This window comes from Acinetobacter sp. 8I-beige (assembly GCF_902505955.1).
Lineage (GTDB): Bacteria > Pseudomonadota > Gammaproteobacteria > Pseudomonadales > Moraxellaceae > Acinetobacter > Acinetobacter johnsonii.
The window spans coordinates 1-461,373 of record NZ_LR732790.1 but is presented as its reverse complement, the minus strand read 5'-3'; the positions used below and the strand labels follow the sequence as shown (position 1 = coordinate 461,373).

Below are 461,373 nucleotides of genomic sequence, written 5' to 3'. Positions count from 1 at the left end.
AATTGAATTCTCTCAAACCGTACAAAAACGTACCGATGAAGAAGGCACTGAAATTACCGCACAAGAAATTTGGAAATTGTTCAAAGAAACTTATGTGGATACCAAAGACACACATTACTCGACCAAAAACTACCGTTTATATGACAACAATGGCAAGCAAGTGGTTGAGCTTGAAGTTGAAGTGAATGGTGAAACGCAGCAATTACGTGGCGAAGGCAATGGTCCAATCTCTGCAATGTTGGATGCTTTACAGTTACCAATTGATGTCTTGAGCTACGAAGAGCGTGGTATTAGCTCTGGGGCAAATGCTAAAGCCTTGGCTTTGGTTGAGTTACAAGTCAAAGGAACAGGTAAATCAGCCTTCGGTGCAGGTATTCATGACAACATTGTGACCTCATCGATTGAAGCTATTATTGCGTGTACCAACCGCTTAATTGATCAAGGTGTGTTAAGCACAGATCAAGTGATTGCTGCTGCGGTATAAGTATTAGCAATAATAATTAGCACTAAAATGACTTTAGAAGGATACCCTCAAGTGGTATCCTTTTGTTTATTAACCCCAAAGATTTAAGGCGAATTATTCCTGTGTCTTTTCCTGCTGACTCCGTGGGTATCGTTAGTCCACAAAAGTTTACTTTTGAAGAGCCCTTAGAGCTCGAATGCGGTCGTATTCTCCCTCGTTATGAACTGATGGTTGAAACCTATGGTGAGCTCAATGCAGATAAATCCAATGCGATTTTAATTTGCCATGCACTATCGGGTCATCATCATGCAGCGGGTTACCATCATGCTGACGATAAAAAACCAGGTTGGTGGGATGCCTGTATTGGCCCAGGCAAAGCGATTGATACTTCAAAGTTTTTCGTGGTTGCACTGAACAATATTGGGGGCTGTAGCGGTTCAACAGGTCCAACTTCGCCAAACCCTGAAAATGATAACCGCCCTTATGGCCCAGACTTTCCTTTAGTCACCGTCCGTGACTGGGTTAAAACCCAAGCCATTTTATCCGATCATCTGGGTATTCAAGTCTGGAGTGCGGTGATTGGTGGTTCGCTGGGTGGTATGCAAGCCTTGCAATGGTCAGTTGATTATCCTGATCGTTTGCAAAAATGCGTGATTATTGCCAGTGCACCGAAACTGTCTGCTCAGAATATTGCCTTTAACGAAGTCGCACGACAGTCAATTTTGTCCGATCCAGACTTCCATGATGGTCGCTATCTTGAAAATGATAGCTATCCAAAACGTGGCCTAATTTTGGCACGTATGGTCGGTCATATTACCTACCTGTCTGAAGAAGCCATGAAACAAAAATTTGGTCGCGACTTAAAGTCAGGCAAATTTATGTACGGTTTCGATGTCGAATTCCAAGTCGAAAGTTATTTGCGTTATCAAGGTGAGCAATTTAGCCGTAACTTTGATGCCAACACTTATCTGATTATGACCAAAGCTTTGGATTATTTTGATCCTTCACGTGAGTATGAGCAGTCTTTAGTTAAAGCCATGTCACAGACCAAATGTCAGTTCCTTGTGGTGTCCTTTACCACCGACTGGCGTTTTACCCCGCAACGTTCACAAGAAATTGTGGATGCGTTGATCACCAACCACAAACCGGTGAGCTATTTAGATATCGACGCTGAACAAGGCCATGACTCATTCCTGTTCCCGATTCCTTTGTATGTAAAAGCATTACGTGCATTTTTGGGTGGTTCTGAACACCCTCAAGCAACTCAGGAGGCTGTGTAATGCGTATTGATCATCAACTGGCAGAAAAATGGATCAAACCTGATTCTAGCGTACTCGATTTAGGTTGTGGTGACGGTGAATTACTGGCCCATATGAGTAAAAAGCACAATATTCGCGCATATGGACTGGAAATTGATCAAGAAAAGATTGCAATTGCAGTCGGTCGCGGGTTAAATATTATCCAACAAGACTTAAACTTGGGTTTAAGCCGCTTTGCAGACCAGTCTTTTGACTATGTCGTTATGGCACAAGCCTTGCAAGCGGTAGATGCACCAGATGTTTTATTACGTGATATGGTGCGCGTAGGGAAACAGGCGATCATTACTTTTCCTAACTTTGCCCATTGGAAGACCCGTTCTTTCTTGGCACTGAAAGGAATGATGCCCGTTTCTGAAGCTTTGCCGTACATGTGGTATAACACACCCAATATCCACTTATGTACTTTCCGTGATTTTGAAGCACTTTGTGCGGAAAATAACATCAGAATTATTAATCGACTCGCTGTAAATGGGGATCAACAAGATAGTTTACTCAGTAAACGTCTCCCGAATTTGTTTGGTGAAGTCGCAATTTATCGAGTGAGCGCTCTATGAAAAAACTATTCTTAAGCACGACACTACTGGTTGGACTTTTGAGCATTCAGGCTCATGCAGATTATGTTTCCCCAACCACTTCTGTTGCGAGTCAAGCTGCACAATATTCTGTTATGGATATCAATAGCTTAATTAAAGCGGCAAAAGCAGGTCAGCCTGCTGCGCAGTTCTATCTTGCAACCAAGTATCAACAAGGTAAAGACATCTCTGCAGATGAACGACAGGCCTTTGCTTGGTACAAAGCAGCTGCAGATCAAGGTCTTTCGGCAGCTCAGCTAAATGTTGGCCGTATGCTTGCAGATGGCCTAGGCACTAAAAAAGATGAATCTTTAGCACGTCAATACTTTGAAAAAGCAGCCAGCCGTGGTGATAACCGCGCAAGCTTTAATTTAGCAATGATGGAAGAACAAAAGAAAAACTACATGGGTGCTTATCAATGGTATGAGCTTTCAACTCGTGATGGCATGCTCGACAATAAAGTGATTACACTTTCTGAAGGCAAGAAAACAGCCTTGGCGGCAAACTTAACACAAGATCAAATTCGTCAAGCACGTGACCGTGCAGATAAATGGATTCAAGCTCAATAAGCTGAATGTTAAAGATAGAAGAGCCGACTTGTGATAGTCGGTTTTTTATATCAAAGATAACTAAAACTTTTTGATATTATGATTGATTACTCTTATTTAGATACACTGATTAACGATTGTGAAATAGCAAAGCAATCAAAACCTATAAACACCTATATTTATTCAAGTAATGAAGATCTAGAAACCTTTTTCATTCTTCACAGAAAAGAGCTAATACAAGAAGATATTTTTGCAATTTATATTATTAAAGAAATCAATGGTAATTCAGAAGAAACGCGTTTCAAATTCGAACAGTTTAAACATAATAAAGAAATAGCTTGCCCAAAACTCAACCACAACCCTTCTGATGTTTTGTATGTAGGTTCTTCCTCGAAGAACGTGATAAACCGCTTAAAACAGCATATTTTAGGTGCTCATAGTAAAACCTACGCTTTAAGATTGGTAAACTGGTTTCAAGGCGAATACGAAATTGAAATTCGAACATATAAAGTCGCTTCAAATATATTACAGCTAATTGAAGACAATTTATCTCATAACTTACATCCAGCATTTGGAAAAACAGGAGGAAATAATAAATAGTTTGAAATAGAACAAAATGTAAATTTAAAGAATTATTCTCCTAATGAGTCCTAAACATAACGACTCAACACTATCCTATTCTAATGAAAAACCCTAAAATCCAACTTAATCTATGCTAGTTTCAAAAACAGATATGTCTACACAAAATTGGTTATCCCAAGGCACGTTAGTCCTCGCAAGCAATAACAAAGGTAAAATTGCGGAATTTGAAAAATTATTTGCAGAACTCAACTTACCTGTTGAAGTGATTGCTCAAGGTAAATTGAATATTGAAGATGCCATTGAAGATGGTCTGAGCTTTGTCGAAAATGCGATTATTAAAGCACGTCATGCTTCTAAAATTTCAGGAAAACCAGCCATTGCAGATGACTCTGGGATTTGCATCCCTATTTTAGATGGTGCACCGGGGATTTACTCTGCGCGTTATGCAGGTGAACACGGCGATGATGCTGCCAATAACCAAAAATTATTAGCTGAACTCAAGCCACTGCGTAAAGACGGTCAATCGATTGAAGGCATGTTTGTATGCGTTTTAGCGTTAGTACAACATGCCGATGATCCTCTTCCGCAAATTTTTCAAGGTATTTGGAAAGGTGAAGTACTGGAGGCTGCACGTGGTGAAAATGGTTTTGGTTATGACCCGCTATTCTGGTTACCCGAGCTAGGGCTTTCAAGTGCAGAAATGAGCAAAGAAGAAAAAAATAAAATCAGCCATCGTGGTCAGGCGATGCAACTGTTTAAAGCCAGTTTATAATAATAAAAATTGAAATGCGCAATGTCTTCTCCCTTTGGGGAGAATGGTGGCGAAAGATTTTCGATACTCCCCTCTATCGCCCTTGCGCAGCACTACACATCTCCAGCTAAAAGTGAGTGCTTAGATCACAGCAAATACATGCAGCAATAAACCATAGATACTCACCACGAAACAGCTGATGATTGTACCTGAAGCAATGTATTTTGCCGACGTGCCTGTACCCTGATAATACGTTTCCAAAGCCACAATATTGGCTGCTGGCGGTAAACAAAATAATAAGAACATGACCCCAATATATTGTTCAATATTAGGAATAGCGAGATAACGATAACTCAGCCCGCACAACACCGCGCCACATGCTAATTTTAACAAAGCAGTCTGACTACTTTCCCACAGGTCCGCTTTCTCAACTTTGGTGTGCCTCAACCACATGCCCAATACACACATGCCAGAGAAGCTCATACCAAATTTGGCTGCACTATAAACCACATCAATCAGATCATGCTGTGACCAATGTTGCACCCCAACGGAACGAAAAATAACAGCCAGAATCAAAGCAATCATGGGTGGAGCACAGAGCACTTTTTTTAAAATAAATGAAAAAGGTAACGGTGTTTGGCTCACAGCCGTAACTGCCCAGAGATTGCCAAAAATAGAGCCACCGATGTATAGCGCCACCATTGCTGGACTAATTTTTGTGCCAAACAACGCAATCGCAAAAGGAAAGCCTAGCCATGCCATATTGACATAACTAAAACATAGGGCGCTTAATTTATTCTCTGAAAAATAGAGGAAAAAGTAAAATAAGAGCACTGCCACTACAAAACTGAATAACATCAGACTAAAGCTACCAGCCTGATAAAACACCATGTTGTAGACAATAACAATCGGAATAAAGCAACGTGCTAAAAGACTTGAAAAGCCTGTTTTCAACCGTGTTGCCAATGGGGTGGATGCAAGCAATAAACCACTAAGAAAGGCCAACAGAGGGAGCAGCAAAGTCACTTCAATATCCTTGAAATTTCACCGAATCATCATAACACTGCTTTTTCTCAAAATCAGTGCGAAGCGATCGTTTTGTCTTGAAATTGAAACATCATCGTCACCGCAATGTCACACAAGCCTGTTGATATAGGGAAAACGAAAAATGATGAGGATCTACCCATGGCGGGACTATCAATTTGGCACGTACTGATTTTTGCAATTGTGGTTATTCTTCTTTTTGGTACAGCCAAACTTAAGAACTTAGGTAAAGATGTCGGCGGTGCCGTGAAAGACTTTAAAAAATCAATCCGTGATGAGGACGCTGAAGCCGCTCAACTCAATGAACCACGCACCTTAGAACATCAAAATAGCAACACAAGCAACTCAACCGTCAAACATTAAGTCATTGGAGTTTTGCGATGCTCAATATCGGCATGACAGAGCTTTTGGTGTTTGGCATTATCGCACTATTGGTTCTTGGACCAGAGAAATTACCTGAAGCAGCGCGCTTTGCGGGCAAGTGGTATGGCAAAGTCAAACGCATGGTCAGTAATGTGCAAAATGACATTGACCGTGAGCTACGGATGTCTGAATTACGTGAACAAATGCAAAATGAAATGAAGCGAATTCAGGAGCTTGAACAAAAGATGCAAGCTCAAATGCAACACATACAACAACAAAATATTTTGGCAAATGAAAAGCACCAAGAAACTGCCATACTCGATAATAAAAATATCTCCCATACTTATCAGTATGTGAATCAAAAGGCACCTGTATTACTGACACTTCAACCTATGAAACAAAAGTCATCTGTAGATTCGGTACCTTATTTAGGCTGTGTTCAAAATAGCTTTGAACCGATGCGGGAGGCTGTATGAAATCTAACAACTTAAGCCCTGTAGTGACTCGAGATTCAGAGCAACTGCTGCTTGAAGAAATGCCGATTACTAAGCACTTGATCATCTTAAGAGGTCATTTATTTAAAATCGTCGGTTTAATTCTCATTTTGTTTTTTTGTTTATTGCCTTTTGCCAATCATAGCTACCAAATGCTATCTGAACCCTTACGAGCACAACTTCCAGTTAGCTCATCTATGATTGCAACGGATGTTACTGCCACCTTCATGGCACCATTTAAACTGAACTTTTTTGTGGCTCTCATGCTGGCCATGCCTTTTATCATTTATCAGCTTTGGGCTTTTGTAAAACCTGCGCTATACGAAAAAGAAAAATCGCTCGCAACGCCTCTTTTGATTGGTAGTATTGCTTTGTTTTATGCTGGTGTGGCTTTCGCTTATTTCATTGCACTGCCATCCATTTTGCACTTTTTTATCAGTGTTTCCCCTGACACTGTGGCCCCAATGACAGACATCAACAGCTATCTCAGCTTCTGTCTAAAACTATTTTTGGTTTTTGGCTTAACATTTGAAATTCCTATTGTTACCTTGATACTCATCTTGATTGGGGTGGTGAGCACACAACAATTGGTTGAAAAACGAAAATTCATTATTGTCGGCTGTTTTTTTGTTGCAATGTTTGTGACTCCACCTGATGCTCTTTCGATGATTATGCTCGCGATACCGATGTGGCTTTTATTTGAGATTGGTCTCTTTTTTGGAAAATTGATTGAAAAAAAGCGAGCTGCTGAAGCTTAAGCTCCCCGATTGAAAACAATGAGCAGGCAAAATTGCCTGCTTTTTTTATGGCTAAATGTGCTACCGATCATTTCATGTTTTTGACATATAAACTTCACCACGCTGTCATATTGACGCTTTACCTTGTTTGTAACTTTCTAAAAACGACCAAGCAAAGACGCTAGGAAAAGACATGACATATCAAACGCCTTATCACGAAGATCAAGAACTCGATAACAACAACTCAAGCAATATGCATTTTCGCGATATTTTAGAAAAACACATTTCACGCCGTAGCTTAATTAAGAAAACAACAAGTGGAGCTGCTGCATTAGCATTAGCATCAAGCTTAACAGCCTGTGGAGATGATGATAATTCTACAAACAATGAAACAACTCCTCCAACCGATCAAAATGTACGACCACAGAAATTAACATTTACCCCAGTAGATAAAAATTTAAATGACTGGGTTACAGTGCCTGAAGGCTATACAGCAACTGTACTCTATGCAATGGGCGATTCGATTAACCCAGCATATGCAGCATGGGATGATCAAAATGTCCCTTCTGGTCCGAGTTTCCAATTCCGTTCAGGCGATTGCCATGATGGTATGAGTTTTTTTGGTTTAAACAACTCAACTGGCCGTTATGATTCGACTTCGTCAGAACAAGGTCTTTTGGTGATGAATCATGAATACATCAATCCGACATTCCTACATCCTAAAGGGCCAACTAAACCCAATGGCCGACGTCCTGAAGATGAAGTAATCCGCGAAGTTAATGCACATGGGGTTTCTGTCGTTCATATCAAGAAAGATAAGACGAATCAGAAAGTTGAAATTGTACAAAATTCTATTTTCAATCGTCGTATTACAGGCTCAACAATCATGGACTTTAATGGTCCAGTTACAGGTCACCCCTTACTCGCAACACAATATTCACCTGTGGGTCTCAAAACTCGCGGCACACACAACAACTGTGGTAATGGCTATACACCTTGGGGTACATATTTAACCACAGAAGAGAATTTTATCGGATATTTTAAACGTTCAGGTACCGATGAATATGCAGGTCGCTCGGACAAAGAAAAAATTGCACTCAAACGCTACGGTTTAGGTTTAAGCATCGATTATCTTTACGAAAAAAATGTAGATGGCACACCTAAAAAAGATGAGAAAGGGCAAATTATTTATATTCTTGATGGTTCAGGAAATAAAATTCCGAATAAAGATGCGCAAAACCGTACTGCTTATTTGGATACAAACTCGCGCTATGCTTGGGAAACAGCCATTGGTGCAGTTGAATCACAAGATTTATATGATCGCTGGGATGCTTCCATTAAAGGTGTAACGACTGCACAAGATTTCCGTAATGGTCCGAACACCTTTGGCTGGATTGTTGAAATTGACCCATTTGATGGTCGTCAAAATCCTGTGAAACGTACTGCACTAGGACGTTTTGCACATGAGGACTGTCGAGCAAGCCGTGCGATTGAAGGTCAACCATTTGCCTTCTACATGGGAGATGACTCTCGTGGCGAATACATTTATAAATTTGTCTCGGATGCAACTTGGGACCCAAAAGACGTTAACACGGGTTACCGAGCAGGTGACAAATACATGAACAATGGCAAGTTCTATGTGGCTCAATTTAATGATGACGGTACAGGACAATGGGTTGAATTAGCTTATGGGAAAAATGGCTTAAATGAACAAAACGTCATTTATCCATTTAACTCCCAAGCTGAAGTGCTCACATTTGCTCGTTTAGCAGGTGATACCGTCGGTGCAACTAAAATGGATCGTCCAGAATGGGTCGCAGTTAACCCAGAAAATGGCGAAGTCTATGTTACGCTGACCAACAACTCAAACCGTGGTACAGCATATACCACCGATGCAGCGAATCCACGTAACTATAGCGACCCAGAAGGCGGTAAAGGCAATGTCAACGGTCATATCATTCGCTTCAAAGAGGAAAACTCAGCGGCAGAGACCTTTGAATGGGATATTTACTTATTTGGTGCTGAAGCTGCGATGGCAGAAAACATTAACCTCTCAGGTTTAAATGATAACAACGACCTGTCATCGCCAGATGGGATGTGGTTTGACCCACGGGGCGTGCTGTGGATTCAAACCGATGATGGCGCTTATACAGACACAACCAACTGTATGATGCTTGCAGCCTTACCAGGTCAAGTGGGTGATGGTGGCGTTACAACAACTTCTAGTAACCAGACCACCCTTATGGGAGCTAAAGTCACAGATGAATACTTACGTCGCTTCTTAACAGGCCCTGCAGAATGTGAAATTACAGGAGTGACCATGACGCCTGACCACAAAGCCATTTTCATTAATGTGCAACATCCGGGTGAAGACTCTAAGAGCTACGATGCGCCAACCAGTCACTGGCCTGCAAGCCAAACAGATCGTGCAAATAAAACGGCTCGTCCTCGTTCAGCAACAGTGGTTATTACACGTAATGATGGCGGTGTGATCGCAGGTTAAGCAAAAAAACGTAGTAAATGCCGACTTATGTCGGCATCTTTTATGGTTTAAAGAATACCGCCTGTTCCGTGATTTTTCCTTTGAACTCACCCTGCTGCTGCTTTTCCAGCCAAGACCATTGTTCATGGGTCATGCGCAGGAAGTTAGAACAGCGTGTCCCATAAATAGGGCTTTGAATAAAGGTCGAAGACAATAACTCTTCCATATCCTGACTAATGCCAGTTTGCGGCAATAAGTCTGTAATAATCTTGCGCTCATCCTCCAAAATATTCCAAGCTGTCGTCTCTAATTCGCTTTGTAAGATGTTGGATTGTTGCAACATCGGTAAGAACTCTTGGGTAAAGCGCTTACGTAAATGTTTGGTTTTTTCCCAATGTTCCGTCATCAAACCATTCGACACCACATACACGCCTTTCGGAAGAACCTGTGGTGCTTCACCACGATTGCTCATATAGACCGCCTGATGCCGATCCCCCATAAAAAGATTAAAGCCCGCATAGTCACATTGTTTTTTCTCTAAGTCTTGAGCAAAACGAATCGGGGTTTGTTCAGACTCTAAAAAGGATTGAATCAAATGTCCACGAGACGTTGGATAGCTAGTTTGATCCTTTCCATCGCGAAAGTTGGTTAAAACGGCCCAACGTCCTGTTGGCGTTATACCCATCCATGTGCCGCCAGACTGCAAATCTTGCCCTGCAATAATCGGGCTATTTTCCCACTGCTTTAAATGGCTTGAAGGGCGCTGATAGAACTCATCTCGATTTGAAATCAAACACAGTGGCATCTCATCCAAGACCTGCCATGCTATTGCCACAATACACATAAACGATACTCATCATCTTTACACATTGAATGTACAACATTTTTCATCTCTTTCAGCTAAAATCTGTTCAAAACATAATGACTAGGAATATGCATGCTGACCTATCCAAATATTGACCCCGTCGCAATAGCACTTGGCCCTTTACAAGTTCATTGGTACGGACTGATGTATTTATTGGCCTTTTTGTTTGCTTGGGGACTTGCAAGCTACCGCGCGAAAGAACGTGGTTGGACACCAGATATGATCTCCGATTTGATCTTTTATGGCGCTCTAGGTGTGGTTATTGGTGGTCGTGTCGGTTACGTCTTCTTTTATGGCTTTGAGCAATTCCTTGCCAACCCAATCTGGTTGTTCCAAGTCTGGACAGGCGGTATGAGTTTCCACGGCGGCTTCTTGGGTGTAATGCTTGCCATGCTGTTCTGGTGTAAGAAATACAAAATGACTTGGTTCCAAACCCTCGACTTTATTGCGCCATGTGTCCCTACAGGGCTCATGTTTGGCCGTATTGGTAACTTCATTGGCGGAGAGCTTTACGGTCGCCCAGTTGCAGATCCAAACTTTGCACTGGGTATGATTTTCCCAACGGATCCGCTACAGCTAATTCGCCATCCGTCTCAGCTCTATCAGGCCTTTTTTGAAGGGTTATTGTTATTCATCGTACTGTGGTGGTTCAGTTCAAAGCCACGGCCTCGTATGGCGGTTTCAGCGTTATTCCTGATCGGTTATGGTATGGCCCGCTTCATCGTAGAATTCTTCCGTGAGCCTGACAATGGACAGTTGTTTATCGCATGGATGAGTAAAGGCCAATTCCTCAGTTTGCCAATGATTTTGGTCGGCGCGTGGATGATGTGGTATGCCTATCAAAAGAAAATCTATGATTGGGGCCCACAAAAGAATAATGGCTAATCCGATGAGCGGATAAAATATTGGGGGCTTCATTGCCTCCTTTTTTAGGGCCAAATTATGCTAAAGTGACATATGTTTGGTTTTTAAATACATCACTCCCATGCTCGAATTTTGGTTTAATCCCTCAATTTCTATTCTTAAAAAATTACTTATTTTTATCGCAATTGCTGTTGTAACAGGTGTGTTGTATTGGATGGATCCCCTGAGTCTCGATGCCATTTTAATGTTCTTGGGTACTGGGATTGTTTTTCTGATTTGTCGTTACTGCAAAATTCATTTTGCGGCCAAGAACCCTACAGGCTTTCTGTATCGTCTACTGACTTGGATTCCGATTGCCCTACTCTTGGCGCTGATTTTTATGAATATTAAAGATGGTGAGCTGCTGATTCCAGGTGCGCAAGGGATTGGTTTTATGGCGCTGGGGATTTGCCTATTTTCCCCCCTATCTCTTTTGCATAGCAATACTCAGTCTGAGTCCCAATAAACCATGTTGAACTTTTGGTATTCTGAACGCTGTAGCCGTCAAATTAAACTCATCATTTGTATTGCAACTTGCGTGATGATTTTTATGGCAGCACAAGTTCAACAGCTTGGCGCAATTTTTATTGGTTTGAGTCTAGTGATTGGCATTGCAACGCATCTGCTACGCGGTGTGCAATTGAAGATTGCTCAGGACAATCCGTATCGGGAAGGCTTTTCGCGTTTGGTTATTTTTCTGCCCCTAATTGCCCTGATTTGTTTGCTGGGCTATCTACCCGCTCAAGATAAAATTGCGCTTGCGCTCCAGTGTATCGGCTTTAGTGGAATTGGTTTATTTTTAGTATCGATTCACGCACAACGTGAAAAAAGAATTTAATCGGGATGCGGAGTTGCTCTACATCCCGTCAACATCTGCTTAATCCATTCGATAATAGCTGTAGTTCACATTTTGGTTACGGTAAACCGCATAACCACTTTGCTTAAAATCAGAAACCCAGCCATTGCCTGAATAAGCGGCAATATGTCCATAACGGTTTTTTGCAGTACGGTCGATAATATAAATATCACCTTTTTTAGGCTGATCAAAAGATAAATTGATTTTACGATAACCAATGCTGGTTAGGGTCTTCCCCCAATCTGCCGCAGCCACAGGATGACTCTTGAAGCGTGCACCCGCAGACTCTAAGCCAATGCGAATACTTTTAGCACATTTTTGGGTGCTGGTTTGACGGGTAATATTTCTTAAGAAACCTGTAAACTTTTCAAGATCCACACGCTGATGGTTACTAATGGCCCTTTCTCGTGCCTGCTTCGAGCTTAAAATATCCGAAGCGGTGACATTTCGCTCTGACTGAGAACGTATTATGATATTGGTTTGCGCAGGCGCATAGACGTCATTCATATTTACGTTTTGATCATAAGGCATACTAAAACCAACTCTCCTCCCAATCATTAGGGGTGTGCAACTTTTCGAGTTCGAAATACTACCCGCTCAGCATTGAACTTTCATGTCGTAAATGTAATATTTTTTTTCAAAATGCAACACAACCTTTCTAAAGTTTTCTTTTCTCTGTACTTTTTGAAACCTAAATTAACTAAAAAAATTTAATCCTTACCCAAGTCCTTTTTCGCCTTAAGCTCAAATGTTTCACCATTGGCTAATGACGTCCTTAGATATGGAATCGATTGCCCATCTAAACGGCTGCCTATTTAGATCCAATACAACTTAATCATTCCAGTTTAAATCCTGTACAAAACCACTTGAATCTGGTTTTCTGTAATAGCTTTCACATCACTTTTATATGATTAATCATCTCGCCAGACTTACTAATCTCGGGTGCGTAATAAGGCACAATTCAGTATAATCATCCGCAGATTTTATAATTTAGAGTGGAAAGAACAGGCACTTCTATTAAGAGGTCTGTTCCCCCGAAGTGTTTATTTGAGAGTTTTATGAAAACGTATTTAGACCTGCTACAACACATCCTCGATCACGGCGGTGATAAAGGCGACCGTACTGGTACAGGTACGCGCTCGGTATTTGGTCATCAAATGCGCTTTGATCTTTCTCAAGGCTTCCCTTTATTAACCACTAAAAAAGTACACTTTCGATCGATCGTGATTGAACTGTTGTGGTTCTTAAAAGGCGATACCAATGTGCAATATTTACAGGACAACAAAGTCAGTATTTGGGACGAATGGTCAACCGCAGAACAAACTGCTCGTTTTGGTCGCCCAGAAGGTGAACTGGGGCCGGTGTATGGACATCAATGGCGTAACTTCGGCGCAACTAAAAAAGCCGACGGTTTGTATGAAAAAGATGGTTTTGACCAAATTGCTTGGTTAGTCAATGAAATTAAAACCAATCCAAACTCACGCCGTCTGATTGTATCGGGTTGGAATCCACAAGAAGCGGGGCAGGTTGCTCTTCCTCCGTGCCACACCCTCTTCCAGTTCTTTGTCCATAACGGCAAACTGTCTTGTCAGCTCTATCAGCGCAGTGCCGATGTATTTTTAGGTGTACCTTTTAATATTGCCAGTTATGCACTACTCACCCATATGATCGCGCAAGTCTGCGGTTTAGGTGTGGGGGACTTTGTTTGGACGGGTGGTGATACGCATTTATATGCCAATCATTTTGAACAAGCGAAGCTTCAGTTAAGCCGTGAACCTTTAGGGCTGTGCCAACTGAAACTCAATCCAGCGGTTAATGATATTTTCGACTTTAAATTTGAAGATATCGAAATCGTGGGGTATGAATCACATCCCGGGATTAAAGCACCTGTCGCTGTTTAAAGCAGATAAAGTCGAATTCAATCTCGCCTTGAATCAGCGAGATTGAGGTTTACCCATAGATGTTCTTCCTCTCCTTGAGGAAGGATGAGAAATATGACCCAACATTTGAGCGCGTTATGGCCTTTCAAAACTTAGAAGTTGTACATGTAGTCGCAATGGATCAGCAACGCTGTATTGGTAAAGGCAATGACCTACCTTGGCATATTTCAGCCGATCTAAAACACTTCAAAGCCATTACCCAAGGTGGTGTGGTCATTATGGGGCGTAAAACGCTGGAATCGATGGGCCGTACTTTACCCAAGCGTGTCAATTGGGTCATTACTCGCGACACATCTTGGACTTTTGAAGGCACAAAGGTGGCTTACAGTATCGAAGAAGCTTTAGTGCAAGCTGTTGCCGATGTTCAAGCTTCAGAAAAACCTGACAGTATTTTTATCATTGGTGGTGGTGAAATTTTTAAACAGACCATCGACATTGCGGACCGTTTAGAACTCACGCATGTTGAACTCGATGTGCAAGGTGATGCGCATTACCCTGCTATTCCAGCAGCATTCAAAAAAGTGGCGTCAGAACAACATATTGATGACAAAACTGGAATTGCTTTTGAGTTCGCAACTTATCAAAAATAAAGCATATTCTTTTTGCTAAAAGCACGATGCACAACATGATCAAAATAGAATTTTGGCGGACACTGGGCTTTGGATTACTCCACACCCTGTTTAGTATTTTTGTCTTGTTCAGTTCAATTTGGCTGTGTTTTGCATTGTGGATTCAAGCGCCTTGGGGTTGGTTGGTCAGCCGTATTTTTATTGGAATCTGGATTGCTTTTGCGCTCAGCATTTTAGGCATCTATATTACCCAAAGCTTTTTTGGTCGTCGCCTCGATATCATCCTTTATCTCCTTGGCTTTTTACTGGCGTTGTCTTGGTATTTTAGTTTAGATGCTCGCCAAGACCGCGACTGGCAACCTGAAGTAGCAAAAATTTTGCATTATGAAAAACAAGGCGACCATGTCACCCTTCATAATGTCCGTAATTTCACATGGCACCCAGACGGCTCCTATACTGAACATTGGGATACCCGCTCTTTCGATCTAAATCAAATCACTGGGGTCAATATCATTACCTCATACTGGACGGGGCCACAAATCGCGCATACTTTGGTCAGTTTTGATTTTGCCAATACCGCACCGCTGACCTTTTCTATTGAAATTCGCAAAGAGAAAAATGAAGAATTTTCAGCGATTGGTGGTTTTTTTAGAAAATATGAGCTGAGTTTAGTGGCCTCAGATGAGCATGATATTGTGTATACCCGTAGCAATATTCGTCACGAACAAGTCTATTTCTTTCCTGTTCGCCTCGGACAGGCTGAAAGTAAAGCACTGTTTGTAGAGTATTTACATAAGGCAGACGAGCTCGCCAAGCATCCTAAGTGGTATAACACCCTCACCAGTAATTGCACCACCTTGGTGTTTGATATGGTTCAGGCCGTTTCACATGACGCTTTACCGACCGACTATCGTATTTTAGCTTCAGGATATTTACCAAACTATTTGTATGACTTAGGCGCGATTAGTCCACAGTGGGATATGAAAACATGGTATCAAAAAGCCTATATCAATCCACGTGTAAGCAAAGAAACAGAGTTAACCAGTCGTGAGTATTCACAGCTTATTCGTCAGGGCTTACCCGTTGACCAAACACGCTAAAGTCTGCAACGAAAAGCTGCAAGTTAAAACTGGCAATCAAGGACAAAATTTGCTTTGATAGTTCAGACGATACATCACAATAAGAGTCTGATCCCATGTTAAAAAAACTGATTGCAAGCAGTCTTTTAGCGAGTAGCTTAATCATGACTGGCTGCCAAACTGCACCACCTCCATCTGATACTATTGAAATGGCCAACATTCAACAACTCCAGCAACGGACTTGGATTTTGATGCAAATCGGCAATACCGAAATTAAAACAGCACCAAATGAACGTAATATTCCAAGCCTTCAGTTTTCAGCCGATAACCGCATTAGTGGTGCAGATGGCTGTAACCGCATTATGGGCAGCTATACCGTCGGACGCGATACGCTCACCTTGAGCCAGCTCGCAACCACCCGAATGGCCTGTATCAATAACAGTGCTGTCCCGCAACAGTTCCAAGAAGCGCTGGCAAAAGTGACACATTACCAAGTGTTTGGTAAAACACTGAAACTACTCGATCGACATGGTAACTTGCTGCTACAGTTTGGCTCTGCCATTCAACCACGTTAAATTGTTTCTATAAAAAGCCTGTAATCACAGGCTTTTTTAATCTGTAACAGACAACATTGTACTGAACAAATCAGCCCTTATATAAACAGATATAAACACAATTAGGATTTTAAAATGCAACAAGCACTCTTTGGTGGTGGATGTTTTTGGTGTGTAGAAGCGGTTTATTTAGAGCTTCAGGGCATACATAAAGTGACCAGTGGTTATGCAGGTGGAGATACCGATAACCCGACGTATGAAGATATTTGTCGTGGCGATACCAACCACGCCGAAGTTATTTTAATTGATTTTGATGAAACTCAAATCAGCTATGCTCAGCTGCTCGATGTATTTTTTGCCACTCATGATCCGACAACACTCAACCGTCAAGGCAATGATATCGGCACCCAGTATCGTTCAGTCATTTACTATTTTAATGATGCGCAGCGTGCTGATGCAGAACAAGCCATTGCCGACTTAAAGGCAGAAGGTCTCGACATTGTGACCGAACTCAGTCCTGTACCAACGTTCTATTCGGCTGAAGACTATCACCAGAACTTTTACGCTCGTAACCCATCTCAAGGCTATTGTAACTTTGCCATTCCGCCAAAACTGATGAAGCTGCGCTCTAAGTTTCAGGCTTTATTGAAAGACAGCCAATAACTCAAGAATTCACCATAAAAAAAAGCGACTTCAAGAGTCGCTTTTTTTTAACATCAACTTAGTTATCGCTGACGAAAGCAATATCCGCCAGTCCAGCTTCACTCGCACGAGACATCACTTGTGCGACCATATCGTAACGAGATTCTTTATCTGCACGAAGTTGAACCGTTGGCTTGGTTTCCAACTCACCCGCCTCATTAAAACGCGTTTGTAGTTCTTCCAAGCTAATCACTTGATTATCCCAAGCCACTTCGCCATTTGCATTAATGCTTACCGTAATGGCTTTAGGTGGAGGATCTACAATATCAGCCGTCGTTTTTGGTAAAGTTAATGGAATTGATGGGTTGGCAACGGTCGCTGTCACCAAGAAGATGATCATCAAAACCAGCATAATATCGATCAGCGGAATGAGGTTCATCTCATTCATGCCAGCATCGTTATCGTCACCCAATTGAAAAGCCATTAAGCTTGACCTCCAACTAAACCTTGTTGAGTCGCTTTACTTTCTACTGCCGCAGGTGCTGAGTCTTGTTGCAACATAGTATCAATGAGCAAGCCGTGTGCTTGGTCTTGAAGCTCATGTGCCAAAGTACGGTTTACACGCGCACAGATGTTATACGCTAACACCGCAGGAATCGCGACAGCCAAACCTAAACCCGTCATGATCAGTGCTTCACCTACAGGAGTTGCAACTTGCGCTAAGCCCGCTTGACCACTTTTGCCAACAGCAACAAGGGCATGGAAAATTCCCCATACTGTACCGAACAAACCAACGAACGGTGCAAGCGATGCAATCGTACCTAGAACTGAAACACCTTTCTCAGCATTCGCTTTTTCAGCAGAAATTTGACGAAGAAGTGCTTGTTCTGCAACTGCTTTACGTTGTTCAAAGTTCAGTACAGCAAACTTTGATTTTAACTTAGCTAAAGCTTGCGAAAGTTGAGCATAAGCTTGTTGTTTCAATTGACGTGTACCCATGATACGTAAAACAAAGATGGTCCACGTTGCAATCGACATTGCCAACAAGATGAAATACAGTGTCTTACTGACTGCATCAGCATGTTGCCAATAAACTGAAAAGTTCATACTCGAACTCCTGATAAAGTTAGCGTTTTGTATTCAATTCTAAATCAAATGGTTGCTCAGCCCGAATTGGATAAGCCACACCATTTTCTTTATAAGGTTTAAATTTAGCGCCTTTGACAGCTCTTAAAATCTTTTCATCTAAAGCAGGCACACCACTTGAGCGCGTAATACGGGCATTCACAATCGACCCTTTTTCATTCGCCTCAATCAGCACCACGACTCGACGGTTTTCACCTTGTAAATCTTGATTACTATAAACTGGTTTTGGGGAGCGGCTCCATTGCACACCTGAACCACCAATCGACACCGACTTAGGTGAAGTATCAGCTGGTGCAGCCTGAGTAACAAGTTTCGCTTGCTCTGGTTGCACGACAGGTTTTTCGACTTTTTTCTCTGTAATCGTCGTGGTGACTGTCGGTTTTACTGGAGTTTCGGTTGGTTTAACAACCGGTTTAACCACTTCTGCTTTTTTAACTTGTTGAACCTTTTCTACCTTTTTCGGTGGGGTCGGTTGTGGTTTTTCCACAATCTTCACTTCCTTCGGCTTAGTCGGTTCCTTTTTCGGTTCTTCCTTCGGCTTAGGCGGTAGCGGTTTTGGTGGTTCTTGAATTTTAACGAAGCGAACCTTCAATGGTTCTTTTTCAATCGGTTTGAGTTCAGGAGCTTTCATGTGGTTCACTGCCCACAATACGCCCATATGGCCCACGACAACCGCGATCAAAGCAGCAAGAACTTTCTTTTTCATCGGGTTGGGAGTCTGCATAGGAGAAATAACTGTTGAACTCATTAAAATCGGTGACCTAATTTAAGCGAAGTGGCCACTGGGTTGGTTTCCACTATAACGCTTATCGGTTAGTACAATAAAGTAGCGCAATGATAAATGAGAAGTGTTTTCATTTGCAACTATTAATTTGTCACTTTTTATGGTTTTTTCTAATCGTACTCAAACAAAAAGGCATACTTAATGCATGCCTTTTTCAGTCTTGCTTGCAACCAATTTTTTATTGGAAAACGACTGTTTTGTTACCATCAACAATAATACGGTCTTCTAAGTGCCACTTCACTGCACGTGCCAAGACATTACGTTCAACATCCTGACCCAATTCACGTAATTGATCAACCGTAAAATCATGGTTCACACGCTCTACATCTTGCTCAATGATCGGACCTTGATCCAGATCCGCTGTGACATAGTGTGCAGTTGCGCCAATGAGTTTCACACCTTTTTCATGCGCTTGCTTGTATGGGTTTGCGCCAACAAAAGCCGGTAGGAATGAATGGTGAATGTTGATCACTTTCATTTCCCACTTTTCGACAAATGCTTCATCTAGAATTTGCATATAACGCGCAAGTACCAATAAATCATTGCCTTGCATTAATTCATCAATTTCAGCATAAGCTTCGCGTTTGTTGTCCTTCGTTACAGGGACAACTTCAAACGGAATGCCAAAGTTCTCAACCGCTTCACGTAAAGTTTCATGGTTAGAAATCACTTTGGTAATTTCGCACGGCAAACCACCACGCGCATGACGCCATAACAGCTCAAGTAAGGCGTGGTCTACTTTAGACACTAGAATCCCGACTTTTTTCACGTCGCTGACCAGCGCCAAACGCCATTGCATTTCATAACGCTCTGCTACATTTGCAGCAAAAGTTTGAGTGATGCTTTCTTTACGAGACTGTAAATTGTCTAGTTCAAACTCAACACGCATAAAGTAACGTCCGCCCTGAGCTTCAGTCGCGTATTGATCAAGCGCAGTAATATTCGCGCCTTGATGATACAAAAAGCTCGATACAGCTTGCACGATCCCTGGCTTATCTTCACAAGTAATCAGTAAACGTGCTGTGTTAGCAGTTGTCATATTCATGTCAGTTTAAATCAGTAAAATGAAAATCAAGCCGAGTATTCTAGCGCTTTTTACTCAGCTGTCAAAACACCTTATGGCTTATCATCCGATTTAAATGACGCCAAGCTCGAAAACAGTTCAGATGGCCCCATCGTATCCAACAAGCGCTCATACGTCTCACGACTTTCACCACGCAAATAGGCCCCTTCTAAGAACACCATTTGACGGAGAGCCTGCCAAACCCACTTTTCTTCTAATGTATTGGAGTCAGTGATATGACCCGACATATAAAGGAAGTTGGTCCAGTTGGTCAGTACAATCCATAAATTGATAATCAGGGCTTCAATTTCAGACGACGTCATTTGCATTAAGCCTGCATCAACAAAGGCCTGATAGATTTTTTGCCCTTGCTGCATTACCTGCCCTGCAAAACGTGGATACATCTTGCGGAAGTCTTCATTGTTTTCAACCAAATGATAGACATCACGGTGTAAAAAGCGATAAGCCCACAACTGGCTGCTCAGCACCTGAAAATAACGAATTTTATCATTGGCATCTAACAGACGGTCATCTGGCAAAGCCAGCATCTGTAGCGTTTCGCCTTGATACTGTTCCATGAGCTCTTTGATAATTTCACTTTTATTGCGAAAGTGATAATACAAATTGCCCGGACTCATATTCAATTCAGCTGCAATATGATTGGTCGTAACAGAACGTTCTCCACGCTCGTTAAAAAGCTGCAAACTGAGTTGCAAAATACGTTCTTTGGTTTTCAACGTTTTAGTTTGAGACATCCTAAAATAACCATTCATTCAGTGCATTAGAAGACTAACACATAAAGTAACTTGACCAATTAGAGCAATTACTCTAAAAATTAAACATAAATTGAAATTTGAAATGGTAGTGCGGCATGAACAGTCAAACAAAAACAACTTCATTGACACCACATTCTTATGATATTCAGCACCTACATGATGTGCTTGAACAGCAAAAGCACGCTTATTTACGTTATCCATTGCCAACAGCAAAAGAGCGTATTGACCGTTTGGCACGACTTAAGCGTATCTTAGTTAAGTATCAAGATCAATTTGCAGAGGCAATTAATCAAGACTACGGCAACCGTTCCACCAGTGAAACTAAAATTGGGGAATTACTTACCTGCCTTGAACACATCAAATATTATAGCAAGCATTTAACCACGTGGATGAAACCCTCGAAACGTCACGTTTCAATCATTCACCAACCGGCTAAAGCATGGGTGCAATATCAACCTTTAGGTGTGATCGGCATTATTACCCCATGGAACTATCCTTTATTACTCTCGATTGGCCCCCTGATTTGTGCTTTGGCAGCAGGCAACCATGCCATGATCAAAATTTCCAGTTCATCGGGTAACTTTGGTCGCATTCTTGAAAAAGCACTCTCCGAAGCCTTTCCTCAAGAGTTAGTTTCCGTGACCAATGGTGGTGGTGCAATTTCAGATGCCTTTTGTCGTCTGGCTTTTGACAAACTGATTTTCACAGGTTCAACCAATGTCGGTAAAACCGTTATGGCTGCTGCGGCAGAGAACCTCGTTCCACTAATCCTCGAACTTGGCGGAAAATCCCCGGTGTTAGTACATCCTTCTATTCATTTACGGGATGTTGCGCAGCGCATTGCTGCAGGAAAACTGTGGAATGCAGGTCAAACCTGTGTGGCACCCGACTATATGTTCTTGCCTAAAGGTAAAACTGCCGAGTTCATTGAACACTTCCGCGAGTGTGTGGAAGAGATGTATCCCGACATTCTGCATAATCCAGACTACACCTCGATTATTAATGACCGTCAATACAACCGCTTACAAGGTTATCTCGAAAATGCACGTGAACATGGTGCACAAGTGGTTGAAATCAACCCAGCCCATGAAACCTTCTCCGATACACGTAAAGTGCCCCCTACACTGTTAACTGGGGTCACGCCTGACATGCGTATTATGCAAGAGGAAATCTTTGGGCCACTGCTGCCGATCATGGAATATGATCAAATAGACGATGTTATCGAGTTTATTAATAGCCGTCCGCGTCCACTTGCATTATACTACTTCGACTTTGATCAGGCGCGTGCAGATTATGTTGCACAGCGTACTCATTCAGGGCATTTCGGACAAAATACGGTTTTGACCCATGTCGCACAAGACGATTTACCATTTGGTGGCGTTGGTGCATCAGGTATGGGGAAATATCATGGTCCAGAAGGTTTCTTCAGTTTGTCGCATGAACGGTCAGTGATGTCGAATCCCAAGTTATATAGCTTGAAATTCATTCTCCCACCGTTTAACAAACCAATTCACAAGTTGATTTCAAAGACCCTTCTTCGCTAAATGATCAAGGCATGACCTATCGCACGGGTTTATGCCTAGTTTTAATGAAAATCGCTTGTCTTTTAAGCGCATTTTTGGTATAAAACGCCCCTTGAATGATTTCATCCGTTTACTTAATAACTAGCGCACAATCGGTGCTGTCTAGCAATGGAGTTCACCATGTCTAAGGTTTGCCAAGTTACCGGCAAGCGTCCAGTCGTTGGCAACAACGTCTCGCACGCCAATAACAAAACCAAACGCCGGTTCGAGCCGAACCTGCATCACCACCGTTTCTGGTTAGAAAGCGAAAAACGTTTCGTACGTCTTCGTCTAACTACAAAAGGTATGCGTATTATCGACAAATTGGGTATCGAGAAGGTTGTTGCTGACCTACGTGCTCAAGGTCAAAAGATCTAAGGAGTCTGAACCATGCGTGATAAAATTCGCCTAGTTTCTACTGCTGGTACAGGTTATTTCTATACCACAACTAAGAACAAACGTACTATGCCGGAAAAAATGGAAATCAAAAAATTTGATCCAAAAATCCGTCAACACGTAATCTTCAAAGAAGCTAAAATTAAATAATTTTAGTTTTTTGAAAAAAACGACCGGCTTTAGGTCGTTTTTTTTTGCTTTTTTTTCGTTCGACTTGTTAAACTTTTAATCTCTTTTGGCACCATTTGTGCCTTGCTTCTTTTTCACCCTTAACTTTTGCTTAAGGAGTTTTTAGTGCCTCATGACGTAGATCTCATTATATTACTTGCTGTCGGTTTTGGGCTTGCGCTCATTTTCGGCTATCTTGCCGTACGCTTACGCCTTCCCCCGCTGATTGGTTATCTAATTGCGGGTATCATTATTAGCCCCAATACTCCCGGTATTGTCGCAGACATTCATTTGGCGAACCAATTGGCTGAACTTGGGGTCATGTTCCTCATGTTTGGTGTGGGCATGCATTTTTCCCTCAATGACTTATTACAAGTTCGACGCATTGCACTGCCTGGTGCTATTTTACAAATTGCTGTCGCGACCCTGCTCGGAATAGGCGTCAGTATGATCTGGGGGTGGAGTTTTGGCTCTGCCTTGGTCTTCGGCTTAAGCCTGTCTTGTGCCAGTACAGTGGTATTACTCAAAGCACTGGGAGACCGTGGTCTACTCAATTCGGTCAACGGTAAAATTGCCGTAGGCTGGCTCTTGGTCGAAGATCTGGTCATGGTCTTGGTGCTGGTACTCTTACCCGCAACAGCAGCTCTACTCGGTGGAGAAGCCCTTGCAGGCGGCGCTGATGACAACATTTGGCTTACCTTAGGCATCACCTTACTCAAAGTAGTAGGCTTCATCGCTTTTATGCTGATCATCGGGAAACGTCTTGTTCCAATGATCATGCAATTTGTTGCTCGACTTGGTTCACGTGAACTGTTTACCTTAACCGTGGTGGCTGCTGCAGTCTCAATCGCCTTTGGCGCGTACAAAATTTTCGGTGTTTCCATGGCACTGGGCGCTTTCTTTGCCGGGATGGTCGTTAAAGAGTCTGACTTTAGCCACCGTGCCGAAGAAGAAACTCTCCCACTACGTGAAATTTTTGCCATTTTGTTCTTTGTTGCAGTGGGCATGTTATTTGACCCACGCATCTTAGTGGAACAACCTGTTCATGTGCTTGCAGTCGTTGCAATTATTATGGTCGGCAAAACCATTGCCGCTATGGCACTAGTGCTCTTTTTCCGCTACCCCATCAATACAGCCCTCACCGTCGGTGCTTCACTGGCACAGATTGGTGAGTTTTCCTTCATCTTAGCGACACTCGGGGTTTCACTTAAACTCTTGTCCTTAGAAGGACAAAACCTAATTTTGGCAGGGGCACTCATCTCCATCACCTTAAACAGCTTTGTGTTCTCCGCAATTGAACCTGTACAACGCTGGATTCGTGAGCGCTCGCATCTAGCACGCTTACTGGAACGTAGTGGTGACCCATTGGCAATGCTGCCTGATGAAGTTTCACAAGACTACTTACGTGATCAAGTGGTGATTGTTGGACATGGTGAAGTGGGGCGTCGCATTACCAAACAATTGATGGCCGAAGACATTAAAGTGGTAATTGCGGAAGAAAACCGTGAAATTGTAGAAAACCTGCGTGAAAAAGGCATTGCGGCTGTTTCTGGCATGGCGACAGACCCTGGCGTACTGATTCAAGCCCATATTCAACATGCGCGCCTGTTGGTACTTTCCCCGATGGATATTTTAGATATTCATAAAATCGTGGATATTGCCAAAACCCTCAATCCTGAGATTCAGGTTTTGGTATGTGCAGAAAGCAAAGAAGAAGCCGAAGTGATTCGTCGCGATCAAATTGGTGAAGTTTATTTTGCAAAAGAGGAAATGGCGAAAAATATGAGCAATCATATTTTAAATCAAATTCAGATTGCACATCATCAAGCACCCACCCACTAGGGAACAAACAGTGGATACAAAAAAACGCACTGTTCCGTGCGTTTTTTCTTATTCAGCTTAGCTGAAGAACTGTGGCTTTTCGTCCACCACTTCCGCTTGCCACTCGCCCACTTGTTTTTCAAGTAAGCCGTATAAAGCCGCTTGCACCATCTGCTGAGCAACGACTGTTGTCTGGTCGCCCAATAATGCTTTGAGCTCTTCATTAAACTGGATCGTGACTAAAGGTGCACTCTCCGAACCTGCGTTACGTAGTGCGAGCTCACCACCTTCAAGTTGAACCAATTCTAAAATGGCTTCTTGATTTCCAAATAATTCTTTCAATTGTTCTATAGACATATTTCCTCCATGTTCAACATGGTGGCAAAGGCAGTTGCACTTTGCTTCGCTTAGACTTATTGATATAAGGACAAATTTTCAAACTTCAAGCGCTGTTCATCGCTTTTAGAATTCAACCATCTCATTCCGAAAGCCATCGATCAACGCCGTTAAGTCTCGATGCCACTCGCGTAAAATTTTGGTATCGGGTAACCATGCCTGAGGGGTTTGAGTGACTTTGATGATCAGATTGGATGAAGTTTCTGACTCAGGTTCAGGTGTACTCGGCTCTGGCGCATACTGACACAAGCGATAAGCACGTTTTAACTCAGCAATGAAACCTTCTTTCGATAGTTGTTGCATCACAGTCACTTCAGGCGAGACTTGCCCTTTAGCTGCCATATGCTCTTCTATGGACTTCAACGTTGGGTTAACGTCATTTAAGCGGTAGTAACGGACCAACTCTTGTAGAAACGCAAGCACCGCGCCATGCAAGTGAAACACAGCAGCCTCACGGTAAGCCTGAGCTTGTTGCACATGATCAATTTGTTCTGCTTGTTGACATGAAAGTCGAGCAAAGTAGAGTTTTTGGTTTGTGCGATCAGCATGGTAACGGGCAACACGGGTCATGAAGGGTGTTCCTAAGTTTTGGCGTTTATAACAATTCTAAGAGTAATCTTTCTATACAGCAGTGCATAATAAAAATTATGCATGATCTATTTCAATAAAATAAATCTTTCTTTTTGCTATGACAGGCATTGAAATATGGATTGGACGTACATTTGTCAGTACCCAAGCCCAATACCCCTCTTCCCAATACGATGCCATCGCCGAATCAAGCTCATCTTCTCTCCATGAGTGAATCGACTCAACATCAACCATAGCAACAGCATACCCCAACTCATCATCGTCCTCGTGGGTTAAATAGTGCTTATTTTCCACAATAATCAAATCTTTGAGTGGCCATTGCTCTGGTCGCCAAGAACGGATCTCTAAGGTTTTATTTCCTTGAGAAATTTGTCGTCCCATCGGCGCAACAATCGATAAAGCTGGATAGATTTTTTTCATTTTATCCCATAAAAAAGGAGCATCCATTGCTCCTTTTTATTTATGCTTCTGGCTTCTCAGGTTTATCTTCCGCCTGTTTGACGCGAATACCCGTGCCATGCAAACGTAGTGTATTCAGCCCTTTAATGGCTTTAATCGCTTCACGTGCATGCGGCATTTCAACAAAAGCAAAACCTTTCGATTTACCTGTTGCTGCATCAAGGATTAAATTACATGATGCAACTGTGCCATATTGCTTAAATAATTCAAGCAGTTCAGCTTCAGCCACTGTACGCTCTAAATTACGAACTAAAATTTTCATCTTACAACCTTCAAAAATAGGCAAAATCATCAAAAAGCAATCGCCTACGCTACTTTCTGAACATTGCACCACAAATACCACAATGTAATCTGTTTAGTTTAATCGAGATTAATACCAAAATCTAAATTAATCGATTGGCGCTCAATTAAAGCACTCTTTACGGTTTGCTGACGAGGCTTATGATGGGTTTCCATGCTACACAAATTTCGGGTCAGATCATTTAAAAAGTAGCTTTCAACTTTACGCCCTTGCTCATCAATCACGTCTCGCGCCCATAGACTTAAATTTTGCTTGGTTAAAATCAGCTCATTCTGAGCCCGGGTCAGCGCCACATACAAGACCCGACGCTCTTCTTCGACATCATTAAAATCACCTTGGGCACGGGCATGCGGATATTGCCCTGGGGTGACATTGACCACATAACAAACTTTTTGCTCTGTGCCTTTGGCCGAGTGAATGGTAATCAGGGTGACGACATCACTATCGGACTGGCGTTCGATTTCAGAAATCGACACAGGATCAAGCACATATTCCTCAAGGAACTCACTCAACTGAGCATGTTTAGACGCCAATTGTTTGACCAGCTCAAAGTCACCTTGCCGGCGGTTCCAGTCTTTTTTATAATTTTCAGCCAATTGTGCTTCAATCGCCTGAATACCCAAACTGACACAAGCCTGTACTTCCTGTTTCAGTACCGTCATTTGCTTCATGATCAACACAGTTTCAGCTGGAATCCGCCCAAATTTCTCTAATTTATCAAAGATCAAATCAAACTCAGGCTCTAGTAAAAGTTGCTGCGCAAGACGGCTTGCACCCACATCCCCCACCCCATTCCACAAGGTGAGAAAACGCATCCATGCAATATCATCTAGAGGATTGGCAATCACGCGTAGCAAGCTCAGTAAATCTTTCACATGTGCGGTTTCAAGCAGTTTCATGCCCCCAATAAAGCGATAAGGTACATTGGCCGCAATACACGCTGCCTCAATATGCCGTGCTGCAAAGCTAGAACGCACCAAGACCATATGATCCGACCAGCGCTGTCCTTGTAAGTAGTGGCGCTCTTTAATATCGATCGCAATCCATTTTGCTTCATCAAACTCATTTGGGAAAATGTGCATGCGAGGCTTCACACCCTCACCCCGATGAGCATCTAGACGTTTATTGTATTGAATTTCAGATTGATCGAGCAGCCAATTGGAAAGGTCTAAAATTTCTTGGGTAGAACGGTAGTTTTGTTCTAATTTAAAAATTAGTGCATTCGGCACACGCTCTTTGAAATGGTGAATATTTTCAAAATCTGCCCCACGGAAACCATAAATCGACTGTGCATCATCACCTACACAGAACAGGCTCACTTTGTCTTTAAGCGGTTCAAGCAAAGCCCACTGCAAAGGATTGGTGTCCTGCATTTCATCGACCAGCATGTGTTTGCAGAGCGATGCCACATAGTCGGCTAAACCTTCTGACTGGTCGAGTGCTGAGGCCACGATCGCCAAAATATCGTCATAATCTAAAAAGCTACGGGCACGCTTGCGTGTCTCGTACTCTTTCATGATTTCCGCAATTTGATCTTTAAAAGCCAAATGCTCAGGATGCTGTTTTTCTAAGGCATCACTCAACTTTTGACGCGTATTTCGTGCAAAAGAATATAAGTCACACAGTTCTTGCGGTTTAGGCAGCTGATTGGGATTTTTCTTGTCATCTTTCCCACGAATCAGGCGGAACATCATCAGCTGATCATCTCGATCAATAATTGAAAACTGCTCTAAACCAAAGGCTTTCGGTACACGGCGCAGCAGATACATACAAAAAGTATGAAAAGTAGAAGCACGCAGCCCTTTTGCCTGCTCACCTAAAGCCAGCTCCACTCGCGCCACAATTTCACTGGCTGAACGACGAGTAAAGGTTAAAATCTGAATTTGGTTGGCAGGAATCCCTTGATCAATCAAGTATGCAGCTCGTGCCACAATGGTTTTCGTCTTGCCACAGCCAGCCCCTGCGAGCACCAGACTGTGTTGCGACTCAGTCGTGGCAGCTTGTTTTTGTTGCGGGTTTAATTCATCAATTAGGCTGGCTAAACTCATAATCACTCATCAATTCGTGGATGCTACTAGTTTAACAAATCTATGACATCAATATGAGGCTTCAGCAACGATTATCCATTTCTATCTAAAATACACCTTCAGATCTATGGCCCAGACCTTATGCTCAAATCGCTTGCTGCCTCAAAAAATTAAAACTCACCTTGCTCAGTATGATTTAAAAGCAAAAGTCGAGTGATGTCCTCACAGCTGTTTTGCAAATTCTGCTCTGCGTTTTTCAATGCTGTTGCTAAATCACAGTCAGGTTCATTGATCGAAACAATTTGACTAAACTCTTCATCAAATAATGCCTCAACATCCTCTCCGACACGTCCAGCAAAGGCAATCACTGGTTTATTCAACTGCTTGGCTAACTGAGCCACTGCCCACGGCGTTTTGCCAAACTTGGTTTGGAAGTCGATACTTCCTTCACCAGTAAAGACATAATCGGCTTGCTTTATTTTCTCCGCCAGTTGAGTTTGCTCAATCACCCACGTCGCGCCAGACTGAAGCATAGCGCCTGTAAAAGCCATTAGACCAAAACCTAGCCCACCTGCGGCGCCTGCCCCTGCAACATTACGTATCTGTAGATTAAGCTGTGTTTCCACCACATCGGCAAAATGACTCAAATTTCGATCCAACTTCTCAATCATCTCTGCGCTCGCCCCTTTTTGCGAGCCAAACACATGCGATGCACCCTGTGCTCCACACAGCGGATTAGTGACATCGGAGGCAATTAAAACTTGAATCTTTTGCAAGCGTGGGTCTAAAGCCTGCATATCAATCCGTTTAATATCTCGTAAATGACCACCACCAACGGGCACGTCCCGCCCTTGTGCATCTAAAAAGCGTACTCCAAGCGCCTGTGCCATACCACTACCTGCATCATTAGTGACACTGCCTCCAAGAGCCAAAATGATTTTGGACACGCCTAGATCCAATGCATGCCGAATCATTTGCCCCGTTCCCAAAGTTGTGGTCAGCAATGGATTTCGCTGTGCGGGCTCAAGCAGATGAATACCATTGGCTTTGGCCATTTCAATAACAGCCGTTTGCCCGCCATCAAATAAACCCCAATACGTTTTCACTCGTTGTGATGGCAAGGGCCCTGTCACCTCACATTCGACTTTTTGGCCAGCTAAAGATGTTAATAAAGCATCGACTGTGCCTTCGCCGCCATCGGCCATAGGCACATGTATACATACAGCATTAGGAATTATGTTTTGAATTCCACGCTGCATCGCCGCACAGGCCTGTTCTGCTGTCATACTTTCTTTGAATGAATCGGGCGCTAAAATAAAAGTTGTCATCATCCATAATTTTTTTAGAAAATTTAATTTATTAATAACACGATTTATAAATTTCCCGCCCGCATTTTTCTCTTTTCATTGTCCTTGGCACAGTTCGTTATCATTGAAGTTGAGTACATTTCGATAAAGTTAAAATAGCCTCAATGATTTTTTAATTTTAAACATAGAAGAGCTTTACTGTGCTGTCACCAAAACGACTACCATAGTTCATTTGGTTTTAATGCATAAATTAAACAAAGTGCGAATCAATTAGCCGATAAAATCATCATTAAACATTCAACGCTCTTTAAAAAAATAGGTGATGTATGGAACGAATTAACTTGGGAAAAGCCATACCTGAACTCTATAAAACAGTATTAGAACTCGAAAACTTATCCATGCAAAAAGTCCAACAAGCAGGTCTTGAGATTGGGTTTTCACACTTGCTGAAACTAAGAGCCTCACAGATTAACCAATGTGCATTCTGTGTGCGTATGCATACACAAGATGCCATGAAAGCAGGTGAATCAATCGAACGGATTGCCCTCATCAGTGCATGGCAAGAAAGTGAATATTTTTCCGAAAAAGAACGCGCCGCGCTGATTTTAATTGAAGAAATCACACTCATTGCTCAGCAGCATTTCCCCGATTCGGCGTATCAAGAAGCAGCAAGAATCTTATCCGATGCAGAAATTGCCACTATTGAATGGATCGCGATTGTGATTAACACGTGGAATCGTATTGCGATTTCAAGTCAATATGCCGTCAATCCATAAGCATGCCATTCAGCTTTACACATGATATAAAGCACACGAAAAAAGGGAGCCTGCATGAGGCTCCCTTTTATTTTTTAAGAATGCTTTATTCAGATTGGCTTGCTGGTGGAATCTGCTTAATGGCTGCCGCTAGAGTCAGATAATTAATCCCTTGGAATAAAATATCAAAAGCAAGGAATAAGCCCAGCACCCAAAATGGGGCATCTGGTGTGGTTAAAATCATAATGCCTGCCAGCAGAGTTAAAACACCAGAAAAAAGTGTCCAACCCCAACCTTGGAATGCTCGAAATAATATTGCATTAAAGATACGAATGACCCCTGCAATAATCAAGAAAACCGCTAAAACACTGGTCAAGACAATGGCTGTTTTCACAGGTGTAGTAAATGCGTAATAGCCCGCAACCAAATACAACACACCAAACAAAGCCCATAGCCAGCGGAAGCCACCCTCAAAAATCTTAAAGGCTGCGATGAAGTGTAGAACACCACCTATCATCATGAGCACGCCAAAGATAAACACCACAGATAAGGTGGCAAAAGGCAAAGCTGCCAAAAGGACGAAACCAAACAACACCAATAAAATCCCTAAACCCAAATACCATTTACGATTTTCATGGAGTTGATGGCGAACTAAATCATTACCGACTGTTTTCATCTTCTTCTCAAGTTTGATTTTCGTTCACTTAGTTTTAACATGTTTTGCATCGAACTTGTAGGTTTGAGTTTATCCACACAATCAATTCATGCTGTGGATAAACTCAGCATTATCCACAGTTATTTTTTCCACCCAATTTCAATCGCAGTGATCTCATTCACCAATGTTTCATCAATCGACTCAGGCATTTTACTCTGTGTTTGTGAGGTTGGAATGTGCCCAGCCATTAATTCAGCTTTGGCTTGAGGGAACAGCGGTTGTTGATTTGGATAAGCATAACCCGCAGGATACATCGGCTGTCCTGTGGCTAAGTCGTATTTATCACTGGCACCAAAGGCATGTAAAAGCTCATGTGCAAGCACGACTTTGTTTTGCTCGGTTTGCTTGTTAGATGCAAATAAATTCACCGAACCGATGCGACCTTTTTGCAAAGCTGTCGAGTGTTTCAGCTCTTTGGTCAGTGCTGGGTCATAATAGTTCAAATACAAAGTAACAGTTGGTGCACCATCTGAACCTTGATGGTTTTTCCATGCATAATAACGGAACTTTAAGCTCCACAAGACTGTATCTAATAAACTTGCCTGCTCAGGCACTTTCGGCGGTAGCTGTTTGAGTTCACGCCCAAGTTGGAAGTAAATCGCAATCGGTTGACCGCGATATGTCGCAGACATTTGCTCTAAATAACCTTGTACCCCTTTTAAGTTTGCAGGCGTCAATTGCTGTATATATTGCTGCGTTGTGCCTTGCCCGTCTGCATTTACTGGATGGAGTAATACAATAATGGGCTTGCTCCAATCTTGATTCTGATCTCGATAAGCATTTAAAGCGACCACCAATAAAATCAGTAGCAAGATTAAAATACGAAGTTTTTTCCACATATTTGATCCCCAATTTTTAATAATTTTTTATCACAATGATCAGCACATTACGTAATTTCTAAATGTATTATAGGTTGTTGTAATACAAAGTTTTCCCAAATAAAGTCGTATAATTTTCTTTGATTCGAAAATACAGCCAAAGTTTTAGCTTCTGATAAGCTGCACCATCGATATTCAGTATGCTCATGATTCAATAGAACAGATTGGTTTTCAGCACAAAAGCCCACAAATGCGGGAATCATTTCAATCACATTCAAGTGTGGTTCATAGAACTGCTCAATGTAATCTGCACTAAATAAACGTTGAGGCTGAATAGCAGTTTCTTCTTTGATTTCGCGAAGTATCGCTTGGCTGGCGGTCTCATTCTCTTCAACCTTTCCCGCGACATGACACCAATAATCACCTTTAACACGCTTCATCAATAACAGTTTAATTTCACCCTCAATTTTTGACAGTAAAACAGCGGATACAACAACAGAGTGAATAGGAATCATACATTAACCAAAATCTTTTTTTATTTATAGCTGTGCATCATATAAAAAATGCCCACCAAAGTGAGCATTTCTTGATTATTTCTAAGCAATTAAAACTTAAGCTTCAACCCATTTTCCATCATTGAATACCAATGACCATTTGGTTTGCTTACCTTCAGGCGTTTCAGAACCAATATATTGCGCTTGATTCTTACGGCTAAATTTCACCAAAGTTGGATTTCCTTCAGGGTCAGCATCAGGTGCTTGCAAAATAAACTGATACTTCGGATCAAGCTGATCGGCAACACTACGAAGTTCCGAAACTTTTGGTGCACGTGTTTCACGTACTTTCGGGAACTTACTTGCCGCCAAGAATAAACCTGCTGCCCCATCACGTAATACAAAAAAGTCATCATGCTTGGTTGAACGTAAATGTTCCATCTTAATCGGGTCTACACGCGGAGGTGCAGGTTGACCACTTTTTAAGACTTTACGTGTGTTATCACAGCTTGAGCAAGCAAAATAAGGACCAAAACGACCCGTCTTCAGTTGCATTTCCCCATCACACTTGTCACATGGAATGGTTGGGCCATCATAACCTTTGATTTTGAACTCACCTTCTTCAAGTTCAAAACCAGCACAATCTGGGTTATTACCACAAACATGTAGCTTACGACCACCATCGATCACATAACTGTCCATCGCAGTTTCACAGATTGGACAGCGTTTTTTCGACATCAAATCTGCTGTTTCTGCTGCATCATCATCAGAAAGTGCGGCAAGTGATTCAACAGGCGTTAAGTTCAACGTGCCTTTACAACGCTCTTTCGGCGGTAAGTTATAGCCAGAACACCCTAAGAAGACACCTGTGGTTCCCGTACGAATCTGCATTGGGCGGTCACATTCTTTACAGTGAACTGCTCCCACCTCTACTGGTTGATTGCGGCGCATGCCGCCTTCACCTTGCGCATTGGTCAGGCGTTTTTTAAAGTCGCCATAGAAACTGTCAAGCAACTCTTTCCAATTGCGTTCGCCATCAGCCACTTTATCGAGCTGACCTTCTAAGTCCGCGGTAAAGTCATAGTTCATGAGGTTATTGAAACTTTCATCTAAACGATCAGTAACAATCTCACCCATTTTTTCAGCAAATAGACGACGGTTTTCCAGTTTGACATAACCACGGTCTTGAATGGTCGAGATAATCGCCGCATAGGTCGATGGACGACCAATGCCCTTTTTCTCAAGCTCTTTCACCAATGACGCTTCAGTAAAACGTGCAGGTGGCTTGGTAAAGTGTTGCGATGGATCTAATTTTTCAAGCGTCAGGATTTCACCCACTTTCACCGCAGGCAATAACACATCATCGTCCGACTTGTTTTGACCACGGACTTTAGTGAAACCGTCAAAGACTAAGGTGCGACCTCTGGCTTTAAGTTCAACACCGTTGGCATCCACTAAAATAGTCGATGACAAGTATTCTGCTGGTGTCATTTGACACGCGACGAATTGACGCCAGATCAAATCATACAAACGTTGTGCATCACGTTCCACACCCACCAAACTGTCGCCTTTTAACGCCACATTCGATGGACGAATCGCTTCGTGGGCTTCTTGTGCACCGGCTTTGTTACCATAGCGGTTCGGCTTAGCAGGCAGATATTTCGCACCAAACTCGGTCTCAATATGATGACGTACCATATTCACCGCATCGTCACTCAAAAAGGTCGAGTCGGTACGCATATAGGTAATAAAACCCGCTTCATACAAACGCTGCGCCAACATCATGGTTTTCTTCACAGAAAAACCCAGACGTGTACTGGCTGCTTGTTGTAAAGTCGAGGTGATATACGGCGCGCTCGGATTCACCTTGGTCGGTTTATCTTCACGTGCTGAAACTTTGTAATCTGCGTCTTTAATGAGCTTTAGTAAAGCATCGGTATCGGCTTTATTACGTAGCTTTAAGGCTTTACCTGCTTGTTTGACGGCTTCTAAACGAATCTCATCGGTCTGAGACTTAGTGTCTGCAAAAACTTGCCAGTATTCTTCGGGAATAAACGCACGAATTTCACGCTCACGCTCAACCACCAGTTTAACTGCGACAGACTGAACACGACCTGCCGATAAACCACGAGCAATTTTTTCCCAAAGTAAGGGCGAAATCATAAAGCCGACAACACGGTCTAAAAAGCGGCGTGCTTGTTGTGCATTAACTTTATCGATATCAAGGCGTGCTGGATGCTTAAATGCATCTTGAATGGCATTTTTGGTGATTTCGTTGAACACCACACGTTGATAACGTGAGTCATCGCCACCAATCACTTCTTTTAAATGCCAAGCAATTGCTTCTCCTTCACGGTCCAAGTCCGTTGCGAGATAGACCTCGTCAACTTGCGAAGCAAGCTTTTTCAGTTCAGCAACCACATGCTCTTTGCCTGGAAGCACTTCATAATGTGCTTTCCAGTCATGCTCAGGATCAACCCCCATACGATTGACCAGTGCATTTTGTGCTTTTTCAGCTTTCTGAGCATCGGTCAGTTTGGTTCGTGTTGCTGGCTTCTTTTCTGCAGTCTTACTAGAACCACCTGTAGGTAAATCACGCACGTGACCCACAGACGACTTCACAATGTAATTCGAGCCTAAATATTTATTGATTGTTTTCGCTTTTGCAGGCGACTCCACAATCACTAAAGCACGCTTTTTCCCAGCCTCAGGAGAATCTGCTGTAGTACTTTTGGATGTGGACCGAGGAGCTTTCGCCATATTAACCGTTAATCCTGTTTCAATGGGTCTGTAAAATTAAAGTTCAGCCAAAGACTGTAAATATGCTTTCATGGCATCTAACTGGGTTGCTCTTAAGTCAGAATGCTCATCCCAATAGAGTCCCACGCAGTTTGCTTGCATATCAATAGCATAAATACCCTTTAATTCAATGGGTAAATGTTTAAACTTGTCATCACCTGTAATGAGCTCAAGCTGTTGATCAACAACGCGAGCGCGCATTAAAGGTAGGCGTGCTTCTGGAATCAGGACACTGTAGTACGCCACCATGCTGGCCCGGTTTTCCGAAGCCATTGGTATTTTCGTCCAGTCAGGTGCAGCGACTAAACGCGGGTGTAAACCCATCTTGCGCGCTTTATCACGCATTTCACCTAAAGCTTTCTCTCTTGGACTTACACGAAGTCCAAAAATCGAGCCGAGGATGAATAAGATGATAAATCCGACAACCCAAATTCCAGTATTTTCCATAGCACAACCTTTTTATTCCTTTATTAGAGTTGCATAAGCACAATATAAAACGCAAGTTTGAACGATAAAATTAATTTAAGAACATTTCATGACTATATAGAACTTCGTGTCCATTCCAATAAATATAGCCTTTATCGAGTAGCTCTTTCAGTAACATACGCACATCTGACTTCGGAAACATTTGCTCAAGCAAATCACGGAGTGCATAGATATCTTTGGGTTTATTGGTTTTTAACTCGCGCAGTTTTCGTGCAACCTCAAGCTGTACAGGGTCAATCTGTGCAAAGTTTTTAAACAACTCTTGTTGCGCGGACTGCGTATCTGCAGTTGGTTCAAGCACATCTACGACACTGTCTTTTTGCAGTTGCTGTAGCGCTTGATGCATGCTTTGCGGCTGTGTAATTGGGTCTTGTTCATCTAAATTCAGTGCCAACCACTGCTTCAACACTTTTTTACGAAAGCGAATCTGCTCATCATAGCGTTTGATGATTTTGAGATTAATCAACATCCCCACCACCCGCTGTGTCTTTTCAGGTACGAGTTGCAAAATATTACTTATTGAATTTTTTAGACCGTCCAATGTGTTCGGCTTACCTGACATTTTCCCCAAAGCATCACAATATTTTTTGACCATTTTTAAATAAGGCTGATTTTTGATGCTGTCTAAACTGGGAAGATGACGTTGACTTGGTAACGCTTCAGACTGAATGAGGATCAAATTGCTCTGAATATGCGAAGATTGCATTAAGTCCAAAAGTATTTCTGTTGTATTGACCGCAGAGATAATTTCAACCTGCGTCTCTGGCTCAAGCAAAGCCATTAACTGCCCCACCACAACGGCGTATTCAAACTCTTTTTGCTCGGCTTTGGGCGTATCTAAAATCACCACTTGACCACTGCTGATCCAAGCAGCTAATTCTGTTAAATCTTGCAATGCATACTCAAATTGACCTTGGCAATGAAACAAATACAAAGTCGGATAATGCTCCACAATCTCGCGCAACAATTTGGCCGTCGGAACATTATTTTCAAGGTCAAGAAGAACAACTTTTTGAGTCATAGGACAGTTTTTATGGGATGCACCAGAAAGCGGGTATTAGAGTAGGAACTGCATCAAAGGTCAAATGATTTCGTCAGTCAAATCGAGCTTTGAGTTGGGTAAAACAAAAAAAGAGAGAAGGATCAGCAATATCTTCACCCCACATCACAGCATTTTTTAGCCCCAGACAGCAAATGAACTTAATAATGTGGTGGACGATCGGCCATCGGGTCAAATGTTGCAATTCCATCAGACAAATCTGAAGATTCAACACGTTGATACAAAATTTGCATTTGTTTTTTTAAATCAGCAATTTCCAGCCCTTGAATCACCAATTGTTCATTGAGCTGTTCAACTAAATCATCTAAAAATGCAATTCGGACTTGCAAATCTTCAATGGGTGCGGACAATGGCGCTTGATTATCAATATTTTGTTGTTTAGACACTTCAAGTCCTCATTTGAGATTTTTCAGGAAACATTATGGCCTATATTACTTTAAGGGATGTCCAACTTGCGTTTGGTGGACCTGCCTTGCTCGACGGCGCGAACTTTTCATTGGAGCGCGGTGAACGAGTGTGTTTAATTGGTCGTAATGGTGAAGGTAAGTCTACTTTACTTAAACTGATCGAGGGAAGTTTATTACCCGATTCTGGTGAAGTTTCTCTGCAAAATGGCATTACCATTTCGATGTTGGCGCAAGACGTGCCGATGGACTCGGGCAAAGTGGCAGATATCGTGGCAGACGGTGCAGGTGAAGCCGCAGATGTGCTCAGAGCCTATCATGAAGCCAGTGATGCTTGTGTACTTGGAGACATGGAAGCATGTGACCGCATGGGTAACCTACAACATAAACTAGATCAGTTGGATGGCTGGGCTTTAGAAACCAAAGTCAATTCTATTTTAAGTAAAATGGGGCTAGACCCAGATGCCGATTTGGCCGATTTATCGGGTGGTCGTAAGCGTCGTGTGCTGCTTGCTCGTGCACTCCTTACCCAACCCGATGTGCTATTACTAGACGAACCAACCAACCACTTGGACGTTGAAAGTATTGAATGGCTCGAAAAGTTTTTACTTGATCAAAATAATTTAACTTTACTGTTCATCTCGCATGACCGTTCATTTGTAGACAGTATTGCGACTCGAATTGTTGAACTCGACCGCGGCACTCTACGCAGCTATGAAGGTAACTACTCACGTTACCTCGAGCTGAAAGCACAGCAAATGGAAGCCGAGGAAAAGCAGAATGCACTGTTTGACAAACGTTTAGCTGAAGAAGAAGTGTGGATTCGCCAAGGTATTAAAGCGCGTCGTACGCGTAACGAAGGTCGTGTACGTGCCTTAAAAGAATTACGTGAACAATCAAAAGCCCGTCGCTCACAGCAAGGCAAAGTCAGTATGGCAACACAAGACGCTAGCCGTTCAGGTAAAGTGGTCTTTGAAATTGAGAACTTAAGCGTTCGCTTTGGTCATGATGCGCCGATCATCAAAGACTTCTCTGCATTAGTGTTACGTGGTGACCGTATTGGTCTTGTTGGTGACAACGGTGTCGGTAAAACCACCCTCATTAAAGCCATTTTAGGCGAACAAGAACATACGGGTACGGTGAAAACTGGCACACAATTGGAAGTAGCTTACTTCGACCAATTACGTAATGCCCTCGACCTTGAAAAATCAGTCAAAGATAACGTTTCAGAAGGTTCTGACCATGTCGATGTGAATGGTAACCGTCGTCACATTTACAGCTATTTGCAAGATTTCTTGTTCTCACCTGAACGTGCGCGTACACCAGTCAAAGCCCTTTCAGGCGGTGAGCGTAACCGTATTCTTTTAGCTAAGTTACTACTTAAGCCATCGAACTTAATCGTGATGGATGAACCCACCAATGACTTGGATATGGTGACACTAGAGCTGCTAGAAGAAATGTTGTCCGACTACAAAGGCACTTTACTGCTTATTTCGCATGACCGTGCCTTTATGGATAACGTAGTAACCTCAACTTGGGTGTTCGATGGTAAAGGCAATATCGATGAATACATCGGTGGTTACCAAGATTACTTACAACAGCGACCAGACCAAACTGCGGTTGACCAAAAAAGTGCTGTGAAAAAAGCAGCGGCGAAAGCTGAAGCGAACGCAGCACCTGCTAAAAAAGTCAAACTCAGCTATAAAGATCAACGAGCGCTTGAACAACTGCCTGCCGAAATGGAATCACTGGAAAAAGAGCAAGCGGAAATCAATGCCTCACTTGCAGATGGTTCATTATTTATTTCAGATGCAGACAAGGCGATGACTTTGTCGAATCGTTTAACTGAAATTGATGAGCTATTGCTGGAAAAACTGGAACGTTGGGAAGAACTGGAAAATTTAACCAAATAATTTTTCATAAGCTCCATAAAAAAACTCCGCGCCACGCGGAGTTTTTTTATTTAACGTGGCTGACGATGCCCACCTCCGCTAGGATGTATGCCAGTACCTCCACCTGAATGTATCCCGCCCCCGCCAGGATGAATTCCACCACCACCTGAATGACTACCCCCTGGATGCAACCCACCTCCACCAGGCTGCCCTCCTCCTGGATGGATATGATCAGGATGTTGCCCCCCTGGATGTCCACCGCCATGACCATTAGGTGGTGGACGATGGTCTTCTAGTGGAAAGGGAGCATACCCTGTCCAACCAAACCCGTGATAATAATGATTATAATCATCATATGGACTATAGACACAGCCCGTTAAAGAAATGAATAGCACGCCGCAACTGATAATGTTTTTTAGCATTTTTATCCCCCTGTTCTTATCTTTCTTCTTAGTATTGTGAATTTCACCCAAATTAAAACAAAACAAATGTTGCGAGATGTTGAGACCATGTTCTCCACTGAGCATGAATACATCTTCGCCCACCTCATAAAAACCATCACAACTTGATATGAGAAGGTCCTGTACAACAGGTTCATGGTGAAGATTGCATCTTCATTCTTGCTTCATGCTAAACTCGAAACATTCTCTTTTCAGCCTTTATCGCAATTTATGAGTTCGAAGCCAGACTATCAACCCGGTGAATTTCAGTGGTCTTTTCTGCATCCCAAATATTGGGGCGTTTGGATTGGTATCGTCTTTCTCATGATATTGGCGATTCTCCCATGGGCAATTCAACACCGACTGGCCACCCTCTTAGGTAACCTCAGCTTTAAATATTTGAAGTCGCGACGTAAAACCACCGTTCGTAATCTGGAGGTGTGTTTCCCTGAATGGTCGGCCCAAGAAGTCCTTGAAAATGCCCGTTTAGTTTTTGTCGATCAAATGCTGGGGGTATTTGAAACGCTGAATGCATGGTATAGCCCAAAGTGGTTTACTGGCCGTGTCAGTATTGAAGGTTTAGAACATATTCAAAAAGCACAAGCAGAAGGTAAAGGCGCACTGCTTTTAGGAACCCACTCTACTTTGCTCGATGCGGGTGGTTATCTATGCGCGCAGTATTTTGAACCAGATGTGGTGTATCGCCCACAAAATAATCCACTGCTGGATATGCTCATCTACCGCTGCCGCGCCACCATTTATGCACATCAAATTGATCATGATGACATGCGTGGTTTGGTCCGCAACTTAAAAAATGGCCATGCCATTTGGTATAGTCCAGATCAAGACTTTGGTTTAAAACAAGGTGTTATGGCACCTTTTTTTGGCGTTCCCGCAGCGACTGTTACAGCACATCGTCGCTTATTGAAAATGACCAAAGCCGCAGCCATCCCTCTGTATTTTTATCGTGATGGTGATATTAAAAACCCACAATACAAAGTGTTGATTGAACCTGCGGTGGAAAACTTACCCAGTGAAGATGAAGTCGATGATGCGACACGAGTGAATCAAATTATTGAAAATCAACTCCGTATTGCTCCGACTCAATATATGTGGTTCCACCGTCGCTTTAAAACTCGCCCTGCAGGCTATGACAAGATTTATTCTTAACAAAAAAGGGCTGACTAAAAAAAGTAGAACCCGAGTTCTGCGTCCTGCAAAACTCGGGTACATGAGGTTGTGCTTTCAACGTTATTCTTGTTTTATGCGGTGGCATTCCATACCTACATCATATCCATGATGATTTCCATCAGCTTCAACTTCCATACTGGGATAATCCATTCCCGCTCCATCTGCTGATGAGACTAGAATACGGGGATACCAAATGACTAACCATTCGTCAGATTCCCAAATCCCTGTAAGCCATATCCTACACTGATGAAATCCGAGCGCCCCTATATTTACTGGAAATCTTTGGCAATTTTATCTGTAACCTGCTTACCTTCTCGTTCCGCTTTTTCAATTCCATCTTCAATCGCCTCCTGCGCTTCTTGCTCATCGGCTTCGGTTTGTTCTAGCTCTTCTTGTACTTGCTCAAACACCCGACCAGTTTGAAGCACCACATATACAGGGAAATGATCTGAGCCAATATGTGCTAAACGCTGCATCTGTACCAAGGCAAAATCTGTACTGTGAAAAACATGATCCAGTGACCAGCGCAGTAAGGGATAGTCGGCATGAAAAGTATTGACAAAATGTCTTCCGACTCGGGGGTCTAGCAGTCCACTGATCCGTTGAAAAAGTCGTGTCGTGCGCGACCATGCCACATCATTCAAATCGCCCATCACAATGCAGCTCTCATCCAAATCTTTAATCTGATCCCCGACTATCAATAATTCAGCATCACGTAAAGTAGAGTCTTTGGCTTCGGTCGGACTTGGCGGTTTCGGGTGTAAGCAATACAGTTGCACTGGCTGTCCTGACCTTAAGATGACTGTGGCATGAATCGAAGGAATTTCATCGCTCAAAATAAACTTCACTTCAATATCTTTAAGCGCTAAACGACTATACAAGTGCATGCCGTACAGATTATCCAAAGGCACTGCAACCCGATAGGGATAGTCATCTTCCAGTTCACTCAAGGCTTGTTCCCAATGTGCATCCGACTCTAAAGTCAAAATCAAGTCCGGTTGATGCTGACGAATTTGTTGCAGTAATAAGTGGTATTGAGTATTAGGCGTTAGTACATTCGACACAATTAAAGAAATCTGGCATTCTGGCTGTAACTCTGTTTTGGCAACCGTTTTCACCTGCTTTTTCCACACAAAGGTATAAGGCAACACCATTTTGAGTTGGTACGCTACTGCCGCAATTAACCCCAGCAAAATGACTTCACGCACCCAATTCCAAGGTGCATCCCAAATCAACATCAAGATAAATGCAATCAACCCCAATGCCAAATTCTGTAAGCGTGGAAAATCTGCGCCTCGATACCACCATTCATCTCGAGGAATCAGTGACCAGAAGCTTAACCAAATCACAACACATGCCAGCAACTCAACCCAGATCATAGATACCCACTCTTATATTCTTAATTTTTTGTAGATTCATAAATTAATATCAATTTTGCATGTAACATAAACAAGATATATTGCACAATATAATTGCTGTTTTCATTGTGTAGTGCTTGCAGTTAAGCGCTCTTTTGATACACTCGAATCCCCTTTTAATTTTTAACGCACCGAGGCAAAGTGACATGAAAGTAGGTCTGGTCGGTTGGCGCGGGATGGTTGGTTCCGTCCTTATGCAACGTATGGTTGAAGAGAATGATTTTGCTCATTTTGAGCCATTTTATTTCTCTACCAGTAATGCAGGCGGTGAAGCGCCTGCGTTTGGCGGTAAAACTGCCCCAGCACTTATGGATGCATCAGACATTAACAGTCTGAAGCAAATGGATGTCATTATTACCTGCCAAGGCGGCGACTATACCTCAGAAGTTTTCCCGAAGCTCAAAGCAGAAAACTGGACAGGCTATTGGATTGATGCGGCATCTACACTTCGTATGGAAGATGAAGCCATCATCGTACTTGACCCTGTCAACATGAACGTGATTAAAGATGGTTTAGTGAACGGCACCAAAACATTCGTGGGCGGTAACTGTACAGTTTCACTGATGCTGATGGGCTTAGGCGGTTTATTCCAAAACAATTTAGTGGAATGGGCAACCTCGATGACTTATCAAGCAGCATCGGGTGCTGGTGCGCAAAATATGCGTGAACTGATCTCTGGTATGGGCTATTTGTACAACAACACCAAAGATTTGTTAGATGACCCACGCTCCCCAATTCTAGATATTGACTCTAAAATTGCGGAATTACAACGTGGCGAAGGTTTCCCTTCAGCAAACTTCGGCGTGCCATTAGCAGGCTCACTCATTCCTTATATCGACAAACAATTAGACAGCGGTCAGTCGAAAGAAGAATGGAAAGGTCAAGTTGAAACCAACAAGATCTTGGGCAACCAGCAAATCGTTCCGATTGACGGTCATTGTGTGCGTATTGGTGCGATGCGTTGTCACTCTCAAGCTTTAACATTAAAGCTGAAGAAAGACGTGCCTCTCGATGAAATCGAAGATATGTTACGTAGCGCAAACCAATGGGCAAAAGTGGTTCCAAATACCCGTGAAGCGTCTATGACTGACTTAACACCTGTGGCTGTAACAGGCACATTAACAGTTCCTGTTGGTCGTCTACGCAAATTGAATATGGGCAAAGAGTACTTAGGTGCTTTCACTGTCGGTGATCAATTGCTTTGGGGTGCTGCGGAACCCTTACGTCGTATGCTCCGTATCCTGATTGACTACAAAAATACTTAAGCATTTACCCGCTAAAGTATTAAGCCGATCACACTTGATCGGCTTTTTTTTGTAACCCTGATGTTAACGTTTTACAAATAACACACAACTCGCTAATCTATAATTTTCGCTTTGCGATCTGTGACCGAGCTAAAGATTAAGATGACCGTAAATAACAAATTAAAGATAGCCATTTTAGCCATTATTGCTTCGCAAAATGTGAATGCGATCACTGTTGATCCTATTCAAATTCAGTCTGCACCTGGGGAACTGTTGTATGCAGAATTGAACTTTCACGATGCCGATCCGAATGCTCCCATTCAAGCCAGTCTAGCCAGCGCAGAAGATTTGATGTCTCTTGGTGTCATGCATCAGCCGCCCAGTAATCTGAACTTTTTTACCCGTCGTACCAGTGCCAGTACCGGTGTGATTACGATTACCTCTTCACGTCCTTTAACGGAAGCAGAACTGAACATTGTCGTCAAAATCAAAGAAGGCAATGCGGCACGACTACAACATATTAAAACAGCCAATAAACGCTCGGCAGCACTTCAAGCCCGCGCTAATAATAATGAAAAAGCCTTAAAACCGGTAGTGATTGTCAACGAAAAAGATATTGCACTGAACTTACCTGTCAGCACACAATTCAATAGCTTAAAAACAACAGCTACGCCGACGACAAATACAACACCCCTCAAACTCAATAACCATACCCCACCAAGCATGAGTGCGACCGCTATTTCGGCGCCAACGCAAGTTATTTCAGTAGCCTCTACACAAATTGCTGCAGCCGCTCAAACACCAGCTCCACGGGTTGAACCTATTACTCAAGCAAAAAAATCGGCAGATCCGTTGGTGCAAAAGTATGCCGATTCAGTTCAAAAATCAGATACACCTATTTCAGCACAGGCTAACCCTCAAGCCACTTCATCGACAGCAAAAACAACACCTGCTGCCCCTGCAACTACTGCACGCCAAGCCGCACCTCAAAGTGCCCATGTAGTTCGGTCGAATGAATCTCTATGGGGCATTGCATCGCGTATTGCTGCTGAAGAAAACCGTCCTGTCGGTGAAGTCATGCAACAAATTAAAGCCAAGAATGAACATGCCTTTATTCAAGGGGACGTAAACCGCTTACGTCGTGGTGCCAATCTCAATTTAACAGGTCTACAAACGGCAAAATCAGAGCAGAAAGTCTCCGTTTCATCACTTCCAAAACAAAGCTCACAGCAATCTGGCAAGGCGAAATACCGCCTCAATCAAGCCGAGATGAGTTTGGTTGCAGAGAAAGAGCAAGATTCAAGCCACGGTTCTGCCAAGAAGTCGACAGAAAAGAATCAAACATCAAACGAGTTGTCATTAAAAGTTATGACATCCCGTGAAAAAACCGTTAAATTACAGAGAAACGTAACACAATTAGAAGTGGCACTTAATCAGAAAGATCAGAGAATTCAATTACTAAACGCTCGTCTTGCACAATTGCAACAACAATTGAAAGCACAACAAACTGAGAAAAAGCCAACACACTAAAGTGTTATTTTGATTATTTGATTTTGGATGAACTTGCACAAAGACAAGTTCAAAAGGGGTAAAACATGCTTATTTATGTGATTCCATTTATCTTACTATTGGTTGTTGCCATAGTCTTAAAAAAGCGTGAGGCGAGTAAAGAAGCAGAACCAAAAACTCAAAAAGCGGTTGCTGCAAAAAATAAAGCCAAAAAAACCAGTTCGTCTAAAAAATCCCTGCAACAAACTCAAGTCGTTGAGGATGTTATTGCTAAAAAAGCCACGACACCACTCGCCACAGATCTACGTAATAAAATTGAAGGTCAAATTCGCGACCGCAATTTCTTCTCAGCTGAAGCACAAATCAACCAAGCCCTAAATAAAGACAATTCACAACACGAATTATATTTACTGCTGCTCGATATTCACTTGCTTCAAAAAGATGAGTTTGCCATTAGCCAATTGCTGAATCATTTACGTTCTTTAGAACTGGATGATATTTTGGTGCAAGCAGAAGCCAAAAAATCGGATTACGATCAATTACATCAAAATAGCCGTGACACGATTGAGTTTAAACCAACTGAAATTGCACCATCTGCACCAAAACCTGTAGAAGCAACTAATACTGCTGACTTTGATGCCTTGATGTCATCAAACAATCCTGCTCCCGCTCCTGTGCAGGCTTCTGTTGTTGAACCTGTTCAAGACATTAAACCGCTTGATTTTGATACCTCAGCATTTACCACCACAAAACCTGCTCAACCTGAACCAAGCATCGAAGTTCAAAGCTTAGAATTTGATATCTCTAGTTTAAACACACCAACAGCAGAACCAACCAAATCTGCTGAAGAACTTAAACCACTCGATTTCGGTTCACTCTCTTTAGAAAGCACGCCTGCTCAACCAGCAGAAACTGCTGCAGCCGACATCCAACCTTTAGATTTCTCATTCAATCTCGACACAGCAGCTACAACAGCGCCAGAAGTAGAAACTTCACCACTTGCTGCGGATGAGCGTCCTGAATTTACATTTGATTTTTCAAGCGAATCCACAGCTGAAGCTGCAAAAGACATCCCTGCTTTTTCTTTCGATACGGTGAGCTCAAGTGAAGCAATAGTAGAAGAAACACCAGCAGTTATTACGCCAAACCTCAGCTTTAGTCTAGAGTCTACTGCACCTGCCAATACGGTGGATCAAAGCGATCCTCTGGTGCAGTCTTTCCCTCAACTGAACGAAGTCAATGAAATACACTTAAACCTTGAATTGGCTGAGCAATACATTCAACTTGGCGCTTTCGAAGCTGCACGTGAAATTTTGGTTGAACAAGAACCAAATTACTCTACGGAACAACGTCAGCAAGTCGAACAGTTACTGAGTCGCATAGCATCCTAAGCCATTTCGTTTTAAACTAAAGCAGTCATCACCGACTGCTTTTTTTATAATGAAAAAAATTGCGCTTATCTATATGGGTGGAACCTTTGGCTGTATTGGCGAACCCTTACAACCAATGCCTGCCGAAGACTTTATTCCCAAGTTTACACATGTCTTGCCGATTCATCTCGACATTGAATGTTTTATTGCACCTGTCATTAAAGACAGTAGCGCCTGCACGGCTGCAGACTGGTTATTGCTGATTCAGCAGATTCAACAATTACAACTGCAACAATTCCAGCATTTTGTCGTGATTCATGGCACAGATACCTTAAGCTATGCCAGTGCTGTCGCCGCACACTTTATTGCAGATTCCGCACGTGTGGTTTTCACAGGTAGCCAATATCCATTACTGAATGTACAAGGCACAGATACGCGTGAATTTAGCGATGCGATTAGTAATTTGAATTTTGCCTTAGATGCCGTGATGAAACATCCTGTCGGAGTTTATCTGGCTTTTCATCAACAGGTATTGCATGCGCAAACCGCGTTAAAACGACATACCACAGAACTGGATGCTTTTACAGGCGTCATGGCTGAACAGCCGATTCCACATAGCTTAAAAACACACATAGTACAAACAGGTGATGTAGAACAATCCCACCAGTTCAATTGCCTCAATCTGATGATGCAACCTGTTGCCTTAGCGCAACAATTGCAGAATTTGAAAAACCTGCTTACAGCCCCACCACATTTCCTCATTTTGCAAGGTTTTGGAACGGGTAATTTAGCTGTGAATGCCGAGTTGATAGCACTTTTCGATGAATTTTACGCGCAAGGCTGTATTGTTATCTTAAGCACCCAAGTCCCTTTCGGCCGTACTGATCAGCGCTATGCAGTTGCCGCTTGGACAACCCAAGCCAAAATAATTGTTAGTGATTGCCTCGGGCATGCAGATCTGTATGCCAAAGCCCTTAAAATGTATTTACAATACCCCACCGCTGAAGCACGCTTCGGCCATTGGCATGATTTGGGTTAATTTGAGGTACATATGCAACGTTTTGCGATCGGCATTGAGTTTTGTGGAACACACTATCGTGGTTGGCAATCCCAGCAAACAGGTGTGATCAGCGTACAAGAGACGATTGAAAAAGTACTCTCTAAAATTGCCAATGAACCGATTAGCTTACATGGTGCAGGTCGTACCGATGCTGGCGTCCATGCCACCAATATGGTGGCGCATTTTGATAGCTCGGCACTTCGTTCAGAGCGCGGTTGGTTGATGGGTAGCAACAGCCAACTGCCAAAAGATATCTCGATCCAATGGATTAAAGCGATGGATCAAGACTTTCATGCACGCTTCAAAGCGCAGGCACGTCGTTATCGTTATGTCGTTTATAACCACCCGCAACGCCCTGCTCTTATGCATAAACAAGTCACACACGCTTATTACGCACTAGATGTAGCGAAGATGATGCAAGCTGCGCAAAAGTTCGAAGGCACGCATAATTTTGAAAGCTTCCGTGCAGCCGCATGCCAATCCAATCAACCTGTGCGCCATGTCAGCCACTGTCGCTTAATTCAACATGGTCCATATTTGGTCCTCGACATTCAGGCCGATGGCTTCTTACACCACATGGTCCGCAATATCATGGGCTGCTTACTTGAAATTGGTCAAGGTCTGTATGAAGTCGAGCATATTGAGGCTATTTTCGCAGCAGAAGACCGCAAAGCCGCAGGCATTACAGCCCCTCCTGATGGGCTGTATTTCATTCATGCCGACTATCCAGTACAGTTTGAGCTACCAAAGCAGCCGCTTGGGCCGCACTGGCTCAATATGCCTGAATAATTTATTTTTGAATCCTCCCCCTAGCCTGCTTTTTCAAAGAAGGCTAGGGGGGATTTCTTAACGCTGCTTACGCTTGCGATATTCCACTGGGGTTTCATTGGTCCAGCGTTTAAATGCACGATAGAAGGTACTTGGCTCAGAAAAGCCAGTCAAATAAACGATACGCTCTACACTTTCAGCCGTATTGGCCAAAAGTTTTTTCGCCAAACGGCAGCGATAATCAGACAAAATTTGCTGGAAGCTGGTATTCGCCTCACTAAGCTGTGTGCGTAAACGCCTTGGGGTAATACTGAGCTGAGAAGCCACTGTTTCAAGTGTGGTTTCGCCACTTTCTAGGGTTGAACCTATCGCGCGACGCACTTCCCCCACCAAATCATAGCGGGCTAATTCTTGAAGTTTTTCAATCGCTAACTGCTCATGCAGTTGCAATAATTCAGGTTCCGCCTGCCACAACGGATAAGCCAAAATACTTGGGTCAAAATATAAGCGGGTTTCTTTTTGCCCTAGACTAACAGGGCACTCATATACGCGAAAATACTCATCATCAAACGCGCCTTTACTGAAGTTAAAATCAATATAGATCGGTTCAAAGCGCCCTTCAGTAATAAATTTAAAGAACCGTAAAATACCGGACATCGCACATTCAGAAAAATGTCGATTGACCAAATTTTCAGCCCAAGGTTGTTCCCCATTGGTCAAATAACACCGGTCATCTTCAACCACCAACTTGGCATGAAAGGCATCACTGATCAAGCGCTGATAAGCCAAAGCACGCTTCAATCCCTCACCGAAGTTTTCGGATGAAATAAACAAATGCTCAATCACTTGGCCACGGTATAAAGGCAGATTTTCACCCAAATGTAGACCGATGTCTGGATCTCGGCTCACCTCTTCTGCCGCCACCCAAAAAGCGTATTGTGCGCTCAAAGGCGTACGCTCATTGGTTTCCATCTGATTTAATGCAACACCAGCCTTTGTTAAAATCTCTTCTGTTGGCAACCCTGAACGACGAATCGCTTGGTAGCCTAATCGCAATACAACCGATGCATCCGTTAGCTGACCCACGCTAGAACCTTCCTTGTATGTTCTTCATTTATACATAAAACATTAAAATTAGATTAACTGCGATTGACCGAACTGACAACAACTTATACAGTTTTTTTGTTGAAAATATTTATTCCGCTTGTTCGCTTATTTTACTGACAGATGATCAGGCAACCGCCCATTCCGCCTTGTTTTATGCAAAAAAATTGACTATAATTTGCGCCTTTCCAATTTATTCATTCAGGTAGGCTATGGCCAATAAAGAGGAACTCATCGAGTTCGAAGGCGTTGTCACCGAGACGCTTCCTAATACTATGTTTCGTGTACGTTTAGAAAACGGTCATGAAGTGATTGCTCACATCTCTGGTAAAATGCGTAAACACTATATTCGTATTTTGACTGGCGACAGTGTTAAAGTAGAAATGACACCTTATGATTTGTCTAAGGGTCGTATCACTTATCGTGCGCGCTAAGTTTTAGCGAAGCGAAAAAGCCACTTTTTAAGTGGCTTTTTTAATGTCTGCGCTCAGACTAAACGTTATACATCGACTATATTTAAACCAACAATCAAACTATAATTAAATGCAATAACAACCTAATACGCCAAAACAATAATGAAAATGACTACAATGAAGCGAGCTATTTTACTGTTCCCAATACTCTGTGTTGCTTGTGCCACAACAAGCCAAACGCAGCTCAACCAAACCTTACAACACTACATCGGACAATCGTCAGATCAAGTTCAAAATCAACTCAACCTCAATAGCATGGGCTATAAAGTACTCGGTGCTCCTGTACATACCCCCGAGAAACTAACCTACACCCTGCTACGCAATATGCCTATTCCGATGGGCACTCCCAATCTTGGGACCAGTGTCAGTATGGGTGCGCCCATTCCAACACCTTCCAGCGGTAGCCTGAATATTGAAATGAAATGCAAAATTGAGTTCAGACTGCATGATGATCTTGTGGAATCTATTCACTACATCGGCAAAGCATGTTAACAGCTATGTTATGTTGAACCATCTATATACCGTTTATCTCAAATTACTCGAAGCATACTCAAACGAACGTTCAGATATACAATACTAAAAGGGTCTTTCTCTGCTTAGGGGATGATCATGAAGCCCTTTATTGTCAGTTTCTTTAGTTCCATCTGCTTTCTACTGCTTCAAGCTTGTGGCAGTTCTCCAACGCAACACCAGACCGTCGTTTCACCCGCTAAAATTGCGCTCCCTGACTATTTAGAACAATATATCGGTCAAGATGTATCGAGCATTCGGCGCGAACTCAACTTACGTCAACTCGGTTATGAAACCTTAGGTGCGCCGATTCAAACACCAAACCAACTGAGTTACACCATTGTCAGACGGATTCAAATTCCAACCCCTATGCCCACTATGCGTAGCGACAGCAGTGTCGGTGCGATTCCTATTCCCACACATACACCATTTTATGATGTTCAGTTAGAGTGCCAAGTCCACTTCTGGTTAAAAGATAATATTGCGCAATCAATTCAATATCGGGGTAAAGCTTGCAAAGGTTATTAAATCTTGAGCATAAAAAAACGCAGCGGATGGCTGCGTTTTCAAATTATTTTTGGCTTAGTTCAGTGCAGCCACAACCGCCTGCCCCATTTCCGCAGTACCTACTTTGCTCATGCCTTCAGACATGATATCAGCGGTACGCAAGCCTTGATCTAGGACATTGCCTACTGCATCTTCAATCGCTTGAGCAGCAGCTTCTTCACGGAAGGTATAACGCAACATCATAGCCACTGAAAGAATAGTGGCTAATGGGTTGGCAATATTTTGTCCTGCGATATCAGGCGCCGAACCATGGCATGGCTCATACATCCCTTTCGCATTTTCATCTAAGGATGCTGATGGCAACATCCCAATTGAACCTGTCAACATCGCGGCTTCATCAGACAAGATGTCACCAAATAAGTTACCTGTCACAATCACGTCAAACTGTTTAGGCGCGCGCACCAATTGCATTGCAGCATTATCGACATACATATGCGATAAGTTAATGTTTGGATAGTCAGCTTCTTTCATCGCCGTTACGGTTTGCTTCCAAAGCTCCGTCACTTCAAGGACGTTGGCTTTATCAACAGAACAAACTTTACCACCACGTAAACTGGCCATTTCAAAAGCCACTTTCGCAATACGCTTAATTTCAGACTCAGCATAAACGTCGGTGTTAAAGCCTTGTTTTTCACCATTCTCAAGTTCACGAATACCACGTGGCTGACCGAAGTAAATCCCGCCTGTTAATTCACGAACGATGAGAATATCAAGACCCGCTACAATTTCAGGCTTTAAGCTTGATGCATCTGCCAATTGCGGATATAAAATAGCTGGACGTAAGTTCGCGAATAAGTTTAATTCACTACGAATTTTTAACAAACCACGCTCTGGACGAATCGAACGCTCAATGTTGTCCCACTTCGGACCACCCACCGCACCAAGTAAAATCGCGTCTGCATTTTTGGCTTGTACTGCGGTCACATCTGGATAAGGTGAACCGTGTGCATCAATGGCAGCCCCACCGAGTAGGCCCTGTTCCCACGTTAAACCTAAATTGAATTGATCATTGACTCGTGTAAGTACCTGCTCTGCGGCTTTTACAATTTCAGGACCAATGCCGTCACCAGCCAAAATCAAAATATGTTTAGACATGAAATATTCCATTGTTGGTGAGTTCTAACTCACACGATTAAAGTTTTTGTTCTACAAACTCGCCCAAGCCATTTAAGACATTGTAAGGTTTGCAAAAACGACGAATTGTTCTTTGGTTTTGCTTTAAATCGACACACAAAGGGTCAGGTGCAGACATATTCAACAAGCTTCCCTGATGTCGACTTCGCGCACGGAACATTCTAAAGGTGTAGCGTTCCGCAGGCTTAAACCGATGAATCACATGCAGCGTTTCAGCACGATCGACCGAAACAGGATAGAAGCGAATCACCAGTTCATGTTGCCCCGCTGGCACTGACAGAAACAAGGCATTCGCTTCATTCAAATCATCTCGTTTTAGACGCACGACCTTCTCTCGAATGGCCTCACGGCTGACACGATGATTTTCTGCATCCACAATTTTGATCTGATTCCATCGTTCAAATTCGCAGCTCACCGTACCAGTACAGTAAAGCTGTGCATTATTTTTACTCGCTGGGGTATCCTGAATCCGCTTTATGCTTGCCGTATTCATGCTTTGGCAGGCAGTTAATGTTCCCACCAACGCCAGTAGAGCGATACGACTGTAACTCGTCACCATTGTTCAAGCCCAACCTTTACCAGTAGCAAAACGTTTAAAATTCTTTTGCTCGATATTAACAAGAGATGGCCCCAAGCACTAGATGCATCGAATTTTCAATTAAGCATGAATTTCAGCAAACACCCACGGACGTGATGCTTTGGTCTTTTCTTCATAGGCTTTGATGTCATCTGCAACCTGTAAAGTTAACCCAATATCATCCAAACCATTTAACAAACAGTGCTTACGAAACGGATCGACTTCAAATGTGAAGGCTTCACCCGATGGTGTACGCACTTCTTGCGCATCCAAATCAATCGTCAACTGATAGCCTTCTGTTGCTACACATTCTTTGAAAAGTTGGTCAACAATCTCTTCAGACAAAATCACAGGTAACATGCCATTTTTGAAACTATTATTAAAGAAAATGTCGGCATAGCTGGGTGCAATCACAGTACGGAAACCATATTCTTCCAATGCCCAAGGCGCATGTTCACGGCTTGAACCACAACCAAAGTTCGCACGAGAAATTAAGATGCTTGCACCTTGGTAACGTGGCTGATTCAATGCAAAATCAGGGTTTTTAGGACGTTTAGAATTGTCTTGTCCTAAAAAACCTTCATCTAAATAACGCAACTCATCAAATAAGTTTTCACCAAAACCCGTGCGCTTAATGGATTTCAAAAACTGTTTTGGAATGATCAAGTCTGTATCGACATTGGCACGGTCTAAAGGTGCAACGATACCCTGTTCAACGGTATATTTTTTCATGTCTATGCTCCCAAGCCCGAATTAAAATGAACGCACATCGACAAAATGACCTGCAATCGCTGCTGCGGCTGCCATTGCTGGACTCACCAAATGCGTACGACCACCATTGCCCTGACGACCTTCGAAGTTACGGTTAGAGGTCGATGCACAGTGCTCACCGGGTTGTAATTTGTCTGCATTCATGGCTAAACACATTGAACAACCTGGCTCACGCCATTCAAAACCTGCTTCAATCAAAACTTTGTCTAAGCCTTCGGCTTCGGCTTGCGCTTTGACTAAACCAGACCCTGGAACCACCATGGCTTGTTTAATGGTACTTGCCACTTTTTTGCCTTTGGCCACTTCAGCCGCGGCACGAATATCTTCAATGCGAGAGTTGGTACATGAACCAATAAAGACACGGTCTAACTGAATATCTGCCAACGCCTGACCTGCGGTTAAACCCATGTAGTTATAAGCACGCGTCCAATCATTGCGTTGCACTTCATCTTTGGCTTGTTCTAAAGTTGGTACAGCTTGAGTCACTGGAATCACCATTTCAGGCGATGTGCCCCAAGACACTTGTGGCTCAATCTCTTCACCTTGCAATACAACTACAGTATCAAAATGCGCATCTGCATCCGAATGTAAGGTATTCCAATATGCAACAGCAGCATCCCACTGTGCGCCTTGTGGTGCATATGGACGGTCTTTGACATAGGCAATGGTTTTGTCATCGACAGCAACCATACCTACACGTGCACCGCCTTCAATCGCCATATTACACACCGTCATACGACCTTCAATCGACATATCACGGAACACTCGACCACCAAACTCGATGGCATGACCTGTACCACCCGCAGTACCAATTTTACCAATGATGGCTAAAACCACATCTTTCGGTGTTACGCCCTGACCCAATTGACCATCAACACGCACCAACATGTTTTTCATCTTCTTTTGAACCAAGCATTGGGTTGCCAATACATGCTCCACTTCAGATGTACCAATCCCGTGTGCTAAACAGCCAAATGCGCCATGTGTTGCCGTATGAGAGTCTCCACACACCACCGTCATACCCGGTAAAGTCAAACCTTGCTCAGGCCCGACCACGTGTGCAATCCCTTGACGCACATCATTAATGTCAAACTGCACCACATTAAAGGTTTTACAGTTGTCGTCTAAGGTCTGAACTTGGATACGTGAAGTATCATCTTCAATACCTGCGATTCCTTCTGAACGCTCTTTGGTCGATGTTGGAACGTTATGATCAGGGGTTGCCACATTCGCACTTAAACGCCATGGTTTACGACCCGCAAGTTGTAAACCTTCAAAGGCTTGCGGAGAAGTCACTTCATGTAATAAATGACGGTCGATATAGAGTAAAGCCGAGCCATCGTCGCGTTGTTTTACTAAGTGGTCATCCCACAATTTGTCATACAATGTTTTTGCTTGTTGGTTTTCGCCTGCCATGTCGATTGACTCCACTGGACTGGGTAATTCTTTCATTAAAATCGATTATAACGACGATTTCACATAAATCTAATTTATCATTTTTATTAATTTAAAAACTTTTTGGAATTATTTTAAATTTATACCTCTTTGTTTCAATCCCTTTGATTACAAGCCCTCACCGCTGGTTTTAATTCAAGCCCTATACGCCTATTTCTCAAACTGTTGTAGGCCTCACAGTATATTTCCCTGCTCAGCGATGCAAGGCTTATCTCCCCTATTTAGACCAATACTTTTGAAGCTCGCTTCGTTGATGTGAATAGAAAGACAGCGACCTATGCATAGACTAAAAGAGTGAAATCTACAGAAGCTTGTTTTCTCAAGTCAAACATGCCAAACAATCTACTGCATCGCCTTGCATTCAAAAACCCAATCACGAGCAATCAAAATTTCATTTTGACTTTATTAATGATAATAATTACTATTTACAAATGAAAGGCATTATTGAGAGGGTATTTATTATGGCGAACATTCAGAAATTTATAGCGAACAATCAGCGCATATTCAAAAAAACCCTAAGCTATTACATCATGCACATTACTGTGGCCATGATTGTGGCTTACTTTGTCACAGGTAACCTATGGATGGCGGTCACCCTCAGCTTATTAGAACCAACCGTTCAAGCCTTCGCATTCTTTTTCCATGAACGTATTTGGGAGAAAAAGAACCGTACTACCGAAGAAAATATTCCTGCTTAAGCCCTTATATCAAGCGCCCTCTCAACTCTCCAAAAGATCACATCAAGTGATCTTTTTTATTTTAGTCCAGATCCAATAAGCTCCCGTTCATTTTAAAGATCGCAATTCATATAAAATTATTTTATAATTTAATTATACTTTCATAACTAGATTATCCTTATGAATCTTGCAGCCTTCGAAGCTTTTGTAAAAGTCATGGAAACCGGCTCTATTTCTTTAGCCGCAGATCAACTCTTCATTACGCAACCTGCTGTAACCAAACGTATTCATAGTTTAGAAGAATATTTTGGTGTGAAACTTTTTGAGTCTGCTGGTCGTGGTGTACAAGCCACACATGCCGCGCATTCACTGCTGCCTAAAGTCAAAAACTGGCTCAATGAACTGGGTGACATTCATCACACCTTGAGTCATGAACAAGGCATGGTCCAAGGCAAACTCAAAATTGGCACCAGTCACCATATTGGTTTACATCACTTGCCGAGCCATTTGCGTAGCTATGTGCAAAGCTTTCCAAATGTCACCTTAGATGTGCACTTTGTCGACTCCGAGCAAGCGCATGAAAAAGTACTGGCTGGCGACTTAGAATTGGCTTTTTTAACGCTTCCACCCAAACTCGATGAACGTTTGCAGTACGTCACCATTTGGGAAGATCCTTTAGTTTTTGTAGCAGCGCCGTTTCATCCGCTAGCACAAATGCAAAACTTACAACTCGAAGACCTGATTCAGTACCCAAGTTTATTGCCTGCGTCACAAACCTATACCAGCCAAATCACCTTGGCAGAGTTTGAAAAACAAGGGCTGAAACCTAAAATCACCATGAGCAATAATCCACTCGAATCGATTCGTATGTTGGCATCGATTGGACTGGGTTGGTCAGTGCTTCCAAAAACGATGATTAACCAAGACCTACAGCAGTTGAATGTGAAGTTCGAAATGAACCGTCAACTCGGTATGGTTTGGCATCCGGGCAGAACCCAATCTCGTGCGGTGCAAGAACTGATTGCAATGATGAACTAAGCTTTACAGGCATTAAAAAACCATCCACAAGGATGGTTTTTTATTTTGCGCGAGCGAATTAAGAAGCACTTATGGCCAGTGCAACCAGCCCAAGCCAAATCACCAGCAAGATCGAACCTGCTACGATATTTGTACCCCCACGATTTTCTAATTCCGTATTGACGTTGCTATTTCCAAATTGGCGAACTTTGGCAATCTGCTGATCGACATGATGCTTGTACAAGGTATTCCCAAACATTCCAAATGCTACGGCCAAGCCAATATTTGCACCAGAACTTTCAATCCCCAAAAATATTTCAACCATCCCTATCGCCACAATCAAACCAATGGCCATAAAGCCATAACTGTACATTTTTCGATAAAATAACCAGACTACACCTAAGAAAAAGGCGGCAATATTAAAGCCTGCATACTGTTTCTTTGGCGTGATTTTTTCAAATTGAGTTTGATAGTAAGACTCATATTTCGCACCGACAAACAGGGCACGATCTTGTTCTAGTTGATTAACTGAAGCGACGTGTTCTAAGGGCGTAGAGTTAGGAAAAGCTTGATGATCAAAAGACATAAATTTCTACTTTTATCTTATTTTTATAAACAGAGGCAAAGCTTCGACGCTCAGCCTCTTTGAGTTCTACTTATTTTTGGATGAGTGAATCTTCATGCAGAGATTCATTCAGCTGATCTACAATAATAGCCCACTCACCATCCGATTTAATTTTTTCTGCCAAAAACTGACGTTGCGCTTCAGTCCAATACTCTGCATCAACAATCTTGGTTTGTGCGTTGAGCTGATGCGTTACAATAAACAAGGCGATGGCCTCTTCACTCGCATCTAAACCGAGTTGCTCAAACAGGTGGGTCATTCTTGGTCGTACACTCATATTTTTCTCCACGCTTATGTTCTAATTTTTCATAGTCAAAATAGCTTTAGCCAAGGTTCAACATAGCATATTTGGTTAACTTTCCAAGATCAGCCCACCTATAGCCCGATATTTTATTATTACTTTACGCACTTTTCATTTTTTACGTCGATGCCTTTCAAATAAAAAAGACTGCCCGAAAGCAGTCTTTTCAAGATACAAAAGACAGATACTTAAATCGACCAGTCTTGGATTTCCCATGCCTGCTCTTTAGCCAATACCTCTAGACGGTCATCTGGATTGACGGCAATGGCGTGGTCGGCATACTCCAGTAAAAAACGATCATTGATGGAATCTGAATAAGCCCAAGACTCGCTGACATCACGCCCTGCAAGCCATTGATCTAAACGCGTCAATTTGCCTTTTTGGTAGCATGGCGTGTTGATCACTTTGCCCGTGTATTTACCCTCAACCACTTCGGCATTGGTCGCAATAATTTCGCTAATCCCAAACTCACGGAAAATCGGTGCCGTAATAAAATCTGAGGTTGCGGTAATGCCGACTAAAGCATGTCCAGCATCGCGGTGTTTTTCAATGGCTGCAAAACCTTCGGGACGCATTTGCGGGCGAATCACTTTGTGCATGAACAGCTCATGCAGTTCAGTGAGGTAGGCATTGTCATGTTGAGTTAAAAACTCAAACACAAATTCATTATAGGCAATCGGGTCGAGCTGCCCGGCTTTGTAGTCTTCATAAAATTTATCGTTCATGGCGCGATGACGAACTGGGTCGACCAAGCCTTCATTCACCAAAAACTCTCCCCAAGAATGATCTGAATCGGTATTTAACAAGGTGTGATCGAGATCAAATAGCGCCAATTTCATGAAAATACTCGTAAAAACTGAAATTTAAGAAAAAATTTGTAAATCTATCTCCGCTAGTCGATAGAAATTCGTTAAGATCATAGCAATTTTAACATTTTTAAACTTTGCTTTTTTCGAGTTGGATACAGAAATAAAAATCCCCGATCGCAAAGTCATAAATTACACAATATTTAGGTAGCCAAATGATCGATTCGGAAGGTTTCCGACCCAATGTCGGGATCATTTTGGCAAACGAGTTTGGACAAGTTTTATGGGCAAAACGCATTGGACACAATGCTTGGCAATTTCCACAAGGAGGTATCCAATATGGAGAAACCCCTGAACAGGCACTTTATCGTGAGCTGAGAGAAGAAGTTGGCTTACTGCCCGAACACGTCCAAATTGTAGCGCAAACTAAAGGTTGGCTGCGTTATCGTTTGCCGCACCGATACATTCGTACAGATTCCGATCCCGTATGTATTGGACAAAAACAAAAGTGGTTTTTACTCAAACTCACTGCTCCCGCTCAGAACATTCGTTTGAATTTGTCTGATCCGCCTGAGTTTGACCAATGGCAGTGGGTCAGTTATTGGTACCCGCTGGGGCAAGTTGTGAATTTTAAACGCGATGTATACCGCAAAGCGATGGTGGAGCTGTGCAATCAGCTCCCTCAAAAAAAGCCTTAAAAAATCTAGACGTCCTACAGATTTTTTAAGGATCTCTTGTTATAAATAAGTTGGACGCACATTATTTTTGGAGTAGACGCGATGTCGAATATGCAACTGGATACCCTTCGACGCATTGTACAAGAAATCAATGCGTCCACCAGTTTGCATGAATCACTCGACATTATGGTCAACCATGTGGCAGAAGCCATGCATGTTGACGTTTGCTCCATCTATTTACTCGACGAACGCAATCAACGTTATTTGTTGATGGCATCGAAAGGTTTAAACCCCGATTCGGTCGGCCATGTTTCACTGCATACCAGTGAAGGCTTGGTCGGTCTGGTGGGACAACGTGAAGAAATCGTCAACCTAGACAATGCACCGAAACATGAACGTTTTATGTACTTACCTGAAACAGGTGAGGAAATTTATAACTCGTTCCTCGGTGTACCGGTCATGTACCGCCGTAAAGTGATGGGCGTGCTCGTGGTGCAAAACAAAGAGTCGCAAGACTTTAGTGAAGCCGCAGAATCCTTCCTCGTCACGCTCTGTGCTCAGCTTTCAGGGGTTATTGCGCATGCGCATGCGGTGGGCAATATCGATGTTTTTCGTAAACCGAGTAATTTACCTGCCTACAAAACTTTCCAAGGGGTACCAGGTTCAGGCGGAATTGCATTAGGTCGTGCTGTCATTCTCTATCCCCCTGCGGATTTGGCGGCTGTCCCTGATCGTGAAGCCGATGACATCAGTGAAGAATTAGAGCTGCTGGATCGTGCCCTCACCTCAGTGCGTGATGAAATCAAATCACTTGATAACAAAATGCAAGATGCCCTTATGGCGGAAGAGCGCGCACTGTTTAGCGTGTTCTTACGCATGTTGGATGAAAATGCGCTGCCAGCGGAAATTAAAGAACAAATTCGTGATGGAAACTGGGCACAAGGTGCGGTGCGTATCGTCATCGACAATCACATCGATCTGTTTGAACAGATGGAAGATGACTATCTCCGTGAACGTGCCGCGGACTTAAAAGATCTCGGACGACGGATTTTGGCCTATTTACAAGAAGCCGACTCCAGTCACCGTGAACTCACCGATGAAAGTATTCTGATTGGGGAGGAAATCTCAACCGCAGCTTTGGTAGAACTGCCAGTCGATAAAATTGCAGCCATCGTAACTACAGAAGGCGCTATGAACTCGCATATGGTGATTGTGGCTCGCGCACTCGGTATTCCAACCGTTGTTGGTGTCACTGAACTGCCGATTAATACCCTCGATGATGTGGAAATGATCGTCGATGCACACCAAGGGCGCGTGTTTATTAATCCACCTCGCCGTTTACGTAGTCGCTATAAAGAAATTCAAAAAGAAGAAGAACTGATTGCCAAAGATTTAAAACAGTATGAAACCAAAGATGCCATCACTCCTGATGGTGTCGCAGTCAAACTGTTCGTCAATACTGGCCTGATGATTGATGTGGTCCGTGGTGTACAACGCGGTGCCAAAGGCGTTGGTCTATATCGCTCTGAAATTCCGTTCATGCTACGTGATCGCTTCCCGGGTGAAGAAGAACAACGTGCGATCTATCGTCAACAGTTGAGCCACTTTGCCAACAAACCTGTGGTGATGCGTACCCTCGATATCGGTGCCGATAAAGACTTGCCTTATTTTTCCATTGAGGAAGAAAACTCAGCTCTCGGCTGGCGCGGTATTCGCTTTACGCTAGATCATCCAGAAATTTTCTCTTCGCAGATTCGTGCCATGCTCAAAGCCAGTATTGGTCTCAACAACCTACACATTCTACTGCCGATGGTAACCAGTGTCAGCGAAGTAGAAGAAGCCTTGTACTTACTGGAGCGGGACTGGGTTGCGGTGCAAGAAGAAGAACAGGTCAAAATCACCAAACCAAAAATCGGGATCATGGTCGAAGTACCAAGTGTCTTATTGCAGATTGAAGAGTTTGCCGAGTTGGTTGACTTTTTCTCAGTGGGTTCAAACGACCTGACACAATACTTACTGGCCGTTGACCGTAATAATCCACGCGTTGCCAATGTCTACTCACATTTCCACCCTGCGGTTTTACGTGCGCTCACCCGCTTAGTTAAAGAGTGTCATAAGTACAACAAACCGGTCAGTATTTGTGGGGAAATGGCGGGCGATCCTTTGTCTGCGATCTTACTGATGGCGATGGGCTTCAATACCCTATCAATGAGCTCAAGTAACATTCTGCGTGTACGCAAAGCCATTTGTCATGTCCCAATGCCAGATGCGGTCGAATTGTTAGAGCGTGCCTTGAAAATGAGTAATCCACTCATTGTGAAAAGTCAGATGGAATATTATTTTAAAACCCATGGTTTGGCCGATATGGTCAAATCCGCAACACGTATTGTGACGGCTTAAAGGTCTTTAAACCCAAAGAACGGACATTAAAAAAGGGAGATAATCATCTGAATATCTCCCTTTCTTGTGCTTGTCATAGCCTCGTTTTGCATTTTTCTTTCGGTCTACAAAGACTTGGCTTTGGTTAACTTCATGCATATGTTTAGCCACGAAGTTGTGAATCACAACTTTTGGCTCAGCTTTCTTCTTTGCCATTTTTTTTCACCTTGTTGATGTGATCATCTTACTGATGATGCGGTAGAAATTTTACGCCTTTTTGAACGTTTTACAAGCGATTTTGGCTGAACCTATATCCCCAACTCATCCGCTATTTTCCAATTCAATTATAGGTTATGGCAATGCTTTATTTTGCACTGCCTTTGATCCATATACTTAAAATGTCGCTTAGCCATAAAACTGTTCTAACAATAAAATCATCGCAATCAACATCATCAATGCCCCAGACACTCGACTGACCACCTTAGCAGCCTGTGGGCGTGTCCCCAAAACTTTCTGCGCACTAAATCCAACCAAGAAATAAACAGCCGCACAACTCATAAGGTGAATTCCCGCCAATAAAACAATTTGAGAGGTGGGCGACAAAGCGGCTTGCGGGTCGATAAAGGGTGGCAATAAAGCCAAAAATAACAGCAGGACTTTCGGATTTAAGCCACTTAAATAAACGCCTCGAATGTACCATGACTTTGACGATGCAATGGCAATCTGATCGCTGCTAATCGTTGCAGGGCGCATCGATAGGCTCAGCCCCATCCACAGCAAATAAACAGCCCCAACACCCGTGAGTACTTGAAGCAATACGGGCTGACTGGTCACCAATGTGCCCACACCCGCAGCAACAATCAGTGCCGCCATCAAATGCCCTGTTAATAAACCGGTCACTGCAGGCAAGACTCTTTTGCCCTGTATCCCCGACGAAATGGCATAAGCCCAATCTATACCTGGTGTCATCACAAACAGGATCGAAACACCCCAAAATGCAATCAAAATATTCAATGACATCCCTTTCCTCTCTTATCCATCACCGTTTTGAGGTTTAATCCAATCAAAACATGATCTGTATCAAATAGTTTTGAAAGGATATCCTTTAGGCTCTAAAATGTGCTTTCAAATATTTGTGCAATAACGCCTAAAAAGGGGAGATTCTTCCACATGGATAAAATTGATAAGAAGATTCTTGCTGAACTGCAAGCCGATGGTCGTTTGTCTGTTACGGAGTTGGCCCATAAAGTCGGGCTTAGTCTCTCCCCCTGTCACCGCAGAGTCAAAGCCTTAGAAGATGCTGGCATAATTAAAGGCTATCGCGCACAGTTGGATATCTCCCAACTCGGCTTGAATTTCTCCACCATTGTTTTTGTGACACTCAAAAATGGCGATAAAGATTCGGTGCAAAGTCTTGAAGAAGCGATTCTTAAGGTTCCTCAAATTGTGAAAGCGCAGCGACTTTTTGGTGACCCCGACTACTTGTTGCATGTCGTGACCTATGACTTGGAAAGTTATCAAAAACTCTATGATGAGCACTTGTCAGCACTGCCAAATGTACAACGTCTCATCTCTACCATGGTGATGAAAAATATTATTTCCAATCGTAGCGTCTTGTTCTAACAAGACTATGCTCTAGGGTCAGCTAAATACCTGTAATTGATCTATCTTTTTCTGAATGGCCTCGTGATTTCAAGAAAATCTGTCCTGCTCGGTGCTAAAAAGTCCTTGTTAATGAATGATGTTCAGCAAAATCGAGAAGCCTCGTTTCAATAAAAAGAAAGTGGCTAGAACATATTCTAAATTGAAGCGTGAATCATATTATTTCTCACCATTTTTTTGTTTGCTTCCCTTGATAAAAGCGCTAGATTAAATCTTAATCACATACAAAATAAGAGCATCATCATGCCACTCGAAAAAGACAAAGATGCAACCATTGTGGTCAAAGATACACCTGACCAAGAAAAGTATGAGTTTCTGAAAGAAAAAATTCGTTATAAGCAGGCCTTGCGCGAAAACTCCAAAAAAATTGACCACCAAAAAGTCCGATTAAACATCCAAGCGGATGCACTGCCAAGCAAAACCTTTTTTATTATGAATGCCTTGGCTGCTGTCATAGCAGGCTATGGACTACTGTCCAACTCGGCTGCGGTAGTGATTGGCGCGATGTTGGTTGCCATGATGCTGGGGCCAATTTCAGGTATTGCCTTGGCTTTAATTGATAACCGATGGCTGCTGTTTAAAACCGCGTTGTCGACCTTGTTACTTGGCGTTGCAATGATTTATAGCATTGGGATCATTTTAGGGCTGGTGAACTATGACCTACCTATGACCAATGAAATTTTATCGCGCACGCAGCCAACCATTTTGGATTTGATGATTGCTTTAGCAGGAGGTGCCGCAGGTGCTTTTGCCTCAGTATCCCCTCGCCTATCTGTGGCCGTAGTGGGCGTCGCCGTTGCGACAGCCTTAGTTCCACCCTTGGTGGCCAGCGGGATTTTATTTGCACATATGGAATGGAAAAACTCAGCCAATGCATTTTTACTGGCAGTGACCAACATCTTCGCCATTCAGATTAGCTCATCTTTAGTCCTTTGGATTGCAGGCTTTAGACGGGGTTCCACCGAAGAAGTGCAGAGTAGTGTCAAAGAATTTCTCAAACGTAATGCTGTTAGCCTAATGTTCTTGGCGCTTTTAGGGATTTATCTCTCACTCAACTTTTATGCGCTGCTCAATACACGGCTGTACGAAAGCAGTACCGAAGCGACCATTAGCACAGAACTCAACCATGCCAATAATATTATTGATACCATCCAATACGATAAAAAAGAGGGTTTCACTTTAGTCCGTGTCTCTATCCGTGGAGATATTCCGCCTAGCCCATCGCAAATTGCAGCGCTCAATCAAAAGCTATTGCCAGACTTGAACGATAACCCAAACATTGTTCAAGTCCGCTTTATTCCGATTGATATTATTCAGGCTGAAGACAGCCCCAACGTCAAACTCGAACAAGATGAGGCGCAAAAGCTTTCAGTACAATAACGTGCTTTAAGCTGAAAATGCTCTATGCAGCAGTCGTTCTACGTCGGGTTGTTTCATCTCAAGCATCCCGACAACCCGACCATGAAATGGACTATAACGGCTTTGAATAAAGCCATCAGCCACATAGTCTGGTGCATGCCGTTTCAGCAGGACTGCTTGTGCCAAAATCACTAAACGGCTGACCAAACTGCGCCCCATAAATTGTAGTACTTCAGGTGTCTGTTGGAACAACTGAAATAGATTTTGCAGCTCTTGTTTCAACTGTTCATCTTGCATAGCCGTGGTGGCCAAATCTTGAAACAGGATTTCAATCGATTCTACATCACGGCTGATAGCACGCAGCACATCCAAACACATGACATTGCCTGAGCCTTCCCAAATGGTATTGACTGGGGCTTCTTTAAAAATACGTGCCATCATGCCGTTGTCGACATAGCCATTACCACCAAAGATTTCCATCATTTCCCCTGTCAGCTCAACCGCACGTTTACATATCCAGAACTTCGACGCTGGGGTCATAATACGTTTCCATGCTACGGACAGCGCATCCTCCGCTTCATAGCAATGTGCCAAATGAAAACTGAGTTGCATCGCCGCTTCTGTTTCTAAGGCTAAATCTGCCAATACGGCGCGCATCAGCGGTTGTTCAGCCAAATGCTTACCAAAGGCTTTGCGCTGACGGGTATAGGCAAGGCATTGCACCAAGGCTTGTCTAAGCATGGCAGTACTGCCCACCGAACAGGTCAAACGGGTATAGTTCGCCATTTCAATGATGGTGGGAATACCGCGTCCAGCTTCCCCAATCATGATGCCCCACGCCTCTTTAAATTCGACTTCCGAGCTGGAGTTACTACGATTGCCCACTTTGTCTTTCAACCGCTGGATATGGATCGGGTTCTTGGTTCCATTCTCCAACCAACGTGGTACAAAGAAACAGGCCAGACCATCCTGTTCCGTCTTCGCCACCACCAAATGCGCATCACACATCGGTGCAGAAAAAAACCATTTATGCCCTGTGAGTAAATAGGCTTGACCGCGCCCTGACTCTGCGACTGGCACAGCAATGGTTTCATTGGCACGCACATCCGAACCACCTTGCTTTTCGGTCATGCCCATGCCTAGCCAAATCGATTTTTTCTGGCTAATCGGTACATCACGTTCATCGTATTCTGTCGAAAGTAACTTATCGCCTATTTTGGCCCACAGTTCAGGTTCGCGTTGAATCAGTGGAATACTGCCTAAGGTCATCGAGTTTGGGCACAAGTTTCCACACTCCACCTGCCCTGCCAGATAAAAACGTGCTGCCCACTCGACCCATTTTGAAGATGAATTGGGCTGATTAAACGGATGTGCATGGGTATCGAACTGACGATTTAACCCCATCCATTTATGCCATGCGGGATGAAACTCAATAGAGTCTTTACGGCGTCCGCGTGCATCGAAAGCATGCAATATAGGCGTATGCTTATTGGCGAGATCGGCATATTGATAATATTCCGCTGAACCAACGGCTTTTCCCATCTCTGTGAGTCTTGCCTGATCCTGACTGCCATAATGAGCCAATATTTCTTGTAAAACGGTATCGGTTTCAAACAGGTTATAATTTTCCAGTTCATCAAACTGATTGCTGATTTGATGGGTCATCCATGCGGTATTCATATCACTTTGCTCTTGTTATGCTGTGCTTTTCATTTCAGTATAGAGAAAAATTGTGTCTGCCATGTTCAGCTTTGTGCTATGAAGAATCCTGAGATCCAAGTCCGTCGTAGACCGCGCCAATCCAGAGCCAAGCTCACCCAAGAAGCTTTGCAAGAAAGTTTTGTTCGGCTTTTGCATGAGAGCCATGCACACGAAATTACCATTCGGGAAATTACCGATGTGGCGGGAGTCGGTTTAGGTACCTTTTATGAGTACTTTTCAAAGAAGGAAGATTTGGTTGCATTGACCATTCACCAGCATGTGAAAACTAATGCGGAGCAGCTAAAAAGTTATGCACAAAGTCTAATGGAGTTATCCACAAAATTGAGTTTTGAGGACTATTTACAGCAGATTATTCACTTTCAGCTTGATCAAATTCAGACTCGACAGTTTCTTTGGGCGCAGACTTTTTTACTCGAACGACAGGTTTCAAACATTGAAAGTTACCGTAAAAGTTATGCCATGATGGTGCAAATGTGGCACAGCATACTTAAGCCTTATATTGAAAATGAAGTGCAAATCCAGCAAATGAGTTTAAATGTGCAGCGGGTCTGTTATGGCTTTGTGTCGCAAGCCTTGTTGGTCGAGCCTGAGTTTGGGGAGTGGGATGAGCTTGAAAAAGATATTGTTCAAAGTTTAGGGAAGCTTAATTTTTAATAAAAATAACTTTTTTGAAGTTAAATATCCTTTGTGATTGGCAAAACATAGCAAAACTGCTTACAAAAAAGATTACTTATTTCAAAATGGGCTTTTCCTTAATTGCTTTTTCTTTACATTTTAATTTTAAACAATTGATATTTAAAATAATACTTAAAACCAGCTTCGTATAAGCCTATTAGGTTAAATAGACATAAATTTTAGTCTTATTAACTTAACTATTTTTTATTTCTTTTATAATTTTCAATCTTTTTCCCACCAATGTCTTATAAATTCTTAATTGAGTTTCAGTAGTACCAATAATGTATTGATCTGCATTAAAAGCTAATTTTCTATTAATTTCCTTAACAAAATCTATAGATACGTAATTTATGCCTTTTTTAAAGCGGTCGGATCTATTGATCATATATCCCAATTTAGGAGAAATCGCATAAAAAAAGTCTGCTTCATCTTCAGATGGAACAGCCATATCATTTTCGTTTATTGCTTCATGTACGTTAATAATTGGATGATCTGACGTTATAAAATCCTCATTTGTTTCATTGATTAATAAGCAATGTTTATCAATTTTTCGTGTTTCGAAAAAACTTTTTCCTAAATTCATACCAAACATATAACTAATGAACCACCAAGATTCTTTATAAATTTTCTGTAACTCTTGGTTTGCTTGACCGGCTATGATTTTATCTCTGAATGGTTTAGTTCTAGCAATTTGGTGTCCCCAATAGCTCATAAATTTACACATATTTTGAATGTCATCTAAAACTGTTAAATCGCAGCTTTGTAAGCTTTTTAGGACAACATCAACACCTTTCTCATGTGCCGTATGAAGATTTTCTATTGTATTGCTCTTAAACGCTTCAATATGAGATAGAACCTTCTCATTTCTTTTTCCTGATTTTATATATATAGATTCTGCTGCTTGTAATTGTAAGAATGGAGCTAGATAAAGTTTATGATGCTTCTGTAGTTCTTCTGGTGATTGCTTTGATATAAATAAGATTAGTTTTAAATGTTGCTCTGTAATGTACTGGTACCTATATAAGTCTTTTTCTTTAGCAATTGCTTTGACGCTGTCATGAGCTATTTTAAGTTTTTTTGTTGTATACCATACATCTGAGTTATTTAAGGACCAATTTTTTAAGTAATTAGCCCATACATAGTGATTTTCTCTTTTTAGCTCTAATTGCTTAGGTGTTAATTCCATTTTACTTTTTAGTACCATTTTAAAGAATTATTAAAATTAACATAACCTGAATCTTGGATAAGGAATTGACTTGAAAAAGAGAAAGACTAGAGCCATCAGTTGAGTTACCACACCAAACTCACAGCCCTAGTCCTTATGTTCGATAGTACCCAATTATTATGCGTCATTGATGATTTTTTTCTAAAATTCGAATCAATCTATTGGAGATTTCTAAAACAGAACTTTCAACGACTAAGAAGTCGGCCTGCTCAGCTCAGTATTTCTGAAATTATATTTATTGCTGTTTGGTATAAGTGCTCTCATTTCAATAATTTCAAAGCATTCTTTACATCATTAAAATTGGACAAAAACCATTTATTTAAACAGCTTCCTTGTTATCAACGCATGATTCATCTGATTAATGTCCATCAACTGGCTTTACATGCCTTGCATTTCGCTTTGATGAAAGATCAGCAAAGTTCTTATTTATGGATCGATTCAACAACATTAGCTGTCTGTAAAAACCAGCGAATACAACGGCATAAATCTCTAGCAGCAATTGCAACCCGTGGTAAAAGTTCTATGGGGTGGTTCTTTGGCTGTAAGCTGCATGTGCTTATGAATCAGTCTGGTGAAATGCTCAGTACAGCTTTATCAAATGGGCATACAGCAGATATTAAAATGGTTGAACAGTTAGTCAAAGGAATGACTGCCAAATTGTATGCGGATCGTGGCTATATCAGCCAAGATTTAAAAAGCAGGTTAAATGATCAAGGTATTGATTTAATTACGTATCATCGGAAGAACATGCGGACTGTTCAACTCTGTGCACAAGATGAATATCACTTAAAACAACGCAATAAAATAGAAACTTTATTCAGCTTGCTGAAAGGGACGTACAATTTAGTGACAACTAGAGCTAGAAATGTTGCAGGCTATTTAGCTGGTATGTATGCATCTTTATGTGCTTATCAAATATGTCATCAGAATAAGCCGATGATTCGGGTTATGGAAATATCGGCTTAAGCAGGATTCGGGTTAACATAGTACACACTATACAAAAATAAACTTCTAAATTAAATAATATCAGCACCTTATGATCTATAAAAAAACCGCCCTTAAGGACGGTTTTTTATTTCAATCAAACTACTTCACATCAAAACGGTCTGCATTCATTACTTTCACCCAAGCGGCAACAAAGTCTTTTACAAACTTCTCTTTGTTGTCATCTTGCGCATAAACTTCTGCATATGAACGTAAAATCGAGTTTGAACCAAACACTAAATCTACACGTGTCGCCGTCCATTTCGTTGCCCCTGTCGCACGGTCTACAATTTCATAACGGTTTTTACCCACGGGTTTCCAGTTATATTTCATATCCGTTAAGTTCACAAAGAAGTCATTGCTGAGTACACCCACACGAGCCGTCAACACGCCTTCTGGTGTACCTGCATAGTTTGTGCCGAGTACACGCATACCACCGACGAGAACCGTCATTTCAGGTGCAGTTAAACCCAGTAATTGTGCACGGTCTAACAACATTTCTTCAGGTTGTACGCTGTAATCTTCTTTGACCCAATTACGGAAACCATCATGCTTAGGCAATAAGTCTTCAAAAGAATACACATCTGTTTGTTCTTGAGTCGCATCGCCTCGTCCTGCAAGGAATGGAACTTTGATATTCACACCCGCAGCATGCGCCGCTTTTTCAACAGCTGCCGTACCGCCTAGTACAATCAAATCTGCAATACTGACTTTTTTCGCCAGACCCGCCTGAATTTCTTCAAGCTTCGCCAAAACTTTGGCTAAACGCTCAGGCTCATTGCCCACCCAGTCTTTTTGTGGCGCAAGACGGATACGCGCGCCATTGGCACCACCACGGTAGTCGGAACCACGGAAAGTTCGTGCACTGTCCCAAGCGGTATTAATCAATTCAACCGAAGTTAAACCACTATTTAGCAACTGCGCTTTTAAGTCTTCAATTTCAGCTTCAGACAAAACATAATCGACCGATGGAATTGGATCTTGCCAAATCAGATCATCATTCGGTACATCTGCACCTAAGTAGCGGGATTTTGGTCCCATGTCACGGTGAGTGAGCTTGTACCAAGCACGCGCAAACACTTCAGACAAGTAAGCTGGATCTGCATAAAAACGCTCTGAAATTTTGCGGTATTCAGGGTCCATTTTCAGCGCCATATCAGCATCGGTCATCATTGGGTTGCGGCGTACATTGGGGTTATGTGCATCAACAGGTTTATCTTCCTCTTTGATGTTAATCGGTTCCCATTGTTTCGCACCCGCAGGACTGGTGGTTTTTTCCCATTCATAAGTGAACAACAGGTAGAAAAACTCGTTATCCCATTTGGTCGGGTGTGTGGTCCAAGCCCCTTCTAAACCACTGACCATGGTGTTCGCGCCATTGCCTGTACCTTCTGAGTTATGCCAACCGAGACCTTGGAATTCTACATCCGCGCTTTCGACATCTGCCCCTAAGTTTTCAGCTTTACCATTTCCGTGCGCTTTACCTACGGTGTGACCACCCGCAGTGAGTGCGACAGTTTCTTCATCATCCATTCCCATACGGTCAAAAGTAACACGCATGTCTTGTGCCGTACGAAGTGGATCTTGGACGCCATCAACCCCTTCTGGATTGACGTAGATTAAACCCATTTGTACCGCAGCTAATGGATTTTCAAGCGATTTACGGTCTTGGTCATTGGCATAACGGTTTGCTGTTGGTGCCAGCCATTGACGCTCTTCACCCCAGTAAATGTCTTTTTCAGGCGCCCAAATATCTAGACGACCACCACCAAAACCAAAGGTTTTCAGACCAGCTTCTTCATAAGCCACGGTCCCTGCAAGAACGATTAAATCGCCCCATGAAATTTTGTTGCCATATTTACGTTTGATTGGCCACAGCAGGCGACGGCCTTTATCGGTGTTGACGTTATCAGGCCAACTGTTGAGGGGTGCAAAACGTTGGTTACCTGTGTTGGCACCACCACGTCCATCTTGTTTACGGTAAGAACCTGCCAAGTGCCATGCGGTACGCACAAACATCCCAATGTAACTGCCATAGTCAGATGGCCACCATTCTTGGCTGCTGTTGATGAGTTCACGAAGATCTTGTTTCACCGCTTCTAAATCCAATGATTTGAATGCGGTTGCATAGTCAAAATCAGGATCCATCGGGTTGGTTTTTTTATCGTGTTGCGACAGGATGTCTAGATTGAGCGCATTGGGCCACCAATCAGAATTATTGGTGCTGGCTAAACTCGTTTGTCCGCCATCTTTCTGGTGAAATGGACAACCTGATGCTTGCATATTCTGTGTCATGTCGAGCTCCAAATTTGATCATCAAATTATGATTATCATGAACCGTTTAAAGTAATTATTACTGTTCTAACATAGCCCCTTTTGATGACAATCTAAAGCGAGTTTTACGAATAAAAACAATCGGATTATTCTATGTAAATATTTAAGAAAGAAAGAATTTTAGCTTTTCAATAAGATAAGATCCGACGAAAAAATAGCAGCAAGGAAAGCTTTTGATGCGAGGTTGATGGGCATTTTCAATTGAGCTTATCGATCAAAACTCAGACAAGCCTTACTAGCAATGAGCGCGGCTCAGATTGAGCCAAAATTAAACAAAAAAAGAGGCATACTTTCGGTTTTTAGATTTTTTTTGAAAGATATTTTGGTGATGTCCTTATGGTCTCGGTGATGACTGTTTTGCCAGCCATCACCTGATCTTATACTTAAAGCGTTCATTACACGCTTAAACGTCGACCTTCTCTTAAACAGACAAACGGATTCATCAGCTTTGAGCTATTTTTCATCGCCACTTTTAAGTCAATTTCAGGTTGTTCACGACTTTCATCGGTCAGCTGAAAGGTGCGATAGTGAATGGCCATCGAGCATTTGGCATGCAGGTCTTTATGCGCTTGAAAGGCATCTTGCGGATTCATATGCATATAGCGCATCAGCTCACGCGGTTCATACGCCCCGATGGGCAGTAATGCAATTCGCGGTGCACCAAAACGTTGATGCAGCTCTTTAAAGTACGGTGAATAACCTGTATCTCCCGCAAAATAAGCATAGTCAGCGCCACAGTGAATATTAAACCCACCCCATAACGCACGGTTTTGATCGCGCAGCCCACGGCCAGAACCATGCTGTGCTGGGGTATAGACCAGTTTTAAATCATGCAGACGCGCCGACTGCCACCAATCCATTTCCAATACTTGTAAGTGCTTGGGTAAATACCATCCATTGCCTAGCCCTGTGTAAATTGGCATGGCGAAACGCTCATACAACCAGTTCAGACTGGCAATATCCATATGGTCGTAGTGGTTATGGCTCAAAAGCACCGCATGGATGGTCGGTAAATCTTCCAAGGCAATGCCAGCAGGCATAACACGGCGTGGACCTCGCCCTTGCTTCGGACTGACATGTTCAGCCCACACAGGATCGGTCAATAAGTTATAGGGCCCAATTTGGAGTAATACCGTGGCATGACCCACAAACCAAACCTGCCAATCATTTAAATCGGCATGAGGCCGATCTTGTGGCAGGCTTTTTTTATCGGCATGAAAGTGCGCATACTCTTGTGCCAAATCCACATTCCATGTCGAGGATTTACGCTTAATCAACCATTTCAGCAAGTCACCTCGGCTACGGCCCTCAGGTCGACGAACCGAATTGACAAAGCGAGTCCCGTTATAATGGTCGGAGTGTAGAAACTGAAATTCGGGCTGCCGCCATGTATGGGACATGGTATTTTCAGTCGGAATTTGATAATGGAGTTCAGTTGATTTTGGCTTCATTTAACGTCGTTATCTTTATTGCAATACACCAGTAACAGGACCAGTTTTGAAAACTGACCTCTACCTTAACCTATTCCAAGCGTCCTTGCATTCGCTCTAACCACACTTTTTTTGATTGCGGCTTCACAAAGAGTGCCACAATCTCTGGATGATTTTGTTTAATTTTTGCTTCAATGCGATTGACGCATGCTTCTATCTCATCGGTAGTGAGGTGATCTTCAAATTCTACACTCAACGAGGCCAAAACCTGTTTGGCGCCCATTTGCTCGGTCAGTAAGCCGTTGGCCGACAGTACACCTTCATCGTCTTGGGCAATTTTTAAGATATTTTGCCGTACATGCAGGTCTGCGGTTTCCCCAAGCAGCAAACCTTTGGTTTCTCGAGCCAGTAGAAAAGCAGATACCGCCAAAACCAGCCCAATCAGGATGGATGCCACCCCATCCAGTGCAAGCATATTTAAACGATGTGCCAAATAAATACCGAGAAAGGCAATCAATAGACCAATTAATGCAGCGGAATCTTCAAACAAAACGGTAAACGTGGTGGGGTCTTTACTGCGTCGAAAGGCCTCAAAATAACCTTGCTGACCTTTCGCCTTACGAAACACTTTCAGGGCAACACACCATGAAGTCCCCTCACTGACAAATGCAAAGCCAAGCACAACATAATTGATGGTCGGATTTAAAATCGGTTCAGGGTGCAAAATGTGCATGATCCCATTATACATAGACACCAGTGCCCCTAAGGCAAAGACCATGAGAGATACAATGAAGGCCCAAAAATACAGCTCTCGTCCGTAGCCAAAAGGATGATTAAAATTGGCAGGTTTATTTGACTTCTTCAGTCCATATAACAGTAAAATTTCGTTTAAGGTATCCACAACAGAGTGAATGGCTTCACTCAACATGGCAGAGCTGTTGGTCAAATAAGCCGCAATAAACTTTACCAGCGCAATGGCTAAATTACCCAACAGCGCGGCATAGACCACCAGTTTATTTGAATCTGCCATATCGATTTTTAGCCCATATGTTCAATTAAATTATATTTATGTTTTTATCATATCCAATTTCAGCAAAACGCAATTGTATTTTTATGTAGTTCACCTCTCCTGATTTTCAGGTGATTGGTATGAACTATTTTTAGTATTTAATTAATACCTTTTAGCAATTATTAAACCGGTTATTTCATATACGAAAGTCTCAAAAATCAACCCAAGATCATTTATTTTCTAAATAATTGAATCATCTTCACGGCATCATTGTTTATCGATTATACTTTACCGCAGTCATGGTAAGACATTTTTTGGATTAGTCAGTGGGTTATTTATATGGAACTTAGACACCTTCGCTATTTCATTACTGTTGCTGAAGAACTGAACTTTAGTAAAGCAGCACTGAAACTTTATACCGCTCAACCTTCATTAAGTCAGCAAATCAAAGACCTTGAGGAAGATGTCGGTGTGCAGTTATTGTATCGAACCAAGCGAAAAGTTGAACTCACGGAAGAAGGCGCTGTTTTCCTTGAACAAGCACGTCTCACCTTGGCTCAGGCAGACAAAGCGGTCACTATGGCACGCCAAGTGTCACAGGCCAAACAGCAGATGCTCCGCATTGGTTTTGTCCCTGTGGCGGAAATGAAAATCTTTCCTTATGTACTGCCCAATTTACGAGTACAAAACCCAGAGTTAAAAATTGAGTTGTTCAGTATGAACAATACTGAGCAACTACGTTTGCTAAAAAAAGGGGAGTTGGACATTAGCTTTACACGAAATAATGTCCATAGTGATGAAATTGAAAGCCAGTTTGTACTGCGTGAACCACTCATTTTCCTGTTGCCGACAGATCATCCTTTGGCCAAATATGAGCGAATCCCTGTTGAAGCATTAAATGGCATTGATTTTATTATTCCCGCAGCCGAGCAGTCACAGACTTTACACCAGACCATTTTAGAATTTGCCAAAGCCCACAATATTGAATTTAACATTGTGCAAAAAGCTGACAACATCCTATTCAATATCAACGCGATTGGCTTGGGGCTCGGCTGTACAATTTTACCCGGTTACATTGCGCCACTTAGCATGAACAACACTGTAATTCGTCCACTTGAGGTTGAGCTGCCGTATTTGGATCTGTATGTGAACTACCGTAAAAATAACAGCTCACTGGCAGTGACTAAATTTTTAGAATTACTGACTCGGGTATTTTATTTGGATATTAACCGCGAATAAATCCGCAGTGAGTCCTAATTATTCATCCCATTCGGCGCGCCACTGTTTTCTGAATAAATAGCTACGCGCCTTTCTCATAGAACTATACGCTGTAAGACAAGCGTATTTTCACCCTTTTGTTTTTCAGCGATGTCGATGACATCTCGCTTTTTCATTTGTATTCTTTTTAAGCTAGGATAGGCTAAGAAAAACAGGCTTTTGTCAGGTTCCCTACAACTGAAGTCCAAATACAAACTGATGCTGAGGTAGAAAATACAACTTTAGCTGCACGAAAAAAAAATAAAATGAAGAAGGAGAAAATTATGCCGATGCCCACTTTGCAGCGTTTAAAAACAGCAATGAAATTTCGCCCCTTCTTTTTCATTAGTTTTTTGCTAACTGCTGTTTTTTATACGCTGCTGAATACATTTACCGACTGGTCTTGGTCGACCAATTTATTGATCAGTTGGAATATTGCCGTCTCAAGTTATTTAATCAAAACCATGACCACCCTGTGGTCTGTTGACCATCGGCACATTCTGCAACATGCACAGCAGCAAGATGCCAGTAAATGGATCATTCTACTGTTAGTCATCCTGACTTTGCTCATGTGCTTAATTGCGATTGTATTGGAATTGACTCATCTTCCGAATGACCCAACCATCAAATATGGGCACTTAGCGCTGTCCTTACTCACCATTATTAGCGCATGGTTCTTTATGCATACCGTATTTGCCATTCATTATGCGCATGACTATTATCTGGCTCTCGCAGACCAACAAGATGCAGGCTTAGACTTTCCCAAAACGGCTCAACCGACCTATCCCGACTTTTTATATTTTAGTTATGTGATTGGCACTTCTGCACAAACCGCGGATGTTTCCATTACCTCACGTTCGATGCGTATTCTCAATATTCTGCACATTATTTTAGCTTATGGTTTTAATACCTCTATTCTCGCTATTAGCATCAATGTTGCGGCAGGTTTTATCACGCTCTAAGTACCCTGTTTTTCATTTTTTTGTCATCCGCTCAAATGACAACCATCCAATATAAAAACGATGATTGAAGTCCTTTCGACGACAACATCACAAAAAAAGCCCCAATCAGAGCTTTTTCAAATTACAAATCCAAAAATTAAATGAAACGTTCATTCGCCTTAAAACATACTAAAGACAAAAGCTTTAAAGATGATCGACCCAAAACAGTCAGACTCACTCTGACCATCTTCCACAGGCTATATATTTAGACGACTCAAGTTAAATCACTTGTTTAAAGTCAACATATTGCAATAAATGCTGCTGCAAGCTCGGCACATCATCCGCGATGGCCAAAGGTTGATATTGTCTGAGCGTTTCAGGTGTATGCACCCCATAACTCACCCCGATTCTCGGCATGGCAATATTACGCGCCATTTCTAGATCATAACTGGTATCACCGACCATAATCGCGCGTTCAGCAGACACACCCGTTTCAGTTAAAATTTCTTCCAACATCAAAGGATGCGGTTTAGATTTGGTTTCACTTGCAGCACGCGTTGTCACAAATAGTGCTTGGCTCTCTGTTTGAGCCAATACTCGATCTAATCCTTTACGGCTTTTACCTGTCGCCACCGCCAACTGTAAACCTGCTTCACGTAAGCCATTCAACATATCGGCCACGCCGTCGAACCAAACATCACCTTTCGAGTTCGCCACATAATGTTCGGCATAGCATTGTAAAATTTCAGTATGTAGCTCAGGCACTTGCGGAAATAATCGCTGCGCGACCTCTGGCAAACCTAAACCAATAATACTTTTTGCAGCATCAGCAGTTAAAGGTTGTGCAAATTGCTGCGCGGCAAACAGTAAACTCGCCACAATCTGCCCCACTGAATCAAATAAAGTCCCATCCCAATCAAAGATAATCAGTTCTACAGGTTTGTTCATGCTGGGGTTCCAATATTTACTTTTCTAAAGACAATTTACACGATGCATTTGCTACACGATGGCAACAAGGATTCGCCGTTGAGCTGACTGGCACTTCGCTTTAGAGCATTGCTTAAAGCACGTTCGGGATGTTCCATCAGCTCAACAAAAGATTTCTGTTACTTTGCATCTTTAAAAATAAAGATGACCAATACAGCATCATTTTAAATTAATCACAACCAACAAAAGTCATGGCTTTATCACCCCTCAAAATGAAAGGGAAAAGACTCAATCCTTCTTCTGTGCTCTTAACTGCGCCACAATACTCTGCATATCTTCAGGTAACGGCGCTTCAATCGGCGCATAACCAGGAATGTCTAAACGCATTGCATGCAGACATAAACGACGCGGCTTCGGGCCTTTATATTCCGTTTCATGACCATATTTATCGTCACCTACCAGTGGATGACCGATGCTTAAACCATGTACACGAATTTGATGGGTCCGCCCTGAAAGTGGCGATGCATAAACTAAGGTTGCATGCATAAAACGCTCAGCCACATTCCACTGCGTTTTAGACTCTTTACCTTCGCTCGATACACGCACACGACGTTCACCATTGGCCAGTTCATAACGGTGCAAAGGTGCATCAATTAACTGCTTGTCTAAACTCACCACACCTTTGACTACAGCAGCGTAAGTTTTCTTAATTTTGTGTTCACGCAACATGTCTTGCAAACTTTTTAACACACTACGCTTTTTAGAAATCATCACCAAACCTGAGGTATCACGGTCAATACGATGAATCAGTTCTAAGTATTTTTTACCTGTCGCGGCACGTAAGCCTTCAATCAGACCATAAGCCACACCACTGCCGCCATGTACAGCAATGCCCGATGGCTTATTGACAACCATCAAGCCCTCATCTTCATACACCACACGGCTGAGTAAACTCTGTGCTACTTTGTCAGAAACAGGCGCCGCATTTTCATCTTTTTGTTCATAGCGAATCGGGGCCACACGAACTTGGTCACCAATAGACAACTTAGTTTCTGCTTTTATACGCTTTTTATTCACGCGAACCTGACCTTCACGAATCAGGCGATAAATACGACTTTTAGGCACACCTTTTAAACGGCTAAATAAAAAGTTATCAATCCGTTGCCCTGCTTGATGCTCGTCCACTTCAAACCACGTCACGTTTTGCCATTGTTGGGTAGAATTCATACAGTTACTGCGACCTAAAAAATACGGAATTTGAATAAAAAATGACCATTTAGGCTATGCTTTACACAAGAAAGACTAGCTTAGCCCATAGGCAGATGGTACAAGGTTTGATATAGTCAGCGCACGGATACCACCATAAGTGAGTCAAAAGCTTAATCATTTCAATTTTAAATTGAATAGTTAAGAAAATAACTCAACTCAGCTTGGAACGGTCCCAAAAGAATTATGCCGACGCCGAAGGCTTATTATATCGGCAAAACAGCAAACTGTTAGGTTTAATTGTGCATCTGCACATAAATCAGTTTGCCCCAAAAAAATATGTGACCAACGAAGGTTGGTTTTTAAACGTAAACTGATATACATCAGATTAGTCGCTCCCTGATGTCGTATTCAGGCCACAGCGTTGATGCATATGGATCTGTTCAGTTGTAAAGGTACGATGATAATTCCGTATCAAGACACCCTATCCAAAAAGAAGGGTTGCTCTTCGAGCAAATGTGACAGTGAAAGTTACTTACATCCAATGCACCGCTTGTCCGCCAGTGAAACGCGCAGGAGACTTTAATCGTTTAAAGATTGAAGCCGTATTGCCATCATCAATATGTGAATCAAAACCGAAGCCGATCAAAAAGGCAGGTAATAAAACTCAGACCACAATCGGTTTATTTGAGATCTGAGCAAAATTGGTCCGTGATGTTTGATGTTCGCTACGTGTTTAGCGATAGTTTGCTGTGTATCACTATTAGGTGTTACACCCATGAAACGTATGTTGATTAATGCAACACATGCAGAAGAGATTCGCGTTGCACTTGTCACTGGGCAGCGTCTTTACGATTTTGACTTAGAAAATCGTACCCGTGAACAAAAAAAATCCAATATCTATAAAGGTCACGTGACTCGCGTTGAGCCTTCTTTAGAAGCCGTCTTTGTTGAATATGGTGCGGGACGTCAAGGCTTCTTGTCTATGCGTGAAATCGCAAATTCATATTACCAAGCAGACCCTCGCCAAACTTCAAACATTCGCGAATTGATTACTGAAGGCACAGAGCTTTTGGTTCAAGTTGAAAAAGAAGAACGTGGCAACAAAGGCGCTGCCCTTTCTACCTTCATTTCTTTAGCTGGTCGCTATTTGGTACTTATGCCAAATAACCCGAAAGGTGGTGGTATTAGCCGTCAAATTTCAGGTTCAGTACGTGAAGAATTGAAAGAAATGTTGGCGTCGTTAAATATACCTCGTGGCATGAGCGTGATTGTACGTACTGCGGGTATTGGCCGTTCTCAAGAAGAATTACAACTCGACCTACAGCACTTACTTGATCTTTGGGCTCAAATCCAAAACACAGCAAGTTCTGGTCCATCACCAATGTTGGTGCATCAAGAAGCAGGCGTGGTGACGCGTGCGATTCGTGACTATTTACGTGATGATGTTGCTGAGATCTTAATTGATTCAGAGCAAGCCTATAACGAAGCCTATAACTTCGTAAAAGCAGTCATGCCTCGTCAAATCGAAAAGCTAAAAACTTATACGCTAAATGAACCATTATTTGCGCATTTTGGTATCGAAAGCCAAATTCAAACAGCTTATGAACGTGAAGTTAAACTTCCTTCAGGTGGTTCAATCGTTATTGACCAAACCGAAGCATTAGTGTCAATCGACATCAACTCTGCAAAATCAACCCGTGGTAGCGACGTTGAAGATACAGCGCTCAATACCAACCTTGAAGCAGCAGAAGAAATTGCACGTCAACTGCGTTTACGTGACATTGGTGGTTTGGTCGTGATCGACTTTATCGACATGACCAAAGACCGCAACCAACGTATGGTTGAGGCCAAACTTCGCGAAGCAACACAAAGCGACCGTGCCCGTATCCAATTCGGTCAATTGTCTCGTTTTGGCTTAATGGAAATGAGCCGTCAACGTCTACGTCCTTCACTTGAAGAAGCAACAGGTTATGTCTGCCCGCGCTGTCATGGCACAGGTATGGTTCGTGACTTGCGTTCATTATCGCTTTCAATCATGCGTAAAGTAGAAGAAATTGCGCTGCGTGAACGTCATGGGGAAGTTCAAGTACAGGTTCCTGTTGAAATTGCAGCATTCTTATTGAATGAAAAGCGTCACACATTGGTTTACCTCGAACAAACTTCAGGTGTTCGTGTGACTGTACTTCCGCACCCACACTTAGAAACCCCACATTACGAAATTTCGTATAACCCTGAAGGCTTTGCACCAACCAGCTATGAACGCACAGAAGCAACACGTTCAAGCGAAAAAGAGTTGGGTTACGAGTCATCAGAATGGCATTTAGATGGTGCAGATCATGTGCATCAACATGCCGCTCCTGCGCCTGTACAACAAGAAAAAGGCAACAAAAAACCTCGTAACAACGCGCCACAACAACAAGTTGCGCAACAAGCCCCTGCCCAAACTACACCTTCAAGCAGCCCATGTGCATGGTTAGAAAACTTGTTTGTACAAAAACAAGCCGCGACTGTCGATCAATCACGCTCTGCAAATAATGCTGCTGCTGCCATTGAGCAAATGGTAAATGGCGGTGCAGTGAGCCGTGGTCAGTTTGGTCAAGTTGGCACGCCTGCTGTGGCACCTGTCGCGCCAAGCAACAATGTCTACATGAGCGCTGCACCTGTTCATGCCAAATCTGAACACCGTGAAGATAAGCATGTAGAGAAAGAAGAACGCGGCACACGCCACAACAAAAAGCGCCCTAATAAGCACAAAGAGTCACGTGAGCAAAATGCGCAACATGACAACCAAGTTCATGAAGAAATTGTGCAGGTCTCTCGTCAAGATCAACAGCGCCAAGATCGTTATGAACAACGTCCTGAACGCAATGAACCACAACGCCAAGACCGTCATGAACAACGTACTGAGCGCGGTGAACAACAACGTCAAGACCGTCCAGAGCGCAGTGAACAGCAACGTCAAGAACCGCGTGAAAACAAGCGTTCATCACGTCGCCAACACGGTGAGCAACAGCAAAACACTGATGTTCAAAACGAACAGCAAAATGCAATGCCACGTCGTGACCGTCGTAACCAACCTCGTCCAGAACGCCCAAATCGCCACCGCGACCCAAGTGTACTGAATGAGCAAGCCACTGAAACAGCGCCAGCCGTGGTTCAAGAACCTCAAGTTAAAGTTGAATTGATTGAAGCACCGCGTCAAGAAATGATCACAACAGCCCATGTGGTCAATGTCGATCAAGCGCAAAGTGAAATCGTGGCATTAACTCCGCCTGCACACACTGCAACCGAAACCAAGCCTCAGCAAGCGGCTGTTGCGAAAGCAGAAGTTGAAGTAAAAGCTGAGAAAGTGGTACAGGAGAAAGCAACTGAAGTTGTAGCAGAACCTGCTGAACAAGAAGCAGAGCAAAAACCACGTGAAAGCGTAAAACGTGCCAGCAATGACCCACGCCAACGCCGTCGCCAACAACGCGCTGCACACACACAGCAAACTGAAACACCTAAACTCACACCTTCACAGGTGCCAACTTTAGGTCAGTACACCATCAGCAGCTTGATTCGCCATGTCTATGGTGAAGACTGTTCAGTGCTGATTGAGCAGTTTGGTTTAATTCCAACCTTCAACCGTGCCCTTCAGAAATTTACTGAAGAGTATGCAGCAACGTTAAGCAAAACTGTGACAACGCCTGCTGTTGAAGCAGAGAAAAAACCGGTCACCCGTGATGTTGAAATTACAAAAGCGCAGCCTGAAGCAGAGCCAGTTCCAGTATTGGACCTGACACCGCCTGCACCTGTGTCTGAACAACGTGTTGCAAATGACCCGCGTGAACGTCGTCGTTTAGCTAAACTTGCTGCTGAACAAGCCAAACAAGCACGCGAAACAACACCTGTTGCTGAATCGTCAGCGCCTGAAACTGTAGTTGTTGCAGAAACGCCTGCTTCTGAAGCTGCACCCACTGTAACTCCAGAGGAAAGCGAACCTGTTCTTGCGAAAGAAAGCGAAGCACCCGTTACCGTTGAAAGCAGTGAAGTGAAAAGCTCGGCTGATGTAGCTGCGGTTGAAGAAGTGGAGGTTGTTGTTGCTCCGGTTCAAGCCAAAGCGCCTAGAGCGTCAAAGCAAGCTGAAAAAGCAGAAGTGACTGAAACTGTAGCGGAAACAGCTGCGGACGAGTCGGATAAATCAGACTCGGACAAGCCAGTTCGCCCACGTCGCCCACGTGGTCGTCCACCGAAAAAAGCGAGCCCGACTGAGTCGTAATTCGCCCTAGAGTTGTAAATTTTAAAAACCTAGTCATGTCAGTGGCTAGGTTTTTTTGTTATTTTCGTCAGATTAGGTTGATTGCACTAGACCGAAACGATTAAAAGAACAAGTGTAGAAACTGAGCACTATTCAAACGCATTGGATTGCATAAAATAATTAGGATTCATATGAGCCAACACCCATCACATGACCTCATTGGTATTACCGACGTTGCAGCAAAACTTCCTCAATTCATCAGTAAAGTTCCCAACTTACTCAGTGGATTAAAACAAGCATATTTACGGACCCCAAACACCCCAGCAGGTCTCGGGATTGCTTTTGAAAAAGCAGTGAAGCGCAACCCTCACGGTATGGCCTTGCTTTTTGAAGATCAAAAATTTAGTTACCAAGCCCTCAACGAATGGGCAAACCAAATTGGGCATTATTTTTTATCCATTGGAGCAAAAAAGGGTGATGTCATCACAGTGATGATTGAAAACCGTCCTGAATTGGTTGCAACCGTGATTGCACTTGCCAAAATTGGCGTTACTGCGGCTTTAGTCAATACCTCGCAAGTCGGTAAAGTGCTGGCGCATAGTATTAATCTGGTCAAACCCATTGCAGTCATCGTGGGTGAAGAATGTCGTGCCGCAGTTGATGAAATCCGTCATGATCTAAATCTCTCTGCGGATCGTTTCTATTGGTTTGCCGACCAAGAAACCCAAAAAGATGCAGGCCTTGCGCCAAAAGGTTTCAGTAATCTTGCTGAAAAAATTAATGCCTTTGCCAAGTTCAACACCCCAACCACACACAGTGTGCTGGGTAAAGATGGCTTGTTTTATATTTATACCTCAGGCACAACCGGTCTACCTAAAGCCGTTATTTTCACGCATAGCCGCTGGACATTGGCTTATGGAACCTACGGGCACGTACTCAACCTCGACAAAGACGATGTGATGTATGTCACCTTGCCGCTGTACCATGCAACAGGTATTGTGGTGTGTTGGTGTGGCGTGATTGCAGGTGCTGGCACCTTGGCTTTACGCCGTAAATACTCCACTTCTGCTTTTTGGAAAGATGTGCAAAAGTTCGATGCCTCTGCCATAGGCTATGTGGGTGAGTTATGTCGCTACCTCATGGATGCATCACCTTCAGATTTAGAAAAAGGCCACCGTGTCACCAAAATGATCGGCAATGGCATGCGTCCGAATATTTGGGACAAATTCAAACAGCGGTTTGGTATTGAAGAAATTTTAGAGCTTTATGCATCGAGTGAAGGCAATGTCGGCTTTAGCAATGTATTTAACTTTGACAACACTGTCGGTTTTTCACCCACGCCTTATGCCATTATCCAGTTTGATAAAGAAAAAAATGCGCCTGTTTATGATGCCAAAGGTGGCTGTATCAAGGTCAAAAAAGGCGAAGTTGGTTTATTGATTGGTAAAATTACCCGCCGCTCCCCTTTTGATGGCTATACCGACCCTGAAAAAAATAAATCAGTGATTCTTAAAGATGTCTTCAAGTCCGGCGATGCTTATTTCAACACAGGGGACTTAGTCCGCGACATTGGTTTCCGTCATGCCCAATTCGTCGACCGCTTAGGCGATACCTTCCGCTGGAAAGGCGAAAATGTGTCCACGACTGAAGTTGAAAACATGGTTAGTGAATATGACAAAATCACCGAAGCTGTAGTATATGGTGTTGAAATTCCGAACACCAATGGTCGTGCGGGAATGGCTGCGATTACACTGGCAGATGGCGCTGAACTGAATGAGCAGGATTTAGCTCAAATGCTCGTGAGCTTTAAAAAATGCCTCCCTGCCTATGCTGTACCCGTTTTCTTACGCGTACAAAAGCAAGTTGAAACTACAGGAACATTTAAATACCAAAAGAACAAGCTCAAAGCACAAGCCTTTGACCCGAAAAAAACGGATGAACGTTTGCTGGTCCTGTTACCCAACAGCAGTGCATATGCAGATTTAACGCAACAAGTCTTTGATAACATTCAAGCCTATCAATATCGCTTCTAAACTCGAATTGCTTGTTTTTTAGCTACCTAATCGCAAATTTGTTGTATTTATAATCAAACATCAACAAGTTTGCGATTTTTTACTTGCGCTCGATGCATATCTTGCTACAATACGCTCCATCAAATGATATGGGTCGTTAGCTCAGCTGGTAGAGCAGCGGACTTTTAATCCGTTGGTCCCGCGTTCGAATCGCGGACGACCCACCATTCCTTTGATACCCTTGATGGGTCGTTAGCTCAGCTGGTAGAGCAGCGGACTTTTAATCCGTTGGTCCCGCGTTCGAATCGCGGACGACCCACCATCTTTCTTGTAAAATCTAATTTTACAAACCTGCTCAGGTTCGAATGCTTTAAAAATTTCTTTTTTAAACTTTCAGCGAATACTCTTTCGCACACCTTGCTCAGGGTCGTTAGCTCAGCTGGTAGAGCAGCGGACTTTTAATCCGTTGGTCCCGCGTTCGAATCGCGGACGACCCACCATTTATTTAAATCCTCTTTAATTGGATTGATATGACATTTATTTAGCGACATGCTATTTAAGTCATAAAATTCGCTCGCTGTTCATTTCTTCACTATTTTTATTCTTCAGTCTTATTCTGTTGCTTTGCCCAGTGCCATTTTAACTATGAATTAGGCTCACGCTTTAATGTATACGCACGCTCTAATTTCGGAAAACCTCGTGCATACAATTTTTGGTTAGTGGCATCTAGATTATTACTTTTATCCAAATCCATTTGCAGCGTTTGCGAATCCACCACGCGATAATAAAAATTAATCCCCTCTTTACGATGCACGATCAGCTCTGTTCGCTCTTTATTCATAGTCCACGTATCACGGCGATAACTTAAGTTTGAAAAGCCAGGGCGTTGTTTTTCTGAAAAGACCTTACCCAAACGCACAATGCTACGATGCACCGTACCATCAGGTAAAAAATTGAGAATAAAATCAGCCTTCCCTGTTTCACAAGGGAAAAAATAACCATCACATTGAATTTGTGTGCGATAACGCCCAATAAACTGCTGTTCACTAATATCAAGCGTGCGAGGTGCATACTCCGAATCATCTTGCATGGTTGCCCGTCCTGCCACCTCAGTCAGCTTCTTCCCCGACTCAGCCGTAACAGCCGCGTCCTCTACCGTGCTATTTTCATGTTGTTGTGACGCCTCCGACAGCCCACCATCACAGCCAGCTAACGATACACCGATTAGCGCCACCGCTCCTTGCAGTAATGCGCCAATCAAACCCTGATGCTTTCGTTTCAACTTCATTCCACACTCACTTCCTGCACGTGATTAATCTCCATAACCATCACGAATATTCCATCCTGACCTCTGGTTTTTTCTCGGATTCAAATGACTTGCTGACTTTAAGCAGCTGGCTCAACGTCAAATAGAGCACATTTTAATCCTCATCAAAACCCCAGCTTTTATCTCTTTACATAACTTTACTTTTTAATCGACTTCGTCACCTTTAAAAATGTAATTCCATCTCCATTTTTAAACTATGAGTGCATAAAGCCACTCAGATTTTAATTTTTAAGGAGACCTAGATGGCCAATGTTGGTTTATATCGCTCAAACCGCTCAAACATGATTGCTGGTGTGATGGGTGGTATTGCTGAACGTTTTGGTTGGAACGCAAATTTACTTCGTATTGTTTTCATCACCATTTCACTGTTAAGTGCAGCATTCCCTGGAATTTTGGTTTACCTGATTCTTTGGTTGGTGATGCCGAAACAAAAAGACCAAATCGAGCATTCTCCACAGACTCAATCTGGTTATAGCAATACGATGCGTACTGTTAATCCAGATCATCGCAACCCATAGGCACACATCTTTCGTCTCAAAAAAGTTTCTTTTTATGCTACGACCACTTCCCCCAAAGTGTCGTAGCTTTTTTTTGCCTACGACACTCACATGACTTAGCGATGTTGTAACAGACGATACAACGCTGCAATCATATCAGCACGGCTAATGATGCCGACCAAAGCTTTATTTTCAACCACAGGAATATAGTTAAAAGAACGTTCAACAAAGTACGGGATCAAATCTTGTAGTTCTTGATCCGGCTGTACCGTGACCACCTGACGTTTCATAATGTGCTTGACTTGATCTTGCCAAGAGGTACGCAAATCCGTTGCCTTTTGGAACCACTCGACCACTTCATATAAAGCTAAGGTGCCGCATACTTGTTCAGCTCGATTTAACACAGGTAAACTCATTAGATTGACCTGTTTAAATTTTTCCACAGCGACTTGAATGTCTTCATCCTCATATAAACACAGCACATCTTTACTCATAATGTCCCGACAGCGTAAGTCTATATGAAAACGCGTATCGGCCTGCGCTTGAGCTTTTAAAATCAGTTTTTGTAAATCATATTCACTGATGTCGAGTAACTGTGTTTCTTGGGCTAAAACTTGATGAATATCTTCAGGTTGAATTGTGACCTTCTGGGTGGGGGTCGGGTCGGTGCTACGCGTATTGACTTGCGCCACAGTTGGGTATTGTTTCCCGAGCAAGCGGTTGAACACGATCGCAATCACGAGAAGTAGGATTGAGTTGAGTAGAACAGGATAAAACACAAACTGATACCCTAGCTCGTGTACCGTCTCGCCTCCCAGCACCGCTGTAATTGCCACAGCACCACTCGGTGGATGCAAAGAATCTGTCGTCATCATCAAAATAATCGACAAAGCCACAGCAACACTAAATGCTTCTGTTAAGTTGGAAATATAGAGTGCGCAGGTCACCCCAATTACAGCTGCAATCGTATTCCCAATCACAATATTCCATGGCTGAGCCAAAGGACTGGCTGGTACGGCAAAAAGCAACACCGAGGACGCACCCATCGGGGCGATATACCATGCATTGATCCCACCCAAAAGCCACCAACTTATGAGTGAAGACAGTGCTAATCCCAACAATGCACCTAAACCACAGAGCATTCTTTCCTTTAGCGGTAACACTTTAAAATTCGGTTTTAAGGTATTTAACCATTCAAGTTGCATATGAAACACAGCCGCCCTTCTACTTTTGCGCACTTAACCAGTGCAAAATTATACGCGGTCTCAGCAATAAGATGCATCTATTTTACATCTTAGAGATATCAATTTTGTTATTTCAATTGTTATCAGCAAAGTCTATATTTAGCGCAAGAGTTTCATTTTTATAAGAAGAAAGGTACACGTCTTGGGAAAATTCAAATATGAAGATCACCTTGAAACTTTAGGTTTATGTGAATGCCTAATTGCCCTGATTCAATTTGAAGTGAAACAAGGCAACAAAATCTCTGGTTACGATACTCATGCAAAATGGCCTAAAGAAGAGAGCCATTTGATTTATCTAAAACAATCTCTGCATTTAAAAAATCTTAATTTTCCCCAACACCCAAATGTTCAAGCTCAGGTTAATCGAGATATGCATTCTAATTGGCATACAGATGCTTACTGCACCATGCATCATCACCTTATTATTGGATAATTTATGAAAAGAATAAAAAATGACTGAAAAACTTGAAATCTGCGACTGCTTAAATGAATTATTAACACTTGAATTGTCACTTGGAAATTCAGTTTCCCACTTTGACAATCATGCCAAATGGCCTTATCCCGAGACCCATTTTGTTATGTTAGCCCATGATCTTCATACTCATTTAGAAACATTGGCATACTCAAAAAATATTTCCCACCAAATATGCAAAGATATTCATTATGGTTGGCATGATGAATATTTATGCGAAATTCATCACGACTTACTGTGTGCAGGTCGTACTAAGCCATTTTAGCAAATATAAAATTAAGTGCTGAAAAATAAATAGAGCCTTTGCCACTCCTCTGCAAAATCCTTATACTTAGAACCAATTTTTTCTTATATTTATAATGGATGCTGCATGAGTCGCGCCATATCGCATATTGATACATTCCAAGGCTTAATTCTTGCCTTACAAAACTACTGGGCTGAACAAGGTTGCGTCATTTTACAACCTTACGATATGGAAATGGGTGCAGGAACATTCCACACTGCAACATTCTTACGCGCACTTGGGCCTGAAACTTGGAACGCAGCATACGTTCAACCCTCACGTCGTCCTAAAGACGGTCGTTATGGCGAAAACCCAAACCGTTTGCAACACTATTACCAATTCCAAGTAGTACTGAAACCAAACCCAGACAATATCCAACAGCTTTATCTAGACTCATTAGAAGCCATTGGTATTGATACCCTCACTCACGATATTCGTTTCGTAGAAGACAACTGGGAATCTCCAACACTCGGTGCATGGGGCTTAGGTTGGGAAGTTTGGCTCAACGGTATGGAAGTGACTCAGTTTACATACTTCCAACAAGTCGGTGGTGTCGAATGCTACCCTGTGACAGGTGAAATCACTTACGGTCTTGAGCGTTTAGCCATGTACCTACAAGGTGTAGACTCGGTTTACGATCTTGTTTGGACCAAAGGTCAGTTTGGTACTGTGACTTATGGCGATGTATTCCATCAAAACGAAGTGGAACAATCGACATATAACTTTGAATATGCCAACGTTGAAAAATTGTTTGAATTATTCGATTTCTATGAAGCAGAAGCTACGCGCTTAATGGAAGCTGAACTTCCGCTTCCTGCCTACGAACAAGTGATTAAAGCATCACACAGCTTTAACTTGCTTGATGCACGTGGTGCGATTTCTGTGACTGAGCGTCAACGCTATATTTTACGTGTGCGTACTTTGGCACGTTCAATTGCGCAAAGCTATGTAGCTGCACGTGCCAAACTTGGTTTCCCAATGGCAGAACCACATTTACGTGATGAAGTTTTAGCTCAATTGAAAGCTCAGGTTGAAGCCGAAGCGGCTCAAGCAGAAAAATCAGCGGAGAACAAATAATGTCTAAACATACAGTTTTATTTGAACTTGGCTGTGAAGAACTTCCTCCAAAAAGCTTAAAAACTTTACGTGACGCATTGCAAGCTGAAACAGAAAAAGGCTTAAAAGATGCAGGCTTAGCTTTTGATTCTATCGAAGCCTATGCAGCGCCTCGTCGTTTGGCATTGAAAATCATCAATGTAGATGGTGCTCAAGCAGATACGCAAAAACGTTTTGACGGCCCTGCTGTACAAGCAGCTTATGATGCTGAAGGTAAGCCAACGAAAGCACTTGAAGGCTTTATGCGTGGTCAAGGCATTACTGCAGATCAAGTATCAACGTTCCAAGCGGGTAAAGTTGAAAAAGTTTGTTATTTAAAAGATGTGAAAGGTCAAAGTCTTGATGCTTTACTACCACAAATTTTACAAACTGCTTTGGACAACCTTCCAATTGCAAAACGTATGCGTTCTGCGGCAAGCCGTACTGAATTCGTTCGTCCTGTAAAATGGGTTGTATTGTTAAAAGACAATGATGTAATTGATGCAACAATTCAGGACCATAAAGCAGGTAATGTGACTTATGGTCATCGTTTCCATGCACCTGAAGCGATTACTTTAGCCAATGCAGATGATTATTTAGATGCGCTTCGTGCTGCAAAAGTTGTAGCGAATTTTGAAGAACGCCAAGCCATCATTGATCAACAAGTGAAAGCTCTGGCTGATGAAGTCAATGCAATTGCCATCGTTCCTGCTGATTTACGTGATGAAGTCACCGCATTGGTTGAATGGCCAGTTGCACTTCGTGCGAGCTTTGAAGAACGCTTCCTTGCTGTGCCTCAAGAAGCTTTGATCACCACCATGCAAGACAACCAAAAGTATTTCTGTTTGGTGAATGCTGACAATAAACTTCAACCTTACTTCATTACTGTTTCAAATATTGAGTCTAAAGATCCAACTCAAATCATTGAAGGAAATGAGAAAGTTGTACGCCCTCGTTTGTCTGATGCTGAATTCTTCTTCTTGCAAGACCAAAAGCAGCCGCTTGCATCTCGTAAAGAAAAATTAGCCAATATGATTTTCCAAGCACAGTTAGGTACGCTTTGGAATAAATCTGAACGTATTGCTAAATTGGCTGTAGCTTTATCTGCAATCACAGGTGCGAATCCTGCCGATGCTGAAAAAGCAGCACTTCTTGCAAAGTGTGATTTAACTTCTGAATTGGTTGGCGAATTCCCAGAACTTCAAGGGATTGCGGGCACTTACTATGCACGTATTGAAGGTGAGAATAATGAAGTTGCGGAAGCTTTAGGTGAGCAATATTTACCTAAGTTTGCTGGTGATGTGTTACCAAAAACCAAGACAGGTACAACGATTGCCCTTGCGGATCGTTTAGATACACTCACAGGTATTTTCGGTATTGGTCAAGCGCCTACAGGTTCGAAAGACCCGTTTGCTTTACGTCGTTCTGCGATTGGTATTTTGCGTTTAGTCACTGAAAACAATCTTGATGTTTCAATTGAAGAACTGATCAAGCTTGCTTTGGCTGCTTATGGCGATGTATTGAAAGACCACGACAAGACTTTGGCGGATGCTGTTGCATTCCTTGAAGGTCGTTATCGTGCGAAATACGAAGACCAAGGCGTTGCTGTTGATGTGATTCAAGCGGTTCAAGCACTTTCTCCAAAATCACCACTTGATTTTGATAAGCGTGTGACTGCGGTGAATCATTTCCGTAGCCTGCCTGAAGCTGCTGCTTTGGCTGCTGCGAATAAACGTGTTGCGAACATTTTGGCGAAAGAAGCTGCGCCTACGGGTGAGATTGTTGAATCTAAATTGCTTGAAGATGCTGAAAAAGCACTTTATGCAGAGATTCAAAATATCCTGCCTGTGGTTCAACCGCTTTTGGCTGCAAAAGACTATACCGCTGCCCTTTCTAAGTTAGCTGCGCTGCGTGCGCCAATTGATGCCTTCTTTGATGGTGTCATGGTGATGGCTGATGATGCGGAACTGAAAGCAAACCGTTTACGTTTACTGGCTCAGTTACGTGACTTGTTTACAAGTGTTGCGGATATTTCGGTGTTACAGCACTAAGCTTTCATTGATGCTAAAAACCCGCTTTAGAGCGGGTTTTTTTATTCTTAGAATTTAATATTTATGATATAAAATCAAAATGATAACAAAAAAACATCCATATGATAGACAATAATTTTACAGAAAACATAGAGAAAGACCCCCAACGATTATCTGAAGGTAAGGTAATTTATCCATGTTTACTAGATCCGGGTATTCACAAGATATCTTTGGAAAATTTGGAAAAAACAGTTCTCAATCCATTTCAAGATAAAAGAACACGGGCTAATTTATGCAATCGCCTAAGAGCCTTAATTCAGGAATTAGAGGCTTATCAAGTTGAGATGATAATCTGGTTAGACAGATCATTTTGTTCAAAGAAACCGCATCCTAGTGATATTGATATAGTTTTATTTCTCAATGAAGAAGACCTGAATAAACTTTTATCCGAGAAATATAATGAGTTACTTTCATTTCTAGAAAATCGTAATACAATTCGCGCCCGATATGGGTGTGACTTGTTTTTTAACACTATGAGCGAAATAGATCGCTTTCACTATTGGCGTAGTCTTTTCAGTTACAATCAACTATCTGAAGCTAAAGGTTTCATTCAACTTCGAGTAAACTCTCATGAACATCTCTACTCTTGAAGAACAAATACATTTAGCTGAAGAGGTTTTGAGTAAGAATAATCAGACCTTAGATAAAAATGATCGCTTCAAAATAGCTTCGTTTAATTCCTTTAAGGAACATCTAAACAACCTCAGAAAGCAGCTCCACTATCTACAACTCCGTAGAGAAAAAGAGATTTTAGAAGTCCGCTTCATAGGTGACAAAGCTTGCAATGGCTCACTTCCATTGATGCTACATGCAACTTTATCAAAGGGTTTAGCTGAGAGCCTAATTACACTTTCTACAAAAGTAAGAACTCCTAAGAAACATGCTGACTTTGTTAACCAATCTGACTTAGATCTTCGTTTAGCAAATATTGTTTCAGGTTCAACAAAATTCATCATCAGTTTAGAAATTCAGCCAGACTTGTTTGGATGGAGTTTGTCTCAAAATACCCTTTCCTATTGGTTTTCATTTTTTCAATCCTTAGATAATCCTGAGACAAATCAAGAAATCTTCTCCATTATGGGAAACAAAGGTATTGCTAGCATTAAATCTATGCTCTCTGCTTTGAAAAGCAATAATTTAGACTTTGAAATTAACTGGGATTCACATCACAATCAAAAACATTATTGGATGGGCAACACTAAAAAAATTGATAAAGCTTTAAAATTTTTAAATGAGTTGGTAATTCAAGAACCACTTGAATGCGAGATTTCTGGGATAATACAAAATCTTGATAGATCAGGAAAAATTACTCTTGTGAATGAGGATAAAAAAATCTATCGCATAAGATTAGAAAAAACAGTTTTATCTGAAATAGAAAAGTTACGTATCAACCAGTTTGTAACATTAAAAGTAATTAAAAATATTAGTACTCACCCAACATTTGATAAAGTTATAGAAAGCTATGATTTCATTAATATTATCTAAAATCAAACTTCCAATCTGCTTTTAGAAATAGCTTTAACATCAATATTAGAGCATAGAAAGCTAAGCCCAAAACTCGAAAAGCGTGAATACTATGGTCTTCCTTTTCACAATTCCCTATACTCGAACCAACAACACGCAACAAGAAAGAACCTTATGAAATTAAAAACTGTGCTTTTCGCTACTTTTGCTGCCCTTTCTATTACAGCATGTACATCTCAACCAACGATTCCACAGTTGACAGCGGGTGTATTACAAGAAGTCCAAGATATTGAAGTTTATCCAGACACAACCAATAACAAAGCAAAACTGACCAAATTTGAAGACAAATGCGTCATCGAATTTACTGGCAACCTCAAAGCAGGTAAAGTCGTAGAACAGTGGGCGTTCCGTGACTACACCCTCATCACAGGTGGCTCAGCAACCTTTGCACTCGATGGCACAAGCACTGCAACCAAATTTGAATTACACGATGCAGAAGTACAGAAAAACTTCCTCGCACTACGTAATCACTTTGCAAAAGAAGCCTTAGCGCAATGTAACTAAGCAAATCGTCATCACTGGTGCAACATCAGTGATGACTTTCTCTCAAATGCCTTTCGCTTCGTGTCCTTTACTTCAATACCAGTCGCCATACTCTTTACATTTAAAACAACGACCACGCATAAACTTACATAATTTTAATGAATTAACTGAATGACACAATTTTCAGTCCATTGTTTATGCGCTGTTGCCGCATTGTGCGACTTTCATATCAAACGCTATTTTTGAGCTCATTTCTGTCTATGATGACTGCTGTTCTGAACTCCTCATCGGGTTCTGTCATAAGAGGTAGAAAATCAAAGATGAAAGTTTTAACAAAAACACTCACCGCTTCGGCTTTAACCACTGCACTTTTAGCCTCCACTTCCCTATTTGCAAATACCACAGCCAATACATCGGCCAATGTTCAAGTTCAAACCTCGCAGCCAAGCGTATTGCAAAACTTAAAACATGATGTCAAACATGCCGCGCATGCGACAGGTGAAGCGGTTGAGCATGGTGTCGACAAAACCAAAGCATTCAGCAAAGAAAAATGGCAAGACACCAAAGAATTTTCAGCTGAAAAATCTGCTGTCGTAAAAGATAAGGCAGGTGACGTTAAACAGTCTGTTGAGCATAACACCAAAAAAAGTGGTCACTATATAGCGGATAAAGCAAAACAAGGCCAACAAGCGACCAAACAAAAATGGCAGGAAACTAAGCAGGCTGTCAGTGGTCAACCCAAACGTGCTGACGTAAATGGGCAGGCTCAAGTGGAACTAGATACACCTGTTGCTAAAGCTAAAGTCGGTTCATCTGCGGATGCTGCTGTTGGCGTGAAGTAGAAGTTAAACTCCTCCAGAGTTGAAAGAGTCCACATGCTGGGCTCTTTTTTTAGCTATATACGTTTGCACACTACGCTTGTTTACAACCAAGCACATGAAATTCACACAAAGAGGCTTTATGCTAAAACGCTGATTTATGCACGATAGCCCAAGAGGTACACTGCTCTATGAACATGATGAAAACGACACTCTTCTGCGCTCTTTTAATGACAACAGCAGGTGTATGGGCACAAACAGAAACCACCACTCAGCAAGCGCAAAAACCAATTACACCTTATGGTAAAAACCCCAACATCTTTCATGTCTGGGCTTATAAAACGCAAGAAGGTGTGATTAACACGGCGGAAAAAGTCGGGACTGCAACAGAAAAAGGCATCCAAAAAATTCGCCCTTCTGCACACCAAGCCTTGGACAGTGCAAAAACCATCACCAACAACACCGCAGAACAAGCCAAAGAAACAGGACAGCAAGTCACCCAAAATGTGAATAAAAAGCTGCATGAAACCAAGCAAGTGATTACTGGTCAAACCGATCAACCTGCCCCCATTTACCAAGGCAGCTTGAGTCAACCGTCATCAGCACCCGTAGATGCTCCTGCGGTTCAAGCGCCTTCAGTCTCATCTCCACAGCCTGCCGCACCCCAAACAATGAATGAACCCACGATTACCCAAGCACCGTCTTCCTTTACACCTGCTCAAGTAGAAGAAGAAATTAAAGTGACTAAGCTTTAATATCAAAAAAGCCCATCAATTGATGGGCTTTTTAGTTGTCATTATTTGCTTTAATTCACCCGACGGATTGGCTGCCCTGCTTGAAAAGCTTGAGCATTTTCCACCAACTGCTGCACCATGCGCTGACGTGCGTCGACACTGCCCCACGCGTTGTGTGGTGTGATGATTAAATTCGGCAGACGAGCCTCCAATAAAACATTACCCTCTTTGGGTGGCTCAACGGTCAATACATCGGTTGCTGCGCCCGCAATCTGACCCTGTTTTAACGCATCTGCCAAAGCTGCTTCATTGACAATTCCCCCCCGTGCACAATTAATTAAAAAGGCACTTTTTTTCATTTTTGCGAAAGCTTGAGCATCAATCAGGTCACGCGTGTCATCGGTTAATGGGCAATGCAGACTGATAAAATCTGATTGCGCCAGCAAGTCATCAAAGCCCACTCGTGTTGAGTCAGCGTGTGGACGGTTCGGCAAATTACCTACTAAAACTCGCATGCCAAATGCTTCAGCGAGTTTAGCCACTGCCTGCCCCAATTCCCCATACCCTAAAATGCCCAAGGTCTTACCCGAAAGTTCAATAATTGGGTAGCCCAGTAGACAAAACTGCGAGGCTTTATTCCATTCGCCCTGCTGCACCGCGCGGTCGTATTGCAAGCATGAGGTTGCAAGGTTAAGCATCAACATTAAAGTGTGCTGTGCCACTGCTGCCGTGCCATAACCCTGACAATTACACACCACAACACCTTGTACTTTGGCTTGCTGCAAATCGATATTATTGGTCCCTGTCGCAGAGATTAAAATCAACTTTAACTGAGGGCATTGTTTTAGGGTATCGGCATCCAGCATCACTTTGTTGCTAATAATCACATCTGCGTCTTGCACGCGCGCAACAAGCGTCTCAGCATCGGTACTTGGGTAAAGGATCAGTTCATCAAAAACAGCATGCAGTGCTTGAAAGTCCAAATCATTTTTATCTAAGGATGCACAATCTAAAAATACGGCTTTCATTGCTCACGTCCAGTTGTTCTGCATAAGGATAGAGCGCTTATTTAAACCAACTCAGCCCCATTTTTCAACGTAAACACTGTCTTAACCACCTAAAAATAGCCACCACACACAGAAAAAAGCCCGCTATTTAACGGGCTTATTACGATGAATACGAATAGAAATACTGATCTGTTTAATCACATAAAACGTCAGGATCAGTAAGAGAATCAGACCACCACCGAATGTCAGATAGGCTGGGTCTAAACTTTGTGCCAGTACGCTTTGTGATGTTGAAATAAACAGTAATGTTATAAATACAGCCGACCAATGTCTTTGCATTGCTTCCACCCTATTTGATCTTTATCCGTATTGTTTAAAAGATAAACAATACTTTCATATTAAACCAAATAGGACGGAAAACAAGCGCTTGGCCTTAGACCAAAGCCCTATATGAATAAATCACATGAACACATCATAAAAACACATCTGATTCAGCATCGCTTGACACCAAAAACTGCGCTGTTTCTGGAATATCCTCGACCAAATCAAAGCCACCATATTCATCACAGCTAAAGTTAAACTGCTTATAACTAATCAGATAATAATCACTATATTTTTTCATTAACAATGGATGCATTCCAGCGCTCAATTCGGCTTGTTCATGCACCAATTTCATAATCTGACGGTCATTCATCACCACGGTATAGCGCATGTCATTATAGTAAATGTGTACTAGTCCATTACCCTTGGCAAAAATCGGCAGCAGAAACTTATGATTCAGCGCAATGGCATCTGGTGCATAGCTTTCAATCTTTTGACTGATCATGTTGAACACTAAACCATGTCCAAAACTATCCATTAACTGACAGCTATTTTCTTGCGGTAAATTGACCTGAATGCCCAGTTTTAACAGATCGGTCTGGCTCACTTGTCGATTGCTGAGTAACTCGCGAATAATGCTTTGTTTTAGCTTGGCATCAAAAAATTGACCATCTAACTCAAGCTCATTATTTTTCAGAATTCGTCCCAAAGAAAAGCGATGACGCGGCAACAAGTTTTCGATCACTTTACGGTAGTAAAACTTGCTGTTCTTTTTCACTTCACGAATTTTTTTATAAAAATACGGCGCATCAAACTCATGACGTAGAAAGTCATGTAGCAAATCAGAACTGGCTAAAACCGCAATCGCATCATGCCCTGTAAAAGGTAAGTTCAGGGTATTCAGATTCGGCACGACCGTTTGTAATTTTTCATAATGCGCACGGTCTTCAGGGCAGTAAGGGTCATAAATAACAATGTATTCACACTCTGCCGAGACATCCTTCGGCTGTACCTGCATGTCATGGTTCAGCTCAGGCTGATAGAACATGTTATAGCGGTTATCCGTCACCTGTTCAGGGTCAATCGAATACTGCGGCACCAAGGCCACCACGCGCTTAAAACCAAGCAGTTTAGAGTATTTAATCGCAGCATAACCACCCATTGACCCTGCATAGGCAATGCGGGTTTGAAAGGGTGCAATCCACGCGCGAATTGCTTCCAACATCGCTAACATCGAAGACTCTGGAAACCATGACTTTTGTTTTGGCATAATGCCAACCACATTAAAGCCAAACTTGGCTAGCGACTTTTCTGCATTGATCGACGTTCCCTTGGCACGAGTAATCAGATCGCCAAAAGAGAAAATAAGTTCGTCCGATGAACCCTGTAAAAAAATGACACGAATCTGTTCGTCTTCAAAAATAATTTGTTTCGCCATGTCCATGCTGAGAGATTTCATTCCTATAAAGTGAGGTCATGTTCGTTCCATACAGCATAAGCGATTTCATCGAACCAAATGTGTTATTTTATAGATGCAGAGCAGATAAAAAAGCGCAAAATATGACACAATCACTCCATCCTGCAGCACAACACGGGTTTAGCGCAGCTGCTGAACTTTATCAACAAGTGCGTCCAAGTTATCCACAAGAGATCCATGCCTGGCTCACCGAGCAACTGCATTTAAACGCAAATTCACGTGTGATCGATCTTGCCTCGGGTACAGGTAAGTTTCTGCCTTATCTGATTCCGCATAGTGGACAGCTCACTGCCATCGAACCTATCACCGAAATGTTGGCTCAGCTTAAACTGGCTTACCCGCAGGTCGAAACATTACAAGCCTTTAGTGACCATATGCCCCTGCCATCGCAAAGTATCGATGCGGTTTTATCTGCGCAGGCCTTCCACTGGTTTGCCAACATGGATAGTTTAAAAGAAATCCATCGTGTCCTAAAACCGCAAGGGCATTTGGGCTTGGTCTGGAACCAACGCGATACTCAAGTCGACTGGGTCAATGCTCTGGCAGAACGACTCGCTCCCTTAGAAGGAGAGACCCCGCGTTATCATAGTGGACTATGGCAAAAAGTCTTTGAACATCAACACTTATTTCAGTTCAAAAGCCTGCATCAGTTTGCACAGCAACAAACAGGTACAGTAGAACAAGTCGTCTCAAAACGCCTACTTTCAACCAGCTTTATTTCCGCAATGCCACTCGAACAACAACAGGATTTAAAACATCAGTTTGAACAAATTGTGTTGCAGTACACGGGCAAACAGCCACAAGATGAAATCAGTTTTCCTTACATCACCTATGCCTATCACTTTCAAAAAATAGCAGAATAATAGGACACCGATATGAACCCACATACTCTTTCATTGAAACAGGTTCTACTGCCGCTTCTTTTAGGTAGCAGCTTAATCCTGACAGGCTGTAACAAAGCCAATGAATCTGCTGAGCAAGACACGCTTTCGAGCGATGATAAAATTCTGCAAGAACTCAGCTCTGAACCTGTCAAAAGTTTTGCAAAAACAGCCAATGATCCACACGATATTGCGCTCTTGGTCGACTATGACCAGCGCTTTAGTAGCATGAGTGATGAAATGGAAGATGAACTCATGAAAATGCGTGAGGCAGGCACGCTCTCGGATGAATTTGCAAAAACACGTAAACAAGACAATATTCAGTCTGCACTGAATATGCTGAAAGAGCTGGATTTAAAAACAGAACAAGGACGCTACATTCAAACTCTGATGTACCAATATTGGGATAACCAAGCCAAAATCATCCAAGATAAAGCCGCAGCACCACATGATAACGTGAAAGGCCTCGGTGAGCTCATTCATGCCCAAGAGCAGCTTGAACACTGGCAGTCGCAGTATCCTAAGGCTCAAGATACGATGTCGACAGGCTACTAACTCAATCACGGACAAAGAAAAGGGATCAGATGATCCCTTTTCTTTGTATGTGTTCTAACTATGGGCGTTCAGCATATTGTGGTAATGCATCACAAATGTTGTCCCACTCGGCTTGAGATGCCACAAAAATATGCTGCGTCGGCTTTTGCTGTAACGGGGTATCTAAAGTGCCGATCCGCAAACGGTAAAACTCAGGTGTTTCAGCTTTAATACTGACAAGAGGTGAACCACAGTTGCCACAGAAACAACGCTCTGTGCCTGCACTCGATGCATATTTTTTCACAACGTCTTGACCAGAGGTCAGTTTAAAATCCGCCTTAGCAATCGGTGCATTTGTTGCATATGCCGTTCCATTGGCCTTACGACATTTTTGACAATGGCATTGAATAATATCGCCAATCGGCCCATCAATTTGATAAGTCACTGCACCGCACAGGCAGCTGCCCACATACTGCTGAAGATCCGACATCATGATGCTCCTTGAATTTTTTATTCAAATTAGCACAGCTGATTTTCAGTTGCATCGCTTATGGCGAATTTTTTGCCACATTCAAATACTGCATCACACCCTCACCTGCGGCACGTCCTGTTGCAAAACATGCAGTGAGTAAGTAGCCCCCTGTGGGTGCATCCCAGTCCAACATTTCCCCACATAAAAAAACAGCGGGATTGGATTTTAATTGTAGCTGCGGGTTCAGGCCTTTACGGCGCACACCGCCAGCACAACTAATGGCTTCTTCAATCGGACGAAAACCAGTTAAAGGAATCTGTAATTGCTTCACCTGCTGCGCCAATTTTTCAGGGTGATTCCAGTGTTCTTTTGCAACCAACTCTCGCACTAAACTTGCCTTAGCTGCATCTAAACCAGCTTTACGCCAAACATTACTTAAAGACTGTTTTTTTGTCGGTTTCAGACGCACAGCCAATTCTTGAAGCGTGACATCAGGCAGTAAATCGAGCTTCAAAATTAAAGACTGTTGTTGCTTTTGCTGTGCACGCAGCGCTCGACCTTGCTTATAGACCAAACCACTTTCTAGGCCATAATGGGTGATGACGATATCGCCCATACTTTTTTCCGCATCGCCCACCCATGCTGCGATACGTTTCAGTGGCTGCCCAAAGACGGGTTGCATGTAAGTAGACCATTCATGTTCTACTCCAGCATTGCTGGCTTGAAAAGGCTCAATTTCATCGACCTCCAACCAGTTTTGCCAAGCGCCATCACTACCGAGCTGAGACCATGACACCGCTCCGCAAGCCAAGACGATCGCATCATAGCTCTGGCTGTGCACTTGATCACTAATCAAAGATTTAATTTCAAGCGTATGCTCTTTGAGGCTGAGGCATTGATGACGATAGTAAAACTTGACGCCTGACTCAACCAAGCGTTTCAACCATGCACGTAATAAAGGCGCGGCTTTCATTTCAATCGGGAAAATACGCCCAGACGTTCCGACATAGGACTCAATGCCTAAACCTTTCATCCATGCTTGAATCCAGCTTGCATCCCACTTACGAATCCAAGGTGCCAACCATTCGGCTTGATCATAGCGACCTATAAAATGCTCAACAGGTTCGGCATGAGAGATATTTAGTCCTGTTTTACCCGCCATCAGGAACTTACGTGCAGCAGATGGTTTTTGCTCAAACACATCGACCTGAACATCATATTGGCTCAATACTTCTGCTGCCATCAAACCGGCTGGGCCCGCCCCAATAATTGCAATACGCTTTGCCATGATTTATTCAGCTTGATCCGAAGATTGCACCTGTGGGGTCTGACCTTGCAAAGCCTGAAACGCGTCAAAGCGCGTGCGATAACCTTCAGGTTTGGTGATGATCAGCTGTTGGCAGAGCTCACCACGTTCTAAATATTTAATTTCAAAATGCGTGCGCGCTGAGCTATCCGCAATACGCTCTTTTACAAATGGTAACTTCCACACCTCAATCAACTGTTGCTGTGCTTCTTCGATATATTCTGAAATATTGCTGGCTAAAGTAATTTGTCCGCCCACTTGTAAACGTGAAATCAGAAACTCAAAAAATGGCATATTCAACCAGCGCTGCGCAGGATTATGCGGTTCAGGGTTGGGATAAAGAATAAAGAACTGTTCAACCTGCTGCGGTTGCAAGGCATGTACCACCCACGGTAAAGCATCGGCATGTACCAGCTGTAAATTCTGCTGACCTTCTAAGCCATGTTGTTTCTGCATCGCCACAAACTTTTCACGGGTACGCTCAACCGCAATCAGCTTTTTCTCAGGATGATTGGCCGTAAACAATAAAGCATGTTTACCCTTGCCCGCCCCAATTTCCACACACAGTGGATCAGGACTGATCATTTGAAAATCACGAGGCGCATGCATACGCTGGGCTTGAAATTGACGAATCGGCATAATCAGATCAAACTAAGAAAAAACCGCATCAGTCTAACAACTGCCAACGTTTTTGCCTATTTCAATCCGAAAATTTTATCTGGAGTCGATCATGCCACACACTTTCCCTTGTCCCCGTTGTGGAGAAATGAGTCAATGGGAAGACAACGCCTTTCGTCCATTTTGTTCTGAACGCTGCAAACTGATCGACTTAGGTGCATGGGCCAATGATGAATATCGCCTCCCAACGCAAGATGCACCACAAGCAGAAAACTCAGAAGAATAATATGTTTAATTTCATGATATTTTTCATATTTTAAGAGAAATTGTTCATTATTTAATGTCTTAATAGTCACTTAAAAGGATAATTCGTCGACTATACTCCCCCCAAAATTGATACATGCCCACAGCATGATCAGGTCACAAAAACAACATCCTAAAGGGGGATAAGATGAACATCCTAAGTAAGACTATTGTTTTAATTGGCATTTTACTCGCGATCTGCCTATTCAGTTTTGGCATCTATATGCAAGATCTGTTGATCCTATCGGTTGGACTATTAGTGGCCTTATTCTCTATCGTGTTGGCTCTAGAAACCCAACACATTTTGAATAATCCATTTCGCAAATAAAAAAGTCAGCAGCTGCTGACTTTTTTATTTTTTAATGAGACCTCAAAGCGTTTAGCCTGCTTTTCCTGCCACAAAAGGGTTATGTTGTTTTTCAAAACCAATGGTACTGATTGGCCCATGTCCTGAAATGAACTGCGTCTCATCGGGTAGGCTAAAGCATTCACGCTGAATAGAGTCAATCAACTGCTGATGATTACCACGCGGGAAGTCGGTACGACCAATCGAGCCTTTAAACAACACATCGCCGGTCCAAAGCAGACCATAGTTTTTGTTATAAAACATCACATGACCCGGGGTATGTCCAGGGGCAAAACGTACTTCAAACGCTTCATTGCCCAGTTTAAGGACTTCACCGCCTTCAAGCCATGTCGTGACATCCACCTTTTCAGGAATAGGAAAACCATAACGCTGCGAGACTTCTTGGATCATATCCAACCAAAAGGCATCTTCTTTATGCGGGCCAATCACAGGGACATCCCACAGTTTTTTTAATGCCCCGACTGCTCCAGCATGATCTAAATGCCCATGTGTCAACCACAGCGCTTTTACTGTCAAACCCAACGCTTCAATTTCTGCTTTAAGTTTCTCAGGCTCTCCACCTGCATCAATTAAAATTGCTTCTTTACTGTCACTGTCCCAAACAATAGAACAGTTCTGCTGAAATGCCGTTACAGGCACAATTTTAACTTGCAACATAGAGTGTCAACCTCAATTCGTTTTGCTGGCTAATGTCTGCTTTAAGGCATCAAGATTAGCCTGAACCAGCGTATTGAGCAATTGCAAATGATCTCCGCGGCTGTTCAAGGCTGGAATATATTGATACCGCTCTCCACCTTGAGACAAAAACAATTCAGCATTCTGAATCGCCAGTTCCTCTAAAGTTTCTAAGCAATCCGCTGAAAATGCAGGACTCATAATTTGCACCGATTTCACTCCTTGCTCTGCCCATTCGGTCAATAAGGCATCGGTATACGGTTTCACCCATTCTTGCTTGCCAAAGCGGGATTGGAAACTGATCGCCCATTCATCTTCCACTAGGCCTAACTCTGCCGCCACCAACTGCCCTGTGATGCGGCAACGGTCGGCATAGGGATCACCCTTATCGGCATAAGGCTGTGGAATACCATGGAAAGACATTAACAGCTTTTCAGTCCCTCCATGTTCAGCACGGAAATCGCGCACACTTTGCGCTAAAGCCTGGATGTATAAAGGGTGCTGATAATAATCGCGAATAATGCTCAGCCCTGGCAAATTGCGCTGCCTTGGAATCCACTTCGCGAAAGCATCATATAAAGGCGCGCTAGATGTTGCAGAGTACTGCGGAAACAAAGGAAAAAGGACAATATGATCTTGTGGTTTTTGACTCAATTCAGAGAGCAAGGGCTGAATGCCTGGATTACCATAGGTCATCGCAGGGACAATATTCAACTCAAACTCAGGGTATTGCAAAATCAACTGTTGTTGTAACGCAGCCACTTGAGTCAGTAAAATTTCTCGCATTGGAGAATCGCTGCCCCACACCATCTCATAAGCATGGGCAACGCGTTTCGGGCGAAACGGCAAAATAAATAAACGGAGAATAATTTGCCAAAGCGGTTTGGGAATTTCAATCACCCGCTGGTCTGACAAAAACTGATCCAAAAAGCGACGCACTGCTGAAGCTGTCGGTGCATCAGGCGTTCCCAAATTTGCCAAAATAACAGTAACTTTTGCTTTTGTTGCAGTAGACATTCAGCCCTCGTGGCTCGTTTTCGAATGTCTCTACTGTAACAGTTTTCAGTTCATTATCTAAATGGATAACTACGAAGATTGAAATTGAAAAGGCCGATCCTTTTCCAATAAATTACTCTCCAAAAGTTTCGTCGCCTTCGGGGTCAACTGCCAGAGCATGCGCTGACGATCATCTCGACCCGACTGAATAATCCAATCATTTTGACGCATTTGCATTTTAATACTGTGCAAAGCACGAATATTAATTTGCGAGCGCGCAATAGCATGGGCACGAGGCATTTCTAGACGTGCATCATTCAAACCAGTTTCGTTTAAATATTCATTAATGCGTTTGGAAAAATACTCTTCGGGGGTTGGGTGAATAAAGGTTGTCCCCAAAACCGAGAGTAACTGCGCCCAAGTCATCTGCTTTTGAATTTTAAGCTCTTTGAAATTGCCATCTTGATAGGCATGCATCCGATAATCAAAGGCAAAAAACTCATGCATAGCCACTTTGGGTAGAGACAAAAATGGATCAACTTCGCGTTTACCCGCTTCAGTTTCAAGTTGCACCAGTTTGGCTTTGAGTTTATCTATTTCGTCATGCAAGACTTGAGTATTCTGCGGACGTACCCAACCGGACACAGGATAGCGCTCCAGCATCTGCGTCATATTCAAGCGAACGGCCATTTCCAAGTCACGCATGGTGCGATAAGTGAAAACCTGATCGACTTCGTTTTGGAGTAGTTTTCTAAACTCTTTGAATTTTTCACGCAGCTCAGCTTTGTCGTCATGTAAACATAACTCACGGGCATCAGGATCATCATGCATAAATACAATAATAGGCTTTTGTTTGGTGACCGCATAAATGTATTCAAGGTGCATATATCCCACCCCTGACACGGACTGTTCGCCATATTTGCTGCCCAGCAACAATATGACATAGTCACAGTCATCGATCTGACGACGTGCAAAGGCCGTTGAAAGTGGTGTCCGTTGTTCTAATCCCCAAGAAAAAAATCCCATGCCCACTAAAGTTTGGGCCAAAATGATCCGCTCTGGTTGCATCTCGCTTCCAGAGGTGGTTATAAACACTTGATAACGCTTATCGAGCATCGGTTATCCTCATTATTCTTCGCAGCATCCCATCCCCCAAATTCCATTAGATAGACACTGCGACTAACTCAAGCATATTAGGTTGCAATTTTTGACTATATATCAAAATACTCGACTTATTTGTTTAAAAATTAATCAGATATATTTGAAATAGTCCAATTTAGTTCTGGTTCAAGCAAAAGTTGTAAGATAGGTCTCAAACTTTCTGCATTATTTCCACTGACATAACATTCAATTCGAACATCACCATCATGATTTTGTTCAAATAATAACTCATTTTTGATTAAAATACGGGCTGTTTGTCGTGCAACTGCCAGTCCAGAGTCAATTAATGTCAGTTTCTGACCAAAAATAGATTGTATCGCTATTTTCAAAAAAGGGTAATGGGTACAGCCTAAAACTAAGTAATCTGCACCCTGATCGACAACGGGTTGTAAAATATCTTTTAAAGTGGCTAAACATGCCGCACTCATCTGTGCGCCGCTTTCAACAAAAGGTACTAAATCTAAGCAAGTCACTGGAATCACCGTGACTCCCGAAGGCTGTGCAAACTTTTCAACCACATCTTTAATCAGCTGCCCGCGAAAGGTCGCAGGGGTCGCTAGAACAGCTACTGTTTTGGATTTGCTTTGCAATACCGCAGGTTTTAGGGCAGGAACAAGGCCTATAATAGGGAAATTGTCGCCATAGTGCTCGCGTAAATAATCCAAACTAAAGGCTGAAGCAGTATTACACGCCACAACTGCAACCTTACAGCCTTTGCGGTAAAGCCACTCAATCGCTTGTGCAGTCAATTCTCGGATATTTTGATCATCGCGCGGCCCATAAGGCACATGTGCAGTATCGGCAAAATAAATAAATCGTTCATGCGGTAAATGCTTGGCAATTTCTTGAGCGATGGATAAGCCGCCTATTCCAGAATCAAATATCCCAATTGGCGCATTGGCTGTCGCTTTTGGCATGGGGTTGATCAGAGGGAATAAGGGCTGAATGGCACTCATGGGGACTCGTTGCAGTATAAAGTTAAAAGATCAATCAAGCTTAAACCTCAGGTGCCTAATTGCAATAGCAAATCACCACTTTGTAAGCACAGTTTGGCTTCACCTTCCGCATCTTCGCTTAGCTCACCCATTTCCACCAAATGAAAAAAAGCAGCACGCTGAATCAGTGCATTAATGCCAAAGCGAACATGCACATAAGGACGTAGCTCCCCTTGGAAGGCACGCATAAAAATGGGATGGTCTTCATCAACAATCACCACATCCTGTGTGGTCGTGGTCAGTTGTAGGTAGATTTTACCTGCAATTTCGACTTGATCGACCTGATTGACAAATAAAGGCTCATCTTCAACCTCGATTTCAATCTGCTCGACCGGGGTTTTGAGATAAAACTTATCTTCTTCTTTCCAAAGTACCGTTGCAAACAGCTCAATCATGGCTTGGCGTTTGATCAATTGACCTTCGTGCCACCATTCTCCATTGGCTAAAACCTTCAAATCCATTGTGCCACAATGCTTTAGGTGCCATTGATCTAAAGGGGGGATTGACCTTTTGTGACCGGACTGTCCACCTTTTATGTATTGTGCAATATCGGTTAAGTTTTTATTATCAGCAATAGCTACTTTTTTCGTCGGATTTGCTGAGTTGTGCTGCTTATCCATAAAATTCATGCCTGTCTGACGGAAAAATAATATGATTCAGCCAATTGGCTAGAACTCGGTTTAAACCTATACTAGCTCACAATATAAAAGACACGATGATAAATTTTGTGTCTGGGAACTAAGAACACTCATGGCAGCACCGTTCTTTGAGTCAAAACGGTTGCCACCTTTAACCATATGAGGAGTCCTACATGGAACACATCGAACGTGAATCGATGGAGTTTGACGTAGTCATCGTTGGCGCAGGCCCTGCTGGCCTTTCTGCTGCGATTAAAATTCGTCAACTTGCAATTGAAAACAACCTTAATGATCTGTCCGTTTGTGTCGTAGAAAAAGGCTCTGAAGTTGGTGCGCATATCCTTTCAGGTGCTGTGCTCGAACCGCGTGCGATCAATGAGTTGTTCCCTAACTGGAAAGAAGAAGGCGCGCCTTTAAATGTTCCAGTAACTGAAGATAAAACATATTTCTTAATGTCTGCTGAAAAGTCACAAGAAGCGCCACACTGGATGGTTCCTAAAACCATGCATAATGATGGCAACTATGTGATTTCACTCGGTAACGTGGTGCGTTGGTTAGGCCAAAAAGCTGAAGAATTAGAAGTTTCTATTTTCCCAGGTTTTGCTGCATCTGAAATTCTTTATCATGCCGATGGTACCGTTAAAGGCATCCAAACCGGTGATATGGGGATTGGTAAAGATGGTGAACCAACACATAACTTTACCCCGGGCTATGAACTACATGCCAAATACACGATTTTTGCGGAAGGCTGTCGTGGTCATTTAGGTAAGCGCCTGATTGCCAAGTTTGATCTCGATAAAGATGCAGACCCTCAACACTATGGTATCGGCATCAAAGAACTATGGGAAATTGACCCTGCAAAACACAAACCAGGTTTGGTGATGCACGGTGCAGGTTGGCCTCTAGCTGAAACCGGTTCTTCTGGTGGTTGGTGGTTATATCACGCTGAAAACAACCAAGTTACTTTGGGTATGATCGTAGATTTATCTTACGAAAACCCACACATGTATCCATTTGCAGAAATGCAACGCTGGAAAACGCATCCACTGATTAAGCAATATCTTGAAGGCGGTAAGCGTATTTCTTATGGCGCACGTGCTGTTGTCAAAGGCGGTTTCAACTCTCTGCCGAAGTTCACCTTCCCAGGTGGTTCTTTAATTGGTGATGATGCAGGCTTCCTAAACTTCGCTAAAATTAAAGGCTCTCACACTGCCATGAAATCGGGCATGTTGTGTGGCGAAGCGGTATTCGAAGCGATTCAAGCTGGCGTTGAAAAAGGTGGTGACCTTGCCATTGCACGTGTGCTTGAAGGTGAAGACTTCTTTGCAAAAGAGTTAACCGCTTACACAGACAAGTTCAACAACAGCTGGTTAAAAGAAGAGTTATATCGTTCTCGTAACTTTGGCCCAGCAATGCACAAATTTGGCACGTTCGGTGGTGGTGCATTTAACTTCATCGATCAAAATGTATTTAAGGTCCCGTTTACACTGCATGACTTAGTGCCTGACTTCAGTACACTGAAAACTGTAGATGCAGCAACAGTGAAACCGAACTATCCAAAACCAGATGGTAAGTTGACCTTTGACCGTTTATCTTCAGTATTTGTATCGAATACGGTGCATGAAGAAAATCAGCCAGCACACTTGAAACTGACTGATGCTTCTATTCCTGTGAATGTAAACCTACCAAAATGGGACGAGCCAGCTCAGCGCTACTGCCCTGCTGGTGTTTATGAAATTATGGAAGAGAACGATGGTTCGAAGCGTTTCCAAATTAACGCGGCTAACTGTGTGCACTGTAAAACGTGTGATATTAAAGATCCATCTCAGAACATTACTTGGGTAACTCCTGAGGGTGGTGGTGGTCCGAATTACCCTAATATGTAATTCCTTACGACACGGCAAAGCGGTTGCTTTGCTAACCGTGTCTCATACCCGAACATGTAATGTTAAAACGGGCTTGCGCTGAGGCGCATTTCCGAGCAAGTAATCGCTTTTAGATTAAAAAAATCCCTTCAGCATTGAAGGGATTTTTTTAATTAATAGGCATCTGACTTTTTGCTAAAAACCATCACTGTTGGCCCTATCGCGGTATGTCCAACCCCATGATCTTGATAAATTTCAATCCGATAATCGGAACACTGATAGACATATTTATTTTCAGCTTGTTTCCAGCCGTTTTGCGCCACCTGAAAGCGTTTTAATACTCGACTTTTAAAAACATCTAAATCGGTTTCATACGTCGCAAGTGGCCCATCTAGAAAACTTAAACTGTATGAAATAATCATTTTAGAATGCGGATCGTAACGAATATGCTGAACCCAGCTCACACCTGCTTTTTTAATTTGTGTATCTACACCTTGTGCAAATTCAAACTGATAATTATCGCCCCCTAAAATAACCGCTTTTGCGGTGGGATGATGCTGTTGAAATTCACGAATATGCTGTCCAATTTTTAAACCTGCAACATTCATCGTACCTACAGGAACTTCACAAGATTTTGCCCAAGAAATTGAACAAAATAATGCAAAAATATGAGCCCATAAGAACACATTTATTCTTTTCATTCTGATTTCCTTGGATGAACTTGATTTCTTTTTCTTTACTCAAGCTCATTTTAAAAGGCTAAGACAAATGTCCTAACCTTTTTTAACTAAATAATGAAATTCTTTATTGCCGTTTTCGTCTAAGCGCTCTTCTTGCAGCAAAAGTTCATGCCCAAGATGCATACAAAATTTCGGAATATCCCATGAAGTTGAATTGTCCGTTGCAAACACCTCCACTACATCTCCCGATTTAGACTTGCGAATGGCTTGATGCAACATCATCACAGGCTCTGGACAGCGTAAACCACGGGTGTTTAATTGGATGCTTGGGCTCACTTCCAAATCAGACATATATAAAACTCAAAAATTTAAAAACTTGCCAATTTTAACACAACTGCCCATTTCGCATATCTGTTTGCATAGCTTGATGGCAGATGAACCTCGTATTTAAAAGTATTGATCTAATCATTCATGCAATCCTTGCTTAATTACAATAGACAACTGTGTTTTCTACGGTATGATAAAATTAAGTTTTTTAGATATTAAGCGTCTTTAGGAAAGATCATGCACGAGGAATCAGGCCCGTCGTGGGGAATGCGTGGCTTACGCAAATGGTTAGGTACTGCGCCAGAAACTCGCGATGAACTGTTAAAGTTAGTTCAAGATTCACGTCGTTTTTTAGAACCCGACACTGTTGCGATGTTAGAAGGCGTATTAGACCTTCCAGCAACCAAAGTCCGCGAGGTCATGACACCGCGTACATCAATGATTAGCCTACAAGAAGATGATGAGTTACTCGACATTTTGCATACTCTGGTTGAGTCGGCACATTCGCGTTTCCCTGTCTTTTCATCAGATCAACCAGACAATGTCGTGGGCATTTTATTGGCCAAAGACTTATTGCCTTTTTTGACTGAACCAAACAATAAAGTGGATATACGTGCGCTGATGCGCCAACCTTTATATGTCCCTGAAAGCGCACGCTCAGACCAAGTGCTTCGCATGTTGAAAAACACCCAAACGCATATTGCGGTGGTGATTGATGAATATGGCACGACCTCAGGTTTAGTGACGTTAGAAGATATTTTGGAAGAGATCGTCGGTGAAATTGAAGATGAACACGACAAGATCGATGAAGAAGCGGAATATATTATTCCTGACAATGACCCAACGACCGCAAATACTTGGCTGGTTCAAGCACTTACACCAATCGAACACTTTAACAATCTTTTAGATGCAGACTTTTCTGATGATGAGGTTGAAACTGTGGGCGGTTTATTGCTTCAAGAAATTGGTTTAGTGAGTGATTTACAAGGTCAGGTGATTGATCTTGAAAATTGGGAATTTACCATTGTAGAAGCAGATGCACGTTCTATTCATCTGATTCGAGCCGTTCGTAAATGAGAGCTTACTTTGACAAACTGTTAACCCCCAATCCACAACAAAAACAGTTACCTTTAATTTATCCGCTTCTAATTGCCTTATTCTCAGGGGCTGTCTTTAGTTTTGCACTAGCACCTTATCATTATTGGTGGTTGGCAATCTTATCCCCTGCACTGCTCTACGCCACTTTACGCAGGCGCAGTGCAAAGCAGGCCTTTGGTATTGGTTGGGCCTATGGTTTTGGCCTATGGTTCGTGGGGGCTTTTTGGCTCTACACTTCCATCCATGTCTATGGCGATACCAACAGTGCCTTAAGTGTCGGTATGATCGGCATTATGGCCTTGGTCATGGGCTTATTCACGGCTGTCCAAAGCTTTATTTACCGCCGTTTTTTCCCTGAAACGCCACTAACCTTCGCTCCGCTTTGGGTGCTTTTTGAATGGGCAAAAACGTGGGTTTTCACAGGCTTCCCATGGCTGTTTGCAGGCTATGCCTTTACCGAACGATTACTGGATGGTTATGCGCCATTATTTGGTATCTTCGGGGTGTCATTTGTGGTCTTAGTGTTGGCCTGCGCACTGGTCGAAGTTTTAAACCGTCGCGTCTTTTGGGTCATTCCTTCTGCTTTATTGGTACTTGGTGCATGGGGCGCATCAAAAATTGAATTCGTCTCCGCAAAAAATACGCAGCCATTATCGGTTTCTTTAATTCAAGGCAATATCCCACAAGACTTAAAATGGCTCACTGAGTATCAACTAAAAACACTTGGAATCTATGCTGATTTAACCAAAACAGAATGGGGACGAGACCTCATTGTTTGGCCTGAATCCTCTATTCCGATGTTCCAAAGTGATATCGAACCCTTTTTAGCTGCAATGACAGCACAGGCCAAGAAAACCAACACGGCGTGGGTCACCGGTATTCCATACTGGGATATTTCAGGCTCTGAAGCGGCAGGTCGACCACTGTACTACAACAGCATTATGGCCAATGGTGCTGAAGCCGAAGGACTCTATAAAAAGCAACGTTTAGTGCCTTTTGGTGAATATATTCCACTATCCGGTTTACTGAAATGGGTGTTGCCTGCCATGCAGAATGATCCGTCGATGAGTGGTTTTTCACGTGGCGAACAACAGCAACAACCGCTTTCTATTCATCAGCAGCACTTAGGCGCGGCCATTTGCTATGAAGTGGCTTATCCGAACTTGACGCGTCGTAATGCCAGCCAAAGTGATTTCTTGGTGACAGTTTCCAATGATGCATGGTTTACAGGAACCGCAGGCCCTTTACAGCATTTACAGATGGTTCAAATGCGTGCCAAAGAAAATGGACGCTGGTTTATCCGTGCCACTAATACAGGCGTGACGGCGTTTATTGACCATCAAGGGCATATCGTAAAACGTGCTCCGCAAGATGTAGCAACCGTACTTCGCGGCGAACTGCCTGCTATGCAAGGTCAAACGCTGTATACCCGTTTAAGTGACTGGCCAATTTTAGGTTTCTCAGTCTTTTTACTGATCTTGGGCTGGATCTATCGTCCACGTAAAGTCGATGTTTCGTTTAAGTCTCGTCGATAATTGCTATTGTTAGATCAGACTTTTCCAAAGAAAACCCCAAGCTGAGCTTGGGGTTTTCTTTTTCAGCTATAGTAGCTTGGTGCCTACTGGAACCTCTGTATCAGGCACACACAGCACCACGCCTGCATCTGAATCATGAAAGCCAGTCACTAAGCACTCAGACTGGATAGGACCAATTTGTTTGTTTGGAAAGTTAACCACTGCCACCACCAATTTACCCAATAACAGTTCAGGTTGATAACGCTCAGTAATCTGCGCACTCGATTTCTTAATGCCAATGTCATGGCCAAAGTCGACATGTAAAATATAAGCGGGCTTACGTGCCTGCTCAAAAACTTCGGCCTGAATAATTCGCCCGACTCGGAGCTCGACTTTTAAAAAATCTGCCCAATCAATCTGTTCCATATTTCACTCTATATTTATATTTTCTACAGTATAGGGAGCGAACACTAGGATCATATACGACGAAACAGACAAGCGATCCTATCTTTCCGCCATTCTTCATGACGCAATAAAAAACCGAGCGTATGTGCTCGGTTTTTTTATCACAACTATAAATGTCAGAATTAAATTTGACTGACCAAATAGGACACCATACCGGCTAAAAAGAGCATCGGGGTATAACGGTAGAACATGACCACTTTTTGTTCTAATGCTGTAATCTGTACTTGATCGAGTGTGAGTACGGTTGCTTTTAACGCAGACCAAAAGCTTAAAACCGCCCATGTGCTGAACAGACTGATTGCAAAGAAACCCACCATAATTTGGCTGCTGCCTTCAGTCGACTGCCAGACACTTAAAATACCTTGAGCAACAGGAAGCATACTCAAAATCAAAAGAACAGATTTGAGCATCGACCAATGGAATTGGCTCATTTCATCCAACAAGGTTAATGCTTTCATTCTATTCTCCTCAGGCAAATCAGTTGCCATTGAGAACATTATGCAAGGATTTAAATAAATAAAAAGCCTATTTTTATCCATAATTTACATTATTTGTAATCAATAAATATGGGAATAATTCTTATTATAAATCTCAGCTGATGTTTATTATATTTAATATTTTAAAATCATAATCTTAGATATTAATTTTAAATTAAGATGTATTATCATTACAGTCCACATTGACATAACCTATGCACTGTAATGATATATTCAATTAAACCCAATATATAATAATTCTCAATTAAGGTTGATACTGAATATCAGCATCGGTTTCTTCGCCACCTTGCTGTCCATCTGCGCCAAAAGAATATAAATCAAATGGTCGTCCATCGGTCCCAGGTGCAACATATTGAATGTCATTATCCCAACTGTCTTTCGGATATCCACCTTTCACATAACCGCCTGGTAACCAATTTTTTGCAGACTCAGGCTTATTCACCAAAGCATCAAGTCCACCCTCTTGCATCGAAGGGTATTTATCATTGTCCAATTTATATTGATCCAATGCCGCAGCAACACCTTTGAGGGTAATGACAGTGGTGTCCACTTTGGCTTTTTCACCCCGTCCCATCACATTGGGAACAATTAAGGCTGCCAACACACCTAAAATAACAATCACCACCATGACTTCAATTAAGGTAAAGCCTGAAGCTTGGCGTCTATAGATTTTTGATTGCATGTGAATTTTCTCTTCCATCTTATATTTTTAAAATTAAATCATATTGTTCATGTTGACGATTGGTAGCATCACGGCTATCACAATCACCAAGACAATGCTTGCCATCAGAACCAACATCAGTGGCTCAAGTAAAGCCAGCAAGGTCGATATGAGCGTTGTCACCTCTCGGTCTTGCATGGTCGATGCGCGTTCCAACATCCGATCCAATTCACCCGACGTTTCACCACTTTTAATCATTTGTACCATCATCGGTGGGAAATAACCACTGCGCTCCAGCTGGGTCGCAAGGTTTCCACCTTCAGTCACTTTTTCTGCGGCATGATTGACCGCATCGCGAATCACCCAGTTATTACTTACCGCCGCGCCAATTTTTAACGCATCCACCAAGGGCACACCTGACTGGGTCAAAATCGATAAGGTACTGGCAAAGCGTGCGGCATTTATACCACGTGAAAGTTTACCGAATAATGGCAGTTTGAGCGTTAAACGATCAAAGGCATAATGCCCTGCTGTAGTTCTTAAAAATCGCAGTAATAAGCCGATGCCCAGTACACTGCCCACCAATAAAAATGGCCATGCCACTCGAATAAAATCACTGGCTTTCATTAATGCAACCGTAATCCATGGCAAGGCATCTTTGCTTTGGTCAAAGGTTTTGACAATGTCAGGCACCACATAAGTCATGAGCCCCATCACGATGGCAAAAGACATCAGCATTAAAATAATCGGATAAATCATCGCGCCTTGAATTTTCTTTTGCATTGCAAAGCGATTTTCGGTGTAGTCTGCCAGCTGATCTAAAATTAAGTCTAAATGCCCTGAACGCTCGCCAGCGGCAATCGTGGCAATATACAACTCTGGAAAACGTCCAGATTGCTGTAAACCCTGCGCCAATGAGTGACCTTCCAATACTTTAGAACGTACTGACATCAATAGATTTTGTACATGTGTTTTTTCTGACTGCTTTCCAACCGCACGAATGGCTTCTTCCAACGGAATGGCCGCCGCCACAAGTACCGAAAGTTGACGTGTCAATAAAGCCAAATCATAGGCGGTAATTTGTTTTTGAAACCATGTTTTACTGCTGTGCTTATCTTTTTGTTCAACAGGATCAACCGAGACTGGAATCAGCGCTTTATCACGAAGTTGTTGCCGAATTTGACGTGCTGAATCCCCTTCGAGCACGCCTTTTTGCTGCTTTCCTGCGGCATCGAGTGCGGTAAATTGATATGCTGGCATGTTTACGCTTTCTAATTGTCCATTTAGTCATTTGGCGCTGTTGCATGTCGGCACCAAAATCATTCATATTCTAAGTTATAAATTATGTCATCACTCTAACACAACTCATTCATCGCACAACGACAATTTCATCAGGACATTTTGAGCTTTTTATGCCAGAAAATACACTTTCCACAACACCAAGCTACCGTATTCGTGTGGCTGTTCCCGTTTATCTATATGACTGTTTTGACTATAGTTTAACGGCTGAACAATACCACCAAGCTGAAGTGGGTGCACGTGTGGCTGTCTCATTTGGTCGCCAAAATGTGGTCGGTGTCATTGTTGAGAAACTCACTGATGAGAAACCACTCGATTTAGGCTTTAAACTCAAAGCCATAACTGAGTTGCTCGATGACAACGCTATTCTAGATGTTAAAGTTTTAAGTTTATTGACATGGTCAGCGCAATATTACCAATTTCCGATTGGTGAAGTGATGCATGCTGCTTTGCCCAGCTTTTTACGCCAAGGCAAACCTTATAACTTACTGGCGCGGATGTGGAAGCTGATTGATGATCATGCCGAAGACAAATTGAAGCGTTCTGAAAAACAACAAGATGCCTATAAAATTTTAAAGCTGCATCCCACAGGAACGTCTGAAAACATTTTAAATTTGGCTGGCATTGAAACTGCGACCTTAAAGGCCTTAGAAAAAAAGCAAATCACCCAGTGCATACTTGAAGCTCAAGACTTTAAACCACAAGCGATGACGCTGGCGCAAATGCCTCTCACGCCCAATGATGAACAAAAGCGTGCCATTCAAAACATTCTCAAAGCTCGTCATAGCTACCACGCTTTCTTACTGGATGGTTTAACCGGTAGTGGGAAAACTGAAGTCTATTTGCAAGTCATGCAAGAGGTTTTAAAACAAGGCAAACAAGTTTTGGTATTAGTGCCTGAAATTGGTCTCACCCCACAAACAGTGAGCCGTTTCCAGTCACGTTTTCACTGTCATATTGCGCTACTACATTCAGGTTTAAATGATTCTAAGCGCCTTCAAGCCTGGCAAAGCGCGCAAACGGGAAAAGCTTCGATTGTGATTGGCACACGTTCTGCCATCTATACGCCCCTTCCACATTTGGGTTTGATTGTCTTAGATGAAGAACATGACTTATCTTTCAAGCAACAAGAAGGCTTCCGCTACCACGCTCGTGATGTGGCTTTATACCGTGCGCACTTAGAAAACTGTCCGATTATCCTCGGTTCGGCAACGCCAAGTATCGACAGTTATGCGTTGGTCGAACAAGGTAAAATGACCCGTTTGGAGTTGGACCAACGTGCAGGTGTGGCCGTGATGCCGAAAATGCATGTGATCGATCTGAAAGTGGCACAAAAACAAAATGGCATCAGCCAACAGCTGATTCATGAAGTACAAAAGCGCTTAGACAAAAAAGAACAGGTGCTGATTTTCTTAAATCGTCGTGGCTATGCGCCTGTGTTGATTTGTGAAAGTTGTGGCTGGCAGGCCAAGTGCCCCCACTGCGATGCCAATTTTACCGTACATCGACAGCCCTATCAGCATTTGCACTGTCACCACTGCGGCACCATCCACCGCATGCCTGAACACTGCCCACAATGTCAGCATAGCGAACTAAAACCAATTGGTTTAGGCACCGCAAAAGTTGAAGAAAACCTACAAGAACTGTTCCCAAATTTTGACGTAATTCGGGTTGATCGTGACTCGACCAGTCGGGTCGGCAGCTGGCAAAAAATCTATAACAAGATTCAGAAAAGTGAACCCATCATTTTGCTCGGCACCCAAATGCTGGCCAAAGGACATCACTTTCCTTATGTGACTTTGGTGGCGATTTTAGACATTGACTCAGGCTTACTCAGTGTTGACTTTCGTGCCACAGAACGTACTGCACAGCTCATCATCCAAGTCGCTGGACGTGCTGGGCGTGGCGAGAAAAAAGGCGAAGTCTATTTACAAACTCTACGTCCAGATCATCCTTTGCTGAATACCCTGCTGGAATCGGGCTATCGCAGCTTTGCCAAGCAAACGTTGAAAGAGCGTAAAGCTGCATGGATGCCACCTTATCGCTATGCGGCTTTATTGCGCTGTGAATCCAAAGACCAAGAACTGAACCAAAACTTTTTACAAGAGCATGCGCAAGCACTGCGCCAAGCCTCCGAAAACAGTATTGATATTTGGGGGCCCATTCCTGCGCCGATGGAACGTAAAGCAGGCCGCTATCAAGCGCATATGGTACTACTGTCCAAAGATCGTGCGCGGATGCATTTTTACATTCGTCAGTGGTGGCAAAATGTCTGGCATAACAAACCGCATGGTATGAAATTGAGCCTTGATATTGATCCACAAGAGTTAAGTTAAGACTTGACGTGAATAAGGTTTAGACCTGAGTCGCGTTCTCCCTTAAACTTCCAACATAAAGAAAAAAATTTAGGACAGGGCAATGTCTCTACTGCTTCAAATCACCCTCTTTTTGGCTGCGGCACTGATGATCGTTCCGTTGGCTAAACGGCTGGGGATTGCCACGGTACTCGGCTATTTATTTACAGGCATTTTACTCGGTCCCAGTGTATTCAATGTCGTCCATGACCCTGAAGACATTCATAAACTCGCTGAATACGGCGTGATTTTCTTGATGTTCATTATTGGACTAGAACTTCGCCCACAACGTTTATGGGAAATGCGTAAATCCATTTTTGTGATGGGCAGTTTGCAAGTGATGCTCTGCGGCGTGCTACTGGCGTGCATCGTCTTTTTTGCCCTACAACAACAGATTGCAGCCAGTGTCGTGATTGGTTTTGCCCTTGCCCTCTCCTCTACTGCGTTTGTGTTACAGCTGCTCAGCGAAAAACAGCAGCTCAATACCACTTTTGGTCAGCAGTCCTTTTCCATTTTACTCTTTCAAGATATTGCCGCGATTCCGCTGATTGCGATTATCCCCCTTCTTGCGGGAACAAACTCAACCCATCATGGCGTGGCCTACTTTGCAGCGATTGTTGCTACCTTTACAGGCTTGTTTTTATTTAGCCGCTACCTCATGCGCCCTTTTTTCCGCTTTGTGGCTAAAAGTGGCGCGCACGAACTGATTACTGCAGTCGGTTTGTTTATTGTCTTAGGCGTGGTCGCGCTGATGGATGTCTTAGGCATCAGTACCACCTTGGGCGCATTTTTAACTGGGGTACTTCTAGCTGACTCTGAATTCCGTCATGAACTGGAAGCCAGTATTGCACCATTTAAAGGTCTACTTCTCGGTCTATTTTTCATGACCGTCGGGATGAGCACGCAAGTTTCGCTGCTGTGGGAAAGCCCAAGTCTGATTATTGGCGGTGCGTTATTGCTGATGTTGGTCAAACTGCTGGCGTTAACGGCCATCGCTCGCTACTTCGAGTTTTCATGGCGCAATAGTTTGATGCTGGCCACTTGTTTGGCACAAGGCGGTGAATTTGCTTTTGTGGTGCTCAATGTTGCCATGAGTGAACACGTGATTACGCAAGCCATTTTAGAGCCGATCAATTTAATCGTGACGTTGTCGATGATTCTGACGCCTATTCTATACTGGCTAATGAGTTCGTGGGTGGTGCCTCTATTCGAGAAAGAAACTACACCTGTCTATGATGAGATTCCTGAACAGCATAACCCGATGATCATTGCTGGCTTTGGCCGTGTCGGACAAATTGTGGCACGACTGGTTCACTTACAGCACCAAACCTTCACGGCGATTGACAGCAATATCGACAAGGTCGATTTCGTTCGCAACTATGGTGGTAAACTCTACTATGGTGATGCCACTCAACCCGATATCCTGCGTGCAGCCGGTATCGAACATGCCAAAGTGTTTGTGTTAGCCATTGATGATATTGAAGACTCGATGAATGTGGCACGCCATATCCGGCTCAATTATCCAGATTTAAACTTGCTGGTGCGGGCACGGGATCGACATCATGTGCATTTGTTGCGTGACTTGGGGGTAGAACATATTTGGCGTGAAACCTATTTATCGTCTTTAGGGATGGCCTATTTTGCCCTGCGTAATTTAGGCATTGCAGAACAAGATGCTTATAAGAGCATTGAGTTATTTCGCGATTATGATGAAAAACTGCTCGCACAGCAGCAAAGTATTTATAACGACGAACAGAAGGTCTATGAAACACATCGTAACGCTCTAGCCGAATTAGAACACTTATTTGAAAGTGATACGCAGCTCCGTCAAAGTCCTGTCGGCGTTGACCTACAACGCGAGTTACAACATGACCGAATAGATGTAACACGGGATGAAGTAAAATGACTTGTGTTTTACAATATCGTCACCATTAAGACAGGATATTGGAGAAATTTATGTCTGATTTGCGTCAACGCTTTTATATTGAAGATAGTCCTGTTCGTGGTGAAGTGGTTCATCTAGAAGAAACCCTACAAACCATCTTGGCGCAGCGTGATTATGCACCTGCAGTCCAAGTGCTGTTAGGTGAAATGCTCAGTGCCACGGCATTACTTGCCAGTACTTTAAAAATTAAAGGCCGTATTAGTTTACAAATTCAGGCTTCAGGTAGTTTCAAATGGGCCATGGCTGAATGTAATCACCTTGGTGAAGTACGTGCCTTGGCGGATTATGAAGCAGATCCTCGCTTTAATGCTGCCGACAGCAGCAGTACGGTATTGAGCACCCTCATTAGCCCTGTACTATTTATTAATATTGAGCCCGAATTTGGTGAGCGTTATCAAGGGATTGTGGCTTTAGACAAGCCAAATCTTGCAGGTTGTTTAATGCAGTACTATGACCTGTCTGCCCAAATTCCAACGCGTATTGTTTTGGCCAGTTCATCCCAGCGTGCTGGCGGTTTACTCATTCAGCTGTTACCACGTAACAGTGAAGAAGAACAAGAACGTGTCGACCAAGACTTATGGCCACGTCTGACCATGTTGACTGAAACGCTCAAAATCGAAGAGTTAACCGATTTAGAGTCCAGTGAAATTCTTTACCGTTTATACAACGAAGAAGAAGTACGCTTACCTGAGGTTGAAGTACTGAAATTTGGCTGTACCTGTTCTAAAGAACGTTGTGCTCAAGCGCTTGAACAAATTGGCGCTGAAGCCGTTCGTGAAACGCTAGAACATCAAAACCCGATTACCATGGACTGCCAGTTCTGTAACACGCAATATAGCTTTAGTGCAGAAGAAGCCTTGGGTTTATTTGGTGAACACTTAAGCTAAGCGCGTCATGTGCAATAAAAAAAGAGCAACTAAATTGCTCTTTTTTTATGCCTTTGTTCTCATAAAAATAAGATAATTCAAATGATTCATCACTTTTATTCATAGATATTTCACTGGTCACACCGCTTAAATTTCGTTATAAATAAACCCATAATTTTTATATGTCTTTATTTTTCTCTTCCATTGGGGTTTTATCATCATGAAATTTTCTTGCAGTCTTTTCGTACTCAGCAGTTTATGCGCCTTCTCCTGTTTTGCAGCCACCGATCCTTTGGTCGGCAAATGGAAAACCATCGATGACAAAACAGGATACTCTCTCAGTGATGTCATGATTGAAAAAGACAAAAACAATAGCTATAAAGCGGTCATCGTAAGTACGCGAGAAATTCCAGGTGCGGTAAAAATAGAAAACTGTAGTAAGTGTGATGGTGTCCATAAAAATCAGCCCATCGTCGGCATGACAACGCTCAGCCATTTGCAGTTAGACAATGCCAAAGATTCAACCTATAGCCATGGACAGCTCCTCGACCCTTTCACAGGGCTACGTTATGACGCATATGCACGACTTAGCAACAATGGTAAGCACTTACGAATTCGAGGAACTTCGACCGAAAATGGCGGTGGGCGCAACATCACATGGGTCAAATATTAAGTATCCCTCATCCATCAAAGCCCCTTTCATTGGGGCTTTTTTCTTGTCATGTTTTGAAACAATAAGGAACATATCTTTACTGTTGAAATCTATTGAAAGGCTGAATAATGATTAAAACTTAATCAATTTATTTAATCTTATTTATGCCGAAGAACCATTATGAAATACTCGGTTTAACGCGAGATGCGACCGCCGAACAAATTAAAAAAGCCTATCGAAAATTGGCACGTAAGTATCATCCCGATGTCAGTAAGGAGCCTGATGCTGAAACGCGTATGCAAGAATTGAATGTCGCCTATGACACCTTAAGTGATGAAACGAAAAAAGCAGAATATGACTTTGAACTCGATCATCCGCAAGGCTCACAGCAATTCAACCCCAATGCAGGCTTTGGCGGTTTTGAAGAGGCATTTAGGAATGCCCAAGGCGGACAACAAGCACATGATTTTTCAGGATTTGAAGACTTATTTGGCCGTTTTGGTTCAGGTTTTGGAGGGTCAAACTATCAATATCAACGCCAAAATAGCACTCGCCATAAAGGCGAAGACCAACATGCGCGTTTAGAGGTCGATATTGAGGTTGGATTCCACGGTACCACCCAAACCATTACCTTACAGATTCCCACTTTAAATGCCTATGGTGAAGCGGAAATTCAGCGCAAAACGCTGGAAGTTAAAATTCCCAAAGGCATGAAAGAAGGGCAACAAATTCGCTTAAGTGGTCAAGGACAGTCAGGTATTCAGGGTGGTGAAAATGGCGACCTGTATATCGAAATTTATTACAAAGATACGGAGACCACGCGCGTTGAAGGAGTTGATGTCTATCACCAACTGAATATCAGTCCTTGGGAAGCCGCTTTGGGGCAAAGCATCACCGCCGCACTACCCAATGGTCGGACATTACAAATTCAAATTCCGAAAAATGCCAAAACGGGGCAGCAACTCCGTTTAAAAGATCAGGGGATTCCAGCCAAAAAGGCAGGACATTTATATTTAATTTTAAACATTGTTCAACCTCCTGCGCAGAGTGAGCAAGAACAGCAAACTTACCAAGCCTTTGCTGAAGCCTTCCCTCACTTTAAGCCGCGTCAGTCTTAAGGAGAAAATTATGACGACTATTCAATATCGTGAAATTATTTTAGACGGATGTCGACACGCTGAAATTGTTGATGAACAACATAGCTTTGATTTAAAGCATTTTGCTGAAGCCTGCGGACAAAGTCCTGAATGGGTTTTACAGCTGTTGGAATATGACATTCTGCCTAACCGACCCGATAACCGCATTCACCAATTTTTTGGTGATGATGTCTCACGTGCACGGCGAGCCTATCGCTTACAACGTGACTTTGATGCCAGCTTTACTGCAGTCGCAATGATGCTGGATTTGATTGAGGAAGTTCAAAAACTTCGTCGTGAAGTAAAACATTTACATCTCACTGACCCAGTTCAAACGACTCAACACTAGTTCTATAAAGAAAGATTGGCGCATGCCTTTCTTTCTTTTTTTATTTTTGAATAAGAGGATTAGACGGCAACCATGAAACTCAAAGTTTGTAATAAAAAGACTAAGCTCATGTTTCCTGAATACCGAGACATGATTCAACAGCTTAGAGAAGACAATCCGCATTTTTCTAAAATGTTTGACGACCATGAAGCTCTCGATCAGGAAATTTGTTTACTCGAACAAGACCCTGTCAGGATTCATCGTGGAGAGATTGAGCCCCTCAAACGCAAAAAGTTGTTCATTAAAGATCAGCTTTACCGGATTTTAAAAGGAGCCCAGTTAAAAACCTCTTAAATTAAATCTCCCAGCGACGCCCACATATCCGAATAATAAATTGAACAAGGATAGCGTCAGCATGTAAAGAAACACCTTAAAGCCCATTGGCTTTAATGGTCTATGTGGAAAATCACCGAATTATTTTAATTTGGTGATTTTCTCTAAATCTTTGATGGTGCCCTTCACGGTTTGCTTGATCGGCTCATAATCGATGAACCAAAACAAATTCATATGTTGATCCGCATGCTGCTGTGCCAACATATCAATGACACTTTTTTCGCCACGCCCAACCAAATGACGTCTATAAAAATAATACAGCAGAATCAATGTCGTCATTAACATGATGCCCAACATGATCCAAAACCCTGTTGGAGACTTCAGCCCCGGAATAAACTCGAAGTTCATACCATACACCCCTGTCAACAAGGTTAGCGGCGCAAAAATCGCGGTAATAATGGCTAAAATCCGCATGTTTTCATTAGTTTGATTGGCAATGGCTGAAAAATGTAGATCAATAGCTGCTTGCACTGCATTTCTCAAGCGAATGGTATGCTTTTGAATACGTTCAATATGACTGGTTAAATCATCGACACGTACCAGCATGATATCTTGTTTTTCGCTACGCTTTTTCCCTTTCAAGTGCGAATAATTATCGACAATTTCATCACGCAATTCCTGCAAAGTTTCGATTTGTTCTTCGCACAAATTTTCCACTTGTTGGAAAGCCATATTCTCTTGTAACAGTTGATGCCACTTGGTAAAACGACGATGGCCTTGTAAAAGCTCTTGCTGCCAAAACTCCACTCGACGCGTCAGAGGAACACGTAAATCAAGATAACCATCCACCATGTTATTGAGCAGTCTCAAGGTCAAATCTAAAGGCGTTGCGGGTAGTTTTCGGGGTTTATTATGCTCTTCAATCGGACGGCTCAACACCGTTTCCATACGCTGAATATAGCTTTCAACTTCTTTATTGCCCTGCTCTCTAACCGTAATCAAGACTTGCGGCGTGAGCATAAAACTAATCGGAGTCGTCGCCAGACCAAAAACCCGTTCATGTTTTTCAGTCGCTTGCGTATCAAGCTTGATTTGATCATCAGGTGTGATCAGCTTACGAAAGATCAGTAAGTCATAATCTTCCAAAGTGTCAAAGGCACAAGGATGTTCTAAATTTAGAATGTCACGCAGATGATATTCATTCATCCACAGTCCCGTTGCTGCATAAATGTCCTGTTGCCAATGTTCTGCCCGATTGACAACATCTTCACGGCTACACTCCACCCAAATAAACTCGGCTTCCTGCTCTGCAATCGGCTGTTTCTACACATAAGTATGCTGTGCGGTGGGATGTTGATAGAAATAATAGCTTTGCATATCTCATTTATTATTGTCTGTCTTAGCCAGCATGATGCCATAAAAAAAGCCCTGAGCAAGCCAAAGTTTAAATTGGCCAAGCTCAAGGCTTTTCTAAGACAACTCAATTCACATGGCAAACACCATGTAAATTAACAAGAGATTAAACTTGTTCGATGTCTTTCATCGTCAATTTGATACGACCACGGTTGTCTACATCCGCAACTTGTACCTTAATTTCTTGACCTTCTTTCAACACATCTGCCACGTTTGCAATACGCTCGTTTGAGATTTGTGAAATGTGAAGTAAGCCATCAGTACCTGGAAGGATGTTTACAAACGCACCGAATTCAACGATACGAATGACCTTACCGACGTAAATTGTACCTGGTTCAATTTCAGCAGTCAGTGCTTGGATTTTTGCAACAGCAGCAGCAGCAGCAGCTTTGGTTTCACCAAATACACGAACGGTACCGTTGTCTTCAATATCAATTGCAGCTTTGGTTTCTTCAGTGATTGCACGAATCGTCGCACCACCTTTACCGATTACATCACGGATCTTGTCTGGGTTGATGTTGATCACTTGGAATGTCGGTGCATGCATTGAAATTTCAGGGCGAGCACGTGAAATCACTTGGTTCATTTCGTTCAAGATATGCATACGACCCGCATACGCTTGGTTCAATGCCGCTTCCATGATTTCTTCAGTGATACCTTCGATCTTGATATCCATTTGAAGTGCAGTAATACCGTTCGCAGAACCAGCTACTTTAAAGTCCATGTCACCTAAGTGATCTTCGTCACCTAAGATGTCAGAAAGAACTGCGAAACGCTCGCCTTCTTTCACTAGGCCCATTGCAATACCTGCAACTGGTGCTTTCAATGGAACACCTGCATCCATAAGTGATAATGAAGCACCACACACAGAAGCCATTGAAGATGAACCGTTTGATTCAGTAATATCCGATACGATACGAATCACGTACGGGAAGCGATCAGCTGCAGGAAGAACCGCTTGAACACCACGACGCGCCAAACGACCATGACCGATTTCACGACGCTTAGGACCAGATTCACGACCTGTTTCACCTACAGAGTATGCAGGGAAGTTGTAGTGCAACATGAAGTTGTCAGTTTTAGTACCAGCTAGGGTATCAACCATCAACGCATCACGGGTATTACCTAAAGTGGTAGTTACCAACGCCTGAGTTTCACCACGTGTGAATAATGCAGAACCGTGTGCACGGCCTAATACGCCCACTTGAACATCAATGGCACGAACAGTTTTCGTGTCACGACCATCAATACGTGGTTTACCAGACAAGATGTTGTCACGTACCGTACGGTATTTCAAATCTTCGAATAATTCGTCAACTTCAGCAGCAATGCCAGTTTCATCATTTTCAGGAACGAACTGAGCAACAGCTTCTACGTGAAGTGCATCTAATGCTGCGTAACGGTCTTGCTTAACAGCAATTGTATACGCTTCAGAGATTTTCGCTTCAAATGCATCTTTCAATTTGCCAAGAAGCTCTTCATTTTTAACTGGTGCAACCCAAGTTGATTCAACCGCACCCGCAGCAGCAGCAAATTCTTTAATCGCTTGAATTGCGATTTGCATTTCGTCATGACCGAAAAGTACAGCGCCTAACATTTGGTCTTCAGAAAGTTCTTTCGCTTCAGACTCAACCATCAATACAGCAGCTTCAGTACCTGCAACCACAAGGTCAAGATCAGATTCTTTAAGCTGTTCTAAAGTTGGGTTAAGGATGTATTCACCGTTGATTAAACCAACACGTGCGCCTGCGATTGGGCCTGCAAATGGAACACCAGCAATAGACATCGCAGCTGAAGCACCCAACATTGCAGCGATATCACCTTCCATGGTTTTGTCAGAAGAAATAACAGTCGCTGTTACTTGGATTTCGTTGTAGAAACCTTCTGGGAACAATGGACGGATTGGACGGTCAATAAGACGTGAAATTAAAGTTTCAGCTTCAGACTGACGACCTTCACGCTTACCGTAACCACCTGGGATACGACCTGCAGCATATTGTTTTTCTTGGTAGTTAACAGTCAACGGGAAGAAGTCTTGGCCTGCTTTTGCTTTTGGTTGAGCAACGATTGCAACAAGAACCTGTACACCACCCATGGTGATCACAACAGTGTTTGCTTGACGAGCAACACGACCAGTTTCTAAAACAACCGTGTGTTGACCATATTGGAATTCTTTACGAATAATATTAAACATAGACATGTATTTTTCTTTCCTGATTTTTATTCTAGTGGAGACCCCTAAGGTTTGGCATTCACATCGCCATTTCAGGCAACTGTATAAATGACAAAGCTTAGAAGCCGACCTCACCAGAGACTAAAAATATGATTTTAAGACACAAAGAAGGAGCGAAACATTCGCCCCTTCCCCATTACCTCACAGAAGCAAGGTAGACTTTCTTTTTCAGTAATAAAGCATTCAAAATGCGATAGTCCGAAAATAAAAGTTTAATCGAATTAACGACGTAAACCTAAAGCAGCAATCAAGTCGCTGTAACGAGTAGCGTCTTTACCTTTAAGGTAATCAAGAAGCTTACGACGTTGGTTAACCATACGGATAAGACCGCGACGGCTATGGTGGTCGTGTTTGTGCTCTTTGAAGTGACCTTGTAAATCATTGATTTGAGCAGTTAAAAGAGCTACTTGAACTTCTGGTGAACCAGTGTCGTTTTCAGCGCGAGCAAATTTAGCAATGATCTCTGCGCGATCTGCGTTTGTTAAAGCCATTCGATTTCTCCGAGATGCTTATAAGTTACATTTGATACAAATCAAATTGATTCTTCAAAACCAAGTTGACTGCCGTGCATCACTACAGCAAGGCATTATTTTAAGGGATCTAGCGCTATATTGCAAAAATGTTTTATGTTCGCAGTCAATTCAGCAACTGACGGCTTTGCACAAATCATGCACAATAATGACAATCCTGATTTTCAATATCAGACTCAGACCTAATAAAAACGAAAAATAGAGAGAAATTTGTGAAAATTTTATCTGCCAATACCTGTTATGTCCCCCATGACCTCAACCACGTGATTCGTTCTAAAGATGAGGTCTCTGCTACCTTGGGTGGCATGAATGACGCACAAATTCAAAGCATTTGGGCCAGTGTAGAGTCCCTATATAAAACAGGAAACTACCCTTTCATCAGCCTCTGTTTACGTCGTCAGGGACAAATATTGTTAAATCGCAGCATTGGTTATGCGCAAGGCAACTCACCCGATGGTTTAGCGGCAGATGCGAAAATTGGCACACCTGATACCCCAGTTTGCTTATTTTCCGCCTCTAAAATCGTTACAGCCATGCTGATTCATATGTTGGATGAACGCGGTGATCTGAATTTACTCGATCCGATTAGCCACTATATTCCCGAATATGGCGTAAACGGTAAACGTCGTGCCACCATTTTCCATTTACTCGCTCATCGTGGTGGCATTCCTCGCATTGACAGTAAAGTCACGCCTGAACTGTTGTTTAATCAAGATCAAATTTTAGAACGTCTTTATGCGGCACAACCCGTTTCAGCCTCAGGCACACATCTGGCGTATCACGCCGTGACGTCAGGTTATATTTTAGGGGAAATTATCAAGCGGGTAACAGGTCAAACAGCCCGCGAATTTCTTGCCGAAAATATCGAAAAACCCATGGGATTAGATTACTTTAACTATGGTCTAAAACCTGAGTATCGAGCGGATGTCGCTTTAAACTATGCCACAGGTCTACATCCACGTTTAGGAACAGACCATTATCTCAATCGGGTACTGGGTGGTGGTTTACAGTTGGCCGTCGATGTGACCAATGATGCGCGCTTTATGGACACGATTTGTCCAGCGGGCAATATTTATACCAGTGCCGAACAAGCTGGACGTTTCTTTGAAATGCTCTTGAGTGGTGGCGAATACCAAGGCAAACAAATCATGAGTGCCCAAACGGTATTTCGCTCGACATTGGCCACATCAGGAGTCAGTTTAGATCGGACATTATTAGTCCCGATGCGTTATGCCTTAGGCCCAATGTTAGGGAGTAATCCTATTGGATTATTTGGACCCATGACTGGGCAAGCCTTTGGACATCTCGGGTTTTCCAATATTCTCTGCTGGGCCGATCCAGAACGTGATATTAGTGTATCTCTGTTAACCACAGGAAAGTCCGTCGTCGGGACCCACTTACCGGCTTTAGCGAAAACGCTTTATCAAATCTCAAAACATTGTCCCAAAATCTTAAAGCACCAACGTCGCTCCTTATTTGCAACTGATCGAAGTGAAACAGATTTAGTCTGAGCATAAAAAAAAGCCCAAGTAAACTTGGGCTTTTTTGCGCTGTAGTGTTCTTTTATTTTTGTTCTTGTTGTTTTGGTTATCATTATAATAATGCGCTTTTCCGCGTCTTCTATTAAACATTCCATGTTTAATTATTTACGTCCTTATGTGACACATTTTGCCACACAGAGCTAAAGATAAAAGTCGCATTTTGCTCATCTCCATGTAAGCGATTGCTTACATTAAACTCTCAATTTCTCCACAATTGAACCTAAAGCACATTCTAAAATTCAATAAATTACATTCAATTCAATAAAAAACAAATACTTAATAAATTAATTAAAAGTTACAAACCACAATATATTGCACCAATATCTACCCAACCGTTCATATATTAATGTATTTGTATTTCGATAAATGATTGGCTATTTTTTGTCATATTATGCCAATTTAGCAGATATAAAAAAGCCTTGTAGTCTCTCCCAAAACTACAAGGCTTAGCGGCTGTAAGTTTCCTCTTTCACCTACTTCACTGTAAGTTCGCTGTCTACTGACGTTATTATTATCTTTTTGCGATTATACTCAACATTCCGTGTTGAGCTCTTTATGTGAAGCCATCTTCTCAAAATCCTCAGCAAAGCTCTATGCGCAAATCTCCTGAATCCTTGTAAGCCATTTCGTACAAAGCTCCTATTTATTTATTAAATCTTCACAATTGAATTTGTTGATTAATTTTTCTTGATAGACCACTTTCTCGGGTGGTTCGAGTCACCATAGCATGTACGAATGCATCGGCATCGACCAGTAAACTGACCACTTTTTTCGCTCGCGTAATTGCGGTATAAATCAACTCTTTACTGAGTAATTTTTCAGCCTGCCGATCTAACACCACCGCGGTATGGGTGAACTCAGAGCCTTGAGATTTGTGAATGGTCAGTGCAAAAGCCGTTTCAATATTTTTGGGTAATCGTGTCGCGGCTACCCATTTATCCAGACTGGGGAAATACACCTCAAACTGCAACTTACCTTGTTGAACGCGCTGTAAACACAGGCCAATATCACCATTTGACAAGCCCAACTGATAGTCGTTATAGGTCATCATCACCGGACGTCCCAAGTACCATTCGCCTTGTTTGATTTGTTTTGATTGTTCCAATAGACGCTGCTCGATTTGTAGATTGAGCTGTTTTAGGCCGAAATGGCCATGACGCATGGCGGCTAAAATACGGTAATCATCAAAATGATGAATCACTTTGGGCACGAGAGACTCATTAGGATTTTGCTGATATTGCTTTAAAGCCTCGACATAGCCCTGAAAGCCAAGCATCAGCAGATCATAATAATGCTGCAACTGCTCTGCAGATAAAGCCTGCTCAGGCAACAATTCGAGTTGTAAATAATCGACCTTGACCTGATCCAACTCAACCGCCTTCAACGTCGTGGCATGTACCACTTGCTGTTGAAAATTGTGCAATACGCTCTGTTTTTCGGCAGGATGCGTCATTAAGTCAAAACAAGATTGCTCTTGAATAAATTGTGCCAACTTGCCAATTCGTGCATCTGATTTGAAACGACGGCTATTGACCAAATTGACTCTATTTTCAGCCAAAGCTGGAACCTGTTGTAGATCGGCGAGCACAGAGCCAACATCGACCGAAGCTAACTGATCGGCATCTCCCAATAAAATCAAACGGGCTTGATTCGGCATGGCAGCAAAAAGCATCTGCGCCAAATTTAAATCCAGCATGGATGCTTCATCAACGACAATTACATCATAAGGTAAAGGTTGTCTGCTATGAAAACGCGGTTTCTGCGTATTCCCTAGGCCCAAAAGTCGATGTAACGTCACAGGATTTAAGTTTTTCAAATCTGGGGCAACTAAGTCTTGTAACTTTTCATCCTGAAAAGAGTTCTGCAGGGCTTCTTTCATCCGCTGCGCCGCCTTACCTGTCGGTGCAGCCATCGCAATACGAATATCAGGTAGACTTTGCTTGAGCACCGCAATAATCCGTGCCAAGGTATAGGTTTTCCCTGTGCCCGGACCACCTGTAATAATACTCAACGCCTGCTCAGCCACCATCGTCAAAGCTTGCTTTTGATAGGGGTCTTCAAGCAAATGGGCATAAGCTGAAATATCCACTTGCGTTAAGTTTTGCAGTTTTAACCGTGCTACTTGCTCGGCCAAGGACTGCTCTAAAGTCCAATAACGATACAAATATAATTGCTGCTGATCGTAAACAAACGGCGCTTTTTGTTGCTGTGCCTGCTGTTCATCCATGACCAAATCATCTAAGACTGTGACGGCTTCAGCTGCAACCGAGATACAACTCTCACCGCGTAGCATGGCTTCAAGGACCTGTTGAATCATTTCACTACGCGCTTCGGTGGGCCCTGTTTTACTCAACGGTGACTGCTGAATAAACTGACTCCAACGCGTTAACCATGTGTCTACCACGGCAGCCTGATCAATACTGGCTTTATGAACATTTTCCACACGGTTATCCTCAAAGTTATCCACAGCTTAATTCTTTGTTTATGGGTGACTAATTTCACTTAATTCAGAAGTTTTGCCTACATGATTTTCAGTAGATGTATCCTCAGCAAAATAACCCAAGATGGCATCTAGCCTTAAAATAAACTCGGGGCTGGCATACCAACTTAAAACCCCTTGATTGGGCTGCCCATTCATCCCTCTCAAATAAAGATAACTCGCCTGACCAAGATGTTTTTCAATATCATAGTCCAACAAATTCACTTTTAAATAACGGTGCAAAGCCACCAAATATAAGCCCGCCTGCAACCAATAACTGGCATGTGACATATTCAATTGGATTGCATCATGATTGTAGCTCTGCTGATCCGCCCCTAAGAAGTTACTTTTATAATCGGCGATGTGATAACGCTGACCATCAAAATAAACCAAGTCAATCGAACCAGTCAGATAACGAGCAGAATTGGCTTCATTTAAGTCGAGCAGATCAATGCCGTATTCTTGAAACAATGCCTGTATGCGTTTAATCGCCAGCACATGATCGGACAATGACAAATAAAAAGGAAATTCAGCCAAGTGTTCATCGGCTTTAAGTTGCTTCAACTGAAAACCTGCATGCAAAGGCGTTTCTAGCACATCTGCTAACCACGCTTGCATCCACTGCACCAATTGAGTTTCATCATCCTGTCCAAACTCGTGTTGATATTTGCCCAATAACTCTTGCCACAGTAAGGGACTATCATTTTTAAAACGACGATGAATTTCCAGTCCCCAGTCATGCGGATCCTGAAAGTCAATATGCTCGAAAATTTCGTGCAGGAAAGTTCCCGCAGTCGTCCCCATTGGAAACTGCCGCTTAATCCACGCCAAAGGCTGACTCAGCTCCACATCCTCAAGCACAGGATGATTAATCTCGTCATCCGCACTACCCACTTTCTCGCTCAAAACCGCTAAGGCATCCATTGCCTCTTTGCGACTCAAATGCTGTGCCAACGCACTAAAACTGGTTTTGGAACGTGGATAAAAACGCTGTTCAGGAAAGGCCAAGGCTTGCAACTGAATGATCTCTTGCTGCTGGGCTGGCTGTAAACGGATCGGCTTTTCAGTCAGCAACGCCTCATCACCACTGGCAGGGTGCTCAAACAGACTGCCTGCTTGGCCACGCCAAAATGCCAATGCCGTATTTGATTTATATTCCTGATCTTGCAGTAAGGCATACACGCGGTGGCTGGCGCGGGTCAGTGCGACGTACCATAAGCGATGCTGTTCTGCTTCGGCACGCTCATTGTGTTGCTCAATCGCGGCTGGGTCTAACAGATTTGCATCATTTACCGCTACGATGCGCTGTAACTCGCTCTGCCCTGTCGTCGGATTGATCTGTTCCAGCGTTGAAAAGTTTAAGGTTTTATTCATTTCCTTAAAGTCTTTGTCGGCACCCAGCAAGAACACAATTTTAAACTCTAGACCTTTGGACTGATGAATGGTCATCAGCTGTACACCTGTGGCATTGGAGAGTTTACGTTCCAACTCCCACTCACGTTCCGCAGGCAAATGTAACTGTTTGAGATACCAATGATACAGTTTCTGCGCACCTTGGAACTGCTCACTATGCTGGCTCAACAACTCAGTCAAATGCCGTAGATTGACCACAGTCCGTTCGTTGTCTCGGCTTTGGTAAGCCACCAAGTTTTTCCACACTTTAAAGAGGTTTAAAGCGTACTGCCATGCACTTAAAAAGCCTTTGTTGATCCACATATCGCGGATGTCATCAAAATCCGCCATAAACTGGCTCAGACCGTTGGCTTGCTTTTCCAGTTCCAGTAACTGTTTTAAATCTATCGCCAACAGCCGGCTCAAAAGCGCACGGCGAACTTTGGCTTCATCAAAAGGATGCATCATTGCAGTCAATAGCGCACCCACATCTTTCGCAACCTGACTTTCAAACACACTGCGTTTAGACGGACGGTTGACTAAAATCCCTAAACGCTCTAGTTCAAACTGAACTTTGTCCAAGCCATCATGGTTTTTCGACAACACCGCGATATCATTTGCCCCCATAAACTGTGGCGGATCATCTGCCACATACAGTTGCTGTTGAATGCCTTGGTTGATTAAATCACGAATTTTCCATGCCACTTGTTGAGCTTCATTTTTTTTATCTTCAAGTAACAGCCAACGCAGCGGTACATGGTTTTCACCCTGTGCATCGACCAAAGCAGGATGTGGTCGAGTCCCTGCTTCTACAGGCTGGTAATAGACCTGCTCACCAAAGTCTTGTTGGCGTTGAAATAAAGCATCCACGACCTGTACCAGTTTTTGCACAGAACGATGGTTATATTTCAAACTATACTGCCGACCTTGCTTTGCCAAAACATCTAAACGTGCCTTGTTATAGGTCAGCATGTCACCTCCACGAAAGCCATAAATGGCTTGTTTCGGGTCACCGACCATAATCATACAGCCTTGATGATAACGCTGTGCATCACGCCAAATCCGCGCCAACATATCATCTTGGTCTTGGTTGGTGTCTTGAAACTCATCCACTAAAATGAGTGGATAGCGTGCTTGTACAAACTGGGCAAAGCGCCGGCCTTGTTCGCCCTGTAAGGCTTCTGACAAGGTACGGATTTGCTGGGCAAAAGTCGTTTCACTCTTTTGCTGCAAGACTTGTGGTAATCGCTTTTTCACCTCAGAACTTAAGTGATATTTTAAATACGCATCCAGCACATCCAAATTGAGCTCTAGCTCTGCCAATGCGTCTAAGAAACTGCGGACCTGTCGCCACACAGGATGCTGCTCAAACTGTTCCAACACATCTACAGTACATTTGTTTAAGACTTTTTTCGTCGCGAGGTCGGTCAGATGTTTTAAGGTTTTTTCAAAATGTGGCGCAAATAAGGCATAAGCCCGCTGCTCTTTCAGCGCAGTCAAAAAAGCAGGTAAATCCTGACATAGAATGCGTTGCATCAAGGCATCGGTGCGCCACTTCTTCCCCAACACCGCATGGTATTGCCCTTCGGGTGCATAATAGTCTTTCAAGCGTTCAAGCTGCGCCACATCCAGCGCAGTAAATTGATCAATGGCCTGCTCAAATTGCGTCAAATCAAGCACAGGTTTTTCCACCTGTTGAAACTGTGCCGATGCAAAGTTCAAACTATTTTCAACAATCGGCACATAGGCCTGTTCGTTTTTTAATTTTTGTTTTAACAGTAAATAATTCACCACGGGCTGTGGCTGTGCCTGAATCCACTCACGTAACACATCATGAATGAGCTGCTGAGTATAACTCTGCGCATCATCGGTGATATCCGCACGCTCAATCTTGCCACTTTCAAAAGAAAACTCACGCAGTAACTTTTGACTAAAACTGTCCAATGTCCCGACAAATAACTCATCTAGCTGATCAATCACCAACTTCAAACGCTCTTGGGCAAAACCGACCCGCTGTGTATAATCTGTGAGTACTTTGATAAAAAGCGGATCTTGTTCAGCAGCTATTTTAGCCTGTATTTCTCGCTCGGTCAGACTCTGACAACCTTCAAAATAACGTAAAGTTTCGATCAAACGTGCCCGAACGCGACTTTTCAGCTCCGCAGCGGCAGCACGGGTGAAAGTGGTTGCAATGACCTGATTCGGCAAATAGGCCCCAAGAAAAATACGTACCATCAAACTAGATAAAGTAAAAGTCTTGCCTGTCCCTGCTGAAGCTTCAATCCAATGCAAGCCCTGAAAGCTCATATCGGCAATGGGTTGATATGACATGTTCCATGTAGAGACCTGAGACTGTGCTGTCATGACTTAGTCCTCAAGGCTTTGCTGATGCAAAAATATCGGATGATATAGTTCATAGGAAAACTGCTCACAGGCATCGACAAGTAATGCTTTAGCATCCTGCTCTTGTAAAATAAACTGCCAGTCGCGGTGTGCTTTATTGGCTTCATTTTCAGTCATTGAAAAACCACTAAAGCGACCATCTTCTTCCCAAACTTTATAAATGGCGTCCATATCGGCAATCACCATCTGTTCCTGCTCATTCAGTTGCCATTCATGCGTTTTATCTTTCTCTGCAATTTTCAACAACAAGGCCGCAGGTAAAACCAAAGGCTGAGTTTGTGCATACTCCCATGCTTTCAACCAAGGTTTAAGCCATTCACGCGCCTGATTTGAACTCACGCCAGTACATAAAATGGTTCGATCACTAAACACCACGATGCGTTGATATTGCTGTCCACCCTCTCCCAAATTGACATAAGCCAGCCACAGTAAATACTCTAACCAGACTTTGGCACGGCGCTTTGCTCTGGCACTGGATGCTTCTACACTGACCCATTTTTCAGCACTAAATTTGGCTAGGGTAACATTGATCTGTAAATGTTCTCTCACCTTCCAAACTTGTTGGGTCGTGGCTGTGGCCTCGGGTGCATAACGTTGTAAACGTGCTAGCAAGCGCTGCTGTTCAAGCACGCTCATTTGCCAGACCCCATCTTGAACTTTACCAATCGGCAGTTGATCCATCAAAAGATTTGCATCCGCTTCTGCTTCATGTTGTTGTAAAAAATGACGGATGGCATAACGTCCTAAACCATCGAGCAGTAACGGTTCTTGCGTTGCAGGAATCTCTTCTGGTTTTAAGTTTTCCACGCCTAAAGTCTTGAGATACAGCCTTGCAGGGAAAGTGATGTCCTGAATCCACTGCTGACTGTCGAGCACTTGAATGTCTTGCTCTAATTTTGGATAAGGCGTATTAACCCAACTGCCCCGTTGCCCCGATGCATACTGTAGTTGTTTCGCAACTTGAAACCATTGGTCTTGAAAACGGATACTGTGCTCAGACTCAAAACCACGCGGATCAAAAGGCAATAAAGGATGGACATGATACAACGATGCCAACTGTGCAGGGACAGCCACGCCATGCTGATCAACTGTTGCGTTGGCACTCTTGGTCTGTGTGTCAGGCTGCACAATAAAAGCCATATGCTGAATCAGTTCTTGCAACACTGTAGACGGATCACGGACTTCACCATCGTTGATATCAAAGCCATTATAAAATAACCATAAGTTCTCTTGTGCCAACAACAACGCATCTAGAAAAGCCCCTTGATCATCTTCCAAACGGGAACGATCTCCCAGTTGTGGCTTTAGTAAATCCATCAGGTCAAAAGGTAAATGTGCACTGCGGTTGGGAAACTTGCCACTGTCCAAGCCCAACATCACGATCAACTTATATGGCACAGGTCGAATCTGGCCAATTTGACTAAACGTGATCTGCCCTGTGGGTTCTGCATAGTCCAATTGCGCTTCTAAAGTCTTTTGGATTTCTTCTAACACATAAGGTAAAGGTAAACTTAAACTGCGCAGTGCATGATGGTCGTGTTCATCGTAGAAACTCGCCAAGGTCAGCATACGTTCTTGTTTTTTGACCATCTTATACACTGCGGCCAAAGACTCAACACCCGCACCTTCAAACTCGCGAATATCATCCATCAAACGATTCAGCCAAGTTTCAGCAGTCGTCCGTTGTCCAATTTCATGCGCGATCATCCACTCGGAACGGTGTTTGAAATCCTGGTAAATTTCTATCAAAACACCAATCAGCTCAAAATCACTCGACTGTACTTGGGCATAGCTTAAAGTCTCATGAAACAGCACATGCTCTGGTACAGCGACGCCTAAAGCCAAACGATCTAAGGCAAACTTCAGACTATAACGATAGTCATCATCCCCTTCGGCCAAACTGCGTTTTAAATGTTCGGCATCCAATCCACGCTTAAAGCCTGCGTTGATCAACAGCTCCGTCATCCGCTCAATCATATTCATGTCTAAGCCATAACGTTGCTGCGTTGCATTTAAACTGAGCCAATCGGCAAAGTCCTCAATACTGAAACGCCCCCGCACCAAGACCATCCGTCCCAGCACAGCACGCCATGCATTTAAGGCATCGAGTTGAGTCACGCCAGCTAGCTTAATCGGCAGATAAATACTGTCTTTACTGAGTTGGTGGCCCTTTTGCAAAGCTTCACGCTCATGCGGAGGAGGCGCAAAAACACTGCGAATAAAAGGTTCTAGCTCAGTCAAACTGGGCGTCAACACTAAAATATCACTTGGACGTCGTGGTGCTTCAGCCGTGCCCTGAGCCAACCAATGCGTCAGTTGATCTTTGAGGACTTCAAGCTGTCTAAGGCTGGAGTGACAGACATGAATCTGTATCGAATCATCTTGTTCAGCCAAAGCATACTGATGCTGCGTAGGTTCTACCAAATACAGGACATCGGACTGAATTTTACCAAGTAACGTTTCTGGATATTCATCGACAAAGACATCGGCCCATACGCCATCTTCACCTGAAGAAAGGTTGGAAAGTAAAGAGAAATGGTCGCGCGCTTGTTTACCAAATCGGGTCAGTAAAGGATGGCGAGACTCTCGGGTTTCTGCATTAAAATTGAGGGTAAACTCATCAAAAAACTGCTGAATCTCGGCATCATTGGCATTTGGATTTTTTTCAATAAAACGCTGCTTCACCCGTGCGTCATAACGCGCTTTCCAGTTGGGATCGACACTGTCCGCCCAGTATTCTTGTGAAGGGTTATAGTGAAAAATAAAGATCTCGATGTACTGCCCTAATCGATGCAAAAACTCCAATTGCTTTGGTGGTAAATCTAAAACCGTAAACACCACCAGCTGAGCAGGTAACTTTTTAAGCGCAGCGTCTCGGGTCTCGGCTTGATCGAGTAAGTCCCAAAATGCAGTATCAATACGCTGAATTTGTTCAAAGTCAGCATGGAATACCACTTGCCAGAGCCAACGCTGCCATGCTTCCAATTCATGCGCTTGATTAAGCTGAAAAGCACTGAGTTCTTGATGGGTTTTAAAGAACATCTGCTCCAAATCGAGCGGCTGGTTTTTGCCCCACGCTTGTAACCAATTGGTCTGGCAACGGCAATTTTGCGGTGGACAACCTTTGGTGCAATGCCCACGATAGTCCATATAAAAACTAAATAACCGTGAAACCTGCTCCGCGACCCAATACAGCATGCTTTGTTTTTTCAGCTGTTTATCAATGCCTTGTTGCAAACGGTCAGCGCTGGCATAGATCCGCTGAATAATCGGATACAACGGATGAGCAACCTCTAAAGGATTCAGCTCGGCTTGTATAAATTCTTTTAAGGCTTGAAAGACACGCCATTTAATAATCAATCGCGGAATATTGGCTTTACGGACTTCATCTTTTTGGTCGACCAAAACCCACTGATAAGCCGACCATTGAAAACCACGAATACGATGATGAAACTGCGTGTTGGCACTGATGCCCTGCTGTTCTGCCAACTTTTGCGTTAGCCACGCCTCAACCGCAGGTGAAGGTACAATAAAGTGCTGTGCTTGCAGCACTTGAAAGGCATTTTTGGCCGGTTTAAAGACGGTTTTTTGCATGGCTTGCAACAGAACATCAATACGCTGACTTTGTATTACGTGTATTGCCATGTTTCCCCTCAAATGACCGTCTTAAGAAAAATCTACAAAAGCACACAGATTATTGACTATACTTCTGGTTCTGTCTATGTCACTTTGATGACATATTTCTATTTAAAATTTGCTTTAAAATACACACTTTAAGCAAAACTAGAATCAATGTAAATCAGGATATTTTAGGATTTAGAAGATGAAATTAGAGCACATTCCAGAAAAAATTGATCCCTCTTTAAATTTAGAACAAATCCGCGAAGAATGTTTGGACTTAGTCAAAAAGCGCGCCTATTTTTCTGCAGGTGCAGCGGTTATTCCAGTCCCTTTCCTTGATGTGGTGATTGATGTGGGCATATTGTCGCAGTTGATTCCCGAAATTAACGCCCGCTTTGGTTTAACCCCTGAGCAAGTCAGTGTCTACGACCCAGAAACCAAGCAAATCCATTGGTCAGAACTGCGTAAACGTGGCGTGGAGTTCTCTGGACTGGTGGTGGCACGTACAGCCGTGAAGAAATCCCTCAATAACATGGCAGCCAAATACATCACCAAACAAGTCACCAAATTCATTCCTCTTGGTGGACAGATGATTGCGGCTAGCTTGGGGTATGTCGTGATGAAAAAAATTGCGGAAACCCATGTGGAAGAGTCGTATAAGCTCGCCAAAGGCATTCAACTAAAACAAGCCGCTGAACAAGGTGTTCCTGTTGCAGCGCCAGTGACCCAAATTCCTTTAAGTTAAAGAACTAAATCTGTCTCTATAAAAAACGGTCAAATGACCGTTTTTTATGCTTTTTAATCTGTGTCGCGATCCGCTTTGAGCTGTTTTAAAATTGCCCTTAAGACTTCAATTCGGGCCTGTTGTTTATCATTGGTGGAAATAATATACCAAGGCGCATAGCCTGTATCGGTATGTGCAAACATATCCGCGGCTGCCTTTAAATAGTCATCCCATTTGTCGCGATTGCGCCAATCTTCTTCGGTAATTTTAAAGCGTTTATGCGGAGTGCTTTCACGGGCTTTAAACCGCGCCGCTTGTTCATCTTTATCTATCGCCAGCCAAAACTTAATCAGCACGGTTTGGCTGTTGCTGAGGTTTTTTTCAAAACGATTGATTTCCGCATAAGCGCGTTGCCACTCCACCTCGGTTGCGAAGCCTTCTATCCGCTCTACCAAAACGCGTCCATACCACGTCCGATCAAAAATAGTGATGTCATCCGACTGCAACTTACTCCAAAAACGCCACTGGTAAGGACGGCGTAGCTCATACTTTTCAGGTGCGGCAATGGTATGAATTTCATATTCTCGTGGGTCGAGCTTTTTCACAATGCGCTTAATCGCACCACCTTTCCCAGCGGCATCCATACCTTCAAAAGCGATCACCACTTTACGGTCATCACAGCGGATGGCATCGGCCACTTGTTTGGTGAGTTTTTTTAACTCTGCTTTATAGTTTGCATCCTCAGCTTGAGGGGCTTCAAACTGAGTCAGAATATCTGGTATCGGCGCTTGCTGCCATTTTAATGCGGCCTTTTTTTCATGCTCTGGACAGTGTCGCAGCGCTGTTAAAATCGCTTGTGCAAAATTGTGATTACGCAAATCTTCATCTTCACCATCAATGATTTGCCAGTCATCGGTGAAGCGCGTACGTAGCTTTTGTAAGGTGTCATATTGTTTTTTATTGCGCCAGTCTAGCCCATGCAACTTATGCCAATGCACTTCGCTCGGGTCCATATCATCCAGACGCTTTTGCAGAGACTTCCACGACAAATCGAACCAAACTTTTAAGACATCTACGTTGTTGTTTTTTAAGTCCTGTTCAAAAGCCCGCATATTGCTGACGTATTCATCAAACAAAGTGTCGTCCAAAGGCTTTGAAGCATGCATGGCCGTAGCCAACAAGTCCCCATACCAATTACCAAACCACACCATAATTTGCCCTTCGGCAGGTACAAATCGAGTATAGGGCTGCCAAAAAGGCTGTTTTAGATTAAACAGATGCGGTGGATCGGCTTTGACATATAAAAAACGCGGATCGACCCATTCGCGCAGCTGTTTCACCGCTTCGCCTTTACCCGCAAGTTCAATTCCACTGACCAAAATCACTAAACTTTTTGCATTGCTCTGATCACGGGTATTCATCAACGCATATTGCGCTTCAATTAAGTCCAGTGAAAGCTGTTCTTCATTCAGCACTGTACTGACGATCGTTTCTGTATCCATGGCCCCCTCCTTTTTTCTATTTAATCAGATCACTAGATCCTAAAAGATGATGGTCTAGATGATTTTCATATGTATCTTTTGACTACTTCTACATCAAACTGACCACAAATAAATAGTTTTTTTGTCACTTTGTCATAGCGAGTTCCGTCATCACGCACTAAGATTTAGCTATCTTTAAATAGAACTGAGACAGCAAATGTCCAAACTCGCCGCCCTCGATGAGCTTTTAGAACAGTATTACCAATTGCATTATCATCAAGATTCGGTGCTCTTCCAACGTTTACAAGATGTGCAAGTCTGGCAAAAGCAACGGATGCAACGCACGCATAACCGTGCTTTCGCAGAAAAACAGAACCTCTTGATGGCCGAGTATTTTATCAACCGTTTATATGGTGGCCCAGATTTTGACGCTTTGGCAGGACAAATTGCGCGCTTGAGCAAATATGCGCACAAAGCAGAGAAATTAATTCCTGAAAATGCCATTAAAACAGGTACCTCTGGGGTTGAGTTGGCTATTTTGGCGGTGCGGCTGGATGAACAAGTGGCGATGCAATTGCTGAAAGATCACCATCCCTCTGAAGCCTTAACCGATGATTTGATGCGCCAAGCCTATTTAAAACTAGAACAAGGCGAAGAACGCTTGAAACAGCTGTATTTACTCGATCAATTGGGTAAGAACCTCGATAAATACATGCGCTCTTTTATGGTCTATACCGCTTTTAAGATGTGTAAAGGGACGGCCAACAAATATAACTTCAATGTCATGTATGAATTTATGCAGGATGGCTTTTTAGCCATGAAACCGCTAAAGTCGGCAGAGAAATTTGTGAAAGACTTTACGGCGGTGGAACGTCAAATTATTGATAAAGTCCATGCGGGGCATTTGTATCCTTTTCAGTAAATTTCAACGAATGACTTGATAAAAATAAGCCAGCAGCAGCTTTGCTCTGCTGTTTTTCTGTATATTATTCAGCACAATTGCATGATGGTTACTGTACAACGTCCTAGAATCTGTCATCATGCATGCACTGCAACATTTACCCTATTGCTATGTTAGGAGTGACTCCCATGTCGAATGAAAATCAAACGCCTACCGCTACTCAAGAGTCGGCACAAAACACAGACAAAGTGAGTCCATTTTTAACTGAACCATTACCTCAAGGCACAGCGCAAGGTCAGCAACAGTCCTTACAACAACAGCTAACCAATACGCCTGTGACAGGTTCTGTGCCTAAATACAACCTGCCTCGCGGTGCCAACACAGGTAACGTGGGCAGTACCACACACTTTGGTTACCAAACAGTCAGCAGTGATGACAAAGCCCAAAAAGTAGCGGAGGTTTTCCACTCGGTTGCCAGCAAATACGACATTATGAATGACTTGATGTCTTTTGGTATTCACCGTCTATGGAAACGCTTTGCGATCAATATGTCAGGGGTTCGTCGTGGTCAGCGCGTATTAGATATTGCTGGTGGGACAGGCGACTTGGCTAAAGTGTTTAGCCGCGAAGTTGGCCCTACAGGTCATGTGGTACTTTCAGACATTAATGAATCAATGTTAAATGTGGGGCGTGATCGTTTAATTGATGCAGGCTGTACCAATGTTGACTTCGTATTAGCCAATGCTGAAACCCTAGAGCCGTTTGAAGACAACAGCTTCGACCTACTCACGATCTCGTTTGGTCTACGTAATGTGACCGATAAAGATGCAGCACTTGCAGCGATGTACCGCGTGCTTAAGCCAGGTGGTCGCCTACTGGTATTAGAGTTCTCTAAACCTGTGTTTGAGCCTTTTTCAAAACTGTACGACCTATATTCGTTCACCGCACTGCCGATCATGGGTAAAATTATTGCCAATGACTCAGAAAGCTACAAATATTTAGCCGAGTCCATTCGTATGCACCCAGACCAACGCACGTTGAAAGGCATGATGGAAAATGCAGGCTTCCAAAACTGTGACTATCACAACTTAACCGGTGGTATCGTTGCTGTACACCGTGGTTTTAAACTTTAAAATTAAACGTTTAAGGGCAAATTATGTGGTCGATTCTGGCACTCGGTGCAGTTGAACGATTAATTCATCATGTGATTAATTTGGATGCGATCACTCGCATCCAGCTCAATGAACTACAAGGCAAGATGTTACGTGTGGTGATCGCGTCCCCGCAACTGTCTGTAGATGTGTTCTTTGACCAAGCTAAAGTGCGCTTAGAACCTACCGTTACGGGGCATAGTGAAACAGCGTCCATTTTTGAACAACGCCCTTTTGATCAAGCTCAGTCTCACACCCCAGCAACCGCAACTTTAACGGTGGCCAATGTGGTTGAGCTGCTCAAGCTTTTACTGGCGGATGATGTCGGCACTATCCCCCTGCAAGGCGATTATCACCTTCTGCAAGATATTCAACGGATTATGCAACAAGCTGAGCCTGACTTGGCTGCGCATCTAAGCCCGTGGATTGGCCCAAGTTTGGCGCATGAATTGGCCAAAATCCAACTGGCACCGAAGCACATCAAACAGGCCTTACAAAGTCATTTGTTCTTTGCTGAAGATGCCTTAAAAGAAGACAGTGGTCTATTTGCCCCACGTTGGCAAATGGATGATCTGCATCAAGACACCCGCATTTTTAATCAAAACTTAGATCGTGCCGAAGCCAAAATTCAACAGCTTCAAGCACAGATTGACACTCAAGACTCAACTCAAAACTAGGTATTTACATATATGATTCCGCACGTTTCACGTTTACTCGAACTTTGGCGCATTGCCGCGCACTATAGACTCGACACGTTGTTTCCTGCGGAAGAATTGCCTGAAAAAGCACGCCATGCATTGGGTGTAATTCGTATGCACCCTGCGGCATGGTCCAGTCGTGAACGAAAAAATCCACTGAAGCTCAAACTGGCTTTAGAGGAAATGGGACCACTGGCGATTAAAATGGGACAACTACTGTCTACTCGTCGTGACCTGATTCCACCTGAAGTACTACAACAACTGGTTTTACTCCAAGACCGTGTCAAACCGTTTGGTTCTGATGTAGCGAAAATGCGCATTCAAGAATCACTGAAAGCCGATGTAAACACACTGTTTGCACGCTTCGATGAACAACCCTTGGCAGCAGCCTCGATTGCTCAAGTACATACGGCCGCTTTACATGATGGGCGCGAAGTGGTGGTGAAAGTCACCCGTCCCGCTATTCGTAGTCAAATTTTACAAGACTTTGAAATTTTAGAATGGCTAGGTGATTTTCTAGAAAAACGTCTAGAAGCCGCGCGTGCACTGCACTTATCTGAAATTATTCAGAACTATCGTCAAGTCATTTTAAATGAACTGGATTTGACTTTAGAAGCCGACAATACCCGTCGTATGCGCCATTATTTTACAGGCTCAAGCATGATGTATGTGCCTGAAGTCTATATGGACAGCAAAGACGTGATGGTGGCCGAACGCATTACGGGCGTTCCCATTTCAGATATTGAAACCTTTGAAAAGCTGGGGATGGATCGTAAAGATCTGGCGGAAAAAGGCTTAACCATTTTCTTTACCCAAGTCTTCCGTGACAACTTTTTTCATGCCGACATGCATCCGGGCAATGTCTTCGTTGAAACCCTAAACCCAAGCCAACCCCGCTATATTGCGCTGGACTGTGCCATTATGGGTGAGTTGTCGAAGCATGACCAAATGACCGTGGCACGTATGCTGCTTGCGGTCATGAACAGCGACTTTATGCAACTGATTCAAATCGTGCATCAAGCTGGTTGGATTCCACCGGGCACAGACCAAGATGCACTAGCACGTGAAATGCGTCGCACGGTCGGGCCAATGGTGTCCAAACCTATGCATGAATTGGACTTCGCGGGCATTTTGATTCAAGTTATGGATATTGCACGACGCTTCCATTTGGAAATTCCACCACAACTGATGCTGCTGCTTAAAACCCTCGTACATGTTGAAGGTTTAGGGACTGACCTTTACCCGGAGCTGGACATTTGGAGTTTAGCTAAGCCAATCCTGACCGATTGGATCAAAGCGCAAATGAATCCACAAAAGAACCTAAAAGAGTTAGGACAAAAAATTCCGGACTTACTTTTAGGGGCACAAGACTTCCCAACGCTGTTGGTCGATAGCTTAAATGGTCTCAAAAACCAATCAGCTTGGCATGCTAAACAGCTCAATGAACTGCAAAGTATGCGCCTACAAATGGAGCATCAGCAAAAACGCAGTTGGATTTTTGGCAGTCTCATGGCCATTTTGCTGTCGATTGCGATTATCTCGCCTTGGTTTATTTCAGTGATTTTAATTGTACTCACCAGCTTACTGGCGGTGTGGCGCGTGTTTAAATAGACGCTTTCTGCTGTATTAAAAGCCTGAGTCTCTCAGGCTTTTTTATGTTTAGGTTTTATGTAGGAAGTGACTCCCAAGTCATTCTTGGATCACTTTTGCCAATGCGCTCGCTCTCTCGCAAGTTAAAATGACAATACATATTGTCTATTTTGAATGATCACGATGACTCAAATCCTGCAAAAACACCCTCCAGCTTTAAGCATTCGTGCAGGTAAATTAGCACGTCAACTCATTCAAAGTGAAGGCTTACAAGCTGAACAGGTCGATATTGTACCCGGTGCCGCAGGTGGGCCCAAAGGCATCGGGATTCAAGGTTTAGACCAAGCCATTTTTGGTGAATTCTTTGCTCGTGCACCGCAAAGACGAACGTTGATTGGTTCATCCATTGGCAGTTGGCGCTTTGCCAGCATCTTAGCGCACGGTGCGAAAGCAGGTACCGAACGTTTAGGTGAACTCTATACCAACCTCTATTTTGACAAAAAAATGCAGCGTCAAGAAGTCAGTGATATTTGCCGTGGCATGCTGCTCGACTTGGTGCAAGGCAAAGAAGCGGAATTGGTCAATCATCCCGATTACCACCTCACAGTGCTGTCGATTAAAGCACAGCACATCTTCCAAAGTGACCAAGTTCTCCCGCTATTGGCCTCTGTGGCAGGTATCATCGGCACAACCGCTGTTTCGCGAAAGCATAGTCGCCACTTTATGCAACGGGTAATTAGTCAGCCCAGCAATGGTAAACAATTTAAAGTGGAAGATGATTTCCTCACTCATTATCACAGTCTCACCGCTGCAAACGTTCTGCCTTGGCTGATTGCTTCAGCCTCTATTCCAGGCGTGATGGCCGCAATTCGCGATATTCCAGATGCGCCACAAGGCAGTTATCGCGATGGTGGTCTGATTGACTATCACATCGATCTGCCTTTTGAGAGTCAAGGCATTGTGCTTTATCCGCACTTTACGGACAGCATTACGCCGGGGTGGTTTGATAAACTGTTTAAACGTCGCGCCAATCCTGAAAATCAAGCCCGTACGCTACTATTGTCTCCGTCCCAAGACTATTTACAGAGCTTACCTTTAGGACGCCTGCCCGATCGTAAAGATTTCACCCTCAAAGGGCTCGACCAAAAACAGCGCATTCAAATGTGGAACCAATGTATTTCTGAAAGTCAGCGCTTAGGTGATGAGTTCTTGGAAATGGTGGAAAAACAGCATTTTGCACAGGTCATACAAGATTTATAAACAAAATTTGCGCATGAATGTAATCTTGTTTAATCTGACCAAATAAAGAAAAATCGAGATTACATTTTTTCTATGCTAACAATAATTTTAAGTGAAAATACTTTTTTATTAAACCAACACCCCCTTAACTTCCCCATTCCAACAGAAAAATTGATTTCTGTACTGGATACAACGCATCGGGTTTTAAACTGCGAAACCAATACAATCTATGTTTGGGATGAACTTGGTATCACAGCCTATGCTAAACAAGATCATCTTATTGATACAATTGATGTTTCATTTAAACGTCGAGAAAATGATGCCGCTCCAAAACATGCCTTTAAGGGACAATTCCATTACGGCCAACATGAAGCAATCTCTTATTTTTTTAAACATCCTGAGTTACGTATTCCTATTTATGAAGGCGACCGCAACAAAGCCTTAGTTGCACATGACGTTTATGCATGGTTTCATGGCGATTTAAAAAACCAGCAAATCGATGGGATTAGTTTCTCAGCCTATATTAAATCTGAAATACCAGAACCCTTAGCCTTAGCTCCAGAATATGCCCATTTTCAAACCCTATGGTCAAATTGGCTCAATGCAATTCATAGTATCGTTCCCCAACACAATAATTATTATAATTTAAAGCACGGTATACAGCGTCAAGACATTCAGGAAATCCACATGCAAAATGAGATGCATATGCCTGAAGTTTTAACCAGTTTTTATAAAGTTCATAATGTGTATTGGAATCCGGTTACAGCTATCTTTACTTTTTTTGTGAAGGGCTGGAATTACGATTTACTACCTTTTGAAGATATTTATAAGCATTGGCAACATAATGTTGAACTCAATACTGGAGAAAATCTCGATCACTCGAATTACCCAAATTATGATGTTCGAACAAAAATAAGTGACTATACCAATCCCAACTGGATTCCGTTTGCAGAAGGGAGAAATGGTGATTATTTAATGATTGATCTTGATCCTAGTGAACAAGGACAATATGGTCAAATTATTGAATTACAAAATGAATCTTGGGAACGAAATGTTATTTCAAGCTCTTTAGAGGATTTCATTAAAATCAACATCGACCAATTAAAAAAATCTGATGATATTCGTTACGCATTCATTTTAGACAATGGTTAAATCATTCGATCTATGATTCCTAATCACTCCCCCCACTTCGCCATCATCGGTGCAGGAACCGCAGGATTAGCCACTGCGATTTTACTGGTTCGACAAAATATTCAAGTCAGTATTTTAGAGAAAGCCTCGGAACTTGAACCTGTCGGAGCAGGACTGTTACTACAGCCCTCAGGTTTAGCTGTTTTTGAGCATTTAGGCCTTTTAGATGAGGTTTTAAGACTGGGTGCAAAAGTCACTGGGCTCAAAGGTCAGTTGCCGAGTGGCAATTTACTGGTCAATAGTCATTATCAACAAGCGCATCCTGATTTTTATGGTGTAGGTATCCATCGAGCAACCTTATGCCATGTTTTAGAAAATAAATGCCGTGAATATTCCGAACTGATTACTTGGCAAATGAATACCGACATTCAAAAATTAGAAGAAATATCCAATCAAATTCGAGTTTTGGGTACAAAAGATGGTGAAGCATTTGATCAAGCTTTTGATGCTGTGATCATTGCCAATGGCGCACGCAGCCTTTTAAGACCGAAAGAATGGGTAAAGGTTGATCAAGCTTATCCTTGGGGAGCCAAATGGACAATTGTTCCCGAATGTCTTGAATTAGATACAGAAATTTTACATCAGTTTCATGATCGCTCTAAAATCATGATGGGAATCTTACCGACAGGTACAGTGCCACATGAACCCAAGCAAAGACTGTCGAGTGTATTTTGGAGTCTTCCAAGCCATCAGCTAAATAACTTTCTACACAATTCACAAGCTTACTCAGACTGGTTAAACCAAGTGTCTAAGCGTTGGAAACCTGCTGCAGATTGGTTAGAACAAGTCATTTCCCAGCCTGAACAAAAATCACAATGGTTGACGGCAAATTATCGTGATGTGGTGCTGTCTAAGTTTGGTGAGGGTCGTATTGGTGTCATGGGTGATGCAGCACATGCGATGAGTCCACAACTGGGGCAAGGTGCAAATATGGCTCTTTTAGATGCATGGGCTTTGGGGCAAGCGGTTCAAAGTGTAAGAAAAAATGAAAACATTGATTATGTTCAACTCTGGCAAACGTATCATCAACACCGTCAAAGTTCGACGGCGTTCTATCAATTTTTAAGTCGTTTACTCACACCACTTTACCAATCTGACCTATGGTGGGCAGGTGGTTTACGTGATTTAAGCTTTGCTTGGATGTATCGAATCCCCTATTTCCGTAAAGAAATGGCGGTGACGATTTCAGGTTTAAAATTAGGCATGTTCAGTCAAATGAACTATCGGGATATTGCAAAACAAAACAATCATTCTGTGTAGAATGCGATGACAATCATCGTCATCCGCTTTGGATGGGTGACTGATGGTTGAATTTCTAAAATATATCAATTAAGCCGCTGTGAGATAACTGTAGAAAGTTTCTCCTCTATTCTGTTTAAATCACGTAGACTATAGCGCGCTACGTTAACATCGTAACACTCTCAATATTTATTCGCTTGGTGAAATCTTATGAACAATTTGCAATGGCTCGATGAAGTAAAATTTAACGAACAAGGTTTAGTCCCTGCCATTGCACAGCATCACCAAACGGGACGTGTCTTGATGGTTGCATGGATGAACCGTGAAGCTTTGGCTTTGACGGCTGAGAAAAACCAAGCCGTATATTTCTCTCGTTCACGCAACAAGTTATGGCATAAAGGCGAAGAATCTGGGCATTTTCAAACCGTACATGAAATTCGTCTCGACTGCGATGCCGATGTAATTGTGCTGCAAATTGAACAGCACGGCGGAATTGCCTGTCACACAGGGCGTGAATCATGCTTCTACCGTAAACTCACGCCAAATGGCTGGGAAATTGTGGATGCACAGCTCAAAGACCCGAACGCGATTTATGGCGAAAAATCGAAAAATCCACATACATTGGCAATGAATGCCTCAACGGCTCAGTCTGAGCAAGTTGAAGTTTTGTCCTACCTCGGTCAAATGATGGCTGAGCGTAAAGCAGCTGATCCTGACTCGTCTTATGTCGCGAAGCTGTATCATAAAGGTCTCAACAAAATTTTAGAAAAAGTCGGTGAAGAAGCGGTTGAAACCATTATCGCGGCTAAGGATTTTAAATCTGAAGCCAATGAAGACCATAAAAATGATTTGATCTATGAAGTGGCAGATCTTTGGTTCCATACGATTGTGGTTTTAGGCTATTTCGACTTAGACCCTCAAGTGGTTCTTAATGAATTGGCACGTCGTCAAGGGCTTTCTGGTTTGCTTGAAAAAGCCAACCGCAGCCACTAAGTTTATTGCCTGTGTCGAATATCATCAAACCGAGCGCGACTTATGAGCAAGCCATTGCCATTGATAACGCGCGTCTGGGCAAATCGTTTAAAGTAATTGCTTATGCAGGCACAGGTAAAACCACCACACTGCAAATGATTAGCGATGCCATGCCACAAAGTCGTGGTATGTATTTAGCGTTCAACAAAGCCATTGCCAGCGAAGCGCAAACGAAGTTTCATGGCAATGTCGACTGCCGAACCTTCCACTCGCTCGCTTTTCGCAGTGTTCCACGTGGAGTGACCGACAAACTTCGTCTGCCTCGTTTAAGTCCGAGTTTTATTGCCAAAGAATATCGTCTTGAACCGATTACCCTGAGACGGATGATGGGCGGACGTTATGAAAAATATGTATTGATGCCGTCACGCTTGGCCAGCCTTGTGGCGAATGCCGTGAGTCACTTCTGTTCAACCAGTTCTCAGTACCCAGCACCGCGACATTTACAAGCACCGAGCTGGTTGCATCCCGATGATATCGATTCACTACAAAAGCACCTCTACCCTGCCATTGAACGACGTTGGTTAGAGTCCATCGATCCCAATCATCAGGCTGGGATTGGTCACGATATTTATTTAAAACTGTGGGCGTTGTCTGAACCCAATATCCCAAGTGACTATGTGTTGTTTGATGAGGCACAAGATGCCGATCCGCTGATGTTGGGCATCTTACTGAAGCAGCGTAATACACAAGTGATCTATGTCGGAGATGCACACCAACAAATTTATGCATGGCGCGGCGCAGTCAATGCCATGCAACAACTGCCTTTGCCTGAGTCACGCCTTACCACCTCGTTTCGTTTTGGTGAAGAGATTGCATTGCATGCCAATGCTATTTTAGGCGCCTTGAATGAAACCGTGCCGCTCATGGGCAACCCTCTGCTCAACTCCAAAGTGGTCAACAAACCCCATACCAAAATGCGCGATGCGATTTTATGTCGCACCAATGCGCGCGCCATGGAACTGCTGCTTTCAGGATTAGTTCATGGCGACAAAGTCAGTCTACAAGCCGACCATGTCAAACTGAACCGCTTTGTCGATGCTGCCGCAATGCTCAAACAAGGCAAGCGCGTCACCGATGTGCCTGAACTGGCCTGGTTTAATTCTTGGCATGATGTACATGAATACTGCGAAACCAATGACGGCAGTGACATCAAACCTTTAGTGAAATTGGTGGATGATCATGGCACCGATCCACTCAAAAAAGCCCTCGCGAAGATTACGCCGATTGAACAAGCGGATTATATTATTTCCACCGCACACAAAGCCAAAGGCTTAGAGTGGAACCGCGTTCACATCGAAGATGATTATCAGTTTAAGGTCAACGACAAAGACCATAAAATTAGTGATGAAGAGTTAAGACTGCTTTACGTGGCCTGTACACGTGCTAAAGTAAGTTTAAATATCCATCACATTTACGATCTGATGCAGCAGCTTAAAAAACAAATGCCAAGCTCATTACGTAAAGTTGCTGGATAGTCGAATGTAAAAATAGTCACAACCGCTGCGGGTGTTCTATGAAAATTCAATCGATTCACCTGAAACACATCCTGCATTTTGCTGACCTTAAAGTCGATTTTTCTTATCACGATAAACCCGTCACTTTAATTTTAGGCGATCAAGCCTCAGGCAAGACCTCAATCTTACGTTTTAGCTATCAGGCTCTGACTTGGTTTGCGGCCCGTTATAAAGATTTACGCTCTGCAGGTGTGGTGATGTTAGATCACGACATTATGCTGAACCGCCTACAGTCCAAAATTGATATTCAAGTTGCTGTGCCCGCTGAGTTATATGCTCTCAAACCTACGGCAGCCGATACTGCGACCGAACCTTATACATGGCAACTTTACAAAACCTTAAACCAACAAGGCATTGGCATCAGTCGAGTTGAAACCTTGGAACTCGAACAACTGGTCAATCTATATCAGCAGGCAACGTTACAAGATCCGCTGCAAGGTTTACCGTTGATTGCGTATTATCCTGCGGAACGTTTTGTCAATGAGATGAATATTCTCAGCAAGAACAATCCCCTGATTTTCCAACATGCACATGCCTATGAAATTTCAGCTATTCCCTATACCACCTTTGCGCGCTTCTTTGAGTGGTTTCGTGAAATCAGCGATATTGAAAATGCGCAAACTGCACAGTTTTTACAAACGATATTGCATCAGCCCAAAAGCATGCCACCCGATATTCCCTTAAGCTATAAACTGGCTCAGGCTCAAGCACATATCCAGTCGCCCAGCCTACAAGCACTCAAGCAAGCGTTAGCAACCGTTCTGCCCGAAATAGAAGATCTTTATCTGCAATATCATCCCAAGTTACAACTGATGGTACGCTACCATGGCAACAGCATGCTCTATCAACAGCTGTCCAATAGTATTCGCAACTGGGTAGCGCTTGTTGGCGATATTGTGCGACGTTTATGCCTACTCAACCCTGAAAGCCTGTTCCCTTGTTTAGAAGGTGACGGCGTACTGTTGATTGATGCGATTGATCATCAATTGGATCAAAATATGGCGCAAGTCATTTTAAAACGTTTAAATCAGGCTTTTCCTCGACTACAAATTATCGCTTCAGGCAACCGAAGTGAGTTGCTGGAACAAGCCAGCGAGTTTCAATGCCTCAAACTGGAAAATAAGCAATTAAGTCCTATCCAACTCGAACCACTGCAACATCAGTTCGATGTGATTTACCAAAACCTTGCCAATCATGAAGCAACGAGTGGAACTATCGAACCGATTGCGGCTGAACCCCAAGATTTAAGTGTGGCTGAATTATTCACACAGATTCAACAGCAGCTTTCTCCCGAACAGCAACAGCATTTGATTGCTTTACTCAGTGCTGAGGATGATGCTTCATCGGCAAATCCATTAACTTAGCCTGCTTAATAAACATAGCCATTTAAACCCTCAAAAACAGGCGACCAACGGTCGCTTTTTTTACATTTCTTGCACTGAGAAAGTGCCTGTCATCCACCAAGAAACGACCATCACGCGTATAATGTTTTGCGTCAGCGCAAAAAAGATTGATGTTGTTTTAGTCATGTTATATGATCGGTTTTACTTGCAAATTTCTAACTGAAATCGGATTTTGCTATAACGCTTCATGAGTTGCGCAACACAACTTCATTATTTTTAAATTTCACATTGGCTTTCAAGATTGAAACTCTTGGGCTGCTCCTTGCAGTCCTGTAATCCTTGAAAGATGAGATTCACCAATAGGTTTCGACCTATTCACGACAATGGAAACGAGTGTGCTACCGATTATTATATTGTTACCGTTAATACTTGGCACAACCCTTGTCTCATTACTGAAGCAGAGCTCACGCAGGTTAACCGCCTTCGCAGCTGTTGGGGTCAGTATGACAAGTTTAGGCTTATTACTGACCCAAGCACGAGAGGTGTTTAATGGCGCTGTCATTACGCAGTCATGGTCATGGTTGCCGCAGCTTGGAATTGACTTCAGCTTCCGTCTAGACGCATTAGGCCTCCTCTTTGCCTTACTGATTAGCGGCATCGGAACGCTCATTTATATTTATGCCTATTTTTATTTAGGCCCAAAAAATTCTCTCAATAAACTCTATCTACTGCTCATGTTGTTCATGGCAGCCATGTTCGGGATTTCACTCTCCAATAATTTAATTTTACTCCTCGTTTTTTGGGAGTTGACCAGTATCTCCTCTTTTCTGTTGGTCGGTTATTGGAGCAATTACGACGCGGCGCAACGTGGCTCACGAATGGCATTGACCATTACGGGTATGGGCGGATTAGCCATGCTAGGTGGTTTCATCTTACTCGGCCAAATCACAGGTACCTACGAGATTGATCAAATCTTGACGATGACAGCACAAATTCAAAGTCATGCTTTATTTGTTCCTACGTTGCTGCTGATTTTACTCGGTGCTTTTACCAAAAGTGCACAATTTCCATTCCATTTTTGGTTGCCCAACGCGATGGCAGCCCCAACCCCCGTGTCTGCTTATTTACACTCAGCAACCATGGTAAAAGCGGGTATTTTCTTGGTGGCACGACTGTTACCCATTTTTGCAGGTGCAGCACTGTTCCATAATTTGGTCACCTTTATTGGCCTGTTTACTCTGTGTATGGCTGCATTTTTTGCCATCTTTAAAGAAGACCTGAAAGGTTTATTGGCCTATTCAACCATCAGTCATCTCGGCTTGATCATGTGTCTCTTGGGGATCGGATCACCATTAGCTGTGGCTGCGGCTATTTTCCATATTATTAACCATGCCACCTTTAAAGCAGCGCTGTTCATGATCGCAGGTATTATCGATCATGAGTCAGGCACACGTGATTTACGTAAGCTTAGTGGGTTATGGCAACTGCTACCTTATACTGCGACTTTGACGATGGTCACTGCAGCGTCGATGGCCGGCGTGCCCTTGACCAACGGTTTCTTATCTAAGGAAATGTTCTTTACTGAGCTGCTTAGTAATCTATCTGGCCCTGTGCTCATCTGCTCCGCAATTGTCGCGACACTGGCGGGGATTTTTGCAGTGGCTTACTCTGTGCGTTTGGTGCATGGGGTTTTCTTCGATGGCCCAGTGGGCAAACAAGTTCCGAACAAGGATGCACATGAGCCGCCGTTTGGCATGCGTGCACCAGCTACTTTACTAGCGTTTCTGTGTATTTTAGTCGGCTTATTCCCTGCCCTATTGGTTGAAAAGATAGTCAACAGTACAGCACGTGCCAGCACCCAAGTGATGAATTTTGAAGGCACACATCTTGCTCTATGGCATGGTTTTAACATGCCATTGTTGATGAGTGCTATTGCCTTGGTCGGCGGTCTGATTTTCTATTTTAGTCTGGCTAAAGGTGGCAAAATTCGAGAAATTGATCTTGATCCATATTTAGGTCGTCTACAAGGTCGAGTTGCCTTTGACTTATTCCTTAAGTCACTCCTGCTCAACTCGCGCAAATTTAAACGATTTACTGAAAACGGCAAATTACAAAGTTATATTCTTTGGATTGTGATCTTCAGTATTGCCGTAGTCGCACTTCCGTTTTTAGGACAAGGGCTGACCACGGGTAGCCGTGAACTTACCCATGCCCCTGCTTTAGCGATTGTATTGTGGCTACTGTTATTCTCTTCTTGCTGGATGATGTTGTGGTTCCACCACGAACGGATTAAAGCAGTATTGATCAGCGGTGCGATTGGTTTGGTCGTTACTATGGTCTTTATCTGCTTCTCTGCGCCTGATTTGGCTTTGACACAAATCACCGTCGATGTAGTAACCACAGTACTGTTATTAATGAGTTTATCGCTTTTACCGCAACTCACTCCCTATGAGTCAAGTGTGTCACGTCGTTGGCGAGATGCCCTCATTGCGATTGGCGGCGGGCTCGGCATTGCATGGATCACATGGCTCATCTTGACCCGTGATCACAACTCCATTTCATGGTTCTTCATGCAGCAATCGATTCCATTAGGCGGCGGAACCAACGTAGTCAACGTGATTCTGGTCGACTTCCGTGGTTTCGATACCTTCGGTGAAATTACAGTACTCGGTATCGCAGGCATTGGTGCACTGTGCTTAATGGATGGTATGCGTACTCACGGCACGACTATGACCCAAGGTCTCAGTTACCGTTTTAACCCCTCTCCGTTGATGCTTCGTATTAGCGCATCTTGGATTTTACCCATTGCCTTGGTGGTCAGTCTGTATATCTTCCTGCGTGGACACAATCTCCCTGGGGGTGGGTTTATCGCGGGTTTAATTACCGCTTTGGCCTTGATTATTCAGTACATGGCACTCGGTCAAGATCATGCGGAACAGCTGCTCAAAGCCAAGTCAGGTCGTTTGTATGAAATCTGGATTGGAACAGGTCTGGTCATTGCAGGATTAACAGGCTTAGGCGCATGGTTCTGGGGACGTCCCTTCCTCACCAGTGCACACTTTTATGTGTCGCCACCGATCTTAGGCGAAATGCACCTAGCGACAGCTGCACTGTTCGATGTCGGGGTCTATATCACGGTTGTGGGTGCGACCATGCTGCTTATTTCCGTACTCGGGGACTCGCGTCACTCTAGTATGTCTGGTCCAGTACCAAAGGGGGATTAATATGATTAGTTTAGAACTGTTACTTGCCTCCGCTATTGGTCTGTTGACTGCCACAGGCATCTATCTGATTTTACGGGCCCGTACCTTCCCTGTGGTACTTGGCTTGGCCATGATTGGTTATGCCGTCAATTTATTTTTATTTGCCATGGGGCGACTTCAACTTAATGCGCCCGCGGTACTCACGGAAGCCAGCAAAGCCACTGACCCTTTACCACAAGCTTTGGTGTTAACCGCGATTGTGATTGGCTTTGCTACCACGGCGTTTATTGTACAACTGGCTTTACGCAGTCGTTATGAAACAGGAACCGACCACGTTGACTCTAAAGAAGAAATACCACAAATTGACCCACGTGAGGATGAGCCATAATGAATGACTTCATCCAATTTTGGACCGAACACACCCCAATTTTTAGTATTTTAATTCCTGCCATTACTGCCTTTATTTTGGTGTTATTGGGTAATCCAGGATCAGGTTCTTTAGCACAAGACTGGCGACAACCTTGGCGTCGAGGTATCAGTTATACCTCTGGGCTGTTGGGCTTATTTACAGCGATCAACTATCTGATCTTTGCCAGCTCAGGGCAAATCAGTGTTTATAACCTGAGTGAATGGGCTGCACCATTTGGTATTGTTTTGGTCCTCGACCAACTGTCTGCCCTGATGCTGGTTTTAACCTACGGCTTAGCTGTTCCAGTGATGTGGTTTGCTAGCAAAGAATGGGATGAGCGCGGCCGTTATTTCCATGCCATGTGCCATTTCCTGCTGATGGGGCTAACCGGTGCCTTCCTGACAGGCGACTTATTTAACCTGTTCGTATTCTTTGAAATTTTGTTGATGGCCTCTTATGTTCTGTTACTGCATGGTCAAGGCAAAGCCCGTTTTCAACTCGGCATTCACTATGTCACCATTAACTTGTTGGCATCAGCCCTGTTTCTGATTGGTTTGGGCATGATTTATGGTAGCGTCGGCAGCCTCAATATGGCGGATGTTGCACGTCTGATGCCCTTGTTAGAAGGTGATCAACATCGTATCGCCGTTGCTGGCGGGCTGTTGTTGTTTACAGTCTTTGGCATTAAGGCAGCCATGCTACCTGTCGGTTTTTGGCTACCGAAAACCTATGCGGTTGCAACCACTCCTGTAGCAGCCCTGTTCACCATCATGACCAAAGTCGGTATTTATGCCATTTTACGTGTTAATGGTACTGTATTTGATGATGCAATTAGCCGTGAAATCCTGCAATACATTCTATTACCGATTGGCTTAATTACCTCAGTCTATGGTGTGATTGGCGCGATGGGTGCGGAACGCTTACGTCGTTTTATTGGTTTTATGATTTTGTCTTCTGTGGGCACAATTTTAATCGCCATTTCCCTGTTCAATACCTTGGCATGGGCAGCGGCACTGTATTATTTGGTGCACAGTACCATCATTGCGGCAGCTTTCTACATTTTAAGTGGTTGGATTACCTCTCAACGTGGTGAGTTTAAAGACCATTTTAAAATTGCGCCGCAAATGAAACAGCATAAGGTGGTGGCGTTAACCTATTTCACCATTGCCTTGATGATGGCCGGTTTACCACCCTTTAGTGGTTTCTTAGGCAAAGTGTTTATTCTTCAAGCCACCGCACACTCACCGTATCAATTGCTAATTATTGTGACCGTTTTAGTGGTGAGCTTATTGAGTATAATCGCGTTTACACGTGTGGGTTTCGTGATTTTTTGGCGCGCAACCAAACCTGAAGACAACCCTGATGAAGCTGCTTATGCCGCTTACCAAGCCTTGCCTGATCAAGCACCGAAGCGCAATGACAAAACCATTTATCTATTGTTGCTAGGTTTAATGGCTTATATGGTTTTTGCAGGTCCGATTCAAAAGTACACTTACCAAACGGCTGAGCAAATCCAAAATAATGCGCTCTACGAACAGGCTTTACTCAAAACTGATGAGCATGGACAAACCATTAGCGTACAACCTTTCGACAGTGAAAATTTACCCGAGACCAAATATGGTGGCGAACGTGTGGATCCAAATGCACATTTGATTCCATATTTAATTTCAGAAGAGACACTGAAAGGCGAACATATTTCCGAATACAAAAAACGCCAAATGCAACAGCAACAACAGGCTGAAGTGAATCCCGATGCTGAAAGCCTACAACCGATGGTGGAGCCTTAAACATGAAAAAAACGTCGTTTTTGGAGCGTTGGTTACCCCACCCTTTTGTCTCGGTGATTGTTGCGCTGAGCTGGGTGATGTTGGCACATAGTGTCGACGCAGCCAGCTTAGTGATGGCATTTTTACTGGCCATTTTTATTCCGCGTCTGATCAGACCATTCATTACTTACACTCCAAATATTGAATGGAAAGCGGCGGTGAAACTATTTTTTGTGGTGTTATACGACATTGTCATGTCGAATATTCAAGTGGCTAAATTAGTCCTTGGTCCGATTGATCGTCTACAACCGAAGTGGTTTCGCGTTCCGCTGGAAACACAACATGAGGAAGTAAACACCTTACTGGCGATGATTATTACCACCACACCAGGCACAGTTTCAGCAGGGATTGATCAAGATCGCGGGGACATTTTAGTTCATGCCCTCAGCACCGATGATGAAAATGCCGAGATTGAAAATATTAAAGCGCGTTATGAAAAACCGTTGATGCAAATTTTTGGCGTCGAAGCAGGAGACAAAGCATGACCATTTTGCCTTATGCCCTCGGCATTTGTTTAATCGCCGTCACCATTTCAATGTTACTGTGCTTAATTCGCTTAATCATCGGCCCATCAATTGTAGACCGACTCTTAGCACTCGATACACTCTTTTTAAATGCAATCTGCCTCATTATTATATTAGGCATTTACTGGGCCAGCACTTCATTATTTGAAGGTGCTCTTTTGGTTGCGATGCTCGGCTTTGTCTCTACAGCCGCTTTAGCACGCTACTTCACCTCAGGTCATGTGATTGACTAGGAGAGAGATCGATGCAACTTACGATGGAAATTTTAGTCTCAATTTTTCTCATGATCGGTACTTTCTTCATGCTGGTCGGAGGAATTGGAATGGTACGCCTACCCGATTTATTCATGCGCCTGCATGCCCCAACCAAGTCCAGTACCTTAGGCTTAGGGAGCTTCTTGATCGCGGCAATGATCTATTCTGCATTCCAAGGACGCTTTGGTTTTGCTGAGCTGTTATTAACGCTGTTTGCCTTCTTAACTGCACCTGTATCGGCGAATTTGATGGCGCAAGCGGCGCTACATTTACGCTTACGCTCGCTGAGTGGTGACGTTCCAGAAGCACTCAACCGTCCACTACCTTGGCAACGCACTCGTCGCAGAGCTTTTAGCAATAAGCATGAAGACACTGAACATCGTCTTTAAACGCTTGTGGTGTTAAGGAAATAAAATAAATACATTTTAGCGCTTCAGCATTGACATGGTGGTGTTGCGCTAATTTGAACATTGTACTGATGATAAGGTTCAAACTTATTAGATAGTGTCACATCCAGCACATTGACCAATATAGGTGGGCTGATCAATCTACTCAAAAATTAAAATGATCAAAGTGTTCCCCCTAGTGAATCATTGCCCATATCAATCCAGTCCACAGCAACTTGATGGTCAAAATAATCCCTAAAAGCAACCTCCTATTCCCCTATCATAATCCTATGCAATATCACTCAAGTCTTAATCTAGCTCCAGCCATTACTCCGCATAAAAAAAGCCACCCGAAGGTGGCTTTTTGATTCAGTTAGACTGAATTATTCATCATCTTTGTTTGCTTCGTCAGCAGGTAAATCCTTTACTGCTTCAGCAATCAGGCCAAACATATAGTTACCATATGCATTGGTTTTATCGTAATGGAAACGCAAACGCGGTGTAATACGTGTCTTAATACGACGGCCGAGTTCGTGACGTAAGAAACCAGATGCTTTGTTCAGCACATCTAGCGTTTCTTTATTGGCTGCTTCACTTTGCTCATCGCCAAGCTCACGACCCATCACAGTCACATATACTTCAGCATAACCTAAGTCTGGACTAACCTTCACCGCAGAGATGGTCACAAGACCACCTAAGCGTGGATCTTTCAACTCTTGGCGAATTAGTTCAGACAACTCACGTTGTACTGTATCCGCCATGCGCTTAAGACGTTGACTACCCGCCATTAAAGACTCCGTTTGATCAATTGAACATCATAGACTTCGATCTTGTCTTTTTCTTTGATGTCTTTATAACCTTTAACCGCAAGACCACATTCCATACCTGCGCGAACTTCTTCAACCACTTCTTTATAGCGACGAAGTGACTCAAGCTCACCTTGGAATACCACCACGTCATCACGAAGGACACGAATTGGTTTATTACGGTGTAACATACCTTCAAGTACCATACAGCCTGCTGCTGCACCAAACTTACTTGAGTGGAACACTTCACGTACTTCAGCCACACCCAGAATAGTTTCACGGTGTTCTGGCGCAAGCTTACCGCTCATCGCTGCTTTCACATCATCAATCAATTGGTAGATGATTGAGTAGTAACGAATGTCGATGCCATCAGCATCCGCTTTTTGACGCGCTGCGTTATCCGCACGTACGTTAAAGCCAAGAAGAACAGCTTCAGAAGATTCCGCTAGTGTCACATCAGATTCGGTGATCGCACCAACACCTGAGCCAATAACACGGACTTTAACTTCGTCTGTTGCAAGGTCAGCAAGAGCAACGTGTAATGCTTCCAATGTACCACGTACATCAGTTTTCAATACCACATTGACGATAGGCACATCTTTCTTGCCCATAGACGCCATGATATTTTCAAGACGCATTGCGCTTTGACGCTCAAGACGTTTTTGACGCTCACGATCCATACGCGCATCGGCAACTTCACGTGCTTTCTTCTCGTCATTCACAACAAGAACTTCATCACCCGCCATTGGCGCTTCAGGTAGACCTAAAATTTCAACTGGAATTGAAGGACCTGCAGATTGAATACGTTTACCGTTTTCATCTGTCATCGCACGTACGCGACCATAAGATGCACCCGCAAGAACAAGGTCACCTACTTTCAATGTACCGTTTTGAACAAGGATAGACGTTACCGCACCACGGCTGTTGTCTACACGTGCTTCAATCACGACACCTTGAGCAGCACCTTCTTCAGATGCTTTCAACTCAAGTAATTCAGCTTGGATTGAAATAATATCTAAAAGCTCATCAATACCTTGACCTGTATGTGCTGAAACCATTGCAACAGGAACGTCACCGCCCCATTGTTCAGGAACGATTTCTTTCACAGTCAATTCATTCAATACGCGATCTGGATCAGCAGATTCTTTATCCATCTTGTTGATTGCAACAATAATTGGTGTACCTGCAGCACGTGCGTGATCAATCGCTTCAGCTGTTTGTGGCATTACACCATCATCCGCTGCAACAACCAATACCACGATGTCTGTCGATTTCGCACCACGTGAACGCATTGCAGTAAATGCTGCGTGTCCCGGGGTATCTAAGAATGTGATAATACCTTTATCCGTTGTTACATGGTACGCACCGATGTGCTGAGTGATACCACCCGCCTCACCAGCTGCCACTTTTGAACGACGAATGCGGTCAAGTAACGATGTCTTACCATGGTCAACGTGACCCATGATGGTCACAACAGGAGGACGAGTCGTTTGAGCGCCACGTGCTTCTTCTGCTGCTTCAAGTAAGTTATCTTCAGCTTGCGTATCTGATACAAGAACTGGGTTATGGCCCATTTCTTCTACGATTAATGCTGCAATTTCTTGGTCAATCGCTTGGTTCTGAGTAACAAGCTCACCCATTTTCATGAGTGACTTAATTACTTCACGTACCTTAACTGCCATTTTCGCAGCCAAGTCAGCAACCACAATGGTTGAACCAATTTCAACATCATAAACTTGCTTTTTAACAGGTTTTTCAAAACCATGCTTGTTTGCAGAGCTTGTTTTCAAACCACGTTTATGCGAGTTATCACGGAAAGATTGCTCTTCACCACGACGACCACCTTTCTTCGGTGCACGTGTAGCTGGCGTATTGGTACCACGTTTGATATCGCGGTCTTCTTTCGCAAATGAGTCTTCATATGCTTGACCAACCAGACCCGCAGCAAGTGGAGAATCATCCACTACACGAATGGTCGCAGTTGCATCTTCGTTTGAATACTTAGATGCCATTTGACGCATTTGTTCAAGTGTACGTTGCTGCGCTTCTTCAGCTGCCTTACGACGTGCTGCTTCTTCAGTCGCTTTTAATTGAGCGGCTTGAGCTTCACGTGCTTTTTTCTGTTCAGGTGTTTCAACAACTTTAACTTGTGCTTTAACCACAGGCTTATTGTTTGATTTACGCTTCACAACTACCGCAGCTTTTGCTACTTCTTGCTTCGTCGTTTCTTGCTTTGCAGCAGCACGCATCGCTTCAAAGTTTGCAGCCGCTTTATTTACTACTGGAGTTTCAGCTTTTGGTTCAACCATAGCTTGAACGTTCGCACGAGCTTGTTGCTCAGCTTGCGCTTTTGCCAAAGCTTCCGCTTTAATTTGTTCTGGATCTGGCTTGGTAAATGTATGTTTCTTGCGAACTTCTACATTAATCGTTTTTGCCTTACCTGAGGTACTCGCTACTTTAGCGGTACTGGTCGTTTTACGTTTCAACGTGATTTTTCCTGCCTGACCATCGTCTTGACCATGAATTTTCTTCAAATGGTGCACGAGGGCATCTTGTTGTTCAGTAGAGATTATATCGTCCGATTTACGCTGTGGTAAACCAGCATCACGAACCTGCTCTAGGAGCTTCTCAACAGGGCGGTTCACACTGAGAGCTAACTCTTGTATCGTCTTATCCGTCATGTAGATCTCCTAGTTAAACCATGATTCGCGCGCTTTCATAATAAGTTGACCCGCTTTCTCTGTACCCAGACCTTCAATATCAGCAATATCGTCAGTCGCTTGGTCAGCCAAGTCATCAATTGTGATGACACCACGTGCTGCAAGTGCATAAGCAATCTCTTGCGTCATCCCTTCCATTGCAACGAGTTCCGCGCTTGGATCTTGGATGTTTTCTTGCTGCTGTAATGCATCAGCCAATGCAACTTCTTTGGCACGACTTTGAAGTAATTCAACAACTTCAGCATCTAGCTCGATTTCGTCAAATGTTTCAGCTGGAACATAAGCAATCTCTTCTAAAGAAGTAAAGCCCATTTCAACCAATGCCATTGCCAAATCTTCTTCAATATCTAGACGCGATACAAATAGGTCTAAGTATTGTTGTGCTTCATTTTGCTGACGAGCATGATACTCATCTTCAAGCATCATGTTGAGTTTGTAACCTGTCAGTTCAGAGGCTAAACGTACGTTTTGACCTTGTGAACCAATCGCACGCGCCAATTGATCGCTAGTTGCGAAAATAATGTCCGCTGTACGTTCTTCTTCATCAATCACAATACCCGATACATCTGCTGGCTCTAAAGCACTCGCAATGTACTGCGCAGGATCATCAGACCATACAACAACATCAATACGCTCACCGTTCAATTCTTGCTGAACTGCTTGGATACGTGTACCACGCATACCAATACATGCACCCACTGGATCAATACGATGATCATTGGTTTTCACAGCAATTTTAGCACGAACGCCAGGTTGACGCGCTGCCGCTTTAATCTCAATGATTTCTTCAGAAATTTCAGGAATTTCTTTCTTCATCAAAGCGATGAGCATTTCAGGTTTGGCACGTGACAATTGTAGTTGAGCACCACGACCTTCACGATTCACATTGAACAAAATCGCATTTACACGTTGCTTCGGACGCAAAATTTCTTTTGCAATCATTTCTTCACGTGCAAGATACGCTTCAGCATTGTCACCAAGGTCAATGATAAAGCCATCTTTGGTTTGCTTTTTCACTTCACCGTAGATCAACTCACCCACTTTAGACTCGTAGGCATCTGCAATCAGCGCACGTTCAGCTTCGCGAATCTTTTGAACAATCACTTGTTTTGCAATTTGCGCCGCAATACGACCGAAGTCAATTGAAGGCACTTCAAGCTCACGAATATCACCAATCGACCATTGTGCAGGATCAACATCTGAAATCGCATCTTGACATGCTGGCATCTCATGATCTTCATCCGCAACCACTTCCCATTGACGGAAAGTGCTGTATTCACCCGTTTTACGATCAATCTCTACACGAAGCTGAGCTTCTTCAGAGTTTGTTCCTTCGTAAAATTTCTTTTTAGTCGCAGCAACAAGCGCTTGTTCTAAGGCTTCGAAAATCGCTTCACGAGGTACACCTTTTTCATTACTAACCGTTTCAACTACGGTAAGAATTTCACGTGCCATAAGCCACCTATTCGTTCAGATTCTTATTTATTAAATGAATTAATCTTGATAGACCAAATTGGCTTTATCAATATTATTACTATCGATTTCAAGCACCTGTTGCTTTTCCACTTCGACTTGAATCATTTCAGCTTCAAGATCTACAGCAACCAATTTAGCTTGGAATTTACGACGGTTATCGACCGCACTGATCAAACGGAAAGCGATCTGTTGACCAATATATGCAGGTAATTGTTCAAGTTGGAAAAATGGACGATCCCAACCCGGAGATGACACTTCAAGTGCATATTCACCTGAAATTGGATCATGAACATCCATCATTGCGCCGACTTGCTGGGTCACGCGTACACAGTCTTGTACGCCGATGCCACGGCCCTGCTCTTCTTCACCATCTTCATTGATGATGGGTTCTGCATTTTCGTCGACAGCTTTGTCGATATAAATGCGCAATAAAGAACGTTTTCCTTGAGGAAGGAATTCAATCCCCCAAAGATCAACACCACAGGCTTGCACTGCAGGAGCAATTAAGTCTTGGAGTGCTTGAGTTTTATTTGATAGCTTCATTTACTCTCGTCATTTTTGTGCGATTCAATGGCCGAAACAGACCACTACAAGCCAATACAAACTATAGTAGTAGTGGAACATGACACTTTGACTTTCACCGTATCCGGCTCACATCGACACTACACGATAGCCAATAAAAAAGGGCGTAATCGCCCCAATTATTGCACAGAAAATTAATATCCACTGTGCAAAAAGGCCCACCTTGTTGTGAGCCTCTTTTTAGAAACTTGGTAGCGGGAGCTGGATTTGAACCAACGACCTTCGGGTTATGAGCCCGACGAGCTACCAGACTGCTCCATCCCGCATCAACGTGCAAAAATTATATACAAATATGAACTATTTTTCAATCTAAATACTTCGTACTTGCTCTGATTTAGTTGCACCTAAATCAAATTGGTAGCGGGAGCTGGATTTGAACCAACGACCTTCGGGTTATGAGCCCGACGAGCTACCAGACTGCTCCATCCCGCAACAAAACGCAAAAATTATTCAATTTAATCACTTAAACTGCTTATTTTAGTTTGCATCTAAAATAAGATTGGTAGCGGGAGCTGGATTTGAACCAACGACCTTCGGGTTATGAGCCCGACGAGCTACCAGACTGCTCCATCCCGCAACAAAACGCAAAAATATTCTTAACTTAATGACTTAAGTTACTCACCTTAGTTTGCATCTAAAATAAGATTGGTAGCGGGAGCTGGATTTGAACCAACGACCTTCGGGTTATGAGCCCGACGAGCTACCAGACTGCTCCATCCCGCATCAACAGAATTTGCTGCATACACCAACTTAATCTTCTGGATTCATAAGTTGGTGCGGAAGGGGGGACTTGAACCCCCACGCCCGAAAGCACTACCACCTCAAGGTAGCGTGTCTACCAATTCCACCACCACCGCAGCTGTGACGCATTCTAGTAGCATCGTCACAAAAAAGAAAGGACTAATTCCAATTATTCGCTTGTTTTAGGTGCAGCTGGCGAAGTTTCAGTCGATTGTGCAGGTGCAGAACTTGTCGTTTGCACTGACTTTAAGCTATAGGCATCTGTGGTTTGCTTTTTGGCAAACACAGCCAACGACAAACTGGTGATAAAAAACAAGGCCGTCAAAACCGCAGTCAATCGGGTCAAGAAATTACCTGAACCTGATGCACCAAATACAGTTGCAGCACCGCCACCACCAAACGAAGCACCAGCATCTGCACCTTTACCATGCTGGACCAAAATCAGCACGATCATCAACACAGCTAAGATAATATGTACTACCAGCACAAAAGTTTGCATGCTGAACTCCTAATTATTTTGTATTTGCAAATGCTTCGACAATTTTATAAAACGACGTTGCATTTAAAGATGCCCCACCGACGAGTGCACCATTGATATCTGGACAGGCCGCTAACTCTACTGCATTTTCAGCTTTTACACTACCACCATATAAAATGGCCATGTTCCCGCCATGACTGGTAATTTGCGTGAGGCCTTCACGGATTTTCGCATGCATGGCTTGTGCATCTTCTGGTGAAGCAGTTTTTCCTGTACCAATGGCCCAAATTGGCTCATAGGCAATCACAATATGAGGCCACTGCTCTGCCGTTACCACACTGGCTAAGTCGCAAATTTGTTGTAAAACCACTACTTCTGCCTGACCAGATTCACGCTGTTCTAAGCTTTCACCGACACAGTAAATGACTTTTAAACCCGCATTTAAGGCATTTTGAGCTTTCGCATTTAAAATTGCTGCGCTTTCAGCAAAATATTCACGACGTTCTGAGTGACCAATTAAAACATATTCAATTTGACTATCTTTGAGCAGTTCTGCACTCACCTCACCAGTATATGCACCCATGTTACCAAAACGCGATACATCCTGCGCTACAGTAAAAACTGAACGTGCAGCATTCGCCAATTCAGCCTGCATTGAAGTCAAAGCCAGCGTCACAGGCGCAAGCCCAATATTACATTTTTCTTCTGCTATTTCATTCTCTTGCAAGAGCTGTTTAAATTCTTGAAGCAATTGCTTGGCATCTGCCTGCATTGGGTTCATCTTCCAATTGCCGACAACCCATGGCTTAATCGTCGAACCCGACATACAGCACCCTATTCAAAACAGTTCATTAAAACGGCCTCATTCTACACGGTATTTATTTTTCAAAGATAGTTTTCTTCTAGAATTTCTTCGGCAATCAAAATAATACGAATGAAAATAAAGACATCTTTTTGTAAAAAAATCGCCTGCTATCACGACCAGTTCATGCTTTTAATCGATATTAAGGTGGTGACAACACTTTCAGATATGGTATTTTTGTGCAACAAAAGTATAATTTTACGATACCAATTATAAACAATTGAGAAGTTAAGGATCTGGGGAATGTCAGTATCAAATGGTTTGCCTAAGTTCACAGGCTTCATTCGACGCTTAGTCGAAGACGGACGCATGACTGCTGAAAATATGCAGCAGGCAATGCTCTCTGCAAAAAAGGCTCAGCAAGACATCGTTCCTTATCTGATTGAAAATCATAAACTCTCCCCACAAATGATCGCTGAGACGATTTCTTTGGAGTTTGGAGAGCCTGTTTTTGACTTAAGTGTCTATGATTCTGTACAAATTCTACGGGATCTGGTCGAAGACAAACTCATCACCAAGCATCGTGTATTGCCGATATACCGTCGTGGCAATATTCTCTATATCGCTACCAGCAATCCAACCAACATGGATGCGATGGACGCGATTCGCTTCAATTCTAAAATGAATATTGAAGCGATTATTGTTGAACATCCCCAGCTTGAAAAACTGATCGAACAAAATTTTGCGCAGGCTGATAGCTTTGAATTTTCTGATGAAGATATTGATTTAGACTTAGAGCAAGACCCTCAGAACTCTAATGACGAAGAAGACGATTCACCTCAAGGCGATGAAGCACCGATCGTCAAATACATCAATAAATTACTGATCGATGCGATTCGTATGGGCGCATCAGATTTACACTTTGAGCCTTATGAGAAATCTTACCGTGTCCGTTATCGTGTAGATGGGGTTCTGCGTCACATTGCCAGCCCACCACTACAACTGGCGACTCGTCTTGCTTCACGTTTAAAAGTTATGTCACAAATGGACATCTCTGAAAAGCGCGTCCCGCAAGATGGTCGTATTAAATTAAAGCTGTCAAAAAGTAAAGCCATCGACTTCCGTGTCAACTCACTTCCAACCTTGTTTGGTGAAAAATTGGTTCTGCGTATTCTCGATCCATCTAGTGCTATGCTAGGGATCGATGCTTTAGGTTATGAACCAGACCAAAAAGACCTATTTATGCAGGCTTTAGACAAACCGCAAGGCATGTTGTTAATTACTGGCCCGACAGGTTCAGGTAAAACGGTATCGTTGTATACAGGTTTGAATATTCTAAATAAAGAAGACACCAATATCTCAACTGCGGAAGACCCTGTTGAGATTAACTTAGAAGGCATTAATCAGGTCAATGTGAACAATAAAGTCGGCCTCACCTTCTCTGCTGCGCTGAAGTCCTTCTTACGTCAAGATCCTGATATTGTAATGGTGGGTGAGATTCGTGACCTTGAAACGGCTGAAATCGCGATTAAAGCCGCGCAAACAGGTCACATGGTCATGTCGACACTCCACACCAATAGTGCACCTGAAACCCTGACACGCTTACGCAATATGGGGGTTCCATCTTTTAACATTGCGACCTCGGTCAATTTGGTAATTGCACAACGTTTAGCACGCCGCTTATGTAGCCAATGCAAAGCCTCTGTCGATATTCCTGAACAAAGTTTGCTCGAAATGGGCTTTACTCCAACAGATATCAAAGATCCAGACTTCAAAGTTTATCAACCGGTGGGGTGTGCTGAGTGCCGTGAAGGCTATAAAGGACGTGTTGGTATTTATGAAGTTATGAAAGTCACGCCAGAAATTTCAAAAATTATTATGGAAGATGGCAATGCCTTACAGATTGCTGAAGCATCTGCAAAATTAGGATTTAACAATTTACGTCGTTCAGGTTTACTCAAGGTTATGCAGGGGGTCACTTCCTTACAAGAAGTGAATCGTGTAACCAGCGAATAGTTGAAATATTGAAAGAATAAGGATAAATGCATGGCTGTCAAAAAAGCACAGATGATGCCAACCTTCAATTATGAAGGGATTGATCGTAAAGGGGCAAAAATTAAAGGGGAATTGCCTGCACGTAATCTTGCCCTCGCCAAAGTTACTTTGCGCAAACAAGGGATTACCATCAAGAGTATTCGAGAAAAGAAAAAGAATATTCTTGAAGGCATAATGAAGAAAAAAGTGACGACACTGGACATCACAATTTTCACCCGACAGCTCGCAACCATGATGAAAGCGGGTGTACCGCTGGTACAAGGTTTCGAAATTGTGGCTGAAGGCTTAGAAAACCCGTCTATGCGTGAAGTTGTACTGGGCATTAAAGGTGAAGTCGAAGGTGGTAACACCTTTGCTGGAGCACTCAAAAAATATCCGCAATATTTCGACAATTTATTCTGTTCATTGGTTGAATCAGGCGAACAATCAGGTGCACTTGAGACCATGCTGGATCGTGTGGCGGTCTATAAAGAAAAAAGTGAATTACTAAAACAAAAAATTAAAAAGGCCATGAAGTACCCAGCAACCGTGGTTGTGGTTGCTGTGATCGTAACCATTATTTTGATGGTCAAAGTTGTCCCAGTGTTCCAAGATTTATTCAGCTCCTTTGGTGCAGACTTACCTGCATTCACCCAAATGGTGGTAAATATGTCTGAATGGATGCAGAAATACTGGTTCATTTTGATTATTGTCGTTGGTGTTGTGATTACAGCTTTACTCGAAACCAAAAAGCGGAGTAAAAAGTTTCGTGACATGTTGGATAAAGCTGCACTGAAAGCCCCGATTTTTGGTGATTTAGTCTATAAAGCAATTATCGCGCGCTATAGCCGCACGCTGTCTACCACCTTTGCTGCGGGTGTGCCCTTAATTGATGCCCTCGAGTCTACAGCAGGCGCAACCAACAATGTGGTCTATGAAGAAGCTGTGATGAAGATTCGTGAAGATGTCGCAACAGGGCAACAGCTTCAATTCGCGATGCGTGCCACCAATAAATTTCCATCAATGGCCGTACAGATGGTGGCGATTGGTGAGGAGTCTGGTGCGCTCGATGCCATGCTGGATAAAGTTGCAACTCACTATGAAAACGAAGTCGATAATGCGGTGGATGGCTTAACGGCAATGATGGAGCCTCTCATCATGGCAGTCTTGGGTGTACTTGTAGGTGGCCTAGTAATCGCCATGTATCTACCAATTTTCCAAATGGGTTCTGTGGTTTAATGCAAGAAATAATTTCCTATCTGATCAATACTCCAATGGCGCTTTATTTCGCCGTTGGAGTTTTTAGTTTGTGCATCGGTAGTTTTCTGAATGTGGTGATCTATCGCACTCCAAAAATGATGGAACAAGAATGGCGCACCGACTGCCAACTTCTGCTTCATCCTGAACAGCCTATTATTGATGAAACGAAACTCTCGTTGAGCAAGCCTGCCTCGACCTGCCCCAAATGCAAAAGTGCCATAAGCTGGTATCAAAATATCCCTGTGATTAGTTGGTTACTGCTACGAGGAAAGTGTGGCACTTGCCATAACCCGATCAGTATTCGCTACCCTGCGATTGAACTCCTGACCGCCATTTGTGCATTGGTCGTGGTTGCAGTATTTGGCCCAACGATCCAAATGCTGTTCGGTCTCGTACTCACGTACATTTTAATCGCCTTAACATTTATTGATTTTGACACTCAGCTTTTACCTGATCGTTATACCCTCACCCTTGCAGGTCTGGGTTTAGGGGTCAATAGTTATGCGATTTACACCACACCGACTGCAGCCATTTGGGGTTACATCATTGGTTTCTTATGCTTATGGATTGTCTACTATCTGTTTAAGCTCATCACAGGCAAAGAAGGCATGGGCTATGGTGACTTTAAGTTACTTGCAGCTTTAGGTGCATGGATGGGCCCTTTGCTGCTGCCGCTGATTGTGCTACTTTCCTCTTTCGTAGGTGCCATTATCGGCATCATCCTGCTCAAAGTCCGTAAAGAAAATCAGCCTTTTGCTTTTGGCCCATATATTGCCATCGCAGGATGGATTGCCTTTTTGTGGGGTGAGCAAATTATGAAAATATATTTAGGCAATTAAAATAATATGTCATTTATTTTAGGTCTGACAGGCGGGATTGGCAGTGGAAAATCTGCCGCAAGCCACTGGTTTGAACAACAAGGCATACAAGTGGTCGATGCCGATGTCGTTGCTCGAGAAATTGTTGCTGTAGGTCTGCCTGCACTTCAGCAAATTCGAAGCAGCTTCGGCGAGTGGGCCTTACTGGACAATGGCGAACTGAATCGACGCGCTTTACGTGAACACATTTTTCAGGACCCGTCTGCCCGTAAGCAATTGGAAAAGATCACCCACCCTGCAATTCGTCAGTCCATCATGCAACAATTACAAGCTGCAACCAGCCCTTATGCGATTTTGGTTTCACCGCTACTTTTTGAAACTAATCAGCATGAACTGACGCAACATACGCTTCTGATCGATGCTTCAATTGATATCCAGATTCTCCGCGCTTCACAGCGCGACCATCAAACCATTGAGCAAATTCAAACCATCATTAAAGCGCAAATGTCCCGTGAACAAAAACAAGCGTTGGCCGATGATATTGTGGTAAATGATGGACACTTGGAACACTTATACGCACAACTCAGACCGTTGCATTTAAAATATTTGGCCCATTCAGAAGCCTAAAAAAAGCAGTCAATTATGACTGCTTTTTTTGTTGTGCGAGTTGAGCTTTCAGACTGTCTTGCCGTATCCAACGCCACGGCTGCAAGGCCCCGACACCCATTCCTGCAAGACCACATAAAATCGCAACACTCAAAGGCTCATTGAGCAAAGGAACCGCAATAATCGCAGCAATAAAAGGCGCCAAAGTCACAATACTGCCTGTTTTAAATGCCCCCAAACGCTTAATGGCTTCCACATAAGTGAGGGTCGCCACGATGACCACAAACACACCATGAAATACCACCTGAGCAATCAATTGCACAGGTTGCACATGCGCTATGGTTTTGGGTAGGAATAAAACATAAATCGGCACAAAAATAATCGCAGCCCAAACCGCAACACCAGCCATGGAGTGCCATGCCGACAGTTTCCATTGTCTCAATAAAACGGTAAATGTTCCCCACAGCACAGCACTGAGGAAAAACAAGCCATCACCTAAACTAAAAGCAATACCTGTTTCTTGATACATCAGTCCACTCATGGCCGTCAGTGCGAGCAACATAATACTGAGGCTGAGCCAAGTATGCCGGTCAAATGGTTGTCGAAATAGCAGATAAGCTGCAACAGCTGTACAAAGTGGAATGCAGCCATTGAGAAAGATCGCAGCATGTGCCGCAGGCACATAATGAAAAGCGCTATAAGCGGTGATGCAGTAACACACCCCTCCAATCATCGCCAAAATAAAAGGCTCTTTCTTCCACAAAAAGGCGGTATCTTTTTTATAGATCAAGATTGGCATTAAGATGGAAAACGCCAAGAGAAAACGTAAGGCGGTAATATCCCACGCACCAATACCCCAATTGGCACTGAGCCGCGCCGTTAAGGTAAATCCCCCCCAAATACACATGGTGATGGCAATAAATACATAGCCTTGTTTTTGAGGGGTCATCATTGTGTTTACATTGAATCAGGAATTAAAAAATCTTAGACATTACGTTGACGGCATGCTTCATACAAAGCCATACCCGTTGCTACACTGACATTCAAACTTTGTAGATTTCCTGCCATCGGAATATAAACCGTTTGATCGCATTGAGACTGGGTAATTGGACGCAGACCAGTATCTTCAGCACCCATCACCACACATACAGCCGTTCCAGTAAAATCGAACTGTTGTAGCGGCAAAGCTTTTTCATCCAACATGGTACCGACCACACGCACATTAAACTCATCTTTAATTTGCGCTAAAGTCCGAGCCAAATTGGTCACTTGGATAAATTTAACTTTTTCAGCACCACCTGCCGCAACTTTGCGCGCGGTCGGGGTCAAACTTGCAGAACGATCACGAGGCACAATCACGGCCTCAACGCCCATTGCAGCCGCGGTACGGATACATGCGCCGAGATTATGCGGATCGGTGACTTGATCTAAACCCAGTAATAAACAATTTGGCGATTGTTTCAGTAAGGCTTCTAAATCTTTTTCATTGAAAACTGGATTAGGACGGACCGCAGCCACAACTCCTTGGTGGAACGGCAAGCCAGCCATTTTTTCTAATCGATCACGACCCGTTTGTTGTACGCTAATACCAAACGGTTCAGCCAACTCAAGTACGCGCTTTAAACGCTGGTCATCACGCCCTTTTAAAGTAAAAAGCGTCAGTACACGTTCAGGTTCAAGTTCCAACAATGACTCCACCGAATGAACGCCATAGAAATATTCAGGTTTAGCCATGTAGGACCTCTAAAAGATAAATGACCATCGACACGATGTGCCAAAAATAAAAATCCTGTAAAGCTGACTTTACAGGATTGCTGTGCAACGGATAGTTTAACCGATTTCGCTTGAAATTACTTGGCGAGTATCGGTTGAAAGCTTAACCTTCTAAATGACACACGTAGTCCAACACTTCGTCGGTTTCAATTTTAAAACGACTATTGCCAGGCACATAAAAAGACTGACCTGCGCGGAACAATTCGCTCTCTTCGCTGTCAGCAATTTGTACACGACATTCGCCTGAAATAATTTCCATACGCTCTGCTACATGTGTTTCAAACGTCAAAGCTTGCTCTGTCGGAAGAATAACCCCTAACGTTTTTTTGGTGCCATCTTCAAATTGCACAGTATGACTGATGCATAAACCGCCAAAATAAACATTGGATTTTTTAATGACAGAGACATGGTCGAACTGAGTTGACATGCGTACACTCCAGATAATGCGCATTTATATTCGTATTGATTCGCTAGTTTAAAGATGTGCGATTAACTAATCAATCGATGTTTTATTCCCCTCAATCAATATTTTGTTAAAGTCCGACCATCGTACAATTGCCTCACTTTCTAGCCTATTTTGGCGTGTTTTTTGCCGATGCGATCCGTTCCCTGAGTCGTACTCTTTCTGTATACATCGCATACCCACATGTTTGTGCTGAGTTTGCTATAAAAGTCGGATTAAAAAAAATCTGCTAGGTCGACTTTCAGATTCACGCTAAAATAAGCCGACTTTGCACAAAACGAATAGCGTTGCCGTCTTGTCGGCTGAATAAAACTTCACTATCTTAAACTAAAACTTTTCGCAGCTCGGATGCGTTTATGCTGACACATTTAACTTTAATTAATTTTGCTTTAGCCGATCACTTAGCACTTGATATCGATCAAGGTTTTAATGTCCTGACTGGGGAAACAGGTGCAGGCAAATCATTATTGCTAGATGCACTGTCCGCCTGTCTGGGAGAACGTACCGATACCAACTATGTTCGTTTCGGTTCAGACAAAGCCGATGTCACCGCTATTTTCAGTTATCAAGAGCACAGCCCTGAAGCCATATGGCTAAAGGCACATGAGTTAGATGATGAGTCCGGAGAAATTCATCTAAGACGGGTTATTTTTGCCACTGGCCGCAGCAAAGCATGGATTAATGGTCGTCCGAGCAGCTTAGCTGAATTGAAAGAAATCGGGCGTTTGCTGGTACAGCTGTATAGTCAACACAGTCAACAACAGCTATTAGAGCCGCCTTATCCAAGACGCTGGTTAGACCTCTATCATAACTTCTACCCAGAAGCGCAAGCTGTGCGTGAAGCCTATAGCACATGGCAAAAAGACATTCGTCAGCACCAAGCAGCATTGGATGCTCAAGCCACGCGTAAACAACGTATGGATACTTTGAGTTTACAATTAGAAGAACTCGAAGATGTGGTGCAAATCGACTATAAAGAGATTGAACAAGAATTCGACCGCTTGTCGCATCATGAAAATATCATGCAGGACTGTAGTTATGCCGTTACGGCCTTAGATGATGCTGAACAAAATATTAATCAAGAAATTTCCAGTATTATTCGTCGCTTAGAATCACATGCAGGACGTAGTGAACAGTTGGCCGAGATTCATACTTCTTTGCTGAATGCACAAAGTGAGCTTGACGATGCCACGGCTAATCTCCGTCAGTTTATTGACCGTCAAAGTTATGACCCAGAACGTATGGAAGAGTTGAACACCCAGCTTGAGATGTTCCACCGTTTTGCCCGTAAGTACCGCACGCAGCCAGAACACTTAAAACAAGAACATGAACAATGGCAATCTGAACTGGCACAACTCCATTTATTAGAAGACCCAGAAACACTTGCTGAGCAAGTTGAAATCTCGTATGTGGACCTGTTAAGTAAAGCCCAGCACCTCGACCAAATTCGTCGCGATGCAGCCGCACCATTGGCAAAATATTTAACCGAACAAGTCAAACAATTGGCTCTGCCTGAAGCGCACTTTGAGTTTAAGTTTGAACCAATGGAGCAGGTTTCTAGTGAAGGCCTAAGTTTTATCCAATTGCTGTTCACTGCCAACAAAGGCATCCCACCGCAACCTTTGGCCAAAGTTGCCTCAGGGGGGGAGTTGTCACGTATCGCGTTGGTGATGCAAGTGATGAATGCTGAAAAAACTGAAGCTGAAGTTTTAGTCTTCGATGAAATTGACGTCGGCATTAGTGGTGGCACAGCCGAAATTGTTGGTCGTCTCTTGGCCGACTTGGGTTCGCATGTGCAAATTCTGTGTATTACCCACCAAGCTCAAGTTGCAGCACAGTCCGACCAGCACTTGTTGGTGAAAAAACGTCAAACCGACCCTGCCAGTAGCACCATTTTAAACTTAGAAGAAGATGAACGTATCGATGAGCTCGCACGTATGACAGGTGGCGTTGAAATCAATGACACTACGCTACAACACGCCAAGCAATTACGTCAGTTGAAGTTTCAATCCGCCTAATTTATGTAGACTGGATCACAAAAAAAGATTTGGAGAAAGTGCATTAGTCTAGTAACGTGGTAGATAACAACATTTGACTAGAAGCATTTTAATTTCAAGGAGAAGCCTTTAGGTGAGCAAACAATATCTGACGCATCGCTGTCTCATTGCCCCACCCGATATGGCAGATGAAGTCTTTGCCCATACCGTGATTTATTTGGCCCGACACGATGAGGAAGGCGCTCAAGGCATCATCATCAACCGCCCCTCAGGACTTTCAGTCAAAGAACTGCTCAATGATCTTGAAATTGAAGCCGATCACGTACGACCACACGATGTTCTACAAGGTGGGCCTTTGCGTCCAGAAGCTGGCTTTGTTTTACATACGGGCCAGCCGACATGGCACTCTTCCATTGCGGTGGGGGAAAATATCTGTATCACCACATCTAAAGATATTTTAGATGCGATTGCGCATAATGAAGGTGTAGGTCGCTATCAAATTGCTTTGGGCTATACCAGTTGGACCAAAAACCAATTGGAAGATGAGCTGTCTCGTGGTGATTGGTTAGTCTGCGATGCTGATATGGATTTGATTTTTAATATTCCTTATGACGACCGTTGGGACGCAGCCTATAAAAAGCTCGGGCTGGACCGAACCTGGTTGTCTTCTGAGATTGGACATGCCTGATTTAAACACACCTCAAATGATTATGGCATTTGACTTCGGTACACAAAAAATGGGCATGGCAGTCGGTCAAGCATTGATTGAAAGTGCAACGCCTTTGGCTTTGTTTCCAATGAAAGATGGCATCCCCAATTGGGATGAACTGCATAAAATTATTAAACAATATCAACCCAATGTATTTTTAGTCGGTTTACCACTCAATATGGATGATAGCGAGTCGGAATTATCTGCTCGAGCACGTAAGTTCGCACGTCGTTTACGTCATCAGACCAATATTGAAACATGGATGGTGGATGAACGCTTAAGTACTCGTGCAGCCCGTGATGAGCTGAGCCATTACCATGCGCAAGGTCGAGGAAAAAAACTTTCTGCTGATAGCCTTGCCGCAACCTTGTTTATTGAAAGCTGGTATCGCGATCCTGAAGGTCTTACGCCTTAACAAGACTTTCTTAAAACAGATGACATGGGTTTTATGATTGGAGTTGTACCTCAACACATCAAATAGCGTTCTAAAAAAGCATCCTCATCGGATGCTTTTTTTGAAATGAACAAAGGCCAATTTAGTACTGTGACTCGGTAATATGTACCGTTACGGTTCTCCCCGCGACAAAGGCCAATTCATTTTTAGGGATATCATCCAGTGCAATTTTCACAGGAACGCGCTGCGCTAAGCGTACCCAACTAAAAGTTGGGTTTACATTGGCCAATAAACCTGTACTTGTAGTTCGTTCACGATCTTCAATGCCTGAAGCAATCCCCTGCACATGCCCTTTTAAGATGTTTGAGTCGCCCATCAACTGTACAGTCGCAGGCGCACCGAGATAAATTTTATTTAACTTAGTTTCTTCAAAATAACCGACCACATAAAGCTGCGAGCGATCTAATAATGCCGCTACCGCTTGCCCCACTTTGACATAATTCCCTGCTTTCATCTCAAAATTAGACAGTGTGCCATCGGCTGGTGCCACGACTTCGGAGCGGTTTAAGTTTAATTCAGCCAAATGTAAATTACTGGTGGCTACATCGATTAACGCCTGTTGCTGCGCAATATTGGCTTTGGCCTGCTGAATCGCCGCTTGCATTTGTTCATGTTCGGCATGCGATTGATCTCGTACGGCAAACATCTGATCTTGTTCTTGCTTTGAAATAGCACCGTCCATCAAATTAGCATAGCGTTCCGCATTTTTATCGGCCAAGTGGCTATTGGCTTGTGATTTGGTCAAATTGGCCTTGCTTTGAAACAGCTCCGCTTCGGCGGCGGCCAAACTGGCTTTGGCTTTAGCCAAGTCTGATTTGGCTTGTTCCACATCAAGCGCCTGACGTGCCACATCAATTTTAAACAGCACCTGCCCTTGTTTGACGCTTTGATTATCATGCACTAAAACTTCTGTGACTAAGCCTGATACATCGGAAGACACTTGAATCACATCGCCACGAACCCGCCCATCACGTGTCCACGGTTCAGCATTATAATAATGCCAAAGATGCACGAGCACTGCGATCGCGATACCCGCAATCAGCACTAAAGTGATGGGACGACTCAGTTTACGCCAATCAAAGGATGCCATTTCTTTTACCTCATTCATTTCAATCAGATGTGAGCTTAGGCAAAGCTCACGATAAAACCCCAATGGACCATGCCAAGCACTGTAATGTAGAGGCATAAATAAAAAATACTGGGTAAAAAAATCCAGCCTTTGTCGACCCAAGGATCGGTCACCCGCATGAGTAACCGTAATACGATGTAGGCCAATACCGCCTGAATGACCAAAACTGGCACATACACACCATAGATATTAAGTTCACCCATCGTTATGCTCCCAGCAAACGAACTTGTGACATTTCGTCCCATGTCGCATGACAAAGACTGCTTTGAATATTATTCAGTGAAACTTGCAAACGCCGAGCAATACTTAGGTCTTGCATCTGTATAAGCTCGGCCTGAATGATCTGAATTTTGTCCAAAATGTGTTGTCTGACCTGTAGGTCGCTATGGTCTAATTCTTTCGCGTGAAAATAAGCATCCATTTGGCTTTGTAGTTCTTGTAGATGCAGCGTGATAGAGACCTGCATAGGCATTTTTTCAATCAGTTCTTGCACCCGAGTTAAATCAATCACCGCACTGGATTCAATCAGGGCCAAATTGATTTTTTGCTTCAAGCGATCGGACTGTACCAACTTGGTATTCAATACGCCTATCCGATCCAACATACTGCGCAAATGCACTCTAAATTCCACCCCATAAGGCAGGTAAAGCGCTTGTCTTATCGCTTTATAATGTAAAGACAGGATGCGCTTGGCGGTAATGTCAGGCGACATCGCACGTACTAAATGAATCACATAGACAGAAATAATGGGGCCAAGCACCGTCCCAATCGATGCATCAAAAAACATTACTTGGTCAAGGTGATAACGGTTTTGCAGGTTTAAGCCCATGACCACACCCATTATCAAAGGTAGCGCCAAACCTGTGAGTGGTGGGTGTAAAAACAACATCAGACAGTACATACAAAAAGGGGCCAACACCACAGCCAACATCCAAAAAGCGCTAATGTGCGGAAAGATGCCATAAGCATAAATAAAGACAATAATCGCCGCATACAGACTGGCACGGATAAAGATTTTTAAGGCAGGAACAGGATTGTCCATACTGGTGAGAATACAGGCACAAATAGCGGCCATCTCTGCCATCATAAAACCCGCTTTCCAACCACTAACAATCCAAAAGCCAGTCGCCACAAGCACCACAATAAAAGCTGAAATGCCGCCACGTACGGCTACACCATGATCTCGATGTAAGTTGGGATAGTTGGTACTAATCGGGGTCACGATTGCGGGTAAGCTGTCATCCCCCTGTTGGATACGCTGCCAAATCAACTTAATGGCACGTATATTTTGGATGAAATGACGCACATCCATTTTTAAACTGGCCAACATGACTTGCTGCTGTGGCAAGGCACTGTCAAATACGGCTTGGAAACTTGACTCAAACTGCTCAGGTAGCTGGTTTAAGTCCTGCTCTAAAATGACCTGATCACTTTGTAAAAATTTTACAATCTGTGCATGCGCCTTTTCTAAAGCTGGACGGTAGCGTGAGTCAATGTGATCTAACTGCTGAATTCGCTCGGCCATGGCCACCAAGTTCGTCACCAACATACTGAGTTGATGCAGCATTTCTTGGAGCGGTTTGGTCATGCCCTGCAAGGTCGATTTTTCATAGCTCAAGTGCACGGCCATCACATGAATATCGGCAATATCCCGCGTGATATGACTAAGCGTAGTGCTGTAATTAATGGCCTTAACATCATCTGTCAGGATCTGATCAAAAACCGCTCGGGTGTCTTGAAAAGTCTGTGAAACACGGGTTTTGACTACGGGACCAATATGCATGGGAAACAGTACCGCATTCACCACTGCACTACACAGTACTCCCACCGTGATTTCAATACAGCGCCCAATCGCCATATCAAACATGGAAGTGGTTTCAATGTTATAGACAATGTTGTAGCAAATAATGACCGTGGTATAGCCCGCCAACATAAAAATATAGCTACGCGGCGTCCGATCCAACAATGAAAAATATAGACAAAACCCGACCCATGTGGCTAAAAATAATGTGAACAATTCTGGGGTATTGATCAGGTTGGGCGTGACTGCAATCGAAACAATCGCCCCCAACAATGTTCCCAACACCCGATAAAGACTTTTTGAGGAGGTCATACCCGCATATGGGTTTGCGATGACGAAGACCGTTCCAATCGCCCAAATGGGATAAGCCAAATCTAATGAAAATGCGACATAAAGTGAAAGCATGCCTGCCAAAAAGGTTTTCGTCGCAAAAATCCAGTCCAATTTATTTGGACGGAATGCGAGTAACTGTTTGGTGAGGAACATAAATTCATCTCTAAATGCGCTGAATGACAACATTTAAACAACTCTTCAACACAGCATTGCTCAGACAAACAGCATCACTTCGTCCTCACCTCATGCGAAGACGGATGAAAAAATGATTCAAATAAATGAAGTCTTTTACAAACATGGTCAAAGACAGCGCCATGTTGAAAGGAAAGAAAATAGCTCAATAAATAACAAAATCATTATTCATTAAAAGACATTTATAATGATAATTTTTCCAAAAATATGGATTTTTGTCAATTAAAATATCTTAATATGATAATCCACATGTTTTTAAGATCATATTTCACCCTTTTTATTGCATTACAAATGCTGATAAAAGTCCACGAAAGCCATGCACCCAGAACGAAAGCCATGTCGAGTCTAGGGTTTTTGTTATATAGTAACTGTCGCTCAAATGGCATTTATTTTGACTAAGTAGGTTCTTATGGCACTTTCAAGTTTCGGTAAAATTCTCACTGTCTTAGACCTCTTTTCTGTGTCACGCCCGATTATCAATGTCGATATCATCAGTGCCGAACTGGGGCTATCACAACCCACCAGTTACCGTTATTTAAAGGAATTGGTATCTGCAGGACTTTTACAGCGCTTAAGCGGAACCAGCGGTGACTATACTTTAGGCTCTCAAATTGCTGTTTTGGACTATATCTCTCGAACCACAGACCCACTCTTACAAATCAGCATTCCTTTTATGCAAGACATCGTTGAGCGAACGGAGTTTTGCTGTATCCTCACCCAGCTCAACGCAGAGCACTGTATTGATCTATATGGTGAAGTCTTTAAAGACCTTGAGTTATTTTCTTATGGGCGTGGTTGCCCACGTCCCGTGTATTTGGGTTCATCGCCTAAAGTAGTGATTTCACAGCTCAGCAAAGCTAAAATTATTGAATATTATCAAAAGTTTTCGGCTCAACTGGCCGAGGTCAATTTTGCCGCGAGCCAAGATGAATTTTTACAGAAAATGAAAGCCATTAAGAAACAGGGCTATTATTTTTCCAATGGCGAGTTTGACCCCAACCTTGCCAGTCTGTCTGTACCAGTCAAATTTTCACCCAAAGATACACCGTTGGCACTGACCTTATTGGCTTCAAAAAATCGGTTTGAATTTGTCGATCTGAAAAAAATGGTTGAAATATTAAGACATAGCGCCTTACAGATCGAACAAAAATGTCATCTGCTGCATAATATTGAGGCTTAACTCAACTTAGCTTTGAAGCACTGGATAGAAATAGCGAAAGGTTAAATTCAGACGTGGCTCAGTGATTTTGCTGGATTTCATCAAAGCATGTTTCCAGTAGCGCTGGGTCTGTCCACGCATCACGATTAATTGTCCGCTGTGCAACATCAGCTCGATTTTTTCCTGTTTAAACTTGTGCTTAAAGCAAAACTTACGGGTTGCACCAAAACTGAGTGAGGCAATCACCACATTTTCTTGCTGCGGCGAACGTAGTGAAGGCTCATCATCACTATGCCAGCCCACGGCTTGGCTGCCATTTTCATATAAATTGGCTAGACATGAGTTAAATGAATGTCCCACCAATTGCTCAATATGTTGTTTTAAACGAAACAAAGCGGGATGCCATAACTGTGCTTGCTTGGCACTACCCGAATAGTGATATTGGTACTCGGCATCGCCATACCACACCACTTTTCGCTCCGTGACATAACGTTTGCCATACAGTACGACTTCGTCAGGTCGCCATGCCAAATGTGCTAAAAAATAATCCAAATATTTCGTACTTTGCTCCGCAGTTAAAATCAAGCCCAAGTCCTGCACCTGCCCATCGAATGGGAGCAAGTTTGCTTGCGGTTCAGGGCTAAATAGATCTAAGGTCATGACTTTTCCTCCTCTGTAAACAGTTTAACTGAATTCAGAACGACACAAATCAAAACAAAGTCACAGCTTGTCGCCTAGCCTCCTTATGCATACACTCATGTGAACTTTCACAATAAAAAGAAGCATGTATGAACCTTTGGCAGTTGTTTCAAAAGCTTCGCCCCTTTGTCCGCCCCTATCGGATATTGGTGATTGCGACCTTGATTCTGACGCTGATTGGTTCCTTCACCGCGCAGGTCAATGCCCTGACTTTGCAATATGCCGTCGACAGTATCAACCGTCTGGTCGAACAAGGCCAAGGACTGACCGAAGGCCTCCATATTTTGATCACCATTTCTGTGATTTTACTCAGCAAAGAAGTCATTAGTGCCTTGATCCAGTTTGGTCAAAAGTTTTATGGGGAAAAGCTCCGCATTCTGGTATCGCAAGATTTGGCGCAAAGCATTATCGAAAAATTTCTCAGCTACCGTTTGGCCTTTTTTAATGCCGATCAGAACCAAGCAGGTAAGCTACAAACGCGGATTGACCGTGGCATTGGCTCACTCACCCGTCTGGTACAAATCTTTTTTATCGATATTTTGCCACTTTTTAGCAGTGCCATTGTGGCACTCGGGCTGATGTACTATGCCAACTTCTACGTCGGTTTAGTGGCGACCAGTATTATCCCGATTTACTTTTGGTTGACCTTTCAACAAGCTAAGAAACTGGGCGGATGGCGACGTAATTTGCGTGATGGCCGTGAAAAAAAGAGCCAAGGCATTCTCAGTATTATCCAGTCGATTAGCGTGATTAAGTCCTTTAACCGAGAGTCCATTGAGTCGACCAAACAACTGAAACTGCAAAAAGCACTGACCGATAACCAGATGCAAACGCGTCAGCTCAGTTTCTTATTTGATGGCTTAAAGACCTTTATTGAACAAATCGGGATTGTGTTGATCATTATCCTCACGGCGTACTTTGTGCTCGATGGACAAATGAGCATTGGTATGATCATGTTTCATATTTTGCTGTTCAATAATGTCTCCGCCCCAATTCGTTCATTGCACCGTATTTATGATGAAGTGAATGATGCGATGATTTACGCGGAAAGCTTTTTTAAGATTTTAGAAGCAGATGATGAAATCGAGCAAAGTGGTACGCTCAAACCCACAATTCAGGGTAAATTTACCCTAAAGAATGTCGATTTTTTCTATCCGAATGGTCACCATGCGCTTAAACAAGTCAACATGGAAATTCGACCAAATAAAATCACAGCGTTGGTGGGCTTATCTGGTGCAGGAAAATCCACTTTAATTAGCCTATTAGATAAATTTTATCGGCCCGAAGCCGGAAAAATTGAGCTCGACGGAATTGATTTACAAGACATCGACACCGCCTATTTACGCGATCATATTGGCCTTGTCTTACAGAAAAATCACATTTTCCAAGGCAGTATTTTAGACAATATTCGTTATGGAAAAATCAATGCCAGTGATGAAGAAGTCTACGCTGCCGCAGAAAAAGCCTCTATTCATGAACAAATTTTGCAGTTACCCGCAGCTTACCAATCTGACGCACTGATGCTTTCAGGTGGACAACAACAGCGCATTGCACTGGCACGTATGTTCCTCAAAGACCCACCGATTATTTTTCTCGATGAACCGACCGCCAGCCTCGATGCGATTGCTAGCGAACAAATTAAACATAGCCTCGATGAGATCAAACAAGGGCGAACGGTGATTATTATTTCGCATAGTTTGTCACAAATTATCGATGCCGATTATACCTATGTCATGAAGGAAGGCTGTATTGCTGAACATGGAGAACATGAAGCGCTGTACCGTCAGGATGGGGTCTATAAGGAAATTTTCGATGCCATGGCCAAGAGCCTCAATATTGAAAAAATTGCCAAGACTTTTGAAGATGATACTGAGGAAGAAACGCATAGTTAGTTCTGGCATAATTTTTTAGAACTAGAATAGGCTTATTAAATAAAGAGTTAAATATGAAAACCGATTTCGAAAAACTATTAGAGAGCAAACATATGCTTGAATTTTTATCTCCCAACCCCTTTGAAGAGATTTTAAATTCAGTTACTAACATGTTTATCCAGCAATCCCCAAGTGTTCAACTGCTTCAATTTAAAATCGCTGGTGACCCTGATTGGTTAAGTGGTGCAAAACCAGCTGACCATCGGAATGATGTGATTTTAGTTCGAACAGGTTTTGCCGTCATGTGTGACTTTTCACTTCAAGATAATGAGGGAGTTTATGATTTAAAGGGTGTATTTACTTGGGTCGGTGCAAATTTAGATAATAAGCCCATCACTAAAATGTGGATGGATCTGGATGGTCATTTAAACGAATTTGGAAAAGATGGGAAACTTCAAGCAAGAATCTACGAACTGGATGCATAAATAACTGATCAAAATGCGGCTATAAGTAAAATTTTTACATTGATATATGCCAAATCATCAAACAAAAACTCCAGCAATTTTGCTGGAGTTTTAAATATAAAAAATACTTAAGGCTGTTTTAAGTAAGGCCAAGCCGCTTTGAGGTAAATAAACATCGACCACAAAGTCAAAATTACCGCGGTATACAACAATGCATAAGCCAACATTTCAAGCGGCTGCCAATTCAGTAAGAACACGGTAATTGCAATCATTTGAAAAGCGGTTTTATATTTCCCGACCGTAGACACAGCTACATTAGTACGTGCACCCAATTCTGCCATCCATTCACGCAGTGCTGACACCGTAATTTCACGGGAAATAATCACAATCGCCGCAAATGCCATCGAAATTTCTGGTTTCCACTGCACCAACACGATCAGTGCGGCTGCCACCATCAATTTATCCGCAACAGGGTCTAAGAAACGCCCAAATGCAGAGGTCTGATTTAAAGTACGCGCCAAATAACCATCGAACCAATCTGTCACCGCTGCAACGACAAAAATAGACGTCAACAAAATATGACGAGACATACTTACCGCTTGTTCAGCGATACCCATTACAGGGGGCCAATAGGCCACCAACAAAAAGACCGGAATCAAGGCAATACGCGCCAAGGTCAAGATATTAGGAATATTCAGGATGCGACCTGTAGTCATAAACACCGCCCGTTGTTTCCCTCATGTACGATGAAAATGCACACTTTTTTGAGGTTTAATCCATCGTTAATAGCGCCCACTTTATACGAATTGACCTGAGGTGTCACTAGGCAAACACGGTAACTGTTTGACGTGAAATTGCAATTAAACGATTCTGATCATCCCACAAATAGGCTGCTTCGGTGGAATATCCATCCGCAGCATATTGCGTTTCAACGTGGTACTTCATCCAATCGTGTAACTGATTTTTCAGCGGATGCACATAGGTCAAATGCCATGTCAGCGAACTGGCGGGTGCCATGCTTTTAAACATCGGTAGCACCCCTGGTGGCCAAATATCCATCGATACCATGAGGTCGGCTACGGTCATGTCTCGATTTTCATGTAAGTCTGGATTAAACCGATACCAGCCTGAAAAGTCAGGCTTTGGACTGGCTGTACACGGATACTGTCCTGTCACCCAAACCATATCCAGCTGCTTAAAACACTCAGGTGCAAGCGGATGATGCGGCGCTGTTGTAAGACCATCAACCGATGGAAACGCTGGTGCTACAGGTTCTTGATGAACATGGATACTCGATTCACGCTGTGTCCCGAAGCTTGCCACTAAAATACTTTGAACTGCATCATCCTGCCATAAACGTACTTCCAAGGTCGTAACCGACTTACCTTGACGTAGAATCTCGCTGGTTAAACGAACTTTGGCCTGTTGTACTGGGCCAACAAAAGTCACGCTACAACTGAGTAAATGCTTCGTGTCATCAGCAAGAGTCAACAATGCTTTTTGCATCATTAAACCTGCGACCAGTCCCCCATAGATCGTGCGTCCTTGTAACCAACCTGTAGGAATATCAATCGATTCTCGTTCTACTAAGGCTTGATAACTGTGTTGAAGTGACATGTGGCATCCTTATTTTAAATTCCGTCCATATCTTTACAATACAATTCAACCAATGTGAATGATCAATGACCCATGCGTCAATGAGCACTTTTGCCATCGCAGTAGATGCTGTGCTATTCATGCAAGACTTTATAAATAGTACGCGCCATCACTTCGCCCAAACCGGGGACTAGGGTTAAGTCTTTCTCGGAGGCCTTCAACACCCCTTGAATCCCGCCAAAGTGCGTCAACAAATCGCGGCGGCGTTTCGGCCCCAAACCCGGAATCACTTCCAAAATCGATGAACCCCGTTTTTTATCGCGTTTGGCTCGGTGCTTGGTTATCGCAAAGCGATGCGCCTCATCACGCACCTGTTGAATCAAATGCAACGCTTTATGATCTTCAGGCAACTGAATTTTAGTTCCATCGGTAAAGTGTAGGGTTTCAAGGCCCGGTTTACGCCCCTCGCCTTTTGACACCCCGACCATAAAGGCCTCTAAACCTAGCTCTTGCATGACTTCCATCGCCATATGCAACTGCCCTTTACCACCATCAATCAGCAGTAAATCAGGCAGCATGGCTTTTTTATAACGACGGGTCAGCGCTTGACGCATTGCGGCATAGTCATCACCCGCGGTAATGTCTTGAATTGAAAACTGACGATAATCGCGCTTACGAATGCCGCCACTGTCGAATACCACACAGGAAGCCACGGTTTCTTCGCCCATGGTATGTGAGATATCAAAACATTCGATCCGATCAATCGGACGTCCCACCACTTGTTCAAGCTGATGGAAACGCTCATTCAGCTCAAAGTGATTGGCCAATTGCCCTTTGATCGCATGCTGCACATTCATCTGTGCCAGCTCTAACCACTCTGCACGTGTCTCACGCACGCTATGTTTAATCTGTACTTTCTTATCAAACTGTTGTTGTAACGCTTGTTCCAGTTCTTTTCGATCGGGCAATTCGACATTTACAATCAACTCACTGGGTACTTCATCCGCTACTTGGAAATAAAAGTTCGCTATGAAGTCGGCCAGCATTTGCCCCAAATCATCTCCGAGCATATCTGGAAAATAACTTTTTCCTCCGAGCATTTTCCCGTTGCGCACATGCATAATCTGCACACAGGTCACCCCCGCCTGATAGGCAATCGCTAAAATATCGGCCTCACCTTTGAGCTTATAAATAGCTTGTTGTGACTGGACATCCCGCAGCAGCGCCATACGATCACGGTAAAACACCGCTTTTTCAAATTCTAAGGCTTCGGCCGCTTGCTCCATTTTCGCAATCAGTTCTTGATTCAGCTCTTTGGTGTCCCCTTGTAAAAAACGAATCGAGTTATCGACATCATTTTTATACTCTTCAGGGCTAATGAGTCCTACACACGGCGCTGAACAACGTTTGATTTGATACTGCAAACAAGGACGCTTACGCTGTGAAAAATAGCTATTTTCACACTGACGAACATTAAACAGCTTTTGCAAAACCAACAAAGTATCCCGTGCATTATAAGCACTCGGATACGGCCCAAAGAACTTTCCAACTTGGTGTTTGCCTTTGCCCCGACCCGATGCAATCCGTGGATACGGTTTGTCGGCAGAGACAAAGATATACACATAGGATTTATCGTCCCTGAGCATAATGTTATACGGAGGACGGTGCAGCTTAATCAGGTTTTGTTCAAGCAGCAGTGCTTCAGTTTCGGAACGAACGACTAAGGTTTCGATGTCATAAATACGCGCCACCAAAGCCTGCGTCTTCGGGTGCTCAATGGTTTTGACAAAATAACTCGAGACACGATTTTTTAAATTTTTCGCTTTACCCACATACAGCAGTTCACCGTCTTTGCCGAGCATGCGATAAACGCCCGGCAGTGTGGTCATATTGGCTAAAATTTTTTCGATATGTTCTCGTGCGTTTTCGTTCACAGGATTCCCTAATTTTCTCGGCTCGCCGTCAACTGTTCTGCTTAGGCTTAGCCTTTGATCTGTCTTTTAGATTGGGCAGATCTGACACATTTCAAGCTTATTGCTAGTGCGTTTCAAAACCAGTCCGCTGGTAAAAGACATTGATACTGAGATTGAAGGCTTACTCCAAATCCATCGCTTCAAAATCGATCCGTTCAAACACACCTTGTTCATTGCGGGCAAAGTGACTTCCCGCAGGCGCATTTAAGTGAGCAATGATGTCCGCATCATAGTTGGCAATCACATTGACCTCATAAAAACCTAAATTTTCAGGGTCTTCAATATAGTCATCTCCTTCTTCACCCGATAAAAACACCCAACCACTTTCATCGCTAGATTGTGCTTCTTCACGGTACATATAAGCCACTTTTAGGCCTTGCACCGTAATCATATCTGATGCGATACAACTCCCCATATGCGGCACTAAAGTTTGAATTTGTGTCGGACTCAATTGATACGACTTCATAAGAATATCCTTCAACGGCAAGTAGACGTTTTGCATGTGGAGGTTTGTGGGAGGAACAGAACTCAAGTTTATTTTACTTTAGTCTTCACGGCATATTTGAGCAAGGCTTTCACTCGCTTAGGCCCGTAAAGCATACAACTTGCCTAAGACTGTATTTATGACAATTTTAACGCAGCTTTAAACGCTACTTTGTCTTTCGGTGACACCAAAATGGTTTTGGTTTGGCTCTGTTTCAAGTATTCAATCTTTAGACGATCCAAAGACAAAGCAGGTGAACTGATGGAATTATCTGTTTCAGAAACCGACTGTATCGCGCTTAAGGGAATGATCCATTTAAAACAGAGACTGCGAATTGTCAGTTGCTCCTGATCGACCACATAGCGGGTACTCCACAGCGGCCACCACAGCAAAACAATAGTCAAAGCATAGACCACAACGAACAAAAGATTTTGCATCAAAATGCCTTTGCCATAGGTGGTTAAAATCAATTGGGCCAACAGGCCTGACATCGCAATAATAAACCCCAAAAACCACCAGTCCATCTTCGAACGAAACTTTTGCACCTTGAAACCTCATGCTTTATCTAAATTATAAGTTGCGATCTTAAAAATGACACAGATACGCACTCATGTTGTTTTTAGTTTTAACTGGATAAAGCATAAAGCCATGCGTGGTTCGAATCCACTGTAAGCCTTGAAATAAATAGAAAAATCAAAAGGGCAGATAGGCTTCCCCTTTTCTGCCCAAATAAAAAACGCCCCTCAGGGCGTTTAATGTGCTTTAAAACACATAAGGTCGAACAAAGATCAAAAAGAAAATTCCAAGCATCAAGAACCACTTTAAGAAGTAGTACAGTTGACGGTTGGTTTTCTTCAAAGCTTTGGCTTTGATCCGCACTTGATAGACATAACCAAAGACTTTATTCAGCCCACCCGTTTGATCCCCTGCTTCATTTGGAGAGCTGGCAGCGGTCATAATTTTTTTACCAAACCAGTGATTGAAACGTTCCATAAAGCGTGTCTTTAACGGACGCTCGACATCGGCAAAGAAAATAATGCGGTTTTGGTCGGTCTTATTTTCTGCATAGTGAATATAAGTTTCATCAAAGACCACACTTTCACCATCACGCCATGAATAGCGCTCACCATCCACATCAATAAAGCAGCGGTCATCATTCGGTGTGATCAGCCCCAAGTGATAACGCAATGAACCCGCATAAGGGTCACGGTGACGAACCAAACGGCTGTCTGGTGCCAGTTCAGTAAACATCGCGGCTTTAATGGTCGGCAAGGTTTTCAGCAACGCCGTCGTTTTTGGACAAAGTTCAGCAGCTGACGGATGCGCAGAGTCATACCATTTCAGATAAAAACGCTTCCAGCCTGTTTTGAAAAAGGAATTAAACCCTAAGTCATCATAACTGCTCGATGCTTTAATTCCGCCTTTTTCATATAAAGCTTTTGCTTCATCACGAATCATTTCCCAGTTTTCATCCAACACCCTTAAGTCTTGAAAATGCTGGGTGTCGATATACGGCTGATTCGGCACCTTTGAAAACATGTACATGAGGTAGTTTATCGGCGCAAGAATCGTTGAGTGATCGAAAAATTGACGATAAAACGAGTGACGAACCTTCCCACGTTGCTGAATATAAAGTGCAGAAAGAATAAAAATCGCCAGAATGATCCACTTAATCATATGAAGACCTGGAAACTAAAGAAAACGAAATAAAAGAAAAAGACCGGTATTCGGTCTAGACTGCGAATTGTAACATAGGCTGCAAAGTACGTCCTATTTCCAGCTTTTCATCACAAGTTTTCATTCTGTTTGGGTTTACCTGCAAGTGTAGCATTGACTAAATTGCCAAAATCGGCTCAAAGATTGACTTGAAATATAAGGACGCTGTCTAATCATTTTTTGAGCACTCATCCATAAAAAATCTTAAATGAAACAAAAACTTCACTCTATTTAGACCACATCATTTAAAAATACATCACGCAAGCACACGAAATAATTGAATAAAAATAGATGACCCTTGCGTCACGGCTTGATACAACTTGTTATGTTCTTTTTCGATATAGTTATCGTAAGATTGGCGGAGCATAGATGTACGTAGGAATGACGTACTCGCTTCACAACATCAACTTAGAAGTCCTCCAAAATAAAGGAGATCAGGCATGATCCACGCTGGCAATGCCATTACCGTCCAAATGCTTTCGGACGGAATTGCAGAATTCCGCTTTGACTTACAAGGTGAGTCGGTCAACAAATTTAACCGTGCAACGATTGAAGATTTCAAAGCTGCAATTGACGCTGTTAAAGCAAACGGTGACATCAAAGGCTTAATCGTTACTTCGGCTAAATCTACATTTATCGTTGGCGCAGATATTACTGAATTTGGTGCAAACTTCGCTCAAGGCGAACAAGCGATTGTGGATTGGGCATTGCCTGTTCACGACATCTTCAACGCGTTTGAAGATTTAGAGATTCCTAAAGTTGCAGCGATCAATGGTATGGCATTGGGCGGTGGCTTTGAAATGTGTCTCGTGTGTGACTATCGTGTGATGTCAGACGTGGCTCAAGTCGGTCTTCCTGAAATCAAACTGGGCATCTTCCCTGGTTTCGGTGGTACGGTTCGTTTAAGCCGTCTAATTGGTATCGACAATGCAGTTGAATGGATGGCGATGGCTAATCCTAAAAAACCAGCTGCTGCACTGAAAGACGGTGCGGTTGATGCAGTTGTTTCTGCGGACAAACTACAAGACGCTGCGATTGACTTGGTTAAACAAGCCCTTGCTGGCCGTGTAGACTGGAAAGCAAAACGCCAAGAAAAACTTGACCCAGTTAAATTGAACCCAATCGAACAAATGATGGCGTTCAACTCGGCAAAAGGTGCAGTTCTTGCAAAAGCAAATCCTGCTCAATACCCTGCGCCTAAACTTCTTCTTGACTCATTACAAGCAGGTGCAAGCCTTCCACGTAATGAAGCACTTCAAGCTGAAGCGGCTGGTTTTGCAAAAGCAGCGATTACACCACAAGCAAATGCGTTAATTGGTCTATTCATCAATGACCAAGTGGTGAAGAAAACCTCGAAGAAATATGAAAAAGGTGCGCACCCTGTAAACCAAGCGGCTGTATTGGGCGCGGGTATTATGGGTGGTGGTATTGCTTACCAAGCGGCAAGCAAAGGCACACCAATCATCATGAAAGACATTGGTAACCCGCAACTTGCTTTGGGTATGAAAGAAGCCAATGGCTTACTGACCAAACAAGTTGAACGTAAGAAAATGAAACCTGCTCAAATGGGTGAAACTCTTGCGCGCATTCGTCCAACTTTAAGCTATGACGAGTTTAAAGAAGTGGACATCGTGATTGAAGCAGTAACTGAAAATCCAAAAGTAAAAGGCATTGTACTTGCTGAAACTGAGAAGAATGTTCGTGACAACACGATCATTGCTTCAAATACTTCAACAATTTCAATCACACGTTTGGCTGAAAACCTACAACGTCCTGAAAACTTTGTCGGTATGCACTTCTTTAACCCAGTACACATGATGCCATTGGTAGAAGTGATCCGTGGTGAGAAGACTTCGGCTGAAGCGATTGCGACCACTGTGGTTCTTGCTCAGAAAATGGGTAAAACACCAATCGTTGTAAACGACTGCCCAGGTTTCCTTGTCAACCGCGTATTGTTCCCTTACTTCGGTGCATTTGACCTGCTATTGAAAGACGGTGCTGACTTCCAACAAGTCGACAAAGTCATGGAAAAATTCGGCTGGCCTATGGGTCCTGCTTACCTAATCGACGTTGTTGGTATCGACACGGGCGTTCACGGTGCAGAAGTCATGGCTGAAGGTTTCCCTGACCGTATGAAGCCAGACTTCAAAGGTTCAATCGAAATCATGTACGAAAACAAACGTTTGGGTCAAAAGAACGACGTTGGTTTCTACAAATATGAACTTGACCGTAAAGGCAAAAAAGCCAAAGTGGTTGATCCAGCTGCGTATGAGCTTGTTGCTACTGTGGCAACTGCGGAAAAACGCGAGTTTGATGCTCAAGAAATCATTGACCGTATGATGCTTGCTTTCTGTAACGAAACTGTTCGTTGCCTAGAAGACAACATCGTCGCGACTGCTTCTGAAGCAGACATGGCTATGATTATGGGTGTAGGTTTTCCTCCATTCCGTGGTGGTCCATGCCGTTACATCGACCAAACAGGTGTTGCTGAATATGTTGCACTTTGCGACAAATACGCACACTTAGGTAAGGCTTATGAAGCGCCACAGATGTTGCGTGACATGGCTGCTAACAACAAAAAATTCTACGGTTAAGGAGCAACGTGAATGGCTACTTTAAATCCACGTGACGTTGTCATCGTTGATGGCGTACGTTCAGCAATGGGTAAAACCAAAAACGGTATGTTCCGCAATGTACGTGCTGACAGCTTATCGGCTGAATTGGTTCGTGCTTTAGTTGCTCGTAACCAGTTTGATACGAATGAAGTTGAAGACCTGATCTGGGGCTGTGTAAACCAGACTCTAGAACAAGGGATGAACATTGGCCGTAACATTGGTTTATTGGCTGACCTTCCAAAAACTGTGGCAGGTCAAACAGTTAACCGTCTTTGTGGTTCATCTATGCAAGCGCTGCACACCGCTGCTGCACAGATTGCAACCAACCAAGGTGATATCTTCATCATCGGTGGTGTAGAGCACATGGGCCACGTAGGCATGATGCACGGCATCGACCTCAACCCAGAAGCATCTAAGCACTATGCAAAAGCGTCTAACATGATGGGCTTAACTGCTGAAATGTTAGGTCGTATGAACGGCATTACCCGTGAAGAACAAGATGCGTTCGGTGTTGAGTCTCACCGCCGCGCTTGGGCTGCAACGCAAGAAGGTCGTTTCAAAAATGAAATCGTAGGTGTTGAAGGTCATGATGCCAATGGCTTCAAAATCCTTTGCGACATCGACGAAGTGATTCGTCCAGATGCAAACCTTGAAGCATTCAAAGGTTTACGTCCTGTATTTGACCCGAAAGGCGGTACAGTAACAGCAGCAACGTCTTCAGCTTTGTCTGATGGTGCTTCTGCAATGCTACTGATGTCTGCTGAACGTGCTCAAGCTTTAGGTCTTAAGCCACGTGCTGTGATTCGCTCTATGGCGGTTGCAGGCTGTGACGCTGCGATCATGGGTTATGGTCCTGTACCTGCAACTCAGAAAGCGCTTAAACGTGCTGGCTTAAGCATGGCAGATATCCAAACCATCGAGTTAAACGAAGCGTTTGCTGCTCAAGGCTTATCAGTCATGAAAGGCTTAGGTGTGTATGAGAAGCAAGACATCATTAACTTAAATGGTGGTGCGATTGCACTGGGTCACCCATTGGGCTGTTCTGGTTCGCGTATTACAACGACATTGTTGAACGTGATGGAACAACAAGATACGCAAATCGGTCTTGCGACTATGTGTATCGGTTTGGGTCAAGGTATCGCGACAATCATCGAACGTGTTTAATATTTAGTTAAATACTGAGATAAAAAGAACCCCGCTTATTGCGGGGTTTTTTATCAATTCTTAAAATCAACATACTGAAATGTATTCATTTAAATAAAAAATTTATTAATTTTTAATATTATTTATGCATAATGCTCAAGCAAATTTATCAAAATCAAATAAGAGCACTTATGAAAAAAATTGTATTACCCCTTATTGCTAGCTTGGCATTTACTGGTTGTGCGACTACAAAAATTTCGCCTGAAGCACGTCAACAATTAAACCAAACACAATCTAAAATTCAGGTAAAGCCCGTTGCGATTTTAGTTAACTCCTGCTTGCTGACCAATGAATTAGGTAAAGATTTAGTGCTAAACGAACCATCGCAGCTTACAAGTGAAAAATTTATTCAAACATTTACACAGCAGTTAAACCACCACGGCGTAAAAGTAAGTGAAACTGCAGCTCCATTCATTTGCGGGGCAATGTCAGAAGAACAACTTAAAAAATATGAATTTCAAACAGCCCCAAACATAAAGCGAGCAGCAATCAGTACATACCCTCTTCTAAATCAGAGGAATAGCAATATGACTACAGAACAACATGCAGCCGTTTTAGCATTAAATCAATTCATTACTAAGTCAGATCAAGTGAACTTAGCAAATACTCAAAATACAAAAAACAATCTAGCAAGCCCTAAACTAGATGATGCGACGATTAATACATTAAAAGACTGGTCACAATCTGACTATATTTTTGTGGTATCACTAGATGGATTAGATGCTTCTGTTGGCTCTAAATTTGCCTACGGCGCGTTAAGTGTGGGTGTTACACTTGCAACAATGGGCGCAGGTGCAGGATTAGTAACAGCATATTTACCCAAAGAAGGTCAGCACTATTCTGTCCGTCTTTTAGACTTAGATAAACAAGCATTTGTGTGGAATAAATATGACATGCTTAAGGGCAGAATTTTCTCTGCTAAAAACCATACTGTTCAAGCTGATGCAATTTTAAATCCGTTATTTGAAACTACGACAAATTAATCGCAATATCATCCAAAGCAGTATAAAACTTTCAGTTAGATGAAGTATGGCGAGTAATAGAATATATAAACCTTCTATTCTACTTACTCGCTTTTTAATTTACCTCAACACTTCTATTTCCCATCAACTCAACTTAGCTCTAAATTTTGTGCCAACAACGTCGCAAAATGCTGCTTAATCCGATTGCCCTGCTCATCGACCCGATGCAGCTCCCCAACATTTTCATTGTATTTCACAATCTTCCAACCCTCGTATAGCGCACTTAGCTCTCCTGCTTTAAACGCAAATGGAAAGTCAGGCTGCGCAGGAATATCATCGGTATCCATCGCACAGACAATCAAGTTAAATCCATTTACATTTGTGGCTTGTTGCATCTGCGCAATCAATGGTTTCACAGTTGGCGCTTCTAAAAACATCATCACTACCGTACAGCAAATAAAGTCGTATGTGCCGGTAATGCTTGGGTCAGCATTTAAATCCCGCTGTTGTACGTGAATATTTTGAATGCCTTCGGCATCTATAATTTGCTGTAATTTTTGCAAACTTTGCGGATTAACATCCCAAGCATCCACCTCAAAGCCCTGCTGGCTTAAGTACAGCGAATTTCTCCCTTGTCCACAGCCGACATCCAAAGCCCGACCACCGTGTAAATATGGCGTAGCCGCCAAAATTTCTGAGTGCGTAGGTGAAAGCTGATATTTCTTATAAAAATAATCCTGCGGGGTACAGTAAAACTGTAGTTGACACTCTATGTCGTCGCTGGTCGAAACAATTTTGTGCCATGCTTGAGGCTGAATAAACGGTGGCTGTTGCTCAGCTGTAAATAGATGTTCAGATTGCACTTGACCAGCCTCATCTAAAAAAGCAAAGCTCAGCTCACCTTGATAAATCTTTAGCTTGGCCCACGTGCCTGCTTTGGTATTGTGTTGATTTTTAAACCCTTGCGGAATGGTCTGCGCAGTCCACACAGGCAGTTCTTTATAACAAATCAAGTCTTGCATCAGCCAATTCCCACCCTTGTTATGACGTATTCGCTAGTCCATAGTTTTTATCGAAGCTTGTATGATCATATCCAGTTCCTACTCAAATGAACATTCATTCAGTGACTAGAAACAGTAGATGGATAAGAAATAAAATCTGTTGCCACGGCATTGAGCAACTCATCGAACTTTCATGACTTTAAACTTTTGAGCTTTGGCGCCTTTTTGAACATTTTAATGATAGGCTTAAAGACAATAAAAATTCAGCTTAACTATATTTCAAATGATTCGGAGTCTATCGATGTTTTCATCACCTTTAAAAACCATCATTTGCTTAGGCGTCATGGCAACATTTTTCACAGGCTGTACCACCAAAACCCTGATGACCAAAGACAATAAAACCTATACCCGTACCAACAAAGTGACCTTAATCGAAGACCAAGTGGTGGCTTTTGGCAAACCCGCTCAGCCTCTGCCGAATTTACCTGCGCATAGTTTAGTGATTGCAGGCCAACAAAAAAGTTATGTCCTTACCCAAGGTGGGCCTCAATTTGTCAGCTTGATTGGAAAACTGGACCCGAAAAATATTCAAGTCACCCGAGAACTGAGTTTCTATTCAGAAAAGAATGATGGTCATTTCACAGGGACTCTACCACTGTCTTATGTGAAACTCAAAGAGGACATCAGTAAGAAAGATCTGGAATTTTTTATTCAAAATGGCGCGAAGGAATGTTCAAGTTCCAGTGATGAACGCATGTTTGCACAGCGTTTCTGTTTCGAGATCAAACTGGCAGGTGTGGTTTACCCTGCGGCGAACAATTTAGCCTCCTTAAAAGCCTTGAGTAAGCCTTATCAGGTGAGCATTTATACCCATCAAGAGGAAAGTTATAAATCGAAGTCGGGCATGAATCCTTTTGAAAAATTAGTGTTACTGCCTTTTGCCGTCGCAATTGATGTGGTCAGCCTGCCCTTCCAAGCAGCCGATAAAATTTTTGATTAATTCAATACAAGCACAGCGCCTAGAACGAATCAGGCGCTGTGCTGTTTTGTGAAAGATTTAAATTAAGAGTTCACCCATCAACCAAGCCATATACTTTTCTTTGTCCATAAAGTCAGGCGCACTGCCTGTATCTAAACTGAAGTACTGTTGGTTGAACTGAATCACGATTTGTTCGGTGTGGTGCCAGTCTTCGATCATTTTGAAATATTGGTTGAAGAAAAAACGATTCTTCCCCCAGTTGCTTAAACGTTCTAATTTTGGATAGTTTTTATTTTCTACAAACTCACTATACACATGCTGAATATCATCAAAAACGTGTATGGTTCTCATGACTCACCTGCCTGCACTGAAAAGTCGTCATCGTTGTGATGCTTTTACTCTAGCAGCCAATTTTGAACAAGAGATGACAGTCCGCTTACACGACTGTCATCTTTGCACGGTGTTATAACTTCTGTTCCACCTCTTTTTGGGTCTGTTTTTCGACCTGCTGCATTTGGCTATTCAGTGCCAAAATCTCTTTGTACAGCGCATTAAACTGCTGTAGTGGTGCATCTTCATAAAACATAAAGGTGTTATTTTTCTTTTCCCATTGGTTATTTTTCAGCACCAAGAAAATTTGATCCGCTTTGGCTAAATTCTGCTGTTCAAGACTAAACAGGCGGGTGGCTTCATGGCTTTTTTCACTGGCTTTCATGCTGTCGGTCAGTTGATGGCGGAACCGCGAAGATATTGCTAAATCTTTGGCCTGAGCAATGGCCTCTTTTTGACGTTGTTCAACCTGCTGTGCATAGCTATCGACAACAGTATGTACGTCTTTCAGCATTTGCTCCGTTTCAGCATAATTGTTCTTTTTGTCTTTGCTTAATCGGTCAATATTTAAAAATTGATCCCAATTTAAGGCTTTTAAATCTCGCAGATATTGATTGCGCGCTTCGGCATTTTGCAGCATATGACTGAGCACAAACTCCGCCATAATTTGATAGTCACCTGTCAGACGTGGGTCTTTTACATCGACTTGAATTGGTGTGGTCCAATCTTGAGCTTGTTTGTAAATTTGTTCGGTCTTTTCATACAGCACCGTTTCATAGCTTTGTAGCTGCTGCTGCTCTTTTTGTTGTTGAGAATACTGATAAAACATCCAACCAAAAACGGCACTGGTCGCAAGAACTAAAATCAACACGATACGTCGCATGTTCAGCTTCCTCTTCATTTCTTTTCATCATAGCAAATAAAGGCACATGATCAATATTTCAACATGTTATCGATATTTGAGGACGCTAAGCCCGTACCTTCCCCAAGTGGATGAGGAATGTACGGGCGATAAACGAATAAGGACGTGTTACTTTGCTGGAGCTGTTCTCGGCTGCTGACTATTCTGTTGAATCCCTTGCATAAAATTCCGATCAATCTGCCCAATCGAAATTTGTTCACGGGCAATTTGTACATTGGTCGCATTACGGTCAATGCCAAACGGCTGTAACATAATATACAAACCTTCAGTTGGATTAGACGACTGCAAACCAGCGGCGATGTTTAAGACATGTTCACGTAACAAAGGAGGCACAGAATTTAGATCTGCGGTGACCGCAAGGGGCAAAATATCGATGTTTTGAGTGATGGTCGGATCGACCACAAAAGATTGTGCATCATCCTGCAACTGAACTATACGGTGCTGCAAGGCTTTACGAATATTTTCATCCTGTTGATAAGGAATCACACCCGTTTCAGCACGTAGCTCTGATTCCGCCATGGTTTTAAAAGTCGGTAGACTCACGATCTCACCATTGGCTTGCAGCAAAGTCGGCATAAAAAGAAGAGCGTAACAAAAAACGGGAAGAGAATTTAAAAATTTCATAAAACAATCCCAAACGATAAGAGATGTAAAAAGGCATGCTCAAACTGAGCGCCTTCACTCTATTGTATATTTTTCGATCTTTATGCTGCGTAGTTGTCAGATAAACGGTCAAACCCAAAGGGTTCAACTGATTGAATCCATAGTGAAACCGCTTTTTTTAATGGCCCTGCTTTAAATTTTATAACTCATCCCCATCATTTCCTTAATTGCTCTTTTTACTATTTTTGAGAAATCCCATGCGTGTAGATATTTGGTCAGATGTTGTTTGTCCTTTTTGTTATATTGGCAAAAAACGTTTAGAAGCGGCGGCTGAACAAGCTGGTGTTGAATTGGAAGTGCACTGGCACAGTTTTGAACTGGATCCAGATGCACCAGTACGCCAAGAAATTTCGAACTCAGAACGTCTCGCACTAAAATATGGTCGCACAGTCGCTGAAGTTGAAGAGATGCAACGTAATATTGCCAAAATGGCTGCGGAAGAAGGCATTGAATTTAACTGGGAAAATGCCAACTCAGGCAACAGTTTCAATGCACACCGTATAATTCACCTTGCTCAAAGCCATGGTTTAGGCAATGAAGCTGAAGAAGCCTTTTTCTTTAGTTATATGACGCAAGGCTTACCGATTGGTGAACGTGAAACCATTGAAGATGTGGCCTCTCGTATTGGCTTAAACCCAGTTGAAGTAGATGATGTGCTGGATTCTGACGAATACGCAGATTTCGTGAAGTTTGACCAAGAAGTGGCCCGTGAACAACTGAAAGTAACGGGTGTACCTTTCTTTGTTTTCGATCAGCGTGTGGCTTTAGCGGGTGCACAACCACGTGAAGTCTTTTTACAAGTCCTTGAAAAAGCACAAATGCCAGCAGAAGAAAATAATGCGGCACAGTGTTCAGATGAGTCTTGTGAAACACCCAAACAATCATAAGGATACTCGATTCAGAGCTTAACTGAGCCCTATCCATAGATAAGAAAATCCCCGACCTTCGGGGATTTTTTATAAGTTAAAAAAATGGACTTGTGTTTAATCGACCAAGAAACTAATTTTAAGATTGACCCGATATTCTACAATTTGGTTGTCCTTAATCACCACTTTTTGTTCATTGATCCAAGCACCTTGAACATTCTTCACCGTCTCGGTGACTTTTGCGATCCCTGTCTGAATCGCATCTTCAAAACTTTTAGCACTGCTTGAATTGACTTCTACCACTTTTGCAATGGCCATCTGTTTGTCCTCAGCTATTGTTGTTTTTGCCTGTTCATCTTAGGTGAATTTTTAATCAAAAATAGATGACTTAAACATTCCACAGCAAAAACTTACACAGTGTGCACAATCAAAAGACTTCAGAGTGGTGAATATTTAAACAACTAATCATGTAACTCTACGTCCTTTTTCAGGTCTCATTTCAGACAAAAAAGTCCTACTTTCAAGCTTCATTTCAAACTTGAAAATCTAAATTTTCACTTTAAATTTAAACAGCTTAGCACTGGAGTAAAAACTCTACACCAAACTAGAGCATTTATTCTAATTTATTGTTTTTTAACAATAAATGAACCAACCATTCATCTTTTAATGGCCTAAACCAGTGCTTAAATCGATCATTTTTTGATATTATTCATGCGAAATTTATCTTTTTAAAACTCCCAGTCTCCTTAGTGAGACCTCCTTTTTAGAGGAAATATCATGAACGCTGTTAAATATGCTTTGGCTGTCGCTGTAATGGCTCTTTCTGCAACTGTTTCTGCACAAGTTGTTTTTGTTCCAGATTTTCCTGTAAAAAAACCAGCAGACACTCAAACGGCAACGGCTGATGCTCCTGCGGCTGCACCACATCAAGAAGCGTAATTTGCGCTGACTTGGTCAAAAATAGGCAATGTTGATTGCCTATTTTTTTGCCCAAAATTGCAAAGAACTGACAAAAAATTTCAGCTATGAACCCTCTAGGACAAAAATATTTAATCCAATCTGTGCTGAAATCGAAATTATCTACATTTTTCACTACCCTTTTCTCGTATCACATGCAGAATAATTTTTGCCTATTTATTCTTTTCTAATTATGATCAAACAAGAAGACCCAATTCCAAAACCGATAAATTAAATGCACTCAATAGCACATGCCTATGCAAAATTTACAAGCCCTCATCCAAGGCCGTATTACGCCCCAAGCCATTGACCTTGATCAATTGATTGCGTTTGCACAGCAGTATACGCAGCCGACTTCAGCCGAATATAAATTACTTGAACTGGCCATCAATATGGTTTTGGCAAACTACTTGGAACAAGCACAAAAACAACTTTAGAGTTCAGCGCATGAAAGCAATCGAAAAAGCACTGCTGATCAAAGAACTGCATCAATTGATTGATGGTTTGGAGCATCAACCTCTGTCTTTTTTTGAAATTGCGCGCTCGAAAAAACGCATCCGTGAAATCTTTGCACTCTGTGATGAACCCATTTTTCAAAAACAACTCGAAGCCTATAAGGTGCTGACTCAGCCTCAAGCTGTAGCTGAACGCTGGATACAACAAAGTCCCTACCAGCATGCCTACATTGGACTGTTTCAATATGAGTCTGCTTTAACCGATGCCTTAAAACAGCAGACGGCTTTCGCATGGGGTGTTTTATATAAATCAGGTTTAGGTTGGCAAATTGCTTTTCAAAGCACCCCACCTAAACTGTATAGCAGCCCATGGCACATAAAGTTTGAACACGCTTACCAATGGTTTTTGAGCCATGTACAAAGCGCTCAACAGCCCGAGAACATACCTTTTATTACGACACCAGAAATATCCGAAGAAGTTGCAAAAGTTGCAGAAGTTGCAGAAGTTGCAGAAGTTGCAGAAGTTGCAGAAGTTGCAGAAGTTGCAGAAGTTGCAGAAGTTGCAGAAGTTGCAGAAGTTGCAGAAGTTGCACGAGACCAGTTTATCCTGCCCGTTACAACCACATTCCATAAAAAAACTGACATAGGGCATGCACAGGACAATGTAGTTACCAATGCTTTTGTTTTCACGGGTATTGAGCTTTTAAGCATTGCTACAGGTGATGATACATTGGCTAAACAGCCCCAAGATTCTGAGTCATTGCTCACCGAAGTCAGCCCAGATTCTGGTCTGGTTTTATCTGAGTCTGAAGCAGAGCTTCAAGTCGAAACTGAAATACAACCTACATTTGACAGCAGCCCAAATGCAACTCAAATTGAAGAAACGGAACTCAGCTCTTTTAAACAAAGCACTGTAGAAGAAGTGATCTCTATTAATGCTATTGAACTAAGTATCAAACAAGATAAGGAACCTGAAAATCAGTTCGATATCGTACAAACAGATTTAGAGCCTCAACCTGAAGTATTAGCAGAAAATCATTCACTTCTCAGTCATCTGCCTCTTTTAAGTGATGAGCCATCTCAACCTCAGAAAGAGTCTATAATCGATGCTGTTGCACCCATTCGATTTGACCTTAAACCAAGTGCATCTATTTCAACGCTTGCCATTCAGGACTTTATCCAAAGGCGATCGATCTTAGCTGAACCACAAGACACAGACATTTCATTTGTATCTCATCAGCAAAATCCACTTGAAAGCAAAGCGACAGCACCATGCCCTGCTATGCAGAGTAGCCATACAGACAACACAGAAACAATGGCACTTGCTGCGCCGCAACCCATACTGCCCACCCAGATTCATCTGGGGCAATATCAAGCGCAATTGCACACGCTGCATCAACCAAATTTAGACCCTACGCTGTATGGCCTCGACATTTCAGGGCACACCGAGATCAGTCAAAATATCGAGTTTCTGATCCACAGCGACCAACTCGATCACTGCTTGGACTATCCCATCTATTTGGCAGAACAGACTAATCAGCACGGAAGGTTTATTAGATATCTGGCTCTATTCGGTGCTGATAGTCCCACGGAAGCCATTCGCCTAAGTCAACAATTTGCCCAGAGTTGTCAGCATCAAGTCGCAGCCATTCGCGAAATTGAATGGGACCAGCTACAGGGTCACATGCATGATGTATTTTCAATTTTTCAGCTGTATACCCAACAGGCCAAACTGGTATGGCATATTGAAGACTACCATCCATTTATTCTGGCCGATCTACTCAATAGCCGTAAATTCATCCAGTTTGAAGAAAGCCCCGCGGACGTAAATACGCCCATTTTAGTGTTAAAAGAACGACAAAAAATTCGAGTGATTCATGGTCAAAAGCGGGTTGAACTCTCACGTACCGAGATCGCCTATCCATGCTTGGTCTTAGACCGACAACACGGCGTCAGTTGGCAACTGATTCAAAATACGATTTCCACTTTGCCTAAACCTATCACCGTGTTTCAATTATTTGATTCTATTCAAAAACAACTGAGCATCGAGTTGTAGAGTTTTGTATTTTCTACTTGTGTTCTTATGTGAAATTTACAACACTAAAACATCGAAGAACAATAAAGTACGAAAGCATGCTAAGAACTCAACATGTGGGATCCATCTCTTTATTTTTCTGCCTAAGTTTAGGTACATACGTCAACGTGGCTTGGGCGGAAAGCAATACCAACAGCACACAACATTTTGTGCCGCCTCACGACGTGGCTGAAATTGACAAAATCGCATCGCCCCCCAAAGGTAGTGGACTTTTATACCAAATTCCACAGTGGATCGACTCACTTCCAACCGTTCTACCTGAAGAATCGGACGAGCTGATTGTGCCCACGACTGATCTCACTGAAGAACGCACATGGGTCGACCGCCAGCAAAAAGAAGTTCGAAACTGGGCAGACCGAACAGCCGCCAAAATGGACAATTGGTTTGGTGAAACTGATCCTAAAAAACCGGCTACAGCCACCTTACGGGTCTTGGTCGATAACCGCTGGAATAAACATGATGAATATGATGTAAAACCGCGTATTCGGGGTCGAGTCAAACTTCCAACTTTAGAACATAAACTCAGTGTCGTATTTGGGGATGACTCATTAGATAATGAACTACAAAACAATGTTGCAATTACCAATGAAAATCCACCCAGTGCGAATAACGATAAAACATTTGACCGCCGCCAAACCCGTGATGCCAATAGCTCACTGGCTTTAAGATGGTCGCAACTGTCAGATCGTCTGCCTTTTGAAACCGATTTCGACTTGGGTGTACGTTCAGGGGATGATATCTATGCGCGTATCGAGTTATCGAGAGAATGGAAACTCGACAATGATTTTCGTGCGTATGCTGAACAGATTTACCGTTATGGTATCGACAGTGAAAATTATTTACGTACCAACCTAGAGCTGACCCATGCGCGACCCAATCAACCCTTTTTATCCAATCAGTTCAGTCTGACCTATGCCGACGAACAAGATGATGATCTGCTCTGGGATAACTATAGCTTTAGACAACACCAATTCTTTCATGGCAATCGTTTTAACTACGGCATTTACACTGGCGGTTTCTACAACAACGACGACCTGCGCTTGAACCGTTGGGGGCCTTTTGTCTCGTGGCGTCAACCCTTCTTACGCGAGTGGTTTTATATCCAAGGCGATTTAAATTATTTTAACGATCACCGTGAAGACCGCAGCCATTACGTCAGTGCTTTGGTGCGTTTTGAAGCTTTATTTTAAGGCCGTGGTGAAGCTTTAGCCTAAACTGTGGATAAGTTCTCACTTATCCACGGATATCCACATCAGCTTCTTTTCCGCCAATTTAATCGATGCATTTAACAGATATTAAGGCGCTTGACCCAATGGGTTGACATAAAAAAGCCTATCTTAGCGATAGGCTTTTTTTAAACATTTAATAGCTTATTGAAGCAATAAGCTGTTAATCCGTTTGATATATTCGGCAGGATCATCAGGTAAGCCACCTTCAGCAATCACCGCTTGGTCAAAAATTACATTGGCCAAGTCATCAAACTGTGCCGAATTTTCTAATTTTCTTACCAATGGATGCTCTGGGTTAATTTCCAAAATTGGCTTGCTTTCAGGTACGGCCTGACCCGCTTGTTGCAGCATACGAATCAGTTGTGGAGAAAGTTCTCCCTCACCTGTCACCAAGCATGCAGGTGAATCGACCAAACGTGTGGTCACACGTACTTCTTTGGTCTTGGCTTTCAATGAATCAGACAATTTTTCAACCACAGGTTTAAACTGCTCTGCGGCTGCCTCAAGTGCTTTCTTCTCTTCGGCATCTTGTAAATCACCTAAGTCGACTGCACCTTTCGCCACGTTCTGCATTGGTGTGCCATCAAACTCATGCACAAATTCCATTGCCCATTCATCGACACGGTCTGCCATGAGTAAGACTTCAATGCCTTTTTTCTTAAACAGCTCAAGTTGTGGCGAGTTCTTCGCAGCATTGAGACTGTCTGCAGTCACATAGTAAATCGCTTTTTGCCCCTCAGGCATACGCGCTTTATAGTCCTGCAAAGAAGTGCTCACCGCATCATTGTTTGAAGTTGAGAAGCGTAAAAGTTTTAAAATACGCTCACGGTTACCCAAGTCTTCGCCCAAACCTTCTTTCAACACTGAACCAAATTCACGGTAGAAGGTTTTGAACTTCTCTTGATCTTTTTCATCTTCCGATTTGGCTAAACCATCCAACATGGTCAATACACGGCGTGCATTCCCTTCACGAATGGTTTTCACATCGCGGCTTTCTTGTAACAGCTCACGACTGACGTTTAATGGTAAATCGGCACTATCGACCACCCCTTGAACAAAGCGTAAATAGTTTGGAATCAAGTTATCCGCGTCATCCATAATGAAGACCCGTTTTACATAGAGCTTAATTCCTGCTTTGGCTTCACGGGTAAAGATATTCGCAGCAGCTTTACTCGGTACATACAACAACTGCGTATATTCGGTACTGCCTTCAACACGGTTATGCGCCCATGCCAGTGGGGCTTCAAAATCATGGCTGAGATTCTTATAGAACTCGACGTACTGCTCTTCGGTCACTTCATTTTTATTACGTGTCCACAGAGCGCTGGCTGAATTAATCGCTTCCCACTCACCCGTTTTCACATACTGACCCGGTTTTGGCTCTTCACCTTCAACCGCTTCTTCTTGCTGCCAAACCTCTTTTTGCATCTCAATCGGCAGGCTAATGTGATCCGAGTATTTATTGATAATTTGCTTCACTTTATGAGGCTGTAAATAGTCCAACGCATCTTCACGCAAATGTAAAATAATATCGGTACCGCGGCTGTCTTTGTGGATCTGCTCGACTTCGAACTCACCCGTGCCCGCACTGACCCAACGTACCGCCTGATCAGCATGCACACCTGCACGGCGTGATTCTACGGTAATTTTGTCAGCCACAATAAAGCCTGAGTAGAAACCTACACCAAACTGACCAATCAGTTGTGCATCTGATTTTTGGTCACCTGTGAGCTTAGACATAAAGTCCTTGGTTCCAGACTTAGCAATCGTACCTAAGTGGTCAATCGCTTCTTGTTCAGTTAAACCAATCCCATTATCTGAAATGGTCAGTGTTTGATTGGCTTCATCAAAGCTGACGCGCACATGTAGGTCTGGGTCATTTTCATAATATTCAGGATGATTAATGCCTTCAAAACGCAATTTATCGCAGGCATCGGACGCATTTGAGATCAATTCACGTAGGAAAATGTCAGGATTTGAATACAGTGAGTGCGTCACTAAATGTAATAGCTGAGCCACTTCAGCTTGGAAACTATGTTTATGTGCGTTTTGCTCGCTCATCAATCGCTCCTTAATGTATTAAGTCTTATAGAGAATGCTTAATGAATTGGAGTGAGCGATACGTTTTTCAATAGCAATCACAAGTTTTTTTACTTTTTTTAAAATGGACCTTGACGGTAAATACGACCTAAATTCAGCTCTAACTGCTGCTGGCGCATTTTATACACATCCATGAGGCAACTTTGTGAAGCACCACAACGGTCACGGAGACTCAACCACTTCACTTGCTCATCCTGAATCATGCCACGTGTCCCCATCGGAACAAGACGTTTTAAAATGGTATAAGTGGTGGCCATTTTCACATCGGCGTCATTGATTTGGCGATATTCACAAATCGCATGTTCTGTCGTCGTTTTTGCTTTATCACAATTAAAACTTGCCGCTTGAGCATGCATGCTACACGCCAAACCACAGACTAAACCGATCCCGAGCATAGATTTCATTTTTATAACTCTCTTATTCTGTTTCTATCCATTCTATAGATGATTTTCTTTTAATACTGAATCATCGTGATTTATTTCAACGTTGACCACTATTCAACTTTAGTCTTTGCATAAAAAAACCCCATCATCGATGAGGTTCTTAAAAAGCTACTTTTGATTATTAAAATTTGTAGCTATAACCGAGGGTATAAATCACTGGATCGATATCTAATTTGAAGTTTTCAACCACAGTTTCAACTTTTGGGTTTAAGTCCGCATAACGAACATCAACAAACACACCCCAGTTTTTTGCATCAGCAGGTTGGTAATTAAAACCAAGTTGAGCAGCATAGCCGTAGTCATCTTTGACTTTAACTTTAGTTCCTGAGAGTACACCTGAAGTTTCTTCATCCCAAGCAATAAATGCTGTTGCACCGACACCAATATAAGGCGTGAAACCTGTTGAATTTTTAAAGTTATATTTTGCAGTCACTGTTGGCGGCAAATGCTTCAGTTTTACAGCATTGCTACCATTTACTGTCACGTCATGGCTAATTGGTGTCGCCAATAGCAGCTCTGCAGAAATATTGTCATTAAAGAAATATTCAACCGATGGCGTAAACGCGAGTTCGCTATCTGCTTCAACCGTTAATGTACCATTCGCAATTTTCGTGTCCTGCGTTGGCGCAATTGCAGATCCACCGACTTTGACTTGCCATTGACCTGCCATTGCAGCAGATGCAGAAAGACCCATTAATGTAATTAGAGCAATTTGCTTCAACATTTCAAACAACCTCTGTTTGTAAAATAATTAATATAAAAATTAACATTAACTCATCATAAACAAGAGTGTAATTAATATGCAATTATAATAATAATGNGACGAGTTGGAGAATCATATTCTACGTGTGAAGTATTAATTGTAATACCACGTGCTTTTTCTTCTGGTGCAGAGTCAATTGCAGCGTAGTCTTTCGCTTCGCCACCGAATTTCTTCGCACATACAGTTGCAATTGCAGCTGTTAAAGTTGTTTTACCATGGTCAACGTGACCGATTGTGCCCACGTTAACGTGTGGCTTATTACGTTCAAACTTAGCCTTAGCCATGTTCATCTTCCTCGTTTACGTCGAACACAGGTATAAACAACTCAGTATCGACACATCGCCTAAAAAATCAAACACCAAATACTTGAAAAGCAGACTAATAAGCCTGCTTCTTTAAAAATTTGTAGAAATTCTACTAAACTGTAATCTGGAGCTCTTATCGAGATTTGAACTCGAGACCTCTCCCTTACCAAGGGAGTGCTCTACCACTGAGCTATAAGAGCAAATATAAAACTTCAAATGGAGCGGGAGACGAGGGTCGAACTCGCGACATGTAGCTTGGAAGGCTACCGCTCTACCAACTGAGCTACTCCCGCACGATGTTGGTACAAAGACCACTTTCTTGAAGTCTTAAAATTGGTGGTGAGGGAAGGATTCGAACCTTCGAAACTTTCGTAGCGGAGTTACAGTCCGCCCCCTTTGACCGCTCGGGAACCTCACCATTTTACACTTACTTCAGTGTCGCTCTTTACTTAACTCACTCAACTCCCTAAGATGGTGCCGGCACACGGATTCGAACTGTGGACCTACTGATTACAAGTCAGTTGCTCTACCAACTGAGCTATGCCGGCGTTTCTTAGTGTTTCGTACGTTTCGTATCGGAACGGTGTGCAGTTTAGCAAAACTCAAAATCCTTGCAAGTGTTTTTTTCAAAAAAAACGTCAAAAACTCACAAAATCAATCCGTTTGACGATAATTCAACCGCTTTGATCACTGCGCGAGCTTTTATTTGGGTTTCATTCCACTCAGATTCAGGATTTGAGTCGTAAACAAGCCCCGCTCCTGCCTGAACATAGACCTTATTTTCACGAATAACGCAGGTACGAATCGCAATCGACATGTCCATTTCGCCATGCCAGCCTAAATAACCAACAGCACCACCAAAAATTCCACGTTTTACGGGTTCTACTTGGTCAATAATTTCCATCGCACGAATTTTTGGTGCACCTGAAAGTGTACCTGCTGGGAAAGTTGCTTTAAAAACATCCAAAGCATCTACATCATCACGAACTTCGCCTTGCACATTGGAAACAATATGCATGACATGCGAATAACGTTCGATCACCATTTGATCAGTCACTTGCACTTTGCCAATTTTCGAGACGCGACCGACATCATTTCGACCCAAGTCAATCAGCATTAAATGTTCAGCAATCTCTTTTTCATCCGACAGCAAGTCTTGTTCAAGCGCCAAATCTTCTTCTTTGGTTTTACCACGCGGTCGCGTACCTGCCAGCGGACGCACGGTTACAATCCCATTTTCAAGGCGAGATAAAATTTCAGGGGAAGAACCGACAATATGAAAAGGCTGATTATTTTCCAAAGTTTGCCCCTGTACCAAGAACAAATAAGGCGATGGGTTCAAATGACGTAGCGCACGATAGACTTGTAAAGGTTCACCATCGAAGTCAGAGACCATACGGTGCCCTGGCACCACCTGCATCACATCGCCCGCACGGATGTATTCTTTTACCGTTGCAATCGATTCTAAGAATTTGGCTTTGCCCGTGAGTGACTCAAAATGTGGCGCGGTATGCGGCGTGGCTTTTAGACTAATGGGCGTTGCGAGTAAATCTTCCAATGCATCCAGTTGCTGCTGAGCTTGGCTATACGCGTCCACATCAACCACATCGGCATGCACAATCAAGAATAAAGTATCTTTTAAGTTATCAAACACAATCACTGTTTTAGACAGCATCATCCAAATATCAGGCAAACCCACTGGGTCTGCTTCTGGCGCGTTATTTAAACGCGGCTCAATATAACGTACGGCATCATAACCAAAGTAGCCCACCAAGCCACCCGTAAAGCTTGGCAGAGCAGGTAAATCAGCTTGAGTAGGTACTTTATACTGCGACTGAAAATCCCGGATGAATTGAAACGGATCTGTACAGGGTTGCTTTTCTATAGTGCCGTCGGCTTGTTGAATGGTCAGCTCACCCGCGTTGCATGAGAACACGGTAGATTCACCTAAACCAATAATAGAATAGCGTGCCCAGTTCTCCCCACCTTCCACAGATTCAAACAAATAGGCCTGTTTATGCTCTTTTAGGCGCGCAAAGACCGACAATGGTGTCTCAGTATCGGCTAAGCGCTGACGATAGACTGGAATCAGGTTATAACCCGCTGTTTTGAGTTGATCGAATTGTGTTTGCGTTATCATGAGTGTTCTCTATTTTTTCAATATGGCGTGATCAGTTTTTTAAAATTAGTGCTTGGAGTTTCGCCATCGAAAAGTCATATGTTTACTCATGTTCATTCCTTCGTTTGCAAAGTTACCCGATCAGTTCACACAGATTATCCACCACTTGCTGTGGCTGACAGTCTAAAATATTTTCACCATGATTATAGCCATAGCTGACCACAACACAATCAATACCCGCACGGCGTGCAGCCTCAACATCATTGGATGAGTCCCCAATCATTAAGGCCTGATCTTTGCTTTGTGCATATTGCTCAACACAGTGTAACAATTGACGCGGATGCGGTTTGCGCTCTTCGAAACGATCGCCGCCGATGACATCAGCAAAATAATGGGTCATGCCTAAATGATCGACAATAGCACGTGCAGGCGCTTCAGGTTTATTAGTCACGCAAATCATGGTTTTCTTTTGTGCCAAGCCCCATTCTAAAAACTCAAGAATGCCGTCGAAAGGCTGAGTTTCCACACATGGGTCGGCATTATAAATTTTTAAAAACGTCTCCAACAATTGTTGTTGCTGGGCAGGATCAACTTTACCTGTTAAATGTTGCAAGGTACTTTGACAAAACAGCGCTGTTCCCTTCCCAACCCAGACCCGCACCTGCGCTTCAGTAACGGTAGGCAGCTGCAAAGCATTCAGGCTCATATTCATCGCACGATGCAAATCTGTTGCTGAATCCACCAAAGTTCCATCTAAATCGAAAAGTAAAACCTCTCGCTGTGCCACATTTGCAATATTCATTCACCCTCACTCATTTTTATCATGTACTGCCCAAAAACAATCAAGGCATGCTTGTGCATGCCTTGATTGTAGTGTGATCTGCATTTTATTTGAACATCAGCCAAGCAATAATCGCTAAAATAATCAAGACAATAATCGAGATTAACCCCAGCGAGGCATTTTTCTGAGTTTCAGCCTCTTGTTCAACCTGTACTTTTGGAGCCTCGTTGTTCTCAACCTGAGGCACGCTAGGCGCAGTCAAATCCACCCCTGCAGGAATAGGCGCGGGTTTCGGAATACCGACATTTTGCGGCATACCGTCACGCGTTAAACTCACATTACCATCGCGTTCTTTTAGCTCAGGCATACCCTGATCGCTCATATGCTGTGCTGCCGTTTTCGGCTGTTCTGGCTCAACAATAGGCGCATCAACACTCACTTCCGCTTGAGCCGTTTCTGAAGCAGCTACCGCTTCTGATGGCTGGCTAATCGGCGCTTCAACCACAGCTGCACCCAAAGTTGCCGCCTCTACCGATTCCACCACGTCTTCTAACGCTTTCGCAGGCTCAAAGACCGAAAACTTTAAGCTTGCAAACTGGACGATATCACCCTGCTTCAACAACGTTTCTGCCGCAATTTGCACATCATTCACATATGTGCCATTTGAAGAACCCAAGTCTTGTAGCCACAAAGCCTGGTCTTTCAGTAAAAAGGCCGCATGTTTACGCGAAATTTCAGATTGTTGTAATAAAATATCCGCTGCTTGATGACGACCGACCAACATATCACGATCAATGCTAATTTCCTGACCCGTTAATTCGCCAGTAATTGCTTGTATTTTCCAAGTCATGACTTATCTCTCTATGTGCTGATTTATGATAACACAGAGAATATTCTTTACCATTCCACCTTCCCTCGCAGATGAATGGCAGGACAGCTAGGCTGAACCTATCGAGATATTCTCAGTATATCGCCCAGGGATGGAATAGCTTGTCGATACCACCTGTGCCATGTGTGCCACACGAGCACCTTGAACATTTTGCATCATCAAGTTCAAGCCAATCTGAGAATGAATCCTTGGGTATAACTGACGCGAGGTGGTATTTTTAGGAACACTAGCAATCGGCTGTTTACGAATCGCAGGCTCAATGGCCACAGGCGTTGTTTCAACCATCGGTTGCGTTGTGGTTGGACTGCTTGGCACTTGTTGATACGATTGTGGCAAGGCCGGTTTGGTTGATGTCACAGGCAAACGCTGTTGGAAGATATCATCGACATTTTCAGGCAACTTGGCAAAGCTACCATCTTTATCCATGGCCAACTGCAAACTATAAAGCTGACTGTAGCGCTGCTGAGAAAGGCGACGTGCAGACTCCCCATCTCCCACAATCGTCGGATGAATGAAAACCAACAAATTGCGTTTCTGATCTGACTTGCCATCTGAACGGAACAAACGCCCTAACCCTGGTATTGCACCAAGACCTGGGATCGATTGGCGTGAATAAGATGTGTTATCTGAAATCAAGCCACCTAAAACGATGGTATTGCCATGTTCCGCCAAGACTGAGGTTTTAATCGCACGCTTACTGGTGACCAAATCCTGCGCTTCACCTTTATTGGTTTTGACATCCGAGACTTCTTGTTCAATCTCTAAGCGGATGGTGCCACCTTCACCAATATGCGGCACCACCTTAAGCGTCACCCCTACATCTTTACGTTCAATGGTGGTGTAGGGGTTAGCCGTACCTGAAGAGGTGGTAGAAACTGAGCCTGTTACAAAGGGCACATTTTCACCCACGACGATATAGGCTTCTTCATTGTCCATAGTGACAATCGATGGTGTAGACAGCAGATTCGACTTGGTATTACTTTTTAACGCTTGGATCATCGCGCCATATAACTGACGCGAGCCATCACTGCCTTCTTTATAATCCCCAAGGATTAACGAACCACCCGCGCCAATTGCACTTGCAGCCCCCGCACCGCCACCCGTTAAATAATTCGCAGCAATACTTTTGAGACTCGAACCAATATTGTCAAAATTGATAATCCCAACACCACTACTTAAATCACCCATCGCCCATTGCACGCCCAATTGGTCGGCATCGTTACCTTCCACCTCGAGAATAGTCGCCTCAATTAGGACTTGCTGACGGCGGGTATCCAACTGCTGAATGGCAGACTCGATTTCACGCATCAACTGAGGGTCTGCTTTGACCACCAATGCATTTTGCGAACTATCGGCAATAATACTGACCCCATTACTGTTAAAGCTGGAGATGTTATTCTGATTGCGATTGGACTGGCTATTTAAGTTAATACTTGGGGTAGAAATCTGTGAAGATGAACCTTCACTCGAGCTATTACTTTGGTTATAGCTCGAATTACTATTGTTATTGCTGTCGTTAGACTGGCTAGAATTAACAGCCTGCCCTGAGACCAAACCTTGTAAAATTTCGGATAAGCTTTTAGCGCTAGCATATTTTAAGCGGAACACTTTCAAGCCCCCCAAACGCTCCGCAGCAGGCACATCCAGCATCTCGATCATTTGGCGAATGCGTTTACGCGTCGCGGTATCCCCTTTTAGAATAATCCGATTGGTACGGTTATCTGCAATGATCCGTATTCTGGAACCTTTTAAATCTTTGATCGAGCCCGTTCCGCTCATACTTTCTAGTAACCCAATCATTTCTTCAGCCTGACTCGACTGCAACGACACCGCTTCGATGTCATTTTGTCCCGTCCCATCCAAATTACGGATGATGGTCTCAAGCTGATAGATATTGCTGGCGCGATCAGACACAATCAGTGCATTGGTGCCATTCACCGCAGATAAATGTGCAAACTGCGGCATCAATGGACGCAGTGCAGGAATCAGGTCATTGGCATTGGTGTTTTCCAGCCAAATCACCCGCGTCACAACCTGATCGCCTGTGGCGCGGTGACGAACATCATAGGGAATGCCAGAACTTTTGACATTACTGTCAGGCACAATTTTAATGGTCCGACCAGAAGGAATCGCGACCACACCGTTGACATTCAAGACCCCTAAGAACAAGTCGTAGACTTCTTGCTTATTCAACGCTTTGTTTGAAATCACCGTGACATTGCCGCGTACCCGTGGATCAACTGCAAAGTTTTTCCCAGTGATATCCGCAACTTCATTAATAAATGCAGTTAAGTCCGCATCGCGCAGATTAATTTTCCATGTTTGTGCATAGCTGGCTGTACTCACCATGGCAAGCAAAGGCGCTGCGATTGTCAGTGCCCAAACAGGGCGGTGATTCAATAAAGCCATAAATCCAAGTCATTCCTAACTAATATTGGTGATGTTCGATCACTGAAAATTCTGTTGTACCGTAATGATACGATCACCACGTTTCACTTCTATTTTTACTTGTCCTTCACGGCGCGCACGTTCTAACAACTGCGCGTCGTTTTGCCCCTGTCCGATCGTTTGACCATTTAAAGACATAATTTGATCCCCAGCCTGCAAGCCTAAACGGCTTCGCAGTGCAGCTGGTGTTTGCTCAGTGACTTGATAACCCTGCCCTGTGTTATTGGTATTTACACCCAAATCTTTTAAATATTGCTCACGATCTTGTTGTAAGTTCTGTACTGCTTGGCCTAATGCTTGCTGCTCTTGACTCACAACAGGCGCTGCAACGGGTGCTGTTGATGGGGGCACAATTTGCTGATCTAAATTATCAATCCCTTGAAAGAACAATTCTCGGGTTTGCCCACTGTTATTTTTAAGAATTGCGCGATCCCAATACACCTCTGCCAAATAATAAGCGCTGCCTTCGATGTTTTCCCCCACTCGATAACGCTCTGCCACATTATTTGCCTTAATCACAGCAGATGAGAACTGACTGGGTTGTCCAACCACCACCCCTTGTAGCTGTAAATTGAGCTGATCATCTGCGGGATTCTTACTTTGCTCTGCAAATAACGCAAAATTGGTAATATTCGGAACTTGAGGTTGCTGCGAACCCAATTCAACGCGTGGCATTTGCATGACTTGTGGTGGCGCCACCCAAAGCCAAAATAAGCCAGCCAACTTCCAGCATAGTGCCAAGATCAAAAGCATTAAGCACAGTGGTGCTATACGTTCAAACTGTTTGAGATTTAACTCTGGTAATTTTTGCAGCTCGAAACCCATTAAAAGCCCCCACTAAGTAAAGGCTGACGTGAACTCACCACATAACTATCTAGGCCTGCTTTGCCTTGATATGACGGGACATTCAACATAAGACGCTGGGTTAATTGCACATCTAACATCAGACTTGGGTCGATGGTCAGGTTCATCAATTTTTGTTGTCGTTGATCGCGTAAATCGACCATCAGCTTATTTTGCTCCTGCGACAAACGACCCGCCAACGATGGAATCTGCATTTGTTGTGGGCGCTGCGCAAAGATATACATGAGTTCGCCGCCTGCCCATTGTATCCCCCCATCCACTTGGTCAAATCCCTGCTCTTTTTTATAATTAAAATCAATTTCTTGTAACTGAATCGCATTACTCGGCCATTGCCAATTGGCCAACGACTTTAACGTTTCGGGTGCAATTTGTCCGTTTAAATCACGCACCATTATTTTTTTTCCAAACCCATAGGCCAAAACGCCTTCAAGCTTGGTATTGGCACTATAAATTTCGAGATTGACCCCTGCACGAAGGAGCAGCAAATCTAAAGGTCGGGTAGTCCAAAGCACAGTTCCACGCAATTTTCCAGTTTGCCAATCGGCCTGTCCATGCCAAATATTACCGCTGACGTTATGTAAAACTTGGTTGTTTTTATAAAATTTTGCAATAAGCCATGCCGCAGGAATTTGCAGCAAAACAAAAACTAAAAAGGCAACGACTGCAAACATCCACCACGTGATGTATTTAGGTTTTGTGATTCTCCCACCACGAACTTTCAATTATTCTTCCTTGCTTCATTTCTTGTCTTTCTTTGATAGACATTATGCATAATTTTACAACAACACCAAACTTTAACTATAAAAAAAACCAAGCAGATGATGCTTGGTTTTTTGAGCTTATGTCACATCTGTGACAAGGTGATGACTTAGATTAGAAAATCTTCAAGCTTCGCACCTTTTTCTAACTGAGCCACTAACCAACGTGGTTGCTTACCACGGCCAGTCCATGTCTCAGCAGCATTGCCTTTGTTACGGTAACGCGGTTCAACCGACTTACGTGTGCCTTTTTTACGCTTAGTCGCGCCAAACTCTAAAATTTGTTCAATGCTTAAGCCTACATTTTCCGCAATCGCGTTAATTTGGGTATAAGCATCTTCAATTGCTTGATCTTTTTTAGATGCAATTAAAGCTTCCGCTTCGATTTGTAGACGCTTTAACTCTTCTACGGATAAATTACTAATATCTGGCATTACATTAACTCCATTAACCAACATTTTATTTACTGAGCCTATTTAATAATATTTTGATTAGACCAAAGACTCAACTCATCCATGACTTAAACAACAATACTTAGACAGTATTTATATAGTCTAGCGACTTTTAAAATAAATAAAAAGATATTTATATTTGGTGACCGACCGTTAACTCAAATTCTTTGAGTTTTTGACGCACCAGTTCAGGAATTAATGTTTTCTGCATATTGGTTTTATCGACGCAAACAATGACCGCTTCTGCTTCCGCAACTAACGCTTGTTGCTGTTCACTCCATAATAAATAGTGCATACGAAATGCACTATTTCTGAGTTCTTCAATACGCGCACTAATTTTTAATTGGTCTGGATAAAATACTGGTTTTAAATATTTGCACTGATTTAATGCAACAACAGTTAGCACATCAGCAGATAAAATACCCGTATGTTCAATATAAGCCAAACGAGCACTTTCAACATAACGATAATACATTACATTATTAACATGACCAAAGGCATCCATATCTCCCCAAGCCACGTGTTGAGTATAAACCAATGGGTAATCTAAAACGCTCTGCATTATGCACCTATATTTTCATTTCTACAAAATTTGCATTATTTTCAAAAATTAAATTTAACTGTTTAATTAAATCTTCATCACCATTTAAAGTCGATTTGATTCTTAAATAGTTCATTAATACATTATCTGGATATAAACTTAATAACGCATCTGCCTGCTCTTGCATGCCTAAAGCAGTATAAATATGCCACTTGGCAAAACTCAAAACCGGCACACTCGTATACTTCGCCTCCCATGCTTCAATGTGTTGCTGCAAGTCCACATAATCGGGTTGCTGTTTCAAAAGTTGCTGCTGGAACCACAAATAAAATACTTCCGAATTAAACTGCTGATTGAGCAAATAAATCGACAAGTGTTCGTGCTGTTCACTCATGTCTGGCATACGTGCTAATAACTTAAGCCACAGCAGTTGAACATCATAACTGCGGCTGAAAATCTGATCAGACAAGTCCAAATAACGTTGTTTTAAATCCTCTAAATTTTCATAATTGGCTTGATCAAATTTTATCAACAAACGCTTCAGCCATGCTTTTTTCACATCTTGATCTAAATGACCATATTGGGTTGAGCGTAAATACAGCCATGGAAACTGAATCGCAAAACGCCCCCATAGCTCTTTTAAACACGCTTCATAAGCGGTTTGCACATCTTTAAGCCAAGGTGAAAGTTCATGTTGATTGAGAAACTCAAGATGGGTTAACACTTGTTCTGCATCTTCTTGTGCTAAGAACAGCTCAATACGTTGCAGTTCAGCCAACTCAAAGGCCATAGCATTGCTTTGGCTCAAAGCGCTTAAGGCTTCAGGGAACTGCTCCTGCATCAGATATAAACGTGCATCGATAATACTTTTGAGCAAGCCCGACTGCGCGAAGGCATTTTGAATAAAGGCTTGTTGATCTCGGCCTGCATCCAACAACCAAATCACAGCCAGTTGTTCATAAGGATGCAAACTTTTAAAATCAAAAACAGTTTCCGCTTTGCGTTTTTCTCGACTGAGATAGCGTTTTAGCCCCAACCAAACCAAATGCAAGCTAAAACTGAGCAGCGCTAGCGCAATAAATACGATCCAGAGATTGGTTTGCAACTGCCAGTCATGCCAAAACACGTAGACATAACCTGCACCATGCCCATAACTCAAGACACTCAACGCAGCAATTGCAATTAAACTCACCAAACCATAAGCAATCAGTATTTGTTTCATTCCATTACCCCAACAACGCACGCGTACTTAAAATAGGCGTTGGGACAACCACCAATGTTTTCAGCTTATTCAGTTGTTTCAGTAGCTCTTTGGCTTTAGGGTCAGGAAGTTGTTGGATCAACAGCATCACTTCAGTTAAGTCTTTTTGATATTCAGTATATTGCCCTGAAGCTAAGGCTTGGCGTGCCAACAATAAGCGTAACTGAGCTTCTTTAAGCACGATTTGTCGTTGCATTAACGTTGTTGCAGGTGCTTGCGCAGGTTCGAGCCTCAACCATTGCTTCCAAAAGGATTCGGACGTATCGCGCGTGGTGTTTAACTGAGGTTGTTGTATTTCTCGACTTAAAGCCTGATCAATCTGTTGCAGCTGACGGTTAATCAGCGCTTGCTGCTCATTGCGCTCAGCCACAAACTTCTGAATGGTTTGCATATCTCGCGCTATGACCTGATGCAAACTTTGCTTCAACGCCACAGCCAAGTTATATTTTTCCAGCTGCATATCTAAAAAAGCCAACTTATCGGTGGCCACCACATACTGCTGTTGCTTTAAGGCAAACTCAACCAAGTCCAGTTGTTGCTTAATAAACAAAATTGGATCAATGCCCTCAACCACCAATTCGGCAGGTTGACTACTCATCGCATTCACTGTTGCAGGGTTTTGTTTCAACGATTCTTTTTGACGCTGCATAGCCACGACTTGATCGTTCAAATTGGCGCTGCGCTGTTCGATTTGGTGCATTTCATTGAGCAAAGTAGCTTGCTGTGTACTCAGCCCCCACACGTCATAACTTAGCTTCGCAATCCACGCCAATGCAGCCATCAATACAATGATAAGAATCTTCTTCATGCGTTCCCTTGCTCACTTTGTAACAACTGTACAATCGTGGCTGTCTTTAAATCTTTCAGTTCACTCATTTTAAACGGCACATGCATTTGCTGTTGATACTGCTTCAAGATCTGTGCCAAACGCTCACCCAACACCAAAAAGTGTCCTTGTTGTAGGAGCTGAATATTTGAGTCCAGCAGAGCTAACCAATTCAGCCAACTAGCCTCACTGCTGATCAGTGCGACGTAGTGATTATGTTCTGATAAACATTGAATTAGTTCAGCCTGTTGCTGCATCGTTTCATTTGGACAGCGACGCTCATACAAAACAAAGTTTAGTATAAGACGCCCGTGTTGCATTAAGGTGTCCATCATAAACTGACGCCCACCTTCTCCTCGCCAAAACGCAATGCTCGCATCACTGGCCAAGTTCTGCAAAACAGGCAGTTGTAACATCCCTTCAGAGGTTTCCACCTCAGGCACCACACTGTCCAAACCATATTCAGCCAAAGCCTGCGCTGTTTTTTGTCCGACTGCAATCCATTGAATATGCTGTAAATCGGACACCGTTAAACCGCTTTGCAGCAAATGTGCCATACCAAACTGCACAGCACTGGGGCTAACCACCACAATCACTTGGGTGTGCGCTAACTGCTGATACAAGCGTGCCAGATCATGATCCCATGCTCTAGGCAACAACTCCAGTAACGGCAATGGATAGACCTCAACAGCCTGTTGCGCTAGTGCTTGAGTGAGGCTTGCCGCGCGATCAACAGGGCGCGTATTAATAAACAGCATCGTTAAGACATATTAGTGATAAAAGGCTTTGAGTAAGTCGCCTGCACCTTGAGCCAATAACTCTTGTGCAAGGACAACACCCAAATGCTCAGCTTCAGCGGCATCACCCGCCACTTGTGCTTTGAGGAGCGTTTGCCCATCGACACTCCCCACACGCCCTTCGAGCTGAATGCGGTTGTCTGCTAAAGTAGCATAGCCTGCAATGGGTACCTGACATCCACCTTCAAGATAAGCATTGAAAGCACGTTCAGCGCGAACACAGGTATCAGTGTCTATATGTAATAAAGGATGGATTAAATCCAATACCGCTTGATCATTTGCACGACACTCTAACCCTAAAGCGCCCTGACCCACGGCAGGTAAACTCAACTCTGGTCGAATGGTATGACAGATACGTTCTGCCAACCCCAAGCGTTTTAATCCAGCACTTGCCAAAATAATAGCATCGTACTGACCCGCATCTAGCTTAGATAAACGTGTTCCCACGTTGCCTCGTAAGTCGATAATGTCTAGGTCAGGTCGTTGCTTTAAAATTTGGCATTTACGGCGTAAACTCGAAGTGCCGACCTTTGCTCCTTGTGGCAATGCATCAAAACTCACATAACTATTCGACACAAAAGCATCTAAAGGATCTTCACGCTCACAAATGACGGCCAGCGACAAACCTTCAGGCAAAGCCATCGGAACATCTTTCATCGAATGCACCGCCAAATCAGCACGACCATCCAACAAAGCTGCTTCAAGCTCTTTGACAAATAAACCTTTGCCACCAATTTTTGCCAATGGCGTATCTAAAATTTTGTCCCCTTGGGTAACAAAAGTCACCAACTCTACTGTGAGCCCCGCATGCAGTGCTTCTAAACGAGCACGAATATGTTCAGCTTGCCAAAGAGCAAGCGGGCTTTGTCGAGTAGCGATCTTTAGGGTTTTCATAAATTTTAGTATGTGCCAATAAGAATGAAACTATCTTAAACTGAATTTACCCCATTGGAAATGTATTCAGCCCAAAGCACCCCCGTCTCATCAGCAGCAGAGCCATTTAATTGGCGTGCTAAAGCTTATGTAAGCGCTCTCGCAAGCCCGGTAAATGCCGTCGACTCACTGCTAGGCGCTCATCTAACTCACGGCAACGCACTTGATACTGCCCAGAGTTGACCACTTCAAGCCCTTCTAAAAAGTGAACTGAAACCAAGGCATTACGGTGAATACGAATAAAGGCCTCCCCAAACTCATGCTCTAAGTCTTTTAAGGTTTCATCAATTAAGACACTGCCGTTTTTGTGGCGTACCGTGACATATTTTTGATCCGCCAAAAAATAATAAATATTTTCAATGGGAACCAATTCCACACCACGATAGGTTTTCGCTGCGATTTGATGTCGCTTTACGTTAAATTCGTCCATATTTTCTTTTTGTTTTATCTCGCTCATTTGAGCTTGGGTTAATTTAGTGAGGTGACCAAGCACCTGTTGCAATTCCTGTTGCATCACTGGTTTTAATAAATAACCTTCAGCATGTGACTTAAATGCATCGAGCGCATGCTCATCATAAGCTGTACAAAATACCAAAGCAGGCATCGGCTCAAGCTGACGCAAATAATGCGCACAGGTCAAACCATCCATTTCTGGCATCTGAATATCTAAAAGTACCACATCAGGTTCATATTGTTGAGTTAATTCAATTGCTTGTTGACCATGTGAGGCTGTTGCCACCACTTGATGTCCGAGCTGACTCACCAATCTAGACAAACGTTCGATTGCTAAAGGCTCATCATCACAAATTAGGATGTCCATTTATCTCCTCCCCAACAGTCACCTTGTTTATTTTTATAGGTTCACTGCGGCTTATTTATATTGATACTGCACAACAGTGGTATACATTCCCTCCCCTGCATAGGTTTGAAAGCTCACAGTTCGCCCAAAATAGGCCTCTAGACGCTGCTTCACATTTTCAATGGCAATACCATGTCCTTGTCGTTTATGAATTGTTTCCTTTGTAAATGGGTTAGTTATGACGATATTAACTTGATTTTGCAATATTTCAATCAGTACACTTATCGTACTCTTAGTTAAAAATTTTTCAACACCATGAAAAATACTATTTTCAAGTAAAGGTTGTAAAGTTAAGAGTGGAATTTGTACCTGCTTACACAATTCGGCATGCTCGATTTTCCATTCAACCTGTAAACGATCCCCCAAACGAATTTGCTCAATCGCCAAATAACGTTGACACAACTCAATTTCATCACTGAGCTTGACCAGTTTTAACTCTTGGAAACTGGCTCTAAACAGACGCGATAGATTGAGCAACATCTGTTCGGCTTTATCTGGGTCAATCGCAATTAGGCAAATCACATTGTTTAAACTATTAAACAAAAAATGCGGGTGAATACGGGCTTGCATGGCCTGCACCCGTGCATTCAGCTCACTATTTTGCTGCCTAAACCACTGTTCTCTTAGGTACAAATAACGAAAGCTAAAACTTCCCAACAGCAAACCATAACCCAAATGCAAAGCCACATCATTCCATAAGATGGCTGAAGTCAAACCATTGAAACTAAAATTAGCTCCAAAGAAGATCAGTATATTAAGGCTCAGCGTGGTCATCAACACAATGATCTGCAATAGAAAAAAGCCTGACAATAAAGTCATACCCAGACTCAAATCTTGCAACTTTTTTTGTCCATATTGCATTAGCGCAGCAAAAGACAGTAAAACCCAATTAATGTACAGCATATAGGCTAGTACATGCTCAAATACTAAAGCCGACCAAGACTGCGCTTCAGCCAAAGCCAACAGCATAGCCAACAAATTTCCACCAACAAATAATTCCAACAAATGCGGCCATTGCACGATTTTACTAAATAAATAAGAGATATTTGGCTTAGCCATGCTGGAAGTTAAACTTTGCGCATCTTGAACTTCGGCAAGTTGTCTTGAATTTGTTATACTCATGCGAGTTCTACCGCTTTTTATCTTATTGAGCCGACATGACCACATCTTCTAATTCCTCAAATCCGTCACAAGCCCAAACTTCGGGTATGTGGGGCGGTCGTTTCTCTGAAGCTACTGATGCCTTTGTTGCTGAATTTACAGCATCTGTACAATTTGACCAACGCTTTTATAAACAAGATATTGCAGGTTCTATTGCTCATGCGACCATGCTTGCAAAAGTTGGCGTTCTGACTGAACAAGAACGCGATGACATCATCAATGGCTTAAACACCATTCAAGCTGAAATCGAAGCGGGTCAGTTCGAATGGCGTATTGACCTAGAAGATGTGCACATGAACATTGAGTCGCGTTTGACTCAACGGATTGGCATCACAGGTAAAAAGCTCCACACAGGTCGTAGCCGTAATGACCAAGTGGCAACCGATATTCGCCTCTATGTCCGCGATGAAATCGATGCCATTTTAGAATTACTAAAAAAATTACAAAAAGGTATTTTGAGTATTGCTGCTCAAAACACGCATACCATTATGCCAGGCTTCACCCACTTACAAACAGCACAGCCTGTGACTTTTGGTCACCACCTACTAGCATGGTTTGAAATGTTAGTGCGTGACTCTGAGCGTCTCATTGACTGCCGTAAACGTACTAACCGTATGCCTTTAGGTTCAGCAGCACTTGCGGGTACCACTTACCCAATCGACCGCGCATTTACAGCAGAGTTACTGGGTTTTGAAGCCGTTTCTGAAAACTCACTCGATGCAGTATCTGATCGCGACTTCGGTATTGAATTCAATGCTGCGGCGTCTCTGATCATGATGCACTTATCACGCATGTCAGAAGAACTGATTCTTTGGACGTCTGCACAGTTTAAGTTTGTAAACATTCCAGACCGTTTCTGTACTGGCTCTTCAATCATGCCACAAAAGAAAAATCCAGATGTTCCAGAGTTAGTGCGCGGTAAAACAGGTCGTGTCTATGGCGACTTGATGAGCTTATTAACACTCATGAAAGGTCAACCGTTGGCGTATAACAAAGACAACCAAGAAGACAAAGAACCTTTGTTTGATGCGATTGATACCGTGCGTGGCTCGCTCATGGCTTTTGCAGACATGATTCCTGCTTTGGTGCCAAACATTTACATCATGCGTGAAGCAGCGCTGCGTGGTTTCTCAACGGCAACTGACTTGGCTGATTACCTTGTAAAAAATGGCGTGGCTTTCCGTGATGCACATGAAATTGTGGGTAAAGCCGTTGCTTTAGGTGTACAAGAGTCAAAAGATCTTTCTGAATTGACTCTTGAACAACTTCAACAGTTCTCTGACTTAATTCAAGCGGATGTGTTTGAAAAGGCACTGACCCTTGAAGCGTCAGTCAATGCACGTAACCATATTGGTGGAACTGCACCTGCGCAAGTCGAAGCTGCAATTGAACGTGCCCATGCGCGTTTAGAAAAACTTTATGCTCAATAAGGACGTCTAGATATGACTCGACAAGTTTTTTGCCGTAAATATCAAACAGAAATGGAAGGTTTAGACTTTGCACCTTTCCCTGGCGCAAAAGGCCAAGAACTTTTTGAAAGCATCTCCAAGCAAGCTTGGGGAGAATGGTTAAAGCACCAAACCACTTTAATCAATGAAAAACGCCTAAATGTGTTTGAACCTGATGCGAAAAAGTTTCTTGAAGAACAACGTGAGAAGTTCTTTAACAATGATGAAAGCTTAGAAAAAGCAGAAGGCTTAAAGCCTGAGGCGTGATAAAGCGTTGCACATTTGAAAAGCCCCAACATCGGGGCTTTTCTTTTTATTCATACAATGTTCTATCTAAGCACAGGGATGACCAACCCCCAAATAGATGACATATTGATGACCCAATTACGCTATAAAGCCGTTATTTGTATCTAAATAATTAAGTGTAAACATAGCGCTACACAACCATTGCAAAACTCAACATTACACTACAAGAACCTACATGACGCAGAAAAACATCTTTCCTATAATGGCATTCAAGGATAGAGGGAAACCTCTTATCTATAACGATAAATATCCCCGATTTTAGTCTCAGATTTCCCCCAAAGTCTGAGATTTTTTTTATCTAAAAATTAAGCAACCATTAAAAAGCACAACCGAAGTTGTGCTTGAAAAATAAGATTCACTTTTTTTTATTTTTGGATATGTTTTTCAACTTCTTCAAAACTGGTATGACGCACATCCAAACCTTTCACCATGTAAATCACTTGCTCAGAGATATTACGCGCATGATCGCCAATCCGCTCTAATGAACGTAATACCCACATCACATTAATCACACGGGCAATATGACGCGGGTCTTCAATCATATAAGTCATCAAAGTACGCGTTGCAGATTGATATTCACGGTCAATATCGGCATCGGCCATCATCACACGTAGCGCTTGTTCTGCATCTAAACGTGCAAAAGCGTCTAGGGCATCATGAATCATGACACGAACTTGGTTGCCAATATGACGCGTTTCCATATAACCGCGAGGAGATTCACCGTCTTCACATAAGCTTTGCGCAATACGAGCAATTTTCGCTGCTTCATCACCAATACGCTCTAGGTCGGTATTGGCTTTCGACATCGCAATCACCATACGCAAATCAATCGCAGCAGGATGACGACGCGCCAAAATCAACGTCAAAGCTTCATCAATTTCACGTTCGAGCTGATTCACCGCATTGTCTTTAAACTGAACATCGACCGCTAAGTTGGCATCGGTGTCGAGTAGCGCATGAATTGCATTTGCCACTTGTTGCTCTACCAAACCACCCATGGTCATAAATTTGGTGTTCACATCCTGCAAATCTTCATTGAACTGCGAAGAAATGTGATGGTTTAAAACAGGACTATTTGGCAAAGGACGTACTCCACAGCAACATCATGAGGGACTAAAGATTGAGCGATATTAAAGCATAGCAATTGTGAAGATTTGATGACAAGACCCTTTTATAAGCGTGCTTTGTCCACCAACCATGCATTCATTTCTTGAATATCTTGTTCAGTCAACTTACCCACAGATGCCTTTAAATGCAAGACATTGATTAGGTAGTCATACTTGGCATTGACATAGTCTTGCTTGGCCGAAAAGGCATTGCGCTGTGCCAGTAAAACATCGACCATGGCTTTTAAGCCTTCTTGATACTGCTCTTGTGAGGCACGAGAGACGAGGCTGGATGATTCCATGGCAGCTTTACGTGCTTGCAACTTGGCTTGGTCTGTTTCCACTTGCAAATAAGACTTTTTCACCTCGGTATTGGCTTTACGGATAGCGGCATCCAGTTCAGCTTCAGACTTTTTGACGTTGACGGCGGCTTTTTGAATCGACTTCTTGGTTCGCCCCCCCGTATAGACATTCCAATTCATCTCAATACCAATCTGATCAAAGTTACCTTTGGCCGACATAATATTCTCAGGAGTCTGCTCACTATAACCATAGCTTCCTACGGCTTCAATTTGCGGATACAACGCAGCTTGTTCAACCCGTTTTTGATCTTCAGCATAGCGCTGTTGCAAGCGTGCCTGCTGAATGCCTAGGTTCTGTGCGAGAGCTAAATTAGTCCATGCTGAAAGTTCTGCAGGATAAGGCTTTTGAAACTGAAAGTCTTCACGTAGCACTGCCAAGTTTTCTTGATAAGGCCCAATAATTTGCGCCAGTTGTTCCTGCGCCAAGACCAGTTGTACATGCGTCGCAATGCGGTTAGCCTGTGCGCTTTGGTATTGAGCATTAGCTTCACTCACATCACTTTTTGCCACCAAACCTTCTCTGAGTTTGGCATTCATCATATTCAGTTGTTCAAGTAAGGCTTGTTCTTCTTGTAAATTGGCTGCGGTTAAACTTTGTTGGCGCAGTACATTAAAATAGGCTTCCGTCACGTCTAAAATGTGTTGCTGCCGCTGTAGCTGTAAATTGACTTCACTTAAACTGAGGGAGGTCTTGACTTGTTTCAATCCTTCCCACGCATCCCAACGAAAAAGGGGTTGGCGCGCCGTAATCGCCACTTGTTTGGTGGTGGTCGTATCAGGCATGGAAAGAACAGAACTCACCTGCCCAATGGGTTGATTTTTTCGAGTCACATTCCCAGACAGACTAATGGTAGGTAGTAAATTGCCTTGTGCAATGCCTAAATTGAGTTGATCGGCCTCATATTGGAGTAAATTGGCTTGCCAGTTGGGATCATTGACTTTGGCGCGTTGTAAAGCGTCGACCAAATCCAAGGCATGACTCCACGGCGCGAAAAACAACACACAGCTAGCTAGGACACATTTAATCTTCATTGTTTTTGGTCCACCTTTCCGCCTCACTGGCCTCGTTCTGAGCAACGCTATACTAAAACGAGTTGTCATTTTTTTCGTATATTTTTTATTGCACTGGTTACAATAGCGCGCACTAATCTGTTCATTATGAAGTAAATATTAAATAGTGTCACAGCCCGTTCAACAAACTCATTCACAATACTACACATTAAAAATTCCATTCCCCCTATAAAATGAGGCATGGAGAAAAGGAGTTTCTCTATTGTGTTGTCGCTGAACTGAGTTTTTTGATCGAGTCGCTGTGAATCATTCTTCTTTATTTTCGCTTAAACCTTACGCACTTATTTTCATGTGCGCGTTGCTGGCTGCCTGTCAGAAACCTGAACCTGTGAGCTTTCAAGAGCCTGCACAAATAGAAGCGTCTTCGACTCAAACCTTGGACTTAACCGACTTGTGCCAAAAAATTGACAAAAACATGTCGGAAATAGATGCACAACGTACGACTTTTGCTTTAGAGCAAATCAATCAAGATCTTAAGCTGTGTTTACCTTTACTCGGCTTTCAACAACAAAAGCATTTATTGGGTTTATCCAATAAAATGTACCATGACTTTTTGGCGGTTGAACGTACACCGCAACAGCAGCGCGCTTTTGAAAGTTATGCCCTAGAAATGGCTCAGCATCCGACCATTCAACAAAGTCTTTTTGAGCAACTGACCATTCGTGACCAATACCTCATCAAACATCAAGGACAGTCTTATGTCGAATTGTTTGATGCAGGCGAAGGACAAGTGCATTACCGCCGTAGCCCTGAGTATTTAGCCAAAATTTTTGCGCCATATCTCCCTGTCGCGGAGCAAGAGTTTATTGAACATCTGGCAACACAGAATCAATACCCTGCCGTGATTGGAAGTCAGGTCAAAATTGATGCCAAAGAAATTGCAGATCGTGCGCTGTATTGGGAAAGCTACTTACAGCAATATCCAAAAAGTAGCTATCACCAAGATGCACGTCATCTGTTGAATCTATACAGCACCCTCTTGTTTATCGGACTGGATACTCAACGCGTTTACGACGGCTATACCGTACAAAGCAATTATTTGGAAGAAATTGAGTGCCTTGCCGCATTAAAAAATTCAATAGTGACGGATCAAGCGCGCTTATTTTTAAAGTTTGTGGCGCTCAGCCCTGAACAAAGAGCGGCTCAAATCATCTTGCCTGCTTCCGCTCATGTGCAGCACCTCGGTGCAGATCAACTATTACAAAGACAATTGGCGCACTTTATTCAACTGCGTATGGTCCAACCCGATCAAGGCAAAGACTGCTTAAGCGATGCCATTTGCTTAGAACGTTGAACAGATCTCCTTTCACACTTTGAATAAAAAGGTCGCTGTTTTTAACAACAGTGCATGTTAAGATGATGCATCGCTTGACGGAGCGCGAGTAATTGCTCGCTGAGATCAGCTAAGACTTTTCAATAAAGTTTTGAAGCTGAGTACCGTTGAACCTGATCAGGTTAAGACCTGCGTAGGAATCAAGCCATCTAAAAACTGAACGCCTTTCATTGAACTATTTCCAGTAGAAATACATCCGTTGCATTTGTATCACCAAATCAACAACACACAGAAATAGCTTCAATTGCCATCGTTTTTGGTCGTGCTTGATTCGTTGATGTCATTCATAAGGATCATTGCAATGAACCATTTAACGAATCTTTCCGCTGAAATTTCAGCACAACATGAACAAGATGCCAAAGATCTCACCCGTATCTTGCCTGCCTCTAAAAAAGTTTATATCCAAGGTTCGCGCCCAGACATTCAAGTCCCCATGCGTGAGATTGAACTGACCGAAACCCCAACAGGCTTAGGCGGTGAGTACAATCCACCAGTGATGGTGTATGACACCTCGGGCGTGTATACCGATACCAATGTCAGTATTGATCTGAACAAAGGTCTACCAAATGTCCGTGAAAGCTGGATTGAAGAGCGCAACGATACCGAAATGTTAGATAGCCTCAGTTCAAGCTTTGGCCAAGAGCGTTTACGGGATATTCGTACCGCTAATATCCGCTTTGCGCATATTCAAAAACCACGTCGTGCCAAAGCAGGCCATAATGTCACGCAGATGTATTATGCCAAACAAGGCATTATTACTCCTGAAATGGAATACATCGCTATTCGTGAAAATCAGCGTCAACGTGAAGGGGTCGATGCACGTCAACACGCGGGGCAAAACTTTGGTGCGCATAACCTGATGGAAATCACGCCTGAATTTGTGCGCAAAGAAGTGGCTGAAGGGCGTGCGATTATCCCTGCCAATATTAACCACCCTGAAATTGAACCCATGATCATTGGCCGAAACTTCTTGGTAAAAATCAATGCCAATATTGGTAACTCGGCTCTCGGCTCTTCAATCGATGAAGAAGTCGCAAAAATGACGTGGGCAACTCGTTGGGGTGCAGACACTATCATGGACCTCTCCACAGGGAAGAACATCCATGAAACCCGCGAATGGATTATCCGTAACTCACCTGTTCCGATTGGTACCGTACCTATCTATCAAGCTTTAGAAAAAGTAGATGGGGTGGCGGAAGACCTGACATGGGAAATCTTCAAAGACACGCTGATCGAACAAGCTGAGCAAGGCGTAGACTATTTCACCATTCATGCGGGTGTCTTATTACGTTATGTACCGATGACAGCAAATCGTCTCACTGGTATCGTCTCTCGTGGCGGCTCAATCATGGCGCAGTGGTGTTTGGCCCATCATCAAGAAAACTTCCTCTATACACATTTCGATGAAATCTGCGAAATCATGAAAGCCTATGACGTGTCATTCAGTCTCGGTGATGGTCTACGTCCAGGGTGTATCCAAGATGCCAATGACGAAGCACAGTTCTCTGAATTACGCACTTTAGGCGAGCTGACCCATCGCGCATGGAAACATGATGTGCAAGTAATGATTGAAGGTCCGGGGCATGTGCCAATGCATATGATCAAAGAAAATATGGATCTACAGCTTGAAGTCTGTCAAGAAGCACCCTTCTACACTTTAGGGCCATTGACCACCGATATTGCCCCAGGTTATGACCATATTACTTCTGCGATTGGTGCGGCGATGATTGGTTGGTATGGGACTGCCATGTTGTGCTATGTCACGCCTAAAGAACACTTGGGCTTGCCGAACAAAAAAGACGTCAAAGATGGCATCATCACCTATAAAATTGCAGCACATGCAGCAGATTTGGCCAAAGGTCATCCGGGTGCGCAAGTCCGTGATAATGCTCTATCTAAAGCGCGTTTTGAATTCCGCTGGGAAGATCAGTTCAATCTCAGTCTTGACCCAGACACGGCGCGTAGCATGCATGATGAAACCATGCCGAAGGAGGCGCACAAATCTGCGCACTTCTGTTCGATGTGCGGTCCCAAGTTTTGCTCGATGAAAATCACCCAAAACGTGCGTGATTATGCACAAAACCAGCAAAACGCTACACTGAATAAAATTCAGCAAGAAGAGGTCGAAACTGGTCTCGATAGCATGAAAAAACAATTCCATGCAAGCGGACAAAACTTGTACCAAAAAGTGTAAGTTGATAAAAAACCTTTTGTAATCATGTGATTCTCAGTTAGGATGAAATGATAAATTTCATCCTGATTGCGCTTTATGAACATAATTAAGCAAGCTACATATCACCGTGAAGATGTCCAAATTGTAGACAGAACCTTTGTTTTTCAGGGTTTTATTCAAGTAGAAAAAGTAAATTTACGTCATCGCCTGTTTAATCAAACTGAGTATACCTCTGTGATTTCACGTGAGCTCATTCAGCGCCCTGAAGCTGCTGGTGTCTTGATTTATGATGATGCACAACAAAAATTTGCCTTGATTGAACAATTTCGTATTGGTGCTATGGATGACCAAGATTCAGCTTGGCAATTAGAGATTATTGCAGGAGTACTCGATGGTGATGAATCACCAGAAAGCTGTATTCGCCGTGAAGCATTAGAAGAATCGGGCTGTCAGATTGAACACTTACAGCATCTGTTTAGCTTTTATCCTTCAGCAGGTGCCTGTGCGGAACTGTTTCATCTGTATAGTGCTGCGGCCGATTTACCCGAACAAGGTGGTGTATTTGGTATGCCCGATGAAGGTGAAAATATTTTATTACACCTGATTGATTATGCGCAGATCGATACATTACTTTCCAATGGTCGGCTCAGAAATGCGCCTGTCATAATGGCCTTGCAATGGCTACAACAACAGATTAAAACGACAAGGAATGTCTAAGGGGTCAGGCATGACTTTAAATAATGAGAAAAATTGGACCATTATCCAAATTTCAGATACGCACTTGATGGATCAAGATCATCTGGAATTTGTCCGTATGAATCCAGAGCAAAGCTTTCATCATGTGATGCAACATATTGTTGAGCGTCACCCACAGCTGAATGCCATCGTCCATACGGGTGACTTGGCACAAGTACCTGTGCCTCGAACCTATCAACGCTATTTAGACTTTATGCAGAGTTTAAAGACACCGTTTTATCAGGTTCCGGGCAATCATGACAATGTCGAACACTTCCCTTTTCATCAACAGCAAAACAAAGTTCATGTGATTCACTTCGGTCCTTGGAGCGTGGTTTTACTCAATAGTGCGGTCAAAGGTAAAATCGATGGCTGGGTCGATGAAGCACAATTGAAGCAACTGGAACAAATCCTACAAGAATTTGCCCAGCAACACATTGTGATTGCCTGTCATCATCATCCTTTTGAAATGCAGTCAAAATGGATTGATCAACATAAACTCAAGAACACCCAAGACCTCACTGCGGTTCTTGCGAAATACCACAATGTCAAAATTGTGCTGTCGGGACATGTCCATCAAGAATCATGGCGTGAATGGCATGGTATTCAGTTTTACTCGACGCCGTCTACCAGTGTCCAATTTAAGCCTTTAAGCGATCATTTCGCCTTAGATGAGCAGGCACCAGGTTATCGTATTTTACAATTAAACGCAGACGGTAGCCATGAAACCCACGTAGAACGTGTCTTACACGCACAGCAAAAAATAAATGTTGAAATTTCAGGTTATTAACTTTTCATTTTTATCGTTTTCAATTACCTTAGTTGCTCTTACGAAAAAGTGATCAATTTAATCCAAACATCAAAGACTATCAAAATACTTAAAAAGTCTATATGATGACGACCCCCGAGGGTTAATCTCCTCGAGGGTGGATAAAAACACTTGCATATCACCATATTTTTTGCGTATTAAAGATACGTATATGATGAGGATTGCCCTAAATGGCGAATGACAACCAAAATACTGTCTTAGACGAACAAACTGATGTTGTAGATGAAAAATCTACAAAACGTGTGCGCAAAACTAAGCCTAAAGCGACTGACGGTGGTTCTACTGCAAGCTTATTTGGTATTGAACCTTATCAGCCGAAAAAAAATGAAGAATACATGTCTGAAGGTCAGCTTGAGCACTTCCGCCAAATTTTGTTGGCATGGAAAGCAGAGCTGATGTCAGAAGTTGACCGCACACTCAACACCATGCAAGACGAAAACACCGCTTTGCCTGATGTAAATGACCGCGCGACACAAGAAGAAGAGTTTGCAATTGAACTACGTACACGTGACCGTGAACGTAAACTCATCCGCAAAATCGAACAATCAATTGAAGCGATTAAAAACGATGACTATGGTTTCTGTGAAACCTGTGGCATCGAAATTGGTCTGCGCCGTTTAGAGGCCCGTCCAACTGCAACTTTGTGTATTGACTGCAAAACACTGGCAGAAATCAAAGAGAAGCAAAATAACGGTTAACTGTGACTGTTGATAACTCTCCAGCCAAGCATCGCTTGGCTCTTGCGCAGCGGCGAAACGATGTTTCGCTAACTCGCTACTCAGGTCGGTTTGCGCCATCGCCAACCGGCCCTTTGCATTTTGGGTCACTCATCACAGCCGTTGCCAGTTATTGCGAAGCAAAAGCACATCAAGGCACATGGTTGGTTCGTATCGAAGATACCGATATCCCGCGTATTTACCCTGGCAGTGAAAGCCACATCTTACGTTGTATCGAGGCTTTCGGCTTTCAGCCCGATGCGGAGACCATTTTCCAAAAAGATCGTCTCGACCTATATGAAGACGTGATTCAACAACTGCATCAACTCAAACTGGTCTATGCCTGTCAGTGCACCCGCAAAATGCTCGGTTCTAACCACATTTATGCAGGCACCTGCCGTGACCTTGCTCTGCCTTTTGAGCAACAAGCCATTCGCGTCAAAGTGGAAGATGTCGAAATTTGTTTTGATGATGCTCTGCAAGGCAGACACTGTTCACAACTGGCACATGAGCTCGGTGACTTTGTACTGAAACGCCGCGATGGCATTATCAATTATCAATTAGCAGTCGTGGTGGATGACTACCTACAAGGCATCACCCATGTGGTTCGTGGTGCAGATCTATTGGATAATACCGAGCGCCAAATTTATTTAGGTCAGCTCTTAGATTACCCGCGCCTTAGCTATATGCACCTGCCTTTGGCCATGAATGATCAAGGGCAAAAGTTATCTAAACAAAATATGGCACAGGCACTGGATCTTAACCAAGCACCCACACTACTCGCTCAAGCGATACACGCTTTAAATCAACCAGCTGTCGAGCTAGACACCCCTGAACGAATGTTGCAACAAGCCATCGCACAATGGGATGTTTCGCTGATTCCACACCGTACTACCCTGCACGGTACCTATTTATAGCAAAACGATTGCGGCAGAAACTCAATACTATGCATAGCACTCAACGTTCCAATTGAAGCAAATTCAAAAAATTTAGACCATTACAGTCACATTCATCATAAAAGAATGATGGATAGATGTGCTGATGAGAAACACAATTTAGGAAGGACTCAAACGCTATCCGCATAACGAAAAGTGGGTTTCGTCTGCGGATAGCATGATGAAAGAACAACCCGCTTAGAAGCTGGATTCTTCTTTGGTTGGATTGGCACTTTGTGTTGTTGCATCAATTTTCAAAATCAAACTGATCATCACTGCACACATAATCAGTGATGAACCGCCATAACTAATAAAAGGTAGCGTCAAACCTTTGGTTGGCAGCATACCCATATTCATACCTGCGTTTACCAAAATTTGCAGTAAGAAAATAATCGATACCCCATATGCCAAATAACCCGCACGCAGGTACTGATTCTTCAGCGCACGATGACCCACCTTGATACAGCACAGCAACATAGTAAAGGACAGAATCAAGACCGTAGTGATCCCGAAAAAGCCAAACTCTTCGCCTAAAATGGCCAACATGAAGTCGGTATGCGCCTCAGGCAAGTAGGCCATTTTCTGTACACTGTGGCCAAGTCCTACACCAAACCATTCACCACGCCCAAAGGCCATCAAGGCATTGGAAAGCTGGTAACCAGTGCCTAGCGGATCTTCCCAAGGGTTTGAGAAAGACATTAGACGTTCAAAACGGTAAGGCTCAAACACAATCAAAAAGACAAAGGCCGCAAAAATTGCACCAAAAGCCATACCAAACTGAATCAACGGCGCGCCAGCAAGGAAGAAGATACCGAGCATCATCAAACTAATCACCACGGTTGCACCCAAGTCGGGCTCCGCGATAATCAAACCCACCGTCAACAGCATAATAATACCGAGACGGATCAAACCTTTGATGTTATTTCTTACTTCTTCGGCACGGCGTACCACATAGTCCGCTGTGAAAATCGCCATCATCACTTTGGCGACCTCAGAAGCCTGTAACGTAAAGCCCGCAACACGAATCCAGCGGGTCGAACCATTGACCTCCGTACCGACAACCAATACGGCGGCCAGCAGTAAGATGGTCAAAATCCACAGCGGAAAGGTGTTGTTGAACCAAACATTGAGTGGAACTCGGTATACCGCATAGGCCAAAACACCAGCCACCGCGATTGAAATCCCGTGACGAAGGACATAGTGAAATGAATTCTCATGAAGGCGTTCAGCATAAGGCATCGACGCAGATGCGACCATGATCGAACCTAAACACAACAACGCAATGACGCAGAAGATCAACACATTACGTGGTGTCACTTCGCTGGGTACACGCGGCGCCCAACGGCTATAAAACTGGTTAATTTTATTGATCGTTGTCTGAGCAAACTCAGCCATCTCAATTTCCTTATTATTTTTAGTGGAGTTCTTGCACACAAGCGACAAACTGATGTCCGCGCTGTGGGTAACCACTGAACATATCAAAACTTGCACATGCAGGTGACAATAACACGACATCATGGGCTTGGGTATGGGCTTGGCAAAGTGCAACCGCCTGCTCTAAAGTCTCAGCATGCAGTAAGGTGGTTGTTCCTGCCACAGCTTGTTCAATCAACGCCGCATCTTCACCAATCAACACAGCCACTTTCACGTATTTGCTCAAAGCCTCACGTAAAGCGCTAAAATCTTGTCCTTTGCCTTGACCACCTAAAATGATCGCGACTTTACCGCCTTTGGCTTCAATCGCAGCACCTAGGCCATCAATCGCAGCCAGTGTTGCACCTACATTGGTGCCCTTAGAGTCATTATAGTAACGGACACCCTCAACTTCTTTCACAAACTCACAGCGATGCTCTAAGCCTTTAAAGCTTTTCAGCGTTTCCAACATCGACTCAAGCGGAAGATTGATTGCCTCACCCAAAGCCAAGCAGGCCAATGCATTGGCCACATTGTGTGTGCCTTGAATATACATCTCTGCGCTGTTCAATAAACGTGTGCGGCCACGGGCCAACCAGATCGTACCATCGTCATCTCTTAATACACCGTACTGATTCATATCAGGTGCATTTAAACCAAAGCTTTGCATTGGCGTAGCATCAGGTACCAAAGGACGCGTAAGTGAGTCATCACGGTTATGAACGACTTTCTTCACGCCTTGGAAAATGCGATGCTTCGCGGTGTGATAGCCCATCATATCGCCATGACGGTCAAGATGGTCTTCACTCATATTCAGCACCACCGCAACTTCAGCTTGTAAATTTGAGGTGGTTTCTAACTGAAAGCTGGATAGTTCTAGAATGTATAAATCTGGCTCATCTTTGGTTAAATCTAACGCTGGGCGACCAAGATTACCACCTACCGCGACTTTTACACCTGCATGTTCAGCCATCAGACCAATCAAGGTCGTCACGGTACTTTTTGCATTCGACCCAGTAATGGCCATGATCGGCTTGTCGGTTACACGGCGTAGGATTTGAATTTCACTCACCACGGGAATGCCTTTGGCAATCGCGGCTTGAATTTCAGGTAGTTTCGGATCGAGCCCAGGGCTAATAACGATTTCTTCAGCAGACAACAACAGTTCTGCGTCAAACTGACCAAAACTGGTTTGTACCTCTGCTGGAATTTGGTCATGACCGGGCGGGGTCGATCGAGAGTCCGTTACTGCAACGCGGTAGCCTTGGTTATGTAAAAAATTGACCGCTGCAACACCAGAAATGCCGAGCCCTGCAACGACCTTAAGTCCACCACGTTGTATTAACATTTTCGCCCCATGCTTGGTCTGAGATTTATCTGCGGAAATGTTAGCACTTTGCTGTTTTGAATGCTTTTTCTGTTTTGACTTTCCTGCACTTTTTTTGTGTCAGTGCGTAAAAAAGCCGCCCCTGTCGGACGGCTTTTTTATTTGTGAGCAAAAATCGTTTTATTTCCACTTCACCGCTTGAACTTCAGGCTTTTTCGCATTGCTGTCTTCTGTTGCTGGACAAGCACAGTTTCCGCCACACCCACCAGCCATTGACGGCCTTAACCACGTCGCCAAACGCGTCCAACCACGAGCCTCACACAGCGCGGACAAGGACATGAAAACTGAACCCGATGTCTTAGGAAATACTTTCTTAAATACCACCACTGCACTCCAGATCACTAGAGCAGCAACAATTAGAATTTCAATCATCTCAATCTCCTCGCCTATTTAAGCCGATTAGCCCAAATAGTGCGTTGCAATTTGATAGGTCAGGAATGACATTAAATAAGCCAAACCAAACAAGTAAATGGTCATAAAACTCACGGTTTTCCATGAACCTGTTTCACGTTTGACCGTCGCTAAAGTCGCCAAACAGTGCGGTGCATAAACAAACCACACCAATAAAGACAGACCAGTCGCCACCGACCAGCCGAGCTCACCGCCACTACTGATCAGTGAAGCCAAACCTTGTGACATGGCATCTTCATCAACAGCGGATAAGGCATATACCGTACCTAAAGCTGCCACCACCACTTCACGAGCTGCCATAGCAGGAATCAAAGCAATACAAATCTGCCAATTGAAACCCAGCGGGGCAAAAATCGGTTGCAGTAAATGACCGAGCATACCGGCAAATGAATAATCAATTTCAGGTAAAGTCGCGCCTTCAGGGGCTTGCGGGAAGGTACACAAGAACCACAGTAAAATAGACAACGCGAAAATAATGCCACCCACACGACGTAAGAAGATCTTGGCACGGTCAAGTAAACCAATCCAAATATTCTTCAAGTCAGGGAAACGATAGCTTGGCAACTCCATCATCAACATATGTTGTGACTTGTCTTTATGGAAGAATTTCAGAACGAAAGATACACACAGTGCACTCACAATCCCGGCCATATATAAAGCAAACAACACCAAACCTTGCAGATTGAAGATCCCCCAAACAGTTTGTTCAGGAATAAAAGCAGCAATTAACAAGGCATATACAGGTAAACGTGCAGAACACGTCATTAACGGTGCCACAAAAATCGTGGTCAAACGGTCACGCGGATCACTAATGGTACGCGATGCCATGATGCCCGGAATTGCGCAGGCAAAGCTAGACAACAATGGAATAAAGGCACGCCCAGAAAGACCTGCTTTAAACATCAGCTTATCTAGCAAAAACGCGGCACGCGGTAAATAACCCGACTCTTCCAATACCAAGATAAAGAAGAACAAAATTAAAATCTGCGGTAAGAACACCACGACACCACCCGCACCCGCAATAATCCCGTCCACCACCAAACTGTTAAGTAAAGGGTGGCTAATGGATGCACCAATGGTTTCACCTAGCCAACCAAAGAAGGTTTCAATCCCATCCATAAACGGCGCTGCCCAAGCAAAAACGGCTTGGAAGACAATAAACATCATCACTGCAAGGCTAACTAAACCCAAAACTGGATGTAGGAAAATCTTATCTAGAAAATCAGTTCGCTTGTCTTCTTCATCGACGTACTGCACAGCGTCATGTAATAAATTTTCTACTTTCTCATGTGCAGTGTCGCCTTTTAAACCCGTCAGCTCGGTATAAGGCACGGCATATTTGCCCTGCTCTAAAGCGCTAAGCAGGCTTTCAATACCCGAGTTACGCACCGCAACGGTTTCAACGATCGGCACACCCAAGCGCTCAGAAAGCTTTTGGGTATTGATTTGCATGCCACGGCGACGTGCTTCATCCATCATGTTTAAAACGATTAACATTGGACGGCCCAATGCAATCAGTTCAATCACTAAACCAAGGTGAAGTTTGAGGTTAGTTGCATCAACGATACATAAGAAAGCATCTTGCTGACCTTCGTCTGCAATTTTCCCCATCACCACGTCACGGGTAATCATTTCATCAGGACTAGTCGCATCTAAGCTATACGTCCCTGGCAAATCCAGAACGCGAACTGCTTGACCCGAAGGAAGACTAAATTGACCAACTTTACGCTCAACCGTTACACCCGCATAGTTACCTACTTTTTGGCGTGTTCCAGTGAGATGGTTAAATAACGAAGTTTTACCGCAGTTTGGATTACCTACAAGGGCAACACGCAAGGCATCACTCATCTAGGTGCTCCTTCGACTTGAATTTCAATTTTTTCAGCTTCAACTTTTCTTAAGGCGAAACGTGTAAAACCCACTTGGATTAAAATTGGATCGCCACCAAAAACACCTTTGGTAATCACCTGTACTTTTGTACCTGCGACAAAGCCTAATGTTTCAAGACGACTAGCCACCAAATCAGTCTGAGCTTCGCCATCCAAAGTATGATTCACTTTGTTAATGATGGCAGTTTGTTTGACTTTTAAATCAGATAAACGCACCGCATCCAACCCTTTAATATTTTGAACAGTATACAAACAAATGAGAATAATTACCAAATCAGATTCGATAATGATTCGCATCTGTTATAACACATCGACAAGCGAGAATGATTACACTACATTGAATAAAACTCCTATTCCTTGTTTTTGTCTTTCCGTGATGATGTGCTTGAGAGCTTTATGTTAAATAAAAAACCGCGTGTGCCTGCGCCTGTTCAAATTCCAACTCAGCTCAGTTTTTTACACGGCTTTAAAGATTATCTCATTGCACAAACCGTCAGCCCACACACCCGAAATGCTTATCTCTCTGACTTATTGCAGTGCAGCGAGTGTAGTCACGTGAGCATGCCTGAATGGAGCAGTGATGATGTCGCCGATGTTCTGCTGACTCTCACCAAGCAAGGTAAAAGCCCGCGCTCCATTGCGCGCTGTCTGTCTGCTCTGCGTTCTTTTTTTAAGTTTCTACGGGAACAAAAACTGCGTTCAGACAACCCTGTCGCACTACATAAAACACCCAAAATTGGCCGCGCACTGCCTAAAGATTTGTCTGAGCAAGACGTGGATGCCTTAATTCAAGCCCCTGATATTGAAACCGCTCTTGGACTCCGTGATCGCGCCATGTTTGAAGTGTTATATGCCTGTGGACTACGCGTATCTGAGCTACTGAATCTACGCCTAGACTTAATCAATCTAAAACAAGGCTATTTAAGAATTACGGGTAAGGGCAATAAAGAGCGGCTGGTGCCTTTGGGTCAAATTGCAGTGGAGTGGGTCGAAAAATACTTAATTGAATCACGTCCGCAATTATATAAATCTGCAACTGACTATCTGTTTCTCACCCAACATGGTGGCATCATGAGTCGACAAAACTTTTGGTATGCCATTAAGCGTTATGCCTTACAAGCAGGAATTCAAGCAGAACTTTCTCCACATACCTTACGACATGCTTTTGCAACGCATTTACTCAATCACGGCGCCGACTTGCGTGTGGTACAAATGTTATTGGGACATAGTGATCTGTCCACGACACAAATTTATACCCATGTCGCACAAGTGCGTATGCAACAACTGCATGCCAGCCATCACCCAAGAGCTTAAGGTCTTGATCATCCATAACTTAAGGCTGTTTTTAGCACGAAGACTACGAAGTATTACCGAGTCCTGTACTTTTTTTGCTATGCTTGGCGCTCTGTTTTTATAAAGTCAAAAGAAAAAGGGTTATCTATGTTATTTACCCGTAAACCATTGTTCATTGCCTGTGCCATTGCTTCAAGTGTTCTATTTACAGCATGTTCAAATAACACTGAAGAAAAAAAACAAGACTCTTTAACGGCAAGCGCGCCAGCCACAGGTGAAGCGTCAACTTTGACGGAACGTAATGCAAAGCAACGTTTAATTGATACCCTTCAAAAGCATTTCAAAACAGCCAATATCAATGCCAAAATCATCGATATCAAAACCACTGAAGTGCCAAATTTATTTTGGGTCAATCTTGAAGGGATGAGCTCGGTTTATACCACGGCAGATGGTAAATATATTATCCAAGGTGATGTGATTCGCTTGGGCGATAAAACACTCCACAACGTCAGCGATAACCTGCAAGCTGAAGCCAACAAAAAGCTTCTAGCAGGGCTCAAAACTGAAGACCTACTGGTTTATAAAGCCAAAGGCAAGACCAAGCATGTGGTTTATGTCTTTACCGATGCCAGCTGCCCTTACTGCCATAAACTGCACGAGCATATCCCTGAAATCACGGCCCAAGGCATTGAAGTGCGTTACATTGCATGGCCGCGTGGCGAACAGTTTATGCCAGCCATGGAAAGTGTGTGGTGTAGCGCAGACCGTCAAGCTGCCTTTGATCAAGCGATTTCAGGTGCTCAACTTCCACCGGCGACCTGTAAAAATCCAGTGCGAGATCAATACCAGTTGGGTCTGAACATGGGCGTAAATGGGACACCTGCGATCTACAATGAAGATGGTGAATATCTCGGTGGCTATTTGGCCCCAAGTGAATTATTAAATCGCCTTAAATAACTAATTTTTATTTGTTATTTAACTAATATTTATAGTTGAACATAAAATGATTTCTTTCCTAGAGTCTCACAGTTTTTTTAGCTATGATCTAGGCTTGGTTCAATATATATAAGTAAATTGGAGTGTGACGTGAAACCAGTTCGTCTGGCAATCCTCGGTCTTGGTACTGTGGGTGGTGGTGCCCTTAAACTACTAAAAGAAAATGCTGCTGAGATTAAACGTCGCACCGGTCGTGAAATTCAAATTACCTATGTCGGCACACGCCGCCCTCGTCCAGACTTAGATTTAGGCGATGAGGTCAAGCAAAGTGCTGACTTACTCGACATTGTGCGTCAGCCTGATGTCGATGTTGTGGTTGAAGTGATGGGTGGCATCCATCCTGCATATGAAGTGATTAAAGAAGCCATTTTGCATGGCAAACAAGTCGTCACCGCGAACAAAGCTTTACTTGCTGAACATGGTAATGAGCTGTTCAAACTGGCGGATGACAATGCCGTGCAAATCGCCTATGAAGCTGCGGTTGCAGGGGGCATTCCCATCATTAAAGTGATGCGCGAAGGTCTAGCGGCAAACAAGATTAATTGGTTAGCGGGTATCATCAATGGTACAGGCAACTTTATTCTGACTGAAATGCGTGAAAAAGGTCGTGCCTTTGCCGACGTATTAAAAGAAGCACAAGAACTGGGTTATGCCGAAGCTGATCCAACTTTTGATGTCGAAGGCATTGATGCTGCACATAAACTCACGATTTTAGCATCGTGTGCTTTTGGTATTCCGCTACAGTTTGACAAAGTCTATACCGAAGGCATCAGTAAAATCACAGCACAAGATGTGAAGTATGCTGAAGAGCTGGGTTTCCGTATTAAGCACTTGGGGATTGCGCGTCGCGCAGCGAATGGCATCGAACTTCGTGTTCACCCAACCTTGATCCCTGCGGAAGAACTGATTGCCAATGTCAACGGTGTTAAAAATGCCGTCTTGGTACAAGCTCATGCTGTCGGCCCAACCTTGTATTACGGTGCGGGTGCAGGCGCAGGTCCAACCGCTTCTGCGGTCGTTGCAGATGTCATTGATATCGTCCGTGATATATCTTATACCGAAGATGGCGCTGGAACAATTCCACAATTGGCCTTCGAAGCACTGACCAATGTGCCAATTTTAAGCCGTGAAGAAATGACCACCGGTTATTACATCCGGATTAATGCAGAAGATCAAACTGGCGTCTTGGCGGATGTGACCACGATTCTCAGTCGTGCGGGCATCAGTATCGATGCCATCATGCAACAACCACGCTTAAAAGACCTTATTCCAATCGTGATTTTGACTGATCCAGTCGTTGAATCAAAAATGGACGAGGCACTTGCTCAAATTCAAGCCTTACCCGTCATTCATGGCGAAATCGTGCGAATTCGTTTAGAATCGCTTGATAATTAATCGGGTTGAGGAAAAGAACGCTCTTCTCTTCCTCACCAAGCTCTACACACAATTGGAACATCATCATGTCGAATGCCAATCGTTATACTGGTTTAGTTGACCGTTATCGCGACCGTTTACCAGTGTCTGCAACTACTCGCGCTATTTCTTTAGGTGAAGGTAATACGCCACTGATTAAACTCGAGAACATTCCACGTTTAATTGGCAAAAATGTTGAAATTTATGTGAAGTACGAGGGCTTAAACCCGACTGGTTCATTTAAAGACCGTGGTATGACCATGGCGGTTACTAAAGCCGTTGAAGAAGGCTCAAAAGCGATTATCTGTGCCTCTACAGGTAATACCTCAGCTGCGGCTGCGGCTTATGCAGCACGCGCAGGCATCAAAGCGTTTGTGTTAATCCCAGAAGGCAAAATTGCCATGGGTAAAATGGCGCAGGCGATGATGTATGGTGCCATCACCATGCAAATCCGCGGTAACTTCGATGACGGTATGCGTCTGGTCAAAGAAATTGCCGACAAAGCCCCTGTAACCATCGTAAACTCAATCAACCCATACCGTTTGCAGGGTCAAAAAACCATTGCTTACGAAATCGTAGATGAGTTAGGTCGTGCACCAGATTACCACTGCTTACCCGTGGGTAACGCAGGGAACATTACTGCACACTGGATGGGTTATACCGAAGCAGTTGCCAACCAACCTGCAGATCAATTTGAGCAAGTGATTTACGACGCTGAAACAGATCAATTCACGGGTCCTAAACCTGAAGGTTTACCAACCATGGTTGGTTACCAAGCAGCAGGTGCTGCGCCATTCCTACGTGGTGCACCCGTTGAAAACCCTGAAACTGTTGCAACGGCTATTCGTATTGGTAATCCACAAAGCTGGAACCACGCTAAAGCGGTGGTTCGTGATTCTCAAGGTTGGTTCGATGAACTGACTGATGCTGAAATTCTAGAAGCACAGCGTTTACTTTCAATGTATGAAGGTGTCTTTGTAGAACCTGCTTCTGCAGCATCGATTGGCGGTGCAATCCGTGACATCAAAGCTGGAAAAATTGCGGAAGGTTCTGTGATTGTCTGTACCGTGACAGGTAATGGTCTGAAAGACCCTGATACTGCGATCAAACAATGTTCTGATGCGGTCATGCTGTCAATCGATGCAACCTTAGAACAAGTTCGCGATTCAATTCTTTCAAACATGTAATTGAGAGAAGACAAAAAAAGCCCTGCATATGCAGGGCTTTTTTATGACTCAATTTTTGTTGTTGAGTGAACAAAAACAAAGTCGGGTTAAATACGTTTTGGTAATTGGCTTGCCCAGTTCATTAGGCGCGTTGCATCATTGGTACGTGCTGCAGATGAGTCTGCGCCCAATAACACCACCACTGCTGGACGGTTATTTAAAGTGGTATGCATCACCACACAACGACCGGCTTCATTAATGAAACCTGTTTTTGAAATATTAATATTCCAACCACCATTACGAACCAAGGCATTGGTATTGTTTGATTTTAATACACGATAGCCCAAGTTAAAGTCATAGCTGGCTGTGGTTGAGAACTGACGAATCAGACCATACTGAGACGCGGCATTGACCAAAATACCCAAGTCACGTGCTGAAGCCACATTACCTGGATGCAGACCAGTCGATTCCATATAATGGGTTGAATTCATACCCAAAGATTTTGCTTTGGCATTCATCGCCGAAACAAAGGCTGAGCGACCACCCGGATACGTCCGTGCAAGCGCTGATGCTGCTGGGTTTTCTGACTTCATTAATGCAAATAACAATGCCTCTGCACGGTTCATACTGTCCCCTGCACGTAGGGACGAGCTTGAACTTTTACAACCCGAACACGAAAAGTCCGCTTGCTGTAAAGTAATGTTTTCAGACATATTTAAACGCGCATCTGAAATCACCACCGCCGTCATCAGTTTAGTAATCGAGGCAATCGGCAGCGCGGTATTACTGTTTTTACTATACAGTACTTCACCTGTATTGCCATCCATCACCAGTGCTGCACGAGCATTGACACTAGGTTGGTTTGAATATTTCGAGGTATCGAAAATTTGTACCGTTTTCGAGGTAGTATTGTTCGTCACCACACCGTTAGAACTGCGAATACTGGTGGTGACTTTTGTTGAACCCTGAGGAGCGTACTCTTCAGGATCTTCCATTAGATCATCATTCAGAAGCTGTTCTGCATCTGCTGCAGACCAACTCATGCTTGCTTGGCTAGGCCCCGAGCTCGGGTTCATCACCAAGTCTGCAAAGCTATGGGTACTGACCGTCATTGCAATCGACCATCCCAATAGATGCATTAAAAATTTATTTGATTTTTTCACTTTTCTTCACTCAACTTCATAACCCATAAGATACATTTGCGTATTCACGCCAATATGCCTTACATTTGTACACAATACGAACAGCATTGCCGTCGACAGCGTGCATATCTTTTCAAATAAGCCTAAGAATAGGATTGCTAATTTTGTCGTTTCATTGCAAGCTTATTTTGCTTTATGTAACAAAAAATATGGTTTTTATAGTGAGGAAGAGCTAGGTGATCACAGTTTTAGTGGTAGATGACCATGAGTTAGTACGTACAGGGATTTGTCGAATGCTCGAGGACCATGCCGATGTTCAAGTCATTGGCCAAGCTGAATCTGGTGAAGAAGCAATTAACCTCGTTCGTCAACATCACCCAAATGTGGTTCTGTTAGATGTCAACATGCCAGGTATTGGTGGCGTTGAAACCACACGCCGCTTACTGCAAACCGCACCCGAGACCAAAGTACTGGCAGTCAGTGGCCTAGCTGAAGAACCTTATCCTTCCCTGTTACTCAAAGCTGGCGCTAAAGGCTACATTACCAAAGGTGCACCTGTGACCGAAATGGTACGTGCCATTAATAAAGTGATGCAAGGCGGCAAATATTTCAGCGCTGATATTGCTGAACAACTGGCCAGTTCTTATCTATCGGATACACAAACCTCGCCTTTTGATGCTTTGTCTGAACGTGAAATGCAGGTGGCGATGATGGTTGTGAATTGCATCAGTGCACAGGAAATTTCTGACAAGCTTTTTGTCAGCGTAAAAACGGTCAATACTTACCGTTACCGAATTTTTGAAAAGCTCAACATTGACAGTGATGTGAAGCTGACTCACCTTGCTATTCGTTATGGTTTAATCAAACCCTGATGCAAGCTGACTAACACCCACATGCTGCAATACTCAACCAATATTCAGTTAAATCAATACCGTCTAGGTGTTTGGTATGCGTCTTATCGACTGTTTATTGGCTGTTGTTTGTTGTTGGTTTATCTACTGACCTATGAGCAGTTGTTTTCAAATTATCAATATCCAGTATTGTATCGTTCTGTCCTGATTGGCTTTATTTTTATCAGTGCCTTTCAGCTATTGAGCCTCAAGCATGTGCGCAAGCGCATACCACTTCAGCTCACCTTGTTGTTTATCGTCGATGTCATTAGCCTCAGTTTACTCACTTTTGCCACCGATGGTCCGAACTTACAGTTAAGCTTATTGTTTGTGATCACGATCTTTGCCGCTTGTGTATTGGTCGATAAACAAAAAGCGCTCATCATTACCTTGATTGCTGTAATTACACTGGTTTATCAACACTTTATTGGAACGCTATTTTCAATTAGTTCATTGAATACCATTGGCAACAGTGCCGTGCTCGCCTTTTTGTTCTTTGTGGTTTATGGGTCTGGACAAATTGCAGTACGACGTTTTCAAGTCCTTGAAAATTTAAACTTCTATCAGTCCCAAGAACTGGACCAACTGCAAAACATTAACCGTTATATTTTAGAGCAAACCGAGCTCGGCTATTTGGTGCTCGATGAAAACTGCCACATGGTGCTGAGTAATCCTGCCGCATGTACATTATTGGGCATCTCCCCGATTTATGCCTATGACAAATACCCCTTATATAAGGCACAACCTGATTTATTTGAACTACTCAAATTCGACCAACTGAAAAATGGGGAAAAATTCCAATTTACATCGCAACTGAGTCGCTTTCAGATTCAGATCGAAATTCAAAAACTTCAAGTCCCGAATCAGACACTGACCTTATTCGTGCTGCAAGATGCACAAAAAATTAATCAACGTGTACAACAACTCAAGCTGGCTGCACTGGGTCAACTTTCTGCCAGCATTGCCCATGAAATTCGCAATCCATTGGCTGCCATCACCCAAGCCAATGAATTGATGCAGGTGAACGATCCTGAGCAAGCCCTGTTACATAACATGATCGCCAAACAAGCCTCACGGATTGATAAAATTATTGGCGATACACTGAGTATGGCACGCAGTAAAGAAACCTATCCGACCTTGATTGATGTCGCTGCTTTTTTAGAACGTTTTATCGTTGAAGATTTGCCCGATGTCAAAGATCAAATTGATTACCGCATTTCCGATCCAGCTCAGATTCAGTTTGATGAACAACAACTGAGACAAGTGCTGATCAACCTGATTCGAAATGCCATTCGACATAATGCAGCTGAAGCCGAGCATATTCACATTCGAGTCTATAGCTATAAAAACCTCGTCCATATTGAGGTCTGTGATTTTGGTGAAGGGGTCGCCACTCAGGACCAAAGCACCCTGTTTCAACCGTTTTTTAGTACCTCAATCAATGGAACTGGGTTAGGATTATATTTATCCCATAGTTTCTGCGAAGCCAACCAAGCTAAGCTATACTATGTAGAACAAAAAATAGGGGCATGCTTTCGGATTGAATGCCCTCGTATAAACAATGACGTGTAATTTTTGGGGTTAAACGTGGAAAAAAAACCACTTGTTTTATTGGTGGATGACGAACAAGACTTATGTACACTGATGCAAATGTCTTTAAGTCGGATGGGAATTGATACACATATTGCCTATCGCTTACAAGAGGCGGTTCAAGCCCTGAAAACGCATCAATACGATGCCTGTCTAACCGATCTGAATTTACCCGATGGTAATGGCCTGAGCTTGGTCGATTTTATTGCTCAAAATTATCCTAATTTGCCCGTTGCAGTGCTGACTGCTTACGGCAATATGGATATTGCGATTGCAGCACTTAAAGCCGGTGCTTTTGATTTTGTCAGTAAACCAATCAACCAAAAACATTTAGAGCAACTTTTACAAAAAGCCTTTAATCAGCCCATCAGTCAGCTGCATATCCAAGAAGATACGCTTGAACATCGTCTGCTGATTGGTCAATCTCTTCCTATTCAACAGCTACGCATCACCTTAAAGAAAATTGCACGCTCGCAAGCCCCTGTCTTTATTACAGGTGAGTCAGGCACTGGCAAAGAAGTCGTGGCGAATCTGGTACATCGCCTGAGCAATCGTAATGAAGGGCCATTTATTGCCATTAACTGCGGTGCCATACCGACTGAACTGATGGAAAGTGAATTGTTTGGACATCGTAAAGGCAGCTTTACAGGGGCGACTCAAGACAAACAAGGGCTGATTCTGTCTGCGCATGGCGGCAGTTTATTTTTAGATGAAATTGCTGAGTTACCGCTCACTATGCAGGTGAAGCTGCTGCGCGCGGTACAAGAAAAACGTATTCGTCCCATTGGGAGTGACACCGAAATTGATGTCGATTTCCGTGTGATTAGTGCCAGCCATCAAGACTTAGAAGCACTGGTGCAACAAGGCAAGTTCCGTCAGGATTTATACTTCCGCATCCATGTCATGGACATTGTACTGCCTGCCCTACGTGAGCGTGGCAATGACATTATTCTTTTGGCACAACATTTCATTCAAAAAATCTGCCAAGAATGGGACATCCCAGTCAAACCACTGAGTGAACGTGCACGTGAGTTTTTATTGGCCCAATATTATCCAGGCAATGTGCGTGAACTACGCAATATGATGGAACGTGCTATCACCTTAAGTGATGAAAGCAGTATCGACTTACCACACTTGCAAACAGCCCCACTGCGACCGATTGCTCAGACCCACTATGCCAATGCCACGCAACAAGGTACTGTTGGCAATGATCAAATCAGTCATGTGCCTTCGCGTAAATTGCCCGAAGAGGGTTTAGAGCTGTATTTAGAAAAAATTGAAAAAGAAATTTTGATGAATGCGCTCAATCTCACCCATTGGAACCGAACACTGGCGGCTAAAAAGCTCGGTATGTCTTTCCGTTCTTTACGTTATCGCTTGAAGAAATTCGGGCTAGATGGCGAAGATGATTCCATTTAGAGACTTAACGACGGTTAATTAGAATCTCTGCCACATGTTCAACATAGCTTTCATCTTTGAGTTCATGTGGCATTGGATACACCTGATTTGGCGCAATCCCTACCCCTTCAATCATCCGACCACTTGGGGTGTAATAATGCGATACCGTCATTTGCAAAGCTGCACCATTCGATAACGGAAATAGTTTTTGTACCACGCCCTTACCATAACTTTTTTCACCAATCACCCACGCCCGTCCATGCTCCTTCAGCGCAGCGGTAAACACCTCCGCGGCCGATGCAGAGCGATCATTAATCAGAATCCCCACTTTTAAGTTTTGAAACTCGAGGCTTGGTAAAGCTTGGAACTGCTGATCACCCTCGGAACGACTTTTAGTCGAAACAATCACGCCTTGGTTTAAGAATAAATCGGCAGATTCAACTGCGGCAGACAACAGCCCCCCGGGATTATTTCTGAGGTCTATCAAGACCGCTTTTAAACGCGAAGACTGATGTTCTTCAATCAGTTGCTGAATTTCATTGGCCGTATCCTGTTGGAATACCCGCACCTTGAGCACCAAAACTTGGTTATTCAACAGTTGCGCCTGAATATCGGTTTCAACCTTTTTGGTTCGGACTAAATTGATCGGCGTTGAATTGGCTTTTAACTGTAGGCTGATAGTACTACCAATCGCCCCACTAAGTAATTCATTGACTTGAGCATGGTTGAGCTTGCGTAGCTCTTGATCATCCACTTTAAAAACGGAGATCCCATTTTTTAAGCCCAGTTTGCTGGAATCTGAGTCAGGTTTTAATCCACGAATCAGCCATTGTTGTAAGCGAGAATCAAACTCTAAGCTGAAGTCAACTGAAGCCAAATCCCCTTCGGTATATTGCACCAGTTGTTTATATTCTTGAGGAGATAAATAGCTAGAATAACGGTCTAAGCCACTGACTAAACCTTTAATGGCCTGTTGAAATAGTGCTTCATCACTACGTTCAGCCACATAATTGTCTTTGACTAAACCGTAGATTTGCACAAATTGTTGAATTGATTCAATCGGAACCTCAACATAACCTTGTTCTAATTCATCATCAAAAGCGGGTGCTGCCGCAGTTTTTGCAACAGCCCCCATCGGGTGGATCAGACTCAGACCTAAAGCAATCACTACACCTATTGAAGTCCACGATGCTTTTGCCATTTACCCACCCAAATTGATTTATACGTCTAATGTAATTAAGTTACGACCTTGCATGTCTGCTGGAACAGGAAGATGCATCAAGCTTAACAAGGTTGGTGCGACATCGGCCAATACGCCACCCTCAGCAATGGTTGCTTGAGTTGGACCGACATAGATAAAAGGCACCAATTCTGTCGTATGCTGGGTATGCACCTGACCACTGTGATAATCCTGCATTTGTTCAACATTACCATGGTCAGCCGTAATTAACATATGGCCTTTTTGTGCCATCACCGCTTCATAGACACGGCCTAAGCATAAATCAACAGCTTCAACGGCTTTCACAGCAGCATTAAACACGCCCGTATGACCAACCATATCGCCGTTGGCATAGTTCACCACCAATAGATCAAACTCGCCTGAGTTAATCGCAGCCACCAATTCATCGGTTACTTCATAGGCGCTCATTTCTGGTTTGAGGTCATAAGTAGCAACATTTGGCGAAGGAATCAAAATACGTTTTTCACCTGGATATTCATCTTCACGACCACCACTGAAGAAGAACGTCACATGTGCATATTTTTCTGTTTCTGCAATACGCAATTGAGTTTTACCAAGGTCTGAAAGATATTCACCAATCGAGTTTTTTAATGCTTCAGGCATATACGCCACAGGTGCATCAATACTGGCTTGGTAGCGTGTCAACATCACAAACTTAGATAAGTTTGGTACGACTTTACGCGCAAAGCCTGCAAAATCTTTTTCAACAAATGCTTTGGTAATTTCACGTGCACGATCCGCACGGAAATTCATAAAGACGATGCTGTCACCATCTTGAACTTTCACGGCATCACCAATGCGTGTTGCTTTGACAAATTCATCCGACTCATCTGCGGCATACGCCAAGGCTAAACCTTCAACTGCTGTAGCTGCAGTACGTGTTGCTTTAGACTCTGTAAGTAAACGATAGGCTTGTTCCACGCGGTCCCAACGGTTATCTCGATCCATCGCAAAATAACGACCAATCAGACTCACAATACGACCTTGATTTGGATATTGAGCAAACAATGCATCTAATTTTTCTAAAGAAGGCTGTGCACTGCGTGGTGGGGTATCGCGACCATCTAAGAAGGCATGAAGGTATACAGTTGCACCGCGTTTTAACGCAAGTTCAGCCATGGCAACAATATGATCTTCGTGTGAATGAACCCCACCTTCAGACAATAGCCCCATGATGTGCAACGCACCACCCGCGGCTTTGGCTTTTTCAACGGCATCAACCAAAACTTCATGTTCGAAAAAAGCACCCGTACGAATGTCTTTGGTGATTCGGGTAAAATCTTGATAGAGCACACGACCTGCGCCCAAGTTCATATGGCCCACTTCAGAGTTGCCCATTTGGCCATCTGGCAAGCCCACGTCTTCACCAGAACCTGAAATTAAGCTATGCGGATGCTTTGCTTCAATCGCTGTTAAATTCGGTCGATTCGCTGCTAAAAATGCATTGTCTTCGATCGCTTCACGGTGTCCCACACCATCCATAATGACCAGTACGTGAGGGATTTTGCCAGCAGTTGCATCCGCCATAATAAGCACTCTTTTTTTGTCTACAAATTCATCGCTCTATCTTACCGAATTTTCGGTCAAGACTCTATGCAGGCATGATGGTTTAACACCATCATCCGCATTGTTTTCTTCAATATCGTACAGTTATCGCGCACGTTGTAATAAATAACCACCTGCGACAAACATCAGTAAAATCGGCACAAAAACAAACCATGCGGGTGAAGGTGAATAAACCAAACTTGCATAACCCAAGAAGTCTTGCAGGTAAAAGAAACCTAAGCCTGTAAACAGTGCAATGACCAAACGAAAGCCCATCGATTGTTGGCGCAGTGGCCCAAAAATAAAGGAACAGGCAATCAATACCAAAGCAATTAAGGCAAATGGAGACGCCACTTTTTGCCAAAAAGCCAACTGATAAGTTTTAGGCACTTGGCTGTATTCATGCATATAGCTCATAAAACTGACCAATTGACTCGGTGAAAGGTCTTCAGGATCAATCGTCACCATGTGCACATATTTCGGCTGCAGTGCCAGTGCCAAAGGCGTTTCAGCGGCCTTTTGTGCCGTAGCATTGCCTGTCGGTAGTAAATCAACTTGGGCGGTATTTTCTAAAATCCAACGACCATCTTGCACAAACTGACCTTGCTCAGCATTTAAAACGCCTTTCAAGCGAGCATTATTGTCAAAGTCGACCACTTGCACATTTTTCAGCTGACCTTGAGAGTTGGCATAATCGACATAAATAAAACGCTGCCCTTCTCGTGTCCAGTAACCACGTACCTCACCGAGCTCAGCCGCTGTTCGATGGCTTTTCACACCTTTGGCTTGCTCATTGGTGTATGGAATCACCCATTCACTTAAAGCGAATGACAGTACCACCAAAATTAAAGCTGAACGAATCACCCAACCAACAATCCGCCAAAGACTCACCCCCACCGAGCGCATCACAATCAGCTCACTGTTTGAAGCCAAAGTGCCCAGTCCCAGTACCGAGCCAATTAACGCGGCAATCGGTAGAATCTCATAGAGATATTGCGGCGCCCCCCACAGTACGTAACGTAAAGCATCCCAAGCGCCATAACCTTCTTTAAGAGAGCCCAACTCACCCAAATAGGTAAACAGAATTTGCAAGACCGATAAAATAGCGGTAGCACCCAGCATCGCCATCGCGGTGGTTTTGGTCACATGTTTTGCGACTAAACGACGTGCGAACATGATTAAGACCCCGCTCGTTGTAATGTTTTCTTAATTTTCGGGGCCAGCTTTTGTTTACGCGAAAACAAAGCCGCTGCTATCGCATAGATCACCAAGATCATTGGATAAGCCCAAATCCCCATTTCTTCTTTACTGACTCGGGTTTTAATGGCCATCAGCGCCACGATTAAACTGGCAAAAATAAGCAATGCAGGGAACAGCTTTAAATAACGGCCTTGGCGTGGACTCACTTCAGATAAAGCCACAGCGAGAAGCAACGCCACTACAATGGCAAACGGTACAAAAATACGCCAACCCAACTCACTCGCCACAACAGGATCATTACGATTATCCCAAAGTTTCATGGTGGACAATGCTTCAACATCGGCACTTTCAAACTTTGCTTCTTTATCATTTTCTAAACGTAGGCGATAAGACTGAAACTCGGCTTGGCTATAACGCGGCTGTCCCGGATAAATTTCATAACGGCGACCTTGCACCAAATCCACAACATTGGCTGGATCGTTTTCAATTTCAACCCGCGTGGCTTCTTTGGCCAAAATCATCACATCAGGCTTACCTTCTGCTTCAGCGCGTTGATAGAAGAAGATATCTTTGAGGTTTTTACGGTCTTCGGATAAGTCACCCGCATAAATGGTATAAGGCCCCGATGAAATAAACTCTTTGGGTCGAACCAAATCAAAACCGGTACGCACCGCCTGACTGGTGGTGAGCTGCTCAAACTGACGAACACCCCACGGCGCCATCCAAAGCATCAGCACGGCTTGAACAGCAAGAAACACCACAGTCATAGGAATCAGCAGTCGCCCCAATTGATTACGACTGACGCCACTGCCATTGAGTACCGCCATTTCATGATCGACATACAAACGACCAAAAACCAGCATCAGCCCAATAAAAAAGCCTAAAGGAAGAATCAGCGTTAAAAATTCAGGCAAACGATAGCCAATAATGCTAAATAAAATACCTGCATCTAAGCGACCCTGCGCGGCTACGCCAAAATACTTGATCAAACGACCGCCCATCATGATCAAGGTCAATAAGGCGATCACAACCAAGGATGTCGACACCACTTGTTTGACCAGATAACGCCGAATAATCAAATTAATTCTTCCAAAAATAGGTGAATAAAAACTAGCGCTAGTTTACCTGAATAGTGAAAATATAAAACCTGTACTCTTGTTGCACTTTGCAACTCTATTCATGTTAATGTTTCAGTGGTTTAATCATTTTCAAACTTTATAAGGCTTAAATAAAACTTATGAAACTCTCTATTAATACGTCATTCACAGAGAATACGTCTAGCCAATTTTTGTTGATATTAGTAGATTCTGAAAACACGCAACACCTTGCAAATGCTTATCAAATTAATGATTTAAACAACTTAATTGAAGCGACTCAGTTTAAAGCCGCATTCAATGAAACCTTGAGCCTCATTGGTCAAATTCCAACAAGCCCCAATGCAGCCTTGGTCGGGGTGGGTAAAGCCGCTGAATTACAAGCAGCAAAGCTGGTGAAAATTGCTCAAACTATTATCAAAGCTTCACAAAAAAAATTCAAACACATCAGCCTTGACCTTTCAGCCCTTCCAACTGAACTCCATTATTTATTTGCCCTCAGTTTGACGCAAGCGGCATATGCTTTTAATGAATTCAAATCGAAAAAAGCCGACAACGTACTTGAACAGATCAGCCTGATTGCCGCCGAGTCGCCGCTGAATGCTTCTCAACTTAAATTGATTGAAGCCGTGCAATCTGGTCAAAGCTTTGCTCGTGACTTAGGCAACCGTCCGGGCAATATCTGCTTCCCTGAATATTTGGCAGAGCAAGCCTTAGAACTGGCAGCCCAATATCCTGACCTACTCCGTGTTAATGTCCTTGATGAGCAGCAAATGGCTGATCTGGGCATGCATTCCTTCCTTGCGGTGAGCAAAGGTTCAGACCGCCCAGGCCGTATTATTACCCTTGAGTATCAAGCTGAACGTCCTGAAGCCCCAGTGGTCTTGGTCGGTAAAGGAATCACCTTTGATACAGGTGGCATTTCATTGAAACCGGGCGCTGGTATGGATGAAATGAAATATGACATGTGTGGTGCAGCATCGGTTCTAGGGACACTCCGTGCTCTATGTGAATCGCGTTTAGCCATTCATGTCGTAGGTACGATTGCTGCAGCTGAAAATATGCCTTCAGGCAAAGCTACACGTCCGGGTGACATCGTGAGCACCATGAGCGGTCAAACCGTTGAAATTTTAAATACCGATGCAGAAGGTCGTTTGGTGCTGTGCGACACATTAACCTATGTAAAACGCTTTAACCCTGAACTGGTCATTGATATTGCAACATTAACGGGTGCCTGTGTCGTGGCACTCGGTTCAGTCTTAACGGGTATGTTTACCCCAGACGACAAACTGGCGGCCGAACTGTCTGAAGCAGGTCAAAATAGCTTTGACCGCGTCTGGCGCATGCCTGTGATTGATGACTATCAAGAACAGTTAGACTCTCCATTTGCAGATATTGCCAACATTGGCGGGCCTAAAGCTGGTGCGGTAACTGCAGCGTGCTTCTTGCAACGTTTCACCCGTGATTACCGCTGGGCACATTTGGACATCGCAGGTACAGCATGGAACTCGGGTGCCAATAAAGGAGCAACCGGTCGCCCAGTACCCTTATTGATGCAATTCTTAGCTCATCGTGCGCAGTCTAATGGCTAATATTAGCTTTTATCTGTTTGAACAAAGTCCTGAACGACAAGTCGAAAGTGCTTGTCGTTTATGTCGAAAAATCTTGCGTCAGCCAGTGCGAATCTGGCTGTATGCAAGCGACCCTGAACTACAACAGCAATTGGATGAACGTTTGTGGAGTTTTGATGACACGAGCTTTATTCCACATGGCATTGATCAAATCGATGCGCGCATTTGTATCTCAGCCCAACTGCCTGAGCAATCCGATTGGATTGTGTTCAATTTTAACGATCAAGCTCTTGAACAGTTCGAAAAATTTAGCCACATTATAGAAATTATTGAAAATAACGAATCGGCCAAACAACAAGGTCGTGAAAAATTTAAACAATATAGACGTCTCGGGGTTGAAGCTCGAACCTTCAAGCTTTAAATGATTCCCCGTCTAAATAAGGAGATGCGTAGTGGCATTGAATGTTGGTCCAGATTTTAAACAGCGCTGGTTAAATGTACCTGATGCTGTTCGTCAGGCCTTTATTGATGACCTGAGTCGCGTCTGCGATGTACTCAAACCTGAAACAGGTTTACACAGTTGGATTGAACAAGACCAACGCGCTCAAGCTGTCTCGACCCAACGAATTGAACAAGCGTATGCCGATCTGAAAGCACAGCTGATTGAAGAAGCGCGAATTCGTAAACAACAAGCGTTGGAAAAATCACTGGCAGATAAACGCGCAGCGCAGGAAGCTTATGCGGAAAGCCTCAAAAAAGACGAAATCCGTCAGTTCAATGAGCAAACCCAAGCTTTAAATGTGATGCGTCAAAGTGTCGATCAGGAAATTTCGAGCTACACCGCACGCTATGAGAAAACGCCTGAACAAGCTCTGGACTATGCCAAAGGTAAATTTGGCATTGATGATTCACAAATTTTGTCTGAGTTAGAAAGTGTGCGTTTACGTTTAGAGCTTGAAGCGGAAACCTTAATTGAAGAGTCCGTCGCCAGCTATCGCAGTAAGCTACAAGCCGCGGCTCAAGAGGAAATTAACTATATTTTAAAAAATTCAAACTTTTCTGATGAAGTGGTGTCCAATTCTGCTTAACAGGCCTAGGCTTCCACTCAAACTCACTTCGGTGAGTTTTTTTATGCACCCTTGTTTTGCTCGGCTGATGTGGTCTGTCTCGATCTCAAACCAACACATCAACCATAAACGATAAAGTATTGCCCACACCATAACCAATCGCCAACAAACTACCAATCCAAATCAGGCCACCAGTCACGTTGTACCACATAAAAGTCGCCAAGCTCATATGCCCTGCGCCCGCAGCAAAAGGGGCGAAAGAACGTACAAAAGGAATAAAACGTGCCACTAAAATGGTTTTACCGCCATGCTTTAAGAAATATTGATTGGTCTTCATCATATATTCGGGTTTCAGCCAACGCGAATGCTGATGGGCAAATTTAAAGCCCAGCTTCTGACCCGTATAATAATTGACGATATAACCCAATACCGCAGCAATCATCATCAAAATACCCATGGTATGGATATGGATTAAATCCGAGCTGGAACATAAGGCACCAATGGCAATTAGTAAACTGTCACCCGGCAAAAAGAACATAAAAACGAAGCCCGTTTCTGCAAAAATAATCAGAAAAAGAATCGCATAAATCCAAAGGCCGTATTCTGCAAGCAGTACGGGCAATAATTGTTCTAGATGGAGAAAAAAATCAATCATTGTCACCTATCCGTGCAATGAACTGCGTACTATCTTTCATCATACTCAATTGCTTACCTATTCATTTCAAAAGAAAAACTCCCTCATTTTGGGCAAATAGGGAGCTCATCTTTTGTCTATTCTTGCTGCAATCTAAACGATTTTTCTATTTCAAGAAACCATTTTGTGCCAAAAAGTCTAAACTAATTTTAGATTGTGAGGGAGTTTCCGCAGCTTTATCACCCATCATCAGCCGTTCAATGTAGCGTGCTAACACATCCACTTCAAGGTTCACTTGACTACCTGCCTTCCACGTTCCAATGTTGGTTCGTTCAGCCGTATGCGGAATTAAATTGAGGCTTAAAATACGCCCACGCAAATGATTAATGGTCAAACTGATCCCATCGACCGTAATCGAGCCTTTTTCTGCCAAGTAACGTGCAATTTCGGCTGGCGCAGTCACTTCAAAATAAAGCGAACGTGCATCTTCACGCACAACGGTGATTTCACCCACAGCATCAACATGACCTGACACAATGTGTCCACCAAAACGTGTGGTGGGCAACATCGCCTTTTCCACATTTACACGTTGGCCAACTTTCCAGTGGGTCAGTGTGGTTCGGTTCAAACTCTCACGTGAGACATCGGCAGTATACCAGTGCTCACCCCAGTCAATCACCGTGAGGCAAATGCCATTGGTGGCAATCGAGTCACCCAAATGTACATCTGACATATCAAGATCCGTACCAATGCGTAACCGCACATCGCCACCGACATTTTGTACGCTTTCAACTGTGCCCAGACTTTCAATGATCCCTGTAAACATTTCTTATTTCTACCTCTATATCTTTACCACAGCGCCAACTGTGTCGTGACCCCAGATGTATCGACCCCACCCAATTCGGCATAATGGTACAACTGCCCAAGCAGCTGACGAATTGGCGGACCTGACTTGGCATGTGTATCAGTGATCACAATAAACTCTAACACACGCGCACGCTCAGACTGACGCTGTTTACTCACGCGATAACGCGGTACATCCTGCGTTAATAAAGTCACGCGACCTCGCTCCAAATTGGCTTTGAGCAAGTCCCCCGCTTCAATATTACCATCGGTTGAATAACTGGTCAGAATGTAACGTGCATTGATGGTGGACAGTAATTTTTCATATGCCTCTTTGGCATACTTTGACGAGTTATAAGGGCTCGGACGCTCTTTGCGCCACGCACGGTCAATTCCGCTTTTAAAACCTTTGGTGTCTGGTGTTGGTAAATCTACCTGATCCCATAGTGTTAAAGCATTTAAAACATGATAGTTACTGCTGTAGGCATGCTGGTTATAGGGTGGATCTAGATAGGCTACATCGACCTCAAAACTACTCATTTGGTTGGCCAAATGCTGCGCATCGACACACCACATTTCAGCCATCGGGTTCTTTTGCTTATTATCACCCACTTCACTAAAACGGCTTGGAGTCAACCACAGTAAGGATTCAATCCGCTCTAGCGCTGTTTGGGTTTTACCCCCCCAACCGTGGTGGAAGCTTTTAAAGACACCTGAAGTGTTACTGACAAAACTTGCAGAATACAGCAGCGGTGCCAGTAAAGCAGACATCTCCACATCATCGATTGCCCCTTGTGCCTGCCATGTGGCAATTTGCTGACGAATCGCATCGATACGCATGCCGTTGCGACGTTTGAAGAACAAACGATCTCGGCTTGGATCATAAATCTCATCATTTCGCGGACACAGATTATGCGTTACCCAGCCCTTAACTTCAGGCAAGCGGTTTAAATAATCAATGGCTTTTTGATAACCACCCAACTCTTTAAATGCAGGCGCTTCGGTACAAGCCAAGATGGCATGGTTCAACGCATGGCTATACGGTTCCCAGTCATTGGCAATCACGCGATAACCATTTTGACGCGCCAAACGCGAGACCACGCCCGAACCTGCAAAGAAGTCAGCAAAAATAGGCGCACGACCATCTGCACGGTTTAAAGTCCCTGTACTCTCGAGTGCCTCTAAAATCAGATGCAACAGACGGCGCTTATTCCCCAAATAAGGAACAAGTTGATGAAATAGATATTCATCGGTGGTACGTGCCGCGTGACGACGTTTATGATAAACCGTAGACTCTGAACTCATAATGACTCTTGAGAAGGGATAAGCGTTAAGCGCACATCGTCACCCAATTGTGTGACATCCATAAGCTTAAAGCGGAGTTGCTCTGCCATCTGAGAAAACTCAGCATTGAACATTGCACGTGCAGACTGACCCAATAAGGTCGGTGCTACATAACTAATCATTTCATCGACCAACTTTTCTTGTAAAAAAGCCGTCGATAACGTTGCACCCGCTTCAACCATGACATCGTAAATTTGATGTGATTGAACCAACTGCTTTAATAACTGATCTAAAGGTTGTACAGCAAACTGTAGCACGCCTAAATCAGCCAATGCTTGACGATAAGGCCCCATCACCATCACAGTATCAGGCTGTTGTAAAATTTGAGCCGTCAGCGGCAAGCGGCCTTGACGGTCCAACACCAGACGTTTCGGTTGTACAACCGTTGTCAGATCCGCAACACTCGGAAGCTGTCTGACATTGAGCTGAGGATCATCGGCCAATACGGTTTCAATCCCCGTGATCACGACACCAGAAATGGCACGAAAATGCTGGACATCCAACCGTGCTGCTGGGCCTGTAATCCATTTCGACTCACCCGAAGCCATCGCTGTTCGACCATCTAAACTAGAGGCAACTTTTAAACGCACATAAGGCATGCCAGTAGCCATGGCTTTTAAAAAGCCCGCATTCAACTGATGCGCTTCGGTTTGGCAAATGCCGACATCGACCTCTATGCCTGCTTCTTTTAAAATTTGTACCCCTTTACCGGCCACCAAGGGGTTAGGATCTGGACAAGCAATCACAACACGCGCCACACCTGCCTCGACCAAACCTTTGGCACACGGCGGTGTACGCCCATAATGCGCACAAGGTTCTAAAGTGACATAAGCCGTTGCGCCTTGGGTCTGTTCGCCCGCTTCACGCATCGCAAAAACTTCTGCATGTGGCTGACCCGCTTTAGGGTGATAACCCGTCCCCAGCAACAGCCCATCTTTCACAATGACACAGCCTACATTTGGATTTGGCTTGGTGCTGTATTGACCTTGCAGTGCTAAAACAATCGCTTGTTTCATCCAAGCTTGGTCAGCGTGTAAAGCACTAGACTGTAATTCAGACATGGATGCCAACTCGCTTAATGTTCACGTTGTTGCATTTGTTCAATTTGGTGACGAAAGGCATCGACATCTTGAAAGTCTTGATAGACCGATGCAAAACGCACATACGCAACATGATCCAATGAAAATAAAGATTGCATAACAATTTCACCAATGGTACGTGATTTCACATCACGCTCACCTAAACGGCGAATTTGCAGCTGAATATCACTCAAGACGGTTTCAATTTGCTCTTGCGTCACGGGACGTTTTTGTAAAGCATGCATCAAGGAACGACGCAATTTTGCTTCATCAAAAGGTTCACTTTTGCCATCCGACTTGATCACACGAGGCATGACCACTTCATAACTTTCAAAGGTTGTGAATCGTTCACCACAACTAATACATTCACGACGACGACGAATTTGACAACCTTCAGCGGCCAAACGTGAGTCGATCACTTTACTGTCTTCAGCGTTGCAAAATGGACAATGCATAGTGGTTAAATTGAACAAATTTGAATGGTTTTAGAGTGTAGCAAAAATTCGGTGTTTTGTAGAGTTTTACGCTAGATATAGAAAAAAACAGCCCTTTCGGGCTGTTTCACACAATATATTGATTATACTGTTTATTTATTATTCTATTGATTAGTCCACACGTTCGCCATGTTGGCTCAAGTCTAGGCCCATACGTTCATCATCAGATTCAACGCGAATTCCAATCACCAGATCAATCACTTTTAAGATAAGGAAGGTTAATACTGCTGAGTATGCAATCGTTGCCAATACCCCTTCAACTTGAACCCAAAGTTGATGCATCACATCACTTGGTGCTTTGTCGCCCATGATGAAATCGCTTGCAAAGAATGCCGTTAAGATTGCACCCACGATACCACCCACACCGTGTAAACCAAACGCATCTAAAGAGTCATCGGCTTTTAAAGCACGTTTCAAGGCACTGATACCCCAGAAGCACACCACACCACCGATTAAACCCATCGCCAGTGCACCGCCGACAGTCACAAACCCTGCTGCTGGTGTAATCACTACCAGACCAGCAACCGCACCAGATGCAGCACCAAGTACTGAACCTTTACCACGTGCAACTTTTTCAGTAATTAACCAAGAGATTGCCGCTGCTGCTGCTGCTACTTGAGTCACAAGCAATGCATAACCTGCTGAGCCGTTTGCGCCCAATGCAGAACCACCATTGAAACCAAACCAACCGACCCACAGTAGGCTTGCACCCACAACGGTTAATGCCAAGTTGTGTGGAGCCATTGATTCACGGCCTAAGCCCATACGTTTGCCGAGCATGTATGCAGCAACCAAACCTGCCACACCTGAGTTGATGTGTACAACGGTACCGCCGGCAAAGTCGAGTGCGCCATCATTTGCTAACCAACCACCGCCCCATACCCAGTGAGTAATTGGTGCATAGACCACGACTACCCAAATCGAGATGAAAGCGATAAATGCGCCGAATTTCATCCGTTCTGCAATTGAACCACTAATAATGGCAACGGTAATGATGGCAAAGGTCATTTGGAAAATAACGAATAGAACTTCAGGAATCGTTCCTGTGAGTGCATCTGTGGTAATCCCAGTCAGCATGAACTTATCTAAGCCACCAATAAAGGCATTACCCTCACCAAAGGCCAATGTATAACCAATGATGACCCATGCAATACTCACCACTGCCGCAGCAACAAAGCTATGCGCCATGGTGCTTAAGACGTTTTTCTTACGAACCATACCGCCGTAGAATAACGCTAAACCTGGAATGGTCATTAATAAAACCAGTGCTGTGGAGACTAAAATCCACGCCGTATCACCTGTGTCTAATGTTGGTTCTTCTTCTGCAGGTGCGGGTGCTTCTACTGGAGCAGCAACGGCTTCAACCGCTTGTACCGCTGGAGCAGCCACATCCGTTGTTTCAACCACTGTGACTTGTTCTGATGGAGTTGGCGCTGTTGCTGCTTCTTCAGCCCAAGCAACAGAACCACCTAAAAGTGCGCCAGATAAGCTCAGCGCGAATAGCATCTTTTTCATTCGTATCCCCCAACCTAATTTGTGCGAGTTATGTGTTACTCAGCAAACTTCATGCCAAATTAAACGGCATCGGCACCTGTTTCACCTGTACGGATACGGATGACTTGCTCTAAATTTGTGACGAAAATTTTACCGTCGCCAATTTTTCCTGTACTAGCCACACGTGTGATTGACTCAATCACCGCGTCGACCATTTCATCACTGATCGCGATTTCAATTTTTACTTTTGGTAAGAAATCAACAACATATTCAGCGCCACGATAAAGTTCAGTATGACCTTTTTGACGACCAAAGCCTTTGACTTCAGTTACCGTGATCCCTTGAACACCAATTTCAGACAGTGCTTCACGCACATCATCCAATTTAAACGGTTTTACAATTGCAGTTACGAGCTTCATGTTTGTTTTCCTTCGGCTTATTTCACCAGTAAGGTTTTATGTTCAAATTTCATGCCAAAAATTCTTAGGTTGGGGGGAAAAGAAAGTCTGACATGAGTTTTCTTTATACCCTATTCTATACATTTAAATGCGTTTTGAGCTTCAAAATTCAGGTTTTTTAGTCGAAGATTTATGATTTTTTTACAATCGATGAAATCATATTTCATCTGAAAGGCTATAGAGTCAGAAGCAGCAATGGTACACTGCTGTCACTTCTCCAACTGTTGGATATAGAAATGATTGAAACTTTATTACAAGCCATACTGGAACAAGTCGAACAACCTAAACAAGACTTAGAACATAATTTACGCGCACTGCTCAATGAAGCAGTCACCAAGATGGATTTGGTTTCCAAAGATGAAATTGAACGTCAACGTACTGCACTGAATAATGCCAATTTGCGTTTAAATGACTTATTGAAACAAGTGGAAGCTTTAGAGTTACGCATTCAGAACAAAAAATGAGCACCTGTTTGGTGCAACAAAAGACGCATAACGAATTAAAATAATGCACTATAATGGAACAAAAGATGTCTTTTGCCAAAATTTACACTCGAGCTTTGCTCGGTTTACACGCACCTTCGGTTGAAGTTGAAGTTCATCTGAGCCAAGGGCTACCCTCTTTAACCATTGTGGGGCTTCCCGAAGCAGCCGTTCGGGAAAGCAAAGATCGGGTGCGCTCCGCCATTATCAATAGTGGCTTTCAGTTTCCGACCAAACGCCTCACCATCAACCTTGCGCCCGCAGATCTGCCCAAAGACAGCTCACGACTGGATTTGCCTATTGCACTGGGTATTTTAATTGCCTCTGGTCAGCTCCCCGAACAAGGAACTGAAAATTTTGAATTTATAGGTGAGTTGGCACTTGATGGGCAACTGCGACCAATTTCAGGTACTTTAAGTATTGCGATTGCCTGCCAGCAAGCTGGACATCAACTGATTTTACCTGAGGCCAATGCGCAAGAAGCCTCTCAACTGCCCAATTTTCAAGTATTTGCAGCGCAACATTTAAAACAAGTCTGTGAGCATCTGTCGCAAAACCATCTCATCCAACAGTTTCAACCCACGGCGCTAAAAGCCTCCCAACATTACAAATTTGATTTGGCCGATGTTAAAGGTCAACTACGTCCGAGACGTGCCTTAGAGATTGCGGCAGCAGGTGGTCATTCTTTGCTATTTAAAGGACCGCCAGGAACAGGGAAAACCCTATTGGCTTCACGTTTAGCCAGCATTCTACCGCCCTTGAACACGCAAGAGAATTTGGAAGTGGCAAGTATTTACTCGGTGGCCAATCATCAACATCCTTTTGGGCAGCGGCCATTTCGTGCACCGCACCATACAGCTTCTGCGGTTGCCTTAGTCGGTGGTGGATCACAACCCAAACCCGGTGAAATCACTTTGGCACATAAAGGCGTGCTGTTTTTAGATGAATTGCCTGAATTTGACCGCAAGGTTTTGGAGGTTTTAAGACAGCCGATTGAAGCCAAAGAGATTGTGATTTCACGTGCTTCACGGCAAATCACCTTTCCAGCCAATTTCCAACTGATTGCCGCAATGAATCCGTGTCCCTGTGGTTATGCTTTTAATCAAGATAGCCGTTGCCAGTGCTCAGCCGAGGCGATTAAGCGCTACCAAAACCGCATTTCAGGGCCTTTGCTGGATCGAATTGATTTACATATTGATGTACCACCCTTGCATGCTTCTGAATTGCAAGACACACAAGCCGTGGAAGACTCGGCGACTGTACGTGAGCGCGTGATTCAAGCTTATCAATGGCAAATGCAGCGCCAAGCTTGTCTCAATATGGCATTATCACCCAAACAACTCGAACAATTCGCACCGCTAGATGGACAAGCGGCTTTAATCTTTGAAAAAGCACAACAGCGTTTAAATTTGTCTGCTCGGGGTTATCACCGTATTTTAAGAGTGGCCAGAACCATTGCAGATTTGGCCCAGTCAGAGCACATCCAAACAGGACATTTGACCGAAGCTCTCTCCTACCGACAACAAAACGCCTAAAAGTCGCTAAACTCCACATAGAAAAACCCCTCTAGCCCTAAGGGCTAGAGGGGTTTTGAAGATGCTAAAACTTAGAAAGTTTTAGTTAAAGTAAATACTGCACCTGTTTCTACACCACGTGCTGTCGCATGATCCAGATCATCAGTATCAATATTGGTTCCTACCGCTGCCAATTCTGCTGTTGCGCCAGGAATAGACTGGAATGCATAGGTCACACCCACTTTCCAATCGACATAATTGTCATCATCACCAAATGAATATTTATCTTCATCACTCACCACGGTATAACCCACATTCGTGACACCACCAAAGCCCGTTGAACCAAATGGAATCGCATAACCAGCATTGATGTTCCAACTGTCTGTATCTGCTGCAACATAGTCATTGGTATAGTTCACATTGGTCAGTAGACTGTCCCCTTCAGTGAAGACACTCGCAAAGGTTAATTTGCCATAAAACTCTAACCAGTTCAGATCATCTGCGCTTGGATAGTTGTAGTACACCATACCCACATCAAGCACTGGCTTGCTGGCAAAGCTTTCTAATGTTGTTGCAAAACCAATCGATGGATCGAGTTCTAAACTCGGTGAACCTTCGCCAAAATCAACATTTGAACCCCAAAGACCCAAATACAAGCCTGAGTCATGTGCCAAAGTAAAACCCGCTTGTACCGCTGGATCATTTTGGGTTTGAGTTAAACCACGGAAACGATAGTCGGTTGTTACAGCAGCACTTCCGCTAAAAGAGAAACCAAACGGTAATGCTGGCTCGTCATCTGCGAAAGTGAATGTAGAAGCTGATGCCACCACAGCTAAAGATAATGCTTTAAGTGCAAATTTCATTGTTTGATTCCCCCACATCGTATCCGACGTTTTTTGGTTATTTCGATAAACTCATGTAGGTATTAGCAATAGCTATGCCACATTCAATTCAACATCAGACACAACTTTTCCAATATTATTTTAAATAATTGTTTTTATTTAATTTATGTAAAATATAGAAAATTGCGCTCACACTCAATTTGATCGCCAAACATCTTCGCGGTGAATTGAACTCAAGCTCCTCAACCAAACATAATTGTTTACAATATGCGCTATTTTGAGACTCATCTTTGGAACGTACGTTTTTAAGTGCATAAAAAAAGTGCATCCCCAACCGATACGGATGCACTTTTCATATCTACAACATTTAGAAGTTGTAAGTTAAACCCAGTACCAGATGGTCTTCTAAATCCTCGCCCATACGATTATGTACACCATAAATATAATCCGCAGACATCTCGATACCTGTCTCTGCAAAGGGTCTACTCAGCCCTAAGCGAACTTCATTAACAGTAAACTTTTTCTCTGTAGTAAGTATGGCATCATCCTGCTGACGATAAATCGATGCACCAATTGAACTATTGAATTGAAAGTTTTGTGGAAGGGCATAATGATGTGCAAGGCTTAAATAGGTATCGCCTGCATTGGCATAGCTCACATCCACTAAAGCCACCGTGACGCCTACATCAAAGTCTTTATAGCTCAAACTATTTACAAACTCCGCTCCAGTCGTACTTCGGCGTTCTGTGCGATCTTCACTATAGACCGAACCGCCATCATTATATAAATAAGTCACAATATGTGAGCGGTAGCTTAAATCTGGACTGAGTGTGCCTGCATAACCAATATAAAAGTCATGCTCAACACCGTGATCTTTGCTGATATCCGCGGCATCATAATTCAGTGTCGAACCCCAATAACCTGCATACAGACCCGATGCATGTTCATACTCAAGCCCAGCCTGCAGGGTAGGCTGATCATTCTCAACACCGCCACGATAGATATACTGACTGAGCACAGCAAGGCTTCCACTGAGTCCACCTTCTGAGCTTTGTTGCTGGGGCTCACTTGCGTTGACCGACATACTGCCAGTGAAAAAAATTAAAAATAGTGCAATTTTATGTGAATTCTTATGCATTTAAGCTCTCAAAATCTCTTTAGACATGAATCATTTACTGATTCCATACCCATAAATTTTAAAGCTATTTTTTAACAATGGGTCAATTTTTCCTAGACAACTGCTGTGTAATTCATCGTTTGCCAATCTGGCTATGGGTTATTTTGAGCTGATTCCAAAAGCCCAGAAATAGCTGAAACCTTTGATTCATAGGCTAAAACGACTTCACAGTCTATATATTATATTCTGCGATACATATCAAAAAACAGAATGAAGAAGAGAAAAATAATTTGATGTTTTATAAAGATTTATTTTATTAAACCAAACATTTTAACCAAAATAAAAATATTTCAAACATATCACTTACAAAAAAATGCATTACTTTAGTTGAATATGTTAAATAAAAATGACAATTTTTCAGCGATTACTTATACAATTGCTGTTCTCTTTCCATCCAATTTGTATAAGGTTCGCTCCCCAATGCAAAACACAAAAAAATTAGCATTAGCAGTTTTAGTACAAACTGCACTTATATCAACAGCTTTTGCGAGTGAGCAAAGTGAATCTAAAGGTTTCGTTGAGGACGCTGAAGGATCAGTGTTATTTCGTACTGGTTATTTAAATCGTGATAAAACCAACTACCGTGACAATACTACGGGCTTAGAAGAACAAGTAGACGATACAAGTTCTGCAGCTCAAACCGCGATGGTTAAATTCGAATCTGGTTATACCAAGGGTATTGTTGGTTTTGGTGTTGGTATTATTGGCGATGCTTCATTTAAGCTTGGTGATAACAATAATGCTGGTAATGGCATGATCCCTCAGCACCCAGACGGCTCTGCATATGACCATTGGGCACGTGGTGGTGGTATCGTAAAAGCACGTATTTCAAATACTGAAGTGCGTTATGGTACACAAGTTCTAGACTTACCTGTACTGGCAAGTAACACTGCACGTTTAGTGCCTGAATACTTTGAAGGTGTGTTAGCAACAAGCCGTGAAATTAACGGTCTTGAGTTAACTGCAGGTAAATTTACCAAGAACCAATATTCAGACCAAATCAAAAGTGATGGTAATGAATTAGATCGTGCTGTAGTTTGGGGTGCAAAGTATAAATTTAATGATGCACTCAATGCATCTTATTTTGGTACTGACATCAAAGACCGTTTAGATCGTCATTATGTGAATGCCAACTATAAACAAGCGCTTGTGAACAATAGCTCATTGACCTATGACTTCAGTGGTTACCATACAAAATGGGATACTAAAGCTGATGGCAGTGCGTATACATACTCGCATACGACCAGTGATCTAACCGACTTAAGCAACAATATTTGGGCTATTTCTGGAACCTATAACACAGGTAACCATAATGTCATGATGGCTTACCAACAAAACACTGGTAATACTGGTTATGACTATGGTTTGGGTAAAGGTGTGGGTGATGGTCATCAGACTATTTACCTACCAAACTCTTACCTTTCAGACTTCATCGGTAACGATGAAAAGTCTGTACAACTTCAATATACCTATGACTTTGCAGGCTTAAATGTTCCTGGCCTAAGCTGGACAACTGCATATGTTTATGGTTGGGATATTGATGTTGCAGACTTAAGCAACCGTTCACAATTGATTGTAGACAATGCTACTGAGCGTGAATTCTTTAACCAAGTAAAATATACCGTTCAATCTGGTTTTGCTAAAGATGCAAGCTTACGTTTACGTCACTCGTATTACCGTGCGAGCGACGAATATCAAGCTGGTAACTACATTGGTGACACCAACGAATGGCGTGTTTGGTTAGACATTCCTGTGAAATTCTTCTAATTTCTACGGAAAAGCTAATCTAATAAAAAAACCTGCACAATGTGCAGGTTTTTTTATTGAAGCCTACAATCAAACACAGTTCAATTGAGGCTTCACAGACAGGCTTATTTTGCTGCTTCGATTGCTTTAAGCACTTCTTGCTTAGCAACTTCAGAACCTTCCCAACCTGTTAATTTAACCCACTTCCCTGGCTCTAAGTCTTTATAGTGCGCGAAGAAATGTTCAACTTGTTGGATCAGTAACGGAGGAAGATCCGTATACTCTTTAATATCTTTATAAATTGGTGTTAATTTGTCGTGTGGAACTGCGATCAATTTCGCATCGATACCACCGTCATCTTCCATGTTCAATTTACCCACAGGGCGGCAACGAATTACTGAACCTGGTTCAACTGGATGTGGCGTTACAACAAGTACATCTAATGGATCACCATCTTCAGACAAGGTGTTTGGTACATAACCATAGTTCGCTGGGTAGAACATTGCTGTACCCATGAAACGATCTACAAAAAGTGCATCCGAATCTTTATCAATTTCATATTTGATTGGTGCTGCATTTGCAGGAATTTCGATGATCACGTAGATATCGTTCGGTGCATCTTTACCCGCAGGGATATTGCTGTAGCTCATAACATCACTCTTTAACAAGTTAAATCTTTTAAAAACCGCATCGATTATAACGGTTTTTGAGAAAAAAATATTTCTGCGATTATACATCCACTGGGTGAAAATATGTATGTTTCGCGCTTAGCCCATCGTCAGTCGAATGACCAACAATAATAAACAAATAGGACACAATAGTGACAAGAGCCAAACGATCGTACGGAGTGTCGACCAGTTGGCTAAATAGCAAATCCCATACAGCACACGAAAGACAAGGTAGGCAATACCAAACGTCATGGTGACCACTTGCGGAATCACCATATATTCAGCCATTAAGATGGCTGCAATAAATAACGGTAAACTCTCAAAGCTATTTTGTTGTGCTGCATTAGCACGTGCTGCCAGACCAGTCGTCTTGGCGAGAAATTCACGCGGATGTTGATTATCTTTGGCGCGAAATCCTGCTGCTTTTTTAGCAATGATTGTAAATACGTACGGTAATAAACAAGCAATTAAAATGAGATAAATAATCCCGCTAATGCTTTGCATTGGTTTTTTCTCATCAAGATCATTTTGAAGGCTATCATAGCATGGCATTCCGAGGATAAATTTGGTTAAATTATAGTGTTTTTATAATTTGCCGATGAGACTCCAGCATGGCTAGCCCTGATCAAAAAGAAATGTTCGACGTGCTCGAAATTCAGCGTCAACATCAACGCCAAGTGGATCGTGTTTTAAAGATTGTGCTTCCCGTTACTGCATTTTTATTGGCAGTCATTTGTGCCAATATGAATATTGGTTCGACTCTTGGCACACTGGTCATGCTGATCATTGCATTTTGGATGGTTGGGATTAAACGTCAAAACCTATGGTCTTGGTTGCTTGTAGTGACCGTCTATTGTCTGATCGATAATGTCCTGAGCTTCGGTAGTTTTGCTTTCCCAGCCTTTAGTCGTCAGTGCGGTACGATGCTGACCTTTGTTGGCATCTTGGGTATTGGCCGTCCCTATATTGATCGCTGGTTAATGAAAAATTAAATTTGAACATAAAAAAAGCGCCTGACGGCGCTTTTTTTATTTGAACTTAAGCTGTTTTACGTAAATCTTTACGTAGGATTTTACCTACGTTTGATTTCGGTAACTCATCCAAGAATTCAACATAACGCGGACGTTTGTAGCCCGTTAAGTTCTCTTTCGCAAAGGCCAAGACTTCTTCTGTAGTTAAAGATGGATCTTTCTTCACCACAAACAGTTTTGGTACTTCACCTGATTTTTCATCAGGTACACCAATGGCAGCTACTTCCAGCACTTTAGGATGCTTTGAAACCACTTCTTCAATTTCTGAAGGATAAACGTTAAAGCCTGACACCAAAATCATGTCTTTTTTACGGTCTACGATTTTAATATAACCACGAGCGTCCATGACACCAATGTCACCCGTACGGAAGAAACCATCTTCAGTCATCACTTTAGCTGTTTCATCTGCACGGTTCCAATAGCCACGCATCACTTGTGGACCACGGATTGAAATCTCACCCTGTTCACCCAGTGCAACTTCCTTACCATCATCATCCAAAATTGCAACTTCAGTTAATGGCAATGGAATACCAATTGTGCCACTGAACTCTTCTGACGCTGGCGGATTTGCCGTTGCCACAGGTGAAGTTTCAGATAGACCATAACCTTCAATGATGTTGGTTCCCGTAATTCGCTTCCACGCTTCTGCGGTAGAAGGAAGGACAGCCATACCACCGCCCATCGCCATTTTCAATTTGCTGTGGTCGAGTTGCTTAAACTCTTCATTGTTCACTAAAGCATTGAATAGCGTATTCACTGCTGGGAAGAATGATGGTTGGTATTTACGTAACTCTTTCATCACCGCAGGTAAGTCACGCGGGTTTGGAATCAAAACGTTGGCTTGGCCTTTGTACATACCGTACATCGCACAAACCATGAACGCAAAAATATGATATAGCGGTAATGCACAGAAAATGCGGTCATCAGGCTGACCGTCTTGTGCACCAAATTTACTTTGGAAAATACCATCACACTGCAACATGTTCGCCACAAGATTGCGATGTGTCAGTTCTGCACCTTTAGATACCCCTGTAGTGCCGCCCGTGTACTGAAGCACGGCTGTGTCACTTAACGTTAAGTTCGGACGCTTATAATTGCTCGCGCTGACTTTCGACATCGCTGCGTTAAAGCGAATATGGCCAGGAATATTCCATGCTGGAATTTGCTTACGCACTGAACGTAATACAAAGTTCACCAGTGTGCCTTTTAATGCACCTAACATGTCACCTACAGAGGCAATCACGACATGTTTAACTGGCGTTTTACCATTAATCGCTTGATAAACAGAGGCAAAGTTTTCGATGATCACCAAAACTTCTGAACCCGAGTCATTTAACTGATGTTCAAGTTCGCGCGCGGTATACAGTGGATTGACGTTAACCAGTACTAAACCTGCACGGAATACACCCAAAGCAACAATAGGATACTGAAGAACGTTCGGCATCATTACAGCGACACGTGAGCCTTTTGCTAGACCCAAACTTTGTAAATACGTTGCAAATTTACGGCTTGCTTCTTCTAACTCATTAAAAGTGAGCACTTTATCCATAAAGATAAAAGCATCACGAGAGCCAAATTTTTGGAAATTTCGTTCAAAAACATCTACTAATGACGTGTTTTCTGGTGGCAATTCTACAGTCTCTGGAATCCCCGTTTTTTGGTATTCTGCGAACCAAATTTTTTCCATATCGCCCGATTCTCCTATCAGTAATCCTTAAATTTCAACTATTGTTCTCAATATTAAGCGCTCTTTATTTAACTTCTGTTGCTTAATACTGCATCCATTTCCCGCATACATACCATATATAACGTATTTTGATCAATGGATGCTAGTTTTATCTCTGAACTAACAGTTTATTTGCTTTTTGATAACCACGTGGTAATAACTGCCCTTTTGATGCTCTTTTGCCTATGTATTTTTGCAAGTCATCACCCTTCAATTTTAATTGCTGCTGTCCTGCAACGACTTGCAGTATTTCATCTAGCGTTAATCTTGTCATGAATACAATTTGATCTTTCTCTTCAAGTTGTATCAATTTATTACCTTTACCTTTATTCAAAATAGGTAACTCTGACAACTCTAAAATCAACAAACGACCCGTTGAGGTCAATAAGGCCAAATGGGTGGCTTGATCAACACTGGTTAACGGCATGACTGTGGCTTTTTCAGGTAAAGTTAAGAAGGCTTTCCCTGCTTTTGCATTGGTATCTAACTGTTTTGCCTGTGTTTTAAAACCATACCCTTTGCTACTCAGCGCCACGACTTTGGCTTCATCATCAGCAATGAAGACTTGTTTAAAACCAACGCCACTGGCTGGAGACAATTTTGAACTCAACGGTTCGCCCAGACCACGCGCGGAAGGTAGGCTATTAATGGCTAGTGCATAACTACGCCCTGACTCATCCAGCACATACACGCGCTGATTAGATTTGCCTTGCGCATGACTGAGGTATTGATCGCCTGCACGGAAGTTCAGGTTTTCGGCATCAACTTCATGACCTTTGGCTGAGCGAATCCACCCCGCTTCAGACAACACCACAGTCACAGGATCAGCAGGCATGAAGTCTTGCTCACTCATCGCCGTCGCTTCTGCACGATGCACGATTGGTGAACGACGGTCATCGCCGTATTTTTTCGCATCATCTTTGAGTTCATTGATGATCAAAGCTTTTAAAGACTCTGGATTGGCCAACTGTTCACGAATCAGTGCAGCTTTGGCTTCTAACTCTTCTTGCTCACGGCGCATTTCCATTTCTTCAAGTCGAGCCAAATGACGTAACTTGAGTTCTAAAATGGCTTCAGCCTGAATATCATCAATATTAAAACGTGACATCAACTCCGCTTTGGGCTGTTCTTCTTCACGAATAATACGAATCACTTCATCAATATTTAAATAGGCAATAATCAAACCGCCCAAAATATGTAAGCGTTTTTCAATTTTATTCAGGTGATATTGCAGACGACGGGTGACGGTTTCCTTTCGAATTTCAATCCACTCCAGCAAAATACGACGAATCGATTTCACTTGTGGACGGCCATCCGCGCCAATCATGTTCATATTGACCCGATAGCTCGACTCAAGGTCAGTGGTGGCAAAAAGGTGACTCATCACCGCTTCAGCATCAATCCGATTTGAGCGCAGTACAATTACCAAACGGGTTGGATTTTGATGATCCGATTCATCACGCACATCGCTCACCAAAGGCAGTTTTTTCGCCTGCATTTGATCTGCAATTTGCGAAATAACTTTCGAGCCTGACACTTGATAAGGCAAGTCCGTGATCACAATTTCATTTTTTTCGATGCGATACACCGAACGCATACGGTAACTGCCCCGACCTGTACTTTGTATTTTTAATAACTCTTCAGGCGGCGTAATAATTTCTGCTTTGGTCGGCAAATCGGGTGCAGGAATATATTCTGCGACTTTTTCGTCGCTTAAATTTGGATTGCGAATTAAGGCAATGGTACCTTTCACGACTTCACGCAGGTTGTGTGGTGGAATGTCCGTAGCCATACCAACCGCAATGCCTGTGGTGCCATTTAACAATATATTCGGAATACGTGCAGGTAAAGTCACTGGCTCTTTCATCGAACCATCAAAGTTGTCCTGCCAGTCACAAGTCCCCTGTCCCAGTTCAGACAAAAGCACTTCACTATACTGAGATAATTTGGCTTCGGTATAACGCATCGCCGCGAATGATTTCGGATCATCGGGAGAACCCCAGTTACCTTGACCTTCAATAAATGGATAACGATAACTAAAAGGCTGCGCCATCAGCACCATCGCTTCATAGCAGGCCGAATCACCATGCGGGTGATACTTACCGAGTACATCGCCAACGGTACGCGCAGATTTTTTGGGTTTACCACTGTGTTTCAGCCCCAATTCACTCATGGCATACACAATACGGCGTTGTACAGGTTTTAAACCATCGCTGATATGCGGTAAGGCACGATCCATGATCACGTACATGGCGTAATTGAGATATGCTTGTTCAGTAAATTCTGCTACGGAACGGTTTTCTGTCGCTTGATGCGCAAGGTTCGTCATAACAACCTGTCATCCTAATTAATCGTTTTTTGTTTAAGTTCTTATGCTATGTCGCAGGCTCTGCCTATACAAGTGAAAGCGTACACCACTACGACAAATTGCGTCTTTAGATGTTCCTAGTGTCGTAAAATTATCCATTTTTTTTAAAATGAGCAACTAATTATTTTGAAGTTCAGTTCCTGTGTTCATCTCTGCTCATCAATGAAAATGGTTAAGCAACTTCAGTCTTCTCAACTTGATCGATACGATCGACAAAAAAATCGGGGCATCCGCGCCCAAAATGCGACACAACCAATTGGGTAGATCACATCAATCAAGTCGCAGCTATTTTAAATAGCCTCATCATACACGGGGCTAACTTTTATCAAAATGCAACGTTGAGAAGCCACATTTTGGCCGAGCAGATTGAATTTTTTATTGCTGAGTTGGATCTTGTTATCGGTTATTTTCAAATCTATCATCTAGATTTTATGTTGAAGTGTATTGAAGACTGAGAGTCTCAGCACATCTGACTCTCAATCTTCAGCGCGGACTAAATTACAGTCCAATTTCTTCCAATGTTTTGCCTTTGGTCTCTTCACCCAAAATCAAAATTACCGCTGCAACCGCAAGCAACACTGCGGTAAACATCATGAAAATCGCACTAAATCCATTACTCTGTACCATCATATGTGTCACCACCATCGGTGCGACAATGCCGCCCATACGACCAATGGCTGATGCCCAACCCGAACCAAAAGCCCGGATATTGGTTGGATATTGCTCTGGGGTATAGGTATACAAGACGCCCCATGCACCGAGGTTAAAGAATGACATCAAACAACCCCAGAACATGATCATGCTCACAGTGTCAGCTTGACCAAAGAAATACGCGGAAACTGCACACATGCCAATAAAACCAGCCAAGGTTGCTTTACGTCCCAGCTTTTCGACCAGCCATGCTGCGGCCACATAGCCTGGCAGCTGTGCCAAAATCATCACCAAGACATATTCAAAAGACTGAACAATGCTATACCCCTGCTTCACCAGCAAACTCGGTAACCATGTAAAAATGCCATAATACGAGTAGACAATACCAAACCAAATCAACCATAACATCAAGGTTCTACGCGCAAATGCCCCCGACCAGAGCTGGGTAAAAGACACGGTCTTTTTCTCTGCCACCGGTTTAACAACGATATGCTCGATCACTTCCACACCGCATTGACGTTCAATCTGCTGCACCAAAGCATGCGCTTCCACAATACGACCTCGGTTAATGAGATAAGGAATTGACTCAGGCACTTTGAACCAAATCACAATGGCGTACAGTGCAGGAATTCCACCGATTAAGAAGGCCATATGCCAGTCAAATTTTGGAATCACAAAATACGCCACCAATGCAGCGCAAAGCCAACCTAAGCCCCAAAAACTTTCTAGCAGCACGATAAAACGCCCACGCACCTGCGCAGGAATGTATTCACTAACCAAGGTCACCGCTACTGGCAACTGTCCACCTAAGCCTAAACCCACAATAAAACGAAACACCAATAACCACGTTAAGTTCGGGGCAAAGGCACAGGCTGCCGTCGCTAAACTGTAAATCACTAGGGTCGCGGCAAAAACTGTTTTACGTCCGATGCGGTCGGCCAAGCCCCCTGAACACACTGCACCAATCGCCATTCCGACAAAGCCAATGGAGACCACCCAACCTTTTTCGGTTGGGCTCATGTGCCAGTCTTCGGCCATTTTTGCCAAAATAAAAGAAATCAGCCCTGTGTCCATGGCATCGAACATCCAGCCCAAGCCAATGACCCACAACAAGGTGTAGTGAAATTTACTGACCGGTAAACGTTGTATGCGAGAAACTAAATCCATAGCTCGGCCTCTAAAGCGGGAAAAAGATAGCGGGCTGCTTTCTCAACAGGCTTTATCATTATGTGCTTTTTTTATACAAACAAGGCAGTCAAATCACTGCTATTTTAGCTCGCATCTTTCGACGAAGCAGATTGTTCATCATCATCTTGATAAATGAATTTTGGCATTTCTAAGCCAAAGTAAATCGCGATTAGACGTAAGCTAAAACCAAAGATCAAAGTCGAAATCACGGTCAGCTCAAGTGATAAACCGAGCTGAATGCAGCCCCAATAGAAAATCACCGCGACAAAAGAAATACTGGCATACAGCTCACGGCGGAACACCAAAGGGACGTCATTACACAAAATATCACGTAAGATACCGCCTGAGACCCCTGTCAGAACTCCTGCAACCGCAGACACCACAAAACCATGTCCCATTTCTAAGGCAATTTGACAGCCAATGATGGTAAAACCGATCAGGCCCAAAGCATCGAGGACCAAGAAGATATTACGTAAATGGCGCATCCACTTAGCAATCAAAATCGTCATAAAAGCGGCAAAACACGTCAGCATCAGATATTCAGGATGCTTGACCCAAGTCAACGGATAATGTCCCAACAACACATCGCGGACAGAACCGCCACCCAGTGCTGTGACACAGGCAATAATCACCACACCAAACCAATCCATACTACGCCGACCCGCCGACAGTGCACCTGTCATTGCCTCTGCTGTGATCGCTATAATATAAATAATAGTGAGTAACATCGCCTGGATTCCATATAGGCTAATTGATGCGCGCTATTCTAAGCCAAATTTGCTTAAAATTATAAAAATTGTGCACAACATTGTTTAAATTTTTTCTCTGAACCGCAGATGCACGCTTGTTTCATGGTGATTTGCATTTCAGTGGTTGGATCTAAAAAATACCATGCCTCGGCATGTTTCACAAAATGTGAAATTTCATGATGTATCTGTGGCGATTTGCCATCATGATAATGGGCTTTGAACTCGACCATGGCATGGTTTTTATCGAGTTTTTCATTGGCCTGCACGACGCCTAACTTCACCCATTGGTTGCTTCGACTCCACTCCGCAATTGCTGCAACATCTAGAACCTGTTGCTGTCCCAACGCTGTGGTTTGCACAATGTAATCAATTTGCTGTTTGGCAAAAGCACTATAACGTGAGCGCATAAGTTGAGTAGCGCTCTGCGCACGACTTTGTCCCAAGTGCAAAGGCTGACAGCACTGTTCATATTCACCCTGTCCACACGGACACTCAACATTACTCATGATTTTTCCATAAAAAATAGCTCGACATTGCGAGCTATTTTAACCTGTTCAAACCAGATTACGGTTTGTTTTAAGATGATTCCTTGTGCAGATCTGACTTTGGAATCACATGCACTTTTTCAATTTTGTGCCCATCCATCGTCACCACTTCAAAAATACAACCATCTGCTTCAAGGCTAGAGCCATTTTCGGGTAAACGACCTAAATGAAAGAGGATATAGCCTGACAAGGTTGAGTACTGATCGGACTCATCGACCAAATCACGATCCAACAATAACGAGACATGACGAATATCAGTAGAGCCATCCAGCATCAAGCTGCCATCTTCTAAACTTTCAGCCACATTGTCTTCAGCATCTTCATCGGGGAACTCCCCTGCAATCGCTTCTAATACGTCAATCGGCGTGGCAATCCCTTCAATCGAGCCGTACTCGTTCAAGACCAAAGCCATTTGCAACGGTGCTTGACGCAGTTGTTCCATCACCATCAGGACTTGCGCATTTTCATGCACAATCACAGGCTCACGTAAATGTTTATCAAAATCGAGTACACCCGTTTCAATATATTCATTCAAAACTTTATGGGTCAGCACCACACCTGCGATGTTGTCTAACTCGCCCCGTGCCACGATTAAACGCGAATGCGTAATACTGAGTAGTTGTGATTTGATTGAAGCTTCTTCATCCTCTAAATCAATCCACTCCAACTCTGGACGTGGGGTCATCACGGACTTCACTGGGCGTTCAGACAAACCCAGCACCCCTTGCACCAAGACACTATGATAGACCCCATTTTCAGGATCAAACACTTCATCCGCATAGGCGCGAGTTGCCAGTACATCTTCAGGCTCAGAGGCATGATCACTACTTTTACCGCCCAACATTCGCAGCACTGCAGATGCAGTTTTATAGCGAAGGTCTGTAGTGGTGACCATTTTTTCTTGATTACGGCGCATGGTTTGGTTGATGAATTCAACAATCACCGAGAAACCAATCGCGGCATATAAGTAACCTTTTGGAATATGGAAACCAAAGCCTTCTACAATCAATGAGAAACCGATCATCATCAAGAAGCCGAGACACAAAATCACTACGGTCGGATGTTTGTTGACAAATTCCATCAAGGCTTTCGATGCCCACAACATAATGCCCACGGCGATAATCACCGCAATCATCATCACAGACAGATGTTTAACCATACCGACTGCGGTAATCACCGAGTCTAAGGAAAACACAGCATCCAAAACCACAATCTGAACGATCACCATCCAAAACACAGCATTGGCTGGACTTTCTTCTTTCTGAACCACTTTGGCGTCAATGCGTTCATGCAGTTCCATGGTGCCTTTAAACAGTAAGAACACCCCACCAAACAGAAGAATCAAATCCCGTCCTGAGAAAGGATGATCGAAGATATGGAACAGCGGCTCGGTCAGTGTCACCACCCAAGCAATTGAGGCCAACAGCACTAAACGCATTAAAAGTGCAAGGATCAAACCAACAACTCGAGCCGTATTGCGTTGTTCTGGTGGAAGTTTCTCCGCCAAAATCGCAATAAAAACCAAGTTATCAATCCCCAGCACAATTTCCAGCACCACTAAAGTGAGTAACCCCACCCACGCAGAAGGATCAGACATCCATTCAAATATCATGTGATCTGCTCCTGTCGAAGGGAAATATATGGCGCATAACGCAACTTAAGCGGATGAAAAGGAAGATTCAGCACCAATGGCTGTAATTTTTTTTCGGAAAACTGAAGATGTCTTGAGCGACAACTACCACTACCCATGTTCGTTCTTGTGTTGTAAAACAGGAAATAAGTATAGGCAAGATCTACATGAAATTCATCTTTTTTTCAAAAGTGCACTGTTTTAAAAGATTTAACAAATTATTACCCGATTGTTAGATTAAATACAGCTTGCCGTCACATTTCTTGCTTAAACTAAGAGAGAAAAAGTAGATAAAGCAAAAGGTAAAAACATACGCCATGAATAGTGAATTAAAAATATCCTCTCTCAACACTGAAGTAAACGTTCAAACCACTCAACCTCTGATCGCACTTTATTGCGGTTCTCGTTCAGGCAATAAACCGATTTATCAAGAAAAAGCGATTGCACTGGCACAAGGCTTAGCTAAACAGGGTTTTGGTCTGGTTTATGGGGGGGCCAGCATTGGCCTCATGGGACAAGTGGCCGATGCCATGATTAGCCACGGCGGTGAAGCAGTCGGCGTCATTCCAGAATTTATGCTGGATTATGAAATTGCGCATCACCAACTGACCGAATTACATGTTGTACAAACCATGCATGAGCGCAAAGCCTTAATGGCCGAACGTGCAAGTGCCTTTGTCGCACTACCTGGTGGTTTAGGCACTTTTGAAGAAATTTTAGAAGTGGCAACCTGGGGACAACTGAACCAACATCAAAAACCGATGATGATTTATAACGTCAATGGTTTCTATGACGCACTGATTACCCAGTTGGATCATGCAGTAGAAGAAGGTTTTCTACCGCCACAGCACCGCGCAAAACTGATTGTGTGCAACCATGCTGAACAGATTTATTCAGCCATTGCCAACCTCGGCAGTCCAGCACACTTTGCCATTTAAACCCTGTTCTTAATGCCATAAAAAAGCGAGCCTAGAGCTCGCTTTTTTAACATGTGCGGTTATTGCCCATAATGAGTAACAAAGTTATAGAACCACGGCAGTGTGGTCGCCAGAATCACGGACATGGCTAAACCAAACATCAATTTCATCGCATCTTTACTGACGTTACGCGAAGTGCGGTGTTTGTTCACTTCATCAAAAATCATCGACATTGCAAACTCACGACCTGCAAGTAAACCTAAGAATACCCATGTGGTACTCATTGGAATATTGCTCCACTCTTTGAAGACCAACAAAATCAGGGCATACATAAAGTCAATAATAGTCGCTGCACGAATATCAGTGACACCTGTTTTGGTATCGACAATCTTCTGAATCGCACCACCGCGTTGGTACAAAATCACCGCCAACAACACCACAAAGACCGTGATGGCAAACAGTAAAAATGAAAACGGCACTTGACGGGGTACATAGACGAAAATATTGGCCAAATCTTGAATCAGCCACTGACTCCACAGAAAAGCCGTAGAGACCCACTGTAGTCCGATCCAAATATGCGACGGTTCTTGGTTACGAGTTTTCGCAAAATACTTCGCGACTTGGCGCATCACAAAACGATAGACAATAATCGCAACCACAAAGGCCACCGCGTAGCCCATCATCGATTTCACCATCATCGAGCCTAAACTTGCAGGCGAGAAAATGGTTAAAACCAAGAAAGTGGTACTGACGGGAATTCCGTATTTGGTTAAAAATAACAGTAAAATCGGTGGCACAATATATAGCCACGTGACCCCACCCTCAGGAAAAGGGATCGTTTCTAAACGGCCATATGATGCATCTCCCACACCGGATGCATACCAACCATAAATCAACACCACCACCAAAATGGTACTGATAAAGAGCCAAAGCACCCACCATGGACGATGTGCATTGGATGAAATAAACGTACCTAATGTCTGTGGCACATCATTTCCGACGATAGAATAAGCGGCTAAACAGAAGCCTATCACCATCAAAATTTCGATTGTCATAAAACCAACCTTTTGAATAATTTATTCCAAGACAGTGCCCTTGGACGTTTGCCAAAGATTATGACGGTTTTATTTCATTTTCATGACATCCCTGTCATATATTTTTTGTAGCGCCATAAAAAAAGAGCACCGTAGTGCTCTTTTTTCAAAGTCAAAACTCAGTTTTTTAATTGAGTTTGACTTCATAAACCGCTGTACTACCACTGACTTCATTTCCCACCACCAACAGCGGGTGACCATTTGGTGAATTCTTCGCCGCGATGAAAATCAAACCTTCTGGGCCTAAGTCACCTTGCTTCGTGACTTCTGTTTCATTGGTATTGCGATGGTTCAGATACTGAACAAATTTAGCCTGATTCGGGTTGCTAATGTCATACACCATGATGCCACTAGCACGCTCAAGTCCAATAAAGGCAAAGGTCTTTTCACCAATTTTACCCAACGTCACGCCTTCAGGTTCAGGGCCTTTATTGTCACTACGGTCATCAAATTTAAATGCTTCATGATTGCTATTAAATTGATTTGGAAACAACTCCGCAATTTTTCGCTCAAACTCACTCCCCGAGTCCCATACAATCTGCTTGGTTTCAGGGTCGACAATACTTACCGAACGGCCACCATAGGCATATAATTTGTCATAAGTCAGACGACCATTTTCATCTAGCTTCGGTAGCCCTGTCAGTGTATCTTTTTGATAACCTTGCGTCCAGCTAATGGTCAAACGTCCAATTTGTGAATCTTTAATTAAATTATCCGCGCAGACTTCTGTTGCGTCAGCCATTTGACAAGGTTTAAACACCTCGGGGTTTAATTTTGCCCCTTTCACGCCCGGTGCAAGCTGACGTAAATGCGCGGCATAATCACCTTTGGCGTCAAAACCTGCTTTTTTAAACAAATGTTTGATGCGTATCTCTTCAGCATAACCAGCATTTAAGTCCCCGCCTTCAAAGTATTTGGCTTCATCCCTTAGCCATTCACGGGCATCCCCCTCATTGGCCGTGACCAAATAGGTTTTGCCGTTGGCTTGATATTGAGCAATGGCATCGGGCATATACATGCCATATAGACCCGGCCAAGAGCGGATATTAATCATGCCGGCATCTTTTGCACATTCTGTAATACTACGCCCCAAAGAGTCTTGACCAATAGCACAGTCACGGTCACTTCCATCCAAGGCATTTTCAGGCAAACTATGGTCCTTGTAGCCCATCGGGAAAAGATCAACAAATTGATTTTTTGCTAGGTCTAAAACCCCAATGGCATTATTTTCCTGCAAACTGACCCATGCTTTTTTACCATCAGCACTGACTGCGATGTACTCAGGCTCTAGGTCTTGTGCAACGGTGGTCGTTTGAATACCTGCGGTCGCTACATTTGGGTATTGACTGATGTCTGGGCCAAAAATACGAATGCCTGCATCTAATAAGTCTTGTTTACGGTCATTCCATGCGTGGAAACCCGCAATAGTTGCTGTTGGTTTTTGAATATCTGAAATATCAATAATACTGACCGAACCTTCGGGATCGACTTGATACCCTTCATTCGGTTCCGCTTCATTCGCTACCAGTACTTTTCGACCATCAGGCGTGAAGGTCAACATATCTGGCAAAGCTCCCACGTTGACTTGGCTGATAAAAGAGAGATCCTGTGCTTTAAAAAAAGCCACAATACCGGTTTGGGTTTTATCCTCAGCCTGAACCGCAAGCGCGACGATGCCATTATGCACCGCGACACTATTCACTTCGGAATTAGCTAAATAAGTTTTGGCCTCCAAAGATTGGATATATGTCGGTTGCGCTGGTTGGGAGAAATCTAAAACATCGACCATGCCTTTTTGTGCATTCACCACGAACAGACGCTTACTCGCAGCATCATAGGCAGGGATTTCAGCTGCACTTTGTCCAAATATCCCCGACTCATAATTTGCAAGATGAACCAGTTCGATACTATTCGGCGTGGCTTCCTCTACCACAGGTGGTGGTGTGATGGTTTGCTTATCATCACTGTGATTGCATCCTGCTAAGCCCAACCCCATGCATGCTAAAAAGACAGCACTATATGTTTTATTCATCATGATCTAAATATCGGTTCAAATTTGACCAATGTATGACGCACGCGTTGCAAACACATGACGTGGAGATGTCAATTTGATGGCATGTGATAAATGCACATTCGCAACAACAGTCCAACTTAAATTAAGCTAAACTGTTTAAAAATTTCACTTTGTTGTATCTATGAACCAAACGCCGACCCATCAAGCACTCGCTCCTGAGTACCGTCTTTTGGTACTTCTGGTTTCGATTGGCTTTTTTATGCAAGGCTTAGATACCACCATTGTGAATACCGCTCTACCGGCTATGGCAGCCAGTCTGAATGAAGACCCGCTGCAAATGCATAGCGTGGTAGTGGCCTATGTGCTTGCCGTTGCTGCCTGTATTCCCTTGAGTGGCTGGCTCGCCGACCGTTTTGGAGTGCGCAATACCTATTTCAGTGCCATTATCATTTTTACCCTTGCCTCGCTGGGCTGTGGCTTTTCTGAAAGCTTAAATGAGTTATTGTTCTATCGCGTATTACAAGGCATCGGTGGTGCATTATTGCTCCCTGTTGGCCGTTTAGCCATGCTCAAAGTCATTCCGCGGACGCAGTTCTTATCGGCCATGAGTTTAATGAGTCTCGCGGGACTGATTGGCCCTCTGATTGGTCCAACACTCGGGGGCTGGTTGGTCGAAGTCAGTACATGGCATTGGATTTTCCTGATTAACCTCCCCATGGGGCTGTTAGGTGTCCTGATTAGCTTTAAAGCCATGCCGAATGTCACTGAGCAGAATGTACCGCGTTTTGACTTTTGGGGTTTTATCCTGTTGGTGATCACCATGGCAGGACTATCTCTAGGGATTGAAAATTTTGCCAGTCCGCACCTGACTTTATGGTGGAGTATGGGGCTGATTGTGCTGAGCTTGGTGACTGCGCTTTGGTATGCCTATCATGCACATACCCATCAAAATGCGCTATTTCGCAGCAAACTGTTTCGTAACCGCATTTATGCCGTGGGTATTTTAGGTAACTTCTTTGCTCGCCTCGGTGGCAATGCTATGCCCTTTTTGATGCCACTCATGTTACAAGTGGCTTTCGGTTTTGAACCCTTTGTGACGGGGCTTTTGATGATTCCGACAGTGTTGGGTTCACTGGCATCTAAACCCATCATTCGTCACTTGATTCAGCGCTTTGGTTATCGCCATGTGCTTTTGGTTAACACCTTGTTGGTCGGCGCATGTATCGCCAGTTTTGCCCTCAATACCGCAGACACCCCAACCTGGCTGCGCGCACTGCATTTCTTTGTTTTTGGCATGCTGAACTCCCTGCAATTTGTGTCTATGAATACCCTCACGCTGAAAGATTTACCGCAACAAGATGCCAGCAGTGGCAACAGTTTCTTGTCGATGATCATGATGGTGTCGATGAGCATTGGTGTGGCTCTAGCAGGTACTTTGGTCAATGTCTTTACGGCATATTTGGGCACAGATCACATCGTCATGGCATTCCATAACACCTTAATTGTTTTAGGCTGTATTAACCTGATTACCGCGGCCATTTTCTGGCACATCCCCAAAGATACCGTGGATGAATAACAGATACAAAGTGCCGCCATTCACTGACCATAATCATCATGGTCAGTTCCGCAAATTCGAGCTATGATGATGAGCTAAAAACCAATACCTGCAAAAGCATGTCCGCTAGAAAAAAAGTTTCCACGCCGTCAAAAACCTCATATCCCTATTACATACTTGCCTGTGTAGTGATGCTATGTGTCGGACTGGGGATCACCTATTTTTTCTTGCAGAACAATGTCGCATCTGCCCAAGAGTATCCGGTAAAAGGCTTTGATGTGTCTCATCATCAGGGCGACATCCAATGGCAATCGATTTCTCCCCAAGAGTTTAAATTCGTCTATTTAAAAGCCACCGAAGGGGGCGATTTCAAAGACCGTAAATTTCAGGACAATTGGCTCAAAGCTCGTGAACAAGGCTTTTTAGTCGGGGCTTATCATTTTTATCGTTTATGCCGTGATGGCCAGATTCAGGCGCAGAACTTTATCGAAACTGTACCGAAGAAAACCGATAGTTTGCCACCTGTGATTGATTTGGAATATGACAGCACCTGTATCAACACCTATACCAGAGAACAGCTGCTCAAAGAAATTCAGGTCATGCACGACCAACTCTATCAACACTATGGATTGCAACCCATTTTTTATACCTCTAAAGCATTTTATAATATTGTTTTAGTCGATGAATTTAAACAAACTCCCCTTTGGATTCGTGAATATCAAGGCCAGCCTGAGCTCAAAGGCAATCCGAAATGGACCTTTTGGCAACACACCAGCCAAGGTCAAATTAAAGGCATACCAACCTTGGTGGATCTCAATGTATTTCACGGCTCAGAACAAGATTGGATCAGCTTTTTAGAGCGCCAAGGGCTTTATCAACTGCCACAAAACTTACCGATCAAGTAAGCAGTTTCAAGCCCATCATTGAAGTTCAAATACAAAAATACCAAGTCAAATTCTGTCGCTTATGCCGCATAGAGGACTACGCAATCGATCTGAATAGTGCAATACTGACTTAGGTTTCAACATTAAAATTCAGCATGCGAAAAATCATTCACATCGACATGGATGCCTTCTATGCCTCGGTGGAGTTACTTGATCGTCCCGACTTAAAGCATTTACCTGTGGTGATTTCTTCACACCATCCTCGTGCCGTCATTGCAGCCGCATCCTACCCTGCACGTAGTTACGGACTCCGCTCTGCCATGTCGATGACTCAAGCCAAAAAACGCTGCCCTCAAGTGATAGTAATTGAACCTAATTTCTCTAAATACCGTGCAGTCTCAGAGCAAATTCATACAATTTTTGAGCGTTATACCACACTCATTGAACCGCTTTCCTTAGATGAAGCTTATTTAGATGTGACGGAAAATTTACAACAACTGGCCAGCGCCACAGAAGTTGCTGAACGCATCCGTGCTGATATTTTTCAGAGCACAGGACTGACCGCCTCTGCGGGTGTTGCACCGAATAAGTTTCTAGCCAAAGTTGCTTCGGACTGGAATAAACCCAATGGTATCTGCGTGATTAAACCCTCACAAGTTCAGCAGTTTATTCAGCACTTGCCGCTTAAAAAAATCCCCGGAGTGGGTAAAGTCATGCAAGAAAAATTACATGCGCTCAAACTTGAAACTTTAGGTGATTTACAGCATGTGGATGAAAATATCCTGATTCATCATTTTGGCAAGTATGGAAAACAGCTCTATCTATATGCACAAGGGATTGATGAGCGTCCTGTACAAGCGGAAAGAGAACGTCAGCAAATTTCAAAAGAAACCACTTTTGATGATGACTTAACCCTTGAACAATGTCTCCCATTTTGGCCCAAGTTGATTGCACAAGTCTGGCAAAGCTTAGAGAAAAAGCAACTGTATGCCCGCGGTGTCACCGTCAAACTGAAACTGAAAAACTTTCAAACCCTACAGCACAGTAAAAGCTTCAAAATGCCATTAAAGCATCAAACTGAACTGCAAATGACCTTAGATATCTTACTCAAAGAAATGCAAATCACACCGGATCAACAATTTCGTCTTATCGGTGTTGGGGTCTATGCTCTTTCGACTCAAGAGCCTTTACCCCAGCTCTCTTTATGGTCTGACTGAATGCTCAATGAGTCACTTTTTAACCAAAAGAACAAAAATAATGCAATTTAGCATTCACAAACTGTGTTTTTAGAGTAATCTAATGACGCGCTGCATTTATCCATGTAACCGCTGAGATGCTAAAACTTACCTTTACTTTTAGCATACGTCCTGTGATTGGCGTGACGATCAAATCCGAAGATTACAGGACATCTCTGATATTTATCATGGTATTCCCCCTTATATTGCAGAGCAGCGCTCTAGCATCAGAATAATCCAATATTTAAAAATATACTTTTATAAAGCCCGCATAAGATTGACCTATTAATCGTGTTCCTTCATCTTTTGTAATTCCCACGTCGAGATATTGAATCCATCCTCTGTTCGCATGCGCTTATAACAATAGATAGGATCTTTCACGCTGTAAAATTCTGTACCTGATTGAAAGCCAACATCGTAGCCATCTGTCATACATCAGTTTGTGGTAGGCTATTGAGCTACATTATTATGTTCTATTTTTATACTCATAACACAGGATGCATACATCATGACGGTTCAACGTTTGCATGTCTCAAATCGTTTTTCTGAAGTTGCGATTGCTGGTAACCTCGTTCATTTGGCAGGTCAACTGGCGTCTGACTTTGATCTCGATATTAAAGGTCAAACCCAACAAACATTCGACATGATTGACCAATTTTTAGCTGATGCAGGCACAGATAAAAGTCATATCTTATCGGTAACGATTTATTTGAAGAATATTGAACAAGACTATGCAGCTTTCAATGAAGTATGGGATGCTTGGGTTGCAGATATTGATGCATTACCCCGTACCTGTGTTGAAGCTAAACTTTATGATCCACGAGTATTGGTAGAGTTAACCGTTGTTGCAGTGAAACCTGCATAAAATACACACATCATAAAAACATGAGTTTTCATGTTTTTATGATGTGTACTGAGATTCAATTAGCCAATCAGACGTAATTTTCGAGTTTGTGCTGCATTATAGTAATCATATTTTTTGGCCTCATGCGTATCTTTAGTCAAACGTGACGAAGCATAGAGATCGCCATAAAAATCTTCACGTAACTGATGATAGTCAGGCACTTCTTCATAACGAATCACTTTATAGCCAGCCATATCGAGGATCGCATCCTGAAACTGTGCCTTTTGTGGACGTTTCAGTGAAAGCGGATCTTCTAAAGCAACCACTGCCAAAACTTGTTGTGCACTATCCACAATGACAAAATCAGCCACCAAATTGCGGTATTTATTTCGTGTACGCGAAAATTTTGTAGTGAGTAAGGCATCATAAGATACATGTGCCAGCACAGTATGATGCGGTAAAATTTCTTTCAAACGAGTATAAGTCAGTTGTTCATGCATACTAAAAATAGCACGTTGTCTTAATGCACTATCTTGCTGCTTGGTCTTAGGGATCAACGCTTTACTCGCTAAAATCATGACCAGTATCAACAACACGCTACCAATTACCATATAAGTTGTCATATTTGTATCCTTTTCATCTTTATTATAATTTTCGGTATCACACCGATTTTTATCCGATCAGTATAACCTACTGACCATTTACCCAAACCACGCAATAAAAAAACTAAAGCTAAAATCAAACAAACGCTGATAAAACTAAACAATTTTTTGCAATGTCATTCGTTGTAACACGTTTTGTTTTAATCCGAATGAAATTTTGGCTCTTTAGCCTATCTACACTGTAATAGAGTGATTCATTCACGTGCAATATGATTCTTCGGATTGACCCAATTTTCCCGACGGATGGCAGAAAAGCCAATCACTAAGCTATTTTTCTAACGCAAAAAAAAGATTGATCCTAAAAAAGGATGCCGTAGCATCCTTTTTTATATTCAATTGCCATTAAGCACGTGACTTAGACTTTGGTTTTGACTTTGAATGTCCAAATGGCTTCTTGGCGTCACCTGTTTCACGCGGTGGCAAACCTGTATGCTGCGTTAAAATCTGACCGCGCTCAGGACGCTTTTTGGTATTCGATGGACGCGATTGATTTTTCGCTTGTTGGTTACGGCTATCACCATTACGTTTTTGCGAATCACCATCCACGGTTGAGTTTTTCTTCCGAGCAGACTGATACTGACCTTCTGTCCCTTGCGGTTGATAGGTTGGAATCAAATGCTGTTTCGAGTTACCAATCAAGTCTTGGCGACCCATTTCTTTTAAAGCTTCACGTAATAATGGCCAGTTGTTTGGATCATGATAACGTAAGAATGCTTTATGCAGACGACGACGCTTCTCACCTTTCACAATATCCACATCTTCAGTATATCGCGCCACTTTTGCTAATGGGTTTTTACCGGTGTGATACATCGTGGTCGCTGTTGCCATTGGTGATGGATAGAAAGTCTGTACCTGATCGGCACGGAAACCATTCTTTTTCAACCAAATCGCCAAATTCATCATGTCATATTCAGTCGTACCCGGATGCGCTGCAATAAAGTACGGAATCAGATACTGTTCTTTACCTGCCTCCTTACTGAAACGATCAAACATTTGTTTGAAACGATCATAGGTCCCGATGCCCGGTTTCATCATCTTAGACAATGGACCTTTTTCGGTATGTTCAGGCGCAATTTTTAAATAACCACCGACGTGATGCTGAACCAATTCTTTGACATATTCAGGGTTTAGTACCGCCAAGTCATAGCGTAAACCTGAGCCAATTAGAATCTTTTTGATGCCTTTAATGGCGCGTGCTTTACGATATAACTGCGTTAAAGGTGCATGATCCGTATGTAAGTTTTGACAAACACCCGGATAAACACACGATGGTTTACGACAGTTCTTTTCAATTTCAGGGTCTTTACAGTGCAAACGATACATGTTTGCTGTAGGCCCACCCAAGTCAGAAATGATGCCGGTAAAACCCGGTGCAGTATCACGAATCTTTTCAACTTCACGTAAAATCGATTCTTCTGAACGGTTTTGAATGATGCGTCCTTCATGTTCTGTAATCGAACAGAAGGTACAGCCACCAAAACAGCCACGCATAATGTTGACCGAAAATTTGATCATGTCAAATGCAGGGAAACGCGCATCAGCATAGACAGGATGCGGTAGACGTGCATAAGGTAAATCAAACACATAGTCCATTTCTTCCGTCGTTAACGGAATCGGTGGAGCATTTAACCAAACATCACGCTCGCCATGCTTTTGTACCAAAGCACGCGCATTTCCTGGATTGGTTTCAAGGTGTAAGATACGGTTGGCATGGGCATATAAAACGGGATCATCTGCCACTGCTTCAAATGCAGGCAAACGAATCACAGCCAGCTCACGCGGCGGTAATTTATGTTTAATTGCCTTTGAAGACGGCTGTAACTGCACAATTTGTGTATCAGGATCGAGTTTATCCCCTTCACGAACAATTTGATTCGTCACAATTTCTTTTTGGAAATTTTGGTATTGGGTTAAAGAGTTACCCTTATCTTTTTCAATTTCACAGCCATCTAAATCTTCAGTCATCACATAGGGATTGATGATCGGATCAACACGGCCAATGGTATCCACATCATTCGATGCGATTTCCACAAACTTGGCTTTAGATGGACGGTTTAATTTATTCACGATAAATGCCGTGCCGCGAACATCGGTAATTTCGTGAATTTTTTCGCCTTTGGCTAAGCGATGCATCACCTCAGTAATTGAACGCTCACCATTACCATACATCAAAAGATCGGCTTTTGAATCCATCAACACTGAACGACGAACTTTGTCTGACCAATAGTCATAATGTGCAATACGACGTAAAGACGCTTCAATTCCACCCAACAATACAGGTACATCTGGAAATGCTTCACGTACACGTTGGCAATATACGGTTGCTGCACGGTCTGGACGTTTATTGGGTAAATTATCTGGCGAATAGGCATCATCAGAACGGATTTTACGATCAGCCGTATAACGGTTGATCATCGAATCCATATTCCCAGCAGTCACACCCCAAGCGATATTTGGCTTACCCAAAACGCGAAATGCTTCAACATTCGTCCAATCAGGTTGTGCAATAATCCCGACACGGAAACCTTGTGCTTCTAACGTACGGCCAATAATGCCAGAACAAAATGATGGATGGTCGATATAGGCATCACCACAGACTAAAATAAAGTCACAACTATCCCAACCGAGTTGGTCCATTTCCTCGCGCGACATCGGCAAAAATGGCGCAGGTTCAAAACATGACGCCCAATATTTGTCGTAATCAAACAACGCTTTAGGCGCGGTCTGCATAGTATAAGCAGTAGACATGGCTAGCAATTCTCGGCTGGCAGATGAAAGATCTCAAATAAAGATCAAAGATGAAAGCCGATCATTTTACCATGAATTACATTCAGCTTGCTTGGTTAAAAAAGCATCATATACAGCACGTTATCATTTATTTTTTTATGCAAACGTAATTTCGAAGTTTTTATTTAAAAAGAAACAATTTGACAGTGAAGAGACAAAAGCTGGCCCTTCATTCCTTAAAGAATAAAGACTAAGGTCCAATCACTTGGGACAGCAAGCAATACATCGAGACCCAACAGATTCCACTAAATTATCCAGCAAAGAATGAAAAATTAACATCAACTATAGCTATGCCGATCTCTCAGAATATCCCTCACTTTATATAGTTTTTATTTAAGATCTCATCCATTTCCCTGTAAGATTCTGATATTTAGATTCATGAAAGATGCTGCTAAAAATAAACACCATCTTTCATCATGTAAAAACTCAAATCAGTTGAGTTCTTTCATACCAACTTTATTATTTTTGAGCGGTCGATAAGTCCATAATCAACTTTGTCGCTAAATATAAACGCGGCACAATACTTTCGACCAGAATATATTCAGCATTATTCGAATGTGCACCATCACCAGATAAGCCCATGCCTTCTAAAATCGCTGCTTTCGAATTTAAGCCAGCAAATGCGGCATCTGTACCACCACCTGTTGCTTCAGCTAAGACCTTCATTGGTAAGTTAAAATCATTTTTGTAAATAAGCTGTGCTTGTTCAGCCAATTTTTTTGCCTGTGGATTTGCCATTAAAGGTGGGCGACGCATTTCAAACTTTAACTTAACTTCACTATCAGCTAACTTTTTACGTTTAATCCTTTCCTGTAATACACGTTCCACTTGCTGAAAATCTTTAACTTGCAAAGCACGAACATCTGCTTGTGCAGTCGCAAGGTCTGGAATCACGTTACGCACTTTACCTGCACTCGCTACAGTCCAGTTTAATTTCAACCCTGTTTTAGGATTCGATAAATCTTGTAACTGTAAGATTTGATGTGATAATTCTGTCAGTGCATTTATGCCTGCTTCAGGCTTAACCCCTGCATGTGCAGATTTCCCGTGAACCTCTAAATATGCTGCACCAATCCCACTGGTGGCTAATCGTAAACTACCATCTTTACCACCACCTTCAAATGACAAAACTACATCTTGGTCTTGTGCAGTTTCAGTAATCAGTTTGCGTGAACCTGGCGAACTGATCTCCTCATCGGAGTTAAGTAAGACTGTGATCGTGCCATAATCTTGATAATTCATCTTTTTCAAAAGATCAAGCGTATGAATAATCGCAGCAACTCCCTGTTTATCATCTAAAATTCCAAGGCCAAAAACTTTATCTCCTTCCATTTTAAAAGGTTGGTCTTTCAACATTCCAGTTAAATACACCGTATCCATATGAGCAATTAGCATAATTTTACTGCTGCCTTTACCCTTTAAAACAGCTTTTACCATTGGACCAGTCTGTTGGGGCGTATCATCCATACGATATATATCTTTAGCTTCTACAATACTGACCTCAGCACCTGTCGTTTTTAATTGTTCGGCGACATATTTTGCGATCTTATTCACGCCGACAAGATCTTTACTCCCCGACTCAATATTGACTAAAGCCTCTAGAGTATTTAAATAATTCTTTTTTTCTGACTCAACCAGATGTTTGACCTGATCATTAGATACAGCATGTACTTGCCCAAAAGCTAAACAGCTCAACAACGCACATGAGATTAAAGGAAGTTTTTTCAGTTGATATTGAATTTTATTAGACATACTCATTATTCCATTTAAAGATATTGCTAACAAACTATGAACATTTGATCGACTATTCAATATTTTTAAAAATCTAAAAATAAAAATGTTAGATAGATTAAATGTCATGATCGATAAATAAGTAAATCAGTATGTAGAAACCTATCCTAAACCTCAATTAGACGATTGATTCGTTTATTTTTTTATTATTTAACCTTTCGTGCATAAAAAAATCCCCCTCAGCTATAAGCGGAGGGGGATTTGAATTAATGAGCTGGCGATGACTTACTCTCACATGGATAACTCCACACTACCATCAGCGCTAAGAGGTTTCACTTCTGAGTTCGGGAAGGGATCAGGTGGTTCACTCTTGCTATTGTCGCCAGCACATTTGTTAATTATTTTTAAACTTATTCAAGACTTTCAGATTCTACCGCTTGGGCTAAATCCTTGTTTCTCAACAAGTTTTAATCAACATCACCGCCGATGGATGTGCATTCTACAGCATTTCTAATCCCTTGCAACACCTTTTCTCAATAAATATTTTTGCATGTTTATTTTTCAAACTTATAAAATCATAAGTAACTGTTATTTATGTAAAATATTTTTTAATAAATTTACCTACTTCCGACCTAGCGCCATAAACCGCACCATCACATTCGCACAAATTAAACTTAATATATTGTTTTAATTCATTTAAATAAAAATATATCGAAATAATATTTAAATATTTTATTTAAATCGCTGTTTCTTTCTACTTTTTATGGTGAATATCCACTCACAATGCTGTTTTCTCAGTCAATTTCTATCTTAGAACCCAAAACAGCCATTCTATTTCTAGAATGGCTGTTTCCGATCATTACAATATATTTAGAACTTCAGACTGATACGCGCCCAATAATTACGTCCAATATTGTTGAATTGTTCTGTTGCAGCATAACCAAAGCCTGAACTTCCAAGTTTATTCAAATGCTCGGCATAGTTTTTATTCAGCACATTATCTATTCCGACTGAAAGGTCTAGATCTTTTTGGATATTATAAGTCCCATTTAAAGACAGAGTTCCAAAACCTTTGCTGTCTTCTAAATCGTATCCTATGATATTGCCTTCTCGATAGCTGGTACGATCTTGTGCTGCCACCACACGCCATAACAAACCGAGATTATATTTCTCTTGCACATAGCGTAGATTGAAACGCCCTTCTAATGGTGCAATTTGCGGTAAAGCGGTGTGATCCGTCGTATTTTCACCCCATGCATACATGGCACTGATGTCCGCTTGAATTTGATCCGTGAACTGGTAAGCCACACCTGCTTCAGCACCCGCAATGGTTGCATCGACATTTCGGCTTTTGGCTTCCAACCGCCCCATTGAACCTGTCGGAGTATATGCCACTAATATATAGTCTTGGATCAAACCTGCATAAACTGAAGCCCAAGATTTAAATGCACCCTGTTCATATTGATAACCTGCATCAAACTGCGCGGTTTTTTCATTCTCTAAATTGGCAAAGGTCGTACCTGTACTTTGATGGTATTTGGTACTAAACAATTCCCAATAATCAGGTACACGCTCTACATAACCTAATCCTGCGTAAGTTTTGACATACTCTGCAAGTTCACTTTCAATTCGAATAAAACCACTTGGCAAGGTTTCTTTACGCTCTGTATCTGTGGCTAAGTTATCGATCTTCGCTTGATCGACGCGTGCACCTGTCACCAGTTTATGCTGATTATTGAATGCATAACTCAGCTCACCGAAAGCCCCATATGACTCAAATTCCATATTGGTTTTAAAGGAAGAATTCATACTCGGCATAGCATACATAATCATATTGCCGCCATGCTTATTGCGCTGCGAGTCTATTCCTGTCATCAGGCTGACTTTGTCCCATTCAGAAGTCATTGCAGCACGCGCATTCAAAGTACGACGCGTTACTTCCATTTCCATCTTATTTGGCACAGTCATCTGCATACCATGCATCGTCATGGTCATTGTCGGTGGTGTTCTTAAGCGAAAATTATCCATGACATGATCGTTATAGCTATAGTCAACTTGCGCTTCGACTTTCTTGATCACCTCGCCAATGTTTTTCTTTTCAACATGTAAACCTAGACTTTCACGAGCAAACTTAGAGCCATCCATGCTACGTCCAGCATAGACCGCCTCACCATCACTCTTCCCACCTTTCAGCTCTACCCATGTGTCCTCATTTGGAGTCCAGCCCAGCGCGAGATCTGTATTCCACTTTTCCCAATCGGACGGAACTGTATTGCCTGCTCCATCTTGATAGCTATCTGCAATCGAACGATTGGCATTTAAACGTGCGTATTTCGTTTCATCACCAACAGCGGCTTCAACATTCTGATCCAAACGACCATAAGAGCCAAGCATGACACTGGCTTGCCCGCGATAAGGTTTCGCGGAAGTGAGCTGCTCCGGCTCACGTTCAAAAATAACGGTTGCGGCTGAGCCAGTATGCGCATACTGAACGGTTTGTGGCCCTTTTACGACTGTGATTTTGTCGTAGCTTTCAGGGGAGACATAAGAAGCTGGATTATCCATACGGCTTGGGCATGCACCTAAATTTTCCGTACCATCTGTGAGGATTTTAATACGTGAGCCAAACATACCGCGGAAGGTGACGTCACCATTCGCGCCGCCATTTTTGATTTGGTTAAAACCCACAATACTTTGTAGGTAGGCTGCACCATCAACCGCAGGAATTGGCTGAGTGGGTTGTTTAGGGTCGGCATGTACAATCAGACCATGGGCATCATTGCCCTGCTGAGCCGTCACCACGATAGGCGCTAAAATGTGTGCGCTGTCTGCGTCAGCGGCAAATACTACGCTTGAAAAACAAGCAAGAGAAATCGCAGCCGCAAGAGGCTGTAAAAAGAATGTAGGCTGAGCCATTTTTATTCTCACTGAATCTATAAATACAACTAGGCTAGAGTCCGTTAAGACCCGAAAAAAATATGTCTAGGTTTATACAAACAGTGGCGGTGCTCGCCCTTGAGGTAGTAAAAAGAGTTGTTGCAGTGCAAACCAAACATGCGCAAAGGCTTTTTGGAATGCAATTAAACGGATTTGAATACGGTCAAGTACCGCTTTTAACTCTAAATCAGGCGGCAACACAAGATTGCCATATACCGTACAGTATTGGCATTGATGACTTGCATCATGATGATTGTGTTCGGCAGATTGTGAACTGAGTTCATGCTGAGCCTGCATTTCATGATGATGTGTGGAATGCTTTTCAGCATGAGAACGGAGATGTTCAACTGGTTTGAGTAAAAGCGCACGCGAAATGGTTTCACAGACCGGCGCAATTTGATATTGCGTCGGGAGCAAAGGCTGTAAAAAAACAGCAATCTGTAAAAACACGGCTACACAAGACAGTAGCAACGCAGCTCTAAAAAACAATCCATTCCATCCGAATTGAGAACGCGGCCAGTATAACAAAGCCCAATCGAAATTGGGCTCACTTTAAAGATGATTTTTAAGCAAAAAAACTTAACCGCGTTTCACAGCTACTTTGTCTTTTTGGCGCTGACGAGTCAATTTTTCTACTTTTTCACGTGCACGTTGACGCTTCAGTGGTGACAAATAGTCGACGAACAATTTGCCATTTAAGTGATCCATTTCATGTTGAATGCAAACAGCGAGAAGTTCGTCAGCTTCGATCTCAAATGCTTGACCTTCAAGGTTAATTGCTTCGATCTTTACGCGTGACGGGCGCTCAACTTTGTCGTATATTTGGGGAACTGATAGGCAGCCTTCTTCATAGGGCTGCGTTTCTTCAGTCAATGGGGTAACTTTGGGGTTAATGAATACCAAAGGTTGATCTTTATGTTCAGATAAGTCCATGACAATCAACTGAATATGACGATCAACTTGTGTCGCGGCAAGTCCAATGCCTGGCGCTTCATACATGGTTTCAAACATATCTGCAGCCAGCTGACGAATTTCATCAGTAACTTCTTCGACGGGTTCTGCAATGGTACGAAGACGGGGATCAGGAAAACTTAAAATAGGTAATAAGGCCATACTGCGTCCTCAATTATGCCATTGATCAAAAAACCAAATGAAGGGAATGCTTGATCAAAAAAATGTGTGTAATATCGTTATTATAACGCAACTACATACATAATTTTAGGAATTATGATAATGAAAAAGGTTTTTATGGGCATGCCATCTTTTAGTGCCTTGGGGTTTAAGCAACACATGTTAGCACTTGCGGTTTGCGTAAGTGTTGGCGCAGGCGTCATTTCAACAGCTCAGGCTGCGCCTACACGAAATTACAATCCACCTGCTTTAAAAGCCAATGCACCAAATGTTTATGTGGTGAAAAAAGGCGATACCCTGTGGGATATTTCTAAACGTTTCCTAAACAATCCTGTGCGTTGGCCTGAAATTTGGGCCAGCAATAGACACGTCAAAAATCCGCATTGGATTTTTCCGGGTGACCGCTTACTGATGTGTACTCATGAAGGCCGTCCAATTATTGGTAAAGACCAAGGCGATGGCTGTGAAGGGATCATTCGTCGTTATACAGGCGGCACTAAACTTCAACCTCAAGCACGTGTTGAGTCCTTAAACAATGCCATTCCTGTCATTCCACTGGAATACATTAAAAACTGGCTTGAACACAGCACGATTCTTTCCGAAGAATCTTTGGAAGGTACACCGTATATCGTCGGTGCTGCCGATGAGCGTGTGATTGCAGGTAAAGGTCAAACCGTTTATGCACGTGGCCAAGGCATCGAAGTCGGTCAACGCTACGCAATTTACCGTGAAGGCGAACCGTACATTGTGACGGATGCAGAGGGCAAAAAACAAAATCTAGGTCTAGAATTGACTCAGGTTGGTTCAGCCATTGCCATTCGTGGTGAAAATGACATGTCCACTTTAGAAATCACAGATTCGTATAATTCTGAAGTACGTCGTGGTTATCGCGTACTGCCTGAATACGACGCCATGCTTCCAACCTTGTTCTACCCAACACATGCACAAGATGTGACTGATGGTGGACAAGTGATTCGTGTTCAAGGTTCGATTGGTCTAGCTGCGAAGCATTCAGTTGTAACCATTGACCGTGGTACAGTGGATGGCGTTCAATCGGGTTATGTGTTCTCAGTGAGTCAAAAGGGTCAAGAAATTCGTGATCCGAAAACCAATGAAAAACTGACCCTTCCAACGGAGCGTATCGGCAACATCATGGTCTTTAAAACCTTTGACCGTGTCAGCTATGCTTATGTGCTCGACAGCGAACTGCCAATGAACTTGGGCGCGAAACTTTCTCCATCTGTTGTGGATGAATAATCCGTTGCCTTAAGGTGTATACATGCTGAACTCTTTATCACATGAACAGATTGCAACAATCACCCTGTGGTATTTAGTTCAGCATTCTTTATCGAGCTTTCAAAAACTACAGCAGCATTTTGGCACAAGCACAAAAGCTGTTGCTGCCTCCAATCTTCAGATCTGGCCAAATCTCGGCTTACACAAAAGTCATCTACAACGTGTCGTAGAAATTCAAACACCTGCTGGACAAACCAAATTACAAACTTTACTGCATGACGTCCAAGCCAGTTGTGATTTTATTTTGCTTGATAGTGAAAGTCATTATCCCTCGCAGCTGCTGCCCTATTCTGATCGACCACCCATTTTATTTGGTCAGGGCAATCCACAAAGTTTACTCCAACCTCAAATTGCTATCGTCGGTAGTCGAAAACCCAGTCCGCACGGCAAACAAGTGGCTTATGACTTTGCTTATTACCTCGCCGAAAAAGGCTTTTATATTTGCAGTGGTTTAGCTGAAGGCATTGATGCAGCCGCACATCAGGGCGGTTTAAAATATCAACGTACCATTGCAGTGATGGGCACGGGCTTAGATCTCACTTACCCCTCCCAACATCAAACACTGCGCACACAAATATTAGAAAATAATGGCTGCATAATTACTGAATTTTTACCGCATACACCACCCTTACAGCACAATTTCCCACGGCGCAACCGCATCGTCAGTGCACTGAGTTTAGGGGTTGTGGTTGCAGAAGCCGCACTCAAAAGTGGCTCTCTAGGAACTGCCCAAAGAGCCGCAGAGCAAGGGAAAACTATTTTTGCGATCCCCGGTCATATTTACAGTGAACACCATCAAGGCTGTCATCAACTGATCCGAGAAGGGGCGATTTTGGTTGATCATCCTGAGCAAATCATTGAAGACTTGGCACTCCCCACTCAATGGCATAGCCAATCCCAGTCGCAAGAAACCACCCCAAGCGCTAGTATTGAGATCCCATCTGATTTACTCGAACTTTATAATCAACTGGATTGGGTGGGACAAAATATGGATCAACTTAATTTCAAACTGAACACCGATATTGCCACACTCACCAGCCAGTTAATGGAACTGGAGATTTTGGGGCTCGCACAACAACAGGCTGGCAATTATCTGCGTTGCCGTTCCAGCCAATAAGGTTCACAATAACCCTTTATGAATCAATAAAAGGTACAAAGTGTAATGATTACCACCTCTGTGACTGAAGCGGCGCAATGTTTAAAACAAGGTCAAGTTTTAGCATATCCAACAGAAGCAGTATGGGGTTTAGGCTGTGATCCGTATAACGAACAAGCCTTTCTAGATATTTTGCAGATTAAGCAACGCCCGATTGAAAAAGGGGTAATTTTACTGGCTGGGCAAATTGCTCAAGTTGAACCACTTTTAGAACATTTAGATCCCCACATCCGTCAACAAGTGATCGACAGCTGGAGTGATCGTAGTCCATCAGAACGCGCAACCACGTGGTTGCTACCTACAAATGAACATATTCCGACATGGATTAAAGGCAATCATCCTAAAGTTGCTGTACGGGTAACCACACATCCGATTTGTGTGGCACTTTGCAATGCCTTTCAAGGCTTCATAGTCTCAACCAGTGCCAACCCTGCTAGATTGCCACCTGCTCGTTCACTACAAGATGCCAATCACTACTTTGCACAACAAGTGAATTATCTGAATGGTGACCTAGGCTTGAGCCAAGAACCGAGTCGCATACTCGATGCCGAAACTGGAGCAGTGATTCGTGCCTAAAAGCGTGCTATTTCTCAGGATTTTTAATGAAAAATAGATAAAAAAAAGCTCAGCCATATAGGGATGGCTGAGCATAAAAAAGGATGTGTAATCACATCCAGAGGGTCTGAAAACTGATGAGCAAACACTTAATGCCCGTTTTGACATTGGCCTAAGTTTGCAGTGCGCGTATTATGTAGCAAATTGCATTTCTAAACAAATAGATTTTTTATATTAAAAACAGCGTTAAAACGCTGATTAATGGAGATAATTAAAATATAATTCAAATTATCTACCTATTTTTAATCAGCTTTTGCATACATTAAATACATTAATCATCTAAAATAGCATTAATAAATTAACTTATTAATGAATTATTCTATTAAAAAAATAATTTAAATGGTCGTTTTCCAACCAATATCAATCCATCGAGTTTGCTAAAGGTGTCGTTTTTAATGCTGTTTTACGCTGTGCGAGTAAAATACCACAGATAATGACCACACCACCGACCGTATGATAAACCGTCCACGCCTCTTTCAACCAAACATAAGCAATCACTGCGGTAAAGACCGGCATCAAGTTCATAAAAATACTGGTTCGATTCGGCCCTAAATGGGTAATGGCCAACATCCATAGTAAAGGGGCAACTAAGGAAGGGAAAATGCTGGCATACATAACACTTGCCGCATTTTGACTATTGATTGAATCGAGACCGAAATAGGCAATGAAAGGCAAATGGTAAAGCAGTGCAAAAAAGATCTGCACATAGAGGCTCAGCATCAAGGGAATTTGCAATTGCCACTTTTTCAAAAACACCCCATAAAAGGCATAGAAAAATACCGCAACCACCATCAGGACATCACCCAAATGCCCACCCGATTGAACTAAGCCCGCAAGATTGCCCTGCCCAATGATATAAACCAAACCTGCAAAAGATAAAATACTCCCGATCATCGCAAAACGATTTGGAATATCTTTTAAGATCAGCAGTGAAACAAAAATGGTAAAGATCGGAATAAAGGCATTAATCAGTCCCATATTGGTCGCGGTCGTATAGTGCGCTGCGGTGTAGGCTAAGCCCTGATACAACACCAGACCAAATGCACTTAGCACTGCCAACTGACCTAAATGCGCTCGGATTAATGCCCACTGCCGACATAAAGGTCGCACGACAAAAGGCGTTAAAAGAATGAAGGCAAAGAACCACCGATAAAAACTAATACTGACTGGCGAAATGAAATCAGCTACATAACGCGTAACGACAATATTGATCGACCAAATGAGTACGGCAATGATAGGGAGACTCAAAGCCCAATACATACGTTGTGGTGTGGTACTCATTCTTTTTCCCGTTTAGCTTTTGTTTGCAAAATTTAAATGAATGGTAAAACATTTTTATGATTTATTCGAATATCATTTGGGTATCACACATAATTGATACATTTATCTTAAAATATAAAATTCATAAAAAACATAATATTAAGACAATACAAAACTATACATTTCAATAAATTGATGCATTTCAGCAACTTCACTCTACAAAAACACCATAGAACAATGTCAACGATCTCTGCATCGTATTGATGCTGTTCTAGCGAACGTATTTTTTAATTGATTGGTCATTGCTCTTAGACTCTGGCCTACAAAAACATATTTCCCGATAGAAGGATGTCGTTATGAAAAAGTTACTTTTAACCACAGTTTGTATGGCCACACTTACTTTGGCTGCGTGCGAAAAAAAAGGAACTGAGCCAGCCGTTGAACAAACGACGTCTGCATCTGAAGCGACCTCAACCGAAGCAACCACTATCGTTGCTAATCATAGCAATAACAATATTGCCGATATTCAAGCCGATTTGTTAGCCGTACAAACGCTATCGAATGCCAAAGCTCAAGAAGCCGCCGCGTTTCAAAAAGAAGTGAGTGCAACCTTAGAGAAAAAGGATCCCGCTCAAATTAAAAGTATAGTTGAAAAAACAGAAACCTATGTGAAGCAATTTAATGATGAATTAGATGCCTTAACCTTAAAAAGTGCTGAAGTAGATGCTTTACGTGAAAAAATGCAGGACGCCAATGATCTGGGTGTAGAGCTCACCAAAGAAAGTACAAAAACAACACCAGATAGCGCGAAAATCACTAAACTTCAAAACAAAGCGACTGAATTGCAGAAATCGATCATTGCTGACGTAACGGCTTTGGAAGCGAAAGTCAAAGCAGCTCCAGCGTCTTAATGACCTCCCTACCCTTTAAAGCAAGCCTCGGCTTGCTTTTTTGTTGCGATCAATCCACAAATGGGCGTGACTTTGTCGAACGCTTCCAACACAATAAAATGCACATCGTATAAGGACACGCAAATGAGCACTTCGATTTATAACATTCCTGTCAAATCCATTCAGGGCGAAGACATCAACTTAAACCAATACCAAGGTAAAGTTCTCTTGGTGGTGAATGTGGCATCTAAATGTGGCCTCACACCGCAGTACGAAGGTTTAGAAAAACTCTATCAAGACAAAAAATCACAGGGTTTAGAGATTCTAGGTTTTCCTGCCAACAATTTCTTGGCACAAGAACCGGGTTCAGATGCTGAAATTCAAGAATTCTGCTCTTTAAACTATCAAGTAGATTTCCCGCTTTTTTCAAAAATCTCGGTTGCAGGGGATGATAAGCATCCGTTATATGAAACGCTCACCCAAGCGGTACCTGAACGTATCGGTGAAGGCCCTTGGTGGAAAGACTTGGTGGACTATGGTTTAACACCGAACGAACCACCTGAAGTGCTGTGGAACTTCGAGAAATTCTTAATCAATAAAAATGGCGAAGTGGTTGCGCGTTTTGCACCGGACATTACGGCCAATGATCCGCGTATTGTCGATGCTATCAATGCTGAATTGGCCAAATAAGCCTGAAGCTGTTTATAAGCAGTCGAATTTAACGGCTGCTTATATTTTATTTTTTTAAATGAGTAATGACATTCGAATCGGTTCGATCTTCATGATTTCTTCTTTATTTTGATCATTTTACAACACTTCATTCACGATCAATCAAACACTTCACTCTATGATGCATCTATCCGCTCAAGACAACCCGAAGTGAAGCTCATGTATACATTTATAAAAGCAGCAGTTTTATCTATCTCAACCGCATTGATTGCCCTTCCTGCACTAGCAGCACCACAAGAACAACATCAGCAACATCAAACCGCGCAGTCACATGGACATGCGCAAAAGCATACTTCAAATGGACATCAACAGCCGACTCAAACCACTGTCAAAAAAGCCAACCATCCATCTCAAGATTGGAAAGCCGGTCAAAAACTCCCAAGCGCTTACCATAGCAATGTCTATAAAGTAGATCACCAAAAATACAAAAAACTCAGCAAACCCGGTAAAAACCAACAGTGGATTAAAGTGAATGGCGACTATGTACTGACAGACATTCGCAATCATTCCATTATTAAAATCATTGCTGGTTAAACTGCTGTAAATGAAGAGTGCTCAGGCACTCTTTTTATTTTAAAAAGTTTTGTTATGACTTTGAAACCCAGCATTTTATCTACACATTTTGCCCTTATATTAAAAAACACATAGCCCAATACTGATTTGATGATGAAAAAACTTTTACAAAACTTGGTTCTTCCTTTTGCACTGTTTAGTTCAGGCATCCTACTCATTGGCTGTGAGCAAGCAACAGAGCCGAATCAGCAAGACATCCAGACTGAGACCTCTGAGCAACACCAATCACCGAATACACAAAGCCCTGAAAAAGCTGAACTGAAAAGTGGCAACATGCTCTATATCGTGCGTGATGTGGCAGATATGCAATTAAAAGCAGGTGAATACGTCACTCAGCTGCAAGAAACCCAAAGTGACTTGCAGGCCGCAATTGAACAGCATGATCAACAACAGTTGCAACACGCAGCAACAGCTTTGCAACAACAGCTCACAGGTTTCAATAATGCCTTGAATGGACTGAATCTTAAAACCCAAGAAATCAATGATATCCGTGAAAAATTACTGTCTGCCAACCAACAAGTTTTAGCTTCACCTTTTTTAAATGGACAGGTGGATTTTAGCCAAGTCGACTTTAAAAAGATGCAACAGCAAATGGGCACGATCCAATCTGAAATGTTGAAACTGGCTTCAATGATGATTCCTCAGCAAGCTGAGAATGATAGTTCAAACACAAACCAATCTTAAAACATGTAAATATTGGTGCTTTCAGCAATAGAGTAAGAGAAAATGACTGCAACCATTTTCTCCTAATTTGATTGAGGCACGATTTCTCACATGCAGCTGATTATTTTTATGGGCATCCAAGCTTCGGGAAAATCGAGCTATTATCTGTTGAATTTGGCACATAGCCATTTGCGCATCAACCTCGATATGCTGAAAACACGGCATCGTGAAAAAATCATTTTTGAAGCAGGACTAGCCTCAAAAACCAAAATGGTGATTGACAATACCAATCCTACGTTAGCCGATCGGGCGCGTTATATTGCCAGTGCTCAGGCCGCAGGCTTTGAAATTGTTGGCTACCTCTTTGAGACTGAGCTTAAAGGCGCACTAGAACGCAACCAGTTACGTGAAGGCAAAGCCTGCATTCCTGAAGTCGGGATCAGAGCCACCGCTCAAAAATTTGAACCACCACACTATGCTGAAGGCTTTGATGCACTGTATAAAGTTCGGATTCTCGGGCAAGGTGAATTTTCAATTTTACCCATACAGATTTGAAGCTTTAATGAAAAAACATTAACTATTTCTCATTTTTAAGCTACCATGTACAAATAAGAAACACAGAAAAACATTTTTATAATGAAAAAAGTCATTCTTGTGATCGCCTGTTTAGCAATCATCGTCTTTGGCGGGATGCACTTTTTAATGCCTGAAAAAACCACGCCACACTTAACCCAGTTTTTTTCTAAAGAGCATAAAGAGGTTCAACGTATTCAGGACTGGCTCAAATACAAACAACAGCAGCAGTTACTTTTGGTCGATGTTACAAGCCCTGTCAGCCCCAAACAACAAAGCGCTTATACTGAATACATCAAACAAAGAATTGAACTCAACCAGCAAAATATTCAGCGCCTGCAACTCAGCCGCTATCAAAGCAAAGCGTTTAAAGAGCTACAACAGCTCGAAATTCATGCGCTAGAGCAATGGAATACCTTATTCCAAACGCATATTGTAGATGCCTTCGTTGAACAACAACATTTCACTGAAATTCCAGCCGAAGAATACCAACAATTTGATGCTGAAGCGCGCTATGCCTTACAAAAGCAAGAAATTTTGGTCTTCGAACACTTACAACAATTGCTGCAACAAAACAGCCCATATCTGTCTGACATCGATCATAGCCTGCTCAGCGATTGGCTTTATTACCAACTGATGCAACATGAAATTCATCCGGTTATCTCTGAATGGTTGGAAGTCGAAACAGATATGCCTCGCCGAAGCCGTCAAGATGCGATGCAAGACTTAAGGCTTTATAAGAGGTTTAACCCGAATACTGATGAATATAAGTACATCATGTCACTCGAAACACAGCTTTGGCATACCGAACACCCATCTTCAAATTTGCGTGTACACCCCTCCAATACCATGCCAAATTCGGATATCGAAATCGATTCAGAGATTGTGATTCCTGAAGATGAGCCTCAGGTTGAACAAATCAAAAAATTGATCGAGACGCAGCACAATAGCGTTAGCCGCATGATGTTCAGCCAATTGCGTCAAAGCTTTTTGAAATAAATTTAAAACAATGCTTTGAGCTCACACCTCATCAAAACGAAGACTGTTCCTGAGTTTTGCTCTGTGCTAACCAATCTTTAAAGGCCTTTTGCATAGCGTGACGCTCATATGGCTTGGCTAAACGTGCTTCCATCATTGAAAAATCACCTTTGTAAGCTGCTTCAATCATGGCTTTGGTCAGCTCCTGAATACTTGCGCGACCCCGATGTTCATATTGTAATATTTCTTCTGAAGTCAGCACCAAGTCCCAACACGACACTACTGAGCTCATGTCGACTGCAATACTCAGATAATAATGCTCAAAATCTTGGTAAAGTTCCCAAAAGTGGGATTCATGCGCAATCAGGTTCATCTTCATCTTCGCTTACAGAGAAGCTTTCAAAATATAACTTCTGTTGAATAAAAGATATGCAACTTTAGATGACCTTTGATAAAATCTAATGTTCTAAAAGTGGTTGTGTTAGCCACTTTTAGAAAACTAAAAATACAAAGTTAGATGAAGGTTTTGATGAAATTTTAAAGGACAGTATTGCAGAGAATCAAGAGTTTAGGATTTCTACTATTTCCTGAACTTTGTTAGACAAGTTTTAATGGCTTCAATCAAAGAATTATTGAAATTTATTTTCTTTGCATTAACCCAATCTGGATATTGCACATGTAGTTTCTTAATTGGATCCCATATGTGATAGCCTTGCGCTACAGAGCTCTCTTTATTTAATAAGGATTTTAAATCCTCCACACTATTAATATTACTTACATCTATAGTCTTTCCCCTTACCTCTACAAATTTTTGACCATACTCAATTTGATATATAGTTCGATTACCCATAGATAGCTGTAATGGATCATAAAAATAAAACTTAACATTGAGATTATGATTTTGTTCTACAGATATAGGAAATAGAGTTTTATTATTAGCAGGAATCCAAGCTTGTCGACCATTTCTAACTTTATACTTTCCTTCATTTGTATCTAAATACAATTTAGCTTTAGAAATATCCGAATCTTGTATAACTTTAAATTCATTATTCAGTTTGTAATAAAATGACATATCTAGTTTTTCTAAATGTGTATCATATGCTTTTAGTAAAATAGGATTTTTACTAGCATCCAATATCTGTATATAAAGTCCATTTCTTAGAGATAAATAAGCTCTGTAAATTACTACAGTTTTATCCTTATAGTTATTAAGTTGGAAACTGGATAAAGATGTATCATATGAGTAACCACTCTTTTGAGCTTTATAGTTATAAAATTCTAATTTCCCAGAAATATTCAAACTTGTCTTTCTTAGAAAATTTTCTAATGTTAACCATAGAGCTAAAAAAGCAACAATTATACTTAGCCCCGCAGCACTGGTTAACATATTAATAAATATTTCTTTATATTCTTTTTCTGAAGAATGTAATCCCCAAATAAAACAAACTAAATAAGCTAAAAAACTAATAAGTAAAAAAATTCTTAAAAATATAGCCACTTTATCTTCCTTTTATTTTTAATTGTTTATAGCATAAAAAAAGCCACCTTTCGGTGGCTTTTTTAATCTCAAACCGTCTCTTATTGAGCGCGGTTTTTGATTTTGCGGATGGTTTCCAACTGAGCAGCAGTTTCTGCAAGAGCAGCCAAAGCAGCAGCCGAGTCCAAGTCGCTCTTTTGATTTGCAAGCAATTGTTCAGCGTGTTTACGCGCTTCAAGAATTGCTGCTTCATCTAAGTTTTCTGCACGGACTGCAGTATCTGCAAGCACCGTAACAACATGCGGTTGAACTTCTAGAACACCACCAGATACATAGATTAACTCTTCTGTACCGTTTTCAAGCAGAACACGGATTGTACCCGGCTTGAGTAAAGTTACTAGTGGCGCGTGACCAGGCATAATACCTAACTCACCACCAGCACCTTTAGCAATTAGCATCGTTACAGTGCCAGAGTACAAAGACTCTTGAACACTTACAACATCACACTGCATAGTCGACATGAGAATCTCCTAAATTAGGTAACTAATTAAAGTTTCTCAGCTTTAGCAATTACTTCGTCAATACCACCAACCATATAGAACGCTTGTTCTGGAATGTGATCGTATTCACCAGCTAAAAGACCTTTAAAGCCACGAATCGTTTCTTTAAGCGGTACAAGTTTACCAGGAGCACCAGTAAACACTTCAGCTACGTGGAACGGTTGAGAGAAGAAACGTTGGATTTTACGCGCACGGTAAACAGTCAACTTATCTTCTTCTGCAAGTTCGTCCATACCAAGAATCGCGATGATGTCTTTCAATTCTTTATAACGTTGAAGAACGTTTTGAACTGAACGAGCAATCTCGTAATGCTCAGCACCCACTACGAGTGGATCTAACTGACGTGAAGTTGAGTCAAGTGGATCGATCGCTGGGTAAATACCAGAAGATGCGATGTCACGGCTCAATACTACAGTTGCATCTAAGTGAGCAAATGTAGTTGCAGGCGATGGATCTGTTAAGTCATCGGCAGGTACGTATACCGCTTGGATTGACGTAATCGAACCAGACTTAGTCGATGTAATACGTTCTTGAAGAACACCCATCTCTTCTGCAAGTGTCGGTTGGTAACCTACTGCAGATGGCATACGACCTAGAAGTGCTGATACTTCAGTACCTGCTAGTGTATAACGGTAGATGTTGTCTACGAACAATAATACGTCACGGCCTTTGCCGTTTTCGTCTTTCTCGTCACGGAAGTACTCAGCCATGGTCAAACCAGTCAACGCTACGCGTAAACGGTTACCCGGTGGCTCGTTCATCTGACCGTAGACCATTGCTACTTTGTCTAGAACGTTTGAGTCTTTCATCTCGTGATAGAAGTCGTTACCTTCACGAGTACGCTCACCAACACCAGCGAACACAGATAAACCTGAGTGCGCTTTAGCGATGTTGTTGATCAACTCCATCATGTTTACAGTTTTACCAACACCGGCACCACCGAACAGACCAACTTTACCACCTTTAGCGAACGGGCATAGTAAGTCGATGACTTTAATACCAGTTTCTAAAAGGTCAGTAGAAGCTGCTTGCTCAGCATAAGAAGGTGCTTGACGGTGAATCGGTAAACGCGCTTCTGTCGCAACTGGACCAGCTTCGTCGATTGGGCGACCAAGAACGTCCATGATACGACCCAAAGTCGCTGTACCCACTGGTACAGAGATTGGAGCGTTAGTATTCGTTACGTTCAAACCACGCTTAAGGCCTTCAGTAGAACCCATTGCAATAGTACGAACTACGCCATCACCAAGTTGTTGCTGAACTTCTAATGTAGTTTCAGTGCCATCAACGTGGAGAGCGTCATAGATCTTAGGAACGCTGTTACGTTCAAACTCGACGTCGATAACCGCGCCGATGATCTGAATGATACGACCGCTACTCATTGCTGTCTCCTCAATTCAAAATAATGTTAAACGGCAGCGGCACCACCAACGATCTCAGAAATTTCCTGAGTAATCGCGGCTTGACGCAGCTTGTTATAAATAAGTTGTAGGCTCTTGATCAAATCACCTGCGTTGTCCGTTGCAGCTTTCATTGCAACCATACGAGCTGACTGCTCACACGCGATGTTTTCGATCACGCCTTGATATACCACAGACTCGATATAACGAACCAATAAGCCATTTAAAAGCTCTTCAGCTTCAGGCTCATAGATATAATCCCAACCGTATTGACGGTTAAGGGTCTTGTTTTCTTCAGCAGTTGCTAAAGGAACAAGTTGTTCGATTTTTTGATTTTGAGTCATGGCATTGACAAAGCCGTTTGACACAAGATAAATACGATCTAACTCGCCTTTATCAAACGCGTCTAACATCACCTGTACAGAACCAGATAACTGTTCAAGGCTTGGTGTATCACCGACATTTGTCGTAGCACCCAGCACTTTACCGCCGTAGTTTTTAAAAAACGAAACCGCTTTTTGACCAATTAAAGCAAATTGAACTTCAATTGACTGCTCTTGTTGCTGTTGTACGTGTTTAACCACTTTTTTGAACAAGTTAATGTTCAAACCACCAGCAAGGCCACGATCTGAAGACACAATGATATAGCCAACGCGCTTCACAGGGCGTTCAACCATATAACGGTGTTTGTATTCAGGATTCGCTTGAACCAAGTGAGCAATTACACGGTGCATATTTTCGGCATACGGACGGCCTTGAGCCATGCGCTCTTGCGCACGACGCATCTTAGAAGCTGCTACCATCTGCATCGCGCGAGTAATTTTCTGCGTGCTTTTGATACTAGCTACTTTGGCGCGAATTTCTTTTAAATTTGCCATACGCTTAACCTAGTATTCGAAGGCCCTTTCGAGCCCTCGAAGGTTGATCCGTGAACCAAACCAAAACTAAATCCAACTGAAGTTGAAATTAGTAAGTTTGAGTCGCTTTAAAGCTTTCAATACCTGCTTTGATTGCAGCTTCGATGTCTTTGTTGTAATCACCAGTTTCATCGATGTTTTGCATTAACGCAGCATTTTCTGAACGGAAGTAAGAGATTAACGCAGCATCAAAGTCTACGATTTTCTTCACTTCAACGTCAGCCATGTAGCCTTCGTTAGATGCATAAATTGAAACAGCTTGGTCAGCAATTGAATATGGAGCATATTGTTTTTGCTTCATTAATTCAGTTACACGTTGACCATGTTCAAGTTGCTTACGAGTCGCTTCATCAAGGTCAGAAGCGAACTGAGCAAACGCTGCCAATTCACGGTATTGCGCCAAAGCAGTACGGATACCACCAGACAATTTTTTGATGATCTTAGTCTGCGCTGAACCACCAACACGAGATACAGAGATACCCGCGTTCACAGCAGGACGAATACCTGCGTTGAATAATGATGTTTCAAGGAAGATCTGACCGTCAGTGATCGAAATTACGTTCGTTGGTACGAATGCAGATACGTCACCCGCTTGAGTTTCAATGATTGGTAATGCAGTTAATGAACCAGTTTGGCCTTTAACTTCACCATTCGTGAATTTCTCAACATAGTCAGCAGAAACGCGCGAAGCACGTTCAAGAAGACGAGAGTGAAGATAGAATACGTCACCTGGATACGCTTCACGACCTGGTGGACGACGTAATAACAATGAAATTTGACGGTAAGCAACAGCTTGCTTAGACAAATCATCATAAATGATTAGTGCATCTTCACCGCGGTCACGGAAGTATTCACCCATTGTACAGCCAGAGTATGGAGCCAAGTACAACATTGCTGCTGGATCGGCTGCAGCTGCTGCTACAACAGTGGTATACGCCATAGCGCCAGTTTCTTCTAGCTTGCGCACAACGTTAGCAATAGTCGATTGTTTTTGACCAATAGCTACGTATACACATTTAATGCCAGAGTTTTTCTGAGCGATGATCGCATCGATCGCCATCGCTGTTTTACCAGTTTGACGGTCACCAATGATCAACTCACGCTGACCACGACCTACAGGGATCATTGTATCTACTGATTTATAACCAGTTTGTACAGGTTGATCCACTGATTGACGCCAAATTACGCCTGGTGCTACTTTTTCAACAGCATCAGTTAATTTTGCATCAATTGGGCCTTTACCATCAATTGGGTTACCCAAAGCATCTACTACACGGCCTAAAAGTTCTGGACCAACCGGAACTTCTAATACACGACCTGTGCAACGCGCTTTTTGACCTTCTTGAAGGCTTAAGTAGTTACCTAAAACAACGACGCCCACTGAATCCTGTTCTAGGTTCAGTGCCATACCGTATAAGCCGCCGTCGAATTCGATCATTTCACCGTACATTGCATCAGCAAGGCCGTGAATACGCACAATACCGTCGGAAACCATAACAATGGTCCCTTCGTTTTTAGCGGTCGCGCTGGTGTCCAGATCGCCGATACGCTGTTTAATGAGCGCACTGATCTCGGATGGATTCAGTTGTTGCATTGCGCTATACCTCAATCTTTTTAAAGTTCAGTCTTCATATGCAATTAAGCAAGAAGACGAGTCCGCATTTTTTCTAGCTTGTTAAGCGCAGAATCATCTATCACTTGGTCGCCTGCACGAATAACAACACCAGCAATAAGCTCTGGTTTAACTTCTACAGAAACATTTACCGCAGCTTCGAATTTTTTCTCTAAAGCATGTGCAAGTAGTTGTTCTTGTACAGAAGTCAATGGGAATGCAGATTCAATGACTACATCCACAGTATTGTTATTCTGTGATTTGAGCTGCTCGTATTCAGCAGAAATTTCAGGAAGAAGCGCCAAACGGTTGTTTTCAGCAAGCAATGTCAAAAAGTTTGACACTGCTGCAGTTTGGTCTTCGCCTAATACTCTTGCAAAAAGACTTACCTGCTCAGCAGGAGTAAGCTCAGGGCGAGTTAAGAAAGCTGAAAATGCTTCGTCTTGCACCGCAGCACTGAGCAAGTTCAATGCAGATGACCAAGAGTCAGTTGCATTTTGCTCAGAAGCGTAAGCAAATGCTGCTTTAGCGTACGGGCGTGCCAACGTCAAGAGTTCAGCCATAATCCGCCTCTCTTAAAGTTTAGCAGCCAGCTGAGTCAGCATGGCATTGTGAGCTTCAGCATCAACTTTTTGGCTAAGAATTTTCTCAGCACCTGTTACTGCAAGATCAGCAACTTGTTGACGTAATTCTTCACGAGCAGAATTGATTTCTGTATCAACAGCTTCTTTTGCTTGTTGACGAATACGCTCACCTTCAGCTGACGCTTGAGTACGAGCTTCTTCTACCAATTGTGCACCGCGACGGTTCGCTTGTTCGATCAATTGAGCCGCTTGCGCTTTCGCTGCATCTAATTCAGCTTTCACTTGAGCTTGCGCATCCGCAAGATCAGCTTTTGCTTTTTCAGCAGCGTTTAAGCCATCAGCGATTTTACGCTGACGCTCACTAATCGCATTGATTAGTGGTGGCCATACAAATTTCATGCAGAATGCGACAAACATCGCAAATGCAATCGCTTGGCCAATCAATGTGAGGTTGATATTCATTGCTATTCCTCAATAGTTTAATTTAGGAATTAAGCTGATTAACCTACAAATGGATTAGCAAAGATGAAGAACAAGCCAATACCAACACCGATCATAGGCACAGCATCAAGAAGACCCGCGATTAAGAACATACGAGTTTGAAGTTGTGGAGCCAATTCTGGTTGACGTGCAACAGCTTCAAGGAAGCGACCGCCTAAAAGACCAAAACCAATCGCAGTACCTAAAGCACCAAAAGCGATCAAGATAGCAGATGCAATTGCAACTAGACCTAAAGTGAGTTCCATGATAATTCCTCAGAGGTTAGGTTTATACCAAATTAAATTAAAAAATTATGCGCCCAACCATCCAGTGATAGTTGGGCATTACCATTAATGCTTTTCGCTTGCCATGCTCAAGTATACGATAGTCAGCATCATAAAGATGAATGCTTGTAGCGTGATAACAAGAATGTGGAAGATCGCCCAAGGCACAGACAACGCCCATTGGATCCAGAACGGTAATAATGCGATAAGGATGAAGATTAACTCACCTGCATACATATTACCGAAAAGTCGTAGAGCCAATGAAACTGGACGTGCAAGGAATGTTACTAATTCAAGAATTAAGTTCACTGGAATCAATAACGCTTTTGCAACTGGGTTACTTGGGTTAAATGGGTTAAGTGCTAATTCGCCAACGAAACCACCAATCCCCTTTTCGCGAATACTGTAGAACAAGATCAGTACAAATACAGATAAAGACATACCTAGGGTAATGTTTGGATCTGTAGAAGGTACAACCTTGAAGTAAACGTGATGAGGATCCATACCAAATACACTTGCACCAATCAGTTGAGCTGTATACGGAATAAAGTCAACTGGGATTAAGTCCATTGCGTTCATGAGGAAAATCCACACGAAAATGGTCAATGCAAGTGGCGCAATTAAGCGTGATTTGCCATGGAAAGTGTCGCGAACACTTGAGTCCACAAACTCAATGATCATTTCAATTGCAGACTGGAACTTGGTTGGAACACCAGAGTTTGCAGCTTTCGCTACGCACCAGAACAACAAACAGAAAATCACACCAAGAGTGATAGACCAACCCATTGAATCCAAGTGAATAGCAGTGAACCCCATCTGTTGAGCTTCTTCAGCAGTCTCAGCCAACTTCCATGAACCGTCTGGCATTTTGCCATACGTCATATTCGTCAAGTGATGCTTGATATACTCGGTCGAAGTAAGGGCATGTTCTTCAGCAGCCATAAATCACACCTGGTCAATGTCAAATACAAATAGAGAGAACGAACATCGCGTGCTGCTTGATATCTCGTTCATCTCCTAAAAAACTTTTCAATTTTTTGTAGTGCTTATTAAACTCGTTTTTGTTGACGCGACACCCAAAATGGAGCAACCCACGTCATGGTTTGAACGAGCATAAAACCACAAAACAACGCCACCGCTGACAACGGTTTGACATTGCTTAAAATTAAAATGAAACCAACAATCACAATTGCAAACTTACCCATCATGCCTTTATACATGTTCGCAAGAACTTGTTTAGAAGCGCGAGCTCCTGCTGCTCGAAACGACTGCCATGAAAAATAGCAAGTCGCAAGCCAACACACGAGCGCACCTAATGCTGCACTCAGGGCTGCAGTTGAGTCTTTTACGACCCAGCCGATCAAGGCTGAAACAGGAATCATACATGCTTGTAAGAGGACTAAAGCTTTCGCTAATCGTCGGTCAATCAAGCGACTAGTTCGGCTCATTATTTATTCACTCACAACAATCATGCTTGACAAGTTTAGCTGATGATTATTTTTAATCGCAGGCATTATAGAGTTACACCCCTGAACATGCAATCTTTTCCCGACCTAAGTCGAGTTTTTTTCTATGTTTAAATTGCTTTTAAACTAATCAATTATTGTTCAATTTTTGCGTTACTTTCGCGCATTTAGCACACATTTATGCACATGATCAGCCAATTGCTTCCATGCGCTGACAAAATCTCCTGCCCCAGTCATGCTTTCATCAACGGCTTGGAAAACCAATGGGTTCAACTTTTGATATTGTGCTTGACTGGCATGCACTTCAGCCAAAAGGCACATCTTTGAATAAGGGCGGCTGTCATTTAAGTATTTGATTTGCGCAACCGTAGGCGCAATATGTGGATCATCTGTCAATGCGCCTGCAAAGCGTAAGTTTAAAGGTCGCTCCATGTATTGATAGGCATCATGAAAAGACCAATATGGGCGAGCTTGGGTACTTTGACTATATATAGCTGAGGCTTGCAACATTTTCTGAGCAAAGATTTTGGCATTGTTCCAGTAGCGCTCCTTATACTCAGGCATCTGCTGTGAACGCAGGCCTGCAATAAAGAAACCGATACGTACCGCATTGTTTGGGTCAAGCCAAACATGGGTATCGATGGTATTTTTTAAGGCATCACCACGGGTATTTCGTAGTGGTAAGGCATTAATAATGCCTGAATCTAAAATAGAAACTGCTTTATCATTGGGGGTCAGGAGTTTATCCAGCGGTGCTTCATGTGCTCGTCCCAACCAAACAACCAAACCTGCATCCTGAATGATTTTACGATGCATTGGGGTCAAACTCACATCATGTCCAGATTGATCGGCTAACAATAAGGTTGGTTTTTCAATGCCTTTAGTCACTTCCTGTGCAATCAAGTAAATCGGCTGTGTAGAAACAACCAAGTCTTGCGTCCAAGCAACACTACTAAACAGCGCAAACGCAAAAAAAGCCAAGAAACGGGACATGGGGAGCAATCACTAGAAATACAATTAGTGTTATAATATAACAAATCGACAAAAATACCTATGCCTAATCGAAACTCTCTGCGCTTCATGTTAAGATTTAATGTCGTTTTTCTTTTATAAATTTTGCACTTGAGGTTTGTTATGAGCGCTTGTTCTCACGAACACCACCATGCTTTACATGATGTGCATGGTCATCACAACGTTGAGACGCGTTTGGCTGAAGCAGAAGTCTTGTGCGCAGCAACTGGTGCGCGCTTAACCCCCTTAAGAAAAGAAGTTTTGGCACTGATCCTAAATGCGACAGGCCCGATGGGTGCATATGATTTGTTGGCTAAAATTAAAAGCAATGCCGACCGCCCTGCTGCCCCACCGACGGTGTACCGCACCTTAGACTTTTTATTAGAAAAAGGCCTCATTCACCGACTCACCTCGATTAATGCCTATATTCCGTGTTGCCATCCCCGTGAAGGCCATCAAGCTGCCTTTCTCATTTGCACTGATTGCAAATCAGTGACAGAGGCCTCTGCACAAGGATTATTACAACAACTCGATGCACTTTCCGCAGCCGATGGTTTTACGGCACAACATAGCATTATCGAAATTTCAGGAATTTGTCAGCAGTGTCGCCACAAATAAGCCTCGATCCTGTTCTGGTCGAACTCTCCCAAATTAGTGTTCGTATCGATGAACGCGACATTTTAAAGCATGTCGATTTTGTCTTACATGAACGGGAAATTGTGACCCTGATCGGCCCAAATGGTGCGGGAAAATCCACGCTCATTAAAGTGCTGTTGGGTATTGTGCATCCTAATGCTGGCAAAATTAAAACGACAAAGCCACTCAAATTTTCTTATGTACCCCAAAAATTTAATCCCTCACATAGCCTACCGCTTAGGGTGAAAGACCTTTTGGCTTTGGAAAAATGTGATCCTGTAATCAAGCAAGAAATTATCCATGATACTGGGATCAGCAAACTTGAAAATTCCAAAGTACAGCAGCTTTCAGGTGGGGAACGACAACGCGTTTTACTGGCTCGTGCACTGTTACGTCAACCCGATATTTTGGTTCTCGATGAACCGATGCAGGGCTTAGACATTCAGTCTGAGGCTGAGCTGTACGACTATGTGCGCAGTTTACCCGCCAAATATGGTTGTGCTGTGCTCATGGTTTCACATGATTTGCAGTGGGTCATGCAAGGAACTCATCGTGTGGTGTGTTTGAATAAACACATTTGTTGTAGCGGCCTGCCTGAAAACGTGCAACAACACCCTGAGTATCAAGCTATTTTTGGTACCAACCGCGTGTTCTATCAACATCATCATGATCACTGTGCACATGGTGATAGTGCAATGCCTTGTCAGCATGACGCTCGCCCACACATTCACCCCGAACCGGAAGCTTAAGTCATGATGGAATGGTTACAACTGCTGTTGCCTGCATGGATTATGGGCACGCTTCTGGTCTTTTTAACTGCGCCACTGGGCTGTTTGATGCTATGGCGCCGCATGTCATTCTTTGCCGATACCATGGCGCATGGCACGTTACTGGGTGTCGCGATTGCAGGAGCAATGGCATTGCCTCTGTGGATGGGTGTGGCTTTTATTGCGGGGTTGTTGGTGGCGATCCTTTGGGTTTTGCATGATCCACGGTTACCGAATGACGCCTTACTCGCACTCTGTTCTGCGACCTTGCTCTGCTCGGGTCTGATGTTTATTCAACATATTCCAAGTTTAAGACCTGAGCTACTCAGCTATTTATTTGGTGATTTGCTCACGATCACATGGGCAGACCTGCCCGTTTTTGCCACTGTTATTGTTGTTGCATTGGCAGTGCTTTATAAAAGTTGGCAAGCTCAAATTCAAATCGCGATCGATCCTGATATGGCCGTCAGTGAAGGTGTCAGTGCGAAATGGCAACGTTTGATTTTTATGTTGCTACTGGCTTTATTTACCATTTTAGCGCTTCGTGCAGTGGGTTCTTTACTGATGGGTGCCTTGCTTGTCATTCCAGCACTTACCGCTCGACTGCTTGCCCACTCTCCAAAACAAATGGTGATTTGGGCCTTTGTGATTGCGCAAATTGGGGTGACGGTTGGTTTATGGTCCAGTGCAGGACTGAATACCTCTACAGGACTCAGCATTGTTTTAACCATGTCGATTTTGTTTGCGTTGATTTTTATCGCGCAGAAGTTTAAAAAACTGACATAACTAAATGAGCCATAAACGTTATTTTATCAGCGCATGCCTACTCGGACAAAAAGTTCGTTATGACGGCAAAGACTCCTTAGTCTCTCAGTTAGTTGAAGCCTTGCTCGATAAAAATTATGTCAGCTTATGTCCTGAAGTCAGTGCAGGACTTCCAACCCCGCGTCCCGCAGCAGAAATTCGCCACGGGTCAGGTACTGATGTTTTATTAGGCCACGCACAGGTTTTTTCCTCAGATGGTCATCAGATTAGCGATGTCTTTATTCAAGGTGCTTACAAAGCTTTAGCACTAGCACAAGCCAATCACGTTACCCATGCTGTACTCAAAGCCAATAGTCCATCCTGTGGCAGTGATGGCATCTATGATGGCTCATTTACTGGACAAAAAATTGCAGGGGAAGGAATCACTGCCGCCCTATTTCGTCAGCACGGTATACATGTGGTTACCGAACAACAGTTTTTAGCAGAATTGACGCGAACTAAACTTACTGATGAACCAAACTAAGCAATCCCGCCGCACAACTAAATAACACCGCAAAAGTACGATTGAGATATTTTTGCTGTCGCGGTGATGTTAAGAGTTTTAAAACTTTCGCTGCTAACCCCGTATATCCTGCCATCACAATCAAATCAATCGTAACCATCGTGACGGCCATCACCGCATATTGACTCCACTGCGGTTTAGACAAATCCAAAAATTGCGGTAAAACAGCCAATAAAAATACGATTGCTTTGGGATTGCTCATATTGATCAAAAAGCCATACATCACCAATTTAGAGCGCGATTTATTCGGTTGTTCTTGTTGAATTTCAATCGATTGGATGGGTGCCATCCATTGTAAATAAGCCAAATACAATAAATAAGCCACACCAAACCACTTCACAGCCCAAAATGCCCAAGGCGTTGTCGCAAAGAGCACCCCTACCCCAGCCGCCACAATACCGATTTGTACCAACAAGGCGAGTTGTAAACCCAGCGCATTCCAATAACCATGCCGAAAACCATAGTTAAGGCCACTCGACATTGACGCAATGGCCCCTGCCCCTGGAGAAATACTAATGATCCAACATGCGAGTACAAAGCCAAGCCAAATTTGAAATGACATAGTGGTATTGAGAAAAAATGACCTTTAGATTATATGATCTTTCATACTTTTAGGGTTTATTATTCATCAATGAATTTATCACTTAAGGCTATGAAGCAGAAACTGCATAAGGCACAATAAGTACAGCCAATAGAAATAACAATTTTTTTAGGAGCCATGAATGACCGCCCAATCTGTAATTCTACCATTACCTTCAGATCATGCCCGTTTTATTGTTTTACGTTTAAAAGATTTAAGTATTGAAGAACTTAAAGAAAAATTAGAAGATTTATTTTCAACTCGTGATCGTCTTATTACCCAACATCCACATGCGCAAATTAAAACAGCGGTTGCTTTTGGCCCTGAACTTTGGGCACAACTTCATCCTACAGCGCCTGTAGGGTTTAAACAGCTAGAGCCCATTTATGGCTCTTTCAATATGCCTGTTTCACCTGCGGATGTTTTAATTCATATTGCGTCTCAGCGTACCGATATTTGTTTTGCCCTTAGCCAATCCTTCTTTGAAGGCATCCAAGATAAAGTTGATGTTTTAGATGAACGAGTCTGTTTCCGCAATTTTGATGGTCGAGATTTGACTGGTTTTATTGATGGTACTGAAAACCCGCAGTTTCCTGATGATCGTGCTGCAACGACCTTATTAAGTGAAGATGCAGGAGTATTCGCAGATGGCTCTTTTATCTTTGCACAGCGCTATTGTCATGATTTGGAAAAGTGGAAAAAATTAAAAGTTGATGCTCAAGAGCAAGTCTTTGGAAGGACAAAACTTGAAAGTATTGAACTAGATGATGACGTTAAGCCTGAAAATTCTCACGTTGCACGTGTCGTGGTTGAAGATGATGAAGGCCAAGAAATGGAAATCCTACGTCACTCGCTTCCTTATGGCGATGGTAAAGGTGAGCAAGGTTTATTTTTTATTGCCTATACGAAAGATTTAAACATTATTGATGCGATGTTACTGCGTATGTTCGGCACCAGTGGTGATGGAATCCATGATCGTATGCTTCATTTTGTGGCTCCTGTGGACGGTGCTTATTATTTTGCGCCGAGCGAGGAATTGCTGGAAGCAGTGTTGCAAGGGTGATTTTTAAATGCTTAACTATAGTAAGGGTCTACTGTAGTTAAGCTAATCTTTTACAATTCGGCTTTCCATACGCTATTTTTCATCAACTTCCCATCTTTAATATGTAATGCAATATTATATTGAGCAGCCCCACCACTACTTAATGAGTTGATTATGTATAAATCATTGTTTTTCTGATAAATCTGAAAATCAGCAAGTTCATTCTTACTACTGAGCCCATCTTTTGGAAAAAAATAATTTTCCAATTGATCTGAATTAATAATAATTTTTTGATCTTGGATCTTAACTACAATTCTGTTCAACTGAAGAAAATTTACAGTAGGGAGGTCACCATCCGTACCATAAAAAGCCTTCCCTTTATACAAACTATATAACTCGCTCCCCTTTAGGCTTTTGGAATAATTTTTTGAATTCAAATCCGCATCCTTCGATGAGATCTCAACTGTATATAAAGAATTCCTATATAAAGCAGTTTTAACATCATATTTTTTTAATTTTATTTTGCTATAACCATCAAATCTATTAATTCTATTATTATAAATATAACCATTCACACCAGACGATGAGTTAATAAAACAAAAATTATTCACAATATCATCCACACATGAAACTATTTCTCCATTCTTCTGTTTAGATATAACCTTAGAACTCAAATCTGCCGATTCACGAACATTAACATAGCCATCTTTATCTTGAATCAATCCAAAATCAGCATAAATACAACTACTAATCGTCATTAAAAAAGGGAAAAATATGTAATTCATTTTATTTTTTCTCATTTAGGGTAAGTTCCTTTTTTATCGCGAATGTATTTAATTTTTATATTAGGATATTGACGCTGAAAGTTTATGATTTTTTCTGCCAAATTTTCAACATCCTTATTCTGCGCACGAGTACAACCCATTGTAACGCGCCAGCCCTGCTTTTCAGCGTAAGGATCTTTTAAGCCAGAACCTCCTCCATGAACCCAACGAGCCCTTGTATCAGTACTACGAATTTTTGTAGTTCCATATGCTGCCCCCAATTGACTTGTCCTAGTGCCACCAGAAATAATTGTATAAAATCCAGTGAACGTCCCATCGGCATTACTTTTAGCTTTACTAGACACTCTACTTCCTGATTTGAAGCTAAAAAGCTTGTTACCTAAATGATCATAGAAAACAGTATATCCTTCTTTGGGCTCTTCAAATGGGCCATAATCCATATCTTGAAATGTATAAATAACAGCCATCCCATCAGATATTTTCACTTTCACATCCTTTGTATTCCCATTCAATTGCGTTTTATTTTTATCAATTTTTGGAGGCTCTTTTACCTTTTGATTATTAACCGCTTCTTTTGCTACTGGAGTACTCAACTCAATCATATTATTAAATTGTTGAGCACTGTTACTAATACTACCCGTCGGCTTCGCTGTGTGATTTTTCGAAAACTCAAGAATATCTAAATTTAAATTACCTAAACCAATATTGTTAAAAATTTGGTTTAAAGCACTATTAGATGGTTTGTGCCTCAAGTATTTATTTATCTTTAGCTTCTTCCCAACTGCAATATTATTTATGTTACTTATCTTATTATCTTTTGCTATTTTCTCTATAGTAGTGCCGAATTTTTTAGCAATTCCTGCTAAGGTGTCACCCGATTTCACACTATAGCTTTCACTCACACCAAAAAATAGAACCTGACCAACCTTTATCTTGTTCTTATCTTGAATATTATTATCTTCTATAATTCTATTTACAGTTGTAGCATTAGATTTAGCAATTTTTTCTAGAGTATCCCCTTTTTTTACAACGTATCCTGCTGTAGAACTAGTATGTATTAAATCTTTGTAATTATCAGGAAGTATAATAGTAATTATTTCATCACCAATTCTTGAAAGTATAGATTTAGACTCTCCTTTTGAATTTGTTTTCCCAAAAATAACATTTATTTCTGTTTCATTACCCCTATCCATTGATAAATGTGAAGGCTTTTCATTACTCGAATTTTTAACAGTTGCCAAAATATAATTTTTATTCTCAACATCTGAACCATTATTATCCGTTAGTTTAATTTTGGTTTCTACCTTTTGCTTCAGTAGAGCTGTTAATAATACTAATTTCTGTTTGAAAATTCTTTCATACGCTCTAATTGCATCCTTCCTCCATTTGAAATTATATGCTCGCTGCTTACCACGATCATCATTATAATATCCCGGACCATCATGATGAAGCATATATATTAATTGCCAGTACTTCTCATCACTAGGCTTAAACCCCCAATTAATAGCCAGCTCTTTATTAAATAAAAATGCAACCAAAACACCATATGATCCGATAGTTGCATCAAAAACATTGTTTCCTCTCATATCAATGTCTACACCAATCAGCTCTTTAGCTCTTTTTCTAAATGCATTTGCTGTATCCTTTGTATATTGTGCAAGTCCTGCGGCACTGGTGGTTCCAGCCGCTGCATCTGGATTAAAGCCAGATTCTGCTAAACAAATTAATAAAGTATAAGCCGTTTCCTTATAATCAAGGTTATACCTCGAACATAGCGAAATAATAATGTCGACTATATTCTTAAAGTTAACCTCTTCAATATCACCATATATTCTAGAATTTCCTTTATTTTTTTTATTGGTTGGTATAGGAATACTGATCAAAGAGTAATCTACAATTTGCTCATCTGTATAAGCATAACCTTTTTTTGGACGCAATATCTCATATATATTAGACATTATTCTTCCCCATAAACTGCATTAGCAGATATAACTTTTATTCTTTTTATTTTCATATTATCTATAATTTTTTTAGCGTCTTTTTTTGGAGTAACAACTCCATTTAAATTTAAAACAACTGGTTTTCTAAATTCATTAACCTCTTCAACAGTCATTGCATTGACGTTATTTGAGATACCTTGATTTATGACAACAAAACTATTTCCTTCATGCTCTATACATGAAAAACTAATAGGGCTTAAATACCCTTCTTCTAAGATTATTTTTTCCTTATTATTTATTTTATCTATTATTGGTAAGTTAATTACGGTTTTTTCATCAATTAACAATTTACTACTTTTACATTGTCTAACGATTCCTCCACTACCTCTATCAACAAGTCCCTCCTCAGAATCATAACAACTCGAAAGAATTTTAATTCTTTTCTTTCCACATTTTATTTCTTTTGATTCATATTCTTTATAATTTAAACTCCCCCCATCTGATAAATCAGAAGAGTTACACCCATAAACCACTATAGATATCAAGAAAATAACCAAAAAATTATTCTTCATTTATTTCACCATTATCTTCATCAATTAGCGGAAAATCTATATGATTAAGCTGTTCATACTCATACGTTGTTTGTGGTTGGAACCAAATGTCTTGGGTTACTTCTTCAATAATTTCCAAATTCAAATCTTCATCACTTGATGAGGAATATCCAGTTACTGTCATACCATTATCGTCTGTCACTCCTAAAATTTTTTGTCCAGATGGTAAGGTTAATTTATATTTTTGTCCTTTTACTGGATTATTTTGCTGATCCCTAACAAGAAAATTTCCATAAAACATACTTGGTAATTCAGGAACCTCATAAGATACTTTTGCCCCACCCACAAAGCTATGCTGACCCGCCTTACTTTCAAACTTTCCACCTGTTGTCGTAAAAATCCCATCCCCATTAATTTTGAGCTGTGAACCACCAGCAGTCAGTACAATTTCCTTCGGACTGGTTATTTCTATTTTATCTTCAGTTGAAATCAGCTTAATCACCTTACGCGCAATCGCTTCTATCGCATCATCTTGCGCCTGTAATTCAACTTTTCCTTTTGCAGCAAACGCCTTTAGCCCTTTTTGTGCAGCAAATAAGCTCACCTTATCCTGTGCATGCGCAATAATATTCTTCTGGGCACTTAAGTTAATGGACCCCTGTGCGCTTTCAGCGATGTCTTGCGAAGCCTGTAAAACAATATCTTCAGGCGTCGTTAAGGCAATACCATTGGGGGAAGCCAACAGCATTAAAGCCTGACGAAAGATTTTCGCTTGAGCTTGTTTCTGAGTATCCTGCGTTTGCTCTGCCTCTTGAGCATATGTCTCCATAAAACCTTGCATGGAGCCCAATGCCTGCATGGGATGAACATTCAGTTTGCTGCCTTTATTAAAGCTTCCACAAGCACTGGTCAGGTCAAAGTCTTTCATCTCGACATTAGCAATCACTTTGCCTACATCTTTTAAAGCGGCGAATGGATCCGCATTCAATTTTTCTTTCACGCCTTGCAACTGACTTTTCAAAGCATCTGTGCCATGTTCTTCGAGGTTATCAATAAAGGCTTTTAAATTTTCTATTGAAGCCTCTGCATCCCGAAAATAATCTTTAAATTCATTGATCAAATTGTCTGTGTCTTGACCAAATTTTTGAATATCCTCAATAAAGCCACCACACGTTTTTAATGCCGAAATCGGATCCTGACTGACTGCGGTTTTAAATAAACCAACGGTTGCTTGGAGTGCTTGATTGGCCCCTTTTAACTCTAGAGACTGAATCAATTTAGGCAAACGATTAACCACATTCAGTGCATCAGTCTGTTGTTTAACAGCCAAAGTACTCAGCATGTACATACTGTCATGACCTTGCTGTAAGATAGACTGGGCTTCTGACGCAGCCAAATGATCTGCGACCGCCTGATCCTGTGCATAGGTACTAATCAAGAGGCCTTTGCCTGCACGCATGGCCCCCCATTGATCCGTTCTTAACTCAAACCCCTCACCACGCCCGTCACTATTTTCAGTTGCTTTTGGATGACTGAGGTTACCGAGATTGAGTTGACTCGCTCCATGACTGCTGTGTAGCTGCACACTAATTTGCCCTGTCGTATCATCAAAACGCAATTGGTTAAAGCCTTGCCCTGCAACCTCTTGTGAACGAATCCCACTGAGTTTTTTTGTCGCAGGTAATGTCCCTTTCACATCAAACATGGTTTGGTGGCGCTCGGCTTCATGAATTCGCCCTACGACAAAGGGTCGATCGACATCCCCCTCAAAAAAGTCGATGACCACAATTTCTCCAACACGCGGATGAAAACGTGCGCCATACCCCTCACCCGCCCATGGGGTCAATACATCGACCCAAGCCGAGTCCGTGTCATTGTCATTTGCACCCGCACCACCATCATGAGCATGGTCATCACTACGCGTAAACATAAAGCGAACTTTAATCCGTCCCCAAGCATCCACATAAATTTCTTCCCCTTCAGGCCCGACGACTTTGGCCCGTAAAGGATGGGCTGCTGGACGGTGTATCCACGCTTGATATTCAGGAACAATTTTGACCTCACGACGTACGACAAAGAGTTCATTGGCTTGTCGTTCCTCACTCAGACCTTGCCAGCGACTTTCTTTTAGTAATAAATTGATTTGCTGTAATAACTCTTTGGGTAAATTATTTTGGTTATAAAAAACTTTGCCTAAAATGAGAAATTCACGCTCTGCGGACACATGCTGGTCTATTTCAGGATGATCCACCATTTCAAACCAATAACCAACTTGTGCATCTCGAACGCTACTTTTTGCTGTGAAATATTTGGCCTGAAGCTCGTGATATTGGCTCAGTTGTTGGTTGAGACGATCTAGTTGACTGCTATTGGCAGACGTGGCCTGATCCTCACCTTGTAGATCAGCCGTCCATGCTGGACTGACACACCAGACTTGTTCCAGACCCAAACTTTCATTGTCTTGTTGATCACTGTGCTGATGTGCACTCAATACAGCCTGACTCTGATCTTGAGCTAAATGTTGCGCTTGCCAACGCTGCGCCTGTACCGTGGTGGATTGTAAGTGACGTTCAGCAATAAAACTGGTGATGCTATCAAAAGGCTCAGTGGCATGGCTGCGGTGGAAACGAATCGTACGGCGGCCCAGTGCTGTAAAAGCTTGATTATCATCAATCAAACGAAGTTGCTGTGACTGAATCGGTTCGGATGAACTGAGCACCATCGGAGCTTGTTCATCAATCAACCAATTAATCCCTTCACTCCGCCATAGTCGAGTGAGAAACTCAGCGTCGGTTTCATTAGACTGCATGACAAAGGGTCGTACATCATAATCACGACTCAAACCCTCTAAGTTCAGGCTTAAGCTGGCTGCAAATAGCGTGCTGTGACATTGCCATTCGCTAAACAGAATTTCAGTAATTTCACGAACACTTTTGCTCATAAACACACGACTGTTTCTGCGCTTATGCCACAGCGCTGTTGCATCTTCAATCGTCAGTTTATAAACAGTTAACGCGCCATCACTTTGCCCCTGACTGGCACTGGTAATCACCCCCGTCAGACGAGAAAGCTGCCCCACATCCGTGACCTGATCAACCGCGACTCGCCCACCAATGAACTGTTTTAAAGGCAAATAAGCATTGGTCGATAAACATAGGATTTCAGCTTTTAGGCCCTGATTAATGCGATGTTCACCCTCAATCCGCTGAATAAACACCTGTGTGTTCAAAGCCGGATTGGAAAAATGAATATGCAGAGCACGTTTTTGCGAGCCAAACCCAAAGGATTCCAGCATTTTATAAATAGAATTGAACATGATCATTATGAAGTTATTGGTTTTTATACTTGTGCGCGGAGTGTACAAAATGTCTTTTTTTTAATCTAGTAAAATAATGTTAATGAAGACGCAGCTCTCAAAAAACAAAAAGGAGCATTACGCTCCTTTTTGTTCAATCTCATTTTCAGCTTTAGAAGGCAACACGTTTATAGTGACGATACTCTGGCTTCCAAAAGTTTTTCTCAATCGCGTGTTGCAATTGCTCATCACTAATAATTGGGGCTACACCTGCATCCATTGCTGCTTTGGCCACTTTGAAGGCTATCAGCTTAGAGACTTTCTGAATTTCATCAATCTCAGGCAATAAATCTGCTGTAGGGTTGGTCAACAACGGTGAGCAATCTGCCAAAGCATTACTCGATGCAATCAGCATCGAATCGGTCACACGGGTTGCATTGGCCGCAATCACGCCCAACCCAATGCCTGGGAAGATATACGAGTTATTGCATTGCGAAATATTATAAATTTTGCCTTGATAGTTGACTGGAGCAAAAGGACTGCCTGTCGCAATCAAAGCCTTGCCGTCCGTCCAGTGAATAATATCCGCTGGCACTGCTTCAACACGCGACGTTGGGTTAGACAGTGGCAGCACAATCGGACGATCACAGTTCGAAGCCAAAGTTCGAATCACTTCTTCAGTGAATAAGCCTGGCTGACCCGATACCCCAATCAACACGGTAGGTTTGGCATTTTTCACGACATCGAGCAGTGAAATCACCTCTTCAGCATTGCCCCATTCCGCAATCACGTCTGGCTTTTGTGCCAATTTACGTTGGAAATCGAGTAGATTCGGCTGATTTTCAGTGATCAAACCAAAACGATCGACCATATATACGCGTGCACGTGCTTCGGCATCAGTTAAACCTTCAACCTTCATCTGTGCAACAATTTGCTCAGCAATCCCACAGCCTGCTGAACCCGCACCTAAGAAGGCAACGGTTTGATCTTTGAGCTGTTTACCTGCCGCACGTGATGCAGCAATCAAACTGCCCACAGAAACGGCTGCGGTACCTTGAATATCATCATTAAAACAACAGATTTCATCACGGTACTTATTCAATAACGGCATGGCATTATTTTGCGCGAAGTCTTCAAATTGAATTAAGGCTTTCGGCCAACGACGCTTGATCGCAGCAATGACTTCATCGACAAAGGCATAGTACTCATCACCACTGATACGCGGTTGATTCCAACCCATATAAATCGGGTCATTCAGTAACTGCTGATTATTGGTCCCGACATCGAGGGTAATTGGTAAAGTGTAAGCTGGGCTAATACCCCCACACGCGGTATATAGCGACAATTTTCCAATCGGAATACCCATCCCGCCAATGCCTTGGTCTCCCAAGCCTAAAATACGCTCGCCGTCGGTAATCACAATGACTTTGACATTTTTCTTGTTGATGTTATGCAAGATGTCATCAATATGCGCACGGTCTGGATAAGAAATAAATGTGCCACGATGGCGGCGATAAATATCCGAGAAACGCTGACAGGCCTCACCCACCGTTGGAGTATAGATAATTGGCATCATCTCACTTAAATGGTTTTCAATGAGGTGATAGAACAAAGTTTCGTTGGTGTCTTGAATATTACGCAAGTAAATGTGCTTATTGATCGCATCATTAAAAGCACAATATTGTTGATAAGAACGCTGACTTTGTTCTTCAATACTTTCTTCAACATGTGGAATTAAACCATGCAAGTTGAAGCGAGTGCGCTCTTCTTCCGTAAACGCCGATCCTTTATTTAACAGCGGCAACTCAAGTAAGGTATTGCCCGCATAAGGGATGTATAAGGGTTGTTTTGTCTTTAAATATTCTGTCGTCATTACCTATCTCGTTATACATAGATTTAGATGAACCTATGGGGAGAATCTATGCATCTAATTCAGCTACTAGCTTAGCGCCATTTGCGCATCTTTTTATATTTATAAGCGTGATGCAATTATCAAAGCGATTTAGTCTGAAAATAAAAATCAAACCGACTCAACGTAAAAATGACGTTTACGGCAGTCTTTTCGGTCAAATAGCGCATGGATAAAATTTGAACTTGAATAAAGCTCAAGCTAAGCTAGCGCTTTTATTTCTTCTTTATATTAAAAATGATCATCAAAAAACTGATGTTGTTAAGCCTCACGTGTCTTTACATCACGCAAATGACAGCATGCCAATCTATTTCTACGGCGCAAACTACAGTGAGTGATAAAATTACAGGACTATTTGCTCATAACGAAAAACTGCCTGAAATCGATCCCAAAGGCATTGTCGATATCAGTAAAGCCACCATCGAGCAATATGAGCAACTCAGTGCAAATTTACCCTTGAACCAATGGGTCTATTTGGAGAATGAAAAACAAGGGATTTATCAGCTACAAAACAAATCGACCGAAGGCTTTGTGCTCTCGCTACGTCTGAATTGTAAAATCAGCAGTCATCCGCCTACCTTTGAGCTTCAAGATGTGCAAGGCAAACGTATCTTATACGGCTATGATAAAGAAGCAGGACAGATTCAGTTTTTACTCGACAACAAAAACTATGGCAATCCCTTTGATCCATTTCAACGCCAAACCCTGAGTCGTTTTCAACAACAGCTTGCCAGTGCCAAAGTAATTAAGCTCTTTCATGCCAGCAAACTGTATCGTTTTCAAAACCAAAATGCGGAACTCCTAAGCAAACCTGTTTCATGCCGTGAAAATAGCTAAAACGGGGCTTATTTGGGTGGGTTTAAATGTGACATATCCACAAATACACCGGTCAAACGGCGCACAATCGGCAGTACAATGAGCACTACAGGATAGGCCACCACCCAAGACATCATCCATGCGGACAGCCAAACCTGTAGGAAATTGTCCACCCAACCCAAATTGCGCCAAAGATTGATCATCGAGATAATGCCACTCATAAAAAATGAGATAAAAAACGGCAAAATAAACATGGCATATTTTGCTGGTAACTTGGGAATATTGCCAATGATCATCGGTCGCTGTTCAGACACGTTTTATCCTTAAAAGTATGCGTTTTGGTTCTCATCATACTGCGCTTTTCATGTTTATTGCAGCGCAATCGTTAGCAGTTTTTGAACATTTTTTATTCTATGAAAATGGATTCACCTAAAGACGTGGAAATTTGCTATATTTAGCGTTTTTCTGCGACATTAAATTTTCGACTGAATATGAACACGGCAATCCAAGCAGCTCTCGAGCACGCAGTACAAAACCTTCAAGCTGAAGGTATCCTTCCAGCAGACTGGAACAACAGCAGTACTTTGACGCGTACCAAAGACCGAAGCCACGGGGATTTCGCGTCCAATATCGCGATGATTGCCTCTAAAGCTGCGGGTATGAAGCCTCGTGATTTAGCCGAAAAAATTCTTGCTGCGCTGCCAGAAGTGGCGGACATTAGCAAAGCAGAAATCGCAGGTCCTGGCTTTATTAACTTCTTTTTAAATGCCGACCAACGCTTTGCTGTACTTGATCAAATTCAAGCGCAAGGCAAGCAATTTGGTCGCACTCAAGCCAATGCTGCGAAAAAAATACAAGTAGAATTCGTTTCTGCCAACCCAACGTCTAGCTTGCACGTTGGTCATGGTCGTGGCGCAGCCTATGGGATGACGGTTGCAACCTTGCTTGAAGCCACAGGTGCAACCGTAGACCGTGAATATTATGTGAATGATGCAGGCCGTCAAATGGACATCCTTGCAACATCTACCTATTTACGCTACCTCGAATTAACAGGCCAAGAACTGGTTTTCCCTAAAAATGCCTATCAAGGCGATTATGTTAAAGAAATCGCGCAAAGTATTATCGATGCTGATGGCGATGCCTACGTCCGCCCTGTAGCAGACGTCTATAAAGATGTCCCTGAAGATGTGCAATATGCAGAAGAACTCGATGCTGAAGGCAATAAAGTTGTCCTTTCAGGCGACAAAGAAAAGCACATTGATGGTTTAATCCATAATTCACAAAGCTTAATCGGTGAAGCTTACCGCGTATTCCACCAAGCAGCGCTGAATGCGATCTTAGATGACATCAAAGATGACTTGGGCGAGTTTGGTGTAACCTTTAACCAATGGTTCAGCGAAGCCTCATTGACAGACAAAATTGATGAAGCTTTAGAAACTTTAGAACAACGCGGTTTCTTATACGAAAAAGACGGCAACATTTGGTTCAAATCGACTGAATTTGGCGATGAAAAAGACCGTGTTGTGAAGCGTCGTAATGGACAAACCACTTACTTTGCTTCTGACATTGCTTATCACCTGAACAAATTACAACGTGGCTATACCGATATCATTGATATCTGGGGCTCAGACCACCATGGCTATATTTCACGGGTCAAAGCAGCCATTGATGCCTTGGGGTATGACTCGAAAAAACTGACTGTGCTTTTAGTTCAGTTCGTCAGCCTATGGCGTGGTGGTGAGATGGTACAAATGTCATCTCGTTCTGGTCAGTTCGTGACTTTGCGTGACCTGCGTAAAGAAGTGGGCAATGATGCTGCGCGTTTCTACTACGTGATGCGTAAGTCTGAACAACACATTGACTTTGACTTAGACCTTGCAGTTTCACAAAGCAAAGACAATGCGGTGTACTACATCCAGTATGCGCATGCACGTGTCAATCGTATGGTCGATGTGAAAGCACCTGAAAAAGGCATTAGTTTTGATCGTAGCAAAGCAGCTGATTACGATGCGACCTTATTAACTCTTGATGCTGAAACTGAAATTCTTGCCAAACTTGCAGCCTATCCTGAAATTGTGCTTCGTGCTGCAAATAGCTATGAACCACACCAAGTGGGTAACTATTTGAAAGAACTCGCAGCGTTATTCCATGGTTGGTATAACTTGGATAATACAAGAATTATCGACGAACAGAATATTGCCCTTTCGCAAGCCCGTTTATTACTTTCAATAAACGTACAACAAGTTTTGCGTAATGGTTTAGAGTTACTAGGTGTGTCTGCACCTGAAGCCATGTAATAAGTGAAGCAAAGCTTCACACATGGCTGCAAGACCGAAAGCTATACTTGAGGTAACGATGTAAAAAGCAACGCTTTGCACATCGTCACAAGATGAAGGGCTTTGCCCGAAGTAGCCATATCAACCCTGATATATTTCTCGCTTTGTGAAACTTGAATTTTGCAAAGCGATTCTTTATTTTACGACGACGCCTCTTTTAATTCCTTGAGGCCAAGTACTAAAATAAAGAAAAGAATGGGCCAGTCCCTCATATTGATTAGAAGAAAAGAGGTTTCCACGTGTTTGGAAAAACGCAGCGCGGTGTATCTGAAAGACCGAACAAACCCAAAAAGCCACTGATTCCAGCTTGGCTCGGTACACTTGTGGTCATTTTAATCGTGCTCTGTTTTGCTGTAGCACTATTACTGTGGAAGCCTTGGGCACCAGTGAAGCCGAAAGGTCAAATCACTTCGGAACATTATCAAGAAGAAACCAATAAAGACTACCGTTTCTACGACTTACTGCCACAGCAGCAAGTGACGCCGATTCCAGATCAAGCCATTCCTGAAACCAAAGACAATCCAAGTACCGTGGTGATTGTTGAAGCACCTGCTGCCGAAGAAAGCACCCCTGCTGAACCGGGTTTAACCGAAGCAGCACCGACACCGCAAGCGCCAAGTTTTATATTGCAAGTCCGCAGTTACCCTGACCCAGACAGTGCCGATGCACGTCGTGCAGAAATTATCTTAAATGGTCTCTCTGCCGATGTCGTCAAAACCGTTGAAGGCGGCCAAACATGGTATCGCGTGATTTCAGGGCCATATGACTCGCAAGAAGCCGCGGTGATTGCACAGCAAACCCTACAACATAGCGGGATTGATTCGATTGTGGTCAAGCGCTAAAAAATAAAAGGATGCCTCGGCATCCTTTTTTATACTCTGAGTTTGGAGAGAAAATTTTGAATCAATTGCGCAACGTGCGCCGCATGCACATAAGCCAAATCATGTTGTCCCTGTGACACGATGTGCAATTCTGCATGTGATATTTGACGGTGTAAGGCCTGCCCCACCGCAACAGGACTAATCGGATCTGCATCGCCCCAAATCAGCAGAACTGGACACTGGATACGCTCCAGACTGTCCGTCAAATCAGACTGATGCTGAATAAACCAATCAGGAACCGTAAAGCTCTGTTGATAATCCACTCTCCAATCCGCCACCTGAAAAGGACTTAAATCAATGCCGCCTGAGGTTGCCACGAGCACCAAGGCCTGCACCTGCTCAGCTTTTTGTAAGGCAGCTTGTACTGCAAAAATGCCACCCATCGATTGTGCAATGACCACAGAAGGCTGTTGGATTTGATTCAATACATCGTCTTGTAAGCTCTCAAAGCTCTGCACATTCATTTCATCAGGATAACCACCAAAGCTCGGATAAGCGACGACCATGCTTGAATCATCCTGAGGAAGGCGCTGTATGACAGGTTGCCAAAATACGGTATTGCCCGATGCACCGGGCAAAAAAATCAGGTTCAAATCATCACCACCCACTAGAACCCACTGAGCTCCTTGGCTTTTTTAAAGGCTGGGCGCTGCTGAATACGCTGTGCATAAGCAACCATTTGAGGATTATGGGCTTTTACCCGCTCTTGCATTGCCACTACAGGAAAGCTCATTTGAATATCGGCAAAGGAAAAATCACCTGCAAAATATTCATGTTGAGACAAATAATTTTCCAAATATGCACTGTGCTCTTTCAAGCGTGGATTAATAAAGCCACCTTTCACCCCATCACAAATTTTATTGGCAAGCGGTTTAATTAGAAAGGGAACATGCTTGGGTACATTACTCATCACCAAGGTCATAACCAAATATGGCATCAACGAGCCTTCGGCATAATGCATCCAGTAGTTGTATTGCATTAAGTCCTTTGGATTTTTCGGTTTAAACTTATGTTCTGTATCGTAGGTGGCTTGCAAGTATTCTAAAATCACCGCAGATTCTGCAATAACCAAATCACCATCGGTCAAAACGGGGGCTTTACCTAAGGGATGAATGTTTTTTAACTCAGGTGGCGCAGCATAGGTCGGTAGGCGTTTATAAAACTTCACCTCATACTCCAACCCTAACTCTTCCAAAGCCCATAAAATGCGTAAAGAGCGTGAATGTTCCAAATGGTGCAGAGTGATCATTGTTTTACCTTTTTTAATTAAAATCTAGCACTCACTTTACGCTAATATTTGGATTTTGCACCTATCGATACACATGAATATCCAGTCGCACAAAATCCTTTACCGCCTATAAAAAACCGTCAAACGAGTTAAACAATTGAGGTTTCAATCTCGACGGAACGTAATAAAGTTTTAGTGACCGGTGTTTTTTGACAGATGTCTAAGATTTTTTGGCGCACTTCTTCTGTCAATGTTTGCTCAAACGACAAACGACGGCTGATCCATTCTCGGCCTTCTTTATTAGCATTAAAATCTGCTTCGACACTAAAAGCCCCCCACTCAATCTCTTTGTGCTGCGCATACATACGTAGGGTAATCATGGTGCAGGAAATCAAACCTGTACAAATAAAGTCATAAGGTGCAGGGCCTTTATCTTGACCGCCAAAAGACGCTGGTTTATCGGTAATGAATTGGTGTCTCCCACTACTTACTTCACCAGACCATGCTTCGACGCATGTTTTGACTTCCGCATTCGCAATTATTGCCATATTTTTATTATCCTATTTTTCATTGATATTATTTTGAATAGGTTTCAAGTATTGAAACTGTCCACCTATTCTGTTGTTGAACGACTTTTCGCAGTATTCAAAACACTTATTTTGAAGCACGCATTTGGTCTGGAAATGCTGGAGCTTCCAAGCGCGGGCCTTCATAGTCAGGAATTGAACCAAAACGTTCATCTTGCGCAATCCACTGATCACGCGCAATTTTTAATTCTTCTTGAGTCCGTCCGACAAAATTCCACCACAGTAAAATTGGACTTTCAAATGGCTCACCACCTAACAGTAACAAGCGACTGCCAGCATGGATTTCAATTTCAATCGCACTTACACCCTGCTCGAGTACCACCATATTGTCTTCTGTCAGTTCATGCCCATTAACCGTGGCCGTTCCTTCTAAAGCCATAAAGCCATATTCAAAGTTAGGATTGAGCGTTAAACGGGTTTTGGTACTTTCTGCTGCGCTTAAGTCCACCCCTAATAGCTCGGTATAAACACTCACAGGTGAGGTCGTATTTAAAAACTCTCCGACCAAAACGGTAAATTCCACCCCATCTTTTTCCACCACTGGCAGTTCTGGATAGTGATCGAAACGTGGTTCAACAGCAATTTCTGCATCGGGCAATGCAATCCACAATTGTGCTGCATGCATTTTGGTTTCTGTATCTGGTGCGACTTCCGTATGGGAAATCCCGTGTCCTGCGGTCATTAAATTGACCTGTTTTGGACGAATCAGCTGTTTGCTGCCCAAACTGTCGGTATGCATCATGGTGCCTTCAATCATCCATGTAAAGGTTTGCAAACCGATATGTGGATGTGGGCCAACATCTAAACCGTCCCCTTGAGGGAAGGTTACAGGGCCTGCGTGATCTAAGAAACACCATGCGCCAATCATTCGTTTATGACGACTTGGTAGTGCACGTTTGATGACCGTCCCTTGGCCTATTTCCGCACTTCTCAGTGGAAACTCTTGAATGAATTGATTTACGTATTTTTCACAGTCATCCGAATGTGAAAGTTCAGTATAGTTATTATTCGTCATGTGCTTACTCATTACAGATCCATATGTCCTAGATCATAACAAGCAGATTCCCAACTGCACATCCCTAAAAATAGAATGCTGATTCTTAAACTTGGGACAATATCTTGTGTTTTCAAAACTTAACTACAAGGCAATGCGTGGATGTAAAAATGTTGTTACATCTTTCTCCCTATATGCCTTAGAGCATCCCCCCATCTTTTCAAATGTTTATATGCGCATAGACAACCTAAAAAAGCCTCAACTGATAAACACTCATAGAATTTGATTAAATAGCATTCAGTTTTTGTAAAAATTTAGATATTATTTACCAAGCAATAAAAACTTTATTATTCAATAAAAATAGGCTGAAAATTAAGTGAAAATCAAGAGCATTGCAAAAATTGATAATTTTGGAATTTTTAAAAACTTTGATTGGGACACTCATCTTTCTACTAATCCAACTCAACAGAACCAAACTTATGACTTCAAAGATATCAATATTTTTTATGGTCGCAACTACTCTGGAAAAACTAGCCTTTCTAAAATTATCCGAGCGTTAGAAACTAAAACACTTTCACCCAAATACGAAAATCCAAATTTTAGAATTGAGCTTTCAGATAGTTCTATCATTTCTCAGAATAATCTATCGGCATTTGCTCACCCAATTCACGTATATAACTCTGATTTCGTTAGAGAAAACCTAAAATTTATTCATGATGAAAATGCAAATATTGAATCTTTTTCAGTGACATTAGGCGGTGACAATCAACAAATTGTAAATCGTATTCAAGAATTGAAAGATGAATTAGGCTCAAATGAAGAAAATACTAAATCTGGTATCTTTCTTAATATTCAGAATAAAGAAAATGATGTAAAAAATGCTAAAGAAAATTACAGTAATAAAAATCGTGATTTGGAAAAGTTACTTACAGATAAAGCAACACGTAATTCTGATTCAATAAAAAATCAGCATCTTTTATTTGGTGATATTAACTACACTATTGCGAAACTAAAGCAAGATATCGTCTTAGCTCAAGATACTACATTTCAAGTCTTAACTGATGATCAAATTACAGAAAAGAAAGCATTAATAAACCAAACTGAATTAGCTGATCCTTCAAAAATCTTAACCTATAATCTAGATTTCTTCCCAAGTGTTACATCAACAAATAAAATTATAGAAATAATTATTGGTGGTGATCAAAAAATCCCAGAATTAGTTAGCAATGATGATTTAAATATATGGGTTCAAAGTGGTCATACCTTACATAAGGATAGAACAACATGTGCTTTTTGCAGCAATACGATTTCTGAAAAAAGACGAGAAGAGCTAGGGCAACATTTTGATCAAGAAACAGAAAAGTTACAGCAACGTATTTCAGCTGGTATCAAGCATTTAGACACCTTGCTAGAAAGCCAAGATCTAAAAATTAATTTTAATATTGATGAATACTATCAACATTATCATAATAATCTTTCTGAATTAAGAACTGCTTTAAAAACTTCCTTAAAGAAACAAGAGTCTTCTATCAAACAACTTAAAACATTATTAGAACAGAAAAATAAGAAGCTATTTACTAAGTTAGAAGCAATTTATCCTACTGACTATTCTGAAGAAATTAACACCATTCTTAGAAAAATTTCCGATATTCGAAATAACTGTATTAAGCTGAATAGTGAGCTAACAACTCAACAAAAAGAGGCTAAAACTGCTTTACGTATAAACCATATTTATCATTTCTTACAGGATATTAATTACACTCAACAAAATACAGATATAAGCCTAGCTTTTGAAGCGATTGCTCCATTAGAAACAGAACTCACAACACTTCAAACTCGAAAAACTACAATTACTACTGAAATAAAAAGTGAAGAAGACAAATTAAAATCTGAAGGAGAAGCTTGCAAGCGTATCAATGATATTTTACAGCATGATTTTGGACATCAAGCAATTAGCCTAAAAGCTATTGAAAACACGCATGCTCAAAATATTCATTTTGAAATCCAACGCAATGGAATAAAAGCCCATAATTTGAGTGAAGGTGAGCAAAGCCTCATCTCATTTTGCTATTTCTTAGCAAAAATCCAAGATGATCTAGATCAAAATAAGAAACCGATTATTTGGATAGATGATCCTATTAGTAGTTTAGATAGTAATCATATTTTCTTTATCTTTTCTCTTATTGAAGAAAAAATTGTAATTAATCAAAAATTTGGGCAACTGTTTATTTCAACACATAATTTAGAGTTTTTAAAATACCTAAAACGGCTCAATGGGAAAAAATGGGGCAATATACAATTTTTTATTGTTAAAAGGAATTTTGACTCCTCTGCTATATTCCAAATGCCAATCTATATGAAAAACTACTTTTCAGAACTTAATTTCTTATTTCATCAACTATATCTCTGTGCAAGTGAAGAAAACATTAACGACCAAAACTATAATATATTTTATAATTTCCCCAATAACGCAAGGAAATTTTTAGAACTATATTCTAATTTTCATTATCCAGATGGATTTTCCAACACCGATACCGAAAAACTTCAATTCCTTTGGGGCGAACATTTAGTATTTACATTTACTGATAGAATCAATAATGAATACTCTCACTTGGCAGGAATATTTGAAAGATCCTTTACACCTTTAGAACAACCTGAAATGCATAAAGCTTCTTTTGCTATTCTAAAAAAAATTATTGAGTTAAATCCAAGACAATACGAAGGTTTCTTAAAAAGTATTGGAATAGAATCGACTACATTAGACCCTCTTTATATAAAACTAACTACATCAAAAAAGAGCGCCTAAGCGCTCTTTTTTTAACATAATTTTCGTTAGAAAATTATTCCCATTCAATCGTTGCTGGTGGCTTAGACGACACGTCATAAACAACACGAGAAACATCTTTAATTTCGTTCATGATGCGTGTCGAGATTTTATCTACAAGATCATAAGGAAGATGTGCGAAACGCGCTGTCATAAAGTCAACCGTTTCAACCGCACGAAGTGCAATCACCCATGCATAACGACGACCATCACCTACGACGCCAACAGATTTCACCGGTTGGAATACAGCAAAGGCTTGCGCAGTTTTATCATACCAACCGCTGGCACGAAGCTCTTGCATGAAGATGTCATCTGCAAGACGTAAAATGTCTGCATATTCTTTCTTCACTTCACCCAAAATACGCACGCCCAAACCTGGACCTGGGAATGGATGACGATATAGCATTTCAAACGGTAAACCTAAAGTTGTGCCTAAACGACGCACTTCATCTTTAAACAAATCACGGATTGGCTCAACCAATTCAAAAGCTAAATCTTCTGGTAAACCACCCACATTGTGGTGAGATTTAATCACATGCGCTTTACCATTTTTGGTTGCAGCAGATTCGATCACGTCTGGGTAAATCGTACCTTGAGCAAGGAAGTTTACACCATCAAGTTTTCGCGCTTCTTCAGCAAAAACTTCAATGAACTCACGACCAATGATTTTACGTTTCTTCTCAGGATCAACTTCACCCGCTAAGGCAGTCAAGAAACGCTCTTCAGCATCGGCACGAATTACACGGATACCCATGTTTTTCGCAAACATGTCCATCACTTGCTCGCCTTCGTTCAAACGAAGCAGGCCGTTGTCAACGAATACACAAGTCAATTGATCGCCAATCGCACGGTGTAAAAGTGCAGCAACCACTGATGAATCAACACCACCAGACAGACCTAAAAGAACTTTTTGATCGCCAATTTGTTGACGTAATTGTTCAACACGTAGGTCAATGATGTTTTCAGAGTTCCACAGGCTACGACAGCCACAAATGCTGTGTACAAAGTTCGATAATAACTCTGCACCTTTTGCAGTGTGCGTTACTTCTGGGTGGAACTGAATCCCGTAAAAACGACGCGTTTCATCAGAAACCATCGCCACAGGACAGCTTGGTGTGCTTGCAGTGATTTGGAAACCTTCAGGAATCGCTGTCACTTTGTCACCATGGCTCATCCAGACTTTAAGTTGGTCTTTGGTGTCTTCAAGATCACCAATCAACTTGTCACGAACTTGGATGTTTACTTCGGCATAACCGAATTCATGTACTGTACCCGGCTCAACTTTACCGCCAAGCTGTGCAGACATGGTTTGTAAGCCATAGCAAATACCCAAAACTGGTACACCTAAGTTGAACACAACTTCTGGCGCACGTGGGCTGCCTTCTTCGTGTACGCTCTCAGGACCACCTGACAAGATGATACCGTTTGGATTAAATGCACGAATGTCTTCTTCAGACATGTCATAGGCATACATTTCAGAATATACACCAGCTTCACGTACGCGGCGTGCAATAAGCTGGCTATATTGAGAACCGAAATCCAAAATAAGGATACGATCTTCAGTAATTTGAGTATTGGTAGTCATGACAAACAACTATGAAAGGCAAACGAATATAAGCGCCGTATTCTAGCATTTTTCCGCGCATAACGCACATAATTCGGACAAGCTTTATACAACGCTTAAAATCCAATGGTTTTTATATCGAAAAGCACGCTTTCGCGTGCCTGATGTTTATTTCAAAACTTTTTCTATTTTAACGACTTCAATATCCGTCGGTTTATAACGATGTGTATCGACCTCGCCCACAACCTGCACTTTATCGCCTGCTTTAATATTAGATGCTTTCCATAAATCGTCATCAATATCCAACAAAATAACCCCTGTACCATCGCTGAACTCGTAGTGGTCTTCATTGAGATGTTTCAGCAGTGTCCCTTTTAAAGTGACCGCCGTTTCATCTTTGAGCTTTGCAATGGCTGACACAGAGACATGATTCTTTGCTGCTTCTTGTAAAATGATATGGTCATCCTTAGCCCATGCACCAGCGGCAAGACTTAAACTTGTAATACATAATCCTATTTTAAAAAGATTTTTCATCTTATTTTCCTCATGTTTTATTGATCTTGATCAAAACAAAAAATGAACATCCACACCGTACTTTTTTGTAAATAAAAAAAAGCAGCATCCTGAATGCTGCTTTTCATTTTGAATTATTTTTCAATCAGATGATCTAGACTCATTTTTCCTGCACCATGCAGCATTAGAAAAAATAAACCACCCGCCATGGCAAAGTTTTTCATAAAGTTAATGCTGTCTTGCGCGCCATCGTGAAAAATAAACGCAGTAATTATACTAAATAGACCTAAACCAAACGCAGCAAAGCGGGCTTGAAAACCAAATAACAGCGCTAAGCCACCACCAAACTCAACTAAAATGGTTAAAGGTAATAGCGCTCCAGAAACACCCATAGACTCCATATACCCTACAGTTGCGCTATATGCTGAAATTTTCCCCCAGCCTGCAACAACAAAAATATAAGCCATCAGTACACGGGCAATTAAAGCTAAAACTGCATCGGTATGAGGTTGATTGACAATATTTTTGACCACAACATTTGGATTAAACATTTTTACACCTTTAAATACGTTTTATTTGAAGTTATAGCTATCTTAATGTTCTCTATTTTTAGAATAAATATCCATTTTCATCACGCATCGTTTCAAAATAAGAACACCAATAGCTAAATTTATTTACGTTTTAATACTGACTTCTGATAACGAGACTGCTAGGATTTCCGCACTCTTTTGCTTATTTGTGCCCCATGGAACTGATTGATTTTATATTACATGTCGATGACCATCTGCTTGAGTTTATCACCAACTATGGGGTTTGGATTTATGCAATTTTGTTTCTCATCATCTTTGTGGAAACAGGTTTGGTGGTCATGCCCTTTCTACCCGGCGACAGCTTATTGTTTGCCGCAGGTGCCTTAGCAGCATCCACAGGTGCAATGAATCCGTGGACTCTTGGTGTTTTACTTTTTATCGCAGCTGTACTGGGCGATACGCTGAATTATCACATTGGCCGTTATATTGGACCGCGCGTTTTTGAAATCGAATCCCGTTTCATCAATAAACAACACCTGATTAATACACAAAAATTCTTTGAAAAACATGGTGGTAAAACCATTATTTTTGCCCGTTTTATTCCTTTTGCACGAACCTTTGCACCTTTTGTGGCTGGCGCAGGAAAAATGGACTACAAATTTTTCCTGTCTTATAACCTGATTGGTGCATTCTGCTGGATTGGTTCATTCATTACTTTAGGCTATATTTTTGGTAATGTGCCTGTGGTCAAAGACAATTTCACACATCTGATTTTCGGCATTATTATTATTAGTGTCTTGCCGGGGATCATTGGTTTTATTCGTGCCAAATTAAAGAAAAAATCAACCACTGAAGCTTAAGCAAAAAAACGCAGCATCACGGGAAACATACACACCACCAACAACATGGCCGATCCTTTATATAAGAGATCGGCTTTTATTTGTTTGGACTCACCCGATAAAATGGCACGGCCAAAAGACATCCAGAACAGTGCCGTTGGCAATAACACCAGACTAAACACCGCAAACACCAAAAAGAAATTGGTGGGATTATCCCAAGCTTCATAGGGAAAAATACCCGCAGCAAATAAGACCGCTTTCGGATTTTTCAAAGTAGAAAAAAACAATTGTTTGGGTCGAATCGAGGTAAAACGTTGATTATGTTTTTCTAAGTGTGAACTTTTCCATAAATGAAAAGCCAGCCAGAACACATAGACTGCACTGAGTGCATGTAAAAGATCAATCAGATAGGGCCAAGTCGGTGTACTGAGATGAATCAGGAGTGCCCATAAATTGATGGCATAGAAATACCCAAACAGTTCTGCGGGTACAAGTAAGCTGGTCTTCGCCAGACCTTGCTGATGTGCAGAGCTTGCGAGTAAAGCATTGGTTGGTCCCGGAATCATCAAGACAGCAATCATTGCCAATACAAACAGCCAACTCTCAATCATAAACATCCAACAACAGCATTAAAGATGCGCAATTTAGCCGAAAAAGAGCAGTTTCCTCAAGTCAAAGCCGAAAAAAACACAGAACCCATGAGGTAGAAGAGTGCCCTGTAAAACGATAGTCCGTTGTTTTATTAAAATTATTTTCGAAACATTTTGCTAAGATTTTAATGACTGCTGAAAGGTTGAACCCTTCAGCAGGATGAATAAATGCGGCATTAATTCGCCTTATTTTGCACGGTAATCGCACAGCCTTTGAATTTTGCAGCTTGTACAATCGCTTCTTGCTGCCCCAAAAGTCGTGAAATTTCAGTTTTTTTGGTATTCGATGATTGTCCCATATTTACCGAAACGCTTGGACCAAAGCCCCAACCGCCACCATGACTCCATCCACCACCCAGACCTAGACCCACGCCGACACCAGTGCGTTTCGCAGTAGGTACACCTGCATCTAAATATTGTTGAATCCGAATATATTCCGCTTGTAACTGTTGGCAGTTCAAAGCTTGATACTGTGTAGGAGAGACATAAGTCGGTTTAACCGTTGTGGCACAGGCGCTCAATAACAGCGTACTGCCCATTAAAAAAGCAATTGTGATCTTTTTCATGCTGAATCTCGCAGTTTATTATTCTCAATCTCATTGAACAATGATTGATAGGCCTGCGTCAATTTATGATCGTGTGCCAAATGAATTAAGGGTAAATTTTTGTGATGCGATTCTTTCATCAGCACCGATGGGGGCAACATACTTTCTAGTACAGGAAGACCTTCATCCTTCAGCTGTTGCACCACTTCACGCGGAAGTTTGGCCTGCGCTTGGAACTGATTCACCACAATGCCTTCAATTTCCAAATGATCATTATGATCGTCTTGAGTTTCGAGCACATTTTCGATCAAAGTTTGCAGTGCACGTTTAGAAAAGACATCACAATCAAACGGAATCAGGACTTTATTGGCTGCAATCAGTGCCGACAAAGTAAAGAAGTTAAAGGCTGGCGGTGTATCGATATAAACACGATCATATTTTCCAGCAAGCTGTTGTAACGCATCACGCAGTTTATAAATTTTATGTTTTGACTCTAAAGCATATGCCAATGCCCCAAGGCTTGGGCTGGCTGGAATCACATCCAAATTTTTAAAAGGGGATTGATGTACATAACTTTCTAAACCTTTAGCTCGCCCTTTGAGGATCGAACCAATGGCACTACCCAATAAACTTTTATTTTGAGTCGTTCCAAGCACTTCTTCAAAATAGTTTTCAATATTGGGTTCTAAAGCTGGTTTATCTGCAGAATACGTTGCGTCATCGCCCAATACATACTGACTCGAATTCGCTTGCGGATCGAGATCAATCAGTAAGGTTCTTAGGCCTTGATGTGCACTAATTGCCGCCAAATTTACTGCAATACTGGACTTACCGACACCACCTTTTTGATTAAATACCACACGTGTATGCATGAAATCCCCTCCCTCTTGTTATTTTTCCGCTATACATAGCAGTGTAGCGCAGAACAATCGCTGTGCCGATGATTATGTCTAACAATTAGCCAAAGTTTGGTTTAATCATGACTAAACCTAAAATGGAAATCATCGCTACCACCGCCAAGAATAAGCCCGCTCGGCGCTGTGTAAGTAAAATGCTGTCTTCTTTTTTATACGCTTTCGACAAAGAGGACAACATCACTAAAAATAAAACCACTTTGGCATAAAACCATGTTTGCACATCAAAGTTTTTCATCACTAAAAGGACAATCCCGGTCAGTACAATCACCAGCATGCTTAAGTGCTGAAGGGCAACAAAAGCCGTTCGACCTGCTGGATTGGGCTGATTGCCTTGGACGCCTTTAAATAGCGTCATGGCACGCGCCAAAATCACGACACAGGCCAAGCTGACCGCACTCATATGCACGATCTTAATCAATAATTGTGTTTCCATGACTGAATCTCTGCTTAGCTTTTCGGGGCATGTGCGCAATTTGGACTAGAAGTGTCTTGTCCTTGCCATTCTTCAGGTAGAAAGGCATGAATAGCCAAAGCATGAATTTTACCTGGACTGAGTAACTCTCCTGCTACCGCATAAATTTTTTGATGGCGTTGAACTAAACGCAATCCCTCAAAACTCTCACTCACCACGATCACTTTAAAATGTGACTCTTTCCCTGGAAAATAACCGCCATGACCAGAAGATTCATTCACGACTTCTAAATGTGATGGGGAAAGCTGTTGTAAGCGTTCAATCAATTGCTGCTCCAAGCTCATACCTGTCTCCAAAAATAATGATTCGTTCAGAGTATACCTGTTCCTTCGAGATGTTGAATGCGTAAAACCCTTTCAGTAGCATGAGGCACAACTTTTCACGAGCAAAAGTTAAAAAAATCTCAAGACATCGTCTAAAACTGGCTTTATTTTATGCAATTAAACTCAGCTTTTTCATAAAGCTATTGACCCTGAACTTGCTTGCTGTATCATACAGCGCTATGCGGGAATAGCTCAGTTGGTAGAGCACAACCTTGCCAAGGTTGGGGTCGCGAGTTCGAGTCTCGTTTCCCGCTCCAAATTTTTTTCAGTGTAAGTTTTAGCAAAAACTGCTCAATACGCGGGAATAGCTCAGTTGGTAGAGCACAACCTTGCCAAGGTTGGGGTCGCGAGTTCGAGTCTCGTTTCCCGCTCCATTTTTTAGTGTAAGTTTTAGCAAAAACTGCTCAATACGCGGGAATAGCTCAGTTGGTAGAGCACAACCTTGCCAAGGTTGGGGTCGCGAGTTCGAGTCTCGTTTCCCGCTCCAAATTTAAAAAAGCCCTCATCGAAAGATGAGGGCTTTTTTATGCATTTCTGAACCTTACTCAAATTAGTATACCAACTCTGACAATCAAAAAATGCTGAATTAAGACATCGAACCAACGAGAGATGTCTAAAAATAGAGCATCCCTCGTTGTAAGAATCCATCCTAATACTGCTGCTATACAATGAACTTGGAATTATATTGTTCTTATTTGGGAACTCATCTCACGCATTCAAACACATTAAAACTTCACCAAATCCCCTTTCAGTGCCACACCCGCCATAGCGGTACCTTTCGCACATTGGTAAGTCGTCGTACTCCGTGTTTCATTCGACTTATAGAAACTCACCAGATTGGTCACAGCATTTGCACCACTGGCTTTGGCGGTATTCTGGAATTGAATTAGTGCTGAACGAAGTACGTGATCACATGAACTTTCCGCAGATTTGGCAAAACCATTGGTCTTTTTATTGGTCACTAAGCCTTTTTCAATCACCTTGCCGCCCGACTTGGTTCCCGCCAAATAAAATTTTACTGAGCCATCTAGCACGCCATCTGCAACAGCACGGTTTACAGCTTCTTGAAATTTAAAATCATACATTTTGTCAGCCGCTTGAGCCGATGCAATCGCTCCTAAAGACAACACAGCGGCTGCACAGATATTTTTGAATAACATGGTTCTACCCTTATTTTATTAGACACGTTTAAAAATCAGGGAGGTATTAATCCCCCCAAAAGCAAAATTATTGCTCATCATCGTTTGCGTTTCTGCTGAACGCATGTCTGAAACAATATAATCCAGATCGCCACAAGCGCTGTCAATCTGATCTAAATTTAACGTAGGCACCAACTGATTGCGTCGCATCATTTCAATACAAAGCCACGCCTCAATGGCGCCGCACGCCCCCAGCGTATGCCCAAAATAACTTTTTAATGAGCTGATCGGTTTTTTACCCAAGATACGTGCAGTCGCTTGTGATTCAGCAATATCCCCCTGATCGGTCGAGGTACCATGCGCATTAACATAATCAATATCCGCGGCAGTAAGCTGTGCATCTTTCAATGCCAACTGCATACAACGTCCCATCATTTCGGAATCAGGTCGAGTCACATGCTGACCATCAGTATTGCTGCCATAACCGACAATCTCGGCATAAATGGTGGCACCGCGCGCTTGAGCATGTTCATATTCTTCTAAAATTAAACAGCCTGCCCCTTCACCGACCACCAAGCCATCGCGGTCTGCATCAAACGGGCGCGGCGTTGCCTCAGGTTGGTCGTTTTGCATACTGGTTGCTAACAACACATCGAACACGGCTGAACCTGCGGCACTGAGTTCTTCTGCCCCACCTGCGATCATCACGGTTTGTTTGCCATATTTAATCGCTTCATACGCCTGACCAATGGCCATGGAACCCGAAGTACAAGCACTTGAGGTTGGCAGCGTTAAACCTTTTAGGCCAAAATATACCGTCATATTGACTGCACTGGTATGCGACATCATACGGATGTAGGTCGTGGCATTCAGTTGACTCATATTGTGCTCAATCAACATAGAGCCAAACTCACGTACAGCATCTACACTGCCCGCAGAGGAACCAAAAGCCACGCCTGCATCACCACTTTTTAAGATATCGGCATGCAGTAAGCCTGCATCTTCCAATGCTTTTTCAGCACATACAGCAGACATTAAAGCAACACGTCCCATGCCACGGGTCACTTTACGGTTAAAATGTTTGGGTACGGTAAATGACTCAACAGGGCCAGCCAATTTACTGCGTAAATCAGGATAAATTTCCCAGTCAGGCATATAGCGAATGCCACTTTTACCTTGTGCAAATTGCTCAAAAATTTGTTCTGCGGTTTCACCCAAAGAGGTAATCCCAGACATGCCTGTCACAACAACACGTTTCATTAGATTAAGCCTCCATTGACTGAAATCACTTGGCGAGTGATATAACTGGCATCATCACTACACAAAAATTTCACAGCTTTTGCAACTTCTTCCACCTGCCCCATGCGTTGCATCGGAATCATTTTCAAAGCATGTTCCTTTACTTCTTCGCTCACCATTTCAGTTTCAATCAAGCCCGGAGCCACACAATTCACCGTGATTTTACGTTTTGCCAACTCGAGTGCGAGTGCTTTGGTCGCACCAATCAAGCCTGCTTTGGCAGCACTATAGTTCACCTGACCACGATTCCCCATGATTCCAGACACTGAAGACAAGGTCACAATACGTCCGCCCTTTTTCAAGCGAATCATCGGCATCATCAGGGGTTTCAGCACATTATAAAAACCGTTCAGAGAAGTCGAAACCACGTCATCCCAGTCTTCATCGGTCAATGCAGGAAAGGCGCCATCACGGGTCAATCCTGCATTCAGCACCACCCCATAAAAAGCACCATGCTGCGCAATATCTTGCTCCAAAATGGCAGTAATATTTTCACGATCATTCACATCAAACATCAACACATGGCTGTCTTGACCTAAGGCTTGAATCTCCTGTGCCACTGCTTCGGCTTCTGATTGTCTTGAGCGGGCATGTACCGTGACATCAAAGCCTGCCTTGGCCAACTCCAAAGCAATCGCTTTACCTATTCCACGACTCGAACCCGTGACTAAAATTCTTCTGCTCACACTAATTTTCCAATGATTTCATTCATATTTTCAGGCTCAAATACGCTCAACATGGCGCTGAACCGATGTTCTTGATATTCAATTTCACAATTAAACTGCCCCAAACCTTCATGCAGATAACTTTGTTCTACCCGAATCCGCACAGTTGCACCCAAACTAAAATAGGCACAAGGCAACTGCATTTTACGCGTTCCCAATAAAAAGCCAATTTTCGGTGGCAATCCTTTAGTTTGCCCTTTATGGCCTGCATAAGCACTAATGGTCTGCGCCATCAGCTCAATGCTGCTCCATGTGGGTAAACCTTCTGGCCCACAAAACATCAAATCAGGTGTGATGTGAAGTTCTGCAATCGCAAACTCATCATTGGCTTCAATCAAATGACTCACGAAAACCATCGGTTTTTCATGAGGAATAAACTGTACTGCATCCATCATGGCAAAGCCGTCCCAAAAATTAAGCTGATATTGCTGCCACCAAAAGCAAAAGAATTACTCATCGCATAGCGAATCGGTGCATCCAAATGTGGAACACGCACATAATTTTGCTCAGCCAAAGCATCGTCCAATTCACCTGCATGATGCAGCGGCAACCAAGATTGATCTAATAAAACTTGCTGACAAATAAAAGTTTCGATTGCACCCGCTGCCCCTAGACAATGTCCCGTTTTATGTTTGGTGCTGCTCAAGGCCACAGCTGCATCTGAGAAAACGGTCTGTACCGCCTTAATTTCCATCGCATCATTTTGCGGTGTGGAAGTGCCATGCAAATTTAAATAATCAATATCGCTTGCTTGCAGCTGTGCAGCGTCTAATGCTTTTTGCATCGCCTCCGCAGCCCCTTTCCCTTCTGGATGTGGTGCTGAAATATGCCAAGCATCCATTGACTCACCACTCGATAGCAACATTACAGGGGCTGGTGCTTTCGACAATAAAAACAGTCCTGCAGCTTCACCAATATTGATGCCGTCACGGTTGGCACCACAGGGCTGACAAATCCCGTTTGATAAGCTTTCTAAACTATCAAATCCATTTAAGGTCAGCTTGCATAGGGTGTCTATTCCACCGACTAAGACCGCATCAGCCAGATCTGCATTTAGCAGACGTTGCCCCACCGCCAACGCTTTAGCTGCCGAGGAGCAAGCGGTAGAAATGGTATAGTCAGGCCCTTCCCAGCCCAAATACTGTTGTAAGGCTTTCGCTAAACTGCCCATTTCTTGCTTTTGGTGCTGTACAGACTGTGGTGCTGACTGTTGAAACTGGACTTTTAAAACTGGTTCATTATCCGCGATGCCTGAGGTTGACGTGCCGATAATCACCGCAAGACGTTGTTTGGGAAACTGTGCGGTATAAGTTCGAATTTCGGTTTCAATTTGTGCCAAAGCCGTTAAAGCAAAGCGTAAATTCCGTGAGTCTGCACTGCTTAAGCTTGCAGGAACTGCTTGAAGCAAGGCTTGGTCAGATGCGCCAACCCAAACCGTGCGCCCCGCGATCAGATCCTCTCGTTGCGACAAGGTATTTTCTGTGTGTGTTAAGGCATGTTGAAGCTCAGCGGCATTTTGTCCCAAAGCCGACAACGCCGCACTAAACTGAATGCCAACAGCTGAAACAGATTGTACATTTTTAGTCATGATGGTCACCTTGATCATCTTCTAAAGTATTGCTCACCGCGCTGATCACCATCTGATAAGGCACTTGCAGATTATCTAGTTCAATTGCCCCCTCATTTTGCTGAATTTTCAACACGGGCTGCTGCTGCATATAAATGGTATCAGCTTTCTGTACGACCGCATTTTGAGCAGCATGTAACCCAGCAAAATTTGGATAGGTCGCATACAGAATATCGCGCACCACATAATCAAAAGGCAACCGTTTCATTGGATCAATCCGCTGTTCAACGTCTACCTTTTGACCATCAAAGCTGAGCTTGAATAACTGCTGTCCTGTAAGGCTAAGTGCCAACATGTCAAGCGACTGTCCCCGTTGCTGTTGGTACAGTAAAAAGCTGAAACTCTGGGTTTTCCACTGCACTTCGATTTGATCTTGACGTTGATAATTTTGCGCAGCCCACTGCGGGGTCGCGAGTCCCTGCGCCTTGGGGATCCAACTTTGGCAGGCACTACAAAGCAGAGCACTGACTAAAACCCAACTGACGGTCTTTAAACGCAGCTTAAGTTTCATCGGTCAGCGACCCTTTGTTGGGTTGTTCTTCTCGGCAATATTCAGCCAAAGTACTTAAGCGTTGCTTGGCATTACGATGAATCGGATTGCTCGCATCCCATGCATAACCTGCCAATAAAGATGCAATCATACGGCGAATTTTCTCATCTTGATTTTTTGAAAACACCACATCCTGAAATTCACCCGAATACCATGATTCGACATAGGCACGGAACACTTGAATACCTTTACGCAATGGCTTCTCATATTGCTCCATCCAGTCTACTGCCTGACCTTGCAGTACTTGCTCGACTAATGGCACGGCTAGACTGGACGATTTCAAGGCAATCGTTACACCCGAAGAAAAGACAGGATCGAGGAACTCGCCCGCATTACCCAGTAGCGCATAATTGTTTGATGCCAAATGTTTCACATCGGCAGAATAACCCACCAAAGTACGGACAGGAGTATCATGTTTGGCATGACGCAGTACATGCGACAAGCTGGCATCATCGGCTAAAATACGTTTCTGCAAGGCTTCTAAATCATAGTCTGCACTACCGTCATAACCGTATTTTTCAAAAAAATCTTGCTCCGCCACAATGCCAAATGAAGAACGTCCATCAGCAAAGGGAATCAGCCAATACCATGCACGGTGGTCTTTTTCATGCACAGTAATTAAAATTTTCTCACGGTCAAACTCAGGGTCATCCAACAAACCATCTTCAATATGGGTAAAAACTGCACGGCGCACAGGAAAGTCCGACGGGCTTTCTAAGTCGAAAAATTTTGGCAAAATGCGGCCAAAACCGCTGGCATCCAACAGGAACTTGCCTTGAATTTGATAGCTGTCGCCTTGCGCATCTTTGACCGTCAAAATCGGCTGAGTGGATGCTACATCGACCGCCAAAACTTCATGACCAAAACGGATGTCCGCGCCCATTTTTTCAGCTTGCTGTGCCAAAAGCTGGTCAAAGTTGGCACGTCGTACCTGCCATGTGGTCCCCGGGCCTTCACTAAACTTTTGAGTAAAGTCATAAAAACTGCGCTGCGTACCTCTTAAAAAAGCCGCGCCATTTTTAAACTGAAAGGCATATTCGTCGGCATGGGCACGCACCGTTTCCAATAAACCGGCTTCTTCTAAAAACACCATACACTGCGGCAATAAAGACTCGCCAATGGAAAAACGCGGAAAATATTGCTTTTCGATGACCGTTACTTGATGGCCTTTTTGGCGCAGCAAAGCTGCGGCTGAACTGCCTGATGGCCCCGCCCCAATAATTAAAACATCTGTCTGTTGCATGGTGCTCATTGCACTGTACCCTTTGACTCAGCTCTTTGGCTGATATTGTTGAACCACCACATGTTTTGCATCGGAGGATGTAAAAAGTGTGGCATAAATAAATGAAAAAATAACGCCCAGCAACACCGTTAAGCCGAAACTGTGAATGGCGTAGGTATGACTAAAGGACAGCAAACCAAAGCCAAAGAACGTCGACATCATGCACAGGAACAGAGCCATACCCACCACCTGCGGGTGATCATGTCCGTGACGGTAGAAAATCGCATAGTCCACCCCAATTCCAATGATCAAGAAAGTACCCATAATGCTGAATAAATTAATCTCGACACCCAACCAGGCTTGAATCGCAAAAGTGGTCATTAAGGCCATGCTGACAGGCAACACCAAAGGCAGAATGGATTTTTTGCCATAAAATGCCCCTAAGCCAATGGCTAAAATCAGCAAAGCGCTGAGCAATAGCCACTGTGCCTGCTCACGATGTTGCTTAAACAATTCAGACAGTTGATGAACTGGACGTAACAGCTGTACATCAGCATTCTCAAGCTGCTGTACGGCATGTACATCATGCACATTTTGCAGCATCACTAAACGTTGTGTCGGACTCATCTGCAAAAAATGCAAGGGATGGTCTTTAAAGACTGCTTCGGTCAATAACGGTTGGTCTTTTAAATGCGCTTGCCAGTTTAAAACATCCGCTGCATTGAGCTGTAACGCTTGCGCATATTCCACTAAAGCCGGCGGAGGAATCGCCTGTAACATCGCAACATTCTGTTTTTGCTGCTCAAGCGATGGAATCCACTGCCCTAAAGCTTGTACAGCATCTAGCTTGCCAGCCTGCTGCAAGGGCGCAAGCTCTGCCAACAGTTGCTGTTCACGTTGCTCTAACTCTGCTGGGGTTCTGCCCTGTACCACAAAGTATTCACTGCTTTGCTGTTGCATAAAACGCGAACGAATATATTGATCTTCCTGCTTTAAGGCGGCATCCATACTTTGCAAATTGCGAATGTCATCATTGCTTTTCAGGAAGGCGAGGCTGCTGCCTGTCACCAGTAGAATCATTGCAATCATGCCATAACGCAGTGTATTTCGACTCTGCACATAACTGCGTGCTTTGCCAATAAAGCCCAAAGCACGTATCGCAGGTTCCGCATTCAGCGCAGGCAAACGTGGTAGCAGTAAAATACTGGTCACCCATGCGGCACTCAGGCCAACCATAGAAAAAACCGCAATCTGTTTAAAGCCTGGAAATGGGGTAAAACTCAGCACCACATAGGCCAACAGCGTGGTCATCAGCCCCACAAATAGACTCGGCAGCAATGGTTTTAAAACAGCAAATCCATCCACCTGTCGGTGCTGAGACTGCATAGCCATAAAGTAAAATGAAAAATCGACACAGACCCCTATCAGACTGGCGCCAAAGACCAGTGTCATCAGGTGAATTTCACCGAAAACCCAATACGTCACCGCAAAGGCCACCAAGCTGCCTGTGCCGACCGCGACCATTTCCGTCAGCATCGGTCGTATCGAACGGAAGCCAAACCAAACCAGCAGTAAAATTCCGATGGTCGAACCTACACCAATGGTCGAGATTTCCTCTTTTGCAGAGTTAGTGCCGAACTGTGCAAACAGCAGCGTACCTGTCCAGTGCGGTTTGACCTGCAACTGGCTAAACTGCGAATTGATATGTTGAATAAATGCAGCGGTCTGCTCTTGGTAGGCAATGTTATAGGGACTGTTGTTGAGCTGAAGTACCATCAAACGAGAGATACCCTGCTCATCACGAATTGTGGCGAAGCCCTGCTCTAAATTGATATCGGCATTGCTTTGTAAGGCACTTAAACCGACTGCATAACGCGGAAACAGCAGTAAAGGATCTTGCTTGAGCATTTCAGCCGTGATTGGCATGCCCGGACTCATCAGTTGTAATAAGCTCTGCTCCATCAACGCAGCATAGTCCTGCCCCTGCACAAGCTGCTGATCAGTCTTGGATAATAGCCCTGCTTTGTGCTGATACAGCGCTTGGGCAAATTGATCGGGATCAAGCTGTGGACGAACAGGTAAAAACAGTTGACTTTGATTAGCTTGGGTTTTAAGTGCTCGTGTTGCCTGTTCTAATTGCTGATCCGTTTTGGCATCCAACACCACAAAAACTTTATCATTTAACTGCTGACTCACATATTGCTGTGCTTGTTCCAGATGAGCATCTTGATGAGCCTCAGGCAGCAAAGCAAAGATATTGGTTTCAATCTTGATACCTTTATTCAGCCAAGCCGCGCCCAGTGCCAAAGCAATGACACACAAAATCAGTAACCAAAGGGCGCTAAACTTATTTTGCCAATTGGAAAAGCGCATTTTCCGCAGCCGTTAAAGTTTGAGGTTGAGCCGTTTGCTGACTAAAACGAATGACGGTGCGGTTATTGGCCTGTTCCAAAATCGTGATACGGTCCACATAACGCTGACCTTGCGCATCAACTTGAACAAAAAGCTTTTTAAATAGACCACTTTTCGGTGTCAAACTGACATTCCACTGCGTTGGACTATAATTGGCAGACACCACGTTGAAGTTTTTAGCGAGCGCCGCTTCATTGCCCGACATCAATTGTAAAAACATCGTTGCAACAGAGCCATATGGAGTTTTGTCGACTTCAATTTGACTAGAAGTACGCTGCGTCTTTTGTATCAACTTTCGCGGTGTCACCACCAAATCTGCTTTGACGGGACTTTGAATCTGCCACAGCACCCCTTGGTTTTTGCTGAACAGCACCGTGCCTTTAGACACATAAGTTTTATTCAGAGCTGCCAATTTTTTCTGCTGCTCAAATTGGGCACGCACCACAGGCGTTGCACCGAGTTGAGCAAACACCTGCTTCAATTCAGTATTTTGTGCATTCACTGTAGGAGCAAGCAAAGTCATCACACTGGCTACACACGCAACGAAAATCGTCTTAAAGAATTTGTATCGAATCATGTTTGCATTACTCCGCTTTAAACTCAGGCCATGCATTTAAACAGTCCAACAACACCTGTGGTGACTGGAAGCACATTTCACGTTTTTCAATGTGTACCGCCACTTGCGAAGTAAAGCCCTTGGTCAACTTTCTGCCTGAAACCGCATCGAAAATCAGATATTCAATTTTCAAACGATTTTCCCATTCTTTCAAAACAGCACGCACACGAATTTTTTGCTCAAACTCAATGCCCTGCACATAACGCACATAGCTTTCAATCACAGGCCATGCATAGCCTGAGTCACGCATCTGGTTATAGTTATAGTGAAATTGATCTAACAGTTTGCATCGTGCAATTTCAAAATATTTTAAATAATGACCGTGCCACACCACATGCATGGTATCGACATCATGAAAGGGCACTTCAATAATTACATCAGCATACATGCTCATTTCCTATGAATATTGAACAGCAATGCTGTCTAACAGTTCTAAATCTTCAAAGCGATTGACCAATGCCTGAAGTTCATGTTGCAAAGGACGATCTTCCTCTACATAGGTGAAGCTCTGAAGCACCCAGTGTTGAAATGCTGTTAAAACAGGGCTGAGTTCTGTATCTACACCTTTGAGTTTGACCGCCTGAACCGCTGAACAGCTGAGTGCCGCAATCACTTGTTCGGTCAGAGTAATCACTCGGCTGGCATCACGCGCAGCAATGGTGCCCATGCTGACTTTGTCTTGATTATGACATTCAGTTGAGCGTGAGAAAATCGATGCCGCGAGTGTCTGTTTCAAAGCTTCTGCTGTCCATGCCGAAACCCCGATTTGCACTGCTTTAAAGCCATGATTCAGTGGTAAACGTTCAGCACTTGAACCAGTTAAATTGCGCGGCAAACCATTATTCATTTTATAATCCACCAACTGCGCCAATTGACGATCCATCAAATCGGCAATATTGGCAATCATGATTTTCAGGCTGTCCATGGCTTGGGCAATATGTCCGCCATAGAAATGTCCGCCATGCAGTACCCGCAGGTTCACTGGGTCAATCAATGGATTGTCATTACTTGAATTCAGCTCATTTTCAATAAACTGACGCAACCACAGTTTGGAGTCTTCAAACACTCCAATTACATGTGGCGCACAGCGCAGTGAATAACGGTCTTGCAGACGCGAACTTTGGTGCTCGGTCTGTACCTCACTGTTTAACCATTCGCGTAACTGAGCTGCAATATGTTGCTGTCCTAGATGTGGTTTCTGCGCAAACAAGACTTCATCAAAATGGCTTGGATTGCCCTCTAAGGCCAAAACATTCAGTGCAGTAATCAAAGTACCGGCAAAAGAAATCTGTTCTGCTTTTTTATAGTTCAGGCAAGCAATCGCGGTCATGACCGCTGTACCATTCATTAGGGCCAAGCCTTCTTTAGGACGCATCACCAACGGCTGCACACCTTTTTCAGCATACACTTGTGCAATCGGTACGATCTGACCTTGATAGTACACATCGCGCTCACCGACCAAGGCCCCCGCGATATAAGACAAAGGTGTCAAATCCCCACTGGCACCCACCGAACCTTCTGAGGGAATCACAGGAATGACATCTTCATTCAGCATCCAGACCAAACGCTGCAACAAGGCATGCGAAACACCCGAATAACCGCGTGCCAAAGAACATAAGCGCACCACCACCACAGCTCGCGCTGTAATCAGGTCTAAGTTTTGCCCCATGCCACAGCCATGAAAACGAGACAAATGTAGTGGCAGCTCATGCACTTGGTGTGCTGGAATTTCGACTAAGCACGAATCGCCATAACCCGTAGTCACGCCATAAATGACGCCTTCGTCTTGCAACAGCTGATCGAGGAAATCTGCGCCACGTTGAATCAATGCTGTCCATTCAGCAGAGTTAGGCAATGCCACCTGTTTTTCTTTACGTGCTACAGCTACAACATCTTCAATACTGAGCGGAGTTTCCCCAACAATTAACACAAGACTTATCCTTTATTCCAAAAATTATAAAAATTAAACCATTGATAAGGCGCGCGTATGCAATGCTGCTCCAACAGTTCCACATACTGTCGCGTGGTTTGTTGCATGGCCTGTAAACGCTCTTTCCGTGGCCAATTTAACTGCTCCGCAACTTTATGAATATGCACTTCAAAATGTGTATCAACTCGATAGCAAAACACCGCCAACACTGGGGCTTTTAATAAACTGGCCAGAATCCAAGCGCCTTGCGGCCATAGTGCCTGCTCGCCTAAAAAGGCAACTGATTGTACCCGATCCGACTGCACAGGTACGCGATCTGCTGCCACAATCACCCATTCACCTTGATCCAACTTATCCTGTAAAATCAGTGCTGTTTCTATTCCCAACTCATCCACCGAAACCAAATTGACATCAGCATGTTCATTCAGTTTTTTTAAAAATTCATTGAACTTGGTGGCATGTTTTTGATACACCAACACATTAATTTTCTGCGAATGCTCAGCTTTAATTGCACGCAGTAATTCAATATTGCCAAAGTGTGACACCACAATGATCGCGCCTTTTTGATAGTGCGAACGAAAGTGTGCATGACCATGTAGCTTTAAGTTCTGCTCAGGAATATGCCCAAGCCAACCCTCAATTTTATCTAAAATACATTCGCCAAATTGCATCAAATGCGTATAGCTGTGCCAAAGCTGCGGCTCAGCTTGAAACGGCGACTGCACACCTGCAAAATGATGCAGTTTTTTTAAGTACAACAGGGAAGCCTGACGCGCGGTATTGGAAAAAAGCCAGTACCATAAAATCACAAAGTACAATACGACTCGGCACAGCCAGCGCCCACCCAAACGGTAAAAACCCAGCATCAGCATCAGCGGCAACATCCCGCCCCGCTCTTTCACGGCGCTCCATTTCTGCATATGCTTCTTTGACCGCCTTAGCCTTTGACTTTCTGATAAATCAGTTTGGGGAAACGCAGCAGCATGCCACCCAATAAGCGGCTATGCGCGCGCGCCATACCCAGATTGTCACGCCAAACATCGAAATGTGAAATGCCGCCTTCAGGGTAAATCACATGCGTGGGCAGATTGATAAACGGCACATTATCCCATTTCAAACGCACCAAAATTTCAGAGTCAAAGCCCATACGCGGTTGAAACTTGGCTGTATTTAAAATGTTCACTGTCTGCGCTAAAGGATAAACACGAAAGCCACACATGCTGTCTTTAATGTCAAAAGATAGACTATTAATCCACACCCAAATGTGCGTTGCATAGCGGCCATAGAGACGTTTTTTTGGAACAGTCGCATCAAAGATCGGCTGACCAATAATCATGGCTTCGGGATGCTGGATAGATGTGTCTAAAAAGCGTTGCACATCCTGCCAATCATGTTGTCCATCGGCATCCAGTTGCAAGGCATGACTATAACCAGATTCAAACGCATGCTTGAGGCCCGTAATCACTGCCTGCCCCTTGCCCTGATTGTGGGTATGTTCAACCAAATCAACCATTGCGTAGTCATGCGCGAGTTGATGTAACACCGCCGTACAAGCAGCATCACTGCCATCATTCACCATAATAATCGGTAACTCAAAAGGGCTTAAATGTGACAATAACGCAGCCAAATAATGCGGATGGTTATACACAGGAATCACAAAGCAGTGTTTCATTTTGTCTCTCGGCTTAAACGTCTGAAGGGATAGCAAATAGCAAACGTCCTGATGCCAATATTTTGTCATCGTTTTTTAGCTCAAAACTGATCTTATGTGCTTTACGACTGAGCACAAGTTCTACCGTTTGATAGGGTTGGATCAGCCCTTGAAATTTTAACTGCTCAAAACCATTACACCACAGTAAATCCGCCCAGTTTTGTTTGGCAAAATGCTGGATAAATCCTATTTGGCCTACACCAGGGTAAATTGGAAAGTTCGGGAAATGTCCTTTAAAACACTCCAACTCTGGAATAAATTCTAAAGCATAACTGATCTGCGTATCGTGAGATTGCTGCATCAACACCACAGGCAAGCTCATCGGCTGAAAGAGCGATTTTAAATACTGTTTATTCAACTTCGATTGTGCATTTTGTGGCATTTGCGTTAAAAACCGCCACTGCCGCGGAATTGCGATACTTTCCAACTTCTGTTGTAGTTGTTTTTTCAGTTGTGCAGTAAATGCAGCTTTGCCCTTTTCGATGAGCAACCCCCTTGCATCCTCGGTCAGTACAACCACCACTGCCAAAATCTGACGTTGTTCTTTTTCATGAATTAAAACATGGCACTGCTGTATTTCGACCAACTCAGCAATTTTCGCTTCAATGGCATCGAGACTTAAACGCTTTTCTTCGAGTTTGACAATGCGATCCAAACGTCCCAATAACTGAAACGGACTTTTAGGATTCTGTACATCTGCAACCTGCACTTTATCCCCAGTTAAAATCCAATCCGCGCTAAAGGCATGGTTGGTTTTAACGGCTAACTCTTGCTGCTCGGCGCAGTTAATTTCGACATTGGCAAAGGGGGTCCATAGCGCATCATCTGCCTGACGGTGGGCGATCCCGCCTGTTTCAGAACTACCAAACACTTCCGTAATCGGACAGTTCAGCAAAGGACGCACGCCTGCATCCAACTTTCCACCAGAGGAATAGACCCTATGGCAGTCTTGCAATACCACATCTGTGGTCCAGCGCTTCAGCAAAGCAGGACTGGAAATTACATAATTGGGCAGCTGCACATGGGCAATTTTCTTTTGAAGATCGACCACATCCTCAGGAAAAGCCAGTTGTTTTTGATAGAAACTGCGCCCACTGGCTAAGGGCCACAACAGCTTAAACAACAAACCATAAATATGTTGATGGCTCACCGTGGCAATGGCTACCGCCTGCTCAGGTAAATCAAAACTGGCTTCCAAACCACAGACTTCATTGAACAACTGTTGCAAAGTGCGGGGAATCTTTTTCGGCTGCCCAGTTGAACCCGAAGTATAAAAATACAGCTGCGCCTGATTGAAAAAGGCGGCATCAAATTGAAGCTCGAAGGTTGACGCTACTGTCGACGGCAAACGTTTTAAAAAATAAATCTGCTGCCCAGCCAATTCTTTTTCTAAGTCGCTGACCCGATGCGGCGGCAATAGCACTTGCTTGCCTGCTTGCAAGGCTGCAAACAACAACACTAAAAACTCGTAACTGTCTTCTTGCCAAAGCGCCCATACAGGCTGTTCCAACGGCTGAATTTGCGCAGCCTGTTCAGCCACATCCAACCAAAAAGTGTGAAAGGAAATGAAACTTGAGTCCGCCTGAATACACAGGGGACGCAATGAATGGAGATGATGTTGAAAATGACAAGACATAAAATTTGTTTTTAAAACCGTATTTCTAATCGCTATAGTTCGAGGCCACTTTTTCAGCTGCCCTGACGGAAATGCTGTTATTTCTGTACTTGATGCAGTCGCTGCTGGCGTTTGCGCAACACAAATTCACCCAGCAACAACCCACCCATCAAAATATAAGAGATCAAGCCGTTATACAGCACCCAAATCTTCATCGGTGCAAAGAAAACGGTGATCAAGGCAATGATCGCATTGATGCAGAAAAACCCACACCAAACTTTGGTGACTTGACGGGTCCATTCTACCCCTTCTTCGGGCAAATTAGGCTCTGCCAAACGTGCAAAACGTTCAATCATCGAAGGCGGTCGAATCAAGGTGCTGGCAAAAATAAACAGCGCCCCGAGACTCATAAAGACAGGATAGAGTTTAAGCCACGCATGATCTTTTAAAATCAAACTCAGCCCGCCACATAAAATGGCAAAACCTGTCAATGGCCACAGCAGGGCATTGCCCCTACTGAATAGACGCAAGACGCCCAGTGCAATCAATACCGCACTGACCCAGACATACTGTCCATGTGCTAAAGCATAAGCTACAAAAAAAGGATAGAGGATCAATCCGACCCCTGCTATCCCTTTTAAAATATTGTTCATGCAGCCGACATATTCTGAATCACGACCACCACATCTTGCACGGTACGCACATTTTTAAAGTCTTCAGGATTGACTTGTTTGCCTGTCAGCTCTTTAATTTTAACAACTAAATCAATGGCATCAATACTGTCGACATCAAGGTCTGAAGCTAAGTTTGATTCTAACTGCACCTCTTCAGGCGCAATTTCAAACAGCTCTTCCATCCACTCACGTAATTTTTCTAACACGGTTTCTTGTGCAAGCATAGCAACCTCTTATGCTGTTTTCTGTGCTTCAACCAAAGCCACTAAACTTTGAATTGATTTAAAATATTCTTTGGTATCTGCTGACTCTGCATTCAGATGAATGCCATAACGCTTTTTCAATGCCAAACCCAGTTCTAAAGCATCAATCGAGTCCAAACCCAGACCATCACCAAACAAAGGTGCGTCTGTATCAATGTCTTCAATACGGATGTCTTCAAGGGCGAGGACATCAATAATCATTTGCTTTAATTCATCAGCAAGATTGCTCATTTAGGGATAACTCTTGGTTAAAAAACCACTGTAATTGTTGATTTAATTGACGCACATTTTTGGGATTGACCGTTACATCATCCAATACGTCTTCCACTCGGATCGCATCCAACACTTTTACATGGATATGAAAAGGCTGTTCTGGAATGTGATACCACTTTTCATTTTTGGTCAGGGTTGATGGTGTGCAGCTAATCAGCACGGGGCGAATCGGCACACCTGCACGCAGGGCAATATTGGCCGCACCACGCTGAAAGTCGTTTAGCTGCTCACCTTTTGCTGTCCGCGTCCCTTCAGGAAAGATCAATAAGGACGCCGCATGATCTTGCTGTAATTTTTGTACGCAGTCCTGAATAAATTGTTCGGAACCTGCATTTAAAATATAACCCGCACTTTGCACAGGACCTTTGGTAAATGGATTCGACCACAGCGCCTGCTTAACCACGCAGTTTGCTTGTTCCATTAAACCAATTAAAACCACCACGTCAATCAGTGTCGGATGATTGGCAATCACCAACTCCTGCTGGCTGTGCTGTAGTTTGTCTAAGCCTTCAACTGTATAGGTCATGATGCCCAGTTTCACCATCATTTCGGTGAAACCTTTAAAACTGTGCTTAATCACCTTTTGAGTGCGCTGCTTGCGAAGCTCAAGGTCTGCTGAGCTCAGCTTGACCAGAGGTGCAATCAAACCACCAATCGCCACGCCGCCTAAGCCAAAGCTGGCAAAGCTAAATCCTGTCGCTCCAACGCGCCAGACATAGTTGGCTTTTTGCTTGATTCGGTTTAAGTTCAGCATTTCGTCCACGCTTCAGATTCAGTTTGATCAGGATTAGTCCAAAACGTGTTAAATGCTAAAGCCTGCTGATAGGCTGGCGTTGAATCTGTATGCTTTGGCATCAACATCAAATTTGCAGGCGCTAATGAAATCATCGCTGCCATCGCAAAAGCAGCAAATGGTTGATGCTCGATATATATGTCTGGCAAGGCTTCATCATAATACACCAGCAAAACCTGACGAGCTTCTGGCCTTGTTTTTAACCACGCATAGGCTTCAATTAGACCATCATTCCACGAACCCGCCAAACTGGTCGCAGGTGTCGCATCCTGACATAAAATAGAATATAAGCCTGAAATTGCATTATGGACCGAGGTTGAAAATTGAGTCGGTGAAGGGGTTTGCTCGCTTAACACATCTTCTAAAATATTTAGTGTTTTTGCTTCATCGCCATATTGCGACACCCAAACAATATAATCAACATTGTGGGTGTCTAAAGTCTGCATTGCGCTATTCAAAGCCAGCTTTGCAAGACGCGATAAGCGTCGGCGTTGCATCGCAGGAATGTACTCTATAGCTGATAATTCTTGATCAACCAAGCTCATATTCAAGCGGGATACGTGGAGTTGCATCATCATGATCAGTGTTTAAAAGTTGACAAATTATCAGGCGCGCAATTATAGCACTGAGCCACATTTTTCACAAAAAATAACAAGCGCTGACGGGTTCAAAAAAGGAGGATACAGCTACCCTGATCCTCCCCCTTAAAACAAGAGCGACTAAAGGTAATATTGCGTTCTTTTCTTGGCAAATTTATCCAATTGTTTTAAAAAGCCTTCGAAATAATCCTTCTCTTTTTCCTCAGTACGATAGCCTGCATAGAGGGTGCGACGCAAACCTTCAGGCGCTACGCAGTCCAAACGACGCGAAGTCACCCAACCCTTTTGTTCATATTCGTTCACCACCCAATCGGGTAATGCCCCAATGCCACGCCCACTTGCCACCAGCTGAATCAGCATTTGGGTGAGGTCGGTGGTGCGGATCTGTTTCGGCAGGATATTGGCCGGAATAAAGAGACGCGACATAATATCTAAACGGTGCTTATCCACTGGATAGGTCACCAAGGTTTCTTCTGCAAGTTCTTGCACGGTAATATCTTTAGCACGAACCAAAGGATGGGTGTTGGATAAAACCAAACGCGATTCGTACTCAAAAATCGGGAAATATTCCACCCCTTTTAACGCAATCGGGTCGGCCGTAATCAATAAATCAAATTCACCTGTCTGCAATAACTCATGCGGATTGGCCTCAAAACCTGAAGCGAAGTCCAGATCAACATCTGGATATTGTTGGCGATATTGATTTAACAACGGCATTAACCAATCGAAACAGCTATGACACTCTGAGGAAAAAGTAATGCGTCCAGTTTGACCATGCACAATACGGGTAATGTCGCTTTGTGCAATTTGTACCTGCGGTAATACTTCATCAGCCAGTTTTAATAAACGCTGTCCCACATTAGAAAAGCTAACTGGACGGCTACGACGGTTCACCACCTCTACCCCAAACCACTGATCTAACTCACGCAACTGGTGCGACAAAGCTGAAGGTGTTAAGCATAGGTCTCCCGCAGCAGCCACCAATGAGCCATGCTCTCTTAAAGCGGTTAAGGTTTTTAAATGGCGGAGTTCTAACATCTGGCGCAGCCCAATTCTTTAATCTTGATGAATACGATATAGCTTAACCTATAAAAGTGACATTTGATTATTTTTTCTCACCTTAGTTTATACTTAATTAGTTTATTTCACTTTAATATTTATGATCTACAACGAAAATATTCGCCCCATTTACAGAATATGAAAAATTTAAGCATTTAAATTCATAATCTTCATGATCCGTGCATGAGCACCAATGGAAGTAAGGCTTTCTTTTATAACTATTGATGACTTTTAAGACTATCTCTTTATCATGCCTAGGTTGAATCGCGATTCCTTCAGTTTTTGAGAGGTACAACGACCGAATTCAGCCCACCAACTGTCCTACTTAACTCGTGGCTATGCATCGAACTCTTGTGATATGTCTACTTTGATATAACGAAATCATTTGACAGCAAGCAGCATGCTCTTTTACCTGAGTTAAATTCAGTTCAAATATTGAGAACTGATGATTCTGATCTTCTATCCAAATTGAGTGGCTAAAGCGCTGAAAAAGCATAACGTGCTGACAGCAGAACTTCTCACAACCCTAGTCTTCGGGCTTTTTTATGTTCCACGTGAAGCATTATGTAAATATCGAATAGAAAGTCGTTTGTCTCTCAAACTGGTGAGAAGCCAAACAGAACAGTAAAAACAAAAAAGCTTCCGACTAGGAAGCTTTTTTTAAATCTTAGATTTAACCATCAATGGTGAGCTTTAAAATCTCAGCTTTGGTATAACCCCGTTCTTTTAAAAGATGTTGAATGGCTTTTTTCTCATCTTGATCTTCAAGAAATTTACAGCGTTGGATCAAACGCATATCGGTCTCATACTGAAAATTATGACGACACTCCAATTCCTTATTGGAAGGCGTAGTAAAAAAATGAAGCACAGCTAGATACTCTCTTTCATGCTGTTGAAGTGGCCCGCCTTCAACGAATACCTATCTAACACAACTGTTAAACACCCTTTGGGTAAATGATGACGAATCTCGCTCCATTATGCAAGTTTGGGCCTCTCAAATGTTCTCTCTACTCATCTACAGCGCTCAAAGCAGACCTTCATCATCTACCAAAGTCGATTTTAATCATGAAAATTCATCAGCTCATCCTGAGAATTCTTCATCCAATCGCCGTTGATCCGCTCGTTAGACGTTTTAAACTGTCTGGTTTAAATAGATAAAAATCATTCAATATGTCGAAGCTCGAACGTCAGAAACTTACCCTCCCCACAGGTCATGACAAACTGCTCTTGCATTCCTGCTGTGCGCCTTGCTCAGGTGAAGTCATGGAAACCCTGATTGAATCGGGTATCGATTTTTCTATCTTTTTCTATAACCCCAATATTCATCCTGTAAAGGAGTACTTGATTCGTAAAGAAGAAAATATTCGCTTCGCAGAAAAACATCACATTCCATTTATTGACTGTGATTACGACACAGATAACTGGTTTGCACGTGCCAAAGGTATGGAAAATGAACCAGAGAAAGGGATCCGTTGTACCATGTGTTTTGATATGCGTTTTGAACGTACAGCATTATATGCAGCAGAACACGGCTTTAGCCTAATCAGCAGCTCTCTCGGCATTTCCCGTTGGAAGAATATGCAGCAGATCAATGAGTGCGGCCACCGTTCTGCTTCACATTATGCAGGCATTCACTACTGGGACTACAACTGGCGCAAACATGGCGGTGCGGTACGCATGCTGGACATCAGCAAACGTGAAGAATTTTATCAACAAGAGTACTGTGGCTGCGTATACTCACTGCGAGATAGCAACCGCTGGCGCATGAGCCAAGGCCGTGAACGCATCAAACTCGGACAAAAGTTCTATTCCAATGCCATGGATCAGGACAGCTGATTTCAGCCAGCAGCCTCCACATACCAATTTTTCCAAGAGCTGGTTCCACGCACCGCAATCGACACGGTCGGAATCAGCTTTTCTTTTAAGATCTTGGTTTGTCCAACGGCTTTGGCTAAGCGTGCTTTGACTGAATGAATGCATTCCCGGTCACCAAATTCACAGCGGTCTAAGCTGGTTCCACCACAGGGCCCATTGGCCAAGCCTTTGGGACAAGTTTCAGGGCAAATATACAAGGTCTCGCCTAAACGGCATTGACCACAACTCTCACAGCCCACCACCGCATGTTTACTCAAATGTTCTGTTTTCAGTAATGCTTGTTTGGCACGCGAGCGATCCCAAACATTGAAATTAAAAATAAACCGCCCCACCCCTTTGGCCAATTTAGATTCAAATAAAGCATCATGCATCAAATGCAGATGTTGGTACTTAATAATCTGACTTGAGGTCGCAGGCCGTGAATAATAAGCCAGCTTCGGATGAAACTCTGTACCAGTTTGCACCTGCCAAAGCGTATTCCAAAGTCGTTCACACTCAGCAAAACTCAAGTGCCGATATTCTTCAATATAGCCTTCTAGAAACACTTGCTCTTCAGGCTGATGGCAAGCTGATAAATGCACCCCCGCAAAACCCAAATGTCGACACATTAGAATCTGTAATGCGCAGCGCACATAGACGCGATCACTTAAACCCTGTTCTTTTTCCTGTTGCAACACCTGCAACATATGCGGGGTGATCACAATGCCGGCCACTTTATGTTTCAGCATAAACTTAGCCCGTGCCAAGGTCAGTGGCATGACGCAGGCTAACATTTTCTGAGCATACTGATGCTGCACTAAAAATGCATGCGCATCCTGTAAAGCAGCCATGTCATAGCCCAATTGGGTAATCACATAATCAGCCCCTGCTTTCATCTTTTTATGCAGTTTCAGATATTGCGCCTCTTTTTCCGCTTCAGCATATTTAAACGGATTAAACGCCACACCAATATGAAAACCGCCTTGGCGTTTGGCTTCCATGACAGCATTCACCGACTCCAAATAACGTGTTCGGGGTTCTAGGTCGTGGCTATAGCAGTGCTGTTTTAATTTATCGCCAGTTAAGAGCAACAAGTTCTTTTGATCCTGTGTTTTTGCATTCTTCAAAAACTGCTCCAAGTCTTGTATATCCCGTGCCTTCCCCGAAAAGTGAATGACTTTTTCAATCTCTTGTGGATACTGTTTGGCGACTTGCAAAGGTGCTTCATCATCATCTGCATGTACCCGATCGGCCAGCGCCATAGCCGCAGGAAAGCCTGCAAATTCAGTTTTGACAGACCACTGGGCTTGGTGTGCGCTTAAGTATTCAACCAATACGCAAAATTGTTGCTGTGCAAAATATTGAGCAAGTAAGGACATCACAGAAGAAATAATCCAGAGGATTAAAAAAGAAGAATTATAGTACAAATCAAAAATAGATGACGAATCGTCTGATTATTCACTACGGCATATTCAATATTTTTTGACTCATCCTCCACCCGATGAGTGAACGCAAATATCCACCCCGGTCTGATTCATTAGTTGCAGTACCCTGCTAAAACTAAACCTAATGGTCAAATTCAAAAAAGAAGGTACTCCAACGCTCAACCACACGCCGCCCATAGCACAACATTTGTCTAGACCCCTTATTTACTACGCTGATTGATTTATTTTCGATAAGATTGTTCTTTTTTATGCTTTTCAATCGCTTAAAGACTAAGCACATTTCAGCTTTTTAAAATAAAGGCATCTTTTCAAGCTGGGACTGACTGTGTATAACAATGGACGACTCAAGGAAATGATTCGCACATAGGCAAAAGCCTGAAAAAAGCTTAAACTATGTGCCAATGAAAACAAATGATATGTCGTCCATGGCGACAACGATGAAGGTGAAGGTTGATGCCGCTCAATACCGTTGAAGAGCTAGTTGCAGATATCCGTGCAGGTAAAATGGTCATCCTGATGGATGACGAAGATCGTGAAAATGAAGGTGATTTAGTTATCGCAGCGACCCATGTTCGCGCAGAAGACATCAACTTTATGATCACCCACGCACGTGGTTTGGTGTGCTTAACGCTCAGCCGTGATCGCTGTAAACAATTGAATCTTCCATTGATGGTCGATGCCAATGGCGCACAACATGGCACCAACTTCACGCTTTCCATTGAAGCGGCTGAAGGTATTTCTACAGGAATTTCACCTGCAGAACGTGCGCATACCATTCAAACGGCAGTAGCGGCACATGCCAAACCATCAGATATCGTTCAACCAGGACATATTTTCCCATTGATGGCTCAGCCTGGTGGCGTTCTACACCGCGCAGGTCATACCGAAGCAGGTTGTGATTTATCTCGCCTAGCAGGTCTAGAGCCTGCATCGGTCATCTGTGAAATCATCAATGAAGATGGCACGATGGCGCGTCGTGCCGATCTTGAAATTTTTGCTGAAAAGCATGGTTTAAAAATTGGTACCATCGCAGATCTGATTCACTATCGTATGACCAACGAGCAAACGGTTGAACGCATTGATCAGCAAAGCATTGATAGCGAATATGGGACGTTTGACTTATATCGTTATCGCGAATTAGGCAATCCAGATATTCACTTGGCTTTGGTGAAAGGTGAACCGAAAGAAGGTGTAACAACCGTTCGTGTCCATGGTTTCAACCCTGTTCGTGACCTGCTCAAGCTCAACAAAAAAGACGGCGAGCCAGCATGGAATCTCGACAAGGCCCTGCAAGAAATCGCAAGCAGCGATCGGGGTGTTTTGGTTTGGATTGGTCAACGTCATTTACAAGACTTAGGCCCAGCCCTAGACAGCCTTACAGCACCAAAACCAACCAAATCCAATGCTGCTTTATCTCAGCAGTACCAAACCATTGGGGTGGGCGCACAAATTTTACGTGATTTAGGCGTAGAAAAGATGAAGCTTTTGAGCTCACCTTTACGCTTTAATGCACTCTCTGGGTTTAATTTAGAAGTGGTGGAATATATCACCGCACATCAAACAACTTAAAAAATCATCGAGGTTGCTATGGCAATTCGCCGTATTGAAGGTATGTTACATCTCGCTAGCGAAGGCCGTTATGCGATTTTAGTGGGTCGTTTTAATAGTTTTGTTGTCGAACATCTATTAGAAGGTGCAATTGATACATTGAAACGTCATGGTGTATCAGAGGATAATATCACTGTTGTTCATGCACCAGGCGCGTGGGAACTTCCTGTCGTGGCTAAAAAATTAGTGGCGTCTGAACGCTTCGATGCCATCATTGCACTGGGTGCTGTGATTCGTGGTAGCACACCTCACTTCGACTTTGTTGCAGGTGAATGTGCCAAAGGTTTAGGCGTGGTTGGCCTAGAATCTGGTCTTCCAGTGATTAATGGTGTATTGACTACGGATAGTATTGAACAAGCGATTGAACGCTCGGGTACAAAAGCAGGTAATAAAGGCGGCGAAGCTGCTCTTACTGCAATTGAAATGGTTAACTTGTTAAAGGCTATTTAACGCTATGTCGCAAACATTGCAAGCAACTTATGCAGCAAAACGTAAAGCACGTCGCTTTGCTGTACAAGGAATTTACGAATGGCAAATGAGCCACAATCCAGTCCATGAGATCGAAGCACGTACGCGTGTGGAAAATGCCATGCACAAAGTGGATCTGAGCTATTATCATGAATTGTTAACCCAAGTGGTTGCCAATCATGAAGCATTGGATGCGCTCTTAATCCCTGTGCTTGATCGCGAAGTTTCTGCGCTTGACGGCGTTGAACTTGCGACCCTTCGTTTAGGCGCATATGAACTCAAGGAACATCTTGAAATTCCATATCGCGTGGTTTTAGACGAAGCGATCGAGCTTGCTAAACATTTTGGCGGTGCAGACAGCCATAAATACATCAATGGTGTATTAGATCGTTTAGCAACAACTTTACGTGCAGCAGAAAAGCAACAAGCGAACTCACAGTAGTAGATTTGTTGTATGGCTGAGTTTTCGATCATTGATACCTATTTTAATCGTAAGAGTCCTCATTCTGTCGATTTAGGCGTCGGTGACGACTCAGCCTTGCTCACACCACCACCGCAGCAACAATTGGTCATTTGTGCCGATACCTTGGTTGCTGGACGTCACTTCCCGCTTGATACCAGCCCACATGCGATTGGCTGGAAATCTGTCGCGGTCAATTTATCTGATATCGCCGCAATGGGCGCGAAACCTCAGAGTATTTTACTGGCCTTGAGCTTACCCCAAATTGATCATGACTGGCTCAAAGGCTTTAGTCAGGGGTTATATGATTGCTGTGATCAATTTGGCGTGAGTTTAATTGGTGGAGACACCACCCAAAGCCCACATCTCACTATTTCCGTGACTGCACTGGGCTGGGTCGATATCGGTCAAGCCGTTACTCGCTCTGCCGCTCAAGTGGGTGATTTGATTTGTGTCAGTGGTACTGTCGGCGATGCTGCTTTTGCCTTACAACACTTAGGCCACCCTCTCCAACAACGTTTGGACTACCCCACCCCACGCTGTGAACTGGGGCAAGCACTCAAAGGCTTAGCGCACAGTATGATTGATGTGTCGGATGGCTTAGCACAAGATCTCGGTCATATCTTAAAAGCATCCCATGTGGGCGCGACCCTACAACTTGATCAATTGCCCATCAACACCACGCTACAAGATTTAACAGGAGAACAACAATGGCAATATGCTTTGGCGGGTGGCGATGACTATGAGTTATGCTTTACAATAAGCCCGCAGAATTATGAAAAACTTTTGCAACAACAAAACCATAGCAGCATCAGTGTGATTGGAAAAATTGATGCTGAAAGTGGTCTGCGTTTTCAACAAAATGGCTTAGACCATTCCTTGCAATTTAATGGATATCAACACTTTGCATAAGCCCCCTATCCTCTTTCGTCAGATGTCTTGGTATGACCGTTTCATCGTGTTTTGCGGTGTAGGGTTTGGCTCAGGGTTAGCGCCCAAAGCACCTGGAACGTTTGGTTCTGCCTTCGCGCTACTGTTTGTCCCGATTTGGCTTGCAATTGGCTTATCCAACACCATTATTGCCATATTCCTCATGTCTCTGATTGGTATTTATATTTGCGGCCATACCGCCAAAGTGATGGGCGTACATGATGATGGACGTATTGTCTGGGATGAGTTTGCTGGCCAGTCCATCACCTTTTTACCTATTCTATATTTAGGGCAAATGAATTGGCTGTGGCTACTGCTGGGTTTTGTTTTATTTCGTGTTTTTGATGTATGGAAACCTTGGCCGATTCGCGTCATTGACCAAAAAGTCGAGGGTGGTTTTGGCATTATGCTCGATGACCTGATTGCAGGACTATGGGCTGCACTTTGTATTTGGATTTATTTTTATTTCACTGTGGCTTAGGCCATTTTTAGGATTAGAACATGTCAACGACTGTTATTATTCTTGCTGCAGGTAAAGGAACACGTATGCGTTCTTCTTTACCCAAAGTACTACAACCACTTGCAGGACGTCCTTTACTTGGTCATGTCATCGACACTGCAAAAAAATTAAATGCAGCCAATATTATTACAATTTATGGGCACGGCGGAGCACGAGTTCAAGAAACGTTTACTCATGAAAAGATTGAATGGGTGGAACAAGCAGAGCAACTCGGAACTGGCCATGCGGTGCAAATGACACTCCCTGTCCTTCCACAGGAAGGTAGCTCACTGATTTTATCAGGTGATGTACCTTGCATCTCTCAAAACACACTACAAAAATTACTCAATGCAACAGCCGAGACAGGCATTGGCCTAGTGACTTTAACTTTAGCCAATGCAACAGGTTATGGCCGTATTGTGCGTGAGAATGGTCAGATTCAGGCGATTGTTGAACATAAGGATGCGACCACAGAGCAGCACCAGATTAAAGAAATTAATACAGGTATTTACTGTGTCAGCAATGCCAAATTACATGCGTGGTTACCACGCTTAAGCAATAATAATGCGCAAGGTGAATACTACCTCACGGATATCGTTGCAATGGCCTTAGCCGATGGGATGCAAGTCGCATCGGTTGAGCCGGAACAAGCCTTCGAAGTTGAAGGAGTCAATGATCGCATTCAGCTTGCCGCATTAGAGCGCCAATTCCAAATAGCCCAAGCCAAAAAGCTCATGCAGCAAGGTGTGCATTTGATTGACCCTCGTCGCTTTGACCTTCGTGGACATTTAACCGTTGGACAAGACGTCCGCATCGACATCAATGTGATTGTTGAAGGCGAATGTGAATTCGGCGACCATGTAGAAATTGGTGCAGGTTGTATCATCAAAAATACCAAGATCGCAGCAGGTACAAAAGTTCAGCCGTATAGCATCTTTGATAATGCTATGGTTGGTGAAGATGCGCAGATTGGTCCTTTCGCTCGTTTACGTCCAGGTGCAAAACTGGCGGCTGAAGTGCATATTGGTAACTTCGTTGAAGTCAAAAACACCAGCATTGGCTTCGGTTCAAAAGCCAATCACTTTACCTATTTAGGTGATGCTGAAATTGGTGCAGGCTCGAACATTGGTGCTGGGACTATTACCTGTAATTATGATGGTGCAAATAAATTTAAAACCATCATTGGTGATGCTGCATTTATTGGTTCCAACAGCTCATTGGTTGCACCTGTCACGATTGGCAACGGCGCAACCGTCGGCGCAGGTTCAACCATTACCCGTGATGTTGCAGAGAATAGTTTAGCGGTAGAACGCTCTAAGCAAGTTGAAAAAGAAAACTATCAACGTCCACAAAAGATGAAGAAATAAGAGGATTAGATTATGTGCGGTATTGTCGGTGGCGTTGCAGAACGTAGTATTACCAATATTTTAATTGAAGGTTTAAAGCGCCTTGAATATCGTGGCTATGACTCTGCTGGTTTAGCGCTGGTCAATCAAGGTCAAGTTTTACGCGAAAGACGTGTCGGTAAAGTATCCAATCTAGAAGAAGCCGTTAATCAATCGGGTATTCTAGGTTCTCTGGGTATTGCGCATACACGTTGGGCAACCCATGGCAAACCCACTGAAGATAATGCACATCCGCACATTTCAGGCGATGTTGCTGTAGTCCATAACGGTATTATTGAAAACTATCAAGAACTTAAAGATGATCTTGAAGCTTTAGGCTATGTATTTACCTCACAGACCGATACCGAAGTGGTCGCTCACTTGGTGAAGGATGCTTTAAAGTCAACTCCAAGCTTGCTGGAAGCTGTGCAACAAGTCGTGCCTCAGCTTAAAGGGGCTTATGCACTGGGTATCGTACATACTGACCATCCAGATGAACTCATTACCGTGCGTGAAGGTTCACCTTTGGTCATTGGAGTCGGTATTGGCGAAAACTTTATCAGTTCAGATCAATTGGCTTTACTACCTATTACCAATCGTTTTATTTACCTTGAAGAAGGTGATATTGCTCGTTTAACCCGCAATAGCATTGAAGTTTTTGTCGCTGGTCAACGGGTCGAGCGCCCAATCAAAGAATTAGATGCTGCCGTCAGCAATGCATCTAAAGGTGAATATAAGCATTACATGCTCAAAGAAATTTATGAGCAACCCGAAGCGATTCAACAAACCATTTCTCAAGCTCTAGATGGCAATGCACTGCGTGAAGATTTTCTTGCCAATGCAGTCGCTGATTTCCAAAAAATTCAGCAAATCCAAATCATTGCCTGTGGGACCAGCTACCATGCAGGGATGATTGCCAAATATTGGTTTGAACAACTGATTGATTTACCGTGCCAAGTAGAAATTGCGAGCGAATTCCGCTATCGCAGCCCTGTCATTGTCAATCACACGCTTTATGTCTGCATTTCACAGTCTGGTGAAACCGCTGATACTTTAGCCGCACTGCGTGATACCCAAAAGCGTGCTGCAGCAAAAGGTGCTGACATCACCACCATGACTATTTGTAATGTCGCAACATCATCTATGGTACGTGAGACCAATCATAGCTTGCTTACACTGGCGGGTCCTGAGATTGGTGTAGCATCGACCAAGGCGTTTACCACGCAGCTTGCAGCACTGATGTTATTGGTCCTAAAAATCGGTACAGTTAAGAAGAGCATTTCTGTACAGCATGTGGCTGAGATTACGGCTGAACTTTGGCATACCCCTAAAGTGATTTTAGATACCTTACGTAATGACCCTGAAATTTTACGTTTATCTGAACTTTTCGTAGAGAAGCAGCACTGCTTATTCTTAGGTCGTGGCACGAATTTCCCGATCGCACTCGAAGGGGCATTGAAACTCAAAGAGATTTCATATATCCATGCTGAAGGCTATGCCGCAGGTGAACTTAAACATGGTCCGCTCGCTTTAGTCGACAACGACATGCCTGTGGTCATTCTCGCACCGAAAGATGACATGCTCGATAAACTCAAATCGAATATGGAAGAGGTTCAAGCCCGTGGTGGTGAACTCTTTGTCTTTGCCGATGAAAATAGCGGCATTAAAGCCAAAGACCGTCAGCATGTGGTTTATGTACCAAGCATTAGCCCAATATTGGCGCCTATTGTTTATAGCGTACCTGTACAACTGCTGTCTTATCATGTTGCAGTCCTTCGTGGCACAGATGTCGACCAACCTCGAAACCTCGCTAAATCGGTCACTGTAGAATAATTATTTAAATAAAGGCTGGGTATCCAGCCTTTATTCTTTATCTAAATAGAGAATCGCATATGTCGCAACTTACCTGCTTTAAAGCCTATGATATTCGTGGCAAGCTCGGGACAGAGCTGAATGAAGAAATTGCCTATAAAATTGGCCGTGCCTATGGACAAATTTATCATCCCAAAACTGTTGTCATCGGTTGTGATATTCGTTTAACTAGTGAAGGTCTCAAACAAGCCACCATTCAGGGTCTAAATGATGCTGGGGTGAATGTCCTTGATCTTGGTATGACAGGTACAGAAGAGGTTTATTTCGGCGCCTTTCACCTAGATGTTCAAGGCGGTATTGAGATTACGGCGAGCCATAACCCTATGGATTACAATGGGATGAAATTGGTTCGTGAACAAGCGCGCCCTATTGGTGCAGATAGCGGCCTGGCGGAAATCCAAGCCTTAGCAGAATCGGGAACATTTACTGAAGTCACGCAAAAAGGCTCAACCACACCTTATAATATTCTGCCTGAGTTTATTGAACACCTTATGGGGTATATTAATCCTGATAAAATCCGCCCATTAAAATTGGTCGTGAATGCAGGAAATGGCGCCGCAGGTCATGTCATTGATGCGATCGAAGAAAAATTCAAAGCATTAAATATCCCTGTTGAATTTATTAAAATTCACCATGAAGCAAATGGTCATTTCCCCAATGGCATTCCCAACCCAATTTTAGTTGAAAATCGTGATAGCACGCGCCATGCCGTGCTTGAACATCACGCAGATATGGGCATTGCATGGGATGGTGACTTCGACCGCTGTTTCCTTTTTGATGAAAAAGGACAGTTCATTGAAGGTTATTATATTGTTGGTCTTTTAGCACAAGCCTTCTTACTCAAACAATCAGGCGAAAAAATTGTCCATGACCCACGTCTAATTTGGAATACCTTTGATGTCGTAGAGAAATATCAAGGTATCCCTGTTCAGTCGAAATCAGGGCATTCCTTTATTAAAGACAAAATGCGTGAGCACAATGCCGTTTATGGCGGCGAAATGTCTGCACACCATTATTTCCGCGATTTTTCTTATTGCGATAGTGGAATGATTCCATGGTTGTTGGTTATTTCTGTGTTGTCCGAAACGGGACAATCTTTGTCCTCATTGGTTGAAAAAATGATCAAAAAGTTTCCTTGCTCAGGGGAAATCAATTTCAAAGTCGCAGATACTCAAGTCACGATTCAAAAGCTTTTTGATCACTTTGCAAATCACAATCCAAGTATTGACCACACAGATGGCGTAAGTTTAGATTTTGGTGCTTGGCGTTTCAATGTACGCGCATCCAACACCGAACCATTATTACGTTTAAATATTGAAACTCGTTTAGATCAACATCCAAAGCCGATGCAAGACTATGTTGATGAATTGACGCAGTTGATTCAAGATTAATTTCTCGGTTTTAAATATAAAAATAGGCACTTTTAGTGCCTATTTTTATTGTGCGGAAAAATATTGTAGAAAACTATGCTTTGTAGCCTGTTGGATTCAACTTCTGCCAATTCCAACTGTCTGCCAACATATCTTCTAGTTTATATTTTGGTTTCCATCCCAGTTCACTCACCGCTCGAGCATTATTCGCAAAAGATGTTGCCACATCACCTGAGCGACGTGGCGCAATTTCATAAGCAACAGCCACGCCATTCACTTGCTCAAAAGTATTTTTCACTTCCAGAACAGACGAACCGTTACCTGTACCAATATTCCACGCACGACAACCTTGAGCGGCTAGTCGATTATTTAAAGCACATAAATGTGCATTTGCTAAATCAACGACATGAATATAATCACGAACACCCGTACCATCAACCGTATCGTAATCATCACCATAAATTGAAAGTTTTTCACGACGACCAACCGCAACTTGCGTTACATAAGGCATCAAGTTATTTGGAATGCCTTGAGGATCTTCGCCAATACGACCACTTTTATGTGCGCCAACTGGATTAAAATAGCGTAAAAGTGCGATTGACCAACGCTCATCAGCAATAGAAAGCTTTTCTAATAATTGTTCAACAATCAGCTTAGTATAACCATAATTATTGGACGGCATACCTGTTGGCATCGTTTCATCCAAAGGTGAAATATTCCCTTCATCATAAACTGTCGCTGAAGAACTAAATACCAAATTAAAGACATTGGCACGTTGCATTGCTTTGACCAAGCTAATCGAACCCGAAATATTATTTTCAAAATACTTCAATGGGATTTTTTGGCTTTCACCTACTGCTTTTAACCCTGCAAAATGAATCACCGCATCAATTTGATTTGCAGAGAAAGTTTGATCCAAATCATTTTGATTACGAATATCGCCCTGAATAAACTTAAGCGTTTTTCCAGTTAACTCCTGAACACGTTTTAATGACTCTTCCGAGCTATTTGAAAGGTTATCGAGCACAATCACATCATGTCCAGCTTCAAGGAGTTCAACACAGGTATGTGAACCGATATAACCTGCCCCACCAGTCACTAAAATATTAGCCATCTAATTTTCCTAATAAAATTTTTAACAAACCCTGAGTCGAAACATCTAAAGCAGATAAATCTTGTTGTTGGCCATTTAAAATCGGTAGTAACTGGTTGGCAATTTCCTTACCCTTTTCAACGCCCCATTGATCGAAAGGGTTAATATTCCAAAGTACAGACTGTACAAATACTTTATGTTCATACATGGCAATCAACATGCCCAAGCTATAAGGATTCAGCTCTTGCATTAAAATAGTTGTACTAGGCTGGTTGCCCTCATATTTTTTATATTCAGGTAAAGAGGCCAATTCGCTTTGATCCAGCGCTTGATTACCAAATGCCAATAAACGTGACTGGGCTAAACAATTGGAAAGTGCTAAATGATGTTGTTCAATTAATGCCTCAGCATTATCCACATAGGTAAACTGATTTGCGTTATAACGTTGTATCGGTGCAATAAAGTCACAACTCACCGAATGGGTGCCTTGATGCAATAGCTGATAGAATGCATGCTGTGCATTCGGTCCAACCTCTCCCCACACAATCGGACAAGTCTCCCATTCAACCTTTTCACCATTACGTTGGATCGACTTCCCATTCGATTCCATCTCAAGCTGCTGTAGATATGAAGCAAAGTATTTGAGGCGACCGTCATAAGGCAAAACAGCATGTGTCTGAATATCTAAGAAGTTATTGTTCCAAGCGCCTAAAAGCCCCATCAAGACAGGAATATTCTGCTCAAAAGGAGCATGTTGAAAATGCTGGTCAATTGCATAAGCACCCGCTAAAAACCGCTTAAATGCATTCACCCCAATGGTTAAAGCAATTGGAAGTCCAATACATGACCACAGAGAATAACGACCACCTACCCAGTCCCACAATAAAAATTGGTTCTCTGGCGCGATACCCCAAGCAGTCATTTTTTCAGGCTTGGTCGAGACACCAATAAAATGGTGCTTTAAGGTTTGAGCCTCTTGACCTAATGCTTTTTCAAGCCACAGACGTACCGTTTGCGCATTGGAGAGGGTATCAATCGTACCAAATGACTTTGATGAGATAATAAATAATGTTGTTTCTGGACGCAGCTTATGCAGAAGTTCTGAAAGCTGACTGCCATCTATGGTTGAAACAAAATGCAGATTTAAAGGCTTTTGTGTCGATTTTTTAAAATCAGATAATGCATGGCTGACCATCAGTGGTCCTAGGTCAGATCCCCCCACACCAATATTCACCACATCTTGAATCACTTCACCCGTCGCACCCCGATATTGGCCCTCGTGAATTTTGTTGACCAATGCATACATTTTTTGCAGTTGTTCATGAACCTGATCGGCAATAGCTTGATGCTGTTGATCGCATTTTGGTAAACGTAACGCCCAATGCATGGCTGAACGGTGTTCAGTATAGTTAATCTCTGTACTTGAAAATAAGGTTTTAATCCAATTGGTTAAATCTCGTGCCTGCGCCCACTGTACTAAAGAATCAACTACGGTTCGATCAATACGATGTTTACTAAAATCAAAAATAATCGGCTCTAATACGACAGAGAGCTGCTCAAAACGAGTTGAATCATCTGCAAAAAGATCATTCAGATGATGCTGTTCAAAATGAGCTTTCAAGCCCTGCAGTCGGGCAATGGCTGTATTAATATCTTCGACGGGATACGGTTTATTTTGATTCTTCATCGCCCGACTCCCTGATAGGCAAAGCCTTGGGCTTTGACATAGTATGGATCATAAATATTTCGACCATCTAGAATCAGTGGGTGCTGCATTTTTTTGAGTAATTCTGGATAATTGGGACTCCAGTACTGCTTCCAAGCGGTTAATAAGCACAAAGCATGTGCTCCCTCAACGGCCTCATATTGATCGGTACAGTAAATCAAATCTTCTCGATGCCCATAATGTTTTTCAATTTCGGCCAATGCCTGAGGATCATGCAATTTGACCACCATATTTTGTGCCCAAAGTGCTTTTAACATGGCATGAATTGGAGACTGCTGAATGCGAGACGTGTTTTCTTTAAATGATGCCCCCCAAATCGCAACAACCTTACCAGCTAAATCCCCATGATAGTAATTCCATAATTTACGAAAGAGAATTTCTTTTTGCTGCTCATTGATATCCCAAACTTGCGCCAATAACTGGCTCTTCGCTCCAGTACCTGAAACAGTATTTGCTAATGTTAAGACATCATGAGAAAAGTTTTCACCGCCAAAGCCAGCTCCTGGATAAAGATATGATGCACCGATTCGACTATCCGCCGCCAAGCCTTGACGCACATGCTCAATATCAATGCCTAGCTTCTCAGCCACCACGGCTAAATCGTTAATATAGCTGATGCGGGTTGCCAACATGCCTGAAACACTGAGTTTAGTAAACTCGGCATCTAAAACAGGCATAAACAAATATTGTTGTTCTCTTGGAAATAAAGGACGAAGTAACTCTCGAATTTTAATTTGGCTTGTTTCGCTTGAGCAACCTACAGTCAACTGTTTAGCCTGTAGTAAACTTTGCAAAGCGTTACCCTCTTGGATCACGTCCGGCAAATACACCCAATCATCATCCGCTAAGATTTTTTCAAATTTCTCAGTACCATGTAACCCTAAGGTAGACGCATTGATCATCAATTTAGCATGAATAATAGGCCGCTGTTTGAGTTCTTTTAGAATTTCAATGCCTTGCGATTCTTCTGTCGGACTCAGACTAAAAAAGTAAGCATCGATATCGAGAGGAATCGCATTAAAATTGCAGTATTGCAGAAATCCACTTTTTTCTTGCTTATGGAGTAGATTTATAACAGCATCATCTTGTGTATAGGCTTGCTCTGAAGCCGGCCTTTTTAAGATATCGCACCAAAAGACCTGATGTCCACATTCAGCTAGCAATGCCGCCATAACACCTGAATACAGGGTTTGTCCAAATACTGCAACTTTCATAAGAGTTTCCCGCTGATCATTAAAGCTCTTGGATAAGCGCTTTAAATGCCTCACCCAACATCGGGTGATCAACCCCATAATGTAGAACGGCTTTTAAATAACCCAGTTTACTGCCGCAATCAAAAGTTTGACCTTTCATACGATAGGCTTCAACCGTATTGGTCTGTTGTAGCATAGCAATTGCATCGGTTAATTGAATTTCGTTGCCTGCACCTTTCGGTGTTTGTTCCAAAAGTTGCATAATCTCAGCGGGCAAAATATAGCGTCCGACCACAGATAAATTAGAAGGTGCTGAACCCACTGCTGGTTTTTCAACAATACCTTGCATCACTATACTTTGACCTTCATTGGGTACAGAAGCTACATCAACAATACCATACTGATCAACCAAATGGTCAGGCACCGCTTCAACCATAATTTGTGAAGCATTTGTTTCATTAAAACGCTGAATCATTAAGCTCAAATCATTAGTTAGATCAGCATCTTTAACTAGAACATCAGGTAACAGCACAGCAAAATCATCATTTCCCACAATCGACTTTGCACATAAAACTGCATGTCCAAGTCCTAAGGGTTGCGGCTGGCGCACACTGACTACGCTGACATGTGGAGGCAGAATATCCTTAATCTCTTTGAGTAAATCAAATTTTTGCTTCTGCTCAAGCGTTGTTTCAAGCTCAAAGTTACGATCAAAATAATTCTCAATCGATGCTTTAGATGAATGCGTGACTAAAATGATCTGCTCTATACCCGCCGCGACAGCTTCTTTCACAACGTACTCAATCGCTGGGCGGTCAACGACTGTCACCATCTCTTTCGGAATGGACTTACTTGCAGGTAAAAAACGGGTGCCAAGACCCGCAACAGGAAGAATGGCTTTTTTAATTGTCATCACAGATCCAGACATTTGCGTTCATTAAATCATTAAAGCTTAGTTTACCTTAACTTCACTGCTACGTTGATAACCATCGACATAATGTTCTAACTGAGCTAATGCCCAGTCAATGTCTTGATCAATCGCAGTTAAGCCATAAATGCGTTCGAAAATCGGCAATAATTCATCTAAAGAGAAATGCTTTTCAAATGAACGTAAGATTCGACTATGCTCAGTTAACTGTGTATCTTCATGATCAATTAGCAACTCTTCATATAACTTTTCACCTGGGCGGAGTCCAGCATACTCAATCGAAATATCCCCCAGATCCGACCCTTCTTCACGAACTTTCAGACCACTCAACGCGATCATTTGACGTGCTAAATCTTGAATACGAACAGGCTCGCCCATATCCAACAAGAAAACGTCTCCACCTGTACCCAAAGCACCAGCCTGAATGACTAATTGTGAGGCTTCTGGAATAGTCATAAAATAACGCGTCACGTCAGGGTGAGTCACTGTAATTGGGCCACCTTTTGCTATCTGCTGCTTGAACAGAGGAACAACGGAGCCTGAAGAACCTAATACATTCCCAAAACGGACAATACTAATTTGGGTTTGCTGCTGCGCTTCTGCCATCGCTTGACAGTAAAGCTCAGCCATTCGCTTAGACGCTCCCATTACATTGGTCGGACGAACAGCCTTGTCTGTTGAAATCAGTACAAAAGTCTCTACACCTTTTTTAATCGCAGCATTCACACTAAAAGCTGTACCAATAGAGTTATTTTTTAGTCCTGCAATTGGATTACACTCGACCAATGGAACATGCTTATAAGCCGCTGCATGGTATACAGTTTGTACATTATACTGCTCAATCACACGCTCAAGTTTAGCTTCATCCAATACTGTTCCTAAAATCGGAATAATTTCTATTTGTGACTTAAGACGTAATTCTTTATCAATACTATACAGTGCAAATTCACTAAGCTCATAAATAACTAATTTCTGCGGATTATTCTTAATAATTTGTCGACAAAGTTCTGAACCAATAGAACCACCTGCCCCTGTGACCATCACTACTTTATATTGAATATTTTTGGCCAATAATTCTGGAATCGGCGGAACAGGATCACGCCCAAGTAAATCAATAATGTCTACTTCTCGGATGTCCGAGACTTTAATATCCCCATCTACAAGCTTTGTAAGCCCCGGGATTTCTGTAATTTTAATATGTGCAGGTTCAAGAAATTGAACAATTTCACTTTTTCGCGTACGCCCTACAGATGGTAAAGCAATGAGAATTTCATCAACTGTTTCTCTTTCCAGACGTTTAAGCGCATGTTCAGCATTATAAACTTTTAAACCACCAATAATTTGCCCTGATAACGACTGTTCATCATCAATAAAAAATAAAGGAAAATGTTCATCTGAACGATTCAACATTGCCGCAATTTGTTGGCCTGCATATCCAGCCCCATAAATCACGATTTTTCTTTTTGGAATATCAGTTTGCAAACATGCCCGCACAATAAATCGAATAGCACCACGGCTAAACCAAACCCAGGAAAACATGAAGAAACCAAACATCAAAGGAATTGATGTCGGAATAAAAGCCTCTGTACAATATGCCAGCCCAAAAAGTCCAAGGACAGTTAATCCTGTTGCAATCGCTAAGCGTGTAAAGAATACCTCATTGAATGTACGAACAATAAAATGATATGTTCCACAAATCAATAACATAGTGATTGCTAAAACACTTACCCAGAGTGATCCGAATGAGATATTAGGAACGACTTCTGCCCCTAGGTTAAATTCACGTAATGCGTAGCTCAACCAAATCAAGACAGGAAAAACTAAAAAATCCAAAAGGATTAAAAATAATTGTTTGGCATATCGTGGCGATGTAACCAAAGGCAGAATGACTGATTTCACAGGGTGAGTCTTCTCTATGCTATTTATATAAGTAAACTAAATGTGTTTTTAAGTTATTTGCTACCCACAAACAAATGTAAAAATGTAAAGTGAATGCAAAAGCGAAGCATTCACTTTACATCAGAGCATTTAAATTCTAGTAAGTACTTGTTCAATAGCAGAAATAGTTTGATTAATACTATCTTCACTCAAAGTTGGATGAACTAAAAACATTAAACTATTTTCACCTAGTTTTTGCGCATTCTGAAGTCGTTGAGCAGGGCGCCAAGGCGTATTGTCAAAAGCATGCTCTAAATACACTTCTGAACAAGAACCACTAAAGCAAGGAACACCTAATTCAGCAATTTCATTCATAATACGATCACGAGACCACCCTTCCGGTAATTGATCTACATTTACTTGAACATAACACTTATAAGCGGCATGTACATAATCATTCGAAGGCTGAAAAACGGTTATATATGGGGCCTTTTCAAATGCTGAATAAATGCGCTGCATATTTTTATTACGAACTTCAGTCCATTCAGTCATTTTTTTCAATTGAATGCGACCAATGACCGCTTGCATTTCCATCATACGCCAGTTCGTACCAAAAGAGTCATGTAGCCAACGAAAACCTGGTGGATGCTGCTTGTTATAAATACTATCGAAGTTTTTGCCATGATCTTTATAAGACCACATTTTTTTCCATAGTACTTCATCGTTGGTGGTGACCATGCCTCCTTCACCGCCCGTTGTCATAATTTTATCTTGGCAGAAAGACCAGGCAGAAATATGCCCAATAGAACCCGCAGGTTTGCCCTTATATTGTGCGCCATGTGCTTGCGCACAATCTTCAATCACATATAAACCACGCTCAGCTGCAAGTTGCATGATTGGATCCATATCACACATCCAACCTGCCAAATGGACACAAATAATCGCTTTAGTATTGGGCGTTAGTACAGCTTCAATTGTCCGAGCCGAAATATTTTGTGAATCCAACTCAACATCTGCGAATATAGGATTAGCACCAGCAGTCACAATTGAGCTGGCAGAGGCTAAAAATGTCCGCGAAGTAACAATAACATCATCACCGGCACCAATATTTAAAGCCTTTAATGCAACATCAAGCGCTACTGTCCCATTTGCTAAAGCCACTGCATATTGTGTTCCTGCAAATGTTGCGAATTCTTTTTCAAATTCACGACATTCTTGACCCGTCCAATAGTTTACCTTATTCGACAACAGTACTTTAGATACAGCATCTGCTTCTTCTTGCGTAAAGCTTGGCCATGGTTCAAATGCAGTGTTTAACATATTTATTTCCTAGTTAAATTCTTACAAAAATCTTTATTTTTTCTCTAAAATTCGGGCTGGATTACCCACGACGGTAACACCTGCGGGAACACTTTTGGTCACTACTGCACCCATACCAACGATTGCACCTTTACCAATCACCAATGGTTTATCTGGTGTGCCTTGTTTGATCACAGCGCCAGTACCGATATAGGCATGGTCTTCTATATGAATATTGCCATTACATTTTACACCTGGAGCAAAGGTCACGTAGTCACCAATCACACAATCATGCTCGACATAACTATATAAATTAGCATGGAAACATTTGCCGATTTTGATATTTGATGTAATTGAAACAAAAGGGCTTAAGGCAGCTCCCTCTCCAATTTCAAGCTCATCCATTAAAACCGTATTATCTGCCTGTATACTCCATAAGTGAATGGCATCATTTACTAACTTATGTGCAATTTTTTCACGAATATAGCTGTTTGCAATGGCAATCACGACAAACTTTTGTGTAGCATGTAAAGCTTTGAAAGATTTATAATTTAATGCAGGGTGTCCATTTATTGTTTGTGGTTGATGTAGACTGTCATCAATAAAATAAATCTCCGCCGAAACACCTACACGCTGTAATTGTTGTCGCGCAACAGGCATTAAACTACGACCACAACCCGATGCTCCATAAATCGCATAGACAGGGCAACTCATGTATTATCTTCCGACTTTGAGCCTGTAAATTTTGTCATCGTTGCCTCACCTTCCGCACTGATATCATCTTTTGCAATGACTTTTTGCACAGTCTTAAGCATGATTTTAAAATCTAATACTGTTGACTGGTTTTCGACATACCAAGTGTCTAATTTGAATTTTTCTTCCCAACTAATTGCATTGCGGCCATTCACTTGGGCATAGCCGGTCATACCGGGGCGCACATTGTGACGTTTGGCCTGTTCTTGATTGTATAGAGATAAATATTCCATCAGTAACGGGCGTGGCCCCACAACACTCATATCACCTTTAATCACATTCCAAAGCTCAGGCATTTCATCCAGACTAGTCGAACGTAACATTTTGCCAAATGGCGTCAAACGCTCGCTATCTGGCAATGGATTGCCTTGTGCATCCACTGCATCTTTCATGGTGCGGAATTTAATCATTTCAAATGGCTTACCATTTAAACCTGGACGCACTTGACGAAATAGCACGGGTGAACCTAGATTTTTTTTCACTTTATAAGCCACGAATGCATATAAAGGGGAAAGCAGAATCAGGGCTACAGAGGCGATGATAATATCGAGTAAGCGTTTTAACATTTAGATTAAACCCATTTCTTGCATCATATGTGCGTTTACCTGATGTACATCATATTTATGAAGTGCGATTTCTCGGGAGCGACTTCCCATTTGAGCGATAAGCTCTGGCTGAAGAATTAGTTTCTCCATAGCTTTTACTAAACTTTCCACGGATTTTACTTCAACCAGAAATCCGTTATCACCATCAGTAACAGTTTCACGACAACCAGGTGCATCGGTGGTAATAATTGCCCGACCCATTGCCATGGCCTCTAAGACTGTACGGGGCGTACCTTCACGATACGACGGCAAGACATAAACCGAGCTTTCTGCAATTGCAGGCCGAACATCGGATAGTTTCCCCCAATATTTTAATATATTGCTGGCTGTCCATTGATCCAATTCTTGCTGACCAATAGCTGAAGGATTTTCATCAATCCAGCCCACTAGATTAAACTCTACATGCGGATATTTATGTTTAATGATTTCTGCTGCTTCGGCATATTCACGGATACCTTTATCTACCAGTAGACGAGCAATCAGTAAAAAGGAGATTTTTATTTTTTGATCAGCCGTGACAGGTAAAGGTAATACATTAAAGTCGGCAATATTGACCCCTGAACCGTTCACTACCACTGTAGGTATTTGAGCTTTTAGAAGCTTTAAATCCTGAAAAAGTTTTAGGTCATCCGGGTTTTGGAAAAATGCCTTATGACTGCGTGATAATGCTTGCTGGTATAAACCATGAACCAGTTGCTGAAAAATACTACGCTTACTCTGAGTTTCTACATTTTGAAATGCATAACCTAAACCGGTAATTAAGGCATAACGATGCGGTACTTTTGCCAGCCACGCAGCCAGTGTTCCGTAGATCACCGGCTTGATCGTATAAGATAGAACATAATCAGGTTTGATTTTTTTTATAAGCGTATAGATGCTCCCTAAGGTTTTTAAGTCTGCTACCGGGTTGGTACCTGTACGCTGCATGGAAACATCATGTACGTAATAACCTAAATCTAGTAGTTTTTCATGCTCGGCAGAAAAAGAAATCAAATCAGGCACAATAACATGGATTTCATAATCTTGTTGATGGATCGTTTCGAGTAACTTTCCACGGAAGTTTAAGACTGAAGGGAGAAAGCTGGAAATAATTAAGAATTTCATTTTTTAATACTAATCACACGTTGATTTTGCTTATATTGGTAAAAAGCATAAATTAATAAGTAAAGAAAAATAGGCATAACCATCCACTTCTGTCGAGTCGCAATACCTAAATTTGCTGTTGTAATTGCTAACATACTACATGTTAAAAATGCATAAATTAACAACCAAGCATTTTTACCTTCTATAAATGAATGCGGTCTAAATTTATTTTTAAATAAAACATATAAAAATAGTACTAATAATATTGTATTTTCTATACTAGTAAATAACGCCAAAGCACTATGGGCATCAAAAGGTAAAGGTCTAAATAAATAAGTAAAAATTTGCATAGGGTAGCTCATAGATTGTAGGTCAATAGACGAGCCTCCACTTTGGTTATACCCTTGACGCTGATCAACATAACCACTAACAGCGTCGACAGAAGCTTCTTCTAAACCTACATATTGCTGCACGAAACTAGAAGAAAATATAAGAGCAGAAAAAATAATTGGTAATGTTATTAACTTTACCAACAAATGAACCCTAGAACGAATAATAAAATAAATTACAAATGATACAATCATCATAAGTGCAATATGAGGCCGTACCATACACATTGCAAAAAAAGACAATGGTAGTAAAAGATATGGTCTTTTATTGATAGTGATTGTATATAAAAACAAACAGACAGCAAAAAATGAAATAGAATCTTTACCTAAACCAGCACTCCAAAAACTCATAGAGGGTATAAATAATAAACAGCCCCAAATCCACGAAAGTTTTTCAAGGTATCTTTTTACAGATAAATATAAGAAGATGAGGCCTAATGTTCCAAATAAATTGTACACGAAAGTAACATTCAAGTAATTTGCATCTAAATCCTTTGAAAATAAGGAAGAAAAATAATAAACAAACGGAGAGCCTGGGTAAAATTTGAGATTTTCTCCTAATGAATTATAGTAATAAACTACTGCATCTGCAGCATTTGATAGAGTAAAAAAGTAGTAAAATAGACTAAAAAAAGTATGCCAAAGAAAAAGAGCTACCACAAAACTAATATCTACTTTCTTTTTACAACCAATAATAAAAGATAAAAACAAGCCAATAATTAAAATTGATAAGGTAAACATACTCTGATAGTAATCAAATTCAATCATAACTATTTACCAATTAAGTTTTTGACAATTCTAAATTTCCCACTTTTCTCTTTCTCAATGACTTCAACATATATAATATCTAATTCAATCTCATTCCCAATTCTTTCACGCAGTGAAGAAATGAAATTTAACTCTTGTTTTTTATTAAAATCTTTACTTGCTACAATTCTGACTTCAAGATGATCAATTTTATCTTGAATCAACTGAAAACAGACTATACCTTGAGTGTCTTTAGTCGAGTTACTAATATTACCTAAGTTAACCTTCCCATAAGTTGGAGAAAGAATATAGTCATTTGTACGTCCTTCAATACTGTCGACTAAAGGAAAAAAAGAACCACACGCACATTGTTTTGTAGAATCTGCTAAAGTAATTGAGTCACCAATCCGATAACGTATTAGTGGTGTACCATACGTGGTAAAAGAAGTTACTAGCATTTGCCCAGCTTGAGTAGAGTTCAAATTTTCATCTACAACTTCAAAAATACCTGTTAAAGGATGAATATGCAAACTCCCAGCAGTGCACTCTAGTATAAATGGCGCACCTTCTGAAGAAGCATATTGATCTACTAACTTACATCCTAGAACTTCAGAAATTACTTGTCTATGTTCTGCTAACACTGTTTCTGCAGTTGGAAAAAAAACTTTTGCTTGGCCTGTATATTTTAAACCCTTAGACTTTGCAATTTGACAAATTTCAAAGACACTAGATGGAAAGCCTACCAGAAATTCAGGTTGAAATTCATTTAAGGATTTCCAATATAGATCAAAGTTTTTTTCATTAATTAGAAATGTAGAATAAAATCTAATTTTATTTACAAAATCATAATGTGAACAAATTCCTTTTTCTATATCTTTTTGAGTGATTAAATTCTTACCAGAAAACCATGCTGTTTTTTTCCCAAGCTCATAGCCGTGTTGAGCACGAAAGTGATCTAAAATAGCAAACCGCTCTTGCATATCTTTTTTTGTATAAATCACTTTCATAGAAGCACCTGTTGTACCTCCTGTTAAACTTACAATACCTTCTGACTCATTTATTGTTTTTATTTTATCTAAATTCTTAATAATATCTTCTTTTTCAAGCACTTTATCTTTATCTAATTTTTCTTCTTTATACCATGCTGAATTATTTATAACATAAGTCAAAAATTTACTTTTCTTGATATTGACTTCCTGCTCTAGCTCGTCCTTTGACAAACGATCTATTTTTTTATAATATTCTCTAAAATCAGAATAGCTCCCCCCATGTCGAATTTTATACTGACTTACATTAAACATTGTAACAGCTAAGTTTTGAAGAAAATAAGGACTTAGACGAACTAGACTTTCTTTAAATGACATTTTTAAACTCAATATTGATATAAATTAGATACTATTATTAATGCATATATTCGCTTCATGTAAGCATGCTACTATATAAACTCACATGAAGATGTGCTGCTTTTGAAATTGAATAATGAACTGAGTTTTGAATAGCATTTTTAGAATATTCCTCTATAAGTTTAGGTTCAGAGACTAACTTGTAGATAGCATCGGCTAAAGCCTGGGAATTTTTCGGAGAAACAACTATTCCATTTTTGCTATTCTCAATAATTTCAATACATCCACCTACATCAGTAACAATACAAGGTAATCCAGATATGGCAGCCTCTGTTAATGCTATAGGCAGCCCCTCCCAAGCAGAACTCATAAGAAATATATCCGCTTCATTCAAAAATTCTGGAATATTAGTTTTCACACCCACAAATTCAACCACACTATTTAAATTATTAGCTCCTATATAATCTAATAGTTGTGCCTTATAGGTAGGATCTCCCTCTCCAGCAACTCGCACTTTCAACTTGCCCTTTAATGTTGTATCTAAAAGATTAAGAGCAGCTAACATATTCATATAGTCTTTTTGCAAAGTTATTCGACCAACCATTGCGATATTAATTATATTATTAGGTATTCTTACTCGCTTATAACCAGTAAATTTTTCTCCTGATACAGCGTTCGCAATCGTATTGATATTACGCCCTGTATAACTTTGTAAAGCTGTAGCGCATTTCTTTGAAATTCCAACATATTCATCAACTAATTTATTAAAAATATAATATAAAAATTTACCCCAACGCGGTTCCATGGAGTGATGAGTATATATAACAGGAGTAGAAAGCAAAGCTGAAAAAATGATGCCAAATGCCAAATGCGTATGATAAATATCAATTTTATGTTCTAAAACATATTTTTTTATACTTAGTGCACCTAACCAGGGTTTTTTTCTTGCATTATTGCCTACTACATAAGTTTTTACTCCAGCAATCTTCAAATCATTTAAGAACTTTTCTTCATACGCTGTATTCCTACCTATATCAGTAGCTGAACTCAAGAATACAACATGCACATTGTGTCCTTGCTTTGATAAAAATTCTGCTAAATCTTTAACATAGACTTCAGCGCCACCTGATGCAGGAGAAGATATAAAATGTAATATATTCATATAAGTGCCATTATATTAAAAAATCCAATTATGCTTAAAATGATTGAATATAAATTCAATCATTTTAGAGGATTTATGAATTGTAATATTTAATTTCAAATTCATCATCAAAAGAACTATTATATGAAGAAAACCATTGTTTGAACTTAAAAATATCTTGTGTTGGTAATTTAATATCCAAACTATAAGGACTATCTATCATCTCCTTTAATCTCTCAAGTTCTTTTCTATTTATTACCGGAAGATTAAAGTCTTTCTTTTTTTCCAAGGCACGATTATCTACACCAATAATTATTGTTCGTATACCTTTTTGTAAAGCTCTAATCCCGCCATGCAATCTTGTTCCAACATAATCTATATCACCCTGAACTAAAATATTATCATATGTGCTTAATACTGGAGGTATCACTTCAATTCTGTTTTTAAACAGTGAAAAATAATTGAACTCTTTTCCCACTAATTCTTTAAAATAATTCCAGTCTCTCGCACCTTGAATCCATATTAAAACCTTTTCGTAACTTTCTAATAAAATTTTTATACTTAAAAAATCTAGGGAGAAATCTGGCGCATAATCGGTTAATGTATAGATTACTTTAGAGGCTTTATTTTTTTTGTCCGCTACAATTAATTTACATTTCTCGCTATCAAGCCCCCACATTGTTAAACAAGCAGTATTAACTACATTACTAAATCCTACTTTCTCGAGTTTCTGTTTAGTATATTCATCTCGAACAGATAGCATACCATCAGATAATAAAATCTTTTTAAGTAATTTTCTTGAATAAAAATCTGGATCTTTTTGATAAGCTCCCCACCCCACTCCAAGCGTAACCGTGGGTTTTATAAAGCCCGCTGTAAATATATTTACGGCCCAAGCAGGTCTATACCACATTTTTGAACCTAAACAGTTTGTACCACATAATAAATTATATTTTATAATTTTTTGAAGCTTTAATGCATTATACAAATGTGCATCATGGCTTGAAAAATGTATTTGCTGCCTAACACTAATCAAAGGAGACATTTCTCTCAATACAGAATCCATAATAATATGATCTCCCAAGTTGCTAGATCCTATTGCGGTATTAAATATCCCAATGTTTTGCATAAAAACCTCTATTTCTAAAATAAGTAACAATAATTAAAAAAACTAAAGAGTGTATTAAAAAATATAATGGTATTTGATAGAAATTAAAATAGTTCAATCCACCCACAAAATACACAACTGCTATAACACTAAGAGCAACTATATTTGATATTAACAAAAACTCAAATCTACCTATTGCCCTTAAAAAGTATACTTTACTCTTAGAAATCCCCATTAAAAACCTATAAATCGCAAAAATAAAAAATGAGATATAGAATTTATAGTTAAAAAAATAAAAAATAAAAAATAATAAAAAACAAAAAGTCAATAAAATATAACTTTCATGATTTACATGCTTATCATAACTTTGTAATATTTCCATATTACCCTCTGCTACCGATTTTGAGTATAGAGGTTGATATTTGTTTTCCTGCACAATCATTATTATATTAAAAAAACCTAAAACACTAAATATTAATTTCTGCTCAACAAATATTGCATTATCAATACTCCCATAAAAAACAACAAATACTCCTTGAGTTGCACACCACATTACAATAAAAGAGCCTAAAGAATGAATACCATTTCTAAGAAAATTTTTTAAAAAAATATTACTTATTTCAACGTTACAATCAATTTCTTTAAAATAAAAGTACACTCCAATTGATGTTAAAAATAAAATAAAATAAAATAAAATTTCCCAAAAATCATTATGAATAATATTGGACAAAAAATAAGATATTAATATTAAAACTAAAACCCCGACTGATAATATAAAGCTGTAATTATTATAGTTTTTCCTTATAAAAATACGCCTTAAAAGTTCCAAAACACAAAAAGAATATGCAAAATAAAAAAAGAAAATATTCTTTATAATCAAAATATTCCCTACAATAAATGTCAAAATAAAGACAAATAATATTAATGCAGAAAAAATTCTAAAAATTTTAGAAACCAACACATTACTTTCATCATGTATTGATAAAATAGGCGTCACGAAAAAAGCTGTAGTACCAGCAAGAAACAATAATAAGTATGATATTAAGTATAAAACTTCAGCAGATTGACCTACCGAAAAGAAAAAGGGTGCAAGTACACTTAGCAGAAGTGTACTTAAAGAATAAACAGCTTGATCTATATATCTTAAATACTTCCAAGCTAAATTTAAAATTTTCATCTATTATTAAATTAACAAAATTGTATATACCACGGCATCGCCTTTTCAATACCTTGAAAAATTAAAAACTTAGAATCATAACCCAATAATTTTTTAATCTTCACAACATTTGCTTGAGAGTGACGCACATCACCTACACGGAAATCACGATATACAGGCTCTTTAGTATAAGTCACACCATTTTCATTTAACGCAGTTTTAATGGCATTAAACAAATCATTGAGTGTTGTACGATCTCCGACTGCTACATTATAAACCTGATTTTTAGCTTCATCATTTTGTGTGGTGGCTGCCAGAATATTGGCCTGAACAGTATTTTCAATAAAACAGAAATCACGACTGGTTTCACCATCACCATTAATCAACACATCATCACCGGCAATCATGGCCGCCGTCCATTTTGGAATCACCGCTGCATAGGCACCATTCGGGTCCTGGCGCTTGCCGAACACATTGAAGTAACGCAAACCGATGGTTTTAAACCCATAAGTCCGTGCGAATACTTCAGCATAAAGCTCATTTACGTATTTGGTGACAGCATATGGCGAAAGTGGCTTGCCGATATTCTCTTCAACTTTAGGCAGTGCCGGATGGTCACCATAAGTTGAACTGCTGGCGGCATAGGTAAAGCTTTTTACTTCTGTATCACGTGCAGCCGTCAGCATATTTAAAAAGCCAGTAATATTGGCTGCATTGGTGGTAATTGGGTCGGCAATCGAGCGCGGCACAGAACCTAAAGCAGCCTGGTGCAAAACATAGTCCACTCCTGCACATGCTTTCTGGCAATCTTCAAAATTACGGATATCCCCTTCATAAAACTTGAAGTTTGCCCACTGGTCAGGCTTGACCAGACTTTGCACTTCATCCAGATTATGCTGATGACCTGTAGCAAAATTGTCCAGACCCACCACATTTTGATTTAACTTTAGAAGAGTTTCCAGTAAATTTGAGCCAATAAAGCCTGCCACACCGGTAATTAACCAGGTTTTAGGTGCTTGTTCTAATTGCTCACATACAGTTTGATATTGGCTCATGTATAGAATCCCTATAAATTACAGACGAAGGTCAGATTCAGATTGATCTAGTACATATTTCAGATCATACAAAATATGTGCTGATTTACCCAAGGCATGTAATGCATCGGCCCCCATAGTTTTAAATTGATCATGGGCAACAGCTAAAATCACCGCGTCATACTGACCCTGTTCAAGATTTGTGACTGGAGTAATTCCATATTCATATTGAGCTTCGCTTGTATCTACCCATGGGTCATACACATCGGCAGCAATATTGTATTCTGTCAGCTCATTAACAATATCAATAATTTTGGTGTTACGAATATCCGGACAGTTTTCTTTAAAACTTAAGCCTAAAACCAAAACCTTGGCACCTTCGACCTGAATTTTTTTCTTGATCATCGCCTTGACTAGCTGGGTAACCACATAAGCGCCCATACCGTCATTTAAACGGCGACCTGCAAGAATAATTTCAGGGTGATAGCCAATAGACTGTGCCTTATGAGTCAGATAGTACGGATCGACACCAATACAGTGTCCACCTACCAAACCTGGACGGAACGGTAGGAAATTCCATTTGGTACCGGCAGCTTGCAATACGGCTTCGGTATCAATTCCCATTTTATTAAAGATCACGGCCAATTCATTAATCAAGGCAATATTGACATCACGCTGGGTATTTTCAATCACTTTTGCCGCTTCAGCCACTTTAATACTGGTTGCTTTATGCGTACCTGCTTCAATAACTAAGTTATAAACTTGATCAATAAAGTCAGCAACTTCAGGTGTTGATCCTGAAGTAATTTTTAAAATATTCGTGACTCGGTGTAATTTATCACCCGGGTTAATTCTTTCTGGGCTATAACCTGCAAAAAAATCCTGGTTAAATTTTAAATTAGACACTTGTTCAAGTACTGGAATACATGTTTCCTCAGTAGCACCTGGATATACCGTTGATTCATATACTACAATGTCACCTTTTTTAAGCACCTTTCCAATACTGGTTGAAGCCTTTATAAGGGGTGTTAAATCAGGTTGTTTAAACTCATCGATAGGTGTTGGTACGGTCACAATAAAAAAATTGCAACTATGTAAATCAGCCAAATCAGATGAATAACTTAAATAAGTTACGTCTTTCAACTCATCTGAAGAAACTTCTAAAGTATGGTCTTGGCCACTTTTTAATTCTTCAATCCGTGTTGTGTGTATATCAAACCCAACAACCGGCACTTTTTTACCAAATTCGACTGCCAATGGCAAACCAACATAGCCTAAACCAATCACTGCTATTTTCAGATCAGAGAGTTGTAGCATTTTAACGCCTTATTTATTTCTGTTATGAACATGAATCTTATCGGCGGCCATACTACCAGAAAAACATGAATTTTCTGTTATGATTTTTTACCAAACACTAAGCATGGTCTTTCATTTTTCCATTTTTCAGTACGATTTAGCAATGTATTTGCCTATCTTAGTACGATAAATTTCACAAAATGTATAACATTGATAGGCCGAGAAGAACCTTTACTATAAAATTGATTACAATTTGTTATATACCCCAAAGCGAACTTCGGTAAAATGCTGTTTAATTGAAACGATTTTAAAAAATCTAAAATGGGAATTTTTGTGCGACATTTTAAATCTATAATTTTACTGTCCGTTATTATGACATCTACTGGATGTGCTCTTACATCCGGGCTACAAACTTATGATTTACCAGAGGAAGGGATTTACCAAACGGATTTAGGCACACACGTCAATGTTGTAAAGCTCACCCAAACATCATTACCAGCTGTCCAAGTTGCACAATACAATCAAGAATATTTTGCTCATTTGTTCAACATTCCTCAAAAAAATTACAAGCTCAGTGCTGGAGATATTCTCTCGATTTATCTCTGGGCATATCCAGAAATTACTCCACCTACAAATACCATCAGTAATGAAGAAGCTATCAAGTCCAATGGCTATCAAATTGATCAAAGTGGTTATATCCAATTTCCTATTATTGGTCGCTACAAAGCCGCAGGAAAGTCTTTAACACAAGTGAACCAAGAATTACGTAGCCAACTTTCACGTTATTTAAAAACGCCCGACGTCATTGCTCGTGTTCTATCGTATCAAGGACAGCGCTACTCTGTACAAGGCAGTGTCATGAAAGGTGGACAGTTTACTTTAACTGACCAACCTACCAGTGTTTATACTGCATTAGGTTTAGCTGGCGGTATCAATACTCAGTTAGGAGATAACACCTCTATTACACTTGTCCGCCAAGGTAAAACTTATAATCTCAATAGCATTTCGCTTGAAAAGGCTGGTTATTCACTACACAATTTATTGATTCAGCCTAACGATACACTTTATGTAAACTCAAAAGAAAATCAGAAAATTTATGTAATGGGTGAATCGGGACAAAACAAACCGATCCCGATGCGAGATCAGGGTATTAGCTTAAGTGATGTCATTGGGGAAAGTCTCGGTTTGAATCCACTTTCAGGCAGTCGAAGCAAAATTTATGTGGTTCGTAGTCATCGTGATGCAGGGATCACTGATGTCTATCACCTAGATTTAACCAGTATTGGTGATTTTGGACTGGCAAATAAATTTCAAATGCAAAGCAATGATATTGTGTATATCGATGCCTCAGGTTTAACGCGCTGGCAACGTGTCATCAATCAAGTCATTCCATTCTCAAACGTGATTTATAATATTGATCGTGTGGGGCAATAATGCAGTTCAAAAATATTTTGGTAGTGTGCGTAGGTAATATCTGTCGTAGCCCTATGGCAGAGTACCTACTCAAACAAAATTACCCTCAACTCACCATTCATTCTGCAGGCATTTCTGGCATGATTGGATATTCTGCCGATGAAAAAGCACAGCTTTGCATGGAGCGAATTGGAATTGACATGAGTCTGCATATTGCCAGGAAACTCAATGCAGAACTGATTAAGCAAGCTGATTTGATTTTAGTCATGAGCCAAAATCAACAGAAACATATTGAGCAAACATGGCCATTTGCTAAAGGGAAAACGTTTCGCTTAGGTCATTGGCAAGGAAAAAACATTCCTGACCCCTATCAACATGATCAAGCTTTTTTTGATGAAACTTCCCTGCTTATACAAACGTGTGTAGCAGATTGGACTAAACATATTTAACTTTGATGTACGATTATGAGCCAAACTACAAATACAGAAGATACTATTGATTTAAAAGAATTATTTTTCTCATTGATCGCACAATGGAAGTTAATTGCGTTGTGTATCCTTTTGAGTTTAATTTGCGCCCTACTATACTTAAGAGCAACTCCGGATACCTATTCGGTGGACGCCTTGGTACAAGTAGAAGAAAATAAAGGCGCCTCCGCAGCTCTATTAGGTGATCTCTCTAGCATGGTTGAGCAAAAACAACCTGCTCAAGCAGAAATCGAAATTTTAAAATCGCGTTTAGTTTTAGGTAATGTCATTCAACATCTGAATTTAGATCTTAAAATTTCAGGTACGGAAAATTCATTTACTGATCGTCTATTGTCTCCACACCATTATCAAACGCAATACCAGCCGAAATCGGTGGTGTTTAAAGATGATGAAAAAGCTTTTAATGTCCGTCAGTTTAATGTTCCATCAAACTTCCGTGATAAAAACCTTGAACTTCGCTTTAAAGATGGTCAGTTTAGTTTAACGAATACACAAACTGAACAGGTCATTTTAACAGGCAAAACGAACCAAGCGAATACGCTACGTACAACGGATGGCTTGTGGAATATTTCTATTTATACACAAGACCAGCTGAATGATGTTTATCTCATTCAAAAACAATCTCTACCTGCTGCAGTCAATAGTATCTTGGCAAATTATTCAGTCGCAGAAAAAGGAAAGTTAACAGGTATTCTTGGGCTCAATTATCAAGGTACAGACAAAACTCATATTACCCAAGTACTCAATGCTATTCTGGTTTCTTATAGCCAACAAAACATTGAACGTCGTTCAGCTGAAACAGCGCAAACACTTAAATTCTTAGACGAACAACTACCAGAGCTGAAACAACAACTTGATGTAGCAGAGCGTGAATTCAATAAATTTCGCCAACAATACAACACCGTAGATGTCACCAAAGAATCTGAGTTATTTTTAACCCAAAGCGTAACCTTAGAGACACAAAAAGCACAACTTGAACAACAAGTGGCTGAAGCTGGTGCCAAATATACTTCTGAACATCCAGTCATGCAGCAAATGAATGCACAACTAGGAGCAATCGATAAAAAGATTGGGGAGTTAAATGCGACATTAAAAGAGCTGCCAGATTTACAACGTCGTTATTTACAGCTTTACCGTGAAGTTGAAGTTAAACAACAACTTTATACAGCGTTATTAAACTCATATCAGCAACTACGTATTGCTAAAGCGGGCGAGATTGGAAATGTTCGTATTGTCGATACAGCTGTTGAACCAATTGAACCAATTGCACCAAAAAAACTACAGATTTTAATTCTATCTATTTTCTTGGGTGGTTTCCTAGGGACACTCTTGGCATTATTACGTAATATGATGCGTTCAGGAATCAAAGACTCAGCTCAAATTGAAAATGAATTGGATCTGCCCGTGTATGCAACGGTTCCACGTTCACCTGTGCAAGAAAGCCGTATTAATATTTTAAAGAAGAAAAAGAATATTCCTATTTTGGCTGTTAAAAATAGTGATGATATTGCGATTGAAAGCTTAAGAAGCATGCGTACAGCCATCCATTTCGCTCTAAGCTCTGCCCGGAATAATCTGATTACGATTTCAGGTCCAGCACCTGAAGTTGGAAAGTCTTTTATTTCAACGAATTTAGCCACAATTTTGGCACAAAGTGACAAACGCGTATTAATCATAGACGCAGACTTACGTCGCGGTTATTTACACAAGTATTTTAATCTCGACACACTACCTGGCTTAACAGAGTTACTCAATGGTCAACAAAGTTTAGAAACAGTCATTCGTCATACAGAAGTACCTGGCTTAAGTGTAATTTCTCGCGGGAAAAGTCCTGCGAATCCTTCTGAACTACTAAGCTCTAACCAGTTTAAAAATCTATTAGAGCAAATGTCAGAGAAATTTGATCATGTGATTATCGATACTCCACCAGTCTTAGCCGTGACGGATGGCATCATTATTTCTCAATACACAGGGGTTAACTTAGTGATTGCACGTTATGCGAAAACGCAGATGAAAGAGTTGGAATTAACCCTGAATCGCTTCGAACAAGCTGGCGTGAAAGTGAATGGCTTTATCCTGAACGATATTCAACGTTCAGCAGGCTCTGGTTATGGCTATAACTATGCTTATGCCTATAAAGCCAATAAAGAATCAGACTAAATACATCCTCTAACCGATCAAAAGCCAGAACTTGATTTCTGGCTTTTTATTTTGTATGACAAACGTTTATATATTCAAATCGTTATAGTTTTTTTAAGGACTTCGGCATATATTAATTTGAAAATGTACTGGTGGTACAAAACACGTCATTCATGAAGTCTGCTAAGATGCTAAAAAACTTTTTGAATGTAATAGAATTAGGAAAAATTTCACATGAGTAAAGCCTTACCCATTGCTGTAGCTGTTATTCTAGGCGGTGCTGCACTTGTTCCCGTTTATTATGCATCTCAACACCCAGCTTCAGCCGAAGCCCAAGTTTCAAAAAATGCATCTGCCGTAGAAAAAATTAGCTATGCACTGGGTTATGAGGTTGCTCATCAAACTCCACCAGAACTCGATATTAACAGTTTTATAACCGGTGTCCGTGCAGGTCATGCCCGTAGCCAACCCGCCTATAGCGAAGAAGAATTAAAACAGGCCTATGAGCAGTTCCAACAAGAAATACAGCAAAAACAGGCCAATGATGCGAAGCAAGCACAAACAACCAGTGACAGCTTCTTAACTGAAAATGCGAAAAAACCTGGGGTGAAAACCACAGCATCAGGCTTACAGTACAAAATTACGCAAGAAGGCACAGGCAAGCAACCCTCTGCCAGCTCTGTCGTGACCGTGCATTACAAAGGCCAACTGGTCGATGGTAAAGTCTTTGATAGTTCACTTGAACGTGGCGAGCCAATTGAGTTCCCATTAAATCAAGTAATTCCAGGTTGGACTGAAGGTCTACAACTCATGAAAGAAGGTGGGAAAGCGACGCTATACATCCCTTCTAACTTAGGCTACGGTCCACAAGGTGTACCCGGCATGATCCCAGCCAATAGCACGCTTATTTTTGATGTTGAACTGATCAAAGTAAAATAAGACAAGTCAATCAAAGGAGAGCTTTTGCTCTCCTCTTTTTATTGAGAATACGATATGAAAATTCAAACAACATTACTCTGTGGCTTGTTACTTTCTACACCTGTTTTTGCTGCACCGATTAATAATAAAAGCAGCATCAACCAACAAGTCGGTTATAGCTTTGGCTATCTCATGGGTCGTAGTAATGCCGAGTCTATTCAAGATTTAGATCTCGATGCTTTTGTGCAAGGGTTACGTGAAGCATCTAAAGGCCAAGCTGCGTCATTAAGCGATGAAGAAATGGCGCGTGTACTCACCCAATATAAACGCCAAGCCGAGGCAAAACAGTTATTAGAAGTTAAACAACTGGCAGATAAAAATGCCAAAATTGGTGCAGCCTTTTTAGCTGAAAATGCGAAAAAACCCGAGGTGAAAACCACGGCTTCAGGTCTGCAATATATGGTTTTGCAACAAGGCCAAGGCAAGTCACCTAAGGCCAACAGCAAAGTCAAAGTTCACTATGAAGGGCGTCTGATTGATCAAACTGTTTTTGATAGCTCGATTGCACGTCAGCAGCCTGCGGAGTTTCAAGTCAGCCAAGTGATTCAAGGTTGGACTGAAGGCTTACAGCTAATGAAAGAAGGCGCAAAATATCGCTTCTTTATTCCCGCTAAACTGGGCTATGGCCAAATTGGTTCAGGCGATGTGATTGAACCGAATAGCACCTTGATTTTTGATGTGGAACTGATTGAAGTGTTGCCCAAATAAGGTAGCAATGCAAAGGTAATGCTATATACAAAATAAAAAGCCTGATCTTCGTGATCAGGCTTTTTATTAATTTCAATATATTCTTCAATCAAGCCATACTTTTTTAAGCTACGCGCTTCGCTTGCAGTATAAAATAAAGTACTGCTTTGTTTTATGCTTCATGTTTGAGATGACGTGGTCTAAACCCAGTAAAGAGCAAACCAACCGCATAAGCCACAACTCCGACCACGCACAGCCCGATCACTTCGGCAACGCGAATCCACTGTGACACGTCACCATTATACCAAGTCAATGCATACCACAAAGCTACAATCATCACGGCGTTAGAAATACCAAACTGGATAAATAGTTTTTTCCAGTGTGCACCAAAACGGAAAATATCGCGCTTATGTAGATAGAAATACAACATCCCCGCATTCACCAGAGCAGAGCCCGAAGAAGCTAAAGCCAAAGCCATATGCTCTGCCTGCCAGTCAATCAATTTAAAGAAGCCAATAAATACCACGTTTAAAATCGCATTTGCGGCAACGGCCATTAAACCGACACGGACTGGCGTTTTGGTGTCTTGCTGCGCATAAAATCCAGGTGCAAAGACTTTAATCAACATAAATGAAATCACCCCAGCACTCATACATTGCAGCGCCAAAGCCGTCATTTGCGTATCTTCAATAGTGAATTGACCGCGTTGAAACAGGGCCTGAATAATGGGGGTCGATAACATAAACAGCGCGATACTCGCTGGCACCCCCACCAAAACAATCACCTTCGCAGCCCAATCCATCATGCCACGAAACTTCGACATATCTTGCTCTGCATGACGGGTCGACAATGCGGGTAAGATCACCGTGCCAATCGCTACCCCAATCAAGCCCAAAGGTAACTCAGTCATACGTTCCGCACTGTACAACCATGACACTGAACCGTCTTGCATAAACGAAGCCCAAATGGTGTTCAGGAGTAAGTTGATTTGCGTGACAGAAACACCAAATAGCGCAGGCAGCATCAATTTCATGATGCGATCCACCCCTTCATGTTTAAAATCAACTTTCGGCGGAATCAGTAACTTTTTATGCCAAAGTTCAGGAATTTGGATCGCCAGTTGCAATACACCCGCAGCAATCACCGCCCAACCCAGTGCCATAATCGGTTCTGCCATATACGGCGTCAGCCACCATGCCCCCGCAATCATCGCAACATTCAGTAATACCGGTGAAAAGGCGGGCGAAGCAAAGGAACCATAACTGTTTAAAATACTGCTGGCAAATGCCGTCAACGACATAAACAATAAATAAGGAATGGTAAGGCGGAACATTGAAACCGCGAGGTCGAACTTCTCTGGATCGGCATGGAAGCCTGGTGCATAGATGTAAAGCACCGCTGGAGCGGCGACCATAGCGAGGAAGGTTAAAGCCGTCATAACGGTCATCAAACAACCAAAGACTCGGCTAATCAGAATTTGAACTTCCGCATGGGTACGCCCAGTTTTATATTCGGTCAGTACTGGAATAAACGCCTGTGAGAATGCTCCCTCAGCAAATAGCCGACGGAAGAAGTTCGGTATACGAAAGGCCACCACAAAGGTATCGAAATCTTTCCCCGCACCAAAGACATTTAGTAAGACAATGTCTCGTACCAAACCCAAGACCCGAGAAAGCATGGTCATTGCACTTACAATTACGGTTGACCGCCACAGCGCCATCGTATCCACCTAGTTTTTCATTTGCCGCTATTGTAATGAAACTTCAGCGAATATTTGATTGTTTAATGTTGTTGTCGACTCTCAATTCATTGACTTTTTAACTGCTGCAAACGATTTCGATAGTCTAACCAATCAAAAAATGTGCCTGGATCGGTCTTACGTCCTGGCGCAATATCGGAATGTCCTGCCAAATGCTGCTGAATTTGAGGATAGGCCTGTTGTAAACAGGCCGTCACGTGTACCAATGTTTCATATTGGGCATCTTCAAAAGGCAAGTCATCACTGCCCTCTAGCTCAATGCCAATCGAATAATCATTGCACTCATTCTTGGCCAGATAGCTTGAGCGTCCTGCATGCCATGCACGGTCGTTAAAATTGACAAATTGTAAGACTTCGCCACTTCTTAAAATCAGTAAATGCGCTGAGACTTGCATGCCTTGAATAGTTTGAAAATATGGATGTACTGACCAATCCAATTGATTTTGAAAAAATTTTTCAATATAACCGCCACCAAACTGTGAGGGAGGCAAGCTGATATTATGGATGACAATCAGTTGAATCTCAGTATCAGCAGGACGTGCGTTAAAATTAGGCGATGGAATTTGTCTCGCTCCCAGCAGTTGCCCTGCTTGCACTTGAAACGACGGAATGACCTGCATATTTTTATTCCTCAAACCCATTGCGCCCTTTGGGCAATCTTTTTTAATGTCTCTCATGCTAAATCTTTCCCCGTCATTTCTCAAATTGCTCAGCGTTTGATTTTGAAATTTTCACGCCTTTTTCAGGAAAAATGCTAATATATTGCGCAATTTTCATGGCTTCTATAAAGATACGGACAATCGGATGAGCATATCGCAGCAACTGCTTGAACAATCTATTCAACTGAATATTCAACAGGCATTACAAGAAGACATCGGTGATGGTGACATTACGGCGCTTTTAACACCTGAAGATGAACAAGCGACTGCGACCATTATTAGCCGTGAAGATATGATTCTTGCAGGTCAGCCTTGGGTCAATGCATTAATTGCAGCTTTTGATCCAAGTGTACAAATCACGTGGCTAAAAAACGATGGCGATCTAGTTCTTGCCAATGAAACCATTTTCAAACTGGCGGGTTCAGCACGCAGTTTACTTACGGTTGAACGCCCTGCACTCAACTTTGTACAAACACTATCTGCTGTGGCCAGCAAAACGGCGGAATATGTCAAACAGCTGGATGGCTTAAACACCAAATTGCTCGATACCCGTAAAACCCTACCGGGTCTGCGTATTGCCCAGAAATATGCTGTCGCGGTGGGTGGCGGTCAAAACCATCGTTTAGGCTTATTCGATGCTTTTTTAATTAAAGAAAATCACATCATGGCGGCAGGTGGCATCGCCCAAGCCATTGCCAAAGCCCATCAAATTGCCCCGGGCAAACCTGTCGAGGTCGAAGTCGAAACCTGGACGGAATTAGAGCAAGCATTGGAAGCAAAAGCTGATATCGTGATGTTAGACAACTTTAGTCAGCAACAAATGATTGATGCGGTCAAGCATGTTGCAGGACGTTGTAAACTGGAAGCATCAGGCAACATCACCATTGCCAACTTGCGTGAAGTCGCAACCACAGGCGTGGATTATATTTCGATGGGTGTATTGACCAAAGATGTCAAAGCAGTCGACCTTTCTATGCGTTTTAATGCTTAATTCCAATAGTTTGCATTCAAACGACACGCAATAAAAAACGCACTCTCAAGTGCGTTTTTTATTGCGTTAAAATTTACCAGCCCAGTGCTTGCTGCTGTTTATTCACCAATTCTTGAATGCCCTTTTCCGCCATTTCTAACATGGCATTGCACTGTACACGGGTAAATGGTTTATCTTCTGCCGTGCCTTGAATTTCAATAAATTCGCCAGCTTGGGTCATCACCACGTTTAAATCCGTTTGGCAGTTTGAGTCTTCTTCATAGCACAAGTCTAAAAGCACTTCGTCTTGGAAAATACCGACTGAAATGGCAGCCACTAAGCCTTTTAATGGATCTTGCTTAATTTTCTTTTTCTCAAGCAACGTATTCATCGCATCAATGAGAGCCACGGCAGCACCTGTGATTGCTGCAGTACGTGTACCGCCATCCGCCTGAATCACATCACAGTCGATGGTAATGGTATTTTCACCTAATTTTTTTAAATCCACCATGGCACGTAGACTACGGCCAATCAAACGTTGGATTTCTTGAGTACGACCACTTTGCTTACCACGCGCAGCCTCACGATCACTACGGGTATGCGTCGAACGCGGCAACATGCCATATTCAGCGGTTACCCAGCCCTGACCCTTGCCTTTTAAAAAGCGTGGTACTGAGTTATCAATACTTGCCGTACAAAGAACTTTGGTATGACCAAACTCAACCAATACCGAACCTTCCGCATAACGTGTGTAGTTACGAGTAATGGTGACATCACGTAATTGATCTAATGCTCGTTGGTCGATACGCATAATACGCCCTTCATCTGACTAAATAGGTTGGCGCATAGTATAGCAGAAGCAGACCCAAAGCATTTGTCTGACTGCATTGCATTTGTAATTGATCGCCTGCTTCCCTACCCATCCATATTCTTTGTTAAACTGAAGCTTAAAAGAGGCTGAGGCAATCATCTATGTCGATTCGGGAAGAGCGTAAACAACAAAGCCGCCAAGCTTTGCTAAATGCTGCATTACAACTCAGCACCTCTGGACGTTCCTTTGGTCGCATTAGTCTCCGTGAAGTCACTCGCCAAGTGGGTTTAGTACCGACCGCGTTTTATCGCCACTTTAATGACTTGGATGAGTTAGGACTTGAACTGGTCGATCAAGCGGCGCTCCACATCAAAAGTATGTTAACGCAATTGGGACAAAGCTATGTTTATGGTCCACATGCCACGATTGAGCACAGTTTAGATCTATTTTTTAATGCTGTAGAGCAACATCCTGAACAGTGGATTTTTTTGATTGGAGAACGTTGGGGTGGTTCTGCCTTGATCCGTGCAGCCGTTGAGCGAGAAATTGCCTTTTTAATCGATGACTTCACCCATGAATTAACCCGTATTGAAAGTATGCAACATATTCATGACAGCAAAGACCTCAAAGTATTGGCCAATATTTTAATGGATGCCTCTTTTAACTGGGCCATGCGCTGGATTGGTTTGAGTCGAGATGTGGCTCCCGATAAACTCCAACAGCAGCAGGCTGAATTTAAACTGCAAACCATCCTGCAGATTCAACTCATGTTCCGTGGAATCTCCAATTGGCAACGGCCATTTGCCCAAACCAAACACGCCAACCCGACCTTGCATTAAGCCGCTCACAGACGTAATTTTTGCTGTATTACAAAATTTTTAATGCGCTTTGCTCAAACTTGGATGCTTTTTCACTATCATAGAGCCAGTTTTTTCATCTGTAGCTCCTATGCGTTTTTTTCTTTTTTTAGCGGCGAGTGTCTGTATTGCCTTGGCATGGCTGTTGCCCATTCATTATCGGCCTTGGGTCACCTATACAGGTGAATTGTTTGCATTTTTATCTTTATTTGCACTCTCTGCCTTATTTTTAAAAGAAAAACTCTTGCTCCCGAAAGTGAGCCTGCCGCTATTGCTGTTGAGCCTCGTGCCCTTCATTCAGTACGGTTTTGGCGAGCTGTTCTTTTTCAGCAAAGCACTGATGTGTGGCTTATATATCTTTGCATTTTGGCTGAGTATGGTTTTAGGTTTTAACCTGAGCCAAAAACCCTTAGAACGTGAGCAATTATTTAGTGGACTGTGTACAGTCTTCTGGGCGGTAGGCATCGTCACAGCAATTATTGCCGTCTGCCAATGGCTCAATATTGAACAGTACATTCCTGGCATGACCGCTTTCAAAGGAATAAGGCCTTATGCCAACTTTGCGCAGCCGAACAATATGGCGAGCTTCTTAATTCTGGCCTTACTCGGCACACTCTACCTATTTGAAAAGAAAAAATTTAACTCAATTCTGCTGTGCGTAAGTGCTGCATTGATACTATTTGCGGTAGCCCTGAGTCAGTCACGCACATCATGGGTCGCCAGTATCTGTGTGCTGCTGTATTTGCTCTATCAGCAGCACAAAGGTGCCATTCAACTGAAGTGGTATAGTGCCCTAGCATGGTTTGTATTGTTTATTTCTTTTATTATCCTACTTCCCCAGTTGAACCAACTTTTGATTCAACTATCCAATGTCGATGTCACTCAAACGAAAGAGGTTATCGCTCGTGCAACAGGTGATATGTCACGTCTTGCCATTTGGCAACAAATGCTCCATGCCATTGTTGAGCGACCTTGGTTTGGCTATGGTTGGCATCAAACCAGTGTAGCTTACACATTAATCAGTGATCAATTCCAAGGCCCCGTTTGGGTGAAAAGTGCGCACAACTTCATTCTCGACTTTATTGTGTGGAATGGGTTAGTGATTACGATTCCATTTTTTGCCTATCTCAGCTATTGGGGCTATCAACTGCAAAAGCATGCGACATCACTCGAATCTGTGATTGGCCTCCTGATGGTCGGCGCTTTACTGATTCACGGAATGCTCGAATTTCCGTTGTTCTACGCTTATTTCTTGCTACCACTCGGATTGATTCTAGGCATTATTCAATCTCAGCAAAAAGTAAAAACGTGGACTTTACCAAGCTTTACCATGCCGATCACATTTACTGTCTGTGTGGTCTTGCTCGCACTGATTATTCGTGACTATGAGTTGATGGTACCGAAGCTAAATCAAGCTTCTCGTTATGAACACACCCCTGAAAAGTTCACCAATCAAGATCACATTTTATTGCTGTCGGAGTTTAACCGCCGCATTGAATGGATTCAGTTAAATCCATACAGCAAAGTCAGCCCTGAGCAAATTCGTGACTATGAGGAAATGGTGCTGAACTACCCGATTCCCTATGATTTGACCAAATTTGCCAAACTCTTGGCCTTTAACGGCTATGAAGCCGAAGCCCGTCATCAACTTTGGCGCTTAAAAACCTTAAGAAAAATTGAGCTGCGTTATGAGGATTTATTGCAGCCAGCATCAGCTGCGCAATAAACGTTGTTAACCAATAAAAAAGCCTGCATCAGCAGGCTTTTTTAACTTAATAAGGATTTAAAACAGATTCAGTTTATTTTGCAGCCCGTTCTTTTTCAATCAAGTAGTCCACGACTTGAGTCACTTTAGCATCTTCACCTTGCACAATATATTTACCATTCACTGTCACCGCAGGAACACCACTGAGTTGATAGCGCTTGGCTAAGTCTTGTGCTTGGGCAATTTTTGAAGTAATGGCAAATGATTTATAAGTACTGTTAAATTTCGCTTCTGGAATACCAAACTGAGTATAGAACTTGGCTAAAGCAGCTTGCTCTAGAATCGGTTGATTTTGATCATGAATGGCATGGAATAACGTCAGGTGGGTCTTTTTACGTACACCCAAGGCCTCAGACACATAATAAGCTCGCGCCGCTTGTTCCCACACTGGATTCATGGCTGCTGGCGTACGCACAAAACGCACATCTTTCGGTAGTTTTTTCAACCAAGTCTGCATATGGGGTTCAAGTTTAAAACAGTGACCACAGCCATACCAAAAGAATTCGCGGACTTCAATTTTTCCTGGCACTTCCACCTGTACAGGTGTTGGTACGACGATATAGTCCTGACCTGCCACAAAATTTGCAGCCATTGCACTGCCCGAAATTGCGAAAACAGCGGTTGCTAAGCCACTCAAAAGGAGTTTTTTCATTGAACTTATTGTCCTCAAAATCATTATGATAAGTTTATGCAAATACTATAAATCAAATATGCCAAATTCGTTTTCATTCTGTGAACTTTTTTCAGGCTTTTATCGCTTTTTCTAGAATAAACGCTACACTAAGCCCTATTGAACGTTTTAAATATCATGACTTAAATTGAGGTGCCGACGATGTCGCAACTGAATGTTGATCCACAAGAAATTGCCAAATTTGAAGCATTTGCTGCCATATGGTGGGATCAGCACTCGGAGTTCCGCCCTTTACATATGATCAACCCACTACGCTTAAACTGGATTGATGAACATGCAGGTGGACTCAATGGGAAAAAAGTTCTTGATGTCGGCTGTGGTGGCGGAATTTTAGCTGAAAGTATGGCACGTCGTGGTGCAGATGTGCTCGGCATTGATATGGGCGAAGCCCCCCTGAATGTGGCACGTTTACATGCAGAACAAGAAGGTGTTGAGCATATCGAATATCGCCAAATTCCAGTTGAACAGCTCGCAGAAGAACAAGCAGGACAATACGATATTGTGACCTGCATGGAAATGTTGGAACACGTACCCAATCCAGCCTCAATCATTGCAGCCTGCCATAAACTGGTGAAACCAGGCGGTCATGTATTCTTCTCCACCATTAACCGTAATCCCAAAGCCTACCTGTTTGCCATTATTGGCGCTGAATATGTCCTGCGCATGTTAGCCAAAGGCACCCACGATTATCAAAAATTCATTAAGCCCTCAGAACTGGCACATGATATTCGCGGCGCAGGGCTCAAACTGAAAGACATGACGGGTTTACATTACAATCCATTGACCAAACGCTATTGGTTAGCGCCGAATGTCGATGTCAATTATATGGTGTATACCGTCAAAGAAGGTGCTGCATGAAAGCCGTCTTATTTGACCTTGACGGCACCCTGATCGACACTGCCGCCGACTTTATTCGCATTATTCAAGACATGTGCCGTGAAAAAGGCATCGCTGTGGTCGATGCAGACCTGATCCGTAGCCAAGTCTCTGAAGGTGCACGGGCGATGGTGAAATTGGTTTATCCAGAACTGGAAGTCGAAGACCCGATTTTTTTGGCACATCGTCAGCGTTTTTTAGATACCTACGGTGCCGATATTGCAGTAGATACTGACCTGTTTTCGGGCATGTATCCGCTTATTGAAAAACTTGAAAGCCAAGAGATTCCATGGGGCATCGTCACCAATAAACCGCGTTGGCTCAGTGAAGCATTATTAGACGCGCTGGATTTGACAGCGCGCTGTGCAGTTTTGGTCTGCCCAGAGGATGTCTCACAAACCAAGCCTGATCCTGAACCGATGTATTTGGCTGCCAAGCACATCGCGATTGCGCCTGAAGACTGTATCTATGTCGGCGATCATCCCCGTGATATCGATGCGGGTCGTAACGCACAGATGTATACCATTTTGGCGGCTTATGGTTATTTACCATTCGCGCACAAAGATGACTTAACAGCATGGCAAGCAGATTGTATAGTGAAGACTGTGGCTGAATTGGACGATGTTATTCAGTCTCTCGTGAGTCAAACTACACCGTCCAATTCACTAACTTGATCACAATTAAAAAATCAAAATAACGAGGAGGTAATGATGAAATATTCAGAATATCAACCTCGCCCCGATCTGCTCAAAGATCGCATCATCTTAATTACAGGTGCGGGCGATGGTATTGGTCGTGCTGCCGCATTAAGTTATGCCCTACACGGCGCAACTGTAGTGCTGCATGGACGTACCTTAAATAAGCTCGAAGTCATTTATGATGAAATTGAAGGCTTAGGTGCGCCGCAACCTGCAATTTTACCCTTGCAGCTGTCGAGCGCCTCTCCTCGTGATTATGAATTACTGGTCGACACCTTAGAGCGCCAATTTGGGCGCCTAGATGGCATTTTGCATAATGCGGGCATCTTGGGTGAGCGCACAGAACTGGAAAATTATCCTGTCGATGTCTGGGATGATGTCATGGCCGTCAACTTGCGTGCGCCATTCGTTATGACTCAAGAGTTAATGCCACTCCTGAAAAAATCTGAGCATGCCTCCGTGGTTTTTGCCAGCTCAGGTGTCGGGCGTGAAACGCGTGAACGTTGGGGCGCATATTCGGTGTCTAAGATCGCGATTGAAGCGGTCAGCCAACTGTTTGCTAAAGAAAATACCTCACCGAATATCCGCTTTAACTGTATCAATCCCGGGGCGACCCGCACTGCAATGCGTGCAAAAGCCTATCCCGATGAAGATCCAAAAACATTGCCAACGCCTGAACATATCATGCCTGCCTATCTGTACTTGATGGGCGATGATAGTTTACATATGAATGGTCAAAGTATTGATGCACAAGACTAAAATGTGTTACTCAAGAGGAAGCTTCGGCTTCCTTTTTTTACGCGTTAAACTGAAGCTTAGTCATCTGAAACATGATCTCAAGTTCAGAAAAGGTTGTCTTTTTTCAATTTTTGCGGATACTGATGCCCAACTCCATTTTTGAAGCATATGCTATGACGGACTTGAGCAACATCACTGTACAACCCACTGAAGATGGTATGGTTAGCCTGTTGATTGACCAACAACCCATTTCAGAAAAATATGGGATGAAGTTTGAAGCCAGTATTGTGAAGGAACTTCAAGCGCTGGAAAATGGTGCCACCCTGAAACTTTTCGACCAGTTTGTTTTTGCCCATACCGACTTGAACTTTGAACATAGCTATCACTACGTCACGGTCATTGCAAAAGATGATGAACAATACAAAGCAAAGAAAAGCTTTGTTTATCGCATCAAAATTGAGGGTCAACCCGACATTGAGCATGCCATCAGCAAAAATGGTGAACCGATGACCACCGCAGATGTACGTGAATTTATTCAAGCGCATGTGCAGAAGTCATTGAGTGATTATACCGACCTCAACTACGCCTATTAAGCCGAATCAGCCAAGTTGAAAACTCAGCTTGGCTAGCTCGATATTTTAAATCGTATTTTTAAATTATTTTAATATAAATATTCGGTTTTTAAGATCAATATTTCCTATTTATCATTCTGATTGATCAAGAATTGAAAATAAGGATGCAGCATGGCTGATTTGCAACGTAAACATGACACCATTCGTCATATCCATAATTTACAACTACCCGAAAGCCTGATTTGTGCTTTGGACGATGCCAAACAAGCTGAAGCAGTGGTTCATTCAATCCGTTCATTACAACATCTAACGCAGCAGTGGAATTAAATAATGCACTATGCGTTCTTTGAAAAAGGGAGATCTGAGCCCTCAAAATGAGTCAAAAATCAGAAGATACGGACTGTTTGCTTTGGACTTTAGCGCAATTGATGATTTAATTCAGGCTTAGAATTGGGCATAATCTTCTTAATATCTCTGCATTTGTTAATAAATACCCAATTCATCTTCACAGTTTCTCTGCATTTTTTTCGTACATTATAGGAAAGAATGAAATTACCTTAATGAGGATTCAACATGAAAAAGATTTTGACAGTATTGGCAATCTCTTTCAGTGCTTTGATGGCAAGCAGTCTCAGTACTGCTGCCCCTCAGTTTGACCACGATCATCCACGCTATGGCAATGAGCCACGCGGACGTGACTTTCGCGATTCAGGTAATGACGATCAGCAAGATCGTCGACGTATGCGCGAAGAGCGCGGTGTCAAACGTTTACAACAGCATAAATGGCAACAAGGTTATGTCATGCCACAGCATTACCGTGGTAACGGCTATAAAGTCGAATATAAAGACCATAACCTTCCAAAGCCAAACCGAAATCAGCAGTGGTACAAAATCAACAATGACTACATCTTAGTCGACGCAGACAGCAACAATATTCTGCGGATTATGGGGCTTTAATCTGCGCTTTATTTTGTACAACTCAGTGACATTATTATTAAGACCTGAATCAACACCCTTTCACCCGCTTTAGCGCGACTGCATATTCTTTTCAAGAGACTACAGTCAGGCACAGGATGGAGGGCGTTGTTTCAGGTTTTTTATGCGCCAAAGCTTTAGTTTGTAAGCATTGCAGAAAAACAACAATCTCCTCAGTCTCTTCATACATTTCACAATTCACCTAAATAGCCCTCACGTTTTCTCTAGAGTTATTCGCTAATTTTGAATGATCGAAACAAGACTCATACTGGATGAAAGCAATGAAAAAAATTCTGACTGCAATCACACTCTCTTTAGGCGCACTCATGGCCACATCTGCAATGGCAGCACCGCAGTACTATGACCGCTCGCATGATCATGACTCCGGTTGGGATCATCGCGATGACCGTCGTTGGGACAATGACAACCGCTACCAAAACAAACGTGTTAACCCAAGCCGTGACTGGCGCTCAGGTCAAACTTTGCCACGCGGCTATGACTCATCGCGTTACCATGTCAGTGACCGAGAAGCACGTCGCCTACCCAACACTGGGCGCTACCAACAGTGGTATAAGGTCAATGGTGACTATGTTTTAGTCAATGAACGTAATAACCGTATCCTGCGTATTATCGGTTAATTCTGGCTGGTGTCACAAAACCGATAGAACACCTGAACATTGCTTCAGGTGTTTTTCTATTTAAGACTTCCTCTTCTGCATTTTTTGATTAAAATCATGCTAAGCAGTTCATTTTGAGATAGGCATGCAAACGAATTCCATCGAAACACATCACAGTACAACTTTGCAGTATGTGCATTGGTTTCGACATTCTGCGCCTTATATCAATGCTCACCGTAATAAAACCTTTGTGATTATGTTCGATGGTGAAGCCGTTCAGCATGATAACTTTCAACATATTATTCACGACATTGCCCTGCTGCATTCACTCGGGATTCGCCTGATCTTGGTGCATGGGGCACGTCCGCAAATCAACCACAACTTAAAACAAAGCCAACTACAAACGCCATTTCATCAGTATCGTCGCGTCACCACCCGAGAATCGTTGGGCTGTGTAATGAACGCGGTGGGCTCGATTCGTTTACAAATTGAAGCCTTACTGTCGATGGGACTGGCCAATTCACCGATGTATGGCGCACGTATTGATGTGGTTTCAGGGAATTTTGTCACAGCCAAGCCCTATGGCATTCGCGATGGGGTCGATTTTCAGTTAACCGGCGAAGTCCGTACGGTCGATACCGACGCCATTCAACGCCATTTGGATAATCACAATATTGTGCTGCTCGGGCCAACAGGCTATTCCACCACAGGCGAAGTATTCAATCTTCTGGCAGAAGAAGTGGCGACCCGCACAGCGATTCATCTTAAAGCGGACAAATTGATTTTCTTGGGCAAACAACATGGTCTGCTCAATGAACATGGTCAGTTGCAACGCGAAATTTCTCCCCACAAGCTCGATGCACAAATTGAAAAATATCAAGATTCGAATCCAGACATTGCGGTACATTTACGCGGTGCCAAAAAGGCCTCGACGCATGGCGTCCATCGCGTCCATCTGATTTCCTATGCTTATGATGGTGCCTTGGTTGAGGAGCTCTTCACGCGTGATGGTTCGGGCACCATGATTACCGATGCCCATTATGAAGAAGTCCGTATGGCCAACATTCAAGATGTTGGCGGGCTGATTAACCTACTACGCCCACTTGAAGAAGAAGGCATTTTGGTTTATCGCTCACGTGAACGTCTCGAAAACGAAATTGGCCAATTTGCGGTGATTGAACGTGATGGCATGATCTTGGCCTGCGCCGCACTCTACCCACTGCCAGCAGCAGAGGGTGAAATCCGCAGCGCTGAAATTGCCTGTGTCGCAGTCGACCCGAGCTATCGCAAATCAAATCGCGGCAGCCAAATTTTGCATTATCTCGAAGGTAAAGCCCGCAGTATGGGCATTCAACAGTTGTTTGTACTGACCACACGTACTGCACATTGGTTCTTAGAACATGGCTTTGAAACGGCTAATGTCGATGAACTTCCCAATGCACGCCAAGCCTTATACAACTATCAGCGTAACTCGCTTGTCTTTAAAAAGCCACTTTAAGTGGCTTTTGCAGGATTATGGATATCTTTATTTCTCATATCTTTATCGAGAAAACACCGCAAAAATCGCTCAAATCTATATTGCGTGAAACACTAAGCTTATTCCAAAAATAAAAATACCTTTTAAATAATAAATATCAATCAGTTAATCTCAATAAATTTTATATTTTATGTTTTTTATATTGCTGTTTTTTGCATAAGTTTTGCACTTTTGTTTTTATCTTTTTTTTTCATGTCTAAAGCCCGATTTCTTATTTTTTCTGAAAAGAAATGCCCATTAGCGTATGTGTTCACCAACTCACTCACCTTATTTATTTGGAGTTATGAAACACATGAGCACTTCTCGAGCACAGTTCTGGATCAAAACAAGCGTTCTTTCTGCAGCAGTCGTGGGTGCCATGATGTTATCTGGATGTGGGAAAAAAGAAGCTGAAACCGTCACACTGAATATTGGCTTTCAAAAATATGGCATTTTGCCCATCGTCAAAGAGCGTGGCACTTTAGAAACGGCGCTTAAAGCACAAAATGTCCAAGTCAAATGGGTCGAGTTTCCTGCAGGTCCACAGCTCCTCGAAGGCTTAAATGTCGGCAGTGTGGTCTTTGGTGAAGCGGGTGAAGCGCCTCCGATTTTCGCACAAGCTGCAAATTCGAACTTGGTTTACATTGCCAACCAGCCTGCTGCACCTAAAGCAGAAGCACTGATCGTACAAAAAGACTCAAAGATTCAGAACATTCAAGATTTAAAAGGCAAACGGATTGCACTCAACAAAGGTTCAAATGTGCATTACCTGCTACTTAAAGTATTAGAAGCGAATAACCTCAAACTTTCTGATATTGAAGCAGTCTATCTACCCCCATCAGATGCACGTGCTGCGTTTGAACGTGGTGCAGTCGACGCTTGGGTCATTTGGGATCCCTTCTTTGCTGCCGCTGAACACCAAATCTCAGCACGTGTGATTGCTACCGGAGAAAACTTAGTCAGTAATCATCAGTTCTATTTGGCCGATCGTAAATTTGCCGAAACCCATCCAGAAGTTTTAAAAACGGTCGTCCATGAACTCAACACCACCACACAGTGGGTCGAACAAAATCAACAACAGGCAGCCAAATTGTTAGAAAAACCGACAGGCTTGTCTTTAGACATTTTACAAAGCTCGATTGGGCGTATGGGCTTTGGCGTTCAACCCATTTCAGCCGAAGTCGCAAAAAAACAGCAGTACGTTGCGGATGCTTTCTATCAACAAAAACTCATTCCGAACAAACTGAATATTGACGCTGCCATTATTAAACAAAAATAACGAGATCATTATGAAAACACTTAAAACAGTTTCCAGTATTGGTATCGTCACCTTGAGTCTTGGACTCGGGGGATGCCAAAAGCAAGACACGGCAGCAACAAATACTTCTGAAAAGCAGGCAGCAGATCCAGTTAAAACCCTGTCGATTGGCTTTCAAAAGTCATCTTTGAACCTATTGGTCGCACGTGAGCAAAAATTATTTGAGCAGCAATTTCCTCAAGCCAAAATTGAATGGAAAGAGTTCCCCGCTGGCCCACAAATGCTAGAAGCCTTGGCCGTCGGTGCAGTTGATTTTGGCTCTGTGGGCAATACCCCACCGATCTTTGCTCAAGCTGCTGACAAAGAGCTGAGTTATGTCGGCTATGAGCAAGTTCCGGCCAATGCTCAAGCGCTGTTGATTGCTAAAAATAGTTCCATTGATTCAATACAGGCCTTAAAAGGCAAACGGATTGCGGTTCAACGCGGTTCAAGCGCGCATGAGTTACTGGCGAAAGTTCTACAAAAAGCAGGACTCAGTTGGCAGGACATTCAACCGATTTGGCTGCCCCCTGCGGATGCGCGTGCCGCGTTTGATAAACAATCCATCGATGCATGGGCCATTTGGGAACCCTACCTCAGTGCAGCAGAACAGGATGCACATGCCAAAGTCTTGATTGATGGCACGGAATTTCCACAAACCTATTCTTTTTATATTGGCAACCCCAAGTTCATTCAGACCTATCCTGAGGCCACCGCTCAGTTCATTCACGGGCTGAATCAGGCCGATCAATGGGTGCTAAAAAACCAATCGCAAGCACTTTCGGTCTATACCCAAAGTACGGGTTTACAGCCCTCTATTGCCCAAAGGGTCATCGACAAACGTCTGAAACCTTCACCAATTCAAACCCTGACGCCTGAAGTGGTACAAGCACAACAACAAATTGCGGACTTGTTCCAAAAGGTGCAGCTCATTCCAAAACACATTCAAGTTCAAAGTACCGTTTGGGTTGCACCGAGCAAACCTTAAACGACTCTATCTAAGGATTTTTTAAAATGAAAATTTTCTGGTTTATCCCAACTCACGGTGACAGTCGCTACTTAGGTACCAGCAAAGGTGCTCGTCAAGTGGACCATGCTTATATGAAGCAAATTGCGGTTGCTGTGGATCATTTGGGTTATGAAGGCGTACTGATTCCAACGGGTCGTTCATGTGAAGATCCATGGTTGACCGCAGCCAGTCTGATTGATGCCACAAAAAAATTAAAATTCTTGGTTGCATTACGTCCAGGCGTGACCACTCCGGCACTGGCTGCACGGATGGCAGCCACCTTTGACCGTCTCTCCAATGGTCGGGTTTTATTGAACTTGGTGACAGGTGGTGATGAAAAAGAACTGCAAGGCGATGGCGTTTATGAAGACCACTCGACTCGCTATAAAACTGCCAATGAATACGTCAAAATTTGGCGTGAGATTTTAACCCGCTCCCATGCAGGTGAAAGCTTTACCTTTCACGGCGAACGTCTAAAGGTAGATGATGCCAAACTACTATATCCACCTGTGCAACAACCCTACCCTCCACTTTGGTTTGGCGGCTCATCGGATGATGCCATCGAATTAGCGACTGATCAGGTCGATACTTATCTCACATGGGGCGAACCCCCTGCTGCTGTTAAAGACAAAATTGACACTGTCCGTGCCAAAGCCGAAGCCAAAGGCCGTACGCTCAACTATGGCATACGTCTGCATGTGATTGTGCGTGAAACCAATGAACAAGCATGGCAAGCGGCGGAAGAGCTCATTCAATATGTCGATGATGCCACCATTGCTGCGGCACAGGCTAAATTTAAGAGCATGGACTCGGTCGGTCAACGTCGCATGGCTGAACTGCATAATGGTGACCGTAGCAAACTGGAAGTGTCCCCAAACCTTTGGGCTGGCGTAGGTCTGGTTCGTGGGGGTGCAGGTACGGCATTGGTCGGTGACCCTGAAACGGTTGCAGCCCGTATTCAAGAATATGCCGACTTGGGCATCAGCACCTTTATTTTCTCAGGCTATCCACATCTTGAAGAGTCGATTCGTTTTGCCGAGTTGGTGTTTCCACTCCTGCCGCTTGAAACTCAAGCAAAGTTGGCACAACCAAATTTAACAGGCCCCTTTGGTGAGATTGTGGCAAACAACTATACCCCCGATGAAAACAAAAAAGCAAAAGTGATTCAGGAGCCTGCCTAATGTCCAAAATCGTTTCAGTGCAAACCCTCCAGCAGGAAAAGGTTTCACGTGGAACTCAGTTGGGGCAGCTATTGCTGCCTTGGCTCTTTCCTATCGGCTTGATTGTGCTTTGGCAAATTGCCTCCAGCACAGGACTTTTAGAAAGTCGGATTTTACCTGCACCAACGGCAGTAGTTACTGCTTTTTGGCACCTGCTACTGAGTGGGGAACTATGGAAGCATGTGCAAGTTAGTGCAGGCCGTGCCTTACTCGGCCTATTGGTGGGTGGAGGTTTAGGGCTCTTTCTGGGTTTGTTAAATGGTTCATCGAAAACGGCGTCAACCCTGCTCGACACCACCCTACAAATGATCCGAAACATTCCCGCACTAGCACTTATTCCGTTGGTGATCTTATGGTTCGGGATTGATGAAACCGCCAAGCTGTTCTTGGTTGCGGTCGGGGTCTTTTTCCCTATCTACATCAACACCTATCACGGCATACGTTCGGTAGATCCACAACTGATTGAAATGGGGAAAAGCTATGGCTTGACCCGTTGGCAATTGTATAAAGAAATTATTTTACCGAGTGCGATGCCCTCTATTTTGGTCGGGCTGCGCTTTTCACTGGGTTTGGTGTGGGTTCTGCTGATCGTTGCCGAAACCATTTCAGCCCAAGCGGGCATCGGTTATATGACCATGAATGCACGTGAATTTTTACAGACCGACATCGTCTTGGTGGGGATTTTACTGTATGCCCTACTTGGAAAATTGGCTGATGTACTGGCCGTCACATTAGAAAAATACCTGCTGCGCTGGCATGCAGGATACCAAAAATAAGGAGTCTGAGATGACTGATTTAAGCCTTGGTCGCCATGCCAATATTCCGTCGCCGCCAAATCACAATCAAGACATTAACCCTCAAGCGGTGCTTGGGGCCGAAATTATTATCGAACAACTGCATAAGTTTTATGGTTCAGTTAAAGTCCTTGCAGACTTAGATCTGCATATTCAGCCGGGTGAGTTTTTAGCCATTGTCGGACGCAGTGGTTGTGGTAAAAGTACCCTCCTACGCCTGATTGCCAACTTAGAACAACAAAGCTACGGCGAAATTAAGTTTAAGTCCGCACGACACCTCCGCGAAGGGATTACAGCAGACGATATACGGGTCATGTTCCAAGATCCACGACTGTTACCATGGCGCTCCATTGAACAAAACGTACAACTAGGTTTGCCGAAACAACAACATGCCACTGCCTCGGGTCTGCTTGAAAAAGTCGGACTCAAAGAAAAAGCGGGACTTTGGCCTTCGCAGCTCTCTGGGGGACAGCGTCAACGGACCGCTTTAGCACGGGCTTTATCGCATAAACCACGGATTTTATTGCTCGATGAACCTTTGGGAGCACTCGATGCCTTAACCCGCTTAGATATGCAGAATTTGATTGAAAAATTATGGACGGAACAGGGCTTTACCGCCATTTTAGTCACCCATGATGTCAGTGAGGCCGTTCAACTGGCCGATCGGATTATTTTGCTAGACCGTGGCCATATTGCCAAAGAGTTTCAAGTCGACCTACCCCGCCCTCGCGTCAAAGATATGCAGTTCAATACCCTTGAACAGCAGGTGTTAAATGCAGTTTTAGCCACATAAGTAGACTAAAAAATCCTTAGCTTGGGGGGCTAAGGATTTTTTATGCTGAATTTCAGTAAAAAAAGCAGAAGACTGTCATATGACTTAAGCATACTTTATTTTAAACAATGTAATAAATTTCACGTTATTTTTATCAAAACATACCACTTCACATTGAATCATTTCATATAGTTTAGACAAAATAGTTTTTATATAATTATATTTTATTGGACAACTTTTAGAATTTATCGCAATTTAAGAGCCAATCTACAGAATAAATGATCATTATTCAAAAAATTAAATTTCCACTTTGTGCACAAATCTGATGATTTGCCGTACAATTTGTCCTTCCCCCTTTTTATTGTTTTTTAAATTAGAGAATGGAACAGAAAAAGAGTACTCAAAAACGCCACCAGCTGCTGAATGCTGCACTAGACGTCTTCTCGCTCTATGGATTTAATGGAGCAAGCTTAGATGAAATCGCACAGATTGCTGAAATGCACAAATCGAATATTTTCTATTACTATGAAAATAAAGAAGCTTTGTACGTTGAAGTTTTAACGACGGTTTTACAAAAATGGTTAGCCCCACTACAGATGTTAGAAGCTGACTTAGAGCCGGAAGAAGCGATCACCAACTACTTATTGCAAAAGATTGAGGTTTCTCGGACTCAACCGAAAGCGTCTCGCTTGTTTGCGTTAGAAGTGATTCAGGGAGCGCCTCATATTTTGGAAATCCTCAAAGGGCCTTTAAAGAAGTTGGTCAAACGGAAAGCCAAAGTCATTAGCAATTGGCAAGAGCAAGGTAAAATTTCAACTGAAATAGACCCTGAGCTGTTAATCCTCAACATTTGGGCATTAACACAAAACTATGCTGATTTTGCCACGCAAATGGAAATGGTAACAGGTAAAACCCTACGTAACCGCAGTATGCAACAACGAGTCATTCAACATACCGTGCATATGATGCTGTATGGCGTGATCCCGCGAACACCGTCTGAATTATTCAAAGCTGAGTAATTTTGGCATACGACCATAGCACTCTATGGTCGCCGAATTGAAAAAGACAGAATCAAAGCCTCAGATACTTTCAAATAATGCTAATAATTTCTGAGCTCCCAATAACAAATTGTCTTCCCAGTCCAAATGCGCGGTGTCGTTGGCACCATCTGAAATATATTTGACCGAAATCAGGCGGACACCCTGTTTCTTACAGACCTTTGCCAGCGCATATCCTTCCATATCAACCAAATGACACGGTACTTTGGGTTCACCCGTTTCAAAGCTATCCCCTGTTCCACAGATGCCGGTACGGAGTTGTTGGAAAAACGGTTCTAAGGGAATTTCCGCAGGATGCATGGTGTCAAATGGGGTAAAACCGACAGCGAAGCCCAGTGGAGAGACATCCATGTCACGTTGTACAAATTGAGAGACTTCAACCAATTCATGCTTATCAAAATACGTACTGCCTGCTGTACCTAAATTAATTAGGGTTTTACAGCCTGTTTTTTGAATCACTTCAAATGCTTTATAGGCCGCGTTGACTTTACCAATACCGCTGTAATGAACTTCAATCCCTGCTTGTTCAAACAATCCTTTAGACTCATTCGGCAAAGCCATGATTAGTGCAACATCTGACATAAAATACTCAATTAACAGACTTCATGCGTGCCATTAGAAAACAAATCCATCCGAAAGAAAAGCGCCTCTGGTCTCTACTCAAACAACCGACATAAGATCAGATGGCGCTTAAAACTGAAAGGATTGTAGACCTCATTTATACTGCTGTTCTAAATAGGTTTTTAAGCACGGCGAAAAGAACAAATAACCTTGATAAAAACCGTGTGCCGTTTTGGTTGCGACCAAACTCCATAACAACATCAGTATGGCTGCAAAAGCATAGCCAACGGCATACAGGAAGGCCAAATTGAGTTGTTGGGCTAAGGTTAAGATTGCGAGCGTATATACGCCCAATGGGAAGGTCAGTCCCCACCAACCCAAATTAAACGGCAAGTCCTGTTTGGCATGGTGCAAAGTCGTCAGTACCGCAATTCCCAACCACCACAGTCCAAAACCCAGCAGGATTAAACTGGCCAAAATCCCCGTCTGCTGAAAGAACTGACCCAGTTGGGCTAAGCCCAAACTCGCCATCAACGTCGGTGCCTGATGCCCCAAAACCAATAATGCCAAAGCAGCAGTGCCTATCGGTCCCAAAGCCAACCAACTGCTGACCGCCAACTCTTTTTCAGGCAATTTATGTAAGACCAAACGCAACATTAAAATCGTTAAAATTGCAAAGGCGGGTAATACTGAAACACCCCACAACACATAACTACCCAATAAAATCGCAACGGCGTGAGTATCAGCGGCCAAATGCCCCAGCAATAAACCACCACTGCTGGCTGCAACTTCACAGGCCACGATCGGCAATAACCACACCGCAGTCATCTGCTGTAAAGCATGCTCCTGATGTCGATACATGGCAAAAGGAACTGCCCACGCCACCAAGAGCGCCAAGACTACATCTGCATACCAGAGCGTTTGCGCAATCTGTACAGCTGTGTCGCCATAAATAGGCTGACCATACTTTAAAAAGCCATTGAGGATGGTGGCCAGCGCCATCGGGATCGTCCCTAAAAATAGACTCATGCTTGGATGTTGAAAAATCTGTTTGGCTTCGTGCGGATAAAATGCCCAACGTAAGCCATATAGCACACTAAAAAGTGCGAACAATAAAATATTGAAATACCACAGCCCTGTGCCGAGTTGCCATGTGAGTGCCTTTAACATCGGAAACTCTGATACAATTAACGCCACAACACCTGTTCCCATACTGACAGTGAACCAGTTGGGGGTGAATTGACGAATGATATTGTGGCGCTGTCCAAGTTGTGTAAATGGTTTTTGCATGAGTTCGGCCTCATTTAAAATCTACATTTATACTAATCAAATTTATAAATAAGAAAAATTGATTAATTTATATTAAATAAATCAATAAAATTGATATAAATATGCTTTGCACTAAATTTTGCGTTGTCAAAAAACAACCACAAGACGAATGCCCAAGAATATGGCAATATATAAGCCGTTCTTAATTCCAAGCACTTGATTTGCCCATGAAGCTGCTCCGTCTAAATGCTTTGCCTTCAAATACCCAATTAGAAAAAACCGCTGTCACCATCGGTAATTTTGACGGGGTGCATTTGGGTCATCAAGCCATGATTCATCAGCTCAAAGCCGTTGCAAAACAACAAAATCTAAAAACAGTGGTGATGATTTTTGAGCCTCAACCACTTGAATTTTTTAAAGGTTATGATGCTCCACCACGTATTTCATCATTGCGTGAGAAAGTCGAATATTTAACTGAGCTGGGTGTGGACTATATTGCGGTCGCGAAATTTGACAACAGCTTCCGAAGTTTAAGTGCAGAACAATTTGCCGATATTTTAAAAGAAAAACTCAATGCCCAAAGTTTGGTTTTAGGCGATGACTTTCACTTTGGTAAAAACCGCCAAGGCAACAGCGAATTTCTAGAAAACTATGGTTTTCAAGTCCACAATCTAGAAACCATCCTCTCAGAAGGTGAACGCGTCAGTTCAACTCGGATTCGCCAAACACTGGCCGCAGGGGACTTGGCGCTGGCTGCTCAGTTATTAGGGCGCCCTTATAGCATTACGGGTCGCGTACAATATGGCGACCAAATTGGCCGAACCCTTGATTTTCCAACCATTAATGTACGTTTAAACCGACATAAACCCTGTTTAAACGGCATTTATGGCGTAGATGTGATGTGTGAAACCACGTCTTTACGCGACAAAGTGAAAGCAGACCACCCTAATCGATTAGGGGTTGCAGGATATGACCATTCAGCGCTTTTTGGTGCAGGTCATGTCGGAACACGTCCAGCCATTCAACAAGCACAGCCAGAATGGCGATTAGAAGTACATTTCCCTGATGTTTCTGCTAATCTGTATGGCTTGTTAATGCGGGTCACTTTCTTAAACTATTTACATGGTGAAAAGAACTACCCTTCGCTGGAAGCACTAAAAGCGGGAATTGATGATGATGTGGTGAAACTGCTTGAGTTCCGCCAAAACACCCCCACATTTCCCTTTTAAATACCAATCAATTTTATGTAAAACGCGTCAGCCGAGCCGCTGATTAAATTGGAAGACATCTTGCATGAGCGATAAGCAAACTACTGAAAATGCAGTGGATTATAAAGCCACACTCAACCTCCCAGGTACCGAATTTGCCATGAAAGCAAACCTCGCGGTGCGTGAAGCAAAATGGTTAGAAGAGTGGTATGCCGACAACATTTATCAGCAGATTCGTGCGTCGCGTATTGGCAAGAAAAAATATGTCCTGCATGACGGTCCTCCTTATGCAAATGGCCAAATTCACTTGGGTCATGCGGTCAATAAAGTTTTAAAAGATATCATTATTAAAAGTCGTATTCTCGACGGCTTCGATGCCCCTTATGTACCAGGTTGGGACTGCCACGGCCTTCCGATTGAACTGAAAGTAGAAGAGAAAGTCGGTAAAGTGGGCGTGAAGGTGGATGCTTCTACTTTCCGTAAAGCCTGCCGTGAATATGCTTACACCCAAGTTGAACTACAAAAGAAAGACTTTGTGCGTATGGGTGTGTTTGGTGACTGGGACAACCCTTACCTGACCATGAACTTTAAGCAGGAAGCAGACATTGTGCGCTCTGTTGGTGCAATTGCTAAAGCAGGCCATATCGAACCAGGTCTTAAACCTGTGAACTGGTGTTTAGACTGTGGTTCAGCTTTGGCTGAAGCAGAAGTGGAATATGAAGATAAAAAATCTGACGCGATTGACGTTGGTTTTACGGTTGTCGACTTAAAAGACTTAAGCGCACGTTTAAATCTCAACGTAGAAGCGGCAACAGATATCGTAATTTGGACCACCACACCTTGGACTTTGCCTGCAAACCAAGCGGTTGCCGTCCATGCTGAAATTGACTATCAACTTGTTCAAGTTAGCACCGACCGTGGTGTGCAAAACTTTATTTTAGCCAAAGACTTGGTTGAGTCGGCAGTTGAGCGTTATAAGCTTGAAAACCCTGTGGTTCTAGCTGATTTTAACGGCTCAGCAATCGAAAACCTATTATTACAGCACCCGTTGCTGACCGATCGCCAAGTGCCTGTGATTTTAGGTGAACACGTGATTGCAACTAGCGGTACGGGGGCGGTACATACGGCACCTGGCCATGGTGTAGACGACTATAAAGTTGGCTTACAGTACAACTTAACAGTTGAAAACCCAGTGGGCGGTAACGGTGTGTATTTACCAACTTCACCGATTTTTGCAGGCGAGCACATCTACAAAGCCAATCCAAAAATCATTGAAGCTTTGGGTGCAGTTGGTCACTTATGGGCACATCAACCGATCAAACACAGCTACCCACACTGCTGGCGCCATAAAACGCCGATTATCTTCCGTGCGACCCCACAGTGGTTTATCAGCATGGATGCACAAGGTCTGCGTCAAAACGCTTTAAATGCGATTGAAAACGAGATCAGCTTTGTGCCTGATTGGGGTAAAAATCGTATTCAAGCCATGATCGAAGGTCGTCCAGACTGGTGTATTTCGCGTCAACGTACGTGGGGTGTGCCAATCCCATTCTTCGTGCATAAAGACACTAACGAACTCCATCCGCGCACAGCCGAGTTGATCGAAGAAGTCGCGAAGTTGATCGAACAAGAAGGGATTGATGCTTGGTATAACCGTGAAGCGAAAGACTTTATCGGGGATGAAGCGGAACAGTACAATTGTGTGCGTGACACTTTAGACGTGTGGTTCGACTCAGGCACAACGCACTATGCCGTGCTGCGTGAACGCGAAGAACTCACCGATCCTGCTGATTTATACCTTGAAGGTTCAGACCAACACCGTGGTTGGTTCCAGTCTTCATTGCTCACCTCAATTGCCATCAATGAACGTGCGCCGTACAAAGGCTTACTGACCCATGGCTTCGTGGTGGATGAAAAAGGCCGTAAGATGTCAAAATCTTTGGGCAACATCATCACCCCACAAGACATTATTAAAGATATGGGTGCAGACGGCTTACGTTTCTGGATTGCATCGGCCGATTACCGTTATGAAATGACCGCAGGTAAAGAAATTTTTAACCGTGCATCAGATGGTTACCGTCGTATTCGTAATACTTTGCGTTTCTTGTTAGCGAACTTAAATGGTTTCAAACCATCGACGGATGCACTTCCTGTCGATCAATTGATCGCACTCGATCAATACATCTTGCAACGCGCAGCGGACGTACAAAAAACCATTCAGCAAGCCTATGAAGATATGAACTTCCATATCGTGGCGAATGCGCTGACCAACTTCTGTATCAATGACTTGGGTGGTTTCTACCTCGACATCATCAAAGACCGTCAGTACACCACCAAAGCCGATTCACAAGCGCGTCATTCGGCTCAAACTGCGCTGTATCATTTGGTGCAAGCCTTTGTACGTTGGATGTCACCAATCTTAAGCTTTACCGCTCAAGAAGCATGGCCACTGATTCCAGAACAAACTGAGAAATACGTTTTCACTGCGGAATGGTATGACATTCCTGTGGCTTCAAAAGCAAACTTGTTGTCTGAAGCCGATTGGCAGACCCTGATTGCGGTGAAGTCTGCGGTGAACAAGTTCATCGAAACTGCGCGTACCGCGAAAATCGTGGGTTCAAATCTCTCTGCCAAAGTTGAACTGTGGGCAGATGCAGAACTCAAGGACGTACTGGATCGTTTAGATGATGAACTTCGTTTTGTTATGATCACTTCACAGGTCTTGGTCAATGCATTCGATGCAACTCAGGGTGAAGCCTCTGATCTGGCAGGTCTGAATGTTCAAGTCTCGGCGGCTGATGGTGAAAAATGTGTACGCTGCTGGCATGTTCTGCCAGATGTGAATACACATGTTACACATCCAGGTCTATGTGGTCGTTGTATTATCAACCTTCCTACAGGCCAAGGCGAAGAGAGAAAGTATGCCTAACCCACAACATAAAAAGGGCTTATTCCAATTCTATCCGCACAATTTGGTGTGGGTAGGTTTGGCTATTCTAGCCATTGTCTTAGATCAATGGACCAAATGGATTGCCAGTACCCATCTGAATTATGCAGATCCAGTACCAGTCCTGCCCTTTTTAAATTGGACTTTATTGCATAACTATGGCGCAGCCTTTAGTTTCTTGTCCGATGCGGGCGGCTGGCAACGCTATTTCTTTACCTCTCTTGCAGGTATTGTGTCTGTCATTTTTCTGTTTTGGCTGATGCGTATGCCCAAAACCGTGAAAGTGCTGCCCATCGCGATTGCCCTTATTTTAGGTGGTGCTATAGGGAATCTCATTGACCGTATTAGCTTAGGCTATGTGGTTGATTTCATTCATGTGTACTATCAAAACAGCCACTTCCCTGCGTTTAATATTGCAGATAGTGCGATTACGCTAGGAACGATCCTTTTGTTGATCGATACCTTTTTTCTCGAAAAAAACCGTATCCAACGTGCCGAAGTAAATAATGACTGATTTTATTAATCCCAATGAAGAAACTCGCGTAAGCGAAGGTTCAAAAGTAGAGTTACATTTTTCTGTTTGCATTGAAAATGGCGTAGAAATTGATAACACACGTAGCCGTGAAGAGCCTGTAAGCCTGGTGATGGGTGATGGCAGCTTACTGCCTGGTTTTGAAAAAGCCCTGTTCGGTTTACGTGCTGGCGACCGTCGTACGGTGAGCCTACCACCAGAAGATGCTTTTGGCCCGTGGAATCCTGAAAACGTGCAACAGTTTGATACTGTCAAATTTGAACAACGTCCTATTGAAGGGCACATGATTGAATTTGAAGACAAAGCCAAACAAAGCCTATATGGCGTAGTGAAAACTGTAGGTGATGACATCACCGAAGTCGACTTTAACCATCCATTGGCAGGTAAAGATATTACCTTTGAAGTAGAAATCTTCAAAGTGACACCTGCCGGCCAACAAGGTATCAAAATTATGTAAAGCCACAGATCGATTGTCTGTGTGTCAGCCAAAGCCCCTTCGGGGGCTTTTTTAATGCCTCAAACATTTGTCGATCAGATACATATTCAATCTATGCAAAGCCTAATTTTCATACTACCGTAGCGTAATCACATTTATTTTCCCAAGGATTTTTCATGAAAATTCAGGTCATTATAGGCAGTGTGCGCGAAGGTCGGACAGCCATTAAAGTTGCACGATGGGTGCAACAAGGCTTTGAACAGCTTGGGCTCAATACGGTCCAACTCGAATTGGTCGACTTAAAAGAGTGGGGGTTGCCGATTTTTTCAGGTGCAAATCCCCCAATGACAGGGATTTATGATCAACCCAAACAACAAGCATGGGCCGACCACATTGCGCAAGGCGATGCCTTTATTTTCATTAGCCCCGAATACAATCATGGTTATAGCCCTGCGCTTAAAAATGCCCTAGATTACTTAGGCAAAGAATGGCAAGGTAAACCTGCGGCCTATATCAGTTATGGTGGTACCAATGGCTCACGCTCCATCGACCAAATTCGCCAAGTCGGTACTCAACTCGGCCTAGTCGATACCAATGCGGTGATTGAAATTCGAGATATTTTTTCACGCAATAAAACCGAAGATTTTGAACCAAATCCTTTTGATGAGAAGAATCTAAAAGCAGCAATTGATAAACTCATTAAATATGTCAGCGCATAAGCATGAGATTCTTCTGTACGCTATTGCTTACAGTAACTTAAGTATTTGTCGGCTTTTCAATAAACAGCATCGACGCTATAGTTAAACCATACAGAGACAGGATGTCTCAGATTAAAAACAAAAATAACAACATATACAGCAGGATGCTGATCGGTAGGACAGGAGTTATACCGTTTGAAAGAATTTAAAAAGCCCTCGACAGGATGTCGGGGGCTTTTTAATTGTATTGATTTTTAGCTCAATACTTCTCCAAAAACCCAAATCTAGATCAGATATTAACGAACCTCTTATATGCTTCAATACTTTAGAAGAAGCTCGTGAATACAAATTAAAATTGGTCTGACTGGATGTCTTTCTCAACTTAAATATTATAAAAATAATGATATAAAACAGATGTATAAACATGAAAAATTTAACAAATCATCATTTCCGTACAACGTACATATTTAAGCGCTAATCTATAAATTAGATCCATCAAATATTAAGACTTTCACCGTTTGTCGGTATGTTCTTCTGTACAACGAAATATTACATCTGACGCTCGCACTACACTTTATACTCTCGCCCACTGAACATTTGCAGCTTTAGCCAAAATGCTTCAGTCCAATACAATAAATTAAAAAAATAAAAATAGAGACCATTCACATGCAACTAAACACCACACTTTTAAATGATTATTGCAAAATTTATGTCGCTGACCCCGAATATACAGATGTAGATGCTCTAGCCGCCTACGTTAGAGTCCATCGTACAGAGCTTATGAAGAGTTACATCAGTACGGCATCTTATTATTTCGTGGCTTTAAATTACAACGTCACTATGAGTTTCATGAGTTGATCGAACATCATTTTCAGCTTGAACCTTGGCATCCATTTACGCCTAAAAAATCAGGTTGGTTTGCCTCTTTCATTCGTAAATATAGCGAAAATCGTGCAGGTAATGATAGACCTTATCTAAACCACAATACGGTGCAATTAGGCTCTGTTGAAAACTCAATTCAAGGTCCACATGTCGAAGGTGGCCTATGCTCGACTCGCTCGCGTTATATTGCCTTGTTTTGCCAAGAACCCGCGGACCACTTACTCGAAACAGGGTTTAATAACCTCGAAAGAATTTGGGCCCATTTTCCAGTTAGCGTACAATAAAAATACTTAGGCGCATGGAACCATTTTTCTTATATTTCAACACGTAAACTCAATCTATTTGATCGCTTGACCTTCAATAAAAGCTCACTTGGTTTCCAGAAAAAATCAAATAAAGAAAGCAAACTTACCTTAAAACGCTCACCTTTCGGTGTCATACACCCGAACACGCAAAAGTTGATGATCCAGCCGTGGGCTTTTGCAAACAATACCAATTCTTTTGCCCACCAAGCTGCACAAAAAAGCTTTAAGAAGCGAGGAAAGCTTCAACTAGACCCCACGGCTAATTGCATGCAACTGTCATGGGAACTTTTCACCCATAAAGGTGAAAAAATTGAATGGACCGATCAGGAAAAACAACACTTATTTGAAGCCTTATATCACGATGCACTCTTGCTCCAGTGGCAAAAAGGGGATGTCGCCTTGATCGATAATATTAAAATTGTCCATTGGCGGATGAATGGTAAACAAGGACAACGAAAACTGATGCAGATCCAAGCCAATGTCTTCAATGCCGATCAACATGCTGCGCTTTAAAACCGTCTTTCCTAGCAGCACTCTGTTCGGGTGATTAATGTGAAAGCAGCTGAATTAAATCTGCATGTTTCCCATCCTCAATCACCCAAATACTGCCATCTTTCGCTTGTTGTAAACCACGGATACGTTCTTTCATATCTATCCGTTGGATTTCTTTTACTGGCTGTCCTGTGGTGTCTACAATAATTAATGCTTCAGATGAAAGCCCACCAATGATGACTTTATCCTGCCACTTTGGAAACATCTGTCCCGTATAAAAAATCAAACTCGATGGAGAAATTACGGGTGTCCAGTCTAATATTGGCGCTTCAAACTCAGGCCGCGTGGCGTGGTCAGGGATATTCACACCACTATAATGATCACCATTCGAAATGATTGGATAACCATAGTTTTTAGCCTTTTGAATTAAATTAAGCTCATCCCCACCTTTGGGGCCCATTTCAACCACCCAAAGTTGTTTTTTTGCATCCAAAGCCATTCCTAAAGGATTACGATGCCCCAAACTCCATATTTGTTTTGCGATATCCCCCTGCGTCTGAAATGGATTATCTAAGGCAACCGAACCATCATCATTCAAACTAATAATTTTTCCAAGGTTCGATGTCAAATCTTGTGCAGGATCAAATTTTTGCCGTTCTCCTGAACTAATCCATAATTTTCCTGCACCATCAAATAACATCCGATGTGCATAATGCCCCTGCCCACGCACCTTCGGTGCTTGTTTCCATATCATTTTAAGGTTGTCTAATTGTGGCTGCGCCTGATCTAAATTCAAATCAGCACGAATCACAACCGCACCATAACCACCTTGCCCTGCTTCTGCATAGCTAAGATAAATTTGATGGTTTTGTGCAAACTCAGGATGTAAAGCAATATCGCCTAATCCGCCCTGACCACCATAAGCCACTTTAGGTATATTCCTAATGAGAGTCTTTGTCTGATCTATAGGATTAAATAAAATCAACTGTCCTGATCTTTCAGTAATTAATAATCGCCCATCAGGCAATACCGCTAATGCCCATGGCTCATTAAATTCAGCAATACGTTTGAGGTGTATAGATGTGCCTAAAGAAGCAGAACTGTCCTGTTGTTCCTGTGCTGCTGACTCCGCTGGTCTTTGTGCATGACATGCCATTAATCCAAAAAATGCACTCACTGTCATCAACAAACAAAAAGCTTTTTTTCTCAGCATTGCCTTCCCCATTAAATGCACGATCACCATTCATTGTAGAGAAATCATAAGTACAAGGTTATCCGCTTTGGTAACAAGATGAATCTGTGTAAGCCAAAGCTTACAAAAACTGAGGAAAGTGACCACTAGCCTTAAAACAGCTTACAGCATATATTAAATACATCAGGAGACAGGACGTTTCCCAAACTTAAAACAACAATAATCAGTTTGAGCATCAGGATGTGAGATATGACAGGAGTTGTATCTAAGCACTGAAATACAAAGAAACCTCGACAGGATGTCGGGGTTTCTTTTTTATTGAGCACATTAAAATCTAAATCAAAACCTGTTTTGGCATATTTTGCATGATCACGAGTTAACTATAGCCATTCTTTTCCAACGGATATAGATGAAATAGCTGTTCAATTGCTTGAAATACACACAGATACTTAGTTAAAATTTCTTTTAGTGAAGAAGAAACCATCAAATTCAAGTGATAAAAACTAAACCTATTAGATTTTAAAGCCTATTTTTAGCTAATATTCTTCTTGTCTCTCATTTATATTTTTAACCTTCCTACATAAAAAAATCCCCCTCAGCTATAAGCGGAGGGGGATTTGAATTAATGAGCTGGCGATGACTTACTCTCACATGGATAACTCCACACTACCATCAGCGCTAAGAGGTTTCACTTCTGAGTTCGGGAAATTTTCTGACAAATATTTCTCAAATAAACTTCGAGTAATTTTTACCATTCAATCAATGAAATATTTTCGATCGATCAATCAGTAAAAATCCACACAAGTTGTTCTTCATAATCTCTTAATGATCTTTCTAACACCTCGTCAGTGCTAGAAGCTGGACTCAATATACTTAACAACTCAGCACTTCGTGCTTCGTTCATTTCCGTCTATCTCGTCGGTATGGGGTGCATTCTAGACCATTACGAAATCTTTGCAACCCCCAAATTCACTTATTTGAAACGGGCGTTGGTTTTTTCTACAAAAATTAAGAAAAACCGTATTTTTCATCTATTTTTTGATCATATTTATCATTTTTTCTCTTATTTCTTTCAACATGAGCGTTTCATTTCCAATCTTTAAAAGTTTTTTAAGCTTAAAATTTAAGCCTTAGCATATATTTTTTTCTTTCAGCTGAGTCTTATCAATCTTATAGCAACGTTTTCAGACTTAAAATCACTCTGTGTTTCTTTCATTTCTGTATTGTTGATAAATCATCTTTCTAAAGGCGTAGTTTTTTATATTTAATACACGCCTAAGCTGCAAAACTGCCGCATCGCTATAAAAAACTAAGATTTAGTAAAAATGGAATGCTTAGTCTATTTTTATTTCATTCGCGTAATAGCAAAGCCCTCTTCTATCTATACCATGGTAAAGATAATTCAAGACAGAGCTGAAATAACAGCCACGATAAAGCTTGATGATACGAAGCATCTGGATATAAGTAGAAAACGCAGTGCTATATACTTGTAAAGCTGATGACCAGCTTTATTTAAAAGCATGTTGCACCCAACTTTTATGACAACTCGTTATTTGTCTGCGAGAAACTGATTTTAAAAAACTAAATTTTTGCCAATAAAAAAGGAAGAGATCTCTCCCAAAACCTCTTCCTCGGAGTTAGATCGTTATCTGATCCATAGATGTCATTATTATAGTTATCTTAAAAAAAGTCCCTTGGGGAAGAGACTTGAAAACTGTGGAGAGTTATTCTTATTGACCCTTCTAGCGATGTTAAAAACATCAACTAGACGTTGAAATCTTATACACACTCATTTTAAATTGCAATATTTTTGGAAAAAATTAAGCATTGTTTTTATAAGGTTTTTTTTGAATTTACTTATTTGATTTTTTTATAAAGATTAAAAAATAAAAAGCAGGCCGAAGCCTGCTTTTATATCAATAACTTAAAGCATATATATGCACTGACTTAGTCAGTAAAAGTGACTTTCGCAATGGCTTTTTTACCCGACTGGATAATTAAAGTGGCATTTTCTTTAACAGAGAAACTCATATCAACCACGTTCCAATCGACTTTTACCGCACCACGACCCACGGCATCTTTTGCCGCTGCAGCATTTGGGTTTAAGCCCGCTACGCGAAGAATCGTTGCAATAAACAACTCGCCACCAAATTCTGCACGTGAAATTGTCACTTCAGGTGTTCCTTCTGGTAACTCACCCTCAGTAATCAGGTTGCCTGCACCTTTATGTGCATTTTCTGCCGCTTCTGCACCATGGAAACGCTCTACCAACTCAAGGGCTAGAATTTTCTTAACTTCTTGTGGATTACGCCCTTCAGCAATTTCTTTTAGCAGGACTTTAATGTCTTCAACAGATTTAAAGCTGAGTAAATCGAAATAGCGTTCAATTAATGCATCTGGCATCGAAAGGACTTTTTGATACATCGCCCCTGGTGCATCAAATACGCCAATATAGTTACCCAAAGACTTAGACATCTTGTTCACACCGTCTAAACCTTCAAGGATTGGCACTGTAATGCAGACTTGCGCTTCTTGGTCATAACGACCCTGAAGTGTACGCCCCATCAATAAGTTAAAGGTTTGGTCTGTGCCGCCTAACTCAACATCCGCCTCAAGGGCAATCGAGTCATAACCTTGAACCAATGGATATAAAAATTCATGAATTGCAATCGGTTGATGGTTGTTATAACGCTTGGTGAAATCATCACGCTCAAGCATACGTGCAACCGTTTGCTGTGAGGCCAACTGAATTAAATCAGCCGCTGTCTTGGTTGCAAACCATTCTGAGTTAAAACGCACTTTAGTTTTGTTCGGATCAAGAATTTTAAACACCTGTTCTTGATAAGTTTTTGCATTTTCAAGCACTTGCTCACGCGACAATGGTGGGCGTGTTGCACTTTTTCCAGTCGGGTCACCGATCATCGCGGTATAATCCCCAATCAAGAAGGTCACGTCATGACCCAAGTCTTGGAAAGTTTTCAATTTATTAATTAAAACCGTATGCCCCAAGTGCAAGTCAGGCGCAGTCGGGTCAAAGCCCGCTTTAATTTTTAAAGGACGATTTTCTTTTAATTTCTTCAGAAGATCTTCTTCAGAAATAATTTCATGCGTGCCTCGTTGAATGAGAGCAAGTTGTTCTTCAGCCGGCAGGAAATTTGACATCACAAAACCCAAACACATCAGTTATTCAATTTGTGCGATATACTAACACTTTTTCAGCACATTGCAGGCTTTAGAATAATCATGACAGCGATCTATATTGGGGTAATGACCGGCACCAGCATGGATGGTGTTGATATTGTTGCTGCTTCTTTTGATCCATTGCAGCTTCACGCCACCCTCACTCTTTCTTTCGACCCAGATTTACGCGATGAACTGATGGCACTCACTTTGCCCGGTGACAACGAAATCGACCGTATGGGAAAGGCAGATGTAGCTTTAGCAAAGATGATTGGCGAAGGCATCAATCAGCTGATTAAGCAAAGTCATTTAGATCGTAGTCAAATCAAAGCCGTTGGCTCACATGGACAAACCATTCGCCACCGCCCAGAGCACGGTTTTACCCTACAAATTGGTGACCCAAACATCATCACTGAAATCACCCAAATTCCTGTGATTTCAGATTTTCGACGTCGTGATATGGCCGCAGGTGGACAAGGTGCCCCGCTGGTTCCTGCTTTTCACCAAGATATGTTCCAACATGAGAGCATTCATCGGGTCATCCTAAATCTAGGCGGCATCGCCAATGTCAGTATGTTACCCGCAGGCCAACCTGATCAGGTCTACGGTTTTGATACAGGCCCAGCCAACATTTTAATGGATGCTTGGTGTGAACGCTTTACTGGACAGCCCTATGATGAAAATGGCAATTGGGCAGCCTACGGCCATCCGATTCGTAGCCTGCTCGATCGCCTACAATCACATGAGTATTTTTCCAAAGAACCACCAAAAAGCACTGGCCGTGAAGACTTCAACCTCGAATGGTTAGATGAACAAATTGCCGACTGGCGCAATGACCTTGAATATGAAGAGCTTGAAGACAGTCCTGAAAATGTTCAAGCCACCTTAATGAAGCTCACCACACGTGCCATTAAAAAAGCCATCTATCGCTCCGATATGGATACTGGTGAAGTCTACGTCTGTGGTGGTGGTGCCTATAATTCACACCTTTTAGAACAATTACGTTGGCGCTTACGTAAGCACAATTGGTCTGTACAAACCACCTCCGCGATTGGCTTAGCCCCAACGTGGGTGGAAGCAACCGCCTTTGCTTGGTTGGCTATGCGTTTTATCCAACAACTCAGTGGCAACTTGCCAACAGTGACGGGTGCACGGGGCGACCGTATTCTCGGGACGATTACCGCGGTTTAAACATCAAAGCGCTTCTGACCTTTTAGACGCAACCAGTGCAAATCAAAAAAGCCAGTCAGGTGAATAACCGACTGGCTTTTTATCTATATCAACGATTTTTTGCTGTTAATGTTAACGCATCATCAACTTAGCATTTTCCTGCCGAAAGGCTTTTAAAATTTGCTGTCCCGCTCGCCCCGTCGGACTTAAACCTAAACGGATTTGCTCCTGTCGAATGGCTTGGCGAGTTTTATCACCAATCAAACCATCCACCGCGCCAATATCATAACCACGATTCAGTAAGAACTGCTGAATTTCACGACGTTCAGAACGCGAAGTGCCTGCATCATCGGTTGGCCAAGTTGTACTAAAGCCACCTAGCCCTTGTAAGCGGTCTGACAAATGCGCAATCGCCAATGCATAACTTTCTGCTGCGTTATAACTATAGATTGCATCAAAGTTTTTAAACACTAAAAACAGTGGACCATTTTCACCAGCAGGTGCCATCAACCCCGCTTGCGAGCTAGAAGATAAATTGCCTTGAATTAACGCTGAACCATCTGCGCGTACCACACCATTTTGCATCCAGTAAGATAAGGACTTCTTATTGCGACGACTTTCACCACTCAGAGAGATCGCTTGCGGGTTTTTTACTTCAAAGCCCCAAGGCTGCCCAGTTTGCCAACCGCGTTTTTTGAGGAAATTGGCTGTTGATGCCAAAGCATCTGTGGTACTCGACACCAAATCACGGCGTCCATCGCCATCAAAATCGACGGCTAACTCTTCATACGTCGATGGCATAAACTGGGTATGGCCAAATGCGCCTGCCCAGGAGCCTTTCAGTTGTGATTCAGTTAAATCGCCTCGCTGTAAAATACGCATCGCGGCAAAAAACTCTCCACGGAAATAGCTTTGGCGCCGACCTTCACAGCTCAATGTGCCTAGCGCTTGTAATAATGGATATTTACCTGAAATATCACCAAAATTACTTTCAACACCCCACACGGCAACTACGGTCTCCGCAGGCACACCATACGCGGCCGCAACGCGATTCAACACTTCACGATGCTGAACCAATTTTTGCCGACCTACTGCAACACGCTCATCATCCACCAATCCTGACAAATAATCCCAAATCGGCGTGGAAAATTCAGGTTGGTAATTTAATTTTTCAATCACAGAATAATCAGGCGCTAAATTTTGCGTGTAGCGATCATAAGTGGACGCAGACACACCATTCGCCATCGCTTGGCTTTTTAAGTTGGCAATACAGCTTTGAAATGAATTCTGAGGACTATAATCGGAAGTTGCGACATTTGAACTGCCTGTAACTTTTTGACCATTAATAATGAGCTCAGCATTCGCCTGAGTCGCCGCTAAAAAAAATGAACCTAAAAGAAAAGCAAAACGGTGCATAAAATCCCTAATGATTTTTTATCTCTAAATTATGCTTTTTACCTTAACACTTTCGATTTCACTTTTCTGAATCAAAACGTAAATGAATATTCATTCTGGTTTAAATTTAAAACCACTTATCCACAGCACCCCGCATCTCAACTTTTGAATTCAAAAACAATCTCTGACTCAACAAGTACTTTAAATTCAATCATATTGTTTTAAATTCATTTTATCCACAAATTTTATTTAACATTAATAATCAACAATATAAAGAAAATAAACCATCAAAACTAAAGCTCAATATTTTTAAATTCAAAACTTTAAATTCATCTCACAGACTTTAAATTTATTGTTTTGAATTTAAATTCAAACAACATCAAAACATTTAAATTCATTTTAAATTTAAACGCTCAATTTAAATTTAAAACTCACTTTTGAATTCAAAATTTTACTTCTATTTTTTAAATTCAAAATAGACTTAAAAAGATATCCACGCCCAAAGTTGATAGAGATCTCTGCTATTTCAGCATTTTTTAGGTGAACATCAGTGTCACATTCAATTGTGGGCTCTGTTTTAAACGTGCATCTCTGTACAAAACTCGCTTTATTTTGCTTTCAGTTTATTTTTCTATGCGCTAATTTTATCTAAACGGATAAAAAACACGCAATTTATTTCAATTTTGATCCGATTAACGGTCACTTTTTTCGAAGAGGCGCAATCATGCCTGAATGAATCCAAATAAAAAAGCGACCACTCTTGTGATCGCTTTTTTTAACAACAACTGAAGCTTTAGATGGTCATATCTTCGCTCAGTGCCAAGGGATTTGGTAAAATTTTCGCCAACTGACGACACAGCGTCGTGAGTTGAGTAGTGTCATTCGGCATTAAAGTCAGGTGACCAATCTTACGACCTTCACGTTCTTCCTTATTATAAAGATGTAGATGTACACCTTCTAAGGCCAAGACTTGTTCAGAGTGTGGATACTGACCAATAATATTGATCATGACCGTAGGGCGAACCACTTCAGTTGAACCCAAGGGTAAGCCTGCGACTGCACGAATATGGTTTTCAAACTGAGAGCATACTGCGCCTTCAATCGACCAGTGTCCTGAATTATGCACACGTGGCGCCATTTCATTGGCATACAAACCTTTGTCTGTGACAAACAGTTCTAAGGTCAATACGCCAACATAATTCAAATGATTCAATAGGCGAGTGATGTAGTCTTGTGCAACGGGTTGTAAGTCCGCACTATTCGGTGCAGGAACAATCGAGTGCGACAAAATACCATGATGATGATGATTTTCAGCCAATGGCCACGTTTTCACATCGCCATTTTGACCACGTACCGCAATGATCGAAACTTCACGCGAGAAGGTCACAAAGCTTTCTGCAATTAAACTTCCAGCAGGGCCTAATTCAGCCCATGCTTGTTCAATTTGTTGTTCAGAGCGCAATACAAACTGACCTTTGCCATCATAGCCACCTGTGGCTGTCTTCAGCACAATCGGTAAACCCAGCTCAGCAACCGCAGCACTTAAACTTTCTAGGGAATCTACCGCTTTATAAGGCGCAACAGGAATCTCAAGCTCATCAAATAACGCTTTTTCAGACAAGCGATGCTGTGCAATGGCTAAAGCCTGACGCGGCGGATGCATATCTTTTTGCTTGGTCAAAACATCAACATCAGACAAAGGCGTATTTTCAAACTCAAGGCTGAAGACATCTGCACTGGCAATAAAGTCTTGTAAACCGTTTTCAGTTTTGCTTGAAATCACAGTTCCTAAAGCCGCTGAAGGGCAGTCTGTACTCACATCAAAGAACGTACATTGAATATTCAGTGGCAAAGCCGCTTGCGCCATCATGCGACCCAGCTGCCCACCACCAAAAATACCGATGGTTTTATTCATGAGGAATGCCCCGTATTAAGCTTGGCCTGGAATGTTGTTGCTTGCGACTTTGTCGGTTTGTGCAGCACGGAAATCGGCCACATTTTTTGCAATTTCAGGACGTGTCAGACCTAAAATTTGTGCTGCCATAATCGCGGCATTGGTTGCACCTGCTGGACCAATCGCTAAGGTACCCACTGCAATACCTGCTGGCATTTGTACAATCGATAACAGTGAATCGACACCGTTTAAAATCGAAGACTTCACTGGCACACCAAGTACAGGCAAATCAGTTTTCGCCGCACACATTCCCGGTAAATGCGCCGCACCGCCTGCACCCGCAATAATCACTTGGATACCACGGTCACGTGCTTGTTCAGCATATTCAAAAAGACGATCTGGCGTACGGTGCGCAGACACAACTTCCGCTTCAAATGGGACACCAAGTTGCTTAAGCATATTGGCAGTGTGTTCGAGAGTGGCCCAATCTGATTGAGAACCCATGATAATTCCAACGAGAGGAGTGTCTTGTGAAGCGGCCGCATTCATTGCAATGTTTCCAGAGATAGTTAAGAGAGATAAATCTCGACTAGCGCCAAGCTTTAATAAGAGCCCCGTATTATAGACTGATTTTTCAGCTCTCCAAAATTTAACCGTGCAACTAAATGCAGATTTTTCTTGTTTTTTTATTTCGTAGCATAAAACTTAAATAAAAAGAGGACTGTAGCCTCATTTTTTGAGTTATTGGCTGCGAAAAACAAAATACACACAACCAAATAAACACAGTCCGGCCCACAAATAATCGAGCTTAAAAGGCTGTTTAAATAAGAAAAGCATAAACGGTACAAAAACCAATAACGTCACCACTTCTTGGGTGATTTTCATTTCACCCATTGACCAGCCTTGCTGTGACAGCATACGGGTCGCAGGAATCATAAAACTGTATTCCACCAAGGCAATGAACCAGCTAAATAAAATGGCTTGCCAAAGCGGCACACCCGGCAAAAATTTTAAATGTCCATACCATGCAAGTGTCATAAAACAGTTGGCAATAATCAATAAAATAAAGGGCAGGGACATGAAGCAAAATCGCTGAGTTTAGGAGCATTTTATTCTACGTTTTTTGCTAGGAAATTCAGCAAATATTGCACTTTTCAGCCAGCTTTTTTACAAAATAAAAGCGTTTTTCAAGCCGCAGAATAATTAAACGATTAGATACAAGAATCACTATCTTTTCGCTAAGCGCCTTGCTATGGTTGCTTTCACATCGAATTAATCACGACAACAGCACCAACAATACGTGATGTGTCTATAAAAGCAGTGGAGTGAGGCGGAATGCATCTGCATATTTTGGGTATTTGTGGCACCTTTATGGGGTCTTTAGCGCTTTTAGCACGTGATCTTGGCCACACAGTGACGGGTTCGGATCTAAATGTTTATCCTCCCATGTCCACCCAGCTCGAAAATGCAGGCATTACCTTAATGCAAGGTTATGACCGCAGTCATTTACAACCGCATCCTGATTTAGTCATCGTCGGCAACGCGATGAAACGCGGGATTGATGCAGTTGAATACATGCTCAATGAAGGCTTACCGTATATTTCAGGCCCACAATTTTTGGCCGATCATGTGCTCCAAGGCAAACACGTACTTGGTGTAGCAGGGACCCACGGTAAAACCACCACCACCACTATGTTGGCTTGGGTGTTGGATCAGGCGGGTTTAGAGCCAGGTTTCCTGATTGGCGGTGTACCTTTAGGTTTCTCTGAAAGTGCACGTTTAGGTGGTGGCAAATACTTCTGTGTCGAAGCCGATGAATATGATTCTGCCTTTTTCGACAAACGTTCGAAGTTCGTGCATTACCACCCTAAAACAGCCATTTTAAATAACCTTGAATTTGACCATGCCGATATTTTTGATGATCTAGCAGCGATTCAAAAACAATTTCATCACTTGGTCCGTACCATTCCAAGTGAGGGTCGTATCATTGCTCCAATTACTGAAAGCAATATTGATGAAGTTTTAGAGCAGGGCTGTTGGACACCTGTGGTTCGTACCTCTTTAGAGGCTCACGACAAGTCTGAATTGTATGCCGAACAACTCAGTGCGGATGGTTCACACTTTAAAGTACTCCAACACGGCGTGGTGAAAGGCACGGTGCAATGGAACATGACAGGGCAGCACAGCGTAGCCAATGCTTTGGCGACTATCGCTGCGGCTGAACACGTCGGCGTGAGCATTGAAACAGCGTGCGAAGCACTGTCTAACTTTGGCGGCGTGAAGCGCCGTATGGAGCTTTTAGGCACAGTACGTGGCGTTGAAGTGTATGATGACTTTGCCCATCACCCAACCGCAATAGATACTACGCTGGAAGGCGCACGTAAGCGTTTAGGCGAACGTAAGTTGTGGGCAATTATTGAGCCTCGTTCAAATACCATGCGCATGGGAAGCCATAAAGATGGACTCGCACACTCTGCACGTTTGGCCGATGAAGTGATTTGGTATCAACCAGAAGGTTTAGACTGGGACTTACAACCTGTCATTGCGGCTGCGCCCAACAAGGCCGTGGTCGCACGTACATTAGATGATATTATCCATACCATCGTCAGTGAAGCAGGCGAGGGCGATGCTGTCGTGATCATGTCCAATGGCGGCTTTGGTGGTTTACACCAGAAATTGATCAGCGCCTTAAACGCAGAATAAATTGTCCCATTAGAAGAAAAAACCCGCATATCGCGGGTTTTTTTACAAGCTTATCTAATTAAAAACCAGACATCGTACCCGTATATTCAAAGTCTTTTAGTTTTGCCCAGCCTTGAACCGTGTCTCCCAAGCGCTTGCTGAAATACATCATCGAAACCCACTGTTCTTGGCCATCATCATAGGTGCTATAAGCAGTGATATGGTCATTTTTAATCATAAACAGATCTTTGATTTTACAAGCATTGCTTGGTGCTGAATGAAAATACACTCTAGTTGGAGCAATCACTTTCATGCCCCAACGTGGAATAATCTGAACTTCTTTTTGTTCTGCCTTTTCCTCAAGTTTTACACAATCTTCAGCATGCAATAAGGGGGCAACTGAACAGAATAGGCCCATAGATAAAAGCATCTTCATATACTTTAATTCCATCATGTTCAGCATTGCAAAGTCCAAATTAGAACTGCAATGGCAGCTATATCGATCTCATTTTAGCTTAACCTTTAGAATTGCGATGAATGTTGTGAACAATTAAGCTGCGACATCTTCAAAACTTTTCTCACGGCGAAACATCACATCGACATAAGAGCAAGTTGGGATAATTTTCAGGTTTTTCTCACGTGAAAAATCAACCAGAGTATCCAACAGCAAACGCGCCACGCCTTGACCCCGCAGTGAATCATCGACCCAAGTATGGTTGGCATCAATGGTTGTGTCATCCCGCCAAATATAGCTAATTTCAGCAATGCGCTGACCTTCTGCATTATTTAAAAAAAACTCACCTTTTTGATCGCGATCTACATGTTGAAATTGCATAGCACACTCGTTGAATGGATTGATTTATGGTTCTCTATCTTAGTGGAATAAAACATCATGAATAGATGGATCTTTGTCGAATACCGATTTGGAAAAAGGGCACAAGGGTAAAATTTTTACGCCCTTATCACGGGCAAAGTTAACCAAAACATCCAATAACTGACGCCCCACATGTTGCCCACGGAGCAACTCACTGACCCAAGTGTGATCAATGATAAATTTATCGTCCCCAGCCCAACTATAGGTCATTTCCGCCACACGCTCGTTTTCTTGCTCAACAAAAACTTCGCCTTTACTACCTATTTCTTGATGTTGAATTTTCATTATTATTCCTCTTTGGTTTACTGTTTTTTTTAGCTTGCCACAAATTGAAGCAAAATTTTGTCTCATTTATATTTCATCTACAATTTTCTTTAATATTTGCTCAAACCATAAAAATATGCGATGCTTAGCTCACTTTTGGATCAAATCCAAAACCAAATTTATGTTGAACAAGGGGAGTAGCCTCCTCCAAACGTGAAAAATCAATGCCATGCATAACTTTCACGTGTCAGATTATCGTCATTACACTTTGCAAAAAGTCGGTATCTGAGCATTTTAGCGCACAAAATACATACGCTAAAATGTAGGCAAGACCTTGATCATGTTGTCACAGATGTTTTATTTCATCTGGCAGCAGGTCAAGGTTTTTTTGTGGCCGATTGCTGGATGTGGAGGATTTCATGGAATCTATCGGCAATTTATGGCTATACCTTGCTTTTTTCGGCATTGTTACCGTGATGCTACTGATCGACTTTTTAGGCTTTAAACAAAAAGAAGGCCAAGAAGTTAAAATCAAAACAGCCGCGTTATGGAGTATTGCGTGGGTTTCCGTCGCATCACTCTTTGGTGCAGGTCTCTGGTTGTATTTACAACAAACTGCAGGTGTCACTGTGGCCAATACCAAGGTCATGGAGTATTTCGCAGGTTATTTACTTGAAAAATCTTTAGCCGTCGACAACGTCTTTGTCTGGCTGATGATCTTTGCTGCTTTTGCCATCCCACCTGCACTGCAACGCCAATTACTGCTGTATGGTGTATTGGGCGCGATTATTCTACGGACCATCTTTATTTTTATTGGCGCGTGGTTCGTACAAGAGTTCTCATGGATTCTGTATATCTTCGGTGCGTTCTTGGTGTATACGGGCTTCAAATTCTTCAAAGGGCAAAACGAAGAAGAAACCAATATCGAAGATATGGCGATCTTAAAATGGCTGCGCAAACATATGCGGATTACCCCGCAAATGCATGGCAACAAGTTCTTTGTCCGTCAAAATGGGATGCTGTGGGCAACGCCGCTGTTCTTGGTGTTAATTCTAGTTGAAGCGTCGGATGTAATTTTCGCGGTGGACTCCATTCCTGCAATTTTCGCGGTGACCTCTGATCCGTTTATCGTGTTGACTGCAAACTTAATGGCAATTTTGGGTCTACGTGCGATGTTCTTCTTGTTGTCTGGTGCAGCAACCAAGATGCATTATCTCCCGTATGGTTTAGGCATTATCTTGGTGTTTATCGGCTTTAAGATGCTCATGTTGGATGTGTTCCATATGCCAATTTGGATTTCACTGGGCTTTATTGTGTTGGTGCTGACCATCACTGCGATCCTATCGATTCGATACAGTAAGAAACATCATCAAACTACCCTCTAATGTTTAAAAAAAAGCCTTCCACTGTGAAGGCTTTTTTGATGGCTAAATCTTAAATTGTACAAGACTTAATCCTATGATTTTCTGTGCAAATGCACTGTACTTTATGCAAACAGCTCCCTATGATAAGCGGGCTTAAAACCCTTGGTTTTACCTGTAAAAATAAAAGAACCTGAAGGTTGCTCATCCATGCGTACCAAAAAATTAACTCTTGTTGTAGTGCCGGTTTTACTCACGGCATGTAGCGGTTCTAAAACCCTACAACAGGATGTTTACAATAACCAATACAACTGCTACCAAGACTGGCATTTTGAACTGTGCGAACCTGCTAACGAAAATGGCGAATCGAGCTATAGTGGCTCTACTGGGGTTTATATCGGCCCACAATATTATAAAAACAACCGTAAAGTCCGTTACATGGGCCAAGTCTTGAAAGCTCGCGGACGTCATTCGACGGGCACACCTAGAATCTCGACTCACGTTTTTAGCCATGCCAAATCCCAACCCATTCGTGGAGGCTTCGGCCGTGGCGGGGGCTCATTCGGAGGTTAATACATGAAACGAGTTCTATTCCCTAAGCGAGCAAACTGGCAACAAGCACATCAAGAGATTGGTTTTGACTACTACAACTTGCCGTCGCGGGATGGTTCAATGTATTGGTCAGAAGGGGTGGCTTATGAGTTTAGCCTCAAGCAAATTGAACAGCTAGAAGATGCCTCGAACGAATTACACCAGATGTGCCTTGAAGTGGCAGGGGATATGATTCAACGCGGTCATTATCCCGAATATTTTCAAATCCCCCCAGCAGCGATTCCTTTGATTGAGCACTCATGGAAAAACCAAGCGCCGATGCTGTATGGCCGTTTCGATTTTGCCTATGATGGTCAAGCCATCAAAATGCTGGAATACAATGCCGATACGCCAACGGGTTTACTCGAAGCCTCTGTTGCACAGTGGCATTGGATTGAACAGGTCGAAAATATTGCAAACCGTGATCAGTTCAACAGCATTCATGAAAAGCTGATTGAGCGCTGGAAACAGCTTTATCCTGCGCGTAGCCGTGTCCATTTCGCAGCCTGCCAAGAAGCAGGGCGTGAAGATTGGGGTAATTTAGAATACCTCATGGATACTGCTTTTCAGGCAGGCTTAAATGTCAGCGAACTGTCGATGGAAAATATCGGTTGGAATGGCACAGCCTTTGTCGATTTGCATCAGCAAGAGATTCAGCATTTATTTAAGCTGTATCCGTGGGAATGGATTTGGGAAGAAAGTTTTTCGCAGTTTCTCACACCCGAAACCGAATGGATTGAACCGTGTTGGAAAATGCTACTCTCCAATAAAGCCCTATTGATCGAGCTATGGAAACGCTTTCCGAATCATCCATTGTTGTTAGAAACCCATGCTTATGATGCGCACGCCCACTACGCAGGGAAATGGGTGCGTAAACCAATCTTAGCGCGCGAAGGCGCAAATATTCATATCTTACAAAACAATGTCGATTGCGGCGCAGCCTCAGGTAGTTTTTACTTCGATGACTACGACAAATATGGTTATGTCATGCAGCGCTGGGTTAAAACTCCGTTGCATGAAGGCATGCTGCCCACCTTGGGACTTTGGATGGTCGGGGATGAATGTGCGGGGATGTCACTGCGTGAAGATGTGTTTGATGTGATTGGTAATGATGCGCATTTTGCTGCACATTATTTTGTGGAATAAAGTGGCGCTCTAAATCACCTATTTAAAATAGATGTCCAAAGATTAATGCGGGTCTGTTCAGGCATTTTAGTAGGAGCACCATCACTTTTAGGTTATTCACGGCGGAGTCTTATCTTTTTTAAGTTCGATACTGGGAGCTCAATTATTCTTTTGTTTCACCAAATGAGAAGCGAAGCTTCGTAAGGAAAGCATTTGTCCTCCGCAAAACCTATTCACTTTCTATAATTAAAAAATTTGTGTTGCAAAAATAATCTACTCCAAACACTACGCAGGTTGCGGGTGACGCTTCCATGTATCAAATAAAGTTTAAATTGAAAAAAAAATGCCTGTCAACTCTAAAACTGACAGGCATACATTCGAAAACAATATTTTTTTCAAGCTTAAATGGTATGCGCTTTAACCCGCTTCATATAAGACACCAAACGCGTGAAAAACAAGATTTGCAGGAAGATGGTAAATAGCGAAATAGTCCATTCATACCAATCATCAAACGCCGTGCCTTCTAGATTAAAAGCAAAATAAAGGCCCAATAACACTACACCAAAGACAACACCAGCCACGGTGGTTTGTACCAAAATGGGAAAAGACAACGCTGTGATTCGACCTAAGAAATGCTCGCCCTCATCGCCGCCATTGGCTTTGTAAGCGCTTTGAATCCCGATAAACATAATCAATAAAGTCAGAAGCCCCTCAATACCAATCACACGGACATCCCCATAGGGTGAATACATACCGTAGTAATACACCACTGAAACCAGTAAGGCGGTGACTAAGTAATAATTTTTATAATGCTTTTTATCGAGGGTATTGCTAGATAATTCATGTGCTAATGCTTTGGTATTCCAAAAATACATGCGGGTCATTGTCTCTTATTTTATCAATGCCGACACTGTACTGACTCAGCATTTAAAGATAAAGACTTTCTCAACAAAATTTTGCGAATAGATTGAATCCTTTAGGCTCAAAGCTTGTGCTTATGTATGACATAAAAAATCACGATCTTATCGATGGCATGGATACATGTTTGGCCTTAAAACAGTTCAATTTTTAAGAAAATACTGCTCCAGTCTTTCATTTAAAATGTAGCGTTCACAACACACATAAAAACTTCAGTAAATAGCCGTGAAAAAAATCCAGTTTACGGTACAATCAATCGAAAAAAAGTCAAAACGTAGGTTTAAAATGTCTTCTGTAGTTGCAACGACGGCGGTTCGCGGTCGCTTCCTAGATATTCAGAATACGGTTGCCCAAGCGCGTGAAATTCACGACCAAGTGCGTTACGTAGAAGATGGTTTACTAATTAGCCAAAATGGCAAAATCCAATGGTTTGGATCTTGGCAGGAGGGGCAACAGCACCTTCCTGTTGGCGTCGAGGTTCAGCACTATCCTGAACAATTGATTGTGCCGGGTTTTATCGACACCCACATTCATTTTCCACAAACAGAAATGGTGGGGGCCTATGGTGAACAACTACTCGAATGGCTCAATACCTATACCTTCCCAACTGAATTACAATTTTCAGATAAAGCCTATGCCGACCAGATTGCCCAATTCTTTGTGCAAGAACTGCTAAAAAATGGCACCACCACAGCCTTGGTCTTCTGTACTGTGCATAGCGAATCGGTAGATGCACTATTTGAAGCGGCAGGGCAGCACCAGATGCGCCTGATCGCAGGTAAAGTCATGATGGACCGTCATGCACCTGAAGATCTGTGCGACACACCTGACAGTGCTTATGCCGACTCTAAAGCACTGATTGAAAAATGGCATGGCAAAGGCCGTAACCTGTATGCGATTACGCCACGTTTTGCTCCAACCTCAACACCAGAGCAACTGGCTAAAGCAGGGCAGCTCAAAGCTGAATACCCAGATGTGTATGTGCATACGCATTTAAGTGAAAATAAAAATGAAATCGCTTGGGTAAAAGACTTATTCCCTGAACAGCAAGGTTATCTCGATGTTTATCATCACTTTGGCTTAACCGGTTCGCATTCGGTCTTTGCCCACTGCGTGCACTTAGAAGATGCGGAGTGGGATTGCATGCATCAAACAGACTCTGCCATTGCTTTCTGTCCGACCTCCAACCTATTTTTAGGCAGTGGTTTATTTCCATTGAACAAGACTTGGGAAAAGCAGGTAAAAGTTGGGCTGGGTACAGACATTGGTGCTGGGACCTCTTTTAACCAACTACAAACCCTCAATGAAGCCTATAAAGTGCAGCAGCTTCAGGGCGATAAACTGTCCGCGTTTGAGTCGCTCTACCACGCTACGCTGGGCGGTGCCAAAGCACTGAGCTTGGATGATAAACTCGGTAACTTTAATGTAGGCAAAGAAGCCGACTTTGTGGTGCTCGACCTCAAAGCAACTGCGCTACAAGCATTACGTCAGCAACGTGCAAAAGGGATTGAAGATGCGTTATTTGCCCTGATGACCATGGGTGATGACCGTAATATTCATGCGACTTATATTTTTGGTCAGAAAGCCTATGTGCAAAACTAAGTAGCAAATAGCGAAAATTTAAGCAGCTAATCGAGTTTTGAAACAACTTTGATTTTCGCCTCTAAACCAAGCTGCATCCCGCCTGCAATGAAATGATTACATTTCCAGCGGGCAAAAGGGGGTGCATCTCGTTTAGAGATATATTAAAATTAATGCATATATAGAGGTGTTGCAGGTCAACGCCTTTTTTATTTTTGATTTTTTTTAATTTTTAGGTATCTACCCATGACCGTTCAAATGAGCGTAATGATTTCTACTGAAGAGATTCAAGCGAAAGTAAAAGAGCTTGGTGCACAAATCGATGCGCATTATGCAAACAGTGATAAGGAACTCGTACTGATTGGTTTATTACGCGGTTCAGTCATTTTCATGGCAGACTTATGTCGTACCATTTCAAAACCACATGAACTCGATTTCATGACGGTTTCGAGCTACGGTGGCGGTACGGTATCTTCACGTGATGTAAAAATTTTAAAAGATTTAGACGGTGAAATTCGCGGTAAAGATGTCTTGGTCATTGAAGACATCATCGACTCAGGCAACACCTTGAGCAAAGTATTAGAAATTTTAGAAACACGCTCTCCCAACTCAATTGAACTATGTACCTTAGTCAGCAAACCTTCACGCCGTGAAATTGAACTCGATGTGAAGTTTTTAGGCTTTAATGTCGAAGATCGATTCATTGTGGGTTATGGCTTAGACTACGACCAAAAGTACCGTCATTTGCCATTTATTGGTGAAATTGGTCTTTAAGATCAATCGACAAAAGAGTGGCCGAAGGCCACTTTTTTTATTTTTACTGTTAGCTAAGTACATAAAACATACAGTTTTTAGCAGATTCGCTCTACTGCACAGTCGCATTATGCCCGATGATATTTTTGCACATGATGTAAAAACAAAGACATGATAAAAAAGGAGCTGGCTCATGTGGTCACTTATTGTTGCAATCGTGATTGGTTTTATTGCAGGTCTCATCGCACGTGCTATCCATCCTGGCGATGACAAAGCGGGATTTATTGTCACCACTTTACTGGGGATTGCAGGTTCTCTCTTAGCCACTTATGGTGGTCGTTTACTCGGTCTCTATAGTGAAGGTTCTGCGGCAGGCTTTATTGCGTCAGTTATTGGAGCCATTGTTATTTTATTCATCTACAACATGGTCACCAAAAAAACCTAAACTCAGCCATTAAAAAAAGCACCGTTTCAGGTGCTTTTTATCTGTATCTTTGAACTCTTATAAGCCCAGTTCACGCCACATATTTTCAATAGTGGTTGAAGGCACAGCGCCATTCACTTTAAAGCCATTTGAGAAAATAACCACAGGCGTCCCTTGTAAACCTAGACTACGACCGAGTTCAATGTTGCGCTCAATTGGATTGGCACACGGTTTTTTCGACGTTGGCTGAATCCCTTTCGCAATCAAATTTTTCCATGCGAGGGCAGGGTCTGCTTCACAAAACACTTGTTTCGACGGTGCAATCGATTGCGCCTTAATAGCATAAATAAATGTGTAGATGGTCACATCATTTAGTTTATTCAGCTCAGCCTCTAACTGCTTACAGTAAGGGCAGTTTGGGTCTGAAAAAACCGCCAATTGGCGTTTGCCGTTGCCTTTAACGCTTTTAATGGCATCTTTTAGCGGCAGCTTGTTCCAATCAAGCGAATTCTGTTGCACATATAAGGCAGCACTTAAATTTTTCTGATCTTTTAAGCGTACCATCGAACCGGCAATCACATGCTCAGCCGCTTCGCCTAAATACACAATTTCGCCATCTAAAGATCCGCTATAAATGCCCGACATTTCTGTTTTTTGAATATTTTGAACATGAATATTTGGGTAATTCTTTTTTAAGTTGGCTTGAACACTTTCTACGCTGGCCATACTCATGCTTGCAATTGCACTTGTAAGTAGTGCCAAACCCAGTTTTTTTATCATCACTTTTTGCTCTTTCAATCGGAGAACCACGGCGCTAGTGTAGAGCGTATTATTCAAGCATTGAATCATTTTTTCCACGGCTTTACCGAAACCCAACACGCCTTGCTTATGAACTGGCCAAAGTTTCACGTGGAACAGTGAGGGCTGTGCTATTAATTTCCACCGAGACATGAACAATTTCCTCATGAATCGAGAGCATTGCCCGCACGCGATCCGCAGTTAAGTCTACCGTCGTTTCTAAAGCCAAAATGCAGGAAAACTTGCCTTTGCCTACTTTCCACACATGTAAATCGGTCAAGGTCGTCTGCGGTAGTTCTGCCACCACCTCTCGAATTTCATCCACCACATGATGATCCATTTCAGCATCTAACAAGGTTCTTCCCGTTTCTTGCATTAAGCTCAGTGCCCATTTAGCCACCAGTATTGAACCTACGATCCCAAGAGCAGCATCGAGAAAATCCCAACCCAAATATTTACCAAAAATCAGTGCGATAATCGCGAAAATAGAAGTCACTGCATCTGCCACCACATGCATAAATGCAGCTTTCTGATTTAAATCATGATGATGGCTATGTACTTCTACTGCATAATCATGAGCGTGATGGTGATGGTGATGGTGATGGTGATGGTGACCATCATGCAGCAACCATGCACAGATTAAATTCACCAATAAGCCTAAAATCGCAATTGGAATCGCTTCGTTATAATGAATTTGTACAGGCGAGAATAGACGCTGAATCGAGTGAAAAGCCATAAAACCTGCTACTACCATCAGCAAAATAGCACTGCTGTAACCTGCAAGAATTTCAATTTTCCATGTGCCGAAACTAAAGCGCTGATCATGGGCATAATGCCGTGCAGCACGATAAGCAAAATAAGCCAAACCCAGTGCCAACATATGCGAACTCATATGCCAACCATCCGCCAGCAAAGCCATTGATTGGAAAATCCATCCACCAATCACTTCTAATAACATCATGACTGCCGTTAAAATGGTCGCCATTAAAATCCGTTTTTGTGCCAGTGGATTACCGTCATCAAAATGATGCGTATGCTGACGTGATGGGGTATTTTGCATTTAAAATCATTCACCAATATACTCCCCCTTAGTATATTTATTTTTGGAGCAATGTGTTGAGTCATTTGCATGAAGATAAAAAAATTTTAAACCGTGTGAAACGCTTACAAGGACAGGTCAACGCCGTTGAACTCTCGATCACACATCCCGATGCCAGTTGTATCGACGTTTTACAACAAGTCGCTGCTATTAAAGGCGCGGTCAATGGGCTGATGAATGAACTGGTTGAAGCACACTTACGCCATCATGTATTAGCACAAGCTGAACAGGTCAATGAAGAGGAGTTGGCTGAGTTCTTAAAACTGCTGAAACGCTATGGCTAAGTTTTATTGCGTTCTTTTTCAAGTTTTTAGTTGACCATTTTTTCCACAAACCGATACACTGTTGCTCTCTATCCTTTTTCTCTTGGGCATCAAAATATTCTTGTTTTGACCGAGAGAGCCGCATGGCATTTGCATGACAACAAGCACTTCTTGGCGTCCATTTTGTATGGTCAGCCTCGCCTTAATGATGGGAACCATGGGGACTGCCTTAGCCAGTCCACTTTACCCGCTGTATCAAGCCTTATGGCATCTGGTGCCGAGTCAGATCACCTATATTTTTGTGGCTTATATGTTTGGTTGTCTCGCTACTTTACTGTTTCTTGGCCGGACCAGTAATAGCATTGGCTATTTACGCACCTTACAAGTAGGGTTGGTGTTTATTAGCATCGGGTTGGTGATTTCCGCTTATGCTTCTGATGCTCTCATTTTATCTTTGGGGCGTTTTATTATTGGTATTGCATCTGGTTTGATGACCACTTCGGCCTTACTGGGACTGATGTATACCGTGCCCAAAAGCCATCAACAGATTGCACCACAACTCAGTTCGATTATTACCGCAGTAGGCTTTGGCTTAGGCCCGCTGATTGGTGGCCTGATAGCTCAATTTTCAGAATATCCGTTGGTCAGTCCTTATCTACCCGTTATTCTTGGCGCTGTACTGTGTTTCTTTGGTTTATTTTGGGTTCAATCTCCCACGTTTACCTCACAGCCCTTTAGTATTGCCCCAAAGCTACTCCGACCAGAAGTGCAATATCATCAGTTGTTTTTGATCGTTGGATTTACCGCATTTAGTGCCTTTGCCGCGTTTAGTTTATTTGCATCCTTATCCCCGTCATTTGTGCGGGATATTTTGCCGTGGCACGGCCCCCTCATTAGCGGTTCAGCCATTACCAGTATTCTCATTATCTCTGCCATGGTGCAGTATTTTGCCAGAAGTATTCCTGCTTATAAGTGCCTCAACTATGGCTTAATCACCTTGATTGCAAGCTTAGGCATTTTGGCGCTGTGTATGCTATTTCAACTGAGTGCATTTTTCTTTATCAGTGATTTTCTCGTTGGTGTCGGACATGGCCTGACCTTGATTGGTTCCTTTGGTCTCATTCATGCCATGACCAGCTTAGAGAATCGTGCTGCAGTGATGTCGACTTATCTTTTTATTGGTTATTTGGGTACGATTGTGCCCATTGTAGCTGTGGGTTATTTGGCAGATCACTTTGGATTAAGTTTCGGGGTCATTAGCTTTTGCATTGCCATCGCTTTATTGTGTTTTTATCTGTGGTTTGCGCATAAAAGCAGTATACGTCTGGCTTCGGCATAGGAAGCGTGAAGCCAAAATCATTTGGATTTAGATCGTTCTTCAGATGCCATTTTTCAGGCGCTCCTTGCTATAACTTAGGTTCTTTTCTTGTTGGCATGGGCTAAGTCCGTATGTTCATTTAAATACTGGCTTAAATGTTCTAAAAAATATGACACTCTTGGTGAGTGCTCGAGCCGATCCATATAAATCGCATAGATATCGGCAGGGGGTGTCTCATAGTCCTGCAAGACTTGGACTAAACGACCACTTTTTAAATACTTGGCCACGTCCCATTCAGCGCGCATTAAAATACCATGGCCATCGAGTGCCCAGCCAATGGTGACTTGGCCATCATTGCTACTCAATTTTCCATGCACTTTAACTGTCTCTTCCTTATCCCCTTGAGTTAAACGCCAGTTCGCATATGCCGCATCATTTTGTCTTAACACAATGCATTGGTGCAAGGTCAGTTCGCGTGGCGTAAGTGGTGCCCCAGCGTGCGCCAAATAACGCGGAGAAGCACATAGAAGCCGTCGATTGGCCGCAATTTTTTTCGCAATTAGTCGTGAGTCTGGTACCTGCCCAAAGTGAATCGAGACATCAATCGCATCATTCGGCAGATGAATCGGGCGATCGGTCAGATGTAACTGGACTTCAATATCTGGAAATTTTCGCGCAAAGTCTGAAATCGCAGGAGCAATGTAGGTTCGACCAAAACCAAACGGTGCATTCACTCGCAGCAAGCCCTTAGGTGTGGTGCGACTGCGCGCTACTTGCTGTTCCATTTCTTCAATTTCTTTCAAGATTCGCGAAGCATTCTCAAAATAAATTTCGCCTTCATTGGTCAAACTGATGCGTCTGGTGGTCCGATTCAACAACCGAACCCCTAAACGCTCTTCCATTTGTGTCAGACGTCGGGACACAGCAGGGGGCGTTAAATTCAACTCACGCGCTGTTGCAACCAGACTGCCCTGTTTTATTAGTAAACAAAAAAATGCTAATTCGGTATCCGAGCTCATGATTATTCAGTTTTTTGCAAGAGTGATTTAACTTTATATCGATTCATCAGTTTTGCAAAGTCTCTAATATCCCTATCACGTTACCCCCCAAACAACATATCTCACCCAAGCAAGGAAACTTGAGTGAGTCATAAAGTCCACCGTGTAAGGACAACGGTGCACAAACGGGGAGCTGTTTCGCCAAACTCGATTACGGTGTGACTTCGACCGAATCGGGAGGTAATCGCTACTGATATGGAGATAAGCCATGGACATGGATATCGAGAAACGGACGCTACGCAAAATCACTTGGCGTATTGTGCCGTTTATCATGATTTTATATTTAATTGCCTATATTGATCGGGTCAATATTGGTTTTGCTGCCATTACCATGAAAGAAGATTTGGGCTTTACCGCTTCGATTCTCGGTTTTGGTGCAGGAATTTTCTTTTTGGGCTATTTCCTCTTTGAAGTTCCCTCCAACATTATTTTGCACAAAGTCGGCGCTCGCATTTGGATTGCACGAGTCATGGTGACTTGGGGCATTATTGCTGGCGGGATGGCCTTTGTCGAAAGCTCAACCAGCTTTTATGTTATGCGATTTTTACTCGGTGTCGCCGAAGCAGGCTTTTTCCCCGGCATTATTTTGTATTTAAGCTACTGGTTCCCTGCACGAAACCGAGCAGGGGTAATTGCCTTATTTATGGCTGCCGCCCCTATAGCCACAGCGATTGGTTCTCCTATTTCAGCAGCATTACTGGAAATGCACGGCATCATGGGCTTAGCAGGTTGGCAATGGATGTTCCTGATTGAAGCCATTCCTGCGGTGATCCTAGGCGTCGTAGTGTTTTTCTACATGACAGATCGACCTGAAAAAGCCGCGTGGTTAAAACCCGATGAGCGTGAATGGTTGGTTAAAACCATGCAAGCAGAAGATGCCAATAAGGGGGGGCAACAGCATCACAGTATTTTACGCGGACTCGCCAATCCACGTGTGCTTGCTCTGGCACTCATTTATTTCGGTACCTCAGCGGGGCTGTATACCCTTGGCATTTGGGCGCCTCAAATCATTAAAGAACTGGGTGTCAGCTCAATGACCGTCGGTCTATTGAACGCCATTCCTCCTATTATCTCTGTTGTTGCCATGATTTTGTGGTCACGTCACTCCGACAAAACCAATGAACGCACATGGCATGTAGCCTTGGCTTGTTTAACCGCAGCTGTGGGGCTCGCGATTGCAGCCAGTACTGGCAGTATGTTTGGCCTGATTGCCGCATTAACCATTGTCAACGTCGGCATCAGTTGCTCTAAACCACCACTGTGGAGCATGCCAACCATGTTTCTATCGGGGGCCGCAGCAGCGACGGGCATCGCAACCATTAACTCGATTGGGAACTTAGGTGGCTTTGCGGGTCCAGCCATGATCGGTTGGGTTAAAGACCAAACTGGAAGCTTTGCAGGCGGTTTGTATTTCGTCGCAGGTCTGCTGATTTTATCTACCGTCCTGACCCTCGTTTTAAGTTTTACTCAAAAAAACAAAGCCAATTCGGCTGAATTGAGTAATTCATGATCTTCATTTTTACCTTATTCGATATTCGAGCGAATTGAACGCTTAACAAGGAGCCTCCCATGGACAAAGAACTTGCCGTACAGTCCCTCACGGACACCATGGCCAAATTTACAGCCTATATTGGCAAACGTTTACCCAAAGATGTCAAAAGCAAACTGATTGAGCTGAAAACATTGGAAACCAACCCATTGGCCAAATCAATTTATGATTCAATGGATGAAAACCAAGAAGCAGCAGATCGACTAAACCGTCCCAGCTGCCAAGACACCGGCGTGATTCAATATTTTGTTGAAGCGGGTGCGCATTTCCCACTGTTGGGCGAATTGCAGGAAATTTTACGTGAAGCGACCGAAGAAGCGACCCGTACAGGACCTTTGCGCCACAATGCAGTTGAAACCTTTGATGAGAAAAACACCGGCACCAATACGGGCACTCAAATTCCGTGGCTAGACTGGCGCATCGTCCCGGAACAGGATACCTGTACCATCGATGTCTATATGGCAGGCGGCGGGTGTACCTTGCCTGGTGCAGCTAAAGTTTTGATGCCAGGTCAAGGCTATGAAGGTGTAGCTGAGTTCGTGATGGATGTGATTACCGAGCGTGGTGTGAATGCTTGCCCGCCATTACTGGTCGGTGTCGGGGTGTCCACTTCAGTTGAAACCGCTGCACGCTTGTCCAAACTGGCCATTATGCGCCCTGTAGACTCAAGAAGTGATAACCCCCGTGCTGCACTGATGGAAGACTTGCTGGAACAAGGCTTGAATGAAATTGGCATTGGCCCACAGGGCTTAACAGGCAATAACAGCGTGATGGGGGTCAATATTGAATCTTCGGCTCGTCACCCATCCACCATTGGCGTGGCAGTCAACACCGGTTGCTGGGCACACCGCCGTGGCAAAATTAAAATTAACCCTGATATGTCTTATGAAATTCTGTCACATGAAGGAGTTGTGCTATGAAAAAAGTACTGACCACCCCATTACGTGATGAAGACTTAGCCGATCTTAAAATTGGTGACGTGGTATATCTAACTGGACGTTTGGTTACTTGTCGTGATGTGGCACATCGCCGCTTAATTGAACAAGGTCGACAACTTCCCGTGAATTTAGAAGGCGGTGCGATTTTCCATGCCGGTCCAATCGTGCGTAAAAAGGATGATGGCCGTTTTGAAATGGTCTCCATTGGGCCCACCACCAGTATGCGTATGGAAAAATTCGAACGCGAATTTATCAAACAAACTGGGGTGAAACTGATTGTGGGTAAAGGTGGCATGGGCCCTGAGACTGTCGCAGGCTGTCAGGAGCACAAAGCAGTCCATGCTATTTTCCCAGGAGGATGTGCGGTACTGGCAGCCACTCAAGTCGAAGAAATTGAAGGCGCTGAATGGCAAGATTTGGGGATGCCTGAAACCTTATGGATTAACCGCGTCAAGGTATTTGGCCCTTTGATCATCTCGATTGATACCCATGGCAATAATCTTATTCAGCAAAATAAAACCCAGTTCCAAGCCAAAAAGAAACCAGTGCTGGATCGGATTAGTAAAGAACTGAGTTTTATTAAATAGTGCTTTACAGACAGCACCTCAAACGATCCTGTTTGGTGTTGTCTATCTCTCTTTATTTTAACTCTAAGCCTGCATTTGGTCAGACACATCACAGCCAAATCAGGCATTTCTCTTCACTTGTGTCCCTATTCACCACAACGTCTCGACGTTTAATCCATACTTCTTTCAGCAGAATACGGACATTGCAATCGATGTAACGAGATCAAGCTCATGATGGATCATGTAACCATAAAAAAACCGCTCTATATTCCCTATGCAGCTCATTCACTTTTAGAACTGCCGTTGTTGAATAAAGGAGCTGCATTTTCAATACAAGAACGTAATACCTTCAATTTACACGGCCTAATTCCACACGTGATCGAAACCATTGAGGAACAAAGTCGCCGCTCCTATCAGCAGTATTTATCTTTTAATGATGACATCAACAAACATATCTATTTACGCAATATCCAAGATACCAACGAAACTCTGTTTTACCATCTGCTCAAACATCACTTAAGTGAAATGATGCCGATCATTTACACCCCAACTGTGGGTGAGGCCTGCCAACGTTTTTCCGATATTTATCGCCGACATCGTGGCATTTTTATTTCCTACCCAGATCGCGCGCATATTGATGAAATTCTACACAACGTCAACCGTAAAAATGTCAAAGTTATCGTGATGACCGATGGAGAGCGGATCTTAGGTCTTGGTGATCAAGGTATTGGCGGCATGGGGATTCCTATTGGTAAACTGTCGCTCTATACCGCCTGTGGCGGCATCAGTCCGGCCTATACCTTACCTATTACACTGGATGTTGGGACCAATAACCAACAGTTACGCAACGATCCGCTGTATTTGGGTTGGAACCACCCCCGTATTAGTGGCGATGAATACAATCAATTTATCGATGATGTGATTCGTGCCATTCAACGACGCTGGCCGAAGGCCCTGATTCAGTTTGAAGATTTTGCTCAACAAAATGCCATGCCTTTACTAGCTACCTACCGTGAACAAATCTGTTGTTTTAATGATGATATTCAAGGTACGGCGGCTGTAGCGTTAGCTAGCCTGATTGCAGCATCTCATGTGGTGAAAAAGCAGGTCAAAGATCAAACGATTGTTATTTTAGGTGCAGGTTCAGCAGGCTGTGGTATTGCAGAACAAATTATTGCACAAATGAAAATTGAAGGGCTCAGCGACCTTGAAGCACGCTCACGTCTTTATTTGGTAGATCGCTTTGGTTTAATGACTGAACAGCAGCCCAACTTACTCGATTTTCAAAGCAAGTTGGCTCAGCCTTTGCGTGCCATTGAGACATGGGCAAATGTAGCGCCAGAGATTTCTCTGCTCGAAGTCATTCAGCATGCCAAACCCACAGTATTAATCGGAGTTTCAGGACAAACTGGCTTATTTAGCGAAGAGATTATTCGCGCACTGGCTGAAAACTGTGAACGCCCGATCGTCTTTCCCTTGTCCAACCCCACCTCTCAGGTCGAAGCGCTCCCCGCAGATATTATTCAATGGACAGAGGGTAAAGCCTTAATCGCAACAGGCAGTCCATTTGCACCAGTACATCATCAAGGCCAAATTTACCCCATTGCTCAGTGCAATAATGCTTATATTTTTCCTGGGGTTGGTCTAGGTGTCATTGCCGCAGGTGCGCAAAGCGTGACCGACCTGATGTTAATGGCAGCGAGTAATGCACTAGCCAGCTGTTCACCCATGCTGAAAAACCCAGACCATGATTTACTGCCAAGTATTGATGCCATTCAGAACATCTCTAAAATTATCGCCTTGCAGGTAGGGCTTGCCGCGATACGGGAAGGGGTTGCCCCATTGATGGATGAAGCTAGCTTGCAAAAAGCCATTGAGGCACATGTATGGAAACCCGAATATCGAGATTACCGCCGAATTACCTTTTGATTGGCTTCTTACAGCATAGGAATCTCATAAACTTTTGTGCCAAAGAGAAGCTCAATAGCAGCACTAGCCATCCTATGTATAAAAAAGCACCCAGCCTTTAAAACTGAGTGCTTTTTATATCCATCTACCTAAATAGGCACGATGCTAAATGTCGGCATTATTTTCCAATACAGAACGATCCAAAAATTTTCCCAAGCAAATCATCCGCACTAAAATCCCCTGTAATTTCGCCGAGAGCATTTTGCGCCAAACGTAGCGACTCTGCGACCAACTCACCTGCGTTATACACCACCAATTGTTCACGAGCTTCAGCAAGGTAAAGCTGAGTGCGTTTCATTGCGTCTAAATGGCGTGTACGTGCAATAAAGGTATCTTCTTCAGGCTGGAAGCCTGCATGCGCTGTAATCGCTTCTATGAGCGCTTGAACGCCAGTTTCTTGCTTTGCCGAAACCATAATATGACGGAAGCCGTTAAAGTCTTCGATATGCGATGTCGTTTCCATCAAATCACACTTATTACCTATCAGCATTAAACGTTTCGGTTCAATATGCTCAGCAAAATATTCTTGTGCCAGTTTGAGTGGGTCTTCGCCTTGGCTTAAGTCATAAACCAAAAGTAACAGATCAGCTTGCTCAATTTCTTTAATGGCACGACGTATCCCTTCTTTTTCTACAATATCACCAGTTTCACGTAAACCCGCGGTATCGGTTAAGGTAATGGGTAAGCCATTGAGGGTAATTTTTTCATGCAAGACATCCCGCGTCGTACCTGCAATATCCGTCACAATAGCGCGTTCAATGCCTGCTAATGCATTGAGCAGTGATGACTTACCCGCATTCGGTTTTCCTGCAATTACCACTTGTAAACCTTCACGCAGCAACTGTCCTTGACGAGCCGATTGTTGCACTTGGTTCACAGCAGCCGTAACGCCATCTAAAAGATTTAAAATTTTCCCGTCCGCGAGAAAATCAATTTCTTCTTCAGGAAAATCAATCGCAGCTTCCACATGCAAACGTAGATGAATCAATTGCTCCAAGACGCTATTTACTTTAGTTGAAAATGCGCCTTGTAATGAACGTACCGCAGAACGTGCAGCGGCTTGAGACGTCGCATCAATCAAATCGGCGATCGCTTCAGCCTGTACCAAATCCAGCTTGCCATTTTCAAAAGCACGCATGGAAAACTCACCGGCTTTTGCTGCAATCGCTCCGAGCTCCAATAAACGCCCCAGTAAAGCATTTTGAATAACAGGGCCACCATGACCTTGCAACTCAACCACATCTTCACCAGTAAACGAGTTCGGGTTTGGAAAACAAATCGCTAAGCCCTCATCCATCACTTCGCCAGATGCATCATAAAACTGACGAAAACCTGCAAAACGCGCTTTAGGTAAATCTTTTTGAGTCAAGGCCTGTGCAATCTCATAAGACTTGGGACCAGATAGGCGAATGACCCCCACACCACCACGCCCAGGTGGTGTTGCAATGGCAGCAATCGTGGTTCGGTTGTACATAACATTCACCTAAAATCTTAAAAGTCACACAATGAAAAATCCGCCTAAGATTACCATCTTAAGCGGATTTATTCAGCTTTTCGCGAAAAGTTGCCTCGATTAACTCGACGCACTTTCCTTATTCAAGCGGTCTTTTTCAACAGATTTGTTGATCAAAGTCTGCTGAATAATCGTGATACTGTTGTTGACAATCCAGTACAACACGAGACCCGCAGGGAAGAACAACATAAAGACTGTGAAAACAATCGGCATGATTTTGAAAACTTTCGCTTGCATTGGATCAGCCGGTTGGGGGTTTAAAGACTGCTGAATGAACATCGTTGCGCCCATTAACAGCGGTAAAATAAACCACGGATCCATCGCTGACAAATCTTGAATCCAAAGTAACCATGGCGCATGACGAAGCTCAACAGACTCCATCAACACCCAGTACAACGCAAGGAAGATTGGCATTTGTAATAACAATGGCAAACAACCCGCAAGCGGATTGACTTGTTCACGTTTATACAGTGCCATCATTTCTTGAGAGAAGCGCATGCGGTCTTCACCGAACTCTTCTTTCATACGCTGCATTTCAGGTGCAATGACACGCATTTTCGCCATTGAACGATAACTCTTAGACGACAATGGCCAAAGAATCAGTTTCACCAAGACCGTTAACAAAATAATTGCCCAGCCCCAGTTACCCACTAAACCGTGGAAGAACTCAAGCCCCAAGAACAATAATTTCGCAATTGGCCATAACCAACCATAGTCAACAGTTTGGTTTAAACCAGTTGCCAGCTCTTTTAACTCAGATTGAACTTTAGGACCTGAATAGAAGGTCGCGTCAATCTCAGCCACTGTACCAGCAGGCACAGTAATCGTCGGCGAAGTAAAACCAATGATATTCATATCATCCGTTGACTTACGCGACTCTAATTTCGCGACATAAGGTTGACCATTGGCTTGCGTCAATTTTAAGTCACCAGGAATCCAAGCACTCACAAAGTAGTGCTGAACCATAGCAACCCAGCCGCCTTTTGCTTCAACATTCAATTTTTCTTCATTAAAGTTAGCAAATTTAAGCTTGTTATAATGTTCTTCAGGCGAACCCCAAGCACCACCTAAGAAAGTGCCCAGCGTGAAAATACCTTGATCTGATTTGCCTGGATCATCAGAGTTGTCACGCTTGAGTTGACCAAACATTTGACCCTGCCAGTTTTGACCACTGCGGTTCACCACTTTATGGTTCACAACAACAGGATATTCACCTTGCTTAAAGGTAAAGGTTTTAATGATTTCCACACCATCAGCTGTTTTCAGTACCATCGGTACGGTTAACACTTTGATGCTTTTTCCATCTTCAGTTTGAACCGCTTTGGCATCATTCAATGTATAAGCAGATTTTTCAATCTCATACATTGGACGACCGCTACGGTTACTGTCTGGACCATTAAGACCAATTAAACCAGACTGCGCCACATAAGTACGTTTTGCATCACTTTCAAGCATGACAAATGCTTCGTTACTGTCTTTGCTCTTGTCATGGTTTAACAATTCAATACGAACAATATCACCACCTTTAGGATTAATCCAAAGATGATAAAGGTCAGTCTGTACTGAAATAAGCTGTTGATTTACAGATGCTTTTGCTTCTGTAGCTGGTTGCTGAGTCGCGATATTTGCTTGTGGCATATCAGACGCTGCTGAAGCCGTTTGAGCATTTGGCAAATCTGCAGATACTTCATGTGAAACTGCTGCAGCCTGTTGTGGCTGTGGCTGAGTTTCAGCATGTCCATAATCTTTTTGCCAAGCCAAAATGAGCAAATAAGCGACAACAAACATGGCCCCGAGAATGGCAAACCTGGCCCATTGTTGCATATCGATTACCCCAAGTGGTTAGAGTGATTTTGGTTCAAGAAACAATCACGAAAGGGTACAGCAACCAGATGCTTTTGAGAATCTATTTGCTGAAAAGAGATAAAACGAATCCTTTTGTTTGGAACAGGGTCATACCCCGATCCACCCCAAGGATGACAACGGCAAATACGTTTAGTAGCCAACCACACACCACGCACAGCACCATGTGTATGGACTGCTTCCAATGAATATTGAGAACATGTAGGGATATAACGACAACGCGGCCCAAGTAAAGGACTAATCGCAATTTGATAAAATCGAATTAACCAATGCAGTAAGCGTACCATTGGCCATCTCTACTTTTGCAGGGAGGGAGCTATTTTTTGATGCTTTTTGGCAAGACGTTGTAATTTTTGCCAAGCAAATTGTAATTGCTGGTGCAACTCTGCATTAGGCACTGTTTCTATCCCCATTTTAGGCATAACCACAATATCTAAAGTTAATTGCTGTTGATGCAAGCGAAAACTTTCGCGAGCCAAACGTTTTACTCTATTTCTTTCGTGTGCACGACGCACTTTCTTTTTAGCAACAACAATGCCCAAACGACTTTGAGGTTGTTCGGTCAGTTTTGCTAGAAATAAGAAATGGGGCTGATGCACTTTAAAAAGCGCACCATCGAAGACACTTTTATAATCGGCAGCACAGCGAATACGAACCTCTGTGCTGAAGCCATAAAGTGTAGTCATAACACCCAAAATCGTTTAAGCGTTAACTATTAATTAAACAGTTAAGCTGTGACGACCTTTTGCACGACGACGAGCTAATACTTGGCGACCAGCTTTAGTAGCCATACGAGCACGGAAACCATGAACGCGCTTACGCTTTAATTCAGATGGTTGGAATGTACGTTTCATATCGAAACTCCAAAAATGATCATTCAATGAAGGTTCGCGAGTTTAGTGTTCATTGCTTGAGCTGTCAATGGAAAACCGATTTTCTTGTGAAATTAAGCCTTTTTATTTGTAACAGCAGTTTGAGCTTGCTCTTTTCTCGATAACGTTTGAACAACTGCACTTTTTTCTTATGCACAATCTAGACTATTGTTTATTAAAGTGATATAAGTTACCAACAAGATTACCCACATAGTTATCCACAAGTCTTTAAATTCACTTACTGTGCATGTTTTTAAATTTAAATTCATTTTGGACCTCCAGTTATCCCCAGAAAACAGACCTCTTATAAATAAATTCAAATTTATAAATTTAAATTTATTACTATTAGGGTG

Annotated in this window: 442 protein-coding genes, 15 tRNA genes, 1 rRNA gene, 1 pseudogene and 1 riboswitch (1 of these 460 only partly in view); of the genes and pseudogenes, 210 read left to right on the top strand and 249 right to left on the bottom strand. The window is 42.6% G+C overall.

Features of this window, described 5'->3' with window-relative positions; translation table 11 throughout:
- From leuA to rdgB, 6 genes are all read left to right on the top strand, one after another.
- Positions 1-484: the 3' end of a 2-isopropylmalate synthase gene (gene leuA / locus GVX98_RS02280; protein WP_159127142.1), read on the top strand. It extends 1,214 nt beyond the left edge of the window; only the last 484 of its 1,698 coding nucleotides appear in the window; its start codon lies off the left edge, out of view; it ends in the stop codon at positions 482-484.
- A gap of 101 nt (positions 485-585) precedes the next feature.
- Entirely contained in the window at positions 586-1,743 is a 1,158-nt protein-coding gene (locus tag GVX98_RS02275) for a homoserine O-acetyltransferase (RefSeq protein WP_159127141.1), read from the top strand.
- Positions 1,743-2,336 (top strand): methionine biosynthesis protein MetW, encoded by a 594-nt coding sequence (metW, locus tag GVX98_RS02270; protein WP_004979039.1) that lies wholly within the window; start codon positions 1,743-1,745, stop codon positions 2,334-2,336. The genes GVX98_RS02275 and metW overlap by 1 nt, the downstream gene beginning before the upstream one ends.
- Positions 2,333-2,923, top strand: coding sequence for a tetratricopeptide repeat protein (locus GVX98_RS02265; protein ID WP_004692440.1), 591 nt, complete (start codon positions 2,333-2,335; stop codon positions 2,921-2,923). The genes metW and GVX98_RS02265 overlap by 4 nt, the downstream gene beginning before the upstream one ends.
- A gap of 78 nt (positions 2,924-3,001) precedes the next feature.
- A complete protein-coding gene (locus GVX98_RS02260; protein ID WP_004979036.1) occupies positions 3,002-3,502 on the top strand; it encodes a hypothetical protein in 501 nt (166 codons plus the stop codon).
- Between the two features lie 133 nt (positions 3,503-3,635).
- Entirely contained in the window at positions 3,636-4,256 is a 621-nt protein-coding gene (rdgB, locus tag GVX98_RS02255; RefSeq protein ID WP_035326407.1) for an RdgB/HAM1 family non-canonical purine NTP pyrophosphatase, read from the top strand.
- Positions 4,257-4,376: 120 nt separating this feature from the next.
- Here the strand turns inward: rdgB and GVX98_RS02250 are convergent, their stop codons facing one another.
- Positions 4,377-5,261, bottom strand: coding sequence for a permease (locus GVX98_RS02250; protein ID WP_159127140.1), 885 nt, complete (start codon positions 5,259-5,261; stop codon positions 4,377-4,379).
- Positions 5,262-5,420: 159 nt separating this feature from the next.
- Here GVX98_RS02250 and tatA point away from each other — a divergent pair, with 159 nt between their 5' ends.
- From tatA to GVX98_RS02230, 4 genes are all read left to right on the top strand, one after another.
- Positions 5,421-5,642: a Sec-independent protein translocase subunit TatA gene (tatA, locus tag GVX98_RS02245; RefSeq protein WP_004979030.1), complete on the top strand. Its 222-nt coding sequence runs from the start codon at positions 5,421-5,423 to the stop codon at positions 5,640-5,642.
- A 17-nt stretch (positions 5,643-5,659) separates the two neighbouring features.
- A complete protein-coding gene (gene tatB / locus GVX98_RS02240) occupies positions 5,660-6,118 on the top strand; it encodes a Sec-independent protein translocase protein TatB (protein ID WP_004979029.1) in 459 nt (152 codons plus the stop codon).
- Positions 6,115-6,894 (top strand): twin-arginine translocase subunit TatC, encoded by a 780-nt coding sequence (gene tatC / locus GVX98_RS02235; RefSeq protein ID WP_004979026.1) that lies wholly within the window; start codon positions 6,115-6,117, stop codon positions 6,892-6,894. The genes tatB and tatC overlap by 4 nt, the downstream gene beginning before the upstream one ends.
- A gap of 172 nt (positions 6,895-7,066) precedes the next feature.
- The gene (locus tag GVX98_RS02230; RefSeq protein ID WP_004979024.1) at positions 7,067-9,376 is read left to right on the top strand and encodes a PhoX family phosphatase; all 2,310 of its coding nucleotides are present in this window, start codon (positions 7,067-7,069) and stop codon (positions 9,374-9,376) included.
- A 40-nt stretch (positions 9,377-9,416) separates the two neighbouring features.
- Here the strand turns inward: GVX98_RS02230 and GVX98_RS02225 are convergent, their stop codons facing one another.
- Positions 9,417-10,199 (bottom strand): NRDE family protein, encoded by a 783-nt coding sequence (locus tag GVX98_RS02225; protein WP_004979023.1) that lies wholly within the window; start codon positions 10,197-10,199, stop codon positions 9,417-9,419.
- Between the two features lie 93 nt (positions 10,200-10,292).
- Between GVX98_RS02225 and lgt the strand changes: the two genes are divergently transcribed.
- The 3 genes from lgt (at position 10,293) to GVX98_RS02210 (ending at position 11,961) form a co-directional block, all read left to right on the top strand.
- Complete coding sequence (gene lgt / locus GVX98_RS02220; protein ID WP_159127139.1) at positions 10,293-11,105, top strand: prolipoprotein diacylglyceryl transferase; 813 nt, start codon at positions 10,293-10,295, stop codon at positions 11,103-11,105.
- 100 nt (positions 11,106-11,205) lie between these two features.
- Complete coding sequence (locus GVX98_RS02215; RefSeq protein WP_159127138.1) at positions 11,206-11,589, top strand: AzlD domain-containing protein; 384 nt, start codon at positions 11,206-11,208, stop codon at positions 11,587-11,589.
- A gap of 3 nt (positions 11,590-11,592) precedes the next feature.
- Positions 11,593-11,961 (top strand): hypothetical protein, encoded by a 369-nt coding sequence (locus GVX98_RS02210; protein ID WP_159127137.1) that lies wholly within the window; start codon positions 11,593-11,595, stop codon positions 11,959-11,961.
- Between the two features lie 39 nt (positions 11,962-12,000).
- Here GVX98_RS02210 and GVX98_RS02205 read toward each other — a convergent pair whose 3' ends face one another.
- Positions 12,001-12,510, bottom strand: coding sequence for a CHAP domain-containing protein (locus GVX98_RS02205; protein ID WP_087011366.1), 510 nt, complete (start codon positions 12,508-12,510; stop codon positions 12,001-12,003).
- 527 nt (positions 12,511-13,037) lie between these two features.
- Here GVX98_RS02205 and thyA point away from each other — a divergent pair.
- From thyA to msrA, 5 genes are all read left to right on the top strand, one after another.
- Positions 13,038-13,880 (top strand): thymidylate synthase, encoded by an 843-nt coding sequence (gene thyA, locus GVX98_RS02200; protein ID WP_004692464.1) that lies wholly within the window; start codon positions 13,038-13,040, stop codon positions 13,878-13,880.
- A gap of 116 nt (positions 13,881-13,996) precedes the next feature.
- Entirely contained in the window at positions 13,997-14,509 is a 513-nt protein-coding gene (locus tag GVX98_RS02195; RefSeq protein ID WP_159127136.1) for a dihydrofolate reductase, read from the top strand.
- A 26-nt stretch (positions 14,510-14,535) separates the two neighbouring features.
- The gene (locus tag GVX98_RS02190) at positions 14,536-15,588 is read left to right on the top strand and encodes a DUF4105 domain-containing protein (protein ID WP_159127135.1); all 1,053 of its coding nucleotides are present in this window, start codon (positions 14,536-14,538) and stop codon (positions 15,586-15,588) included.
- A gap of 95 nt (positions 15,589-15,683) precedes the next feature.
- Entirely contained in the window at positions 15,684-16,142 is a 459-nt protein-coding gene (locus GVX98_RS02185) for an META domain-containing protein (protein WP_159127134.1), read from the top strand.
- Between the two features lie 114 nt (positions 16,143-16,256).
- The gene (msrA, locus tag GVX98_RS02180; protein WP_159127133.1) at positions 16,257-16,784 is read left to right on the top strand and encodes a peptide-methionine (S)-S-oxide reductase MsrA; all 528 of its coding nucleotides are present in this window, start codon (positions 16,257-16,259) and stop codon (positions 16,782-16,784) included.
- A gap of 58 nt (positions 16,785-16,842) precedes the next feature.
- Here the strand turns inward: msrA and GVX98_RS02175 are convergent, their stop codons facing one another.
- From GVX98_RS02175 to GVX98_RS02155, 5 genes are all read right to left on the bottom strand, one after another.
- Positions 16,843-17,247 (bottom strand): biopolymer transporter ExbD, encoded by a 405-nt coding sequence (locus tag GVX98_RS02175; protein ID WP_058868889.1) that lies wholly within the window; start codon positions 17,245-17,247, stop codon positions 16,843-16,845.
- Positions 17,247-17,870, bottom strand: coding sequence for a MotA/TolQ/ExbB proton channel family protein (locus GVX98_RS02170; protein ID WP_004692475.1), 624 nt, complete (start codon positions 17,868-17,870; stop codon positions 17,247-17,249). Before GVX98_RS02170 ends, GVX98_RS02175 begins: the two co-directional genes overlap by 1 nt.
- A gap of 19 nt (positions 17,871-17,889) precedes the next feature.
- Complete coding sequence (locus GVX98_RS02165; RefSeq protein WP_159127132.1) at positions 17,890-18,657, bottom strand: energy transducer TonB; 768 nt, start codon at positions 18,655-18,657, stop codon at positions 17,890-17,892.
- A gap of 214 nt (positions 18,658-18,871) precedes the next feature.
- Positions 18,872-19,738, bottom strand: a complete 867-nt coding sequence (gene purU, locus GVX98_RS02160; protein WP_004692478.1) for a formyltetrahydrofolate deformylase — start codon at positions 19,736-19,738, stop codon at positions 18,872-18,874.
- A 71-nt stretch (positions 19,739-19,809) separates the two neighbouring features.
- Positions 19,810-20,511, bottom strand: a complete 702-nt coding sequence (locus GVX98_RS02155) for a TetR/AcrR family transcriptional regulator (RefSeq protein WP_005400842.1) — start codon at positions 20,509-20,511, stop codon at positions 19,810-19,812.
- 116 nt (positions 20,512-20,627) lie between these two features.
- Between GVX98_RS02155 and GVX98_RS02150 the strand changes: the two genes are divergently transcribed.
- The 4 genes from GVX98_RS02150 (at position 20,628) to GVX98_RS02135 (ending at position 24,500) form a co-directional block, all read left to right on the top strand.
- A complete protein-coding gene (locus GVX98_RS02150; RefSeq protein ID WP_004979000.1) occupies positions 20,628-22,076 on the top strand; it encodes a coniferyl aldehyde dehydrogenase in 1,449 nt (482 codons plus the stop codon).
- Positions 22,077-22,235: 159 nt separating this feature from the next.
- Positions 22,236-22,472, top strand: a complete 237-nt coding sequence (rpmB, locus tag GVX98_RS02145) for a 50S ribosomal protein L28 (protein ID WP_000048256.1) — start codon at positions 22,236-22,238, stop codon at positions 22,470-22,472.
- Between the two features lie 12 nt (positions 22,473-22,484).
- Positions 22,485-22,640 (top strand): 50S ribosomal protein L33, encoded by a 156-nt coding sequence (gene rpmG, locus GVX98_RS02140; RefSeq protein ID WP_003654787.1) that lies wholly within the window; start codon positions 22,485-22,487, stop codon positions 22,638-22,640.
- Between the two features lie 144 nt (positions 22,641-22,784).
- Positions 22,785-24,500, top strand: coding sequence for a cation:proton antiporter (locus GVX98_RS02135; protein ID WP_004978997.1), 1,716 nt, complete (start codon positions 22,785-22,787; stop codon positions 24,498-24,500).
- 57 nt (positions 24,501-24,557) lie between these two features.
- On the opposite strand, the gene GVX98_RS02130 is transcribed toward GVX98_RS02135, so the two are convergent.
- The 6 genes from GVX98_RS02130 to GVX98_RS02105 form a co-directional block, all read right to left on the bottom strand.
- Positions 24,558-24,836: a hypothetical protein gene (locus tag GVX98_RS02130; protein WP_004692486.1), complete on the bottom strand. Its 279-nt coding sequence runs from the start codon at positions 24,834-24,836 to the stop codon at positions 24,558-24,560.
- A 105-nt stretch (positions 24,837-24,941) separates the two neighbouring features.
- On the bottom strand, positions 24,942-25,445 hold the full coding sequence (locus tag GVX98_RS02125) for a DUF6586 family protein (RefSeq protein WP_159127131.1): 504 nt from the start codon (positions 25,443-25,445) through the stop codon (positions 24,942-24,944).
- Between the two features lie 75 nt (positions 25,446-25,520).
- A complete protein-coding gene (locus GVX98_RS02120; protein ID WP_228716252.1) occupies positions 25,521-25,883 on the bottom strand; it encodes an ASCH domain-containing protein in 363 nt (120 codons plus the stop codon).
- A 40-nt stretch (positions 25,884-25,923) separates the two neighbouring features.
- A complete protein-coding gene (locus tag GVX98_RS02115; protein ID WP_004692489.1) occupies positions 25,924-26,184 on the bottom strand; it encodes an RNA-binding protein in 261 nt (86 codons plus the stop codon).
- 98 nt (positions 26,185-26,282) lie between these two features.
- Positions 26,283-28,271, bottom strand: a complete 1,989-nt coding sequence (locus GVX98_RS02110; protein ID WP_159127129.1) for an ATP-dependent helicase — start codon at positions 28,269-28,271, stop codon at positions 26,283-26,285.
- Positions 28,272-28,420: 149 nt separating this feature from the next.
- Positions 28,421-29,581: a glycerate kinase gene (locus GVX98_RS02105; protein WP_171503303.1), complete on the bottom strand. Its 1,161-nt coding sequence runs from the start codon at positions 29,579-29,581 to the stop codon at positions 28,421-28,423.
- Between the two features lie 302 nt (positions 29,582-29,883).
- Between GVX98_RS02105 and GVX98_RS02100 the strand changes: the two genes are divergently transcribed.
- Complete coding sequence (locus GVX98_RS02100) at positions 29,884-30,333, top strand: carboxymuconolactone decarboxylase family protein (protein WP_159127128.1); 450 nt, start codon at positions 29,884-29,886, stop codon at positions 30,331-30,333.
- A gap of 85 nt (positions 30,334-30,418) precedes the next feature.
- Here the strand turns inward: GVX98_RS02100 and GVX98_RS02095 are convergent, their stop codons facing one another.
- The 7 genes from GVX98_RS02095 to GVX98_RS02065 form a co-directional block, all read right to left on the bottom strand.
- Entirely contained in the window at positions 30,419-30,988 is a 570-nt protein-coding gene (locus GVX98_RS02095; protein ID WP_004978978.1) for an HdeD family acid-resistance protein, read from the bottom strand.
- A 119-nt stretch (positions 30,989-31,107) separates the two neighbouring features.
- Positions 31,108-31,866: a hypothetical protein gene (locus tag GVX98_RS02090; RefSeq protein ID WP_058868882.1), complete on the bottom strand. Its 759-nt coding sequence runs from the start codon at positions 31,864-31,866 to the stop codon at positions 31,108-31,110.
- 47 nt (positions 31,867-31,913) lie between these two features.
- On the bottom strand, positions 31,914-32,360 hold the full coding sequence (locus GVX98_RS02085) for an NUDIX pyrophosphatase (protein WP_159127127.1): 447 nt from the start codon (positions 32,358-32,360) through the stop codon (positions 31,914-31,916).
- 96 nt (positions 32,361-32,456) lie between these two features.
- The gene (gene topA / locus GVX98_RS02080; RefSeq protein ID WP_159127126.1) at positions 32,457-35,099 is read right to left on the bottom strand and encodes a type I DNA topoisomerase; all 2,643 of its coding nucleotides are present in this window, start codon (positions 35,097-35,099) and stop codon (positions 32,457-32,459) included.
- 36 nt (positions 35,100-35,135) lie between these two features.
- A complete protein-coding gene (locus tag GVX98_RS02075) occupies positions 35,136-35,585 on the bottom strand; it encodes an ammonium transporter (RefSeq protein WP_004692510.1) in 450 nt (149 codons plus the stop codon).
- 70 nt (positions 35,586-35,655) lie between these two features.
- Entirely contained in the window at positions 35,656-36,645 is a 990-nt protein-coding gene (locus GVX98_RS02070) for a hypothetical protein (protein ID WP_159127125.1), read from the bottom strand.
- 179 nt (positions 36,646-36,824) lie between these two features.
- Positions 36,825-37,070: a SlyX family protein gene (locus GVX98_RS02065; protein WP_004692513.1), complete on the bottom strand. Its 246-nt coding sequence runs from the start codon at positions 37,068-37,070 to the stop codon at positions 36,825-36,827.
- A 35-nt stretch (positions 37,071-37,105) separates the two neighbouring features.
- Here GVX98_RS02065 and GVX98_RS02060 point away from each other — a divergent pair, with 35 nt between their 5' ends.
- Positions 37,106-39,001: an ATP-binding cassette domain-containing protein gene (locus GVX98_RS02060; RefSeq protein WP_159127124.1), complete on the top strand. Its 1,896-nt coding sequence runs from the start codon at positions 37,106-37,108 to the stop codon at positions 38,999-39,001.
- Between the two features lie 50 nt (positions 39,002-39,051).
- Here the strand turns inward: GVX98_RS02060 and GVX98_RS02055 are convergent, their stop codons facing one another.
- Entirely contained in the window at positions 39,052-39,402 is a 351-nt protein-coding gene (locus GVX98_RS02055) for a hypothetical protein (RefSeq protein ID WP_159127123.1), read from the bottom strand.
- Positions 39,403-39,651: 249 nt separating this feature from the next.
- Between GVX98_RS02055 and GVX98_RS02050 the strand changes: the two genes are divergently transcribed.
- Positions 39,652-40,590 (top strand): lauroyl acyltransferase, encoded by a 939-nt coding sequence (locus GVX98_RS02050; RefSeq protein ID WP_148826774.1) that lies wholly within the window; start codon positions 39,652-39,654, stop codon positions 40,588-40,590.
- A gap of 290 nt (positions 40,591-40,880) precedes the next feature.
- Here GVX98_RS02050 and GVX98_RS02045 read toward each other — a convergent pair whose 3' ends face one another.
- Positions 40,881-41,990: an endonuclease/exonuclease/phosphatase family protein gene (locus tag GVX98_RS02045; protein ID WP_159127122.1), complete on the bottom strand. Its 1,110-nt coding sequence runs from the start codon at positions 41,988-41,990 to the stop codon at positions 40,881-40,883.
- A 185-nt stretch (positions 41,991-42,175) separates the two neighbouring features.
- On the opposite strand from GVX98_RS02045, the gene asd reads away from it, so the two are divergent.
- From asd to truA, 5 genes are all read left to right on the top strand, one after another.
- Complete coding sequence (asd, locus tag GVX98_RS02040; protein ID WP_004692521.1) at positions 42,176-43,294, top strand: aspartate-semialdehyde dehydrogenase; 1,119 nt, start codon at positions 42,176-42,178, stop codon at positions 43,292-43,294.
- A 141-nt stretch (positions 43,295-43,435) separates the two neighbouring features.
- Positions 43,436-44,803 (top strand): hypothetical protein, encoded by a 1,368-nt coding sequence (locus tag GVX98_RS02035; protein WP_004978956.1) that lies wholly within the window; start codon positions 43,436-43,438, stop codon positions 44,801-44,803.
- A 65-nt stretch (positions 44,804-44,868) separates the two neighbouring features.
- Positions 44,869-46,173, top strand: a complete 1,305-nt coding sequence (locus GVX98_RS02030; RefSeq protein ID WP_159127121.1) for a hypothetical protein — start codon at positions 44,869-44,871, stop codon at positions 46,171-46,173.
- Between the two features lie 49 nt (positions 46,174-46,222).
- The gene (locus tag GVX98_RS02025) at positions 46,223-47,191 is read left to right on the top strand and encodes an asparaginase (protein ID WP_159127120.1); all 969 of its coding nucleotides are present in this window, start codon (positions 46,223-46,225) and stop codon (positions 47,189-47,191) included.
- Between the two features lie 12 nt (positions 47,192-47,203).
- Entirely contained in the window at positions 47,204-48,001 is a 798-nt protein-coding gene (gene truA, locus GVX98_RS02020) for a tRNA pseudouridine(38-40) synthase TruA (RefSeq protein WP_159127119.1), read from the top strand.
- Positions 48,002-48,058: 57 nt separating this feature from the next.
- Here the strand turns inward: truA and GVX98_RS02015 are convergent, their stop codons facing one another.
- The gene (locus GVX98_RS02015) at positions 48,059-49,066 is read right to left on the bottom strand and encodes an AraC family transcriptional regulator (RefSeq protein ID WP_004692528.1); all 1,008 of its coding nucleotides are present in this window, start codon (positions 49,064-49,066) and stop codon (positions 48,059-48,061) included.
- A gap of 230 nt (positions 49,067-49,296) precedes the next feature.
- Between GVX98_RS02015 and infA the strand changes: the two genes are divergently transcribed.
- The 3 genes from infA (at position 49,297) to GVX98_RS02000 (ending at position 50,595) form a co-directional block, all read left to right on the top strand.
- On the top strand, positions 49,297-49,518 hold the full coding sequence (gene infA / locus GVX98_RS02010) for a translation initiation factor IF-1 (RefSeq protein WP_004692529.1): 222 nt from the start codon (positions 49,297-49,299) through the stop codon (positions 49,516-49,518).
- Between the two features lie 156 nt (positions 49,519-49,674).
- Entirely contained in the window at positions 49,675-50,049 is a 375-nt protein-coding gene (locus GVX98_RS02005) for a hypothetical protein (RefSeq protein WP_228128098.1), read from the top strand.
- Between the two features lie 117 nt (positions 50,050-50,166).
- Positions 50,167-50,595, top strand: a complete 429-nt coding sequence (locus GVX98_RS02000) for a hypothetical protein (RefSeq protein WP_159127118.1) — start codon at positions 50,167-50,169, stop codon at positions 50,593-50,595.
- A 54-nt stretch (positions 50,596-50,649) separates the two neighbouring features.
- On the opposite strand, the gene leuB is transcribed toward GVX98_RS02000, so the two are convergent.
- The 4 genes from leuB to leuC form a co-directional block, all read right to left on the bottom strand.
- On the bottom strand, positions 50,650-51,729 hold the full coding sequence (leuB, locus tag GVX98_RS01995; RefSeq protein ID WP_004692535.1) for a 3-isopropylmalate dehydrogenase: 1,080 nt from the start codon (positions 51,727-51,729) through the stop codon (positions 50,650-50,652).
- A gap of 37 nt (positions 51,730-51,766) precedes the next feature.
- Positions 51,767-52,327, bottom strand: a complete 561-nt coding sequence (locus GVX98_RS01990) for a hypothetical protein (protein ID WP_004978936.1) — start codon at positions 52,325-52,327, stop codon at positions 51,767-51,769.
- A 99-nt stretch (positions 52,328-52,426) separates the two neighbouring features.
- Positions 52,427-53,077, bottom strand: a complete 651-nt coding sequence (gene leuD, locus GVX98_RS01985) for a 3-isopropylmalate dehydratase small subunit (RefSeq protein WP_159127117.1) — start codon at positions 53,075-53,077, stop codon at positions 52,427-52,429.
- Between the two features lie 21 nt (positions 53,078-53,098).
- Positions 53,099-54,532: a 3-isopropylmalate dehydratase large subunit gene (gene leuC / locus GVX98_RS01980; protein WP_004978933.1), complete on the bottom strand. Its 1,434-nt coding sequence runs from the start codon at positions 54,530-54,532 to the stop codon at positions 53,099-53,101.
- Positions 54,533-55,032: 500 nt separating this feature from the next.
- Here leuC and GVX98_RS01975 point away from each other — a divergent pair, with 500 nt between their 5' ends.
- Positions 55,033-55,269 carry a DUF2061 domain-containing protein gene (locus tag GVX98_RS01975; RefSeq protein WP_159127116.1) on the top strand — a complete coding sequence of 79 codons (237 nt, stop codon included), beginning with the start codon at positions 55,033-55,035 and terminating at the stop codon, positions 55,267-55,269.
- 159 nt (positions 55,270-55,428) lie between these two features.
- Positions 55,429-56,286 carry a LysR family transcriptional regulator gene (locus tag GVX98_RS01970; RefSeq protein WP_004692542.1) on the top strand — a complete coding sequence of 286 codons (858 nt, stop codon included), beginning with the start codon at positions 55,429-55,431 and terminating at the stop codon, positions 56,284-56,286.
- Positions 56,287-56,344: 58 nt separating this feature from the next.
- Here GVX98_RS01970 and GVX98_RS01965 read toward each other — a convergent pair whose 3' ends face one another.
- The 3 genes from GVX98_RS01965 to GVX98_RS01955 all read right to left on the bottom strand — a co-directional run bounded on the left by GVX98_RS01965 (position 56,345) and on the right by GVX98_RS01955 (position 58,030).
- Positions 56,345-56,851, bottom strand: a complete 507-nt coding sequence (locus GVX98_RS01965; protein ID WP_159127115.1) for a DUF2628 domain-containing protein — start codon at positions 56,849-56,851, stop codon at positions 56,345-56,347.
- A 70-nt stretch (positions 56,852-56,921) separates the two neighbouring features.
- A complete protein-coding gene (locus GVX98_RS01960; RefSeq protein WP_058868869.1) occupies positions 56,922-57,167 on the bottom strand; it encodes a DUF2789 family protein in 246 nt (81 codons plus the stop codon).
- A 212-nt stretch (positions 57,168-57,379) separates the two neighbouring features.
- Positions 57,380-58,030, bottom strand: a complete 651-nt coding sequence (locus GVX98_RS01955; protein WP_159127114.1) for an HAD family phosphatase — start codon at positions 58,028-58,030, stop codon at positions 57,380-57,382.
- 182 nt (positions 58,031-58,212) lie between these two features.
- Here GVX98_RS01955 and GVX98_RS01950 point away from each other — a divergent pair, with 182 nt between their 5' ends.
- Together GVX98_RS01950 and ptsP are read left to right on the top strand one after the other, a co-directional pair.
- A complete protein-coding gene (locus GVX98_RS01950; RefSeq protein ID WP_004692547.1) occupies positions 58,213-58,695 on the top strand; it encodes an RNA pyrophosphohydrolase in 483 nt (160 codons plus the stop codon).
- Positions 58,696-58,776: 81 nt separating this feature from the next.
- Positions 58,777-61,074, top strand: a complete 2,298-nt coding sequence (gene ptsP, locus GVX98_RS01945; RefSeq protein WP_159127113.1) for a phosphoenolpyruvate--protein phosphotransferase — start codon at positions 58,777-58,779, stop codon at positions 61,072-61,074.
- A gap of 6 nt (positions 61,075-61,080) precedes the next feature.
- Here the strand turns inward: ptsP and GVX98_RS01940 are convergent, their stop codons facing one another.
- Both GVX98_RS01940 and GVX98_RS01935 read right to left on the bottom strand, forming a co-directional pair.
- Positions 61,081-61,269: a hypothetical protein gene (locus GVX98_RS01940; protein ID WP_004978921.1), complete on the bottom strand. Its 189-nt coding sequence runs from the start codon at positions 61,267-61,269 to the stop codon at positions 61,081-61,083.
- 189 nt (positions 61,270-61,458) lie between these two features.
- Complete coding sequence (locus tag GVX98_RS01935) at positions 61,459-62,073, bottom strand: LysE family translocator (protein WP_159127112.1); 615 nt, start codon at positions 62,071-62,073, stop codon at positions 61,459-61,461.
- A 150-nt stretch (positions 62,074-62,223) separates the two neighbouring features.
- Between GVX98_RS01935 and GVX98_RS01930 the strand changes: the two genes are divergently transcribed.
- Positions 62,224-62,676 carry an Lrp/AsnC family transcriptional regulator gene (locus tag GVX98_RS01930; RefSeq protein WP_010325833.1) on the top strand — a complete coding sequence of 151 codons (453 nt, stop codon included), beginning with the start codon at positions 62,224-62,226 and terminating at the stop codon, positions 62,674-62,676.
- Positions 62,677-62,958: 282 nt separating this feature from the next.
- Positions 62,959-64,095 (top strand): DUF389 domain-containing protein, encoded by a 1,137-nt coding sequence (locus tag GVX98_RS01925; RefSeq protein WP_159127111.1) that lies wholly within the window; start codon positions 62,959-62,961, stop codon positions 64,093-64,095.
- 6 nt (positions 64,096-64,101) lie between these two features.
- Here GVX98_RS01925 and GVX98_RS01920 read toward each other — a convergent pair whose 3' ends face one another.
- A complete protein-coding gene (locus GVX98_RS01920; protein WP_159127110.1) occupies positions 64,102-65,754 on the bottom strand; it encodes an acyl-CoA dehydrogenase family protein in 1,653 nt (550 codons plus the stop codon).
- Between the two features lie 78 nt (positions 65,755-65,832).
- Here GVX98_RS01920 and GVX98_RS01915 point away from each other — a divergent pair, with 78 nt between their 5' ends.
- Positions 65,833-66,450 carry a TetR/AcrR family transcriptional regulator gene (locus GVX98_RS01915; RefSeq protein ID WP_159127109.1) on the top strand — a complete coding sequence of 206 codons (618 nt, stop codon included), beginning with the start codon at positions 65,833-65,835 and terminating at the stop codon, positions 66,448-66,450.
- 214 nt (positions 66,451-66,664) lie between these two features.
- On the opposite strand, the gene GVX98_RS01910 is transcribed toward GVX98_RS01915, so the two are convergent.
- On the bottom strand, positions 66,665-67,657 hold the full coding sequence (locus GVX98_RS01910) for a DUF4238 domain-containing protein (RefSeq protein ID WP_159127108.1): 993 nt from the start codon (positions 67,655-67,657) through the stop codon (positions 66,665-66,667).
- Between the two features lie 135 nt (positions 67,658-67,792).
- Here GVX98_RS01910 and GVX98_RS01905 point away from each other — a divergent pair, with 135 nt between their 5' ends.
- Entirely contained in the window at positions 67,793-68,662 is an 870-nt protein-coding gene (locus GVX98_RS01905) for an IS982 family transposase (RefSeq protein WP_159127107.1), read from the top strand.
- A gap of 120 nt (positions 68,663-68,782) precedes the next feature.
- Here GVX98_RS01905 and katG read toward each other — a convergent pair whose 3' ends face one another.
- The 3 genes from katG to GVX98_RS01890 all read right to left on the bottom strand — a co-directional run bounded on the left by katG (position 68,783) and on the right by GVX98_RS01890 (position 73,474).
- Positions 68,783-70,975, bottom strand: a complete 2,193-nt coding sequence (gene katG, locus GVX98_RS01900; protein WP_159127106.1) for a catalase/peroxidase HPI — start codon at positions 70,973-70,975, stop codon at positions 68,783-68,785.
- Positions 70,976-71,409: 434 nt separating this feature from the next.
- Positions 71,410-72,465, bottom strand: coding sequence for an MBL fold metallo-hydrolase (locus GVX98_RS01895; RefSeq protein WP_159127105.1), 1,056 nt, complete (start codon positions 72,463-72,465; stop codon positions 71,410-71,412).
- 70 nt (positions 72,466-72,535) lie between these two features.
- Positions 72,536-73,474: a cation diffusion facilitator family transporter gene (locus GVX98_RS01890; RefSeq protein ID WP_159127104.1), complete on the bottom strand. Its 939-nt coding sequence runs from the start codon at positions 73,472-73,474 to the stop codon at positions 72,536-72,538.
- Between the two features lie 318 nt (positions 73,475-73,792).
- Here GVX98_RS01890 and hcaR point away from each other — a divergent pair, with 318 nt between their 5' ends.
- Entirely contained in the window at positions 73,793-74,692 is a 900-nt protein-coding gene (hcaR, locus tag GVX98_RS01885) for a DNA-binding transcriptional regulator HcaR (RefSeq protein WP_004978898.1), read from the top strand.
- A gap of 302 nt (positions 74,693-74,994) precedes the next feature.
- The gene (locus GVX98_RS01880) at positions 74,995-75,672 is read left to right on the top strand and encodes a DUF1345 domain-containing protein (protein ID WP_004978896.1); all 678 of its coding nucleotides are present in this window, start codon (positions 74,995-74,997) and stop codon (positions 75,670-75,672) included.
- Positions 75,673-75,930: 258 nt separating this feature from the next.
- Here GVX98_RS01880 and GVX98_RS01875 read toward each other — a convergent pair whose 3' ends face one another.
- Both GVX98_RS01875 and GVX98_RS01870 read right to left on the bottom strand, forming a co-directional pair.
- On the bottom strand, positions 75,931-76,599 hold the full coding sequence (locus GVX98_RS01875) for an HAD-IA family hydrolase (protein WP_159127103.1): 669 nt from the start codon (positions 76,597-76,599) through the stop codon (positions 75,931-75,933).
- A 267-nt stretch (positions 76,600-76,866) separates the two neighbouring features.
- Positions 76,867-77,805: an RluA family pseudouridine synthase gene (locus GVX98_RS01870; protein WP_126038381.1), complete on the bottom strand. Its 939-nt coding sequence runs from the start codon at positions 77,803-77,805 to the stop codon at positions 76,867-76,869.
- A gap of 757 nt (positions 77,806-78,562) precedes the next feature.
- On the opposite strand from GVX98_RS01870, the gene GVX98_RS01865 reads away from it, so the two are divergent.
- The 5 genes from GVX98_RS01865 (at position 78,563) to GVX98_RS01845 (ending at position 84,536) form a co-directional block, all read left to right on the top strand.
- The gene (locus GVX98_RS01865) at positions 78,563-82,045 is read left to right on the top strand and encodes an Rne/Rng family ribonuclease (RefSeq protein ID WP_159127102.1); all 3,483 of its coding nucleotides are present in this window, start codon (positions 78,563-78,565) and stop codon (positions 82,043-82,045) included.
- Positions 82,046-82,215: 170 nt separating this feature from the next.
- Positions 82,216-84,057 carry a long-chain-acyl-CoA synthetase gene (locus tag GVX98_RS01860; RefSeq protein ID WP_004978889.1) on the top strand — a complete coding sequence of 614 codons (1,842 nt, stop codon included), beginning with the start codon at positions 82,216-82,218 and terminating at the stop codon, positions 84,055-84,057.
- Positions 84,058-84,187: 130 nt separating this feature from the next.
- A tRNA-Lys gene (locus tag GVX98_RS01855) sits at positions 84,188-84,263 on the top strand.
- 19 nt (positions 84,264-84,282) lie between these two features.
- Positions 84,283-84,358 (top strand) — tRNA-Lys (locus GVX98_RS01850).
- A gap of 102 nt (positions 84,359-84,460) precedes the next feature.
- A tRNA-Lys gene (locus tag GVX98_RS01845) sits at positions 84,461-84,536 on the top strand.
- Positions 84,537-84,679: 143 nt separating this feature from the next.
- Here GVX98_RS01845 and GVX98_RS01840 read toward each other — a convergent pair.
- Positions 84,680-85,324: a hypothetical protein gene (locus GVX98_RS01840; protein WP_159127101.1), complete on the bottom strand. Its 645-nt coding sequence runs from the start codon at positions 85,322-85,324 to the stop codon at positions 84,680-84,682.
- A gap of 281 nt (positions 85,325-85,605) precedes the next feature.
- Between GVX98_RS01840 and GVX98_RS01835 the strand changes: the two genes are divergently transcribed.
- Positions 85,606-85,881: a PspC domain-containing protein gene (locus GVX98_RS01835; protein WP_151836304.1), complete on the top strand. Its 276-nt coding sequence runs from the start codon at positions 85,606-85,608 to the stop codon at positions 85,879-85,881.
- A 95-nt stretch (positions 85,882-85,976) separates the two neighbouring features.
- Here the strand turns inward: GVX98_RS01835 and GVX98_RS01830 are convergent, their stop codons facing one another.
- Positions 85,977-87,074, bottom strand: coding sequence for an HPP family protein (locus tag GVX98_RS01830; RefSeq protein WP_010325819.1), 1,098 nt, complete (start codon positions 87,072-87,074; stop codon positions 85,977-85,979).
- A 172-nt stretch (positions 87,075-87,246) separates the two neighbouring features.
- Here GVX98_RS01830 and GVX98_RS01825 point away from each other — a divergent pair, with 172 nt between their 5' ends.
- From GVX98_RS01825 to GVX98_RS01790, 8 genes are all read left to right on the top strand, one after another.
- Positions 87,247-87,537 carry a hypothetical protein gene (locus GVX98_RS01825; RefSeq protein ID WP_058868849.1) on the top strand — a complete coding sequence of 97 codons (291 nt, stop codon included), beginning with the start codon at positions 87,247-87,249 and terminating at the stop codon, positions 87,535-87,537.
- A 19-nt stretch (positions 87,538-87,556) separates the two neighbouring features.
- The gene (locus GVX98_RS01820; RefSeq protein ID WP_159127100.1) at positions 87,557-87,841 is read left to right on the top strand and encodes a hypothetical protein; all 285 of its coding nucleotides are present in this window, start codon (positions 87,557-87,559) and stop codon (positions 87,839-87,841) included.
- 105 nt (positions 87,842-87,946) lie between these two features.
- Positions 87,947-88,936: a glycine--tRNA ligase subunit alpha gene (gene glyQ, locus GVX98_RS01815; protein WP_159127099.1), complete on the top strand. Its 990-nt coding sequence runs from the start codon at positions 87,947-87,949 to the stop codon at positions 88,934-88,936.
- Positions 88,936-91,005 carry a glycine--tRNA ligase subunit beta gene (gene glyS / locus GVX98_RS01810; RefSeq protein ID WP_159127098.1) on the top strand — a complete coding sequence of 690 codons (2,070 nt, stop codon included), beginning with the start codon at positions 88,936-88,938 and terminating at the stop codon, positions 91,003-91,005. Before glyQ ends, glyS begins: the two co-directional genes overlap by 1 nt.
- Positions 91,006-91,614: 609 nt before the next feature.
- Positions 91,615-92,529, top strand: a complete 915-nt coding sequence (locus GVX98_RS01805) for a hypothetical protein (protein WP_159127097.1) — start codon at positions 91,615-91,617, stop codon at positions 92,527-92,529.
- Between the two features lie 153 nt (positions 92,530-92,682).
- Complete coding sequence (locus tag GVX98_RS01800; protein WP_004978867.1) at positions 92,683-93,072, top strand: hypothetical protein; 390 nt, start codon at positions 92,683-92,685, stop codon at positions 93,070-93,072.
- 299 nt (positions 93,073-93,371) lie between these two features.
- Positions 93,372-93,893, top strand: coding sequence for a hypothetical protein (locus GVX98_RS01795; protein ID WP_159127096.1), 522 nt, complete (start codon positions 93,372-93,374; stop codon positions 93,891-93,893).
- Positions 93,894-94,060: 167 nt separating this feature from the next.
- The gene (locus GVX98_RS01790) at positions 94,061-94,624 is read left to right on the top strand and encodes a hypothetical protein (protein WP_159127095.1); all 564 of its coding nucleotides are present in this window, start codon (positions 94,061-94,063) and stop codon (positions 94,622-94,624) included.
- Positions 94,625-94,674: 50 nt separating this feature from the next.
- On the opposite strand, the gene GVX98_RS01785 is transcribed toward GVX98_RS01790, so the two are convergent.
- The 3 genes from GVX98_RS01785 to GVX98_RS01775 form a co-directional block, all read right to left on the bottom strand.
- On the bottom strand, positions 94,675-95,631 hold the full coding sequence (locus GVX98_RS01785; RefSeq protein ID WP_159127094.1) for a 2-hydroxyacid dehydrogenase: 957 nt from the start codon (positions 95,629-95,631) through the stop codon (positions 94,675-94,677).
- Between the two features lie 123 nt (positions 95,632-95,754).
- The gene (locus GVX98_RS01780; protein ID WP_004692607.1) at positions 95,755-95,949 is read right to left on the bottom strand and encodes a hypothetical protein; all 195 of its coding nucleotides are present in this window, start codon (positions 95,947-95,949) and stop codon (positions 95,755-95,757) included.
- A gap of 133 nt (positions 95,950-96,082) precedes the next feature.
- Positions 96,083-97,369: a hypothetical protein gene (locus GVX98_RS01775; protein ID WP_171503301.1), complete on the bottom strand. Its 1,287-nt coding sequence runs from the start codon at positions 97,367-97,369 to the stop codon at positions 96,083-96,085.
- A gap of 122 nt (positions 97,370-97,491) precedes the next feature.
- Between GVX98_RS01775 and GVX98_RS01770 the strand changes: the two genes are divergently transcribed.
- A complete protein-coding gene (locus tag GVX98_RS01770) occupies positions 97,492-98,271 on the top strand; it encodes a class I SAM-dependent methyltransferase (protein WP_159127092.1) in 780 nt (259 codons plus the stop codon).
- 12 nt (positions 98,272-98,283) lie between these two features.
- On the top strand, positions 98,284-98,844 hold the full coding sequence (locus GVX98_RS01765) for a hypothetical protein (RefSeq protein ID WP_159127091.1): 561 nt from the start codon (positions 98,284-98,286) through the stop codon (positions 98,842-98,844).
- A 58-nt stretch (positions 98,845-98,902) separates the two neighbouring features.
- Here GVX98_RS01765 and GVX98_RS01760 read toward each other — a convergent pair whose 3' ends face one another.
- From GVX98_RS01760 to GVX98_RS01750, 3 genes are read right to left on the bottom strand one after another with little or no spacing between them, the layout of a single operon-like run.
- Complete coding sequence (locus GVX98_RS01760; RefSeq protein WP_004978849.1) at positions 98,903-99,313, bottom strand: GFA family protein; 411 nt, start codon at positions 99,311-99,313, stop codon at positions 98,903-98,905.
- A gap of 58 nt (positions 99,314-99,371) precedes the next feature.
- Positions 99,372-100,583: a TIGR03862 family flavoprotein gene (locus tag GVX98_RS01755; RefSeq protein WP_159127090.1), complete on the bottom strand. Its 1,212-nt coding sequence runs from the start codon at positions 100,581-100,583 to the stop codon at positions 99,372-99,374.
- Positions 100,584-100,586: 3 nt separating this feature from the next.
- Complete coding sequence (locus GVX98_RS01750) at positions 100,587-101,246, bottom strand: SAM-dependent methyltransferase (RefSeq protein WP_171503319.1); 660 nt, start codon at positions 101,244-101,246, stop codon at positions 100,587-100,589.
- Positions 101,247-101,331: 85 nt separating this feature from the next.
- Between GVX98_RS01750 and GVX98_RS01745 the strand changes: the two genes are divergently transcribed.
- Complete coding sequence (locus GVX98_RS01745; RefSeq protein ID WP_004692619.1) at positions 101,332-101,505, top strand: DNA gyrase inhibitor YacG; 174 nt, start codon at positions 101,332-101,334, stop codon at positions 101,503-101,505.
- A gap of 165 nt (positions 101,506-101,670) precedes the next feature.
- Positions 101,671-101,850, top strand: a complete 180-nt coding sequence (locus GVX98_RS01740; protein WP_004978843.1) for a hypothetical protein — start codon at positions 101,671-101,673, stop codon at positions 101,848-101,850.
- 51 nt (positions 101,851-101,901) lie between these two features.
- Here the strand turns inward: GVX98_RS01740 and GVX98_RS01735 are convergent, their stop codons facing one another.
- The 5 genes from GVX98_RS01735 to GVX98_RS01715 form a co-directional block, all read right to left on the bottom strand.
- Entirely contained in the window at positions 101,902-102,546 is a 645-nt protein-coding gene (locus tag GVX98_RS01735) for an MBL fold metallo-hydrolase (protein WP_004978841.1), read from the bottom strand.
- 12 nt (positions 102,547-102,558) lie between these two features.
- Positions 102,559-103,581 carry a ferrochelatase gene (hemH, locus tag GVX98_RS01730; RefSeq protein ID WP_159127088.1) on the bottom strand — a complete coding sequence of 341 codons (1,023 nt, stop codon included), beginning with the start codon at positions 103,579-103,581 and terminating at the stop codon, positions 102,559-102,561.
- A 69-nt stretch (positions 103,582-103,650) separates the two neighbouring features.
- Positions 103,651-104,676, bottom strand: coding sequence for a DUF4062 domain-containing protein (locus GVX98_RS01725; protein WP_004978837.1), 1,026 nt, complete (start codon positions 104,674-104,676; stop codon positions 103,651-103,653).
- A gap of 131 nt (positions 104,677-104,807) precedes the next feature.
- The gene (gene murI, locus GVX98_RS01720) at positions 104,808-105,677 is read right to left on the bottom strand and encodes a glutamate racemase (protein ID WP_004978835.1); all 870 of its coding nucleotides are present in this window, start codon (positions 105,675-105,677) and stop codon (positions 104,808-104,810) included.
- A gap of 47 nt (positions 105,678-105,724) precedes the next feature.
- On the bottom strand, positions 105,725-106,336 hold the full coding sequence (locus GVX98_RS01715) for a DUF1285 domain-containing protein (RefSeq protein WP_159127087.1): 612 nt from the start codon (positions 106,334-106,336) through the stop codon (positions 105,725-105,727).
- A 191-nt stretch (positions 106,337-106,527) separates the two neighbouring features.
- On the opposite strand from GVX98_RS01715, the gene GVX98_RS01710 reads away from it, so the two are divergent.
- A complete protein-coding gene (locus tag GVX98_RS01710) occupies positions 106,528-108,240 on the top strand; it encodes an electron transfer flavoprotein-ubiquinone oxidoreductase (protein WP_004692627.1) in 1,713 nt (570 codons plus the stop codon).
- 152 nt (positions 108,241-108,392) lie between these two features.
- Here GVX98_RS01710 and GVX98_RS01705 read toward each other — a convergent pair whose 3' ends face one another.
- Positions 108,393-108,920 carry a hypothetical protein gene (locus GVX98_RS01705; protein ID WP_004978831.1) on the bottom strand — a complete coding sequence of 176 codons (528 nt, stop codon included), beginning with the start codon at positions 108,918-108,920 and terminating at the stop codon, positions 108,393-108,395.
- Positions 108,921-108,992: 72 nt separating this feature from the next.
- Complete coding sequence (tusA, locus tag GVX98_RS01700; RefSeq protein ID WP_004692640.1) at positions 108,993-109,250, bottom strand: sulfurtransferase TusA; 258 nt, start codon at positions 109,248-109,250, stop codon at positions 108,993-108,995.
- Between the two features lie 213 nt (positions 109,251-109,463).
- Here tusA and GVX98_RS01695 point away from each other — a divergent pair, with 213 nt between their 5' ends.
- On the top strand, positions 109,464-110,303 hold the full coding sequence (locus GVX98_RS01695) for an HlyC/CorC family transporter (protein WP_004978829.1): 840 nt from the start codon (positions 109,464-109,466) through the stop codon (positions 110,301-110,303).
- Entirely contained in the window at positions 110,300-111,859 is a 1,560-nt protein-coding gene (gene lnt, locus GVX98_RS01690; protein WP_159127086.1) for an apolipoprotein N-acyltransferase, read from the top strand. The genes GVX98_RS01695 and lnt overlap by 4 nt, the downstream gene beginning before the upstream one ends.
- Positions 111,860-111,925: 66 nt before the next feature.
- Here lnt and GVX98_RS01685 read toward each other — a convergent pair whose 3' ends face one another.
- The 4 genes from GVX98_RS01685 to gspF form a co-directional block, all read right to left on the bottom strand.
- Complete coding sequence (locus tag GVX98_RS01685) at positions 111,926-112,264, bottom strand: tRNA-binding protein (protein ID WP_159127085.1); 339 nt, start codon at positions 112,262-112,264, stop codon at positions 111,926-111,928.
- Between the two features lie 161 nt (positions 112,265-112,425).
- Positions 112,426-112,761 carry a hypothetical protein gene (locus GVX98_RS01680; RefSeq protein ID WP_159127084.1) on the bottom strand — a complete coding sequence of 112 codons (336 nt, stop codon included), beginning with the start codon at positions 112,759-112,761 and terminating at the stop codon, positions 112,426-112,428.
- 283 nt (positions 112,762-113,044) lie between these two features.
- The gene (gspG, locus tag GVX98_RS01675) at positions 113,045-113,482 is read right to left on the bottom strand and encodes a type II secretion system major pseudopilin GspG (protein ID WP_058868821.1); all 438 of its coding nucleotides are present in this window, start codon (positions 113,480-113,482) and stop codon (positions 113,045-113,047) included.
- A 33-nt stretch (positions 113,483-113,515) separates the two neighbouring features.
- Positions 113,516-114,721 carry a type II secretion system inner membrane protein GspF gene (gene gspF, locus GVX98_RS01670; RefSeq protein WP_058868820.1) on the bottom strand — a complete coding sequence of 402 codons (1,206 nt, stop codon included), beginning with the start codon at positions 114,719-114,721 and terminating at the stop codon, positions 113,516-113,518.
- 152 nt (positions 114,722-114,873) lie between these two features.
- Between gspF and GVX98_RS01665 the strand changes: the two genes are divergently transcribed.
- The 7 genes from GVX98_RS01665 (at position 114,874) to GVX98_RS01635 (ending at position 122,395) form a co-directional block, all read left to right on the top strand.
- Positions 114,874-117,096, top strand: coding sequence for a primosomal protein N' (locus GVX98_RS01665; RefSeq protein ID WP_159127083.1), 2,223 nt, complete (start codon positions 114,874-114,876; stop codon positions 117,094-117,096).
- Positions 117,097-117,178: 82 nt separating this feature from the next.
- On the top strand, positions 117,179-119,020 hold the full coding sequence (locus GVX98_RS01660; protein WP_087011238.1) for a monovalent cation:proton antiporter-2 (CPA2) family protein: 1,842 nt from the start codon (positions 117,179-117,181) through the stop codon (positions 119,018-119,020).
- A gap of 50 nt (positions 119,021-119,070) precedes the next feature.
- On the top strand, positions 119,071-119,946 hold the full coding sequence (locus GVX98_RS01655) for an Hsp33 family molecular chaperone HslO (protein WP_004692657.1): 876 nt from the start codon (positions 119,071-119,073) through the stop codon (positions 119,944-119,946).
- 199 nt (positions 119,947-120,145) lie between these two features.
- Positions 120,146-120,598, top strand: coding sequence for a DUF2147 domain-containing protein (locus GVX98_RS01650; protein WP_159127082.1), 453 nt, complete (start codon positions 120,146-120,148; stop codon positions 120,596-120,598).
- 143 nt (positions 120,599-120,741) lie between these two features.
- Positions 120,742-121,695, top strand: a complete 954-nt coding sequence (locus GVX98_RS01645; RefSeq protein ID WP_159127081.1) for a DnaJ C-terminal domain-containing protein — start codon at positions 120,742-120,744, stop codon at positions 121,693-121,695.
- Between the two features lie 10 nt (positions 121,696-121,705).
- Complete coding sequence (locus tag GVX98_RS01640) at positions 121,706-122,062, top strand: chaperone modulator CbpM (protein WP_004978810.1); 357 nt, start codon at positions 121,706-121,708, stop codon at positions 122,060-122,062.
- Between the two features lie 72 nt (positions 122,063-122,134).
- Positions 122,135-122,395, top strand: a complete 261-nt coding sequence (locus GVX98_RS01635; protein ID WP_004692664.1) for a YdcH family protein — start codon at positions 122,135-122,137, stop codon at positions 122,393-122,395.
- Between the two features lie 120 nt (positions 122,396-122,515).
- Here GVX98_RS01635 and GVX98_RS01630 read toward each other — a convergent pair.
- The 3 genes and pseudogenes from GVX98_RS01630 to rpsO all read right to left on the bottom strand — a co-directional run bounded on the left by GVX98_RS01630 (position 122,516) and on the right by rpsO (position 126,511).
- A pseudogene (locus tag GVX98_RS01630) lies at positions 122,516-123,751 on the bottom strand (magnesium transporter CorA family protein).
- Positions 123,752-123,893: 142 nt separating this feature from the next.
- On the bottom strand, positions 123,894-125,981 hold the full coding sequence (gene pnp / locus GVX98_RS01625; protein ID WP_171054252.1) for a polyribonucleotide nucleotidyltransferase: 2,088 nt from the start codon (positions 125,979-125,981) through the stop codon (positions 123,894-123,896).
- 260 nt (positions 125,982-126,241) lie between these two features.
- Positions 126,242-126,511, bottom strand: a complete 270-nt coding sequence (rpsO, locus tag GVX98_RS01620; protein ID WP_004692669.1) for a 30S ribosomal protein S15 — start codon at positions 126,509-126,511, stop codon at positions 126,242-126,244.
- Between the two features lie 251 nt (positions 126,512-126,762).
- Between rpsO and GVX98_RS01615 the strand changes: the two genes are divergently transcribed.
- Positions 126,763-128,061, top strand: coding sequence for a serine hydrolase (locus GVX98_RS01615; RefSeq protein WP_159127080.1), 1,299 nt, complete (start codon positions 126,763-126,765; stop codon positions 128,059-128,061).
- Between the two features lie 688 nt (positions 128,062-128,749).
- Here GVX98_RS01615 and recD read toward each other — a convergent pair.
- Genes recD through GVX98_RS01600 form a run of 3 tightly spaced genes read right to left on the bottom strand, consistent with a single transcriptional unit; the run spans position 128,750 to position 138,010 of the window.
- Positions 128,750-130,534 (bottom strand): exodeoxyribonuclease V subunit alpha, encoded by a 1,785-nt coding sequence (recD, locus tag GVX98_RS01610; protein WP_004978799.1) that lies wholly within the window; start codon positions 130,532-130,534, stop codon positions 128,750-128,752.
- A gap of 39 nt (positions 130,535-130,573) precedes the next feature.
- A complete protein-coding gene (locus GVX98_RS01605; protein ID WP_159127079.1) occupies positions 130,574-134,326 on the bottom strand; it encodes a UvrD-helicase domain-containing protein in 3,753 nt (1,250 codons plus the stop codon).
- A 3-nt stretch (positions 134,327-134,329) separates the two neighbouring features.
- Complete coding sequence (locus tag GVX98_RS01600; RefSeq protein WP_159127078.1) at positions 134,330-138,010, bottom strand: exodeoxyribonuclease V subunit gamma; 3,681 nt, start codon at positions 138,008-138,010, stop codon at positions 134,330-134,332.
- Between the two features lie 178 nt (positions 138,011-138,188).
- On the opposite strand from GVX98_RS01600, the gene GVX98_RS01595 reads away from it, so the two are divergent.
- Positions 138,189-138,731: a hypothetical protein gene (locus GVX98_RS01595; protein WP_004692676.1), complete on the top strand. Its 543-nt coding sequence runs from the start codon at positions 138,189-138,191 to the stop codon at positions 138,729-138,731.
- Between the two features lie 53 nt (positions 138,732-138,784).
- Here GVX98_RS01595 and GVX98_RS01590 read toward each other — a convergent pair whose 3' ends face one another.
- Positions 138,785-140,212: a phosphate--AMP phosphotransferase gene (locus GVX98_RS01590; protein WP_159127077.1), complete on the bottom strand. Its 1,428-nt coding sequence runs from the start codon at positions 140,210-140,212 to the stop codon at positions 138,785-138,787.
- Between the two features lie 196 nt (positions 140,213-140,408).
- Between GVX98_RS01590 and GVX98_RS01585 the strand changes: the two genes are divergently transcribed.
- The 16 genes from GVX98_RS01585 to GVX98_RS01510 all read left to right on the top strand — a co-directional run bounded on the left by GVX98_RS01585 (position 140,409) and on the right by GVX98_RS01510 (position 158,694).
- Positions 140,409-141,113 (top strand): hypothetical protein, encoded by a 705-nt coding sequence (locus GVX98_RS01585; protein WP_004978789.1) that lies wholly within the window; start codon positions 140,409-140,411, stop codon positions 141,111-141,113.
- 167 nt (positions 141,114-141,280) lie between these two features.
- Positions 141,281-142,225 (top strand): bifunctional demethylmenaquinone methyltransferase/2-methoxy-6-polyprenyl-1,4-benzoquinol methylase UbiE, encoded by a 945-nt coding sequence (gene ubiE, locus GVX98_RS01580; protein ID WP_004978787.1) that lies wholly within the window; start codon positions 141,281-141,283, stop codon positions 142,223-142,225.
- A 23-nt stretch (positions 142,226-142,248) separates the two neighbouring features.
- Positions 142,249-142,920 carry an SCP2 domain-containing protein gene (locus tag GVX98_RS01575; RefSeq protein WP_004978784.1) on the top strand — a complete coding sequence of 224 codons (672 nt, stop codon included), beginning with the start codon at positions 142,249-142,251 and terminating at the stop codon, positions 142,918-142,920.
- Positions 142,921-142,932: 12 nt separating this feature from the next.
- A complete protein-coding gene (locus GVX98_RS01570; protein ID WP_004978783.1) occupies positions 142,933-144,552 on the top strand; it encodes an AarF/ABC1/UbiB kinase family protein in 1,620 nt (539 codons plus the stop codon).
- A 162-nt stretch (positions 144,553-144,714) separates the two neighbouring features.
- Positions 144,715-145,791 carry a patatin-like phospholipase family protein gene (locus GVX98_RS01565; RefSeq protein WP_159127076.1) on the top strand — a complete coding sequence of 359 codons (1,077 nt, stop codon included), beginning with the start codon at positions 144,715-144,717 and terminating at the stop codon, positions 145,789-145,791.
- Positions 145,792-145,863: 72 nt separating this feature from the next.
- The gene (locus tag GVX98_RS01560) at positions 145,864-146,922 is read left to right on the top strand and encodes an SMI1/KNR4 family protein (RefSeq protein ID WP_159127075.1); all 1,059 of its coding nucleotides are present in this window, start codon (positions 145,864-145,866) and stop codon (positions 146,920-146,922) included.
- Between the two features lie 12 nt (positions 146,923-146,934).
- A complete protein-coding gene (locus GVX98_RS01555) occupies positions 146,935-148,221 on the top strand; it encodes an NAD(P)/FAD-dependent oxidoreductase (RefSeq protein ID WP_159127074.1) in 1,287 nt (428 codons plus the stop codon).
- 189 nt (positions 148,222-148,410) lie between these two features.
- A complete protein-coding gene (gene hisIE, locus GVX98_RS01550) occupies positions 148,411-149,193 on the top strand; it encodes a bifunctional phosphoribosyl-AMP cyclohydrolase/phosphoribosyl-ATP diphosphatase HisIE (RefSeq protein WP_004978775.1) in 783 nt (260 codons plus the stop codon).
- 11 nt (positions 149,194-149,204) lie between these two features.
- Positions 149,205-150,707 carry a UvrD-helicase domain-containing protein gene (locus GVX98_RS01545; protein ID WP_159127073.1) on the top strand — a complete coding sequence of 501 codons (1,503 nt, stop codon included), beginning with the start codon at positions 149,205-149,207 and terminating at the stop codon, positions 150,705-150,707.
- A 38-nt stretch (positions 150,708-150,745) separates the two neighbouring features.
- Positions 150,746-152,110 carry an AAA family ATPase gene (locus GVX98_RS01540; RefSeq protein ID WP_159127072.1) on the top strand — a complete coding sequence of 455 codons (1,365 nt, stop codon included), beginning with the start codon at positions 150,746-150,748 and terminating at the stop codon, positions 152,108-152,110.
- Between the two features lie 362 nt (positions 152,111-152,472).
- A complete protein-coding gene (locus tag GVX98_RS01535; RefSeq protein WP_159127071.1) occupies positions 152,473-155,313 on the top strand; it encodes a monovalent cation/H+ antiporter subunit A in 2,841 nt (946 codons plus the stop codon).
- 1 nt (position 155,314) lies between these two features.
- Positions 155,315-155,680, top strand: a complete 366-nt coding sequence (locus tag GVX98_RS01530) for a Na+/H+ antiporter subunit C (RefSeq protein WP_004692695.1) — start codon at positions 155,315-155,317, stop codon at positions 155,678-155,680.
- On the top strand, positions 155,680-157,488 hold the full coding sequence (locus GVX98_RS01525) for a monovalent cation/H+ antiporter subunit D (RefSeq protein ID WP_159127070.1): 1,809 nt from the start codon (positions 155,680-155,682) through the stop codon (positions 157,486-157,488). The genes GVX98_RS01530 and GVX98_RS01525 overlap by 1 nt, the downstream gene beginning before the upstream one ends.
- A 2-nt stretch (positions 157,489-157,490) precedes the next feature.
- Positions 157,491-158,012, top strand: a complete 522-nt coding sequence (locus tag GVX98_RS01520; RefSeq protein WP_004692699.1) for a Na+/H+ antiporter subunit E — start codon at positions 157,491-157,493, stop codon at positions 158,010-158,012.
- Entirely contained in the window at positions 158,009-158,284 is a 276-nt protein-coding gene (locus tag GVX98_RS01515; protein WP_004692700.1) for a monovalent cation/H+ antiporter subunit F, read from the top strand. The genes GVX98_RS01520 and GVX98_RS01515 overlap by 4 nt, the downstream gene beginning before the upstream one ends.
- A gap of 11 nt (positions 158,285-158,295) precedes the next feature.
- Complete coding sequence (locus tag GVX98_RS01510) at positions 158,296-158,694, top strand: Na+/H+ antiporter subunit G (RefSeq protein ID WP_004692702.1); 399 nt, start codon at positions 158,296-158,298, stop codon at positions 158,692-158,694.
- 380 nt (positions 158,695-159,074) lie between these two features.
- Here the strand turns inward: GVX98_RS01510 and GVX98_RS01505 are convergent, their stop codons facing one another.
- From GVX98_RS01505 to tpiA, 11 genes are all read right to left on the bottom strand, one after another.
- Positions 159,075-159,479, bottom strand: coding sequence for a ribosome-binding factor A (locus GVX98_RS01505; RefSeq protein WP_004978763.1), 405 nt, complete (start codon positions 159,477-159,479; stop codon positions 159,075-159,077).
- Positions 159,479-162,178, bottom strand: a complete 2,700-nt coding sequence (gene infB, locus GVX98_RS01500) for a translation initiation factor IF-2 (protein ID WP_159127069.1) — start codon at positions 162,176-162,178, stop codon at positions 159,479-159,481. Before infB ends, GVX98_RS01505 begins: the two co-directional genes overlap by 1 nt.
- 9 nt (positions 162,179-162,187) lie before the next feature.
- Positions 162,188-163,672, bottom strand: a complete 1,485-nt coding sequence (gene nusA, locus GVX98_RS01495; RefSeq protein WP_004692706.1) for a transcription termination factor NusA — start codon at positions 163,670-163,672, stop codon at positions 162,188-162,190.
- Between the two features lie 39 nt (positions 163,673-163,711).
- The gene (rimP, locus tag GVX98_RS01490) at positions 163,712-164,236 is read right to left on the bottom strand and encodes a ribosome maturation factor RimP (RefSeq protein ID WP_004692708.1); all 525 of its coding nucleotides are present in this window, start codon (positions 164,234-164,236) and stop codon (positions 163,712-163,714) included.
- A 228-nt stretch (positions 164,237-164,464) separates the two neighbouring features.
- Positions 164,465-164,541: transfer RNA gene (locus tag GVX98_RS01485), tRNA-Met, on the bottom strand.
- Positions 164,542-164,630: 89 nt separating this feature from the next.
- Positions 164,631-164,707: transfer RNA gene (locus GVX98_RS01480), tRNA-Met, on the bottom strand.
- A gap of 68 nt (positions 164,708-164,775) precedes the next feature.
- Positions 164,776-164,852 (bottom strand) — tRNA-Met (locus GVX98_RS01475).
- 69 nt (positions 164,853-164,921) lie between these two features.
- Positions 164,922-164,998, bottom strand: a tRNA-Met gene (locus GVX98_RS01470).
- 49 nt (positions 164,999-165,047) lie between these two features.
- Positions 165,048-165,132, bottom strand: a tRNA-Leu gene (locus GVX98_RS01465).
- A gap of 53 nt (positions 165,133-165,185) precedes the next feature.
- Entirely contained in the window at positions 165,186-165,515 is a 330-nt protein-coding gene (gene secG, locus GVX98_RS01460; protein WP_004692710.1) for a preprotein translocase subunit SecG, read from the bottom strand.
- 13 nt (positions 165,516-165,528) lie between these two features.
- Positions 165,529-166,320 carry a triose-phosphate isomerase gene (gene tpiA, locus GVX98_RS01455; RefSeq protein WP_159127068.1) on the bottom strand — a complete coding sequence of 264 codons (792 nt, stop codon included), beginning with the start codon at positions 166,318-166,320 and terminating at the stop codon, positions 165,529-165,531.
- A gap of 279 nt (positions 166,321-166,599) precedes the next feature.
- Here tpiA and pilB point away from each other — a divergent pair, with 279 nt between their 5' ends.
- The 4 genes from pilB to coaE are packed head-to-tail and all read left to right on the top strand — an operon-like array spanning position 166,600 to position 171,035.
- Positions 166,600-168,312 (top strand): type IV-A pilus assembly ATPase PilB, encoded by a 1,713-nt coding sequence (pilB, locus tag GVX98_RS01450; protein WP_159127067.1) that lies wholly within the window; start codon positions 166,600-166,602, stop codon positions 168,310-168,312.
- A 30-nt stretch (positions 168,313-168,342) separates the two neighbouring features.
- The gene (locus GVX98_RS01445) at positions 168,343-169,569 is read left to right on the top strand and encodes a type II secretion system F family protein (protein WP_159127066.1); all 1,227 of its coding nucleotides are present in this window, start codon (positions 168,343-168,345) and stop codon (positions 169,567-169,569) included.
- A complete protein-coding gene (locus tag GVX98_RS01440) occupies positions 169,569-170,429 on the top strand; it encodes an A24 family peptidase (RefSeq protein WP_159127065.1) in 861 nt (286 codons plus the stop codon). The genes GVX98_RS01445 and GVX98_RS01440 overlap by 1 nt, the downstream gene beginning before the upstream one ends.
- A 6-nt stretch (positions 170,430-170,435) precedes the next feature.
- Positions 170,436-171,035 (top strand): dephospho-CoA kinase, encoded by a 600-nt coding sequence (gene coaE / locus GVX98_RS01435; protein WP_159127064.1) that lies wholly within the window; start codon positions 170,436-170,438, stop codon positions 171,033-171,035.
- A 13-nt stretch (positions 171,036-171,048) separates the two neighbouring features.
- Here the strand turns inward: coaE and GVX98_RS01430 are convergent, their stop codons facing one another.
- From GVX98_RS01430 to GVX98_RS01420, 3 genes are all read right to left on the bottom strand, one after another.
- The gene (locus GVX98_RS01430; RefSeq protein WP_164836593.1) at positions 171,049-171,966 is read right to left on the bottom strand and encodes a DMT family transporter; all 918 of its coding nucleotides are present in this window, start codon (positions 171,964-171,966) and stop codon (positions 171,049-171,051) included.
- 32 nt (positions 171,967-171,998) lie between these two features.
- Positions 171,999-172,748 carry a 23S rRNA (guanosine(2251)-2'-O)-methyltransferase RlmB gene (gene rlmB, locus GVX98_RS01425; RefSeq protein ID WP_004692717.1) on the bottom strand — a complete coding sequence of 250 codons (750 nt, stop codon included), beginning with the start codon at positions 172,746-172,748 and terminating at the stop codon, positions 171,999-172,001.
- Between the two features lie 142 nt (positions 172,749-172,890).
- The gene (locus tag GVX98_RS01420) at positions 172,891-173,214 is read right to left on the bottom strand and encodes a pyrimidine/purine nucleoside phosphorylase (RefSeq protein WP_004692718.1); all 324 of its coding nucleotides are present in this window, start codon (positions 173,212-173,214) and stop codon (positions 172,891-172,893) included.
- 392 nt (positions 173,215-173,606) lie between these two features.
- Between GVX98_RS01420 and recN the strand changes: the two genes are divergently transcribed.
- The 3 genes from recN (at position 173,607) to ruvX (ending at position 176,371) form a co-directional block, all read left to right on the top strand.
- The gene (gene recN / locus GVX98_RS01415) at positions 173,607-175,268 is read left to right on the top strand and encodes a DNA repair protein RecN (RefSeq protein ID WP_159127063.1); all 1,662 of its coding nucleotides are present in this window, start codon (positions 173,607-173,609) and stop codon (positions 175,266-175,268) included.
- Positions 175,269-175,380: 112 nt separating this feature from the next.
- Complete coding sequence (locus tag GVX98_RS01410) at positions 175,381-175,935, top strand: YqgE/AlgH family protein (RefSeq protein ID WP_004692720.1); 555 nt, start codon at positions 175,381-175,383, stop codon at positions 175,933-175,935.
- Complete coding sequence (gene ruvX, locus GVX98_RS01405; protein WP_062035179.1) at positions 175,928-176,371, top strand: Holliday junction resolvase RuvX; 444 nt, start codon at positions 175,928-175,930, stop codon at positions 176,369-176,371. Before GVX98_RS01410 ends, ruvX begins: the two co-directional genes overlap by 8 nt.
- Before the next feature lie 121 nt (positions 176,372-176,492).
- On the opposite strand, the gene GVX98_RS01400 is transcribed toward ruvX, so the two are convergent.
- Genes GVX98_RS01400 through GVX98_RS01390 form a run of 3 tightly spaced genes read right to left on the bottom strand, consistent with a single transcriptional unit; the run spans position 176,493 to position 179,826 of the window.
- Positions 176,493-177,500: an HlyD family secretion protein gene (locus GVX98_RS01400; protein WP_159127062.1), complete on the bottom strand. Its 1,008-nt coding sequence runs from the start codon at positions 177,498-177,500 to the stop codon at positions 176,493-176,495.
- Positions 177,501-177,535: 35 nt separating this feature from the next.
- Positions 177,536-177,742, bottom strand: coding sequence for a DUF1656 domain-containing protein (locus tag GVX98_RS01395; RefSeq protein ID WP_005400946.1), 207 nt, complete (start codon positions 177,740-177,742; stop codon positions 177,536-177,538).
- 2 nt (positions 177,743-177,744) lie between these two features.
- Complete coding sequence (locus GVX98_RS01390; protein WP_159127941.1) at positions 177,745-179,826, bottom strand: FUSC family protein; 2,082 nt, start codon at positions 179,824-179,826, stop codon at positions 177,745-177,747.
- Positions 179,827-180,274: 448 nt separating this feature from the next.
- Between GVX98_RS01390 and GVX98_RS01385 the strand changes: the two genes are divergently transcribed.
- On the top strand, positions 180,275-181,045 hold the full coding sequence (locus tag GVX98_RS01385; RefSeq protein ID WP_004692725.1) for an IclR family transcriptional regulator: 771 nt from the start codon (positions 180,275-180,277) through the stop codon (positions 181,043-181,045).
- A gap of 6 nt (positions 181,046-181,051) precedes the next feature.
- On the opposite strand, the gene GVX98_RS01380 is transcribed toward GVX98_RS01385, so the two are convergent.
- Positions 181,052-181,684, bottom strand: coding sequence for an alpha-ketoglutarate-dependent dioxygenase AlkB (locus GVX98_RS01380; protein ID WP_159127061.1), 633 nt, complete (start codon positions 181,682-181,684; stop codon positions 181,052-181,054).
- Positions 181,685-181,812: 128 nt separating this feature from the next.
- On the opposite strand from GVX98_RS01380, the gene GVX98_RS01375 reads away from it, so the two are divergent.
- Complete coding sequence (locus tag GVX98_RS01375; protein WP_159127060.1) at positions 181,813-183,615, top strand: ABC transporter ATP-binding protein; 1,803 nt, start codon at positions 181,813-181,815, stop codon at positions 183,613-183,615.
- 53 nt (positions 183,616-183,668) lie between these two features.
- Positions 183,669-184,079 carry a hypothetical protein gene (locus GVX98_RS01370; RefSeq protein WP_004978728.1) on the top strand — a complete coding sequence of 137 codons (411 nt, stop codon included), beginning with the start codon at positions 183,669-183,671 and terminating at the stop codon, positions 184,077-184,079.
- Between the two features lie 107 nt (positions 184,080-184,186).
- On the opposite strand, the gene pgsA is transcribed toward GVX98_RS01370, so the two are convergent.
- The 6 genes from pgsA to lpxO form a co-directional block, all read right to left on the bottom strand.
- Complete coding sequence (pgsA, locus tag GVX98_RS01365) at positions 184,187-184,774, bottom strand: CDP-diacylglycerol--glycerol-3-phosphate 3-phosphatidyltransferase (RefSeq protein ID WP_004692729.1); 588 nt, start codon at positions 184,772-184,774, stop codon at positions 184,187-184,189.
- A 106-nt stretch (positions 184,775-184,880) separates the two neighbouring features.
- Positions 184,881-185,675 carry a thioesterase family protein gene (locus GVX98_RS01360; RefSeq protein ID WP_159127059.1) on the bottom strand — a complete coding sequence of 265 codons (795 nt, stop codon included), beginning with the start codon at positions 185,673-185,675 and terminating at the stop codon, positions 184,881-184,883.
- Positions 185,676-185,788: 113 nt separating this feature from the next.
- Positions 185,789-187,588, bottom strand: coding sequence for an excinuclease ABC subunit UvrC (gene uvrC, locus GVX98_RS01355; protein WP_005400952.1), 1,800 nt, complete (start codon positions 187,586-187,588; stop codon positions 185,789-185,791).
- 160 nt (positions 187,589-187,748) lie between these two features.
- Positions 187,749-188,093 carry a DUF2185 domain-containing protein gene (locus tag GVX98_RS01350; protein WP_078425760.1) on the bottom strand — a complete coding sequence of 115 codons (345 nt, stop codon included), beginning with the start codon at positions 188,091-188,093 and terminating at the stop codon, positions 187,749-187,751.
- A gap of 155 nt (positions 188,094-188,248) precedes the next feature.
- Positions 188,249-188,656, bottom strand: coding sequence for a PH domain-containing protein (locus tag GVX98_RS01345; protein ID WP_159127058.1), 408 nt, complete (start codon positions 188,654-188,656; stop codon positions 188,249-188,251).
- Between the two features lie 217 nt (positions 188,657-188,873).
- Positions 188,874-189,788 (bottom strand): lipid A hydroxylase LpxO, encoded by a 915-nt coding sequence (lpxO, locus tag GVX98_RS01340; RefSeq protein ID WP_159127057.1) that lies wholly within the window; start codon positions 189,786-189,788, stop codon positions 188,874-188,876.
- Between the two features lie 479 nt (positions 189,789-190,267).
- Here lpxO and fadB point away from each other — a divergent pair, with 479 nt between their 5' ends.
- The 3 genes from fadB to GVX98_RS01325 all read left to right on the top strand — a co-directional run bounded on the left by fadB (position 190,268) and on the right by GVX98_RS01325 (position 194,628).
- The gene (gene fadB, locus GVX98_RS01335) at positions 190,268-192,421 is read left to right on the top strand and encodes a fatty acid oxidation complex subunit alpha FadB (protein WP_159127056.1); all 2,154 of its coding nucleotides are present in this window, start codon (positions 190,268-190,270) and stop codon (positions 192,419-192,421) included.
- A gap of 12 nt (positions 192,422-192,433) precedes the next feature.
- Positions 192,434-193,606: an acetyl-CoA C-acyltransferase FadA gene (gene fadA / locus GVX98_RS01330; protein WP_004692736.1), complete on the top strand. Its 1,173-nt coding sequence runs from the start codon at positions 192,434-192,436 to the stop codon at positions 193,604-193,606.
- A gap of 170 nt (positions 193,607-193,776) precedes the next feature.
- The gene (locus GVX98_RS01325) at positions 193,777-194,628 is read left to right on the top strand and encodes a hypothetical protein (protein WP_159127055.1); all 852 of its coding nucleotides are present in this window, start codon (positions 193,777-193,779) and stop codon (positions 194,626-194,628) included.
- 128 nt (positions 194,629-194,756) lie between these two features.
- On the opposite strand, the gene tehB is transcribed toward GVX98_RS01325, so the two are convergent.
- Positions 194,757-195,629: an SAM-dependent methyltransferase TehB gene (gene tehB, locus GVX98_RS01320; RefSeq protein WP_159127054.1), complete on the bottom strand. Its 873-nt coding sequence runs from the start codon at positions 195,627-195,629 to the stop codon at positions 194,757-194,759.
- Between the two features lie 280 nt (positions 195,630-195,909).
- On the opposite strand from tehB, the gene GVX98_RS01315 reads away from it, so the two are divergent.
- On the top strand, positions 195,910-196,608 hold the full coding sequence (locus GVX98_RS01315; protein WP_159127053.1) for a hypothetical protein: 699 nt from the start codon (positions 195,910-195,912) through the stop codon (positions 196,606-196,608).
- A 57-nt stretch (positions 196,609-196,665) separates the two neighbouring features.
- Here GVX98_RS01315 and GVX98_RS01310 read toward each other — a convergent pair whose 3' ends face one another.
- From GVX98_RS01310 to GVX98_RS01300, 3 genes are all read right to left on the bottom strand, one after another.
- Complete coding sequence (locus tag GVX98_RS01310) at positions 196,666-196,938, bottom strand: hypothetical protein (protein WP_005400961.1); 273 nt, start codon at positions 196,936-196,938, stop codon at positions 196,666-196,668.
- Positions 196,939-197,050: 112 nt separating this feature from the next.
- Positions 197,051-197,800 (bottom strand): hypothetical protein, encoded by a 750-nt coding sequence (locus GVX98_RS01305; RefSeq protein ID WP_159127052.1) that lies wholly within the window; start codon positions 197,798-197,800, stop codon positions 197,051-197,053.
- 147 nt (positions 197,801-197,947) lie between these two features.
- On the bottom strand, positions 197,948-198,463 hold the full coding sequence (locus GVX98_RS01300) for a hypothetical protein (protein ID WP_159127051.1): 516 nt from the start codon (positions 198,461-198,463) through the stop codon (positions 197,948-197,950).
- 236 nt (positions 198,464-198,699) lie between these two features.
- On the opposite strand from GVX98_RS01300, the gene GVX98_RS01295 reads away from it, so the two are divergent.
- Positions 198,700-199,389: a DsbA family protein gene (locus tag GVX98_RS01295; RefSeq protein WP_062035216.1), complete on the top strand. Its 690-nt coding sequence runs from the start codon at positions 198,700-198,702 to the stop codon at positions 199,387-199,389.
- A gap of 96 nt (positions 199,390-199,485) precedes the next feature.
- On the opposite strand, the gene GVX98_RS01290 is transcribed toward GVX98_RS01295, so the two are convergent.
- Positions 199,486-199,686, bottom strand: coding sequence for a dodecin family protein (locus GVX98_RS01290; RefSeq protein WP_004978694.1), 201 nt, complete (start codon positions 199,684-199,686; stop codon positions 199,486-199,488).
- 459 nt (positions 199,687-200,145) lie between these two features.
- On the opposite strand from GVX98_RS01290, the gene GVX98_RS16730 reads away from it, so the two are divergent.
- The 4 genes from GVX98_RS16730 (at position 200,146) to GVX98_RS01270 (ending at position 204,065) form a co-directional block, all read left to right on the top strand.
- Entirely contained in the window at positions 200,146-200,307 is a 162-nt protein-coding gene (locus GVX98_RS16730; RefSeq protein ID WP_004692748.1) for a hypothetical protein, read from the top strand.
- A 275-nt stretch (positions 200,308-200,582) separates the two neighbouring features.
- Entirely contained in the window at positions 200,583-200,762 is a 180-nt protein-coding gene (locus tag GVX98_RS01285; protein WP_171503300.1) for a hypothetical protein, read from the top strand.
- Positions 200,763-200,772: 10 nt separating this feature from the next.
- Positions 200,773-202,836, top strand: a complete 2,064-nt coding sequence (locus GVX98_RS16725; RefSeq protein WP_171503299.1) for a hypothetical protein — start codon at positions 200,773-200,775, stop codon at positions 202,834-202,836.
- A 77-nt stretch (positions 202,837-202,913) separates the two neighbouring features.
- Complete coding sequence (locus GVX98_RS01270; RefSeq protein ID WP_159127047.1) at positions 202,914-204,065, top strand: hypothetical protein; 1,152 nt, start codon at positions 202,914-202,916, stop codon at positions 204,063-204,065.
- A 180-nt stretch (positions 204,066-204,245) separates the two neighbouring features.
- On the opposite strand, the gene htpG is transcribed toward GVX98_RS01270, so the two are convergent.
- The 22 genes from htpG to GVX98_RS01160 form a co-directional block, all read right to left on the bottom strand.
- The gene (gene htpG / locus GVX98_RS01265) at positions 204,246-206,165 is read right to left on the bottom strand and encodes a molecular chaperone HtpG (RefSeq protein WP_159127046.1); all 1,920 of its coding nucleotides are present in this window, start codon (positions 206,163-206,165) and stop codon (positions 204,246-204,248) included.
- Between the two features lie 98 nt (positions 206,166-206,263).
- Entirely contained in the window at positions 206,264-206,608 is a 345-nt protein-coding gene (locus GVX98_RS01260; protein WP_159127045.1) for a lysozyme inhibitor LprI family protein, read from the bottom strand.
- Positions 206,609-206,768: 160 nt separating this feature from the next.
- Entirely contained in the window at positions 206,769-207,371 is a 603-nt protein-coding gene (locus GVX98_RS01255; RefSeq protein WP_004978667.1) for an OmpW family protein, read from the bottom strand.
- A gap of 97 nt (positions 207,372-207,468) precedes the next feature.
- Positions 207,469-207,694 (bottom strand): GTP-binding protein (locus GVX98_RS01250; protein WP_228278950.1); only part of this gene is annotated, 226 nt, incomplete at its 3' end.
- A gap of 146 nt (positions 207,695-207,840) precedes the next feature.
- Positions 207,841-207,915: transfer RNA gene (locus GVX98_RS01245), tRNA-Thr, on the bottom strand.
- Positions 207,916-207,932: 17 nt separating this feature from the next.
- Positions 207,933-208,008 (bottom strand) — tRNA-Gly (locus tag GVX98_RS01240).
- Positions 208,009-208,049: 41 nt separating this feature from the next.
- Positions 208,050-208,133 (bottom strand) — tRNA-Tyr (locus GVX98_RS01235).
- A gap of 54 nt (positions 208,134-208,187) precedes the next feature.
- Positions 208,188-208,263, bottom strand: a tRNA-Thr gene (locus GVX98_RS01230).
- A 98-nt stretch (positions 208,264-208,361) separates the two neighbouring features.
- A complete protein-coding gene (gene trpE, locus GVX98_RS01225; protein ID WP_159127044.1) occupies positions 208,362-209,855 on the bottom strand; it encodes an anthranilate synthase component I in 1,494 nt (497 codons plus the stop codon).
- A gap of 112 nt (positions 209,856-209,967) precedes the next feature.
- Entirely contained in the window at positions 209,968-210,636 is a 669-nt protein-coding gene (gene gph, locus GVX98_RS01220) for a phosphoglycolate phosphatase (RefSeq protein ID WP_159127043.1), read from the bottom strand.
- Between the two features lie 85 nt (positions 210,637-210,721).
- Positions 210,722-211,465 carry an FHA domain-containing protein gene (locus tag GVX98_RS01215; protein WP_004978636.1) on the bottom strand — a complete coding sequence of 248 codons (744 nt, stop codon included), beginning with the start codon at positions 211,463-211,465 and terminating at the stop codon, positions 210,722-210,724.
- 87 nt (positions 211,466-211,552) lie between these two features.
- Positions 211,553-213,913, bottom strand: a complete 2,361-nt coding sequence (gene gspD / locus GVX98_RS01210) for a type II secretion system secretin GspD (protein ID WP_159127042.1) — start codon at positions 213,911-213,913, stop codon at positions 211,553-211,555.
- 39 nt (positions 213,914-213,952) lie between these two features.
- Positions 213,953-214,777 (bottom strand): type II secretion system protein N, encoded by an 825-nt coding sequence (locus GVX98_RS01205; protein ID WP_159127041.1) that lies wholly within the window; start codon positions 214,775-214,777, stop codon positions 213,953-213,955.
- Complete coding sequence (gspN, locus tag GVX98_RS01200; RefSeq protein WP_171503317.1) at positions 214,777-215,487, bottom strand: type II secretion system protein N; 711 nt, start codon at positions 215,485-215,487, stop codon at positions 214,777-214,779. The genes GVX98_RS01205 and gspN overlap by 1 nt, the downstream gene beginning before the upstream one ends.
- 197 nt (positions 215,488-215,684) lie before the next feature.
- Positions 215,685-216,032 (bottom strand): H-NS family nucleoid-associated regulatory protein, encoded by a 348-nt coding sequence (locus GVX98_RS01195; protein ID WP_171056712.1) that lies wholly within the window; start codon positions 216,030-216,032, stop codon positions 215,685-215,687.
- Positions 216,033-216,159: 127 nt separating this feature from the next.
- Complete coding sequence (locus GVX98_RS01190; RefSeq protein ID WP_159127039.1) at positions 216,160-216,588, bottom strand: thioesterase family protein; 429 nt, start codon at positions 216,586-216,588, stop codon at positions 216,160-216,162.
- A 7-nt stretch (positions 216,589-216,595) separates the two neighbouring features.
- Positions 216,596-217,789, bottom strand: coding sequence for a heme biosynthesis protein HemY (locus tag GVX98_RS01185; RefSeq protein WP_159127038.1), 1,194 nt, complete (start codon positions 217,787-217,789; stop codon positions 216,596-216,598).
- Positions 217,790-217,793: 4 nt separating this feature from the next.
- Positions 217,794-218,636: a hypothetical protein gene (locus GVX98_RS01180; protein ID WP_159127037.1), complete on the bottom strand. Its 843-nt coding sequence runs from the start codon at positions 218,634-218,636 to the stop codon at positions 217,794-217,796.
- On the bottom strand, positions 218,633-219,412 hold the full coding sequence (locus GVX98_RS01175; protein WP_125280609.1) for a uroporphyrinogen-III synthase: 780 nt from the start codon (positions 219,410-219,412) through the stop codon (positions 218,633-218,635). The genes GVX98_RS01180 and GVX98_RS01175 overlap by 4 nt, the downstream gene beginning before the upstream one ends.
- 12 nt (positions 219,413-219,424) lie before the next feature.
- Positions 219,425-220,345, bottom strand: a complete 921-nt coding sequence (gene hemC, locus GVX98_RS01170) for a hydroxymethylbilane synthase (RefSeq protein ID WP_005400986.1) — start codon at positions 220,343-220,345, stop codon at positions 219,425-219,427.
- Positions 220,346-220,463: 118 nt separating this feature from the next.
- Positions 220,464-221,204 (bottom strand): LytTR family DNA-binding domain-containing protein, encoded by a 741-nt coding sequence (locus GVX98_RS01165; RefSeq protein WP_004978616.1) that lies wholly within the window; start codon positions 221,202-221,204, stop codon positions 220,464-220,466.
- 51 nt (positions 221,205-221,255) lie between these two features.
- On the bottom strand, positions 221,256-222,410 hold the full coding sequence (locus tag GVX98_RS01160) for a sensor histidine kinase (protein ID WP_171503298.1): 1,155 nt from the start codon (positions 222,408-222,410) through the stop codon (positions 221,256-221,258).
- Between GVX98_RS01160 and argH the strand changes: the two genes are divergently transcribed.
- A complete protein-coding gene (argH, locus tag GVX98_RS01155; protein ID WP_171503297.1) occupies positions 222,401-223,834 on the top strand; it encodes an argininosuccinate lyase in 1,434 nt (477 codons plus the stop codon). The genes GVX98_RS01160 and argH overlap by 10 nt on opposite strands.
- 12 nt (positions 223,835-223,846) lie before the next feature.
- Positions 223,847-224,119 carry an oxidative damage protection protein gene (locus GVX98_RS01150; RefSeq protein WP_004978611.1) on the top strand — a complete coding sequence of 91 codons (273 nt, stop codon included), beginning with the start codon at positions 223,847-223,849 and terminating at the stop codon, positions 224,117-224,119.
- A gap of 404 nt (positions 224,120-224,523) precedes the next feature.
- On the opposite strand, the gene phoU is transcribed toward GVX98_RS01150, so the two are convergent.
- Positions 224,524-225,240 (bottom strand): phosphate signaling complex protein PhoU, encoded by a 717-nt coding sequence (gene phoU / locus GVX98_RS01145; RefSeq protein WP_004692799.1) that lies wholly within the window; start codon positions 225,238-225,240, stop codon positions 224,524-224,526.
- An 89-nt stretch (positions 225,241-225,329) separates the two neighbouring features.
- Complete coding sequence (locus GVX98_RS01140; RefSeq protein WP_004978609.1) at positions 225,330-226,658, bottom strand: TolC family outer membrane protein; 1,329 nt, start codon at positions 226,656-226,658, stop codon at positions 225,330-225,332.
- Between the two features lie 328 nt (positions 226,659-226,986).
- Between GVX98_RS01140 and GVX98_RS01135 the strand changes: the two genes are divergently transcribed.
- The 6 genes from GVX98_RS01135 (at position 226,987) to gluQRS (ending at position 233,400) form a co-directional block, all read left to right on the top strand.
- The gene (locus GVX98_RS01135; protein WP_159127035.1) at positions 226,987-227,991 is read left to right on the top strand and encodes a hypothetical protein; all 1,005 of its coding nucleotides are present in this window, start codon (positions 226,987-226,989) and stop codon (positions 227,989-227,991) included.
- A 68-nt stretch (positions 227,992-228,059) separates the two neighbouring features.
- A riboswitch (TPP riboswitch) is annotated at positions 228,060-228,187 on the top strand.
- A gap of 144 nt (positions 228,188-228,331) precedes the next feature.
- Positions 228,332-230,224, top strand: a complete 1,893-nt coding sequence (thiC, locus tag GVX98_RS01130) for a phosphomethylpyrimidine synthase ThiC (RefSeq protein ID WP_159127034.1) — start codon at positions 228,332-228,334, stop codon at positions 230,222-230,224.
- A gap of 75 nt (positions 230,225-230,299) precedes the next feature.
- The gene (locus GVX98_RS01125; protein ID WP_004978604.1) at positions 230,300-230,920 is read left to right on the top strand and encodes an NUDIX domain-containing protein; all 621 of its coding nucleotides are present in this window, start codon (positions 230,300-230,302) and stop codon (positions 230,918-230,920) included.
- Positions 230,921-230,930: 10 nt separating this feature from the next.
- Complete coding sequence (cpdA, locus tag GVX98_RS01120) at positions 230,931-231,728, top strand: 3',5'-cyclic-AMP phosphodiesterase (RefSeq protein WP_159127033.1); 798 nt, start codon at positions 230,931-230,933, stop codon at positions 231,726-231,728.
- A 209-nt stretch (positions 231,729-231,937) separates the two neighbouring features.
- Positions 231,938-232,465, top strand: a complete 528-nt coding sequence (gene dksA, locus GVX98_RS01115; protein WP_004692816.1) for an RNA polymerase-binding protein DksA — start codon at positions 231,938-231,940, stop codon at positions 232,463-232,465.
- A gap of 2 nt (positions 232,466-232,467) precedes the next feature.
- A complete protein-coding gene (gene gluQRS / locus GVX98_RS01110) occupies positions 232,468-233,400 on the top strand; it encodes a tRNA glutamyl-Q(34) synthetase GluQRS (RefSeq protein WP_171503295.1) in 933 nt (310 codons plus the stop codon).
- A 216-nt stretch (positions 233,401-233,616) separates the two neighbouring features.
- On the opposite strand, the gene ftsW is transcribed toward gluQRS, so the two are convergent.
- The 5 genes from ftsW to GVX98_RS01085 all read right to left on the bottom strand — a co-directional run bounded on the left by ftsW (position 233,617) and on the right by GVX98_RS01085 (position 238,734).
- Positions 233,617-234,813: a putative lipid II flippase FtsW gene (ftsW, locus tag GVX98_RS01105; protein WP_010325707.1), complete on the bottom strand. Its 1,197-nt coding sequence runs from the start codon at positions 234,811-234,813 to the stop codon at positions 233,617-233,619.
- Positions 234,814-234,832: 19 nt separating this feature from the next.
- On the bottom strand, positions 234,833-236,179 hold the full coding sequence (gene murD / locus GVX98_RS01100) for a UDP-N-acetylmuramoyl-L-alanine--D-glutamate ligase (RefSeq protein WP_159127032.1): 1,347 nt from the start codon (positions 236,177-236,179) through the stop codon (positions 234,833-234,835).
- Between the two features lie 159 nt (positions 236,180-236,338).
- The gene (locus GVX98_RS01095) at positions 236,339-236,590 is read right to left on the bottom strand and encodes a DUF6587 family protein (protein ID WP_004978599.1); all 252 of its coding nucleotides are present in this window, start codon (positions 236,588-236,590) and stop codon (positions 236,339-236,341) included.
- Between the two features lie 27 nt (positions 236,591-236,617).
- Positions 236,618-238,477 carry a ferrous iron transporter B gene (locus GVX98_RS01090; RefSeq protein ID WP_004978597.1) on the bottom strand — a complete coding sequence of 620 codons (1,860 nt, stop codon included), beginning with the start codon at positions 238,475-238,477 and terminating at the stop codon, positions 236,618-236,620.
- A complete protein-coding gene (locus GVX98_RS01085; protein ID WP_010325703.1) occupies positions 238,474-238,734 on the bottom strand; it encodes a FeoA family protein in 261 nt (86 codons plus the stop codon). The genes GVX98_RS01090 and GVX98_RS01085 overlap by 4 nt, the downstream gene beginning before the upstream one ends.
- 180 nt (positions 238,735-238,914) lie before the next feature.
- Here GVX98_RS01085 and xerD point away from each other — a divergent pair, with 180 nt between their 5' ends.
- The 4 genes from xerD to thrC all read left to right on the top strand — a co-directional run bounded on the left by xerD (position 238,915) and on the right by thrC (position 243,407).
- Positions 238,915-239,832: a site-specific tyrosine recombinase XerD gene (gene xerD / locus GVX98_RS01080; RefSeq protein ID WP_004692828.1), complete on the top strand. Its 918-nt coding sequence runs from the start codon at positions 238,915-238,917 to the stop codon at positions 239,830-239,832.
- Between the two features lie 126 nt (positions 239,833-239,958).
- Positions 239,959-240,768 carry a DsbC family protein gene (locus tag GVX98_RS01075; protein ID WP_004692830.1) on the top strand — a complete coding sequence of 270 codons (810 nt, stop codon included), beginning with the start codon at positions 239,959-239,961 and terminating at the stop codon, positions 240,766-240,768.
- A 129-nt stretch (positions 240,769-240,897) separates the two neighbouring features.
- Complete coding sequence (locus GVX98_RS01070) at positions 240,898-242,202, top strand: homoserine dehydrogenase (protein WP_010325700.1); 1,305 nt, start codon at positions 240,898-240,900, stop codon at positions 242,200-242,202.
- Positions 242,203-242,267: 65 nt separating this feature from the next.
- Positions 242,268-243,407 carry a threonine synthase gene (gene thrC / locus GVX98_RS01065; protein ID WP_004692833.1) on the top strand — a complete coding sequence of 380 codons (1,140 nt, stop codon included), beginning with the start codon at positions 242,268-242,270 and terminating at the stop codon, positions 243,405-243,407.
- Positions 243,408-243,493: 86 nt separating this feature from the next.
- On the opposite strand, the gene GVX98_RS01060 is transcribed toward thrC, so the two are convergent.
- Entirely contained in the window at positions 243,494-244,549 is a 1,056-nt protein-coding gene (locus tag GVX98_RS01060) for a serine hydrolase (protein WP_155118236.1), read from the bottom strand.
- A 215-nt stretch (positions 244,550-244,764) separates the two neighbouring features.
- Here GVX98_RS01060 and GVX98_RS01055 point away from each other — a divergent pair, with 215 nt between their 5' ends.
- From GVX98_RS01055 to GVX98_RS01045, 3 genes are read left to right on the top strand one after another with little or no spacing between them, the layout of a single operon-like run.
- On the top strand, positions 244,765-245,400 hold the full coding sequence (locus GVX98_RS01055; RefSeq protein ID WP_004692836.1) for a response regulator: 636 nt from the start codon (positions 244,765-244,767) through the stop codon (positions 245,398-245,400).
- A gap of 21 nt (positions 245,401-245,421) precedes the next feature.
- A complete protein-coding gene (locus tag GVX98_RS01050; protein WP_159127031.1) occupies positions 245,422-246,990 on the top strand; it encodes a PAS domain-containing sensor histidine kinase in 1,569 nt (522 codons plus the stop codon).
- 15 nt (positions 246,991-247,005) lie between these two features.
- On the top strand, positions 247,006-248,427 hold the full coding sequence (locus GVX98_RS01045) for a sigma-54 dependent transcriptional regulator (protein ID WP_159127030.1): 1,422 nt from the start codon (positions 247,006-247,008) through the stop codon (positions 248,425-248,427).
- 4 nt (positions 248,428-248,431) lie between these two features.
- Here the strand turns inward: GVX98_RS01045 and GVX98_RS01040 are convergent, their stop codons facing one another.
- The 4 genes from GVX98_RS01040 to lptF form a co-directional block, all read right to left on the bottom strand.
- Positions 248,432-249,607 carry a S41 family peptidase gene (locus GVX98_RS01040; RefSeq protein WP_159127029.1) on the bottom strand — a complete coding sequence of 392 codons (1,176 nt, stop codon included), beginning with the start codon at positions 249,605-249,607 and terminating at the stop codon, positions 248,432-248,434.
- Between the two features lie 18 nt (positions 249,608-249,625).
- Positions 249,626-251,173, bottom strand: coding sequence for a 2,3-bisphosphoglycerate-independent phosphoglycerate mutase (gpmI, locus tag GVX98_RS01035; RefSeq protein ID WP_159127028.1), 1,548 nt, complete (start codon positions 251,171-251,173; stop codon positions 249,626-249,628).
- Between the two features lie 123 nt (positions 251,174-251,296).
- The gene (gene lptG, locus GVX98_RS01030) at positions 251,297-252,367 is read right to left on the bottom strand and encodes an LPS export ABC transporter permease LptG (protein WP_159127027.1); all 1,071 of its coding nucleotides are present in this window, start codon (positions 252,365-252,367) and stop codon (positions 251,297-251,299) included.
- A gap of 2 nt (positions 252,368-252,369) precedes the next feature.
- On the bottom strand, positions 252,370-253,470 hold the full coding sequence (lptF, locus tag GVX98_RS01025) for an LPS export ABC transporter permease LptF (protein ID WP_010325691.1): 1,101 nt from the start codon (positions 253,468-253,470) through the stop codon (positions 252,370-252,372).
- Positions 253,471-253,628: 158 nt separating this feature from the next.
- On the opposite strand from lptF, the gene GVX98_RS01020 reads away from it, so the two are divergent.
- Genes GVX98_RS01020 through GVX98_RS01010 form a run of 3 tightly spaced genes read left to right on the top strand, consistent with a single transcriptional unit; the run spans position 253,629 to position 256,144 of the window.
- Positions 253,629-255,077 (top strand): leucyl aminopeptidase, encoded by a 1,449-nt coding sequence (locus tag GVX98_RS01020; RefSeq protein WP_159127026.1) that lies wholly within the window; start codon positions 253,629-253,631, stop codon positions 255,075-255,077.
- Positions 255,070-255,477, top strand: a complete 408-nt coding sequence (locus tag GVX98_RS01015; protein WP_159127025.1) for a DNA polymerase III subunit chi — start codon at positions 255,070-255,072, stop codon at positions 255,475-255,477. Before GVX98_RS01020 ends, GVX98_RS01015 begins: the two co-directional genes overlap by 8 nt.
- A gap of 31 nt (positions 255,478-255,508) precedes the next feature.
- Entirely contained in the window at positions 255,509-256,144 is a 636-nt protein-coding gene (locus GVX98_RS01010) for a hypothetical protein (protein ID WP_126038657.1), read from the top strand.
- Between the two features lie 85 nt (positions 256,145-256,229).
- Here the strand turns inward: GVX98_RS01010 and GVX98_RS01005 are convergent, their stop codons facing one another.
- From GVX98_RS01005 to glnK, 7 genes are all read right to left on the bottom strand, one after another.
- Positions 256,230-256,778, bottom strand: a complete 549-nt coding sequence (locus GVX98_RS01005; RefSeq protein WP_004692848.1) for a VTT domain-containing protein — start codon at positions 256,776-256,778, stop codon at positions 256,230-256,232.
- 145 nt (positions 256,779-256,923) lie between these two features.
- Positions 256,924-257,583 (bottom strand): riboflavin synthase, encoded by a 660-nt coding sequence (locus tag GVX98_RS01000; RefSeq protein WP_159127024.1) that lies wholly within the window; start codon positions 257,581-257,583, stop codon positions 256,924-256,926.
- A gap of 23 nt (positions 257,584-257,606) precedes the next feature.
- Entirely contained in the window at positions 257,607-258,905 is a 1,299-nt protein-coding gene (locus tag GVX98_RS00995; RefSeq protein WP_004692850.1) for a DNA adenine methylase, read from the bottom strand.
- Positions 258,902-260,005, bottom strand: coding sequence for a bifunctional diaminohydroxyphosphoribosylaminopyrimidine deaminase/5-amino-6-(5-phosphoribosylamino)uracil reductase RibD (ribD, locus tag GVX98_RS00990; protein ID WP_159127023.1), 1,104 nt, complete (start codon positions 260,003-260,005; stop codon positions 258,902-258,904). The genes GVX98_RS00995 and ribD overlap by 4 nt, the downstream gene beginning before the upstream one ends.
- A gap of 14 nt (positions 260,006-260,019) precedes the next feature.
- Positions 260,020-260,478 (bottom strand): transcriptional regulator NrdR, encoded by a 459-nt coding sequence (gene nrdR, locus GVX98_RS00985; protein WP_004692852.1) that lies wholly within the window; start codon positions 260,476-260,478, stop codon positions 260,020-260,022.
- 150 nt (positions 260,479-260,628) lie between these two features.
- Positions 260,629-262,032 (bottom strand): ammonium transporter, encoded by a 1,404-nt coding sequence (locus GVX98_RS00980; RefSeq protein WP_159127022.1) that lies wholly within the window; start codon positions 262,030-262,032, stop codon positions 260,629-260,631.
- Between the two features lie 59 nt (positions 262,033-262,091).
- A complete protein-coding gene (gene glnK / locus GVX98_RS00975; protein WP_004281042.1) occupies positions 262,092-262,430 on the bottom strand; it encodes a P-II family nitrogen regulator in 339 nt (112 codons plus the stop codon).
- A 275-nt stretch (positions 262,431-262,705) separates the two neighbouring features.
- Here glnK and GVX98_RS00970 point away from each other — a divergent pair, with 275 nt between their 5' ends.
- Both GVX98_RS00970 and GVX98_RS00965 read left to right on the top strand, forming a co-directional pair.
- The gene (locus GVX98_RS00970) at positions 262,706-262,933 is read left to right on the top strand and encodes an accessory factor UbiK family protein (protein WP_004692854.1); all 228 of its coding nucleotides are present in this window, start codon (positions 262,706-262,708) and stop codon (positions 262,931-262,933) included.
- A 65-nt stretch (positions 262,934-262,998) separates the two neighbouring features.
- A complete protein-coding gene (locus GVX98_RS00965; protein ID WP_159127021.1) occupies positions 262,999-264,486 on the top strand; it encodes a YifB family Mg chelatase-like AAA ATPase in 1,488 nt (495 codons plus the stop codon).
- Positions 264,487-264,557: 71 nt separating this feature from the next.
- On the opposite strand, the gene GVX98_RS00960 is transcribed toward GVX98_RS00965, so the two are convergent.
- On the bottom strand, positions 264,558-265,328 hold the full coding sequence (locus GVX98_RS00960) for a TorF family putative porin (RefSeq protein ID WP_159127020.1): 771 nt from the start codon (positions 265,326-265,328) through the stop codon (positions 264,558-264,560).
- A 346-nt stretch (positions 265,329-265,674) separates the two neighbouring features.
- Positions 265,675-266,445, bottom strand: coding sequence for a TorF family putative porin (locus tag GVX98_RS00955; protein WP_159127019.1), 771 nt, complete (start codon positions 266,443-266,445; stop codon positions 265,675-265,677).
- Positions 266,446-266,904: 459 nt separating this feature from the next.
- Between GVX98_RS00955 and GVX98_RS00950 the strand changes: the two genes are divergently transcribed.
- The gene (locus GVX98_RS00950; protein ID WP_159127018.1) at positions 266,905-268,251 is read left to right on the top strand and encodes an OprD family outer membrane porin; all 1,347 of its coding nucleotides are present in this window, start codon (positions 266,905-266,907) and stop codon (positions 268,249-268,251) included.
- A 104-nt stretch (positions 268,252-268,355) separates the two neighbouring features.
- On the opposite strand, the gene ppa is transcribed toward GVX98_RS00950, so the two are convergent.
- Both ppa and GVX98_RS00940 read right to left on the bottom strand, forming a co-directional pair.
- Positions 268,356-268,880: an inorganic diphosphatase gene (ppa, locus tag GVX98_RS00945; protein ID WP_114836634.1), complete on the bottom strand. Its 525-nt coding sequence runs from the start codon at positions 268,878-268,880 to the stop codon at positions 268,356-268,358.
- Between the two features lie 117 nt (positions 268,881-268,997).
- Entirely contained in the window at positions 268,998-269,402 is a 405-nt protein-coding gene (locus GVX98_RS00940; protein WP_004978550.1) for an MAPEG family protein, read from the bottom strand.
- A gap of 107 nt (positions 269,403-269,509) precedes the next feature.
- On the opposite strand from GVX98_RS00940, the gene GVX98_RS00935 reads away from it, so the two are divergent.
- Entirely contained in the window at positions 269,510-269,890 is a 381-nt protein-coding gene (locus GVX98_RS00935) for a hypothetical protein (RefSeq protein WP_004978549.1), read from the top strand.
- 46 nt (positions 269,891-269,936) lie between these two features.
- Here the strand turns inward: GVX98_RS00935 and GVX98_RS00930 are convergent, their stop codons facing one another.
- The 6 genes from GVX98_RS00930 to GVX98_RS00905 form a co-directional block, all read right to left on the bottom strand.
- Positions 269,937-271,616 carry a long-chain-fatty-acid--CoA ligase gene (locus tag GVX98_RS00930; RefSeq protein WP_004978546.1) on the bottom strand — a complete coding sequence of 560 codons (1,680 nt, stop codon included), beginning with the start codon at positions 271,614-271,616 and terminating at the stop codon, positions 269,937-269,939.
- Positions 271,617-271,764: 148 nt separating this feature from the next.
- Complete coding sequence (parC, locus tag GVX98_RS00925; protein ID WP_159127017.1) at positions 271,765-273,984, bottom strand: DNA topoisomerase IV subunit A; 2,220 nt, start codon at positions 273,982-273,984, stop codon at positions 271,765-271,767.
- A gap of 537 nt (positions 273,985-274,521) precedes the next feature.
- Entirely contained in the window at positions 274,522-275,841 is a 1,320-nt protein-coding gene (locus GVX98_RS00920; protein ID WP_159127016.1) for an MFS transporter, read from the bottom strand.
- Between the two features lie 104 nt (positions 275,842-275,945).
- Positions 275,946-276,590 carry a trimeric intracellular cation channel family protein gene (locus GVX98_RS00915; RefSeq protein ID WP_004692884.1) on the bottom strand — a complete coding sequence of 215 codons (645 nt, stop codon included), beginning with the start codon at positions 276,588-276,590 and terminating at the stop codon, positions 275,946-275,948.
- A 59-nt stretch (positions 276,591-276,649) separates the two neighbouring features.
- On the bottom strand, positions 276,650-277,117 hold the full coding sequence (locus tag GVX98_RS00910; RefSeq protein ID WP_159127015.1) for a YchJ family protein: 468 nt from the start codon (positions 277,115-277,117) through the stop codon (positions 276,650-276,652).
- A gap of 70 nt (positions 277,118-277,187) precedes the next feature.
- A complete protein-coding gene (locus tag GVX98_RS00905) occupies positions 277,188-278,768 on the bottom strand; it encodes a TerC family protein (protein ID WP_004978531.1) in 1,581 nt (526 codons plus the stop codon).
- Between the two features lie 335 nt (positions 278,769-279,103).
- Between GVX98_RS00905 and GVX98_RS00900 the strand changes: the two genes are divergently transcribed.
- Positions 279,104-279,724: a TIGR00730 family Rossman fold protein gene (locus GVX98_RS00900; RefSeq protein WP_004978527.1), complete on the top strand. Its 621-nt coding sequence runs from the start codon at positions 279,104-279,106 to the stop codon at positions 279,722-279,724.
- Between the two features lie 59 nt (positions 279,725-279,783).
- Here the strand turns inward: GVX98_RS00900 and GVX98_RS00895 are convergent, their stop codons facing one another.
- Positions 279,784-280,758, bottom strand: a complete 975-nt coding sequence (locus GVX98_RS00895) for a hypothetical protein (RefSeq protein ID WP_004692891.1) — start codon at positions 280,756-280,758, stop codon at positions 279,784-279,786.
- Positions 280,759-280,924: 166 nt separating this feature from the next.
- A complete protein-coding gene (locus tag GVX98_RS00890) occupies positions 280,925-282,832 on the bottom strand; it encodes a choice-of-anchor I family protein (RefSeq protein WP_159127014.1) in 1,908 nt (635 codons plus the stop codon).
- 160 nt (positions 282,833-282,992) lie between these two features.
- Here GVX98_RS00890 and mdtD point away from each other — a divergent pair, with 160 nt between their 5' ends.
- The 4 genes from mdtD (at position 282,993) to GVX98_RS00870 (ending at position 287,350) form a co-directional block, all read left to right on the top strand.
- The gene (mdtD, locus tag GVX98_RS00885) at positions 282,993-284,387 is read left to right on the top strand and encodes a multidrug transporter subunit MdtD (protein WP_159127013.1); all 1,395 of its coding nucleotides are present in this window, start codon (positions 282,993-282,995) and stop codon (positions 284,385-284,387) included.
- A gap of 170 nt (positions 284,388-284,557) precedes the next feature.
- On the top strand, positions 284,558-285,271 hold the full coding sequence (locus GVX98_RS00880; protein WP_159127938.1) for a GH25 family lysozyme: 714 nt from the start codon (positions 284,558-284,560) through the stop codon (positions 285,269-285,271).
- 134 nt (positions 285,272-285,405) lie between these two features.
- Positions 285,406-286,467: a DNA polymerase IV gene (dinB, locus tag GVX98_RS00875; RefSeq protein ID WP_159127012.1), complete on the top strand. Its 1,062-nt coding sequence runs from the start codon at positions 285,406-285,408 to the stop codon at positions 286,465-286,467.
- Between the two features lie 526 nt (positions 286,468-286,993).
- A complete protein-coding gene (locus tag GVX98_RS00870; RefSeq protein ID WP_125273446.1) occupies positions 286,994-287,350 on the top strand; it encodes a RidA family protein in 357 nt (118 codons plus the stop codon).
- Between the two features lie 59 nt (positions 287,351-287,409).
- Here GVX98_RS00870 and GVX98_RS00865 read toward each other — a convergent pair whose 3' ends face one another.
- A complete protein-coding gene (locus tag GVX98_RS00865; protein ID WP_159127011.1) occupies positions 287,410-287,952 on the bottom strand; it encodes a DUF2726 domain-containing protein in 543 nt (180 codons plus the stop codon).
- Positions 287,953-288,333: 381 nt separating this feature from the next.
- Complete coding sequence (locus GVX98_RS00860) at positions 288,334-290,739, bottom strand: YgiQ family radical SAM protein (protein WP_159127010.1); 2,406 nt, start codon at positions 290,737-290,739, stop codon at positions 288,334-288,336.
- Here GVX98_RS00860 and GVX98_RS16835 point away from each other — a divergent pair.
- Positions 290,738-290,965: a hypothetical protein gene (locus GVX98_RS16835; RefSeq protein ID WP_010325666.1), complete on the top strand. Its 228-nt coding sequence runs from the start codon at positions 290,738-290,740 to the stop codon at positions 290,963-290,965. The genes GVX98_RS00860 and GVX98_RS16835 overlap by 2 nt on opposite strands.
- Positions 290,966-291,237: 272 nt before the next feature.
- On the opposite strand, the gene GVX98_RS00850 is transcribed toward GVX98_RS16835, so the two are convergent.
- From GVX98_RS00850 to def, 5 genes are all read right to left on the bottom strand, one after another.
- Positions 291,238-292,530 (bottom strand): M20/M25/M40 family metallo-hydrolase, encoded by a 1,293-nt coding sequence (locus tag GVX98_RS00850; protein WP_159127009.1) that lies wholly within the window; start codon positions 292,528-292,530, stop codon positions 291,238-291,240.
- A gap of 251 nt (positions 292,531-292,781) precedes the next feature.
- Positions 292,782-292,896: ribosomal RNA gene (gene rrf / locus GVX98_RS00845) — 5S ribosomal RNA — on the bottom strand.
- Between the two features lie 483 nt (positions 292,897-293,379).
- Positions 293,380-295,425 carry a TonB-dependent copper receptor gene (locus GVX98_RS00840; protein ID WP_159127008.1) on the bottom strand — a complete coding sequence of 682 codons (2,046 nt, stop codon included), beginning with the start codon at positions 295,423-295,425 and terminating at the stop codon, positions 293,380-293,382.
- Between the two features lie 72 nt (positions 295,426-295,497).
- A complete protein-coding gene (locus GVX98_RS00835; RefSeq protein ID WP_159127007.1) occupies positions 295,498-295,935 on the bottom strand; it encodes a DUF2946 family protein in 438 nt (145 codons plus the stop codon).
- A gap of 90 nt (positions 295,936-296,025) precedes the next feature.
- Positions 296,026-296,559, bottom strand: coding sequence for a peptide deformylase (gene def, locus GVX98_RS00830; protein ID WP_004684452.1), 534 nt, complete (start codon positions 296,557-296,559; stop codon positions 296,026-296,028).
- A 120-nt stretch (positions 296,560-296,679) separates the two neighbouring features.
- Here def and GVX98_RS00825 point away from each other — a divergent pair, with 120 nt between their 5' ends.
- The 3 genes from GVX98_RS00825 to GVX98_RS00815 are packed head-to-tail and all read left to right on the top strand — an operon-like array spanning position 296,680 to position 299,605.
- Positions 296,680-297,834: a LysM peptidoglycan-binding domain-containing protein gene (locus GVX98_RS00825; RefSeq protein WP_159127006.1), complete on the top strand. Its 1,155-nt coding sequence runs from the start codon at positions 296,680-296,682 to the stop codon at positions 297,832-297,834.
- A 22-nt stretch (positions 297,835-297,856) separates the two neighbouring features.
- A complete protein-coding gene (dprA, locus tag GVX98_RS00820; protein WP_159127005.1) occupies positions 297,857-298,990 on the top strand; it encodes a DNA-processing protein DprA in 1,134 nt (377 codons plus the stop codon).
- 45 nt (positions 298,991-299,035) lie between these two features.
- Positions 299,036-299,605: an L-threonylcarbamoyladenylate synthase gene (locus GVX98_RS00815; protein ID WP_004984059.1), complete on the top strand. Its 570-nt coding sequence runs from the start codon at positions 299,036-299,038 to the stop codon at positions 299,603-299,605.
- A 399-nt stretch (positions 299,606-300,004) separates the two neighbouring features.
- On the opposite strand, the gene GVX98_RS00810 is transcribed toward GVX98_RS00815, so the two are convergent.
- Positions 300,005-300,925 carry a DMT family transporter gene (locus tag GVX98_RS00810; protein WP_004984057.1) on the bottom strand — a complete coding sequence of 307 codons (921 nt, stop codon included), beginning with the start codon at positions 300,923-300,925 and terminating at the stop codon, positions 300,005-300,007.
- A gap of 335 nt (positions 300,926-301,260) precedes the next feature.
- Here GVX98_RS00810 and GVX98_RS00805 point away from each other — a divergent pair, with 335 nt between their 5' ends.
- From GVX98_RS00805 to GVX98_RS00780, 6 genes are all read left to right on the top strand, one after another.
- Positions 301,261-301,815: a hypothetical protein gene (locus tag GVX98_RS00805; RefSeq protein ID WP_004984049.1), complete on the top strand. Its 555-nt coding sequence runs from the start codon at positions 301,261-301,263 to the stop codon at positions 301,813-301,815.
- A gap of 123 nt (positions 301,816-301,938) precedes the next feature.
- The gene (locus tag GVX98_RS00800; protein WP_004984048.1) at positions 301,939-302,484 is read left to right on the top strand and encodes a glutathione peroxidase; all 546 of its coding nucleotides are present in this window, start codon (positions 301,939-301,941) and stop codon (positions 302,482-302,484) included.
- A 198-nt stretch (positions 302,485-302,682) separates the two neighbouring features.
- Positions 302,683-303,057, top strand: a complete 375-nt coding sequence (locus GVX98_RS00795; RefSeq protein WP_159127004.1) for an RcnB family protein — start codon at positions 302,683-302,685, stop codon at positions 303,055-303,057.
- A gap of 132 nt (positions 303,058-303,189) precedes the next feature.
- Entirely contained in the window at positions 303,190-303,780 is a 591-nt protein-coding gene (locus tag GVX98_RS00790) for a hypothetical protein (RefSeq protein ID WP_035327189.1), read from the top strand.
- 90 nt (positions 303,781-303,870) lie between these two features.
- Positions 303,871-304,314 carry an AAA family ATPase gene (locus GVX98_RS00785; protein WP_159127003.1) on the top strand — a complete coding sequence of 148 codons (444 nt, stop codon included), beginning with the start codon at positions 303,871-303,873 and terminating at the stop codon, positions 304,312-304,314.
- A gap of 81 nt (positions 304,315-304,395) precedes the next feature.
- Complete coding sequence (locus GVX98_RS00780) at positions 304,396-305,331, top strand: hypothetical protein (RefSeq protein WP_159127002.1); 936 nt, start codon at positions 304,396-304,398, stop codon at positions 305,329-305,331.
- Between the two features lie 31 nt (positions 305,332-305,362).
- Here GVX98_RS00780 and GVX98_RS00775 read toward each other — a convergent pair whose 3' ends face one another.
- From GVX98_RS00775 to GVX98_RS00720, 12 genes are all read right to left on the bottom strand, one after another.
- Positions 305,363-305,683 carry a hypothetical protein gene (locus tag GVX98_RS00775; protein WP_151837067.1) on the bottom strand — a complete coding sequence of 107 codons (321 nt, stop codon included), beginning with the start codon at positions 305,681-305,683 and terminating at the stop codon, positions 305,363-305,365.
- 207 nt (positions 305,684-305,890) lie between these two features.
- Positions 305,891-306,808 (bottom strand): hypothetical protein, encoded by a 918-nt coding sequence (locus GVX98_RS00770; protein WP_159127001.1) that lies wholly within the window; start codon positions 306,806-306,808, stop codon positions 305,891-305,893.
- A gap of 80 nt (positions 306,809-306,888) precedes the next feature.
- Positions 306,889-307,308 carry a F0F1 ATP synthase subunit epsilon gene (locus tag GVX98_RS00765; protein ID WP_058868679.1) on the bottom strand — a complete coding sequence of 140 codons (420 nt, stop codon included), beginning with the start codon at positions 307,306-307,308 and terminating at the stop codon, positions 306,889-306,891.
- A 26-nt stretch (positions 307,309-307,334) separates the two neighbouring features.
- Positions 307,335-308,729, bottom strand: coding sequence for a F0F1 ATP synthase subunit beta (atpD, locus tag GVX98_RS00760; RefSeq protein ID WP_004684425.1), 1,395 nt, complete (start codon positions 308,727-308,729; stop codon positions 307,335-307,337).
- 26 nt (positions 308,730-308,755) lie between these two features.
- Positions 308,756-309,625, bottom strand: coding sequence for a F0F1 ATP synthase subunit gamma (gene atpG / locus GVX98_RS00755; protein WP_004984038.1), 870 nt, complete (start codon positions 309,623-309,625; stop codon positions 308,756-308,758).
- A gap of 88 nt (positions 309,626-309,713) precedes the next feature.
- On the bottom strand, positions 309,714-311,258 hold the full coding sequence (gene atpA, locus GVX98_RS00750; protein WP_004684423.1) for a F0F1 ATP synthase subunit alpha: 1,545 nt from the start codon (positions 311,256-311,258) through the stop codon (positions 309,714-309,716).
- 44 nt (positions 311,259-311,302) lie between these two features.
- A complete protein-coding gene (locus GVX98_RS00745; protein ID WP_159127000.1) occupies positions 311,303-311,839 on the bottom strand; it encodes a F0F1 ATP synthase subunit delta in 537 nt (178 codons plus the stop codon).
- Between the two features lie 12 nt (positions 311,840-311,851).
- Positions 311,852-312,322, bottom strand: a complete 471-nt coding sequence (locus GVX98_RS00740; RefSeq protein ID WP_004684420.1) for a F0F1 ATP synthase subunit B — start codon at positions 312,320-312,322, stop codon at positions 311,852-311,854.
- Positions 312,323-312,360: 38 nt separating this feature from the next.
- Complete coding sequence (gene atpE, locus GVX98_RS00735; protein ID WP_000424060.1) at positions 312,361-312,606, bottom strand: F0F1 ATP synthase subunit C; 246 nt, start codon at positions 312,604-312,606, stop codon at positions 312,361-312,363.
- An 84-nt stretch (positions 312,607-312,690) separates the two neighbouring features.
- On the bottom strand, positions 312,691-313,566 hold the full coding sequence (gene atpB / locus GVX98_RS00730) for a F0F1 ATP synthase subunit A (RefSeq protein ID WP_004684418.1): 876 nt from the start codon (positions 313,564-313,566) through the stop codon (positions 312,691-312,693).
- Positions 313,567-313,673: 107 nt separating this feature from the next.
- Positions 313,674-314,072, bottom strand: a complete 399-nt coding sequence (locus GVX98_RS00725; RefSeq protein ID WP_004684416.1) for an ATP synthase subunit I — start codon at positions 314,070-314,072, stop codon at positions 313,674-313,676.
- Positions 314,073-314,243: 171 nt separating this feature from the next.
- Positions 314,244-315,083, bottom strand: a complete 840-nt coding sequence (locus GVX98_RS00720) for a metal ABC transporter solute-binding protein, Zn/Mn family (RefSeq protein WP_159126999.1) — start codon at positions 315,081-315,083, stop codon at positions 314,244-314,246.
- A gap of 141 nt (positions 315,084-315,224) precedes the next feature.
- Between GVX98_RS00720 and GVX98_RS00715 the strand changes: the two genes are divergently transcribed.
- The 4 genes from GVX98_RS00715 to GVX98_RS00700 are packed head-to-tail and all read left to right on the top strand — an operon-like array spanning position 315,225 to position 317,792.
- On the top strand, positions 315,225-315,719 hold the full coding sequence (locus tag GVX98_RS00715) for a transcriptional repressor (RefSeq protein ID WP_058868677.1): 495 nt from the start codon (positions 315,225-315,227) through the stop codon (positions 315,717-315,719).
- Positions 315,704-316,486, top strand: coding sequence for a zinc ABC transporter ATP-binding protein ZnuC (gene znuC / locus GVX98_RS00710; RefSeq protein WP_159126998.1), 783 nt, complete (start codon positions 315,704-315,706; stop codon positions 316,484-316,486). The genes GVX98_RS00715 and znuC overlap by 16 nt, the downstream gene beginning before the upstream one ends.
- 3 nt (positions 316,487-316,489) lie before the next feature.
- Entirely contained in the window at positions 316,490-317,290 is an 801-nt protein-coding gene (gene znuB / locus GVX98_RS00705; RefSeq protein ID WP_004984031.1) for a zinc ABC transporter permease subunit ZnuB, read from the top strand.
- A 4-nt stretch (positions 317,291-317,294) separates the two neighbouring features.
- Positions 317,295-317,792, top strand: a complete 498-nt coding sequence (locus GVX98_RS00700) for a DUF523 domain-containing protein (RefSeq protein WP_159126997.1) — start codon at positions 317,295-317,297, stop codon at positions 317,790-317,792.
- Here the strand turns inward: GVX98_RS00700 and GVX98_RS00695 are convergent.
- The gene (locus tag GVX98_RS00695) at positions 317,773-318,393 is read right to left on the bottom strand and encodes a LysE family transporter (RefSeq protein ID WP_004984028.1); all 621 of its coding nucleotides are present in this window, start codon (positions 318,391-318,393) and stop codon (positions 317,773-317,775) included. The genes GVX98_RS00700 and GVX98_RS00695 overlap by 20 nt on opposite strands.
- Before the next feature lie 160 nt (positions 318,394-318,553).
- On the opposite strand from GVX98_RS00695, the gene GVX98_RS00690 reads away from it, so the two are divergent.
- Positions 318,554-319,474 carry a Dyp-type peroxidase gene (locus tag GVX98_RS00690; RefSeq protein WP_159126996.1) on the top strand — a complete coding sequence of 307 codons (921 nt, stop codon included), beginning with the start codon at positions 318,554-318,556 and terminating at the stop codon, positions 319,472-319,474.
- Positions 319,475-319,524: 50 nt separating this feature from the next.
- Here the strand turns inward: GVX98_RS00690 and GVX98_RS00685 are convergent, their stop codons facing one another.
- The 5 genes from GVX98_RS00685 to GVX98_RS00665 all read right to left on the bottom strand — a co-directional run bounded on the left by GVX98_RS00685 (position 319,525) and on the right by GVX98_RS00665 (position 327,897).
- The gene (locus GVX98_RS00685) at positions 319,525-320,253 is read right to left on the bottom strand and encodes an SH3 domain-containing protein (protein WP_004984024.1); all 729 of its coding nucleotides are present in this window, start codon (positions 320,251-320,253) and stop codon (positions 319,525-319,527) included.
- Positions 320,250-322,196 (bottom strand): LysM peptidoglycan-binding domain-containing protein, encoded by a 1,947-nt coding sequence (locus GVX98_RS00680; protein WP_159126995.1) that lies wholly within the window; start codon positions 322,194-322,196, stop codon positions 320,250-320,252. Before GVX98_RS00680 ends, GVX98_RS00685 begins: the two co-directional genes overlap by 4 nt.
- Positions 322,196-322,750 carry a hypothetical protein gene (locus GVX98_RS00675; protein ID WP_159126994.1) on the bottom strand — a complete coding sequence of 185 codons (555 nt, stop codon included), beginning with the start codon at positions 322,748-322,750 and terminating at the stop codon, positions 322,196-322,198. The genes GVX98_RS00680 and GVX98_RS00675 overlap by 1 nt, the downstream gene beginning before the upstream one ends.
- The gene (tssI, locus tag GVX98_RS00670; protein WP_159126993.1) at positions 322,740-326,045 is read right to left on the bottom strand and encodes a type VI secretion system Vgr family protein; all 3,306 of its coding nucleotides are present in this window, start codon (positions 326,043-326,045) and stop codon (positions 322,740-322,742) included. The genes GVX98_RS00675 and tssI overlap by 11 nt, the downstream gene beginning before the upstream one ends.
- A 151-nt stretch (positions 326,046-326,196) precedes the next feature.
- On the bottom strand, positions 326,197-327,897 hold the full coding sequence (locus GVX98_RS00665; RefSeq protein WP_004984015.1) for an NAD-dependent malic enzyme: 1,701 nt from the start codon (positions 327,895-327,897) through the stop codon (positions 326,197-326,199).
- Positions 327,898-328,170: 273 nt separating this feature from the next.
- On the opposite strand from GVX98_RS00665, the gene GVX98_RS00660 reads away from it, so the two are divergent.
- Complete coding sequence (locus GVX98_RS00660; protein WP_035327183.1) at positions 328,171-328,770, top strand: hypothetical protein; 600 nt, start codon at positions 328,171-328,173, stop codon at positions 328,768-328,770.
- A gap of 8 nt (positions 328,771-328,778) precedes the next feature.
- On the opposite strand, the gene GVX98_RS00655 is transcribed toward GVX98_RS00660, so the two are convergent.
- Positions 328,779-329,063, bottom strand: a complete 285-nt coding sequence (locus tag GVX98_RS00655; RefSeq protein WP_004684392.1) for a DUF2798 domain-containing protein — start codon at positions 329,061-329,063, stop codon at positions 328,779-328,781.
- Between the two features lie 177 nt (positions 329,064-329,240).
- Here GVX98_RS00655 and argS point away from each other — a divergent pair, with 177 nt between their 5' ends.
- Both argS and GVX98_RS00645 read left to right on the top strand, forming a co-directional pair.
- The gene (gene argS / locus GVX98_RS00650) at positions 329,241-331,046 is read left to right on the top strand and encodes an arginine--tRNA ligase (RefSeq protein WP_159126992.1); all 1,806 of its coding nucleotides are present in this window, start codon (positions 329,241-329,243) and stop codon (positions 331,044-331,046) included.
- Positions 331,047-331,324: 278 nt separating this feature from the next.
- Positions 331,325-331,927 (top strand): SPOR domain-containing protein, encoded by a 603-nt coding sequence (locus GVX98_RS00645; protein ID WP_004684390.1) that lies wholly within the window; start codon positions 331,325-331,327, stop codon positions 331,925-331,927.
- 29 nt (positions 331,928-331,956) lie between these two features.
- On the opposite strand, the gene GVX98_RS00640 is transcribed toward GVX98_RS00645, so the two are convergent.
- The 4 genes from GVX98_RS00640 to GVX98_RS00625 form a co-directional block, all read right to left on the bottom strand.
- A complete protein-coding gene (locus GVX98_RS00640; protein WP_159126991.1) occupies positions 331,957-332,559 on the bottom strand; it encodes an alpha/beta fold hydrolase in 603 nt (200 codons plus the stop codon).
- Positions 332,560-332,573: 14 nt separating this feature from the next.
- A complete protein-coding gene (locus GVX98_RS00635) occupies positions 332,574-333,215 on the bottom strand; it encodes a glutathione S-transferase family protein (protein ID WP_159126990.1) in 642 nt (213 codons plus the stop codon).
- A gap of 128 nt (positions 333,216-333,343) precedes the next feature.
- On the bottom strand, positions 333,344-333,742 hold the full coding sequence (locus tag GVX98_RS00630; RefSeq protein ID WP_159126989.1) for an OsmC family protein: 399 nt from the start codon (positions 333,740-333,742) through the stop codon (positions 333,344-333,346).
- Positions 333,743-333,848: 106 nt separating this feature from the next.
- Entirely contained in the window at positions 333,849-334,796 is a 948-nt protein-coding gene (locus GVX98_RS00625; RefSeq protein WP_159126988.1) for a pirin family protein, read from the bottom strand.
- 355 nt (positions 334,797-335,151) lie between these two features.
- On the opposite strand from GVX98_RS00625, the gene GVX98_RS00620 reads away from it, so the two are divergent.
- The gene (locus GVX98_RS00620) at positions 335,152-337,581 is read left to right on the top strand and encodes an AAA family ATPase (protein ID WP_159126987.1); all 2,430 of its coding nucleotides are present in this window, start codon (positions 335,152-335,154) and stop codon (positions 337,579-337,581) included.
- 34 nt (positions 337,582-337,615) lie between these two features.
- Here GVX98_RS00620 and guaA read toward each other — a convergent pair whose 3' ends face one another.
- The 3 genes from guaA to GVX98_RS00605 form a co-directional block, all read right to left on the bottom strand.
- Entirely contained in the window at positions 337,616-339,184 is a 1,569-nt protein-coding gene (gene guaA / locus GVX98_RS00615) for a glutamine-hydrolyzing GMP synthase (protein WP_087013894.1), read from the bottom strand.
- A 147-nt stretch (positions 339,185-339,331) separates the two neighbouring features.
- Positions 339,332-339,697: a NirD/YgiW/YdeI family stress tolerance protein gene (locus tag GVX98_RS00610; RefSeq protein WP_159126986.1), complete on the bottom strand. Its 366-nt coding sequence runs from the start codon at positions 339,695-339,697 to the stop codon at positions 339,332-339,334.
- Positions 339,698-339,810: 113 nt separating this feature from the next.
- Entirely contained in the window at positions 339,811-340,227 is a 417-nt protein-coding gene (locus GVX98_RS00605; protein WP_159126985.1) for a DoxX family protein, read from the bottom strand.
- A gap of 194 nt (positions 340,228-340,421) precedes the next feature.
- Between GVX98_RS00605 and GVX98_RS00600 the strand changes: the two genes are divergently transcribed.
- Positions 340,422-341,066, top strand: coding sequence for a DedA family protein (locus GVX98_RS00600; RefSeq protein ID WP_004684377.1), 645 nt, complete (start codon positions 340,422-340,424; stop codon positions 341,064-341,066).
- Here GVX98_RS00600 and GVX98_RS00595 read toward each other — a convergent pair.
- The 5 genes from GVX98_RS00595 to GVX98_RS00575 all read right to left on the bottom strand — a co-directional run bounded on the left by GVX98_RS00595 (position 341,063) and on the right by GVX98_RS00575 (position 343,913).
- Positions 341,063-341,656, bottom strand: a complete 594-nt coding sequence (locus GVX98_RS00595; protein ID WP_010325622.1) for a LysE family translocator — start codon at positions 341,654-341,656, stop codon at positions 341,063-341,065. The two genes, GVX98_RS00600 and GVX98_RS00595, sit on opposite strands and share 4 nt — an antisense overlap.
- 215 nt (positions 341,657-341,871) lie before the next feature.
- Positions 341,872-342,261, bottom strand: coding sequence for a hypothetical protein (locus GVX98_RS00590; protein WP_159126984.1), 390 nt, complete (start codon positions 342,259-342,261; stop codon positions 341,872-341,874).
- Positions 342,258-343,112, bottom strand: a complete 855-nt coding sequence (locus GVX98_RS00585) for a ParA family protein (protein ID WP_125280590.1) — start codon at positions 343,110-343,112, stop codon at positions 342,258-342,260. Before GVX98_RS00585 ends, GVX98_RS00590 begins: the two co-directional genes overlap by 4 nt.
- Positions 343,113-343,197: 85 nt before the next feature.
- Complete coding sequence (locus GVX98_RS00580) at positions 343,198-343,590, bottom strand: SirB2 family protein (RefSeq protein WP_126038813.1); 393 nt, start codon at positions 343,588-343,590, stop codon at positions 343,198-343,200.
- Positions 343,591-343,604: 14 nt separating this feature from the next.
- Positions 343,605-343,913 (bottom strand): BolA family transcriptional regulator, encoded by a 309-nt coding sequence (locus GVX98_RS00575; RefSeq protein ID WP_126038816.1) that lies wholly within the window; start codon positions 343,911-343,913, stop codon positions 343,605-343,607.
- 220 nt (positions 343,914-344,133) lie between these two features.
- Here GVX98_RS00575 and GVX98_RS00570 point away from each other — a divergent pair.
- From GVX98_RS00570 to GVX98_RS00560, 3 genes are all read left to right on the top strand, one after another.
- A tRNA-Gly gene (locus tag GVX98_RS00570) sits at positions 344,134-344,209 on the top strand.
- Positions 344,210-344,250: 41 nt separating this feature from the next.
- Positions 344,251-344,326: transfer RNA gene (locus GVX98_RS00565), tRNA-Gly, on the top strand.
- 37 nt (positions 344,327-344,363) lie between these two features.
- A tRNA-Gly gene (locus GVX98_RS00560) sits at positions 344,364-344,439 on the top strand.
- Between the two features lie 238 nt (positions 344,440-344,677).
- On the opposite strand, the gene GVX98_RS00555 is transcribed toward GVX98_RS00560, so the two are convergent.
- From GVX98_RS00555 to GVX98_RS16965, 21 genes are all read right to left on the bottom strand, one after another.
- Entirely contained in the window at positions 344,678-345,112 is a 435-nt protein-coding gene (locus tag GVX98_RS00555) for an excinuclease (protein ID WP_159126983.1), read from the bottom strand.
- An 18-nt stretch (positions 345,113-345,130) separates the two neighbouring features.
- Positions 345,131-346,351, bottom strand: coding sequence for a beta-ketoacyl-ACP synthase (locus GVX98_RS00550; protein ID WP_159126982.1), 1,221 nt, complete (start codon positions 346,349-346,351; stop codon positions 345,131-345,133).
- Positions 346,351-347,076, bottom strand: coding sequence for a 3-ketoacyl-ACP reductase FabG2 (locus tag GVX98_RS00545; RefSeq protein WP_159126981.1), 726 nt, complete (start codon positions 347,074-347,076; stop codon positions 346,351-346,353). The genes GVX98_RS00550 and GVX98_RS00545 overlap by 1 nt, the downstream gene beginning before the upstream one ends.
- Positions 347,073-347,510 (bottom strand): 3-hydroxylacyl-ACP dehydratase, encoded by a 438-nt coding sequence (locus GVX98_RS00540; protein ID WP_159126980.1) that lies wholly within the window; start codon positions 347,508-347,510, stop codon positions 347,073-347,075. Before GVX98_RS00540 ends, GVX98_RS00545 begins: the two co-directional genes overlap by 4 nt.
- The gene (locus GVX98_RS00535; RefSeq protein WP_159126979.1) at positions 347,507-348,703 is read right to left on the bottom strand and encodes a beta-ketoacyl-[acyl-carrier-protein] synthase family protein; all 1,197 of its coding nucleotides are present in this window, start codon (positions 348,701-348,703) and stop codon (positions 347,507-347,509) included. Before GVX98_RS00535 ends, GVX98_RS00540 begins: the two co-directional genes overlap by 4 nt.
- Positions 348,696-349,253 (bottom strand): DUF3261 domain-containing protein, encoded by a 558-nt coding sequence (locus GVX98_RS00530; protein ID WP_159126978.1) that lies wholly within the window; start codon positions 349,251-349,253, stop codon positions 348,696-348,698. Before GVX98_RS00530 ends, GVX98_RS00535 begins: the two co-directional genes overlap by 8 nt.
- Positions 349,243-350,544 (bottom strand): NAD(P)/FAD-dependent oxidoreductase, encoded by a 1,302-nt coding sequence (locus GVX98_RS00525; RefSeq protein WP_159126977.1) that lies wholly within the window; start codon positions 350,542-350,544, stop codon positions 349,243-349,245. Before GVX98_RS00525 ends, GVX98_RS00530 begins: the two co-directional genes overlap by 11 nt.
- 18 nt (positions 350,545-350,562) lie before the next feature.
- Positions 350,563-352,887, bottom strand: a complete 2,325-nt coding sequence (locus GVX98_RS00520) for an MMPL family transporter (protein WP_159126976.1) — start codon at positions 352,885-352,887, stop codon at positions 350,563-350,565.
- Positions 352,862-353,449, bottom strand: a complete 588-nt coding sequence (locus tag GVX98_RS00515) for an outer membrane lipoprotein carrier protein LolA (RefSeq protein ID WP_228716284.1) — start codon at positions 353,447-353,449, stop codon at positions 352,862-352,864. The genes GVX98_RS00520 and GVX98_RS00515 overlap by 26 nt, the downstream gene beginning before the upstream one ends.
- Before the next feature lie 61 nt (positions 353,450-353,510).
- Positions 353,511-353,930, bottom strand: coding sequence for a thioesterase family protein (locus tag GVX98_RS00510; protein ID WP_005090845.1), 420 nt, complete (start codon positions 353,928-353,930; stop codon positions 353,511-353,513).
- 9 nt (positions 353,931-353,939) lie between these two features.
- Positions 353,940-355,472 carry a histidine ammonia-lyase gene (gene hutH, locus GVX98_RS00505; protein WP_159126974.1) on the bottom strand — a complete coding sequence of 511 codons (1,533 nt, stop codon included), beginning with the start codon at positions 355,470-355,472 and terminating at the stop codon, positions 353,940-353,942.
- A gap of 5 nt (positions 355,473-355,477) precedes the next feature.
- Entirely contained in the window at positions 355,478-356,392 is a 915-nt protein-coding gene (locus GVX98_RS00500; protein ID WP_159126973.1) for an acyltransferase, read from the bottom strand.
- Between the two features lie 17 nt (positions 356,393-356,409).
- Entirely contained in the window at positions 356,410-357,144 is a 735-nt protein-coding gene (locus GVX98_RS00495) for a glycosyltransferase family 2 protein (protein ID WP_159126972.1), read from the bottom strand.
- Between the two features lie 13 nt (positions 357,145-357,157).
- Positions 357,158-358,819, bottom strand: coding sequence for an AMP-binding protein (locus tag GVX98_RS00490; protein ID WP_159126971.1), 1,662 nt, complete (start codon positions 358,817-358,819; stop codon positions 357,158-357,160).
- Positions 358,820-358,896: 77 nt separating this feature from the next.
- The gene (locus GVX98_RS00485; protein ID WP_004983943.1) at positions 358,897-359,451 is read right to left on the bottom strand and encodes a septation protein IspZ; all 555 of its coding nucleotides are present in this window, start codon (positions 359,449-359,451) and stop codon (positions 358,897-358,899) included.
- Positions 359,448-359,696 carry an acyl carrier protein gene (locus GVX98_RS00480; RefSeq protein WP_159126970.1) on the bottom strand — a complete coding sequence of 83 codons (249 nt, stop codon included), beginning with the start codon at positions 359,694-359,696 and terminating at the stop codon, positions 359,448-359,450. Before GVX98_RS00480 ends, GVX98_RS00485 begins: the two co-directional genes overlap by 4 nt.
- A 9-nt stretch (positions 359,697-359,705) precedes the next feature.
- Positions 359,706-359,966, bottom strand: a complete 261-nt coding sequence (locus GVX98_RS00475; protein WP_004983939.1) for a phosphopantetheine-binding protein — start codon at positions 359,964-359,966, stop codon at positions 359,706-359,708.
- The gene (locus tag GVX98_RS00470; RefSeq protein ID WP_004983936.1) at positions 359,950-360,762 is read right to left on the bottom strand and encodes a 1-acyl-sn-glycerol-3-phosphate acyltransferase; all 813 of its coding nucleotides are present in this window, start codon (positions 360,760-360,762) and stop codon (positions 359,950-359,952) included. Before GVX98_RS00470 ends, GVX98_RS00475 begins: the two co-directional genes overlap by 17 nt.
- Positions 360,756-361,376, bottom strand: a complete 621-nt coding sequence (locus tag GVX98_RS00465; RefSeq protein WP_159127937.1) for a beta-ketoacyl synthase chain length factor — start codon at positions 361,374-361,376, stop codon at positions 360,756-360,758. The genes GVX98_RS00470 and GVX98_RS00465 overlap by 7 nt, the downstream gene beginning before the upstream one ends.
- Positions 361,377-361,520: 144 nt before the next feature.
- Complete coding sequence (locus GVX98_RS00460) at positions 361,521-362,438, bottom strand: LysR family transcriptional regulator (RefSeq protein ID WP_004983930.1); 918 nt, start codon at positions 362,436-362,438, stop codon at positions 361,521-361,523.
- A gap of 694 nt (positions 362,439-363,132) precedes the next feature.
- Positions 363,133-363,255, bottom strand: a complete 123-nt coding sequence (locus GVX98_RS16965) for a hypothetical protein (protein ID WP_004684300.1) — start codon at positions 363,253-363,255, stop codon at positions 363,133-363,135.
- A 374-nt stretch (positions 363,256-363,629) separates the two neighbouring features.
- Between GVX98_RS16965 and GVX98_RS00455 the strand changes: the two genes are divergently transcribed.
- Positions 363,630-364,295 (top strand): epoxyqueuosine reductase QueH, encoded by a 666-nt coding sequence (locus GVX98_RS00455; protein WP_159126969.1) that lies wholly within the window; start codon positions 363,630-363,632, stop codon positions 364,293-364,295.
- 2 nt (positions 364,296-364,297) lie between these two features.
- Here the strand turns inward: GVX98_RS00455 and GVX98_RS00450 are convergent, their stop codons facing one another.
- Entirely contained in the window at positions 364,298-365,692 is a 1,395-nt protein-coding gene (locus GVX98_RS00450; protein ID WP_159127936.1) for a methylenetetrahydrofolate reductase C-terminal domain-containing protein, read from the bottom strand.
- Between the two features lie 519 nt (positions 365,693-366,211).
- Between GVX98_RS00450 and ribBA the strand changes: the two genes are divergently transcribed.
- From ribBA to GVX98_RS00410, 8 genes are read left to right on the top strand one after another with little or no spacing between them, the layout of a single operon-like run.
- Complete coding sequence (gene ribBA / locus GVX98_RS00445; RefSeq protein ID WP_159126968.1) at positions 366,212-367,327, top strand: bifunctional 3,4-dihydroxy-2-butanone-4-phosphate synthase/GTP cyclohydrolase II; 1,116 nt, start codon at positions 366,212-366,214, stop codon at positions 367,325-367,327.
- Positions 367,328-367,345: 18 nt separating this feature from the next.
- A complete protein-coding gene (gene ribE / locus GVX98_RS00440) occupies positions 367,346-367,816 on the top strand; it encodes a 6,7-dimethyl-8-ribityllumazine synthase (RefSeq protein ID WP_004684294.1) in 471 nt (156 codons plus the stop codon).
- A 4-nt stretch (positions 367,817-367,820) separates the two neighbouring features.
- Positions 367,821-368,276 carry a transcription antitermination factor NusB gene (gene nusB, locus GVX98_RS00435; RefSeq protein WP_004983920.1) on the top strand — a complete coding sequence of 152 codons (456 nt, stop codon included), beginning with the start codon at positions 367,821-367,823 and terminating at the stop codon, positions 368,274-368,276.
- Between the two features lie 12 nt (positions 368,277-368,288).
- A complete protein-coding gene (thiL, locus tag GVX98_RS00430) occupies positions 368,289-369,206 on the top strand; it encodes a thiamine-phosphate kinase (protein ID WP_159126967.1) in 918 nt (305 codons plus the stop codon).
- Entirely contained in the window at positions 369,184-369,705 is a 522-nt protein-coding gene (locus GVX98_RS00425; protein WP_159126966.1) for a phosphatidylglycerophosphatase A, read from the top strand. Before thiL ends, GVX98_RS00425 begins: the two co-directional genes overlap by 23 nt.
- 20 nt (positions 369,706-369,725) lie before the next feature.
- Complete coding sequence (gene glmU, locus GVX98_RS00420) at positions 369,726-371,090, top strand: bifunctional UDP-N-acetylglucosamine diphosphorylase/glucosamine-1-phosphate N-acetyltransferase GlmU (RefSeq protein ID WP_159126965.1); 1,365 nt, start codon at positions 369,726-369,728, stop codon at positions 371,088-371,090.
- Positions 371,091-371,102: 12 nt separating this feature from the next.
- Entirely contained in the window at positions 371,103-372,941 is a 1,839-nt protein-coding gene (gene glmS / locus GVX98_RS00415; protein ID WP_159126964.1) for a glutamine--fructose-6-phosphate transaminase (isomerizing), read from the top strand.
- Positions 372,942-373,000: 59 nt separating this feature from the next.
- Positions 373,001-374,371, top strand: coding sequence for a phosphomannomutase CpsG (locus GVX98_RS00410; RefSeq protein WP_159126963.1), 1,371 nt, complete (start codon positions 373,001-373,003; stop codon positions 374,369-374,371).
- 73 nt (positions 374,372-374,444) lie between these two features.
- Here the strand turns inward: GVX98_RS00410 and galE are convergent, their stop codons facing one another.
- The 16 genes from galE to tviB all read right to left on the bottom strand — a co-directional run bounded on the left by galE (position 374,445) and on the right by tviB (position 393,143).
- Positions 374,445-375,464: a UDP-glucose 4-epimerase GalE gene (gene galE, locus GVX98_RS00405; RefSeq protein ID WP_004983900.1), complete on the bottom strand. Its 1,020-nt coding sequence runs from the start codon at positions 375,462-375,464 to the stop codon at positions 374,445-374,447.
- A complete protein-coding gene (pgi, locus tag GVX98_RS00400) occupies positions 375,457-377,130 on the bottom strand; it encodes a glucose-6-phosphate isomerase (RefSeq protein ID WP_159126962.1) in 1,674 nt (557 codons plus the stop codon). Before pgi ends, galE begins: the two co-directional genes overlap by 8 nt.
- The gene (locus GVX98_RS00395; RefSeq protein WP_159126961.1) at positions 377,127-378,383 is read right to left on the bottom strand and encodes a UDP binding domain-containing protein; all 1,257 of its coding nucleotides are present in this window, start codon (positions 378,381-378,383) and stop codon (positions 377,127-377,129) included. The genes pgi and GVX98_RS00395 overlap by 4 nt, the downstream gene beginning before the upstream one ends.
- Before the next feature lie 19 nt (positions 378,384-378,402).
- Positions 378,403-379,275 carry a UTP--glucose-1-phosphate uridylyltransferase GalU gene (gene galU, locus GVX98_RS00390; protein WP_159126960.1) on the bottom strand — a complete coding sequence of 291 codons (873 nt, stop codon included), beginning with the start codon at positions 379,273-379,275 and terminating at the stop codon, positions 378,403-378,405.
- A gap of 39 nt (positions 379,276-379,314) precedes the next feature.
- A complete protein-coding gene (locus GVX98_RS00385; RefSeq protein WP_159126959.1) occupies positions 379,315-381,189 on the bottom strand; it encodes a nucleoside-diphosphate sugar epimerase/dehydratase in 1,875 nt (624 codons plus the stop codon).
- 129 nt (positions 381,190-381,318) lie between these two features.
- A complete protein-coding gene (locus GVX98_RS00380) occupies positions 381,319-382,488 on the bottom strand; it encodes a DegT/DnrJ/EryC1/StrS aminotransferase family protein (RefSeq protein WP_159126958.1) in 1,170 nt (389 codons plus the stop codon).
- Between the two features lie 33 nt (positions 382,489-382,521).
- Complete coding sequence (locus GVX98_RS00375; RefSeq protein WP_159126957.1) at positions 382,522-383,181, bottom strand: acetyltransferase; 660 nt, start codon at positions 383,179-383,181, stop codon at positions 382,522-382,524.
- Complete coding sequence (locus tag GVX98_RS00370; protein WP_159126956.1) at positions 383,178-383,786, bottom strand: sugar transferase; 609 nt, start codon at positions 383,784-383,786, stop codon at positions 383,178-383,180. The genes GVX98_RS00375 and GVX98_RS00370 overlap by 4 nt, the downstream gene beginning before the upstream one ends.
- The gene (locus tag GVX98_RS00365) at positions 383,787-384,929 is read right to left on the bottom strand and encodes a glycosyltransferase family 4 protein (RefSeq protein WP_159126955.1); all 1,143 of its coding nucleotides are present in this window, start codon (positions 384,927-384,929) and stop codon (positions 383,787-383,789) included.
- Positions 384,926-386,065, bottom strand: coding sequence for a glycosyltransferase family 39 protein (locus GVX98_RS00360; RefSeq protein WP_159126954.1), 1,140 nt, complete (start codon positions 386,063-386,065; stop codon positions 384,926-384,928). The genes GVX98_RS00365 and GVX98_RS00360 overlap by 4 nt, the downstream gene beginning before the upstream one ends.
- Positions 386,066-386,067: 2 nt before the next feature.
- Entirely contained in the window at positions 386,068-387,408 is a 1,341-nt protein-coding gene (locus GVX98_RS00355; RefSeq protein WP_159126953.1) for a phenylacetate--CoA ligase family protein, read from the bottom strand.
- 55 nt (positions 387,409-387,463) lie between these two features.
- A complete protein-coding gene (locus tag GVX98_RS00350; protein WP_159126952.1) occupies positions 387,464-388,549 on the bottom strand; it encodes a glycosyltransferase family 4 protein in 1,086 nt (361 codons plus the stop codon).
- A gap of 73 nt (positions 388,550-388,622) precedes the next feature.
- Complete coding sequence (locus GVX98_RS00345) at positions 388,623-389,657, bottom strand: polysaccharide pyruvyl transferase family protein (RefSeq protein ID WP_159126951.1); 1,035 nt, start codon at positions 389,655-389,657, stop codon at positions 388,623-388,625.
- Positions 389,635-390,813, bottom strand: coding sequence for a hypothetical protein (locus GVX98_RS00340; RefSeq protein ID WP_159126950.1), 1,179 nt, complete (start codon positions 390,811-390,813; stop codon positions 389,635-389,637). The genes GVX98_RS00345 and GVX98_RS00340 overlap by 23 nt, the downstream gene beginning before the upstream one ends.
- An 11-nt stretch (positions 390,814-390,824) precedes the next feature.
- Positions 390,825-391,847 carry an NAD-dependent epimerase/dehydratase family protein gene (locus GVX98_RS00335; protein ID WP_159126949.1) on the bottom strand — a complete coding sequence of 341 codons (1,023 nt, stop codon included), beginning with the start codon at positions 391,845-391,847 and terminating at the stop codon, positions 390,825-390,827.
- An 18-nt stretch (positions 391,848-391,865) separates the two neighbouring features.
- The gene (tviB, locus tag GVX98_RS00330; protein WP_159126948.1) at positions 391,866-393,143 is read right to left on the bottom strand and encodes a Vi polysaccharide biosynthesis UDP-N-acetylglucosamine C-6 dehydrogenase TviB; all 1,278 of its coding nucleotides are present in this window, start codon (positions 393,141-393,143) and stop codon (positions 391,866-391,868) included.
- A gap of 312 nt (positions 393,144-393,455) precedes the next feature.
- Between tviB and GVX98_RS00325 the strand changes: the two genes are divergently transcribed.
- From GVX98_RS00325 to GVX98_RS00305, 5 genes are all read left to right on the top strand, one after another.
- The gene (locus GVX98_RS00325; protein ID WP_159126947.1) at positions 393,456-394,556 is read left to right on the top strand and encodes a polysaccharide biosynthesis/export family protein; all 1,101 of its coding nucleotides are present in this window, start codon (positions 393,456-393,458) and stop codon (positions 394,554-394,556) included.
- Complete coding sequence (locus tag GVX98_RS00320; protein ID WP_159126946.1) at positions 394,556-394,984, top strand: low molecular weight protein-tyrosine-phosphatase; 429 nt, start codon at positions 394,556-394,558, stop codon at positions 394,982-394,984. The genes GVX98_RS00325 and GVX98_RS00320 overlap by 1 nt, the downstream gene beginning before the upstream one ends.
- A 15-nt stretch (positions 394,985-394,999) precedes the next feature.
- Positions 395,000-397,183: a polysaccharide biosynthesis tyrosine autokinase gene (locus GVX98_RS00315; RefSeq protein WP_159126945.1), complete on the top strand. Its 2,184-nt coding sequence runs from the start codon at positions 395,000-395,002 to the stop codon at positions 397,181-397,183.
- A gap of 213 nt (positions 397,184-397,396) precedes the next feature.
- Positions 397,397-398,101, top strand: coding sequence for an FKBP-type peptidyl-prolyl cis-trans isomerase (locus GVX98_RS00310; protein WP_159126944.1), 705 nt, complete (start codon positions 397,397-397,399; stop codon positions 398,099-398,101).
- A gap of 54 nt (positions 398,102-398,155) precedes the next feature.
- On the top strand, positions 398,156-398,848 hold the full coding sequence (locus tag GVX98_RS00305) for an FKBP-type peptidyl-prolyl cis-trans isomerase (RefSeq protein WP_063454436.1): 693 nt from the start codon (positions 398,156-398,158) through the stop codon (positions 398,846-398,848).
- A 151-nt stretch (positions 398,849-398,999) separates the two neighbouring features.
- On the opposite strand, the gene murJ is transcribed toward GVX98_RS00305, so the two are convergent.
- Both murJ and ampD read right to left on the bottom strand, forming a co-directional pair.
- Positions 399,000-400,556, bottom strand: a complete 1,557-nt coding sequence (gene murJ, locus GVX98_RS00300) for a murein biosynthesis integral membrane protein MurJ (protein WP_171503293.1) — start codon at positions 400,554-400,556, stop codon at positions 399,000-399,002.
- A 77-nt stretch (positions 400,557-400,633) separates the two neighbouring features.
- Positions 400,634-401,206 (bottom strand): 1,6-anhydro-N-acetylmuramyl-L-alanine amidase AmpD, encoded by a 573-nt coding sequence (gene ampD / locus GVX98_RS00295; protein ID WP_159127935.1) that lies wholly within the window; start codon positions 401,204-401,206, stop codon positions 400,634-400,636.
- Positions 401,207-401,390: 184 nt separating this feature from the next.
- Between ampD and nadC the strand changes: the two genes are divergently transcribed.
- Entirely contained in the window at positions 401,391-402,236 is an 846-nt protein-coding gene (gene nadC, locus GVX98_RS00290) for a carboxylating nicotinate-nucleotide diphosphorylase (RefSeq protein ID WP_159126942.1), read from the top strand.
- A gap of 73 nt (positions 402,237-402,309) precedes the next feature.
- Here nadC and rph read toward each other — a convergent pair whose 3' ends face one another.
- Entirely contained in the window at positions 402,310-403,026 is a 717-nt protein-coding gene (gene rph, locus GVX98_RS00285; protein WP_159126941.1) for a ribonuclease PH, read from the bottom strand.
- Between the two features lie 161 nt (positions 403,027-403,187).
- Between rph and GVX98_RS00280 the strand changes: the two genes are divergently transcribed.
- Both GVX98_RS00280 and GVX98_RS00275 read left to right on the top strand, forming a co-directional pair.
- A complete protein-coding gene (locus GVX98_RS00280) occupies positions 403,188-403,865 on the top strand; it encodes a TetR family transcriptional regulator (RefSeq protein WP_159126940.1) in 678 nt (225 codons plus the stop codon).
- A 109-nt stretch (positions 403,866-403,974) separates the two neighbouring features.
- A complete protein-coding gene (locus GVX98_RS00275; protein ID WP_159126939.1) occupies positions 403,975-405,609 on the top strand; it encodes a PglL family O-oligosaccharyltransferase in 1,635 nt (544 codons plus the stop codon).
- Positions 405,610-405,682: 73 nt separating this feature from the next.
- On the opposite strand, the gene GVX98_RS00270 is transcribed toward GVX98_RS00275, so the two are convergent.
- The gene (locus GVX98_RS00270) at positions 405,683-406,300 is read right to left on the bottom strand and encodes a thiol:disulfide interchange protein DsbA/DsbL (RefSeq protein ID WP_004983833.1); all 618 of its coding nucleotides are present in this window, start codon (positions 406,298-406,300) and stop codon (positions 405,683-405,685) included.
- 180 nt (positions 406,301-406,480) lie between these two features.
- Between GVX98_RS00270 and ubiG the strand changes: the two genes are divergently transcribed.
- The 14 genes from ubiG (at position 406,481) to GVX98_RS00205 (ending at position 418,442) form a co-directional block, all read left to right on the top strand.
- On the top strand, positions 406,481-407,197 hold the full coding sequence (ubiG, locus tag GVX98_RS00265) for a bifunctional 2-polyprenyl-6-hydroxyphenol methylase/3-demethylubiquinol 3-O-methyltransferase UbiG (RefSeq protein ID WP_004983831.1): 717 nt from the start codon (positions 406,481-406,483) through the stop codon (positions 407,195-407,197).
- Positions 407,194-407,889, top strand: a complete 696-nt coding sequence (locus GVX98_RS00260) for an HAD family hydrolase (RefSeq protein ID WP_004983829.1) — start codon at positions 407,194-407,196, stop codon at positions 407,887-407,889. Before ubiG ends, GVX98_RS00260 begins: the two co-directional genes overlap by 4 nt.
- Positions 407,890-407,925: 36 nt before the next feature.
- Positions 407,926-408,672: a YciK family oxidoreductase gene (locus GVX98_RS00255; RefSeq protein ID WP_004983827.1), complete on the top strand. Its 747-nt coding sequence runs from the start codon at positions 407,926-407,928 to the stop codon at positions 408,670-408,672.
- A gap of 152 nt (positions 408,673-408,824) precedes the next feature.
- A complete protein-coding gene (locus GVX98_RS00250; protein ID WP_035327193.1) occupies positions 408,825-409,244 on the top strand; it encodes a hypothetical protein in 420 nt (139 codons plus the stop codon).
- 150 nt (positions 409,245-409,394) lie between these two features.
- Positions 409,395-409,550: a hypothetical protein gene (locus GVX98_RS16720; protein WP_171503292.1), complete on the top strand. Its 156-nt coding sequence runs from the start codon at positions 409,395-409,397 to the stop codon at positions 409,548-409,550.
- A 246-nt stretch (positions 409,551-409,796) separates the two neighbouring features.
- Positions 409,797-410,180: an RcnB family protein gene (locus GVX98_RS00245; RefSeq protein WP_004684183.1), complete on the top strand. Its 384-nt coding sequence runs from the start codon at positions 409,797-409,799 to the stop codon at positions 410,178-410,180.
- 299 nt (positions 410,181-410,479) lie between these two features.
- Complete coding sequence (locus GVX98_RS00240) at positions 410,480-410,836, top strand: RcnB family protein (RefSeq protein ID WP_159126938.1); 357 nt, start codon at positions 410,480-410,482, stop codon at positions 410,834-410,836.
- A 124-nt stretch (positions 410,837-410,960) separates the two neighbouring features.
- Positions 410,961-412,313 (top strand): amino-acid N-acetyltransferase, encoded by a 1,353-nt coding sequence (gene argA / locus GVX98_RS00235; RefSeq protein WP_058868595.1) that lies wholly within the window; start codon positions 410,961-410,963, stop codon positions 412,311-412,313.
- A 331-nt stretch (positions 412,314-412,644) separates the two neighbouring features.
- Complete coding sequence (locus GVX98_RS00230; RefSeq protein WP_159126937.1) at positions 412,645-413,610, top strand: sulfonate ABC transporter substrate-binding protein; 966 nt, start codon at positions 412,645-412,647, stop codon at positions 413,608-413,610.
- A 10-nt stretch (positions 413,611-413,620) separates the two neighbouring features.
- A complete protein-coding gene (locus tag GVX98_RS00225; RefSeq protein ID WP_159126936.1) occupies positions 413,621-414,616 on the top strand; it encodes an aliphatic sulfonate ABC transporter substrate-binding protein in 996 nt (331 codons plus the stop codon).
- A gap of 26 nt (positions 414,617-414,642) precedes the next feature.
- Positions 414,643-415,818, top strand: coding sequence for an FMNH2-dependent alkanesulfonate monooxygenase (gene ssuD / locus GVX98_RS00220; RefSeq protein WP_078390027.1), 1,176 nt, complete (start codon positions 414,643-414,645; stop codon positions 415,816-415,818).
- Positions 415,818-416,633: an aliphatic sulfonate ABC transporter permease SsuC gene (gene ssuC / locus GVX98_RS00215; RefSeq protein WP_159126935.1), complete on the top strand. Its 816-nt coding sequence runs from the start codon at positions 415,818-415,820 to the stop codon at positions 416,631-416,633. Before ssuD ends, ssuC begins: the two co-directional genes overlap by 1 nt.
- A 10-nt stretch (positions 416,634-416,643) precedes the next feature.
- The gene (locus tag GVX98_RS00210; protein WP_159126934.1) at positions 416,644-417,444 is read left to right on the top strand and encodes an ABC transporter ATP-binding protein; all 801 of its coding nucleotides are present in this window, start codon (positions 416,644-416,646) and stop codon (positions 417,442-417,444) included.
- 359 nt (positions 417,445-417,803) lie between these two features.
- On the top strand, positions 417,804-418,442 hold the full coding sequence (locus GVX98_RS00205) for a TetR/AcrR family transcriptional regulator (protein WP_004684172.1): 639 nt from the start codon (positions 417,804-417,806) through the stop codon (positions 418,440-418,442).
- Between the two features lie 60 nt (positions 418,443-418,502).
- On the opposite strand, the gene GVX98_RS00200 is transcribed toward GVX98_RS00205, so the two are convergent.
- Both GVX98_RS00200 and GVX98_RS00195 read right to left on the bottom strand, forming a co-directional pair.
- A complete protein-coding gene (locus GVX98_RS00200) occupies positions 418,503-419,063 on the bottom strand; it encodes a 5'-nucleosidase (protein WP_159126933.1) in 561 nt (186 codons plus the stop codon).
- Positions 419,064-419,195: 132 nt separating this feature from the next.
- On the bottom strand, positions 419,196-420,332 hold the full coding sequence (locus GVX98_RS00195) for a TDT family transporter (RefSeq protein ID WP_004983798.1): 1,137 nt from the start codon (positions 420,330-420,332) through the stop codon (positions 419,196-419,198).
- Between the two features lie 206 nt (positions 420,333-420,538).
- Between GVX98_RS00195 and ribF the strand changes: the two genes are divergently transcribed.
- The 7 genes from ribF to GVX98_RS16825 all read left to right on the top strand — a co-directional run bounded on the left by ribF (position 420,539) and on the right by GVX98_RS16825 (position 427,832).
- The gene (gene ribF / locus GVX98_RS00190; RefSeq protein WP_159126932.1) at positions 420,539-421,540 is read left to right on the top strand and encodes a bifunctional riboflavin kinase/FAD synthetase; all 1,002 of its coding nucleotides are present in this window, start codon (positions 420,539-420,541) and stop codon (positions 421,538-421,540) included.
- 64 nt (positions 421,541-421,604) lie between these two features.
- On the top strand, positions 421,605-424,448 hold the full coding sequence (gene ileS, locus GVX98_RS00185) for an isoleucine--tRNA ligase (RefSeq protein ID WP_159126931.1): 2,844 nt from the start codon (positions 421,605-421,607) through the stop codon (positions 424,446-424,448).
- Positions 424,441-424,980, top strand: coding sequence for a signal peptidase II (lspA, locus tag GVX98_RS00180; protein WP_159126930.1), 540 nt, complete (start codon positions 424,441-424,443; stop codon positions 424,978-424,980). The genes ileS and lspA overlap by 8 nt, the downstream gene beginning before the upstream one ends.
- The gene (locus GVX98_RS00175; protein ID WP_004684162.1) at positions 424,973-425,455 is read left to right on the top strand and encodes a peptidylprolyl isomerase; all 483 of its coding nucleotides are present in this window, start codon (positions 424,973-424,975) and stop codon (positions 425,453-425,455) included. The genes lspA and GVX98_RS00175 overlap by 8 nt, the downstream gene beginning before the upstream one ends.
- Before the next feature lie 155 nt (positions 425,456-425,610).
- Positions 425,611-426,153, top strand: a complete 543-nt coding sequence (locus tag GVX98_RS00170; RefSeq protein WP_159126929.1) for an NADPH-dependent FMN reductase — start codon at positions 425,611-425,613, stop codon at positions 426,151-426,153.
- A gap of 833 nt (positions 426,154-426,986) precedes the next feature.
- Positions 426,987-427,298: a hypothetical protein gene (locus GVX98_RS16830; RefSeq protein WP_323843440.1), complete on the top strand. Its 312-nt coding sequence runs from the start codon at positions 426,987-426,989 to the stop codon at positions 427,296-427,298.
- 66 nt (positions 427,299-427,364) lie between these two features.
- The gene (locus tag GVX98_RS16825) at positions 427,365-427,832 is read left to right on the top strand and encodes a TauD/TfdA family dioxygenase (RefSeq protein ID WP_228716251.1); all 468 of its coding nucleotides are present in this window, start codon (positions 427,365-427,367) and stop codon (positions 427,830-427,832) included.
- Between the two features lie 34 nt (positions 427,833-427,866).
- Here the strand turns inward: GVX98_RS16825 and GVX98_RS00160 are convergent, their stop codons facing one another.
- Positions 427,867-429,024 carry a PQQ-dependent sugar dehydrogenase gene (locus tag GVX98_RS00160; protein WP_159126928.1) on the bottom strand — a complete coding sequence of 386 codons (1,158 nt, stop codon included), beginning with the start codon at positions 429,022-429,024 and terminating at the stop codon, positions 427,867-427,869.
- A gap of 1,926 nt (positions 429,025-430,950) precedes the next feature.
- Complete coding sequence (gene tyrS, locus GVX98_RS00155) at positions 430,951-432,183, bottom strand: tyrosine--tRNA ligase (protein ID WP_159126927.1); 1,233 nt, start codon at positions 432,181-432,183, stop codon at positions 430,951-430,953.
- A gap of 63 nt (positions 432,184-432,246) precedes the next feature.
- Between tyrS and GVX98_RS00150 the strand changes: the two genes are divergently transcribed.
- Positions 432,247-433,374 carry an anhydro-N-acetylmuramic acid kinase gene (locus GVX98_RS00150; protein ID WP_159126926.1) on the top strand — a complete coding sequence of 376 codons (1,128 nt, stop codon included), beginning with the start codon at positions 432,247-432,249 and terminating at the stop codon, positions 433,372-433,374.
- A gap of 111 nt (positions 433,375-433,485) precedes the next feature.
- On the opposite strand, the gene GVX98_RS00145 is transcribed toward GVX98_RS00150, so the two are convergent.
- The 4 genes from GVX98_RS00145 to GVX98_RS00130 form a co-directional block, all read right to left on the bottom strand.
- Complete coding sequence (locus tag GVX98_RS00145; protein ID WP_159126925.1) at positions 433,486-434,769, bottom strand: lytic murein transglycosylase; 1,284 nt, start codon at positions 434,767-434,769, stop codon at positions 433,486-433,488.
- Between the two features lie 772 nt (positions 434,770-435,541).
- Positions 435,542-436,663 (bottom strand): 5-(carboxyamino)imidazole ribonucleotide synthase, encoded by a 1,122-nt coding sequence (locus tag GVX98_RS00140; RefSeq protein ID WP_159126924.1) that lies wholly within the window; start codon positions 436,661-436,663, stop codon positions 435,542-435,544.
- A gap of 15 nt (positions 436,664-436,678) precedes the next feature.
- The gene (gene purE / locus GVX98_RS00135; protein WP_004697498.1) at positions 436,679-437,191 is read right to left on the bottom strand and encodes a 5-(carboxyamino)imidazole ribonucleotide mutase; all 513 of its coding nucleotides are present in this window, start codon (positions 437,189-437,191) and stop codon (positions 436,679-436,681) included.
- Between the two features lie 192 nt (positions 437,192-437,383).
- Positions 437,384-437,722, bottom strand: coding sequence for a DMT family protein (locus tag GVX98_RS00130; protein ID WP_004977754.1), 339 nt, complete (start codon positions 437,720-437,722; stop codon positions 437,384-437,386).
- A gap of 255 nt (positions 437,723-437,977) precedes the next feature.
- Here GVX98_RS00130 and mpl point away from each other — a divergent pair, with 255 nt between their 5' ends.
- Entirely contained in the window at positions 437,978-439,345 is a 1,368-nt protein-coding gene (mpl, locus tag GVX98_RS00125; RefSeq protein ID WP_159126923.1) for a UDP-N-acetylmuramate:L-alanyl-gamma-D-glutamyl-meso-diaminopimelate ligase, read from the top strand.
- Between the two features lie 58 nt (positions 439,346-439,403).
- Here the strand turns inward: mpl and GVX98_RS00120 are convergent, their stop codons facing one another.
- The 3 genes from GVX98_RS00120 to GVX98_RS00110 all read right to left on the bottom strand — a co-directional run bounded on the left by GVX98_RS00120 (position 439,404) and on the right by GVX98_RS00110 (position 440,483).
- The gene (locus GVX98_RS00120) at positions 439,404-439,787 is read right to left on the bottom strand and encodes a hypothetical protein (protein WP_159126922.1); all 384 of its coding nucleotides are present in this window, start codon (positions 439,785-439,787) and stop codon (positions 439,404-439,406) included.
- A gap of 87 nt (positions 439,788-439,874) precedes the next feature.
- A complete protein-coding gene (locus GVX98_RS00115) occupies positions 439,875-440,159 on the bottom strand; it encodes a GNAT family N-acetyltransferase (RefSeq protein WP_058870643.1) in 285 nt (94 codons plus the stop codon).
- Between the two features lie 39 nt (positions 440,160-440,198).
- On the bottom strand, positions 440,199-440,483 hold the full coding sequence (locus tag GVX98_RS00110; protein WP_159126921.1) for a GNAT family N-acetyltransferase: 285 nt from the start codon (positions 440,481-440,483) through the stop codon (positions 440,199-440,201).
- A 398-nt stretch (positions 440,484-440,881) separates the two neighbouring features.
- On the opposite strand from GVX98_RS00110, the gene GVX98_RS00105 reads away from it, so the two are divergent.
- The 3 genes from GVX98_RS00105 (at position 440,882) to GVX98_RS00095 (ending at position 443,560) form a co-directional block, all read left to right on the top strand.
- A complete protein-coding gene (locus GVX98_RS00105; protein WP_004697489.1) occupies positions 440,882-441,847 on the top strand; it encodes a TerC family protein in 966 nt (321 codons plus the stop codon).
- 186 nt (positions 441,848-442,033) lie between these two features.
- The gene (locus tag GVX98_RS00100; RefSeq protein ID WP_004697488.1) at positions 442,034-442,396 is read left to right on the top strand and encodes a hypothetical protein; all 363 of its coding nucleotides are present in this window, start codon (positions 442,034-442,036) and stop codon (positions 442,394-442,396) included.
- A 3-nt stretch (positions 442,397-442,399) separates the two neighbouring features.
- The gene (locus tag GVX98_RS00095; RefSeq protein WP_159126920.1) at positions 442,400-443,560 is read left to right on the top strand and encodes a glutathionylspermidine synthase family protein; all 1,161 of its coding nucleotides are present in this window, start codon (positions 442,400-442,402) and stop codon (positions 443,558-443,560) included.
- A 380-nt stretch (positions 443,561-443,940) separates the two neighbouring features.
- On the opposite strand, the gene GVX98_RS00090 is transcribed toward GVX98_RS00095, so the two are convergent.
- Positions 443,941-444,414 (bottom strand): hypothetical protein, encoded by a 474-nt coding sequence (locus GVX98_RS00090; RefSeq protein WP_159127934.1) that lies wholly within the window; start codon positions 444,412-444,414, stop codon positions 443,941-443,943.
- Between the two features lie 328 nt (positions 444,415-444,742).
- Between GVX98_RS00090 and guaD the strand changes: the two genes are divergently transcribed.
- The 3 genes from guaD (at position 444,743) to GVX98_RS00075 (ending at position 447,236) form a co-directional block, all read left to right on the top strand.
- Positions 444,743-446,059 carry a guanine deaminase gene (gene guaD / locus GVX98_RS00085; RefSeq protein WP_159126919.1) on the top strand — a complete coding sequence of 439 codons (1,317 nt, stop codon included), beginning with the start codon at positions 444,743-444,745 and terminating at the stop codon, positions 446,057-446,059.
- 225 nt (positions 446,060-446,284) lie between these two features.
- Positions 446,285-446,812, top strand: a complete 528-nt coding sequence (gene hpt / locus GVX98_RS00080) for a hypoxanthine phosphoribosyltransferase (RefSeq protein WP_004697480.1) — start codon at positions 446,285-446,287, stop codon at positions 446,810-446,812.
- A 172-nt stretch (positions 446,813-446,984) separates the two neighbouring features.
- The gene (locus GVX98_RS00075; protein WP_159126918.1) at positions 446,985-447,236 is read left to right on the top strand and encodes a GlsB/YeaQ/YmgE family stress response membrane protein; all 252 of its coding nucleotides are present in this window, start codon (positions 446,985-446,987) and stop codon (positions 447,234-447,236) included.
- Positions 447,237-447,293: 57 nt separating this feature from the next.
- On the opposite strand, the gene GVX98_RS00070 is transcribed toward GVX98_RS00075, so the two are convergent.
- Together GVX98_RS00070 and dmeF are read right to left on the bottom strand one after the other, a co-directional pair.
- Entirely contained in the window at positions 447,294-447,995 is a 702-nt protein-coding gene (locus tag GVX98_RS00070) for a DsbC family protein (protein WP_159127933.1), read from the bottom strand.
- Between the two features lie 106 nt (positions 447,996-448,101).
- Positions 448,102-449,073, bottom strand: coding sequence for a CDF family Co(II)/Ni(II) efflux transporter DmeF (gene dmeF / locus GVX98_RS00065; RefSeq protein ID WP_159126917.1), 972 nt, complete (start codon positions 449,071-449,073; stop codon positions 448,102-448,104).
- Positions 449,074-449,129: 56 nt separating this feature from the next.
- Between dmeF and GVX98_RS00060 the strand changes: the two genes are divergently transcribed.
- On the top strand, positions 449,130-449,396 hold the full coding sequence (locus GVX98_RS00060; RefSeq protein WP_004697473.1) for a metal/formaldehyde-sensitive transcriptional repressor: 267 nt from the start codon (positions 449,130-449,132) through the stop codon (positions 449,394-449,396).
- A 166-nt stretch (positions 449,397-449,562) separates the two neighbouring features.
- Complete coding sequence (locus GVX98_RS00055) at positions 449,563-450,714, top strand: MFS transporter (RefSeq protein WP_159127932.1); 1,152 nt, start codon at positions 449,563-449,565, stop codon at positions 450,712-450,714.
- A 74-nt stretch (positions 450,715-450,788) separates the two neighbouring features.
- On the opposite strand, the gene GVX98_RS00050 is transcribed toward GVX98_RS00055, so the two are convergent.
- On the bottom strand, positions 450,789-451,712 hold the full coding sequence (locus tag GVX98_RS00050; protein ID WP_159126916.1) for a LysR substrate-binding domain-containing protein: 924 nt from the start codon (positions 451,710-451,712) through the stop codon (positions 450,789-450,791).
- A 247-nt stretch (positions 451,713-451,959) separates the two neighbouring features.
- Between GVX98_RS00050 and GVX98_RS00045 the strand changes: the two genes are divergently transcribed.
- The 4 genes from GVX98_RS00045 (at position 451,960) to GVX98_RS00030 (ending at position 456,733) form a co-directional block, all read left to right on the top strand.
- Complete coding sequence (locus GVX98_RS00045) at positions 451,960-453,261, top strand: MFS transporter (RefSeq protein WP_094148879.1); 1,302 nt, start codon at positions 451,960-451,962, stop codon at positions 453,259-453,261.
- 59 nt (positions 453,262-453,320) lie between these two features.
- Positions 453,321-454,220, top strand: coding sequence for a L(+)-tartrate dehydratase subunit alpha (gene ttdA / locus GVX98_RS00040; RefSeq protein ID WP_062031161.1), 900 nt, complete (start codon positions 453,321-453,323; stop codon positions 454,218-454,220).
- A complete protein-coding gene (gene ttdB, locus GVX98_RS00035; protein WP_159126915.1) occupies positions 454,217-454,825 on the top strand; it encodes a L(+)-tartrate dehydratase subunit beta in 609 nt (202 codons plus the stop codon). The genes ttdA and ttdB overlap by 4 nt, the downstream gene beginning before the upstream one ends.
- A 213-nt stretch (positions 454,826-455,038) precedes the next feature.
- A complete protein-coding gene (locus GVX98_RS00030) occupies positions 455,039-456,733 on the top strand; it encodes an NAD-dependent malic enzyme (RefSeq protein ID WP_159127931.1) in 1,695 nt (564 codons plus the stop codon).
- Positions 456,734-456,890: 157 nt separating this feature from the next.
- Here GVX98_RS00030 and mnmE read toward each other — a convergent pair whose 3' ends face one another.
- From mnmE to rpmH, 5 genes are all read right to left on the bottom strand, one after another.
- On the bottom strand, positions 456,891-458,246 hold the full coding sequence (mnmE, locus tag GVX98_RS00025; protein WP_159126914.1) for a tRNA uridine-5-carboxymethylaminomethyl(34) synthesis GTPase MnmE: 1,356 nt from the start codon (positions 458,244-458,246) through the stop codon (positions 456,891-456,893).
- A 99-nt stretch (positions 458,247-458,345) separates the two neighbouring features.
- The gene (gene yidC / locus GVX98_RS00020) at positions 458,346-460,109 is read right to left on the bottom strand and encodes a membrane protein insertase YidC (RefSeq protein WP_004697434.1); all 1,764 of its coding nucleotides are present in this window, start codon (positions 460,107-460,109) and stop codon (positions 458,346-458,348) included.
- Positions 460,110-460,114: 5 nt separating this feature from the next.
- The gene (gene yidD / locus GVX98_RS00015; protein WP_004977726.1) at positions 460,115-460,435 is read right to left on the bottom strand and encodes a membrane protein insertion efficiency factor YidD; all 321 of its coding nucleotides are present in this window, start codon (positions 460,433-460,435) and stop codon (positions 460,115-460,117) included.
- Between the two features lie 9 nt (positions 460,436-460,444).
- Positions 460,445-460,834, bottom strand: a complete 390-nt coding sequence (gene rnpA, locus GVX98_RS00010; protein WP_039890852.1) for a ribonuclease P protein component — start codon at positions 460,832-460,834, stop codon at positions 460,445-460,447.
- A gap of 33 nt (positions 460,835-460,867) precedes the next feature.
- Positions 460,868-461,002 (bottom strand): 50S ribosomal protein L34, encoded by a 135-nt coding sequence (gene rpmH / locus GVX98_RS00005; protein ID WP_000831329.1) that lies wholly within the window; start codon positions 461,000-461,002, stop codon positions 460,868-460,870.
- Positions 461,003-461,373: the final 371 nt, after the last annotated feature.

Coding starts and splice junctions, on each gene's coding strand:
- GVX98_RS00530 (WP_159126978.1), bottom strand. CDS start 349,253: ATGAAACTTAAGCTGCGTTTAAAGACCGTCAGTTGGGTTTTAGTCAGT.
- GVX98_RS01895 (WP_159127105.1), bottom strand. CDS start 72,465: ATGAAGCCAAAATCAACTGAACTCCATTATCAAATTCCGACTGAAAAT.
- GVX98_RS01125 (WP_004978604.1), top strand. CDS start 230,300: ATGAACATAATTAAGCAAGCTACATATCACCGTGAAGATGTCCAAATT.
- GVX98_RS01395 (WP_005400946.1), bottom strand. CDS start 177,742: ATGGGTGAACTTAATATCTATGGTGTGTATGTGCCAGTTTTGGTCATT.
- GVX98_RS01790 (WP_159127095.1), top strand. CDS start 94,061: ATGAACATGATGAAAACGACACTCTTCTGCGCTCTTTTAATGACAACA.
- GVX98_RS01695 (WP_004978829.1), top strand. CDS start 109,464: ATGCACGAGGAATCAGGCCCGTCGTGGGGAATGCGTGGCTTACGCAAA.
- GVX98_RS02155 (WP_005400842.1), bottom strand. CDS start 20,511: ATGTCTCAAACTAAAACGTTGAAAACCAAAGAACGTATTTTGCAACTC.
- GVX98_RS00690 (WP_159126996.1), top strand. CDS start 318,554: ATGACCGCCCAATCTGTAATTCTACCATTACCTTCAGATCATGCCCGT.
- GVX98_RS00970 (WP_004692854.1), top strand. CDS start 262,706: ATGATTGAAACTTTATTACAAGCCATACTGGAACAAGTCGAACAACCT.
- GVX98_RS02045 (WP_159127122.1), bottom strand. CDS start 41,990: ATGATCTGGGTTGAGTTGCTGGCATGTGTTGTGATTTGGTTAAGCTTC.
- GVX98_RS01860 (WP_004978889.1), top strand. CDS start 82,216: ATGAGCCAACACCCATCACATGACCTCATTGGTATTACCGACGTTGCA.
- GVX98_RS01350 (WP_078425760.1), bottom strand. CDS start 188,093: ATGAAGTCGTATCAATTGAGTCCGACACAAATTCAAACTTTAGTGCCG.
- GVX98_RS00910 (WP_159127015.1), bottom strand. CDS start 277,117: ATGAGTAATGTTGAGTGTCCGTGTGGACAGGGTGAATATGAACAGTGC.
- GVX98_RS00805 (WP_004984049.1), top strand. CDS start 301,261: ATGAAAAAGTTACTTTTAACCACAGTTTGTATGGCCACACTTACTTTG.
- GVX98_RS01040 (WP_159127029.1), bottom strand. CDS start 249,607: ATGGCAAAAGCATCGTGGACTTCAATAGGTGTAGTGATTGCTTTAGGT.
- GVX98_RS01930 (WP_010325833.1), top strand. CDS start 62,224: ATGGATAAAATTGATAAGAAGATTCTTGCTGAACTGCAAGCCGATGGT.
- GVX98_RS01205 (WP_159127041.1), bottom strand. CDS start 214,777: ATGGGTTTCGAGCTGCAAAAATTACCAGAGTTAAATCTCAAACAGTTT.
- dinB (WP_159127012.1), top strand. CDS start 285,406: ATGCGAAAAATCATTCACATCGACATGGATGCCTTCTATGCCTCGGTG.
- GVX98_RS01290 (WP_004978694.1), bottom strand. CDS start 199,686: ATGGCCATTGCAAAAGTGGTAGAAGTCAATTCAAGCAGTGCTAAAAGT.
- GVX98_RS00120 (WP_159126922.1), bottom strand. CDS start 439,787: ATGCTGAACATGATGGAATTAAAGTATATGAAGATGCTTTTATCTATG.
- GVX98_RS01165 (WP_004978616.1), bottom strand. CDS start 221,204: ATGGACATCCTAATTTGTGATGATGAGCCTTTAGCAATCGAACGTTTG.
- GVX98_RS01150 (WP_004978611.1), top strand. CDS start 223,847: ATGACTCGACAAGTTTTTTGCCGTAAATATCAAACAGAAATGGAAGGT.
- GVX98_RS00275 (WP_159126939.1), top strand. CDS start 403,975: ATGCGTTTTTTTCTTTTTTTAGCGGCGAGTGTCTGTATTGCCTTGGCA.
- GVX98_RS01195 (WP_171056712.1), bottom strand. CDS start 216,032: ATGTTGGTTAATGGAGTTAATGTAATGCCAGATATTAGTAATTTATCC.
- GVX98_RS02005 (WP_228128098.1), top strand. CDS start 49,675: ATGAAGCGAGCTATTTTACTGTTCCCAATACTCTGTGTTGCTTGTGCC.
- GVX98_RS00175 (WP_004684162.1), top strand. CDS start 424,973: ATGACTGATTTTATTAATCCCAATGAAGAAACTCGCGTAAGCGAAGGT.
- GVX98_RS01430 (WP_164836593.1), bottom strand. CDS start 171,966: ATGATGACCCCTCAAAAACAAGGCTATGTATTTATTGCCATCACCATG.
- GVX98_RS01075 (WP_004692830.1), top strand. CDS start 239,959: ATGTTATTTACCCGTAAACCATTGTTCATTGCCTGTGCCATTGCTTCA.
- GVX98_RS01970 (WP_004692542.1), top strand. CDS start 55,429: ATGAATCTTGCAGCCTTCGAAGCTTTTGTAAAAGTCATGGAAACCGGC.
- GVX98_RS00595 (WP_010325622.1), bottom strand. CDS start 341,656: ATGATTGAGAGTTGGCTGTTTGTATTGGCAATGATTGCTGTCTTGATG.
- GVX98_RS00375 (WP_159126957.1), bottom strand. CDS start 383,181: ATGAGTTGCCCTGTCTATGCGATTTATGGAGCATCGGGTTGTGGTCGT.
- tpiA (WP_159127068.1), bottom strand. CDS start 166,320: ATGTCGGGTTCGACGATTAAGCCATGGGTTGTCGGCAATTGGAAGATG.
- GVX98_RS02070 (WP_159127125.1), bottom strand. CDS start 36,645: ATGACTCAAAAAGTTGTTCTTCTTGACCTTGAAAATAATGTTCCGACG.
- asd (WP_004692521.1), top strand. CDS start 42,176: ATGAAAGTAGGTCTGGTCGGTTGGCGCGGGATGGTTGGTTCCGTCCTT.
- GVX98_RS00550 (WP_159126982.1), bottom strand. CDS start 346,351: ATGAAACGTGTTGTTGTGACAGGCATGTCTGGGATTACCTCTTTGGGT.
- GVX98_RS00160 (WP_159126928.1), bottom strand. CDS start 429,024: ATGCTGAGAAAAAAAGCTTTTTGTTTGTTGATGACAGTGAGTGCATTT.
- guaA (WP_087013894.1), bottom strand. CDS start 339,184: ATGACTACCAATACTCAAATTACTGAAGATCGTATCCTTATTTTGGAT.
- dksA (WP_004692816.1), top strand. CDS start 231,938: ATGGCGAATGACAACCAAAATACTGTCTTAGACGAACAAACTGATGTT.
- GVX98_RS00310 (WP_159126944.1), top strand. CDS start 397,397: ATGAGTAAAGCCTTACCCATTGCTGTAGCTGTTATTCTAGGCGGTGCT.
- GVX98_RS01090 (WP_004978597.1), bottom strand. CDS start 238,477: ATGAGTGATGCCTTGCGTGTTGCCCTTGTAGGTAATCCAAACTGCGGT.
- atpG (WP_004984038.1), bottom strand. CDS start 309,625: ATGGCAAATTTAAAAGAAATTCGCGCCAAAGTAGCTAGTATCAAAAGC.
- GVX98_RS01375 (WP_159127060.1), top strand. CDS start 181,813: ATGAACCTTTGGCAGTTGTTTCAAAAGCTTCGCCCCTTTGTCCGCCCC.
- GVX98_RS01310 (WP_005400961.1), bottom strand. CDS start 196,938: ATGAGAACCATACACGTTTTTGATGATATTCAGCATGTGTATAGTGAG.
- pnp (WP_171054252.1), bottom strand. CDS start 125,981: ATGTTTAATATTATTCGTAAAGAATTCCAATATGGTCAACACACGGTT.
- trpE (WP_159127044.1), bottom strand. CDS start 209,855: ATGATAACGCAAACACAATTCGATCAACTCAAAACAGCGGGTTATAAC.
- GVX98_RS00685 (WP_004984024.1), bottom strand. CDS start 320,253: ATGAGAAAAAATAAAATGAATTACATATTTTTCCCTTTTTTAATGACG.
- GVX98_RS01915 (WP_159127109.1), top strand. CDS start 65,833: ATGAAGAATCCTGAGATCCAAGTCCGTCGTAGACCGCGCCAATCCAGA.
- GVX98_RS00105 (WP_004697489.1), top strand. CDS start 440,882: ATGGAATCTATCGGCAATTTATGGCTATACCTTGCTTTTTTCGGCATT.
- GVX98_RS02195 (WP_159127136.1), top strand. CDS start 13,997: ATGGCCTTTCAAAACTTAGAAGTTGTACATGTAGTCGCAATGGATCAG.
- nadC (WP_159126942.1), top strand. CDS start 401,391: ATGAGCATATCGCAGCAACTGCTTGAACAATCTATTCAACTGAATATT.
- tehB (WP_159127054.1), bottom strand. CDS start 195,629: ATGCAAGACTTGATTTGTTATAAAGAACTGCCTGTGTGGACTGCGCAG.
- GVX98_RS01950 (WP_004692547.1), top strand. CDS start 58,213: ATGATCGATTCGGAAGGTTTCCGACCCAATGTCGGGATCATTTTGGCA.
- ssuC (WP_159126935.1), top strand. CDS start 415,818: ATGTCCAAAATCGTTTCAGTGCAAACCCTCCAGCAGGAAAAGGTTTCA.
- GVX98_RS01140 (WP_004978609.1), bottom strand. CDS start 226,658: ATGAAGATTAAATGTGTCCTAGCTAGCTGTGTGTTGTTTTTCGCGCCG.
- hpt (WP_004697480.1), top strand. CDS start 446,285: ATGACCGTTCAAATGAGCGTAATGATTTCTACTGAAGAGATTCAAGCG.
- nusB (WP_004983920.1), top strand. CDS start 367,821: ATGTCGCAAACATTGCAAGCAACTTATGCAGCAAAACGTAAAGCACGT.
- GVX98_RS00425 (WP_159126966.1), top strand. CDS start 369,184: ATGGATATCAACACTTTGCATAAGCCCCCTATCCTCTTTCGTCAGATG.
- GVX98_RS01135 (WP_159127035.1), top strand. CDS start 226,987: ATGTGCGCGTTGCTGGCTGCCTGTCAGAAACCTGAACCTGTGAGCTTT.
- GVX98_RS00465 (WP_159127937.1), bottom strand. CDS start 361,376: ATGATGCAACTCCACGTATCCCGCTTGAATATGAGCTTGGTTGATCAA.
- murD (WP_159127032.1), bottom strand. CDS start 236,179: ATGTTAATACAACGTGGTGGACTTAAGGTCGTTGCAGGGCTCGGCATT.
- GVX98_RS00795 (WP_159127004.1), top strand. CDS start 302,683: ATGTATACATTTATAAAAGCAGCAGTTTTATCTATCTCAACCGCATTG.
- GVX98_RS01865 (WP_159127102.1), top strand. CDS start 78,563: ATGAAACGTATGTTGATTAATGCAACACATGCAGAAGAGATTCGCGTT.
- GVX98_RS00240 (WP_159126938.1), top strand. CDS start 410,480: ATGAAAAAAATTCTGACTGCAATCACACTCTCTTTAGGCGCACTCATG.
- GVX98_RS00350 (WP_159126952.1), bottom strand. CDS start 388,549: ATGAATATATTACATTTTATATCTTCTCCTGCATCAGGTGGCGCTGAA.
- GVX98_RS01650 (WP_159127082.1), top strand. CDS start 120,146: ATGAAATTTTCTTGCAGTCTTTTCGTACTCAGCAGTTTATGCGCCTTC.
- GVX98_RS01910 (WP_159127108.1), bottom strand. CDS start 67,657: ATGGAATTAACACCTAAGCAATTAGAGCTAAAAAGAGAAAATCACTAT.
- GVX98_RS02205 (WP_087011366.1), bottom strand. CDS start 12,510: ATGCCTTATGATCAAAACGTAAATATGAATGACGTCTATGCGCCTGCG.
- glyQ (WP_159127099.1), top strand. CDS start 87,947: ATGAGTCGCGCCATATCGCATATTGATACATTCCAAGGCTTAATTCTT.
- GVX98_RS01745 (WP_004692619.1), top strand. CDS start 101,332: ATGCCACACACTTTCCCTTGTCCCCGTTGTGGAGAAATGAGTCAATGG.
- fadB (WP_159127056.1), top strand. CDS start 190,268: ATGATCCACGCTGGCAATGCCATTACCGTCCAAATGCTTTCGGACGGA.
- rpmB (WP_000048256.1), top strand. CDS start 22,236: ATGTCTAAGGTTTGCCAAGTTACCGGCAAGCGTCCAGTCGTTGGCAAC.
- GVX98_RS00815 (WP_004984059.1), top strand. CDS start 299,036: ATGATTACCACCTCTGTGACTGAAGCGGCGCAATGTTTAAAACAAGGT.
- GVX98_RS00500 (WP_159126973.1), bottom strand. CDS start 356,392: ATGCAGAAATGGAGCGCCGTGAAAGAGCGGGGCGGGATGTTGCCGCTG.
- GVX98_RS00785 (WP_159127003.1), top strand. CDS start 303,871: ATGCAGCTGATTATTTTTATGGGCATCCAAGCTTCGGGAAAATCGAGC.
- rimP (WP_004692708.1), bottom strand. CDS start 164,236: ATGAAGCTATCAAATAAAACTCAAGCACTCCAAGACTTAATTGCTCCT.
- GVX98_RS00850 (WP_159127009.1), bottom strand. CDS start 292,530: ATGTCTAATAAAATTCAATATCAACTGAAAAAACTTCCTTTAATCTCA.
- GVX98_RS00695 (WP_004984028.1), bottom strand. CDS start 318,393: ATGTCATTTCAAATTTGGCTTGGCTTTGTACTCGCATGTTGGATCATT.
- rlmB (WP_004692717.1), bottom strand. CDS start 172,748: ATGGCTAAACCTGAATATTTCTATGGCGTTCATTCGGTGGAGTCATTG.
- rph (WP_159126941.1), bottom strand. CDS start 403,026: ATGCGTATCGACCAACGAGCATTAGATCAATTACGTGATGTCACCATT.
- GVX98_RS02030 (WP_159127121.1), top strand. CDS start 44,869: ATGCTTATTTATGTGATTCCATTTATCTTACTATTGGTTGTTGCCATA.
- leuC (WP_004978933.1), bottom strand. CDS start 54,532: ATGGCAGGCGAAAACCAACAAGCAAAAACATTGTATGACAAATTGTGG.
- coaE (WP_159127064.1), top strand. CDS start 170,436: ATGTCATTTATTTTAGGTCTGACAGGCGGGATTGGCAGTGGAAAATCT.
- GVX98_RS00045 (WP_094148879.1), top strand. CDS start 451,960: ATGGACATGGATATCGAGAAACGGACGCTACGCAAAATCACTTGGCGT.
- GVX98_RS00230 (WP_159126937.1), top strand. CDS start 412,645: ATGAGCACTTCTCGAGCACAGTTCTGGATCAAAACAAGCGTTCTTTCT.
- rpmG (WP_003654787.1), top strand. CDS start 22,485: ATGCGTGATAAAATTCGCCTAGTTTCTACTGCTGGTACAGGTTATTTC.
- GVX98_RS00955 (WP_159127019.1), bottom strand. CDS start 266,445: ATGCATAAGAATTCACATAAAATTGCACTATTTTTAATTTTTTTCACT.
- GVX98_RS01050 (WP_159127031.1), top strand. CDS start 245,422: ATGCTGCAATACTCAACCAATATTCAGTTAAATCAATACCGTCTAGGT.
- GVX98_RS00100 (WP_004697488.1), top strand. CDS start 442,034: ATGCGTACCAAAAAATTAACTCTTGTTGTAGTGCCGGTTTTACTCACG.
- GVX98_RS02150 (WP_004979000.1), top strand. CDS start 20,628: ATGAACAGTCAAACAAAAACAACTTCATTGACACCACATTCTTATGAT.
- GVX98_RS00555 (WP_159126983.1), bottom strand. CDS start 345,112: ATGTTATTCAAAAATATCTGTGCAGCCGCTGTGTTGTCTTTAGGAGCG.
- GVX98_RS00680 (WP_159126995.1), bottom strand. CDS start 322,196: ATGTCTAATATATATGAGATATTGCGTCCAAAAAAAGGTTATGCTTAT.
- GVX98_RS01755 (WP_159127090.1), bottom strand. CDS start 100,583: ATGGCAAAGCGTATTGCAATTATTGGGGCGGGCCCAGCCGGTTTGATG.
- GVX98_RS00920 (WP_159127016.1), bottom strand. CDS start 275,841: ATGGATTTAGTTTCTCGCATACAACGTTTACCGGTCAGTAAATTTCAC.
- GVX98_RS02090 (WP_058868882.1), bottom strand. CDS start 31,866: ATGTGGAAAAAACTTCGTATTTTAATCTTGCTACTGATTTTATTGGTG.
- GVX98_RS00525 (WP_159126977.1), bottom strand. CDS start 350,544: ATGAGCACCATGCAACAGACAGATGTTTTAATTATTGGGGCGGGGCCA.
- GVX98_RS00600 (WP_004684377.1), top strand. CDS start 340,422: ATGGAACTGATTGATTTTATATTACATGTCGATGACCATCTGCTTGAG.
- GVX98_RS01990 (WP_004978936.1), bottom strand. CDS start 52,327: ATGGTGACGAGTTACAGTCGTATCGCTCTACTGGCGTTGGTGGGAACA.
- GVX98_RS01190 (WP_159127039.1), bottom strand. CDS start 216,588: ATGCAGAGCGTTTTAGATTACCCATTGGTTTATACTCAACACGTGGCT.
- msrA (WP_159127133.1), top strand. CDS start 16,257: ATGCAACAAGCACTCTTTGGTGGTGGATGTTTTTGGTGTGTAGAAGCG.
- GVX98_RS01925 (WP_159127111.1), top strand. CDS start 62,959: ATGCCACTCGAAAAAGACAAAGATGCAACCATTGTGGTCAAAGATACA.
- GVX98_RS00960 (WP_159127020.1), bottom strand. CDS start 265,328: ATGAAATTTGCACTTAAAGCATTATCTTTAGCTGTGGTGGCATCAGCT.
- rpmH (WP_000831329.1), bottom strand. CDS start 461,002: ATGAAACGTACATTCCAACCATCTGAATTAAAGCGTAAGCGCGTTCAT.
- GVX98_RS01525 (WP_159127070.1), top strand. CDS start 155,680: ATGAATGACTTCATCCAATTTTGGACCGAACACACCCCAATTTTTAGT.
- ampD (WP_159127935.1), bottom strand. CDS start 401,206: ATGCAGGTCATTCCGTCGTTTCAAGTGCAAGCAGGGCAACTGCTGGGA.
- GVX98_RS02185 (WP_159127134.1), top strand. CDS start 15,684: ATGTTAAAAAAACTGATTGCAAGCAGTCTTTTAGCGAGTAGCTTAATC.
- pgi (WP_159126962.1), bottom strand. CDS start 377,130: ATGAAGAATCAAAATAAACCGTATCCCGTCGAAGATATTAATACAGCC.
- ttdB (WP_159126915.1), top strand. CDS start 454,217: ATGAAAAAAGTACTGACCACCCCATTACGTGATGAAGACTTAGCCGAT.
- GVX98_RS02130 (WP_004692486.1), bottom strand. CDS start 24,836: ATGTCTATAGAACAATTGAAAGAATTATTTGGAAATCAAGAAGCCATT.
- atpB (WP_004684418.1), bottom strand. CDS start 313,566: ATGGCTGCTGAAGAACATGCCCTTACTTCGACCGAGTATATCAAGCAT.
- ribBA (WP_159126968.1), top strand. CDS start 366,212: ATGCCGCTCAATACCGTTGAAGAGCTAGTTGCAGATATCCGTGCAGGT.
- GVX98_RS00515 (WP_228716284.1), bottom strand. CDS start 353,449: ATGACTTTGCTTGCTCCTACAGTGAATGCACAAAATACTGAATTGAAG.
- GVX98_RS01775 (WP_171503301.1), bottom strand. CDS start 97,369: ATGGCGAAACAAATTATTTTTGAAGACGAACAGATTCGTGTCATTTTT.
- GVX98_RS01440 (WP_159127065.1), top strand. CDS start 169,569: ATGCAAGAAATAATTTCCTATCTGATCAATACTCCAATGGCGCTTTAT.
- GVX98_RS01725 (WP_004978837.1), bottom strand. CDS start 104,676: ATGCTCGATAAGCGTTATCAAGTGTTTATAACCACCTCTGGAAGCGAG.
- GVX98_RS01095 (WP_004978599.1), bottom strand. CDS start 236,590: ATGATTGAAATTCTAATTGTTGCTGCTCTAGTGATCTGGAGTGCAGTG.
- GVX98_RS01935 (WP_159127112.1), bottom strand. CDS start 62,073: ATGTCATTGAATATTTTGATTGCATTTTGGGGTGTTTCGATCCTGTTT.
- GVX98_RS01920 (WP_159127110.1), bottom strand. CDS start 65,754: ATGAATACCGCATGGATGACCCATCAAATCAGCAATCAGTTTGATGAA.
- GVX98_RS00335 (WP_159126949.1), bottom strand. CDS start 391,847: ATGAGCCAATATCAAACTGTATGTGAGCAATTAGAACAAGCACCTAAA.
- GVX98_RS01300 (WP_159127051.1), bottom strand. CDS start 198,463: ATGAAATTTTTAAATTCTCTTCCCGTTTTTTGTTACGCTCTTCTTTTT.
- gpmI (WP_159127028.1), bottom strand. CDS start 251,173: ATGGCGGATGCAACTGCTGGCAAAATCCCTCACGTACTGGTCATTATG.
- gph (WP_159127043.1), bottom strand. CDS start 210,636: ATGAATATTGCAAATGTGGCACAGCGAGAGGTTTTACTTTTCGATTTA.
- GVX98_RS02050 (WP_148826774.1), top strand. CDS start 39,652: ATGAGTTCGAAGCCAGACTATCAACCCGGTGAATTTCAGTGGTCTTTT.
- ubiE (WP_004978787.1), top strand. CDS start 141,281: ATGTCGAATGAAAATCAAACGCCTACCGCTACTCAAGAGTCGGCACAA.
- GVX98_RS00790 (WP_035327189.1), top strand. CDS start 303,190: ATGAAAAAACTTTTACAAAACTTGGTTCTTCCTTTTGCACTGTTTAGT.
- GVX98_RS01960 (WP_058868869.1), bottom strand. CDS start 57,167: ATGAGTGTACGACCAAGAATGACCCACCTGTTTGAGCAACTCGGTTTA.
- GVX98_RS00365 (WP_159126955.1), bottom strand. CDS start 384,929: ATGAAATTCTTAATTATTTCCAGCTTTCTCCCTTCAGTCTTAAACTTC.
- GVX98_RS01510 (WP_004692702.1), top strand. CDS start 158,296: ATGCAACTTACGATGGAAATTTTAGTCTCAATTTTTCTCATGATCGGT.
- GVX98_RS01515 (WP_004692700.1), top strand. CDS start 158,009: ATGACCATTTTGCCTTATGCCCTCGGCATTTGTTTAATCGCCGTCACC.
- GVX98_RS02260 (WP_004979036.1), top strand. CDS start 3,002: ATGATTGATTACTCTTATTTAGATACACTGATTAACGATTGTGAAATA.
- GVX98_RS00485 (WP_004983943.1), bottom strand. CDS start 359,451: ATGAACAATATTTTAAAAGGGATAGCAGGGGTCGGATTGATCCTCTAT.
- GVX98_RS00490 (WP_159126971.1), bottom strand. CDS start 358,819: ATGTCTTGTCATTTTCAACATCATCTCCATTCATTGCGTCCCCTGTGT.
- GVX98_RS01570 (WP_004978783.1), top strand. CDS start 142,933: ATGATTCCGCACGTTTCACGTTTACTCGAACTTTGGCGCATTGCCGCG.
- GVX98_RS01560 (WP_159127075.1), top strand. CDS start 145,864: ATGCTAACAATAATTTTAAGTGAAAATACTTTTTTATTAAACCAACAC.
- GVX98_RS00210 (WP_159126934.1), top strand. CDS start 416,644: ATGACTGATTTAAGCCTTGGTCGCCATGCCAATATTCCGTCGCCGCCA.
- GVX98_RS02210 (WP_159127137.1), top strand. CDS start 11,593: ATGTTGAACTTTTGGTATTCTGAACGCTGTAGCCGTCAAATTAAACTC.
- GVX98_RS00635 (WP_159126990.1), bottom strand. CDS start 333,215: ATGATCACTCTGCACCATTTGGAACATTCACGCTCTTTACGCATTTTA.
- GVX98_RS00320 (WP_159126946.1), top strand. CDS start 394,556: ATGCAGTTCAAAAATATTTTGGTAGTGTGCGTAGGTAATATCTGTCGT.
- GVX98_RS00535 (WP_159126979.1), bottom strand. CDS start 348,703: ATGACTAAAAATGTACAATCTGTTTCAGCTGTTGGCATTCAGTTTAGT.
- GVX98_RS01705 (WP_004978831.1), bottom strand. CDS start 108,920: ATGAAAAGAATAAATGTGTTCTTATGGGCTCATATTTTTGCATTATTT.
- GVX98_RS00775 (WP_151837067.1), bottom strand. CDS start 305,683: ATGAACCTGATTGCGCATGAATCCCACTTTTGGGAACTTTACCAAGAT.
- GVX98_RS00905 (WP_004978531.1), bottom strand. CDS start 278,768: ATGATATTTGAATGGATGTCTGATCCTTCTGCGTGGGTGGGGTTACTC.
- dprA (WP_159127005.1), top strand. CDS start 297,857: ATGCTGAACTCTTTATCACATGAACAGATTGCAACAATCACCCTGTGG.
- tatC (WP_004979026.1), top strand. CDS start 6,115: ATGAAATCTAACAACTTAAGCCCTGTAGTGACTCGAGATTCAGAGCAA.
- GVX98_RS16730 (WP_004692748.1), top strand. CDS start 200,146: ATGAACGCTGTTAAATATGCTTTGGCTGTCGCTGTAATGGCTCTTTCT.
- GVX98_RS01600 (WP_159127078.1), bottom strand. CDS start 138,010: ATGGCAATACACGTAATACAAAGTCAGCGTATTGATGTTCTGTTGCAA.
- GVX98_RS00965 (WP_159127021.1), top strand. CDS start 262,999: ATGTCTTTTGCCAAAATTTACACTCGAGCTTTGCTCGGTTTACACGCA.
- GVX98_RS16965 (WP_004684300.1), bottom strand. CDS start 363,255: ATGCGTTTGATCCAACGCTGTAAATTTCTTGAAGATCAAGATGAGAAA.
- GVX98_RS01160 (WP_171503298.1), bottom strand. CDS start 222,410: ATGTGGTCATGTCGGCTCAATAAGATAAAAAGCGGTAGAACTCGCATG.
- GVX98_RS00050 (WP_159126916.1), bottom strand. CDS start 451,712: ATGAGCTCGGATACCGAATTAGCATTTTTTTGTTTACTAATAAAACAG.
- leuB (WP_004692535.1), bottom strand. CDS start 51,729: ATGTCTAAACATATTTTGATTTTGGCTGGTGACGGCATTGGTCCTGAA.
- GVX98_RS01020 (WP_159127026.1), top strand. CDS start 253,629: ATGAAACTCTCTATTAATACGTCATTCACAGAGAATACGTCTAGCCAA.
- GVX98_RS01905 (WP_159127107.1), top strand. CDS start 67,793: ATGTTCGATAGTACCCAATTATTATGCGTCATTGATGATTTTTTTCTA.
- GVX98_RS00340 (WP_159126950.1), bottom strand. CDS start 390,813: ATGAAAATTTTAAATTTAGCTTGGAAGTATTTAAGATATATAGATCAA.
- GVX98_RS00470 (WP_004983936.1), bottom strand. CDS start 360,762: ATGCTGAACTTAAACCGAATCAAGCAAAAAGCCAACTATGTCTGGCGC.
- GVX98_RS00590 (WP_159126984.1), bottom strand. CDS start 342,261: ATGAAAAAGATCACAATTGCTTTTTTAATGGGCAGTACGCTGTTATTG.
- GVX98_RS01420 (WP_004692718.1), bottom strand. CDS start 173,214: ATGTCAACTCAGTTCGACCATGTCTCTGTCATTAAAAAATCCAATGTT.
- GVX98_RS01390 (WP_159127941.1), bottom strand. CDS start 179,826: ATGTTCCTCACCAAACAGTTACTCGCATTCCGTCCAAATAAATTGGAC.
- GVX98_RS00880 (WP_159127938.1), top strand. CDS start 284,558: ATGCTATGTGTCGGACTGGGGATCACCTATTTTTTCTTGCAGAACAAT.
- GVX98_RS00870 (WP_125273446.1), top strand. CDS start 286,994: ATGACGGTTCAACGTTTGCATGTCTCAAATCGTTTTTCTGAAGTTGCG.
- ribF (WP_159126932.1), top strand. CDS start 420,539: ATGAAGCTGCTCCGTCTAAATGCTTTGCCTTCAAATACCCAATTAGAA.
- atpD (WP_004684425.1), bottom strand. CDS start 308,729: ATGAGTAGCGGTCGTATCATTCAGATCATCGGCGCGGTTATCGACGTC.
- GVX98_RS02230 (WP_004979024.1), top strand. CDS start 7,067: ATGACATATCAAACGCCTTATCACGAAGATCAAGAACTCGATAACAAC.
- GVX98_RS00865 (WP_159127011.1), bottom strand. CDS start 287,952: ATGACAACTTATATGGTAATTGGTAGCGTGTTGTTGATACTGGTCATG.
- glmU (WP_159126965.1), top strand. CDS start 369,726: ATGTCAACGACTGTTATTATTCTTGCTGCAGGTAAAGGAACACGTATG.
- GVX98_RS00090 (WP_159127934.1), bottom strand. CDS start 444,414: ATGTATTTTTGGAATACCAAAGCATTAGCACATGAATTATCTAGCAAT.
- GVX98_RS01530 (WP_004692695.1), top strand. CDS start 155,315: ATGATTAGTTTAGAACTGTTACTTGCCTCCGCTATTGGTCTGTTGACT.
- lpxO (WP_159127057.1), bottom strand. CDS start 189,788: ATGATTAAGTGGATCATTCTGGCGATTTTTATTCTTTCTGCACTTTAT.
- fadA (WP_004692736.1), top strand. CDS start 192,434: ATGGCTACTTTAAATCCACGTGACGTTGTCATCGTTGATGGCGTACGT.
- GVX98_RS00450 (WP_159127936.1), bottom strand. CDS start 365,692: ATGTCCTTACTTGCTCAATATTTTGCACAGCAACAATTTTGCGTATTG.
- GVX98_RS01315 (WP_159127053.1), top strand. CDS start 195,910: ATGTTTTCATCACCTTTAAAAACCATCATTTGCTTAGGCGTCATGGCA.
- GVX98_RS01875 (WP_159127103.1), bottom strand. CDS start 76,599: ATGAACAAACCTGTAGAACTGATTATCTTTGATTGGGATGGGACTTTA.
- GVX98_RS00675 (WP_159126994.1), bottom strand. CDS start 322,750: ATGAAGAATAATTTTTTGGTTATTTTCTTGATATCTATAGTGGTTTAT.
- GVX98_RS01180 (WP_159127037.1), bottom strand. CDS start 218,636: ATGAAGAAGATTCTTATCATTGTATTGATGGCTGCATTGGCGTGGATT.
- argS (WP_159126992.1), top strand. CDS start 329,241: ATGAACACGGCAATCCAAGCAGCTCTCGAGCACGCAGTACAAAACCTT.
- lnt (WP_159127086.1), top strand. CDS start 110,300: ATGAGAGCTTACTTTGACAAACTGTTAACCCCCAATCCACAACAAAAA.
- xerD (WP_004692828.1), top strand. CDS start 238,915: ATGTTAAATAAAAAACCGCGTGTGCCTGCGCCTGTTCAAATTCCAACT.
- argH (WP_171503297.1), top strand. CDS start 222,401: ATGACCACATCTTCTAATTCCTCAAATCCGTCACAAGCCCAAACTTCG.
- GVX98_RS01955 (WP_159127114.1), bottom strand. CDS start 58,030: ATGAAATTGGCGCTATTTGATCTCGATCACACCTTGTTAAATACCGAT.
- GVX98_RS01635 (WP_004692664.1), top strand. CDS start 122,135: ATGAAACTCAAAGTTTGTAATAAAAAGACTAAGCTCATGTTTCCTGAA.
- GVX98_RS00825 (WP_159127006.1), top strand. CDS start 296,680: ATGAAAAAGGTTTTTATGGGCATGCCATCTTTTAGTGCCTTGGGGTTT.
- GVX98_RS01685 (WP_159127085.1), bottom strand. CDS start 112,264: ATGGAACAGATTGATTGGGCAGATTTTTTAAAAGTCGAGCTCCGAGTC.
- GVX98_RS00395 (WP_159126961.1), bottom strand. CDS start 378,383: ATGAAAGTTGCAGTATTTGGACAAACCCTGTATTCAGGTGTTATGGCG.
- GVX98_RS00585 (WP_125280590.1), bottom strand. CDS start 343,112: ATGCATACACGTGTGGTATTTAATCAAAAAGGTGGTGTCGGTAAGTCC.
- ptsP (WP_159127113.1), top strand. CDS start 58,777: ATGTCGAATATGCAACTGGATACCCTTCGACGCATTGTACAAGAAATC.
- hcaR (WP_004978898.1), top strand. CDS start 73,793: ATGGAACTTAGACACCTTCGCTATTTCATTACTGTTGCTGAAGAACTG.
- GVX98_RS02115 (WP_004692489.1), bottom strand. CDS start 26,184: ATGAAAATTTTAGTTCGTAATTTAGAGCGTACAGTGGCTGAAGCTGAA.
- GVX98_RS02165 (WP_159127132.1), bottom strand. CDS start 18,657: ATGAGTTCAACAGTTATTTCTCCTATGCAGACTCCCAACCCGATGAAA.
- GVX98_RS01640 (WP_004978810.1), top strand. CDS start 121,706: ATGACGACTATTCAATATCGTGAAATTATTTTAGACGGATGTCGACAC.
- GVX98_RS00995 (WP_004692850.1), bottom strand. CDS start 258,905: ATGAGTTCAGAGTCTACGGTTTATCATAAACGTCGTCACGCGGCACGT.
- def (WP_004684452.1), bottom strand. CDS start 296,559: ATGGCCTTATTACCTATTTTAAGTTTTCCTGATCCCCGTCTTCGTACC.
- GVX98_RS00455 (WP_159126969.1), top strand. CDS start 363,630: ATGTCGAAGCTCGAACGTCAGAAACTTACCCTCCCCACAGGTCATGAC.
- GVX98_RS01295 (WP_062035216.1), top strand. CDS start 198,700: ATGCGTGTAGATATTTGGTCAGATGTTGTTTGTCCTTTTTGTTATATT.
- GVX98_RS01535 (WP_159127071.1), top strand. CDS start 152,473: ATGGAAACGAGTGTGCTACCGATTATTATATTGTTACCGTTAATACTT.
- GVX98_RS01585 (WP_004978789.1), top strand. CDS start 140,409: ATGTCCAAACTCGCCGCCCTCGATGAGCTTTTAGAACAGTATTACCAA.
- mdtD (WP_159127013.1), top strand. CDS start 282,993: ATGAACCAAACGCCGACCCATCAAGCACTCGCTCCTGAGTACCGTCTT.
- infA (WP_004692529.1), top strand. CDS start 49,297: ATGGCCAATAAAGAGGAACTCATCGAGTTCGAAGGCGTTGTCACCGAG.
- recN (WP_159127063.1), top strand. CDS start 173,607: ATGCTGACACATTTAACTTTAATTAATTTTGCTTTAGCCGATCACTTA.
- ppa (WP_114836634.1), bottom strand. CDS start 268,880: ATGAGCTACAGCAATATCCCTGCGGGTAAAGATGCACCGAACGATATC.
- hemC (WP_005400986.1), bottom strand. CDS start 220,345: ATGAAAACCCTAAAGATCGCTACTCGACAAAGCCCGCTTGCTCTTTGG.
- lgt (WP_159127139.1), top strand. CDS start 10,293: ATGCTGACCTATCCAAATATTGACCCCGTCGCAATAGCACTTGGCCCT.
- GVX98_RS00935 (WP_004978549.1), top strand. CDS start 269,510: ATGGCTAGCCCTGATCAAAAAGAAATGTTCGACGTGCTCGAAATTCAG.
- GVX98_RS00765 (WP_058868679.1), bottom strand. CDS start 307,308: ATGTCGACTATGCAGTGTGATGTTGTAAGTGTTCAAGAGTCTTTGTAC.
- GVX98_RS02035 (WP_004978956.1), top strand. CDS start 43,436: ATGACCGTAAATAACAAATTAAAGATAGCCATTTTAGCCATTATTGCT.
- GVX98_RS01325 (WP_159127055.1), top strand. CDS start 193,777: ATGAAAAAAATTGTATTACCCCTTATTGCTAGCTTGGCATTTACTGGT.
- GVX98_RS01380 (WP_159127061.1), bottom strand. CDS start 181,684: ATGACCTTAGATCTATTTAGCCCTGAACCGCAAGCAAACTTGCTCCCA.
- GVX98_RS00800 (WP_004984048.1), top strand. CDS start 301,939: ATGAGCACTTCGATTTATAACATTCCTGTCAAATCCATTCAGGGCGAA.
- GVX98_RS00110 (WP_159126921.1), bottom strand. CDS start 440,483: ATGAAAATTCAACATCAAGAAATAGGTAGTAAAGGCGAAGTTTTTGTT.
- GVX98_RS01555 (WP_159127074.1), top strand. CDS start 146,935: ATGATTCCTAATCACTCCCCCCACTTCGCCATCATCGGTGCAGGAACC.
- pilB (WP_159127067.1), top strand. CDS start 166,600: ATGTCAGTATCAAATGGTTTGCCTAAGTTCACAGGCTTCATTCGACGC.
- GVX98_RS00745 (WP_159127000.1), bottom strand. CDS start 311,839: ATGGCTGAACTCTTGACGTTGGCACGCCCGTACGCTAAAGCAGCATTT.
- GVX98_RS01840 (WP_159127101.1), bottom strand. CDS start 85,324: ATGAAGTTGAAACGAAAGCATCAGGGTTTGATTGGCGCATTACTGCAA.
- GVX98_RS00895 (WP_004692891.1), bottom strand. CDS start 280,758: ATGACAATCGAAATTTTGATGGTGATAGGCTTCTGTTTAGCCGCTTAT.
- tatB (WP_004979029.1), top strand. CDS start 5,660: ATGCTCAATATCGGCATGACAGAGCTTTTGGTGTTTGGCATTATCGCA.
- GVX98_RS02190 (WP_159127135.1), top strand. CDS start 14,536: ATGCACAACATGATCAAAATAGAATTTTGGCGGACACTGGGCTTTGGA.
- GVX98_RS00610 (WP_159126986.1), bottom strand. CDS start 339,697: ATGAAAAATCTTTTTAAAATAGGATTATGTATTACAAGTTTAAGTCTT.
- atpE (WP_000424060.1), bottom strand. CDS start 312,606: ATGGAACTCACTTTAGGTCTAGTTGCAATTGCATCTGCTATCTTGATC.
- murI (WP_004978835.1), bottom strand. CDS start 105,677: ATGAGTGCCATTCAGCCCTTATTCCCTCTGATCAACCCCATGCCAAAA.
- GVX98_RS01305 (WP_159127052.1), bottom strand. CDS start 197,800: ATGCGACGTATCGTGTTGATTTTAGTTCTTGCGACCAGTGCCGTTTTT.
- GVX98_RS01175 (WP_125280609.1), bottom strand. CDS start 219,412: ATGCTGTTTATTAATACGCGCCCTGTTGATCGCGCGGCAAGCCTCACT.
- GVX98_RS01520 (WP_004692699.1), top strand. CDS start 157,491: ATGAAAAAAACGTCGTTTTTGGAGCGTTGGTTACCCCACCCTTTTGTC.
- ribD (WP_159127023.1), bottom strand. CDS start 260,005: ATGTCTGAATTACAGTCTAGTGCTTTACACGCTGACCAAGCTTGGATG.
- GVX98_RS00070 (WP_159127933.1), bottom strand. CDS start 447,995: ATGATAAAAAAACTGGGTTTGGCACTACTTACAAGTGCAATTGCAAGC.
- GVX98_RS00255 (WP_004983827.1), top strand. CDS start 407,926: ATGAAATATTCAGAATATCAACCTCGCCCCGATCTGCTCAAAGATCGC.
- GVX98_RS01370 (WP_004978728.1), top strand. CDS start 183,669: ATGAAAACCGATTTCGAAAAACTATTAGAGAGCAAACATATGCTTGAA.
- GVX98_RS02100 (WP_159127128.1), top strand. CDS start 29,884: ATGGAACGAATTAACTTGGGAAAAGCCATACCTGAACTCTATAAAACA.
- mpl (WP_159126923.1), top strand. CDS start 437,978: ATGCATCTGCATATTTTGGGTATTTGTGGCACCTTTATGGGGTCTTTA.
- GVX98_RS00460 (WP_004983930.1), bottom strand. CDS start 362,438: ATGTTAGAACTCCGCCATTTAAAAACCTTAACCGCTTTAAGAGAGCAT.
- GVX98_RS01785 (WP_159127094.1), bottom strand. CDS start 95,631: ATGAAAGCCGTATTTTTAGATTGTGCATCCTTAGATAAAAATGATTTG.
- truA (WP_159127119.1), top strand. CDS start 47,204: ATGCAACGTTTTGCGATCGGCATTGAGTTTTGTGGAACACACTATCGT.
- gspD (WP_159127042.1), bottom strand. CDS start 213,913: ATGGCTTTATTGAATCACCGCCCTGTTTGGGCACTGACAATCGCAGCG.
- ftsW (WP_010325707.1), bottom strand. CDS start 234,813: ATGGCTGAGTTTGCTCAGACAACGATCAATAAAATTAACCAGTTTTAT.
- GVX98_RS01565 (WP_159127076.1), top strand. CDS start 144,715: ATGACTCAAATCCTGCAAAAACACCCTCCAGCTTTAAGCATTCGTGCA.
- GVX98_RS01015 (WP_159127025.1), top strand. CDS start 255,070: ATGGCTAATATTAGCTTTTATCTGTTTGAACAAAGTCCTGAACGACAA.
- lptG (WP_159127027.1), bottom strand. CDS start 252,367: ATGTTCGCACGTCGTTTAGTCGCAAAACATGTGACCAAAACCACCGCG.
- GVX98_RS00145 (WP_159126925.1), bottom strand. CDS start 434,769: ATGCACCGTTTTGCTTTTCTTTTAGGTTCATTTTTTTTAGCGGCGACT.
- GVX98_RS00150 (WP_159126926.1), top strand. CDS start 432,247: ATGACAGCGATCTATATTGGGGTAATGACCGGCACCAGCATGGATGGT.
- GVX98_RS01770 (WP_159127092.1), top strand. CDS start 97,492: ATGACACAATCACTCCATCCTGCAGCACAACACGGGTTTAGCGCAGCT.
- gspG (WP_058868821.1), bottom strand. CDS start 113,482: ATGCAATCAAAAATCTATAGACGCCAAGCTTCAGGCTTTACCTTAATT.
- GVX98_RS00510 (WP_005090845.1), bottom strand. CDS start 353,930: ATGTATGCTGATGTAATTATTGAAGTGCCCTTTCATGATGTCGATACC.
- GVX98_RS01780 (WP_004692607.1), bottom strand. CDS start 95,949: ATGCAAAGACATTGGTCGGCTGTATTTATAACATTACTGTTTATTTCA.
- infB (WP_159127069.1), bottom strand. CDS start 162,178: ATGACGGATAAGACGATACAAGAGTTAGCTCTCAGTGTGAACCGCCCT.
- nrdR (WP_004692852.1), bottom strand. CDS start 260,478: ATGCATTGTCCATTTTGCAACGCTGAAGACAGTAAAGTGATCGACTCA.
- GVX98_RS00625 (WP_159126988.1), bottom strand. CDS start 334,796: ATGACGAATAATAACTATACTGAACTTTCACATTCGGATGACTGTGAA.
- GVX98_RS01540 (WP_159127072.1), top strand. CDS start 150,746: ATGAAAATTCAATCGATTCACCTGAAACACATCCTGCATTTTGCTGAC.
- GVX98_RS00225 (WP_159126936.1), top strand. CDS start 413,621: ATGAAAACACTTAAAACAGTTTCCAGTATTGGTATCGTCACCTTGAGT.
- GVX98_RS00720 (WP_159126999.1), bottom strand. CDS start 315,083: ATGTCCCGTTTCTTGGCTTTTTTTGCGTTTGCGCTGTTTAGTAGTGTT.
- ssuD (WP_078390027.1), top strand. CDS start 414,643: ATGAAAATTTTCTGGTTTATCCCAACTCACGGTGACAGTCGCTACTTA.
- GVX98_RS00840 (WP_159127008.1), bottom strand. CDS start 295,425: ATGGCTCAGCCTACATTCTTTTTACAGCCTCTTGCGGCTGCGATTTCT.
- GVX98_RS01940 (WP_004978921.1), bottom strand. CDS start 61,269: ATGGCAAAGAAGAAAGCTGAGCCAAAAGTTGTGATTCACAACTTCGTG.
- cpdA (WP_159127033.1), top strand. CDS start 230,931: ATGACTTTAAATAATGAGAAAAATTGGACCATTATCCAAATTTCAGAT.
- GVX98_RS00930 (WP_004978546.1), bottom strand. CDS start 271,616: ATGGAAAAAATTTGGTTCGCAGAATACCAAAAAACGGGGATTCCAGAG.
- mnmE (WP_159126914.1), bottom strand. CDS start 458,246: ATGTACAACCGAACCACGATTGCTGCCATTGCAACACCACCTGGGCGT.
- GVX98_RS01260 (WP_159127045.1), bottom strand. CDS start 206,608: ATGAAATCTATGCTCGGGATCGGTTTAGTCTGTGGTTTGGCGTGTAGC.
- thiC (WP_159127034.1), top strand. CDS start 228,332: ATGAACCATTTAACGAATCTTTCCGCTGAAATTTCAGCACAACATGAA.
- GVX98_RS01795 (WP_159127096.1), top strand. CDS start 93,372: ATGAAAGTTTTAACAAAAACACTCACCGCTTCGGCTTTAACCACTGCA.
- GVX98_RS00940 (WP_004978550.1), bottom strand. CDS start 269,402: ATGCAAAGCATTAGCGGGATTATTTATCTCATTTTAATTGCTTGTTTA.
- GVX98_RS02215 (WP_159127138.1), top strand. CDS start 11,206: ATGCTCGAATTTTGGTTTAATCCCTCAATTTCTATTCTTAAAAAATTA.
- secG (WP_004692710.1), bottom strand. CDS start 165,515: ATGCAAACTTTTGTGCTGGTAGTACATATTATCTTAGCTGTGTTGATG.
- thyA (WP_004692464.1), top strand. CDS start 13,038: ATGAAAACGTATTTAGACCTGCTACAACACATCCTCGATCACGGCGGT.
- GVX98_RS00370 (WP_159126956.1), bottom strand. CDS start 383,786: ATGTTAAAACGCTTACTCGATATTATCATCGCCTCTGTAGCCCTGATT.
- GVX98_RS00055 (WP_159127932.1), top strand. CDS start 449,563: ATGGTCAGCCTCGCCTTAATGATGGGAACCATGGGGACTGCCTTAGCC.
- GVX98_RS00170 (WP_159126929.1), top strand. CDS start 425,611: ATGAAAATTCAGGTCATTATAGGCAGTGTGCGCGAAGGTCGGACAGCC.
- GVX98_RS00075 (WP_159126918.1), top strand. CDS start 446,985: ATGTGGTCACTTATTGTTGCAATCGTGATTGGTTTTATTGCAGGTCTC.
- GVX98_RS01715 (WP_159127087.1), bottom strand. CDS start 106,336: ATGGATAAGCAGCACAACTCAGCAAATCCGACGAAAAAAGTAGCTATT.
- yidC (WP_004697434.1), bottom strand. CDS start 460,109: ATGCAACAATGGGCCAGGTTTGCCATTCTCGGGGCCATGTTTGTTGTC.
- GVX98_RS00130 (WP_004977754.1), bottom strand. CDS start 437,722: ATGTCCCTGCCCTTTATTTTATTGATTATTGCCAACTGTTTTATGACA.
- GVX98_RS01710 (WP_004692627.1), top strand. CDS start 106,528: ATGGAACACATCGAACGTGAATCGATGGAGTTTGACGTAGTCATCGTT.
- GVX98_RS01835 (WP_151836304.1), top strand. CDS start 85,606: ATGGCCAATGTTGGTTTATATCGCTCAAACCGCTCAAACATGATTGCT.
- glyS (WP_159127098.1), top strand. CDS start 88,936: ATGTCTAAACATACAGTTTTATTTGAACTTGGCTGTGAAGAACTTCCT.
- GVX98_RS00270 (WP_004983833.1), bottom strand. CDS start 406,300: ATGAAAAAACTCCTTTTGAGTGGCTTAGCAACCGCTGTTTTCGCAATT.
- glnK (WP_004281042.1), bottom strand. CDS start 262,430: ATGAAGCTCGTAACTGCAATTGTAAAACCGTTTAAATTGGATGATGTG.
- GVX98_RS02060 (WP_159127124.1), top strand. CDS start 37,106: ATGGCCTATATTACTTTAAGGGATGTCCAACTTGCGTTTGGTGGACCT.
- GVX98_RS00780 (WP_159127002.1), top strand. CDS start 304,396: ATGAAAAAAGTCATTCTTGTGATCGCCTGTTTAGCAATCATCGTCTTT.
- GVX98_RS00540 (WP_159126980.1), bottom strand. CDS start 347,510: ATGATGGATGCAGTACAGTTTATTCCTCATGAAAAACCGATGGTTTTC.
- gspF (WP_058868820.1), bottom strand. CDS start 114,721: ATGCCAGCATATCAATTTACCGCACTCGATGCCGCAGGAAAGCAGCAA.
- GVX98_RS01595 (WP_004692676.1), top strand. CDS start 138,189: ATGAAATTAGAGCACATTCCAGAAAAAATTGATCCCTCTTTAAATTTA.
- katG (WP_159127106.1), bottom strand. CDS start 70,975: ATGACACAGAATATGCAAGCATCAGGTTGTCCATTTCACCAGAAAGAT.
- GVX98_RS00950 (WP_159127018.1), top strand. CDS start 266,905: ATGCAAAACACAAAAAAATTAGCATTAGCAGTTTTAGTACAAACTGCA.
- tviB (WP_159126948.1), bottom strand. CDS start 393,143: ATGCTACAACTCTCTGATCTGAAAATAGCAGTGATTGGTTTAGGCTAT.
- znuB (WP_004984031.1), top strand. CDS start 316,490: ATGATGGAATGGTTACAACTGCTGTTGCCTGCATGGATTATGGGCACG.
- dmeF (WP_159126917.1), bottom strand. CDS start 449,073: ATGCAAAATACCCCATCACGTCAGCATACGCATCATTTTGATGACGGT.
- GVX98_RS01285 (WP_171503300.1), top strand. CDS start 200,583: ATGCAAAATTTACAAGCCCTCATCCAAGGCCGTATTACGCCCCAAGCC.
- GVX98_RS00360 (WP_159126954.1), bottom strand. CDS start 386,065: ATGATTGAATTTGATTACTATCAGAGTATGTTTACCTTATCAATTTTA.
- GVX98_RS00260 (WP_004983829.1), top strand. CDS start 407,194: ATGAAAGCCGTCTTATTTGACCTTGACGGCACCCTGATCGACACTGCC.
- GVX98_RS00305 (WP_063454436.1), top strand. CDS start 398,156: ATGAAAATTCAAACAACATTACTCTGTGGCTTGTTACTTTCTACACCT.
- GVX98_RS01255 (WP_004978667.1), bottom strand. CDS start 207,371: ATGTTGAAGCAAATTGCTCTAATTACATTAATGGGTCTTTCTGCATCT.
- GVX98_RS02110 (WP_159127129.1), bottom strand. CDS start 28,271: ATGAGTTTAGCCAGCCTAATTGATGAATTAAACCCGCAACAAAAACAA.
- argA (WP_058868595.1), top strand. CDS start 410,961: ATGCAAACGAATTCCATCGAAACACATCACAGTACAACTTTGCAGTAT.
- GVX98_RS00480 (WP_159126970.1), bottom strand. CDS start 359,696: ATGCTTGCACAAGAAACCGTGTTAGAAAAATTACGTGAGTGGATGGAA.
- rpsO (WP_004692669.1), bottom strand. CDS start 126,511: ATGGCTTTAACAAACGCAGATCGCGCAGAGATCATTGCTAAATTTGCT.
- GVX98_RS00810 (WP_004984057.1), bottom strand. CDS start 300,925: ATGAGTACCACACCACAACGTATGTATTGGGCTTTGAGTCTCCCTATC.
- GVX98_RS01185 (WP_159127038.1), bottom strand. CDS start 217,789: ATGAAACAAATACTGATTGCTTATGGTTTGGTGAGTTTAATTGCAATT.
- GVX98_RS00980 (WP_159127022.1), bottom strand. CDS start 262,032: ATGAAAAAGATGCTATTCGCGCTGAGCTTATCTGGCGCACTTTTAGGT.
- GVX98_RS00665 (WP_004984015.1), bottom strand. CDS start 327,897: ATGACGACAGAATATTTAAAGACAAAACAACCCTTATACATCCCTTAT.
- GVX98_RS00410 (WP_159126963.1), top strand. CDS start 373,001: ATGTCGCAACTTACCTGCTTTAAAGCCTATGATATTCGTGGCAAGCTC.
- purU (WP_004692478.1), bottom strand. CDS start 19,738: ATGAATATGACAACTGCTAACACAGCACGTTTACTGATTACTTGTGAA.
- tatA (WP_004979030.1), top strand. CDS start 5,421: ATGGCGGGACTATCAATTTGGCACGTACTGATTTTTGCAATTGTGGTT.
- GVX98_RS01680 (WP_159127084.1), bottom strand. CDS start 112,761: ATGAAAGCATTAACCTTGTTGGATGAAATGAGCCAATTCCATTGGTCG.
- GVX98_RS01880 (WP_004978896.1), top strand. CDS start 74,995: ATGCCGATGCCCACTTTGCAGCGTTTAAAAACAGCAATGAAATTTCGC.
- nusA (WP_004692706.1), bottom strand. CDS start 163,672: ATGGCACGTGAAATTCTTACCGTAGTTGAAACGGTTAGTAATGAAAAA.
- ribE (WP_004684294.1), top strand. CDS start 367,346: ATGGCAATTCGCCGTATTGAAGGTATGTTACATCTCGCTAGCGAAGGC.
- GVX98_RS16720 (WP_171503292.1), top strand. CDS start 409,395: ATGGCTGATTTGCAACGTAAACATGACACCATTCGTCATATCCATAAT.
- GVX98_RS01005 (WP_004692848.1), bottom strand. CDS start 256,778: ATGATTGATTTTTTTCTCCATCTAGAACAATTATTGCCCGTACTGCTT.
- GVX98_RS00315 (WP_159126945.1), top strand. CDS start 395,000: ATGAGCCAAACTACAAATACAGAAGATACTATTGATTTAAAAGAATTA.
- GVX98_RS00860 (WP_159127010.1), bottom strand. CDS start 290,739: ATGTCTACTGCTTATACTATGCAGACCGCGCCTAAAGCGTTGTTTGAT.
- GVX98_RS00740 (WP_004684420.1), bottom strand. CDS start 312,322: ATGAATATCAACCTCACATTGATTGGCCAAGCGATTGCATTTGCGATG.
- htpG (WP_159127046.1), bottom strand. CDS start 206,165: ATGAGCGAGCAAAACGCACATAAACATAGTTTCCAAGCTGAAGTGGCT.
- glmS (WP_159126964.1), top strand. CDS start 371,103: ATGTGCGGTATTGTCGGTGGCGTTGCAGAACGTAGTATTACCAATATT.
- GVX98_RS00700 (WP_159126997.1), top strand. CDS start 317,295: ATGAGCCATAAACGTTATTTTATCAGCGCATGCCTACTCGGACAAAAA.
- GVX98_RS01665 (WP_159127083.1), top strand. CDS start 114,874: ATGCCAGAAAATACACTTTCCACAACACCAAGCTACCGTATTCGTGTG.
- GVX98_RS01590 (WP_159127077.1), bottom strand. CDS start 140,212: ATGGATACAGAAACGATCGTCAGTACAGTGCTGAATGAAGAACAGCTT.
- GVX98_RS00520 (WP_159126976.1), bottom strand. CDS start 352,887: ATGCGCTTTTCCAATTGGCAAAATAAGTTTAGCGCCCTTTGGTTACTG.
- GVX98_RS02175 (WP_058868889.1), bottom strand. CDS start 17,247: ATGGCTTTTCAATTGGGTGACGATAACGATGCTGGCATGAATGAGATG.
- GVX98_RS02105 (WP_171503303.1), bottom strand. CDS start 29,581: ATGATGACAACTTTTATTTTAGCGCCCGATTCATTCAAAGAAAGTATG.
- GVX98_RS01965 (WP_159127115.1), bottom strand. CDS start 56,851: ATGTCTTTTGATCATCAAGCTTTTCCTAACTCTACGCCCTTAGAACAC.
- GVX98_RS00890 (WP_159127014.1), bottom strand. CDS start 282,832: ATGATGAATAAAACATATAGTGCTGTCTTTTTAGCATGCATGGGGTTG.
- GVX98_RS02085 (WP_159127127.1), bottom strand. CDS start 32,360: ATGATTCCTATTCACTCTGTTGTTGTATCCGCTGTTTTACTGTCAAAA.
- ubiG (WP_004983831.1), top strand. CDS start 406,481: ATGTCGCAACTGAATGTTGATCCACAAGAAATTGCCAAATTTGAAGCA.
- GVX98_RS01360 (WP_159127059.1), bottom strand. CDS start 185,675: ATGTCACTTCAACACAGTTATCAAGCCTTAGTAGAACGAGAATCGATT.
- GVX98_RS02000 (WP_159127118.1), top strand. CDS start 50,167: ATGAAGCCCTTTATTGTCAGTTTCTTTAGTTCCATCTGCTTTCTACTG.
- ruvX (WP_062035179.1), top strand. CDS start 175,928: ATGCCTGATTTAAACACACCTCAAATGATTATGGCATTTGACTTCGGT.
- GVX98_RS01505 (WP_004978763.1), bottom strand. CDS start 159,479: ATGGCGGGTAGTCAACGTCTTAAGCGCATGGCGGATACAGTACAACGT.
- GVX98_RS01655 (WP_004692657.1), top strand. CDS start 119,071: ATGTCTGATTTGCGTCAACGCTTTTATATTGAAGATAGTCCTGTTCGT.
- GVX98_RS02055 (WP_159127123.1), bottom strand. CDS start 39,402: ATGCTAAAAAACATTATCAGTTGCGGCGTGCTATTCATTTCTTTAACG.
- GVX98_RS01805 (WP_159127097.1), top strand. CDS start 91,615: ATGAACATCTCTACTCTTGAAGAACAAATACATTTAGCTGAAGAGGTT.
- GVX98_RS00380 (WP_159126958.1), bottom strand. CDS start 382,488: ATGTTAAACACTGCATTTGAACCATGGCCAAGCTTTACGCAAGAAGAA.
- leuD (WP_159127117.1), bottom strand. CDS start 53,077: ATGAAAAAATATACCGTTGAACAGGGTATCGTTGCACCTTTAGACCGT.
- GVX98_RS01660 (WP_087011238.1), top strand. CDS start 117,179: ATGTCTCTACTGCTTCAAATCACCCTCTTTTTGGCTGCGGCACTGATG.
- thiL (WP_159126967.1), top strand. CDS start 368,289: ATGGCTGAGTTTTCGATCATTGATACCTATTTTAATCGTAAGAGTCCT.
- GVX98_RS01270 (WP_159127047.1), top strand. CDS start 202,914: ATGCTAAGAACTCAACATGTGGGATCCATCTCTTTATTTTTCTGCCTA.
- GVX98_RS01000 (WP_159127024.1), bottom strand. CDS start 257,583: ATGTTTACAGGGATCATTGAAAGTCTGGGCACAGTTGAAAGCGTACAA.
- GVX98_RS16835 (WP_010325666.1), top strand. CDS start 290,738: ATGGCTAGCAATTCTCGGCTGGCAGATGAAAGATCTCAAATAAAGATC.
- GVX98_RS16725 (WP_171503299.1), top strand. CDS start 200,773: ATGAAAGCAATCGAAAAAGCACTGCTGATCAAAGAACTGCATCAATTG.
- rnpA (WP_039890852.1), bottom strand. CDS start 460,834: ATGACTACACTTTATGGCTTCAGCACAGAGGTTCGTATTCGCTGTGCT.
- topA (WP_159127126.1), bottom strand. CDS start 35,099: ATGGCGAAAGCTCCTCGGTCCACATCCAAAAGTACTACAGCAGATTCT.
- GVX98_RS00575 (WP_126038816.1), bottom strand. CDS start 343,913: ATGAGCTTGGAGCAGCAATTGATTGAACGCTTACAACAGCTTTCCCCA.
- GVX98_RS01400 (WP_159127062.1), bottom strand. CDS start 177,500: ATGGCATCCTTTGATTGGCGTAAACTGAGTCGTCCCATCACTTTAGTG.
- GVX98_RS00725 (WP_004684416.1), bottom strand. CDS start 314,072: ATGAGCCGAACTAGTCGCTTGATTGACCGACGATTAGCGAAAGCTTTA.
- GVX98_RS00140 (WP_159126924.1), bottom strand. CDS start 436,663: ATGAATAAAACCATCGGTATTTTTGGTGGTGGGCAGCTGGGTCGCATG.
- GVX98_RS00195 (WP_004983798.1), bottom strand. CDS start 420,332: ATGCAAAAACCATTTACACAACTTGGACAGCGCCACAATATCATTCGT.
- GVX98_RS01605 (WP_159127079.1), bottom strand. CDS start 134,326: ATGACAGCACAGTCTCAGGTCTCTACATGGAACATGTCATATCAACCC.
- GVX98_RS01445 (WP_159127066.1), top strand. CDS start 168,343: ATGGCTGTCAAAAAAGCACAGATGATGCCAACCTTCAATTATGAAGGG.
- GVX98_RS01735 (WP_004978841.1), bottom strand. CDS start 102,546: ATGTTGCAAGTTAAAATTGTGCCTGTAACGGCATTTCAGCAGAACTGT.
- GVX98_RS02125 (WP_159127131.1), bottom strand. CDS start 25,445: ATGACCCGTGTTGCCCGTTACCATGCTGATCGCACAAACCAAAAACTC.
- GVX98_RS01760 (WP_004978849.1), bottom strand. CDS start 99,313: ATGTCGGATCTTCAGCAGTATGTGGGCAGCTGCCTGTGCGGTGCAGTG.
- tssI (WP_159126993.1), bottom strand. CDS start 326,045: ATGTTCAATTCTATTTATAAAATGCTGGAATCCTTTGGGTTTGGCTCG.
- GVX98_RS00605 (WP_159126985.1), bottom strand. CDS start 340,227: ATGTTTAATCCAAATGTTGTGGTCAAAAATATTGTCAATCAACCTCAT.
- GVX98_RS00115 (WP_058870643.1), bottom strand. CDS start 440,159: ATGCAATTTCAACATGTAGATCGCGATCAAAAAGGTGAGTTTTTTTTA.
- GVX98_RS02075 (WP_004692510.1), bottom strand. CDS start 35,585: ATGGAAAATACTGGAATTTGGGTTGTCGGATTTATCATCTTATTCATC.
- GVX98_RS01870 (WP_126038381.1), bottom strand. CDS start 77,805: ATGAATTCTACCCAACAATGGCAAAACGTGACGTGGTTTGAAGTGGAC.
- tusA (WP_004692640.1), bottom strand. CDS start 109,250: ATGTCTGATTTGGAAGTGAGCCCAAGCATCCAATTAAACACCCGTGGT.
- GVX98_RS02170 (WP_004692475.1), bottom strand. CDS start 17,870: ATGAACTTTTCAGTTTATTGGCAACATGCTGATGCAGTCAGTAAGACA.
- thrC (WP_004692833.1), top strand. CDS start 242,268: ATGTCGAATGCCAATCGTTATACTGGTTTAGTTGACCGTTATCGCGAC.
- GVX98_RS01385 (WP_004692725.1), top strand. CDS start 180,275: ATGGCACTTTCAAGTTTCGGTAAAATTCTCACTGTCTTAGACCTCTTT.
- GVX98_RS01215 (WP_004978636.1), bottom strand. CDS start 211,465: ATGACTTGGAAAATACAAGCAATTACTGGCGAATTAACGGGTCAGGAA.
- GVX98_RS00205 (WP_004684172.1), top strand. CDS start 417,804: ATGGAACAGAAAAAGAGTACTCAAAAACGCCACCAGCTGCTGAATGCT.
- GVX98_RS00245 (WP_004684183.1), top strand. CDS start 409,797: ATGAAAAAGATTTTGACAGTATTGGCAATCTCTTTCAGTGCTTTGATG.
- yidD (WP_004977726.1), bottom strand. CDS start 460,435: ATGGTACGCTTACTGCATTGGTTAATTCGATTTTATCAAATTGCGATT.
- GVX98_RS00630 (WP_159126989.1), bottom strand. CDS start 333,742: ATGGCAATAATTGCGAATGCGGAAGTCAAAACATGCGTCGAAGCATGG.
- GVX98_RS00495 (WP_159126972.1), bottom strand. CDS start 357,144: ATGAAACACTGCTTTGTGATTCCTGTGTATAACCATCCGCATTATTTG.
- purE (WP_004697498.1), bottom strand. CDS start 437,191: ATGAATGCGGCCGCTTCACAAGACACTCCTCTCGTTGGAATTATCATG.
- GVX98_RS00030 (WP_159127931.1), top strand. CDS start 455,039: ATGGATCATGTAACCATAAAAAAACCGCTCTATATTCCCTATGCAGCT.
- GVX98_RS00715 (WP_058868677.1), top strand. CDS start 315,225: ATGAGCGCTTGTTCTCACGAACACCACCATGCTTTACATGATGTGCAT.
- GVX98_RS00915 (WP_004692884.1), bottom strand. CDS start 276,590: ATGTTACTCACTATTATTTATATTATAGCGATCACAGCAGAGGCAATG.
- galU (WP_159126960.1), bottom strand. CDS start 379,275: ATGACAATTAAAAAAGCCATTCTTCCTGTTGCGGGTCTTGGCACCCGT.
- GVX98_RS02225 (WP_004979023.1), bottom strand. CDS start 10,199: ATGTGTATTGTGGCAATAGCATGGCAGGTCTTGGATGAGATGCCACTG.
- GVX98_RS01820 (WP_159127100.1), top strand. CDS start 87,557: ATGACTGAAAAACTTGAAATCTGCGACTGCTTAAATGAATTATTAACA.
- GVX98_RS00900 (WP_004978527.1), top strand. CDS start 279,104: ATGAATAGTGAATTAAAAATATCCTCTCTCAACACTGAAGTAAACGTT.
- GVX98_RS01765 (WP_159127091.1), top strand. CDS start 98,284: ATGAACCCACATACTCTTTCATTGAAACAGGTTCTACTGCCGCTTCTT.
- GVX98_RS00580 (WP_126038813.1), bottom strand. CDS start 343,590: ATGGAAACACAATTATTGATTAAGATCGTGCATATGAGTGCGGTCAGC.
- GVX98_RS00200 (WP_159126933.1), bottom strand. CDS start 419,063: ATGTCAGATGTTGCACTAATCATGGCTTTGCCGAATGAGTCTAAAGGA.
- GVX98_RS00250 (WP_035327193.1), top strand. CDS start 408,825: ATGACGGACTTGAGCAACATCACTGTACAACCCACTGAAGATGGTATG.
- atpA (WP_004684423.1), bottom strand. CDS start 311,258: ATGCAACAACTGAATCCATCCGAGATCAGTGCGCTCATTAAACAGCGT.
- GVX98_RS00095 (WP_159126920.1), top strand. CDS start 442,400: ATGAAACGAGTTCTATTCCCTAAGCGAGCAAACTGGCAACAAGCACAT.
- lspA (WP_159126930.1), top strand. CDS start 424,441: ATGCCTAACCCACAACATAAAAAGGGCTTATTCCAATTCTATCCGCAC.
- GVX98_RS02095 (WP_004978978.1), bottom strand. CDS start 30,988: ATGAAAACAGTCGGTAATGATTTAGTTCGCCATCAACTCCATGAAAAT.
- parC (WP_159127017.1), bottom strand. CDS start 273,984: ATGACGAACCTTGCGCATCAAGCGACAGAAAACCGTTCCGTAGCAGAA.
- GVX98_RS00660 (WP_035327183.1), top strand. CDS start 328,171: ATGATCATCAAAAAACTGATGTTGTTAAGCCTCACGTGTCTTTACATC.
- GVX98_RS00355 (WP_159126953.1), bottom strand. CDS start 387,408: ATGTCATTTAAAGAAAGTCTAGTTCGTCTAAGTCCTTATTTTCTTCAA.
- hisIE (WP_004978775.1), top strand. CDS start 148,411: ATGAACAATTTGCAATGGCTCGATGAAGTAAAATTTAACGAACAAGGT.
- ileS (WP_159126931.1), top strand. CDS start 421,605: ATGAGCGATAAGCAAACTACTGAAAATGCAGTGGATTATAAAGCCACA.
- GVX98_RS00345 (WP_159126951.1), bottom strand. CDS start 389,657: ATGCAAAACATTGGGATATTTAATACCGCAATAGGATCTAGCAACTTG.
- GVX98_RS02265 (WP_004692440.1), top strand. CDS start 2,333: ATGAAAAAACTATTCTTAAGCACGACACTACTGGTTGGACTTTTGAGC.
- metW (WP_004979039.1), top strand. CDS start 1,743: ATGCGTATTGATCATCAACTGGCAGAAAAATGGATCAAACCTGATTCT.
- GVX98_RS02025 (WP_159127120.1), top strand. CDS start 46,223: ATGAAAAAAATTGCGCTTATCTATATGGGTGGAACCTTTGGCTGTATT.
- GVX98_RS01575 (WP_004978784.1), top strand. CDS start 142,249: ATGTGGTCGATTCTGGCACTCGGTGCAGTTGAACGATTAATTCATCAT.
- guaD (WP_159126919.1), top strand. CDS start 444,743: ATGTCTTCTGTAGTTGCAACGACGGCGGTTCGCGGTCGCTTCCTAGAT.
- hemH (WP_159127088.1), bottom strand. CDS start 103,581: ATGTCTACTGCAACAAAAGCAAAAGTTACTGTTATTTTGGCAAATTTG.
- GVX98_RS01890 (WP_159127104.1), bottom strand. CDS start 73,474: ATGGCAGATTCAAATAAACTGGTGGTCTATGCCGCGCTGTTGGGTAAT.
- tyrS (WP_159126927.1), bottom strand. CDS start 432,183: ATGTGTTTGGGTTTTGTGATGTCAAATTTCCTGCCGGCTGAAGAACAA.
- GVX98_RS01800 (WP_004978867.1), top strand. CDS start 92,683: ATGAAATTAAAAACTGTGCTTTTCGCTACTTTTGCTGCCCTTTCTATT.
- pgsA (WP_004692729.1), bottom strand. CDS start 184,774: ATGACTACAGGTCGCATCCTGAATATTCCTAATATCTTGACCTTGGCG.
- GVX98_RS01975 (WP_159127116.1), top strand. CDS start 55,033: ATGGCGAACATTCAGAAATTTATAGCGAACAATCAGCGCATATTCAAA.
- GVX98_RS02120 (WP_228716252.1), bottom strand. CDS start 25,883: ATGAAAAAAATCTATCCAGCTTTATCGATTGTTGCGCCGATGGGACGA.
- gspN (WP_171503317.1), bottom strand. CDS start 215,487: ATGTTTGCAGTCGTTGCCTTTTTAGTTTTTGTTTTGCTGCAAATTCCT.
- galE (WP_004983900.1), bottom strand. CDS start 375,464: ATGGCTAATATTTTAGTGACTGGTGGGGCAGGTTATATCGGTTCACAT.
- GVX98_RS00475 (WP_004983939.1), bottom strand. CDS start 359,966: ATGAGCAATCTTGCTGATGAATTAAAGCAAATGATTATTGATGTCCTC.
- ttdA (WP_062031161.1), top strand. CDS start 453,321: ATGGACAAAGAACTTGCCGTACAGTCCCTCACGGACACCATGGCCAAA.
- GVX98_RS01645 (WP_159127081.1), top strand. CDS start 120,742: ATGCCGAAGAACCATTATGAAATACTCGGTTTAACGCGAGATGCGACC.
- GVX98_RS00280 (WP_159126940.1), top strand. CDS start 403,188: ATGTCGATTCGGGAAGAGCGTAAACAACAAAGCCGCCAAGCTTTGCTA.
- GVX98_RS01740 (WP_004978843.1), top strand. CDS start 101,671: ATGAACATCCTAAGTAAGACTATTGTTTTAATTGGCATTTTACTCGCG.
- rdgB (WP_035326407.1), top strand. CDS start 3,636: ATGTCTACACAAAATTGGTTATCCCAAGGCACGTTAGTCCTCGCAAGC.